Origin of the sequence: Micromonospora ureilytica (genome assembly GCF_015751765.1) — a bacterium.
GTDB classification, from domain to species: domain Bacteria; phylum Actinomycetota; class Actinomycetes; order Mycobacteriales; family Micromonosporaceae; genus Micromonospora; species Micromonospora ureilytica.
The window spans coordinates 3,611,042-4,072,414 of the sequence record NZ_JADOTX010000001.1; the positions used below are offsets into that span (position 1 = coordinate 3,611,042).

Genomic DNA, 461,373 nt, shown 5'->3' on the forward strand with positions numbered 1-461,373 from the left:
GCACGTGCTGCGCGCCCTCCGCGCCGGCGCGAGCGGCTTCCTGCTCAAGGACACCCCGCCCGAGCAGATCAGCCAGGCGGTCCGCTCGGTCGCGGCCGGCAACCCGATGCTGTCCCCGGGCGTGACGCGCCGCCTCATGCGCCGGGTCGCGTCGGGGGCCGAGTCGTACGAGCAGGCGCACGAGAGGTTGGCAGTGCTCACGCCCCGGGAACGCGACGTCGTGCTGGCCATCGGGCAGGGACGCTCCAACGCCGAGATCGCCAGCGGGCTGCTGATGAGCGTGACGACGGTGAAGGCCCACGTCTCGCACATCCTGACCAAGTTGGATCTCGACAACCGCACCCAGATCGCTCTGCTCGCCCACGACGGGCGGCTCCTCTGACCGGCGTCCCTGCGGTCAGGCCAGCACCGCCGGCAGGACGAGGAGGGCGAAGCGGAGCACCCGCCCGGAAAGGCACGCGCCGGCGAACTCCCAGCGTCGGAGGCCCGCGGTGCCCGCGGCGAGGCTGACGACGGCCAGCGGTGGAACCCCGACCGCCGCGGACACCAGCACGGTCGGCAGGGCGGTGCGGCGGCGGGAGAGCCAGCGCCGGATCGGCTCGGTCCACCGTGCGGCCCGGGCCGCCGCGCGACCCGATTTTCTCCGTTGCGCGACCTTCCGGAACAGTCGCCCCGATCCACGTCGCGCCGATTCGAACAGGAGCAGCTTGCCGGCGGTCTGCCCGAGCGCCAGAGCGACCACGGCGATCAGCGCGTGGCCGCCACGTTGGCCGGCGACCACGGCGTACGCCTCGGCGTTGACGACCGGGACGAGCGCCGACGCGAGACCGTAGCCGAGCGCCACCGCCGCCTCGCCGAGGCTGCTCATGCCCGACCGTCCCGCTCGAGCAGCCCGACCACAGCCGTTATCGACCACAGCTTGACCGCGACGACGGCGACGGCGACGCCCAGTGCGAGCGGGTACTGCTCGAACGCGATGGCCCCGATGACCCCTGCGGTGTTGGCGACCTTGGCCACGGGCGACCAGTTCAATGCCCATACCCGCCGGTCGACCAGGTGGAAGTAGTTGGGGCTGAGCACGGGCCAGCACAGGAACGCCAGCGACAGCATGGTGTCGAGCACCAGGAACGAGAGCAGGAAGACCACTGCCACGACCGCGACGTCAGGGATGAGGGAGACCAGGCCCACGCAGAGTACGGCGGTGCACGCGCGGTCACTCACGATGTCGAAGACGGCCCCGGCTCGGGTCTCCTGTCCGAGTCGGCGGGCGGTCCAGCCGTCGAGCACGTCACCGATCCAGTAGATACCGTACGATACCGCCATCAATGCCACCGACCCGGAGACGAGGGCCACGATACCGACGGTGACAGCGGCGACCGTGCGAATGGCGGTGATGTAGTTGGGAACCGTGCGAAGAGGGCCGACGGTGATGGCGGCGCGGGAGTCAACGAGAGTCACCTCCGCAGAGTGGTCCGGTGAGCGTTTTCGCGGAACGTGCCGCGGTGCCGATCTGGTCCCGAGGGTGGCACCGGGGTGCCGGCCGATCCGGTACCTGGGTACTGGCCGGTCTTCCGGCTGGTCACGGAGACTGTCCAGGTGATGACTGGAATCCGCGAACGGTTGCGCGACCCCGAGCGAGTGCGCCGACTCGCGTACGGTGCGGTTGGTTTGATCATCGCCGCCGTGGTCACCACCGTCGAGGACGGCGTGTCCGTGCCGGCGGGCTGGGCGTGGCTGGTGCTGCCGGTCGGCCTCGGGGCCACGGCGCTGCGCCCCCGCTACCGAACCCTGGTCTTCGCGGTCTGCGCGGGGTTCGTGGCGGTCGTGAGCACCGGGGAGTCGGTGCAGTTGGGCCTCGCGGCCGCCGCTCTGGTGTTCGTCTCGGTCTGTGAAGACCCCGCCCGGCACCCGTGGCTGGGGTGGGCGGCTGGCTTGGTCGGCGCGGTCGGCGCCCTCGCCACCGCGCTGCTCCACGAGCGGGGGCTGTACGAGCAACCGTTCTTCTTCGTCACGGCCGGCTACCTCCTGGCGATCCTGTTGCGATCGTGGTCACGCGGATACGCCCTCACTCGGGAGACAGACGACCTGCGCGGCCAGGCCGCGTGGCTCGAGCAGCGCACCAACCTGGCCCGCGAGCTGCATGACGTGGTCGGCCACCACGTCACCGCGATGGTGGTGCAGGCCGAGGCGGGCCAGCTCAGTGCCGACCCGGGGGCGGCGCTGCGGGCGATCGCAGGCAGTGGCCGCACCGCACTGAGCGAGCTGGACACGCTCGTCGTGCACCTGCGCGATCCGAACGCGTCGATCGCGGTGAGCGCGCCGCCGCGCCTGTCCGACATCGACGAGTTGCTCGCGCAGCCGCTGCGCCAGCAGGGCGTGACGGTGCGGGTCCAGTTGGACCCCGAGCCGGGCCTGGACGAGATCGGGGTGTTGACCTTCTACCGCATCGCCCAGGAGGCCCTCACCAACGTCGCCCGGCACGCGAAAGCCACGGCGGCCTGGGTCGAACTGGTCCGCATCGGCGACCACGCCCGCCTGCGCGTCAGCGACGACGGCATCGGACCGCCCCGCACACCCACGAGCGGCTCAGGCCTGCTCGGCATCGGGGAGCGCGTCTCCGCGCGCGGGGGCAGCTGGGAGCTGAGCCAGCGCCCCGGCGGCGGCACAGTGGTGCAGGCCAACCTGCCGGTGGCGAACCCGTGATCCGCGTCGCGATCGCCGACGACCAGGAGCTGGTCCGGGACGGCTTCAGCCTGATCCTGCGGTCCCAACCCGACATCCACGTCGTCGCCGAGGCGGCCGACGGCCGGCAGTTCCTCGACGCGGTTCGTCGCGACCCCCGCATCGACGTCGCCCTCGTCGACATCCGCATGCCGGTGCTCGACGGCCTGCAAGCCACCCGCGAACTGGCCACGATCCCACACGCCCCGGCCGTCATCGTCGTCACGACCTTCGACGACGACGCGTACGTCCTGGACGCCATCGCATCCGGCGCACGCGGGTTCCTGCTCAAGCGGTCCAGCGCCCGCGATCTGATCGCCGCGGTGCGCACCGTCGCGGCCGGCGAGGCGGTCCTGTCCGCCGAGGTCACCGGCGCCGTGCTCGACCGGGTCCGCGCGACCGGCCCCGCCACCCGCGTGGAGTTGGCGGCCTACCAGCTGACCACTCGGGAGACCGACGTGCTCGCCCTGATCGGCGCCGGGCTCAACAACAACGAGATCGCCGAACGCCTCTACCTGTCGATGAGCACCGTCAAGACCCACGTGACAAACGTGCTGGCCAAGACCGGCAGCCGTGATCGGGTACGCGCCGCCATCCTGGCGATCCAGGCCGGCCTCGCACCGTGAGTCAGGCGTCGGCGTGGACCAGCCGGCGTTCCAGGCTGGCCTGCCAACCTCCGAACGGCGTGAGCTGACACGGTCAGCGGCCGATGGTCGTAGGGTTCCAATATGGCCCAACGACTCGTCAGCGTATGGCAACCGTTCTTCCTTTCCAGCGAGAGTCAGGGCGCGGTCATCGATGCCGCGACCGAGTTGGAAGAACTTGGCTATTCACGGATCTGGTTCTCCGGCGGTTTCGGAGAGAACGTCGCCCCACGCTTCCGGGAGATCCTGGACGGGACGACGCGCATCGGGGTCGCGTCGGGGATCGTGAGCATCTGGCACTCGTCGCCCCCCGAGGCGGCAGCGTTCGTCCAGGACGCGGAGCAGGCACACCCCGGCCGGTTCCTGCTCGGTCTCGGCGCCAGCCACGCGGTGCTGGTGGAGGGCAGCGGCACCGACTACCGCAAGCCGTACTCAAGAATGGTGAACTACCTGGACGGCCTCGACGCGGCAGGGGTTTCGCCCGAGCGGCGCATCCTGGCCGCACTGGGCCCGCGGATGCTCGAACTCTCCCGCGACCGTTCCGCCGGCGCGCACCCGTACTTCGTCCCTGCCGAGCACACCGCGGAGGCCCGGGCGGCGATCGGGCCCGACCGGCTGCTCGCCCCCGAGGTCGCGGTGGTCCTCGACGCGGACGCCACCACAGCACGCGCCACCGCCCGGCAGTACACGAGCGGGTACCTGGCACTGCCGAACTACACAAACAACCTGCGGCGATTCGGCTGGACCGATGAGGACTTCGCCGCCGGCGGCAGCGACCGCCTCATCGACGCCCTGATCCCCTGGGGCAGCGTCGAGAAGGTGGCGGCCGGGCTGGAGAAGCACTACCAGGCCGGCGCGGACGAGGTGGCGATCCAGGTGCTCAACGGCGGCAACGCCACGGCATTTCCCGCCGACGCGTTCCGCGCCCTCGCCGCGGCGCTTCAGGGTTGAGGAGGCGGCCGGTCTCATCCGTCGTCGAGCCGGCTGCGCGGGCGACGGGTTGCGGTACCTGGTTGGTGGGTAAGACCTGAATGTCGGGCACGTGGGTACGCTGCACCGGCGGTGGCCTCAGCCAACTCCCTCCGCACCGGCCACCCGCACCGACCGGTGGCACCACCTGTCGTTCCCCGTATCCGCAGACGAGAGGCGAAACCACAACATGACCGCAGTACCAGGCCAACGGTCTACTGCTGCTGCGGGCCCGGCGGCTTCCGAGCGAGCGGCCGAGGAGGACCTGCGGGCGTTGTTCGGGCAGTCCATCGCCGTCTTCGCGTCTCTGGCGGGGCCGGCGCACGTGGTGGAGACGGCGAACCCGGCGTTCTTCGCCACCATCGGCGAAGAGCGGGCCCGCGTCGGGGTCGCGCTCGCCGAGTTGATGCCTGAGCTGGCCGGTCAAGGATTCATCGCGCTACTGGACCAGGTCTTCCGCACGGGTGAGCCCTACACCGGCCGTGACGTCCAGGTGATGCTGGGCAGCGGCCCGCAGTCGCGGGAGGCGTTCTTCGACTTCACCTACGAGCCGCGCCGCGACGCCGACGGCAACGTGACAGGCATTCGGGTGCTCGGTGTGGAGACCACGCAGGTCAAGCATGCCCAACGGCTGATGGCCGAACACCGTGGCCTGCTCGAGCAGATCGCCCGCCAGGCACCCCTGACCGAGGTGCTCGACGGGATGGCCCGCTGTATCGAGAATCTCGCACCGCAGGAGGTGCTCGTCTCCGTCCTTCTCGCCGATCCCGACGCCCGGCACCTGCGCCACGGCGCCGCCCCGAGCCTGCCCGACTTCTACAACCAGGCCATCGACGGCATCGCGACCGGCGAAGGTGTCGGCTCGTGCGGCACCGCCGCCCACCGGCGGGAACCGGTCATCGTCACCGACATCGCCACCGATCCGTTCTGGGACGACTTCCGGGGCCTGGCCGACCAGGCCGGCCTGGCGGCCTGCTGGTCCACGCCGATCCTGGCCCGCGACGGCGGCCTGCTGGGCACCTTCGCGATGTACCACCGCATCCCGCGGGTCCCGCAGGACACCGACCTCGCCCTCGCCCGGCTCTTCGCCGGCACTGCGGCCCTGGCCATCGAACGCCACCACATCGAGCAGGCGAAACTCGCCGCAGAGGCGCGCGCCAAGTCAGCCAATGACGAGCTGGCCAAGGTGGTACGCGTGGAGCGGGAACTGCGCGCCGAAGCTGAGCAGCGCGCCGCGGCCGCCGCGGAACTCGCCACCCAGATGCGTGCCGCCGCAGCCGCGCAGGCCGCCACACCGCACCCGGAGCACTGCCAGCTCGGCGGTGCCGCCGGGTGCACCGCGCCGGCCGAGATCAAGATCGCCGATTCGTGGGGCGACGCGGCCTGGGGCTGCCCCGCCCACGTCGAAGAGGCCATCCTCAACGTACGGTCGGTGTTCATCGCCAGCGAGGAACTCGGTGGCCTGACCGCCTACCTCAACCGCTGACCGCTCGCGAGAGCACCGCAGCACCGCGATCTGGTCTCAGCCAGCTTCAGCCCTTCTTCGGGAACGCGTACCTTGCGCCGCCGATGACAGTTGTGGCCGCGATGATCAGGAGGATGAGCGCCGCCCAGGTGAGCGAAGCGGTGCCCAGGCCGGCGAGCAGGAGACCACCGACGAAACCGCCGATCGCGATAGAAGCTGAAAAGACCGTGATGGTGATCGACTGAGCGACGTTGGCAGCCTCTCCGCTGGCGTTGATCGTGGCACCGATGAACAGGCTCGGCGAACTGCCGAAGGCGAAGCCCCACGCGGCGACGGCGACATAGACCAGCACCGGTGCGTCCGCGACGATGCCCAGGACGAGCACGCTGGCCCCGAAGAGCAGGGTGCTGCTGACGGCAAGCTTGCGCAGGTGTCGGTCGATGTGGGTTCCGACCACCAGAACGCTGAGCACGGAGGTGACTCCGAAGGCGAACAGCACCCAGCCGGTCTGGTCGGCCATGCCCAGTTGAAGGAGGAGGTCAGTGATGTACGTGTAGAGGAGGTTGTGAGCGATCATGTACGTGGCCAGCGCGAACAGAATGGGCCGCAGTCCGGGCACAACCAGGACGCGTCCGATCCTGAAACGAGCGTCGACCGGATGGCCGGGCAGGTTCGGGACGGTCACCAGGACCCAGGCCATGGTCATGACGGTCACGGCGGCCGACGCGTGGAAGGCGAGTTGCCAGCCCCCGAGGCTGCTGAGCCAGGTCCCCAGTGGGATGCCCAGGGCCAGCCCGATCGGGGTTCCGGCCAGGGCGATGGCGATGGCGCGGCCTTGTCGTCCTTCTGGCGCGAGTTGAGCGGCGTAGCCGCCGAGAAGTGGCCAGATGAGTCCGGTTCCCAGACCGGCGACGAAGCGCAGCACCATCGTCAGCGTGTAGTCGTCGGACAGCGCGGTGAGCGTGTTGGTGACGGCGACCACGGCCAGGGCGAGTTGCAGGACGTGCCTGCGCGGCCAGGTGGCCGTCGCCCAGGCGAGAGGAATGGCGCCGAGCGCTGTGGCGAGCGCATAGACGGTGACTGTCTGGCCCGTGAGCGAGATGCTCGTGTGCAGAGTGCGGCTCATTTCCGGCAGGAGGCCCGCCGGGAGGCATTCGGTGAGAATGCTGATGAAGCCGGCCAAGAATAGGCCGAACAATGCTTTTCCCGGAAGGCGGCCCTGCCGGGGGGCGGTTGCCGGGCTCGGGCCGTTGGATGATTCGGTGATCGTCATGGTGCATCGAGCGTGCTTCAGGGGCGCGGTGCCAGCCAGCCACCTGCTTGGTCTACGTCTCGGGTGACTATCACTGGCAGGGACAGGTTGGGCCGCGCACCGCGTGGGACAATTGAGATATGGCAACCCGCCACGTCACCCACCCCGATTTCTCAGCCGCGGAACTGAGCGATTTTCTGCGCACCCGTAGGGCCCGCCACAAACCGGCCGACGTTGGGCTGATCGACTACAGCCGACGCCGCCGCGTCCCGGGTCTGCGCCGGGAAGAACTCGCGCAACTCGCTGGGGTCTCCGCGGCGTACTACACGCGGTTCGAGCAGGGCAACGCCCGCAATGTCTCGCGTGAAGTGCTGGACGCGATCGCCCGCGTACTCAAACTCTCCGAAGCTGAGCACGCCCATCTGGTACGCCTGGCCCAGCCCAAGCGGCATCAGCGTCGGCCCACGCCGCGCCAGCAGGTGCGGCCCGAGATACGGGAGCTGCTCGCCGCGCTGGAAGGTGTGCCAGCGTACGTCTGGGGCCCCCGCACTGATGTGTTGGCGTGGAACCAGACCGCCTCTGCCCTCTTCGGTGACTGGGCAGCACGTGCCCCGCAGGAGAGGAACTGGGCCAGGATCACTTTCCTCGACCCGGCGTCGCGGGACTTGTTCCCTGACTGGGAAACCAAGGCGTATGACGTGGTGGGACAACTACGGCTGGGCGCCGGCCTGCACGCGGACGACCCGTTGCTGGCGTCCCTGATCGGCGAACTCTCGATAAGAAGCGAGGACTTCCGCAGGCTGTGGGCTACCCATGACGTCAAGAAGAAGACGCACGGCCTCATGCGCCTGTCGCACCCCCTCGTTGGTGAGCTGACCCTGCGCTACGAGACACTCGCGCTCCCCGGCGATCCGGAGCAACTGCTGAGCACCTACCACGCCGAGCCCGGATCGCTCTCGGAAGAGGCGCTACGTCTGCTGGCCAGTTGGGGAATAGACGCGTCACCGGATCGGGCCGCCACCACATCACAGTGACGGCGTCGGTGCACCACTCAGGAACGGTCGAAGGACTGTTCGCCGAGGACGCGCAGGAAGTCGAAGCTGTCGGCGGTGGCCGTGCCGGGTTGCGGCCGGAAGATGACCAAGCGCTGACCCGTGGTGGTGCTGAGGACGAAGTCGCACTGTACGTCCAGCCGTCCGGCTTGCGGATGAACGAGGATTTTGCGGGTGGTCTGTAGTGGGGCGACCTGCATCTCGGACCAGTACGTAGCGAATTCGCCGCTGACGGTGGTGAGATCGGCGATCAGTTGCTCGGATACCGGGTCGTGGCCGCTACGGGCGGCGGCTGCGCGTAGGTCGGCGACGTATCCACGGCCGATCGCCTCGTGTTCCTCCGGCACGTTGAGTGCGCGGGATTCGGGGTGGGTGAACCAGCGCCAGGTCACGTTCGAGTGCCGGTCGTCGCCGTCGGTCCAGGAGCCCAGCAGCGCGCGACTGAGGGCGTTCTGGGCGAGGATGGTGGTGCGGTCGTCGATGACGTGTGCGGGCACGGTCGTGAGTGCGTCGAGGAGGAACATCATCGCGGGGTCGACGTACCCGCTGGCGGTGGAGGCCGCTGGCGCCGGATGTCCGGCGAGGCGGAAGAGGTAGTCCCGCTCGTCGACGGAGAGTCGCAGCGCCCGGGCGAGGCTGCCGAGTAGAGCCTCCGAGGGGTTGGTGTTGCGCGACTGCTCAAGTCGTTCGTAGTAGTCGACGGACAGATTTGCCAGGAGTGCGACTTCCTCACGGCGCAGGCCGGGGGTGCGGCGACGCCCGCGCGAGGGCAGCCCGACGTCCGCCGGACGGAGTGCCTGTCGGCGAGCCCGCAGGAAGTCGCCGAGTTCGGTTCGTGCCACGAACTGCCCTTTCCGGGTCGCGGTGCCACAGCAGTGCTGGTGGCACCGCGAAGATCCCGTGGATCTCGGACGCTACTCCTGGATTGCGGCCATGGCCGGGCCGGCATAGCGCTCCCCGACGGCGGCACCGACCGGAGCAGCGGCGCTGAGTTCATCGAGCAGGCCAGCATCGATCTTGAGCTGCGCGGCGGCGACGTTCTCCTCCAGATACGTACGACGCTTGGTGCCGGGAATTGCGGTGATGTGATCACCTTGGGCCAGTACCCAGGCCAACGCGATCTGGCCGGGCGTGACACCCGCCTGTTCCGCGATGGCGCGGATCCGATCCACCAGGAGCAGGTTCTGCCGCAGGTTCTCCTCAGCGAACCGGGGCCAGGTACGACGCCAGTCGTTCTCGGGCAGGTCTTCGAGACGACGAACTGAGCCGGTGAGGAAACCACGGCCCAACGGTGCGTACGCCATGAACCCGATGCCCAGTTCACGCACCGTGTCGAGCACGCCGTTGGTCTCCACGTTGCGAGTGAACAGCGAGTACTCGGTCTGCACCGCCGACAGCGGCGCGGTGGCGTGCGCGGCGCGGATGCTCTCCGGCGACGCCTCGCTGATCCCGAGGTAGCGGATCTTGCCTTCGGTGACGAGTTCGCCGAGCGCGCCGAAGGTCTCCTCGACCGGCACGTTCGGGTCGACCCGGTGCTGGAAGTACAGGTCGATGTAGTCGGTGCCGAGCCGGCGCAGCGATCCGTCGAGCGACGTGCGCACGTAGTCGGGTTGCCCGTTGGCGCCGCCGATGATGCGGCCGGCACTGTCGAGCGTCACACCGCCGAACTTGGTCGCGATGACGGCCTGGTGGCGACGCCCTCTCAGCGCCCGGCCGAGCAGTTCCTCCCCGCTGAGCGGGCCGTACATGTCGGCGGTGTCGAACAGGGTCACGCCTAGTTCGAGTGCGCGGTGAACGGTGGCGGCGGACTCGGCGTCGTCCGGGGTGCCGTACATCGCGGTCATGCCCATGGTGCCGAGTCCCTCGACCGAGGCCACCAGCCCTTGACCACCGATCGCATGTTTCTGCAAGATCACGTTGGTCTCTCTTCCCTAGATGCCACGAAGCGCCTTCCGATCGCTCATCACCAGCCTGCGGCAGATCGCCGCCGTTATCGGCGTTCTGCCTATCCCCGGCCCAACAAGGCGACGATCCCCTCCGGGTTACTTTGATCAGCGTCGTACGATGGATGGGTTGCGATGCGCCCGTTCCAAGGAGTTGCCGTGCCCCGCCCTCGTAGTGCCGCCCGGACTGTGGAGCACCCCGACCTGTCCGAGGTTTCCCTCCAGCAGGTCATGGAGGCGCTGGCGGATCCGGTGCGACGGGCGGTGGTGTCCCAGTTGGCCAGCAACGGCAGGGACATGAGCTGCGGCACGTTCGAGACGCCCGTGTCGGTTTCGACTCTGACGCACCATTTCAACACGCTGCGCGAGGCTGGCGTGATCCGCCAGTACTACGTCGGGACAACCAAAATGAACGCGCTGCGCACAGACGAGATCGACAGCCGCTTTCCCGGCCTGCTCTCGGCGGTGGTGGCCGCCGCCGGCACCGAGCCGCGGGCGGGGTCGGCCTGATCTCGCGCCCACTATTCCGACTGCGGTCGTAGTTTGATAGCCATCGAGATTAGCGGTAGCGTGAGGACCAGCGGCACATTCGGCGCCGTTCCCCTGACTCCTACCGCTAGGACCGATGCACAGTGGCAAAACTCGTACAGTTCGACCGGCTCGGTGGCCCCGAGGTTCTCACCCTGAACGACGTCGAGGTGGTCGCACCCGGCGCGGGCGAGGTCCGGCTCCGCGTCGACGCCATCGGCCTGAACCGGGCCGAAATCATGTACCGCGACGGCGTCTACTTCGACCAGCCCGTGTTCCCCTCCACGCTCGGCTACGAGGCCGCCGGCGTGATCGAGGCGGTCGGTGAGGGTGTGGACGGCCTCGCCGAGGGTGACGCGGTCAGCGTCGTGCCGGCGTTCCTGCAGAGCAGGTACGGCACGTACGGCACGCACGTCGTCGTTCCGGCCTCGGCCGTCGTGCCTCGCCCCGCTCACGTCGAGCCCGCCCAGGCGGCGGCCGTCTGGATGGCCTACATCACCGCGTACGGGCCGCTCATCGAGTCCGGAAAGGTGCGCCCGGGCGACCATGTTCTGATCGCGGCGGCCTCCAGCAGCGTCGGCCTGGCCGCCATCCAGCTCGCCAACCACATGGGCGCGATCCCGATCGCCACCACGCGCGGCGCCGGCAAGAAGCAACGCCTACTGGACGCCGGAGCGGCCCACGTCATCGTCACCGACGACGAGGACATTCCTGCCCGCATCAAGGAGATCACCGGCGGTGAGGGCGTCCGCCTGGCGTTCGACCCGATCGCCGGGCCCGGCGTCGAAACCCTCGCCCTGGGCATCGCCCCCGACGGTTTCCTGGTGGTCTACGGAGCCCTCGACCCGCGCCCCACCCCGCTGCCCAACGCGCAGTCCTACCCGGCGCTGAACAGCAGCACCTACACCCTCTTCGAGATCACGATGAACCCGGAGCGCCTGCGCCGCGCCGTCGCCTTCGTCAACGCCGGACTCACCTCTGGCGCCATCTCCCCGGTCGTCGATCGCGTCTTCGACCTCACGGAGATCGCCGAGGCCCACCGCTACATGGCGGCCAACGGCCAGGTCGGCAAGATCGTCATCACCGTCACCCACGGCGACGCCACGGCCTGAGCCCACCTGACAGTTGTTCGGCGACGGATCGTGGCCGCGGCCCGAGCGGTCGTGGCAGAGGCCAGGACCCGTCGCCGCGCGTCCGGCGCAGGATCAGGGCGTCCAGCGTACGCCCGGGTTCACCCGCCCGGACCAGTCGAAGACGGCCATGTTGTCCCACCCGTTTCCGGTGCCGTTGATGTTGGCCGGGTCCCAGCCGTTGCCGCGGACGGCGTACCAGGTCGGTTCCCAGTAGAAGACACCGATGGCGCCCGCGTTGCGGGCCGTGTTCTGCACCCAGTCGAACTCCTGGGCCTGCCCGGACCAGGTCGCGCTGATGCCGTCACAGGTCGCGTCGCCGATGACGTTCGGCTCGCTGTCCGCGTTGTTCCGGGTGAAGGGGTACGCGGTCTCCACGATCACCACCGGCTTGCCGTAGCGCCCGCGCAGGTCGACGATGTTGTTGTAGAGGTTCGACAGGCTGCCGTGCCACATGCAGTAGTACGACTGGGCGGTGATGTCCCACTGCACACCCTGGGCGCGGATGCCGTCGTAGAACCATCGGGCGTTGGCGTTGCTGTCGGCGTTGGCGGTATGGATCATCACCGGGATGCCGCTGCCGCACGCCTTTGTCGCGTTGTAGCCCTGCTTCAGCAGACCGGCCAGCGGGGCGAAGTCGTTGTTGACGACCTTGCCCTCGTTCCACAGCATTCCGACGTTGATCTCGTTGCCGATCTGCACGCTGTCCGGTGGGGTGCCCTGCCCCCGCAGGCTTGAGCAGACGTCGTAGGTGAAGGTGTAGACGTCGGTACGCAGCTGGCTCAGGCTGTGGCCTGCCCAGGCCGCCGGCTTGTACTGCTTGCCCGGGTCGGCCCAGGTATCGGAGTAGTGGAAGTCGATGAGCACCTTCAGGCCCTTCGCCCTGGCCACCCTGGCCTGGGCCAATACCCCGCTCTTGTTGTTGTAGCCGCTGATCGGGTTGTTCCACACGCGCAGCCGGACGTAGTTGACGCCGACGGACTTCAAGATGTCCAGTGGGTCGCGGGCGACGCCGTTGGCGTCGTAGTACTTGGCGCCCAGATCCAGGCTGCGCTGCAAAGAGGAGACGTCGGCGCCTCGCATGGTGAGCGTGTTCGCGGCGGAGACGGGCGCGGGCACGCCGCCGAGCGTGGCGGCGACGGTGAGGATGCCGGCCGCGACAGCCCCGAGCAGGGCCCTGGCGCGGCGGTGGTGAGGTGTGGCCGAATGTGTGTTCACGAGGCTCCCTCAGCCCACTGTGCAGGTGACGCCGTTCAGCGAGAAGGCGGTCGGCGGGGCGTCGCTGGCGCTCCACCGCCCCTGGACGCCGAAGGTCGCAGAGCCGTTTGGCGCGAGGACGCGGTTCCAGTCGACGTTACGAGCGGTCACGGTGGTCCCGGTCTGGCCGATCGTGGCGTTCCACGCCGAGGTGACCTGCTGGTCTCCCGGGAAGCTGAAGGTGACGGCCCAGCCGTCTATCGATGCCGCCCCGGCGTTGTGGACAGTCGCCGTGGCCACGAAACCGCCCTGCCACTCGGACTGGTTCCGGTAGGTCACCCGGCAGGTCGAGGGCGGCGGGGGCGTCGTGGGCAAGGTGACCGTGTTGGACGCGATCGACACGTTGCCCACCGCGTCCCGGGCCCGCACGTAGTACTGGTTGCGCAGCGACGTCGACGCAGGTAGGTCCGTCGTGTACGTCGTACCCGGCACGGTGGCGACCAGTTGCGAGGTGAACCAGCCGTCGAACCGGTAGACGTTGTACCCGAGCACGCCGGCGTCGTCCGTCGACGGCGACCAGGACAACGTGCCGGTCGAGGCGGTCACCTCGCCGACGGTCAGGTTCTGCGGCGCGGCCGGCGGGGTGGTGTCCGGGCCGGTGTCCGTCACCGGGGTGACCACGGTCAGTGCGTTCGACCAGTTCGAGCGTTGTCCGAGGCTGTCTCGGGCGATCAATCGGAACGTGTACTGCTGGCCCGACCCGAGGTGGCTGGTGATCGTGGTGCTGGTAACGGCCCCGACGCTGGTGCTGAAGACGATGTCGCCGAACTCCTGGTAGTACGTGATGTCGTACCCGGCGATGGCGCAGCAGCCGGGCGTGGCCGCCGTCCAGGTGAGGGTGACCGACGCGCTTCGGACCTCGCTGGCGGTCAGGTTCGTGGGCGCACCCGGCGGGACGGGCGAGGTGCTCGGCGTGCTGGGCGGCGTTGGCGGCGCGGTTCCGGTCGGTTCCGCGACGGACACCGCGGCCGCACGAGGCGCCGGGATGACCCCCGGGTACGCGGCGGGCGCTGCGGCGTCGGCCGCCGGTGCGGCGCTCAGGGCGGTGCCGAGCACCGCCGTCGACAGCACGACGGCCAGCAGACCCGGCCGCAAACGGCGGATCAGCGAGGACGAGGGGACGCCTGTCATACGTCGACCATGCAGCGATACATCGATGATCGCCAACATATCTCACGCCTCGGTCGGCGACCGGCCCGACTCGTGGTGGATCGTCGCCGTGCGTCGTGGACCGGCCCGCCGGGACTTCTTACCGAACGATGACGTGCCCGCCGACCGTTGACCGTTGACCGTGCGCCGGCCCGTACCGAGTGGAGACAGCACATCACCGGAGCCGTTTCCGGCTTTGAGGAGATTCCGATGAACCGCAGAAAGAACGGGACCGCGCTGGTCCAGACCCGGCCGGCCAGGCTCGCCATGGTCGCGCTCGTGCTGGCGGCCACCGGTGCGCTCACCGCCACCTTCGTCTCCAGTGGCGGCAAGGGCACCGCGGACGCCGCCACCAGTCTGGATCAGTTCGTGTCGATCGAGAACGTGCCGCCGAACGTGCAGAACCCGAGGCCGGCCGCCGGCGCGTCGACCGGCCGGTTCACCGTCGACTGCGGCACGAACGGCAATGGCAAGTTCAGCCCGGACAACCCGGTGGCCCAGCCCGGCATCCGCAACGGCGCCGAACACGTCCACGACTTCGTCGGCAACCTGGCCATCACCGCGAACTCGTCCAACGCCGATCTGGACGCCTCCGGCACCACCTGCCGCAACGGCGACAAGTCGTCCTACTTCTGGCCGGTGGTGCGCATCGACAAGACCGTACGCAGCGGCAAGCAGGTCCAGCAGGCCCTCGCCCAGACCCAACCGATGGTGGTCTGCCCCTCGGTCGGCAAACGACTGCGGGCCGTCCCCACCGGCGCCCGCAACACCGTCGACCGCCTGCTGGCCGAACTGGACCGCCAGCAGGCCGCCGCGAACCAGCGGATGACCGCCAGCCGGGGCCGCATCGACGCCGGATTCAACCGGGAGGTCATCGACTCGCTGCGGGCCCGCCGCGCCGCGATGATCAAGCAGATCAGCACCACGATCACCGCCGCCGGCGGCAACCAACCCGGCCTGGTCTCGCTTGTCGAGTGTGACGTCAGCTACGACGACATGCACGCCCGGATGCCCGGCAGCGCCCACCGTGCGAGCGTCAACGCCGCCCAGGCGGCGAATCCGCGGATCCAGTGCCCCACCGTGCGGGACAAGTTGCCGGGCGTACCCGATCGGGCGCTCGCCGAAGTGAACCGCAACCTCGACGACCTCGACCGGCAGATCTCCGAGGCCAACGAACGCCTCGTCACCAGCCGTGGCCAGGGCGGCCCGGCCTTCGTCGACAACGCCATCCTCGGACCGCTGCGCGCCAAGCGGGTCGCCGTACTCAACCGGATCGCCACCGCGATCGGGCGGCAAGCCCCCCGCCCGCAAGGTCTCGAAGCGTTCGCCCCCTGCACGCTGGACCAGGCCCCCAGCACCCCGGCTGCACCGAGCAGCGCACCCACCACCCCTGCGGCGCTCCCCGATCCGCAGGGACCCAACTTCGAGCTGCCCGGTAACACCGGCGGCATCGTCCGCCCGGCGCAGGTCCTGATCGAGTACCGCGGCAACCCCACCAGCAAGGTGGTGCCGATGCCGAAGTTCCTCCGTGCCCTCACCGGCGACGCCAAGCCCACCAGCCGTGGTCCGGCCAACGCCCGCGCCACCTGGACCTGCTCGGGCTTCGCCGACCGGCTCTCCGACAAGTACCCGATCTGCCCCGCCGGTAGCCAGGTACAGCGCGTACAGGATTTCCCCGGCTGCTGGGACGGCAAGAACATCGACAGCGACAACCACCGCAACCACGTCGCATTCGCCGACAAGGCCACCGGCGCATGCCCGCAGGGCTTCCAGGCGATCCCGCAACTGCGGATCACCGTGGCCTACGACATCGCCCGCAACGTGCAGGTCAAAGGTCAGTACGCCCTCGACTCCTTCCCCGAGGAGAACCACAACCCCTTCTCCGACCACAACGATTTCGTCAACGTCAACTCAGCCCAGACCATGCAACGCATCGTCACCTGCATCAACAAGGGCAAGAACTGCTCCTGACCCGGGATGGCATCGCTGGGAGCGATACCAGTGGGGCAAAATTCAGCCCTTCCGATCGCTACACTCGCCGCAACGCCGGCACCGCCCGCAGACCTCAGCCTGCGCCAATCCCCATCGAATGGAGACGCCTGTGACCCGCGACAAGGCGGCACCCCCCGGCATCGACCCCAACATTCCCAGCGTGGCCCGGGTCTATGACTTCTTCCTGGGCGGCAAGGACAACTTCGAGGTCGACCGAAAGGTCGCCGAGCACGCCCTGCGGATCACACCGGACGGGCCGGCGGCCGGCCAGGCCAACCGGGCCTTTCTGCGTCGAGTGATTCGCTACCTCGTCAGCGAGGCGGGCATCGACCAGTTCCTCGACATCGGATCGGGGTTGCCCACCCAGGGCAACGTGCACGAGGTCGCCACCGAGCAGAACCCAAAGGCTCAAGTGGTGTACGTGGACAATGATCCGATCGTCCTGGCACACGGACGGGCCCTGCTCGCCGCTGAGGGCACCGCGACGGTGATCCAGGCGGACATCCGGGAGCCGCAGGAAATCCTCAACCATCCGGACGTACGTCGCTTCCTCGACTTCGACCGGCCGATCGGGCTGTTGCTCTTCGCGATCCTGCACCACCTCGGTGACGACGAGGACCCGAAGGCGGTGGCGGCGGCGTTGATCGACCAGCTGCCCGCCGGCAGCTACGTGGCGATCTCGCACTTCCGCGACCCGGGCGAGCGAGACCCCGAGGGCTCCCGCAAGGCCCACGAGGTCGAACGGATCTTCAACGAGTCGCTGGGCACCGGCCGCTGGCGTACCGACGAGGAGATCCTCTCGTTCACCGAAGGGCTGACGCTGCTGGAGCCGGGGCTGGTGCCGCTGGCCGAGTGGCGCCCGGAGTCGGACGCACCGGCCACTGTGCAGACCGACACCTATCACACCTTCGTCGGGCTCCTCGCCCGCAAACCGTAGGCGCCGTCTTGCGTTGAGGTCCGTCGGCGGGAGGATGCCCGCCGACGGATCCACGCATCAGATTTGAACTGGGGCTGTGCCGTCTCTGCCTACGGCGCAGGTGCCAGTACGACGACTGGGATCTGGCGGGTGGTCTTCCGCTCGTAGTCGGCGAAGCCTGGATACGCGGCCTTCTGCGCGCTCCAGATCCGTTCCCGTTCGTCGCCGGCGGCAACTCTGGCGACCAACTCGACCTTGTCCGTGCCGATCTCCGCGTGGACCTTCGGGTTGGAGAGCAGGTTGTAGTACCAGTCGGGATTGCTGGGCGCACCACCCTTTGACGCGAACACGGCATAGCCGCCGTCCACCTTCTGGTACATCATCGGGCTCACGCGAGACTGGCCGCTCTTGGCACCGACCGTGTGCAACAGCAGCAGCGGGGCGCCAGCGAACTGACCGCCGACCTGCCCACCGTTGGCACGAAACTCAGCGATTATCTTGTCGTTAAAGTCGCTCATTCTTCTCCTCGCCCTGCGCTCCAGCTCCGTCGACAAGATTCTGACAGTCCCAGGCGTCCACTGCTTGCTTGCGCGGGCTGAACCACTGATGCTCGCGACCGGGAGTCGACGTCGGAGATGCCGAACGGCCTGCCTGCCGTCGACTTCTTCTGCGCCCTGTGTCGTCCCACCAACCAGGACCACCCGCCAGCAGTACACCTAGCGCCTGGGCACAGGCATTGCTTCGGCACCGGGCAGCCACCGGGGGCAAAGAACACTACGCTACGGCCTCAATGGAGGCGGGGGATCAATGATTGTGGGTGAGCGAATGCGCCGCGGTCCGCTCATCGCGGGCGTGCTGGTGTTGGCGGGCCTTGCCGGCTGCGTGGAACAGCCTGTCCAGCCGGCACCGCCGACGCCGTCGGTGAACGCCACGCGCTCGACTCTGCCGAACGAGCCGCAGGCCCTGATGGCGACTATTGGAGGGCTGGTCGAGCAGACCGGTGTCGGGCACGACATCCGGCAGGGCGAGATCGAGGCCGGCGAGGCGTGGTACGAACCCTGCGACTTGCTCATCGCCGATCCCGACCGGGCAAAGGGCGCCGGGTTGCAGCTTGACGCAGTGTGGGCCGCTGGCCTTGAGGTCAACCCCGTGCCGTCTTTCCAGAACATCCAGCCCCCGATGACCGTGTTGAACGTCCGGGTGTTTCATCTGCCCGACGCGTCTGCGGCCGTCGCCGGCGCAACTAGGGCGCGAGCCGCCCGCTGCCCGAGCGACGAGTTCCGCCTCAACATCGGCCAGGCGACCGCACGGTGGGGGTCACGCGCGGTGACCATCGCCTCGACGAGTGCACGGCTAACCACGGCGACGGTAAAACGAGTAGACCCGGCAATCGACGCGGGGGTGGACTACCTGCCCGGCGATGCCCGGCTGGTCTTCGCGCACGGACCACTGCTGATCAGCATCGAGGTGCTCACGCTGTGGCCCCGCAAGCAGAATTCCGCTGCCGAGATCACCGCCGCGGCTCAGGCGAAGGCAATGAGCCTGGCGGCGGCGATCGTGAAGACCCTTCCAACGTCGAGCGAGAACTGACGCCGCACGTCACGATGAGGCCGTGGTGGGAATGCGGCGCGTGCACCACGGGCAGGCCCTGGCCTGCCAACAACACCGGCCCGAGGGGTCGCAGGCAGATTCGCGCCGGCGACGACCCTGACCTCCTCGGCCTGCAATCGGGCGTCGTTCCAGGAGGCCAATTCCTGAGCGCAACCCTGCGTGGTCCCCAGCCCGCCGCCTATGCCCTGCTCACCCCAACTTTTCAACAGTTGGGAGGCTCCGGAGACCGAGACGACACTCGCCCCAGCATCGAGTACTACCGCCGCAACGATCGGATCGACCTTCTGATGCCCCTACGAGGCACAACCTGAATCGTCCGGCCGCCACGGCAGACCCCTCTGTCCACTGCACAACTGATGATCGTCTAGCGGTTTGTCAACCTGCTCGGCGTGACCGTTCCTGGATCAAGCGCAAGAAGATGCGCCCTGCAAGCACCACGATCACGACCAGGGCTGGAATGGCCAGAAGAGTCCAACGTCCACCGAGCAGGTTGGCGGTCCCGAGCAGGGCGAACGCGAGACCCTCCCACAGCAACTCGCGCCCGCTGAGAAGGTCTCTGCGAGGCGGCTGCTGGCCCTGCCGCCTTTCGGCCCGCAGACCCCGAACAGCTTGCAGCGTGAACACCACGCCAAATCCGAGGCAGACCGGGCCCGCCAGAAAGTCCAGCAAGTTCGGCACGGTTCCTCCTGGAGGCGTGCTCGGCTGCCAGGGGGGAGCGCCGAGCGACGGACCGATCTTGTCATCACTCTCGACTCCCCGCTGGTCGAGCACTCCAGCGCGGCCTTCCTGCCTCGCTGTCCGGCCATCGACCGTCGCGGTGGTGTCGCTGCCGGCAGCACCGCAGCTAGCATCCGTGGATGGAGTGGCTAGCAGCAGTGCTCTCGTTCGTTGGCGGTCTGATCGCGGCAGCGCTCGGGGCCTACGCCGTCACGAAAACGAACAAGCAGTTGATGGCAGCTGATATCCGCGCCCGCTGGGACGCTGCGCTGTTCGAACACAGCGAGACCTTTGCTGCCTCGACGCGCGCCCTTCGCCATCATGCTGAACGGTTCGACCGCAGTGAGGACAAAGAGGAGCGCCGAGAGGCACTCGACGAGGCGCACCAAGGAATGCGACTGGCTTGCGAGCAACTCCGGCTTCTGGGAAGCCCTCGGGTCCAAATAGCGGCCCGGACCGTCATCCATCACGCGTACGCCGTGCGAGTCCAAGGGGAGGAGGGGCGAGACCCACGAGCCGGCAAAGGTCCGTCCAAGCCGCCCATCGGCAGACTCAATGATGCTCTGCAGGAGTTTTACCGCGCGGTGCGGGAGCAGTTGAGGGCAGACGACCCCGAGGCGGTCATCCACGATGATGATCTCGACGTGATCGAACACGGGCTCCAACCGTTGACGTGGTCCAACCGCTCCCAGTCAGCCTGATCCCTCGCCAACGAAACTTGAGTACGTCGACTCATGCCCGGCCGAGTTGAGCCATCCACGCTGGACCGCATGACGTCTGGCGTGGTCGGCACAGGTCGACGGGGTGTCCCGATCGTAGGACTCCTGGTCCTGCTCTGGGTCTGCGGACTGATCGCGGCGGCCGCCTGGTGGGTGGGCATCGGCCTGGAGCAGTGGAGCGTCAGCTACGGCGACCAGCCCGGCGAGTTCGAGGACCTCAAACGTCGGGCGAGCGTGGCCCTTCTGGTCGCCGCGTTGGTGGCGACCGCCGGGCCTGCCGTCATCGCGTTCGTCGCGTACCAACTGCGGCGGGTACGCACCGCAGTCGTCTTCCTGGTGCTGACCGTCGTGATCGCCATGCCCGCCGTACCGCTCGCCGCCTCCGCAGGGCGGGACCTAAATCCGGCGCCGGCAGCGACGACGCCCGGACCACCGGAGCACTGCGTGGAACACAGCGGCGGTGACACCCGCTGCCCGGGCGGCTGACCGAACGGCTCCGTCGGACCGGCGTGCCATGATGAGCGCATCTCCGCAGTGGATGGCAGTCGCGGCCGTGACCGCGATCGAACCGGCGTACGCGGTTTTGCAGACCGCTCCCTGACCACTCGCGCGCACAACCAGGCGAACGCGCCCGCGGAGGGAATCGAACCCCCGACACCCAGCTCCGGAAGCTGGTGCTCTATCCCCTGAGCTACGCGGGCATGCGTGGGAGTGGAGAGATTCGAACTCCCTGAGCGCGAACGCACCGGGGTTACAGCCCGGCCCACCTCACCATCGGTGGCGCACTCCCGTGGGGTGACTGGAGGGTGCTGACCCCTCGTCCTCCGGTGCCACAAACCGGCGCTCTACCGCTGAGCTACAGCCACAACTTCGGCCTGACGGCCAGTGCCCGCGGAAGGTGTCGAACCTCCGACCCCCTGGGTGTGGACCAGGTGCTCTCCCGTTGAGCTACGCGGGCGTGCGCGGAAGGGGTGGGATTCGAACCCACGAGGAGACTTCCGCCCCCTACACCGTTTCCAACGGTGTCCCCGTGACCGCCGGGACCCCTCCATTGCTCCGACGACTGGACTCGAACCAGTACCTGTACGGATTAACAGTCCGCTGCCCTACCGATTGGGCGACGCCGGAATGGTCGCGCGTGCGGGACTCGAACCCGCTTCACCAGCTTGAAGGGCTAGGGGCCTACCCATAACCGAACGCGCGTCTGCGTGCCCCGAGCTGGTCTCGAACCCCCAAGGCCTTGCGGCCCTGTCCGCGCCCCCGGCGCGATTCGAACGCGCGACCCCCAGATCCGTAATCTGGTGCTCTATCCGCTGAGCCACGGGGGCATGGTGTCGTCGGAGGGAGTTGAACCCACGATCTCTGCGTCATCAGCGCAGTGCCTTAACCAGCTTGGCCACGACGACATGGCGGAGAGGGAGGGATTCGAACCCTCGGCGGTGTTACCCCGCTCCGCGTTAGCAACGCGGTGCCATCGGCCGGACTAGGCGACCTCTCCATGGCGCTGACGGCGGGACTCGAACCCGCGACCGCCTCGCTGACAACGAGGTGCTCAAGCCGCTGAGCTACGCCAGCATGTGACCGGCCTGCGGCCGGTGAGTGGAAGCGGGCGGCGTCGAGCCGACCCTCCCCGGGATGCCCCAGGGCGACGGCTCCACTCCGCCGTCGGCCTTGCGTGCGCTCGGGGGGAGTCGAACCCCCACGCCTTCGGCACACGGGTCTGAGCCGTGCGTGTCTACCTGAGTTCCACCACGAGCGCGTGGTGCCGACGCCCGGTGTCGATCCGGATGCCTTCCGGTTATGAGCCGGATGCTCTGCCGTTGAGCTACGTCGGCATGAAGAGCCAGCGGGGCGACTCGAACGCCCAACCTCGCCCTTACGAGGGGCGCGCACCACCAGTCGTGCTGCGCCGTTGAGCGGTCGGCGGGCACCGACCCCGCTTCTTCGGTTTGGAAGACCGACGTGTCCGCCAAGTTCACCACGACCGCATGGCATTTTGCTTGCGTAGGCCGTACGGGGCTCGAACCCGTAACCTCCTGGCTGAGAACCAGGTGAGCTGCCAGCTTGCTCCAACGGCCCCTGGGCCCGGCGGGGATCGCGGTCACGCGCCCACGGTCGCCGCCGTTGCGCCCTTCCATGCGCTATTGGTTGCGCAAGGAGGGCATGAATGCGTGGAGAAGAAGGGATTCGAACCCTCGACCTCCGGTCTGCCGAACCGGCGCTCTCCCAACTGAGCTACGACCCCATGGTCCGGGACCGGGGTGTCGAACCCCGTGTCTCTCGCTCCCAAAGCGAGCGGGTCAGCCGTCTCCCTCGTCCCGGAGGTAGTGCCCCCGGCCGGCCGATGCAGGCGCCGGCCGGGGTTTCGCTTATGCCATCCACTGTGGAGTTGAGAATCTTCGACGCCGCCAGCCGCAGCCGGGACGAAAGCAGGGGCGGCAGGACTCGAACCTGCAACCGTCGGTTTTGGAGGCCGGTGCTCTACCAGTTGAGCTACGCCCCTACGGAGTTGTTCCAGTAACGAGAAAGCCGCCCTATCCCGGTCGGGTTGGGCGGCTTCGCAGCTTGCGCTGGCGCTATTCGCGCCGCCACCCCGGCTTCCAGTTTTGCTCACTCGCGCACAGATCGTGCGCTCGCCCGATCGAGGGCAGCACGACACCGCCGCGCGGCATGAACCGCGTGGTTTCGGTGTTGGCGTACTGCATCACGGGGAACTCCTTGGGTTGGTCGGAACGGCCTTGCTCATTCAAGGTAGGCGCTGCGGCAATCGCCTGGCAATCGATATTCCGAGCTACCTTCATCCTCGTGACCGGTGCCGCTCATGGTGGAGAGAAGGCAGGCGTCCGGCCGACAGCACCGGCGGCCTCCGCGTACGGCGACGCACGTACGGGCGCAGTTCTGCGTTGAGAACCACGACCGCGCGTGCGGCCTGTGAACAGAGGGGCCGACCCGTCAGCGGCTTCGGCGTTCCAGTTCTGCGAGGGCTGCCGCTGCCTGTTCCAGTTGATGGTGCGGGAACACTGGGATGCCGTGATGATGTAGCGCCTCGGCGGCTACGCCGCGCCCGGGCATGGTGACTCCGCTGAAGGTTCCGTCGTAGACGTAGCTGCTGCCGCAGGTCGGGCTGCCGTCGACCATGGGCAGGACGGCACGCGGCGACCCTCGGCCCGGTCCTGTGTCGTTGACTCGGAGCCAGGAAAGCGCAACGCTGTGGAAGCGCTCCCATCGTCGAGCTTCTATCGAGAGGAATGCTCGTGCGTCCCACCACAGCTCTACTCCCGGTCGTGCTCGCCACGGCCCTCGGTGGTCTGGCCCTGCCGCAGCCCGCCCTGGCCGCGGCCGGCCCGGCGCTGACCGTGGACACCACGGCCGCCCGCCACCAGATCAGCCCGTACGTCTACGGCATGAACTTCGCCGACCAGGCCCTCGCCCGCGACCTGCGGCTGCCGGTGCACCGCTACGGCGGCAACGCCACCACCCGCTACAACTTCCGTGCCGACACCACCAACCGCGCGTCGGACTGGTTCTTCGAGAACATCCCCAATGACAACCCGAGTCCGGAAGAGCTCCCGGAGGGCTCGGAGACCGACAAGTTCGTGCAGCAGAACAAGGCCACCGGCGCCGCCACGGTCATGACGATTCCGATGCTCGGCTGGATCGCCAAGGACCGGTCGCGGGCGTGTGGCTTCAGTGTCGCCAAGTACGGCCCGCAGCAGTCCACCGACACCTGGGCACCGGACTGCGGCAACGGCATAAAGCCGGACGGGTCACCGGTCACCGGCAACGATCCGGAGGACACCAGCGTCGCCGTCGGTCCGGAGTACGCCACCGACTTCGTCAACCACCTCAAGGGGCAGTTCGGCGCCGCCGCCGACGGTGGGGTCCAGTTCTACAACCTGGACAACGAGCCGGACCTGTGGCACGCCACCCACCGCGACGTCCGCCCGACCGGGTTGGGCTACGACGAGCTACGCGACCGCACCTACGAGTACGCCGCCGCGATCAAGGCCGCCGACCCCGGCGCGAAGACGCTCGGTCCCGTCGGCTGGGGCCTGAACTCGATCATCTATTCGGGTCTCGACCAGGACACCTGCTCGCGCACCGGCTGCTGGTCGAACCCGCCGGACAAGGCCGCGCACGGCGGCCAGGACCTCGGCCCGTGGTACCTGGACCGGATGCGCGAGTACGAGCAGCAGCACGGCACACGCATCCTCGACTACTTCGACGTCCACCTCTACCCGCAGCAGTCCGGCGTGTTGGGTGAGGCCGCCGGCGACGCCAACACCCAGGCGCTGCGACTGCGCTCGACCCGCCAGCTCTGGGACCCGACCTACGTGGACGAGAGCTGGATCAACAGTCCGGTCCGGTACATCCCGCGCCTGCGCGAGCTGGTCGACCAGCACTACCCGGGCACGAAGATCGCGATGACCGAGTACAACTGGGGCGCCTTCGGGTCGCTCAACGGCGCGCTCGCGCAGGCTGACGTCCTCGGCATCTTCGGCCGCGAGGGGCTCGACCTGGCCACCCTCTGGACCGCACCCACGGCCGACCAGCCGGTGGCCAACGCCTTCCGCGTCTACCGCAACTACGACGGCAAGGGCGGCGCGTTCGGCGAGACCTCCGTCCAGGCGACCAGCGCCGACCAGGGCCGGCTGGCCGTGTACGCCGCCGAGCGGAGCACCGACAAGGCACTCACAGTGGTCGTGGTCAACAAGACCGGCGACGACCTGACCAGCCCGGTTGCCCTCACCGGCGCCTCCGCCAGCACCGCTCAGGTCTACCGGTACAGCGGGGCGGACCTCGCCGGTGTGGTCCGGGAGGCCGACCTGCCGGTGACCGCCGCCGGCCTCACGGCCACCTTCCCGGCCAACTCGATCACCCACCTGGTGCTGCCGCGCGGCACCACGCCCGGCGACACCCAGGCGCCGACCGCCCCGGGCAAGCCGACCGCCGGCACGATCACCGGCGACAGCGTCGCGCTGGCCTGGACGCCGTCCACCGACGACACCGCCGTCACCGGCTACGACGTCCACCGGGTCGACACCACCGGCACCGTGAAGGTGGGTAATGCCACCGGCACCACGTACACCGTGACCGGGCTGACGCCGGACACTCCGTACACCTTCGTGGTGACCGCCCGCGACGCGGCGGGCAACGTCTCGGCGGCCTCGCCCGGCCTGACCGTGCGGACCGCGCCCACCGCCCCGACCGTCGGCTGCACGGTCGGCTACACGGCGAACAGTTGGCCGGGCGGCTTCACCGCGTCCGTGACGATCAAGAACACCGGCACCACAGCGATCGACGGCTGGAAACTCGCCTTCGACTTCCCCACCGCCGGCCAGAAGGTCGACCAGGGGTGGTCGGCCACCTGGAAACAGAACGGAACGAGCGTCACCGCGGACAGCATGAGTTGGAACGGCAGACTCGCCCCCGGCGCGTCCACCAGCACTGGCTTCAACGGCACGTGGAGCGGCACCAATCCGGCACCGACCGCCTTCAACCTCAACGGTCAACGCTGCGGGTGACCTGAGAGACCCCTGCTCCGTGCCACACCGGCGGAGCAGGGCGGAGGGGTCCGGGGCGCAACGGCACCCCGGCCCTCTCGCTCTCGAGCGGCCCGGTCCCGCAAGTCAGCTGGTGAGACGACGCCGCTTGTCCCGTGGCTCGCGGATGCTGTCGATGATGCGGGTCCAGTTGTCGCCGCCGTGCCCATTCTCGATCGCCTGCCGATAATGTGCTCGCACGGCCAGGGGAAGCGCGAGGTCGAGGCCCAGTGTCGTGCTGGTCTCGACGATGTGGTCGGCGGTCGCGCCCATCATGGTGACCGTGCTGAGCTCGCCGGGGTGTTCTCCGGCGTCCAGCGCGGCGCCGGGGGTTTCCTCGCCGGCGCGGAGGATGGCGCCGATCGACTCGGCCGAGGCGAGCAGCTCCGGCAGTGCCTCCGCGGCCTTCATTCCCGTGGCGCCCAGCATCGCGGTGGCGTGCATCAACGCGGACAGAGTGCCGAGGAATACCGCGAGCTGGGCTTGGTACATCAGCTGGGCGAGACCCGGGTCCTCGCCCAGGTGTTTCGGCTCGCCGATCTGGGCCAGCGCCTCTCGGCTGCCGTCCAGCACCTCGCCGGGGCCGCTGTAGTAGACGTACGCCGCGTCCGTGCCGACCATCGGCGCTGAGGCCATGACGCCACCGGTGAGGAAGGCCGCGTCGTGGGCCGCCGCCCAGGATGCCGCCTCGCGGCTGCGGTCGGGCGTGTCGGAACTCAGGTTGACCAACGTCCGGCCGGCGAGAGACTCGGTGGTCGGGCCGAGGATGTCGTACATCGCTTGGTAGTCGGTGAGGCTGAGGATGACGAGGCTGCTCGCCTCGAGCGCCTCGGCGGGTGTCGCCGCGAGCGTCGCGCCGTCGGCGACGACGCCCTCGGCCCGGCCGGTGGTGCGGTTCCAGACCGTGACGGGGTGCCCGGCGGCGAGGAGGGTGCGGGTGATCGCCTGGCCCATCGGGCCGAGCCCGATCACTGTGACGGCGCGGTTGTGCTGCTGGTTGCTCACCCCGCCATGCTCGGTGACACGGCACTATTCTCGTAAGTACCCACTAAGTTCTGCGGTACTTACCTTTCAGTAAGGGGGATCGGCGATGGCCAAGGCACCCCGACGCGGGCCTTACATCTGCGGCATCGACGCAGCGCTCGACGTGGTGAGTGGCAAGTGGAAGGGCCTGATCCTCTGGGAACTCGAGGCCCATGGCGTACGCCGTTTCGCGCAGCTGCGCCGGGGTCTGCCCGGAGTGAGCGAGAAGATGCTGACTCAGCATCTGCGCGAGCTCGAGGAGGACGGCCTGGTGCACCGGAAGGTCCACGCCGAGGTGCCACCGCGGGTGGAATACTCCTTGACCGAACACGGGCGCACGCTCAACCAGGCGCTCGGGCCGCTCGGCGCCTGGGGCAGCGAGCGGATCCGTCGCGAGGCCGCCGAGATGGTCGACGCGACTTCGGAAGACCACCCGGCCCTGCGCTGACCAAGGGGACCTGTCCGACCGGGTGTCCGGACTCCGGAGGGGGTCTTGTCCCCCGTGCGAGCTACCCGCAAGTGTCCACTGCACGGTGACGATTGTGGCGGCGGAAAACCATAGGTTTCTTCGTGTCCGCGGCGCTCTGGTCGCGGTCTGCGAAGGAGTCATCATGCGATTCGTCAAACAGCTTCTCGCCGTCGCCGCCGTCGCCCTAGTCGGCGGGTTGGGCGTCGCCGCCGTCGAGGGCAGCTTCTTCCTCACCTTGGTGATCGGCGCTGTGACGGCGGTGCTGGGCGTGCTCGTCTACCGGTGGGTCGTGCGGCGCACCGAGCGCCGTGAGCCGACCGAACTCGGCCTGGACGGCTGGGGCGCAAGGCTGGGCCGCGGGACGCTCCTCGGCTTCGCCATGTTCGCGGCCGTCATCGCCAACATCGCTTTCCTCGGCGGTTACCACGTCGAGGGCTGGGGTTCGGCGACGGGAGCGCTGGGTCTGCTCGGGTTCATGGCGGCCGCCGCCGTCACCGAGGAGCTGCTGTTCCGGGGGGTGCTGTTCCGCATCATCGAGGAACGTACGGGCACCTGGATCGCTCTCGCCCTGACCGGCGTGATGTTCGGCGCCATCCACCTGGCGAACCCGGACGCCACCCTGTGGGGGGCGACAGCGATCGCCATCGAGGCCGGGTTCATGCTGGCCGCCTGCTACGCCGCCACCCGGAACCTGTGGGTCCCGATCGGCCTGCACTTCGGCTGGAACCTCGCCGCCGGCGGCATCTTCAGCGTCGTGGTCTCGGGCAACGGCGAGTCGAAGGGGCTGCTCGATGCGTCGACGTCGGGGCCGGTCGCCCTGAGCGGTGGCGACTTCGGGCCGGAGGGCAGCCTGTACGCGGTGCTGGCCGGCGTGGTGCTGACCGTGGTGTTCCTGTGGCTGGCCAAGCGCCGCGGGCACATCATCCCGCGCCGCCGTCGCACGGCGCAGGCTCCGGCGACCGCTACAGTCACCCAGTGATCAGGCTCCGGAGGCTCCCGGATCTGTGGCGGCAGTGGCCGATCACGCTCCGGGATCTCCCGTTCGCCCTGGCCCTGGCCCTCGCGGCGGTGGTCCCGGCCCTGGAGCGGCAGGGTACGCAGCTCGGCAACCTCCCGGACCGCCCGTACGACGCGCTGACCATCGGTGTCGTCGCCCTGGAGTGCCTGCCGCTGGCCGTACGGCGTCGGTGGCCGGCCGTCTGCCTCGCGCTGGTTTCGCTCGGCTTCGTGATCGACCAGCTCCGCGGCTACCACACCATCGCGGGTACGGGACTGGCCATCGCGCTCATCAGCGCCGGCGCCCACCTGGAACGGCGCCGGTGGGCCGTCGCGGGTCTCGCCTCGGCGGCGTACGTGCCCCTGGCGATCTCCCTCGACCGGCTCGGATCGAGTGAGGGCGTCGCGGGGTTCACCACCTTCTACCTGCTGCTGGCGCTCGCATGGGGCATCGGGGCGTGGCTGCGCCAGAACCGGGCCGCCGAGGCGGAACACCGCCGCCATGTCGAGGAGGTCACCCGTACTGCGGAGCGCACACGCATCGCCCGGGAGCTGCACGACGTCGTCACCCACCACGTGACGGCCATGGTCGTGCAGGCCGAGGCGGCGCGGTACCTGACGGGCGCCCCGGACAAGCTGAACCAGACCCTGACCGCGATCACCGACACCGGCCGCAGGGCCGTCGGCGACCTACGGCAACTGCTCGACCTACTCAACCCCGATCACAGCACAGGCGATCCGCGTACGCCCTCCGTCGGCGACCTGGACGCCCTCGTCGACCATTCTCGGCAGGCCGGGCAGCCTGTCGAGTTCGTCCGGGAGGGCACCCCGGCGGCGGCCACCGGCAGCGCCGAGGTGGTGGCGTACCGGGTGGTGCAGGAGGCGCTGACGAACGCGCTGAAGTACGCGCACGGCAGCCGGACCAGGGTTCGCGTACACCATGGGGAAGGGGAGACGACCGTGGAGATCAGCACCGACGGCTCCGGATCCGACAGCGCGTCCCCGGGCGGCAGCGGTCGCGGCCTCGCCGGGCTCCGCGAGCGGGTCACCGCCCTCGGTGGCGACTTCAGCGCGGGCGCGCGGGCTGGCGACGGCTTCCTCGTGCGGGCCCGGATCCCGGCGGGAAACCCGTCGTGACCGCGCCGGTCCGGGTGCTGGTCTGCGACGATCAGGAGCTGATCCGCACCGGATTCGCGACGATCATCGACGCCCAGCCCGACATGACGATCGTCGGCGAGTGCGGCGACGGGCGCGCGGCGGTCGACCTGGCCGTTCGGCTCCGGCCGGACGTGGTGGTGATGGACATCCGGATGCCGGTGCTCGACGGCATCGAGGCGACCCGCCTGCTGGCCGGCGCCGCGGTCCCCGTGCCGGTGAAGGTCCTCGTGGTGACGACGTTCAACCTCGACGAGTACGTCTACGAGGCGCTGCGCGCGGGCGCCAGCGGCTTCCTGCTCAAGGACGCCCCACCGGCGCAGCTGCTCCACGGCATCCGCACGGTAGCGACAGGCGCCGCGCTGCTGGCCCCGGAGGTGACCCGGCAGCTGGTGGGCAGGTACGCGGCCCGCATCCGCCCGGCCGAGGGTGGCCCGGACGGCGGCGCGCTGACCCGGCGCGAGCTGGAGGTGCTCCGGCTCATCGCGGAGGGCCTCTCCAACAGCGAGATCGCCGCCGCCCTGGTGATCAGCCAGGAGACGGTCAAGACGTACGTGTCCCGCATCCTCACCAAGCTCGACCTGCGCGACCGGGTGCAGGCCGTGGTGTACGCGTACCGCCGGGGCCTGGTGACCTGAGCGGCCCGCTACCTCCTCAGTGTGCTTTTGTCCCCTATCGTTCATCGCGAACGAGGCGGAGCGTGTCCGCCGTGATGATTGTGGCCTGGCCGGGGAACCGCCGGGTGGCGACGATGATGCCGACGATCTCGTCGAGGTCGTTGCGCACCGGCCGCCCGGTGAACGATCCATCGATGCCGTCGAGGCTGGCCTGGATCGTGGCGGGGCGTTCGCCGTTCATCGAGGTGAACTGCTCGACGAGCGCGGGCGTCCAGATGTACCGGCCGGCCGCCGTGACCGGCACCTCGACCGAGTCGCCGACCCGGACCAGCGCGCTGTATCCGAGCCGTGGAGCCGGGACCGGCAGCGGCGTGCTCACTCGAACGACGAGCAGTTGATCGCTGCTGGGGTCTGGGCTGGCGTGGCCGGTGACCGTGAGGCTGCCGGCAACTGACACCGTGACCGGACCGCCGGTGGGAAGCCACTCGCGACTGGTCACCACGCGGTCGCTGTCCAGCAGCAGCCCGCCGACGGTCGTGGATCCGCTGGAGGTCGAGGAGGACACGGTGACGGCCGGCGCGAAGTCGCTGGCGCGGCTGCGCTGCGGGTCCGCCGAGCGGAGCTCGGCCACCGCGGCACTGTACGCGGTCAGGTCTCGGACCTCGGCCAGGGCGTGCCGGCGGCGTTCCTGGTCGACCGGCTCCACGATGTCGAATCGCTGGGCGGCGGTGAGGGCGCCGCGGTAGTCGCCGTTGGCATAGCGCTCGCGGAACAGGTGCACCGGTTCCTGGGCGACGTCGACCTGGGTCAGGAGAACAAACCACGTGGTCAGCCGCTCCTTGAGAGATGTCATATGGGTGGCCGCCGCTCGCAGCGCCCGCTCGCGCCGTTTCAGCTCGGCCACCTCGGCGTCCAGGTTGGGTCCAGGCATCCGGTCGGCCGCGCGGCGGCCGTGCGCCCGAGCTTCGGCCAGCCGATCCGACGCGGTCCGGACCGACGTGGCGGTCTCCGCGGCGGCGATGCGTACGTCCCGCAGTGCCCGAGCCGTTTCGGCGTCGAGTCGTGCGTCGGCGGCCAGGTCGAGGCTGTCCAGCCGCCGTTGCAGCTGGGCCCGGAGCTGGTCGACACTGAGGCCGTCGGTGTCGATCAGCAGGTCGACCAGTCGCCGGTGCGCCTCCCGCAGCTCGTTCGTCTGCTCCCGTTGCTTGGCGCTCAATTCGAGTCGCTTGCGCATTCGCTCGGTGTCGCCGGGTGACAGCAGGGTCGTGTCGGTGATGCGGATGCCCTGCTGTCTTCCGTTGTCGATGTTCCTGGCGGTCACTGTCAGCACGCAGCTCTGGTCGATCTCGAAGGCGACTTCGATCTGGGGTCGCCCGCGTGGAGCCGGCGGGATGCCGTCGAGGTGGAACTGCCCGAGCAGGAAGTCTCCGTGCAACTGTCCGTTGTAGACCTCTACCCGGACGCTCTGCTGCCGGTCGTGGTGGGTGGTGAAAATGTTGGTGCGCTTGAGCGGGATGGTCGTGTTGGCCCTGACAAGTTCGGTGTACTGGTGCTGGTCGTCGGCATCGGTGGTCTTGATGCCCAGGGAGAACGGCGTCACGTCCAGCAGTAGCGTGTCCTTGAGCATCCCGGCGAGAACCGCGGCCTGCAGTGCCGCCCCCTGCGCGACAGCGGTGCGCGGCTCGGCGACCGGGGTCGGGCGCAGTCCACCGAAAGCGTCCTGGATGCGGGCCCGCACCAGTGGCGAATGCGCGGGACCACCGATGAGCACGAGGTGGTCGACCTTTTCCGTCGGCCGGGCCCGAGCGCACACCTGCCGCAGCTGCTGCAGTAACTCAGAGATGACTGACTCCATCTCGTGCACGGTCAACCGCACGGTGACATCGTGGCCGTTGAACGCGTACAGGGTGAGGTCCGCCTCGGTGCGCGTGGAGAGTTGCTTCTTGAGGTCCTCGGCGGCGACCTCGAGCCGGTGCCGGGCCTCGGGCGTCGCCGGTACGGTCTCGCCGGACCGCCGAAGCTGCGCGGCCAGCGCCGCAGCGATCTTCACGTCGAAATCGCGGCTGCCCAGCTTTGTCTCGCCCGACAGGCTCTGTACGTCGTAGAAGCGGTCCTCCACCTCGAGCAGGCTGATGTCGAGGGTTCCCGCGCCGAAGTCCACGATCACCACGCGGCCGCTGAGCTGACGCCGCTCGAAAGTGGCCGCGATGCAGGCGGCCGTGGGCTCGTGGATGAGCTGGACCAGCTCGACACCAGCGATGACGCACGCGTCGCGGGTGGCGTTCTTCGCCATCATCGGGTAATACGCCGGGATCGTCACGAGGACCTTCGACCGCTCGACCCGGACCGGATGCTCCCGCAGCGCGACGTCGAGCCATTCCTCCTCGACGCCGCCCAGGGCGTCCCGGGCGTAGGTGGCGAGCTGCTCGCGCACCTCACCGGCCAGCATCGCCTCGACGATCATCCGGCCGTGTCGGACCAGGCGAGCGGCGACCTCCTCGGGCCGATAGCTCTCCGACGGACCGACGGCGTACTGCTTCGCCGTACCCATGTCGCGTTTGGTGTTGCTGAAGATCGCCTGCAACCGGTTGACGGTGAGTTCGTCGCCCCGCAGGCCGACCAGCTCGCGCCCCTCATGATCGATGCAGAGCGTGGACGGGAAGCCGGCGTCGTGGCGCCACCGGCACAGTACGGGTATGCCGCGATCGCCGTCGTAGATAGCCACCATGCAGGTGCTGGTGCCCAGGTCGAGCCCCCAGGTCGGGGCGAAGCGCCTGTTGACCGCGTCTACCGCCTCGGCCGTCCACGCCTGTGCCCGTTCCTCGAATGCCACCCGGTTGCGGTCGGTGACCCGCCGGATGGCCTCGTCGACCTCGTATCGCAGGGCGACGCCGACGTTTCCCTCGCTGCGGAGCTGCCGCAGTTCCCGCAGCGCGGCGGCGTTGCCGCCGCGCTGCGTGAGCGCCTTCAGGCAGAACCGCACCAGCCCGTCGACGCTGAGCTCGCGCATCGCCGCGACGAATGACGGCTCCTCGATCGCGCGGTCCTGATGCACCTCCAGAAGGCAGGAAACGGCCTGCTTGTAGTCCTTCGCGGTGAGGTAGTTCTCGGCCGCGGCCGGCCAGTTCCCGGCCCGGCGGTAGTCCTCCGCCGCGGCGAAGTGGTCACCGCCGGCGGCACGGGCCTCGGCACGCTGGTTCAGGCTTTCGCGGCTGTCGTCGTTACGCAGGACGCGCACCGCCTCGCCGTACATCCCGGCGCGCTGGAAGAGGCGGTTCGCGCTGAGAAGATGCCCGCCGTCCTCCGCCCGGCAGGCGGCCGCCGTGAAGTTGCCGGCGGCCTCCTCGAACCGGTACCAGTCGCGGTAGACGCCGGGCCGGTCCAGCTCGGCGGTCCGGCGTACCCGATCACCGAAGCTCTGCCTGGCCTCGACCACCAGCGCCTCGCGGACCCGGGCCACCTCGTTGCGCGCCTCGCCCAGGTGGTCGACCCCGGCCAGGCGCTCCCCCACCAACTCGACCAGCTCGGCCGCGGCGCCGTACTCGTGGCGATCGGCCCGCGCCTGAACGCCGGCGAGACACGGCCGCACCAGCGCGGCCAGCATCTCGTCCGCGCCGGCCGGGCAGACCCGTAACGCAGCCACATACCGGTCCAGGGCGTCGTCGCGACGATCGTCCATTTCCAGCAGCTGACCGGCGTGCCTCTGTAGGCGGCAGAGCCCAGCACCATCATGGAACCGTTTCGCCACGGCGACGCCCGCATCGACGACCTCGATGTCCGTGCTCGTCAGGCAGCCGGCGACGACCGCTTCACCCTGAGCCGGAGTTCTCGCCAGGAGCGCCGCCTTACCCAGCAGTCCGCGGAACATCGCAATCTCGAACGAACCGAACTCGCGCTCGGGCGGCAACCGGTCGAAGAACATCCGCCACCACTCGGAATGGCAGCGCAACTCGCGCGCGACCTCGTCGTCCGGCAACCGGTCAAGCAGATCGGCGAGGCCGCTACCAGCCTTTCTCTCGAGCGTGTCGTCACCGAGTCGACCGGCCAGCTCGACGAGGCTCACCAGGACGCCGACGTCGGAACGGACCAGGTCGTTCAGGCGCCGGGCACGCGCCCCGAACGCCCTCCGCAGGTCGTCGTCGGATGGTCGAAGACGCTCGTCCGTCACCCAGCCGCGGGCCGCGGCGGGGTCGTGCCGCAGCGCCAGGAGCATCGCCCTCCTGAACTGGTTGGCCCGCTTGGCCCGGGACCTGTCCGACGCCGACACGGCAACCTGCTGTCCGAGATCGGACTGGTCGGGCACACGGTGCAACGCGCTCGCAGCCCGCCGGAGCCGGCGCGGGCCGCCGACAAGCCAGTCCAGAAAGGCGTCGGTGAACGATTGGTTCGCGGCACGAAAGACTGTGTTGTCGCGACGAGCCTGCACCCGGTCCGCGACCATCAGGATCGTCGCCAGAGCGAACGCGCCCACGCTGGACACCTGGTCGAGGATGCCGAGAACATCGCCCCCGATCGCCACGGCACCGAGGACGACGGACAGCAGCAGCACGACGATGATCAGAAGTCGTCGCCCTGAAGTCTGCACCATCCGGACATCATCGCGGAAAGCAACCGCGTCGTCACTCGCCCAACCGGTCGCGACCCTCCCACATGCCGCAAAGCCCGTTACCGACCATCCGCCAACGCAGCAGTCGGAATGGACTACGCCATCTGGCCGAACATGCCTCCGTAGCATGTTCCGCCATGCACCGCATCGTCATCAGGCCACGCATCCAGATCCCGGTCCTAGTCGCGATCTTCGCTGTATGGACCCTGCTGGGCGTCACGTACTTCACCTCCGGCGACGTACTGGCCTCGCGCGACTCGTTCGGCATCGTGCTGGGATGCCTACTCGTCACGAGCGGCCTGGCCGGGATCTGGCGGGCTCTTCGACTCGGCGTGGTAATCGGCGGAGAGGGTGTCCGTGTCCGCGGCTTCGACAGCCGTGACCAGGTCACATCATGGAGCGCGATCCAGTCGGTCGACTGCGTACAGATCGACGTACGGGGAGGCTTGCCGCTCTACGCTCCCGTCCTCCGTCTCGGCGATGACGCCATGCCGCTATCGGCGCTCGGCTCGTACTCACGGCAGGACGCCGAGCGAAAGGTCGAACAGCTGCGGAGCCTCAAGGCAAGCGCCGCGCGTTCCTGACCGAGACGCGGAGGCGGGCGCCCGACCAGCGGTAGATGAAGGCGCGCTGTCTCGGCGATCCGAGAGGGCCGCCGGCATTCAGAGGGCGGCGATCGAGGCGGGCGCTCGTTCTTGCCGAGCCAGTGCGCGTATAACGTCCAGGGAACCGTGTCGCCAGGCGGCGAGGCTGCTCAGCAGATGGATCGTCGCTTCGGCCGCTGCCACTGGTATCGACGGCGTCGGCAAGCTGAGGCCGACAGCTAGGTCGTCAACGTGCACGACCAGCTCCACGACTCGGGTCAACAGGAAGTCATCGACCCTCAGACCCCAGGCGCCGAGGTCCACGATGCGGTCGAGAGGTTGTGCTGGCACCACGGCCCGCAACTCGGTCAACGCGGCGTCGACGGTGTCCGCCAGGTCCGCGGCAGTCGTCGACGCGGCTGCCTGCTCGCTGCGGCGCCGGATGCCGATGTTGTCAGCGCTGTCAACGCCTGAAGTCACCCAGGTGTTGCCAGTGAAATGCTCCAGCACCGAGATCGCGGACTGTCCTGGCGCGGCGTCAAGGAATGCCACCGTCTGCATTATCTGGTAGGCAAGATGACGGGCCAGCCCGCCCGTCGAGAAGTCGGCCAACGCGCTGGGCGTGGACCACCGCTCGGCCAGTATCGGTTCGCGCAGCAGAGCTGCGGCGGTCGCGGCGGCGTCGAGGAAGGCAGGTCGGATCATCGAGTGCACGCTATGCCCCGCGGGCGTCTGTTGTCATGGGTACTCCTGCCTGCGAGGGAACTCGGTCCGGCTCTCGTGACCATGACGTTCGCCGACGAAAGCGCCGGTGGCACCGAGGTTCTGCTCACCAACTCGGCGCCGGCGCTGCCTCGTCACCGACCGCGCCACAGCGTGGCGCTCCCGCCCGGCAGGTACACCCGTCAGGACGGTTCATAGGCCAGATTGGGTCGCAGCCACCGCTCGGCCTCGGCGACGCTGATGGCGCGGCGGGCCGCGTAGTCTTCGATCTGGTCCTTGCCGATACGGCCCACTGTGAAGTACTTCGCGGCTGGGTTGGCGAAGATCAGCCCACTGACGCTGGCTGCCGGCGTCATCGCGAAGGACTCCGTCAGGCCAATGCCGAGCTCGGCGGCCTTCAGCAGGTCGAACAGTTCCCGCTTCTCGCTGTGGTCAGGGCTGGCGGGATAGCCGAGCGCCGGTCGGATGCCCCGGAAACGTTCGGCGTGCAGGTCGCCGAGGTCCGGCGTGGCGTCTGGTTCGAACCAGTCGCGGCGGGCCTTCAGGTGGATGTACTCGGCGAAGGCTTCGGCAAGTCTGTCGGCCAGCGCCTTGACCATGATTGCCCGGTAGTCGTCGTGCTGGGCCTCGTAGTGCGCGGCCAGGGAATCGGCGCCGTGGATGGTCACGGCGAAACCACCCAGGTGGTCACCGTCGGGGGCCACGTAGTCGGCCAGGCAACGGTTGTCGCGGCCGGCCGGTTTGACCGTCTGCTGGCGCAGCATCGGCAGGCGCACCCCGTTGCCGAGGACGATGTCGTCGCCCTCGGAGTGCGCGGGCCAGAAGCCGTAGACGCCTCGGGCCTGGAAAGAGCCGTCCTTCGTGATCTTGTCCAACAGTGTGTTGGCGTCGTCGTAGAGCTCGCGGGCGACCGGCTGATCCAGGATCGCCGGGAACTTGCCCTTGAGTTCCCAGGCCAGAAACAGGAACTGCCAGTCGATCATTTTGCGCAGCTCGGGGAGGGTGGGCTGGACCGTCCGCCGGCCGGTGAAGTCCGGGGTCGGCAGATCGCTGAAGTCGACCTCCTCGCAGTTGGCGCGAGCCTCAGCCAAGCCCAGCATCGGCTGGGAGCGCCGGTTGGCATGCGCCTCGCGCAACTGCTCCTGCTCGACGCGGTTGGCGCGGTCCAGCTCGCGGGCCCGGCCATCGTCGAGCAGGTCGGACACCACGCCGACGACCCGGGACGCGTCGAGCACGTGCACGGTTGTGCCGTCGTATGAGGGGGCGATGCGGACGGCGGTGTGTTGACGCGATGTCGTGGCCCCGCCGATCAGCAGGGGCACCTTGAGGCCGCGGCGCTGCATCTCGGCGCCAACTGTGACCATCTCGTCCAGTGATGGCGTGATCAGGCCGGACAGGCCGATGGCGTCGGCGCCCTCGGCGACGGCCACGTCCAGAATCCGGCCGGCCGGAACCATCACGCCCAGGTCGATGACCTCGTAGCTGTTGCAGCCCAGGACCACGCCGACGATGTTCTTGCCGATGTCATGCACATCGCCCTTCACGGTCGCCAGCACGACCTTGCCCTGCCCGCGGCCCGGGTCGATCCGGCCCTCCAGTCGGGCCTGCTCCTTCTCGGCTTCCATGAACGGTTCGAGGTAGGCGACCGAGCGCTTCATCACCCGGGCGCTCTTGACCACCTGCGGCAGGAACATCTTGCCGGCGCCGAACAGGTCGCCGACGATCTTCATTCCGTTCATCAGCGGGCCCTCGATGACATCGAGGGGTCGGGCGAGGCCCTGCCGGGCCTCCTCCGTGTCCTGTTCGATGAAGTCGACGATGCCGTGGACCAGCGCGTACGACAGCCGCTCGTGCACCGGCGCTTCGCGCCAGGACAGGTCGACCGCACGCTTCGTGCCGGAGCCGGTAACGGTCGACGCGAAGGTAACCAGGCGGTCGGTGGCGTCCGGCCGCCGGTCGAAGATCACGTCCTCGACGAGTTCGACGAGGTCGGCGGGGATATCGGCGTACACGGCGAGCTGGCCGGCATTGACGATGCCCATGTCCAGCCCGGCGCGGACGGCGTGCAACAGGAACGCGGAGTGCATGGCCTCGCGAACCACGTCATTGCCTCGGAAGGAGAATGACAGGTTGGAGATGCCGCCGCTGGTGCGGGCACCCGGGCAGCGCGCCTTGATCAGCGGGAGGGCGTCGATGAACGCCTTCGCGTATCCGTTGTGCTCGGCGATGCCGGTGGCGACCGCGAGGACGTTCGGGTCGAAGATGATGTCCTCCGGCGCGAACCCGACCTGCTCGACGAGCAGATCGTAGGCCCGGCCGCAGATGGACACCTTGCGTTCGGTGGTGTCGGCCTGGCCGTGTTCGTCGAAGGCCATCACCACCACGCCGGCGCCGTAGTCGTGGATCCGGCGGGCCTGAGCCAGGAATGACTCAGTGCCCTCCTTGAGGCTGATCGAGTTGACCACGCCCTTGCCCTGCACGCACTTGAGGCCCGCTTCGAGGACCGTCCACCTCGAACTGTCAATCATCACCGGGATCCGGGCGACCTCCGGCTCGGTGGCGATGAGGTTGAGGAAGGTCGTCATGGCGCGCTCGCTGTCGAGCAGGTCCGCGTCCATGTTGACGTCGAGCAGGTTGGCGCCGCCGCGGACCTGCTCGAGGGCCACGTCGACCGCGCCCTGATAGTTGTCCGACTCGATGAGCCGGCGGAACTTGGCCGAGCCGGTGACGTTGGTGCGCTCACCGATCATCACGAACCCGGTGTCCGGTCCGATCGCGAACGGCTCCAACCCACTGAACCGGGTGGTTTCCGGAAGGGCGGCAACCGTCCGTGGCGGTGTGCCGGCCACGGCGGCGACGATCCGGGCGATGTGGTCCGGTGAGGTGCCGCAGCAGCCGCCGACGATGTTGAGCAAGCCGGACGCGGCAAACTCGCCGAGCAGGCCGGCGGTCTCCTCCGGCGTCTGGTCGTAGCCGCCGAAAGCGTTCGGCAGACCGGCGTTGGGGTGACACGCCACGTAGGTTCCGGCGATCTTGGAAAGCTCCTCGACGTGCGGACGCATCTCGGCCGCGCCCAGCGAGCAGTTCACGCCGACGACCAGCGGATCGGCCCGCTCTATCGAGCGCCAGAAAGCCTCCACGGTCTGCCCCGAGAGGGTCCGGCCGCTGAGGTCGACGATGGTCACGGAGATCCACAGCGGCAGCTGGGGCACGACCTCACGGGCTGCGGCGATTGCGGCTTTCGCGTTCAACGTGTCGAAGATCGTCTCGATCAGGAGCAGGTCGACACCGCCCTCGGCCAGGGCCGAGATCTGCTCCGCGTACGCCGCGCGCACTTCGTCGAAGTCGACGGCGCGATACGCCGGGTCCTCCACCCGCGGCGACAGCGACAGCGTCACGTTCAGCGGTCCGACTGAGCCGGCCACGAACCGGCCACCGAACTCGTCCGCCGCCTGCCGGGCCAGGCGCGCACCCTGAACGTTCATCTCACGAACCAGTGACTGGAGCCCGTAGTCGGCCTGGCCGATGCTCGTCGCCGTGAAGGTATTGGTGGTGGTGATGTCGGCGCCGGCGGCCAGATACCGCCGGTGGACGTCCAGAATGACGTCCGGCCGGGTGAGGTTGAGCAGGTCGGGATCACCGGCGACGTCCAACGGATGGTCGACGAGCAGGTCGCCTCGATAGTCCGCGGCGGTGAGCTTCGCGCCCTGCAACATCGTTCCCCAGGCACCGTCCAGCACCAGAACACGCTGCGACATCAGCTGCCGCAGCGACGATGCGGCGCTTCCCTGGTTTGCTAACGCACTCAAAGCAGCCCGCCTCCGAAGCTCGGAAGCGCCCTTGTCGATGAAACGAAGGCCGAGCGTGGCGGGCTTCGCCCGTCGCAGCGCCTCTCGACCTTACCGGCAGATATTACCCCGACCCGCCTGCCTGGACGTCCCGGTGGCACCTCGGCGTCTGGCTGTGGCAGGCCGGCGGACCTTCAGATCATGACGAGCACCTGCCCTCCCCGGTGGGCTGCTCTGATCACGCCTGGATGCGGACACCGTGGACGGCACGACCTCGCATACCGTTGGGCGCAGTTCGACGGATCTATGCCGGCTCTCGCACACCGCCTGCGTTGCCACCGTCGTCCGGCGTCGGTTCGGCCGGGGCTTCGGGCAGTTCGTCCTGAGCGCCGGGCAGAAGGACGCTCGCGTCGTCGGGCACCGGTTCACGCGGGTCGATGGGCGGATACTGTTCGGGGTCGAGATCCGGTCCAGTCATCAGGCGAGTATCCGTCGTCTTCCGGACCTCCGCTCGTCGGGCCTGCGAGCCGGGCAGCCTTCCCCTTGCCTTAGTACTCCAGCCCCGGTGACGGTTCACCTCCGGACGGCGGCGGGTTTACCTGGGGCTGGGGGACGCACAGTCAGCCCATGTTTTGGTCGTCGGTGCCTGCGTCATTCGGTTGGACGCGGGTGTTCGTCCAGACGATCAGCGACGCGATCAGCAGGAGGATCGAGCCCACCAGGAAGGCGTGGGTGATTCCTTCGGTGAAGGTCGCCTGCAACAGTGCCCGCCCCACGGCCTCGGGGTCGCCAGGAAGCGCTGTGGTGATCGGGCCGACCACCTGCTCGGTGCGCTGCCCGGCGAAGTGCAGGGACACGCTGCTGAGTACGGCGAGGCCGACTGATCCACCGAGTTGCTGGGCGGCGTTGAACAGGCCGGAGCCGACGCCGGTGTCCTGCGGTGCCAACCGGTGGAGCGAGGCCGGGGTGAGGCCGGCCAGCACCATTCCCATACCCACGGCCATGGTGATCAGGTACGGGAACACCTGGCCCCAGTAGCTGACATTCCCGCCGACCGTGGTGCCGCCGGTGGCGGCCAGCGCCGCGGCGGCCGGGCTGTCGTCCACCGAAAGCCGTGAGAACATCGCCATCGAGAAGGCGGCCAGCAGGGTGCCGATGCCGGCAATGATCCGCGGCTGGATCCGCGTCATCGTCCTGCCCGCCACGGTCGCCGTCACCACGATCCCGAGCGCGAACGGCAGGAAGGCAATGCCGGTCCGCAGCGGCGAGTAGCCGAGGATCTGCTGAACGAACAGGGTCAGGAAGTAGAACATGGCGAACATCGAAGCCATGGCCAGCGTCAGGGCCAGGTAGCCACCGGCCCGGACCCGGTTGCGGAAGATCCGCAGAGGCAGCAACGGATGGGCTGCGCGCCGCTCGATCAGCACGAAGATGACGAGCATGGCCACGCTGACGGCCAGGGTCCCTATCGTCGCCGGGTCGTCCCAGCCATGCCCCTCACCGGGCCTGGTGAGCCCGTAGACCAGACCGACGATACCCAGCGAACCGGTGATGGTTCCCGGAACGTCGACGAGCCCGCGCCGACGGGGCGACTCACGCAGCAGCTCCGGGGCCAGCACGGCGATTGCCAGCGCGATCGGGACGTTCAACAAGAAGGTCAGGCGCCAGCCGTCCAGCTCGATTCCGACGAAGCTGTCCATGCTGGTCAGCCAGCCGCCGATGATCAGGCCGATCCCGGCGCCGGCGCCGGACATCGCGGCGTAGACGCCGAAGGCGCGGTTGCGCGCCGCACCCAGCGGGAAGGTCGTGGTGACCAGGGCCAGGGCGGCGGGAGCGATGAGCGCGGCGCTGCTTCCCTGCAGGATGCGCACGCCGAGCAGGAGTGGCCCGTTCGCGGCGAGACCGCCGAGCACCGATGCGACGGCGAAGCCCACCATGCCGGTCACGAGCATCCGCCGGTAGCCGAACATGTCACCGAGCCGGCCACCGAGCAGCAGCAGCCCACCGAAGAACAGCGCGTAGCCGATGGTGAGCCAGGTGAGACCGGCGCCGGACATGTCGAGGTCCGCGCCGATGAAGGGCAGCGCGATGGTGACGATCGAGCCGTCCAGCACGATCAGCAGTTGGGTGACCGAGATGAGCGCGAGCGCCCAGCCAAGGTGCCGTGTCACCGGCAACTGCTGCGCCTCGGCAACCTCAGGAGGGTTCGTGTTGGTCATGGGTTCCTTCCTTGTGGTGCCCGCCGGAGATCGGCCCTGCGCGGCGCGGCGAGGGCCGCCGGCTGCGCGCTGGGCCAACCCCGGCTTCGGGTCGGACAGTGGTGCCGACCTTCGGTCAGCTTCGGGTCGTGCTGGTCACGAGGCGCCTGCGCTCGGGCGGCGGTGGCGCTCGACCGCCGTGCGGGTGTCCTCGGCGACGAGGTCGGCGTTGAGGTGCTGTCCGGCGGTCGCTCCGGCGGCCGCGGCCGCCCCGACCTGCGCGGTCAGGTCGGTGACGTTCCCGGCCAGCCACACCCCGGGCACCTGGCTACGGCCGAACTGGTCGGCGGGCAGGTGGTGCCCCATACCGCTGGGGTGTTCCACGGCGTGCAGTCCGAGTTCGCTGAGGAAACCGGCGCGCGCCTCCATCCGGGTCGCCACCGCGATGACCTCCCGCGACACCACGCGGCCGTCGGCCATCCGCAGCCCGGTCAGATCCCCATCGACGGCCTCGGCGGCCGCCACCTCCCCGGTCACCACCTCAATGCCGAGGGCGGCGAACTGCTCCTGCTGCTCCTCGGTGAGCTCGCTGTGGTGGCTGAAATAGACCAGGTCGTCGCTGAGCTGGCGGAACAACAGGGCGTGGTGCACCGACGGCGCGCCGGTGGCCAGGATGCCGATGGCCCGTCCGCGCACCTCGTAGCCGTGGCAGTACGGGCAGTGCACGACGTCGTGCCCCCATTGCGGCGCCAGCCCGGCCACGTCGGGCAGCACATCGACCAGGCCGGTCGCGACCAACAGACGACGAGCCCGCAACCGCGTTCCATCGGCGAGCGTGACGACGAACCTGTCGGCGTCACGACGGGCACCACTGACCTCGCCGGTGAGAATCTCCCCGCCGTAGCCGCAGACCTCGTCGCGGCCCGCCGCCAGCAACTCGCCGGGCGCGGTGCCCTCCCTGGCGAGCAGTCCGTGCACTCCGGCCGCAGGGGCGTTGCGCGGCTGACCTGCGTCGATGACGACAACCGAGCGCAGGGAACGGGCGAGAATCAACGCTCCGCTCAGCCCGGCGGCACCACCACCGATGATCACAACATCCACCGCTCGCGCGGCCCGTTCTCCGAAGTCCTTCACTTCGATCACCTCCGGGCACGACAGTGCGCGGCAGCCGGCGGAACGACAACTTCCTTCCCAGTTATGGCAACATCGGGGGATGTTCGATGACATGGAGGAGGCCATCGCCGCCGCCGGCCCCCGGCTGCAACAGCTGCGGCGCAGCCACCGCCTCACCCTCACCGACGTGGCCGAGAGAACCGGCATCTCGAAGAGCACCCTGTCGCGGCTGGAATCGGGCCAACGACGCGCCAGCCTCGAACTGCTGCTCCCGCTCGCGAAGATCTACCAGGTCACGCTGGACAACCTCGTCAACGCCCCTGCGAGCGGCGACCCGCGGATCAACCTCCGTCCGGTCAGACGTGACGGGGCGACCCTGCTCCCGCTCACACGCCGACCGGGTGGCATCCAGGCGTTCAAAATTGTGCTTGAGGCGGGCGGATCGGACACGCCGGACCTCCGCACGCATGAGGGTTACGAGTGGCTCTACGTCCTCAACGGCCGCTTACGCCTCATGCTGGGCGGTCACGACCTCGTCCTCCGTCCCGGCGAGGCCGCCGAGTTCGACACCCGCACCCCCCATTGGTTCGGAACGCTCGACGGTGAAGGGGCCGAGTTCCTCAGCCTGTTCGGCCAGCAGGGTGAGCAGGTCCACTTCCGGGCGAGACCGAAGACGCCACGACGCCAGGACAGCGCCGGATGACGGAGGATGGCGACCCTGACGGGCAGTGACACCCCGCGCACCAAGCGGAAGACTCGACCTTGACGGATACGTCGACCATCTGCTTATGTTGATGACATGACTAAACCCTCCGCGCCGATGCGCGAGCCCACATATTTCATCCTCGCCGCGTTGCAGGACGAACCGTTGCACGGCTACGCCATCGTCAAACGCGCGCAGGAGTTGTCCGACGGGCGAGTGCGGTTGACGACCGGCACGTTGTACGCCGCGCTGGACCGGCTCAACGGTGAGGAGATGGTGCGGGTGGCCGAGGAGACGGTGGTCAACGGTCGCGCCCGTCGCACGTACGAGCTGACCGAGCGTGGGTTGTCCGCACTACACGAGGAGGCGGCGCGGCTGATCGCTGCGGCTCGGGTCGTTCGAGACCGCTCAGTACGGTCGACGGCCGCGACGGTTCGGACGGCACCGGCATGACCGGCCTGGAGCGCCGCTACCGGTGGCTGCTACGCGCGTACCCGCGGGCCTACCGGCAGTACCGCGCCGACGAGATGCTGGAAACGCTGCTGGTCGCAGGCGAGACGGACCGGAGGCATCCGAGGCTTCGGGAGTCCCTCGCACTCGTGGTGGGAGGTCTGCGGGTCCGCTCCGGTGTAGACCGGCTCCGCTCCCGGGACACCTTGCGACACTCCGCCCTGCGATCGACCACACTGTCCCTGCTCGTGTGCGGCGTTGCCCTTACGGCCCTGCCCCTCACGTGGCGCGTATGGCTGCTGTTGCCGGGTAATTCCGCCAACTTTCTGTATGAGCGAAGCTCGGTCACGCCCGCACTACTGCTTCTCGCGCTGGTCGCCGCAGTGTGGGCTCGCTACCGCCTCGCACTCCCCCTAACCATTGGTGCCTTCGGCTGGGATATCTGGTACTCCGCAGCGAATGACCTGAGGTACGCGGTAGAGCCATGGGCAAGGTACGACGATGCTTTGGGGCTCCGGACAGGTCTCTACCTGATCATGCAAATTTCTACGTGGGTATGCTTGTTAGCCGTTCTAACAATGCTGCCACTACTCCGAGCGCGCCAACCACGGGCCACGCGACCATGGACCTGGCTTGTCGGCGCCACGATGACCATAACGGCCATAACGCCCAACCCGCTCAATGGCTGGGCGGATGGGTTGACCCTACCGGTCATCGTGGCCACCGGGCTGGTGGCGGCCCTCGTGGGCGCGGCGTTCGATGTGCGGGTATCGATCGCGGCAAGCGCGGTCCTTCTGGCGCTGATGCTGCCGATGCTGGCCTATCAGCCGACCAATTGGACGCTCTACGGTTGGAACTCGAACCCGCGAAATTTGCTCCTCGAAGTCGTGGTCGGAATTTTCGCAGTCAACGTCACGGTCAGCAGAATGGCCGCCCGCCGGCAAGTCGCCCTCTGACGGCGATGTCGCTCCCGTTCGGTGCCAAGCCGCAGCGCACCCGGAACAGGCTGGAGGCCCTGCTGCGCCGGATGGCGGCCGGGCTGCCCCGGGTGAACCGGATCACCGACGTCTACAACGCGGTCTCGATCACCCACGGCATCCCGTCGGCGGTGAGGACCTGCCCCACTACGCGGGCTCACCACGGCTGATCAGAGCCGCCGGCACCGAGCCTTCGACACCGTCACCAGAAGCAACTTAGAACGCAATGTGCGCAGGGGGTCAACAGTCAACGCACATACCGTTGTAAGTCGAACCCAGGGTGTGACCCGCTTGCACCAGCCGCCAAGCTGAGAGCACCACCTGTGTCTGAAGCCGCCTACCAACAGGTCGCGCGTGATATCCGCGAGCAGATCAGCTGCGGCCAGTTGAAGCCGGGCGACAAGCTGCCGTCCTTCGCCGCCCTGTGCGAGCACTACGACGTGAGCAACACCGTCATCCGCGCCGCCATGCTCATCTTGAAAGCCGAGGGGTTGATTGATGGCCGGCAGGGCAAGGGCGTGTACGTCACGAACCAGCAGCCTGGGTAGCCGAAGCGCTGGGACAACAGCCGGACGGACAGGGAACGGCCTCGCCGAATGAGCTTCGCGAACCCTCTGCATCACTGAGGGTGCAATACGGGCACGAGCCGAGCGTAGGTGCCCAGAAGAACTGATGCTCGGGGTGGGTTGGGCAGTGCCGCGCATATTCCGGATCTTGCCGCCGTTCGGGTGCCACGTTGGCAGTGTCCACCTTGGCGGCTAGTCCAGCTCGGCGGATCGCGGGGCCGGCTTGGCTTCGGGCGGATACCCGCTCGGCCTGGCACCCGCGTAGGCTCCATAGATGCCGGACATCTCTCCTCGACTCCGACGCCGCATCGACGCCGACTTTCCCCACCACGCCGACGTGGTCGTGGGCAGGCTGCACAGCCTCGATCAACTAGTCGCGGACTCTCGTCAGAACCCGGAACGGATGTTTGCAGCGGTGGTACGCCTCGCTCAGGGCCGACTCGACAAGCTCGACGATGCTTCAAGTCTGGCCAGAGAGGACTGGCGTGATCTCTTAGTCGGAGCTGACTTCGGAAACGAAGACTGGCCCGCCCGCCTCTCCGACTGGCTCAGCGCTCCCGGAGCCAACCGGTGACAGCGCCCGTCGTGGCCGGCGGACCCCTCGCTTGTAAGGCGCACCTGGCCATGGTGGCAGCGTCGTCACCGTCCAAGACGTCCAGGATGACGCCTTGATCCGTACGAGCGAGTCCGCCGACGTCTCCGGCTGCCATCGTTGGTGGCCGCTTGAGGACGTTTGACGGTGTCTTGTCCCCCCTGTGCCCCGCCCGCCGGCACGGCGTGGTTAGCGGCCGGCACCGGCATCCGATGGCGAGGGGATCGACGTGGCGTTGACCAAGAAAGGCTCTCGGCTCGTCACGGTCGACGGCGTCGTCTACAGGTGGCGAGTGCGCGGAAGACCAACCTATGCCCAAGCGCTCGGTGAGCGACCACTCGCTTTCGCCGTTGAGCAAGCCGACTGCAAGGGCAGCGTACTGCTCGTTAGCATGCCCCAGGACCACCCGAGCAACTGGACCGGCGGCCCGTCGATCCCCGTTCTTCCATCGGAGGTCGCGGCAGTCATTCGCAAGGCACTGGGCGAGGGATGGCGACCTAGCCAGCCGGCGGCGGCCTTTCGCACGACTGCGCCCGACGCATCGCAAGAGCCCCCGACCCCTTGACCCCCAGGCAACCAACACAGCCGTCCGACCTGCTCCCCCACGACGAGTGAGCTGCAAGAACGGTCCTCCTGTGTCCACGCCCGTCCGGCGAAGTCCGTCCCCGTCGTCAATCGGTTAGTCACCCGGCCCCCTCGGGACCCGTGCCGCCGACCTGGCGTTGCCCCCTGCCCGGCGGCCCGCGACCGACATCGCCGTCGCATGCCGCTCGACGTGGCCTGGGTACTGTCGTCCGCGTGGACCGGCATCAACTGATCGCTCTGCTGGCGGGCGGGGGCAGCGCATATGCGATGTGTCGAGATGCGCTCCACGACGGCGCAGACTTCACCATCGCGAACGGTGCCATGCCCGCAACCCACTTCGCCCGGATCTATGACCGCCGCAAGCGGCACTGCCAAGAGCGTGGTATCGCCACGCTCGGCTTCCGTCAAGGCGTCGAACGTCTGCAAAATGCGAGGAATCACGCTGTACGCCTGGGCTGGGTCAAGGTCGCGAATCCGGACTACCACTTCCAACTCTTCCTGACCGAAGACCTGTCTGCGGTGATTGCCTGCATCGGAGTTGACCAAGCGCATCAGGTTCGCCGAGACGACGGCCCGGAACTGACCTCTTCGGTGTGAAACAGGACGCCGTAGTGACTCTGACCTAGGGAAACGTAAAGCCGCAGGTAGGGGTGGGTGCAGTTGAGCGCCGTTCGATGCCGTTGGACGCAGTTCAAGGCCGTTCAGGGCATCCCGCTGTTCCCAACCTGCTCCCCTAGGTCGGGCTCGCACCGCGCCGTCGGCCGATCGTGAGCTGCCGGTCCAATGCTTTCGTTGGCGACAGCGCTGGCTCCCACAGCCGCATCGGACGATCGGAACACGCGCACCACAGCCGCGCCTCGTCAGCGGCAGATGTGCACGTTGGGTTGACGCCGTGACATTGCGGATGAGCGGGATGTTTGCCCAGTCCGGACGGGATGCGAGGCTGAACGCGTGGCTTCCGGATCGACGTACACGTGGACAACCCCGGCTACCCGGCGGCTTGGTACGCACCTTGAACGCGTCGGTGTATCCAGAGACCGGCGGAGTGTCACGGTACCGGGCTCACCCTGCGCAGGTCGATGACATCCTCGCCCAGGTGAAGATTGTCGCCGGGTTTCTCGACTCGTCGACCCCGGAGGCCCGCCAGTCCCTCAGCCGGCGCGACGCCCGTCCGCCGGTAACGGCCGTATGAGTTTGGTGTCGGCGTTCGCACCGATCTGGATCCTTACCGCGGTCGGCTACGCGGCCTGTCGTTGGGGCCTGCTGGGCGAGGAGGTGGCGTCGGTGCTCGGCCGGTTCGTGTTTCAACTCGCGATGCCGTCCGCCCTGTTCCTAGCCCTGTCCCGAATGCCGCTTTCCGGGTTCGCCGGCCGCTCGCTGCTCGCCTTTGGCGTGAGCACGGCCGCGGTCGTCGGGCTCGGGTGGGTCGGCGCGAGCTGGCTGTTCGGTCGCGAGCCCGGCGAACGGCCGATCTGGGGCATGGCCGCCGGGTACGTAAACTCGGCGAACCTCGGCATCCCGATCGCAACGCAGATTCTCGGCAACGTGTCGTTCCTGGCGGAGGTGGTGCTGCTGCAGGTGCTGGTGGTGACGCCCGTGATCCTGGTCGCCCTGGACCGGCACAGCGACCCGGCCGGGCGGGTACGGGTCCGCCGTATCGCCTCCCTGCCAGTACGCAACCCTGTGATCCTGGCGTCCCTGCTCGGTGTCGCGTGCTCGGCAACCGGCCTGCATCTGCCGTCGATGGCCGACGCGTCGCTCACCCTGCTGTCGGGCTCCGCCGTTCCGGCCGCCCTGGTCGCGCTCGGCGCGTCGATGCACGGCCCGGCGCCGTCCCGGGCCGAACCGGCCGCGCTGGCCGGGCTGGCCGTGATCACCGCGCTGAAGCTCGTCACACAGCCGGTCATCGCGTACGCGGCCGGGCTGGCCTTGCACCTATCCGCGCCGCAGTTGCTCGCCGTGGTGGTGTGCGCAGGCCTGCCGACAGCGCAGAACACGTTCATCTTCGGCCAGGAGTACGGCGTCGGCGAGGCGGTTGCCAACCGGGCGGTGGTGGTGACCACGACGCTGTCGCTGGCCACCCTGGCCGCGGCGGTGGCGCTGCTCGGGTAGGTCCGTCAGCTGACTCGACCAGCAATCCTGGTGAGTCACGCCGACCATGGCGCTGGCCGGCCAGGTCTGCAGCCACGATCATCGCCTGATGATGCGGCGGGCGAACTCGATGCCGTAGTGGCCGTGAGAGTGTACGGACGGCTGGTGCACCACGTCGGCGGCAGATCAGTGCGTCGGGTGAGCGGTCGCAGCCACCCCTTCTTCGGTTCAGCGAACAAATGCCCTACGACTGTTGCCAACCCGCCGACGCCGGCGAGCGAAATGGTGTTCGTCAGCGTCGACGACATGGCCTACCGTCGTCGGATGGCCTTCCCTAGGCACCCGCCATTGCCGTCCGACGTCGACCCGTTCGACACCGAGAAATGCGGACGGCACTACCTCCTCGACGGCAACGCACACACTTCCCCGGGCGCACCGATACGGACTCGTCCGAAGGCACCGCTCCGGATTCCGATGGCGGCATTGTCCCCGACGCCAAGGCAGAGGAGTTCGCCCGCTGGTAGACGACCGGTCGAACGCAGGCCGCGCACCTGGACGTCCAGGTCGAGGCGTTCCGCAACCGGCCTCTCGATGCCGCCCACTACCCGTTCGTGCGAATGGACGCGTTGACGATAAAGGTCCGCGAGCACGGCCGGAGGGTCAGCGTTCAAGCGCTCGTCGCGGTCGGGGTCAATGAACCGCAACCTGCCGCCCTCGTCTGGGGTGACCTTCTCCCCAACCGGCTTTAGCCTGGCGATGAGGCGATCACCTTGCATAAGCGCCCCGGTGGGCCGTCCGGATTCCGACGGCCCACCGGGGGTACGACGGGTCAGAGGCGGCCGGCCGGTTCCGGGCGCGCGTCCGGCTTGATCAGCGCCGGGAGCTTGCGCTCGAATCGGTTGAAGAGATTCATCGACGGCAGGATGGGCCGGATGCCCGTGGCCTGCTGGGCGATCTGGGCGCCCCAGACCGAGGCCCGCAGGCGCTGGTTCGGGGTGCCGTGGTGGCTGGGGTCGTCGAAGAAGCAGTCGCCGACCTCGTAGAACGTCTGTTGCGCCTGGTGGATTTGGACGCCGTTGAAGTTGAGCCCGCGCGGGTGGGTGACGAAGTAGGTGCCGAAGCCGTCGGCCATCAGTTCGGTGCGGCGGGTCGCCTCGGCGCCGGTCAGCGGGCTGTCGAACAGGCCCTGTTCGAATTGAACGTGGTGGGCCATCTCGTGGGCGAGGATCGCGCGCGCGCCGGCTGTTCCCAGTCCGAGTGCGCCGATAGCGGTGAGCATGCCCTCGCCGAAGACGACCTTGTCCGGGACGTCACGCAGCAGCGGGTCGGCCTCACCCTCGGCGGTGAAGGCGAAGGCGTTCAGGGTGAAGATCGGGTTGCGTCCTCCGTCGAGCGCGGGGACGGAGCCGATGATGGCCATGATCTCGGCGGCGGCTGCTGCCGCCTGATCCTCGTCCAGTCCCCAGATGAAGGCGACCATCCGAGCTACTCGCGTGGGATCCTGCAGCATGTCGTTCTGCATGGCCATGAGCTTGACGTCGAACAGGTTGACGTCCCAGAACTGCTGTGCGTCCTTGAAGGTCCGCTTCAACGTGCTCTTGTGGCTGGCGGGTAGGCCGTAGTCCGCCTCGTTGTTGGGCTGGCCGTAGATGAGCGCGTCGTAGGCCGCGTAGTCCAGGACGCCAAAGATGAGCAGGACCAGCAGGGTGTCCAGGTCGACGCCTTCGAGCAGGCCCAGTGTGTACGTGGTGAACTGGGTGTCCTGGCACTGGTAGAGCGACGGGTCGATCGCATCCGCGACCAACTCCTGCGCGAGGGACGGATTCAGGCCCATCCTCTCCCGCTTGTCGGCAAGCATGGCCTGCCAGTTGTCCGGTAGCAGCGCGGCGATGGCGGCGATGCGTGCCTGGGTCTCCGGGTCCGCGGCGGCGCGGGCGGTCGCGAAGTCGAACCGCGGCGGGGCGACGATGCCCCCGCCTGCGCTGACGCTCGCGGGGGGCGCCGCGTGGACGGGCCCCGGGGTCAGTCCCAGGCCGAGGACGATTGCCGCCAGCAGTGCGGGTATCCGTCGCCTCATGCACGCTCCTCGTTGTCCTGCGAGCCTCAGGTGGTAGGCCTCGATCAACCATTTCGTAGCGGCATTGAAACACATGGGTGGATAGTTGCGCACCCTCCGAAATCAGCTCGTCCCGCAGTCGAAGAGTGCGGGCACTCACACCTCCGGCCGCAGATAGAGCTGGGCGGCTTACTCAGGCAGTACGGCTGCATCTCTCGATCTCGCAGCGGGGATGGATCCCACTGACCGCCAGTAAAGCCGGAGACTGGAGACACAGATAAGCGGCTGCGCCGTCCGGTAGACCGTTCAGGTCGTGGGCGCCGTCTTGGTTCGACAGTTTCTTCCGTCGGCATCACATCGCCTTGCCGAGGTGAACGAAGCAGGCGAGGCACGCCTTGCACGCCGCAGATGCGGTGACCCCCTCATCGTCGGTTGCCGTGGCACCCACGCCCACGGATGTGGAGGTGGGTCGGCCGTACGTGTCGTAGGCGTCGATTCGGGAGTCGTAGCGGTTGCCGTTGACGAAACGCGGTGCGGCTGTGATCTTGCCCTTGCCGTTGGGCAGAGTGTCGTACACCCAGTTGCTACGCAGAGCGCCGGTGACGGAGCCGTCGCGCATGCTGATCTTGCGGCCGAGCTCGTCGTAGGTGTAGGCCGTGGTAGCGGTGCCCGTGCCGGTGCCGACTTGAATTTTGGTGGTTCCGATGTTGCCGGCGGCGTCGTAGGTGGTTTCGGTAGTGCCCTTGTCGGGGTCGATGGCCATGATCGGGCGGCCGCGCAGGTCGTAGGTGGAGGACCAGACGTTGGCGCCGGTCGCATCTGTGAGGGTCTTGGCCTGTCCGAGCAGGGTGTAGGACCGCGACAGCTGCCGCAGCAACCCCGAGGGGCGGCAGGCCGACCATGATCGGCGCCATGGCCGCGAGGACGAAGATCCCGATCGGCCGCGGCCAGGACACCCGCGCGAAGGCCACGTACTCGAATACCGAGCGCCCGGCGAGGTAGAGCGCAGGCCCACCGAGGATGGCCCCGACCCAGGCGGGTTTCGCGTCTCCGGATGGATCTAGGAGGACGAGTTCGGAGCCGGCTGAGCTGGCGAGGATGCCGGACACCATGAGCAGGTGCGCGAACTCGGCCAACCGACCGAGCCGGGCAGGATCGGCGGATGCCGCGATGGCCTCGCCCAGGATTTGGCCGGCTCGATCGTGCTCGGCCACCAGCCACCCGCCACCGACACCCAGCACTGGCTCGACACGGCAGTGTCGCTGCTGATGTATCGCGTCATCTACGAGGTGAGCGACCCGGTCGTCGACCTCGGCCCCCCCACCCGGCGACGACGACGATCGCAAAGCTTGGCACCGAAGCCTCACCTCGGACCTCCGCAAGACGCGGTACTGACCTAGCGGCCTGGCGGTGCTGCAACCGTTGGACACGGTCGAGGCCGCTCGTGGCCGCAGTCCTCCGCGCGATGGCGCATTTCCCGGCGCCCGTCGCCCGGATGCTGCGCCGGTAACACGTGAAGCGGCCCCGCCTTCCTCCGGGGAACGCGGGGCCGTGTTGCCTTTTCTCACGTGATGCACTCCGCCGGCTAAGTGCGGCCGGGCGCTACCCGTGGTAGGAGGTTGAGTGGCTAGGGGCAGTGGGACGCATGTGATGCAGAGATCTCGATCCGGATGACGTTGGGCCATGACGAGCTGAAGGGCCGGTCCTGCCAGGGGCAGAACGGGAGTATTCCCCCGTCGGCGAACTTCACGACTCCGGACCAACTGCCTGTGGAAAGCCCGTAGCCCTTTGAGTTCAGGTTGTAACCTCCGCTACACAGTCGGCTCCAGTCGAGAATCTCCGTGCGGGCCGAGTTCCAGTAGTAGTAGTGCAGGGCCCGGCTCTCCGACTGACACGACTGGGCCTCGAATGAGGCTGCGGGAGCTGCCGACGCGGCCGGCGCCGACGCGACGGTGAGCCCAAAGGCGGCGGTAATCGCCACCGCGATGGCGGCCAAACGCGTCGATAGAGATTTACTGAGTTGCATTAAAAGATCCCCCGATTTCTGTATGGAACGCAAGTGTGCCACCTGTCGTAGGTTGCCGGAAGATTAGCTCATGCCCGGCGCTGTCCTTTGGGGTCAATCTTGGTGAGCTTTCGTTCGGGCTGGGTGCGGCGACAGGGGGTGAACGACCGCCGAAATGTGACATGACAGCTCCAACTGGTGGACTCGGATTGCCGGCCGTAGGCGGACCCGATGAGTCAGAAATGCCGGCTGCTCACCTGGCCAGGCCCGACGGTGATCTCACGACCATGCCATGCGAAGAACCCGTCACCATGAAACCTGGACGTCCATGGACGCCCAATATCGAGGCTTGATCCTCAACCGAGGCCTCGCCTGGGACTGGTCGCGCAACTGTTGGTCGGCCCTCGTCTCGACCGATCCATGCCGAGCCGGTGCGATGCGGCCCGCTTGTCCAGGAATCTCGGCCTACTGTCGTAGTCGCGACTCATGCGCCGACACTGGGATCCATTTGAACTCACGGACAGCGACGCCACACGTCCTCATCGCCGGCCCGCCATCATTTCCGCGAGCCATACCAGTCTTCGAGCCCGCAGCCCCGTGCGGCCTTCGACGCTGACAGGTCCTGCGCAAACCAGGCTCCCGTCTGCTGCCGTACCGCGTCCCGCGAACTCGCCTCCGCCGGGACAGGACACTGCCATCGGGTACCTCAAGCCGTCGGTCTGCTCCGACCGCGAACGTCACGCCAGGGTCAACCGTCGCCGAGGAAGCTTGTCCTGCCACGGATCGGTAGACGAGACTTGCATTCGTGTCCGACGATGTGACTGTGCCGCACGACCTTGCTGCGGTGCGCACTTTGCAGGATCTCTTGGACGAGTTGAACCGGCTACGTATCAACGCCGCTCGCCACCGTGGCAAGGTACGTCTTTCGCTGCAGGATCTCGAGGTGGCCAGCGGCATACCGAAGAGCAGTCTGGCGAACTATCTGACCGGACGTACGCTGATGCCGGCCGACGTGCTGGATCGCCTGGTGGTCGCTCTGGGGGTTGACGCAGCGCAGGTACGCCAGTGGGCTGAGGCGTGGGAGCGGATCATGGATGCCCAGCTGCAAGCGGGCACCCAGGCCGTGCGGAATCGTCATGGAGACACGACCACCGGCACCCGGCGCGACCCCTCGACGGGAGCGGGGAATGCCGGTGGCGGCACGGGTGGGCGGGATGGGGGTGGAACCGCTGCGGCGCTACGTGAGATCACCGCATTGCAGAGCGTGGCGGCAACGGCAGTCGGTCTCGGTCAGGATCAGCACGCGGAGTTTGTCGCCGGCCTTGAGGGCCTGGCCAAGGACCTGGCGGAGTTCGGTCTCATGGTCGGCGATGTACGCGCACTCACCGCTCGTCTCCAAAGTGACCTTCATCGGCAGGCTGCCGATCGCCGCGATGACCGCGACCACCACCTCCGGCACGCCGCCCAGTTGCGGCTGATCCGGGATGGGCTCCAGGTCATCGAGCAGCGGACCCGCCCTCAGCAGGACACTGATCGCGTCTTTGACAGGGATCACCCCCCGTACCGTGGTCTGTGGCCGTTCCAGGAGGACCAGGCGGGCGTGTTCTATGGGCGGGAGCGCCTGACCGCCGAGCTGACCGGGCGAGTGGAGCAACGGCTCTCCGGTGTCGGGATGCTTGTGGTGACAGGCGCCTCTGGGGCAGGAAAGTCGTCCCTGGTACGTGCCGGACTGTTGCCTGCGATGGACCGGGGTCAGCTGGCCGTGGCGGGCTCGACGGACTGGCCTCGTCTGATCATCACGCCCGGCACGGCAGCGATCGACGAGCTGGTGATCCAGCTGGCCACGCTTGCCGGGGTGGACGCCGCGTCGCTTCGCCTTACGATCAGCCAGCGGCCGACGGAGGCGCGGCTATTGGCCCGACAGGCGGTGCTGGCGCACGCGGCCCGGTTACCCATCGAGCGCCGGGAGGCATGCCGGGCGGGTGGCCGACTCGTGCTCGTCGTGGACCAGTTCGAAGAGCTGTTCACGCTCGCCGACGACCCCGGCGACGCGCAGCAGCGCCGACAGGCATACATCGATGCCCTGGTGGCCATCGCCACGGCGGATTCCGCGACGGGCCATCCACCCGGTCTGGTACTGCTAACCATCCGTGGTGATTTCCTCGACCGGTGCGCCGTGTATCCCGAGCTGGTTCCGGTGTTACAGGACGGCCAGTTCGTGGTCGGGCCGATGAGCGTGCCGGAGTTACGGCGTGCGATCACCGGTCCGGCCGTGGCCTGCGGAGTTCAGGTGGAGGACGGTCTACCCGAGGAGATCCTGGCGGAGTTGCGGACCCTGCCCGAAGCCGCTCAGATCGCCACCGGAGCGTTGCCATTGCTGTCCCAGACCATGCTGCTGACATGGCAACGGTGTGAGTCCAACCGGCTCACTCGCCGCGGATACGGTGCCACCGGAGGAGTGAGCGAGGTCATCGCGACAAGCGCGGAGGACGTATACAACCGTCTGACCGGACCGGAGCGGGAAATCACTCGGCAGCTGTTCGAGCGGATGACCACTGTCGGCGCCGACGGTGCACCGGCCCGGCGACAGCTCCTCCGTGCGGAACTGTTTGCCGTCGTTGCCGACGCAAAGCACCGTGGACGGGTGGAGTCCGTACTCGACGCCTTCACGGCGAAGCGGCTCGTCGTCGCCAACATCGAGTCGATTGAAATCGCCCACGACGTGGTGTTGCTCGCCTGGCCTCGGTTGCGCAAGTGGCTCGAGGGCGATCGCAACGATCGGCTCATCCACGCGCAACTCCGACAGGATGCGGCCACCTGGCAGGCACGCGACCACGATGCCTCATTCCTCTATCGCGGAGCCCAACTCGCCATGGTGCGCCGTGCCACCGCGGATTGGAGCGCGGTTGCCGGCCCGCGCCTTGCCTTGACCCTCGCGGAGCAGAGCTTCCTCGCCGCCAGCGACCGCCATGCGAGACGGATCAGCAGGATTCGGCAGTCCATCACGGCGGGCCTGGTCACTCTTGCCCTGGCTGCCTGTATCGGAGCTGTCGCCTCGGTCACTTACGCGGTGAACGCCGACCGTCAACGCGCTGTGGCACTGTCCCGCCAACTCGCGGCGCAGAGTCAAAGCATCCACCAGCATGACCCGGTGACGGCCCGGCGACTCGCGTTGTCGGCGTGGGCCGTCGCTCCGACCGACGAGGCTCGCAGCAGCATGAATTCACTCATCACCGAGCAGAGCTCCACCCTCATCGGTCACGTCTCGCCGGTCTACTCCGTGGTGTTCAGCCCTGATGGAAGGAAGATCGCCGCGGGCGGTCGCGACGGCACGATTCGACTGTGGGACGTCGCCACCCATCGTCCCGTCGGCGCACCCATGACCGGTCACAGCGAGCGGATCTACGCCATGGCGTTCAGTCCAGATGGAAAATTTCTGGCCAGCGCCGCCGGCTTCGGGGGCGACACCAAGTTGTGGAACCTTGCCACCGGCGATGTCGCTGATATTCCTCGCGGCGCTCCGGAAGGAGGAAGGATCACCACGATGTCGTTCAGCCCGGACAGCAGGCTTCTAGCGACCACCAGCAGTTCCAGGGGCCAGCTTTGGGACGTGTCCACCGGCCGCTTCCGTTGGGTGTCAAAGGAAGAGTCGGCGTACATCGCGGTGACGTTCGGCCCTGACGGAAGATTGTTAGCCGTTCCGCGTAGCAGTGGAAAAGTCCTTGTTTCGGCGCCGGATCGCACGAAAGAGCCTCGTGATGAGATTGTTACCCACTCCGCCGAGGAATACCAATCAGCGTGGTTCAGCCCAAACGGTGACCGCCTAGCCGTTGTAGCTGGCGACGGCCACGTGCAGTTGTGGGACATACCGAAAAAAGAACGTATCGGCAAGCCGTTTAACCGTCATGTGAACCAGTACCCGCCGATGGCGCTCAGTCCGGACGGCAAATTCCTGATAACCGCCGCCACCGACAGCACGGCCCAGGTGTGGGACACCGCCACCCAGACGCCCCTGGATGGTTCCTTGTCGGGCCATACGGACACCATCAGGGCGGCAGCGTTCAGCCCAGACGGTGCGCTTTTGGCAACAGCAAGCGACGACGAGACAGTGCGATTGTGGAACCCAGCCACTCTCGATCCAGCCGCAGGCCCGCTGGCCAACACCTCGTACTTGGCCAACTCCCTGGGCTTCAGCGCGGGCGGGAAACTTCTGAGCGCTGATCTGGGCGAGGAGGCAGTGCGACTCCGGCGTCCATTGAGCGGCGACAGCAATGGTGGACGGCAGACCGGCGACACTACAAGCCACTATGAAACCGGGCTCCGCCCGGAAAGAGTCCTGACGAATGACATCCATCAAATAGCAATCAGCCCCGATGGTCTCCTACTGGCCATCCTGACGAGCGACAAAGTCCAGGTGTTCGACACCGCTACCGGCATCCGGATGGGCAAGCCCACCCAGCTACCGCCGGGATTCGCTTCCGGCCCCATCGCGTTCAGTCCTGACCGGAAGCTTCTGGCCGTCGCGAGGGGCAGCGGCTTACATCTCATTTCCCTGACCGGCACTGACCCAAGCAACATACCCTTACCCAATCACGTACATACCATTTTGTCGGTGACATTTAGTCCTGACGGGAGACTGCTCGCGTCCGCGGGACCGGACGGGACGGTCCGACTTTGGGATCCGATCACACGTCAGGCCGTTGGCGCTCCGCTCACCGGACATACGAACGAAGCGACCACTGTGGCGTTCAGCCCTGACGGGAGACTGCTCGCGTCCGCGGGATCGGACGGGACGGTCCGACTATGGGACCCGATCACACGTCAGGCCGTTGGCGCTCCGCTCACCGGACATACCGGTGCCGTGACCGCCATGACGTTCAGCCCGGACGGCAGGCTCCTGGCCACTGCCGGTGACGACAGGACCTTACGGCTGTGGACCACAGCCACCTGGCAACCGGTGAGCACGCCGTTGACCGGCCACACCGCGGCAGTCGTGGCAGTTGCCTTCAGCCCCGACAGCTCAACCGTCGCCACCGCGAGCATGGACACGACGATACGGCTCTGGCACCCCGCCCACTACGTCGAGCCCGTCGAATACATCTGCAGCATCGTAGGACCCCCAACCAGCACGGAGTGGAGAGGATTCGCCCCGGGTGAACCTCTCCCGAGAGTGTGCGCATAGCACTCGAAATTCTTGAGGTCCGGCGCTTCAGGCGCGGTCAGAGAGACCTATGGCGGCTCGCAGGTCGACGCGAACGCGCTGCCCTGGCATCCGTCCTCGTAGGACATGAAGAGCACGGTGCCGCCCCGACGCTCGTTGCCGCAGCTGCAGCCCATCGCCTCTCCCTCACCTCGGCGGCCATCGCCGCCACAAGGGTCTTGCGATCCCGGCCGACCAGGGCAGCGATCTGCTCCGCGTTTTCCGCGGATGCGAGGCGCTGCCGTTCGCCGGCGAAGCCGTCGAGCGGCAGCGGCCCGGCGAACCGCCGCGTCCAGTGCGGCCGGTGACAGCGGGTCGCGCCGCCGACGCTGCACCGGCTCAGACGCCTTCCAGCCGGTCTGGCAGCACGCCTACAGACATGGCCTTAGGCAACCGAGACGCCGGCCAGCGCCAGTCATCCCGGTAGCGGCAAGCCCTGACCACTTCGACCTCTACTGGGAGGTCACGCCACACCGCTCGACCGAATCACCACAGGCCAAAGCCCTCGCCTCTGTCCGGCGTCGGTGAGCACTTCGGGCGCGGTGACCACTTCGCCAACCTGCACCCAATCTGCTCCCAGTTGCAAGGTCGGACCAACCGACGGCTCCTTACCGCCTTGACCTGCGCACACTCCCCTACCAGGCGACATAGAGCTTCGCCGACTGCTGCGCAGAACCACGGAGCACTCCGCGGGAAACAGGACGCCGCACCGGCTCTGACCTGCGATAACGTGGAGCCGCAGGCAGGGGTCAGTGCAGTTGAGCGCCGTTCGATGCCGTTGGACGCAGTTCACGGCCGTTCAGGGCACCCCGCTGCTCCCAACCTGCTCCCCCAACCCGGCTCGCACCGGCTCGCCGACCGCTGACCGCTCGTAAACTGCCGGCCAGTGCTTTGGCTGGCACCAGCGCTGCCCCCTTAGCCGCATCGGTTGATCGGGAAGTACGCTCACGATCGCCGCGCATTGTCAGCGGCAGAAGAGTGTGTCGACGGCTCCACACTCTCGCGGCCGCTTGTGATCAGTGTGCAACGACGACGGTGCGTACGACGCCATCAGCAGTCTCGGATGCTCGGTCGAAAGCCTCACCAGATCACACTCGGTAGTACTGCACGACGCAGAACTCGTTGTCCTCCGGGTCGGTCATGACGAGGACTGCGCCCTCTTGGTAGTCATGCCGTTCACCTGTCCACCGCCCGCCCAACATCCCGATCCGATCGACCGCTTCGTCAACGTCGGTAACGGCGATGTCGAGATGTAGTCGCGTCTTGCCGGCCTTGGGCTCCGGGACCGGCTGGAATGTCAGCACCGGGCCGCCCCCAGCGACAGTGACGCGCCGCCAGCCGGGAAGAGACTCCGTCACGCGTCCTCCAAGCACCACGGACCAGAAGTCGGCCAGTCGCTGCGGATCCCGGCAGTCGACCGTGACTCCGGCAAGTCGGCCCAGTGTCTCCACGACACCGACCATAGCGACGATGTGCAGCCCGCTCCACTGGGGCGCACTCATCTCGGCTATGAGCGGACGTCGCCGCTGGCCGAGTTGCTGGCGACACAGGCGGACGAGCCGGTACCCCCGGCGATTCCGGTGCAACTCAACTGGACGGCGTGACCGGGGACCGCATGCCGAGCCACTGGTCGGCGTCCCAGGCATGGAACCTCTCTACCTCGGTAAACCCCAGCTTCGCCGCGAGGCGCATCGAGCCGACGTTGGCGGTCTGGGTGGCGAGCACCACCGGCCCACCGGGAAGGACATGGTCGAGCCAGCCGAGTGCCGCCGCGCACGCCTCGACGGCATACCCGAGTCCCCACGCCCGCGGCAGAAACAGGTAACCGAGATCGACCTTCCCCATAGCAGACGGGCGGTGCCTGGCCGGTCTCCTGAGCAGGATCTGGCCGATCATCATTCCGTCGAGATCGACGACGAAACTTCCCGGCCACTGCTCGGGCACCTCGGGCAGTTCGCGCTCAAGCACGTCGCGCGGGCGCGGACCGCCGAGATAGGTATGCACCTCTGGAGAGGCAAGCAGCTCGATGAACGCCGCACGGTCCCGGGCCTCGGTCTCACGAAGCACGAGCCTCTCAGTCCTGATCGGCTCAGGCGGCCAAGCCACAGATCCGAGATCTTGCATCCGGGCACGCTAGCAGAACGTCCAACGCCCCAACTCGATCTAAGTTCCGGGGCCACAACGTTAGGACCAGATCGACGTCTGCGGCCACGCCCAGCTGCCCTACCCGTGCCCCCGGAGACCGCACCATGAACTCCCACATCAACGATGACCCTGCCATCCCCGATCCCGAAGAACGCGCCGCACGTAATACCGCTCTCTTCAGAGACAACATCGGAACCGGCTTCTGGGTGACGACGGCCGTCCCGCACCCTGGCCCGACGACATCGACGAGTGGCAACAGCCCGCCACCACCAACCCGTGGCACTCCTGCCCGGAGACCAGGTCAATTCCATGAGCCGAACCCAGGCCAATTAGATGAGCGCCCACACCGCCCTGCCCCGGCTGTGTGCTGAGGGCGCCACCGTGATCTGGACCAGGGCGCGGCGGGACTCGGACCTGACACCAGCAGTACGGGAGTGGCTTCGGGATGCCGGCTTCGTGGAGCAGGCATTCCACGCTCCGGACGACGTTCGATTCTCTGTCGGCGTGCACCGGTTCGAAACTCCGCCCCAGCCTTTGGATCCTGCGGGAAGCCTCTTCACGTTCCTGCACTGACAGCAGCTGGCCTGCCAGCCAACGTGCCCGGTTGAGTTGAAGCGGAACTTGGAGCCGCTACGCCGCCACCAGCGGGAATGGTCCTCGGCACCTGCTCACGGGGCGTCTCAGGCTGCCATCGTTGGTCGCTGGCTGACGACGTTTGACAGCGTCTTGTGCCCCCGGTGTGCCCCACGCTGCCAGGATCGGCCAGACGTACCTCAGCCTCGCCCGGCACTGCTTAGCGGTGTCGCCGAAGTACGGGTGTTCCGGCCGGGCACCCCGCCTTAGCTACGTCGGTGGCTACTCAGCCTGCTGGGAGTCGTCTGATGCATGAGCAGCCGGGCCAACGCCAGCGTCGATGAGGTGGTTTCATTTGATCATGATGCAGCCCTTACGCCGTGCCGCCTACCGGCTCTACGCGCACCGCCTCCGCACGCAGCTCGGCGGTAAGTCGCTGCCACGGCACGTAGCCATGGTCATGGACGGGAATCGCCGGTGGGCCAGGCAGGCGGGCTTCAATGAGCCCGGAGTCGGCCACCGGTACGGCGCAGAGCACATTCACGAGGTACTGGCCTGGTGTGCCGATATGGGCATTCATCACGTCACTCTGTTCGTCGCCTCTGTCGACAACATGCGTAAGCGGGCATCCGAAGAGGTCGAGAACCTGATGCGGATGATCGAGGAGGTCGTCGCGGAGCCGCTTCTCCGTCCGTCCAACCCCTGGCAGCTCCATTTGGCCGGCCGCGCCGACGTCCTACCCGACTCGACACGACACGCACTGAAACTCGCGGAAGACGCCACACGTGAACGCGGTGCCGACTTCCACCTCACGGTCGCCATCGGCTACGACGGCCGCGAGGAGATCGTCAGCGCAGTCCGTTCTCTCCTCGAACAGGAAGCACAGGCGGGCGCCACACTGGAAGACGTCGCGCAGCGGCTAACCGCCGACGATCTCGCGGCGCACCTGTACACCGGCGGTCAGCCCGACCCTGATCTCGTCATCCGTACCAGCGGAGAACGCCGCATGTCCGGGTTCCTGCTCTGGCAGGCCGCCTACTCCGAGCTGTACTTCTGCGACGTGTACTGGCCAGGCTTCCGAAAAATTGACTTCCTCCGCGCCCTGCGCTCCTACTCGGCCCGCAGCCGACGATTCGGAGCGTGACCAGCTCCACATAGCCAGCGATGACCGGCTCGACGCTGTCCACAATCGCGGCGGCGCAGGCTGCGCAGCTTCGTCGGTCATGTGCCCCGTAGTGATCGACTCATCCGCCCACGGCAGTCACCCCACCACAGCGTCGAGCGAGATCCGGGCCATGATCGCCGTTAGGTCAGCGAGGGGCCGCGTCACCGCCGGGACCGCACCAATGGGACGGCCGCAACTTCCAGCGGAAATCATCGCTGAAGAGTTGATCTAGGCGAGAAGCTGCGGCAGGCCGCACCTACCATGACCTCACATACGGCTGGAGCTGACCGAAGTGATCACGCGCCTCAGGTAAGCCCCACCTGGTGGCTCAGGATGGCGAGGAGCAGACCGGCGAGGACTCCGATGACGAGCATCCAACGCTCACGGCGGATGCTCTGCCGCCTCTCGGCATCAGCTCGCTCGGTGGTCTCCTGGTCTCGTTTCAACATTACGTCGGTGCTGCTGAGCGTCGTTTCGGTCAGCCGCACAGGACGATCCAGGGTGATTCTGAGGCCCGGGGGCACCCCTTCGGAACGCGCTGCGTCGTTGGTCTCTCGCAGGCTCTTCAGGATGCTGCCGAGCTCCGCTCGCTGGCGCTTCAGCTCCGTCGTCTCCCGGTGGAAGTGGTCCCGTTCCGACAGGTGGGGATCGAGGTTCTCCCGCTCGACCAGGGCGTCAACGGCGGCCCGGAAGGCTCTGCGTCGCGTCGAACGGGCCCAAAACAACACGCCGAAGGACGCAAGCCAACCCACGCCCCACAGCAGCGTAGGCAGGTCGCCGTCCTCGACGGGGAGATACGGATAGTGGTCCGGGAGGATCGTCGTAGCCGTGCTAATCACCCAGCCGTGGAAGGCCACGGACGCGATACTGACCGGCACTGTCGCCAGCACGGCCAGGCGGATCAGCGGTCGGCCGGGCTTGCCGCCTGTCCTCACGAACGGAGTGCTCCCGTCCGAGATAGGCGTAGGGCAAGGCCCAGTAGACAACCACCGCCAGCACGCCGGTCATAACCGACGCGGCACGTCCGGAGAGAGTCAGAGGTGCTAGCAACAGCAGAATCAGTGAGCAGAATTCGGCTAGGAACGCCACAGCGAGAGGGTCGGTCCAGGAGTCCACGATGACCCGTCCCCGCTCGTCGCGTCGGGTCCTCGATGGGGAGCGGTGATCGTCCTTTGACCACGTAACAGACAGCATGTAACACCCGGTCGACCCTCGAGAGAGGCCGCTCTGGCCGAGTTCGGGGGACATGTGCGGGTTGTCCGAGCCGTCCCCGCCGAGGTTGGGCACGCGCAGACCGCTCGGGACAGTCGGCCCGTCCGTCACAGGAGCGACACCGCACGCACGTGCGCCCCCCGGGTGCAACGTCAGACCGATGAACTTCTACGGCCCGGCACCAGGTTCCCACTCCGGTGGGGAGTACGTGTACTTAGGAAGAGCTGGGTACGCGCGCCCATCCATCGGTTGCCAGCGATGTAGAGGATGGTTCGTATGCGAAGGACACTGATGGTGGTGACGGCCGTGATCCTGGGGCTGGTGTCGGCGAGCGGGCCGGCGGCGGCGCAGCAGCGGCCACGGGGGGTCCCTGACCGGGTCATGTTGCAGCCGGACGATCTCGGCGGGGCCGTGCCGGGGCCGGTGGAGGACGGGCTGGTGTGGTCGCTGCTACCCCAGCCGTGCGCGGACACGCCGGTGCCGCAGCCGGTCGTGAGCCGCACGCAGGCGGCCGATCTCGGTACCCGATTTCGGATCTACGAGAACGTCGCCCGGTACCGCGGCGATGGGGCACACGCGTACATCACCGAACTGAAGGCGCAGCTCGCCCGGTGCGGAGCGGGCGGCGACGAGGAGGGCTTCGACCCGGTCGCCGAGGACCACCTCGGGCCGGACACGGTGCTGTTCCTCGGCACCTACGACGAGGGCGACCGCTACGTCGGCTACGTCGCCGCCGCGGTCGGCCATTACGTGGTGGTGGTCATGATGTCGGACTCGTACCTGGGGGCGGCCGACCTGACCACGTTGAACGGGCTGGCCAGTGCCGCGATGAGCCGAGCGGCGGCGTGACGCGGGAAGGCCGGCCATCTTGAGAGGGCCGGCCTTCCCGGCCACGGGCAGCGTGACCGGGCAATGGGGGTCCCCGGACTCGCGAAGCTGCTGTGTGGCATCGCCCCATAGGTCGGTGAGACGAGTCGATGGGTGACCGCAGGACTGAGTCGCCGGCTTGGTTCGGCGCCACGCCGGCTCCGGCATCCTGTCATCGACTACACGCGGACGCCGCCCAACCGCCTCGATGGGGTGCCAGCGCTGACGCCTTCGGGTTCGCCGAAGAGGTCACCGTTCAGGAAGCCCTGCTCAGAGGTTCGCCAGTGGGATCTGGGTCTCAGCTCGCGGGATCCGTACCGACGCCACCGCGACGACAGCCAGAGCCGTGCACCGATGCGCCCCCCAGAACGCCTGACCCCGTGGTCGAGTTGCGGTGATTTTGCGGTCAACCGCGCGGCGCTCGGTCCGCAGGAGCGTCGCGACGCCGAGCTGCACGGTTCGGCGGCGCGGGGATGGTGCCGTCAGCACGAGTCGTGCCCGCCTCAGTCGCAGCCGCAGCCGCAGCCGCAGCCGCAGCCTTGGATGTGCGGCGGTGGAGCGTGAGAGTCATGACCAGCACGACCAGCCCTCCGACGATCAGCCCGAGGATCGCACTGGCCACCGTGTTGACGAGCCAGCCGACGAGCCCACCGAGAACACCAGTGGCGTCGTGGGCGGCGACCTCCACGTGGTGCACGGCCTCGTACAGGAAGTGCAGGTTCAGCTCGTTCGTGCCTAGCAGCAGGATGTGCCCGCCCACCCACAGCATCGCCGCGGTGCCGACTACCGTCAGCACGGTGAGAACCACCGGCATCGCCCTCACCAGACCGCGGCCGAACGTGGCGACGGCGCCGGAACGTTGCGACAGGCGCAGCCCGGCGTCGTCCATCTTTACGATCAGGGCCACCACGCCGTACACCAGGACGGTTATGACGACGGCGACGATAGCCAGGATCGCCAGGCGGGACCAGAACGCCTCATCGATCACCTCGTTAAGGCTGATGACCATGATCTCCGCCGAGAGGATCAGGTCGGTTCGTACCGCCCCAGACACCAGTGTCGTCTCGTCCTGCACCTTTTCCTCGCCCGCGCCGGAGGCACCGTGATGGGCGATCTTGGCCCACACCTTCTCCGCGCCTTCATAACAGAGGTAGGCGCCGCCGAGCATGAGGATCGGAGTGAGCAGCCAAGGCACGAACTGACTGAGCAGCAGCACCGCCGGCAGGATGATGAAGAACTTGTTGCGCAGCGACCCCACGGCAATGCGCTTGATAATCGGCAACTCGCGCTCGGCCGCCAGGCTCCGCACGTACTGCGGCGTGACGGCAGCATCGTCGACGACGACACCCGCAGCCTTGGCGCCGGCCTTCGCGGCGGCCGCCCCGATGTCATCGATCGACGCTGCAGCGGCCCGGGCCAGCACCGCCACGTCATCCAGCAGGGCTACGAGTCCACCGGCCAAGGGAGGGTCCTTCCAGGGTTGCGCAAAATTCGAACTGGACCATTCTCGCTCAGGTCCCTGCGTGCGGCACACCACCGCCCGGTCGCTGTCTGGATCGGCTGCGGATGCCCTTGATCGGCGGGATCTTGTCGACCAGGGGCAGTAGTTGGGTGACGTCGTGACGGTTGCCGCCATCAGGGACACGGCGAGTGGGATGCCGCCCCCGTCGGTGATGGCGTGGTGTTTCGAGCCTGGCTGCGGCGGTCGACCGGGCTCGGACCTGTTTGGGCCGCCCTTGAACGCCCGAACATACGTGCCGCCGATCACCGCCCCGGGAGATGTCCAACTGCCCGGCGATGCACTGGATCGACGGAGCGATCGAGTCGATCGGCACGGGCTACGCACTGTCCGCCGACGAACTCTGACATCACCATGCGCAGCTAGTGACGGAGCAGCGGGAAGGCTCCTGCCGCCGTCAGCAGCAGCAGCAGTGACACCGCGAACAGGGCGCGTCCAAGCGGAAGGGGCATGGAGATGAGAAACGGTGCCTGTGCGATCAACAGGCCCGCGCCGATCACGGCTTGAGCGGTTCCCACCTGCACGGGCTGGGACGGCTCTCCCACCTTCAGCCGCGCAAGCCGGACCCAGGCGGCGGGAATCCTTCGGGACACGGCCACACGCACCCCGATTACAAGCGAGCCCAGGCTGAGGACCACGACCCCCACACGCAAAGCGATCGTGACTGGGTCCTCGTCATACGGGCTGTCTGCAAATCCGCCTGAGCCGGGCAAGTAGCAGAGAAGAGAACCGATGCGTAGCGATTGGACGGCGCTGCCGCAGAGTGTCACGGCAGGGATCGCCGAACGGGTCGGGGGAACCTTAGACGTTGCCCATGCTTCCAGTGGCGACCACGCTGAGATCGCCTCGACGGTGACCGGACCAGCCGGACAGGTCTTTGTCAAGGCGGGCTCCGGTGAGTTGAGCGTTCGGTCGCTGCGCTACGAACTGGCGGTAACCCGGGCCATCAACCGGCACCCGCCCGCAGTCCTGTGGCAGTTCGAATCCGATGGCTGGCTGGTGGTGGGGACCGAGCATCTTGCCGGTCCCCACCCCGACCTGTCCCCCGGCAGCACAGATCTCAATTTGCTCCTAGCCGCACTGACAGCACTTCAGGAGACGCCGGCGCCCGGCGAGACGTGGTTCACCCCGGCAGCCCGGCTCGGGTTCGCGCACCCGGAGATGGACGGCGGGACACTTATCCATTCGGATCTCAATCCGGCGAACCTGATCGTGACACCACTCGGCCTACGCATCGTGGACTGGGCGTGGGCAACCAGGGCCGCCGCATGGGTCGAACTCGCGTTGCTCATCCCATGGCTGATCGGTAGCGGCCACAGCGCCGAGCAGGCAGAAGAGTGGATAACGCAGCTTCCCGCATGGACCGCGACCGACCGACAGGTCTTGGACAACTTCGCGCTAAAGAACGCAACGAAGTGGGCGGCCAAGTCCCGACAGAGCACCGAACGCTGGGTACACGACCTCGCAATGTGGACCGGCGAGTGGGCGGATCACCGGACCGACGGCCATCAGTCTGTCCGTGAGCCGCGGCGCGGGGGCACCCTCCCGTGATGTGGGCGCCGGTAGCGGTAGGACTGCTGGCAGGCCCGCTCGGGACCGCAAATCAGGCCACTCAGCCGGGCAGGTCCAAGAGGGCCCGAACCGAGAACCAGCCGCGCTACTCCCAATCTGCTCCCAATGTAAGCCGCACATACGGCAAAGCCCGTTACCGATGACTCGGCAACGGGCTTTTGACCTGCACAAACTGAGAGTGGGCGATGCTGGTATCGAACCAGCGACCTCTTCGGTGTGAACGAAGCGCTCTCCCACTGAGCTAATCGCCCTCAGCGCCACTGACTCTACCCGATCGTGGAACCGGACCGGAAATCCGGGGTCAGTGCGTCGCGAGGTAGTGCATGGCCTCGGCGACCACGTCGATACCGAGGCTGTACTTGAGGGAAAGCCAGACCACCGTGGCCACGAAGACCAGGCCGACGGACCCGAGCACGATTCGCACCAGCAGCGACTGTCTCGTCACCCAGCGTGTCCATCCGTGGACGTGGCGGCGGGTGAAGCCGAGTAGCCGGCGGGCCCAGTGGTATTCGACGGCCCAGATGCCCAAGCCGGCGATCACCAGCAGCCAGCCCGGCCCGGGGAGCGGGATGAGGGCGATGCCGATGGTCACCACGATCGCACCGGCGATCGCGATGAAGATCTTGAGGGCGATCCGGCCGGTGGGGTTGGCGCGGATGAGGTCGAGGGTCAGCGAGATCCGCTCACGCCAGCGGGGCCGGCGCGGCGGGTCCTGCACGGCGATTCCACCACCACGACCAGCACCGGTATCGCCACCGGTGCCATCGCCGCCGGGACGACCGGCGTCGGACGCCGGCCGACCGGCCCGTTCGGGCTGCTCCATCGGCACTCCGTACCCCCGCTTTTCGGCTGCTCGGGCCGCGACTTTCGGCGGACCGGGCGCCGCAGCCGCATCCACTGAGGATTGCTTCGTCACCATTTCACCCCCCAGTGTCGCTCGGGCCCGTCACTGCAACGGCCGACTGGACGTTACCGGAGTAAGTCGACGACTGAGCCACCCGATACCGGGCGGGATCACGCACTGGGCAGAACCGGAAATCCTACATGAATGCTCACATTCACGCGGCCTTTCCGTCCCCCTTCCCACCACTGGGTGAAGTCAGCGTATGGCGGAGCGTAGCCAGGAGTAGCACCTGAGTATGGGAAAAGCGGGACACGCGCGTTCCGCAGCGGTGCCGGGGGGAGAACGTCCATGAGTGTCATCCGACCGACGACCGTAGAGGTCGAGACGTCGCTAAGGCTCGTCGCACCTGACGCCACCGCCTTGCCGGTGCGTGCCAGTCTGCGTTACGACCCTGCTGACCCGTATGCGGTCCATGTCCTGTTCCATGCCGAATCGGCAGGGGGCGAGGCGGTGAGTTGGTCGTTCGCTCGCGAACTTCTGGTCACCGGCCTGGACGAGCCGGCCGGCATTGGGGATGTCCGGGTCTGGCCCTGGGCCACACCGCGCGGCGACTTCGTCGCGCTGGCCCTCTCGTCACCGGACGGCAACGCCCTCTTCGAGGTGCCGCGCAGCGTCCTGGTGCGTTTCCTTCGACGGACCTACGTCGTCGTCCCGCGCGGCCGTGAGGCCGAGCACCTGGACGTCGACACGGCGGTGAACCGGCTGCTCGCCGGTCGCTGACCGCCCGAACCTGCAACACCGGCCACACCCGGGGCCGCGCGGATCTGCCGAGTCCGCGCGGCCCCGACACACACCCAGGGAGTACGCGGACAGCGCTCCCCCGGGTCGACCGGTGCTCAGCCGTGCGTGGTGATGCCGCCGTCGACGGGAATGACCGCGCCGGTGAGATATGCGCCGGCGCGGGACGAGAGGTAGATGGCCGTGCCGGCCATGTCCTCGGGGCGCCCGATGCGGCCCAGCGGCACCTGCTGCTCGATGGCCGCCCGGCTGGTCGGGTCGTCGAGCGCGAACGCCATCATCTTGCTCTCGAACGGGCCGGGCGCGATCGCGTTGACGGTGATCTGCTCACCGGCGAGTTGGTGGGCGAGGCTGCGGGTGAGCATGTGCACGGCCGCCTTGGTGGCCGAGTACGCGTACACCTCCATGAGCGGCACCCGGATGCCGTCGATCGACCCGATGTTGATCACGCGGGCCGGGTCATCGGCGCTGGCGGCGGCGCGTAGCGCCGGCAGCAGCGCGGTGGTGAGCCGGAAGACGGCCTTGACGTTGACCGCCCAGAGCTTGTCGAACGCGGCCTCGGGGTAGTCCTCCAGTGGCGCACCCCAGGTCGCGCCGGCGTTGTTGACCAGCACGTCGAGGCGGCCGAAGCGCTCGCGTACGGCGGCGGCCAGTGTCTCGGCGCCGGCGTCGTCGCTGAGGTCGGCGGGGATTGCCTCGCAGCGGCCCTCGGCGGACAGGGTGGTGGCGACCGCCTCGCAGACATCCGCCTTGCGGGACGAGATGATCACGTGTGCGCCGGCCCGGACGAAGCCCTGGGCGATCATCAGCCCGATCCCCCGCGAGCCGCCGGTCACCAGGACCGTCTTACCTTCGACCGAGAACAGCTGCGTCATGCCCATCCCATCGCGAGTCGGCGGGGGCCGCCGGTCGGTCGGGTGGCCGGCGGATGCCGGGTGGACCGCGGACCGACGGCGCTACCGTCGGGTAACGTAGCCCGGCCCCCGGGATCGCGACAAGCCCGTGGCGCACCGCGGATTCCGCTTCGAACGCCGATCGGGATGCGGTGACCTGCGGTTCGGGCTACCGTCGCAGGCGATGGTCTCCACCGATCCCTCCCCCGCGCCATCGATCGGAACGGCGTCTTCCGTAACCGACGAGATAGCCACGTTCGCGCTGGCCGATCTTGCCGGTGATCCGGGTTGGCGTCGGCCGGTGATCGTCGAGCGGGAGCTGTTGATTCTCACCACGCGCGGGCACGGCGACGCGGAACTCGACTTTCATCTGCTGCCGTGCCGGCCCGGCACGCTGCTGCGGGTCGGCCCCGGCCAGGTGCTGCGCTGCGCCGGCCCCCAGTTCGACGCCACAGTGGTCGCCTGGGATCCCGAGGCGCTGCGCGGCTTCGACGTCGACCTGGCCACGACCGCGACCTGGCGGCAGTTGGCCGGTGAGGACGAGGACGCGGTGATCAGTGAGGTGAGCCAGTTGGCGGTGGACTGTCGGCGGCACCCTGACGGCCCCGCAGCCCGCGCGCTGCTCCGGCATCAGCTGGCCGTGCTGCTGCTGCGGCTGGCCGTGGCGCATGCCGATCGGTCTCCGGCCCGGCCCGAGGACGAGACGTTCCACCGGTTCCGCCGCGAGGTGGAGCACGGCTATGCGCACACCCGGCGGGTGGAGGACTACGCGGGCGAGCTCGGCTGCTCGGTGCGGACGCTGACCCGGGCCTGTCTGGCCGTCACCGGTCGCAGCGCCAAACAGGTCATCGACGAGCGGGTCGCGTTGCAGGCCGGTCGGCTGCTCGCCGCGACGGATCAACCGATCGCCCAGATCGGCAGGGGGCTCGGCTTCTCCGAACCCACGAACTTCGGCCGCTTCTTCACCCGCGAGGTAGGGGTCAGCCCCGGCGTGTTCCGGGCCGCACGCGACCAACCGGCCGCCGGCCGGGTGGTCCGACCCCGACCGCCGGCCGAGTCGACGGGCGCCAACGGCGGCCGATTCCGAGCCGGCATCCTCGGCGAATCCGCCAACGGCGGGCACGCCACGAAACCCGGGCCGCCCGCCGGAGGGCCGGGCGGCACCGGCCGGGCATGATGGCAGGGTGCAGATCTCCGCGCGCGGCGACTACGCGGTACGGGCGGCGTTGAGCCTCGCCACCGCGTACCCCTCGCTGCTGTCCACCCAGGCCATCGCCGCGGAGCAGGACATGCCCCGCAAGTTCCTGGAGGCGGTCCTGGCGGATCTGCGCCGGGCCGGCATCGTCCGCGCCCAGCGCGGCGCCGAGGGCGGCTACACGCTGGCCCGCCCGCCCCGCGAGGTGACCGTCGGCGCGGTGCTGCGCGCCGTGGAGGGCCCACTGGCCGGGGTACGCGGGCTGCGCCCCGAGGAAACCCGGTACGAGGGCTCGGCGGAGAACCTGCCCGGCCTGTGGGTGGCGGTCCGCGCCGCCGTGCGGCGGGTCGTCGACGAGGTGAGCCTCGCCGAGATCGTCAGCGGTCGACTGCCCGCGCACGTCCGCAAGCTCACCGCGCTGCCCGACGCGTGGGAGCCGCGCTGATCCAGTTCCGGCTCACAACACCTATCTGTTGGATAGAGATTCCGGTGCCCGATGGGCGACCGTCCAGGGCGGACAGCGAGAGGGTTTCAGAAGTTGTCGGTTCGGGCATGTTCGATCTCGACACGGCAGGGAACGGTGACGAGGGGAGACCTCCGATGGGCCTCATGTTTCGCAAGCGCAAGAAGTACGGTCCGATCATCCTGAACTTCACCGAGAACGGCTTCTCCTCGTGGAGCATCAAGATCGGTCGCTGGTCCTGGAACTCCAAGGCGCGTGCGCACCGGGTCGACCTGCCGGGTCCACTGTCGTGGAAGCAGGACAAGTCCCGGTCGTAAGCATCCCGGGAGTCGAGCGGGGCGCCGGTGATTCACCGGCGCCCCGCTCGGCGTCTGTGGGGTGGGGCGGGGCGCTCAGCGCGCCAGGGTGATGATCTCGTCGCCGGCCAGCCGCCCGGCCTCGCGTTCCCGCCGCACGTCACCGGCGTCGAGCAGGTCGGCGAGCGCCTGGTTGGCGTCGGCAGCCCGATAGACGGTCGCGGTGAGGGTGTGCCGGCGCAGCTCGGTGACCGGGCGCGACCCGCCCGCACGCAACTCGGCCAGCAGCTCGTGGGCCAACGGTTCGAGGTCGGGGTCGCCGACCACGTCGACAGTCGTGCCGGTCGGGTCGAGCGGGTCGCGGTAGCGCACGTCGAGGTCCGCGCCGACCGTCCAGAGCGCGTCGCGGACCGCCTCCAGGCTCCGGTCGGAGCGACTGCCGAACGCGATCACACCGGCAGCCTCGCCGCCGGGCAGCACCGGCGCCACCTCGGCGACCAGGGGGAAGCCGGCGGAGACGAGCACGTCTCGGGCGCTGTCGCCGGTGTGCAGCAGCAGCTCTCCGGTCCGGCCGTTGGTCGCGGCGGTGAGCAGCTTCGGCGTCACCGCGCCGGGCAGGTCCACGAAGGAGAACAGCGGCGCCCCGGCAGCCCCGGCGGCCTTCACCGCGACCGGTAGCCGGTACGGGTCACCGGGCAGCAGGTGCACGGTGACCTCGGCGGGCAGTTCCGCCTCGATCGGGCCGAGTCGGGCCGGCAGGTCGGCTGCGGCGGCCAGCACCAGCACCGTCACCTGCCGGCCGCGCACCTGGTCGCCGTGTGTGGCGACCAGGCGCAGCGCGGCCTCCGCGCTGGCCGCGTCGACGCCCGCGAGGGCGACGGTGGCCCGCCGGGAGCGGTGCAGGGCCGCGGGCAGCCAGGTCGTCAACTGGCGGACCAGCAGCTCGCGGAGGAAATCGGTGGTCCGGTCGGTCGGCATCGGTCCGTTCTACCGTACGGGCGGTCAGGCCGGGACGGAGATCCCCACCCCGCCCCTGGTCTGCCCGCCGTAGCGCTGCCGCTCGGCGTCCAGGTCGAGCCGACCGATCTGCTTGCGGGCGGCCAGCGCGGTGTCGTCGAGCAGGTCGGCCGGGATCAGCCAGACCACCTCGAACTCCAGACCGTCCGGGTCCTTGCCGTAGAGGCTCTTGGTCGTGCCGTGGTCGGAGGTGCCGACCAGCGCGCCCGCGGCGACGAGCCGCTCGGCGGTGGCGGCCAGCTCGTCGAGCGTGTCCACCTCCCAGGCGAGGTGGTAAAGGCCGACGGTGGACCGACCGGCGGTCGACCGGCCGGCGCCCGCGCCGATCTCGAAGAGGCCGAGGTCGTGGTCGTTGGTGGAGTCGGGGGCCTGGAGGAAGGTGGCGCCCCGGAAGCCGTCCGGGGTCATCGCCACCGGGCGGAAGCCCAGCACGTCGCTGTAGAACGCGACGCTGCGAGCGAGGTCACTGACGTAGAGGACCGCGTGGTTGAGCCGGTGGATACCCATGACCCGAGGCTAGCCCAGTTTAGTTGAACATTCAACCATCGGGAGTATGATGGCGGTCATGACCCGCTGGCTGGACCCCGACGAGCAACGCACGTGGCGCGCGTATCTCGCCGCCTCTCGGGTGCTGATGGACACTCTCGACCGCGAGCTGCAACGCGACGCGGGCATGCCGCACGCGTACTACGAGATCCTGGTCCAGCTCTCCGAGGCCCCCGATCGCCAACTGCGCATGAGTCAGCTGGCCCAGGCCGCGGGGTCGTCCCGCAGCCGGCTCTCGCACGCCGTGGCCCGACTGGAGGCCGCCGGCTGGGTACGCCGCGAGGACTGCCCCACCGACCGGCGCGGGCAGATCGCGCTGCTCACCGACGAGGGTTTCGCCACCCTCGCGGCCGCCGCGCCCGGCCACGTCGATGGGGTACGCCGACATCTGTTCGACGCGTTGAGCCCCGCCCAGGTCGACCAGCTGCGCCGAATCAGCGAGACCCTGGCCGAGCACCTGACCGGATCCTGACCAATCGACACCGGCGCGGGTCTTGTACTTACCGTCGTCGGATGAGCACGATGGGGCGTGTCTTCCGGCTTCGGTGAACTGACTGATCAGGCGCACCACCTCGTGTCCTCCGGCGATCTTGCCGGCGCACAGCAGTTGCTGTCCGACGCGCTCACCGACGCCGACCCCCGACCGGCCAACGCCACCCCCGAGCTGGCCGAGGCGGCCAGCCTCCAGGCGCGGGTGCTGATCGCCCTCGGTGAGCCGCACTCGGCCCGCGGGTGGGCCGCCTTCGCGTACGCGGCCACCACCCGCCTGCACGGTCGCGCCGACCCGCGCACGGTGGCCGCCGCGGCGACCCTGGCCGCGGTGCTGCACCGGGTCGGCAGCCACTCCCGGGCGGCGCGGCTCTACCAGGAAGTCATCATCGAGCTGACCGCTCAGGACGGCCCGGAGTCGCTGCGGGTGCTCGCCGCGCACGCCGACCTGGCCACCGTCGAGTACGCGCGCGGCCAGTGCACGGTGGCCCGCGACCGCCTCCAGGACGCCTGGGAGCTGCACCGCGAGGTGTACGGCGACGGGCACCCCAGCGGCATCAAGATGCTGGCGCGGCTCGGAGCGATGCAGCGCGACTGCGGGCAGTTCACCGAGGGACACGACAACCTGGCGCTGGCCCGCGAGCTGTGCCGACAGCACCTGCCCGCCGACGACCCGCTGGCCACCCAGGTGGCGGCCCTGGCCCGGGCGGCAGCGAGTCCCGATCACGCCTGCGCCGACAACCCGCCCACGGCCCGGGACACGCCCGTCGTGCCGGCCGCCCGCGTCCCACCGCACGGCGACGGGCCGGCCGAATCCGGCTACCATCCGCCGGCAACCGCGACCCACCACGCCGGGGCGGTGCCGAACCCCCGGCTGCCCTCGGACGAAGCGATCGGATCGGCGGGCGACAGATGGCCGACCGAACCGGTGGACGAGCCCCCGCCCCACCCCGCCGACCCTCCGGTGCCGCCGTCGGTGGTCGGGCTGGCCGGCGGCACGGAGGAGCGGCCCGGGGTGTACCGGCTGCACCGGCCGGCCGCCCCCACCGACCCGTACGCGTCGCCGGACCCGAACCCGCCCTCCGACCCGTACGCGCGGCCGGACTCGTACGGGGCGGTCGAGCCGTACACGCCGTCGCGGCTGCTGCCGGTGCCCGTGCACCGCGCGCCGCCGGAGCAGCGCAACCGGCTGGTGCCGGTGCTGGTGGCCGGCGTGGTCGTGGTGCTCCTCGGCGCGGCAGCGGTGATCGCCGGGGTGGCCGGGGTCGACGGCGACGACGACCCGTCCCCGCCGCCGGCCAGCGCCTCCCCCACCGCCGGCGCGCCGGCCAGCACCGCGCCCGCCCCGGGTGGCTCGGCGCCCACGTCGGCCGCCGCCGCGGCGCCGCCCGGGACCCCACCCAGCGCGGTGACCCTGCGCGACACCCGGGACAGCATCGCGCTGAACTGGACCTACCCGGCCGGCAGCGAGGGCCCGGTGGTCATCGCGGGCGGCCGCACCGGCCAGACCCACAACATCTTCGCGACGCTGCCCGCCGGCACCACCAGCTTCGTCATCTACGCGCTCAACCGCACCAACGACTTCTGCTTCACCGTCGCTGTCGCCTGGTCCACCGACAGCGTGGCCCGGTCCAAGCAGGTCTGCACCCGCCGCCGCTGAGCCGCCCGCCACTGCCCCCGCCGGCCACCGGCCCGCCCCGCCCGCCACCGCCCCGCAAACCTCACTCAGCGTGGGCGTACACCGCCGACGAACCCGCCGTGACCCACCGTGACATCCGACGCAGCCAACGACGCTGTCGCCCAGGCTTTGCTCTGCTTACCTATACGCACCACCTCGGATGATCAGCTGAAACGTCGCGGCCGACGCTTCGAGACGCGCCGGCGAGCATCACGTTACGTAGCTGTCGCATCTGCGGGTGCAGAGCAAAGGGTCAATGGTGGGCGGCTGGGGGCAGGTCGCCGTCACGGGCCGTCAACGTTTGGCCATCGTCGGCCGGCAACGCCGGCAGCAGCAGGCACACCCGAAGCCCCTGCTGCTCCGGCGCCTCGGTCAGGGTGATGCTGCCGCCCGCGCGTCGGACCAGCTCTCGGACGATGGCCAACCCCAGGCCGGCGCCCCCGTCGTCGCGGGCCCGCCCGTCATCCAGCCGGGTGAACCGGCCGAAGATCCGCTCCCGGTCCGCCACCGGGACGCCCGGGCCGTCGTCGGTCACCGTCACCAGGTGGTACGCCCCCACGCCAGGCCCGGCCGTCGTCCCAGTCGCCACCGCCACCCCCGCCGTCGACGTCGTCGCCTCGGCCGCGAGCACGACATCGCCCCGCGCGTGCCGTACCGCGTTGTCGACCAGGTTGGCCAGTACGCGACGCAGCTCCTCGACGGTCCCGATCGTCCAGAGCGGGCCGGCCGGCAGCGTCACCCGCACCGGCGGCGACGGGTAGCGGGCGGCGACCTCGGTGAGCAACGCGCCCAGCTCCACCGGGCCGGTCCCCCGGGCCGGCGGGGTCTCGTCCAGACGGGCCAGCAGCAGGAGATCGTCGACCAGGCGGCTCAGCCGGTCGGTGTCGGCGAGCAGGTTGGCGGTGACCGCCGTCCAGTCGGTCCGGTCGGCGAGGCGCTGGGCCACCTCCAGTTCCGTCCGGATGTTGGTCAGCGGGCTGCGCAGCTCGTGTGCGGCGTCGGAGACGAAGGCCCGCTGCCGCACGCGGGCGGACTCCAGCCGCTCCAGCATGCCGTTGAGGGTGACCGCCAGGCGGTGGATCTCGTCGGCCGACGCCGGCACCGGCAGCCGGCCGGCGCCGGCCCTCCCGGTGATCTCCTCGGCACCTCGACGCAACGCCTCGACCGGCCGCAAGGTCGCGCCCACCACCCGCCACGCCACCCCGGCCAGCACGGCCACCAGCAGCGGGAACGCCACCAGCAGGATGGTCCGGACCACATGGGTGCTGTGCCGCACGTCAGCCATCGAGCGGGCGACCAGCACGGTGAGTGGGTCGTCCGCGGTGCCGGCGGGTACGGCGACCACCCGGACCGGGCCGACGAGCCCGACCCGCTCGGCCGGCACCTCCAACCGCTGTCGACCGTCGCGGTCCAGCCGCTCCGGGCGGACCATCGGCACCAGGCGGTCGGCGTCGATCGAGGCGGCCCGAATCCGCCCCTGCGCGTCGACGACCTGCACGCGGACCTGCCCGCCGGCCACCGGCAGCGGGTCGGGCAGCGCATCCTCGGCGGCGAGCAGGGCGACCGCGTCGGCGGTGCGGAACGCCTCGGTGTCGACAGTGCGCTGGAGCACGAAGCCGAGCGCGCCGAGCAGCACCACCCCGCCCACGGCCAGTCCGATGGTGAGGCCGACAACGCCGATCGCCATGAGCCGCCCGCGCAGCCCGAGGACCGGCATCCGGCCGAGCCTGGCCCGACGCGTAGGTGCCGGGCCTGCGGCGGTCACGTCGCCAACCGGTAGCCGGCGCCCCGGACCGTCTCCAGCCGGTCCCGGCCGAGCTTGCGGCGCAGGTAGCCGACGTACACCTCGACGGCGTTCGGCGCGGTCTCCAGGCTCGCGTCCCAGACGTGGTCCAACAATTCGATCTTGGAGATTACCTGGCCCGGCCGGCGCATCAGGTAGTCCAGCAGCGCGAACTCCCGCGCGGTCAGCGCCACCTCGGTGTCCGCCCGGGTCACCCGCCGGCGGGCCGGGTCCAGCCGCAGGTCACCGACCGCCAGCACGGTCGGGCGCTCCGGCGCGCCCCGGCGCAACAGCGCCCGCAACCGGGCCAGCAGCACCACGTACGAGAAGGGTTTGGTGAGGTAGTCGTCGGCGCCGCAGTCGAGGCCGTCGGCCTGGTCGTACTCGCCGTCCTTCGCGGAGAGCATCAGCACCGGCAACCAGTGCTGCTCCGCGCGCAGCCGCCGGACCAGCTCGTACCCGGAGAGGCCGGGCAGCATCACGTCGAGAATCATCGCGTCGTACCCGCCGTGCCGGGCCGCGTCCAGGCCGGCCGGGCCGGTTGCCGCCACGTCCACCGCGAACCCCTCCGCCTGGAGACCGCGTTGCAGGGCAGCCGCCAACCGGGCCTCGTCCTCCACCACCAGCACCCGCACAGCTCAAGGGTGCCACCCGGGTCAATCGGCGCGGTTCGGTGTCCTCAGCACGTTCACAGCACCGAGGGGGCAGGATGGCCGCAGGAGGTGCCACCATGTCCGTTCTGAGAAGCCGTCCCGTCCTTCGTTGGCTGGTCCCGGCCACCGCGGCCGTCGCCGTCATCGGCGGGGGTGCGGCGATCGGCACGTTCGCCGCCGAGGCCGAGCCGAGCCTGCCGCCCCGAACCGCCGCTCAGCTCCTGGTCGACCTGCAGACATCCCGGCTGGAGGGGTTGTCCGGGACCGTGGTGCAACGCGCCGATCTCGGTCTGCCACCCCTCGTCGGGCTGGTTCCCGGCAACGAGCTGACCACCCTGCTGACCGGCACGCACACCCTGCGGGTCTGGTACTCGGGGCCGGATCAGCAGCGGGTCGCGCTGATGGACACCCTCGGCGAGCAGGACATCATCCGCAACGGCCGGGACCTGTGGACGTGGCAGAGCCGCAGCAACACCGCCACCCACCGGACGCTGGGCGGCGACGCCGGGGCCTGGAAGCCCGCCCCCGAACCGGCGGCGAGCCTGCCGGCCACCCCGCAGCAGGCCGCCGACCTGGCGTTGGGCGCGATCGACCCGAGCACCGAGGTCAGCGTCGGCCGGTCGGCGACCGTCGCCGGCCAGGACGCGTACGAGTTGGTGCTCCAGCCGCGCGACGGTGACTCACTGGTGCACCAGCTGCGGATCGCCATCGACGCCAAGCAGCACGTGCCGCTGCGCTTCGAGGTGCTCGCGAAGGGCAGCGACCGGCCGGCGTTCGAGGTGGCCTTCACCCAGGTCGACTACCGCCGCCCCGACGCCGACCAGTTCCGCTTCAACCCGCCGCCCGGCGTGACGGTCGACGAGGAGAAGGCCGAGCGCCCGACGGGCAAGCCCGGTCACGTCGAGCCGGCGGGCGACCCGCAGGTGCGCGCGGTGGGCGACGGTTGGACGACAGTGCTCATCGGCCGCCTCGACGGGGCCGACGTCGGCCGGAAGCCCGCCACGAAGCCGGCTACTCCCCCGGCCGGCTCCGCACCGGACATGGACATGTCGAAGCTGCTCGGCGGGCTGCCGGCGGTCAGTGGCGACTGGGGCAGCGGCCGGCTCCTCACCAGCAAACTGTTCAGCGTGCTGCTCACCGACGACGGCCGGGTGCTCGCCGGAGCCGTCACTCCGGAGCGGCTCTACCAGGCCGCCCGCGGCTGATCTCCGCGGTGTGAGCGCCGGGTCGACCTGACGGTCGGCCCGGCGCCTCGCTGTCTGACAGGCCCGGGGTCAGGAGACGCCGAGGGCGCTGAGGTACGCGTCGGCGAGGACAGCGTGGCCGGGCAGGTACGGGTGGACCCGGTCGTCGGCCCAACGCGTCGCCGGACTCACGGCCAGCACCCGGTCGAACGCCGCCTGGTTGGCCACGTGCACCGCGTCGAACTCGGCGGCCAGCCCCGCCACGACCGCCGCGTACCGGTCGGTGTCGGCGCGTTGCGGGACGCCGCGGTCGGCCTCGATGAAGAACGGGTCGCCCAGGATCAGTCGGCAGCCGGTGGCGGAAACCGCCCGCCGCAGCAGGTCACGCAGGGTGCGCTCGTACTCCTCGATGCCGACTGCCTCATCCGGCCGGTCGCCGTAGTGCCGCCAGATGTCGTTGATGCCGATCAGCACCGCGAGCCAGTCGGGGCGCTCGGCGAGGGCGTCGTCGTCCCAGCGGGCGGCGAGGTCGCGCACCGTGTCGCCGCTCACACCCCGGTTGACCCAGGACAGCTCCAGCTCGGGATGCCGTGCGCCGACCAGGGCGCGCACGAGGCTCACATATCCGCTGCCGTAGGGCGCGGCGACGTCGCGTCGACCACAATCGGTGATGCTGTCCCCGATGAAGACCACCCGTTGCCCGGTCCGCAGGATCATCCGCCGCCACCCTCGCGATCACCGGCGCGCCGGCCCGCCCGGCTTGGTGAGAACCGGCGCAACGCGCTATCTTCAACAGTTCGAAGGGCACAAAAAAGAACGGCTAAAAGCCGTTCCTGCAAAGGATTCTAATCTTTAGGGAGACGGCTTGTCAAGGCACTCCGGCGGTTCCGGTGAATTGCCGCTCGACGACGAGATCGGTCGCGAGCAGGAGTACGTCTCGATGCTCTACAACCGGCTGGACGAGCTGCGTGACCAGGCCGCCCACCGGCTCACCGCCGAGCTGCACAACACCGGCGGCACCCTCCAGGACCGCTCGCAGCGCGACAGCTCGGTAGCGATGTACGCCGATCAGGTCGAACAGTTCTCCGCCGTGGAGAACGGGCTCTGCTTCGGCCGTCTCGACGGAGACGACGACTCCCGCCGCTACATCGGCCGGATCGGCATCTTCGACACCACAGGTGACTACGACCCGCTGCTGATGGACTGGCGGGCCCCCGCCGCCCGCCCGTTCTACCTCGCCACCGCCGCCAACCCGCAGGGCGTACGCCGTCGCCGGCACCTGCGCACCCGGCAGCGCAAGGTGACCGGGCTCAACGACGAGGTGTTGGACATCGACACCGCCTCCCCCGGCGCCCACGAGGAGCTGACCGGTGAGGCGTCGCTGCTCGCCGCGCTCAACGCGGGGCGTACCGGCCGGATGCGCGACATCGTCGAGACGATCCAGGCCGAACAGGACGAGGTCATCCGCGCGGAACTCCCGGGCGTCATGGTCGTCCAGGGCGGCCCCGGCACCGGCAAGACCGCTGTCGCGCTGCACCGGGCGGCGTACCTGCTCTACACACACCGTCGCGAACTCTCCAGCCGTGGCGTGCTGCTGGTCGGCCCGAACGCGACCTTCCTGCGCTACATCTCCCAGGTGCTGCCGACGCTTGCCGAGACCGGCGTGCTGCTGCGTACCCAGGGTGATCTATTTCCCGGGGTGAGCGCCCAACGGGCCGAGCCGGCCGAGACCGCGGCGCTCAAGGGCCGGGCGGTGCTGGCCGAGGTGTTGGCGCTGGCCGTACGGGACCGGCAGTGGGTGCCGGACGAGCCGTTGGAGATCGAGGTCGAGCGGGAGACGCTGACCCTCGACCCGGAGATCGTGCGCGCCGCCCGGGACCGGGTCCGCCGCGCCGACCGACCGCACAACCTGGCCCGCGCGCTGTTCGACGTGGAGATCGTGCACGCGCTCGCCGACCAGGTGGCCGAACGCATCGGCGCCGACCCGCTCGGCGGGGACAACCTCCTCGACGAGGCGGACCGGGCCGAGATCCGCCGGGAGTTGCGCGAGGAGTCGGAGATCCAGGCGGCCCTCGACCGCTTGTGGCCGGTGCTCACCCCGCAGCGGCTGCTCGCCGACCTGTACGCCGACCCGGACCGGATCGCCGCCGCCACGCCGATGCTCAGTGAGGACGAACGGGCGCTGCTGCGACGCGAGCGCGGTGGCTGGACGCCGGCCGACGTCCCCCTGCTGGACGAGGCCGCCGAGCTGCTCGGCGAGGACGAACGTGCCGCCGCTGCCCGGCGGGACCGCATCCGCACGATGGAACGGGAGTACGCCGAGGGCGTGCTGGAGATCGCCAGGGGTTCCCGCTCGATCGACGTCGAGGACGAGGCCGAGGGCGGTGAGATCCTCGGCGTGACCGACCTGATCGACGCGGATCGGCTGCTGGAACGGCAGGAGGAAGCCGACCGGCTGACCACCGCGCAGCGAGCCGCCGCCGACCGCACCTGGGCGTTCGGCCACGTCATCGTGGACGAGGCGCAGGAGCTGTCACCGATGGCCTGGCGGCTGCTGATGCGCCGCTGCCCGAGCCGGTCGATGACGATCGTCGGGGATGTGGCACAGACCGGCGCGCTCAGCGGCACGCCCTCCTGGGCGGACGCCCTCGCCCCGTACGTCGAGCAGCGGTGGCGGCTCACCGAGCTGACCGTCAGCTACCGCACTCCCGCCGAGATCATGGCGGTCGCCGCCGACGTACTGGCCGAGATCGACCCGGCGCTGCGGCCTCCGCGCTCGGTGCGGGAGAGCGGCGTACCCCCGTGGGACCGGACGGTGCCCGACGGGCGGTTGGCGGCGGAGCTGGTCGCCGAGGCCACCCGGGAGGCGGCCGGGCTGACCGAGGGCCGGCTCGGGGTGCTCGTGCCGGCCGGCCTGGTGGGCGAGTTGGGCGCTGCGGTGACCGCCGCCCTGCCCGAGGCCGCCGTCGGCGAGCATCCGGAGCTGGAGAGCCGGGTGGTGGTGTTGACAGTCGCGCAGGCCAAGGGGTTGGAGTTCGACTCGGTGCTGGTGGTCGACCCGGACCGGATGGTGGCCGAGTCGCCGCGCGGGCGCAGCGACCTGTACGTGGCCCTCACCCGCGCCACCCAACGCCTCGGCGTCCTCCGCCCCGCGAGCTGACCCACCCTCTGAGTCGATCATGAGGTTGACGTGGACTGTGATCTTCCACAGCCACGTCAACCTCATGATCACGCCGCCTAGGGGCGGGTGGGGTTAGTCGTTTGGGGATCGCTCCCTGATGGACTTTGCTGGGCCGGTTGCTGAGGTGGACTGGTCGCTGGTGCCACCGCCCATCGGGGTGCTGAGGCCGCCAGTGGTGGCATCGCCGGTCGTGGTCGGTGCGACAGTGCCCCGGTGCCGCTCCGGCTGTCGGGCCACCCGGCGTACGCTCGCCGGCCCGGCGGTGCCACCGGTGGTGGTCACCGCGCCCTGCCCGCCCACCGGGCCACCGTCGCGCAGCACCTGTGGGTCGATCCGTTCCTTCGCGGGATCGAACGGATCCTCGCGCTGGATCTGGCTCTCCACATCCGTGCGGGGCACCGTCACCTCGTCGAGGGCGCCCTTGCCGTACACGCCGCCGGCGATCCGATCCTCGGCCTCGCGGGCGGCGTCCTGCCGCATGTCGTCCTCACGCACGTCCATCACCTCGCAGAAGCTGTGGAACTGACTGCGTGCCCGACCACCGGCCGACCAAACCCGGCGGGACCGGGAGGTCGTCCACGGCGGTTCACCGGCACGCCGCCCGCTGGCCGCCTGCCCGCAGCCCGAGATGTCCATGCTGTCCGGCGACCGGTGGGAAATGCCCGCCGGCAGGAGGGGATGACAGCGTGCGCACAGTACGCCGTACCGCCGTCGCGGCCCTGGTGGCCGCGACGGTGACGACCGGGCTCGCGGTGCCCGCCCAGGCGAAGCCGCGACCGGACCGGACATTCGACGTGCAGGCCCACCGGGGCGGCCTCGGGCTGCGGGTGGAGAACACCCTCGCCTCCTTCGGCAACGCCCTCCAGCTCGGGGTGACCACTCTCGAACTGGACGTGCAGATCACCGAGGACGGCCAGGCCGTCGTCACGCACGATCGGAAGGTGACCGGCACCAAGTGCGTCGACACCACAGCGGTGACGCCCGGTGACCCGGAGTTCCCGTACGTCGGGAAGTACATCAACACGCTCAGTCTGGCCCAGGTGCGCTCGCTCGACTGCGGTTCCAAGACGTTGTCGGACAAGCCCGGCCAGCTCGCCGTCCCGGGTGCCCGGATGCCGCTGCTGCGTGAGGTCTTCGCGCTTGTCAACCGCTACCGGGCGAAGGACGTGAAGCTCAACGTCGAGACGAAGGTCGAGGCCGGCGCGCCGACCGAGACCGCCCCTCGCGAGCAGTTCGTCCGGGTCACCGCGGGCGAGATCCGCGCCGCCGGGCTGCTCAAGCAGGTCACCATCCAGAGCTTCGACTGGGGCGCGTTGATGCGCATGCGTCAGGTCGAGCCGAAGCTGCCGCTGGTCGCCCTGACCAACTACGACTTCCTGCAGACCGGCCAGCCGGGTAAGTCGCCGTGGCTGGGCGGGCTGGACATCGACGACTTCGGTGGCGACCCGATCAAGGCGATCCGCAGCTTCGGCGCCAGCGCCTTCTCGCCGGTGCACGGGATGCCGCAGAACGGCACGGTCATCGACCCCGGCTACAAGCCGTACGTCACGAAGGAGATGGTCGCCCAGGCGCACCGCTACGGGATCAAGGTGATCCCGTGGACTGTCGACGACGTGCCGACCATGGCCAAGCTGATCGACGACGGTGTGGACGGCATGATCACCGACTATCCGGACCGGTTGCGCGGCCTGCTGGCGCAGCGCGGTTACCGGCTGCCGAAGGCGTACTCCGCGCCGTTCGACATCCAGGCGCACCGGGGCGGTCGGGCCACCCGGCCGGAGAACACGTTGCCGGCGTTCGCGAACGCGCTGTCCAACCGGGCCATCTCCACCCTCGAGCTGGACACCAACGTGACGGCCGACGGCAAGCTCGTGGTGCTGCACGACCGCACCGTCAACGGGTCGCACTGCGTCGACACCGCCCCGGTGCGCCCGGGAGACCGGAAGTTCCCGTACGTGGGCAAGTCGGTGCACGAGCTGACCCTGGCGCAGCTCAAGACCGTCGACTGCGGCACGAAGACGCTGCCCGAGCTGCCCGCCCAGGTGCCCGCGCCTGGTGCCCGGATCCCGACCCTGGACGAGGTCTTCGCCCTGGTGAAGGCGAGTGGCCGCACCGACATCGGGATGAACATCGAGACGAAGATCAGCCCGGTGGTGAACGACACCGAGCCGTACCGCAGCTTCACCCGCAAGCTCGTCGACGCGATCCAGCGGGCCGGCTTCACCAGCCGGGCCACCATCCAGTCGTTCGACTGGCGCACCATCACGTACGCCCGGCAGCTCGACCGGCGGATCGGCACGGTCGGCCTGGTCTGGCAGTACGGTCCGGCCGAGTGCACGACCCTCGCCGACGAGTGCTCGCTGGAGGCGGTCTACGGCAACCCGTCGGTGAAGAGCCCGTGGACCGGTGGGCTGGACTGGTGGAAGTACCAGGACCTCGGCAAGCTGACCCGGGCCGCGGGCGCCGGCACGGTGTCCGCCAACTGGCAGGTGCACGACCCGAAGCAGGGCACTGTCGCCTCGACCGACTGGTACCTGCGGGAGAACCCGGCATACTTCCACGGACCGGACGTTCGGACCCTGCAGACGCGGTACGACCTGAAGGTGATCCCGTACACCGTCGATGACGCGGCGGTGATGCAGCGGGTCATCGACCTCGGTGTCGACGGCATCATCACCGACGACCCGGATCTTCTGGTGAGCGTGGCAAGGCGCAACGGGCTGCGCTGACCCGTCGACCACCCGATCGCCGGCCGGATTTTTCCGGCCGGCGATCGGCGTTACCTGCTCGGGGGCCTCGGGTAGTCGGGGGGTGTCCCCGCCGTGAAAGCGAACCGTGCCGTGGCCGACACGCGGTAGCGGGGCGAGGGAATGCAGGTACGACTCATCGCATCCTGAGGAGGACCAGATGAGCACGCAGGCTGCTTCCACCCGGCCGATGAACCGGCCCATGAACGACCCGCAGAATCCCGCGTCGATGCGGGACATGCAGACTCAGCAGATGCCGTCCATGCGGGACGGACATCGAGACCCGATGCCGTCGCCGGGTACGGAGACCAAGCAGGCGTTCCTGACGACGGAATTCTGGGTCTACGCCGCCGCGGTCGCGCTCGTGGTGATCGCCGCGTTCTGGAAGGGCACCACGGCCAACGGGTTGAACATCAACAACCCGAACCAGGCGTGGCTGTTCCTGACCATCCTGACCGGTGGTTACCTGGTCAGCCGTGGTCTGTCGAAGGCTGGCTCCGCGCGCCGGTCCGGCAGGGAACGCAACAAGCACTGACGCGTCACGCGTAGGACAGTGGCCTCCGGGAGGACTCCCGGAGGCCACTGTCGTCGTTTGGGGACCGGCTACTCTTCGCCGCCGAAGTCGCCGAAGTCGCCCTCGAACGCGTCCTCGATCATCTCGCCGGCGACCATGCCGCCCGCGACGCCGAGCGCCGCCCCGGCCACCATGCCGCCCATGCCGTGCCCGCGGCTGTGTCCGTGCCCGTGGCTCGCGCCGTACTGCGAGCGCAGGCTGCCGTAGCGGGTCGTGGTCTCGCGCAGCCAGCCGTCGACGACCTGCGCCCAGTCCACCCGGTCAACGTCGGTGTGCGACACCTGGAAGCGACCGAAGGCGTCGTGCCCGGCGCTGAGGAACCCGCCGCGCTTGTCGCACTCCAGGATGACCTCCACACCACGCTGGCTGGTCACGAAGGTCAGCTCGACCTCCCGGATCGTGCTCGCGTACTGCGGGGAGGCAAAGAACTCGATCTCCTGGTAGAACGGCAGCGTCTGCTGCACGCCCCGGATGTGACCACGCTCCAGGTCGGCGTGCTTGAACCGGAAGCCGAGTCGCTGGAACGCTTCCAGGATCCGCTCGTGCACCGGCAGCGGGTGCACCGCCACCTGGTCCAGGTCGCTCTTGTCGACCGCGCGGGCGATCGCCAACTCGGTGCGCAGACCCATCGTCATGCCGTGCAGGCGCTGGCCGTACACGTCGGTGATCGGGGTCTCCCACGGCACCGGCAGCTCGAACGGGATCGAGAGCTGCTGCTTCGGGGCGAGCTGGAGCGGACCGCTGACCACCATGCGGTGGAACTCCATCGTGCCCGCGTACTCGGTGTCGTGTCCCTCGACCTCGACCCGGGTGACCAGGCCGATCACCACCTGCTCGATGGCTGCCTCAGCGTCGCCGCCGACGAGGTTGACCTGCCCGTCGAGGGTCAGGCCGGGGCGGGTGTTGGGGTTGGTCAGCACGGTGTCCACGCTGGGACCGCCCACGCCGAACGCGCTCAACATCTTCTTGAAGACCATCGATACTCCTGTGCGACGCCGACCGCTCCAGGCTGGAGTCGGACGTTGACTCGAACGGCACCCTATCCAGCACCCCTGTGAGGTGGCTGTGAAGCGCCGAGCGACCGGCGCGTGTCGCTGGCGGCGCTTGATCCACTTGGCCGGCCGATGCCGCCGCCCGTTCACCGTCAGCGGGGGGCGGATGTGAGTCGGTGAGCCTTTGGAGCTGATGTCGCAAACGAATCAGGCGTTCGGCCTTCGCCATGCAGCGCCTTACGCTGTGCAGCACACCGGACCGGCGACTGGTCAGATCGTCGACGGCGGCGCGGGCGTCGAGCGCGGCCAAGGCCGAGCTTCCGCGCTGCCGCCTGCCGCCTGCCGCCTGCCGAAAGGTGGCACCAGCGGAGGTGATCGACTCGCACTCAGGGAAGTCGGGGTGTCCTGGTCGCGGTGACACCCCGACTTTCAGCAACTCGAGTCGATCACGGATCAGGGCGCGAAATCGCCGCCCTTCACCCCGTTGACGAAGGCCATCCAGCCGCCCGCCGGGTAGACGAGGGTCGCCGCCGCGCGATCCTTGCTGTCGCGCACCGCCACTCGGCCGGAACCATCCAGGACCGGCCCCGCCTCGACACAGCTACCACCGTTGCTGTCGCTCTTGGTGCTGATGTGCCAGGCGACATCGGGCATGCTCTCGCTCATGACGGTTCCTCCGCGATGCTCGTGATCAACTTCGTTGACTCGCTCTCGCTGAGCGCAGAGTCCAGCAGACGACCATAGGCACGAACAAAGCGCTCAGCCTTCGGCGACTCCAGGTAGAGGCGCCCTCCCAAAGACTCCACGTAGGCCACCGCAGGATACGGCTCTGGCAGACGAAATATCCAGAACGTGCCGTCGAGCCCCTGATGCAGGGCCGCGCCGAACGGCATGACTCTGATTGCCACGTTGCTCATTCGCTGCGCCTGCACCAAGTGGTGTAGTTGTCGCCCCCGCACCTCCGGCCCACCGACCATTCGACGCAGCGCAGCTTCGTCGATCACCGCAGAAATCATGAGTGGGCGGCGTCGCCTCAGGACCTCCTGACGGGTCATCCGAAGCTCGACCCAGCGCTTGATCGTGCCCTCGGTAACTCCCGGTTCTGCCGCGTTACGAATCACGGCCTCGGCGTACTCCCGGGTCTGAAGCAACCCCGGAACCAGGGTGAGGTGGAAGCAGCAGACCTGCTCCGCGCGACCTTCCAGCCAGGGATATTCGATGAAGGAGGCGTCCACGACGTCGCCGTAGTCCTCGTCCCACCGGTCGGTGCGCCACACCTCCTCGGCAAGCGCCAGGAGGCGGGCCCGCTCGGCAGCGTGGTGAAATCCGTAGAGATCCAGCAGCGAGATCACATCACCCTTGCGAATCGGCCAGTCCGCGCGTTCGTACCGACCAAGCGCGGACATGTCTCGTTGCAGATGCTCTGCGACCAACTTCAACGTCATCCCCCGCTCCTCCCGCAGGGTCCGCAATTGCTGACCCAGCCATTGCGCGCGCAGGGTCCGGATGAACGGCTTGTGCGGCATGGTCCACCTCTCAATATGTTGGCGACGTCCGCGTAGGAACCATTGCTCCAGCTCAGAGTCACTGGAAACGTGGCCTTCGGGTGAGGTGATCGCCGGCCCCCGGGGACGCCCGGTGCAAACACGGCAACCGCGGCTGTGCCAACAGCCGAGAAGGTGACGAGAGACGGCCTCGCGAGTGGCAGGCCCATACCGGCTCTCGTCGGGTCTCAACTAGAGCGTCGGGATGTGCGAATCCCGGCTCCGAACCGACTTGGACGAATACCTACCACGAAAATGGGCGCCCTCGCGACCCTGACTCACCCATCGAGCGACGACGAGAGGTGACCGATGCCCAGAGGCACGCTCTACGACGGCGGCGGGCTGCATCCGCGGCACGTCCGCGACCGGCAGTTCGCCACCGTCGGCTTCGGCCGACGGGGCCTGAACCCCGCAGAGGTACGACGCTTTCTGCACCGCGTCGCGCTCGACCTGACCGCGCTGCACCACGACCTGGCCCAGCTCAGTGAGGAGAACGCCCGGATGAAGCGGGCGCTGCGTGTCCGGCAGAGTGCCTGGTCCGAGAGGCGTCGGCCGTGATCCCGCCGTACGAGCCGCTCGGCGGGATCTTCGTGCCGCTACCTCGGGCCGCCGTGCTGGCGTTCACCGAGTCGACCGAACCGCCGCCCCGACACGTTATCCATCTGCCGGTGGCGGTGCCCGACCTGGCCGGGGCGTTGGATCTGGCACGTACTCTCGCCCAGTCGCTGACCTCGACGCCACAGGTCGACGTCGCCGGCATCACGGTGTCGGCCGAGGACGCGCAGCACGTACGACATTGGGTTTTCTGCGACCGGATCATGCCCGATCGCCGCCGCTGCGCGAGGAAGGCCGACCACGTCGGCACCTGTCTCCCCACCGACAGCCCCTAGTGGGGGCCAGCCCAACGCCCTCCGCGATCTTGCACATTCTGTCGCGACTTACAGGACATTCCACGCGTCACGACGACACAAAGTGCAAGATCGGCGCGGGGCAGAGCGCGGGGCAGAGCGCGGGGCAGAGCGCGGGGCAGAGCTCAGTCAGGTTCCACGATGACCAGCTCGCCGACCTGTTCGGCGATCGTGGTGCGGGCCTCGGGCGGCAGCCCGACGTCGGTTATCAGCACGTCGGCGGCCTCCAGCGGGGCGATGGTGGCGATGCCTATCGTCTCCCACTTGGTGTGGTCGGCGAGCACCACGAGCCGGCGGGCCGCGCCGATGAGGCAGCGGTTGACCCCGGCCTCCAGCAGGTTGGGTGTGGTGAAGCCGGTCCGTGGGCTGAGGCCGTGCACACCGAGGAACAGCAGGTCGACGTTGAGCGCGCTGATCGCCGCCTCGGCCACCGGCCCGGTCAACGCGTCCGACGGGGTGCGGATGCCGCCGGTCAACACGACGGTCTGGTCGGCGCGCGGGTTCTGGTAGAGCGCGTCGGCCACCGGGATCGAGTTGGTCACCACTGTCAGCCCACGTACGTCGGAGAGGAGCGTGGCCAGCGCGGCGGTGGTGGTGCCGGCGGAGAGCGCGATGGCCATCCCCGGCTCCACCATCGTCGCCGCCCGCTCGGCGATGGCTCGCTTCTCCGCCTGCTGGCGGATCGACTTCGCCGCGAAGCCGGGTTCCTCGGCCGAGCCGGGCCCGGCGAGGGTCGCGCCGCCGTGCACCTTGTCGACCAGGCCGCGCTCGGCCAATACCTCCAGGTCGCGTCGGATCGTCATGTCGGACACGCCGAACCGGCTGACCAGGTGACTCACCCGCACCCCGCCACGTTGGCGGATCAGATCGAGGATGGCGGTCTGCCGCTGCTGGGCGAGCATGTGGGGAACCTCCTTCGCGCCGTGACTGTCGTGCGGATCAGGTCCGATCCTCACGGACGACTGCCACCTCACCGGCCGGCACCGTCAGCTCACCGGCACACCGCGCCCCGGTCAACAACTCGACGCCGGCTGCCGGAAGTCGCACCTCCGCCTCGGTGTGGTTGATGATGAAGAGCCAGGTCCGCTCGCCGTCGCGCCGGCGTACCACCTCCACACCGGACGGCGCCGGCGCCGGCGGACGGACGCCGGCCTCGTCGACGAGCCGGGCGACCAGCCGGTCGGTGGCCGGCTCGTCCAGCCGGGTGCCTACGTACCAGGCGGCGCCGTCGCCGACCCGGTGCCGGGTCAGCGCCGGCACACCCGGCAAGGGCCCATCGGTGTACGACGCCAGCACCTCGGCGCCGTCGGGGTGCAGCCACTCGGTCCACACGTCGGCGGTGCCGCCGTCGTCGAGGTGGACCTGCTCGCCCTCGCGCAGCGGGAAGAACTCCTCGGTCCGGACGCCGAGCAACTCCCGGAACGCGCCCGGGTAGCCGCCCAGCCGGATGTGGTCGTTGGCGTCGACGATGCCGCTGAAGTAGGTGACGGCCACCGTGCCGCCGGACTCGACGTACCTGTGCAGCGCGTCGACGTCGGCGTCCCGGACCAGGTAGAGGGTCGGCACCAGCACCAGCCGGTAGCCGCTGAGGTCGGTCGACGGGTGAACGATGTCGGCGGTGACGCCGGCCCGCCAGAGCGAGCCGTACAGGGCGTTCAGCCGGTCGGCGTAGGTGACGTCGACGCTGGGGTGCGAATCCAACTCGACGCCCCACCACGCCTCCCAGTCGAACAGGATCGCCACGTCGGCGTCCACCCGACTTCCGCGTACCTCCGCGAGGGCCTTGAGGTCCGCGCCGAGCTGGCAGATCTCGCGGAACACCTTGGTGTCCGGTCCAGCGTGCGGCACCAGCGCGGAGTGGAACTTCTCCGCACCGGCCCGGGAGGCACGCCACTGGAAGAAGAGCACCCCGTCGGCGCCGCGGGCGACGTGCGCGAGGCTGTTGCGGCGTAGTTGACCGGGCAGCTTGGCCACGTTGCGCGGCTGCCATTGGACGGCGCTCGTGGAGTGCTCCATCAGCAGCCACGGATCGCCGCCGGCGACGCCCCGGGTGTGGTCGGCCGCGAGCGACAGACCGAGGTGCGCCTGCGGGTCGGCGACGGTCAGGTAGTGGTCGTTAGAGACCAGGTCCACGTCGGACGCCCAGGAGTGGTAGTCCATGTGCTTGACGCCCATGCCGATCATGAAGTTGGTGGTGATCGGCTGCCGGACGAGTGTTCTCAGGACCTCGCGTTCGGCGCGCAGTTGGGCGCGCAGCTCGTCGGAGGAGAAGCGCTGGAAGTCCAACTGCTGCGTGGGGTTGGCGAAGGCCGTCACCGTGCGGGGTGGGTTGATCTCGGCCCAGTCGCCGTAGCGCTGACTCCAGAACGCGGTACCCCAGGCGTCGTTGAGCCGGTCCAGGTCGCCGTAGCGCTCGCGCAGCCAGCCGCGGAACGCCTCGGCGCTGACGTCGCAGTAGCAATGCGCGTTGTGGCAGCCCAGTTCGTTGGAGACGTGCCACATCACCACGGCCGGGTGTTCGGCGTACCGGCCGGCGACCGCCCGCACCAACTCCAGTGATCGTTCGCGGAAGATGGGCGAGCTGGGGCAGTACGCCTGCCGGCCGCCCGGCCAGAGGATCGTGCCGTCGTCGCGACGGGGCAACGTCTCCGGGTGCGCCCTGGCCAGCCATGGTGGCGGGCTGGCCGTGGCGGTGGCCAGGTCGACCTGGATCCCGCCGTCGTGCAGGAGGTCGAGCACCCGGTCCAGCCAACCGAACTCGAATCGGCCCGGGGTGGGCTCCAGCAGGGCCCAGGAGAAGATGCCGACCGAGACCAGGTTGACCCCGGCTCGGCGCATCAGCTCGACGTCCTCGGACCAGGTTTCCTCGGGCCACTGCTCGGGGTTGTAGTCGCCGCCGAAATAGATGCTGTCACCCTGCCATCGCCACATGACAGCTGAGCGTGCACCCGCTGGTCCACTGAAGTCAACAGGTTCCAACATCGACGTTCTTTGCAACGCATTCCAGGTAACGGCCGTGTCACGACTGGGTTACCAGAGGCGAACTGCCCCCTTGACAGCGCCCGACCGCGGAGTAACTTGAGGCCCCACTGGCCGTTCGTGTTCGTCAATGTGGGTTCTCGGTGGATCTCAGAGTGTGATCACGGCGCCGGACCTGCCTTCACCACCCCGATGGCCCTTGGGCGTAGCTCCTTCTCATTCGCAGGAGGCACAGATGTCCCGTCCCCAATCCCAAGCCGAGTACCTGGCTCGGCTCGTACCGCCCTCAGTCGCCGGCATCAACCGACGGTCGTTGCTGGCCGGCGCGGCCGGCACGGGCGCGCTGCTCGGCACCGGACTCCTCGCCGGCTGCGGCGACGACTCCAGCTCCGGCGGGTCCAGCAAGGACGTGTCGCTCGGCTCGAACCAGTCCGACCCGAAGCCGAAGGACGTCCTCGTCAAGGTCACCGACGGGTTCAAGACGTCGTCCGGCGTGCAGGTCGCTATCAATACGGTCGACCACAACACGTTCCAGGAGAACATCAACAATTACCTACAGGGCAAGCCGGACGACGTGTTCACCTGGTTCGCCGGCTACCGGATGCGCTTCTTCGCGCAAAAGGGCCTCGCGAGTGACATCAGCGACGTGTGGGGCAAGCTCTCCGGCTACTCCGACGCCTTCAAGAAGGCATCCACCGGCGACGACGGCAAACAGTACTTCGTACCGGCGTCCTACTACCCGTGGGCGGTCTTCTACCGCAAGTCGGTGTGGCAGCAGCACGGCTACCAGGTGCCCACGACCCTGGACCAGTTCACCGCGCTCGGCGCGCAGATGAAGAGGGACGGCCTCACCCCCATCGCCTTCGCCGACAAGGACGGTTGGCCGGCGATGGGCACCTTCGACATCCTCAACCTGCGGATAAACGGCTACCAGTTCCACATCGACCTGATGGCCGGCAAGGAGGCCTGGACCTCCGACAAGGTCAAGAAGGTCTTCGACACCTGGGCCGGCCTGCTCCCCCTGCACCAGCCGGACAGCCTCGGCCGCACCTGGCAGGAGGCCGCGCAGTCGTTGCAGCAGAAGAAGAGCGGCATGTACCTGCTCGGCCTCTTCGTCGGTCAGCAGTTCAGCAACGAGGAGCAGAGCGACCTCGACTTCTTCACCTTCCCCGAGATCGACCCGGCCATCGGCGCCAAGGCGCTGGACGCTCCGATCGACGGCTACATGATGGCCCGCAAGCCCAAGAACGAGGACAACGCGCGCAAGCTGATGGAGTACTTCGGCGGCAAGGACGCCGGAGACATCACGGTCAAGAGCGACCCCACCACCCTCGTCGCCAACGGCAGCGCCGACGTCAGCGGCTACACCGCCCTGCAGAAGAAGGCCGCCGAACTGGTCGGCTCGGCCACCGAGATCGCCCAGTTCCTCGACCGGGACACCCGGCCGGACTTCGCCTCGACGGTGATCATTCCGGCGCTCCAGCAGTTCATCAAGAACCCCAAGGACATCGGCGGGCTGACCTCGTCCATCGAGAACCAGAAAAAGTCGATCTTCACTGACTGACGGCGGAAGGGGGAGGACATCGTGTCCGACCTGCCCCTGATCCAAGCGGATCGCGCCGTGCCGCCGCCGGCCTCGACCACCTCAACGGGTGGCCGTCGCCGGCGGCTACGGCTCCTGTCCCGCACCGACCGCGTGGTCATCACGCTGATGGTGCTCGTCCCGCTGCTGCTCGTCACCGGACTCGTCTGGTTGCCGGCGGCGGCCACCGTGCTGCTCTCCGGCACCAACTGGGACGGCATCGGCCCCCTCGATGAGATCGAGTTCGTCGGCGCACGCAACTACAGCGACGTGGTGAACATCTACCCGCCGTTCGTGCCGGCGGTCCAGCACAACCTGCTCTGGCTGGCGGCGCTGTTCGTGGTCGCCACCCCGTTCGGCATGTTCCTGGCCGTGCTGTTGGACAAGGAGCTGCGCGGCAGCCGCTTCTACCAGACCGCGCTCTACCTGCCGGTGGTGCTCTCGCTGGCGCTCATCGGCTTCGTCTGGCAGCTGCTCTACTCCCGTGACCAGGGGCTGATCAACGCCGTCTTCGGCAGCAGCATCGACTGGTACGGCGACTCCAGCGTCAACATCTGGGCGGTGATGGTCGCCTCCGGGTGGCGGCACGTCGGGTACATCATGCTGCTCTACCTGGCCGGTCTGAAGGGCGTCGATCCATCGTTGCGCGAGGCGGCGGCGGTCGACGGCGCCTCGGAGAGCCGAGCGTTCTTCCGGGTCGTGTTCCCGGTCATGCGGCCCATCAACATCATCGTGCTGGTGGTGACCGTGATCGAGTCGCTGCGCGCGTTCGACCTGGTCTGGGTGGTCAACAAGGGCCGCAACGGGCTGGAGCTGATCTCCGCGCTGGTCACCCAGAACGTGGTGGGTGAGGCGAGCCGGATCGGCTTCGGCTCGGCACTGGCAACGATCATGCTGGTCGTCTCGCTGGTCTTCATCACCATCTACCTGGCGACCGTGATGAGGGAGAACCGGGAATGAGCGTGGACACTCCGGTTCGTCGGCGCAAGCTGACCCCGTTACGGATACTGCTGCACGGCTTCCTCATCGTCGTCTCGCTGGCCTGGCTCTTCCCGATCGCCTGGGCGGTGCTGACCTCACTGCGGTCGTACGACTACACCGCCGCGAACGGCTACGTGTCCTTCGGCGGCTGGACCCTCGACAACTACGTCACCGCCTGGCGGACGGCGGAGTTCGGGCAGCACTTCCTCAACTCGGTGTACATCACCGTGCCGGCGGTGCTGCTCACCCTCTTCCTCGCCTCCTGCGTGGCGTTCGTCATCGCCCGGTTCAGTTGGAAGCTCAACCTCGTCCTGCTGGGGATCTTCACCGCCGCCAACCTGCTGCCCCAGCAGGCGCTGCTCATCCCGCTGTTCCGGCTGTTCACCGAGGTGCCGCTGCCGGAGTTCATGAGCGACTCGGAGTTGCTCTACGACAGCTACTGGGGTCTGATCCTGATCAACGTGGCCTTCCAGTGCGGCTTCTGCGTCTTCGTGCTCAGCAACTACATGAAGGCGCTACCCCGTGACCTCTACGAGGCGGCGATGGTCGACGGGGCGAGCATCTGGCGGCAGTACTGGCAGGTCACCATGCCGCTGTGCCGACCGGCCCTGGCCGCGCTGGCGACGCTGGAGGTTACCTGGATCTACAACGAGTTCTTCTGGGCGACCGTCCTCATGCGCACCGGCGACAAGTTTCCGGTGACCAGCTCACTCAACAACCTGCGCGGCGAGTTCTTCACCGACAACAACCTCGTCTCGGCGGGCAGCGTGCTCGTCGCGATCCCCACCCTGGTGATCTTCTTTATGCTCCAGCGGCACTTCGTTCGGGGCCTGACCTTGGGAGCCTCGAAGGGATGACGATCCTGCACCTGCGCCGCGCGCGGACCAGCCTGGTGCTCGACGCGCGCGGCCCGGGGCTGCCCCGGGTCGTGCACTGGGGCGGCGACGTCGGCGACCTCGACGACGACGGCCTGCGCCAGCTCGCCGACGCGACAGTGCCGCCGGTGGTGCCGAGCAGCTTCGACGAGCCGACAGTGCTGTCAGTGCTGCCGGAGGCGAGCGCCGGCTGGAGCGGCCGACCAGGGTTGGCCGGGCACCGCGACGGGGCCAGCTGGTCCACCGCGTTCCGGCTGGACGGTCTCGATGTCGACCAGCCCGCCGACGGACCGGCGCGGGTGGCCGTGCGGGCGTCGGACCCGGCCGCCGGGCTGACAGTGACCATCGAGATCACGCTCGACCCGTACGGCCTGCTCACCGTTCGGCACCGGCTGCGCAACGACGGCGACGGCGCGTACGAGCTGCGGGAGCTGACGCCGGTGCTGCCGGTGCCGGCGGTCGCCACCGAGCTGCTCGACCTGACCGGCCGCTGGTGTCGGGAGCGGTCCCCGCAGCGGCACCCGTGGCAGCACGGCACCTGGGTCCGTGAAGGCCGGCACGGCCGTACCGGGCATGACGCCACGTTGCTGCTGGTGGCTGGCACCGCCGGCTTCGGTTTCGGCCACGGCGAGGTCTGGGCGGTGCACACCGCGTGGAGCGGCGACCACGTCACGTTCGCCGAGCGTCGGCCCACCGGCGAGTCGACAGTCGGTGGCGGGGAGCTGCTGGCCCCCGGGGAGGTCCGGCTCGGCCCCGGCGAGTCGTACGAGACTCCCCTGCTCTACGCCGTCTGGTCCGACGCCGGGCTGGACGGGCTCAGCGACGTACTTCACTCGCACCTCCGGGCCCGCCCCGGGCACCCGCGCTCCCCCCGCCCGGTCACCCTCAACGTCTGGGAGGCGGTCTACTTCGACCACGACCTGGACCGCCTGCGGGCGCTCGCCGACCGGGCCGCGCAGATCGGCGTGGAGCGGTTCGTGCTCGACGACGGCTGGTTCCGCGGCCGGCGCGACGACACCGCCGGGCTCGGCGACTGGTACGTCGACGAGGGCGTCTGGCCGGGCGGCCTGCAACCGCTGATCGACCACGTGACCGGCCAGGGCCTCCAGTTCGGCCTCTGGGTCGAGCCGGAGATGGTCAACCCCGACTCGGACCTGTTCCGCGCGCACCCCGACTGGGTGCTCGCCGTGCCGGGGCGGCTGCCGCCGGCCTGGCGTCACCAGCAGGTGCTCGACCTGGGCCGCCCCGAGGCGTACGACCATGTGCTGGAACGCCTCGACACGCTGCTCACCGACCACCCCGGCATCCGGTACCTCAAGTGGGACCAGAACCGGGACCTCACCGAAGCCGGTCATCATGGACGTCCCGGGGTGCACGGGCAGACCCTGGCGGTCTACCGGCTCCTCGACGAGTTGCGCGGCCGGCACCCGGGCGTGGAGATCGAGAGCTGCTCGTCCGGCGGGGCCCGGGTGGACCTGGCCATCCTGGCCCGCACCGACCGGGTCTGGGCCAGCGACTGCAACGACGCCCTGGAGCGGCTCAGCATCCAGCGCTGGACGGGGCTGCTGCTGCCACCGGAGCTGATCGGCACCCACATCGGCCCGGAACGCTCGCACACCACCAAGCGCGTACACGACCTGGGTTTCCGGGCGGCGACAGCGCTCTTCGGCCACCACGGCATCGAGTGGGACATCGCGTCGATCAGCGCCGCCGAGCAGACCGAGCTGGCCGCCTGGGTGGCACTGCACAAACGGTTGCGCCCGCTGCTGCACGCCGGCCGGGTGGTCCGGGTCGACCACCCGGACCCGGCCGTCTGGGCACACGGCGTGGTCGATCACGACAACACCCGAGCGGTGTACGCGGTGGCACGGCTGGCCACCTCGGTGCCACAGGTGCCCGGCGCGGTGCGGCTGCCCGGCCTCGACCCGGGCCGGCGGTACCGGGTGCGACAGGTATCGGGCGTACCGGCCCCGGCGACCATCGACCTGGCCGCGCCCACCTGGCTGGCGGGTGGTCTCACCCTCAGCGGGGCGGCGCTGGCCCGGGTGGGTGTGCAACTGCCCGCCCTGCACCCGGAGCAGAGTCTGGTGCTGGAGGTCGACGCCGTCGACTGACAGGATTCTGGAGAACTTCGGCCGCGCCGGTCTGGCCGCTCTCGACGCGTTGACCCACGACCCGCAGATGGCCGGACACCACCGGCTGGCCGCCGCCCGCGCCCGTCGATCTCCCGTAACGACAGGGGTCTCGACTGGTCTTCGCGCGCGGCGCGACCCCGGCGGCTGCTGGCGACGGCGCGGCCCGCAGCGGTGGGCGGGCGGGTGTGCCGGGCTGCCTTTGGAGCTGATGCCGTAAACGATTCATCCACCAGGACGGGTGCTGGAGGCACGGCCGATCCGCTGAGGAAGTCGGATTCGTCGCCACATCTGATTCGTCTGTGACATCAGCTCCAAAGGCGTTCTGTGACAGATGCCGGGGCCACACGGACGTCACCAACGGCAGGGGCGGGGACGCCGCCGGCACTAGCCTGGGCAGCGACGGGTTCATCGACCACGAAGGACCGAGGGGACGCATGGCGTACGTGCTGCTGGGGATCGCCATCCTCGCCGAGGTGGTGGCGACCAGCCTGATCAAGAGCACCGCCGGGTTCAGCCGTCTCTGGCCGACGGTGGCGTGCCTCGGCGGTTACGCGCTGGCCTTCCTCCTGCTGGCCCAGGCCGTCAAGGAGATCCCGGTGGGTGTCGCGTACGCCCTCTGGTCGGGTCTGGGCACCGCGGCCATCGTGGCGATCGGGGCGGTGTTCCTGGGTGAGTCGGTGGGGCTCGCCAAGCTCACCGGCATCGCGCTGATCATCGCCGGGGTGGTCGTCGTGAACCTGGCCGGGGAGCACTGACCAGCACCGGCTCCGGTGGCCGGGTCCGCGTCGGACCCGGTCACCGGTCCGACGGTCAGCTCGCCGTGCAGCTCACCACCGGCGGGCTGTTGGCTCCGGTCCAACTGCCGAGGAACCCGAAGCTGGCACTGGCCCCGGCGGCCAGCCGCCCGTTGTAGTCGGTGTTGCGTGCGGTCACAGTGATTCCGCTGCTGGTGAGAGCCACATTCCAGGACTGGGTGACGCGCTGGCCGTTGGCGAAGGTCCACCCGGCGGTCCAGCCGGTGATCGCCCTCGCGCCGGCGGTCACCCGCACCTCACCCTGGAAGCCGCCCTGCCACTGGTTGGTGACCGTGTACGTCGCCGTGCACCCACCGTTCGGCGGGGGCGTCGTGGTCGGCGGCGGGGTGGTCGGCGGCGGCGTGGTCGGCGGCGGGGTGGTCGGCGGCGGGGTGCCGCCGAAGACGCTGGCCTCGCGGGCGGTCTCCCGGATGCCGTTGACGCCGTTGAAGAGGCGCTGACCCCAGTCGGTCAGGCTCGCCGGGTTGAAGTTGGTGGCCAGGTCGAGATACTCGACGCCGCCGCCGTTGCCGCTCCACGACCAGCCCAGCCAGCCGATCCCGTTGGCCTGGCTGTACGCGAGGATGGCGTCCTCGTCCGGGTTCCCGTCGGAGTGGTTGAAGCCGAACTCACCGACCACGATCGGCAGTCCGGCGGCGCGGAACCGGCCCAGGTAATCGCTGATCTCCACGGCGGTGTCGAACACGCCGTACATGTGGATGGAGAACACGGTGTTGCGCGCCGGGTCGGCGGCGAAGACCGACGCGGCGTTGTCGCGCATGGTGAACGACCAGTCCTGCCCCCAGTTCGGCGCGTCCACCATGATCGTGTGGGTCAACCCGCCGGCACGCAGACGCTTGATCGCATCGGCGTTGTCGGTGGCCCACGAGGCGTAGTTCTGGTTGCCGTACGGCTCGTTGCCGATGTTGACGATGACGTACCTCTCCTGGCCGGAGAGGACGTCGGCGAGGCTGAGCCAGTAGTCGACGGCGCGGGCGAGGGTGATCGCGCCGCTCTGCTCGCCGTACCCGGTGGTGTCGTGCACCTCCAGCACGCAGATCAGCCGATTGGCCTTGCAGAGCGAGATGACGTTGGCGACGTCGGCACCTGTGTTGCGGGTCCACCGGTCGCCGCTGGAGAGCACCACCCGTACGGTGTTCGCGCCGAGCGCCTTGACGTCGGCGAACGAGCTGGTCTGCTGCGGGTACCAGGTGTGCGCGTGGTTGACGCCGCGCATGATGAATTCGGCGCCGTTGGCGTCGTACAACCTGCCGTCGGCGACGGAGAAACCGGCCGCGGCGTGCGCCGGCTGGCCGAACGCCAGCACGGTGACGAGCAACGCGAGCAGTGTCGCGCCGGCGGCGGAGAGTCGAGTCTTCATGGCCTTCCTCAGGGAGGACCCCCGGTGCCCGACAGGGGTGGGGACGTGACAGGGAAGGCGGCTGCAGCCCGGCAGCCGCGCCCGGCTCCCGGCGCACGCATCAGCGTAGGACGATGGAATGGTCCTCGCAACCGGTTCAGTTGGCGACCCCGATGCCCGGACAGCCGCAACGGCCCACGCGAACGCGGGCCGTCACGGGGCGGTCATCCCCACCACAGGATGTGCGCCACACCCAGCTCTTAACCGGTTAAGAGCGACGGTAGGCAGGGGACCGCGATCCGTCAAGCGCCGCAGCAGTCGAACCGGACGAGAGGGTTGACCGTCGTGCACCGGGGTATCTCGGGAACGATCCGTCAGTGAGAGGGGATACCAGGATGGTCAGCGTCGGCTACACCCTGATGAGCGAGCAGGCCGGGCCCAAGCAGCTGGTGGACCATGCGGTACGGGCCGAGGCGGCTGGTTTCGACCAACTGGTGGTGTCCGATCACTACTACCCCTGGCTGGACTCCCAGGGCCATTCCCCGTACGCCTGGTCGGTGCTCGGCGCGGTCGCCCACGCCACCTCCCGCGCGCAGCTGATGTCCTTCGTGACCTGCCCGATCCGCCGCTACCACCCGGCCGTGGTCGCGCAGAAGGCCAGCACGATCGGGGCGCTCTCGGACGGCCGGTTCACCCTCGGCCTGGGCGCCGGGGAGAACCTGAACGAGCACGTGGTCGGCGGTTGGCCGCACGTCCAGCAGCGGCACGAGATGTTCGAGGAAGCGTTACAGATCATCCGGCCGTTGCTCAACGGGGAGACGCTGACCTTCTCCGGCAACCACTTCGACGTGCCCGACGCCTACGTCTGGGACCGCCCGGAACGGCCGGTGCCGATGGCCGTCGCCGCGTCCGGTCGACAGTCCGCGACGCTGGCCGCCGAGTACGGCAACGGCCTCATCTCCACCGAACCCGACCGGCACATCATCGAGATGTACGACGACGCGGGCGGTGCCGGCCAGCCCCGCTACGGCCAGGTGGCCATCTGCTACGGCCCCGACGAGGCGGAGTGCCGCAAGATCGTGCACGACCAGTTCCGCTGGTTCGGGATGGGTTGGAAGGTCAACGCCGACCTGCCCGACCCGGACTCCTTCGCCGCCGCCACCCAGTTCGTCCGCGAGGAGGACGTCGCCGAGGGCATCTCCTGCGGTCCGAACGTGGACGCGCACGTCGAGGCGTTCCGCAAGTTCGTCGACGCCGGCTTCACCCACGTGGCGATCATCCAGGTGGGCGGGGAGAGCCAGCCGATGTTCCTGGACTGGGCGCAGGAGCAACTGCTGCCCCGCCTGCGCCAACTATGAACCGAGGTGCGGCACCTCGGCCGCCCGGGTCGACAGGCCGCAACGCCGTCGGCCGGTTCGGGACGGCCGAGCTGCGGCTCGCCATGGCCGCGCCCCGGACGGCCGGCGGGCTGACCAGCGAGTGGCGGGTCGTCGACGGACTGCGCACCCACACCCGCCGCAGCGCCGACCCGGGGACCGGGGCGCCACCCGTGGTGCTCGTGCACGGCCTGGCGGTCTCGCACCGGTATCTCACCCCGCTGGCCGTCGCGCTCGCCGCCACCCATCAGGTGTACGTGCCGGACCTCCCCGGCTTCGGGCTCACCGAACACCCCCGGGGCGCGTACGACGTCCGCCGGCACGCCGACCACCTGGCCGCCTGGCTGGCCGCGTACCAGTTGCCGCCGGTCTGCCTGCTGGGGCACTCGTTCGGCGCGGAGGTGGCCGCCGCGGTCGCCGCGACCCACCCCGACGCGGTACGCGCGCTGGTGTTGGCCGGGCCGACCAGCGACCCGGCGGCCCGGTCCCGACGGGACCAGTTCGGTCGTTGGCTGGTGGACAGCCTGCGCGAGGCGCCGCTACAGGCCCCGATCCTGGTGCGGGACGTCTGGAACGCCCGGCCCTGGCGGGTCCTCGCCACCCTGTCGCACTCGGTACGCAACGCCATCGAGGCGGACCTCGTCCGGGTCAGCGCGCCGACCGTCGTCGTGACCGGCGACCGCGACCCGGTCGTGCCGCAACGGTGGCGGGACGAGGCGACGCGGCTGGTGCCGCAGGCGGCGCTGGTCGTCGTTCCCGGTGCCGCGCACAACGTGGTCACGACAGCTCCGACGGCCGTCGCGGACGCGATCCGGCACCTGCTCGCCCCTCATCCCGCACTCACGGACAGGTGAATGTCATGCGCTTCGGCAACACGGAGATCCGCCCGCTCGGCGGGGGCCTCGGCTGCCTCCTGATGATCCTCTTCTCGATCGTGGCCTCGGTGGTGCTGACCGTCCTGCTGAATCTGGTGCTCTGAGCCCCGCACCAGTCAACGGCGCAGCCCCAGGGCGTTGAGCACCTCCCGGACGGCCAGCCGGGCCGGGTCGAGCACCGAACGACGGGCCCAGCGGGCCGCGGGCGCGACGGTGGCCCGCCACAGCCAGCGCAAGCCTCGCCCGAGTGGACGCAGCAGCAGTCGGTGGAGCAGTCGCAGCACCCGGCCGGCCGTCCGCCACGCGCCGAGCACCGCGGTGACGACCAGCCGACCGACGGGCGTGAGCACCGTGCCCAACCAGTACAGCGGCCACAGGACCAGGTACTTGGCGAGCCAGACCAGCACGCGCCCCAGGACCACGAGCGCCGGGCGCAGCCCATGACGGGTCAACCAGGCCAGCGCGGGCCAGATCACCGTGCGGACGACCCACACCAGCGGAAGCCACAGCAGGTGCCGGGCGCACCAGATCAGCGGGAGCCAGACCAGCCGGTGCAGAAGCCAGGCCAGCGGGGCCACCAGCCAGCGGCGCAGGAACCGGCCCGCCGGGCGGAGCAGGTACCGGTGCAGCAGCCGGCCGGCAGCCGCGATCAGCTCCCAGAGCAGGCGTACCGGCAGCACCACGACCAGCGCCACACCGCGCGCGACGGCCGCGACCAGCGGAGGCGCGACGGCGGCCGGCTGCGCCGTGCCCGAGGCCGGTGGGTCGGCGGCCGGGCGTGCCCTCGCCGGCGCGGCCCGATGATCGTTGGGCGGACCGGTCAGCGGCGAGCGGAGGGTGCGGCGGTCGGTCACGGTGGCACGGTAATCGGCCCGCGCCACGCCCCCGGTGGTGCCCGCAGCGGGGACCGGCGGGTGGCGTCAGCCGGGAGACAGATCCAGCGTGGCGAGCAGTGGATAGTGGTCGGAGGCCGTGGCCGTCGCACCGCCGCGGATCACCCGACAGTCTTGGGTCCGCTGCGCCACCGCGGTGCTGCCGAGCAGGTAGTCCAGCCGCATCCCGGCGAACTCGGCCCCGCCGAGTCGGGTGGGCACTGTGTGACCGGCGGCCTCCGGTGCGTCGGCGTTGCCCGACGGCCAGAGATCGACGAGACCGGCGGCGAGCAGCCGGGCGATCGCGCGGGTGTCCACGGCGTCGCCGGAGCGACGCAGGTGCCGCCGCCGGTAGAGGGTGGGCATGCCAGCCAGGCGCACGGTGTGGTCGACGGTCGGGTCGAGCGAGTTGAGGTCACCGGTGACCAGCGTCAGCGGCCCCTGGTCGCGGCGCATCGCGGCCACCAGCCAGTCGACCTCCATCCGCCGCCGGCCCCCGGAGTACGGGTACAGGTGGGTGCCCAGCACGGTGAACGGGCCGGCGGACGTGGCCACCACGACACGGGCGGCGGCGTGGTGGAACGGTCGGCGCACCGCCCCCGCGTCGACGACCTGGTACGGCGGCCGGACCAGCACCGCCACCGGCTGCCCGAAGCAGGACCGGGCCAGGTGGGGCGTCATCCCCACCCGGCCCGCCACGGTGGCCATCAGCCCGTCCCGGTCGAAGCCGCGCAACTCCTGCAGGGCCAGCACGTCCGGTGCCTGCTCGTCGACGACCTCGACCACCTGGTCCAGCCGGTCGGGGCCGCCGCGATCCCGACCGCCGGTGCGGATGTTCCAGGTCATCACCCGCAGCACGACGGCGACGCCTAGCCGGCTCGGCCGGCCCGCGCCAGCTCGTCGTCGAGGGTGTCCACGTCCTCCGACTCAACGGCCGGCTGGTTGCCTTCCTTCAGGTCCTCGTTCGGGCGGACCACCAGGTAGAGCAACCCGATCCAGAGCGCGGAGAGCAGGATCGCGCCCATGAAGTCGGTCGGGTGGTGCATCCCCCGGTACATCCGGGACGTGGCCACCCCGACCGGCATGAGCACGGCCAGCGCCACGAAGATCCAGCGCCACCACCTGTCGGTACGCGGGAAGACGATCAGGGTGATCGCCAGCCAGACGCAGATGGTGGCCGCGATGTGCCCGGACGGGAACGACGAGGTGGGCATCTGCCCGTCCAGGTTCTCCACCGGTGGGCGCGGCCGGTCGATCGCGCGGGCCGACGCGAGGAAGAGGGTCAACTCCCCCGCCATCGCCAGCGCCACGAAGAGCACCGGGCGCCAGCGCCGCCACACCGCCAACACCAGCGGGCAGAACACCAGCGAGATCAGCAGGATGGCATGGGTGTCACCGAACTTGCTCCACCACCAGCTGACGTCGGTCAGCACCTCGGTGTGCCGCTCGGCGAACCACTGCGGCACCGTCGTGTCGAGGGTGTCGAAGAAGGTGCCCTTGGCGTGGTAGCTGACGTAGGTGCCGAAGGCGTACAGCGCTCCGAACACGATCACCCAGCCGACCAGCAGCTCGGCCACCGCCGAGCGGGGGTGGGCCAACACGTGTTCCTCAGCCGGGGCGGGGGCGATGTCGTGCCCCGCCTCCGGCTCCAGGCCCTCGGACAGCGGCGGCACCGGCCTCCCCCGCTCCCGCCGCCAGAGTCGGAAGGCGTACGCGGTGACACCCAGCCAGGCGGCCCCGAGCAGCCAGGCGGCCAGCACGTCGGAGACGAAGTGCACGCCCAACGCGATCCGGGTCAGGCCGACCAGTACAACCAGCACACCGACCCCGACGATGGCCGGCTTGCGCCACCGGGGCGCCATCGCCGGCAGGAACACCAGCAGCAGCGCCCCGTACGCGACGAACGAGCCGAGCGCGTGCCCGCTCGGGAAACTGTTGCCTGGCGCGCTGGCGATCGGCACGTCCACGACCGGGCGGAGCCGGCCGACAAGCGTCTTCAGGGACGGGTCGAGGATCAGGCCACCGACCCCCGTGATGATCAGGTAGACGGCGAGTCGGGGCTGCCGCCGGATCAGCAGCCCGACCACGGCGATGGTGACCAGCCAGATGAGAATCGGTCGGCCGCCCAGGTCCGTCACCGCCTGGAGCACGGTGACCAGCGCGTGGTGCGGTGCGACGAGGCCGTTGAACCACTCGGCGAGCCCGTGGTCGACATCCTGCAGCGGGCTCCACTGCACCCGGACGAGCAACAACAGCAGCCCGAAGGCCACCCCGGCGCCGGTGACGGCCACCAGACCGGCAATGCTCCGCTCGGCGAAATGACCGATCGGACGGCGAGCCACCTCTTTGACCGCGGTCACCCCGCACCTCCCTTGTCTGTCTGGCGAGGCGTTTTACCCGATCCGCGTCCGTCGTACACGCAGGTGCCGTTAGAGCGCCGACATGTCCCCGGTGTCGTACAGCTCGGCGCGGTCCGGGTCGGGCTCCCACAGGTCCGGTTGGGCGGGCTCCCGCGCACCGATGCGCAGCGCCTCCAGTTGGGCGGCGAAGGCCAGCCCGCCGAAGAGCGCCATCCCGGTCAGGTTGGCCCAGAGCAGCAGCGCCATCATGCCGGTCAGGGCGCCGTAGGTCTGCCCGAAACCGTCACTGAAGCGCACGTACGCGGCGAGCAGCAGGCTGGCCAACCACCACAGCGCCGTGGCGATGGCGGCGCCGAACAACAGCCAGGACAGGCCGGGCTGGTTGCGGCGCGGCGCGTGCCGGAACAGCACGGCGACGGCGACGACGGTCAGCCCGAGGCTCAGCGGGAAGCGGATCACGTCCCAGATGCCGTTGGCGACCGCACCCCACTCGTAGTGTTCGCGGACCGAGTCGCCGATCGCGCCGCCGCCGACCAGGATCAGGAAGCCGGCGAGCGCGGGCAGGCCGGCGGTGACGGCCAGCACGGCGGCCCGCAGGTATTTGCGCAGTGCCGGGCGGTCCCGTTCGACGCCGTAGATGCGGTTGGCGCCCCGCTCGATCTGGGCCATCGTGGTGGTGAGCGCGAACAGGCCGGTGAGCAGACCGAGGGTGAGCGCAAGCTCCCCCGCGTCCTCGACGCGTTCGCCCTCGCCGAGCAGTTCGCCGACCATCTGCGCGCTCTGGCCGGGGGTGAGCGCCAGGACGGTGTCGGCGACCACCTGGCCGCCCTCCTCGACGCCCAGCTCGCTGATCAGGCCGGTGAGGGCGATCAGGAACGGCACCACGGCGAGGCAGAGTTGCAGCGCGAAGGCCCGGGAGTGGCTGAACCCGTCGCCGTAGCGGAACCGGATGAACGCGTCCCGCAGCAGGTGCCAGCCGCCCTGCCGGCGCAGTGTGTGCCAGGCGTCGTCGGCGGACAGCTCCTCGTCGGCCATCAGCCGGGTCTCCGGCACGATCCGGGTGCTACTCACGGCGTGCTTCCTCGATCAGCTGCTCGCCCCGCTCCCCAACACTCTGCGCGTCGACGGCCAGGTCGGGGGCGTCCTGTGGCTGGGGGACGCAGAGCCAGAGCGCCTGGGGTCGGACCTCCGCCCGCAGCTGCCGGCCCGGGGAGATCAGGTCGCCGTCCAACTCCCGGGGCTGCGCCCGGTTGCTGGTGACCACGACGCGCCGCCCCCGGAACACCTCCATCTGTGGCACCTGGCCGCTGCGGCGGATCACCGCCCAGCCGAGCGCGAGCCAGTGCCGCAGGTTGCGTGGGGTGAGCACTGCGACGTCGAGCCAGCCGTCGTCCGGCTCGGCCTCGGTCAGCAGGGTCACGCCGCCCTGCAGCCGGCCGACGTTGGCGATCAGGACCGAACGGGCCCGGCGGCGCAACGGCGGGCGGTCGTCGACGCGGATCTGCACCCGCATCGGCCGGTCCCGTAGGTGACGGGCGGCACCCACCACGTACGCAGGCCAGCCGATGCGGGCCTTGGTGGTCTCGTTTGTGGCTTCGAGCATCTGGGCGTCGAAGCCCATGCCGGCCATCACTGTGAAGTATCGATCCTCGACGGCGCCGACATCGAGCAGCCGTCGGCCGCGTTCGACGGCGACCTGCAGCCCGGCGGCCAGGTCGGTGGAGAGCCCCAGGTTGGCGGCGAGCAGGTTGCCGGTGCCCTGCGGCAGCACGGCGAGGGCCACGTCGGTGCCGACCAGCCCGCTGACGCAGGACATCACGGTGCCGTCGCCCCCGCAGGCGAAGACCAGGTCGACGCCGGCCTTGACGGCCTGCTCGGTCTGACCGCGACCCGGGTCGTCGACTGTCGTCTCGTACCACTGCGGGGCGGGCCAGCCGGCCGCGGTCAGGGCGTCGTCGACGGTACGGCGCAACTCGTCGAGATCGTCGATCTTGACCGGGTTGACCACCACGGCGGAGCGCAACCCGCCGTCACCGCCCGAGGGCCGCCTGTCCTGTCCAGCATCCACGGCGCCAGTGTGCAGCACCCGGACGGCTTCAGCGACCCGGCGACCGGCAGGCGTCGGAAGTGCCACAGACAGGTTTCAAGACGGCCCCACCCGTCAGGCCGCCGCCCGCAGCGCGAGCTCCACCCGCCGGCGCAGATCGTCGAGGTCGACACCGGACTCGGTGAGCACCAACGCCCCCAGTCCGTTCCCCTCGCGGAGCACTCCGAGCAGGATGTGCTCGGTGCCGATGTGGCGGTGGCGCAGGCGCAGGGCCTCCCGCAGGGACAACTCCAGCGCCTTCTTCGAGCGGGGCGAGAACGGGCCGCCGAGGTAGCGCTTACGCCCCCAGCGGCGGCGCGGCGCCGGGACCGCCTCCCGTAGCGCGTCCGGGCCGAAGGACTGCTCGATGCGGGCCACGATCGCGGCCAGGTCGATGCCGATCTCCCGCAGGGCCGCCGCGTCCGCGTCGCCGAGGCCGGCGCCGCCGCTGGCGGTGTGCCGGCGGACGCGTTCGCGCAGGTCGTCGGCGCGTACCCCCGCGTCGGCGAGCACGCGGCTGGCCAGCCCGGCGTCGTCGGCGAGCAGGGCGAGCAGCAGGTGCTCGGTGCCGACCGGCCGCTGGCCCTCGACCCGCGCCTCCTCCAGCGCCCGGCGCACCACGTCGCGCGCCCGGTCGGTGAACCGTTCGAACATCACGCCTCCCAGGATGAGTTGACCGCCGGTCGCCCGGCGTGCTTCTTGTGCACTGCCTGCCGACTGACCTCGAGCGCGTCGGCGATCTCCTGCCAGGACCAGCCCTGTCGTCGGGCGTTGTCCACCTGGACCACCTCGAGCCGCTCGAGCAGCCGGCGTAGCGCTCGGACGGCGCGCAGCCCGACCCGGGGGTCGGTGCTGCCGGCTGCCGCCGCGAGTTCTGTCGCCTGACTCATGCCGTCAACATACGTTGACAGCGCCTCTCGTGTCAACCCTGGTTGACGAGGGCCGACCGCAGCCGATCGGACCCGCCGTCGCGCTCATCCGACTACCCTCGGTCAGGGACAGCTTGGTCGTGCCGGGCGCGACGCCCGGGAGGTGATATCGGATGGCCGCACCCGCCGACGCAGCGGTGCTGGTCGGCCTCGGGTCGGAACTCGACCTCCCGGTCGTCGAACAGGCCGCGCAGGAGGCGGCCGGACACGGCCGGCCACTGCACCTGCTGCACACGTTCGACTGGCGGGCGGCCTTCGCCGCGGACACCGTCGCCGCACCCCGCGACCAGGCCGAGAAGCTGATCACCCGCGCCGCCCAGCTCGCCCACCAGACCGAGCCGGGGCTGACCGTACGCGGGGAGATCGTCGAGAGCGCCATGCTGCCCACCCTCATCCGCCGCTCGGAGGGCACCTTCCTGTTGGCCGTCGGTGACAGCGGCATGGCGGGCAGCGGCCAGTGCGTCCCGGCCGAGACGACCGCCGTGCAGTTGGCCGCACGGGCCGGCTGCCCCCTGCTGGTGGTTCGGCGTGAGCCGCCGCCGCAGGGCCCGGTGCTGGTGGGTGTCGACGGCTCCCCCAGCTCACACCTCGCCCTGCAGTGGGCCGTGGAGTGCGCGGCCCGCCGGGGCGCCCGACTGCTGGTCCTGCGGGTGGTCGAGTACGACGAGGACACCGACGCGGTCGCCGAGCAGCTCAGCGAGGCACTGGCCCGGCACACCGGCCGGCACAGCGCGGTGCCGACCGAGTGCCGAGTCGTTCGCGGTGACCCCGCCGAGGTGCTGATCGACATGTCCCGCGACGCGCAGGTGGCGCTGGTCGCCGCCCGCGGTGACGAACCGGGCCGGGCCATGCTCGGCGCGGTCGCCCAGTCCCTGCTCTACCACTCCCCGGCCCCGGTGGTCGTCGTCCGCGGCCTGGCCGAGGCGCCGCTGACCGGGCCTGGTGCCCGCCCGGCGCGGGACCAACGGCCCTGACCCCGGGGCGTCCGCAGCGGCCAGGCTGAACACCGGACGCCCCACTCCTACCCGCGAGAGGCAGCATGATGGACACCGCTCTCGACGTGCACAGCGCCCTCACCGACGACGAGCTGCGCCGACTGGACGCCTACTGGCGCGCCGCGAACTACCTCACCGTCGGGCAGATCTACCTGCTGGACAATCCGCTGCTGCGCGAGCCGCTGACCCCCGACGACATCAAGCCTCGACTGCTCGGGCACTGGGGCACCAGCCCCGGCCTCAATCTGATCTACGCCCACCTCAACCGGATGATCGTGGCGCGCGACCTCAACGCCATGCTGGTCACCGGCCCCGGCCACGGAGGCCCGGCCATCGTGGCCAACACCTGGCTGGAGGGCACCTGGTCGGAGCGCTACCACGACGTGGCGCGCGACGAGGCCGGGATGTCCCAGCTCTTCCGCCAGTTCTCCTTCCCGGGCGGCATCCCCAGCCACGTGGCGGCGGACGTGCCGGGTTCGATCCACGAGGGCGGCGAGCTGGGGTACGCGTTGAGCCACGCCTACGGCGCCGCGTTCGACCACCCGGACCTGCTGGTGGCCTGCGTGATCGGCGACGGTGAGGCGGAGACCGGGCCGCTGGCCGGCAGCTGGCTCTCCAACGTGTTCCTCAATCCGGCGCGCGACGGCGCGGTGCTGCCCATCCTGCACCTCAACGGCTACAAGATCGCCAACCCGACCGTGCTGGCCCGGATCCCCGAGAGCGACCTGCTCGACCTCCTGCGCGGGTCGGGCTACCAGCCGTACGTGGTGGCCGGCGACGATCCCGCCCAGGTGCATCGGACCCTCGCGGCGACGCTGGACCGCGTGCTGGACGAGATCGCCGAGATCCAGCGGCGGGCCCGCTCCGGGGGCGTCGTCGAACGTCCCCGCTGGCCAATGATCATTCTGCGGACGCCGAAGGGCTGGACCGGCCCGCGTGAGGTCGACGGCACCGAGGTGGAGGGCACCTACCGCGCCCATCAGGTGCCGCTGTCGGGCGTCCGCGACAACCCGGCGCACCTGGCCGAGTTGGAGCACTGGCTGCGCAGCTACCGGCCGGAGGAGCTGTTCGACGCGACCGGCGCGCCGGTCGACGAGCTCCTGACGTTGCCGCCGCGCGGTGACCGGCGGATGAGCGCCAACCCGGTCACCAACGGCGGCGTGGTGCTGCGCGACCTGACCCTGCCGGACTTCCGCGACTACGGCGTGGAGGTTCCCGAACCGGGTACGCCGATCGCCGGCGCGACAGGGGTGCTCGGCCCGTGGATCCGTGACGTCATCAGCGCCAACCCGCAGACGTTCCGGCTGTTCGGCCCGGACGAGGTCGCGTCCAACCGGCTGGGCGCCGCGTTCGAGGTGACCGACCGGGTCTGGGTTGCCGCCACAGTGCCCGGCGACGACCACCTCTCCCCGGACGGGCGGGTCATGGAGGTGCTCTCCGAGCACCTGTGCCAGGGCTGGCTGGAGGGCTACCTGTTGACCGGCCGGCACGGTGTGTTCACCAGCTACGAGGCGTTCATCCACATCGTCGACTCGATGCTCAACCAGCACGCCAAGTGGCTGAAGGTGACCCGGGCCATCCCCTGGCGGCAGCCGATCGCCTCGCTGAACTACCTGCTCTCCAGCCACGTCTGGCGGCAGGACCACAACGGCTTCTCCCACCAGGACCCGGGCTTCATCGACCACGTCGTCAACAAGAAGGCCGAGGTGGTGCGGGTCTATCTGCCACCGGACGCGAACACGCTGCTCGCCACGATGGACCACTGCCTGCGCAGCCGGCACTACATCAACGTGGTGGTGGCCGGTAAGCAGGCGGCGCCGAACTGGCTGACGATGACCGAGGCGATCCAGCACACCCGCCGTGGCCTGGGCATCTGGGAGTGGGCCAGCAACGACGGCGGCACCGAGCCGGACGTGGTGCTCGCCTGCTGCGGAGACGTGCCCACCCTGGAGACGTTGGCCGCCGTCGAACTGCTGCGCCAGAACCTCCCGGAGTTGAAGGTGCGCCTGGTCAACGTGGTCGACCTGATGCGACTCCAGCCGGACACCGAGCACCCCCACGGCCTCACCGACAACGAGTTCGACACCATCTTCACCGAGGACCGGCCGATCATCTTCGCGTACCACGGTTACCCGTGGCTGATCCACCGACTCACCTACCGCCGCAGCAACCACGACAACCTGCACGTGCGCGGTTACAAGGAGGAGGGCACCACCACCACCCCGTTCGACATGGTGATGCTCAACGACCTGGACCGCTTCCACCTGGTCATCGACGTCATCGACCGGGTACCCGGCCTGGCCGCCCGCGCCGCGCACCTGCGCCAACGGATGGTCGACGCCCGGCAGGCAGCCCGCGACTACACCCGCCAGTACGGCGAGGACGACCCCCAGGTCGCCGAATGGCGCTGGGTCCGCGACACCGACCCGACCGCCCCCTGAAGGAGAACGACGTGCGCGATGCGGAGATCCTGGTCGGCTACGACGGCTCCACCGACGCCTCGGTGGCCCTGAACTGGGCAGTGGAGGAGGCGCAGCGCAGCGGCCAGCCGGTGCGGCTGGCGTACGTCTTCGAATGGCTGACCGTGGCCAGCTGGGTCGGTCCGGGCGTGGCCCCCGGCGTGTGGCCCGACGACACCGCCCGCCGGCAGGTCGACGACCTGGTCCGCAAGGCCGCGGCGGACGCCGCCGCGGCCAACCCCGGGCTGCGGATCACCGGCGAGGTGTACGACGGGCCGCCCGCTCTGGTGTTGCAGGAACGCTCCGCCGAGGCCGGGATGCTGGTGCTCGGCAGCCGAGGCCACGGCGGATTCGGCGGCCTGCTGGCCGGGTCGACTGCGGTGTCGGTCGCCGCGCACGCCCACTGCCCGGTCGTGGTGGTGCGGGACGGGGTCGGCAGCACCGCGACCGACACGTCGAACCGCCCGGTGGTGGTCGGGGTGGACGGCTCGGAACCGTCGCTGGTGGCGCTCGGCTTCGCCGCCGAACGGGCGGCGCAGCGGCAGCTGCCGCTGCGCGTCCTGCACGCCTGGACACCGGGTCCCGGCGGGGCGGCCGGGGTGCCCGACGAGCGGGCCGCCGTGGAGCAGGCGCTGGAGCCGTGGCGGCGAACGTTTCCCGAGGTGGCGGTGACCGTCGACCTGGAGTCGACGAGCCCGTCGGCGATGCTGATCGAGGCGAGTCGGGACGCGCGGCTGGTCGTGGTCGGCAGCCGGGGCCGGGGCGGGCTGGCCGGCATGCTGCTCGGCTCGGTCAGCCAACAGCTCATCCAGCACGCCAACTGCCCGGTCGCCGTGGTCCGCGAACGCTGACCACCGCAGGCACAACGACCCAACGGGGTCGGGACCTGTGGCCCTGCGGGCACAGCGCCGAAGGCCACAGGATGAGACGGCGAGCCGCTGTACGGCTCGCCGAGCAGAGACGGAAAGGTCGTGACCATGAGTCAGGAAAGCCAGCTGACCACCGCGCTGGCGGAGGCCGCCGCCACCGCCGGCCACGCCCCCTCGGTGCACAACACCCAGCCGTGGCGCTGGCGGGTGCTGCCCGACGCGTTGGAGCTGCGCTCCGTCGCCGACCGGCAGCTCGCCGCCAGCGACCCCGAGGGGCGACTGCTCGCGATCAGCTGCGGCACCGCCCTGCACCACGCCCGGTTGGCGTTGGCCGCCCAGGGGTGGCGCGCCGTGGTGGAACGGCTGCCCGACCCGGACGACACCGAGCTGCTGGCCCGGCTGACCGACCTGAGCCACACCTCGGCCGACCCGGACGCCATGCGGATGGTGCAGTGCATGCAGGTGCGGCACACCGACCGGCGGCCGGTCAGCGACGAGCCGGTTCCGCCCACGGCGATCGACGAGATCACCCGGGCGGTCGGCGCGGAGGGCTGCCGGTTGCAGGTCCTCGACCGCGACCAGGTGTTGGAGCTGGCCGCCACCGCCGGGCACGCCGACACGGTCGAGGCCGAAGATCCGGAGCTGCGCACCGAGCTGGCGTACTGGACCAGCCGGGCCGGCTCGGGCACCGGTCTGCCGGCGGAGGTGCTGCCCGAGCAGCCTGCGCAGACCACGGTCCCGGGCCGCGACTTCGGCCGTCCCGGCAGCCGGCCGATGGGTCCCGGCCACGACCGGATGGCGGTGTACGCGATGCTGCACGGCGACGAGGACGAACGGGACAGCTGGCTGCGTGCCGGCGAGGCGCTCTCCGCAGGTTGGCTGACCGCCACCCGGCTCGGCGTGTCCGTGGTGCCGCTCAGCGCGGTGGTGGAGGTGCCGGGCACCCGGCAGACCCTGCGGCAACTCCTCTCGGGGATCGGCTTCCCGTACCTCGTGTTGCGGTTGGGCATCGCGGACCCGGCGCACTCCGGCCCGCCGCACACGCCGCGGCTGACCACCGCGCAGGTGGTGGACACCTCGGCCGTCCGTTGACGGGTCGGGCGACGAGCGGCACCGGCGCTACCATGCCGCGGTGACCAGCAGCGCGCCGTCGCCCCGCCAGGAACCTTCCCCGGCACCGTCGCTCGGGCTGACGCCGCTGTCCCGGGTCCGGCTCGACGAGCTGCTACAGGAGATGCTGGTCCGGGTCGGTGAGGTGGTGACCAGCCGGGAGCGCCTGCGGGCCCTGCTCGACGCGGTCGTCGGCATCGGCACCAACCTGGATCTGCGCACCACCCTGCAACGCATCGTGCAGGCGGCCTGCGAGCTGGTCGGCGCCCGGTACGGCGCGCTCGGCGTGGTCGGCCCGGACCGGCTGCTGCACGACTTCATCGTCCACGGCATCACGCCCGAGCAGCATGAGCAGATCGGCGACCTGCCGCACGGGCGGGGCGTGCTCGGCCTGCTCATCGCCGACCCCCGGCCGCTGCGGATGCCGGACATCACCCAGCACCCCCGCTCCTACGGCTTCCCGGCCAACCACCCGCCCATGCACAGCTTCCTGGGCGTGCCGGTCCTCATCCGCGACCAGATCTTCGGCAACCTCTACCTGGCGGAGAAGCAGGGCGGCGCGGAGTTCACCGAGGACGACGAGGAAATCGTCGTCGCGCTCGCCGCCGCGGCCGGCGTGGCCATCGAGAACGCCCGCCTGTACGCCCTGGCACACCGGCGGGAACGCTGGCTCGCCGCCACCGCCGAGATCACCACGGTGCTGCTCGGCGAGGTACGCCGTACCGACGCGTTGGCGTTGGTGGCCCGCCGGGCCCGGGAGGTCGCCGAGGCCGAGCTGGCGCTGGTGCTGCTCTACGACAGCGACACCGAGCAGCTCACAGTGGAGGTGGTCGACGGCGCCGACGGGACGGCCCGCGCGCTCGTCGGCGTGGTCCTGCCCGCCGTCGACACCAGCTTCGGCGCGGCGGTCGCCGAGGGCCGGCACGACCAGGTCGACGATCTGGCGCACGCCGCGCCGTGGCCGGCGTTGCTGCACACCGGCCCGGCGATGATCTCACCGCTCACCACCGCCGAGACCCTGCACGGCGTGCTGATCGTGGCACACCCGCCGGAGCGCGGTGGTGGCGCCAGTGAGGAGGACCTGGCGCTGTTGGGCAGCTTCGCCGGGCAGGCCGCGCTGGCCATGGAACGGGCACGCGGCCAGGAGGAACGGGAACTGCTGGTGGTCCTGGAGGACCGCGAGCGGATCGCCCGCGACCTGCACGACGTGGTGATCCAACGGCTCTTCGCCACCGGCCTGCAACTACAGAGCGCCGCACCGATGGCCCGCCCGGAGGTGGCCAAGCGGATCAACGCGGCCGTCGACGATCTGGACGCCACCATCCGCGACATCCGCCGGACCATCTTCGAGCTGCGTACGCCGATGACCTCGGCGCTGCGCACCGAGATCCGCGCGGCGGTCGAGGCGGCCGCCGAATCGCTGGGTTTCAAGCCGCACCTGGAGCTGACCGGGCCGGTGGACAGCGCCGTGCCGGACGCCATCCGCCCGGACCTCACCGCCGTGCTGCGCGAGGCCCTGTCGAACGTGGTCCGCCACGCGCAGTGCACCCGCGTCGACGTCGCCGTACGCGTCGACGCCGGCCAGGTCGCCGTGACCGTCACCGACGACGGGGTGGGCTGCGACCCGGCCGCCGCCCGGGGTGGTCTGGTCAACCTGCGCGAACGCGCCAGTCGCCTCGACGGCACCTTCACGATCGTCGCGGCCGAACCGCACGGCACCGAGGTGCGTTGGGCCGTGCCGCTGCGCGACTGACCCCGGCGACTCAGGTCAGGGCGTCTTGCCGAGCAGCCGAGTGGCCAGGACGGCGGCCTGCGTGCGGCGCTCCAGGCCCAGCTTTGCCAGCACGCTGGACACGTAGTTCTTCACAGTCTTCTCCGCCAGGAACATCCGCCCGGCGATCTCCCGGTTGGTCAGCCCCTCCGCGACGTACTCCAGGATCCGCCGCTCCTGCTCGGTGAGCGACCTCAGTTCGCGCGGCTGCTCGACGCCGTTGCGGATGCGCTCCAGCACCCGGGCGGTGATCGCCGGGTCGAGCAGCGACTGCCCGGCCGCGACGCGGCGCACCGCGTCGACCAGGTCGGTGCCACGGATCTGCTTGAGCACGTACCCGGCGGCGCCCGCCATGATCGCCGCGAACAGGGCCTCGTCGTCCTCGTACGAGGTGAGGATCAGTCCCTTGATGGACGAGTCGACGGCGCGCACGTCCCGGCACACGTCGATGCCGTTGCCGTCGGGTAGCCGCGCGTCGAGGATCGCCACGTCGGGCCGCAACGCCGGGATGCGGCGAGCCGCCTCCTGCGCCGAGCCGGACTCGCCGACCACCTCGATGTCGCCGCTGCTCTGCAACAGGTCGGCCAGGCCACGGCGGACGACCTCATGGTCGTCGAGGAGGAACACACGGATCATCCTTCGTTTCTACCCGCTGCCCACGGCCCGCCGCACGGGCCGAAGGTCCCGACCGGCACGCGGCGAGCGGGCGTTCGGACCCGACCGGTCGGGACGTCCGGCCCTGCGCGACGGGCCATCGAACGATGGACCGTGGGGGTGCGCCGGGCACCGCGGCACCATCCGGCGACCGGCCCAGCGGGAGAGGAGCACCGTCATGGACATCGGCTACACCGCAGCCCAGCTGCGGGCCGCCGCCGTGGACGCGGTCCGGGCACCGTCGTTGCACAACACCCAGCCATGGCGGCTACGGCTGCGCGCCGGGGGCATCGAGGTGCTGGCCGACCCCGGCCGTCGGCTGCCGGCGACCGATCCGAGCGGGTGGGGTGTCCGGATCGCCTGCGGGGCGGCGCTTTTCAACCTGCGGATCGCCCTGGCCGTCACCGGTCCCCCGCCCCGGGTGCGACTACGCCCCGACCCGGCCGAGCCGGACCTGCTGGCCCGGCTGGTGCCGGACACCCCGCGCCGGCCCACCCCCACCGAACAGAGCCTGTACGCGGCCATCCCCCGCCGGTTCAGCAACCGCCTGCCGTTCTGGCCGGACCCGGTGCCGGCCGACGCCCGGTGGCTCCTCGGCGAGGCGGCCCGTATCGAGCAGTGCTGGTTGGAGCTGCTGATCGGGGTGAGCGCGGTCTCCGCGTTCGGCGAGATCGCCCGCAGCGCGCACCGGGTGCTGGAGCGGGACCCCGCGTACCGGGCCGAACGGGATGGCTGGCTGCGCCGGGAGTTCACCCCGGACGGCGTACCCGCGTCGGCCGGGGGTCCGCAGGGCGAGCCGCAGGATGTCCTCCCGACCCGCGGCTACGGTGGGCGCGACCGTGCCCCCGGGCGGGACTTCGAACCGGAACCCCTGGTGGGGGTGTTGGGCTCGGTGGGCAACACCGCCGTGGACCAGGTGATCGCCGGGCAGGCCCTGCAACGGCTGCTGCTCACCGCAACGGATGCCGGGCTCAGCGTGTCGATGCTCTCCCAGCCGATCGAGGTGGCCCCGGCGCGGGAGCAACTGCGGCTGTCGCTGGGGCGATTCGGCACACCGCAGATGGTGTTGCGGATCGGGTACGGCCAACCGGGCCGACCGACCCCCCGACGCAGCGTCGACGAGGTGCTGGACCTGCCGGTGGTGCCCGCCTGACCGCGTCGCCGGCGGGCCCGCTCAGGCGGCGAGCACGGCGGCCTCCACTGTCGGGTCCAGCCCGATCGAGCTGCGCTGCGGTCGCCCGGCGCGCGGTGGAACCTCACCTACCTCGCGCAGCCAGCGTGTACGCCGGACGGCACCGCGCCGTGCAGCCCCCGGTTGAACCCCGTCACCGACCAACCGCGGCGCACGGCCTCGGTGACCGTGGCCCCGCCGACGAAGCCTGTACCGCCCAGCACCAGAAGTCTCATGCCCTCCACCCTGCCGAGACGGGTCGGCGCAGGACACCCCTGTTCACCGGCAGCGGATCTGCCCCTGGCAGAACCCGCCCGAGGCATGGTCAACTGAGCCGCCGATTGCGAAACTGCTTCAATCTGCGCGGGCCCGACCACTACCCGAGGCTGGCTCGACGTCGGCACGACCCGGACGGAGAAGGGGATGACCAGCACACCGCTGTCCCTGCCACAGCCATCCGAGCGGGCGCCCGAGTTCGGCCGGGACGCGCTCATCGTCTGCGAGAACCTGGTGCGGATTTACCAGACCGGTTCGATCGAGGTGCAGGCACTGCAGGGACTGGACCTGGCCGTGGAGAGCGGTGAACTGGTCGCCGTCGTCGGCGCCTCCGGGTCGGGCAAGTCGACGCTGCTCTCCATCCTGGCCGGCATCGACGCCCCCACCGCCGGGCGGGTCCGGGTCGACAGGTGGAATCTGCTGGCGATGTCCCGCGCGGACCGGGTGAACTACCGCCGGCACACCGTCGGGTTCGTGCGGCAGCAGACGGCGAGCAACCTGATCCCCTACCTGACCGCACGGGAGATGGTGGACCTGCCGATGACGGCGGCCCGGACCGCGAAGGAGGAGCGCCGGGAACGCGCGGCCGAGCTGCTGGACAGCCTCGGTGTCGCCGACTGCGCCGATCGGCGCCCCGGGCAACTCTCCGGAGGGCAGCAGATGCGAGTCGCGATCGCGGTGGCGCTGGCCAACCAGCCGCGGGTCCTGCTGGCCGACGAGCCGACCGGCGAGCTGGACGCCGCCACGTCCGCGGAGGTCTTCGGCGTGCTGCGGGACGTCAACCGGCGGTACGGCGTCACAGTTGTCGTGGTGACCCACGATCCGGAGGTCAGCGGCCAGGTCGAACGGACCGTCGCGATCCGGGATGGGCGCACCAGCAGCGAGGTGCTGCGCCGCGCCACCACCGACGCGGAGGGCGACACGCACATGATCGCCGAGGAGTACGCCGTGATGGACCGGGCCGGGCGGGTCCAGGTGCCCCGCGAGTTCCGCCAGGCGCTGGCGCTGACCCGACGGGTCCGGCTGGCCCTGGAACCCGACCACATCACGATCCGCCCCGACTCGGGAAGCGGCGAATGACCAGCGAGCCGCTGCTCAGCGTGCGCGGCCTACACCGGCGCTTCCGCACCGGGCCGACCGTCGTACACGCCCTGCGCGGCGTGTCGTTCGACGTGGCCGCCGGTTCGATGGTGGCGCTCGTCGGCCGGTCCGGCTCGGGCAAGACCACCCTGCTCAACGTCATCGGCGGCCTGGACCGCCCGGACGCCGGCACCGTGCACGTCGACGGCACCGACGTCACCGCGCTCGACGAGGACGGCCTGTCCCGGCTGCGGCGCGAGAAGGTGTCGTACGTCTTCCAGAGCTTCGGGTTGATCCCGGTGCTGTCGGCCGCGGAAAACGTCGCGGCCCCGCTGCGGATGGCCCGCGTCGCCCCGACCGAGCGCGAACGGCGGGTCGAGTTGCTGCTGGAGCTGATCGGCCTGGCCGACCACGCCCGGCAGCGGCCGGCCGAGTTGTCCGGCGGCCAGCAGCAGCGGGTGGCGATCGCCCGCGCGCTGGCCGCCTCGCCCCAGCTTCTGCTCGCCGACGAGCCCACCGGGCAACTGGACGCCGAGACAGGGCTGTCGGTGATGGCCCTGCTGCGCGGGATAGTGGAATCCGAAGGCGTCACAGTGGTGGTGTCGACGCACGACGCGGTGATGATGGCCTTGGCCGACCGGGTGATCCGCATCCACGACGGGCACCTCGACGAACAGGCGGCCGGGCAGCCGTACGCGCCCGTGCCGGACGCCGGGTGACGCGACGATGAGGCTGGTCAGCCGGCGCGCCCGCGCGCAGTGGCCGTTGCTGGCAACCCTTCTCGGGGTCGTCACGATCGGCGCGACCCTGCTGGGTACCTGCACCCTGCTGGTCACCCGCACCGCCGAGCGGGCGCTCGAGGTCGCCATGGCCCGCGCCGCCCCCGCCGCCGTCGACGTGACCGTCTACACCGGCGCCGTCGAGGGCCGGGACACGCCGTCCGTCGCCGCCGACACCCGCAGTGTGGTGACCTCCGCCCTCGCACCCTTTCCGGCGACGACAACCGCGCGGGCGTCGACAGTGCTGCGGGCGCTGCCGCCCGCGCTCGCCAAGGGCACCACCGTCGGAGCCCAGGCGTACCTGTCGGGGCTGGACGACCTGCCGACCCGAGGCGAGCTGGTCACCGGGCGCTGGCCACAGGACCCCGGCGACGCGGTGCTGCTGGAGTCCACCGCACAACTGCTCGGCCTCACCCCCGGTCGCCGGGTTCGCCTCGGCGCCGAGCTGGCCCACGCGCCCGTCCCGGCCATCGACGTGCTCGTCGTCGGTGTGGTACGCCCGCTGCCGGCGCGCGGCTGGGACCGCGACCCGCTGGCCGCGGCGGGCTCCGCCACCGGCTACCGGGACGGCCGCTTCATGCAGCCGGTCAACGCCTACGGCCCGTTCCTCGTCGACCTCGCCGACCTGGTCACCACCGGTGCCACCGTCGACCGGATGGAGGTCACCGCCCATCCGGACCTGTCCCACCCCAACCGCCACGACCTGGAGACCGTGGCCGGGGCGGTCCGCAACGCCGACCGCCGGCTGGCCGGCACCCTCGGCGACCGCGTCCAACTCGCACGTGTCTCCTCCGAGCTGCCGGCGACCCTGCGGTCCGCCGACGACCAACGGCGCGTCACCGCCGCCGTCGTGCTCGCCATCGCCGTGCTCGGCGGTGTCCTGGCCGCGACGGCACTCGTCCTCGCCGGCCGGCTGACCACGGGCATCCGCGCCGACGAGACCGCCCTGCGGTCCGCCCTGGGTACCAGCCGTCGTCAACTCGCCGCCACCGCGACACTCGAGGCCGGGCTCCTCGCCGCCGTCGCGGCCGCGCTCGCGATACCGGCCTCGTCGGCCCTGCACGCCGGTCTGACCCACCTGCCGCCGCTGGACGGCGCCGGCCTGACCGTCCGGCCAGCCGTCACCGGCGCCCAGGTCCTCGCGGTCGTCGGCGGCGCGCTGGTGCTCGCCGCCGTACTCACCGTCCTGGCGATCCGACCCGTCCCGGTCGCCGGCGACCAGCGCACCCGCCGCGAACTGCTGGCCCGTTCCGGCACCGACCTGCTGCTCGCGGTATTCGCTGCCGCCGGATGGTGGCAGCTGTACGCGCAGCCCACCGCCGCCAGCCCACGCGCCGACGCGGTCCGGGTGCTCGCGCCGGCGCTGCTGCTCACCGCGGGCGCCGCGCTGGCTCTCCGGGTGGTACTGCCCGCCCTTCGCGGCGCGGACCGGCTGGCGTACCGCGCCCGCGGGCTGGCACTTCCGCTGGCGGTCTCCGAGGCAGCCCGCCGGCCCCAGGCGGTCGCCGCCGGGCTGCTCGTCGGACTGGCCTGCGCGGCCGGAACCTTCGGCCTCGCCTTCGACAACACGTGGCACCAGTCGCAGCGCGACCAGGCCGCGCTCTCCGTCGGTACCGACCTGGCACTCACCGTCAGCACGGCGCCGGTGGCCGGAGAGGGCGCGGTCGTCAGCGCGGCCACCGCGGGGACCGTGAGCCCGGTCCTCCACCGCGGTACCGCCGTCGGTCAGTGGCTCGGAAACGCCGGCGATGCGCCGCGCCTGATCGCCGTCGACACCACCCGCGCCGACGCGCTGCTGCGCGGGCGGCTGGACAGCGACCGTGGATGGGCAGACGTGGGCGCCGCGCTGGCGCCACGCACCCGGGCCACCGGCCTCGCCATTCCGGCTGGCGCCCCGCTCGTCCTGAGCGGGACCGTCGCCGGCGACACCCCGCTCGCCGTGACGCCCCGGTTGCTGCTGCAGGACGCCAGCGGCCTCCGCACGTCCTGCACCGGTCCCGCCGTACCGCTCGACGGCCAGGAGTTTCGGCTGCCCGCCTGCGCGACCGCTGACGGGCTGCGCCTCGTCGCGGTCGCCCTGCCGGTCACCACCGACGAGGTCGGCGGACCCGTCGCCGTAGCCGTCACACTCACCGTGCCGCCCGCCGGGTCGGCGGAGAGGCCGACTGACGGTTCGGATTGGACCGCCACGTCGGCGCCGCCGATCCCGAGCAAGGTGAGCGACCTGACCGTCGGGGTGTCCGCCACACCGTCGGGAACCGCGCTGCGGATGGCCGCGACCGTCGAGCTCAGCGGCGCCGAGGACGCCGCCCGGACCCTCGTCGCCACCGCCTTCCCGGACCCCGGCCCGGTGCCCGTCGCCGTCTCCGCCCGCTTTGCCAGCGAGGTCGGTGCCGAGAGCGGCAGCCAGCTCAGCGTCACGGTCGGCATCACGCCCGTCCCGGTCGTCGTCACCGAGGTCGTGCCGACCGTGCCGTCCGCCCCCGGCGCCGTCGCCGTCCTGGCCGACCTGGACACGCTGTCCCGCGCGCGGGCCGTCACCGGCGACCTGACGTTCCCGGTCGACGCCTGGTGGGTCGGCCACCCAGCCGGTCCCGATGCCGCCGAGCGGGCCACCGCCCTGCACCTGGGCACCGTCGCGACCCGTGAGGCGGAGACCGCCCGCCTCATCGGCGGCCCGCTGAGCGCCGGGCTGCCGGCCGCGCTCCGGCTCATCGTCCCGGCCGCGGCTCTGCTGCTGCTCGCCGGCGTCGTCCTGCACGTCACCTGTGATCTACAGGTCCGCGCCGTCGAGGTGGCGCGGCTGCGCGGCCTGGGAATGTCCCGGCGCGACATCCGGGCCGTGCTGCTCGGCCAGCACGCCGGCGTTCTGCTGCCCCTACTCGCGGCGGGCGCGGCCGTCGGCGCGCTCGCCACCCGCATCGTCGCCCCCCTGCTCGTGCGCTCCGACACCGGCGCCACACCCGTCCCGGCCACCCAGCCACACTGGCCGTGGCCAGCCGAGGCGGCACTCCTCGCCGTACTGCTGGCCGGATGCGTGCTGGCGGTCGCCGTCGTGGTCACCGTCCAGGTCCGCCGGGCCGACGCCGCGCACCTGCGGGTGGCGCAGTGAACCGGTGGCTGACCCGCCGGCGGCCGGCGCTGCACTGGCCCAGCATCCGCGGCCGTGGCCGTACCGACGCCGGACCGCTGCTGCTCACCGCCGCCGTCATCGCGGCCGTCGCGCTGCTCGCCGGGGCCGCGCCGGTGCTGCTCCGCGCCGCCGCCGACAACGCCGTCCAGGACACGGTCCGCCGCGCCGGCACCGACTCGAACGTCCTCGTACACGCCAACTGGGAACGCGACGACGGGCCGACCGGCGGGCGGGTCCGGATGCCCAGCCTCGCCGAGGCCCTCGACACGTTCCGCGCCCGGGCGACCGAGGCGCTCGGGCCCGACCTGGACGCCGCGCTGCTCCCGCCCATCGCCGCTGTCGACGGCCCGATCCTCAACATCACCGACGGCAGCGTGCCGCGTACCTTCCAGTTCACCTACCTGGCCGGCGACCTCGGCGGCCCGGACGTGGCCTGGATCGCCGGCAGCCCGCCCGGCCCCGCCGTCTCCGACGAGTACGTCGAGACCCCCTACGACGGACCGCCCTGGCCGGTGCAGGTCGGCCTCTCCGAGGCGGACGCCGCCGCGCTCAACCTCGGCCCCGGCGATCGAATCCCGGTCAAGGACGGCCACGGTCGTGACCGAGACGTCCGGATCAGCGGGATCTACCGACCCGCGGACAGCGCCGACCCGGCCTGGCGACTCGCCCCGGCGCTGCTGCGCCCCGTGCCCGGCGCCGACGGCGTGGGGACCACCCGGTTCGCCGGCCTGCTGTCGCGCGAGTCGTTACCGGACGCCCGGCTCGCCGTCGACGAGGACGAACTGCGACGCACCGTCCACTTCGCACCCGTTCCCGACGCGCTCACCTGGGACGCCACCGCGGCGCTCGCCAGCCAGGTGGTCAAGCTCAAGGCAGCCTCCGGCTCCTCGATCGACCGCGACCAGTCCCTGAAGTGGGAGTCGCAGCTCGACACCGTCTTGCGCGACGCCAGTACACGGAACAGCGCCGCTTCCGCACAGGCCGCCGTCCTGCTCGCCGGGGTGCTGACCGCCACGGTGCTGGTCCTGCTGCTCGCCGCCTACCTGCTGGTCGGCCGCCGTACCCCGGCGCTGAGCGCCGCCCGGCAGCGTGGGGCGGCGCTACCCGACCTCGGTGCGGAACTGATCATCGAGTCCACAGTCGTGTCCCTGTCGGCCGCCGCCGTCGGGCTCGCGCTCGCCCGCGCGGCCGCTCCGGGCGTCTCCTGGACCTGGGCCGTCCCCGTGGTCCTGGCCGGTGCCGTCGCCGGGCCGGCGTTCGGCACCCTCGCCGCCGCCCACGGCAGCCGCGACCGGCGTCAACCCGCCAACCAGGCCGCTCGGCGCTGGATCCGGGCCACCGGCCAGCTGCGCCGCGCCGTAGTGGAGGCCGCTGTCCTGATCGCCGCGGTCGCCGCCTTCGTCACACTGCACCAGCGCGGGCTCCTGCCCGTCGTCTCCGACGGCGACACCGGTGAGCTGAGTGGCGACCTGATCCTGCCGATCAGCGCCGTCGCCCTGGGCGCGCTCGTCGGCGCGCTCGTCCTGCTCCGGCTAGTGCCCCTCGGGGCGCGGTTCGCGCTCCGACAGGCCCTGCGCTCGCGCCGCCCGCTGGCCGTGTTCAGTGCCGCCCAGGCGGCCACGACTGCCGGGCGCGCGCTGCCGCTGCTGGTTCTGGTCAGCACCACGGCGCTCGCGTCGTTCGCGCTCATCCTCGGCGCGACCGTCACCAGGGGTATGGCCGACGGCGCGTGGAGCGCCGTCGGCGCCGACGCCCGCCTCGACGTCGGCGCCGACGCCGACGCCGCCACGCCCGCACTCGCCGAGCGCATCGCCGCCGCACCCGGGGTACGGCAGGTCGTCGTCGCGCAGGTGACCGACTCGGCACGCGTCTTCAGCGAATCGACACTGCTCACCCCACGCCTGGTCATCGTGGACACTGCCGCGTTCCAGCGCCTGCTGGCCGGCACTCCGCTGCCCGACGCGCCGGCGCTGGCCCGGCTCACGGCACCCGGTCCCGGCGCCGGGGACGTCCCAGCGCTGGTCCGATCGAGCGACGGCGAACTGCGCACCGGCACGCGGCTGCAGCTACCCCGGGACGACGCCCCGGCGATCCGTCTCGCCGCGGTCGGTACCGCTCCCTCCGTCGACGGCGCCACCGACGTCGTCATCGTGGACGCCGCGGCCCTCGCCGACGCCGGGCTGCCCGCCGTTCCGAATACCGTCTGGGTGACCGGCCCCGGCGCCGCGCGGGCCGTGGCGAACACCGGCGTCGCCGCCGACGTCCTGCTGCGGGCGGACGTCCTGCGGGCGCAGCGAGTGGCTCCGCTGACCGCAGGGCTCCTACGGCTGGCGTGGACGGCCGCCGCGGTGCTGCTGGCGCTGGGGTTGCTCGGCCTCACGCTCGCCGCCGCCGCCGGCACGTCGCAACGGTGGCAGACCCTGACCCGGCTGCGGACCCTCGGCCTGCGGCCACGCGACGTCCGCTGGGTCGCCGCCGGAGAGCTGCTGCCGCCGGTAGTGGTCGCCGCGGTGTGCGGCCCGCTACTCGGGGCCCTGCTCGCGCGCCTGACGCTCGGCCCGCTCGACCTGCGGCTGCTCACCGGCCAAGCCGCCGACCCGACGGCGGTCCTGCCGTGGTGGCTGCTGGGCCTGGTGAGCGTGGCGCTGCTGGCGGTGGCCACCACGGTCGTACCTGTCGAGTCGGCGCTGCGGCGACGCGACCGGCTGAGCGAGGTACTCCGCGCCGGGGAGTAACCGGCTACTGGCCCGAATCACCTCGGACAACGAAGCAGAAACATCGAGACCCGTTACCGATATCCGGTAACGGGTCCGCTGATCTGTGGATGAAGCTGGTGGGCGATACTGGGTTTGAACCAGTGACCTCTTCCGTGTCAAGGAAGCGCGCTCCCACTGCGCCAATCGCCCGTGGCGGCCCCCCTGGGGCACATCGCGAGCGGACGACGGGATTCGAACCCGCGACCCTCACCTTGGCAAGGTGATGCGCTACCAGCTGCGCTACGTCCGCACGTCCCCGACAACCGTCGGCGACAGGTGAACTCTACCCGATGCCAAGATCGCTTGGCGCGGCACCCTTGGGCGGTCGCGATTGCAGCGGACGGCAGTGGGGTACTAAAGACCCTCGACAGCGCACCACACCCCCTTAAGGAGGCTGTCGTGGGTATCGGCACCAGCATCTTTCTGATCGCGCTCGGCGCGATCCTCACCTTCGCCCTCGACGCCAGCGTCGGCGGCATCAACCTCGACGTGGTCGGCTGGATCCTGATGGGCGCCGGCGTGCTCGGCCTGATCATGACCACGCTGATCTGGGGTCGCCGCCGACAGGTCGTGACCACCACCGAGCAGCCGGTGGAGTACCAGCGGGTCGAGGAGCGGCGGGACATCGCGCCTCCGCTGTGACCCGACCATCTCCATCGCTGATGGAGCCGGCAGCTCGACGTGATTCCGGGCCGGCCACCTCCGCCGAAGGTGGCCGGTCCGTCGGCGGAATCAGAACTCGATGACCAGCCGGCCGCGTACCCCTCCCGCTTCCAGGAGCTGATGGGCGCGGGCCGCCTCCTCCGGTGGGAACCGGCCGGCGACCCGCAGGGTCAGCGCACCCTCCTCGGCGAGCCGCCGAAGCAGGTCGAGCTTGTCGCGGCGCCCGTCGTACTCGTGCACGTACGCGGACACCATGTCGATCCTCCGCTGGTCGGCCTGTGCCCGCAGCGCCGGATCGGGCCCGCCGCGCAGCAGCGCGACGGCACCACCCGCGCGCACCGCCGGCAGCAGCGCGCTGCCGAGCAACGCGGCGTCGACAGCGGCGTCCACCCCGTCCGGGGCGTACTCCCGGAAGCGGTCGGCAACCCCCGGGCCTCGGGCCACCGTCACGTCGGCGCCGAGCGCGGCGACCAGTTCGGCGTCGCCCGGTGCCGCGTCGGCCAACACCCGGTGACCGGCGGCCTTGGCGAGCTGCACGGCGTACCCGCCGACCGCGCCGGCCGCGCCGGTCACCGCGAGGGTACGGCCGGACGACAGCCGCAGCTGGTCCAGTGCGTGCAGGGCAGTCAACCCGTTCAACGGCAGGGTGGCTGCCTCGGCGGGTGAGACGCCCGCCGGCGCGGGCACCACCCAGCTCTCCGGGAGCACGACCCACTCGGCGTACCCGCCTCCGGCCTCCCGGGTGGGATTGACCATGGCCATCACCAGGTCGCCCGGGGCGAGAGCACCACTGACCCCGGAGCCCACCTCGTCGATGATGCCGGCGATGTCCTGGCCGGGCAGCAGCGGGTCGCCGCCGCGGAGCCGCACCGGCGTCATGCCAGCCCGGATCAGGGTGTCCGCGGGGTTGACCGCCGCGGCGCGTACCCGGATGCGGACCTCACCTGGGCCGGCGTGCGGCGTCGGAAGCTCGACCACCCGCAGCACCTCCGGCCCGCCGTAGCGCAGCAGTCCGACCGCTCTCATGCCTGACTCCTCATCATTCGGCTTGGGCCAAGGGCCTGGGTCGTGCCGGTGGCGGAGGCCCGCTCGATCACGTCGATGAGCCGGTGCCGGCCGAGGGCGTGCGCGAAGTCCGGGACGGTCCGGGTGCCGTCAGCCAACTCCCGAGCGAGCTGCCGGTAGAGCCGCGCCACACCTCCGGCCGCGGAACGACTCAGCTCGGCGGGCACGCCGTCCAGGTAGGAAGCCGGCACCTCCAGTGGTTGGACGGCGCTGTCGGCGCCCCGGCCTCCGGCGAGGGTGAGTTCGGCGACCTGCATGTTGCCCCAGCCGGCGGTCAGCACCAGGTCGCCCTCGCTGCCGTTGATCTCCCACCGGAAGTTGTCCCCACGGGACACCCCGCCCCGGTAGAAGATGGACGCCGCCGCGCCGCCGTCGAGGGTGCCGATCACCGAGACCTGGTCCGGCACGGTGACCGGGACGGTGCTGCCGTCCGTCGCGAGCGTCGCCTGCTTGCGACCGACGACGAGGTTCGCGGCCACCGAGCCGAACTCACCGAGGACGAAGTGCAGCGGGTCGAGCGCGTGCAGGGTGGCCGAGGTGAGCGGAGTGGCGCCGTTGGCGTTGTCGAACCAGTACGCCTGGCTGGGGTCGGCGACATCACCACCCCAGACCATCCCCGAGCCGACCATCGTGGTGCCGAGCACCTTGCCGACATACCCGTCGCGAATCAGGTCCCGGGCGTACCGGACCTCGGGGGCGTACCGCCCCTGGAGCCCGACCACCGTGCGGATGCCCGCCTTCGCGGCCCGATCTGCCAACTGCTGGGCCTCGGCCAGGCCATTGCCCAGCGGCCACTCGCTGTAGACCATCTTGCCCGCGTCCAGGGCCGCGGAGATGAGCTTGAAATGCTCGGTGACCTTCACCGCCACGACGACGAGGTCGACACCGGGATGCATGATCAGGTCCCGGTGGTCGTGGTAGGCGGGCACGCCGTACCTGGCGGCTGCGGCCTCGGCGCTGCTCGGACGGGAGGTGCTCACCGCGCGAAGGGCGAACTCGGGTGTTGCGGCGATGGCGGGCACGTGTGCGATGGAGGCCCATCCGCTGGTGCTCGCGCCGATGATGCCGACGCCGGTCGGGGGCATGGCCCTATCTCCTCAAAAACGTGATAAATCGGAAGGTAGTCAGTTGGTGTGGATGACGGGCCGAACCACGCCGTCCGACGGTCAGTCCAGGCAGGTGAGCGCGACCTCGGCGTAGCGCGTCAGTGCCGCCCGGTCCGGGTTGATGGCACCCATGACGCGCAGGCCCTGGAGGCTGGTCACCAGGAAGCCGGCCAGGTCGGTGGCGCTGCGGTCAGTGGTGATCTGGCCCCGCACCTGCGCCTCGGCGAGCAGGTCGTAGAGCGCCAACTCCAGGGACTGGGTGGTCGAGCGGAGCCGGTCGGCCACCCGCACATCCTGGTGCGCCCGCTCCATCGACGCCCCGACGATGAGGCAGGAGAGGTGCCGGCCGTCGCCGGTGATGTCGTCCACCGCGCCGATGAACACCTCACGGATGACCGCTCGCGCGTCGTTGCCCGAGCGCAGCAGATCGACAATCGGTGTGGCGTAGCGCTGCCGGTACAGATCGAGCACCGCCAGGTAGAGGCCGTCCTTACTGCCGAACGCGGCATAGATCGACCCGCTGCCCAAGCCGGTCGCCTCGGAGAGATCGCGCATCGAGGTGCCCTCGTAGCCCTTGCTCCGGAACACATTCATGGCAGCGATGACCGCGGCGTCGAGGTCGAACTCACGGGTACGGGCCATGGCTGCACGCTACCCACTATCTGGAACGATCGACAAAGTATCGCCGGTCACAGCCGTCGAATCGAGCCGTTTCCGCTGGCCGAGAGGGGTGCTGGGTGCCGCGTTACGATCCAGATCATGGAGTCTCTCGACACGGTGCTGGCCGCGCACCGCGCGTACCTGCTCGGCTGGAACATCGGCGTCGCCGGAGGGCCGGACCTCCCGACCTACCGCAGCGAGGTGCCGCACGCACCCCTCAACGGCGTGTTGCGGGTGGTCGGGCGCACACCGCAGGACGCGCTGGCCGAGGCCCGGAAGCGCCTGCACGGCGTACCCCGGATCTGGTGGGTTGGCCCGGACAGCGACGCCGGCACCGCAGCCGGTCTGACCTCCCTCGGCGCGGTGGAGGTCGCCCGCATGCCGATCATGACGGTGGGGATCGGGGAGGCGGCCGATGTTCCGGCTCCCGCCGGCGTGCACATCGCCGAGACCACCGACCTCGCCGCGTTCGTTCCGGCCTACGCCCGGGTGTCCGGAATCCCGGCGGACGGCGTGGCGGCGACGATCGAACGGGAGAAGGCGTTCACCGGCGACGGCACCGTGCTCCGGCTGGTCGGCCGCCTCGACGACGGTCGGGTCGTCGCAACGGCCGTCGCCTGGATCAGCCACGGTCTGGTGACGCTCTACTTCGTCGGCACCCAGCCCGAACAGCGCCGCAGGGGCATCGGCGCGGCCATGACCAGGGCCGCCCTCGATCTGGCCGCCGAGCGGGGTGCCCGCACCGCCGCCCTCACCTCGTCGGCCGTCGGCGAGTCGGTCTACCGCGGCCTCGGTTTCCGGCCGGTGGGCGAGTTCCGCCTGTTGACCTTCTGAGAGCGAGTGCGCACGGCCCCATTGACTACGGAGTTCAGACAGCGTTGTCTTTTACTGCCGCCTGGGGAGGTACGACAGTGATCGACGATGTGTCCCTCGTGTTCTGCGTGACAGCTGACGTGTCGGTGCGCGAGCGGATGGTCCGGCGCCTGGACGGCCTCGGCACCCTGGTGATCTGCGCCGACCTCGCGGAGTTGCAGGCGATGATCGGCGGGCCGATCATCAGCGGGCCGGCGCGGGTCGCCACCTCCCCCACCGCGTCCGCGACCGCCCCCGCTCCGGTCGCCGTCGACCCCGCCGCAGTCGCCCCAGCCGTCGGCGTGGCCGGCCGGATCAGCCTCGGTGACCTCACCATCGACCCGCTCGACCACAGGGTGACGTGGCGCGGAGAACCGCTGGCCCTGACCCGACTCGAACGCAACCTGCTCACCCAACTCGCCACCGCACCGGTCGGAGTCTGGACGTACGAGAGGCTCTTCGAATCGGTCTGGGGCTGCGCGTTCCTCGGCGACACGTCGATCCTGCACTCGGCAGTGAAGCGGTTACGTCGCAAACTGCGCGCCGCCGACGACAGGTTGCGCGTACACACCGTTCGGAGCATCGGCTACCGGCTCAGCGTCGACTGATGACGTGGCGCCACAAGCGAAACGGCTCGTCACCGGGTCTCCCGGTAACGAGCCGTTCTCCTCTGGTGGGCGATACTGGGTTTGAACCAGTGACCTCTTCCGTGTCAAGGAAGCGCGCTCCCACTGCGCCAATCGCCCGTGCTTGTTGCCGAGGTGGGGACGGGATTTGAACCCGCGTACACGGCTTTGCAGGCCGTTGCCTCGCCTCTCGGCCACCCCACCGAGGTTGCCCCCGTCATACGTGGCGGCAGCTCCGAGCGGACGACGGGATTCGAACCCGCGACCCTCACCTTGGCAAGGTGATGCGCTACCAGCTGCGCTACGTCCGCACGCCCCCGGACGTTCCCGGGTGACGGATGAGAACTTTAGCCGAGCCGGTGTTTGACTGCCAACTCGGGGTCGCCTCGGCGCGTCTCGGGTGGCCGGGGCTGGGCAGGAGCCACTCCCGGCGAGCTTCCTAGGGGGCTGATCTGGTGCGCGAATGCGGCGCCGATCGTTACCCTCCGACATCGCTAGGCAATGATCGTCATCATCACGTCGCATGGCCGACCATCGACGTCTCCGCGGCGCGGCACCGGGCAGCGGACCTCGACGAACACTCCCCCTGGAACGACCGACGGCACCCGGAGGAAGTGTCCGGCTTCCGACTCTCACTGCGCGGATCGGCGCGTGGTGGTAACTGTTCGTGTTCAGTCGGATGGGCTACGGTAACGGTCGTGACGAGACGTGCGGCCGAGATCCGCCTGGATGCCCTGCTGCGCACCGCCTGTGACGTGATCGTGGAGCGCGGTCTGGCCAACACCCGGACGGCGGACGTGGCGAATGCCGCGGGCGTGAGTCAGGCGTTGGTTTTCTACCACTTCGCCACCAAGGAGCGGTTGCTCGCGCAAGCCTTCGCGTACGCGGTCGAACAGGACCTGGCCCGACTGGACGTGGTGACCCGCTCCTCGGCCCCACCGCTGACCAAGCTCCGCCGGATCCTCAAGCTCTACACCCCGGCCGGGCGGGCGACCTCCTGGTCGATGTGGATCGACGGCTGGTCCGAGTCGCTGCGTACCCCCGAGTTGGAGAAGGTCTCCCGGCGGCTCGACCTGCGCTGGCGGCAGGACCTGGCCGCGGTGATCACCGCCGGGGTGGCCGACGGCACCTTCCAGTGCGCCGACCCCGACGGGGCCGCCTGGCGGATCAGCGCGGTGATGGACGGCCTTGCCGTCCAACTCGCCGTGCACGACCGGGTGATCTCCCGCCGGCAGTTCGGCGAGTGGGTCCGGCTGGTCACCGCCCGAGAGCTCGGCCTGGACCTGACCGACCTGGACTGAGCTGGGCGACCAGCACCGATCCCCCGCACCAGGCCGGGCAAAACGGGCTCGGCCCGCCCCGCCGACCGGAACAATCGGCAGCATGGATCTCCTGGACGCGTACCGCCGGAGCCTGGCCGAATTCGTCGACCGGGTGGACCAGATCGAGCCCGCCCAGTGGTCCGATCCGACGCCCTGCTCGGACTGGGACGTCCGCACGCTTGTCAACCACGTGGTGACCGAGGACCGGTGGAGCGTTCCGCTGCTCGCCGGCCGGACCATCGACGAGGTCGGCAACCGGCTCGACGGTGACCAGCTCGGCGCCGACCCGATCGCGACGGCGCGGGAGGCCGCCGCGCAGGCCGAGATCGCCGCCACCCACCCCGGCACGATCGACCGCACCGTGCACCTCTCCGGTGGCGACACCCCGGCCACCGAGTACCTCCAGCAACTCCTCGCCGAGCACCTCGTGCACGGCTGGGACGTGGCGGTGGCGATCGGCGCGCAGCCGCGGCTCGACCCGGACGCGGTGCACGCCGCCGCCCAGTGGTTCGCCGGCCAGCTCGACACCTACCGGCGCAACAACCTGGTCCACACCGGCGTACGGGTGCCCGACGACGCCGACGAGCAGGACCACCTGCTGGCCGCGTTCGGTCGCGACCCCGACTGGGCGCCGAGCCCCTGACCAATCTCGATCTGTTGGTGTGGTAGCGGCTCGGGACCTTGCCGTGACCTTGGGAGACTGATATCCACAGATGCGCATGCGTCATCGCGCAGCTGTGGTCGGCGACTCGCCGGCCATCTCGCTCCCACGAGGAGGTCCCGTGCCACAACCGGAATGGTCACCCCCGATGAGCCGGCGTCGACGCCGGCTCATCGCCATCCTGGCGACGACGGCGACGGTCGCCGCGCTGCTCCCCACCGGCGTGAGCACCGCGGCCCCCACCGGCGGCGCGGCGTCCGCCGAGCGCCGGTCCGGGCCGTTCGCGGAGGGGCACGCGCCCGCCGACGCCGACAACCGCACCGGTACGGCGGCACCCGACACCCGCCAACGCGGCCTGGCCCGCGCCGTCGACCCCGACGTCCGGTGGAACCGGCTCGGCACCCCGCAGGCGCTCGGCACCGGTCGCACCCCGCTCGCCAGCGGGCTGCCCGCCGACCCGGAGGCCGCCGCCCGCGCGTACCTGGCCGCCAACCGCGACCTGTTCGGCATGGACGCCGCCGCGGTTGCCAGCATGGAACGGGTGCTGGTCCGGCCGATCGGCAACGGCACAGTGGTCACCCTCCGGCAACGCTTCGGCGACCTGCCCGCCGGGCCGGACGGCCTCGTCACCCTCGCGGTCGCCGGCGGCACTGTGCTCTCGGTCAGCTCCTCGCTGGCCCGGAACACCGGCGCACCAGCGCCGGCCACCCGCACCGCCGAGCAGGCGTACGCTGCCGCGCTCGCCGACGCCAAGCTGACCGCCAGCGCGGTGGCCAGCCACACCATCCGATCGGTGGCCGTGCCCACCCCGCTGGACGGACCCCGGGCCGCCTACGAGGTGACCATGATCGGCGCGGACACCGAGCATCCGGCCGCGTTCACCAGCTATGTCGATGGCGGCACCGGGCAGGTGCTGGTCCGTGAGGACCTCGTCGACTTCGACTCCGACAACCCGAGCTGGGCCGTCTTCCCGGCCACCCCGCCCCGCGACCTCGGCCCCGGGCAGGACCCCCGGGTGCGCTGGTGCGGCGACCCGACCCCCGGTTGCCAGGCGGCCTTCCGCGACCCGGCCACCGGCCAACCGTGGGACGTCGACGCGGCCACCGGCACGCCGACCTTCACCTCGCGCGGCAACTCGGCCAACACGGTGTTGTCCTGGGGTGCGAGCACCCCTGTCGTTCCGGCACCCACCAGCCCGGAACGCCGCTACGAGTACCCCTTCACCGACCAGTGGCACCAGGCCAAGTGCAACCCGAGCGTGTTCACCTCCGCCCAGCGCAACGACGCGGACGCGTCGATCGCCAACCTCTTCGCCATGCACAACCGGATGCACGACTGGTCGTACCAGTTGGGCTTCACCGAGTCGGCGTGGAACCTCCAGGCGGTCAACCTCACCCCGTCCGGGCTCGGCGGTGACGCCGAGCAGGGCCGTGCCCAGCAGGGCGCGCTGAGCGGCAACCGGAACAACGCCAACCAGGGCACCCCGCGCGACGGGCTGCCGCCGACCACAAACATGTACCTCTGGCAGCCGCAGGCCGGCGGGCCGTACCCGCCGTGCGTGGACGGCGACTACGACATGACGGTGATCGGCCACGAGTACACCCACGCGATCACCAACCGGATGATCGCCGGCCCGGACAGCGGGATCGGCGGCCACCAGGGCGGTGCGATGGGTGAGTCGTGGGGCGACCTGCTCGCCGCCGAGTACCTCTTCCAGCACGGTCTGCGCGCGCCCGGCGAGTCGCCCTTCGTCACCGGCGGCTACGTCACCGGCAACCTGGTCAGCGGCATCCGCAACTACGACCTGAGCCGCAGCCCGCTCAACTACTCGGACATCGGCTACAACACCGCAGGTCCCGCCGTGCACGCCGACGGGGAGATCTGGGGCGCCACCAACTTCCGGGTCCGCTCCGCCCTGGTCAAGCGGTACGGCCTCGGCACCCCGCAACGGCAGCTCGACTGCGCGCAGGGCAAGGTAGCGGCGGATCAGTGCCCGGGTAACCGGCGCTGGTCACAGCTGGTCTTCGACTCGTTCCTGCTGCAGGCCGCCAGCCAGGTCAGCATGCTCGACATGCGGGACAACATGCTCACCGCCGACCTGCTCCGTTTCGGCGGCGCGAACCAGGACCTGATCTGGGCCGAGTTCGCCCGCTCCGGCATGGGCCGGGACGCCGCCACCTTCGGCGCCGGCGACACCGACCCGACGCCGAGTTTCGCCTCGCCGCGCGGTGGCAACGCGACGCTCACCCTGCGCCCGCGCGGGGACAGCGCCGACGCGCCGATCCGGGTGTACGTGGGGGCGTACGAGGCGCGGGCCGTGCCGGTGGCCGACACCGACCCGGCGACGCCGATCCCGGACACCGTGGAGATGGTGGCCGGCACGTACGACCTGCTCGCCGTGGCTCCCGGCTTCGGGCACCAGCGGCTCAGCGTGGTCGCCAAGGCCGGTCAGGACGGGTACGTCGACCTGCGGATGAGCCGCAACCTGGCCTCCACCGCGTCCGGCGCCACAGTGACCGGCGACGGGGTCAACCTGGACCGGGTCGTCGACGACACCGAGGCGACGAACTGGGCCTCCCTGGACGGGGTGGCCGGCCGGCAGCTCACAGTGGCGCTGCCGGGCGACGCCGCGCAGACGGTCAAGCGGGTGAACGTCAGCGCGATGCTGCGCCCGGCGATCACCGGCGACGCCGACACGGGCGCCCAGAACGCGCTCAGTGCCCTGCGCTCGTTCGCGGTGTCCGCCTGCAACGCGACGACCACCGACTGCGCGGACCCGACGCGGTGGCAGCGCATCTACACCAGCGCGGGGGACGCGTTCCCCGGCGGGGCGTACCGGGCGTACAGCCGCGACATCAACCTCCGGACGTTCGCGGTACCCACCACCCTCGCCACCCACCTGCGACTCGAGGTGCTGGCGAGCCAGTGCACCGGCGGCCCGAACTACGCGGGTGAGCAGGACGACGACCCGGCCACGACGACGGACTGCGCGACCGCCAGTCCGGCCCGGAGCCAGGTCAGGATCGCCGAGTTCCAGGCGTTCGCGAAGTGACACCGTGGGGCCGGCGGTTGTCCGCCGGCCCCACGGCCCCGATCAGCGGTGCGCCCGCCGCCAGGGGTCGGCGACGGCCGGGCGCTCCCAGCGCCGGTCCACCGGGGGCTCGTCGGTCTCGTCGGCGTCCCCGGCCCCGGCCCGGGTCAGGTGGCGCAGTCGCAGCAGCAACCCCATCCCGAGGAAGAGCAGCAGCCCGCCGAGCAGGAACGCGAGCTGCACCACGCCGAACGCGCCGGACTGCGAGACCGGGCGGTTGGCAGCCGGTGGCGCGGCGTCGGCCGGGTACTCCGCCACCGGCTCCTCGGTCGCCGTACTCTCGCCCTCGGTCGGCGTACTCGCGGATTCGGTGGGCTCCGGCGGGGTCGCCGTCGGCTTCGGTGTGGCGGTCGGCTCGCCGCCCACCCCCACCACCGAGCGGGTGGCGGTCTGCCGGGCCAGCAGGCGCAGGTTGGCGTCGTACGCCTCGGCGGCGAGAGTGACCCGCCCCTGGGTGACGTCCTCGTCGAAGGCCACCCGGTAGCGGGCCGTGACAGTGCGGCCCGGGCAGAGCGTGCCCGGGTCGAGCTGCCGGTCGGTCAGCCGGGCCACGTCACCCTCGGTACGAATCTCCAGCGGGAAGTCGCCGGCCTCTTCCACCCGGTCCATCTTGACCTGGTCGAGCCGGAGGCCCCCCTGCACGCTGAGCACCATGGACCAGCGCACCTTCGCGCACCTGGCGCGCCGGTCCGTCTGGGAGACCACAGCGGAGATCGTCCGCACCTGCTCGCCAGCGGTGAACCGCCCCGGCAGCCCGCTCATCTCGGTGGTGAAGGCCGCCTGTGCCGGGGCGGCCACCGCCAGCTCCACCCCGCTCAGACAGGCCAGCACCACCCCTGCCCTCAGCGCATACCGCCACACCGTCACCACCGCCGCCCTCCGTTCGGTCGCCTCCACCCCGCAACGCTAGAAGCGGGACACCCGCCCGACCAGACGGGTGTGTTCGCACCGGACGGCAAGGACGGGGCGGGTTTTCACCGACCGTGGTGAACCGGTCACCACTCCCCCGCGACACGCCGGGAGTCGGGCCGCTGGGAGAATCACGCCGTGTCCGAGCTCTCCAGCACGTTCGTCCGGCTGCACGCCCGGCTGGCCCCGGTTCCCTTCGTTCCCGAGGTGCTGTTGCACCAGGCGGACGAGCCGATCGGACTGTGGGAGCTGACCGAGGGCGAGTTCTCCAGCGACCGGCCGCCGCCGTTCTGGGCGTTCGCCTGGGCCGGCGGGCAGGCCCTCGCCCGCTACGTGACCGACCACCCGGAGCTGGTCGCCGGCCGCCGGGTGCTCGACCTGGCCTCCGGCTCCGGCCTGGTGGCCATCGCCGCCGCCCGCGCCGGCGCGGCGTCGGTGCGGGCCGTCGAGGTGGACGAGCTGGCGGTCGCGGCGGTCGCCCTCAACGCCGAGGCCAACGGGGTACGCGTCGACGCCGAGTTCGGCGACATCCTCGACGGCGACGCCGGGGACGCCGAGGTGGTGCTCGCCGGGGACGTCTTCTACAGCGATGCGATGGCCCGCCGGGTCCTGCGGTTCCTGCTGCGCGCCGCCCGGGCCGGCGCTCCGGCGCTGGTCGGTGACCCCGGCCGGGCGTTCCTGCCCCGGGACCGCTTCGACGAGGTGGCCGCGTACGACGTGCCGGTGCCGGAGGCGCTGGAGAGTGTGCGGGTGAAGCGCACCACCGTCTGGCGGCTGCGGGCCGGGCTGCCGGGGGCCTCCGGCTAGCGTGTCCGGGTGCTGTTCCGCAGCTGGGCGCAGGTTGCCGACCCCGCATGGCCGGACGTGGCCCGGGTGCCGGACCACGTCGGCGGCACCCACCTGGTCGTGACCCGGCACGCGCTGGTCCGTCAGGTCCTCGCCGACCCGGTCACCTACCGGCCGGACAACGCGCTGGACGCTGTGACACCGATGCCGGTGACCGCGCTGCGGGTGCTCGCCGGGCACCGGTTCCGGCTGCCACCGACCCTGGCGAACAACTCGGGTGTCAGCCATCCGCAGATCCGGGCGATCGTCGCGGAGGCGTTGCATCCCGCCCGGGTCGCCGCGCAGCGGCAATGGCTCACCGAGCTGGTCCGGGACCGGGTCGCCCGGATCGGTGCCACGCTCGACACCGGTGCGCCGGTCGACCTGTACGCGGACCTCGCCGCCGACCTGCCCCTGCTGGTGTTGGCCCGGCTGGTGGAGTTGCCGGACGCGCCGGTCGGCGCCGTCAAGGACTTCGCCCGCGCCGCGCTGGAGTTGTTCTGGGCACCACTGGACGCCGACCGGCAGGTGGCGCTCGCCGCCGAGGTGGGCCGGTTCCACCGCGTACTGCGTGACTTCGCGGCCGTCGGTGGCGGGTTGGCCGCCGAACTGCGCGCGGCCGGGCACCCGCCGGACGTGGTGGTCGGCGCGCTCTTCTTCCTGTTGGTCGCCGGGCAGGAGACCACCTCGCAGTTCCTCACCCTGCTGCTGCACCGGCTGGCCGGCGAGCACGCGGTACGGGCCGGCCTGCGCACCGGCGAGATCGCGGTGGCCGACGTGGTGGAGGAGGGACTGCGGCTGGAACCACCGATCGTCACCTGGCGGCGGGTGGCGACGACGGAGAGCACGCTCGGTGGCACGGCGGTGCCGGCGGGCAGCAGCCTCGTGCTGTGGCTGGGCCGCGCCGGTCGGGACCCGGCGGTCGTGGAGTCGCCGGACGAGTTCCGTCCGGGCCAGCCTGGATCACGCCGACACCTGGCGTTCGGGGCGGGCGCACACCGCTGCGTCGGGGACGTGCTGGCCCGCATGGAGGCGGCCGTGGTGGTGGCCGAGACCGCGCCGCTGCTGGACGGGGTGACGGTGCTCCGCCCGCCCTGGTGCCCGAACAATCTCACCTTCCGGATGCCGGACGCGTTCGTGGTCCGCCGCTGCACCGGGACACCGGGCTGACCGGATCCTGACATCAGCTCGGTATGTTTCCGGGCGTGTCAGCCATCCCCACCCGTCGGATCCCTGCCGTCGTAACGCTTCTGGCCCTGCTGGCGTTGACTGCCTGCACAGTCGGTCCCAGTCACCCGGCACACGCTCGGCAGGTCACCGTGGCCCAGCCGACTCCGTCCGCCTCGGCGCCGACCCCCTCGGCCTCGCCGTCAGCGACCGCGAAACCGGCATTCAAGAGCCTGGCCTGGTACGTGTCCCAGGTGCCGACGTTTCCCGAGGCACCGCAGCCGCAACCGGTGGCGCTGCCCACCACCGGTTCGGCGGCGTTCTGGCATCGCCTGCCGACCGACCAGAAGGTCGCCTTCATCACCATCGACGACGGTGGTCTGGCCCGCCCGCCGGGAGTGATCGACTTCATCTGGGAGGCGCGCATCCCGGTGACGATGTTCCTCAACTCGCCGGCGGCGGCGGAGCACACCGACTACTTCCGGCAGATCGAGGCGGTGGGCGGGGTCGTGGAGAACCACACCATCTCGCACAACTCGCTGGCCGGCAGGTCGTACGACTACCAGAAGCAGGAGATCTGCGGCGCCGCCGACAGGCTGGAGGGGCTGTTCGGCAAGCGGCCCACCCTGTTCCGGCCACCGTTCGGCGAGCATGACAGCACCACGCTGAAGGCCGCGCACGACTGCGGCGCGAAGGCGGTGTTCCACTGGACGGAGACGGTCCACGAGGGGAAGGTGCGCTACCAGACCCCGGAGAAGGTGGTCCAGCCCGGCGACGTGCTGCTCATGCACTTCCGACCGGCGCTGATGGACGACCTTCTCGCGGCGTTGAAGGCGATCCACCGGGCTGGGCTCACCCCGGCACTGCTGGAGCAGTACGTGCAGTGATCATCCCGCCACCGACCTGACGAAAGTCAGGGGTGGGTGGTGCCGTTCGGGCGGGGCGGGGCGGCAGGTCGCTCGCCTAGCGTCAGCGCATGATCACATTACGTGGGCTGACGAAACGGTTCGGCTCGACCGTCGCCGTCGACGCCCTGACCGTCGACATCGCCCCCGGCCGGGTCACCGGCTTCCTCGGCCCCAACGGCGCCGGCAAGTCCACCACCATGCGGATGATCCTCGGACTGGACCGTCCCACCGCCGGGCAGGCACTGGTCGGCGGGCGCGCGTACCGGGAGTTACGCCGGCCGCTGCGCGAGGTGGGCGCGCTGCTCGACGCCCGGGCCATCCACCCGGCCCGGTCCGGCCGGGCGCACCTGCGGGCCATGGCGCACAGCAACGGCATCCCGACCCGCCGGGTCGACGAGGTCCTGAACACCGTCGGGCTGGACGGGCGGGCCGCCGGTAAGCCGGGGCGGACGCTCTCCCTCGGCATGGGCCAACGGCTCGGCATCGCCGGCGCGCTGCTCGGCGACCCGCCGGTGCTGATGTTCGACGAGCCGGTGAACGGCCTCGACCCGGACGGGGTGCGCTGGGTGCGGCAGCTGACGCGCTCGTTGGCCGACGAGGGACGGACTGTCTTCGTCTCCAGCCACCTGATGAGCGAGATGCAGCTCACCGCCGACCAACTCGTGGTGATCGGTCGGGGACGACTACTCGCCGACGCGCCGATCGGCGAGGTGATCGCCCGCAGCACGGTCGCGGTCCGGGTCCGCAGCCCGCACCCGGACGGGCTGGCCGCGCTCGCCGCGCGCCTCACCGCCGCCGGGGCGACGGTGGACGCGGCCGACCGGAACGAGCTGACCGTCACCGGCGTCACCGCGGACCAGGTCGGGGACCTGGCCCACGAGCTGGGGGTACGTCTGCACGAGCTGAGCGCACACGCCGCGTCGCTGGAGCAGGCATTCATGGAGCTGACCGCCGACAGCGTCGAGTACGCAGGCGGCCCGACGGAGGGTGGGCAACGATGAGCACGCAGACCGACGCGGGCACCCGACCCGCCAACACGCCGGCCACCGGTGCGTCGGCCACCTTCCGGGGGGCGGTGGCCGCCGAGTGGACCAAGCTCTCCTCGGTGCGGAGCACCTGGTGGACCGCACTGGCCGGGCTGCTGGTGATGTTCGCGAGCGCCGGCCAACTGGCCATCTACGTCGCCAACGACAACACCAACGACGACCCGACCGACGACCGGGGGATCGTCACCGTCGGCAGCGTGCTGATCGACTCGGTCGAGCTGACCCAGTACGTGGTGCTGGCGCTGGGCCTGCTCGCGATCACCGCCGAGTTCACCAGTGGCACCATCCGGACCACGTTGCAGTGCACCCCGTCGCGCGGTCGGGTGCTGCTGGCCAAGGCCGCTGTCGCCGGTGCGGTCACCTTCGTCCTCGGGCTGCTGCTCGGCGGGGTCGGCGCCCTGGTCGCCCGGCCGGTGCTCGGCGAGTGGGGCAGCGCCCCCGCCGCCGGCACGATCGGCGACATCGTGGCGGTGGCGGCGTACCTGGCGCTGATCGGCGTGCTCGCCCTGGGCCTCGGCGCCGCGCTACGCAGCGCGGTGCTCACGCTCACCGTCCTCCTCGCCACCCTGATGATCGTGCCGCTGTCGCTCCAGGAGCCGGACATCGACGTGCTGAACCGAATCGCCGACGTGTTCCCCGGCGTGGCCGGCGGGCACTTCCTGGCCGGCGACACCGAGCCGTACCCGCCTCTGGTCGGGCTGCTCCTGCTCGCCGGGTGGGCCGGCGCCGCGCTGCTGCTGGGCCGGGCCGCGCTGCGCCGCCGCGACGCCTAGGACGTGCGAGCTGGGCGGGGGCTTCCCGGCCCCCGCTCAGCCGTCGACCAACCCCGCCTCGTACGCGAGGATCGCCGCCTGCACCCGGTTGCGCACATCAAGCCGGGTGAAGATGCTCGTCAGGTAGCTCTTCACGGTGCCCTCCACGAGGTGCAGGCGACGGGCGATCTCGGCGTTGGAGAGTCCCGCCCCGACCAGGGCCAGCACCTCCCGTTCCCGCTCGGTCAACCCGGCCGCACGGTCCCGGGCTGCCGGCCGGCGGGCCATCCGGTCCGCCCCCAGCTCGATCACCCGGCGGGCCACCCTCGGCGACAGGTACGCCCCGCCCTCGGCGACCGCGTGCACACCGGCGATCAGCTCACGCGGGTCGCCGGCCTTGAGCAGGAAACCGCTCGCGCCGTGCCCGAGCGCCCGGGCCACGTGATCGTCCTCGCCGAACGTGGTCAACATGATCGTCGCGGTGTCCGGCACGACCCGCCGGATCTCGGCGGCGGCGGCCAACCCGTCCAGCCGCGGCATCCGGATGTCCAGCAGCGCGACCCGGGGTCGGTGGGCACGGACCAACTCCACCGCCGCGTGCCCGTCGCCGGCCTCGGCGACCACCTCGATGCCGGGATCGCTGGCGAGGATGGCCCGGACTCCGGCCCGGATCATCGCCTCGTCGTCGGCCAGCACCACACGGATCGGTGGTGTCCCCGTCGTATCGGTGTCCACTAGGCGATCCACTCCTTGCTGACCAGCCGGCCATCGGTGAAACAGAGCCGCCAGGTCGGCGCGGCGAGGGGAAAGTTACCGTCGGTGTAGTACTCGCAGCCGGCCCGCTCGACCGCCGCGGAGCGTTCCAACTGCCGCCGGGGCAGCCCGACCAGCTCCGACCGGGCCGCGCCGACGCGCATCTGGTCGAAGGTGGCCCGGTCCAGCACCGTCCCGGCGGTTGCCACCGGGTAGTAGACGAACGAGAGCACCAGGCCGAAACCGACCGGGGCGACGAGCGCCACCAGCAGGCTGCGCCGAACCCGCCGGCGGGCGTCGTGCAGCCGCCGCTCGGCATCCACCGGCCGCTCCACCGCGCCGGGCCGCTCGTCGGACCATGACGTCAGCCCGCCCTCGGCCACCGACCCGATCGCCTCCGGCGGTGCCGCGGTGGCCGGCAACACCGCCCGCACCGTGAACCCACCGTCGGCCCGGTGGCCGGCGTCGAGCGTCCCGCCGGCAAGGCGGACCCGCTCGGCGAGGGCGAGCAGCCCGCTGCCCTGCGACGGCGGGGCGGGCAGCGGTCCGGCCGACGGAGCGTCGTTGACGACAGCCACCTCGACCCGGTCACCGTCGCGGCTCAGGCGCACGTCGACCGGGGCGCCCGGCGCGTACCGGGCCGCGTTGGTCAGCGCCTCCCGAACGATCCGGTGCGCCGCGTGACCGGTCATCGCCGGTAGCTCCGCGACCGCCGGGGCGGCGTCCAGCCGTACCGCCATGCCGGCCTCCCGGGCGCCCTCGACCAGGTCGGCCACGGTCTCCCCGCTCGGACGCAGCGACCCGCCCGCCTCCTCGCGGAGCACCCCGATGATCTCGTGCAGTCGCTCGGTGGCGGCGGAGACGCTGGCCCGCAACTCCCCCGCCGCGGCCCGGTGCCGGTCGTCCAGGTCGGCGGCGACCTCCAGGGCGGCGGCGCGCAACGCGATCAGGCTGAGGTCGTGACCGAGCGAGTCGTGCATCTCCCCGGCGATCCGGGCCCGCTCCCGCAGCCGGATCCGTTCGGCGGCACCCCGCTGCTCGCGGGTCAGCGCGTCGACGTGCCGACGACCCGCGTCGGTCAACTCCTGCTGTTGGCGGCGATACCGACCGACCAACCAGGGGAACACCGCGGCGAAGAGCAGCACCGAGGCGAGCAGGAACCAGGTGGCCGCGCCGGCGCCGAGCAGCCCCAGGTTGAGCGCCGTGCCACCGGCCGTGATCAGCACGAAGACCATGATCGCCGGACCCACTGTGGCGCTACGCCGCCCGGCGAGATAGCTGAAGACCGGAATGGCGAACACGAAGTTGCCATCGACCAACGACCCGAGCACCGCCAGCACCAGGGCGACCAACGGCTGACGTCGACTCGCCACCACCGCCGCACCGAGCACAAACAGCTTGCCGACCAACAGCGGCAACGTGTACCGCGAATGGGGCGGGCTGGCCTCGGCGTAACCGACCGGGGCGGCCACCACCGCCCAGAGCAGCACGTCCAGCAGCAGGCGACGCCGCCGGTGCAGCCAACCCGGCGGCGGGGAGTCGAGGATCCGCACGGCGGTCAGGCTACCCACGCCCGACCTGCGCGGACACCGACGAAAGTCAGGTGTTCAGCCGCTCTCCTCGGCCCAGACCCGCCAGTCGTCGAGCACGCCGTGCAGGGCCGGGGTGAGCCAACCCGGCGCGGAACGCCGGAACACGCCCGGGTCCATCGCGCCCGCGCCGTCGGGCAGCGCGCCGAGCAGGTTCGGCACCAGGTCGGTGAGGTTCGTCCAGTGCACCAGCTCCGGCCGGGCCGGCCAGGCACCGATCACCACACCGGCCGGCACCGCCCTACGGTCCAACGCCTCCAGGGTCAACGCGGTGTGGTTGAGCGTGCCCAACCCGGCTCGGGTGACCACCACCGCGGGCGCTCCCAGCGACACCGCCAGGTCCGCCATCGTCCACGGCTCACCCGACGGCCGCAGCCCCATCGGAACCAGCAACCCACCCGCGCCCTCGATCAACACGAGGTCGTGCTTGTCGGCCTCCGCACGCACGGCGTCCACCGCCGCGTACAACTCCAACGGCGGCAGATCGGCGACCCGCGCGGCAGCCAACGGGGCGAGCGGATCCGGATAGCTGGCCAGGGTCCGACCGGTCAGCGGCGCGGCCAGCCGGTTCACCGCGTCCACGTCGCCCGGCTCACCGCCGGCCGTACCGGTCTGACCCGGCTTGACCACCGCCACCCGCAGCCCGGCAGCCTGCGCGGCGGCCGCGATCGCCGCGGTCACCACCGTCTTACCGACCTCGGTGTCCGTCCCGGTAACCAGAACCGGCCCCGCCCACCCGGTCACAGCGTCACCTCGGTTCGCGACTGCGGGGCTCGCAAACCCGGCTCACTCCTCGCGCTCACGGCGTCACCTCGGTTCGCGACTGCGGGGCTCGCAAACCCGGCTCACTCCTCGCGCTCACGGGGCGCAGTCCACGATGACGTCCAGCGCCCGCTCGAACGCCGCCCGGGGCACCCCCGCGCTGACCGTGAGGCGCAGGCGGGAGCGGCTGTCCGGGGTGGATGGTGGCCGGAAACAGCCCACCGCGACGCCCCGGTCCCGGCAGTCCGCGGCCCAGGCGGTCGCCGCCTCCGGCCCGGGGGCGGTCACCGAGATCACCGCCGCGTCCGGGGTGGAGACGGTCAGCCCAGCCGACCGCAGTCGACCAACCGCCAGCCCCACCCGGTCGGACAGCTCGGCGCGCATGTCGTCGCCGGCCTGGGCGAGCCGCAGCGCGGCGTGCACACCGGCAGCGACCGCCGGCGGCAGTGCCGTGTCGAAGATGAACGTGCGCCCGGTCTCGACCAGGTGCCGAACGAACTCGGCCGGGCCGGCGACAACGCCACCGGCGCCACCGAGCGCCTTGGACAGGGTGGCGGTGACCACCACGTCCGGCTCGCCGGCCAGCCCGGCGGCCGCCACCGCGCCCGCGCCGGCCGGGCCGGTCAGGCCCAGCGCGTGCGCGTCGTCGACCAGCAGCAGCGCGCCGTGGCGGCGGGCCACCGCGTGCAACCGAGCCAGCGGGGCGAGGTCACCGTCGACCGAGAAGACCGACTCGGTCACCACCACCGCCGGGCGGCCCGGAGCGGCAGCGAGCGCGGCGGCTACCGCGTCGACGTCGGCGTGCGGGGTGACCACCGTCTCCGCACCGGACAGGCGGCAGCCGTCGATCAGCGACGCGTGGTTGTGCGCGTCGGAGACGAGCAGCGTCCGAGGTTGGACGAGCGCCCGCAGCGCACCGAGGTTGGCCAGGTAGCCGGAGGAGAAGACCAGGGCGCCGTTGGTGCCCAGCCAGCGGGCCAGGTCCTCCTCCAGCGCCCGGTGCGCGTCGGTGGAGCCCCGCACCAGGCGCGACCCGGTCGCCCCCAGCCCGTACGCCGAGAGGGCCGCTGTGGCCGCGGCGGTGACCTCCGGGTGGGTGGCCAGGCCGAGGTAGTCGTTGCCGGCCAGATCGATCATCTGATCATCGGCCGGACGCGGATGCAGTCGCCGGGTGAGCCCGGCCTTCGCCCGCAGCTGGGCGCGGCGGTCGAGCGCCGCCAGCCAGTCCGCCACCGTCACCCTCCCCCGCTGTGCGTGCCGGTCAGCCCGACACCCGCCGGGCGAAATTACCACCCGCCACCATCGGTCCGACGAATCCACTCGGTGCGGGGCGCCGACCGGGCCGCCAGGTCATTCCAGCTGATCGGACGGCCTTGTAGGGTACGAGCCATGCCAGAGATCCTCGACCAGGCCCGGACCCAGGTCCTGGGTGACGGTGTCGGCCTCGATCAGGCCGGCGTCCTCGCCGTGTTGAACCTGCCCGACGAGCACCTACCCGCCGCCCTCCAGCTCGCTCACGACGTGCGGATGCGCTGGTGCGGCCCGGAGGTCGAGGTCGAGGGGATCGTCTCGCTCAAGACCGGCGGTTGTCCGGAAGACTGCCACTTCTGCTCGCAGTCGGGTCTCTTCACCTCGCCGGTGCGCTCGGTCTGGCTGGACATCCCGTCCCTGGTCGAGGCGGCGAAGCAGACCGCTGCGACCGGGGCGACCGAGTTCTGCATCGTCGCCGCGGTACGCGGCCCGGACGCCCGGCTGATGAAGCAGATGCGTGAGGGCGTCGCCGCCATCAAGGCGGCTGTCGATATCCAGGTCGCCGCGTCGCTGGGCATGCTCACCAAGGAGCAGGTCGACGACCTGGTCGACATGGGCGTGCACCGTTACAACCACAATCTGGAGACCTGCCGGTCGTACTTCCCCAACGTGGTCACCACGCACTCGTGGGAGGAGCGTTGGGAGACGCTGCGGATGGTTCGCGACTCCGGCATGGAGGTGTGCTGCGGCGGCATCCTCGGCCTCGGTGAGACCGTCGAGCAGCGGGCCGAGTTCGCCGCGCAGCTCGCCGAGTTGAACCCGCACGAGGTCCCGCTCAACTTCCTCAACCCGCGCCCCGGCACGCCGCTCGGTGACCGCCCGGTGGTGGAGGGCAAGGACGCGTTGCGGGCCATCGCCGCGTTCCGGCTGGCCATGCCGCGCACCATCCTGCGGTACGCCGGTGGTCGCGAGATCACCCTCGGTGACCTTGGCACCCGCGATGGTCTGCTCGGCGGCATCAACGCGGTGATCGTCGGCAACTACCTGACCACGTTGGGTCGACCGGCGACGGCCGACCTGGAGCTGCTGGACGAGCTGAAGATGCCGGTCAAGGCTCTCTCTGCCACGCTGTGACGACCATGACGACGACCCGGGTGTGGTGCGACAGGTGCGGTGAGCCGGAGACCGACGGCGCCCATCCGGGCTGCGCGTCGGCCCGCCGGTTGGAGCCGCCCCGGTTCTGCCATTCCTGCCGCCGTCGGATGAAGGTGCAGGTGCTGCCGGTGGGCTGGTCGGCGATCTGCGTCGAGCACGGCGAGATCCGGGGCTGAGCCGATGCTGCGTGGGCGGGCGGTGACCCTGCGACCGGCGACGGTCGCGGACGTGGCGGCCCTCGCGGCGATCCGGGCCGACCCGGAGGTACGCCGGTGGTGGCGGGGTGGCGACGACCTGGCCGATTCCGTGCGCGCCGACCTCGCCGACGACGACCTGCACGTCTACGCCATCGAGCACGACGGCCGGGTGATCGGCGCGATCCAGTGGTACGCCGAGTCGGACCCGGACTACCGGCACGCCAGCCTGGACGTTTTCCTCGACCCGGCGGAGCGTGGCGCGGGCCTCGGCGGTGACGCCATCCGCACCCTGGCCCGACACCTGATCGACGAGTACGGCCACCACCGCTTCACCATCGACCCGGCCGCGGCCAACAGCGCCGCCATCCGGGCGTACGCGAAGGTTGGTTTTCGCCCGGTGGGGGTGCTGCGCCGTTACGAGCGGGGCGCGGACGGGCGCTGGCACGACGGCCTGTTGATGGACCTGCTCGCCGACGACCTGGTGTAGAGAGCGGGCGGCTCAGCCGTCCCAGCAGAGGTGCCCGTCGGGGAGCTGGCGGGCACCCTCGGCGGGCTGGTGCGAGCTGAGCCGACCGTCCGGCAGGAGGTGCGCCACCGGCGTCCCGCGACCGAGGGCCGTGACGTCCGCGATCAGCCGGCGGTGACAACGCCACCAGAGACTCTCGCTGCACATCACCGCGGTGGTCCGTCCGGCCGCGTCGGCCAGCACCCCGGTCAGCGCCACGTCAAACTCAGGTGTGCGGGTGTACGCGGCGTACGCCCGGAACGCGGCGACTCTCCACCAGGTGTCCGGCTCGGGCTCGCCTGCGGGGATGTGCCGACGTCCACCCAGGTTGGGCTCCCAGCGGTAGTCGATCCCGTACTCGGGGAGCCACCGCTCAAGTTCCTCCCGGTGGACATCGGGGTTGGCTCGGCTGGCCGGGTACCGCCGCACGTCCACCAGCAGGTCCACCCCGGCTCTGGTCAGCAGTTCCCCCAGCCGCACCCGGTCGGCCGCGCCATGCCCGACGGTCAGCAACTCCGCCACGAGGTCGGCTTGCCCCGAATCGCGACAGGTTATCCCCGGTCCGTGCCACCAGATCCCGCGTATCCGCTTACAGATCTTGGACAGTTACCGTCCGCGGCGCGGAACGGCAACTGTCCAAGATCTCGTCGTGGTGCGGGTCAGGCGATGGCGCAGGTGGTGTTGTTGACGGTGAAGGCTGTCGGTTTCGGGTTGGAACCGGTGTGGGTGCCGTTGAAGCCGAAGCTCACCGAGGCGCCCGGCGCGATGGTCCCGTTGTAGGACAGGTTCGTGGCGGTGACCGCCGCACCGGTCTGGCTGACCGCTGCCGACCAGCCCTGGCTGACGCTCTGCCCGGCGGCGAAGGAGAACCGCAGCGACCAGCCGTTGATCGCGGTGGTGCCGGTGTTGGTGATCGACACGTTGGCGGTGAAGCCGGAGCCCCAGTCGGTGGTGGCGTACCCCACCGAGCAGGTGCCGCCGACCGGCGGGGCCGCGGTGGTCACCGCGACCGGCGCGGACGCCGCGGAGGTGTTGCCCGCCGCGTCCACGGCCACCACGTAGAACTGGTACGCCGTTGAGGCGGTCAACCCGGACACCGCCTGGGTGGTGCCGGTCGGGGAGCCGACCAGCGCGTCGGTGGCGCCGGCCTCACGGTAGACCCGGTAACCGGTGACGCCCACGTTGTCGGTCGACGGGGTCCAGGCCAGGGTGAGCCCGGTGGCGGTGACGGCCGAGGCGACAGGTGTGCCGGGTGTGCTCGGCGCTGTGGTGTCGGCGGTGCCGGCCGGTGGCGTGGTCACGCTGAGCACCGGTGAGGTGGCCGAGGTGTTGCCGGCACCGTCGCGGGCCACGACGCTGAACTGGTACGTCTGCGCGGGCAGCAGCGTCGAGATGGTGAGCGTGGTGCCGGTGACGGGCCGGTTCACCACCGTGTCGCCGCCGACCAGGATTTCGCGGACGTCGTACCCGGCGAGGCCGCTGCCGCCGCTGTCCGTGGACGGCGCCCAGGTCAGAGTGACTGACCGTGGTGTCAACTGCGACGCCACCGGGGTACCGGGGACGGTCGGCGGGGTGGTGTCCGGCACGACCGGGCCCGGCTCCTCGCCCCAGACCCGGGTGGCGCCGGAGTAGAGCGGCACCCTCCGGTTGGGACCGGCGGTGGCCTGGTACGACGGGTCGTTGGTCGGGTCCCAGGTGCCGCCCTCCGGCACACCGATCTTGAACTGGACCTCCATCCGGTGCTGCGACTGGCCCGCCGGGGCGATGGTGTGCCCGGCGCAGTCCACCTCGACGTACCAGATGTCGCCGCTGAACTGCTTGGCCGTGGTCGGGGACGGGCAGCCCTGGGTGTAGCCGGCGGTGACCTGCACCGGGCCGGTGCCGTCGGGCCGGAAGTAGTACCGGAACCGGCCGTCGGTCAGCGCGCGGGCCGGGAACGCGGACTTGTTGTAGACCATCACCTTGAGACCGGTGGCCCGAGGTTCGGCCTGCGTCACAGTGGTCTCCACTGTCAGCTCGTCGATGTCCGGCGTCTCGGCGACCGGGAAGTTCGCCAGCGGTGTGCCACCGTACTCGGAGGTCAGCCGGACCAGCGCGGACGTGAAGCCGGCGTTGTAGTCGGTGGCCACCTCGTTCATCACGTAGTCCGACCGGCTGTCGCTGTACGCGTCGTTGGCCGAGGACGGGCCGCCGACCAGCGCGCCGTAGAGGGTGTGCCGGGTCTCGACGGGCACGGTCTGGCTGTCCCACCAGGAGCCGTGTGCGGTGCGGTGGTGCGGGTTCTTCGGCGAGTTGGCGCCGAACCCGATGACGTAGCTGGAGTTGCGCGGGTTGTCACCGAGCGCGTAGTTGATCTGCCGGACGGCGAAGTCGTGGTAGCGCGCCTTGCGGGTGGTGTCGGTGGTCTTGTCGCTGTAGACGAGCGCGGCGAAGGAGGTGTTCGCGGCGTAACGCAGCGCGCCCCAGGAGTCGAGCACCGCCATCCCGCCGGGCGAGTACGGAACCCGCTGCCCGTTCACCCCGACCGTCCAGTAGTCCAGCCACCGGTTGGCGTCGTCGACGTACTTCTGCTTGCCGGTCAGGTTGGCCAGCAGCACGTACGCGCCGAACTGCTTGTTGTCCCAGGCGATTGTCCACTTGTAGGAGCGGGTGGTGGACTGGTTCTCGGTGCCGAGCTTGTCGTACTCACTCTCGGCCTTGGTCAGGTAGCTGGCCTCGCCGGTGGCCCGGTGCAGCCAGATCGCGGCCCACACCAGCTCGTCCTGCCAGCCGCTCCAGGAGCGGTAGAAGCTCGTGGCGTCGGTGATGCACTCGTGGTAGGACTTCCGCACGGTGTCGGCGAAGGTGTAGAGCTGACGGGCGTGCCCGAGCAGCTTGTCGGCGTAGGTCGCGTCGGTGGGCCGGAACACCATCGAGGAGGCGGCCATCGCCGCCGCCGTCTCCCCGGCCAGGTCCGCGCCGCCACAGCTCGCATCGATCTTGTACGCGGGACGCGCCATCTGCATCACCTCGGCCGGACCCCACCACTTGTGGTCGTCGTCGCCCTTGCCGACCTGTCCGTAGAGGACGTTTGCCGACGGGTGCGCCTTGATGAAGTAGTCGTTGACGAAGCGCAGGTTGTTGAGCAGGTGCGGCAGTTGCCCGGACGCGGTGTAGCCGCTGCGGTACTCGACAGCTCCCCAGGCGAGCATTGTGGCGCTGAACGCCATCGGGAAGCCGAACTTGACATGGTCCCCGGCGTCGTACCAACCGCCGGTGAGGTCCACACCCGCGCTGGCGCCGTCGGTGAGCGCGCTGTCTCCGCGCCAGGAGACCCGGTTCCAGTCGGGCAGTCGACCGGACTGCTGCGCCTCGTAGAAGAGCAGCGACTTCTGCAACGCCTCGGCGTAGTTGTAGGTCGCCGCCGGCGCGGCGGAGGCGGGCCCGGACGGTGGCGCGGTCACCGCGAGGGACGCGCCGGTGAGCAGCGCGACGCCGATGGTCAGCAGCCGCCGCGGCCAGGGCTGGTCGGCGGCCGGTGACCGGCCAGGCTGGCCGCTGAACGGCCGGGTCAGGTGGCGCATGGCGGGCTCCTGTCGGAGGCGCCGCCGGCGGTCGCACCGACGCGGGACGGCGTACGGGCGGCACGGCCACCGGCGACAGCGGGGGTGGCGGTGTGACCCACGGGCCGTGGAAGCGCTCCCATGGATAACCGACAATGTAATGGGCCGGCCGGCGATTGGGAAGCGCCTTCGAACCGTTCGGTGGTCGGGGTGTCTCCTGGAGGGCGGGACCCTCGCTACGCCCGGGGCGTCAGCACAGTGCCCGTTCTTTCCGCCGCAGCGGGGACGGCGAGTGGCACGGCGACGGTGAGCAGGGCACCGTCGCGCTCGACAACGCTCGGCCGGTCCAGTCGGCGCAGTGTGCGCAGCATCGGGTCGTTGCTGGCCTGGACGTGCAGCACCAGCGCCGCGTACCCGGACCGGTCGGCATGCCGAACCAGCCGGCGCAGCAACGCCGAGCCGAGCCCGCGCCGCTGCCAGTCGTCACGCACCAGCAGCGCCACCTCGGCCTCGTCGCCCTCGCCGAGCAGGTTCGCCATGGCGACCACCGACTCGGCAGTGCCGTCGGAGCCGGTGCTGGTGGCGATCAGCGTCAACCCTCGGCTCGGCTCCAGCAGCCGACGCAGTCGGGCCGGCTGCGGCAACGCCGCCCCGCCCAGATAACGCCGCTGCCGGCTGCGCGGCGCGCACGCCTCGTGCAGCTCCACGACGCCGGACAGGTCGTGGGCGTTGGCCGGCCGGACGGCCACCTCCGCGCCGTCGGGCAGCACCACTGTGACCTGTTCGGCGGCCCGGCGCGCCACGGTGGCGGCCAGTTCCACCAGGGCCTGCGCCCGCGCGTACTCCGCCGGGGTGAAGTCGGGCGCGGCCCGGCGCAGCGCGAACGAACCGCCCGCCGGATCGGCCAGCAACATGCTGGCCCCGGTGATCCCGCGTTCGACGCCGACCTGCGCTGGTCGCCAGCTGACGACGTCGGCAGCGAGCAGGGTCCGCAACGCCTCGCCCGTCCCGTCCGGGTCACGGACCAGCCGGTTGGCCAGCCCGAGCACCCGGGTGGGCTGGTCGGCCAGGCCACGCGCCTCGCTGCGCGTCACCCAGCAGTCCCGGCCCCGACCCCGCTCGACGGCGGCGATCAGCTCGGCCTCGTCGAGCGCGTCCGGCGCGTCGACCAGGAAGTCGTCCACAGCGCCCCGCTCGGTGGGCTGCACCTGCACGGTGAGGATGTTGACCCCGCGCAGCGCGAGGCTCGCCGTGAGCACCGACAGGTAACCCGGCCGGTCGTCCACCGTCGCTCGGATCCGCCACAACGTCATGGTTGGCTCCCTTCCCCGGTAAGAGCCTCACCCCGGCCTGTTGCCGCCCGGTTGCCCGGTGGTGTCGACCAGGGAACTCCTCGGGCCGCTCAGGGGCCGGCGACCACCGGCGGCGCGCCGACGAGATCGAGTCGGTCACCGAGGATCACCGCGCAGGCTCGGACGAGCTGGGTGAGCCGGTCGACCTCGGTGCTGTGGAAGTTGGCGGCGCAGAGGGTGTCGCTGTATTCCCGGGCCACCACCAGCACCAGGCCCGCCCGGCCGAACGGGGCGATCGCATGGTGGGTGCCGTCGGGCGTGGTCGTCGACCGACCGCGCAGCGGGGTCACCTCCGGCAACCGCGGGGGTACGGGGGCACGCCAGCTCGCGTGCCCCACTGTCGCCCCGCCACCCCCGGTCCGCGAGGCCCAGTCGACCGGCACCACTGCCGCGACGGCCCAGTCGGCGGCCAACAACCCGGGCACCGCGTCGACCAGGGTGGCCAACCCGTCGGCCGGGTTGGCCGCGACCTGGGCCAGCAGCTCCGCGTCCTGGCCGGTGGTGGTGGGCGCGCCGATCGCCCGCCACACACCGTCCACCCGCACCCCGGGTATCGCCGCGAGGCCGGCCAGCAGCCGCTCCACCCGCGCCGCGCCCGGCCAGACGACAGTGAAGTCGTCCACCGCGCGCCCGCCGAGCCGTTCGAGGACCACCACCTGGACGATGTCCGCCCCGGAGACGCCCAACGTGCGGGCGACCTGGCCGAGGGTGCCCGGACGGTCCGGCAGGGTGACCCGAACTCGCAGCAACATGTCTGTCCCTCCGCTCGGCGGGCCGGCAAAAGAGCGGCCGGCAGGCTGCTCACAGCCTGGTAGTTGACCATTTCGTCCCTGTTGCAGTGGCATGTCCCGAGGGGAAATTCTGACCTTGACAACGTGAGCGGGCTGCCATCAACTAGTCGGATGAGCGATCCGGCCGTTGATGCGCCACGGCCGGAGGCCGTCTCCGCCTCCGTCTCCCCGGCCGGGCTGGCCCTGGACCGTCTCGCCGACTATCTGGCGGAGCACCGACCCGAGCTGGCCGTCGGGCCGCTGCGGGCCCAGCTGATCGCGGGCGGCAAGTCCAACCTCACCTACCTGTTGCGCCTCGGTGACCGCGAGGTCGTGCTGCGCCGTCCCCCGCTGGGGCACGTGCTGGCGACCGCGCACGACATGGCACGCGAGTTCCGGGTCATCTCCGCGCTGGCACCGACCGAGGTGCCGGTCCCGGGGGCGCTGCTGCTCTGCGCCGATCCCGAGGTGATCGGCGCGCCGTTCTACCTGATGGAGCGGATGCCCGGCGAGGTGTTCCGCACCCGCGCGCAGACCGACCCGTTGGGCGACGAGCGCCGTCGGGCCCTCGCCATGGCGATGATGGACACACTCGCCGCGCTGCACAGCGTCGAGCCGACCACTGTCGGGCTCGGTGACTTCGGCCGCCCCGAGGGCTACCTCGCCCGGCAGGTGCGCCGCTGGGCCGGGCAGCTCGACCGCTCCCGCAGCCGCCCACTGCCCGGCATCGACGAGCTGCGCGACCTGCTCGCGGCCACCGCCCCGGAGGGCGCGAACGCCGGCCGGATCGTGCACGGCGACTACCGACTGGACAACCTCCTCGCCTCGGCCGACCCGGTCGTCGTGCACGCGGTGCTCGACTGGGAGATGGCCACCCTCGGCGACCCTCTCGCCGACCTGGGGCTGCTACTGACCTACTGGGACGTGCTGGGCGACAGCGACACCGCCGCAGGCAACCCCGTCGCCGACGGGCTCGGCCCGCGCGCCGGCTTCCCCACCGGCGGCGAGCTGATCGACAGGTACGCCGGGCGTGCCGACGTGGACGTCGGGCCGCTGCACTGGCACGTCGCGCTGGGCTGTTTCAAGCTCGCGGTCATCTGCGAGGGCATTCACTACCGTCACACGCTCGGGCAGACGCTCGGCGAGGGCTTCGACCGGATCGGCGAGATGGTGGCACCGCTGGTCGCGCACGGGCTGACCGCCGCCAGGGAGCGGTGATGGACTTCTCATTCGACAGCCGGACCGAGGAGCTGCGCGACGAGCTGACCCGGTTCCTGACCGAGCACGTCTACCCGGCCGAGGCCGTGCACGCCGAGCAGGTGGCCACCGGGGACCCGTGGTCGCGTACCCCGGTGTTGGCCGAACTGAAGGCGGAGGCCCGCAAGCGTGGCCTGTGGAACCTCTTCCTGCCCGACCCGCGCTACGGCGCCGGCCTGACCAACCTCCAGTACGCTCCCCTGGCCGAGCTGACCGGGCGCAGCCCGCATCTCGCACCGGAGGCGGTCAACTGCGCGGCACCGGACACCGGCAACATGGAGTTGCTGGCCGAGTTCGGCTCGGAGGCGCAGCGGCAGCGCTGGCTGATGCCGCTGCTGGAGGGTGAGATCCGTTCGGCGTTCTGCATGACCGAGCCGGACGTCGCGTCCTCCGACGCCACGAACATCGCCACCCGGATCACCCGCGACGGCGACGAGTACGTGATCAACGGACGGAAGTGGTGGTCGTCCGGGGCCATGGACCCGCGCTGCGAGATCTTCATCGTGATGGGCAAGACCGACCCCACCGCCGACCGGCACCGCCAGCAGAGCATGGTGCTGGTCCCCCGGGACACCCCCGGGGTGACAGTGCGCCGGGGGATGACCGTCTTCGGCTACACCGACGGTTCGCACGGCGGGCACGCCGAGATCGACTTCACCGACGTCCGGGTGCCCGCGGAGAACCTGATCGGCGCCGAGGGCACCGGCTTCGCCATCGCCCAGGCCCGGCTGGGTCCGGGCCGGATCCACCACTGCATGCGATTAGTCGGAATGGCTGAGCGGGCATTGGAGCTGCTCTGCAAGCGGGCGCTGGGGCGGATCGCCTTCGGCCGACCGTTGGCCGAGCAGGGCGTGGTCCGGGAGTGGATCGCCGAGTCCCGGGTCCGCATCGAGCAGGCCCGGCTGCTGGTGCTCAAGACGGCCTGGCTGATGGACACCGTCGGCAACAAGGGCGCGCACACCGAGATCCAAGCCATCAAGATCGGCACGCCGGCGATGGCGGAGTGGGTGATCGACAAGGCCATCCAGGGGTACGGCGGCGCCGGCGTCAGCCAGGACACCCCACTGGCCGCCCTCTGGGCGCAGACCCGCACCCTGCGCCTCGCCGACGGCCCCGACGAGGTCCACCGCAACTCCCTGGCCAAGCGCGAACTCCGCCGCTGGACCCCCTGACCACGGGGGGTGGATTAGGCGGAGGCTCGGTGGACCAGTTGGGTGTCCAGGAGGATGTGGGAGGCGGGTAGCTCCTCGCCACGGATCCGGGCCACCAGCAGGCGGGCCATCTGCCGGCCCATCTCCTCCACCGGCTGGAAGACAGTGGTCAGCGGCGGCTCCGCCCGCAGGGCGATCGTGGCGTCGTCGAAGCCGATCACCGCGACGTCCTGCGGCACGCGCCGGCCGGCCTCGCGCAGGGTACGCAGCGCACCGAACGCCATGAGGTCGGAGGCGACGAAGACCGCGTCCAGGTCCGGGCAGGCGTCCAGCAGCCGACCCATGGCGGCCGCACCGCTGCCCTCGCTGAAGTCGCCGTACGCGATCAGGTCGGGGTTGACGCCGGCCCCGGTGGCCTTGACCGCCTCGGTGTAGCCGGTCAACCGGGCCAGGCCCACGCCCATGTCCTGCGTACCGGCGATGGTGGCGATCCGTCGCCGCCCCTGCCTCGCCAGGTACTCCACCGCCTGCCGAGCCCCGCCAACGTTGTCCACGTCGACAAACCAGGCCGGTTGGGCGCCCGGTTGCAGCATTCGGGCGGGCCGACCGCCGAGCACGGCGGGCAGGCCGCGCTCCTCCAGCAGCGTCGGCAGCGGGTCGGAGTCGTGCAACGACAGCAGGAGTACGCCGTCGACGTGCTGGTTGGTGAGGTGGTGCTCGACCCGCTCCCGTTCCACGGGCGACTGTGCCATGGCCAGCCAGAGCTGCATCGGCGTCTCCAGCAGCCCCGAGCTGATCCCCCGTACGATCGCGGCGAAGAACGGCTCGGTGAAGACCCGCTCGCCGGATTCGGACACCACGAGCGCGACGGAGTCGGTGCGCTGGGTGACGAGCGCACGGGCGGCCCGGTTCGGCACGTACCCCAGCTCCGCGATGGCCTGTTGGACCGCGGCCCGGGCCTCCGGGCTGACCTGGGGCGAGCCGTTGACCACGCGGGAGACCGTGCCCCGACCGACGCCGGCACGCGCCGCGACCGCGTCGAGGGTCGGGCGCCCGAGCGACCGGGTGCGCTGCGTTGTCATCGTCTGCTCCTCCGACGGCGGGCGGACCCGGCGCCACCTGCGGGAGGTGGACGCCGGGGCCGTCCTGATGGCTGGCCCGAGCCTATTGTGCGGCCAGACCGTTGCGCCGGATCACCGAGGCGTACCACTTGGCGCTGGACTTGGGGGTGCGGACCTGGCTGTCATAGTCGACGTGGATCATGCCGAACCGCTTGGTGTAGCCCCAGGCCCACTCGAAATTATCCATCAACGACCAGGCAAAGTATCCCCGCAGGGGCACTCCCGCGTCGATCGCCTCGTGGGCGGCTCGCAGGTGGGCGTCGAAGTAGGCCAGCCGGTCGACGTCGTCGACCTGCCCGTCGACCAGCGAGTCGACGAACGCGGAACCGTTTTCGGTGACGTACAGGGGCAGATCGGTGTACTCGTGCACCCGGCGCAGCGTCTCGGTCAGACCCGGGGCGTCGATCTCCCAGCCCATGTCGGTGACCGGGACGCCACGGGTGACGAACCGGACGTCCTCGCTGCCCGGCCAGCACGACGGGGCCGGGTCGGCCTCGACGCCCTCGACCGGTGCGGCGACCACGTGCCGGCTGTAGTAGTTGACCCCAACCAGGTCCAGCGGCGTGGAGATGATCGCCAGGTCGCCGTCCCGTACGTGGTCGAAGTCGGTCACCGTGCTGAGGTCGGCCACCAGGTCCTCCGGGTACGACCCGCGCAGCAGCGGGTCCAGGAAGAACCGGTTGGCCAACCCGTCGATCCGCCGGGCGGCGTCGGAGTCGGCGGGGGTGTCGCTGGCCGGGTCGACCGGGTAGAGGTTGACGGTCACGCCCACCTCGGCGGTCGGCCGGACGGCCCGCAGTGCCTGCACGGCCAGGCCGTGACCGAGCATCAGGTGGTGTCCGGCGCGCACCGAGTCCGCTCCGTTGGTGCGGCCGGGGGCGTGTACGCCGGAGCCGTAGCCGAGGAACGCGGAGCACCACGGCTCGTTCAGCGTGGTCCAGTAGCGCACCCGGTCACCGAGCGCGTCGGCCACCAGGGTCGTGTAGTCGGCGAAGCGGGCCGCGGTGTCCCGGGCCGGCCAGCCACCGGCGTCTTCCAACGGCTGCGGCAGATCCCAGTGGTAGAGGGTCAGCCACGGCTCGATGCCGTTGGCCAGCAACTCGTCGACAAGTCGCCGGTAGAAATCCAGACCCTGCGGGTTGGCCGCGCCCGTGCCGCCGGGCTGCACCCGGGACCAGGAGACCGAGAAACGGTACGACTTCAGGCCCAACTCGGCCATCAGCGCGACGTCGTCGCCGAGACGGTGGTAGTGGTCGCAGGCCACGTCCCCGGTGTGCCCGAGGAGGACTCGACCATCGGTGTGGCTGAAGGTGTCCCAGATCGACGGGGTACGGCCGTCCACGGCCGCCGCCCCCTCGATCTGGTACGCCGCCGTCGCGGCCCCCCAGAGGAATCCGGGTGGAAAGGTCAGCCCGGGGCGCTCGTCGAGGACGTCGACGGCGGGTGGGCTGGCGGGGTTGCTCACGACTTGACGGCACCTTCCATGATCCCGCCGATGATCTGGCGGCCGAACACGAGAAAGACGATTACCAGGGGGATGGTGCCGATCGCCGTGGCGGCGAACACCTGGGAGTAGTCGGTGTAGTAGGCGTACGAGAGGAAGGAGAGCGAGACCTGCAGGGTCGGGTTCTCCGGGGAGAGGATGGCGTACGGCCAGAGGAACGAGTTCCAGGTCTCCATGAAGGTCAGCAGACCGAGAACCCCGGCGGCGGGGCGCAGTGCGGGCAGCACGATGCTCCAGTAGATCCGGAACGTGCTCGCGCCGTCGACGCGGCCCGCCTCGATCAGCTCGTCGGAGATCGCCTGGCTGGCGTACTGCCGCATCATGAACACGCCGAAGGCGCTGACCAGGAACGGCACGGTGACCGCGTAGAGGGTGTCGTACCACCCCAGGTCCTGCATCATGCCCCAGAGCGGGATGAGGCCCATCTGGGTCGGGATCATCATGGTGACGATGATCGCCAACAGGAGGGCGTTGCTCCCCCGGAACTTCAGCTTGGCGAAGGCGAACCCGGCCAGCGAACCGGTGAGCACCACCGACAGGGTCACCACCGAGGAGACGATGATCGAGTTCATCATGCCTTTGAGGAAGTTGGCGGCGTCGTTGTCGAGCACCCGCCCGAAGTTGTCACCGAACGCTCCGCCGGGGGTCAGCGGCGGGGGCACGTCGTTGATGTTGTCCAGGCTGCGACTGGCGATCACCAACATGTAGTAGAACGGGTAGATCGACAGCAGCGCCGCCAGGACGAGCGCCAGGTAGGTCAACGGGCTGGTGCGCCACAGGCGCTGGGAAGCCGAGATCATCGATCTCTCCTCACTTTGCCGTGCGGCGGACGAGTAGGAAGTTGAACAGCGACACCACGACGATGATCATGAAGATCGCCCAGGCGACCGCGGCTCCATAGCCGGCGGTGTTCAGGTTCACGATGCCCATCTCGTACATGTACATGGCCAGCGTCTGGAACTCCCGCTGGTTGCCGCCGATGATGTTGCCGTTGCCGAAGAGCAGGGGCTCGGTGAAGAGCTGCATGCCACCGATCGTGGACAGGATGACCACGAAGATGAAGGTGGGCTTGAGCATGGGCAGGGTGATCTGCCAGAACTGTCGCCACGGGCCGGCGCCATCGATCTCTGCGGCCTCGTAGAGGTCCTTCGGGATCGCCTGCATGCCGGCGAGCAGGATCAGGGTGTTGTACCCGGTCCACCGCCAGTTGACCATGGTAGAGATGGCCGTCCAGGAACTCCACCGGTGCCCGTCCCAGTCGACCGGGTCGACACCGACGAAGCTGAGCAGCCAGTTGAAGAGGCCGAACTCCCGCTGGAACAGCATGCCGAAGACGATCGCGACCGCCGCCACCGAGACCACGTTCGGAACGAAGATGGCCATCCGGAAGAAGGTCTTGGCGCGCAGGAACGTCCGGTTGAGCAGGTTCGCCAGGAAGAGCGCCAGCAGCAGCTGCGGGATGGTCGACAGGGCGAACATGCCGAACGTGTTGACCAGCGCGTTCCAGAAGTACTCGTCGGAGAACAGCCGGGTGTAGTTGTCGAAGCCGATGAACGAGTGCTCGCCGATCATGTCCCAGTCGTGCAGCGACATCCAGGCGGTACGCAGCATCGGGTACAGCCCGAATACGCCGAAGATCAGGAAGAACGGGGCGATGTAGAGGTACGGCGAGTACTTGACATCGAGGCGGTTGAGTAACCTTCCCCGTCGACGTCGGCGAGAGACGTCGGGAGAAGGCGGTGCTGCTGGCGACGGCCGTGCCGTCGTGGCCGACAGGCTCATGCGAATTTCCTTTTCCGGCGAGGCCCGGGGGCCCTCGCGCAGGGCACTACGCGGAGGGGACCGACCGGTGGCGTCCGGGAAACCCCGAACGCCACCGGCAGAGGATCACTCAGAAGGCACCCTGAGTCTTTGCGTCCTTCGTGAACTGCTCCCAGGCCTTCGCCTTGTCGGCCTGCCCGTTCTCGAACGCCCGCAGGGCCGGCTCGAGCGCGTTCTCCTTGACCGCCTGGTGCTTCGGGCCCAGGTAGGTCGGCTGGATCTTGGCGACGCTCTCCCCGAAGATCTTGCCGGTCGGCGCGTTGCTGAAGTACTCGTTGGTGTAGCTGATGAACGCGTCGTTCTTCAGCGCCTCCAGGTTCGTGGGCAGCGGGCCCTTGAGCTTGAATGCCTCGACCTGGCTCTTCGCGTTGGTCAGGTACTCGGCGAGCTTCGCCGCCTCATTCGGGTACTTGCTCTGCGCCGGAACCGCGAGCCACGAGCCGCCCCAGTTACCGCCGCCGCCCGGCACTGACGCGACATCCCACTTGCCCTTGTTGGCCGGACCGGAGTTGTCCGACACGATGCCGAGCATCCAGGACGGGCAGAAGGTCGCCGCGAAGGTGCCCTGCTTGAAGCCACCCGACCACTCCGGCGACCAGGTGGACGCCTTGGCGGAGATGTCCGCCATCGAGGTGGCGGTGTCCCAGGCGTTCTTCACCGCGGGGCTGGTGTCCGCGATGATGTTGTCTTCCTTGTCGTAGAACAGGTCACCGCCACCCTGGAACATCACGCCGTTGGAGACGGCGGTGATCGAGTCGATGAACGCCTTGCCGCTGGCCTGCTTGTACTTCAGACCGGCGTCGTGGAAGCCCTTCCAGTCCGGCCAGAGCGCCGACACCTGGTCGCGCTCGGTGGGCAGGCCGGCCGCCTGGAACAGGTCCTTGCGGTAGCAGACGGCGAGGCTGCCGACGTCGGTCGGGAGGCCGATCAGCCGACCGTCCTGCGCCTTGCCCAGCTCCCACTTCCAGGGCAGGTACTCCTTGGAGTGGTCGGCGACCAGCGGGGTGAGGTCGGCCCAGTTGCGCGCGTTGGGCTTGAACTCGTTGAGGATGCCCTCTTCCAGGGCGGTGACGTCCGCCGCGCCCTTGCCGGTGGCCAGGTAACGGACCAGCTTCGGCCGGTACTCACCGAGCTGCGCGGTCTTGCGCAGCTCGACCTTGATGCCGGTGTCCTTCTCGTACTGCTTGACGAGCTCGTCGTAGCCCATCTCGCCGAAGGTGTCGACGACCAGCTTGGCTGGCTTCTCGCCGGCCGCCGGCTTGTCGTCGTCGTTGCCGCAGGCTGCGAGACCGCCGATAGCGGTGATCGCGGCCAGGGCAGCGGCCGCCAGGCGGGTACGCCGCGTGGTGACACTCATTCGCTGACCCCTCTTTCCGGTGGTGAGGCTGGATGTGTGTGGTGGGGGGGTGCTCATCGCGCCAGGCCGGGGATGCGTCAGTGATCCGTGCCACCCTCGGGAGCGCTCCCATGAGATTGCCGGCGGGTAACGGGAGTGTCAATAGGGCGTTGGGAGCGTTCCCAGATCGTTACCGCTGATCACTCCGCCACCGCCTACCCCACCAGCACCGCGAGTTTCTTGATCAACAACGCGTGGGGGCGTTAGCAGAAGCGGCGGAGGAGGATGGTCGCGCGGTCGGGGTCGAAGCGGGACGGGTCGAAGGTGGAACCCGCCCAGTCACGCAGCACCGCGTGGCGGCAGCCGACGACGTCGGCTGCGGCGGTCGCGTCGTCCAGGGCTTCCAGGAGCGCCTGGTAACCCGACGGCCCGCCGATACCCTCCGGCGGGCAGGCCCGCTCGCCGGCCAGGCAGACCGGGTACCGCTCGTCCGGGTCGGCGGTCAGCGCGTCCTCCACGACCAGGTCGTGCTCCCACCAGTCGCCGAAGTCGTAGGTGTAGGAGAACCGGCTGCCCTTGCCGAGCACCGCGTCGAGCCGCACGTCCAGCTCGTCGTGCAGCGCCAACTCCCCGTCCGGGTCGGGCTCGCCGTACTGCACCGCATCGATCTCGAACGAGTGCAGGTGGCAGTCCCGCCAACCCATCGCGTGCTGCGCCACCCGGTGCAGCCGGTCCAGCGTGTAGCCGGCCGGCACGAGCACCCGGCGCCACACCGGCGGGCGGGTCCCGGCGAGGGACATCTTCAGCTGGAAGATCTGACGCGACATGCTGTCCTGTCCTCCCGCGGCTTAGGCTGCGAGCATGATCTGCCGAGCGTGCCGGGCCCGGCGACACGACGACTGCCCGGGCCGGAACTGGTGCGACTGCCAGCACCGTACCGCCGAACCGACCCCTCCGGTCACCGGTCCGGCCGGCGAATGACCGTCGGAATTCCGATCCGACGGCTCTGGCCCGAGCCGTCGACGCAGCCGCTCGATGACGCCGCGCTGACCACTCTCTACTGCCGTGCCGACGAGCCCCACCTGCGGGTGAACTTCGTGGCCAGCCTGGACGGCGCGGTCAGCGTGGACGGCTACTCCGCCGGGCTCTCCGGCGAGCCGGACAAACGGGTGTTCGGCCTGCTGCGGATGGTCTGCGACGCCCTGGTGGTGGCCGCCGGCACGCTCCGCCACGAGGGGTACCGGGCGGTCCGCCTCGACGAGCGCCGCCGCGCCTGGCGCCGCGCCAACGGGCTGGCCGAGTACCCGACGCTCGTGGTCGTCTCCGGTTCGCTCGACCTGGACCCGGCGCAGGCCGCCTTCGCCGACGCGCCGACCCGCCCGATCGTGCTCACCCACGCCGACGCCGATCCGCCACCCGGCCTCACCGACGTCGCCGACGTGCTGCGCTGCGGCACCGAGCGGGTCGACCTGGCCGCCGGCCTCGCCGAGCTGCACCGACGCGGGCTCACCCAACTGCTCTGCGAGGGCGGCCCACACCTGTTCGGTGCGCTCACCGCCGCCGATCTGGTGGACGAGCTGTGCCTCACCGTGTCGCCGCTGCTCGCCGGGCCCGGCCCCGGCCGGATCACCGCCGGCGACGCCGCACCGCCCCGGCACCTGCCACTGCGGCACGTGCTCGCCGCCGACGACGGCGTCCTCATGCTCCGCCACGCCCGCCCGAGACCTCAATCGATGAGCACCGCCCCGGGAGCCCACGGGATCTGATAGCGCCGACCGTCCTCGGTGCTCGCCCAGACCTGCACCTCTTCGTACGGCTCGGCGGCGACCACCTCGACCACCGCGCCCCGCGGCGCCGCGCCGAGCGGATGCGGCACGCCGTTGGCGACGACCTCGACGGTACGCCCCGGCGGTGCCTGGACCAGGACGTAGAGCCGACCACCGGAGCGCCGGGCCACGGCCACGCCCAGCCCACTGCCGGTGGATCTGACGCTCGCGCAGACCACATCACCGTCGACGCAGGCCAGGTCGTACGAGAGGTGGTCGAGCAACCGGCGCGGTTCGCCCGCGTCCGGGGCGACCAGGACCTCGAGGGCCTGTCCCCCGGCGGCCCGCTCCCCGGCGCGTGGCTCGCTTCGGATCAGCACGAGCGTCTCCGTCCCGACCCGGCCGACCGCCACGACCTGCGCCGGCGTCACCGGTCGACCGTCGAGACCGACGATTCCGGCCGGGACGTCGGCAGCGGCGCTCGGCCCGACGCCTCCGCCCTCGCTGCCACCATCGGCCGGCCCCAGCTGCGGAAGCACCAGTGCCCCAGCGGCCACCACCACGGCCACCGCACCGCCGGACAGCAGCAGACGCCGACGGCGACGCGCCCGGCTTCCCACCATGACCCGTTGGGCGAGACCGGGCGGCAGTTCCACGCTGGCGACGGCGTGGTCGAGCAGGCGGGTCACCTCGTGGTCACGCATGGTTCTCCTCCGCGAGGTCGAGTGCAGGGACACCTGCAGCCTCCAGCCGGGCCCGCAGGCGGTGCAGACCACGGGATGCCTGGCTCTTCACCGAACCCACGGAACAGTCCAGTTCGGCAGCGGCCTCCGCCTCGGAGAAGCCAAGCCAGTAGCGGACCACCACCACTGCCCGCATCCGCGGCGGCAGCTCCCGCAACGCCGCCAGTAGCAACTCCCGGTCGTCGACCCGGGTCATCTCGTCCTGCTGCGGCGCCATGTCCGGAAGGCCGGCGACCCGACGTCGGTTCCACGGTGAGCGCCACCGGCTGACGAGCCGATTGGTCATCGCGCGACGCAGGTACGCCTCCGGCTGCCGCTGCCGGACCGCGTGCCAGCGTGGGTACGCCTGCTCCAAGACCTCCTGCAGCAGGTCCTCGGCGTCCGCCCGCTGCCCGGTGAGAAGAACGGCGAAACGGAGCAGTCGCGGGCCGGACGTCGCGACGAAGGCGCCGAAGTCGTCATTCATGCGTACTCCATGCCTAGGTAACGCCGCCGGCGCTCCGAGAGTTGAGTCCGGTGCGCGCCGATACGACTCCCGCCCACCTCATGCGCTCGGATGAGCACCCTGCGTCATGAGTGTGACGGCGCATGGTGTCGTCCGCCGCGTCGCGTGGCGACCTGTCGTACTCCTCGGGCAGGATGCACAACATGGTTCCCGACCGTGCTGCCCGACCGACCCGAGTCGCCCGATGACCGACGCCGACCTCGACAGCCCGGGCGAGGCGGTCGGGCGGGTGCTGGGCACCGCCGACGCCACCCCGCTGCAGTTCTGGACGGCCGTGGCGCCCGGCAGCTACCTCCAACTCGACGACGTGGTGGTCACCCGACGGGAGCTGCCGAACCGGGAGCCGGTGACCATCGCCGGGGTGGTCACCCAGGTCCGCGCTCGGCACGAGGGCGCCCAGTTCGACTCCGACGTGTTCGCCATCGCCGACGGCACGCTGCCCGCCCAGGTGCAGGAGGCGGCCGAGATCACCACCACGCGTGTCGATCCGGAGCTGTACGTGCCGCCGACCCCGGGCGCGGTGGTGCACCGGGCCGAGGGTGACGCCCGGGCGCGCGCGCTGCACTTCGACCGGATGGAACGGCGCATCCCGATGGGGATGGGTCGGGACGGGGTCCCGGTCTATCTCAACGCCGACTTCCTCGACGGCAGCCGGGGCGCGCATGTCTCCATCTCCGGCATCTCCGGGGTGGCCACCAAGACCAGCTTCGCGACCTTCCTGCTCTACTCGGTGTTCCGCTCCGGGGTGCTGGGCGGCGACGCGGTAAACGCCAAGGCGCTGATCTTCAACGTCAAGGGTGAGGATCTGCTCTTCCTGGACCACCCCAACACCCGCCTCGACGAGCCCACCCGCGCGGCGTACGCGAAGCTCGGGTTGAGCGCCGGCGCCTTCCCCGACGTGCGGGTCTACGCCCCACCCCGGGTCGGCGACGCGGCCGGCACGCCGGATGTGAGCAGCCGGCTCACCGGGGTGGATTCGTTCTACTGGACGCTCAGCGAGTTCTGCACCGACCGCCTGCTGCCGTACGTCTTCGCCGACGCCGACGACGAGCGCCAGCAGTACACGATGGTGGTCCACTCGGTGGCCGCGCACCTGGCCCGCTACGCCCAGCCCGCCGACGGCGGGGTGAGCATCGACGGGGTCCGGCTCGGCTCCTACGGTGACCTGGTCGACCACATCGTCGATCAGCTCAACGACGACGAGACCCGCTCCGACTGGGCGGGCAGCGCGGTGGGGCTGGGCACCGTCAACGCGTTCGCCCGGCGGTTGATCGGCAGTAAGAAGGACCTGGCCCGGCTGATCCGCGGTGACCTCGCCACCCGTCGCCCCCACTCCATCAACACGAGCGAGTCGGCGCAGGTCACGGTGGTCGACCTGCACAACCTGCCCGACCGCGCCCAGCGGTTCGTGGTGGGTGTGACGCTGAAGAGCGAGTTCGAGCGCAAGGAAAAGTCGGGCACCTCCAAGCCGCTGCTCTTCGTGGTGCTCGACGAGCTCAACAAGTACGCCCCCCGGGAGGGCTCCTCGCCGATCAAGGAGGTCCTGCTGGACATCGCCGAGCGGGGCCGGTCGCTCGGGGTGATCCTGATCGGCGCGCAGCAGACGGCGAGCGAGGTGGAGCGGCGGATCGTCACCAACTCGGCGATCCGGGTGGTCGGCCGGCTCGACCCGGCCGAGGCGTCCCGCCCGGAGTACGGCTTCCTGCCCCCCGCGCAGCGCCAGCGAGCGTTGCTGGCCAAGCCGGGCACCATGTTCGTCAACCAGCCGGACATCCCGGTGCCGCTCTGCCTGGAGTTCCCGTTCCCGGCCTGGGCCACCCGGGTCTCCGAGGCGGGCCGGGCACCATCGGAGACGCTGCGCTCGATCACCCAGTCCGCCGACCCGTTCGCCGTGGTGGGCTCCGGCGGCGGCACCGACGACGACATCCCGTTCTAGGCAGGGGGCAGCAGCCATGAAGATCCTGCACACCTCCGACTGGCACGTGGGAAAGGTGCTCAAGGGGCAGTCCCGGGCCGACGAGCACAAGGCCGTGCTGGCCGGGGTGATCGAGATCGCCCGTGCCGAGCAGCCGGATCTGGTGATCGTCGCCGGTGACCTCTACGACACCGCCGCGCCCAGCTCGGAGGCGACCCGCCTGGTCACCCGGGCGTTGACGGCGTTGCGGCGGACCGGCGCGGACGTGGTGGCGATCGGCGGCAACCACGACAACGGCCCGGCGTTGGACGCGCTGCGCCCGTGGGCCGATGCCGCCGGCATCACGCTGCGCGGAGGGGTACGGGAAAATCCGGACGAGCACGTCATCGACGGCACGACCGTCGGCGGCGAGCGGTGGCGGCTGGCCGCGTTGCCGTTCCTGTCCCAGCGGTACGCGGTGCGCGCGTTGGAGATGTACGAGCTGACCGCCGCGGAGACCAACCAGACGTACGCCGACCACCTGGGCCGGGTGCTGGGGCGACTGACCGAGGGTTTCACCGAACCGGACCGGGTGCACCTGGTCACCGCGCACCTGACGGTGACCGGCGCGGCCACCGGTGGTGGTGAGCGCGACGCGCACACCGTGTTGGGCTACGCCGTTCCGGCCACCGTCTTCCCGGCCACCGCGCACTACGTGGCGCTGGGTCACCTGCACCGGGCGCAGCGGGTCGCGGGCCCCTGCCCGGTCCGCTACAGCGGCAGCCCGCTCGCGGTGGACTTCGGTGAGCAGGAGAACATCCCCTCGGTGACGATCGTCGAGGTGACGGCCAGCACCGCCGCCCGGGTGCGGGAGGTGCCGGTGACGGCGGCGAGCGCGCTGCGGACGGTGCGGGGCACCCTGGCCCAGCTCGCCGAGATCGAGGCGCCGGACGCGTGGCTGCGGGTGTTCGTGCGGGAGCAACCCCGCGCCGGCCTGCGCGAGGAGATCCAGGAGCTGCTCCCCCGGGCCCTGGAGATCCGGATCGACCCGGAGCTGTTGGCCGCGCCGGGCAGTGGCGCGCGCATCGCCCAGCGGTCGGGGCGTTCGCCCAGGGAGTTGTTCGCCGACTACCTGGACAGCCGGGGCCACGCCGACGAGGGTGTCCGGGAGCTCTTCGACGAGCTTTTCGAGGAGGTCGAGCACTGATGCGTCCGATGCGGTTGGACATGGCCGGGTTCACGGTCTTCCGGGACGAGACCACAGTCGACTTCACCGACGCCGACTTCTTCGCGCTGATCGGCCCGACCGGTTCGGGCAAGTCCACAGTGCTGGACGCCATCTGTTTCGCCCTCTACGGCATGGTGCCCCGCTGGGGTGGCGCCCGAGGGTTGGCGAACGCGCTCGCGCCGTCGGCGACCGAGGCGCGGGTGCGGTTGGTCTTCGAGTCCGGCGGCGCCCGGTACGTGGCGACCCGGGTGGTCCGCCGGGACGGCCGGGGCAACGTGAAGACAGCGAACGCCGGGTTGCAGCTGATGCCGGCCGGCTTCGACGTCACCAAACTGGACACCGGCCTGAGCCCGGACGACCTCGGCGAGGTGGTGGCCGGCACCCCCGCCGAGATGGAGCAGGCGGTGCTGGAGGCGGTGGGGCTGCCGTACGAGCAGTTCACCAGCTGTGTGGTGCTGCCACAGGGGCAGTTTGCCGACTTCCTGCACGCCAAGCCGGCGACGCGGCAACAGATCCTGGTCAACCTCCTGGGCCTCGGCGTCTACGAGGATGTGCAGAAGAAGGCGACGGCGCGCGCCGCGCAGGCGGAGGCCCGGCTGGAGGCGGTCGACCAGGTGCTCGCCGGGTTGACGGGCGTGGACGACGAGGCGTTGGCCGAGGCCGACGCCCGGGTGGACCGGATGGCCGAGCTGGCCTCCGCGGTGGCCGAGGCGGTGCCGGAGCTGGCGGCGGCCCGGGTCACCGCACGGGAGGCCGCGGCGGCGCTGACGGCGCTGGACGACGAGCTGACCGTTCTGACCGGGGTGCGCGCGCCGGCTGGGGTGGCCGCTGTCGCTCGCGCGGTCGCCGCGGCGCGGGCCGACGCCGAGGCGGCGGCGACCGCGGTGTCGCTGGCCGAGGAGCGGGAGGACAAGCTGCGCGGCGAGCTGGCCGCCGCCGGTGACGAGAGCGCGCTGCGACTGCAACTGCGGGCGTACGACGATCGGGATCGGCTGTCCGGCGAGGCCGACACGGTCCGGGCGACGGTGCGCGCGGCGAACGACGAGCACGCCGCGGCGGTGGCGGCCCTGGCCGCCGCACGCGTGGTCGCCGAGCGGGCCGACACCGAGCTGGAGGCGGCCTTCCGGGCGCACGAGGAGGCGAAGGCCACCGACCTGGCGGTGAGCCTGCGGGTGCACCTGCATGCCGGCGTGGCGTGCCCGGTGTGCGAGCAGCCGGTGGCCGAGGTGCCGGCGGTGCCTGCCGATTCGGCGGTGGCCGCCGCGACGGCCGCGGGCAAGGCCGCGCGGGCCGCGACCAAGGCCGCGCAGACGACAGTGCAGGAGCGGGACACGGCGGCGCGGGAGCTGGAGCGGCTGCTGGTGCAGGGGCGAGCCCGGCAGGAGCAGATGGAGGCCCGGCTGGCCGAGCTGGACGGGCAGCTCTCCGGCGCGGCCGAGCCGGCCGTGCTGCGCCGGGAGTTGGCCGAGCACGCCCGGCTGCGGCGCGCGTTGGAGGAGGCGGCAACCGCGGTCCGGGCCGGCCGCGAGACCGCTCGGCAGACCCGGGCCGCTGTGGACGCCGCCGAGGAACGGCTGCGGGCGGCGTGGCGGGCCTTCGACACCGCCCGGGACGGGTTGGCCCGGTTCGGCCCGCCGGCGACCGACCGGGACGACGTGGCTGCCGCGTGGGCGGCGCTGACCGACTGGGCGACCACCGAGGCGGACCGCCGCCGGGCCGAGCGGGCCGGTCGGGCCGCCGCCGTGGCGGAGGCCGAGTCGGTGGCCGACGGGGTGCAGCGGGCCATCGCGGGCATCTTCGCCGCCGCCGACGTGCCGGTCGGGGACGACCCGGTGCACGCGGCGACCGTGGCGGTGGAGCGGGCCGACGCCGACCGACGGCGGCTGCACGAGCGTCGCGAGCAGGCCGGAACGTTGCGCGAGCAGCGGGCGGGGCACGAGCGGGAGGCGCAGGTGGCGCGCGCGCTCGCCGGGCACCTGCGGGCCAACAACTTCGAGCGGTGGTTGCTGGCCGAGGCGTTGGACCTGCTGGTCGACGGCGCGTCGGGGATCCTGCGGGAGTTGTCCTCCGGGCAGTACGAGCTGGTGCACGACAAGGGTGAGTTCGTGGTGGTCGACCACCACGACGCGGGGCTGCGTCGCGGCGTACGGACCCTCTCCGGCGGTGAGACGTTCCAGGCGTCGCTGGCGTTGGCGTTGGCGCTCTCCGAGCAGTTGGCCGGGATGTCCACCACGGCGGCGAGCCTGGAGTCGATAGTCCTGGACGAGGGTTTCGGCACCCTCGACGCCGCCACCCTGGACACGGTGGCGGCGACCCTGGAAAACCTGGCGGCCCGGGGCGATCGGATGGTCGGCGTGGTCACCCACGTGCCGGCGTTGGCCGAGCGGATCCCGGTCCGCTTCGAGGTGCGCAAGGATGCCCGGTCCGCCCGCGTGGAGCGGACTGGCCGGTGAGCGCGAGGAGTGCAGCGCAGCGGAGCCCCGCAGTCGCGAACGAAAGGCCAGCTCGGTGAGTGACGCCGCGTTCTTCGTGGATTCGTGGGATCCGGCGTACGGGGCGTCGTTCGAGGCGTCCGCCGCCGGTCCGGCCGCGCAGAGCAGCGCCCAGGTCGACGCGGACGTGGAGTTGCCCGCCGTGGACTGGCGGGCCATCGGGGTACGCCCCGGGGTGCTGGCGCCCGACGTGGTGTTGCTTGTCGACGGGGTTCGGCGCATCGACGCGAGCATCTGGACGGCCGAGTCCGACGGTCTGTCGTTTCCCGGGTTGGCCGCCTCGTACGCGGCCGGGGTGGTCCGGTGCGACCTGGGCCGGGGTGCGGCGCAGTTGGCGGGTACCCGGGTTGGTCGGGGTCTGTTCACCGCGAGCCCGTCGGCGCAGGATGTGGTGGCGGGCGCGATCCGTTACCCGGTGCACCGGGTGGGTGGCACGGGTGAGCTGGCGAAGCTGCCGGCCGCCGTGCAGGGTCCGCTGACCGCGTTGGAGGTTGCGGTGTCCGACGCCGCCCGGGTCGACGGTGATCTGTTGGTGGTGGACGGCCCGTTGCGCAGTCGTCGGCAGTTGCCGCGCACCCTGGGTTACATCAAGACGCAGCACAGTCAGTACCTGGATGCCCGGTTGACCGCCGTGGTGACCGGCATGGCGTCGGGTGAGCGGTCCCCGGTGTTCCGGCTCGGCACCGCCTGGGGTGGTTGGTCGTGGTATTTGCGGCTGCCGGTGGCGATCGGCGCGCCGTGGGCGGGCATCGTCCGGGTGGAGTGCTCCGCCGACCTGCCCGTCGAGGCGGCGATCGAGTTGGCCGACCTGTCGTTGGTGACCCTGCCGCGCTTCGCGTCGACTCCGTACAAGGATCCGCGGGCCCCGCAGAACCTGATCCCGATCGCGGGCCTGGAGCGCCGACTGCGGGCCCTGCTCGGCGATTCCCGGCTGCTGCACCGCGCGTTGACCGCTGCGGCCCGCGCCGCCCGTTGAACGCGGATACTGGTTCCGGTGGGGCGTAAACGGGCGGGTGACCGGGTGGTCGAGCAGGTGGACACCGGGTTGGCGGAGCTCGTCCCGGATCCGGACCGGGCCGGCTCGTGGACGCTGCTGCTGGACGGCGCGCCACAGTCGCACGTCGACCTGACCGACCCCACCCACCTGGAGTTCGAGTACGTGCGGCGGCTGGCCGCCGCGGTGGATCTGATCGCTCCGGCCGGCGAGCCGCTGCGGGTGCTGCATCTGGGTGGCGGCGCCCTGACCCTGCCCCGGTACGTCTCCGCCACCAGACCCCTGTCGACCCAGCGGGTGTCCGAGGTGGACGGCGCGCTCGTGGAGTTGGTCCGTCGGGCGTTGCCGTGGCCGTCCGACGCCCGGTTGCGGGTCCGGGTGGAGGACGCCCGGGCGGTGCTGACGTCCACCCGGGAGGCCAGCTACGACGTGGTGGTCGCCGACGTGTTCTCCGGTGCGCGTACCCCGGCGCACCTGACGTCGGTGGAGTACGCGGCCGAGGTGGCCCGGGTGCTGCGTCCCTCCGGTTGGTACCTGGCGAACCTGGCCGACGGCCCGCCGCTGCGGCACGCCCGTGGGCAGGTCGCCACGGTCCGTTCGGTGCTGCCGCGGGCCTGTCTGGTCGGGGACGCGGCGGTGCTGCGCGGGCGCCGGTACGGGAATCTGGTGCTGGTCGCCGGGCGGTCCACGCCGCCGGTGCCGGAGCTGACCAGACGCGCTGCCGGCGACTGGTTCCCCGGCCGGGTGGTGGCCGGCGACGAGCTGGATCGCTTCGCCAGCGGCGCGCAGATCGTCCGGGATGCCGACGCGACCGGCTCCGATCCGCCACCGCCTGGCCTGTTCTCGGTGCGCCGCTGACCGTCCACTCGACAACGCGCCGTAGATATTTTCGCCGATTGTTGATCCGTTGGGGCCGGTGCTGCGTACCACCGGGCGGCCCACCTTGTGGGCCGGCGTTGGTCACGGACGATCCCGGAGGTCTGCATGCACGCGGTGGCGGCCGGTTGGCATGGCGACGCGGTACGCGCTGACTGGTTGTCGGCGCGACCGTCGTCACGGTCAACCTCGTCTGCCCGGGGGGTCGACGCGCGGGCGACGCCTCGCCAGAATGGTCCGGTGACGCCGCGACCGGCGCCCGGGCGCCATCAGGCGACGTCAACCGAGGCCAGCCACTCCGACCAGTTGATCCGTCAGCTCTATGCCGAGCACGCGGGTCCGTTGCTGATGTTCGTCATGCGCCTCACCGGGGGGGACCGGCAGCGCGCGGAGGACATCGTCCAGGAGACGCTGCTGCGGGCCTGGCGCAACGCGCACCGCCTGGGCACCCAGGGGCAGGGGTCGTTGCGGCCGTGGTTGGTCACTGTGGCCCGCCGCATCGCCATCGACGAGCACCGCAGCCAGGAGGCCCGGCCGCCGGAGACGTACGACCGGGACCTCACCGCGTTCGCCGAGGCGGACAGCACCGACCGGGTGCTGCGGACCATGACGGTGGCGGACGCGCTGCGTACGCTCAGTCAGTCGCACCGGGAGATCCTGATCTCGACGTACTTCCGGGGGCGGACGGTGCCGGAGGCCGCCGAGGAGTTGGGCCTGCCGCTGGGCACCGCCAAGTCGAGGGTCTACTACGCGCTGCGCGCGCTGCGCACGGCTCTGCAGGAGCGGGGGGTGACAGAATGAGCCGGCCGGACCACATGGACGTCGCGGCGTACGCGCTCGGTGTGCTCGACGAGCAGGACACTGAGCGGTTCGAGGAGCATCTCGCCACCTGCTGGGCGTGCGCGGCCGAGTTGGAGACGATGGTGCCGGTGGTGGGGCTGCTCTCCGACATCGACGGCGAGACGATGATGGCGCTGGAGCAGACGGCGACCGACCCGGCCCTACTGGACCGGACGCTCGGCGCGGTCCGGGCCCACCGGCGGCGTACCCGGTTTCGTCAGATGCTCGCGACGGCCGCCGCTGTGGTGGTCTTCGGCGGTCTGAGCGGGTACGGCTTCGTCAGTGTGACAGGCAACGAGCAGTCGCCGGGGGTGCTCGCCGAGTCGACGCCGAGTGCACCGAACGACCCGCCGACGAGCGTGCCGACGGCCGCACCGAGTGGCCCGGGTGTGGGCGGCACCGAGGTGGAGGGCGACCAGGTCGAGGCGACCGACCCGACCACCGGTGTGCAGACCACCATGTTCCTGGTGACCAAGGACTACGGCACCCGGATCAACTTCAGCCTGCGGAAGCTGCCCGGCCCACGCGTCTGCCGGCTGGTGGTGGTACGCAAGAACGGCAGCACCGAGGTCATCTCGAGCTGGTCGGTGCCGGATGGCGGTTATGGCACCAGCACCCGACCGCAGGGTCTCGAACTGAGCGCCTCGACGTCGGCTCTGCCGAAGGACATCAAGCAGCTCCAGGTGCAGTCGGTGGATGTCAACGGCGTGGCGAGTCCGCTGGTCACCGTACCCATGTAGGCGCGCTTACCGCATCGGCGCCGGTCATTACCACAATGACCGGCGCCGATCTGTCGTTGCGCGAGGAACCCCTCGCGAGGGCGTACGCAGCGCGGCCGGAAACGGTTCAATCGAATTACGTGAAATTGACCACTGTTACTACTTCAACCTTGACAGCCTGCCCGCCGTACCTATGGGTGAACTGTCAAGAATGAGGAGGGCACGTGGCACAGATGAAGCGGACCGTCATCGTCGCGAGCGCGATGGTCGCACTAACGGCCTGCGCTCCCGCGGGTTACGACGGGGCGAACTCGAGCGCGGCCGAGCCGGTCGCCGTCGCCGCGGCCGAGCCCACCGCGACGGTTGAACCTGAGGCCTCGGCGTCCGCGGAGGCGCCGGCCGCCGACGCCCCGCCCGCGGACGTCGACCTGACCGAGAAGTTGGTCGGTAAGAGTGTCGCCCGGATGGGCAAGGTGGTCATCGACCAGGACGGCTGGATCCTGTACCGCTTCGACAAGGACACCGCCGACCCGCCGTCGTCGAACTGCGTCGACAAGTGCGCCGAGGTGTGGCCCCCGGCACTGACCGACGGCAACCCGCAGCTCACCGGCGTCTCCGACGACAAGGTCGGCAGCGTGACCCGGCAGGACGGCACCCGTCAGCTCACCGTCGGCGGCTGGCCGGTCTACCGCTACATCGGTGACAAGAAGCCCGGTCAGTGGAAGGGCCAGGCTGTCGGTGGCACCTGGTTCGTGGTCCAGCCGGACGGCAAGAAGAACCTGAGCTGCCTGCCCAAGGGCACGCCGAAGGCGGTCGCACCGCCGGCGGACAGCGGCTCGAACGACGCAGGTGGCTCGGGCTACTCGTACTGAGCCCGATCGCCCGTGAGGGCACGGTGGTCGGTCGTCGCCGGGGAGGGCGCGGCCGGCCACCGTCGTGTCCGGGGTGGGTTCAGGCGCGTTCCCACGGGCTCGGCACCGGGAAGTACGTCTCCAGGAACGGGATGAGCAGCGCCATCTGCCGGTCGAGGTCCTCCTCGACGGAGAACGCGTCATTCAGGCAGAACACCTGCCGATCCCGACGGGCGAGCAGGTGAGCCAACCGGGCGGGTGTGTCCGGGTGGGACAGCTCGGCAATGGTGTAGCGCAGGTTTCCCGGCGCCGCGCGACCGGTGTGGAACGCGTAGTAGTGGTGCAGCGACGAGGCGACCGACAGGTCGTCCATGCTGCGGAACTGACTCGCCGCGGTCCGCCGGTACTGCTGCGGGAACGTCTGCTCGATCTCCTGGAGCACGCTCCGCCGCAGCGCGTGCGGCATGTGCTTCATCTTCTGGGTCAGCACGGTGCCGAACCGCTCCGCGATCAACGCCCGGTTGTTCTTCCCAGCCGCCGACGACGGGATGTCCCCGGCGGCGGGTGGGCCCGGCGGCACCAGCGCCGGCGAGGGGAAGAACCAGGAGATGCCGTTGGCCAGGAAGAAGTCCTGGGGCAGCACCTCGGTGCCGAGGAAGACGTCGTCGTTGAAGTACAGGAAGTGCTCGGAGAGCCCGTCGATGTGGTGCAGTTGACTCTCGATGGCGTGCGAGTTGTACGTCGGCAGCACCGTCGGGTCGGTGAAGATCTCCCGGTGGCTGACCACCCGCAGCCCGGTGGCGGACGGGTCCAGCCAGGTCGGCACCTGGTCGTCGGTCACCACGTAGACATTGCGTACCCAGGGTGCGAACAGGTGCAGCGACCGCAGCGAGTAGCGCAGCTCGTCGCGGCTGAGGAAGCGGGCCGCGCTGGCCGCCTCCGCGTGGTACGGCACCCCGGCCACCTCGGCCCGCCGGCGTAGCCAGGCCGGGTCGGCGCCGTCGACCCAGGTGTAGACCACGTCGACCGGGAACGGCACGTCGTCGGGGCGCGGCGCGGCGAACTCCGGACGGGTCCAGGCGGTCGCGGGCGCGGAGGTGGGCGCCAGGCCGGTGAACCGCGACTCCGGTACGAGGACCAGCGGCGCCGCCACCGTCACCTGTTCGGCGACGATGTTGGGCCGCGGCGCGACGAGCGTGTCACCCTCCCGGGTCCAGAACTCGACGTCGCACCCGTACTCCTGTCCCAGCACCAGCCGCCGCTGGGGGTCCGTCCAGTACCAGGTCAGCCGCAACACCGGGGCGTCCGCCAGCCGGTCCCAGGACTTCGGTTCGAACCCGGCGGCCGGCTGCCCGGTGTCGTCCGGCACGGAGACGTAGCCGGGGACCCGACCGCAGGCGGCGGCGAGCGCGGCGTACGACCGCGCGCGGTGCTCGGCGTCGACGGCCACCACCGACGATCGGGAGCTTTCGCCGCGTACCCGGAAGTGGGGTACGCCGGCCTCGTCGAGCGCCGCCGTCACCGCGGTGAGATTGTCCAGTCGTGCCATCAGGGGTGTGACCGACGCCGCGACCCGGGCCACCCGGGGTCCCCGGTCGGCGGTGACGACCACCCGGTCCGCGCCGGCCAGCAACTCCGGCTGGCGGCGGGCCAGCCGTTCGCCCCGGCGCTCGGAGAGGTTGCCGTCCCGCGCGGCCCGGGCGACCCACTGCTTCAGCTGGTGCCGGGCCCGGGGGCTCACCTTCGTCGCGATGGCACGCCGGGTCTGCGGGCTCAGCACCCGGCGGTACACCTCCACGAACCCGGTGGGTTCGGCCAGCGCGCGGGGTTGCTCCCCCGGCGGGGGCGTCACGCCGGTCACCGCTGCGGGCCCGGCAGCGCCGCGATGGCGGCGGCCACCCGCTGGGAGTTGTTGCGGTCCTGAACGGCGAAGAAGTCGGCTGCCCGGCGCGAGTACTCCTCCTCGCGGACACACCCGTTCTCCAGGTAGCTGACGATCGCGTTCACCGTCTCCTCGGCGGTCGCACAGACCGGGCCGAACCCGTGGTTCTCGTGCTCGAAGTAGCCCTTGCGGTAGCCCCCGATGGAGAAGTATTCCTCCTTGTCGAAGTGGGCGTAGATCAGCGGAGTGCCAAGGTAGGCGACGTCGAAGGCGGTGGACGAATAGTCGGTGATGAAGAGGTCACACTGCCGCAGGGCGTCCTGCACGCTGCGCTGCGTCTGGTCCACCACCGAGAACGACGGGTCCGCCGGCACCATCGCCGTCGACACGTTCCGCATCTCGTAGTGCGGAAGGAACTCCAGGGTGTAGCCGTGCCGCCGCAGGCTGAGTCGCAACTCCTCGCTGCCGAACAGCTCGCTCAGGAACCGGGCGTACCCGGACGTGTCGAACGGGAACCTGGGGCGCAGCGCAGGGTTGTACGACGGGCTGACCAGGTAGCTGCGCCAGGTGGGCATCAGCAGAATCCGCCGCCCACCTCGCTCCGGGACCAGTGCGTCAAAGCGCGGGAAACCCAACCGCTGGGCCGCGTCGCCGTAGTCGAACTGCTTCGACACGTACTCGGCCTCCTGCCCGGCCGCGGCGACGAACAGGTCGACCCCGGTCTTGGCCCGGTGCAACCCGCCGCTGACGTCCTTGTCCGTGACGCCGTGCTGCAGGAAGACGCGGGCCGGGCCGATCCGCCAGTTGAGGTGCTTGAGGTACGGCCCCCGCTCCCAGCTTGACGGCAGCATGTACGAGTCGATGTCGTAGGAATTGATCAGCTTGGTGGCGTGCAGCATGAGGAACTTGTGCCGGAACGAGTCGTACGTGACGACGTTGCCGAGCCCACGCAGCCTCTCCCGGTCCGGGCTGTCGCTGGCGATCACGTAGTAGGCGTTCCGCCTGCGCTCGACCTTGCGAAGGTGGCGGAACAGGTGCCAGGAGTTGTCCTGTGCGGTGTCCTTACGCTCGCCGACAAGCCAGATGTCGCGCCCGCGCATCAGCGGCTCGGTGATCAGACGCAGCAGGCGCTGCTTCCAGAAGGGTCGACGGGAAAGGGCGTGTCGAAGGTCCTTGCGCACCAGCATCCGCCGCCACCGACGCCGGCCCTCGGCGCCACCGGCCCGCTGTACCAGCAGATTTGCGTTCTCCCGACCGTCGAAGCCCGGAAGGATTCGGGTGTCCCCGACGAGCTTCGTCACCGCGTCACGCAGGAAGGCCGCGGAGACCAGACACTGCCGGGACGCCTGACCCGTCTCGGTGAGGAAGACGAGCCGCAGGAGGTGGCTGCCGGTACGCATCTGCGCGACGGGTACCTCGGCCACGAACCCGGACCACTCCCGGCTGTCGTCGGCGGACTTCAGGTCGCTGCGCCGCTCAAGCGTGGCGGGCACGGTCAGCTTGCTGCCCCGCAACCGCAGCCCGAGGGGCGTACGCATCGGACGGTGCATGGGCAAGCCGTTGATCTGCACATGACCGGACAGCTTGAGGGCGTCCCCGGACTCGGTCAGCCGCGCCTGCTCCAACCGCACGGAGACCGCGCTCACCCTGGTCAACGGCAGTAGGGCCGGGGTGACCGGGTAGTCGAGGTGCAGCTCGCCGCCGCAGGCGACGACGCCGTGCACCCGCTCCCAGGGGCGCGCGAACAGGTCGAAGTCATAGGTCTTGAAGGCGAGGTAGGCCACCCGGTGCCGGGTGTCGGCGCTCCAGCGGGCGATGAAGGCCGGATCGACGTCCTGGTAGATCTGGGTGCACTTCTCGAAAATCCGCCACAGCGCGGCGTCGTCGAACAGGGTGTGCGCCCGCATCGCGAAACCCTGGTAGCTGCGCACCAGGAAGCGTTCCAGGACCTCGCGGCGGAAGACGTCCAACTCGGGCCGCAGACTGGCGAGGGTTTCGCAGAGTTCCAGGTGGTCCCAGTAGTTCTGCTCCCGGAGGAACAGGTTGTCCATGATGGAGTTGCCGGTGTCCCGACGGCGGTACTGGTAGACGACCTCGTCGACCAGGGCGATGCGCTCGGCCTTGAGCAGCATCGGGATGGCCAGGAAAGCGTCCTCGAAGTGGACCCCCTCGCGGAACCGCAGGCCGTGCTGGCGCAGTTGGGCGAGGTCGTACAGCTTGTGGCACGGGCCGGCGTCGAAGATCAGATCCGGTGCGTCGACGACGGTCTCCAGCAGCCGGTCGCCCTTGCCGAAAGGCTTCTTCCAGAGGAACGCGGTCGGCTTCGGGAAGGTGTCCATGTCGCCGATGGCGATGCTCGCCTTGTGGGTCACGATCGCCTTGAGCAGCACCTCGATGGCGCGCGGCGGCAACAGGTCGTCGGAGTCGACGAACGCCACGTACGGGGTGTCGGCCAGGTCGAGCGCCACGTTGCGGGCCGCACCCGGGCCGCTGTTGCGCTGTTGCAGGGCCGTCACGTTGGAGTGCTCCGTGGCGAACTGCTTGGCCAGCAGATCGGAGCCGTCCGTGCTGCCGTCGTCGACCAGGATGACGTGGCACTGGCTGAAGACGGTCTGCGCCGCGATCGACCCGAGTGTCTCGGGCAGGTAGTCCGCGACGTTGTAGACCGGGACGATGATCGTGACCTGCGGGGCGGGGTCTACCACTCTGGACTCCACTGGAGAGGGTGCGGGAAACGCGGGGGGAACATCGGCACGCCGGGCTGGCACGGGCTCACTCGTCGCGCCCCAGCATGACGGCCTTGAAGTCGGTGACCGTGTTGAGCATGTTGTTCGGCATGGTGGGCGCGTCGACCGGGGCGCGCCGACGGGCGTCCTGCACCGGGCGGTACGAGCGCCGCCACAACTCTCCGGCGCCGACGTTCCGCCGCTCCGCCACCACGTCGTCCGGCAGCTCGAACGGGGCGGGGAAGGGCAGGTAGCGCGGCAGGAAGTCGGCCAACATCCTCTCCTGCTCGGCGAACGACCGAGGGTCGGAGTCGGTGTCGTTGAGGCAGAACACGTCGCGGTGCCGGCGGGCCAGCAGCTCGGCCAGCCGGGCGGGGGTCGAGGGGTGGCCCAGGTCGGCGTACTCGTACTCGATGTCGCCGGGGACCGCCTGCGCGGTCAGGAACGCCCAGTACTGGTGCAGCGACGACGGGATGGACAGGTCGCCGTGGTGCCGGAACCGGTGCCGCGCGGTGGCCATCACCTCGTCCGGCAGCTTGCCCTCGATCTGCTGCATGATGCTGCGGCGCAGCGCGAACGGGGTGTGCTTCATCTTCTGTGTGATGGTCACGCCGAACTGCCGCTGGATGTGCCGACGGTTGTTCTTCCCGGCGGCTTTCACCGGCGGGTCCTCCGGCTTCGCCTCCCCCAGGCCGAACTGGGCCGGCGAGGGGAAGAACTTCGCGATCCCGTTCGCGTGGAAGAAGTGGTTCGGCAGCAGCGGACGACCGAGGAACACGTCGTCGTTGAGGTAGAGGAAGTGCTCGGCCAGGCCGTCGATGCGATGCAGCCGGGACTCGATGGCGTGCGAGTTGTACGACGATCGGCCACCGAGGTCGGCGAAGAGTTCGGTGTGCGAGATGACCGTGATCATCGGGTCGCTCGGGTCGAGCCAGCTCGGCAGTTGGCTGTCGGTGATCAGGAAGATCCGCCGCAGCCAGGGCGCGAAGCTGTGCAGCGACCGCAACGAATACCGCAGCTCGTCGCGGTTGTGGTAGCGCGAGGAGTTCGCGGCGATCGCGTGCAGCGGGCCGTCGGGGGCGCCGAGCGCCAGCGACTTCCGCCTCAGCCACTGTGGGTCGGAGCCGTCCACCCAGGTGTAGACGGCGTCGATCGGGAAGCCGACCCGGTCCGGCGCTCGGACGGCCAGGTCCCGGCGGGTGCCGTAGGTGTGGTCGTCGGCCTCGGGCACGAAGTGGCTCATCAGCGCCGCTGCCACCCGGACCGGCTGCGCCCGGGCGGGCGCCTCGTCGACGACCCCGTTGCGTCGAGGAGCGCGGACCATGTCTCCGTGCCGGCTCCAGAACTCGATCTCGCACGCGTACTGGGCGCCGAGGACCACACCCGCGCGGGCGTCGGTCACCGGGAAGCAGACCTGGATCACCTCGGTCGGGGCCATGTCCGGCTGGTCCCGACGGGGCTGCACCTGCACGACCCGGACGTCCGCGCCCGCCAGCGCCGGCGCGGAACGGATCAGGCGTTGTACCGCCGGCCGGTGGTCGTCGAGGACCGCGACGGTGCTGCGCAGGTGGTCGTCGTTACGGATGCAGTGGTATTCGATGCCGGCGGTGTGCAGCGCGGTGGTGACGGCGGTCAGGTTGCGGTGCCACTGCTCCAACGGCGTCGCCGTGGCGACGACCTCGGCCCGGGTTCGAACACCACCGTCGGTAACGGCCACCCGGGCGCCGAGGCGATGCACGGTGTCGCCGCCGCGCGGCCGGGAGAGCGTCTGCACCAGGCCCATCCGACGGTGCGCGGGCAGCAGACCCAGCAACCGCCGCCGTGCCGACGACGGCAGGAGTCGATAAATCTTCAGGGCGATCACGCGTTGGGCCGTCCGCTCGGGACGGCCCACTCACCGGCGGGCGGCACCCGTCAGCCCCGCGGACGGGTAGCGGGCTGATATCCCACTCGCGATGATTCGACACACACTCGTGCGGCCATCACTGCATGCCTTTCCACAACCCCCGTTGGCACTGCGTGACGATCTGACGTCGACCAGGACCGCCTGGTGGCGGCCGTCGGTGGACACCGATCTCCGGGCCGGACCGCGTTCTTCCGCGAGTGGGAAGGATGCTGGCCGCCGCAGGTGGCCCGGGGCAGTGAGTTTACCTGCAGGCCATCAAACAACCACATGATCGATACCTGGCCCACAGCCAGAAATGGCATAAGGGCTCTATGTACCTATTCGCGAAAATAATCCTGGCCATTCGGGTGGTTCAAGGACACCGGGACGGTCGGCAGAACGTACCCTCGCGAAGCTCCTCAACTCCGCTCGCGACCGGTACGGGCGGTCGCCAGCCCTCGCCCTGACCTGGCAGAGTAGCGGGGTGACCGAGACCGAACCCGCCGCGACCAGGGTGCTGCGCCCACCGGTCGGCTACCGGCTGGCCGCTTCGGTCCGCGCGCTCACCTTCAGCCCGTACGACCCGTGCGCCCGGGTGGCGGCCGGCACCTTCTGGTGGGCCAGCCGCACCCCGGACGGTCCGGCCACACTCGCGCTGCGACCGGCCGGCGGTGAGTTGCTCGCCGAGGGGTACGGGCCCGGCGCCGAGCACGTCCTCGAACGCGCCGACGCGATCGCGGGGCTGCGCGACGACCTGACCGGCTTCACCGAGCTGGCCGCGGCGCACCCGCTGGTCGCCCGGCTGGCCCGGGAGCACCGAGGGCTCCGGATGCCCGCCACCGGGCAGGTCTTCCCCCGGCTGCTACGCGCGGTCTTCGAGCAGAAGGTCACCGGCAAGGAGGCCTACCGGGCGTACGCGGCGACGGTGCGGCACTTCCGGGAGCCGGCTCCCGGCCCGTTACAGCCGTTACTCCTGCCGCCCGAGGCAGCCGCGGTGGCCGCGGCCCCGTACTGGGTGTTCCACCCGTTCGGGGTGGAGCAACGCCGGGCCGACACGCTACGTCGCGCCGCGGCGCTCGCCGACCGCCTGGAGCGCAGCACCGACACCACCGACGCCACCCGCCGGCTGACCGCGATCCCCGGCATCGGGCCGTGGACGGCCGCCGAGGTGGTCCGGATCGCGTACGGGGACCCGGACGCGGTCAGCGTCGGCGACTACCACATTCCGAACACGGTGGCCTGGGCACTGGCCGGCGAACCGCGGGGCGACGACGCCCGGATGGTGGCCCTGCTGGAGCCGTTCCGAGGTCACCGGGGCCGGGTGTGTCTGCTGCTGGAGGCCGCCGGCATCCGGGCGCCGAAGTACGGCCCGCGCGCCCCGATCCGCTCGTTCGCCCGCTATTAGTGGATCAACGCCGTCGCTTAATCGTCACGTACGCGAGAAAGGCCGCCACGAATTCGCCGCGCGGCGGGTCAGCGACCCGCGCAGAGCCGACGAAGGGTGCGCCCGAGCCACCATGCGTACGCGTGCTGCACGGCCCGAACCGCCGGACCACCGACGCGGGTGAACCAACGGTCCGGCAGGCTGAACGCGCGGACCTCGAACCAGACCGCGCCGGTGTCGTCGCGGACGACCTCGAACGCCTCCTCGCCCCGCTCCGGGTGCCCGGGCAGGGTGCCGTAGCCGAAACCGGCGAGGGTGGGCGAATCCGCACTCCAGACCACCTGGCACGGCCCCCAGAGTCGGGCCGGGCCGACGCCGAGGCCGGAGGTCACCAGCACACCGGTGGTGGCCCGCGACGCGTCGGTGCGGATCCGGACGCCGGCGGCGCGGTGCAGCCGCCAGCTCAGCACCGCGTCGGCGGCGGTCTCGAAGCAGCCGTCGGGAAGCGGATACCGGTGGCGCAGGTGGTGGTACCCGCCGGGCAGCGGCCCGTGGCGGGTCGACCCCACCTCCGGGTACGTCAGCTCGGCCACCGCTCCCCCTCGACCTCGACCGGACACGGCCAGGGTACGGCCGGTGCGGTCGGGCCGCCCATCGATGGCGACGGCGGCTGTGATGTGCTGCCCGGGCATCGTGCTCGTCGCCCGGTCGGGGCACCGGCTGGTCGGCTCGGTGCGGGCCCACCTGGACGGGGACACCGCGCACGTCGGGCGCCTCTCGGTCGCCCCGGACCAGCAGGGGCGGGGCGTCGGGGCGCAGCTGCTAACCGCCATCGAGCGGGCCTGCGCCGGCAGGGCGGCCCGGTTCACCCTGTTCACCGGCGCGGACAGCGCGCGCAACCTGCGGCTGTACGAGCGGCACGGCTACCGGATCGTGGCGCACCGCCATGACCCGAACGGCATCTCGTTGGCGGTGCTGGAGAAGCCGGCCGTCAGCCCCGCTCGCAGCGGCGCCTGAGCCCGTCGGCCTCCATCCGCACGTAGCGGCGGAACAGCTCGCCGTACAGCCAGCCGATCAGGCCGGCCAGCGGACCGGACTGGTTGATGACCAGTTCGACGCGGGTACGCCCGTCGGGCGTCGGCAGCAGCCGGTGCTCCCCCGTGGTCCGCACCCCCGGCGCTTGCGAGACCCAGACGAACTCCCGCCGCTCGGTCAGCTCGGTGACCCGCCACACCGCCGGCCGCAGCTTCGGCTGGGTCAGTCGGGCGGTCGCGCCAACGGCGAGCGGCCCCGACTCTCCCCGCTCGGCCCGGGTCACCGAGGCCGTCCACTCGGGCCAGCGCGGCACGTCGACAAGCACCGCCCAGACCTGCTCGGCGTCCGCGGCGATCTCGGTATCGGCCTCGAACCGCATGGCGTCCCCTCCCCCGGCGGCGCCGCTCGGCACCGCCACGGGTGCAGACGAGGCCGCCGAAAGCATTGTGACACCGACGCTCAATCTCGTCCGTCCCTCCTCAGTGGAGGTGGACCGGACGCGGATCAGGCGGCCTCGTGCAGGTCGGCAAGGGTGAGCGGGGTACGCCGACGCAACAGCTCCTCCAGCTCCGGCACCGAACCGACCTCGCCGAGCACGTTCCGGCCGCCGCCGAACCGCTCCGGGTAGCGGCGGGTCAGCCGAAAGCGATGGCGGCCCCGGATCAGCTCGACGCTCACCCGCCACCGCCCGCAGCAGTCACAAACCCACTCGGACACCTGGCGAAAATAGCTCTGACCTGGTGTTATTCGATTCGCCCGGCCGGGACGAGCGACGCGTAGGCGGACACGCCACCCCTGCGCTCACGGTGATCTGCCTCACGACTGTCGGCACCGTCTGATTGACTGGTCGGCGTGGACCTGCCGATCAACCCGCCGGTCGAGCCGATGCTGGCCAAGAGCGTTCCCAAGCTGCCCACCACGCCCGGGGTGACCTACGAACCCAAATGGGACGGGTTCCGGTGCATCGTGTTCCGCGACGGCGACGAGGTCGAGTTGGCCAGCCGGGGCGGCAAATCGATGACCCGCTACTTCCCCGAGGTGGTCGAGCAGGCACGCCGGCAACTGCCGGAGCGCTGCGCGGTCGACGGGGAGTTGATCGTGATTCGGCGCGACGGGCCGACCGGCCAGCCCCGGCTGGATTTCGAGCTGCTGGCCCAGCGCGTCCACCCGGCCGCGTCCCGGGTGAAGATGCTGGCCGAGACCACCCCTGCCGACTTCGTCGCGTTCGACCTGCTGGCGATCGGTGACGAGGCCCTGCTCGACCAGCCCTACCCACGCCGTCGGGAGCGGCTGGTCGAGGCGCTGGCCGGGGTGCGCCCGCCGGTGCACGTCACCCAGGTCACCACCGATCCGGACACCGCGCGTCGCTGGTTCGACGTGTTCGAGGGCGCCGGGCTGGACGGTTTGATCGTCAAGCCGGCCGACCTGCCGTACGAGCCGGGCAAGCGACTGATGTTCAAGGTCAAGCACGCCCGCACTGCGGACGCGGTGGTGGCCGGCTTCCGCTGGCACAAGTCCGGCCCGGTGGTGGGCTCGCTGCTGCTCGGCCTGTACGACGACGCCGGGGTCCTGCACCACGTGGGCGTGAGCGCGTCGTTCAGCATGGCCCGCCGGGCCGAGTTGCTCGACGAGCTGGCGCCCTATCGGGACACCGGCGGCGAGCACCCGTGGGTGCACGGCGACCACGAGCGCGGCCAACGCATCCCGGGTGGGGTCAGCCGGTGGACCGGCACGAAGAACCTGGAGTGGGAGCCGGTGCGCCCGGAGCTGGTGGTCGAGGTGGGCTACGACGCGATGGAGGGCGAACGGTTCCGGCACACCGCCCAGTTCGTTCGGTGGCGCCCGGACCGCGACCCCCGATCCTGCAGTTACGACCAGCTCGACCGGCCGATCCGCTTCGACGTTGACCAGGTGCTGCGCGGCGACCCGTCGGCCACCGTGGACCGAGCCGCCACCGGCTCGGCGTAGCCTGGCCGTCGACCCGATCCCGGAGGACCACGTGATCCGCACCGCCGACCAGCCTCGGATGGCGACCAGCCGCCGGGTCCGTCGCACTCTGGCCGCCTTCGTCGTCGCCGCGCTGCTCACCGCCGGCTGCACGCTGCCGGCGTTCGCGCCGCGCACCGAGGTGGAGGGCGCGGCCGCCCCGACCGGCAGCGCACCGAGCTGGCGGCCCTGCCCGGAAGTGGCCGACGAGTTGGTCGGGCGGGGCGCCCCGAACGTGCGCTACGAGTGCGCCCGCATCGCGGTGCCCCGTGACTGGGGCACCGGCGGCGGGGCGAGCACCGGTCCGGGCGCCGGGCAGACCTTCGAGATCGCCCTGCTGCGCGCCCGGTCCACCAAGCAACGCGACCGGGTGGGCTCCTTGGTGATCAACCCGGGTGGCCCGGGTGGTTCCGGTGTCGACACCGCCGTCTACCTCTCCTTCGGCCCCCAGTTCGGCGGGCTGCCCGCCTCGATCACCGAGCGCTTCGACATCGTCGGCTTCGACCCGCGCGGGGTTTCCCGGTCCAGCCCGGTGAAGTGCATCTCCGACGCCGACCTGGACGCCAGCTTCGGCTTCGACCCGGACCCGGCGAGCCAGTCGGCATTCGACGGCTTCGTCGGCCTGAGCCAGCGGATCGGGCGCGGCTGCGGTGATCGTTACGGCGACCAGTTGCCGCTGTACGGCACCGAACAGGCCGCCCGCGACATGGACGCGGTACGCGCCGCCGTGGGCGACGACAAGCTCACCTACCTGGGCTACTCGTACGGCACCCTGCTCGGTGCCACGTACGCCCAGCTCTACCCGCAGCGGGTGCGGGCGCTGGTGCTCGACGGCGCTGTCGACCCGCAGCAGCGGCTGGTCGAGGGCTCGGAGAGCCAGGCCCGCGGCTTCGAACGGGCCTTCACCAACTTCACCCGCTGGTGCGCGGCGAACGCTGGCCGGTGCCCGATCGCCCCGGACGCACGTGCTGCGGTCACCTCGGCCATCGACAAGGCAAAGGTCTCCCCGGTACGCGGCGCGGACGGGCGGGAGGCCACCGCCGGCTGGGTGTTCTACGCCGTCATCTCCTCGCTCTACACCGAATCCGGCTGGCAGGAGCTGGCCCAGGCGATCGACAAGCTGGCCGAGGGCGACCCGAAGGACGTGTTCCGGCTCGCCGACGCGTACGCCGGCCGGGAGGACGACGGGCACTACTCGAACCTGTTCGACGCCAACCTGGCCATCAACTGCGCCGACGAGACGGAAAAGCCGAGCCGGGAGCAGATCCGGCAGTTGCAGTCCGAGTGGCGCGGGAAATACCCGCTGTTCGGGCCTGCGTTGGCGGTCGGCATGCTGAGCTGCGTCGAATGGCCGGGCGGGCGTGACCCGTACCCGACCGGGAAGGCGAACGGCGCACCGCCGATCGTGGTGGTCGGCACCACCGGCGACCCGGCGACGCCGTACGAGCAGACCCCACGGCTCGCGTCGATGCTGGGCGTCGGTCGGGTGCTCACCTGGGAGGGCGAGGGGCACACCGCCTACCCGCAGACGTCCTGCATCACCAACGCGGTCGACGCCTACCTGCTCGACCTGACCGTGCCACCGGAGGGGAAGCGCTGCCCGGCCCGCTGACGGGCTGGGCCGGCGGCAGTGGGGGCAGATCGATCCCCTGCCGGGTGGCCAACTCCTCCAGCAGCGCCCGCATCCGACGCACGTCGGCCTTGAGCTGCTCCTGCTCCTCATGCTCGAAGGCGTTGTCGTCGACGATGAGCCGGCTCGCGAAGTGCGCGGTGATCAGCGGGATGACCAGCAGCACCATGGTCGAGATGAGCAGCGCGGCCAGTGTGCGGCCCGCCCAGGTCGTCGGCGAGATGTCGCCGTACCCGACAGTCGAGGCGGTCACCACCGCCCACCAGACGGCGTCGGCCGGGCTGCGCTCCTCGACCTCGCCGTAGATGAAACCGGCCACCACGATCATCAGCAGGTACGAGGTGATCAGCGTGCGGGGTGAGTTCGCGAACCACACCAACGCCCGGTATATCCAGCGGAACGGCAGCAGCACTAGCTCCATGCCGCCCCATGCTGCCTGTTGCCCGCAACCGGCACAGACCCATTCGCCGGTTTCGCTGTGCCAGGATCACCGGCATGAGCGACGTGATCTACCGGGAGGCGGTCCGGGCCGACCTGCCCGCCGTCATCGCCCTGCTCGCCGACGACGTCCTCGGCAAGGCCCGCGACTTCACCGAGGTCGACGAGGCGTACGAGAGGGCCTTCGCGGCCATCGACGCGGACCCGCGTAACCAGCTGATCGTGGCCGAGCGGGCTGGTGAACTGGTCGGCTGCCTGCAGATCACCTACATCCCGGGCCTGGGTCGGCACGGCGGCGAGCGATCACTGATCGAGTCGGTCCGGGTCCGGTCCGACCGGCGTGGCCAGGGGCTGGGCCGGGACCTGATGACCTGGGCGGTCGACCAGGCCCGGCAGCGCGGTTGCGCGCTGGTGCAGCTCACCACCGACAAGACCCGCGAGGACGCGCACCGCTTCTACCTCAGCCTCGGCTTCGTGGCCAGCCACGAGGGCATGAAGCTCGCGCTCTGACCAGCCGCTCTGCCTGCTCGGGCGGCCTCCGCTGCTGCCACATAGACGCTTTGGAGCTGATGTCGTAGACGAGTCACCCGTCCGGCGATTCGTTTACGACATCAGCTCCAAAGCGAGCGCGGACCGCCATCGCCCGCCCAGCGTCCGAAGGGGGCCAGCGCCCCGGAGGAAGCCAGCGCCCTGCGTCACCGTTGTAGACGCTCCGGCCATCGCGGGGCACCGTCGACAGCCCGCCCTCCGGGGGCGGTCAGCCGTCGACCAGGCGACCGTCGCGCAGGACGAGCACCCGGTCGGCGAGGTCGATCAGGGCCGGGTCGTGCGTGGCCACCAGGGCGGTCATGCCGCGGGCGTGCACCACCGCGCGCAGCAGGTCCATGATGGACCGACCGGTCTCCGAGTCGAGCTGGCCGGTGGGCTCGTCGGCGATGAGCAGATCCGGCTCGTTGGCCAACGCACGGGCCACCGCGACCCGCTGCTGCTGGCCGCCGGAAAGCTCGTACGGCCGCTGCGCGGCGTGCCCGCCCAGGCCGACCAGCTCCAACAGCACCGCGACGCGCTCTTCCCGCTGCGCGGCCGGCACCTGCGCCAACCGCAACGGCACGCCCACGTTCTCGGCCGCGGAGAGGATCGGCACCAGCCCGAAGGTCTGGAACACGAACCCGACGGTGCCCCGGCGCAGCCGTAGCAGCTCCGCCTCCCCGGCGGAGGTCACCTCGTGTCCGGCCACCACCACCTGACCGCTGTCCGGCCGGTCCAGCCCGCCGATCAGGTTCAGCAACGTGGTCTTGCCGGCCCCGGACCGACCTCGGATGGCGACCAACTCGCCCCGGTTCGCCGTGAACGACACGTCCCGCACCGCGTGCACGGCGTGCTCACCGCGGCCGAAGGTCCGGCTGACCTCACTGACCCGGACCACCTCCTCGGGATGCGCCGCGGGCGCACCGCCGAACCCGGCCCCGCCGGTCACCACCATGTTCTGCCGGCTCATGCCCGCGCCCCCCGCTCGTCCCAGGCCCGGTCGCCGGGCCGTACCTGCACATGGTCCGGCTCCAGGTCGAGCCGGACCCGCTCCTTCAGCGAGAGCGCGTCGACGAACGCCGCCGGCAGCTGCATCCGACCGTTGCGGTCCAGCACCGCGTACTCCTCGCTGACCAGCTCGGTGTTGCCGTCCGCGTCGGTGCGCGCGGTCCGGCGTACCTCGGAGGCGGTCCGGCCGTCGCGGATCGCGACGGTCCGGCGGACCTGCGTGGCCACGGCATGGTCGTGGGTGACGACCACGATGGTCACCCCCAGTTCCGCGTTGATGGTGCGCAGCGCCGCGAAGACCTCCGCGCCGGTCGCCTCGTCCAGCTCACCGGTCGGCTCGTCGGCGAAGAGCACCTCCGGGTCGTTGGCCACCGCCACCGCCACCGCGACCCGCTGCTGCTCGCCGCCGCTGAGCTGACCCGGCCGCCGGTCGGCGCAGTAGCCCACGCCGACCAGGTCGAGCAGTTCCCGGGCCCGCTCGCGGCGGGCCTTGCCGCTGCGCTTGCCGGCCAACTGCATGGGCAGCTCGACGTTCTCCAGCGCGCTGAGGTACGGCAGCAGGTTCCGGCCGGTCTGCTGCCACACGAACCCGACCAGCTGCCGGCGGTAGCTCAGCCGTCGTTTGGCGGACAGCGAGAGCAGGTCGTAGTCGGCCACCCGGGCGATACCGGCGGTCGGGGTGTCCAGGCCGGAGAGGATGTTGAGCAGGGTCGACTTGCCCGAACCGGAGGCGCCGACGATCGCCACCAGCTCACCCCGGTCGATGACCAGGTCGAGCCCCTGCAGGGCGACCACCTCCACCCCCTCGGTCTTGAAGATGCGCACCAGGCCGTCGCAGACGATGTGCCCGCGTAGGCGGTCCTGCCCGCCGGCCCGCTCGGCGGCGCGTTGCGCTGCCCGCTGTTGCAGGGCGGCCAGGTCAGGCACCAGTGGAGTCTGGGCGGTAGCGGTCATCTCAGCTCTCCTCTCCGAGCCGAAGCACCTCTCCGAGGCGCAACCGGCGGTTGTTCAGGGCCTCGACGGCGACCGCGAAGCCGAGGGCGACCGCCCCGAGCGCGAGCACGGCGGCGACCAGGCTGGGCTCGAAAGCAACCCGGACCGGCACACCACTGGTGAACGCGGACAGGCCGAGCACCGGGTTGAGCAGCAGGGGCAGGACCGCGCCGACGATCGCGCCGGTCAGCACCGACACCGCGACGAGCGGAGTCAACTCGACAAGCAGCAGCCCGCGCCACTGCCGACGGGACAGGCCGAGGGTGCGCAGCCGGGACAGCACCTGGCCTCGGGCGCGCGCGCCGGCCAACACGGTGAACGCGATGGCCAACAGCCCGAGCACTGTGCCGCCGACGGCGCCGGCCACGAACCCGAAGGCCAGGACCCCGTTCGCCCCGCCCTCGCCAAGGTCCCGGCGGACGTCCGCCCGGGTGTCGACGGTGACCCCGATCATCCGTTCCCGACCGGTGACAGTGCCGTCGCGCTGGTAGCGCTCCTGCCCCTGGTCGCCGGCGACGCGCAGCACCTCGGCATCCAGCGAGTCCCCGGCGATCAGCAGGCTGGTCGGCACGGGTGTGGTGGTACGCGTCGGCAGGGCCTGCCAGGGCAGGATCACGAACCGCCTGGCGTTCGCCGCCAGCAGCGGGAAACCGTCAGCGGTGCCGGCCACCCGGAACTCGTACCGCTGGCCCTGCACCGAAATGAAGGCGGAGTCGTCCAGACCGGCCTTGGCCAGGTCGGCGGCGACCGCCGGTGAGACGATCGCCGGCAGCGGACCCGGCCCGGGCGCGGCGGTGCGTAGCGCGGCCGGAATCGACAGGTCCACCTGCGAGTCGCGGACCACAGTGTCCAACCCCGAGCCGTCGACCAGCAGCACGTCCGTCTGCCCGATGAAGGCGTCGGTGCCGACCTCGTCGGACGCGAACCGCTCATCGTCCTCGTACAACACCCGGGTGACGGCCCGGACCCCCGGCAGGCGGCCCAGCTCGTCGATGGTGTCGGGTGCGAAGCGCTCTCCACGGATCACCGCGTCGGCGGGCACGATCTGCGCGGCGGCCCGTTCCCGGCTCGCGTCGACGCCGGCGGCCACGACCGCGCAGAACGCCGCGGTGCCGATCGCCAGCACCACCACGACCAGCGGGGCGGCGACCGCCGCGCGGCCGGCGCGGGCCGTGCCGAGGAAGGCCACGCTGCCCCGGGTCCGCGCGGCCAGCCGGCTGACCAGCAACAACGGCCAGGGGTACACCCGCAGCGCCAGCACCGCCGCCGCGACCGCGAGGAGCACCGGCACCGACACGAGCAGTGGGTCCACCTCGCCGAGGGTCAGGCCCCGTCGACGCAGCAGCACCGCGGCGAGCCCGGCCAGGAGCAGCAGGGAGACCTCGACGGTGAGCCGACGGGCCGACGGGCGCACCCGGATCAGGTCCCGGCGCACCGCCCCGCCCGCCGGTACGGCCAGCGTCGCCAACGGCAGTGCCAGCGTGACCAGCACGGTCACCGCGATGACGTACGGCGTGGTCGGATCCGGGGCCCCGGGGAACAGGGTGCCCAGCCACCAGCCCAGCACGGCGGCGATCGGCACCACCAGCACCGACTCGGCGAGGCTACGACGGGCGCCGGCGGTGGCCCCGCCCCCGCGGGCGCGCAGCAGCGCGAACTCCGAGCGACGCCGTCGGGTGGCGAGACTGGCCGCGAGCACGATGAGCCCCGCCAGGGTGGCCAGTACACCGGCCGCGATCACCGCGAGCAGGGTCCGGACGGCATCGATCTGGGCGGCGAACGCGCGCAACGGAACGTCGACGCCCTGGGTCAAGGTGAGCTCCGGCGGCTGGTTGCGCTGCATCACCTGCAGACCGTCGATCAGCTGGTTCAGCTCGCGTGCGTCGATCCGGTCGACACCCAGTCGGTACCGCCAGTTGGTCTGGATCGGCCAGCCCGCCGCGGCCCGCTTGTTGAAGGGCGACTGCGCGACGACGCCGACGATGACGAACGGCTGGCCATCACCCTGCGGTTCGATGATCTGCAGCAGCTGCGGCAGCCCGTCCCAGATGCCATTCGCGCGGTCGACGGGGCGGAACAGCCCGGACACCACAAGTGGGGCACCGTCGACGAGCCTGCCCTTGTCATCGGGGTTGCCGATGCGCAGTTGGCTGCCGGCGCGCAGGTTGAGCTTGCGGGCCACGTCGACGTCGAGCGCCACCTCGATCGGTCGGTCGGGAACGTACGTCTCGCTCGGCCACGTCCCCTCCACGAGGGTGCTCGCGCCCTGCATGTCGGGCATGGCCCGTAGGCCCAGGTCGACAAGCAGGTTGCGGGCCGCCAGGTCCGGCCCGACCACGCGGGCCTCCGCGGTCTCGACGCTGTACCACCGCTCGGTCACCGCCGAGCGCACCTGCTGCGGCATGTCCGCAGCCAGGGCGTCGAACCGTTCGGCGGCGTCGCCCATCGCCGTCCGCCGCGACGTCGCCGGCTCCACCCTGCTGGTGTACGCGAGGTCCCGGCGGGCGGCCGGCTCGCTGTTGAGTTGCGCTCGCAGCCCCTGTTCGGCGAGCCGGTTGACCAGCCGGGGCACTCCGCTGATCAGCAGCGTGACCACCAGGGTCAGCACCGCCAGCAGCAGGAACTGCCCCCCGTACGCCCGGACCCGCCGGACGGCCGCCCCGACGCTCATCGCTCTCCCCCGATTCGCAGCTGCACCGCCGCCACCCGCTGACGGATGCCGGTGGCGATGAACGCGCTGAAGGCGAGCGCCGCCAGCAGCAGACCGACCGCGGTCAGCCCGATTGGCACCCAGGGCAGCGCGAACGCCGCCGGGGGTGTCGGTCGGCCGGCGGCCGGGGTGAGGATGACCAGTGGGGCCATCGTCGCGCCGACCGCGGTGCCGAGTAACAACCCGACTCCCACGCCGATGCCGGCGAGGAACGTCTGTTCGGCCAGCAACGCCCGGGCCATCAGCCGGGGCGTGGCACCGAGGGTGTGCAGGACCGCGAACTCGCCGAGCCGACGCCGGGCGGTGGCCCACACATCCACCATCAGGCCGACGAGGGCGAGCAGCACCGCACCGAGCGCGGCGGCGAGCATTCCGGTACGCGAGCCGCGCCAGTACGGGTCGTCCGCGGCTGCCTCGATCACCGCCTCCCGGTTGAGCACTGTGACGCCCGGGAGTTCGCCGGCAGCCTGGGCGGCGGCCGTCGCGTCGGCGGCGCCGAGCCACCATTCCGGTACGGGCCGTACCGTCCCGTCGGCTCGGATCAGCGCGTCGACCGCCGCGGGCAGGTCCAGCAGCACGCCGGCCGCGGTGGTGGTCGTCGGCACCCCGCTCAACTCGCCGACCAGGTGCACCGGCACCGTCACCCCGGAGAGCGTGAGGTCGACGGTGTCGCCGACGTTCAGGCTCAGGGCCTCGCGTACCTGGGGGGTCATCAGCACCGGCGCGGGCTTGCTCTCCCCGCCCGCCACGACGGAGAACCGGGTGGGCGGCTGGTACTCGAACTGCCCGCCGGGAATCACCTCCACGGCGTGGACCGCTGTGAACCCGGCCCCGGTGGGCTGCACCGGCGTGGACTGCACGCCGGGTGCCGTCAGCACCCAGTCGCCGCTCAGCTCGGCGGGTCGGGTCGTGCCGTCGGCGTTGACCACCGCCAAGCCGTCCAACTGGAGTCGGTAGGCGTTGCCGGCCGCCAGCCCACCGTCGGCTTCGAACCCGGCCAGCCGCAGCCGCGCCCCGCCCACGTCGGGCAGTTGCACGGAGAACCGGGTGGCCCGGCCGTCACCGTCGGCGTTGGCCGCCGGCAGCCGCAGGGCGAGCCCGTCGGAGCTGGTGACCAGCAGCGTCACCGCGATCTTCAGCGACCGGGCGGCGCTACCCACCGGGGTACGGACCGTGCCGGTGATGGCCCGCGCCCCGGCGGGCAGTTCGACACCGGCGAAAGCTCCGCGCTCATCGATCATGTGCTGGTACTGCTCCGACGCCGATCCGTCGCCGAGGCGGTCGGCGAGCCGGACGACGCCTGGGGCGCCGGCCGGGTCGACACCGATAACGGTCGCCGGCAGGTTCTGCCGCCCGACCCGTACCTCGTCCCGCCACGCCGGCAGCACCCGGTCCACGTTCGGCAGCGCGGCGAGCTGACCGACCCGGTTGGGCGGGGCGGCGCCGGCCCGTTCGGTGACCCGGACGTCGGCGCCGACCGTGTGGCCGGCCTGCTCGACCTGGGACCGCTCCCCGGTGCTGATCAGAGACCAGGCCAGCGTGCTGCCGCCGACGGCGAGGGCGAGCAGCAGGACCGGGCCGGCGTGGGGACGCCGGCCGGCCTGCCACATGCCGAACATGGTGGCGGTCCAGGGACGTCTGTCGACGAACCGCTCCGCGAACCGGGTGAGCGGCGGGAGCACCCGCAGCGCCAGCACGGCACCGGCCAGCACGCCGAGCGTCGGTGCGGCGACCAACAGCGGGTCGAGCCCGAGCCGACCGCCCGACCCGGCCAGCGGGGATGCGTACCGGCGTAGCTGCACCCAGGCGAGCACGGCGAGCGCCACCAGCACCAGGTCGACGCTGGCGCGTTGGACGCTCGCCGCCCGGTTCGGCCGGGATCGGGCCGCCATGTCGGCGACGTACGTCCCGGCGCCGCGCAGCGTCGGAAGGACCATGGCGACGAGGCAGCCGGCCGCGGTGGCCGCTGCCGCCGCCCAGACCAGTGTGGTGTTGCCGCCGGCGGTGGAGAGGTCACCCGACCCGCCGGGCCGGATGTACCGCAGGGCCTCACCGGCGATCAGCGGACCGAGCACGGCGGCCGGGGCGACGACAAGAGTCGCCTCACGGGCGGCCAGGCCGGCCAACTGCCGCCGGGCGGCGCCGCGGGCACGCAGCAGCGCGGTCTGCGGGCGGCGGTCCTCGTGCAGCAGCGCGGCGACCAGCACCAGCGCGTACCCACCGAGCACCAGGATGAGCAGCAGCGGCGTGGCCAGCGACGAGCGACCCACCAGGTCCGCGCGGGCGACCCGGTCCAGCAGCTGCGGCATCTTCGTCACCGCCTGCCCGGAGCTGCCCAGTTGGGCGGCCTCGGGTACGGCCGAGACCGCCTCGGCGAGGGCTTTCCGAACGGCGGGCAGGTCGGCGGTGTCGACGCCAGCGAGGTCCGGTTGAGCCAGCCAGGACGCCGACACCGAGCCCGGGAAGGTGGCCGCGAAGTCGGCCGGGTCGAGCGTGAACGGCCCGTACGAGGTGCCGGAACCGGCACTGCCCGCCCCCACGCCGGGTGCCAGCAACCAGTACGCGTCCGCCGGGTCGCGGGGCCGCCAGATGCCGGCGAGCACCAACTCTCCCCGTCGTTCGGTGGCCCGGTCACGCACCGGTACGCGTTCGCCGACGGTCAGGCCGAGGGCGCCGGCGACCCGCTCGGGCAGGCTCACCTGGACGGGGTTCGCTCCGGGGCTGGGCCAGGCTCCGCTGGTCAGCTCCGCGTGGCTGGCGAGGTCGGCGAGTGTGGCCAGGCTCGCGAAGACCGGTTCGTCGGCCGTACGCGGGATCTGCCCGAGGTCGCCGGTCAGCTCCCGGCCGGTGCCGTAGCGGGCGGCGGTGACACTGACCGGGGCGCCGCCGAGCCCGGTGGCGAACTCGGCTCGGACCGCCTTGTCCCGGGTTGCGAACTCGGCCGCGTCCCGCCCACCCGAGCCACTGACCAGCAGGCCGCGCTCCTCGGCGGGCGAGGCGGCGACCAGGGCCCGCTGCCCGGCGTCCACCGCCCGACGGTTGTAGTCGGACAGCCCAGTGACCAACGCGACGGCGACGAGGGCAGCGATCACCGCCGCGACCAGCAACCCTCGCGCCTCGCGGGCCCGCCTCCACACCAGCTTCATCCGACGCCTCCCCTGGCCCTGGTGGGCCGACGACCATCAAGACAGGCCACCCACCGGGAAAGGTTCGCGCCCGTTACATGATCGTTATTACGAGAAGGGTCAGCTCAGGCCGGCCCGCGCGCCTGGGCGCCTAACTGCCGCCCCGAAGGTTGCGGATGCCGAATGCCACAGCGCCGAGCACGAGTACGACGCCCAGGAGCTGAAGGCCCGGCGAGTCGTCGGCCTCGCCGAGCACGATGCCGGCGACGCCGAACGCGACCACGAGAATGGCGGCGACGGTCAGGATGTACTTCACGGGGTTTCCTCCTCGACCCACTCCAGCAGGTCTCCGGGCTGGCAGTCGAGCACTCGGCACATCGCTTCGAGGGTGCTGAAGCGGACCGCCTTGGCGCGGCCGTTCTTCAGCACCGCCACGTTGGCGGGGGTGAGCCCGACGCGCTCGGCGAACTCACCGACGCTCATCTTGCGCTTGGCCAACTCCACGTCGATGCGGACGACGATGGGCATCAGATCACCGCTTCCATGTCGGTGCGCAGCGTGGTGGCCTGCCGCAACAGCGCCCGCATGACCACCATGAGGAGCCCCAGCACCGTGACACCCATCGTCAACAGGAACAGCAGGATCGGAGCGCCCGGGTCGTCCGCGTTGAAGCCGACGTAGAGGAACACGCCCACGAGCACGAGCCACCCCGCGCCGATGGCCCACACGATCAGGTCGACCCACTTCAGGGAGGCTTCGGTGAAGATCCGGTCGTTCTTGACCTTGTTGAGCAACTGCCAGGTCGACACGATCACCACCTGGACGCACAGAACCCAGAACACCGTCACGGCGGTCAACGGCCACCGGAGGTAGGCGTGCTCCGGTGACTCCTGGGCCATGTGCGCGAACTGCCCCGGCAGCGAGAACGTCTGGAACCCGATCAGGACCACGAACAGGACCCCGAGTACGACTCTGAGAGCGGCTACCGCTCGATGCTCCGTAACCATGCATCGAGTTTCGCTCGTTACCTATCGAAAGTCAATCGGTTACTCGGAACGCCGACTTCCGCTCACGGCAGCGTCGGCCTCGCCTTCTGGGGATAGAACGTCTCGTGACGAGCCAGCATGGCGACGAATTCGCCGATCTTGCGCTCGCGGGTCTCCGCCCGCTTCACGGCATTGAGGCGGTGGATGAGAGCGAACCGGTTGGCCTTGGTGAGCACGTCGAGCATGGCCTGAGCGGCGGGCTCGGCGGCGATGGCGGCGAGCAGGTCGGCCGGCACCTCCGCCTCCGACGGCGGGGCGTAGGCGGCAGCCCACCGCCCGTCCGCCTTCGCGGCGTCCACAGCGGCGCGGCCCGCCGGCAACATCCGCCCCTGCTCCTCCAGCCGGGCCACGTGCCCCACGTTGCGCTGGGACCAGGAACTGCGGGGCCGACGCGGGGTGAACCGGATCCAGGACGACTCCTCATCCCGCTTGCGCGCCTGCCCGTCGATCCAGCCGACGCACAGACCCTCGTCGACCGCCTGCTGCCAGGTCAACGTCGTGACCGTGCCGCCCTTCTTGGTGAGGGCGAGCCAGACGCCCGGCGACGTGCCGTGGTTGGCCGCCAACCACACGCGCAACGCGTCAGCGTCCGTGACGACCAACTCATCCAACTCGGCACTCGTCATGCCGGCAGGCTATTCCCCGGGTCCGACAGCCGGTGACCGCCGTGGGAGGCGATCAATGCGTCCACGACCGTCGCGGCGTCCGCGTCGGCCACGTCCGCTGGGTACTCCGGCAGCAGGTCGTCCCAGATGACCAGCCACGACCCGTACAACTGAGCCTGCCCCTCGGGCCGAGCGAAGAACCAGACGTGCAGGTGAGCGCCGCCATCTCCGACGCGGTAGAGGTGAGCTCGCGAGATGTGCGGCAGCGCCTGTATGTGGCGGACGATCCGGGTGCTCAACAGCCCAAGCTCGGCAGCCAGTTCGTCGGGAAGATCCGCCATGTCGTGGTGGTCGCGCGGCAACAGCATGAGCACCAGCGGGACACCCACGCGCGGGACCCGGATCAACCGCCAACGCTCGTTGAACCAGATCCCTTCGTCCCGACCGCGGCAGGTGTCGCAGTCTGACGGATCCTCACCGTGCCGCGCCGGCTCCGGGAGCACCGGCGGCCGCAGCGGCGCCACTCGAAGCCCGTCCGGGTCGAACGGGCTGATCTCCCATCCGGTCATGCGCGCCAGGGGAAGGCGGCGCTCGTCGTCCGCGGCGGCGACCGCGTGGTCGTAGAACTCGTCCGGTCGCAGGGCCATGTGGCACAGACTAGTACGGCAAGATCCACATATTCGCCAAGTTCATCTGGTGTCAGACGATCTGATGCCATACGATCGAGTGGTGAAGAACCTCCCTGCCCCCGAACCGTGGACGGCTGCCCTCCCCGAGGCGACGCCGCCGCCCGACATGGCGATCTACCAGCTCCCCACCGGCACCTACGAGACCCGAGCGGCATTCGCGGTTAGGGGTGGCTCGTTCCGTGACAAGCGGCAGTTCGCCGCTACCGCCGTCCTCGTGCGGCACCCGAACGGCGACTTCCTCATCGACGCCGGCTTCGGGGCGAACGTCGCCGCGCACGTCGCCATGCAGCCGCGGTTCGCCCGTGCCCCCTTCCAGCGCAACCGGACGGTGCGCGAGCAGCTCGACGACAGCGGTTACGACCGCACCAGACTCCGCGGCGTGTTCCTGACGCACTCGCACTGGGACCACGCGAGCGGCCTGGACTCGCTCGACCTCCCGGTGTGGATGAACAGGGGCGAGCTCGAGTACGCCGCGAAAGACGGTGACGGCAGGGTCTTCCGGGCCGTCTCGCCCGGCCACGAGATCCGCGAGTACTGCTTCGACGGTCCCGCGTACCTCGGCTTCTCCGCGAGCTTCGACGTCCACGGCGACGGCTCTCTGGTGCTGGCGTTGGCCGGCGGTCACACCACGGGATCCGTGGTCGCGTTCGTGACCCTTCCCGCGGGGAAGCGCTACGCGTTCATCGGCGACCTGACCTGGCAACTGGACGGAGTCCACCGGCTGGTGGAACGCCCCTGGCTGCTACGGGCCCTCGCCGACAGCGACGCCGAACAGGTGCGGCAGGGCATCCGGCGATCGGCCGCGCTGACCGAGCTGATGCAGGTCGTCCCCGCCCACGACGGTCGCGCCTACGAGGGAATTCCTCTCCTGGCCGGTGCGGCGCGATGACGGAAGGGCCAGCGCCGTCACTCGACTCCGAGATCACCTGGCTGTTGCACCGCGCCGCCCAACGGATGCACGTGGTGACCGGCGAACAGGCCGAGAGGCACGGGCTGCACCTGCGGGACTACATCGTGTTGAGCGCGCTCGACAAGACACCCGGGCTGACCCAGGTCGAGCTGGCCAGGGCGCTGGGGCTCGACAAGACGACCCTGATGACTCAACTGGACCGACTGGAGCAGGGCGACCTCGTCGTCCGCCATTCCGCTCCCCACGACCGCCGGCTGCGCATCCCGGCGATCACGACCGCCGGCGAGGAGGTACGGGCGCGGGTCGCCCACGACAGCGAGGAGGCGGAGCGGAACGCGATGGCCGGGTTCAGCCAGGCCGAGGTCGACACGTTCCGCCGAATGCTGTTCGCGATCATCGGCACGGCGGTGGACCCGGGGTCCTGCCTGTGATGCTCGGCGAGCACAAATAGCTCGGCGCTCAGGCGCTCTCCTCCTCGGGAGAGCGCTTGGCGCGGCTGGGCTGAACGCGTTTGGGTTCGCCGGGCATTTTCGGGTGGTCCGGCGGGTACGGCAGGTCACCCTGGCCGGCGGCGGCGTCCCGGTCGGCCCACTCGAGCAGCGGGGTGATGTCCCACGGTGCGTCGTCGATGCCGGCGTGCGGGTCACCACGCTCGGCGAGCCGGGCCGGCACGGTGCGCAGGTCGAAGTCGTCCGGGTCGACGTCGGGCAGCTCGTCCCAGGTGACCGGGGTCGAGACGGTGGCCCGCGCGTTGGCCCGCAGCGAGTACGCGCAGGCGATCGTGCGGTCGCGTGCCATCTGGTTGAAGTCGACGAAGACGCGGGTGCCGCGCTCCTCCTTCCACCAGGCGGTGGTGACCAGGTCGGGGTTGCGGCGCTCCACCTCCCGGGCCAGCGCGATGGTGGCCCGGCGCACCTCGGTGAACGTCCAGCGGGGCTGGATGCGCAGGTAGACGTGCACGCCCCGGCCGCCGGAGGTCTTCGGCCACCCGGTCGCGCCCAGCTCGTCGAGGAGCGCGCGGACCTCGCCGGCCGCCCGCGCCGCGTCGGCGAAGTCGGTGCCGGGCTGCGGATCCAGGTCGATGCGCAGCTCGTCGGGGCGATCGACGTCGGCGGCCCGCACCGGCCACGGGTGGAAGACGATGGTGCCCATCTGCGCCGCCCAGGCCACGTGCGCCAGATCGGCCGGGCACAGCTCCGCGGCGCTGCGACCGCTCGGGAAGGTGATCTGCGCGGTCGTCACCCAGGGCGGCACCCCACGGGTGGGCACCCGCTTCTGGAAGAACGCCTCGCCCTCGACGCCCTCGGGGAAGCGTTGCAGGGTGGTCGGCCGGTCCCGCAGGGCGCGCATGATCCCCTCGCCGACCGCGAGGTAGTAGTGGAAGACGTCCGCCTTGGTGAACCCCCGCTGCGGGAAGATCACCCGATCCGGACTGCTCAGCCGGACGGTGTGCCCGGCTACCTCGACCTCGGCGGCCGCAGCCTTGGTGCCACCCATCCCGCGACCTTATGCCACGCCCCCGACGTTCGACGTACCGTGGAAGGGTGAGTCTTGACGACAACGAGCTGCCCCGTACCGACGAAGAGTGGCGGGTCCGACTGACCCCCGAGGAGTTCCACGTCCTGCGTGAGCACGGCACCGAACGCCCGTGGACCGGCGAGTACGTGGACACGAAGACCCAGGGGGTCTACCACTGTCGCGCCTGCGGGCTGGAGCTGTTCTCCAGCGACACCAAGTTCGACTCGCACTGCGGCTGGCCGAGCTTCGACGACGCCATCCCGGGCCGGGTCAAGGAAATCGAGGACCGCAGCCTCGGCATGGCCCGTACGGAGATCCGCTGCGCCCGCTGCGACAGTCACCTCGGGCACGTCTTCCACGGCGAGGGCTTCACGCCGAAGGACACCAGGCACTGCGTCAACTCGGTCTCCATCAAGCTGGAACCCCAGTGATACCGGCGTTCGGGGCGTAACCGCACTCAGGGCGTACCCCTGAGCAGCTCGACCTCGGCGGCCCGGGACTGCTCGATGCGCCGGGCCAGGTCGCGGACCCGCTCGTTGCGGCCGACGCCGACCTGGGATCGGGCCAGGTCGGCCGCCGATCGCTGGTGGTCGGCGAGCACCTCGCGCAACACCCGGTCAACGTCCGCGTCCGGCGCGGTCCGCAGCCGGTCGAGCGCGGCGTCGTCGCCGTGCCCGGCGTGGTGGTGTACGGCCGCGCTGGCCGCCGGCCCGGCGGTGGGCAACCAGCCGCGCATCGCCGCCAGCTCGTCGGCCTCGGTCGCCTCGATGGCGGCGGCCAGGGTGCGCAGCGCCTCGTCGCGCACCCGGTCCCGAGCCAGCCGGACGATCTGCAGGGTGCGTTCACTGTGCCCGACCATGGTGCTCAGGAACACCACGTCGATCCCGCTCATCGCGTCCGCCTCGACCGAGGACCCGACGCCCGCGGACCCGGCGCCCGCGGACCCGACGCCCGCGGACCCGACCGCCACCGAGCCGGCCGGGGACGCGGGGGCCGACTGCGGCAGGGCCGACGGGCTCGACGTGGGCGATCCGGCGCAGGCTCCGGTGAGCAGCAGAGCGGCAACGAGAGACGCCAGAGGGGTACGGCGGGGCATGCCTGTTGCTCCGTTCACGCGAGAGCGGCGACACGGGTGCGACCAGGGGCCGCACCCGTGCGGTCAGACCTGAAGCCAGAGCGCCGGTACGTTCGGCGGCTCCCAGCCCGGGATCGCGGTGTGTGCCTGCCGGCAGCGGTACGTGGCTCCGCCGTAGGTGACCTGGTCCCCGACCTGGTAGGCCCGACCCGTCGCCCAGGTGCCGCCCTGCGCGGGCGGATTGGTCGGCGTGGGGGTCGGGGTGGGCCGTGGGGTCGGGGTGGGTGAGGGGGTGGGGGTCGGGTTCGACCCGCCGCCGCCGATCTGCACGTCGATGCAGGAGTAGAAGGCGTTCGCCGTGTCGGAGATGTTCCACACCGCGAGGATCTTCTGCCGGCCGGTGAAGCCGCCCAGACTGACGTTGTGCGACACGGTGGCGCCCGGCTGCTGGCCGTTGCCGTTGACCACGCCGACCCGGGTGTTGCCGATCCAGTACTCCCAGTTGCTGGTCGCGTGTCGGGCGGTGTTGACCCAGGTGAAGGTCAGCGAGCTGCCCACCGAGGTGGCCGGCCAGCCCCGGCTGTCGTCGTTGAGGACGGCGAACTGGGAGATTCCGGCATTGCAGCTGCGCAGGCCCTTGGGCCCTTCGACGCTCTGCGGCTCGTACTTGATCTGCCCGCAGTCGGGCACCCGGCCCTGCGCGCAGAGCGCCTGCCGGCTCGGTGGGGCGGAGACGTAGCCGTGCGCCTGCGCGGGGGCGGCGACGGTGAGGGTGGCGGCGACGGCGCCCGCCGCCACCAGCGGGACGGTGATTCTTCGACGCATCGGGGCAGCTCCTTCTCCAGGTCCGGTGAGGTGCCCTCAAGGTAATTTAAACATTGTTAACAGTAAAGACTCTCATCGATAAATCCATCGATGGCGACAGTTTTCTTCTCAGAGCCGGAGCAGGCTGCCCCGGTCGTCGACCTGGTCGGCCGACTCGTCGTCCAACCAGACGCCGCCGGTGCCGAGGTAGCGGAAGCGGTACTCCCCCGGCGGCAACTTCACGGTCACCGTCCTGGTGCCGTCGCGGCGGGCCACCAGCTCGTGCCGTCCCGGCTGCCAGCCGTTGAAGGAGCCGACGACACTCACCGGGCCGGGCGGGACATCGCGGGGCAGGCAGAAGGTGACCCGGGTCTGGCTGCCGAAGAGCTTGTTGCGCTTGATCACGGTGATCCTCCGGGGGTTGCGGCGGTTCACCCGGCACAACGGGCAACACGCCGACGCCGACACGCCGCCGACGGGGTGAGGCATCGACGTTCCGCCCCACGTCGGGGCAACCTGAGGGATTCTGTAGGCACTTGTTCACTTAACGGAGGTTTTCGGTGGCAACCTGCGAGGTCTGCGGCAACGACTACTGGATGGCGTTCGAGGTGCACACCGTCAGCGGCGACGTGCACACCTTCGACTCGTTCGAGTGCGCGATCCAGCGCATGGCACCGATCTGCGAGCACTGTCAGGTCAAGATCGTCGGGCACGGCGTCGAGGTCAACGGCCGCTTCTTCTGCTGCGCGCACTGCGCCCGTGCCGTGGAGGGCGCGGTCGGAGCCGAGATCCGCGACGCCGTCGGCGCCCGCCCAGCCTGACCGGCGGACACCACGTCGACCCGCCCGACCTACCATCGGCGGATGCCCCAGCAGACCACCGAGCTCCGGACGGCCTCCTTCGCCGACCTGAACGCCCGCACCTTCCACGACCTGCTCAAGCTGCGCATCGACGTGTTCGTGGTGGAGCAGAACTGCCCGTACCCGGAGCTCGACGGGCGCGACGTCGAACCGGGCACCCGGCACCTCTGGCTCACCGACGGCGGCGCGCCGCTGGCGTACCTGCGGATTCTGGCCGACCCGGACGGCGTCGCAAGGATCGGTCGGGTGGTGGTGGCCCCGACGGCGCGCGGCGGTGGGCACGCCGGCCGGCTGATGACGGCGGCGCTGGAGGTGATCGGCAACCGACCCTGCGTGCTGGACGCCCAGTCGCACCTGGTCCCGCTCTACGGCCGGCACGGCTTCGCGGTCAGCGGCCCGGAGTACGTCGAGGACGGCATCCCGCACACCCCGATGCGGCGCGATGTCATTGACGTCTGACTATCCGCCTGGCATGGTGCCGGGTAGAGCCATCGCGGGAGCCAGCGATTAGGCGCGGGAGTGGGCAACTCCCGGCGATCCGGGTGTCGACGTCCGACCTCATCCCCCCGGGGGCTCCATGTCCACTCTCACCCGATCACGACGCGTGCTCTGGCTGTTCGCCATCGTGGCGACCACCACGCTCCTTCTGACGACCGCAGTGACCGCCATGCGGGCCGAACCCGCCTCGGCGCACGGTTCGGTCGTCGACCCGGCCTCGCGTAACTACGGCTGCTGGCAACGTTGGGGCAGCGACTTCCAGAACCCGCGGATGGCCACCGAGGACCCGATGTGCTGGCAGGCCTGGCAGGCCGACCCCGCCGCCATGTGGAACTGGAACGGCCTGTACCGCGAGGGTGTGGGGGGCAACCACCAGGCTGCCGTTCCCGACGGCCAACTCTGCAGCGGCGGACGCACCCAGAGCCCGCGCTACAACGCGTTGGACACCATCGGCGCCTGGAAGACCACAGCGGTGTCGAACAACTTCCGGCTCCGCTTCGTCGACCAGGCCCGTCACGGCGCCGACTACATCCGGGTGTACGTGACCAAGCAGGGCTTCAACGCAGCCAGCCAACCACTCGGCTGGGGCAACCTGGAGTTGGCGGGCCAGATCGGCAACACCCCCGCCTCCCAGTGGAGCCCGGACCCCAGTGGTGTCTCGATCCAGATCCCGGTGAGCGCGCAAGGCCGCACCGGACGGCACATCGTCTACACCGTCTGGCAGGCCAGCCACCTGGACCAGTCGTACTACCTGTGCAGCGACGTCGACTTCGGCGGCGGGTCGACCACCCCACCCACCGATCCCCCGCCGACGACCCCGCCGCCCACCACTCCCCCGCCGACCACCCCGCCGCCGGCCGGTGCCTGCACGGCGACGTACCAGGTGACCGGTCAGTGGTCCGGCGGCTTCCAGGCCGACGTGAAGGTGACCGCCGGTGGTTCACCCACCCAGGGCTGGTCGGTGAGCTGGAACTACGGCAACGGCCAGCAGGTCACCTCGTCGTGGAACGCGACGGTCAGCACCAACGGCACGCTGGTCACCGCACGTAACACCAACAACAACGGCACCCTCGCCGCCGGCGCGAGCACCACGTTCGGATTCCTCGGCTCGTGGAACGGCAGCAACCCGGTTCCGCTGGTCTCCTGCACGACGACCAGTTGACCCCCGTCCGGCGCCGCACCCGGGCGGGGGTGCGGCGCCGGCCGGCGGGAAATGCGGTGGTGCCGGACGGTCCGTCCGGGCACCATCCCCGCATGATCGAGATCAGGGTGCTCACCCCCGATGACTGGCCCACCTGGCGCGAGCTGCGGCTGGCCGCCCTCAGCGAGGCGCCGGGGGCGTTCGGCTCCCGGCTCGCCGACTGGCAGGGCGACGGCGACCGCGAGCAACGCTGGCGCGACCGACTGAGCATCCCCGGCTCACATAACCTGGTAGCCGTCCTGGACGGGAGTCCGGTCGGGATGTCGAGCGGCGTGCCCACGGCGGACCCTCTGGTGATGGACCTGATCTCGATGTGGGTGCACCCCGACGCCCGCGGCAAGGGTGTCGGCGACCGCCTGGTGGACGAGGTGGCGCGCTGCGCCCGCGAGCGCGGCGCCGACCGGCTGCGCCTCACCGTCATGCCGGACAACACGCCCGCAAAGGCCCTCTACGAGCGCGTCGGCTTCACGCAGACCGACGAGCTGGGTGACCTCCTACCCGACGGCGTAGGCCACGAACAGGTAATGCAACGCACCCTCTAACCACGCCCTACCCGCCCCCCGTGCCCTCCCCGCCCCTTCCCTCCCGCGATCTTGCACTTTCGGTCGCCGGATCGCGACTTATGCCCTTTTCGTCGGGACAGAAAATGCAAGATCGCGGGGAGGGGGCGGGGGGTGCGGCGCCGGCCGGCGGGTGTCAGACCAGGCAGTTGACGATCTCGGCCACCGAGCGGCGGCGGCCGGTGTAGAACGGGACCTCTTCGCGGACGTGCCGGCGGGCGCCGGAGGCGCGCAGGTCCCGCATCAGGTCGACGATCCGGTGCAGTTCGTCGGCCTCGAAGGCGAGCATCCACTCGTAGTCGCCGAGCGCGAACGAGGCGACCGTGTTGGCCCGCACGTCCGGGTAGCCCCGGGCCATCTTCCCGTGCTCGGCCAGCATCTCGCGCCGCTCGGCGTCGGGCAGCAGGTACCACTCGTAGGAGCGGACGAACGGGTACACGCAGATGTAGGGGCGGGCCTCCTCGCCGGCCAGGAACGCCGGGATGTGGCTCTTGTTGAACTCCGCCGGCCGGTGCAGCGCCATCTGCGACCACACCGGGGTCAGCGCCCGGCCCAGCGTGGTGCGACGGAACCGCAGGTACGCGTCCTGGAGCGCGTCGGGGGACGCGGAGTGCCACCAGATCATCACGTCCGCGTCGGCGCGCAGCCCGGAGACGTCGTAGACGCCCCGGACCACGACGTCCTTGCCGGCCAGCTCGTCGAAGAGGGACACAACCTCGCTCGTGACGTTGTCCCGCAGCGACGGCAGCGGGGAGCTGGCCCGGAACACCGACCACATGGTGTAGCGGATGCTGTCGTTCAGCTCCCGCAACCGGGCCGCGTTGGTCTGCTCGGTCATCTCGCCGATCCTCCCAGTGCTGTGATGATCTCCTCGGCCGCCGTCTCGCCGGAGCGGACGCAGACCGGAATGCCGACGCCGTCGTAGCCGGCGCCGGCGAGAACCAGTGTGGGGTGCGTGGCCCGCAGCGCCGTCCGCGCGGCGGCGAGCCGGTCGGCGTGCCCCGGCGCGTACTGCGGCAGCGCACCGCCCCACCGTTGCACGTGCCCGTCGACCGGGGCGGGCAGCGGGGTGCCGAGCACCGCCGACAGCTCTCGGTGCACGGTGGCCGCCAGGTCCGCGTCGGGGCGCTGCAGGTGCGCCTCCTCGCCGTACCGGCCCACCGAGGCACGCACCAACGCCAACCCGTCCGGCCGGCGCAGATGCCCCCACTTGGTGGTGAAGAAGGTCGCCGCCTTGATCAGCAGGCCCTCGGTGCTCGGCACCAGGAAGCCGGACAGCTCGGGCAGTCGTGGCTGCGGCAACACCATGGTGACCAGCGCGACGCTCGCGTAGTCCAGCACGCCGACACCCGCCGCCACCACCGGCGCGGGGCCGGCGAGCAGCCGCGCCGCCGGTCGCGCCGGCACCGCCAGCACCACGGCGTCCACGTCCGCCATCTCCGGGTCCCGGGTCGGGCCGACGGTGAGCCGCCAACCGGTGCCGGTAGCTGTCAACTCGCGCACCGCGGCGTCCCGCCGTACCGTTGCGCCGCTGGCCGTCACCGCCGCCTCGACCAGGGTGCTCAGCCCGCCGGCCAGGGTGCCGAAGACCGGGGCGCCGGGCGCACGCGGCGCGGCGGCCTGCGCGGCCCGGACCGCGCCGACCAGGGTGTGCTCCACCCGGGCCGCGCGGGCCAGCGCCGGCATCGTCGTGACCAGGGAGAGATCGTCGGCGCGGCCCGCGTACACGCCGCCCAGCATCGGGTCGACCAGTCGTTCGACCACCTCGTCCCCGAAGCGGGACCGGACCAGCGCACCCACCGAGACGTCCGCGTCGGGCCCGACCAGCGGCCGACCGCCGTCGGTGTCGGCGTCCGCGGCCGGGCGGGCGACAGTGGTCACCCGATCCAGATCCCCGGGTACGCCCACCAGGGTGCCGCCCGGGATGGGGCGCAGCCCCCCGTCGATAACCAGCGCGGCCTGCCCCACAGTGGGGTGCACGATCTTCTCGGCCAGTCCGAGCCGGCGGGCCAACGCCACCGCCGCGCTCTCGGCGCCGGTCGGGTCGCGCATCAGGAACGACTCCGCGCCGAACTCCACCGGCTGGCCGGCCAGCTCGCCGGTGCGCAGCTTTCCGCCCAGCGAGCCGGACTGCTCGTACACAGTGATCTCGGTGCCGGCCGGTGCGCGGTCGCGCAAGCGGACCGCGGCGGCCAGCCCGGCGATCCCGCCGCCGACCACCGCCACCCGCCAGGGCTGCCGCATCGCCGGTCAGCCCTGGTCGGCCCGGCGGCTGGAAAGCTCGTGCACCAGCGCGACCACCCGGGTCAGCACCTCCGGGTCGATTTCCGGCAGCACCCCGTGGCCGAGGTTGAACACGTGCCCGGGGGCGGCCCGACCCTGCTCCAGGATGCGGCGCACCTCGGCCTCCACGACCGGCCACGGCGCGAGCAGCACGGACGGGTCCAGGTTGCCCTGCACCGCCTTGTCCGGGCCGATCCGGTGAGTGGCAACGTCCAGCGGCGTACGCCAGTCGACGCCGACCACGTCGGCCCCGGCCTCGCCCATCGCGCCGAGCAGCTCGGCGGTGCCCACCCCGAAGTGGATCCGGGGCACCCCGGTGCCCACCAGCCCGCTCAGCACGGCTGTCGAGTGCGGCAACACGAAGCGGCGGTAGTCGGCCTCGGAGAGCGCACCGGCCCACGAGTCGAACAGCTGCACGGCGGAGACGCCGGCCTCGATCTGCACGCGCAGGAAGGCAAGGGTCACCTCGGCCAGCCGGGCGCAGAGCGCGTGCCACAGCTCAGGATCGCCGTACATCAGGGCCTTGGTCTTCGCGTGGGTGCGCGACGGCCCGCCCTCGACCAGGTAGCTGGCCAGCGTGAACGGCGCACCGGCGAAGCCGATCAGCGGGGTGTCGCCCAGCTCGACCACCAACTGCCGGACGGCCTCGTCGACGTACGAGACGTCGTCGCGGGTGATCCGGCGGATCCGCTCCACGTCGGCGGCGGTGCGGATCGGCTCGGCGACCACCGGGCCGGTGCCCGGCACGATGTCCAGGTCGATCCCGGCCGCGGCGACGGGCACCACGATGTCGCTGAACAGAATTGCCGCGTCCACGCCGTGCCGGCGCACCGGCTGGAGGGTGATCTCGGTGACCAGCTCCGGGCGGCGGCAGGACTCCAGCATCGGCACGCTCGCCCGGATCTCCCGGTACTCCGGAAGGGAGCGGCCGGCCTGGCGCATGAACCAGACCGGGGTGTGCGGGACGGGCCGACGTCGGCAGGCCCGAATGAAGGGCGAGTCGGCCGGTCCGCCGGGGCGGGAATCTCCGTCTCGGGCGACAGTGCCCGTGGTGTCCGTGGTCATCGCCGCAATCGTGCCACGCCCACCACCCCCAACCGGGTGGGGGTGAGAGGAAGGGCACCGTTCCTTACGCCCGGTGCCCCTCGCGAGCGTCGGCGCGCCGTCGAAGCGGGCGGCGGGCGTCGGCATAGGCTGCCGACATGGCCCCCCCGATCGCGCTCCCGGAGACGTTCGCCCGCGCGGTCGCCGGGCTGCGGTCGGCCGCTCCCCGGCCGGAGATCACCCTGGAGGAGGTCGGTGCCCCCCAGCGGCTGGCCCCGTACGCGTTCGCGCTCGCCGCGACAGTGCTGCGCGACGACGACGAGGTGGCGACCGGCCGGCTGATCCTGCTGCACAACCCGGTCGGGCACGAGGCGTGGCAGGGCACGCTGCGGCTGGTCACCTATGTGACCGCCGAGTTGGAGGTCGACCTGGCCGCCGACCCGCTGCTGCCCGGGGTCGGCTGGACGTGGCTGACCGACGCGTTGGACGCCCAGGACGCCGGCCACCGGGCGATCGGCGGGACGGTGACGCAGACCATGTCGACCCGGTTCGGCGATCTCGCCGGGCCACCGACCATCGGTGACATCGAGATCCGCGCGTCCTGGACGCCGATCGACGACGACCTGACCCCACACCTGCTCGGCTGGTGCGCACTGCTCGCCTCCACCGCCGGCCTCCCCCCACCCGGCGTCACCGCCCTCGCCGACCGCCGCCCCGCCGGCGCAGCCTGACCCGCTTTCCCACCCCACCCCACCCCCGTCTGCGTCGATCTTGGGGTTGTGGTGGGCGAGATGCGACTCCGTGCGGCATTTGTGGGGCACCACAACTCCATGATCGACCGGGTGGGAGCGGGAGACCGAGGACATCTTGTGGACACCTGACCGACACACGCCGGACCGGCTGCACCCGCCGGATCTCCGCGCGCACTAGGGTTGGCAGGTGACCGACGAACCACCCCTGCGCCGTCGGCCCACCGAAGAACTTCCGGGAAACGCACCCCAGCACCCGCCGTCGGCCCAGCCGCAGCCGGCGGGCGAGGGGGCCGACCCGGCCGACGGTGGGCCCGTTCCGCTGATCGCCCCGCGTGACGGCACCCCCGATCCGGTGGCCGCCCCGGCCGAGCTCGCCGAGGTCGTGGCCCGCTTCGCGGCGGGCACCGGCCCGGTCGCCCTGGACGCCGAGCGCGCTTCCGGCTACCGCTACAGCCAGCGCGCGTACCTGGTGCAACTGCGCCGGGCCGGTGCGGGCACGGCGCTGATCGACCCGCTGCCCCTGCCCGACCTCAGCGCGCTGGACGCGGTGATCGGCGAGGCCGAGTGGGTCCTCCACGCGGCCAGCCAGGATCTGCCCTGCCTGGCCGAGGTGGGGCTGCGTCCGCGCCGACTGTTCGACACCGAGCTGGCGGCTCGGCTGGCCGGCTTCGAACGCGTCGGGCTGGCCGCGCTCACCGAGCAGCTGCTCGGGTTCACCCTGGAGAAGCACCACTCGGCGGCCGACTGGTCGAGTCGACCGCTGCCCGAGTCGTGGTTGACGTACGCCGCCCTCGACGTGGAGCTGCTCACCGACCTGCGCGACGCGCTGGACGCCGAGTTGACCCGGCAGGGCAAGTCGGCCTGGGCCGCGGAGGAGTTCGCCGCGCTGGTCCGCACCGGCGCCCGCCCGCCCCGGGTCCGCGCGGAGCCGTGGCGGCGCACCTCGGGCATCCACCGGCTGCGGGGGGCTCGGGCCCAGGCCCGGGTCCGCTCGATGTGGTATGCCCGGGACCAGATCGCGGCCCGGCGGGACGCCGCTCCCGGTCGGGTGCTGCCCGACTCGGCGATCATCGCCGCTGCCGAGCTGGACCCGAAGGACGAGAAGACCCTGCTGACCCTGCCCGGTTTCGGTGGTCGGTCGGTCCGTCGGCTGGCCCGCACCTGGCTCGCCGCGCTCGACGACGCCCGGCAACTGCCGGACGATTCCCTGCCGGTCTCGCCGGCCGTGGAGGGTCCGCCCCCGCCGCACCGGTGGGCGGAACGGGACCCGGTGGCGGCTGGTCGGCTGGCCCGCTCCCGGGAGGTCGTGATCCGCATCGCCGGTGAGCACAACCTTCCGCCGGAAAATCTGATCACTCCGGATTCGGTCCGCCGGCTGGCCTGGACCCCACCCGAAGAGATCACCGAGGAGTCGGTAGCGGAGACCCTGCGCGGCCTCAACGCCCGCGAGTGGCAGATCGCCCTCCTCAACCCCGACCTGACCGAAGCCCTAACCCCCACCCCCACCCCCACCCCAACCCCCCTCCCCTAACCCACCCACCCACCCACCCAAGCTCAGGGTGATCATGAGGTTGACGGGCCTCCAGGAGATCCACAGCCCCGCCAACCTCATGATCAACCGGGTGGTGGGGTAGGTGGGATGTGGGGTGTGGGGTGGGCCACAGGCAGGGGTGGGGACGGGGTTGGTTACTGGCGAGTAGCATCCGAGGGAAACGTGCCCGTGTCGGCGACCATCGTTCGGTCCTCCGTGCCGCCCGGCACGAAGGCCGAATCACGGTCGAATAGGAGGCTCAAGTGCCCCGTGAAGTTCGCGACGTCGTCTTCGTCGACGGCGTCCGTACCCCGTTCGGCAAGGCGGGTGGCATGTACGTCAACACCCGCGCCGACGACCTGGTGATCCGCTGCATCCGGGAACTGCTGCGTCGCAACCCGCAGCTGCCCCCGGAGCGGGTCGAGGAGGTCGCCATCGCGGCCACCACCCAGATCGGCGACCAGGGCCTCACCATCGGCCGCACCGCCGCCCTGCTGGCCGGGCTGCCCAAGACCGTTCCCGGCTTCGCCATCGACCGGATGTGCGCGGGGGCGATGACCGCGGTCACCACGGTGGCCAGCGGCATCGCCATGGGCGCGTACGACATCGCCATCGCCGGTGGGGTCGAGCACATGGGCCGCCACCCGATGGGTGAGGGCGTCGACCCCAACCCGCGCATCATCGCGGAGAAGCTGGTCGACCCGTCCGCGCTGGTGATGGGCTCCACCGCGGAGAACCTGCACGACCTGGTCCCGCACATCACCAAGGCACGCACCGACGCGTTCGCGCTCGCCTCGCAGCAGAAGACCGCCAAGGCGTACGCCAACGGGAAGCTCCAGGACGACCTGGTGCCGATGTCCATCCGCGACGCGGAGGGCGGCTGGGGTCTGGCGACTGTGGACGAGGCCCCGCGGGACACGTCGCTGGAGAAGCTGGCCACCCTGAAGACCCCGTTCCGCCCGCACGGCAAGGTCACCGCGGGCAACGCGGCCGGCCTGAACGACGGCGCCACCGCGAGTCTGCTGGCCGACGAGGCCACCGCCCGCGAGCTGGGCCTGCCGGTCGCCATGCGGCTGGTGTCGTTCGGCTTCGTCGGAGTCGAGCCGGAGGTGATGGGCGTCGGCCCGATCCCGTCGACGGAGAAGGCGCTGCGCCTGGCCGGGCTCAGCATCGACGACATCGGCCTGTTCGAGTTGAACGAGGCGTTCGCCGTGCAGGTGCTCGCCTTCCTCGACCACTTCGGCATCGCCGACGACGACGCGCGGGTCAACCCGTGGGGCGGTGCGATCGCCATCGGTCACCCGCTGGCCTCCTCCGGCGTACGGCTGATGACGCAGCTGGCCCGCCAGTTCGCCGAGCACCCCGAGGTCCGCTACGGCGTGACCGCGATGTGCATCGGCATCGGCATGGGCGGCACGGTCATCTGGGAGAACCCGCACTGGACGGAGGGCGACAAGTGAGCGCACTGGCCGCACCGAACGAGGTCGTCACCCGGGCGCTGCTGCGCCAGGTGAACGTGCCGGGGCTGGACCGGCCCGCCGCCCTGATCACGCTGGACAACGGCTTCGACCACACCAAGCCGAACACCTTCGGCCCGGGTGGGCTGGCCAGCCTGGACGAGGCGATCACGGCCGCGCTCGCCGCGGACCCGGCGTTCATCGCGGTCACCGGCAAGCCGTACATCTTCTGCGTGGGCGCGGACATCGTGGGCCTGCCGCAGCTCGCCGACCGCGCGCAGGCGCTGGAGATCGGGCGGCTCGGCCACCGGGTCTTCGCCAGGCTCAAGGACAGCACCGTCCCCACGTTCGCGTTCGTCAACGGCGCGGCGATGGGCGGTGGCCTGGAGCTGGCGCTGCACTGCCACTACCGGACGCTCTCCGGCGGCGCGGCGGCCCTCGCGCTGCCCGAGGTCTCCCTCGGCCTGGTGCCCGGCTGGGGTGGCACCCAGCTGCTGCCGAACCTGATCGGCATCCCCGCCGCGACCCAGGTGATCATTCAGAACCCGCTGATGCAGAACAAGATGCTCAAGCCGAAGCAGGCGGCCGAGCTGGGCATCGCGGACATCCTGTTGGAGCCGGCGGACTTCCTGGAGCGGTCCCTGGAGTGGGCCGCCGGTGTGGTCCGGGGTCAGGTCACAGTGACCCGACCCGAGGTCGACAAGGACATGTGGGCGGGCGTGCTCTACTTCGCCCGGGAGACGCTGAACCAGCGGCTGCACGGCGCGGTCCCGGCCGCGTACAAGGCGCTCGACCTGCTGGAGACGGCGAAGGACGGTGACTTCGCCGCCGGCACCGCCGCCGAGGACGAGGCCCTCGCGGACCTGGTCTTCTCCGAGGAGCTGCGCAGCGGCCTGTACGCGTTCGACCTGGTGCAGCGGCGGGCCAAGCGCCCGGCCGGCGCACCGGACAAGGGCCTGGCTCGGACGATCACCAAGGTCGGCATCGTCGGTGCGGGCCTGATGGCCAGCCAGTTGGCGCTGTTGTTCGCTCGTCGCCTCCAGGTGCCTGTGGTGCTGACCGACCTCGACCAGTCCCGCGTGGACAAGGGCGTCGGCTACGTGCACACCCAGATCGAGAAGGCCGTCATCAAGGGCCGGATGGACAAGGGCACCGCAGCCAAGCTGTACGGCCTGGTCAGCGGCACTGTCGACAAGAGCGCCTTCGCGGATGCCGACTTCGTCATCGAGGCGGTCTTCGAGGACCTGGGCGTCAAGAAGCAGGTCTGGGCCGAGTTGGAGAAGATCGTCTCTCCGGAGGCGGTGCTCGCCACCAACACCAGCTCGTTGTCGATCACCGAGATGGCCGCCGAGTTGGAGCACCCGGAGCGGGTGGTCGGCTTCCACTTCTTCAACCCGGTGGCGGTGCTGCCGCTGCTGGAGATCGTCCGGGGCGAGCGGACCGACGACGTCACCCTGGCGACCGCGTTCGCCGTGGGCAAGCAGCTCAAGAAGTCGAGCGTGCTGGTCAAGGACGCTCCGGCGTTCGTGGTGAACCGGCTGCTCACCCGCTTCCTGGGCACCGTCTTCGCCGCCGTCGACGCCGGCACCCCGCTGGACGTGGCGAACAGCGCACTGGACCCGCTGGGCCTGCCGATGCGCCCGCTCGCCCTGCTCCAGCTGGTCGGGCCGGCCGTCGCGTACCACGTGGGCGGCACCCTGCACGCCGCGTACCCGGACCGGTTCTCCGTCAGCGAGAACCTCAAGCGGATCGCCGACTCGGGCCAACCGATCGTGGTCGACGACCAGGTCAACGAAGAGGTCGCCAAGCTGCTCGTGGTCGGTGACCAGCCGCTGACCGCGGAGCAGGTACGCCAGAACGCCCTCGACGCGCTCGCGCAGGAGATCCGGCTGATGCTGGACGAGGGTGTGGTCGCCGAGGCGCAGGACATCGACCTGTGCATGATCCTGGGCGCCGGTTGGCCGTTCCACCTGGGCGGCGTCACGCCGTACCTGGATCGGACCGGCACCTCCGAGCGGGTCACCGGCCAGCGGTTCCTGCCGCTTGGCGCGGCGAGCCTGCCGGCCTGAGGAGATCGCAGCACCACCGTCGCGGTGGTCGGACTGTCCCTCGTGGACGGGCCGGCCACCGTGACCGTTTGTGATCAGGCGATCGCCGGGTGCGAGTCGCCGCGGGGACAACGGCGGGCTCCGCGCCGGGTTAAGATCACGCGTTTTGCAACCCCATCTTGGAGCTGACTGATGTCCCAGCCGCCGGCCAATCCCTACGGCCCGCCGCACGATTCCCCCGACCCGTCGCAGCAGCCGGGCCAGCAGCCTGGCGGCTGGCCGCCGCCGCAGCAGCAGGGACAGCCGCAGCAGCCCGGTGGCTTCTCACCCGCGCAGCCTGGTTTCCCACCCGCGCAGCCTGGTTTCCCACCCGCGCAGCCTGGTCAGCCGTACGGTGACCCGAACCTGGTCGGCGGCCCACCCCCGGCGAAGAAGTCGAACGTCGGCAAGATCGTGCTGATCGTGTTGGCCGTGGTGCTGGTGCTCTGCGTCGGCGGCGTGGCGATCACCTGGTTCGCCGTCAAGGACGACGTGGGTGCCGTCGTGGATGCCAGCAAGACCCGGGTGGTCGCGCCGGCCACCCTCGCCGGCCGGCCGAAGCTCACCAACCCGGAGCTCCAGACGGCCGCCGACCAGGCGGTCAACGAGATGAAGTCGGGGGCGCAGAACCAGACCAGCACTGTCGCCGCCTTCTACGGCGACCCGACCAAGCGGGACCTCGTCATGATCGCGGCCGTGTCCGCGCTGCTGACGGACCCGAAGAAGGATCTCGACGCCTATGTGGACGGGCTGTCCAAGCAGCTGACGGTGGACAAGATGACGGCGGTCGACGCCGGCCCGCTCGGCGGTGAGGCGCGCTGCGGCGACGGCACAGCCGAAACCGTGCCGCTGGGCATCTGCGTCTGGGCCGACCGGGGCAGTCTGGGCATGGTGGTGATGTACTTCAAGTCCGCCGACCAGGCGAAGGCCGAGTTCACCACGATCCGGGGCCAGGTCGAGCAGCAGTCCTGATCCGTACGTGAACGGGGCCCCGGCCACCCTCTGGTGGCCGGGGCCCCGTTGCTTCTCCTGGAGCGCACCGACCGGCCGCTGTCGTCATGGCAGCCATCCACCGAGGTCGCCAATACTTTGCCCTTGCGCTAAGTGTCATCCCCGGGAACACTTAGCCGCATGGCACAGTATTCGGCGCAGCTCGACGGCGTGTTCGTCGCCCTCGCTGACCCGACCCGGCGCTGGGTCATCCGACGCCTCGGCCACGGTCCGACGAGCGTCGGCGACCTCGCCCGCGAATTCTCGATGACCCTTCCCTCGTTCATGAAGCACGTGCAGACGCTCGAGTCGAACGGACTGATCCACACGACCAAGTCCGGCCGGGTGCGCACCTGCGTGCTCAACCGCGACCGCCTCGCCGTCGTCGACGACTGGCTCGCCGAGCAGCGCCGGATTTGGGAAGAGCGCACGGATCGCCTGGAACACCTCGTCACCGATCAGCAGGAGAGGCAGCAGTGAATCCGGACCTGGACCTGACCATGGCGCGGGTTATCCGCGCCCCTCGCACCGCCGTGTGGAGCGCCTGGACCGACCCGTCCCGCTTCGAGAAGTGGTGGATACCGGCGCCGTCCCTGTGCCGCGTCGATCGCTTGGACGTCCGGCCCGGTGGCGCACTCGTGACCCGGCTGAGCGACGACGGGGTGGAGTTCGTCCCGCACCTCGACGCGTGCTTCCTCGTCGTCGACGACCTCGAACGGATCGTGTTCACCAACGTGATCAACAGCGCCTGGCGGCCCGCGAACCCTACCCCGGTTGCGATGACCGCGGAGATCACCATGAAGGACCATCCGGACGGCACTGACTACCGGATCATCGTCCGCCACGGTGATCCCGCCGCTCGTGACCTTCACGAGAAGATCGGCTTCGCGGACGGCTGGGGCTCGGTCACCGAACAACTCGCCGGGCTCACCGAGAGCCAGGGGGCGCTGTGAAGATCGTCCTTACCGAGTTCGTCACTCTCGACGGCGTCAGCCAGGGGCCCGGCTCGCCGACCGAGGACACGAGTGGCGACTTCACCCGGGGTGGCTGGCTCGTGCCCTACCTGGACGAGGTCTTCGTCCGCCGCACCTCTGACTGGTTGGGTCTCGCCGACGGTCTGCTGCTCGGACGGCGGACCTACGAGGCGTTCGCTCGCGACTGGCCGCAGATCACCGACCCGAACGATCCGTTCACCGAACGGATGAACTCGCTCCCCAAGTACGTCGTGACCAACACCCTGGCGGAGGGTAGTTGGCACCCGACGACTGTGCTCCACGGCGACCCGATCCGCACCGTCGGAGAGCTCAGGGCGCAGCCAGGACGGGAGCTCCAGATTCACGGCAGCGCCCGACTTGGCAAGGCTCTGTTGTCAGCTGGCCTCGTCGACACACTCCGAATCGTCGTGGCCCCCACCGTGGCCGGTTCCGGGCGTCGACTGCTCGACCATCCGAATGCGCCCGTCGGCCTCCGACTGGTACACCACGAAGCGACGGCGAAGGGTCTGCTCCTGCTCGAGTACGAGCATGTCGGCGCCGCCCCGGTGGCGGAATACCAGGGCGCGACGACCTTCGTCTAGTCACCGCGCCACGAGACGGCCAGTCACTGCCTGATTCTCGCGGTCCCAGCAGCGTGGAGCCGGGCCCCCGGCCACCCCTCGGGTAGCCGGGGCCCCGTGCCGTATGTCGGCGGTCAGGCCGACTCGGCAACCTCCGACGTGGCGAGCGCCGCGGCCCGCGCCGCTGCCGCGGCCGCCCGCTCGGCGGCGTTGCCGAGCACGCAGAACTCGTTGCCCTCCGGGTCGGCGAGCACCACCCAACCACCACCGGTCGGGCCGACGTGGTCGGCGACGAACGTCGCGCCGATGCCGAGCAGTCGCTCGACCTCCTCGGCCCGGGTCCGATCAGCGGGTTGCAGGTCCAGGTGCAGCCGGTTCTTCACCGTCTTGCCCTCGGGCACCGCGATGAACAGCACCTCCGGGCCACCCGGCGGCAGGAGCATCGCCTCCGGGTCGCCGGGAAAGTCGTCGGGGTGCCGCGGGCAGTCGAAGACCTGCGCCCAGAAGCCAGCCAGGGCGTACGTGTCGTGACAGTCGATGCTGATGTTGTGGATCGTCGAACTCACAGTGGTCCTCCACGGTGGTGACGTGGTGCGGCCCCGTGTCCGGGCGCAGCGCACCACGCAGGAACTGGTTTCCCCTTCGAGTGGGCGATCAGCGCCCGAACCCCTGCGGGGGCGCTCCGCCTCCGGGACGTCAGCCGACGCGGACCCGGGGCGCGGAGCCAACATTTGTGGACATCGACGCACCCCCTTTCATCTCGCGCTGACGACGCGATCTTGCCACCGGCCGAGCGGGGCGCGCAACCCCGTTCAGCCGACGGTGGAAACCGTGCCGGGCAGCGCCGGGGCGTCCACCGCCGGCAGGGTGACAGTCACCTCCAGACCACCGCCCGACTGCGCGATCACCCGCACGGTGCCGCCGTGCGCCGTGCAGACCGCCCGGACGATGGACAGCCCCAGGCCGGAGCCCCGGGCGCCGGTGCGTTCCCGGCCACCACGCCGGAACGGCTCGAACAGTCCCGGCACGTCGGCCTGGTCCACCTCGAAACCGGTGTTCCCCACCACCAGCCAGGACCGGTCGCCGTCGGTGCCGGTACGCACCCACAGCCGGCCGTGCAGGTGGTTGTAGCGGACCGCGTTCTCGATCAGGTTTCCGGCCAGTCGGTCGAGCAGCCCCGGGTCGCCGACGACCGGGGCGGACTCCAACGACGTCTGCACCCGCAGGCCGATCCGTTCCACCTCGCGGCGCATCGCCGACAACGCGTTGGCGGTGCCCGCGGCGAGGTCACACTCGGTACGCCGGCCCAGCTGCCGCCCGGCCTGCGCCTCGCTGCGGGCCAGCACCAACAGCGCGTCCACCAGGCCGTTGGCCCGCTCGGAGGCGTCGCGGACGACTGTCGCCATCCGTCGGTACTCGGCGGCGTCCGCGTCGTCGTCGCTGAGCGTCACGTCGATCTCCGTCCGCATCACGGCGAGCGGGGTACGCAGCTCGTGCGAGGCGTTCGCCACGAAACGCTTCTGGGCCTCGAACGCGGACGCGATCCGGTCCAGCATGGCGTCGAACGTCTTGGCCAGCTCGGCCACCTCGTCGTCGGCGCCCGAGTAGCCGATCCGCTGGTCCAGGGTCGCCTCACCGAGCCGCTGCGCTGTCGCCGTGACCTGGTGCAGCGGGCGCAGCGCCCGGCCGGCCACCGCGTACGCGCCGGCCACCCCGACCACGCTGATCGCCAACAGCGCGACCAGGCCCTTGGCCAGCAGCTCCCCGGAGGCGGCGTCGACCAACTGCCGCTGCCACTGGGCGGCGTCCATCTCCCGACCGTCGGAGAGCAACACGATGGTGCCGGGCACCAACTCGTCGGTGGGTCGCAACGCGTCGCGCACCAGCAGCCAGGCCAGCAGCACCAGGATCGCTCCGGCCCCGATGAGCAGCACACCGTTGAGCACTGTCAGCCGCAACCGCAGAGTGGGCCGCAACCGCCGGCTCACAGCACGACCCCGGTTCGCGACTGCGGGGCTCGCAAACCCGGCTCACTCCTCGCGCTCACAGCACGACCCCGGTTCGCGACTGCGGGGCTCGCAAACCCGGCTCACTCCTCGCGCTCACGCTCCCACCTCAGCGGTGCGGTAGCCCGCTCCGACCACCGTCTCGATCAGCGGCGGGTCACCGAGCTTCTTGCGCAGCGTCATCACGGTGACCCGGACGATTGTGGTGAACGGGTCGGTGTTGGCGTCCCAGACCCGTTCCAGCAGTTCCTCACTGGAGACCACAGCGCCGCGCGCCTTGAGCAGTTCGCAGAGCACCCCGAACTCCTTGTTGGTGAGGTCCATCGGCACACCGGCGCGGGTGGCCACCCGGCGGGCCGGGTCGAGCACCAGGTCGGCCAGTTCGAGCACGGGCGGCGCGGCCGGGGTGGCCCGCCGGCCCAACGCCTGCACCCGGGCGACCAGTTCGTCGAAGGCGAACGGCTTGGGCAGGTAGTCGTCCGCGCCGAGCTGCAACCCCTCCACCCGGTCGGCCACGGTGCCGCTGGCGGTGAGCATCAGCACGCGGGTCAACGCGCCGGAGGCCGCCAGGTCGGCGCAGATCTGGTCGCCGTGGACACCGGGCAGGTCGCGGTCGAGCACCACCACGTCGTACCGGGTGACGAACGCCGCCTCGTGGCCGGCGTCGCCGTCGTACGCCACGTCGACCGCCATCCCCCGCTTGCGCAACCCGCGTGCGATCGCGTCGGCGAGGTTGCGCTCGTCCTCGACCACCAGTACCCGCATCCCGGCCTCCTCGCTGCTGACCACCGACAACCTAGTGCCGGCCGGCAACCCATCGTCCCTCGCCGCCCGCGCCGGCCGGCGTTGCGGGCCACCGCGGCGTACGCGATGCTGGCCGGCGGCACCGAGCGACGGACGGAGCTGGCATGACCACTGCGGCACCACCCACCCGACGGGACATCGCCTACCGGGGTTTCCACCTGCCGGCCGACGCGGCCGGCGGCAGCGGCGACGGCCTGCGCGCCGGCGGTCGAGGGCTCGTCCTCGACGGCGTCGCCCAGCGGGGCACCTGGACGTCGCCGCCGGTGCCTGTCGGCTTCGCCGTCGCCGAGGTGGTGCCGTCCTGGACGGCGGACACCCCGGACGGCTGCTGGATCGAGGTGGAGCTGCGCGGGTGGCACGACGACGCGCCCAGCACCGACTGGTACCGGCTGGCCCGCTGGGCAGCCGACGACCACACGGTACGACGCACCTCGCTGCCCGGACAGCGCGACGGCGCCGCCAGGGTCGACACCGACACCCTGCTCGTGACCGGAGCGACGGTCACCGGTTGGCAGGCGCGGGTGACCTTGTGCCGGCCCGCCGGCAGCCCGACCGGCCCGGTGCTGGGCAGCGTCGGCACCGGCCCGGTGCTGGGCAGCCTCGGCACCGGCCCGGTGCTGCGCAGCGTCGGCGCGGTCGCCACCGGGCCGACCCCGACCGACCACGGGTACGAGCGCGAGCCCACCTCGACCGCCGCCCGTGGCATCGTGCTGGACGTGCCCCGCTACTCCCAGCGGCTGCACGCCGGCCAGTACCCGCAGTGGGGTGGTGGCGGCGACTCCTGGTGCAGCCCCACCTGCACCTCGATGGTGCTCGCCTACTGGGGTGCCGAGCCGACACCGGACCGCTACGCCTGGGTGGAGCCGTCCGGCCCGCGTCCGGTGGTGGTGCACGCCGCCCGACACTGCTACGACCACGCGTACGCGGGGGCCGGCAACTGGCCGTTCAACACCGCGTATGCCGGTCTGCACGGGGTGGACGCGTTCGTCACCCGACTGCGGTCACTTGTCGAGGCGGAGGCGTTCGTAGCGGCCGGCATCCCCCTGATCGTCTCTGCCGCGTTCCGGGCCGACGAGGTGCCGGGGCTCGGGTACGACACCGGAGGGCACCTGATGGTGCTGGTCGGCTTCACCGCCGACGGCGACCCGGTGCTCAACGACCCGTACGCCCCGGACGACGACGCCGTCCGTCGTACCGTGCCCCGGCGGGGGTTCGAGGCGGTCTGGCAGCGTGGCAGCGGCGGGGTGGCGTACGTACTGCGACCCGAGTCGGTGCCGCTGCCCCCTCCACCCGCCCAGGCGAACTGGTGATCAGTCGGCCAGTTCCCAGAGCTGGTACGAGCCGGCCGCGGTGGCGCCGCACACCAGGTAACCGGTGATCGCCTGACACTCCCCGGTGGCATCGGGCAACACGTCCACGATGCGCACCTCGCCGGCGGCGATGTCCAACTCACCGACGAGCACCCCTCCGTCGGGATGCCGGCGGATGCCGACCAACCGGCCGCCGACACCGAGTTGGTACAGCTCCCACCTGCCCAGGTCGGCCAACTGTCGGCCGGTCAGCGCGTCGAGCACGATGTACTGCTCCATCGGACCGAAGCCGCTGACGTTGGCCATCAGCCGGCTCTCGTACGGCCAGCCCCACAACCAGCGGTCACTGCGCCAGCGCTCGTCGCCGGTCGCGGGGTCGAGCGCCTGCAGCTCGTTGCCACCGGTGCGGAGACACACGACGGGCCCACAGTCCAACGCGAATTCGATCGGGCCGCTCGCGCGTGTCCAGCGTCGCTCCAACCGGTCCAACCCGTACGCGTTGATCGTGCCCGAGCCTCTGTCGATGGCCAGCAGCAGGTCGTCGATCAGTTCGATTCCCAGCCGTGCGCCGCCGGGTGGGCGCATCTCGGCACGGGCCAGCGCCGCGCCGGTAGTGGTGTCGCGTACCTCGACCAGTCCGTTCGCCTGGCTGAGCACGATCCGGTCCACCCCGCGCCCGGTGTCCCGGATGCTGATCTCGGCGATGGTGGGGGGTAGGTCCCAGCGCACGGTGCCGCAGCACGGATCGACCGCGCGCACACTTGACGGTTCGGTCTCGCCGCCGCTGCGCAGCAGCAGGTTGCCGTCGGTCAGCTCGTAGGCGACGCCCGGCTGCTGCCACTGGTACGCCCCGGTCGCCCGGTCCAGTGCGACGGTGCGTGTCTCCCGGCCCTCCGGGCCGATCTCGAAGCCGGTGACCAACACCATCCCGGCCAGCGATCTCATCCCCCAGTAGCGGGCCTCCGCCGACAGCGGCGCCTGCCAGAGCGGCTCGCCGCCGGGCAGCCGATACGCGGCCAGCCGCGTCTGCCGTGTCGCGGTGTTGGTCGGCTCCATGACCAGGAAAAGGTCACCGTCGATCATGATGTCGGACCCGGGCCGGGCCGGCAGCGTCACCGGGGCCCGCCGGGATGGCGGCACGGCCGCGGCGGCGAGCGTGACAAGCGCGAGCAGCACGACCAGCGCGCAGCGCAGCGGGCGACCGTGAGCGCGGGGCGGGCGGGGCAGCGGGTCAGGGTCCGGACCGTGCCGCAGCTCGCCGAGGTCGATCACCGAGTCGGTCATCGCGTCAACCTCCATAGCGCGGTCGTGCCGTCGAGGCGCTGGCAGAGCAGGACCGGGAGGGACGCCTGGCAACTGCCGGCGATGCCCGGCAGCACGTCGACGATCCGTGTTCGGCCGGTCACCAGATCGAGTTCGGCGACGACCATCCGGCCGTCGTCGCCGCGCCGCACCCCGGCCAGCGGATCGTCCGGTCGGAGCACCGGCAGCAGGCTCCACTCGCCCAACTCGACGCGTTCCTGCCCGGTCGCCGCGTCCCGCACCGTGTATCCCTGGCCGGGCACGGTCATCAGCAGTCGGCCGTACCGGACGTCGGCCAGGACGTCCTGGCCCGACTCCGACCAGCGCACCGCGCCGGTGGCCGGATCGAGCACCTGCAGGCCGCCGATCTGCGGTACCGCGCAGAGCAGACCGCCGCAGCCGAGCACATGCGACACCAGCGTCACCTCGGCCGTCCACAGTGGCTTTAGGTCGGCCAGCCCGAAGCTCACCAGCCGGGTACTGCCCGGCGGGACGAGCAGCAGCAGGTCGTCGACGACCTGCGCCCGCTGGTACGCCGACCGGTCAGCGGGCAGCGTGTCGACGCTGCGCAGCAGGTGGCCGGAGCCGGCGTCGTACACCTGCACCTCGCCGGTCGGCTGCAGGAGCACGAACCTGTCGACCTGACCCTCAGGGTTGAGGTGGTAGGAGGGGCTGGCGGAGGACGGGATCGGCACCGACCAGCGCAGCCGGCCGGTGTCGGGCTCGATGCCGCTCATCCTGCCCGAGCCGTCCTCCCGGCCGTTGGTCACCAGCAGACCACCGCCGGTCGCCGGCTGGGGAGCACCGGGATGCTGCCAGCGTTGCCGGCCCGTCACGGCGTCGAAGGCGGTGGTCTGGAACAACCGGTTCGGGGCGTTGACCGCCAGGGTCAACACCAGCCCCCGTTCGACCCGGACGTCGAGGTAGTTACCGGTGCGGGCCAGCGGCGCCTGCCACCGCCGCCGCACCCCGACGCCGGTCGCCGACGGCTGGGCGTACGCGGTCAGGAACCGGTCCCCCTCGGGCGCCGGCGGGTCGACCACGAAGACGGCGTCCCCGGCGAGGTACGCGGTGGAGGTGCGCGACGCCGGCACGGCGTACACAGTCCGCTGTGGCGTCGGGGTCGCACCGCCCAGCACCACCAGGGCGAGCAGCAGCACCGCGGCGCTGCGCAGCGGGCGACCGGCGGCGCGCGGGCGACGAACCGGAGGCGCCGACACGGGCTCATCCCGAACCTCGCCCAGCTCGATGATCGACAACGCCCGTCCTTCCGTCACCAGTAAGGCTGGCCGAAGGGTCGCCGTCCGGCAAACCGACCGTCAGCCCACCGGCCCGGCAAAAGCGACGGAACCGCGCCTGTACGATGGCGCGTCGTGGCTGTGCCGGTGGTAGACCCTTCGCTGAATCCCCTGACCGACGTCGACCCGGCCGAGGTCGAGTCGACACGACGGCCTCGACGCCGTCCGGCCCGAGCCGACCTGTTGGCCCTCGGAGCCTATGTGCTGCTGGGCGTCTTCGTCTGCCTCAACTACTGGGGTGACGTCAACGGCCGGGTCTCCTCGCACCTGCCCACCGATCACAGCTGGTTCGAGTGGCTGTTCGCGCACGGCGCGTTCTCGGTGCGGCACCTGGAGAATCCACTGTTCACGGCCCGTCAGAACGCCCCGGACGGGGTGAACATGATGGCCAACACCTCGCTGCTCGGGGTGACCCTGCCGCTGGCCCCACTGACCATGCTGCTCGGCCCCCAGGTGATGTACGCGCTCTACCTGGGCGCGGCGCTGGCGGCCACCGCCGGCACCGGGTACTGGATGCTCTCGCGCCACCTGGTGCGCTCCCGGGCGGCGGCGTTCGTCGGCGGCGCGTTCCTCGGTTTCGCGCCGGGAATCATCCACCACGCCAACGGCCAACCGAACTTCGTGTCCAACTTTTTGCTCCCGCTGATCGTGGTGCGGGTGCTGACCCTGGGTGAGCCGGGCCGGTGGCGGCGCAACGGGCTCGTGCTCGGTGCGCTGGTGGCGTACCAGATCTTCATCAACGAGGAGATGTTGCTGCTCACCGCGCTGGCCTGCCTGGTCGTCGTGCTGGCGTACGCCGTGCAGCGGCCGCGGGCCACCCGGGCCGCCGCCGGCACGTTCCTGGCCGGGCTCGGCGTCGCCGGTGGACTGGCCCTGGTGCTCACCGCGTACCCGATCTGGTTCCAATTCAACGGCCCGCAGTCCTACCGGGGCCTGCAGGGCGGCGTGTTCCACAACTGGGGCGAGGACCTGGTCGCCTTCGTCACCTTCGCCCGGGACACCTGGGCCGGTGACCCGGCCGTGGAGAAGACGATCGGTCTGACCGAGCAGAACACCTGGTTCGGTTGGCCGCTGGTGATGCTCTCGGTGGTGGCGCTGGTGCTGCTCGTCCGCCGCTCAGTGGCCGCGCGGATCGCCGCGGTGCTCATCGTGGTGTTCAGCGTGGCCGCCATCGGGCCGTGGGTGCGCTTCAACGGTGTCGAGACCGGCGTGAAGGGGCCCTGGTCCTACGTGTCGGACGACCTGCCGCTGGTCGAGATGATGATGCCGACCCGGTTGACGCTTGTGGTCGCCGCCGCGGTGGGCGTACTGCTCGCGTTGACCTGGGACGCCGCGCACCGCCAGGGGCGCCCGGTGGCCGACCGGCCGCGGGTGCCGGCCCAACGCACCGGCGAAACGGCCCCGGCCGAGCCCGCCAAGCCCGCCGAGGGAGCCGAGCCCGCGCCGGTCGCGGCGCGCCGTCGGTGGCTGCGACCGGTGGGGTACGCGGCGGTCGCGCTCGCCGTGCTGCCGCTCTTCCCGCGCCCGCTGCCCGCCCAGCAGATCGACCCGCCGCCGCACTTCATCACGGCGGGCGGCTGGCGGCCGTACGTTCCGGCCGGTCGAACCCTGGTGCCGGTGCCGATCCCGAGCAACGTGCACGGCCTGCCGACGCTGCGGTGGAGTGCGCTGACCGGGCAGGAGTTCCCCGTTCCGGGCGGCTACTTCATCGGCCCGAACGAACTGGGTGAGGGGGTCTTCGGCGCGCCGAACCGACCGACCAGCTCCCTCATCTACTCCACCATGGACAGTGGCACGGTTCCGGCGCTGACCGACGAGAACCGCCGTCAGATCGTCGAGGACCTGCGGTTCTGGCGGGCGTCGGTGGTGGTGCTCGGGGCGCACCCCCGCGAGGCGGTGCTCCGTGAGCTGGTCACCGCCCTGCTCGGGCCACCCCAGCGGGTCGACGACGTCTGGGTCTGGGACGTCCGCGCCCTGGTGGGTTAGTCGAAGGCCGGCCCATCGGTCGGCTCAGCCGACGCGGTCCCGGACGTCCCACAACCACCCGCCGTCGACCGGTCGGCCCGGGCCGAGCAGATCGTCGACGGTACGGCGGACCGGGTCACCGTGCTCCAGTTGACCGAGGACGACCACCGCGGCACGCCAGTGCCGCAGGTCCTCGACGGCCTGGCTGCGGTCGACGTCGGTGAGCACCGGCACCGCGCCGGTGTCGGCCACCTGCCGGAGCAGCACCGACGTGGGCCGGTCCGGCGCGCCCCAGCGGGCCGCCGGGTCGTCCGGGCCGCTGGGGCCGATGAAGTAACCGCCCGGCGCGGGAAACCCCAGACCGGTACGGGCGGACCAGAGCATCACCGGGCTACGCGCGGCACCGGTGACCGGGGGCACGGCGACCACCGTCCGACCGGGCGGCACCAGCGGACGCCAGCCGCCGTCGGCGATGAACGCCGGCACCGGCGCGACCGGCACCACGCGCAGCGGCGTCGGCATCAGGGGCAGCAACGCGGCGGTGACCGCGCCGGCCCACAGCAACCGCACCGGTAGGCCCGGCGCCACGTTCGGAGCACGCGCGGCCCGGACCCGGTCCACCGACAGCGCCACCAGCACACCCAGCACCGGTACGCAGACCAACGCGAACCGGGCCGGCACCGCGAGGTCGAGCAGCGGCAGCTCTCCCACCAGCCGGTACGGCCCCGGAATGCCTGTGGCTTCACCGTCCACCCGCAGCTCGCCGCCGAGCGAGAGCAGGGCGAAGACCACACCAGCGACGGCCAGTGCCCGGACCAGCGGTCGTCGCCACTGCCAGATCACGATCACCACGGCGAGCACCAGCAGGCCCGGGCCGAAGAACGAGTTCTCCTCGGTCGGGTTCGGCGAGAGTAACCCCGGCAGCCAGTCGTCGCCCAGCACGGTCTGCCGGGCCGACGCGGTGAACGACGCCACGTCCAGTTGGAAGCCCTGCGTGGCGAACGCCATCCCGGAGTAGTGCTGCGGGCCGTGGAACTGGAACCACAGCGGGTACGCCAGCGGCACCGCCGCCACGCCGGCCGCCACCGCGAGCCGGCCGAGGAGGGCCGGCGCGAGCCGCCGTGCGGCCACCCGGTCGGCGAGCGCGTAGGCCAACGCGAAGACCCCGGCCGCGAGCGCCAGGAAGACCAGCACCTCCTCGCCGATGAAGACCTGCCAGACGAGCAGCAACCCGAGGCCGACGCCGGGCCGCCACACGTCGTGTCGCGCGTCATCCGAGGCGGGCCGGAACACCAGGGCGAGGATCGCGGGCACCAGGAACTGGGCGGCGATGTGCAGATGTGCGCCCGCCTGAGCGATCATGCCCGGGGCGAAGCCACAGATCAGCCCACCCACCGCGGCCGCGGCCCGGGCGCGGACCAGCCGGCGGCGCAGCAGCACGTACCAGGCGACGGCGGTCCCGGCGAGACAGCAGACGACCGCCACGCAGAACGCCGCCTGCGAGCCGAAGAGCAGAGTGACCGGGGTCAGCGGGACACCCAGGCCGAGCACCGAGGTGTTCGCCATCAGGTTGACCCCGTCGGGCGCGTTCAACCCGGTGCTGTAGAGCGGGTTCTCCCCCGCGACCACCGCATGCGCCGCGTGGGCCAGCATCCACTCGAAGAGGATCTGGTCACCCGCCTGGTGGAACAGCTGCCACGGACGACCCCACTGCCCACTGGTCACCAGCACGGCGAGGCCCAGATAACCGGCCACCACCAGCGCGTCCCGCAGCCAGGCCGGACGGGACGTGCCGACCGTCGCCGGCGACGAGGTGTTCGGGGACGTCGTCCCGGTGGTCATCAGACCGAACGGTCGCTGAGCGTCCGGACGTCCCAGACCCAGACATCCAACTCCTGGCGACCCGGACCGACCAGCTCCTCGACCGTACGACGCAGTGGCTCGGCGTTCTGCTGCCGCACCGGCAGCACCAGGATCGCCGCCCGCCAGTGCCGCAGCTCGTCGGTGAAGCGCCGACGCTGCCGGTCGTCGAGCTTGGGCATACGGCCGGTGGTCGCCACCTCCTCCAGCGTCTGACCAACCCCGCTGGGACGACCGCCGAACCGGCCCGCGTCACCGGTGTTGCCGTTGCGGGGCGCGAGGAAGTAACCGCCGGGGATCTTGAAGTCGAGGTTGGTGGCCGCCGCCCAGCGCATGCCGTGCGTGTTGCCCATGCTGGGCACCGGGATCGGCACCAGCGTCTGGTCCGGCCCGACGTACGCCCGCCAACGGTCCGCCGTGATGAAGTCCGGCACCGGCGGTCGGGAGACCATTCGCAGCGGCATCGGCGCGATCGGCAGCAACGCGAAGGCCAGGCCCGCGGCGGTGAGCACGCGGACGGTACGGCGGTCGGCCGGACGCAGCGCCCAGGCCCGCTCGACGGCGAGCGCGAGCAGCAGACCGATCACCACGCTCGTGATCAGCCCGAACCGGGTCGGCACCACCGCGTCGAGCAGCGGCAGGTGGACCAACCACTGCCACGGCCCGCTGATCAACTCCCGGTCCCACCAGGAGACCCGCTCGCCGAGGGAGAGCACGGCGAAGAACACGCCGGTCACCGCGAGCGCCCGAACGATCAGCTCCCGGCGCAGCCAGACCACGATGCCGATGGCGAGCAGCGACAGGCTCCAGCCGAAGAAGGCGTTCTCCTCGGAGTAGTTGGGCGCCAGGTTGATGTTGGCTCGCTGGTTGCCGCCGAGGGTGGGCGATCCGGGGGCGAAGAAGGCGGCGATGTCGTTGCCGTAGTCCTGCACCGCGTCACTGAGCCCGTGGTAGGCCATCGGCCCGGCGAACTGCACATACAGCGGGTACGCCAGCAGCGCCCCGGCCAGCAACGCGCAGGTCACCACGCCGGCGCCCAGGGGCCGCCAGGCCGCCCGCCACCGGGCCGGCTCCTGCGCGAGCACCGCCAGCAGGAAGACGCCGCAGGCCAGCGCCGTGAAGAGCAGGATCTCCTCGTTGATGAACGCCTGCGCGGCGACCAGCAGGGCGAGCAGAGCCCCGTCCCGAACCGGCTTCCTGGAGCGGGTGAGCACCAGCACCCGCCACACGATGAACGGCAGCAGGAACTGGCTGATGATGTTCGGGTGCCAACTGGCGTGCGAGAGCATCGCGGGCGAGAACCCGCAGAACCAGCCGCCGACCGCCGCCGCGAGCGGGGTGCGCACCAGGTGGCGGGAGAGCATGAGGTACCAGGCCATGGCGGTGCCGGCGAGGCCCAGCGTGACCAGCACCACGAAGGAGACCGCCGGCCCGAAGAGCAGCGTCACCGGGACCATCGGGATACCCAGCGCCAGCACGGCCGTGTTGGCCATCAGGTTGACGCCGTCCGGGTAGTTGAACTGCTCGGTGTAGAACGGGTACTCGCCGTGCAGCACCACGCGTACCGAGTGGGCGAGGAAGAACTGCACCTGGGCCGGGTCACCGATGTAGAGCGAGGCCACCCGGCCGGACGGGTCCAGCCAGATCCGGCTGGTCACCCAGAGCGCGGCGAGCAGAAACAGCCCGCCCACCGCCAGGTGCTGCCGCCTGCGAGTCCACTGACGCCACCGCGCCCGCGACGGCTCGGCGCTCTCGGCCGGTACCGGGCTCTGCGCCGGCGTCGCGGGCTCGACCGGCGTCGCGGGCTCGACCGGCGTCGCGGGCTCGACCGGCGTCGCGGGCTCGACCGGCGTCGCGGGCTCGGCCGGTTCCGTGGTGGGGGCGGTCAGCGCGGGCGGGCCGGCGAAGAGGCCGACCGGTGTGCGGTAGCTCACCAGCTCGGCGGAGTCGGGTGCCGCCTCCGTGTGCGGCGCGGGCAGGGCGCGGGACTCGGCAGGCGTCACAGTCGGCGGAGTCTACCGGAGCAACCAAAACGCCCTAAAGCCCCGGTGGTGTCCATTGTGGCGGGTCGGGTGCCGGCCAACTGAGGTTCCGCACCGGACATCTCGTACTATGGCGCTTTCCGACAGCGACGGCGAGGCGATCGGGGGCGGGCCAGGTGACTCCAGGCCGTCGGTACGGCAGGGCGCTTCCCGTCCTGCTGAGCGCGCTGCTGGCCAGCACGGCCTGCGGTCCGGTAGCCGAGCGGAAGCCGCAGGACCTGCGGGTCGGGTACGACAGCCTGGACGGCACCCTCGCCGTGTGGCCGCCCCGCGGCGAGCTCTCCGGGGACACCGCGGCGACGGCAGCGGTCACCGCTGCCGTCCGGGGCTGGCGGTCGCCGGCCGACGACCGCGCGCACCTGCCCTCGTCCGGCATCCTCTTCTCCGGTCGGATCGACGGCGCCCCGGTGGCGCTGGTGGCCGCCGACGTACCCGGCGAAAGCGCGTCCTGGCTGCTGCAACTGACCCGCGAGGGCAACCGGTACGCGGTGACCCGCGCCACCGAGTACACCGACCCGGGTTACCTCGTCTACTCCGACGTGCTGCCGGTGCAGACGGCCGGCGGCCGGCGCTACCTGGTCTCGGCCCGGGTGCAGACCCTCCTCGGGCCACAGGACCGGACGTTGACCATCGCGGACGGCCTCAGCGCACCGGTCAACGTGCCGACCTGCTCGGCCGTCGGCGTCACCGCGACCCTGCGAACCACGGAGTCGCTGCCCCGTGGGCGGGCCGCCGACCGGCTGCTCGACCTGGGCACCGGCACCGTCGATCCGCGCTACCCGCTGGTCCGCGACGAGTCCGGCACGGGCCGGCGGGCGCTCACCGGCCTGGACACCTGCGTGCTGGCCGGCGATCGAGGCCCGTTCGGCAGCATTCCGCGCCGGATCGGGGACCGGGACGCCCCGCGTTCGGTGCCGACGTCCTGGCCGATGGCGAAGCTCACGGTGCGGTCGCTCGGCGAAGTCGCCCTCGGCGGCGGCGAGCCGGCCGAGTTGCAGCAGCTCAGCTGGGACACCGACGCCGGCGCGATGACCGCGGTGATCTACCGACCGGCCGACGGAAGCGCGCCCGTCGTCTCACCCGCCGACCGGGCCACCCCGTTGCAGGCGTACCAACTGCCGGTGCCCGGTCAGCCGCTGGTGGTGCTGAGCTGGCGGCCCACCCGGGACAGCTCCCTGTCCGTCCCGCCGGGCACTCCTCTGCTGGTCGAGCGACCCGGCCTGGCGGTCATCCCCACCCCGTCCCGCTCCCAGACCTACAGCCTCGCCAATACCGACAAGACCCACTACCGCTCAATCTCCCCCCGCTAATCCCCCACCCCCACCCCCACCCCCACCCCCACTCCGCGCGATCTTGCACTTTCTGCACCGACAAATCGGGGCTCAAGGCACATCACGCCAACCGAAAGCGCAAGATCGGCGAGGCGAGGCGAGGCGCGGTGAGGCGCGGGCGCGGGCGCGGGGCTGGGCCCGGCCGGGGTCGGGTTGGGTGCAGGACGGCGGGCGTCCCTGGGGGCGCCCGCCGTCGGTCGTTCTCGTCTAGTTCTGCGCGGCCGCGTCGCTGGCGGTGAGGCGGTCCGGGGTGGCGTCCAGGCCGGAGATCCAACCGGTGACGTTGCGAGCCACATCCTGGGCGGTCAGGCCCAGGTCGGCCAGAATCTGCGCACGGGTGCCGTGCGGGTGCCAGTCGGCCGGCACACCCAGGTCCTTGAGCGGCACCCGGACGTCGGCGTCGCGCATCGCCTGGGCGAGCGCGTCGCCCACCCCGCCGACCCGGACGCCGTCCTCGACGCTCACCACGAGCCGGTGGCGGGCGGCCAGGTCGACCAGCTCCGCCGGGACCGGGCGCACCCAGCGGGGGTCGACGACGGTCACCCCGTACCCCTGCTCGGCGACCCGGGCGGCCACCTCCATGCCCAGTTGCCCGAAGGAGCCGACGGCGACGAGCAGCACGTCGGTACGGGCCGACTCGGCCAGCACGTCGACAGTGCCGACCCGGCGCAGCGCCGGTAGGTCCGCGGCGACCGCGCCGGTCGGGAACCGCACCACTGTCGGGCCGTTGTCGACGGCCACCGCCTCGCGCAGCTCCTCGCGCAGGGTGGCGGCGTCGCGGGGAGCGGCGATCCGTAGCCCCGGCACCACCCCGAAGACCGCCATGTCCCAGATGCCGTAGTGGCTGGGCCCGTCCGGGCCGGTGATGCCCGCGCGGTCCAGTACGAAGGTCACCGGCAGCTTGTGCATCGCCACGTCCAGCAGAACCTGGTCGAACGCGCGGTTGAGGAAGGTGGCGTAGACCGCGACCACCGGGTGCAGACCACCGAGCGCCAACCCGGCGGCCGAGGTGGCGGCGTGCTGCTCGGCGATGCCCACGTCGTACACCCGCTCGGGGTACTTGCGGGCCAGCTTGGCGATGCCGGTCGGCTCGGCCATCGCGGCGGTGATGCCCACCACGTCCGGGCGTTCGTCGGCGATGGCCAGCAGCTCGTCGGCGAAGACGTGCGTCCACTTCACCGACGGGGCGGCCAGCAGCGCGCCGGTCTCCACGTCGAAGGCGCTGCTGGGGCCGTGCAGGCAGTCGGCCTCGTCCTCCTCGGCGGGACGGTAGCCGTAGCCCTTGCGGGTGACCGCGTGCACGATGACCGGGCCGCCGAAGTTCTTGGCCGCGCGCAGCGCCGCCTCGACCGCCGTCACGTCGTGCCCGTCCACCGGGCCCACGTACTTGATGCCCAGGTCCTCGAACATGGCCTGCGGGGCGACAGCGTCCTTGATGCCCTTCTTGACCGCGTGCAGCACCTCGTACATCGGCTTGCCGACCAGCGGCGTCGAGCCGAGGGCGTCCTTGACGGTGTCGAGGACCTTCTCGTAGCCGGGGTTGAGCCGCAGCGAGGAGAGGTGGTCGGCCAGCCCGCCGATGGTCGGCGAGTAGGACCGGCCGTTGTCGTTGACCACGATCACGAGGGAGTTGCCGGCGGTGGCGATGTTGTTCAGCGCCTCCCAGCACATGCCGCCGGTCAGCGCGCCGTCGCCGACCACGGCCACGACGCTGCGCGCCTCGCCCCGGAGGGCGTACGCCTTGGCGAGGCCGTCGGCGTAGGACAGCGCGGTGGAAGCGTGCGAGTTCTCGATGAGGTCGTGCTCGCTCTCCGCCTGGCTGGGGTAGCCGGAGAGGCCACCGCGCTGGCGGAGCTTGTCGAAGCCGGCCTGACGCCCGGTAAGGATCTTGTGTACGTACGCCTGGTGACCGGTGTCGAACAGGAGCCGGTCCCGGGGGGAGTCGAAGACGCGATGCATGGCGAGCGTCAGCTCGACCACACCGAGGTTGGGCCCGACGTGCCCGCCGGTACGGGAGACCTTGGTGATCAGGAAGTCCCGGATCTCGGCGGCGAGGACGTCCAGCTCCTCGCCGGACATCCGCTTGACGTCCTGCGGACCCCGAACCGTCCCCAGCAGCCGGCCGTGGTTGGCCGTGTCCTCTTCAACGCTCATGACCGGAGAGTCTATCGGCCGCCCGGTACTCCGCAGCTCGGCCCGAACCCCGCGCACCCGGGCTGGGCGGGGAGTCGGCGGCTGAGCAACTGGTCAGGCGTTGGAAAGCAGCGCGACGCGCGGGGTTCTACCGCTTTTCCGGCGGGAGCAGCAGCCCGACCTGCTCGACGTGCTGCGTCATGGGGAACAGGTCGAAGCCCCGCAGCGCCGCCAGCCGCCAACCGAGGTCGGCGAAGGTCCGCACGTCCCGGGCGAAGGCGGCCGGGTCGCAGGCCACGTATGCGATCGCCCGCGGGCCGGCGGCGACGATGTCCCGCACCACCTGGGCGCCCGCGCCGGAGCGCGGTGGGTCGAGCACCACCACGTCGACCGGGCCGGTGATCCGTCGGCGGGTCAGCGCGGTCTCCACCCGGGCGGCGACCACCTCGATCTGGGGCAGGTCGGCCAGGTTGGCCCGGGCGGCGTCCACTGCGTCCCGGCTCGACTCGACAAGGGTGATCCGGGCGTCGGCGACCCGGCTGGCGAGAGCCGCGGCGAACAGCCCCGCGCCGCCGTAGAGGTCCCAGGCGACCTCGCCCGGCTGCGGGTCCAGCAACTCCAGCACCGCCGTGGAGAGGACGTCCGCGGCGGCCGGGTGCACCTGCCAGAACGCGGACGCGGGCAGCGTCCAGTCCCGTCCGACGGCGACCTCGCGGACCTCGGCCGGGCCACTGACCGGGGTGGGCACCCCGTCGCGGACCTCAGTGACCGTCACGTCCCCGCCGGTGCTGGCGACGGTCTCGACCGCCTCGGCGGCCGGCCAGAGCGCGCCGGTGGGGATGAGCACCGGCAGCTGCTGGATGGCCGGGTGGGCGATCCGGCAGCGGTCGATCGGCACCACCTCGTGCGAGCGGTGCTTGAGCAGGCCGGCCCGGTCCGCGGCGTCGACCGCGTACCGGACCCGGGAGCGCCAGCCGAGCAGCCCACCGGGCAGCGCCTCGACCCGGACGCCGAGCCGGTCCAGCTCGACGTCGGTCAGCCCGCCGAGGCGGACCAGCTGCTCGCGGACCACTGCGGTCTTCCAGGCCAGTTGCGCGGCCGGGGCGACGTGCTGCAGGTCGCAGCCACCGCAGGCGCCCGGCTTCGCGTACGGGCAGGGCGGCTCGACCCGGTCCGGTGAGGGTTCCAGCACGGTCACCGCGTCGGCCCGGACGAACCCCCGGTGCACCTCGGTGACCTCGGCGACGACCCGTTCGCCGGGCAGCGCGTGCCGGACGAAGACCACCTGCCCGTCCACCCGGGCGACACAGTGCCCGCCGGGGGCGACCGCGTCGACGGTCAGCTCGACCCGGTCCGCCTCGGTCAGGCCCCGATCGAGGGCGGACGACGAGGCGGACGAGGACGATGCCGACGGCGTACCAGGAGCGGTCCGCTGAACGCTGGGCTCAGTCACGAGTGTTCTCCATCGTTGGGCTGCCCCCGGGCTCACCCTCGCCGGGCGGCGCGGAGACAACCGGCGGGGCGGCGACCAGCGGCGACCCGGTGCTCCGGGGCCCCCGCGCCGGGGTCCGGGACAGCGCGGCGTCCAGCCGGTCCAGGTTCTTGCTCGCTGTCGACGCGAGCTGCCACGGCACGCTGACCACCATCACCCCCGGTTCGAAGAGCAGCCGGCCCTTGAGGCGCAGCGCGCTCTGGTTGTGCAGCAGGTTCTCCCACCAACGGCCGACCACGTACTCCGGAATGAACACGGTGACCACGTCCCGCGGCGACTTGCGGCGGGTGGACGCGACGAAGTCCAGGATCGGCCGGGTGATCTCCCGGTACGGCGAGTCGATCACGGTGAGTGGAATGGCCATCTCCCGGCGCTCCCAGTCGGCCTGCAGGTCCCGGGTGTCCTTCTCGTCCACGTTGACGGTCACGGCGGTCAGTGTGTCCGGTCGGGTGGCGCGGGCGTAGGCGATGGCCCGCAACGTCGGCTGGTGCACCTTGCTGACCAGCACGATCGCGTGGTTGCGGGCGGGCAGCACGGCCCGGCCCTCGTCCGGTGGGGTCAGCTCGACGGCGATCCGGTCGTAGTGCCGGCGAATCGCCAGCATCAGCACGTAGATCACCGCCATCGCGGCGATCGCGATCCAGGCGCCGAGCAGGAACTTGGTGATCAGGACGATCACCAGCACCGCACCGGTCAGGCCCGCGCCGAACGTGTTGATCGCCCGGGAGCGGTGCATCCGGCGACGTGCCTCCGGGTCCCGCTCGGTGCGTAGGTGCCGATTCCAGTGCCGGATCATGCCGACCTGGGAGACGGTGAACGAGACGAAGACCCCGACGATGTACAGCTGGATCAGCTTCGTCACCTCGGCCTGGAAGCCGACGATCAGCACGATCGCGAAGAGGGCCAGGAAGGTGATGCCGTTGGAGAAGGCCAGCCGGTCGCCGCGGGTGTGGAACTGGCGGGGCAGGTAGCGGTCCTGGGCGAGGATCGAGCCGAGCACCGGGAAACCGTTGAACGCGGTGTTCGCCGCCAGGAACAGGATCAGGGCGGTCACCCCGGCCAGCACGTAGAGCAGGATCGACCCGGCGCCGAAGACCGTCTCGCCGAGCTGGGTGGTGACCGTCTTCTGCACGTACCCCTCGGGGCCGGAGACGATCTGGAGGCCCGGATCCTCGACGAACTGAAGGTGGGTGAGCCGGGCCAGCCAGATGATCCCGACCAGCATGCTCACCGAGATGGTGCCGAGCAGCAGCAGGGTGGTGGCGGCGTTGCGGCTCTTCGGCGCCTTGAACGCCGGCACCCCGTTGGAGATCGCCTCCACACCGGTGAGCGCGGCGGCGCCCGAGCTGAACGTCCGCAGCAGCAGGAAGACCAGCGCGAAACCGGTCACGCTGTGTTCGGCCTGGATCACCAGGTCGGCGCTCGGCGCGCGAAGCTCGTCGCCCAGCACGAAGACCCGGAACAGCCCGGTGAGCAGCATCCCGAGCATCACGATCACGAAGCCGTAGGTGGGGATGGCGAACGCCGTGCCCGACTCGCGCAGCCCGCGCAGGTTGACAGCGGTGAGCAGGACCACCGCGAGCACCGCGATGAGGACCTTGTGGGTGGCCACGAACGGCACCACCGAGCCGAGGTTGGCCACTCCGGAGGAGACCGACACCGCCACCGTGAGCACGTAGTCGACCAGCAGGGCGCTGGCCACCCCGACACCGAACTTCGGCCCCAGGTTGACAGTGGCCACCTCGTAGTCGCCGCCGCCGGAGGGGTAGGCGTGCACGTTCTGCCGGTAGCTCGCCACCACGGTGAGCATGACCACGACCACTGCCAGCGCGATCCACGGCGAGAAGAAGTACGCGGACGCACCGGCGATGGAGAGGGTCAGCAGGATCTCGTCGGGCGCGTACGCGACGCTGGACAGCGCGTCGGAGGCGAACACGGGCAGCGCGATGCGCTTCGGCAGGAGGGTGTGCTGAAGCCGGTCGGACCGGAACGGTCGACCGAGAAGAAGCCGCTTCAGCAGCGAGGTGGGACTGGCCACGAACGCCAAGAGTACGACCACCACCCCGGGAGCACGGGGGTGGGCGATCGTCGCTGCTCAACACGACGGGGTACGGTCGGTCCCCGCTCGGGACCGGGACGTGGCAGGCTCGCACTCAGAACCGGCAGCGGGAGCGGGACGCACCTTGGGAGGGACAGCGTGCACGTCGTGATCATGGGGTGTGGCCGGGTCGGATCGACCCTCGCTCACAGCCTGGAGTCCCGAGGGCACTCGGTGGCGGTGATCGACCAGGACGCCGACGCCTTCCGCCGGCTCGGCCCCGACTTCGCCGGGATCACGGTGACCGGGGCCGGTTTCGACGGCGAGGTGCTCCGGCAGGCAGGCATCGAGCGCGCGGACGCCTTCGCGGCGGTGTCGAGCGGCGACAACTCCAACATCATCTCGGCTCGGCTGGCCCGCGAGACGTTCGGCGTGTCCCGGGTCGCCGCCCGCATCTACGACCAGCGCCGGGCGCAGGTCTACGAACGCCTGGGCATCCCCACCGTGGCGACCGTACGGTGGACGGCGGACCGGATGCTGCGGCACCTGGTGCCGGAGGGCAACGTGGAGATCTTCCGCGACCCCACGAGCACCGTGTCGATCGTCGAGGTGCCGGTGCACAAGGACTGGATCGGCCGACAGGTGCGGGTGCTGGAGGAAGCGACCGGGGCGCGGGTGGCCTACCTGATCCGCTTCGGCATCGGCACGCTGCCCACCGGCTCCACCGTCGTGCAGGAGGGCGACCAGGTGTTCATGCTGGTCAGCGATGACATCGTGGCGACTGTCACGTCGGTGGCGGCGACGCCGCCGGAAGGAGGGCACTGAGCCATGCGGGTCGCCATCGCGGGCGCGGGCAACGTGGGCCGCTCGATCGCCCAGGAGCTGATCGACAACGGCCACCAGGTGATGCTCATCGAACGCCAGCCCAAGATGCTGCGTCCGGACCGGGTGCCGGCCGCCGATTGGGTGCTGGCCGACGCGTGCGAAGTGGCCAGCCTGGAGGAGGCGAACATCGCCGGGTGTGACGTGGTGGTCGCGGCAACCGGCGACGACAAGACCAATCTGGTGCTGTCGCTGTTGGCCAAGACCGAGTTCGCGGTCCCCCGCGTGGTCGCTCGGGTCAACCGGGCCGAGAACGAGTGGCTGTTCACCGAGCAGTGGGGCGTGGACGTCGCGGTGAGCAAGCCGCGGGTGATGGCCGCGCTCGTCGAGGAGGCGGTCACCGTCGGCGACCTGGTCCGGCTGATGACCTTCAGGCAGGGCGAGGCGAACCTCGTCGAGATCACCCTGCCGCCGACCGCCCCCTACGTCGGTCAGCCGATCCACGCCGTGCCGCTGCCCCGCGACTCCGCCCTGGTGGCGATCCTGCGCGGCAAGCGGGTCCTGGTGCCCAGCCCGGACGACCCGATCGAGGCCGGCGACGAGCTGATCTTCGTCTGCACCGCGGAGGTGGAGGACGCTGTCCGCGTGGTGATCCTCGGCGCGGACAGCGTCGAACGGACCCGCGGCTCACGCTGACCCCGACGGCGCTCGCGCTGAGCGGTCCGCTGGCTCGCGCCTCGCTCAGGCGCTGGGCAGCGGGGCCGGCGGCGACTCCCGGGTGACCCGACGCACCGTCCAGACCGTGATCAGCAACAGCAGCGCGTACGGCGGGTAGCCCAGCGCCAGCCGGGCGACGCCCAGCGCGGTGTCCTGGTGGGCCAGGTAGAGCCCGGCCTGCACGCCCACCTTGGCCAGCCAGACCACACCCCAGAGCACTGTCAGCTGGGTGAAGGTGCGCACCAGCTTCGGATCGGCCCGCCACTCCGAACGGCCCTTGGCCACCAGCACCGACCAGATCCAGCCCACCAGCGGCTGCCGGATCGCGGCCGAGATCAGCAGGGCTACGCCGTACCCGATGCCGTAGAGGATGCCGGGAAGGTAGAAGTCACGCTCGTCGCCGGTGCGCCACGCGATGGCCGCGCCGACGCCGACGCCGAAGAGCCCGTTGACGGCATGCCGGATCGGCCGACGCTGGGCCAGCCGCACCCCGGCGATGAGCACCGCGACGGAGACCGAGGCGATCACCGCGGGCCGCAGCTCGCCGATGATGTTGGCGAGGACGAAAACCACGACCGGGATGCTGGACTCGACCAGCCCACGCCAGCCGCCGAGCTGGTCAGCCATCTGCTCGGCGATCGTCGGCAGCTGATCCTCGTCCTGAGGGTCGGTCTCCGGCTGTGCCGCCCGGTCCTGTCCCGTCGTCATCGCCGGCCTTCCGTCCGCAGTGCTGTCACTTGGGCGAGTCCAGCTCGTAGTAGGGGTTATAGATGACCTTGCGGTCGTCGCGCACCGCAACCCGGCCCCGGGCGGTCAGGTGCCGGCCCGGCTCGATCCCGGCGATGTGCCGTCGACCCAGCCAGACCAGGGTGACCACGTCGCTGCCGTCGTACAGGTCGGCCTCAAGAGTGGGCAGGTTGGTGCGCGGCGTGTAGACCACCGTGCGCAGCCGACCGGCGACCGACACCAGCTGACCCCGGGAGCACTGCTGGGCGGGGATCCCGCCGCACTCGGCACTCTCCCGACGCAGCTCCTGCGCGTCGATCTCGGCCTCGCTGGCGGTGAACCGCTGCAGGATGCGCCGCAGCGACACCCGGCCCTCGTCGGTCGTCATGACCTCCGCGTCACCCTCTCCACGATCGCCGTCCCCGGCCGGCCCCGACGACGCCGGAACCGTGCCGCCAGCGTACGCCGACGGGGCTGGTTCCGGCGGGCCGGTGCGCGCGGGTCAGACCTGACGCGGCGCGGCGGCGTCGTCGCCCGCCTCGGCCTCGGCCTGGTCGGAAATCTCGCGGGGCAGCCGCAGCGGCAGCGGCTCGCGGACCGGCTTCGCCTCCTGCCCACGGTCGACCACCAGGCCGTCCAGGCACTCGACGAGCGGCCCGGCCATGGCCGGGTCGATGGCCACCGGGCCCTGGAACACGCCACGGACCATCCAGCGCGGCCCGTCGATTCCCACGAACCGCAGGTTCGTCAGGCCGTCCGGGGTACGCACCTCGGCGTGCAGCTCCGGGCCGTACTCACCGAGAACCTCCTGCGCGGTCGCGCCGTCGCGGAGCAGCGACTGCCGGATCTCCTCGCGCACCTCGTCCCAGATCCCCTCGGACCGGGGAGCGGCGAAGACGCCCAACTGGAGCGCGTTTTCGCCGTGCACCAGCACCACCTGCTGGACCACACCCTGCGGGTCGGCCTGCACCCGTACCTCGACGTCCGTGATCGCCGGGATGTGCAGGCTGCCCAGGTCGAGTCGCTGCACATCGTCGTAGCTCTCGGAGATGTCGTACGGGCCGCGCTCCAGGGTCGGCGCCGCATCGCCCTGGTCCGGGACCTGGGTGGCTCGCTCGTCCCGGGTCTGCCGCTCGGCATCGGCCCGCTTTCGGGAGAAGATCACTGCGCCTGCCCTCCGCTGTTCACGCTCACCCTGCCACCTCTTCCGTCTGCCCGCGGCCCGGCTCGTTCGGCCGCCGCTCGACCCGGTCCTGGCCCGTCGGCGACGGCACCAGCCCGGCGTGCCCACCGGTGGACCCGTGCCCACCGGTCCCGCGCCGGGACGCGGGCAGCTCGACCACCGGCTCGAACCGCGCCCGTGCGACCTGCTGGACCACGAGCTGCGCGATCCGGTCGCCGCGGGAGATCTTCGCCGGCACATCCCGATCATGATTGATCAGGTTGACCAGGATCTCACCCCGGTAGCCGGCGTCGACCGTACCGGGCGCGTTGAGCACCGTCACGCCGAGCCTGGCCGCCAGACCGGAGCGGGGATGAACCAGGCCCACGTACCCCTCCGGCAACGCGATTGCCACGCCGGTGGGCACCAGGGCACGGCCGCCGGGCGGCAGCTCCACGTCCGCGGCCGCCACCAGGTCGGCCCCGGCATCGCCGGGATGGGCGTACGTGGGCAGCGGCAGCTCCGGGTCGAGCAGCTGTACGGGCACGGGTACGACCTCGGTCACGGGTCCCCTCTTCCGTCCGGTTCGCGGGGTGACCCTGCCATCCTGCCGGTTCGTCGAGCCGCCGTGCGCCGTACCCTCGCAGGAGTGAGCATGTCGCCCTCCCCGTCCTCCGATCAGCCGCCGGTCGCCGACCGCCCGACGTACACCGAGCGGCTGGATCTGCCCTGGTGGCTGTGGCTGACCGGGCTGGTGGCCGCCGCGTTGCTGGCCGTCGAGATCTGGATGGGCGCCTCCGGCGTCCGCGCCTGGTTGCCGTTCGCCGTGCTGGTGCCGCTCACCACGGCCGGGCTGTGGTGGCTGGGCCGGATCCGGGTCGCGGTGACCGACTCCGAGCTGCGGGTGGACGACGCCCGCCTACCGGTCCGTTTCGTGGCCGACGTGGTGCCGCTGGACGTGGCCGGCCGACGTGAGGTGCTCGGCGTCGGCGCGGACCCGCTCGCCTTCGTGGTGCAGCGGCCGTGGATCGGCGGCGCCGTGCAGGTGATCCTCGACGACCCCGCGGATCCGACCCCGTTCTGGGTGGTGAGCACCCGCCACCCGGTCGAGCTGGCCGAGGCGGTGCTGACCGCGCGGGACGCCCTGGCGGCCTCCCACCCGACGGCGGGCGAGCCGGGCTGATCCGACGGCGACGGCCCGCTCAGGGGCCGGCCTCGCTCAGGGGCCGGGCCGACGGTGAAGCCTCGCTCAGGTGCCGGTTGGCGGGCCCGGGAGGGCCGCCGGTGGAGCGGGCCGGGCGATACCCCGCCGACGCAGGTCGACCTGGAGTTGGTCGGCCATCTGCTGGGTGGCCCGGCGGTTGAGGAAGCTGGCCACCGCCGCGCCGGTCAGGAACGGCCCGAGCGTGGTGAGGTTGCGCCCGAAACGCCGCAGCAGCATGTCCCGCAGTTCCTTACGGGCGGCGGTGCCGAGCACGGCGCCCACTCCCACGCCGGGCACCATCGGGTTGACGCCGCGCTGAGTGGCCCAGGAGTGCACAAGTGTGACCGCCCGTTGGCTGCCGCCGGCCGGTAGCGCCACACCGTGGATCTCGTGCAACTCGCCGACCAGTTTCAGCTCCACCGCCACCACGGCCACGGTCTCGGCGGCGAGCAGCACCGGCGCGGAGAGCAGGGTCGGGGCCACCACCCACTCGACGGCGGCGACGCCCCCACCGGCCGCGCCGATCGCGGCGGTGGTCCTCGACGCGTTGCGGATGAGCCTGTCGGCCAGGGCGGCGTCGTCCAGGCCGGGGAAGTGCCGGCGCAGAGTGTCCAGGTCCCGCACCGGCACGTGCGGGGCGATCTCGGCGACGGTGTCGACCATCCACCGCACGGCGGCACGGGGCTTGAACAGGTCGGAGATGCCACGCGCACGGGCCTGCCCGACCATCCGGGTCAGCAGTTGGCGGCGTCGGGCCGGCTCGATGTCGTCCGCGGTCAAGGCCGCGACGGTGGCACCGAGGTCGTCCGTGCCGCCCTCGGTGGTGCCGCCTCGATCGCTCATCGGACCTCCCGGTGCTGTGGCTACCCGCTACGAGTCAAGCAGGTACCCACCGCTGCCGCACGCCTACACCAGCAGCGGCGGCCCCGTTCAGGAGGCCGCCGCCGGTGTCGTGGTTGTCAGACGCACTCGCGGCAGATCAACTCGCCGTTACGCTCGACCGCCAGCTGGCTACGGTGGTGGACCAGGAAGCAGCGGGCGCACCGGAACTCGTCCTGCTGCATCGGAAGCACCTTGACCGTGAGCTCCTCGTCGGCCAGATCGGCACCGGGCAGCTCGAAGCTCTCGGCCACCTCGGCCTCGTCGACGTCCACCGCGCCCGACTGTGAGTCGACGCGCCGTGCCTTGAGCTCTTCCAGGCTGTCCTCGCCGAGGTCGACCTCGTCGCGACGCGGGGCGTCGTAGTCGGTGGCCATCGGTTTCACTCTCCCATATCGATGTTGTCGCTTCCGGTTGTAACGCCGGACGACGCTGTTTCGGTTCCGCTGGCCGGCCACCACTTGTGTCGGGCACCCGACCCGAGGACCGAACGGGTCGAGCTCGCTGGGGCGACTCCCCTGCGAGCGCGGAACCTTACCCCCCCTTGGGCGAGGCATGTATACCGCCCTTGCGGCTGAGATGTACGCCCCCGCACGCGAAGTTGTTCCCAATGTGATTCAGGCGACACGAAGATAGGGGTAGTAGTACCCGGTTCGCGGTCGGCGCGCCGGCATGTCGGGCTGTTTCCACGCGACGGCCGGACAACCGTTAACCTCAGCGGCGTATTCGACGGCCGGCGGCCTGAGCGATCGTTTCTGGCCGTCACCACCCACCTGAGGCCCGGGGAGTGCCCTGATGAGTTTTGCGCGCGTGCGAGCACTCGTCGTCGTCGGCCTGCTGGCGGTCATCGCCCTGGTCTTCGTCGTCGTGGCCGTGGTCCGCGACAGCCAGGGCAACGTGGGCACCGCGGCGGGTTGCCCCGAGGGCTGGCCACTGGCGGATCTGACCCTGCGCGAGCGCAAGGACGTCAAGATCAACGTGTTCAACGCGACGGATCAGCCCGGCCTCGCCCACACCGTCGCCGACGAGTTCAGCAATCGACAGTTCCAGGTCAAGAAGACCGGGAACGAGAAGAGGGTCGACAGCGTCGCGGTGCTGCGGTATGGCCCGAAGGGCGTCGGTTCCGCGCACCTGCTCCAGGCGTACTTCCTCAACAACGCCACCCCGGGCTACGACCCGAAGCGCGCCGACGACACGGTGGACGTGGTGTTGGGCAACCGCTTCCAGCAGCTCGCCACCACGACCGAGGTGAACCAGTCGCTCGGCGACTCGGGTCCGCCGGAGGCGCCCAAGGGCTCCTGCGCGTCCCCACCCGCCAAGTGACGGCGTAACCGGCCCGCTAGAGCGCCACGTCGGCGACCAGGCGCCGACCAGGCCCACCGGCCAGGGTCCGCACGATCAGGGTCCACCGGAGGCGTCCAGGGCGGCCAGCCGGTCGTGCAGCGGCGCGAAGAGCGCCGGCGGTGCCGCGACCACCAGGTCCGGCCCCGGCGGCCGACCGGCCAGGCCGGCGACCCGAACCCCCGCCTCGGCGGCCACCAGCCCGCCCGCCGCCAGGTCCCAGGCCGCAAGACCCTTCTCGAAGTACGCGTCGAGCCGCCCCTCGGCGACCAGGCAGAGGTCCAGCGCGGCGGCGCCCAGCCGGCGGATGTCCCGTACGTGCGCGATCAGCCCGGCCACCACCTGCGCCTGGTGCGCCCGGCGGGCGGCGTCGTAACCGAAGCCGGTGCCGACCAGCGCCTGCCCCAGGTCGACCTCGCCGGAGCAGCGCAGTCGGACACCGTCGCGCCAGGCACCGCCGCCGGCCGTCGCGGTCCACTGCTCGCCGGTGCTCACGTTGCGCACGACGCCCGCGACCACCACCCCGTCCACCTCGGCTGCCAGGGAGACCGCGGAGTGCGGCAGCCCGTACAGGTAGTTCACCGTGCCGTCGATCGGGTCGACGATCCAGCGCACCCCGCTGCGCGTCGCGCCGGAGGCCCCCTCGCCGTATTCCTCGCCGAGCACCGAGTCGTCCGGGCGCAGCGCGGCCAGCGCGTCGAGGATCTGCCGCTCGACCGCTCGGTCGGCGGCGGTGACCACGTCGGTGACCGTGCTCTTGGTGGCGGCGACGACGACCCCCTCGGTGCGCATCCGGTACGCGGTGTCCGCCGCGTCCCGAGCCACCTCCACCGCGATGCTCAGCAGTTCCGATGGTGTCGTCGCCGAGTTGGTCATGATTCGCCTCTTTCCGCACTCCGGGTACAAGCGGATGCTGCAACTACCGACCCGGCTTCCGAAGATCATCGTTCCCGACGTCACACGACAGCACCAGACCCAGGATCTTTGGTACGCGACATCCCCTGCGAGGTAGGTGCCCCCGCACCGCCTGCTGCGGCTTGAGCGGCCAACCTTCGCCAATATGCCCCTTTAGATCCGGTATTGTCGCTTAAGTGCTTACCGCCCCGTCCTTGCTCGGCTCACAACCGTTGCCCAACCGCGACCTGGTGGGGCCTCCCCCGGCCGGACCGCCGAGGACCTCGGTGTACTGGCTGCTCAAACGGCAGTTCGGACACGATCTGCCCATCGCCGGGCTCGACGACGGGCACCCTTCGCCGGCCGCGCGGCTATCATTACCGCGAAGCCCATATCTCCGCCCCACCGACGGTCCCCACCGGCGGTACGCGGTGCGGAGCAGGATGATCGCCGCAGACGGCGTTACAATTCACCCCTGCCCACGCGGCACGGACCGCCGACCACCGGCCGGACCGTGACACGAGGGTCCCTCAACCACATCGCCCGGCACGGTAACCCTCGCTGCGCTGGACGAACCCGCCGTGCCCGCTCTTCGCCTCCGGAAGGTCATTCGTGACAGAACCCCGCCAGCCCGGCGCCGACGTTCGCTCGCTCACCGACACCCTGATCGCCCACGCGCAGAGCGCCGGTGGCCAGCTCACGTCGGCTCAGCTCGCGCGCACCGTCGAGTCCGCCGAGGTGACTCCGGCCCAGGCCAAGAAGATCCTGCGGGCGCTCTCCGAGGCGGGCGTGACCGTCGTGGTGGACGGCTCGGCGAGCACTCGTCGCCGCGTCGCCGCGGCCCGCTCGACCACGCCAGCGTCCCGGGCCACCACCGCCAAGACCACCAAGAAGGCCGCCGCGCCAGCCCCGAAGCAGGCGCCCTCCGCCGACGACGCCCCGTCGACGCCGGCCCCGCGCAAGGTGGCCGCCAGTAAGGCGACCGGCGCCGCCGCTGCGACGCCGACGAAGGCGACCCGGTCGACCCGAGCCACCAAGGCGACGGTGGCCGCGGCTGCCGGAGCCAAGCCGACCAAGGCCGGCGGCAAGGCCAAGGGCGAGGGCGCTGAGGGCGAGATCGACCCGGAGGAACTGGCCGCCGCGATCGAGGACGTGGTTGTCGAGGAGCCGGCCGAGCTGGCCCAGGCCGCCGAGACCGACGCCGCCGCATCGGCGACCGACAACGACTTCGAGTGGGACGACGAGGAGTCCGAGGCTCTCAAGCAGGCGCGACGCGACGCCGAGCTGACCGCCTCCGCTGACTCCGTCCGCGCGTACCTGAAGCAGATCGGCAAGGTTCCGCTGCTCAACGCCGAGCAGGAGGTGGAGCTGGCCAAGCGGATCGAGGCCGGGCTCTACGCCGCCGAGCGGCTGCGGGCTGCCGACGAGGGCGAGGAGAAGCTCGTCCGGGAGATGGTCCGTGACCTGGGCTGGATCTCCCGCGATGGCGAGCGGGCCAAGAACCACCTCCTGGAGGCGAACCTCCGACTGGTGGTGTCGCTGGCCAAGCGCTACACGGGCCGTGGCATGGCCTTCCTCGACCTGATCCAGGAGGGCAACCTCGGTCTGATCCGGGCCGTGGAGAAGTTCGACTACACCAAGGGCTACAAGTTCTCCACGTACGCCACCTGGTGGATCCGGCAGGCCATCACCCGCGCCATGGCCGACCAGGCCCGTACCATCCGCATCCCCGTGCACATGGTCGAGGTCATCAACAAGCTCGGCCGCATACAGCGTGAGCTGCTCCAGGATCTGGGTCGCGAGCCCACTCCGGAGGAGCTGGCCAAGGAGATGGACATCACACCCGAGAAGGTGCTGGAGATCCAGCAGTACGCTCGGGAGCCCATCTCACTCGACCAGACCATCGGCGACGAGGGCGACAGCCAGCTCGGCGACTTCATCGAGGATTCCGAGGCCGTGGTCGCGGTCGACGCGGTCTCGTTCTCGCTCCTGCAGGACCAGCTCCAGCAGGTGCTGCAGACGCTCTCCGAGCGTGAGGCGGGTGTGGTGCGCCTGCGCTTCGGCCTGACCGACGGCCAACCTCGGACGCTCGACGAGATCGGCCAGGTCTACGGGGTGACCCGGGAGCGGATCCGGCAGATCGAGTCCAAGACGATGTCCAAGCTGCGTCACCCGTCCCGGTCGCAGGTCCTCCGGGATTACCTGGACTGAGCGGGTTTCGTCAACCGAACGTGTCGTTTTGACCACCTGGTGTGCAACACCAGATGGTGATCGTCCGGATGCACGAATGTGATCGTTGACGTGGCACCCTGGGTGCACGGCACACTGTCCCTTCCAGGTGTGACCTCGGTCCCCCGCGGGCACACAGGGAAGGCAGTGCCTAGTAAGGGTGTTGCACGATAGGTGAGCAACAACCGAAGAGATTGTTCATCGGTGACGACCAGAGGAGGAAGGCGATGACCCCGACCCTCACGCCGCCGCCCGTGACGGCGGCTCCCCCAGCCGCCGATGAACGGTGCGACCGCTGCAATGCTGCCGGGAAGCTCCGGATCACTCTCACGGGTGGGAGCGAGTTGGTGTTCTGCGGGCACCACGCGAACAAGTACGCGGAGGATCTCGTGAAGATCACCGAGCGGTTCGCAACGGAGCCCGATTTCAGCTGGCGTGGCGCCGATCTGATGGCGAACTAAATCCGCAAACCGACATAGCCGGCCGGAGGCACCCCGAGGGTGCCTCCGGCCGGCTTTTTCTGTCCCCCGCGCCCCGCAACCCGCAACCCGCGCCCCGCGCCCCGATGTTGCTGCCTCCGACCTGCGGGAGACAGCAACATCCCCGATAGTGCGCGGATCTTGACGACGAACACCGCCCCCGAGGGACCGGGAGTGAGGTTTGGGGTGCCCACGGCCGCCAAGGTCACGCTCGAACCGGGATGTAGTGGCCTCGGCAACGCACCGAGGCCACTACATCCCGGATATTGCTGTCAACGCCGGCTGAAAGTTGACCCCTCCGTTCCGGCCGAATTTTGACCCCCTCGCTTCTTGTTGATGTTCAGTCGTTGGTCTTGATGGCTGCGGGGACGCGGCCGAGGTCGCGGTCTTTGAGCCGGTAGCTGTCGCCCTTCATGGAGACGACTTCTGCGTGGTGGACGAGGCGGTCGATCATGGCTGCGGCGACGACGTCATCGCCGAAGACTTCGCCCCATCTGCCGAAGGGCTTGTTCGAGGTGACGATGAGGCTGGCGCGCTCGTAGCGGTTGGAGACCAGCTGAAAGAACAGGTTCGCGGCTTCGGCTTCGAAGGGGATGTAGCCGACCTCGTCGACGATCAGCAGCGGGATCCGGCCGAGTTTGACCAGTTCGTCTTGCAGGCGCCCGGCGTGGTGGGCGTCGGCGAGGCGGGACACCCATTGGGCGGCGGTGGCGAACGCGACCCGGTGCCCGGCCTGGCAGGCCCGGATCCCGAGGCCGATGGACAGGTGGGTCTTGCCGGTGCCGGGCGGGCCCAAGAAGACGACGTTCTCTTTCGACGCCACGAAGTCCAGGGTTCCGAGGTGTCCGATGGTCTCCCGTTTGAGGGAGCGTTGGTGCTCGAAGTCGAACTCTTCCAGGCTCTTGCGGGCCGGGAAGCGGGCTGCGCGGATGCGTCCCTCACCGCCGTGGGCCTCGCGGGCGGCGACCTCGCGTTGCAGGCAGGCGGCGAGGAACTCCTCATGCGTCCACGACTCCGCCCGAGCCCGCTCGCCCAGACGATCGACCGACGCAGCCAAGGAGGGCGCTTTCAGTGCGCGGGTGAGGAACGCGATCTCGGAGGACACGTTGCGGTTGCTGGTTTTGGTGGCCATCAGGCGGCCACCTCGTCCAGGCCGAACATCCGGTCGTAGTCACTCAACGCTCGACGCTCGACCTGAGCATCGACGGCCGGCACCGGGGTGTGCTGGGCGGCGGCACGCAAGTCAGCCGCCGCTTGGCGGTGGACCGGGTCGGTGATCGTCTGATGTCCGGCCCAACAACGCTCATGCTGGGCGACCAACCGGCCGTCGCAGGACACCTGGACCTGGTCGCCGTCGGCGGTGACCTCGACGCGTCGGCCAACGACCGACGGGTGCACGGAATAGTCGTTGGCGTCCAACCGGACGTAATGATCACGTGGCAAGCGGGTGGCCTGTCGCCAGCCGACCACCGGCGCGACCGGCGGCAGTGACAGCATCGCGGCCCGGTCGGCGTCCCACCGGTCCACCGGGCGGCAGCCCAACACCCGGTGCTGGCGGTTATTCGCCCGCGCCAACCAGTTGGTCAGCTGGGCGTTGAAGTCATGTGCTGAGCCGAACCGGCGCCCCGGCAGAAACGACGTCTCCAGATAGCCGTTGGCTCTCTCGACCAGACCCTTGGCCTCCGGATCCGCCGGCCGGCACTGGATCACCTTGATGCCCAGGGTCCCGCGGAAAGCGTTCATAGTCTCGGTCAACTGCGGCCGGCCCGCCCGCCACTGCCCGACCGCGGACTCGTTGTCCCACACCAACGCCTTGGGCACCCGTCCCCAGCCTGAGATCAACGTCCAGTGCCCGGCCAGCAGATCCGGCGACTGCCTGCTCGGGATCATCACCGCTGACAACCACCGCGAGTAGCCGCACACCATCACCAACACCGGCGGCCTGCCGACCTGCCCAAAGCCCAACGGCACGTCCGCCGGCGGGAACCACAGATCACACTGCGCCAACTCCCCCGGCAAATAATCCGTCCGCTGACTGGGGTCGGGACGGCGGAACAACGGCCGCAGCTGCTGCACCCGATCGGCGAACACCGTCTTGCCCCGAGTCCACCCGACCCGCTCCATGATCACCGTCGTCGGCATGTCCGGGAACTCCGCCAACAACACCCGGATCTGCGGCTCCACCGCATCCACGATCGAGCCCTTCACCGCCCGCTGATAACGAGGCGGCTCATGACTGGCCAAGGCCTTCCGCACCGTGTTCCGCGAGACCTCAAGCCGACGAGCGATGGCCTTGATCGCCATCCCCTCCGCCCGGTGCAACCGACGGATCTCTGCCCAGTCCTCCACGCTCAGCACCTCCCGATGCTTCCGGAGGTGGTCAAGATTCAACCGGAACCACGGGGTCAGTTTTCACGCGGCGTCGACAATTGCGCGATCTTGGGTTCGGAACGCCCCACAGGGGGCATCCGCAGTCACCCCGGGCAGGTAATCCTCGGCACCCAAAGCCCACCCCCGTGTTCCACTCGGTTGCACGGAAACCGCGCCTTCCACCTCGCCCGAACACCGCGTTTTTCAAGAAGGCCGAGTGGATCACCCGCAAGCACGGGCGTACACCACGCCGCGAGCACAGGCACAGACCACCGCCGCACGCACAGACCACGCCGCACGCACAGACCACGGCCACGGCCGCAAGCACGCACAGACCACGGCCCAAGCGCACTCACAGACCACGGCCGACGCACGAGCACAGACCACGGCCGACGCACGAGCACAGACCGCGGCCGACGCACGAGCACAGACCACGGCCGTCGCACGGGCACAGACCACGACCCCAAGGCAATGGCCTGGGACGGTCACGGTGATTGCCGCTCGGTCCGAAGCCGCCTGCGTCGCCTGGCGCCGGTGGTGCCGGCGGGCCTGAAGGGCTCCACTCGCAACGCCGTCACCAGCCAGCCCGCCAGTGACGTAGGGCTGGCCTAGAGGGTCTGCACGGTGGCGATGCGTTCCTCAAGCTGCTCGATGGTGGCCTGGGCGCTCGGCGGGCCGCCGCAGAGTCTGCGCAGTTCGGCGTGGATCTTGCCGTGTGGTTGGCCGGTGCGGTGGTGTCGGGCGGCCACCAGGGCGTTCAGTTGGCGCCGGAGCGCCACGCGACGCTGGGCGGCGCTCATGGGTGCGGGTGGCGCTGCCGTGGGCGCAGCGGCCGGCTGAGCGGCCCCGTCGGCCGTACGACGGCGTTGGGCGGCGAGCTGGGCGGCCTGGCGCTTGGTCAACAGCAGTGAAACCTGGTCGGCGGTGAGCAGGCCCGGCAGTCCGAGGTATTCCTCTTCCTCGGGGGTGCCGGCCTGGGCCGCGGTGCCGAACGACGCGCCATCGAAGATCACCTGGTCCAGTTCGGCGGTGGCCGAGAGCGCCGCGAACCGCTTTTCCAACTCCCCGCTGGCCTGGTCGTCGCGCTGCGCGCGTTCCAGCAGGTCGTCGTCGAAACCGTCGGCTTCCTTGGGTTTGCCGAGTACGTGGTCGCGCTCGGTCTCCATCTCGCTGGCCAACCCGAGCAGGTGCGGCACGCTGGGCAGGAAGACCGACGCGGTCTCCCCGGGCCGGCGGGCCCGCACGAACCGGCCGATCGCCTGGGCGAAGTAGAGGGGCGTGCTGGCGCTGGTGGCGTAGACACCGACAGCCAGTCGCGGGATGTCGACCCCCTCGGACACCATCCGCACCGCGACCAGCCAGCGCTGGTCGGACGCCGCGAACGTCGCGATCCGGGCGGACGCGCCCTGGTCGTCGGAGAGCACCACGGCGGCCTTCTCGCCGGTCACCTGCTCGATCAGCTTGGCGTACGAGCGGGCGGTCTGCTGGTCGGTGGCGATGATCAGACCACCGGCGTCGGCCATGCCGGCGTTGCGCAGCACTGTGAGTCGGGCGTCGGCGGCCCGCAGCACCTGTGGCATCCAGTCGCCGGCCGGGTCCAGGGCGGTCCGCCACGCCTGCGCCACCAGGTCCTGGGTCATCGGCTCGCCCAGCCGGGCGGCCAGTTCTTCCCCCGCGTTGGTACGCCAGCGGGTCTCCCCGGAGTACGCCAGGAAGAGCACCGGCCGGACCACCCCGTCGCGTAGCGCGTCGGAGTAGCCGTACACGGAGTCGGCGCGGGAGCGCAGCAGCCCGTCGCCGCCGCGCTCGTAGCTGACGAACGGGATCGGGTTGTCGTCGGAGCGGAACGGCGTCCCGGTGAGCATCAGCCGGCGTACGGCGGGTTCGAAGGCGTTCTTCACCCCGTCGCCCCAGGATCGGGAGTCGCCGGCGTGGTGGATCTCGTCGAGGATGACCAGGGTGCGTCGGGTCATGGTGCGCCGCCGGTGCACCTGCGGGGCCATCCCCACCTGGGCGTAGGTGACGACCGCGCCGTGGAAGTCGGCCGCGGAGTGCAGGTCGGCGTTGCGGAAGGCGGCGTCGAGTTGGATGCCCACTCGGGCTGCGGCGTCGGACCACTGGTTCTTCAGGTGCTCGGTCGGGGCGACCACGGTGACGGCCTCGATGGTGCCGTCACCGAGCAGCTCCGCCGCGATGCGCAGGGCGAAGGTGGTCTTGCCGGCGCCCGGCGTGGCGACCGCGGTGAAGTCCTCGGTACGGCGGCGCAGGTATTCCACCAGGGCCTTGCGCTGCCAGGCGCGTAGCGCCGGGAACGTCTCGAGCACCGGCGTCCGGGCTGCCACGCGTAGCTCCTCTCCGACCGCACGATGGCGGACCCCGGGCGAGGGCCACGAGGATCCGCCGCCCATGAAAACGCCTCCGCGCAGAAGCTGCCGCGAAGGCCGACTCAGCATAACCAGCACGGGCCGCCGGGCCCAGGCGACGCCACGCTGGTCACAATCCAGCACCCGGCCGAACGGCGGACCGGGCGTCTCACCACTCCCGGTCGGCGCGTGGATCCGCCCCGTCGGCACGCGGGGGGCGCAGCGTGGCCACCGGTGCGGACCAGCGTCGACGCAGGGCGATCAGGCGCAGCCCGAAGACCAGGACGGCGGCGGCGGTGAGCGGTGCGGGCCCGGTCTGCCCGGTGACGTACAGCAGCGCCACCAGGACCGAGCCGGCCAGCGCGGCCAGCGCGTAGATCTCCCGGCGCAGCACGACCGGGATCTCGGCGGTGAGCAGGTCGCGGCCGAGCCCGCCGCCGATGGCGGTGAGCATGCCGATCAGGCAGGCGCCGACCGCCGGCACCCGGGCGTCGAGCGCCTTGAGCGTGCCGGTGACGGTGAACAGCGCGAGCCCGGCCGCGTCCAGCACCAGCACGGTCGTGCGCAGTCGGGCCAGTTGTGGGTGCAGCCAGAAGACGGCGAGCGCGGTGATCGCGGCGGTGGCCGCGTACCGCCAGTCGGCGAAGGCCAGCGGCGGCACCTCGTCGATGACCAGGTCCCGGAAGATCCCACCGCCGAGGGCGGCCACGAAGCCGACGAACGCGACGCCGAACAGGTCCAGCCGCTTGGCGACCGCCGCCGAGGCCCCGGACGCGGCGAACACCGCGACCCCGGTCAGGTCGGCGAGGAGCAGGGCGGTGGAGGTGGTCACCGCCGCAGGCTACGTCGCCGGCCGGAGCGCCGGCCGAGGATCACTCACGGTACGAGTCGTAGATCTCCTTGCACTTGGGGCAGACCGGCGATCCCGGCTTGGCCGCCTTGGTGACCGGGAAGGTCTCGCCGCAGAGAGCGACGACGTAGGTGCCCATGACGGCACTCTCGGCGATCTTCTCCTTGCGGACGTAGTGGAACATCTCGGGACCGGTGTCGGCGTCCTTCAGCTCCGGACGCTCGAGAACCTCTGTGCTCACGTCTGCACCTCCGACCGTCAAGTTTGGCAGGTCATCACGGCCGGGTCCACTTGAGGTCGGCCGAGGCCCCACCCCGTACGGTGCCCGTGTGACTGACTTTCGCATCAGCTACGGCACCGAGGTCGCCGCAGCCCTGCGCGACGGCCGGCCCGTCGTCGCCCTGGAGAGCACCATCGTCTCGCACGGTCTGCCCCGGCCGGAGAACCTGCGGGTGGCCAGGGAGATCGAGCGGGCGGTTCGGGACGCCGGGGCCGTTCCGGCGACGATCGGCATGATCGCCGGCGAGTTGGTGGTCGGCCTGGACGACGCGCAGCTGACCCGGCTGGCCACTGTCGACGGCGTGACCAAACTCTCCGTCCGTGACCTCGCGGTGGCTGCCGCGACCGGCGCGGACGGCGCGACCACGGTGGCCGCGACCAGCGCGGTGGCCGCCGCCGCCGGTATCGGTGTGTTCGCCACCGGCGGCCTGGGCGGGGTGCACCGGGAGGCCGCGCACACGTTCGACGAGTCGGCGGACCTGGTCACCCTGGCGCAGACCCCGATCGCGGTGGTCTGCGCCGGGGTCAAGTCGATCCTCGACGTGGGCGCGACGCTGGAGCGCCTGGAGACCCTCGGGGTAGCGGTGGTCGGTTACCGCACCCGCCGGTTCCCCGGTTTCTACCTCACCGATGCCGGCTTCGACCTGGACTGGTCGGTGGACTCGCCGGAGCAGGTCGCCGCCGTGCTCGCCGCCCGGGACGAGCACGCCGTGCACACCGGCGGGCTGCTCATCGCCAACCCGCTGCCGGTCGACGAGCAACTCGACCCGGAGCTGCACGATCGGACGCTCACCGAGGGCCTGGCGCTGCTGGAGCGGGACCGGATCACCGGAAAGGCCGTCACCCCGTACCTGCTCGCGCACTTCCACTCGGCCACCGAGGGCGCAAGCCTGGCGGTGAACGTGCGGATCATCCTGCGCAACGCCGACCTGGCCGCGCGGATCGCGGTCGCCTCGGCGGCCCGCGGCACCGCCGTCCCGGCATGACCCGACCGGCCCGGATGGTCGTCGTCGGGGACGTGATCACCGATGTGGTCGCGGTGCTGTCCGGGCCGCTCGCGGCCGGGTCGGACACCGGGGCCGCGATCAGTCTCGGCGGCGGCGGGCAGGCGGCCAACACCGCCGCCTGGGTCGCCGCGCAGCGGGTGGACGTCACGCTCGTCGCCGCCGTCGGTGACGACGACGCCGGGCGGGACCGGGTGGCCGAGCTGGAACGGGCGGGCGTCGACTGCGCCATCGAGCGGGTCGAGGGGGCGCCGACCGGCACGGTCATCGTGTTGGCCGCCGACGACGAGCGCACCATGGTCAGCCAGCGGGGAGCGAACCTGCGGCTGAGCGCCGCGCACGTCGAGCGGGCCCTCGCGGCGGCGCCCGACGCCGGGCATCTGCACCTGTCCGCGTACACCCTGCTGGACGCCGAGTCGCGCGGCGCGGGGTTGCGGGCGTTGGCCGCCGCCCGCGAGCGCGGGCTCACCATCAGCGTCGACGCGGCCTCCGCTGCGCCGCTGCGGCGGGTCGGCGCGGCGGCGTTCCTGAGTTGGGTACGCGACATCGACCTGCTCCTGGTCAACGCGGACGAGGCCACGGTGCTGGCCGGCGGGCTGGACCCGGCGGCGCAGGGGCGGGCGCTGTCGGCGACGGCTCGGCGGGTCGTGGTGAAGGGCGGCGCCGTCGGCGCGGTCTGGGTCGACCGCACCACGCCGGTCTGCGTGGCTCCGGCGCGCCGGGTGGCGGTGGTGGACGTCACCGGCGCGGGCGACGCCTTCGCGGCCGGTCTGCTCACCGCGTGGCTCGCCGGTGCCACCCCGACGGCGGCACTGAGCCGCGCCACCGACCTGGGCGCGTTGGCCGTCTCCACTGCTGGCGCACGGCCACAGCCGTAACGGCCGGCGCACGGCCACAGCCGTAGCGCGGCCCCGGACTGCTCGAACCCTGGCCCGCTCGCGGGTCAGGGTTCGACGTCGATGACCTTGTGTGGGCGTTCCTCGGCGGTGAGGCTCATCGGCGGGGTGTCGTCCGTGTGCCGGCGGTGGAACCGGTTGGCCAGCCGGTGCTCTTCCTTTGGCGGCCGGTCGTTGGCCAGCAGCACGGCCAGCCAGGGGATGAGCACCATGCCGAGGGCGCACAACGGCAGCCAGAGCCAGAGCAGTGGGGCGTTCGCACCGACCAGGATCGCGCCGACGATGATGCAGGCCACCCGGATGCCCATCATCAGGACGTAGCGGCGCTGACGGCTGTTGAGCTGATCACCCTGGCTGCGCGAGGCGTCGGTGATCAGAATCGGCTGGTACGCCTGACGCTTCACCATGGACCTCCTCGAGGGGGTTACGCCTCATCCTGTCACCGCGGGTCCGTGATCAGCGAACTTCGACTCATCCCATTGCGTGTTACGCGCGTGGTACGCTCCGCGATGTGGGCAGCAGGTTCAGCTTCACCGACGAGGCGTTGGCCAACCTGAGGGTCTACGACGTCACACCCGGGGAAGTCTGGGAGGCGCTGCACAGCGCCCGCCGGGTCATCCGTCATCTGGGTGACGACGTGATGGTGGTCTATGCCGCCGCCCGTCGGGGCCGCCGGCTGGCGGTGCTGCTCGCCGAGGCCGATGGCACCGACAACGACTGGGACATTCTCTCCGCCCGCGAGTTGAGCGACGTCGAGTCCAAGCGCTACGACGAGGCCGTGCGGAGATCTCGGTAGATGAGGAGGCCGTGACGATGCACCGTAACGACGCGACCAAGCAGTTCCACGACGGCGGCGAACGGATCGCCGAGCTGATCGACGAGAGCCCCGCAGCGGAGCTGCCCACCCCCGACAGCGACGTGCCGATGGTGAGCCGCTCGGTGCGGCTGCCACTGGACACCTACGAGCGGGTCCGCGCCGCCGCCGACGCCCGGGGCATCGGGGTGACCACGCTGATGCGCCAGTGGATCGAGGCCGGCCTGGCCGACCTGGACGACTCGGCGACCGTCTCGCTGGCCGACGTCCGGCGCGCGCTGGCCTCGCTGGCGCACCCCACCGCCGCCTGAGCAGACCGCCCCTCACCAGGCCGGTCGGTCAGTCGCCGGTGGTCTTCGCCTTGGCCGCCGCCTTCATCTGCTGCTTGAACTCCCGCACCCGCCGCAGCGAGTCGGCGTCGGTGACGTCGGCCACCGACCGGTAGGCGCCCGGGTCGCCATAGTCCCCGGCCGCCTTCCGCCAGTCCTGCGGGGTCACCCCGAACCGCTTGCCGAGCAGGGCCACGAAGATCTGTGCCTTCTGCTTGCCGAAGCCGGGCAGCGCGGAGACCCGGCGCAGCAACTCCGGCCCGTCGGCGACCTCGGCCCAGAGCAGCGCCGCGTCACCGTCATAGCGCTCCACCAGCACCTGACACACCTCCTGCACCCGGGCCGCCATCGCCTTCGGAAACCGGTGCAGCGCGGGCGGCTGGGCGAAGAGCGCGACCAGGGCCTCCGGGTCGTACCCGGCCAGCTCCGCCGCGTCCAGCTCATGGCCGAGCCGCTGCGCCAGCACGTACGGCGACGAGAACGCCTTCTCCATCGGCACCTGCTGGTCGAGGACCATGCCGAGGAGCAGGGCCAGTGGGCTGCGCTCCAGCAGCCGGTTGGCCTCCGGGTCGATGGGCAGCACAAGCGTCATGCGGACATCCTGCCTGGCCCGCCGACCCGGGCGGACACCGACGCTCCGACCGTTCACAACAGGGTGGCGCCCGTCTGCCACGCTCGACGACATGCTTCGGACCGCCCCGCCCGGATCGCCGTACCACCGGCTCGGCCGCACCGACCGGCATCGCTGGTGGAAACCGATCGTCGGCACCCTCGCGCTGCTTACCTCGGCGGCGGTGGTCATGGGCCTCCTCTTCATCGTCGCCGCCGTCGTGGGCGAGCTCGCCAACCGCCCGTACGACGCCGACGGGTTCCCCACCTTCGGCCCGATTCCGGACACCGCGCTGCTGGTCGCCTCGCTGGCGCTGCTGCTCCCACTGGTACTCGGCACCGTCTGGCTCGTGCAGCGCCGGCCCGCCGGCACGGTCTCCTCGGTGCTCGGGCGGCTGCGGTGGGGCTGGCTCGGCCGCTGCCTGCTGATCGCCACGCCGCTGATCATCGTCATGCTGTTCGGCGCGAACCTTCTGCTCGGGCTGACCGACGAGAGCTCGATACTCGACCCGGTAGCCACCTGGGTGGGCTGGCCGGAGTTCGCCGCCGGCCTGCTGATGGTTCTGCTGCTGGTGCCGTTCCAGGCGGCCGCGGAGGAGTACGCCTTCCGGGGCTGGCTGTTGCAGGCCGTCGGCGCGTACCTGCGCACGCCCTGGCCCGGGATCACCTTCCAGGCGGTGCTCTTCGCCGCCGCGCACGGCTGGGGCAGCGGCTGGGGTTTCCTGGACCTGGTCTTCATGGGCGTGTTGTTGGGCTGGTTGACGGTACGAACCGGCGGGCTCGAGGCCGCGATCGCGCTGCACGTGGTGAACAATCTGAGCGCCTTCACTGTGGCGGCGGCGTTCGGCGGGCTCAGCGCCGACGAGACGATGGCCGACGCCCCCTGGCAACTCGTCCTCGTCGACGTGGTGGCCCTGTCGGCGTACGCCCTGGTCATCGATCGGTTGGCCGCGCGTCGAGGGCTGGCGACTGTCGTACCGCCGGCCTTGGTCGTGGCGGTGCCCGGTGAGCCCTCGGCCCTGACGGGATCGGAGCCGCAAGCGTCGAATGCCGGGGTCGAATCCCGCGGGTGATGACGGCTTCTTCGGCGACGGCAGGCAGGATGTCGGGGTGGACGAACACGACATGCTGCTCTCCCCCGCCGGCGTCGACGCGCTGCGCAGCGCACTGACCCGGACCGGATTCACCAGCCACGGCATCGCCGAGCGGCTGGGCGCCCAGGCGACCGCCTCGGTCGCCCGCAACGACTACCGGGCCGCGCTGCGCGCTACCGAGGACGGCGATCCGCTCGGCACCCTGATCCGGGTGTTCATCTGCGACCAGACCGAGCCGGAGGCCGCAGTCGCCGCCGCGCTGGCGCCGCTGAGCCTGGAGGAGGCCCTCGCGGGCGGGCTGGTCGAGCGGTACGGCGACGGCTTGCGCGCCGGTGTCGACCTGGAGCCGTACGGCGAGGACTGGTGGGTGCTCGCCGACGTGCCGGCCAGCGCCCGCCCGGGTCGCCCGTTGCACGCCGAACACGTCCTCGGCATCGGTGGGGCGACCCACACCCTGATCGGCGCGACCATGCGCCGGCCGGTCGACACAGCACTGGACCTGGGCACCGGCTCCGGCGTCCAGGCCCTGCACCTGTCTACTCACGCCCGGTCGGTCACCGCGACCGACCTCTCCCAGCGGGCGCTGCGCTTCGCTGCGACCACCGCCGCCCTCAACGGTCAGGACTGGGAGCTGCTCCGAGGCGACCTGGTCGCCCCGGTGGCCGGCCGGCGGTTCGACCTGGTGGTGAGCAACCCGCCGTTCGTGGTCGGTCCGGGCACGACCACGCACGTCTACCGCGACTCGGGCCGGGTCGGTGACGCGATCGGCGCCGAGCTGGCCGCCGCCGCCCCGGGCCTGCTCACCGAGGGCGGCACCATGCAGTACCTGGCGAACTGGGTGCACGTCGCCGGCGAGGAGTGGGACGAGCGGGTGGCCGGCTGGTTCGCCGGGACCGGCCTGGACGCCTGGGTGATCCAGCGCGAGGTGGCCGACCCGATGGCGTACGTCGACCTGTGGCTCACCGACGTCGGCGAGACCGCCGACCCGCAGCGGATGGCCGCCTGGCTGGACTGGTTCGACGCGCACAAGGTGGAGGGCATCGGCTTCGGCATCGTGTCACTGCGCCGGGGCGGACACGCCGACCCGGTGGTCCGGGTGGAGGACCTGCGCCAGCGGGTGCAGCCACCGCTGGGCGACCAGGTCGCTGCCTGGTTCGACCGCCAGGAGTTTCTCCGGGTACGCGACACCGAGGCGTTGCTCGCCGAGCGCTACCGGGCCGCCGAGGGCCTGCAGCTGCGGCAGGAGGCCACCATGGGCGACGAGGGCTGGGGGGTGGACCGGCAGGTCCTCGCGATGCCGCACGGCCTGCGCTGGACCGAGGAGATCGACCCGCTGGTGCTGGCGCTGGTCGGTGGCGCCGACGGGCGGCTGCCGCTGCGTGACCAGCTCGCCCTGCTCGCCGCCGCGCACGACGTCGAGCCCGACGAGATGGCCGAGGCCGCCGGCCCGATCGTGGCGCACCTGGTGGAACGCGGGTTCATCGAGCCGGTGAACGCCTGATGCGGGCGGTGGTGCAGACCGTCGGGCGGGCCAGCGTGACGGTGGACGGCGAGGTGGTCGGCGCCATCGAGAACGGCCTGCTGGTGCTGCTCGGGGTCACCCACACCGACACCGCGCAGACCGCTCAGACGATGGCCCGCAAAGTGCACGAGGTGCGCATCCTGGACGGTGAACGGTCCGCAGCCGACACCGGCGCGCAAATCCTGGTTGTCAGTCAGTTCACCCTCTATGGCGATGTCCGCAAGGGCCGCCGACCGAGCTGGACCGCAGCCGCCCCCGCCGAGGTCGCCGAACCACTTGTGACGGCGGTCGTCGATGCCCTGCGCGAACGAGGCGCCAAGGTAGAGACCGGCCGCTTCCAGACCCACATGTTGGTAGAAAGCCTCAACATAGGCCCCCAAACCCTCCTCCTAGACCTCTAACCCCCAACCCCCTCCCCCCGCCCCTCCCCCCGGCCCCCATCCAACCCGGTTGATCATGAGGTTGACGGGCCTTCTGAAGATCGAATCGCCGGTCAACCTCATGATCAACGGGGGGCGGGGGTGGGTGGCGGCGGGTGGGTGGGGGTAGTTGGGTTAGGAGAAGAGGCCTCGGCGGGTTAGGGACTGGCGGAGCCAGTTGTCGAGTTCGGCGGTCCAGTCGGTGCGGTCGGCGGTGGCGTGGTCGACAGTGAACCGGCCGAAGGCGTCCCGGCCCTCGGTGAAGACACCGCCGCGCTTGTCGACCTCCAGCACCACCTGCATCTGCCCGGCGTCGGCGATGAAGGTGACCTCCAACTGGTTGATCGAGCGGGCGTACTGCGGCGCCGGACTGAACTCGATCTCCTGGTAGAACGGCAACGTCTGGTGTACGCCGTAGATGTGACCACGCTCCACGTCGGCGCGTGCGAACCGGAAGCCCAGCCGCAGCAACGCGTCCAGTAGTCGCTCCTGGGCCGGCAGGGGGTGCACCGACACGGCGTCCAGGTCACCCTTGTCGACCGCGCGAGCGACCTCCAGTTCGGTACGCAGGCCCATGGTCATCCCGTGCAGGTGCTGCCCGTACAACTCGGTGACAGGTGTCTCCCACGGCACGTCGAAGCGGAACGGGAGGTCGTAGCGCTGCCCCGGCTCCAGCCGGAACGCGCCGGTGACCTGCTGACGGCGGAACTCCTGAGTGGTGTCGTAGTCGTTGTCGCCGCTCTCGACCTCGACCCGGGTGACCAGGCCGAGGGTGACGTGGTCGATGTCGACCTGATGGTCGCCACCCAGCACCTGGATGCGGCCCTCCAGCTGACCGCCGGGGCGGCAGTTCGGGTTGGCCAGCACCGTCTCCACCGACGGGCCGCCGACGCCCATCGCCTTCATGAGCCGCTTGAAGACCACACCGTCCTCCATCTGTCGTCTCGGCCGACCAGAGGTGGTCGGCCGTCCGCAACGTAGCCGGGGCGGGCAACCACACACTTCGACGACACACCGCACCAGCGATCCGACCCGATTCCTGTCGGGTGCCCGATCGCCTCACTCCCGTTTTACGCCCCGCCCGCCAAGCTGTTGTCACACCGGCACCACTGGGCCGGGAACACGGCACAGACGTGGAAACGGGGAGAGACAGAGATGGTCCTGCAGATGACGGAACACCGGACGCGCCCGGCCACCACGACCGACACGGACGGGGCCTCCGAGGTCCTCGTCGACCTGGACGCCACCGACGAGCGCGGCATCTCCACCGACCTGGTCCGGGCCTACCTCAACGGGATCGGCCGGACGAAGCTGCTGACCGCCGCGCAGGAGGTCGACCTGGCACGGCGCATCGAGGCCGGCCTGTTCGCCGACGAGAAGCTCACCACCTGCACCCCGGTCTCCGCGGAGCTGCGAGCCGACCTGGAGCTGATCGTCGCGGAGGGTCGGGCGGCCAAGGACCACCTGTTGGAGGCGAACCTGCGGCTGGTGGTCAGCATCGCCAAGCGCTACACCGGCCGGGGCATGGCGTTTCTCGACCTGATCCAGGAGGGCAACCTCGGTCTGATCCGGGCGGTGGAGAAGTTCGACTACGCCAAGGGCTACAAGTTCTCCACGTACGCCACCTGGTGGATCCGACAGGCCATCACCCGCGCCATGGCCGACCAGGCCCGCACCATCCGCATCCCCGTGCACATGGTCGAGCAGGTCAACCGGATGGTCCGGGCCCGCCGCGAGCTGGCGGTGACGCTGGGCCGCGAACCGACTGTCGCCGAGGTCGCCCGCGCACTGGAGATCCCCGAGATCCAGGTCATCGAGCTGATCTCCTACGACCGGGAGCCGGTCAGCCTGGACCAGACAGTTGGCGACGACGGTGAGAGCGCACTCGGCGACTTCGTGGCCTCGGTGGACCCGCGCACCGAGCCGGGCGACACCGCCGCCCAGGGCGAGCTGCGCAACGAGGTCAGCATCGTCCTGTCCACCCTGTCCCAGCGGGAGCAGGCCGTGATCCGCCTCCGGTTCGGCCTGGACGACGGCCGCCAGCGCACCCTGGACGAGGTCGGCCGGGAGTTCGGCCTGTCCCGGGAGCGGATCCGGCAGATCGAGAAGGTGACGTTGCTGAAGCTGCGGGCCCCGGAGCGGGCGCAGCGCCTGGAGGCGTACGCCTGCTGACGGAACCTATTTCCGTGGAAGGCCCTGGCGGTTCGCCGGGGCCTTCCGTGCTGTGCGGTGCTTGACGAGGGCGCCCATCCACGATACAAACCAACTGGTTATAAAACCAGGAGGTTATAGGCGGTGGACACGGAGCTGTTGGATGCGACCTTCGCGGCCCTGGCCGACCCGACTCGGCGGGCCATCCTCGCCCGACTCGCGACTGGGGAGGCGACGGTGACGGAGCTGGCAGAACCATTCGAGATGAGCCAGCCGGCCATCTCCAAGCACCTCAGGGTGCTGGAACGCGCTGGTCTCGTCAGCCGGGGGCGGGACGCCCAGCGCCGTCCGTGCCGATTGGAGGCCCGCCCACTGCGTGATGCGACCGCCTGGCTGGCCAACTACCGCGACTACTGGGTGGAGAGCTACCAACGCCTCGACGTACTGCTCGACGAACTCCAGTCCGTCGACCGCAACGACACCGCGCGTCGGCCCGCCGGACCGAACGGAACGGGCGGTTGACCAACGTCGATGATCCGCTCGTCGTCCACACCCCGGGCAACCGGGAGATCGTGTTGAGTCGGCTGTTCGAGGCACCGGCACAGCTGGTGTTCGCCGCCTTCACCCAACCCGAACTGCTGGTCCGGTGGTACGGCGCGCGCGGCTGGCGACTGACGGAGTGCGACGTCGACCTGCGGGTCGGCGGGCGGTGGCGGTTCGTGTCGCAGGGCCCGGAGGGCGCGCAGATGGTCCAGGCTGGGGTCTACCGGCGGGTCGAGCCACCGCACCGGCTGGTCTACACCGAGCTGTTCGACGACCAGTCCTACCCGGGCGAGACGCTGGTCAGCCACGAGTTCACCGAACTGGCCGGTCGGACGACGGTCACCACCACGCTGCTCTACGCCACCGCAGAGGGGCGGGACACCGTGCTGCGCTATCCGATGGCGCGGGGCGTCGGGCAGAGCTTCACCCGACTGGCCGAACTGCTGCACTCAACAACGACGACAGAGGAAGAGCACCCATGAACTGGACACTCGAAGTGGTGATCGTTCCGGTCTCCGATGTGGACCGGGCGAAAAAGTTCTACGCCGACCAGCTCGGCTTCACCGTGGACCACGACACGGTGATCAGCGACGAGGCGCGCATCGTCCAGCTGACCCCGCCCGGCTCCGGCTGCTCGATCGTGATCGGTAAGGGCGTCGTTCCGGAGATGCCGCCCGGCTCACTCAAGGGCCTGCAACTGGTGGTGCCCGACCTGAAGCGGGCCCACGAGGAGCTGGTGGGGCGGGGTGTGGAGGTCAGCGAGATCCAGGTGGTGGGTCAGAACCCCCGACCGGTGCCGGATCCACTGGACAATGTCGGCTTCGTCTTCTTCGCCGACCCGGACGGCAACACCTGGGGCGTCCAGCAGATCTCCAGCCGCGCCTGACCGGCACGCTCACAGGCGGCGGGGGCCGGTGTCCGGGCGGGCGACCACGCCACCCACCCCCACCTGGGCGTGCAGGACCGAGATGCCGTCCGGGCGGACGAGCACCGGGTTGAGGGTCAGCGATCGCACCCGGGGCTGTTCGTCGGCGAGCTGACCCACCCGCAGCAGCAGATCGGCCAGGGCCGCCCGGTCGACCGGCGCGGCCCCCCGGTGCCCCCGCAGCAGCGGCGCCGCCCGGGGCTCGTCAACCAACTCGGCCGCGTCCCGGTCAGTCAGCGGCACCGCCCGCCAGGCCCGATCGCCGAGCAGCTCGGTGGCGACCCCGCCGAGGCCGAAGCCGACCACCGGCCCGAACGCGGGATCTTCCACCACCTCCACCACGCACGCCACCCCGGGCGGGACCATCGGCTGGACCAGCGCGTCCACGCCGAAGGTCGCCGCCAGGTCGGCGTACGCGCGGCGGAGGGTCGACTCGTCGGGCAGGTCGAGCCGGACCGCTCCGAGGTCGAGCCGGTGCCGCAGCCCCGGGGCGGCCGCCTTGAGCGCCACCGGGAAGCCCAGCCGTGCCGCCGCGCCGACCGCCGCGTCGGCCGAGTCGACGGGCACCGAGGGCACCACGTCGATGCCGTACGCGGCCAGCAGCGCGCCCGGATCGGTGGCGTCGGTGCGGAGTGCGGCCTGCGCGGCAGCTCGATCGAGGCCGGGCAACTCAGGTGCCACCCCGGGCGGGCGGCGTAGCCACTCGGCGTACCGGTACGCGCGGGCGAGCGCACGGACCGCCTCCTCCACGCCGCCGTACGCCGGCACCCCCGGCGGCAGCCGCCCGACCAGGAACGTCGCCACCGTCGGCTTGCCCAGCGCGAGGGCGGCCGGCAGCGCGGCGGTCACGTCGGCATCCACCTCGGTCAGCTGGCCGGGTAGCGGTGGGGCGAAGACCACCACCAGGGCGTCCACCCGTTCGTCGGCGGCCGTCTCGGCGAGAGCGGCGGCGAATTCGGCGGCACCGGCGCTCGGCCCGACGTCGCGGGGGTAACCGTCGGCCACGGTGAGGCCGTGCCCGACGCAGGCGGTCGCGGCGAGCCCGGTGAGGGCCGAGGAGTTGCCCACCACACCGACCCGGCCGCCGACCGGCAGCGGCTGGTTGGCCAGCAGCACACCCACGTCGAGCAGTTCCGGCACGGTGTCCACCCGAATCACGCCGGACTGGGCGAAGAGCGCCGCGACCGCCACCTCGTCCGGCCCGGCCGCGTCACCGACCCCGGGCGGGCGGGCCGGCGAGGCGAGCGCGACGACCGGTTTGGCGCGGCCGATCCGCCGGGCCAGCCGGGCGAACTTGCGCGGGTTTCCGAAGGTCTCCAGGTAAAGCATGATCACGTCGGTGCCGGGGTCGTCCTGCCAGTACTGCAGAAGGTCGTTGCCGGAGACGTCGGCCCGGTTGCCGGCCGAGACGAAGCTGGACAGCCCGAGGCCCCGCCGGTCCGCCTCGGCGAGCAGAGCCACCCCGAACGCGCCGGACTGGCTGAAGATGCCGACCCGACCGGCCGGCGGCAACGCCGGGGCGAGGGTGGCGTTGAGGCGTACCGTCGGGTCGGTGTTGGCCACGCCCAGGCAGTTCGGGCCGACGACCCGCATTCCGGCCGCGTGCGCCGCGCGGACCAGCGCCCGCTGCGTGGCCGCGCCCTCGCCGCCGGCCTCGGCGAAGCCGGCCGAGATCACCACCAGGCCGTGCACCCCAGCGGCGGCGGCGTCGGCGACCACCGCGGTCGCCGCCTCCGGCGGGACGGCCACCACCGCCAGGTCCACAGGCGTTCCGGCGTCCACCGCCGACGGGTACGCGGGAAGGCCCGCCACTGTCGACGCGCTCGGATGCACAGGCACCACCGCACCGGTGAACCCGCCGTCGCGCAGGTGCCCGAGCACCGCCGCACCGACGCCCTGGCCGGTGGCGCTGGCGCCGTAGACGACGATGCCGCGCGGGGCGAGCAGCCGGGCGATCGAACGGGCCTCGGTGCGGTGCTCCCGGCCGCGCTGCACCTCCAGGCTGGCCTCGGTGGGCGCGATGGGGAAGCTCAGGTGGACCACGCCGTCGGCGTACTCCCGCTGAACCTGGTAGCCGAAATCGGCGAAGACCCGCAGCATCGTCCCGTTGGCCGGCAGCACCTCCGCGACGAAGCTCATGATGTCGTTGCGTCGGGCCGCGTCGGCCAGATGCTCCATCAGCACCGAGCCGATGCCCCGACCCTGGAAGGCGTCCTCCACCACGAAGGCCACCTCCGCCTCGGGGGCCTGCGGGCCGAGCCGCTCGTACCGGCCGACCGCGACGATCTGGTCGGCGGCCAGCACCACGAACGCCTCCCGGTCGTGGTGGTCCACGGTGACGAAACGGATCAGATCCCGCTCCGGGATACGCGGGTACGGCGAGAAGTACCGCAGGTAGCGGGTGCGCTCGGAGAAGCGGCTGTGCATCGCCACGACGCCCGGCGCGTCAGCCGGATCGATCGGTCGCAGCTGGACCGTGCTGCCGTCGCTCAGCAGCACGTCGACCGACTGGTCCACGGTCGTCACCGGAACGGACCCTCCCCCGGCCCGGCTCAGTCCCGCGGATCGTGCGGGTCGAGCCCGAGCAGCGGGAAGACCGTCTTGCGGGTGGCAGCGATCGCCCGGTCCACCGCGTTCGGCTCGCCGGTCGGCTGCCACGGCTCGTACGACGGGTCGGCGTCGTCGGTCATCCGCAGCGGCACCTCCCGGCCCAGACGGCGGGAGGCGACCAGGTCCCGCCAACCGGGTGGGGTGAGCGTGGCCGGGTCGATCGGGTCACCGGTGGCCACGGCCAGCAGGTGACTCCAGGCCCGGGGCACCACCTCGACGAGCGCGTACCCGCCGCCGCCGGTCGCCACCCATCGGCCGTCGCACAACTCGTCGGCGAGCGCCCGCATCGCCAGGTAGGTGGCCCGTTGCCCGTCCACAGTCAGGTTCAGGTCGGCGAGCGGATCCAGTCGGTGCCCGTCGGCGCCGCACTGGCTGACCAGCACCTGCGGCCGGAACGCGCGCAGCACCGACGGCACGATCGCGTGGAACGCCCGCTGCCAGCCGCTGTCGTCGACACCCGGCGGCAACGGCATGTTGACCGCGGTGCCCTGCGCGCCCGGCCCACCCGTCTCGTCCGGGAAACCCGTGCCCGGGAAGAGCGCCAACGGGGTCTCGTGCACGCTGACCGTGAGCACCCGGGGGTCGTCCCAGAAGATCTGCTGCACCCCGTCGCCGTGGTGCACGTCGACGTCCACGTACGCGACGCGCTCGGCGCCCAGGTCGAGCAGGCGGGCGATGGCCACCGCGGGGTCGTTGTAGACGCAGAAGCCGGAGGCTCGGGCGGACATCGCGTGGTGCAGCCCGCCGGCCACGTTCACCGCCCGGCGGGCGTCGCCGCGCCAGACCGCCTCGGCGGCGGCCACCGTCGCGCCGGCGATGAGCGCGCTGGACTCGTGCATCCCCTCGAAGACCGGGTTGTCGGAGGTGCCCAGCCCGTACCCGGCGAAGAGCGGGTCGCGCGGCGCGTTGCGCACCGCGGCGAGGTAGGCCGGCTCGTGCACCCGGGTGAGCAGGGCGTCGTCGGCCGGCTCCGGTTTGACCACCCGCACCCCTGGCCGATCCAGGATGCCCAGCTCGCGGGCGAGTGCGATGGTCAGCTCCACCCGGATCGGGTCGAGTGGATGGTCACCCATGTCGTAGGCGAGCAGCGACTCGTCCCACACCACCACCGTGTCGTCGGACATGAGCCCATCGTCGCACGAGGAGCGGCACCAACCCACCGCACGCGCTGGTCAGCGCCCGGGTGTCGGCCCGGAGGCGACCGGCCGGGCCGGGTCCGCCACCCAGTTGCTCCACGATCCAACGTAGAGCGCCGCGTCCGTGCGGCCAGCCAGGTGCAGCGCGAGCACCGCCTGCGCGGCGGTCACTCCCGAGCCGCAGTACGCCCCGACCGCCCGCGCCCCGGTCACCCCGGCGGCGGCGAACCGCGCGCTCAACACCTCGGCGGCCAGGAAGCGGCCGTCCGGTCCGACGTACTCCCCGGCGGGCAGGTTCGCCGCTCCCGGCACGTGCCCGGCGACCGGGTCGATCGGCTCGACCTCACCCCGGTAGCGAGGCGCCGCCCGTACGTCGAGCAGCACGGCGTCGTCCGCGGCGGCCAGTGCGGCGGCCTGCCCCGCGTCGAGCACCGGGAGATCACCGGGGCGTACCACGACGTCGCCGGGGGGCGGGGCGGGCGCGTCGGTGGAGACGGGCCGGCCGGCGGCGACCCAGGCCGGGTAGCCGCCGTGCAAGAGTCGCACCGGGCGGTGCCCCGCCCAGCGCAGCGTCCACCAGGCCCGCGCGGCGGCCAGGCCGTCGCCGCCGTCGTACACCACCACTGGGTGACCGGCGCGGACGCCGGCGGCCCGCAGCGCGGCCTGCAACGCGGCCGGGTCGGGCAGGGGGTGTCGACCGCCGGCGCCCGGCACCCCACAGAGCGCGGTGTCCAGGTCGACGAAGACCGCCCCGGGCAGGTGGCCGGCAAGGTAGTCGTCGCGGCCCGGCGGGCCGACGAGCCGCCAGCGGACATCGAGCAGGGTGGGCGGATCGACCTGGTCGAGTTCGCCGACCAGCCGACTGACCTCGACCAACGGCTCCTGGGTACCGGACATGGCGACCATCCAACACCATTCGCGTAGACGGCACGCGGTTCGGCGGCGGTCGCCAGCCGTTCACCGAGGTAACATCGTGCACCGGAGGGCCGCTGAAGTTATGAAGTCTCACGACCTGGTCGACACGACCGAAATGTACCTGCGCACCATCCTTGAGTTGGAAGAGGAGGGGGTGCCACCGCTGCGTGCCCGCATCGCCGAACGGCTGCACCAGAGTGGCCCCACCGTGAGCCAGACCGTCGCCCGGATGGAGCGCGACGGCCTGCTCACCGTCGAGGGAGATCGACACCTGACGCTCACCGCCCAGGGTCGCGGCAGCGCCGTGTCGGTGATGCGCAAGCACCGCCTCGCCGAGCTGCTGCTGGTGAACGTCATCGGGATGCCCTACGAGGAGGCCCACGAGGAGGCCTGCCGTTGGGAGCACGTGATGAGCGACGCCGTGGAGAAGCGGGTGTACGACCTGCTCAACCGGCCGACCCGTTCCCCGTACGGCAACCCGATCCCCGGGCTTCAGGAGCTGGGTTCGCCAGCGGCGGAGACCACCGAGGCCGCCGAGGTCGAGCGCAACCTGGCCTTCCCCGGCCTCTCCGGGCCGGTCGTGGTGCGTCGGATCTGCGAGAGCGTGCAGAAGGACGCCGACGTGCTGCGCCAGCTACACGCCGCCGGTGTCGACCCGGGCGCCACTGTGACAGTGGCCCAGGAGCGCGACGGGGTGTCTATCGACCGCTCCGGTGACCGGGTACGACTGCCCCGCGAGGTCGCCTCCCGGGTCTTCGTCGCCGCCAACTGACCAATCGGGCACCCGGGCGTCACAACGCCCGGGTGTCCACCTTTTTCGCCAGCGCGGTCAGGTCGCCGGTCAGCTTCTCCACCGCCGAGCGCTCGCTGCCACGGGCCGCGGTCCAGCTCACCGTGGCCAGCCGCCCGTCGCCGGCCAGCCAACCCACCTCGGCGACCGGCCCGTGCCCGCTCGCCGCGGCGATGGTCCGCTTGTACGCCTGCTGACCCAGCCCGGTGACCTTCGCCGCCTTGTCCGGCACCACGTCCGCGCCGAAGGTGGCCTTGTCGATAGTGGTCTCGGTCACGCTGAGCGTCAACTCCGGCAGCGTCGCACCCGCGGCCCGGACCACACAGGTGTGGGTGTCGCCCTGTTCGCTGGACGCCGCCACGTCGAAGCGTGCCTTCACCACCTGCTCGATCACCGTGAAGTCCAGCAGACGGCAGGCGCCACCAGAGGAGGCCGCCGCAACGTCCACCGCGATCGACACAGGTGGCGGCGCCGCCACCGGCTTCGCCTCGTCGGAGCAGCCACTCACCAGCAACCCGGCCAGCCCGGCGACCACGATCCGCCCGCGCACATTCCACCCTCTCGCCGACCGACGGCGGAAGGCGCCCGCCGGATGTCCGTCGGCCACCGTACGGGGTGTCGGTGTCGCGCGAAAGCCCCACTGACGCCTAATCCGACGGTGGATCGTCCACGTACGGGCAGTGCCGGCAGCCGCGCCCGCAGCACGTGCCACGGCGGGCCAGGAAACCGGCGCTGAGCACGAACAGCCCGCTCGCCGGGTCGAGGTAGCCGGCCTCACCGGCGGCCAACGCGGCGGTGTGCGCGGCGAGGATCCGGCGCCGGTCGGGGTGATCGAACGGCAGCCGGGACGGGTGCGGCTCGGTGAGCGGCCGGTCGGCCAGGGGTCGTCGCTCTCCGGTCACCGCAGCAGTCTAGGGACAGACACCGCCGCCAGGCTTATCGTCGTACGGTCCGACGACGATCGGGGTCGACACCTGTCGACGCGTACGGAGGGGACACGATGCGGAAGATCGTTGTGCAGATGAGCCTGTCGTTGGACGGGTTCTTCGAGGGCCCGGGTGGAGACATCGGCTGGCACCAGGTCGACGAGGAGTTGCACCAGCACTTCAACGACGTGATCGCCCCGATGGGCGGGTTCCTCAGCGGCCGGGTCAGCCACGAGCTGATGGCCGCCTACTGGCCGACCGCCGATCAGGACCCGGCCGCCAGCGGCCCGGAGCGCGAGTTCGCCCGGATCTGGCGGGACATGCCGAAGATCGTCTACTCGCGCACCCTCGACCACGCCGACTGGAACGCGACAGTGGTGCGCGAGGTCGACGTCGAGCAGGTCCGCAAGCTCACCGCCGAGCCGGGCGGCGACCTGGCGCTCGGCGGGGCCGACCTGGCCGCGACGTTCGCCCGGCACGATCTGATCGACGAGTACCGGATCTACGTCCACCCGGTGCTGGTCGGTCGGGGCCGTCGACTCTTCCCCGACGCCGAGACTCCGACCGGTCTGCGGCTGGTGGAGAGCCGCGTCTTCGGCAACGGCGTGGTCCTGCTCCGGCACGAGCGGGTCCGCTGACCGATGAGTGCGGCGGCTTGAGTCTCCACCGGGGGGAGACGCGAGGGTGGGGGCATGAGCGGGGAGACACGGCACACGATCGGCGAACTGGCCCGGCGGACCGGCCTGAGCGTCAAGACCATCCGGTACTACGCCGACAGCGGGGTCGTGCCGCCGACGGATCGGAGCCCGGCCGGTTACCGGCGGTACGGCCCGGCGGCCGTGGCCCGGTTGGAGCTGGTCCGGACGCTGCGTGACCTGGGCGTGGACCTGGCCACCATCCGGCGGGTGGTGAACCAGGAGGTGCCCCTGCCTGAGGTGGCCGCCGCGCACGCCGAGGCGTTGGCGGTGCAGATCCGGGTGCTGCGGCTGCGCCAGGCGGTGCTCACCGTCGCGGCGAGGCGCGAGTCGGGCCCGGCCGAGGTGGACGAGCTGCACCGGTTGGCCCAACTCACCACCCGCGAGCGTGGGCAACTGGTGGCCGACTTCCTGGGCAGCGTCTTCGCCGGCCTCAGCGACCAGCCCGCGTACCCGGGTGTGATGGTCTCGATGACACCGGAGCTTCCCGACGACCCCAGCACCGAGCAGGTCGAGGCGTGGCTGGAGCTGGCCGAGTTGTGCCGGGACCGGGAGTTCCGGGCACGGATGCGGCGGCTGGTACTGCAGCACGCCGCCGACCATGACGTCCCGGGGCTGCCCCGCCCGGACGCCGTCGCTGTGGTCCGGGACGCGGTGGCCGCCGCCCTCGCGGCCGGTCTCGACCCGACAAGCCCAGACGCCGATCCGGTGGTCGCGGCCGTCACCAGTCGGTACGCGAGTCTCCACGGGCACCCTGACGACGCGAACCTGCGTCAGCGGTTGCTCGACCGGCTGGTTCCGGCCAACGATCCCCGCCGGGACCGCTACCTCGACCTGCTGGCGGTGCTCAACGGTTGGTCGACCGGCGATGCGACAGTGCCGGCGGTGGACTGGTTCATCCGGGCCCTGCGCGCCCGGATGCCCGAGCCGGCCCGTTGAGCTGGGTGGCTGGGGGCTTCAGCCGAACCAGGTCATCGCCTGGCCGTGGCCCCTGGCCCAGGCCAGCGGCTTCCCGTCGAGCGCGAGAACGTTGTACAGCGCATCGTCGGGTGGCTCGGGCAACGCGTCGTACCCGAGCACGTCCGGCGCCTCGTTCGCGACCCAGTGCCCCGGCAGCTCGCTAACCAACCGGACGAACGCGTCCCGGCGCGGGAGCGGCACCTGGTAGAGCACCGACGTGTGGAAGACCACAAGCGTCGCGTCGGTCGGCGCCTGCGCGGCCAGCGCCGGCAGGTCGTCCACCAGGTCGCCACGGACCAGCAACGGCGGGTCGGCTGCGGCGACCGCCGCCGCGGCCCGCAGCCGGGCCCGCCGGTGGGCGTGTTCCGGCCAGATCAGCGCGTCCAACCAGGACACGTCGCCGGGGTCGGTCACGTCGAGCGGGTTGAGGTCCAGGCCGGCTCGCCACACCACCTGGGGTACGCCTGCCGGCGGCACCAGGCCGTTGGCCGCGCACTCCAGGATCGGCGCACCGGAGCCGATCTGATGATCGCCGTATCGGTAGGCGTACCGGTCGGGGTAGAGGCAGAGCCCGGCCGACGCGCCGACCTCCAGCAGGGCGAGGGGCTGCGGCAACGCGGCGAGTACCGGCAGCAGGACCGCGCACCGGCCCGCCTCGTTCGTCTGGGTGGCCCGGATGAGCAGTTCCGCCTCGACGGCGGGCCAGTGCGTCACCACGAAGTCGTGGAAGGTGACCGGGTCGTCGACCGGGCCACCGAGCCAGCGGACGACGCCGAACAGCAGATTCGGCTGCCGCTTGGCCGGCGGGACCCCGTCGAGCAGGGCGAGGAGGTCGTCGTCGCGGGCGACGGCCTGCGACAGGCGCTCGTACGTGGGCGACACTCCGCGCGCCTCGCGGCTGCCGAACTCGGCGTACGCCTCAGCGGTCGTCATGCCCTCATCGTCGCAGCCCATTCCTCGGAAATTCAGCCCCCATTCCCGTGCGCTGACTCACTCGCCTCATAGAGTGCTGCGGCGGCCGGACCGTTGAGCAGCAGCTCAGCGGGGTCGGGCTGAGGCAACGGGGAGGAACGTGTCGTGCGGGGTGACGGTGTCCGGGTCCTGATCGTCGGCGGTGGTGTCGCCGGACTGGCGACGGTGGCCGCGCTACGCGAGTGGGGCGCGACGATCGACGTGGTCGAGCGGGCGCTCGGACCGACCGACTCCGGCACCGGGATCTACCTCACCGGCAACGCGACCCGGATGCTCGACGTACTCGGTCTGCGAGGGTCGGTCGCCGACGTCTCCGTGGAGATCACCCGGCAGCGCAGCGCCAACCAGCGCGGGCGTCGCCTCTTCGACATCGACGTGGCCGCGCTGTGGCAGGGCGTCGGAGCGTGCGTGTCGTTGCCCCGGGCGCAGCTGCACCGGGCGCTGCTCGACGGCGTGGGCGACGCCCCGATCAGCTGGGGCCGTCAGCCGGTCGCGCTGGCCCAGGAGGGGGACCAGGTTGCCGTCGAGTTCGACGACAACAGCACCCAACGGTACGACCTGGTGCTCGGCGCGGACGGGGTGAACTCGACGGTCCGCCGGCTCGCCTTCGACGGCCGAGCCGCCCGGGACCTCGGCCAGTACGCGTACCGGTGGGTCGCTCCCCGCGTGGACGACGAGCCGGTCTGGTCGGTGCAGTTGGGGCGTGGAAGGCAGTTCCTGACGATCCCGATCAGCGCCGAGCAGACGTACTGCTACTACAACGACGGCCCGGTGGCCGACCGGCCCGACTGGCGTGACGACCTGGCTGCGACGTTCACCGAGCCGGTGGCCACCATGCTCAAGGCCCTCGACTACGACGACAGCACCCTGCACGCCGGGCCGAACCAGGAGGTCGTCCTCGACTCCTGGTCCCGGGGGCCGGTGCTGCTGATCGGCGACGCCGCCCACGCCACCTCACCGAACATGGCCCAGGGCGCGGCGATGGCCCTGGAGGACGCCGTCGTGCTCGCCTCGTCGTTGGCCACCGCCGATTCCGTCGCCGACGCGCTGCGTGACTTTGAGACGCGGCGTCGCCCGCGTACGAACTGGGTGCTCAGTCAGACCCACCGCCGCGACAAGGCCACCGGGCTCCCACCCGCGCTGCGCGACCTGGTGATGCGCCGCCTCGGCGAGCAGATGTTCCGCTCGAACTACGGGCCCCTGTTCGCCCAGCCCTGACCGGTCTGCCGTGGCCAGCCCGCTCACGGCAGCTGCCCCGGCCTGTCGACGATTGCGACCCGCAGGAGCGCGGCAGCCGACTCCAGTGACTCCTTGCCGTTACGCACCACCGAATTACGGGTGCCAAGGTAGACGTGGGAGTCCCGATCGAAGATGAGATCCAGGTTGCCGCCGATCACGCCGGGCATACGAATCGCCACCCCGTGCCGGCCGGCGACGTCCACGACGTCACCCGATATGACGACCGCTCCGGGCTGCCGTGCCAGCACTTCGAACAGCGCCGCCAGCGCTCGGGGCGGCACGTAGCCGTCGAGCATCGACCATGCGGTGGTGTACGCCATGCTCTCGCCCCCGTACACGGCCTCCTCGTCGGCGCCTTCGGGAAGGTGCAGGTCGACCGGGTGTTCCCGAAGGTATCGAAGCAGCTCGTCCGGATCGGTGGGCAGGTCCCCGTGGTACGCGGGCGGCTGGAACGCGTCGAGCTCCTTCGTGGGATCGGCGGCATCGTCCATGCGGAGCACCCTCAGCTCGCCCCACCCGTTCGGATCGCTCTCCTGTCGGTAGCGTCCCTGCGTGTACGCGACTCCGCCGGCCGACTGCCACAGTTGGTTCCGAATGGTCTGGTACGGGCCGCTGTCCGGCAAATCCCGGATCGTCGCCAGGGATTCCGTGAAGACGTACTGATCGGGCCGAGCGGTGAGTTCCGGCTGCTGCCGGGCCGCGTCGGCCGCCAGATGGAAGATCTCCGACGCGTTGGCCGTGGGCGGCGGCTGATCGCCCAGCCTCATGGTCTGAACCGCCAGCGCGCCGGCGGTCAACGTGACTGCCAGCCCTAACGCTCCGGCGAGGCGCCAACCACGCAGGAACCGGGTACGGCGTCCGACCGGACGGGCCGCCGAAGCCGACTCGGCCCGTTGGGCGACGTGAGCGGTCAGATCCCTGAGGAGCTGCTCCTCGAAACCCTGCGGCGACCGTTCGATCTCGTTCATCGTCATCTCCGTCTCCTCAGGCGAGGGTGGTGGCCGGGTGGGCGAGCACGGCGCGGACGAGGCGGCGGGCCCGATGCAGGCGGACCCGAGCGGCGACCGGCGACACCCCCAGCACGGTCGCCGCCTCCGCGACGGTGAGGCCGTCCACCGCGACGAGTTCGACGAGCGTCCGGGTGCCCTCGGGTAGCTCGCTCAGGGCCCGATGGGTGCGGCGGGCCGCCGACTCGGCGTCGATCCGCTCCTCGATGCGGGCGATGTCATCGGGGCCCAGGTCCCGTCGGCCGGCCAGACGGCCGGTCACCCGCAGCCGTTGGGCCGCCCGACGCCGCTCGTCGCCGATGACGTTGCGGGCCACCCCGTACAGCCAGCCGATCTGGCTACCCCGGTCCGGCCGGTAGCCGGCCGCCGACTCGATCACCGCCAGGAACACGTCAGCGGTGAGGTCGGCGGCGAGGTGTGGGTCGTCGACCCGCCGCGCCACGAACCGGCCCACCGCCTCCAGGTGCCGCCGGTAGAAGACCTCGAAGGCCACCGGATCGGCTCCGATGCTGGAAATGTCGTCGTCGGCTCGGCTCGGCTCACTCACAGGCCGTCCTCCCTCGTAGCCTTCACACCCCTTCTTCGTAAGCCGGAGCGCAGGTGTTACCGAACCATGGCGAGCCTGCCCGGCGCTGACGGCGGCCCTGCTGGTCCAGTTGGGCAACCGCCCTGGTGATGCGGCATTATCGAAGCACCGGCGACTGGCGGCACGGGGATGGTGAAACCATCGGGGAGCCTGTCGCGGGCGTCGACCGCCTGGGCGCCTGCGTCGAGGAACCGTCATGACCACGACCAGCAAATCCGTAGAGCACACCCCGTCGGGCACGGCCCGGCTCCTGCCGGGCGCACCCGTCGCCGAGGCCGTCCTGGCCGAGACCGCCGCCGCGGCAGCCCGCCTACGCAGCCGCGGGATCACCCCGAGCCTCGCCACCATCCTCGTCGGCGACGACGACGCCAGCGCCGGTTACATCGCCATCAAGCAGCGTCAGGCCGCCGCGCTCGGGTTCGCGTCCCCGCACGTGCATCTGCCTGCCACCGCCACCCAGGCCGAGCTGCACCGGGCCATTGCCCGGTTCAACACCGACCCGGCCGTGCACGGGCTGCTCGTGCAGTACCCCGTGCCGGGGCACCTGGACTACGACGCGGCGTTGCAGACCATCGACCCGGACAAGGACGTCGACGGCATGCATCCGCTGAACATAGGGCGTCTCGCCGTCGGCCTGCCCGGCCCGCTGCCGTGCACCCCCGCCGGCATCGAAGCCCTCCTGGCGTACTACGAGATCCCCGTCGCCGGTCGTGAGGTCGTCATCCTCGGCCGCGGCGCCACCCTTGGCCGCCCCCTGGCGATGCTGCTCGCCCAGAAGCGCCCGACCGCCAACGCGGCCGTCACCGTCGTACACACAGGTGTGCCCGACTGGGCCCGCTACACCCGCCGCGCCGACATCCTCGTGGCCGCCGCCGGCGTACCCGGGATCGTGCAGCCTGAGCACGTCAAGCCCGGCGGCGTCGTCATCGGCGCCGGCGTCCGCTACGACGGGCGGCGTCTCCTGCCGGATGTGGACGAAGCGTGCGCCGAGGTCGCCGGCGCGATCACGCCCCGGGTCGGCGGGGTCGGTCCGACCACCGTCGCGATGCTGTTCCGCAACGCCGTGCGCGCCGCCGAACGCGCGAGCCAGTAGCCCGGTTCCGTCGTCATCGCCAGAAGGCGGCTATTGCGCGGTGGGCTGCCAGCCCACCGCGCAACACCCTGACGAGCGTGATGCCTGTGAGTCATCACGATGACTCACAGGCATCACGGCCAACGACAACATGCTCTCCCGCGCGAGCCTCCAGGGGACCCGGAAACGGAGCTGCCCCGGCCTCCGACGAGGGAGACCGGGGCAGCGCCGCGTTTCGCGTACGTCAGCTGCAGCCGCTGGTGGAGCCGCAGCCCTCGCAGACGTAGCAGCTACCGGCGGGGCGCATCTTCGTACCGCAGGTGAAGCAGAGCGGTGCGTCGGCGGCCTTGCCGATCACGGCCTCCAGCAGTTCGGTGCTGGAACCCACGCTCGGAGCCGGCTTGGCGGCGGCCACGTCGGCCATCTCCTGGGCCGGCTGGGCGACGGCCTCGGACTTGGCCGGGGCCTCCACCGGTGCGGACGACGCCATCGCGGTCAGTTCGACGCCGGTGACGGCGGCGGCCTCCGCGTCGGCCTCGGCCCGCAGCTGCGCGGCCCGCTCCGAGGCGGTGAAGATGCCCAGCTCGGCACGGCGCTCGTAGGGCAGGAAGTCCAGCGCCAGGCGACGGAAGATGTAGTCCATCACCGAGGCCGCCATCCGCACGTCCGGGTCGTCGGTCATGCCGGCCGGCTCGAAGCGCATGTTGGTGAACTTGCTGACGAACGTCTCCAGCGGCACGCCGTACTGCAGGCCGATGCTGATGGCCACCGAGAAGGCGTCCATCACGCCGGCGAGGGTCGAGCCCTGCTTGGACATCTTCAGGAAGACCTCACCGAGGCCGTCGTCCGGGTAGGACGACGCGGTCAGGTAGCCCTCGGCGCCACCGACGGAGAAGCTGACCGTCTCGGACGGGCGCTTCTTCGGCAGGCGCTTACGCACCGGCCGGTACTCGATGACCTTCTCGACAGCGGCCGGTGCGGCCGCTGCGGTCTCGACTGCGGCCGGCTCGGTGGCCTTGTTGGACTTGGCCACCGAGAGCGGCTGCCCGACCTTGCAGTTGTCCCGGTAGATCGCCAGCGCCTTGAGGCCGAGCTTCCAGCCCTCGAAGTAGATCTTCTCGACGTCCTCGACGGTGGCCGCCTCCGGCATGTTGACCGTCTTGGAGATGGCGCCGGAGACGAACGGCTGAATGGCCGCCATCATCCGCACGTGACCCATCGGGGCGATCGTCCGCTCCCCCATGGCACAGTCGAAGACCGGGTAGTGCTCCGGCTTGAGGCCGGGGGCGTCCACCACGTGGCCGTGGTCGGCGATGTGCTCGACGATCGCCTCGACCTGCTCCTCGGGGTAGCCGAGGCTGCGCAGGGCGCGCGGCACCGTCTGGTTGACGATCTGCATCGAGCCGCCGCCGACCAGCTTCTTGAACTTGACAAGCGCCAGGTCCGGCTCCACGCCGGTCGTGTCGCAGTCCATCATGAAGCCGATCGTGCCGGTCGGGGCGAGGACGCTCGCCTGCGCGTTGCGCCAACCGAACTTGTCACCGATCTTGTTGCCCTGGGTCCACTGCTTGGTCGCCTCACGGACGATCGCGGTGGCCACCGGGCTGCTCGGCTTGATCTCGTCATTGGCCGCGGCGTGCTTGCGCATGACCCGCTTGTGCGGCTCGGCGTTGCGGGCGTAGCCGTCGTACGGGCCGACGACGCCGGCCAGCTCGGCAGAGCGGCGGTAGGCGGTGCCGGTCATCAGGGACGTGATCGACGCGGCGACCGAGCGGCCCTGGTCCGAGTCGTACGGCAGGCCGGTGGCCATCAGCAGGGCGCCCAGGTTGGCGTAGCCGATGCCGAGCTGCCGGTAGGCGCGGGACGTCTCACCGATCTTCTCGGTCGGGAAGTCCGCGAAGCAGATCGAGATGTCCATCGCGGTGATCACGAACTCGACGGACTTGACGAACTTCTCCACCTCGAAGCCACCGTCGGCACGGAGGAACTTCATCAGGTTGAGCGAGGCCAGGTTGCACGAGGAGTTGTCCAGGTGCAGGTACTCCGAGCACGGGTTCGACGCGGTGATCCGCCCGGTCTCCGGGCAGGTGTGCCAGTCGTTGATCGTGTCGTCGTACTGCAGACCGGGGTCGGCGCACTCCCAGGCTGCCTGGGAGATGGAGCGAAACAGCTTCTTGGCGTCGACGGTCTCGATCACCGAGCCGTCCAGCCGGCCGCGCAGGTCGAAGCCCTTGCCGTTCTCCACCGCCGACATGAACTCGTCGGAGACCCGGACCGAGTTGTTGGCGTTCTGGTACTGCACGCTGACGATGTCGGAGCCACCGAGGTCCATGTCGAACCCGGCGTCACGCAGCGCGCGGATCTTGTCCTCCTCGCGCGCCTTCGTGACCACGAACTCCTGGATGTCCGGGTGGTCGACGTCGATGATGACCATCTTGGCCGCCCGGCGGGTCGCGCCGCCGGACTTGATGGTGCCGGCGGAGGCGTCCGCGCCGCGCATGAAGCTGACCGGACCGGAGGCGTTGCCGCCGGAGGAGAGCAGCTCACGGGACGAGCGGATCCGCGACAGGTTGACCCCGGAGCCGGAGCCGCCCTTGAAGATCAGCCCCTCCTCCTTGTACCAGTCGAGGATCGAGTCCATCGAGTCGTCGACGGCCAGGATGAAGCAGGCGCTGACCTGCTGCGGCGACGGCGTGCCCACGTTGAACCAGACCGGCGAGTTGAAGCTGAACACCTGGTTCAGCAGCATCCAGGTCAGCTCGTGCGCGAAGACCTCGGCGTCGGCCGGGCTGGCGAAGTAGCCGTACTCCTCACCCGCGGTGCGGTAGGTGGTCACCACCCGGTCGATCAACTGCTTGAGCGACCACTCCCGCTCCGGGGTCCCCACCGCGCCCCGGAAGTACTTCGTGGTGACGATGTTTGCCGCGTTGACGCTCCACGACTCCGGGAACTCCACCCCACGCTGCTCGAAGTTGATCGAGCCGTCCCGCCAGTTCGTCATCACGACGTCACGGCGCTCCCAGGAGACCTCGTCGTACGGGTGGACACCCTCCGTCGTCCACACCCGCTCGATCTTCAGCCCCACGCCTGCCTTGCTTCGTGAACGGCTAGTTGTCACGCCGTTGCCCCCCTCGTCTGCGCGGTCACCCACCGCGCGTCCCAATCTCTCGAAAAACTGTGAAGACTCAGCTGGTACGGCCGGCGGCCTCGACCGCATCGACCCGGGCCTGCGCCGCGGCCCGCAACGTCTCGATCTCGCGCTCGAAGTCGGCGAGTGAGTCGAACGAGCGGTAGACGCTGGCGAACCGCAGGTAGGCGATCTCGTCCAGGTCGCGCAGCGGACCCAGGATCGCCAGGCCCACGTCGTGACTGGGGATCTCGGCGGCCCCCTTGGCCCGGACCGTCTCCTCCACCCGCTGCGCGAGCAGCGCGAGTGAGTCGTCGTCCACCGGCCGGCCCTGGCACGCCTTACGCACCCCGCCGATGATCTTCGTGCGACTGAACGGCTCGGTCACCCCGCTGCGCTTGACGACCGCGAGGACCGCCTCCTCGACGGTCGTGAACCGTTTGCCGCACTCCGGGCAGGAACGCCGCCGCCGGATGAGCTGGCCGTCGTCGGCCTCCCGCGAGTCGACCACCCGGGAGTCAGCGTGCCGGCAGTACGGACACCGCATCGCCCACCTCCATAAAATGATCAACTGCGAGCACACCGGACACCCCCGGACACGACTCACCGCGACGGTGCCATCCTCGGATGACGCCCGCCGTGATCGACGTTACGGGAGTGCGGTCGGTAGTCAGACCCAACCTGTAGGCAACTTACGCCCGTGTCACTACTACATCTAGGGGTCGACGGTATGTCGCCGGGGAAGCCGGGTCAAGTTGATCGGCGTGTCCGGCGCGTCACGGACCATCCGGCCATCCACGCCCCGCAGCACGCCCGAAGACCCAACGCCACGGCCCCGCCCGGGTTACCGGCTGGTGGGCCAGACCCGGGCGGAAAACGGTCGACGATCGAACACCAGTGCTACCTGACGTACCATTTATCAGAACATCCGTACTACCGGAGTGTTTTTTCACCCCGACACGCCGGTGAGAGGTCGTACAGATGTTTGAAAATGACTGATCTCACCTATACGGTCATGAACAACGTGGCACCACCGCACGCACCACGAGCCGACGAGGCACCCAGCGCCGACCAGGGAGGACGGACGTGACCGAGGACCGGGCCAGCCGGCCGAAGAGCCCGCAGCAGATCACCGAGGCGGGCCCCCCGGCCACCCGACGCCGCAGCCCCGCGCGCAGCCGGACGGGTCAGCCCGCCGTGCGCCCGGTCACCCCGGTGGTCAGCGCCTTCCCCGACCCGGCGACTGTCGACCTGACCGCCCGTCAGCGCCGCATCCTGGAGTTCATCCGCAACTGGGTGGAACGACACGGCTACCCGCCGAGCGTCCGAGAGATCGGCGAGGCGGTCGGCCTGGTGTCGCCGTCAAGCGTCGCCTACCAGCTCAAGGAGCTGGAGAAGAAGGGCTTCCTGCGCCGCGACCCGAACCGGCCGCGCGCGGTGGACGTCCGCGCCCCCAGCGAGGCCATCGACGACGAGTTGTCGAGGGCACAGCGGCCGACCCCGGCGTACGTGCCGATGCTCGGTCGGATCGCCGCCGGTGGGCCGATCCTCGCCGAGCAGGCCGTGGAGGACATCTTCCCGCTCCCCCGCGAGCTGGTGGGTGAGGGCGAGGTCTTCATGCTCCAGGTCAAGGGCGATTCGATGCTCGACGCGGCGATCTGCGACGGCGACTGGGTGGTCGTCCGGCAGCAGCCGACCGCCGACTCGGGTGAGATCGTGGCCGCCATGCTCGACGGCGAGGCGACCGTCAAGACCTACCGGCGGCGCGACGGGCACGTCTGGCTGATGCCGCAGAACCCAGCCTTCGACCCGATTCCCGGCGATGACGCCACCATCATGGGCCGGGTCGTGGCGGTGCTACGCCGGATCTGACCGATCGGCGGGTGAGTGCCGACAGCGCTCACCCGCACCGCTCGGCAGGGCCTGACGAGCGCCTCAGCGCCGATCAGTACCGGTCGCCCCGGTGACCGCGACCGCCCCCGGGATACTGCCCGTACGGGTCGACGGGCGGCGCGTCGTCGTCGCGTCGGCGGCCGGGCCGCTGACCCCGGTAGTCGGGCTCCTGCCCACCGCGCCGGGGCGGCTCCGCGCGACCGGGCTGACCGCCGTCGCCGCCGTACACGCCACCACCAGGACGACCGCCGCCACCCTGTGGACGGCCACCGCCGCCCGCTGGGGGACGACCGCCGCCGCTGGCCGGGGGACGACCGCCGCCACCCGCCGGGGGACGGCCGCCGCCGCCGTAGACGCCGGCACCGCCGCCGTCCGGTCTTGGCGCACCGTAGCCACCGTCAGCCGGGGCCGGCCGAGCGCCACCGCCGTACACCGCGCCACCCGCCGGGGCTGGGCCGCCGCGACCCGCACCACCGCCGTAGACCGCTCCGCCGGCCGGCGCGCCACCCCCGTAGACACCACTTCTCCGGTCGTCATCGGCCGGGAACCCGTCGGCGGCACGACCCGCACGCGGGCCGAACGGCTCGCCATCCGGGTCGGACGCGTCGGACGCGTCAGCGCCAGGCGGCCGACGGCGGGCACGAACGATGCCGAAGATGCCGCTGGCGACCAACAGCAGGCCGATCAGCCCGACCGCCCCGACCAGGTACGTGATGTCGTCGAGGCTCAGCCCGTCGGTCCAGGATTTCGAGGCGGCCGGCTTGCCGCCCTCCTCCGCAGCCAGTGGCACGGCGGTGGAACTGGACGGGGTGTAGCTGAGAACGTCGAGCGGCTCGTCTTCGGCGAACCGGCCGGCGTCGGAGACGGTGACGAACGACTTCCCGTCCGAGGTGTAGCTGATGGCCTCGCCGAACGGGTCGGCCAGCGGCGTCACCCGCGGCTTGCCGGTGGTGAGAGCGCCCACGATGTCGCCACCGGTCACGTCGAACTCGAAGGCGTCCGCGTAGGTGCGCAGGACCACCCGAGTGCCGTCCGGTGCCCGGGACGCGCCGGTGATGGCGATCCGGCCGAACGTGTTGAGGGTGTTCTCCGTCTCGGTCTTCGGCAGCGTGATCTCGCCTGCCTTACGCATCGGCACCGGGTCGGTGTCGCCGCTCTTCAGGGCCGCCGACGGCGTGAAGATCTCGGCCTTGCCGCTGGTCACCTTTGTGATGATCAGTGGTTTCCCGTCGTCGCCGATGAGCAGCGCCTCGGCGTCGTGCGGTTTGGCCTCGGGGTAGGAGAGCCGGTGCAGAGTCGGCTCCTTGCCGCCGGTGACAGGCATCGACCAGAGCGCGACGCGGCTGCGGCGCTCCTTCGAGTCGGGGTTGTCACCGGTGTCGGCGATCCAGAGGGTGCGCCCGTCCTTGGACAGGGCGAGATCCTCGGTGTCGAACGGGCCCTGCCCCGAGTAACGGACCGGCTCCTTCGAGATCTTGCACTTGGTGTCCAGGAAGAAGACCCGCTTGCGTGCCGTGACCTCGGTGCCGTCGTTGATGACGATGTAGCCACTCTTGGTGGCGACCAGCCCGGACAGCTCCCGTAGGCGCTCGTCGGCGATCGTGCATCGCTTCTGGCCGGGTTTGGCGGCGGGCGGCCCCGACGCCCCAGGGGCGGGAGCCGCAGCGGCGACTCCGGCGAGCGCCACGGTTGCCCCGAGCAGGCCGAGGGCAACCGTGACCGAGGAAACAACGCGGCGCATTCGGCCAGTGTCGCATGCCGCGCGTTTCCGGTGGATGACGCCGTGGCCGCTCAGGACCTGCTGCCGGCCGCCTGCCCCTGCCGCTCCACGTCGAACGCCGCCAACTCAGCAGCCAGCTCCGCACTGACGCGGACATGCAGCAGGGTGCCTTCCGGCAGGTGCGACGTGCTGAGCACCTCACCGGTGCGGTGCACCCGGGACACCAGGTCACCCCGGTCGTACGGCACGACCGCCCGGACCTCCACGGCCGGCTGCGGCAGCCGGTCCTCGATCGCCGCGCGCAGCTCGTCCATGCCCCGCCCGGAGTACGCCGAGACGAAAATCGCGTCCGGCCAGAGCCGCTTGAGCCGCAGCAGGGTGTCCTCGTCGGCCGCGTCGGTCTTGTTGACCACCAGCAGCTCGGGGAGCCGATCCGCGCTCACCTCGGCGAGCACCTCGTGCACCGCACGGACCTGCTCCTCCGGATCCGGGTGGGTGCCGTCGACGACGTGCACCACCAGATCCGCCTCCGCGACCTCCTCCAGCGTCGAGCGGAAAGCCTCGACGATCTGGTGCGGCAGGTGTCGGACGAAGCCGACAGTGTCGGAGAGGGTGTAGACCCGCCCGTCCGAGGCGGTGGCCTTACGGGTGGTCGGGTCCAACGTCGCGAACAGCGCGTTCTCCACCAGCACGCCCGCGTCGGTCAGTCGGTTGAGCAGGCTTGACTTGCCGGCGTTGGTGTAGCCCGCGATGGCCACGGCGGGGACGGAGTTGCGGGTGCGTCGGGCACGCTTGGTGACGCGTACCGTCCGCATGTTCTTGATCTCCCGACGCAGCCGGGAGATGCGGTGGCGGATACGCCGCCGGTCGGTCTCCAGCTTGGTCTCACCGGGACCACGCACACCCACACCGCCACCGGCGCCGCCGCCTCGGCCGGAACCACCGGTCTGGCGGGAGAGCGTCTCACCCCAACCGCGCAGTCGGGGCAGCAGGTATTGCAGCTGGGCCAGCTCGACCTGCGCCTTACCTTCCTTGCTCTTGGCGTGCTGGGCGAAGATGTCGAGGATCAGCGCGGTGCGGTCGACGACCTTGACCTTGGTGCGCTGCTCCAGGTTGCGCAGCTGCGACGGGGACAGCTCACCGTCACAGATGACCGTGTCGGCGCCGGTGGAGAGCACCACCGCGCCGAGGTCGTCGACCTTGCCGCGGCCGATGTAGGTGGCCGGGTCGGGTCGGGTACGACGTTGGATGAGCCCTTCGAGCACCTGCGAACCCGCGGTCTCGGCCAGCGCGGCGAGCTCGGCCAGCGAGTTCTCCGCGTCGGCGATCGTGCCTTCGGTCCAGACGCCCACCAGGACGACCCGCTCCAGCCGCAGCTGGCGGTATTCCACCTCGGTGACGTCGGTGAGCTCGGTTGACAGGCCCGGGACGCGTCGGAGGGACTGTCGCTCCGACAGCTCCATCTCGCCGGTGGTGACGTCGTCGAGCTCGTCCTCGACGGGGACAAAGCTCTCCTGGTCTCGCAAGCGGTTCTCCTGTCCGTTTTGATAAGTAGAACGTAATCCTGACATGACACAACGCCGAACGCACCTGCTATATGCCCATGGTGAAGGTCGCCAAAAGTGGGGGCGAATGCTGGTCGGCTGCGACAACCCGGTAGAAATGCGGGCGGCGGCCGATCGGCCGCACAGCCGTGACGGAGGGATCCCGTGGCCATCACCCGACTGCCGAGCGCCGGATTTTCGATCACCATCCGGATCGCCGTGACCGCGGACGCTTCCTCGATCGGCCGGCTCACCACCTCCGTCGGCGAGGCCGGGGCGATCGTCACGGCGCTGGACGTGGTGGACTCGGACCCGAATAGCGTGATCGTCGACCTGACCTGCGACACCGCCGACGCCGGTCACGCCGACCAGGTGGTCGACGCGCTGACCGCGCTGGACGGCGTGGACGTGCGCAAGGTGTCGGACCGGACGTTCCTGCTGCACCTGGGCGGCAAGATCGAGGTGACCTCGAAGGTCGCGCTGCGCAACCGCGACGAGCTGTCCCGGGCGTACACCCCGGGGGTGGCCCGGGTCTGCATGGCGATCGCCGAGAACCCGGCCGACGCACGGCGACTGACCATCAAGCGCAACACCGTCGCGGTGGTCAGTGACGGCTCGGCGGTCCTCGGCCTGGGCAACCTCGGCCCGGCCGCGTCGCTGCCGGTGATGGAGGGCAAGGCCGCGCTGTTCAAGCGCTTCGGCGGGGTGGACGCCTGGCCGGTGGTGCTGGACACCCAGGACACCGACGAGATCGTGCAGATCGTCAAGGCGATCGCGCCGGCCTACGGTGGCATCAACCTGGAGGACATCGCCGCGCCGCGCTGCTTCGAGATCGAGGCCCGGCTGCGCGAGGCGCTGGACATCCCGGTCTTCCACGACGACCAGCACGGCACCGCGATCTGCGTGCTGGCCGCGCTGACCAACGCGCTGCGCGTGGTGGGCAAGCGGCTCGAGGACGTCCGGGTGGTCGTCTCCGGAGCCGGCGCGGCCGGCACCGCGATCATGAAGCTGCTGCTGCGCCAGGGCGTCGGCGACATCATCGCGTACGACCGGGAGGGCGCCCTGCACCGCGGGCTGACCGGGCTCAACTCGGCGTGGCAGTGGCTGGCGGAGAACACCAACAAGGAGAACTACTCCGGCGACCTGCCCGGCGCGATCCGGGGCGCCGACGTGTTCATCGGGGTCAGCGCGCCGAACCTGCTCACCGGCGACGACATCGCGCAGATGGCGAAGGACTCGATCGTCTTCGCCCTCGCCAACCCCGACCCGGAGGTCGACCCGCGGGAGGCGCGCAAGCACGCCGCCGTGGTCGCCACCGGCCGCTCGGACCAGCCGAACCAGATCAACAACGTGCTCGCGTTCCCCGGGGTGTTCCGCGGCATGCTGGACGCCCACGCCGAGGAGTTCACCGAGGAGATGGCCCTCGCGGCCGCTCGGGCCATCGCGGACGTGGTCGGCGAAGAGAAGATCAACCCAACGGTGATCGTGCCGAGCGTCTTCGACCCCCGGGTCGCCCCGGCGGTCGCCGCCGCCGTGCGCGCCGCCGCGCACAACCCGAGCCCGCTCCCGGCCGCCGACCCCGGCCCCGCCGACCTCCCGGAGATCGCGGCCAACGCCAGCGCAACCCCGTAACCCCCTCCTCCCGCCCCACCCTCCGTCGATCATGAAGTTGTTGCCATGACACGCCGAGCTGGCTGGCAATAACTTCATGATCGACGCGGTGTCCCGGTGGGTGGGTCAGGTGGGGAGGTCTACCTCGCCGGTTGCTACCAGGACGGCGGGGCCGGACAGCCAGCAGGAGTTCTCGGTGACCGTCACCGTCAGTCGGCCGCCGGGGACGTCGACGGCGACCAGTCCGGTGTCCCGGCCGGCGTCACGCAGGGCCACCGCGCCCACCGCGCAGGCACCGGTGCCGCAGGACAACGTCTCGGCGCTGCCGCGCTCGTACACCCTCATCAGGCTGTGCGCGTCGGTATCGTCGACCGGGTCGCCCGCCACGATGAACTCCACGTTCACCCCGCTCGGGAAGACCGCCGGGTCGAACCCGGGCGCGACGGTCAGGTCCAGCGCCGACAGCTCCACGCCGGCCGGCAGCACGCAGACCAGGTGCGGGTTGCCGACGTCCACCACCGCACCGGTCAGGGTCAGCCCGCCGAGGGTGGCGGCGGAACTGTCGTACACCTGGGGTCGGCGCATCTCGACGGACACGGCGTCGCCCTCGACCAGCGCGCGCACGACGCCGGCCCGGGTGGCCACCGGGAGCGCCGCGCCGGCGGGCGTGGCCAACCCGGTGTCGAGCAGGTATCGCACGAAGACCCGGGCGCCGTTGCCACACATCTCGGCGAACGAGCCGTCGGCGTTCCAGTAGTCCATGAACCACTCGGCCTCGCCGGCCAAACCCGCGCCGTCCGGATGCTTGGCCGCCCGGACCACCCGCAACACGCCGTCCGCGCCGATGCCCCGACGCCTGTCGCAGAGCGCCGCGACCAGCTCCGATGTCAGGTCGAGCTGACCGTCCGGGTCGGGCAGGAGGACGAAGTCGTTGCCGGTGCCGTGGCCCTTGGTGAACTCCACTCCCCCATCATCGCGCAGCGGCCGGCACCAGACGCAGGGCGGCCCGGATCAGGTCCGGGGTCGCCGAATCCAACCAGTTGATCCGGGGGTCGCGCCGGAACCAGGACCGCTGCCGGCGGACGAACCGCCGGGTGGCCCGCACCGTCTCGTCGTGCGCCTGCGCCTCGGTCAGCTCACCGGCGAGCAGGCGCAGCACCTGCTGGTAGCCCAGCGCCCGACTCGCCGTCCGCCCCTCGGAGAGCCCGCGCCCGACCAGCTCACGGGTCTCCGGCACCAGACCGTCGGCCCACATCCGGTCGACCCGCAACGCGATCCGCTCGTCCAGCAGGCCGGTGTCCAGGTCGACGCCGAGCTGCACCGACGGGTAGTACGGCGTGGGCTGCGGCAGCGAGGCGGCGAACGGCGCGCCGGTGAGCTCGATCACCTCCAGGGCACGCACGATCCGCCGACCGTTGCCGGGCAGGATGCCCTCGGCGGCGACCGGGTCGGCGGCGCGCAGTCGCGCGTACAGCGGGGCCGGGCCGACCTCGGCCAACTCCCGTTCCAGCCGCTCCCGCAGCGCCGCGTCGGTGCCGGGGAACTCGAAGCGCTCCAACACCGCCCGCACGTACAGCCCGGAGCCACCGACCAGCAGCGGCACCCGGCCCCGGGACAGGATGTCGTCCACCGCCGCGCGGGCCAGGCGCTGGTACTCCGCGACGCTCGCCGGCTCGCTGACCTCCCAGATGTCCAGCAGGTGATGCGGCACCCCGTCCCGCTCGGCGACGGTCAGCTTGGCGGTGCCGATGTCCATGCCGCGGTAGAGCTGCATCGAGTCGGCGTTGACCACCTCCCCGTCCAGCGCGTGCGCCAACGCGATACTCAGCGCCGACTTGCCGGCCGCGGTCGGACCGACCACCGCGACGACAGTGCCGACGCCATCGCTTGTCACACCCGCTCCCAGGACGCCACGAAGTAGGCCACACCGTAGGGGGCGGAGTCGTGCAGCAGCTCACCGCGCCACCCTCCGCGGGCCGCGCGGGCCGCGCCGGCCAGCACCTGCCAGGGAGCGCGACCGGCGGCCTTCAGCGCCGCCGACACCACCGGATCGAGGTCGAGCAGGGCGTCCAGGTCCGCGTCGGCCAGCGCCGCGGCAACCCCCCGGTCGTACGGGAGGGCGCGCGCGTCGTCGTACCCGGGTGCCTTCTCGCCCCGGCAGGCCGACCCGTCCCCGAGCACCAGGGACGCCACCCGGTCACCGGCGGCGCCGACGTCGTCGGCGAGCGCGGCCAGCTCGGCCGGGCCGGCGTCGGCGGCCACCTGCACGGCGGTCACCGGCGGTCGGGTGTCGTGGCGGGCCAGCAGCCACGCGCCGATGGTCAGGCTCAACGGCAGCACCGCGCCCCGGTCCGGCTGACCGGGCACCAGCGGCACGTCCAGGTCGACACCCCAGGGCTGGAGGGAACCGGTCGCCGGGGTGCGGATCGGGCCGGTCACCGGGCCGGTGCCCAGCAGCACCACAATGTCCGGATCGGTGGCCAACAGCCGGCGGACGGCGGTGTCACAGGCCGCGCGCAGATCGTCCAACTCCGGGGCCGCGGAGCCGGCCACCTCGGGCACGAGCAGGGGCGGATGCGGGCAGACAGCGGCGGCGACCAGTGGCACCCGTTCACCGTAGCGGGAATCCCCGGTGCGTCTCCGCGCCGATCCGGTCATTCGGCCCCTAGGACACCGTATGGTCACGGTCGGCGATAGGCGCTCGACGCGGACCGGGTCGGACCTGTGACAATGCCGGAAGCAACTTGGCTGCGCCGTGGCGGCGACGGGGGATCGATCCCTCGACGCCGGGAGAACGAGGATGGGCACATGAGCGACTGGACTGCCTTCGGACGGGTGGACGCGGACGGCACCGTGTACGTCAAGACCACCGAGGGAGAGCGGGTGGTCGGATCCTGGCAGGCGGGAGCACCGGAGGAGGGCCTGGCGCACTTCGCCCGCCGCTTCGCCGACCTGGTGACCGAGGTGGACCTGACCGAGGCGCGACTCAAGTCGGGTGCGGCGGACGCCGGGCACTCGTTGAGCACGATCCGGCGGATCCGCACCACGCTGCCCGAGGCCAACGTGGTCGGCGACATCGACGCGCTGGCCGCACGCCTGGACAAGCTGGCCACTCTCGCCGAGGAGAAGGCCGGCGAAGCGCGCGCCGCCCGGGACGCCGCCCGCGGCGAGGCCCTGGCCCGCAAGACCGCGCTGGTCGAGGAGGCCGAGAAGCTGGCCGCCGAATCCACCGGGTGGAAGACCGCCGGGGACCGGCTCAAGGAGATCCTCGACGAGTGGAAGACCATCCGCGGGGTCGACAAGAAGGCCGACGGTGAGCTGTGGAAGCGGTTCGCCGCCGCCCGGGACGGCTTCACCCGTCGCCGCGGCGCCCACTTCGCCTCCCTGGACTCGCAGCGCAAGCAGGCGCAGACCGCCAAGGAGGAGCTGGTCGCCGAGGCGGAGAAGCTCCAGGAATCCACCGACTGGGCCGCCACCGCCAACCAGCTCAAGGACCTGATGACCCAGTGGAAGGCCGCTCCGCGCGCCTCCAAGGAAGCCGAGCAGAAGCTCTGGGAACGGTTCCGGGGTGCCCAGGACGCCTTCTTCAGCCGGCGCAGCGAGGTCTTCTCCGCACGGGACAACGAGCAGCGCGGCAACCTGGAGCGTAAGCAGGCCCTGCTCGCCGAGGCCGAGGCGTTGGACATCGACGCCGACCCCAAGGGTGCCCAGGCCAAGCTGCGGGAGATCCAGGCCCAGTGGCACGAGGCCGGCCGGGTGCCCCGCGAGGCGGCCGCCGGGCTGGAGCGCCGACTGCGCGTCATCGACGACAAGGTCCGTGACGTGATGGAATCGGCGTGGCGCCGCACCACCAAGGAGGACAACCCGCTGCTCGCCCAGATGCGGACGCAGGTGGCGGAGGCCGAGGACCGGCTGGCCCGGGCGCAGAGCGCCGGGGACGCACGCCGGATCAAGGAGGCCGAGCAGGCCCTCGCCTCCAAGCGGCAGTTCCTCCAACTCGCCGAGCAGGCCGGCTGAGCTGACGTCTTCCGGGAGCCCCCGGTCCCTCGACGGGACCGGGGGCTCCCGCGTGTCCGCCCTGCGCCACTCGCGCCACGCGCCACTTGCGCCACTCGCACCAACCGCCACTTGCGTTCACTTGCGTCGTGCGCCACTTGCGTCGCTTGCAACACTTGCGGCCTCAACCGCCCCTGCGCTGCGCTCAGGCACCCCGCGCCTCGTCCTACCCGCGCGCCTCACGTCCCCCACCACCCCGGGCGCGCCGCGCCCACGGTCCGCGCTCGCGCTCGCGCTCGCGTCAAGATCCACGCAACTTCCCGGGTGTTGCTGCCTCGGACACGCGGGAGACAGCAACATCCCTGATGTTGCGCGGATCTTGACGGCCAGAGCGGACGGCGCACGCGGGCAGAGCGGACGGCGCGCGCGGGGCCCGGGCACGACGCGCGCCGTGCTCGGGCGGGGGCGGCGGGGGTGGGCGCGGGTAGCGCGGCTTGTGGGCAGGTTGACGCATCGGCGTGGGTTGATCAGAATGAGCGACGGAGCCAGGTAGGGCCACCGGCACGAGGGCGACGGAGGCGGAACATCCGCCGTCGAGGGTCGCCGGTGAGCTTCCGCGAGTGACCACGTCAGCGTGACATGGGCCGTCGCGCACTGTCCGCGTACCCCTGGGGGGCCGTGACGTGCGGACGGCCGCCGCCGGCGTCGTTTCTGGACGGCGCCGGACCTCCGAAGTGGAGCTCGAATGTTCCGTCCTAAAGCTCTCGGCGGCGCGCTCACTGCGCTCGCCACCGTCGCGGCCGGCGTGTTCCTCGCCACCGCCGTCAGCACCAGCCCGGCCGTTGCCGCTGGCACCGGTACGGGTTATCTGCACACCAGCGGCAACCAGATCGTGGACAGCACCGGTGCGACGGTCCGGTTGACCGGCATCAACTGGTTCGGCATGGAGACCGACAACAAGACTTTCCACGGGCTGTGGTCGAACAACCCGTGGAAGGGGCAGCTCGACACGATGGCCCGGTTGGGTTACAACACGTTGCGGGTGCCGTACTCGAACGACGCGCTGAAGTCGGGCGCGACCGCCAGTGGGATCAACGACTTCGTGAACCCGGACCTGATCGGGCTCTCGCCGTTGCAGATCCTGGACAAGGTGATCGACTACGCCGGCAGCAAGGGCATGCGGATCATCCTGGACCGGCACCGGCCGACGGCGGCCGGGCAGTCGGCGCTCTGGTACACGTCGACGGTCTCCGAGGCGACCTGGATCAACGACTGGAAGATGCTCGCCCAGCGGTACGCGGGCAACCCGACGGTGATCGGCGCGGACCTGCACAACGAGCCGCACGCGGAGGGCACCAACCCGGCGGCGACCGGCGCGTGCTGGGGCTGTGGCGACACGACGCGGGACTGGCGGCTCGCCGCCGAGCGGGCCGGAAACGCCATCCTCGGTGTCCAACCCAACTGGTTGATCTTCGTGGAGGGGGTGAGCTGCCCGAGCGGCGGTCTCTCCAACGTCTGGGACAACGACCCGAGCAACGACGAGGACTGCGGTTGGTGGGGTGGCAACCTGTCGAAGGCGGGCCAGTTCCCGGTCCGGCTGAGTGTGGCGAACCGGTTGGTCTACTCGCCGCACGAGTACGCCACCTCGGTGTACCGGCAGACCTGGTTCGACGCCCCGGACTACCCGGCGAACATGCCGGCCATCTGGGACAAGTACTTCGGATACCTCTACAAGCAGAACATCGCGCCGATCATGATGGGCGAGTTCGGCAGCACCCTGGTCGACCCGAAGGACAAGGTGTGGCTGGAGAAGCTGATGGCGTACACCGGGACCGGGGTGACCGGGATGTCCTTCACCTACTGGTCATGGAACCCCAACTCGGGTGACACCGGCGGCATCGCGCTGGACGACTGGACCAACATCAACACCGCCAAGCAGGCGATCCTCCAGCCGTACCTGATCGCACCGTCTGGTGGCGGCGGACCGACCGGCGGTCCGACGGACCCGCCGACCGACCCGCCGACGGACCCGCCGACCGGCGCCTGCACGGCCACCTACCGGCAGGTCAATGCCTGGCAGGGCGGCTTCCAGAGCGAGTTGACAGTGAAGAACACCGGCACTGGCGCGGTGAACCCGTGGTCGGTCACCTGGAGTTGGCCGTCCGGGGTGACGCTGGGCAGTGGCTGGAACGCCACGGTCACGCAGTCCGGCACGACTGTCACCGCGGCCGCGCCGAGCCACGCCCCGTCCCTGCCGGCGGGCGGGTCGGTCACCGTGGGATTCACCGCCAACGGCACCGCCAGCGCGCCGGGAACCGTGAAACTCAGCGGCACCAGCTGCTGATCCACCGGGACGGCCGGTGCGCACCGCATCGGCCGTCCCGGCCATTTACATCTAGGTTCTTCTATGTTCTTATCGGGAAAGCGCTTGCCTCTTCGTCGGTGGGCGCGAGCGCGGGAGCCGCTCTCCTTCACGAACCTGCACTGGCGGGCCCGAGGACCACTGGTCCCGGCCGGGATTCGCCGCCCACGGGCATGGGCGTCGCGACACCCCCCGTCCGCCTCATCGAAAGGAAGCAGCATGCGCACAGGACGGCGTCGAACGACGCTGATCGCCACCACCGCCGCAGCCACCGCCACCCTGGTCACCGCCGGGCTGCTGACCTCCGTGTCCGCCCAGGCGGCCGCCGGCTGCCAGGTGGCCTACTCGGTCGCCAGCCAGTGGCCGGGCGGATTCACCGGCAACGTCACAGTCACCAACCTCGGCGACCCGGTCGCCGGGTGGACGCTGCGCTGGTCGTACGGCGACGGTCAGCAGGTCAGCCAGGCGTGGGGCGCCACCGCCTCGCAGAGCGGCAGCCAGGTCTCCGCGACAAACGTCGACTACAACGGCAACCTCGCGACCAACGCCAGCGCCACGTTCGGCTTCAACGCGAGCTGGAACTCCAGCAACCCGGCTCCGAGCAGCTTCACCCTGAACAACGTCGCCTGCACCGGCAGCACCACACCGACCACCCCGCCGCCGACCACCCCGCCTCCGTCGAGCACTCCCCCGCCCAGCACCCAGCAGCCGTCGACACTGGTCGGCTGGGCCACCCAGAACGGCGGCACCACCGGCGGTGGCAACGCCGCCATCACCACAGTCACCACCGCCTCCGCACTCACCAGCGCGCTGAACGCGACAGGCGCCGCGGTGATCCGGGTGTCCGGGACCATCACCTGCTCGGGCATGCTGCGGGTCCGGTCCAACAAGACCATCCTCGGCAACTACGGCGCGACCATCGCCGGCTGCGGGTTCAACGTCAGCGGTGACCGCAACGTGATCATCCGCAATCTGACCTTCCGCAGCTGGAACGACGACGCGATCAACGTGCAGGAGTCGGCCACCAACATCTGGATCGACCACAACAGCTTCAGCAACGGGTACGACGGCGCCGTCGACATCAAGCGCGGCTCGGACTTCGTCACCGTCTCGTGGAACCGGGTCTTCAGCCACGACAAGACCATGTTGCTCGGCCACAGCGACGACAACGCCAGCCAGGACGTCGGTCACCTGCGGGTCAGCTACCACCACAACTGGTTCGACGGCAGCAACCAGCGCAACCCCCGGGTGCGCTTCGGCAACCCGGTGCACGTGTACAACAACTACTACCGGGCCAACGGCGGCTACGGCGTCGCGTCCACCGAGAACGCCGGGGTGCTCGTCGAGGGCAACTACTTCGAGAACGTCGACGACCCGTACCACCGCGGTGAGGGGGACTCCGGGCCCGGCAGCCTGGTCGCCCGCAACAACCACTTCGTCAACTCGCCCACCGGGCAGGCCGGCGGCAGCGTGGCCAGCATCCCGTACTCCTACCAGCTGGACACCGCGAGCAACGTCAAGTCCATCGTGACGGCGGGCGCCGGCGCCGGCCGGATCACCGTCTGACCCGAGCCTCTCGCGGAAGGGCCCCTCGTCCAGGGGCCCTTCCGTGCGTCAGTGGGTGGCGCAGCCAGCGGCGGGGGCAGGCGCGACCGGCGGTGCGCCGATCGTCGGCAGACCGAGCAGAACCCCGGGAGTACGCGGGGAGCGACCCGCCTCGGCCGCGTCGCCGGCCCGGGTGCGGCGGTGCGCCACCGGCACCCCGTCGGCGTTCAGGTGGTGCGGTGCGGCGTACGTGATCGCGGTGTGCACGATGTCGCCGGGCCGGATCTGACCAGCGAGGGACTCCCCGCCGGCGGCCTCGGTCGCGAAGTGCACGAGCCGACCGTCGCGCGCCCGTCCGGACATCCGGCCGGTCCGCTCGTCCTTGCGGCCCTCACCGACCGCTACCAGCACCTCGACGGTCTCCCCCACGAGGCGCTTGTTCTCCGCCCAGGTGATCTCCTCGACGCAGGTGATCAACCGCTCGTAGCGCTCCTGCACGACCTGCTTGGGCAGCTGATCGTCCATGGTCGCGGCCGGGGTGCCGGGCCGCTTCGAGTACTGGAAGGTGAAGGCCGAGGAGAACCGGGCCTCCCGGACCACGTCCAGGGTGCGCTGGAAGTCCGCCTCGGTCTCACCGGGGAAGCCGACGATGATGTCGGTGGTGATGGCCGCGTCCGGCATCGCCGCGCGGACCTTCTCGATGATCCCCAGGTAACGCTCGGAACGGTAGGACCGGCGCATCGCCCGGAGCACGTCGTCGGAGCCGGACTGCAACGGCATGTGCAGCGAGTGGCAGACGTTCGGCGTCTCGGCCATCGCGGCGATCACGTCGTCGGTGAAGTCCTTCGGGTGCGGGCTGGTGAACCGGACGCGCTCCAACCCGTCGATGTCGCCGCAGGCCCGCAGCAGCTTGCCGAACGCGTACCGGTCGCCGAACTCGACACCGTAGGAGTTGACGTTCTGCCCGAGCAGGGTCACCTCCAGCACACCCTCGTCGACCAGGGCGCGCACCTCGGAGAGGATGTCGCCGGGGCGGCGGTCCTTCTCCTTGCCGCGCAGCGCCGGCACGATGCAGAACGTGCAGGTGTTGTTGCATCCCACCGAGATCGACACCCAGCCGGCGTATGTGGACTCGCGGCGGGTGGGCAGCGTGGACGGGAAGACGTCGAGGGACTCCAGGATCTCCACCTCGGCGGCGGCGTTGTGCCGGGCCCGCTCCAGCAGCACCGGCAGCGCGCCGATGTTGTGGGTGCCGAAGACCACGTCCACCCAGGGCGCCTTGCGGACGATGTCGCCCCGGTCCTTCTGGGCCAGGCAGCCGCCGACCGCGATCTGCATCCCGGGGTGCTTGTCCTTGACCGGGCGCAGGCGACCGAGGTTGCCGTAGAGCCGGTTGTCCGCGTTCTCGCGCACCGCGCAGGTGTTGAAGACAACGATGTCCGGGGTGTCGTCGGTCGGCACCGCACGCACGTAGCCGGCCTGTTCGAGCAGGCCGGAGATCCGCTCAGAATCGTGCACGTTCATCTGGCAGCCGTACGTCACGACGTTGTAGGTCCTAGCCACCCTCTTGGTGCCCCTTCCCCTCGGGCTACCAGGGTAGCGGCCCGTTCGGGGGGCCCAACCCACCGGCATTGACCCGCTGGCCCATGGCGGGCATCCACGACGGGCAGTACGCTGCACAACAAGAATGTGTTCTGGGCGATTTCGGGGGCTTTGCACTCGGCGCCGACGATGCGCGGCTCCGTTCACGGGGGAGCACATGACGACCCGCGGGAGGCCAACCGTGACGCGACAAGATGCGACACAGCGCACCGTCACGACCCCGGACGGGCGGCACCTCGCGGTGGAGACCTCGGGAGCGCCGGACGGGCCGGCGGTCTTCCTGCTGCACGGCACCCCGGGCAGCCGCAGCGGCCCTCGACCCCGGGGCATCGTCGTCTACCGCCTCGGCGTGCACCTCGTCTGTTACGACCGGCCCGGGTACGGCGACTCCGACCGGCACGAGGGCCGGCGGGTGGCCGACGCCGCCGCCGACGTGGCGGCGATCGCCGACGACCTCGGCATCGACCGGTTCTCGGTGGTGGGCCGCTCCGGTGGCGGGCCACACGCCCTGGCCTGCGCCGCGCTGCTGCCGGACCGGGTCACCCGGGCCGCCGTGCTGGTGGGGCTCGCCCCGGCCGGCGCGCCCGACCTGGACTGGTACGCGGGCATGGCGGAATCGAACGTGGAGGACTACGGGCAGGCCGACGAGGACCTGGCCGAGCTGACGCTCAACCTGAAGGTTCGCGCGGACGAGGCCCGTCGGGACCCGATGACGCTGCTGGACTTCCTCCGCCCCCAACTGCCCGACGAGGACATCCGGGTCGTCGACGACGTCGCGATCCGCCGACTGCTGACCGACATGTACTCCGAGGCGGTGCGGCACGGCCCCGAGGGTTGGATCGACGACGTGTTGGCGATCCGGCGCGGCTGGGGGTTCGACCTGGGCGCCATCCGCGCGGAGGTCCGGCTCTGGCACGGCGAGCAGGACCGCTTCTCCCCGGTGGAGCACTCCCACTGGCTCGCCGCACGGATTCCGCGCGCCGAGGTGCAGGTGCAGCCCGGCGCCGCGCACTTCGGGGCGGTGGAGATCCTGCCGCAGACCCTGACCTGGCTGGCCACGCCGGCCCTCGCGACTAGCCCGCAACTCTGAGCGTCGGCCCAGCCGGGCCGACGGGCCGGCCCCGCCACCCGACCCGCCCGCCGAACGACCGGGTCAGATCGTGTGTGGGTCGATCACCCGGACCACGAACCGCCGTTCGCGCAGGGTCTGCACGGTGGGATGTTCCAGACCGATCACCTCGGCCAGCCGGTCCGCAACGGCGCCGACGTCCTCGGTGGCCGGGCCGTCGCCGGCCCGCCTCGCCACCAGGGCGAGATCGCCGAGGCAGCGCAGCGTGTCGGGGTGGTCCGCACCGATCACCGCGGCCAGTCGGCCGGCGGTCTCCCGCAGCCGGTCCCGCGCCGACTCCCAGTCACCCTCCTCGGCGAGACACACCGCCTGGTTGACCTCCGCCGCGAGGGTGTGCGGGTGGTCCGGCCCGAGCACCTTGCGCAACTCGCCGACCGCCCGGGACGCCGACGCGAGTGCGTCCGACCTGCGCCCGAGCGCGCGCTCCGCCGCCGAGATGTTGCTCACCGTCGCCAGGGCGTGCGGGTGCTCCGGGCCGAGCCGGAGCAACTCCTCGAACGCCTGGCGCACGGCGTTCATCTCGGTCAGGGCCCGAGCCGCGTCGCCGACGGCCAACAGGTTCGCCGCGCGACTCGACCGGCACGCCACAGTGTCCGGGTTGTCCGGACCGAAGCGTTCGTCGAGTTCGCGGTAGGCCGTCTCGAACATCGGCGTGGCCTCGCTGCCCCGACCGGAGCTGCGCAGCGACACCGCCAGGTTGACCTGAGCGGCGAGGCTCTGGCCGTCATCCGGCCCGAGCACCTCGCAGTACGTCTCGTACACCGTGCGCAGCAGGGTGGCCGACCTCTCGTACTCGCCGGCCTCCCGCAGGTCGCTGCCCAGCCGCACGGCGGAGACGAGGGTGTAGGGATGCGTGGGGCCGAGCACCAGCCGCCGCCGCTGGTGCACCTCGTCGTCCCATCGACGGGCCGACCGGTAGTCGCCGACCAGCCGGTACGACACGGCGAGGTTGTTGGCCGCGCTCAGCGTCCGGGGGTGGTCCTCGCCGAACACCTGCAGCCAGGAGGCGTAGGTGGACCGGTCCCGATCCAGGGCCTCGGCGTAGCGGCCGAGCGCCCGCAGGTCACCGCCGAGGCTGCCGGCGGTCATCAGACTGTGCGGATGCAGCGGGCCCAGCAGCCGGCGTTGCTCGGCCAGCACCGCCTCGTCCAGGTCCCGGGCCTCGTTGAACCGGCCCAGGCTGCGCAGGATGTTCGCCCGGTTGAACCGCAGGTGCAACAACTGTCGGCCCAGCGCCGAGGCCTCGACCTCGTCGTGCGTGTCGCCGAGCCGAGCGCTCCAGGTGTCGTCCACCTCCTGGCTGAACACGTCGGCCTGGTCCAGACCGCCGCGCTGCCACAGATAACGGACCCGGTCGATGAGCAGCTGACACACCGGCTCCTCCGGACAGGTAAGCGCCTCGGAGACCTCCAGGTGCGGCCAGAGCATGCGCAGCCGAGCCCAGGTGGTCGGGTCGTCCACGTCGCCCCGGGGCCGGGACGCGGCCAGCACCAGGTGCACCTGGTGTCGGGCGGCGGTGATCTCGTCGTCGGTCATCCGGTCGCGGACCACCGCCTGCAACAGCCGGTGCACCTGCACCCGACCGCCCTGGACGTCGAGTTTGAGCAGTGCCAGGCGGTTGATCTGCTGGACCAGGGCGCCGCGCACGAGCCGCTCCGACACCGACGGGTCGAACGGCACCAGGGCCGCCGCCATCTCGTCGCTGTAGATGAGTTCGAGGGCGATCTCGGGGGCCAGCACCGAGCAGAGCTGCAACAGCCGGTACGCGGCGGGCGCCTGCTCGAGCAGCCGGTTCAGCGACAGATCCCAGGTCGCCTCCACGGAGAGCGCGCTGGGACCGTGCCGCTCGATCTGCCTCAGGTAGTCGGCGACCGACGTGCCGGTGTCGGCGAGCCAGGCGCCCGCCGCGGCCACCGCGATCGGCAGGTCGCCGAGCGCCTCGGCCACCCGGTCGGCCTCCTCGGCGCTGATCGTGGGCACCCGCTGGGCGAGGTGCGCCACGCTCTCGGTGCGGTCGAAGACGTCCACCTGGATCGGGTTCGCCCGGTCACCCCAGGCGCGGTTGCGGGAGGTCAGCAGGACGTGCCCGGGGCCCTGCGGCAGGAAGGGCTCGATCTGGTCGAGCTCCTCGGCGTTGTCGAGCACGACCAGCCACCGCTCGTACGGCTCACCACGGCCGAGCACCTGGAGCACCGACCGGACCGTGTCGGGCAGGGTCGGCCCGACGAGGATGCCGAGGCGACCGGCGAGGTCGGCGAGGGCGGTGTCGACGAACTGCGGCGGGTCCGCCACGATCCACCAGACCACGTCGTACGCGGCCTTGAACCGGTGCACGTATTCCAGCGCCACCTGGGTCTTACCGACACCGCCCATGCCCTGCAGGGCGACCGGCAGCACCACCGCGCTGCCCCCGCTCTGCAACTGCGCGCGCAGCCGCGCCAGGTCGTCCTCCCGGCCGGTGAACCGGGCGTTCCGGTTGGGGGCGTTGAAGATCAACGGCTCCGTGCCGGGGTAGCGGGTGGACCCGCCCGCCGGCCCGTCCGCCGACGACGGCACCGGCCGGCCGACCAGCCGCAACACCCGCTCCACGGCGGTCGCGGCGCTGACGTTGACCAGATTGGTGGAACTCTGGGACGGAAATTCCGCCAACGGGCGCAGGTCGGCGACGTACACGGCCAGGGCCGTCGAGCCGGTGCTCGTGTCGCGGTCGGGCAGACCACCGGACGGCGTCGCCACGTAGGCCGGCGAGACCACTGTCAGCGTGCGCGGGGCCGGCGTACCGGCGGACCCGACGGCGGCCGTCGGCTCCACCACCCGCAGCCCGGCCGAACTGAGCACCCGCTCCAGCCACTCGGCCCAGATGGCGTCCTCCGGCGCGTACCGGAGCACGATCTGATCGTCGATCGCCTCGGTGCGTCGGCGGAACCGGGCCTTGCCCCGCTCCCGCACCGACTCGTCCATCACGGGCAGCGCGGTCACCGCGCCGTCGGTGAGGATCCCGGTCAACGTCTCGAACGCGGCCAGCAGCGACGTCGGTGAGCCCGGCGGATCGCCGAACGTGGCGAGGGTCTCCTCGTACGCGTAGAACGGCCGGTACGGGACCTCCACCGCGGCCCAGTAACGCCGCCGTTCCGCCTCGGTCATGCCGGCCGGCAACCCGGCGAACCGACGCATGGCCAGCAGGCGGCCCGCCTCGGCCCGTTCCTTCTCGGCCTGGTCGACCCGCATCGGCACCGGCAGGACCCGAATGTCGCGCCGCCGGTACCGGTCCCGTACCGAGTGCGCCACCCGGGCCGCGCCGTCGATGCCCTGGTCGCTGAGCGTGAAACAGTCGACCAGAGTGTCCGGTAGGTGCAGGGTGCAGATGTCGGCGACGTCGCTCAACCCCGTCCGGCTGTCGATCAGGGTGAAGTCGTACTGGCGCTTCATGTCCGCCCGCAGCGCCTCGAAGAACTGCGCCCCGCCCAGCCGGTTGTAGAAGTTGTCCCAGTCCAGCCCGCTCACCGAGACGGCGTAGTCGCTGTTCTGCCGGCCGGCGGAGAGGAAGTCGAGGCCGCCGCCTTCGGGGAAGTTCCAGCGCAGCGAGAACGCGTGCCGCCCGACCCGGGCGTACTGCTCCATCCAGCGGTCCGGCCGGTCGTCGACCCGGGTGGTCTCCCACTCGTAGTCGCGGATCATGTCGATCACACCGCTGGTGCCCTGGATCGCCTCGGCGTCGAGGAACGGGTGGAAGAAGCGGTGCAGACCGGGTGACTCCAGGTCCCAGTCGGCGACGAGCACCCGCCGGCCGCTGGCCGCCAGGATCCAGGCCACGTTGGCCAGCGCCATCGTCCGGCCCGTCCCACCCTTGAACGAGTAGAAGGTGACGACCTGGCCTTCGCGATCGTTGTTCATCGGTTTTCTCCGTGGGGACGCGGTGGGGCCGGATCATCAGGCGGGAACGCGGGGTCGGTGGAAACTGTCGAGCCGGCCGCGGGCAGGCCGTCACGCAGGCTCGGCACCGGCTCCGGCGGTGATTCGAAGGAGACGACCGGGCCGTACTTGAGGAACTGGCGGCGTGCCTCGGTGACCAACGCCGGCATCAGGTCGACGAACTCCGGCATGCTGCACGCGCGCTTCACCTGGGGCCGACCGGCGTCGCTCAGCAACTGGGTCACCTCGGTGGCCCAACGGGTGACGTCCTGGGTGTCGTCGTCATCGGTGACGACCAGCGGAACGACCCACTCCCGCAGGCCGTGCAGCATGCGGGCGAGAACCTCGGCCGCGTCCGGCGCCGCCGCGATCCACGGGTCGACAAGCAGCACGGCCGGCCGCCGATCCAGCAGCGCGGAGGCCTGCGCGAAGTCCTCGGTACGGGCCGACAGCCCCAGCCGCTCGGCGGTGCTGGCCGCGTACTCGGCGGCGGGCAGTTGCTGGCTGCGCCCGTACGGCCGCCAGAGCCGGCCGCTGGCGGCGTAGCCGGCGGGGTCGCGATCGGTCGGCAGCCGGTCCCGGGTCGGGGCCAGGACGGCGACGACGAAGTCCGGATCGGTCGGCGCCGGACGGACGACCTCGTCCAGACCGGGCGCCCGGGACGGGCCCATCGGTCGCCGCTCGGCGGTGTGCACGATCCGGCTCGCCAGGCGGCTCAGCAGGAGCTCGTACTGGGCGCGGTAGGAGGCCAGCATGCAGAACGCGCGCAGGCCGTCGGCGGCGTACTCCGGGACGTCCCGGCCCAGGTCCAGGGCGGCGTCCAGCTCCGGATGGGCCTCCCACGGGGGGGACGGTATCCACAGCACCGGAGTGAGATGGCCGGCGGTGACCCGGGTCGACCCGGCGGCGGCCAGCCGGGCCCGGAAGGACTCCTGCTCCCCCAGCGCCCAGGGACGCTTGAAGTAGCCGGGTGAGTAGAGCGGGACGAAGACCTCGGCGTCACCGAGCGCCTCGGCGAGCGCGGCCTTCCAGTCGGCGCCCAACGGGATGTGCTGGTCGAAGAAGCCGATCCGCATCCCGGCGACCGGTCGCGCCTGGCGTCGCACCTCGTCGGTCAGGTCGGCGAAGAACTGGCCGACCCAGACGTCGGCGTCGGCACGGGCGCCCGGCCGCGGCGCCGAGTGGGCGTAGCTCAGGAAGAAGTACGTCCCGCGCGCGCCCGATCGGCGCCGGTCCGTCGGCGGGCTCACTGCGGCTCCTCGGCGAACCTGTTGCACAGCTCGTCCACGCTCGCCGGCACCCAGGGCTCGACCAGGTACGACCGGTGGATGGCCACGATCCGCTGCGCCAGCCGCCAGACCACCGCCCGGTACGCGTTCTCCCACTGCATGGTCAGCAAGCCATAGACCCCGTCCCGCTGGTAGTGCACCGCGATGTCGGGATCCGGCATCGCGGTCGGGGAGAAGCGCTGGATGTCGCGGAGCACCCGAGGCAGTGCCGTGCCGTTCGTCGGCGACCAGGTGACCGGCACGATCGCCGTCTCGTGGATCGAGGCGGAGCTGTGTAGCGGGGTGATCCGTCGGCGGGAGAACGCGTCCCACTCCCGGCCACACCAGTCGCTGCCGAGCAGCGCGCTGGACACCAGAGGAACGAAGACCTGGCAGGTGCCGGCGGCCTGGAGAAGCTCCGGGCTCCAGCGTTCGCCGCCGGCGATGGAGGTGTCCAGGAAGCCGGCGTCCACTCCGGTCACCGGGCCGACCAACTCACTGACGTGGACGGAGAGGTCCTCGAAGAATCGGGAGACGTACTCGGCGGGTTTGCCGGTGGCCCGGCCGACCGGCGCCCGCGAATAGCTGATGAAGAAGAGCGGGGCGCGTGCTCTGGAGGGTGCGTCCACTGTGCTCACCGCTGCCCCTCCGCCCTCCCCACGCGGCCGGATCATCAGCGTAGTCCCCGCGTCAACGTTGCGCCGCCAACCGGTTCGCGGCGAACCAGGCAGTCGCGAAGTCGACAGCGGCTCGCGCCGGCAGGAGGCGGGCGTTGGCCCGCCCCACCCGACCGCGCCGCACCAACGGCGTCTCGTCGAGCGCCGCACCCACCTTCGGGAAGTCCCGGTCGTCCAGGTCGAGGGCCCGGAAGTCGAGGCGCACTCGCCGCCCGTCGACGAGCCGGAAGCAGTGGTAGTCGCGCTCGGGTAGCGGCACCGGCAGCCGGTACTCGGCCAGGTGCAGGCCGGTGCACGCCTCGTAGCCGAGGCCGAGCAGCAGGATCTGCCCGTCCGCCGCGTAGAGGCCGCCAACCGGTGAGCGTTCCCCCAGGTGGCAGGTGAGGTCGTGGCCGTCGGTGAGCTGCCGGGCCCGGGGGCCGAGCGCGGTGAAGGAGGTCTGCGGATGGTCACTGCGCACCGCACCGGGGATGCACCGGACGTACTCGGCGAGCGCACCCATCCGCTGGGAGGGGGTGGTCCGGCGGTCCCACCCCGGCAGCGCCGCCTCGTACCGCTCACGCCGCGCCCGGTCCATTCCCGCGGTGGCCGCCAGGTGGGCCCGGGAGGTTGTCGAGTTACCGTCGGTGTGGGTGGGCACCAGCAGCGTGCCGGCCGGGCCGAGGACGTCGCGCAGCGCGCCGGCGAGGGTCGCGGGGCCGTGCTCCAACGGGCCCACCCGACGGAGGCCGCAGTGCACGAGTAGGCACACCCCCGGGCGTACGCCCAGCGCCCGCAGGTCGTCGGCGAGGCGGGGACGGCCCAGTCTGGGCGGTGGGTGCTCATCTGGACCCGACACGGGTCCCCTCCAGCCCGTGGCGCAGCTGGGCGACGAACCGCTCACCCGCCGCGGTGAGCGACCGGCTGGCCAGCAGCGCGTCGACGCCGTCCCGGGTCCACCCCAGGAAGTGGGCCGCGTGCGCCGACGCGTCCGGCTGGTCGGTGGCGGCCCGGGACTGCCAGACCTGGGTGACGGCGAGGTGGGCGTAGACGCCCTGGAGCACCCCCTCCGGAGGCCGCGGGTCGGGGCGCCAGGGCACCCGGATCCGGATGCCCTGCCCGGGTTCGACCAGGTCGTACAGGTCGAGCACGGCACCCAGCTTCGCGTGCTGCCACTCGTGCACGAGCAGCACCGCCATCGTCTCCGGGTCGGGATGGGGGGTGACGGCGACCGCGCCGAACGCGTGCCGGGCGGTCGCGCTCCGCAGGGGTCGCGCCGGGTCGGGCGCCAACGGCACCACGGCGCGCAGACCGCCGTCGAGCGCCGCCGCGTGCGCCGGCACGTCCCGGTGCACGACCCGCCAGGCATCCGCCAGGGTACGGCCCAACGCCCGCGCCGCCGGAACCTCCAGCCGGGACTCCACCGGCTGGCCGTAGCAGTCGCGGTAGGGGTCGCCGTCCTCCAGGAGCAACCGGCCACCGGGCACCGACACGTCGCGGGTCGGAAGCCAGCCGGTCGGCGGCGGCGCCGGCGGATCGAGGAGCACCGTCTGCTCGACCGACCCGCCCCGGACCTGGAACCCGCCGGGCCGGACGGTCACCTCGGCGCTCTCCCCCAGGCCGGGCAGCACCAGGCTGCCGAGCGTGGGCAACGTGATCGCGTCGGCCCGCACCGGGACGTGCAACGCGGCCGGGACACCGGCCCGCACGGCCGCGGCGATGGCGAGGGCCGGCAGTGGGTCGACTGCCGCGCCGAGGCCGGGCAGGACGGACGAGTCGAGGCGATGCACCAGAGCGGGCCGGACGAACGGGTGCGCCAGGACGGCCCGGACCGCCTCCGGCGCCGCCTGGTCGAGGTGGACGAGCAGGTCCCAGGCGGCCGTGGCGCCGGACCGGTCCCGACAGGCCGCCAGCAGCGCCCGGGTGATGGAGAGCTGGGTGGCGGCGAGCAGCGCGAGCGTCGACGCCGACCCGTGCCCGGTCGCCAGGTCGTCGAGCACCTCGTCGACGGGCGAGGTGGCCGGCAAGGTGGCGGGGGTGGGCGGCGGGTGGGCGTCCACGGTGTCGATCAGGCGGAGCAGGTCGGCGCAGTACACCGAGGGGTTGTCGAAGCCGGAGCCGGTGCGCCAGCGGTGGGCGTACAGGCCGCCGCCGCACCTGTCGACCACCGGGCACGACCGGCAGGTCAGGCAGAGCCCGTCCACGCCGTCCTGCCGGACGGCGACCCCTGGGTGCCGTGCGACCTCGTCCACCGAGTGGTCGAACACGTCGAACCCGGTGTCGGCCGCGCCGTGGTACGCGGTCTTCAGCGAGTCGACCTGCTCCCAACTGCCGTCCGCCTCGATGACCAGCACGTCGGCCGGCGCGAGGCCGAACGCCTCGGTGCCGCCGCCACCCGGGCGCAGCGCCTCGAACATCCGGATCGACACCGGGCGCCCGTCGTCCACCCACCGCCGGTGCAGCCGCCCCAACCAGTCGGCGTACGGGGTGGGGTCGGGGCCGGGGCGCTCCGGGGGTTGGTCCCAGGTGGCGTGGGGCAGCAGCAGGTCGACCCGGGGCGGGCTCTCGGCCAGCAGCGCCTCGTACACCCGGTCGGGATCGTTGCGGACGTCGACAGTGCAGAGGATGCCGGCGTAGCTGGTGCGGTGTTCCGGCCGCCGGAGCAGGGCCAGCGCCCGCCGGACGTGGTCGTGACTGCTGCCGCCGTGGGCGAAGACCCGGTGGCGGTCGTTGGCCGCGCGGTCGCCGTCGAAGGACACGCCGACCCGCAGGTCGTACTCGACGAACAGCCGGCACAGCTCCTCGTCGAGCAGCACGCCGTTGGTCTGCATGCGCAGGTCGAGCCGCGCCCAGGGGGTGATTGCCGAGCGCAGCTCGGCCAGCGCCTCCCGCAACCCGGCGGCGCCCAGGAGCAACGGCTCGCCCCCGTGCAGCACCACGTGCACGACCGGCAACCCGTGCTCGCGGGCGTGCTCGGCGATCCGTCGCGCGGCGGCCTTGACCGTGGCCGGCGGCATCCGCGTCGGACGGCCACGCCAGGTCTGGTCGGCGTGCTGGTAGATGTAGCAGTGGTCGCAGCTGAGGTCACACCGGCTGTGCACCTTCAGCACGAACTGGCTGATCGGCCGGCAGGATCCGCCCACTCCGGGCGGACCGCACCGGCAGACCATCGTTCAGATGGACGAGTTGAAGGCGGCGACGGCCACTATGCCGGACGGCACGGAGTCGTTCGTGACCACGCGCCTGCGCACCGCCTCGATCAGATCGGCGTGCTCGACGGCGATCCGTTCCAGCGGGGTGTGCAGGCTACGCGTGAGATCGTCTAGGTCGGGACGGGATGAGCGGGCGGGGGCATGGTCCACAATGAGTCTCCGGGGGCCCGGGGCGCTGGGAGCGCGAGAGCGGCGGCTGTGGCTCGAACGGCTCTGGTCCGTGCCCAGGATAGACAACTATCGACCCAGTGTCACCGTCGGTACCATCGCCGGCACGGCGGGTGCAGACCGCGGTGAACGAAGGAGGAGCTGACATGTGCCGGAGCATCAAGACGCTGCGTGAACCGTTCACCCCGCAGGTGACCGACGCGGACGTCGAGGCGGCGGCGTTGCAGTACGTCCGGAAGATCTCTGGCTTCCGGGCGCCCGCCGCGCACAACGCCGCCGCGTTCGACGCCGCGGTGGCCGCCGTGGCCGAGGCGACGCGCACCCTGCTCGACCAACTGGTGGTGCGGGGTGCCGGATCGGGCACCACCGACCGGTCGGCCACCGCCTCCAACTGATCGCCGTCCACCGGCACGGCACCCGGCCGGGCCTGACCCCGACGAGGGTCAGGCCGCGGCGAGCGCCGGTGCGACAGTGTCCGGCGCCCAGCGCGAGCGGTGGCACTGCGACCAGCCCCGACAACCCGGGTCGCCAAGTGAGCAGAGCCGCAACCTGCTGAGCACCTCACCGTCCTCGGTGTCCCGCACGTCGAAGTGCACCGGACGGACCGTGCCGTCCGGGGCGACGAGCAGGTGCCGGCCCGCGTCGAGCGTGTCGTCGCGCAACAGGCAGTTGCGGCCCAGCAATCGGGCCAGTGCGGCGATGCTCGCGTGCTCGGAGAGCTGCTCGGGCACCCCGTAGCAGTCCACCACCGTCGCGAACTCGCCCGGCGCCAGCCAGACGTCACACACCACCGCGTACGCCGGCAGCCGCGCCGGGTCGGCCACCGCCAACGGCATCACCACCCGACCAAGCGCCTCGGCCAACGCCGGGTAGACCTCCACGGGTTGAGCCCCGTCGATTCTCCAGTTCCACAGCTCGGTCATTCCGCCTCCTCGCTGCGTTCGTCCCCACCGGCCTCCGGATCGGGCCTTACACACGATGGTGGGGGGCATTTGACCCCAGCCGGGGGCAAGTTACCGGTCTGTGACCATTCCGGGCAAAATTTCCCTGAGCGGCATTGCTCGGAGTAGCGGGAAGGTGACAGTTTATCGGGTATGGTGCGCCATCCGCACCACCGCCGGCGCGTGTCCTCCCGCGGGTCACAGGCCCCCGGTCAGCGCAGGACGATCCGGTGCTCCCCACGGGGCAACAGCTCGCCCACCACCGGGGCGCCGGGCACCTCGCCCGCGACAAGCAGGCCACCGGAGGTCTGCGCGTCGGCCAGGAGCAGCCGCTCGCCCTCGTCCGCCGCGCCGAAGTCGGTCCACGGGGTCACCCAGTCCAGGTTGCGCCGGCTGCCGCCGCTGACGAACCCGTCGCGCAACGCCTCGCGCGCGCCGGCCAGATAGGGCACCCGGGCGGTGTCGATGGCCACCGTGAGCTGGCTGGCCCGGGCCAGCTTCGAGGCGTGCCCGAGCAACCCGAACCCGGTCACGTCGGTGCCGCACCGGATGCCGGCGGCGACCGCCGCACGGGCCGCGTCCCGATTGAGCGCGCTCATCGAGGCCACCGCCTCCGGGAAGCTCTCACCTGTCGCCTTGTGCCGGGTGTTCAGCACACCCACCCCGAGCGGCTTGGTCAGCGACAACGGCACCCCGGCCCGCCCGGCGTCGAGGGTGATCAACTCCTCCGGTCGGACCGTGCCGGTGACCGCGAGACCGTACTTCGGGCCGTCGTCGTCCACGCTGTGCCCGCCGGCCAGGTGACAACCGGCCTCCCGCGCCACGTCCTGGCCGCCGCGCAGCACCTCACGGGCCAACTCCAACGGCAGCACGTCGCGCGGCCAGCAGAGCAGGTTGAGCGCCACCAGCGGGGTGCCGCCCATCGCGTACACGTCGGAGAGGGCGTTGGCCGCCGCGATCCGACCCCAGTCGTACGCGTCGTCGACCACCGGGGTGAAGAAGTCGGCGGTGCTGACCAGGCCGGTCCGCTCATCGAGACGCACCACCGCCGCGTCGTCGCCATGATCCAACCCGACCAGCAGCTCGGCGGTACCGGTCGCCGGGCCGAGACCGGCCACCATGATCTCCAGCTCACCTGGCGGGATCTTGCAGGCGCAGCCGCCGCCGCGCGCGTACTTGGTCAACCGTACGGGTTCGGTCATCCCCCCATGATCTCGACAAGGCGCCACGATCGCCACCATGACCACCCAGTCGCTGACCGAAATCGGACGCCCGACAACGATCGTGACCGGTGTTACCGCTCCGTGACCCGCTGGGTTGCGTTCTGCCACATCAGGCCGCCTACAGTGGCCGCACCGGGGGTCAACCGACCCCGATCCGGGAGACGACAGGGGACGGTGGACGACGTGACGACGGGCGAACCGCTCATCGTGCTGGACGCGGTCAACAAGTGGTTCGGGCCGCTGCACGTGCTGGACGACGTCTCACTGTCGGTGGGTCGGGGCGAGGTGGTCGTGGTGATCGGCCCGTCCGGCTCCGGCAAGTCGACGCTGTGCCGCACGATCAACCGACTGGAACCGATCAACTCGGGCACCATCACCTTCGACGGTCAGCCGCTGCCGGCCGAGGGCAAGCCCCTCGCGAAGCTGCGCAGCGAGGTGGGCATGGTCTTCCAGTCCTTCAACCTCTTCGCGCACAAGACCATCCTGGAGAACGTCACCCTCGGCCCGATCAAGGTCCGCAAGGAGAAGCCGACCGCCGCCCGCGAGCGCGGCCTGGCCCTGCTCGAGCGGGTCGGCATCGCCAACCAGGCGGACAAGTTCCCGGCCCAGCTCTCCGGCGGTCAGCAGCAGCGGGCGGCCATCGCCCGGGCACTGGCGATGCAGCCCAAGGCGATGCTCTTCGACGAGCCGACCAGCGCCCTGGACCCGGAGATGGTCGGCGAGGTGCTGGACGTGATGACCTCGCTGGCCAGTGACGGCATGACGATGGTCGTGGTGACCCACGAGATGGGCTTCGCCCGGCACGCGGCGAACCGGGTCATCTTCATGGCCGACGGCAAGCTCGTCGAGGACGCGTCCCCGGCGGAGTTCTTCGAGAACCCGCGCAGCGACCGGGCCAAGGACTTCCTCTCCAAGATCCTCACGCACTAGGCGTCCGTAGTGGAGCGTGCCGCACCTCGGTGGGCTCCGTTGAAGAAGGAGAAGAGTATGCGTATGAAGCGCATTGCGGCAGTCGCCGCGGTCGCGGCTCTGGCCGTCACCATGACCGCCTGCGGCGGGGACGAAGGCGGCAGCACCGGCAGCTCGGGCGCCAAGGGCATCGTCGGCAAGGCAGAGAGCCAGAAGAAGCTCGTGATCGGCGTCAAGGCCGACCAGCCTGGCCTGGGTCTGCAGACCGGAAGCCAGTACGAGGGCTTCGACATCGAGATTGGCAAGATCATCGCCAAGGGTCTCGGCGTCGACGCGAACAACATCGAGTGGAAGACGACGGTCTCCAACAACCGGGAGCCCTTCATCCAGCAGGGCACCGTCGACCTGGTGGTGGCGACGTACACCATCAACGACGAGCGCAAGCAGAAGGTCAACTTCGCCGGCCCGTACTTCATCGCCGGCCAGGACCTGCTCGTCAAGGCCGACTCGACGATCACCGGGCCCGAGGGCCTGGAGGGCAAGAAGGTCTGCTCGGCCTCGGGATCCACGCCCGCCAAGCGGATCCAGTCGGACTACCCGAAGGCCAAGCTGCAGCAGTTCGACGCGTACTCGAAGTGCCTGCCGCTGCTGGCGAACGGCCAGGTCGACGCCGTCACCACGGATGACATCATCCTCGCCGGCTACGCCGCCCAGTCCCAGTTCGCCGGCAAGTTCAAGGTCGTCGGCAAGACCTTCTCCACCGAGCCCTACGGCATCGGCCTGAAGAAGGATGACAAGGACGGCTGCGAGAAGGTCAACGAGATCCTCAAGGCCGCCGCCGCCGACGGCACCTACAAGGCCGCGTGGGACACCAGTCTGGGCAAGAGCGGCAAGGCCGCGCCCGAGCTGGACACCACCAAGCTGACCAACTGCAGCAGCGTCTGACCGGTCCCGGGGGCCGACATCCGGACACGGGTGTCGGCCCCCGGCCCGTGACGACGCCGACGACCTGCCCCCGGGAGCGGACGCATGCACGTATTCGCCGATCCGACTAACTTCGACGCCTACCTGTCGGGCTTTATCTGGATCCTCAAGCTGACCGGCGCGTCGGCGGTGTTCGCGCTGACACTCGGCGTGCTGCTCGCCGCCATGCGGGTCTCGCCGGTTCCCGTGCTGCGCGGTTTCGGAACAGTCTGGGTCAACATCTTCCGTAACACGCCGCTCACCCTGGTCGTCTTCTTCTGCTTCTTCGGGCTGTACTCCACGCTCGGCCTGACCCTCTCCGACGACCTGGACCTGAACAACTTCTGGCTCGGGGTGATCGGCCTGTCGGTGTACACGGCTTCCTTCGTCTGCGAGGCGCTGCGATCCGGGGTCAACACCGTGCCTGCCGGGCAGGCCGAGGCGGCCCGGGCGATCGGCCTCTCCTTCGCCCAGACCCTACGGATCGTGGTGCTGCCCCAGGCCACGCGCTCCGTGATCGCGCCGCTGGGCAGCATCCTGATCGCGCTCTGCAAGAACGCCACGATCGTCGGCACGATCGGTTTGATGGAGTCCTCGAACGTGATGAAGCAGCTGATCAATGACAACGGCGACGCGGTCATCATGATCTTCCTGGTCTTCGCCGGCACGTTCGCCGCGTTCCTGATCCCCACCGGCTACGCCTTCGGCTGGCTGGCCAACCGACTGGCGGTGAAGCGCTGATGAGCACCGACTCCGTCCTTTACGACCACCCGGGGCCTCGGGCACGGATCCGTAACGCGGTACTGAGCGTCGTCTTCGGTGTCGCCCTGGCCGGGCTGCTCTGGTGGATCTACTCGAAGTTCGACGAGGCGGGCCAGTGGGAGGGGCAGCTCTGGAAGCCCTTCACCGAGGCCACCACCTGGACTCAGTTCATCGGGCCCGGTCTGCTCGCCACACTCTGGGCGGCTGCGGTCGGCATGGTGCTCTCGTTGGCGTTCGGCATCATCTTCGCGGTCGGCCGGCTCTCCGAGCGTCGCTGGATCAGCATCCCGTCCGGCGCCGTGGTCGAGTTCTTCCGCGCCGTTCCGCTGCTCCTCATGATCTTCTTCATCTTCTACGGCGTGCCGTTCGTGATCAAGGGGCCGGTGACCGCCTTCTGGGCCGTCGTGATCGGGCTGACCCTCTACAACGGCTCGGTCCTCGCGGAGGCGTTCCGGGCGGGAATCCGCTCACTGCCCGGCGGTCAGTCCGAGGCCGCATACGCCATCGGCATGCGCAAGAGCCAGGTCATGCAGCTGATCCTCGTCCCGCAGGCCGCCCGGGCCATGCTGCCGGTCATCGTCAGCCAGTTGGTGGTGCTGCTCAAGGACACCGCGCTCGGCTACATCGTCGCCTTCCCGGAACTGCTCCAGCGCGGGGTCAACGACCTCGCCGCGAACAAGGGCAACATCGTCGCCGCGGCGATCGTGGTGGCCGCGATCTACATCGTGATCAACTCACTGCTCACCGCGCTGGCCAACTGGCTGGACCGGCGCAGCCGTCAGCGTGGCTTCCGCGCGCAGCGGCGGATCGCCACCGGTGCCACTCCGGTCGGCGGCAACACCGTCAGTGAACCGCAGGGCTGACCTGCGACCTGGGCGGCCCGGCGTCCCGCCGGGCCGCGCCGCCGAGCAGCACGCGCATGATTGACTCGATTTTTCAGACATCGGGGTGTCCCCAAGAAGGGGACACCCCGATGTTGCTGAGCTCCTGGTGATCGGGCTGTTCAGCGGGCGATCTCGGTGACCCGGGACTCGCGGACCACTGTGACCCGGATCTGACCCGGGTAGGTCAGCTCCTCCTCGATCTGCTTGGCCACGTCGCGGGCCAGCACGGCCGCCCCGATGTCGTCCACGTCGTCCGGCTTGACCATCACCCGGATCTCCCGGCCGGCCTGCATCGCGAAGACCTTGTCCACGCCGATCTTGCCGGCCGCGATCTCCTCGATCCGCTCCAGCCGCTTGACGTACGCCTCAAGGCTCTCCCGACGCGCGCCCGGCCGACCGCCGGAGCAGGCGTCGGAGGCCTGGGTGAGGACGGCCTCGATGGTCTGCGGCGGCACCTCGTTGTGGTGCGCCTCGATGGCGTGCACCACGTCCTCGTGCTCGCCGTACTTGCGGGCCAGGTCCGCGCCGATGATGGCGTGGCTGCCCTCCACCTCGTGGGTGAGCGCCTTGCCGATGTCGTGCAGGAACGCCGACCGTTTGATGATGGGCACGTCCAACCGCAGCTCGGCAGCCATGATGCCGGCGATGTGGGCGGTCTCGACCAGGTGCTTGAGCACGTTCTGCCCGTACGAGGTGCGGTAGCGCAGCCGGCCGAGCAGGGTCACCAGCTCCGGGTGGATCTCGGTGATGCCGACCTCGACCAGGGCGTCCTCGGCGGCGCGGAGGCAGAGCTGCTCCACCTCCTGCCGGGCCAGGTCGTAGACCTCCTCGATCCGGTGCGGGTGGATGCGCCCGTCCAGGACCAGCTTTTCCAGGGTCACCCGGCCCACCTCGCGACGGACCGGGTCGAAGCAGGAGAGCAGCACCGCCTCGGGGGTGTCGTCGATGATCAGGTTGACGCCGGTCACCGACTCGAAGGCGCGGATGTTGCGCCCCTCCCGGCCGATGATCCGCCCCTTCATCTCGTCACCGGGCAGGTGCAGGACGCTGACCACGCTCTCCGCGGTCTGCTCGCTGGCGACCCGCTGGATCGCGTCCACCACGATGTGTCGGGCACGCTGCTCGGCCGTGTTGCGCGCGTCGGACTCGATGTCCCGCACGAGCAGCGCGGCTTCCCGCTTGGCCTGCGTCTCGATGGCGTCGACCAGCTCCAGGCGGGCGGAGTCGGCGGTGAGTCCGGCGACCCGCTCCAGCTCCCGGCGGCGCAGTTCCTCCGACTCGGTCAGCTCGGCCTCCCGCTGGGCGAGCGCGGCCTCCCGGGTGGCGAGGGCGGCTTTCGCGGCGGTGAGCTGCCGCTCCCGCTCGGCGAACCGCTCCACCTCCTCGGTGTGCATCCGCTCCCGCTCGTCCATCCGAGCTGCCCGACGTTCCACCTCGGCGGCCTGCTCCCGGGTGGTGGCGGCGAGCACCGCGACCTCCCGCTCGCCGCTGCGCCGGGCTGCCGTCCGCAACTGCTCGGCGTCCGCCTCGGCCTGTTTGTGGGCGCGTTCCAGGACGGTGTCCGCCTCGGCCCGGGCGTCGTCGAGGACCCGACGCGCCTCGGCGCGGGCCGCCTTCGCCTCGGCCTTCGCCGCCGCCGCCTCGGTACGGGCCGCGGCGGCCGCGGACTTCGCCACGTCGATAGTGCTGTTCGCCTCGTCGGCCGCGGTCCGTAAAGCAGCGAGGGACTGCTCCTGGCGGTCCTTCTCGGCGATGAAGGCGGGATCCTCCGGAGCCGGCGCGGCGCCCATCCGGCGCATGGTCCGGATGCCAACCAGCACGGCCCCGATCACCACCACCGCGAGGACGAGGACGGCCGCGAGGAGCACGACGTCGAACGCGTTCATGCCGGGACCCCGTCGGGTCTACCGATGAACCTGTGCCGCCGCCCCGCCATGGCCGCCTCCCCTAACGTCGAGACCGCAGCGACCGTGCCGGGGGCACACTCCTGCGGCTGTGGACGCCCGACCGGAGCGGCTGGCCGTGGGTAGCTTTCTCCGCCGGCGGTGCCCGTGGGCAGCGTCGGCGACCGGGTGCAGTTGTCGCAGCGTTCCGGACCGGCCTGTCCGGAACTGCCGCCAAAGGCCGCGGAGTCGGCCAAAGTGATGCTGTTCTGTTACGCGATCTATGTTGTGCGCTTAGCCTGCGCTGGTCGGGCAATGTGAGCCTGTATGGCGAGGCTAGGTCGCCGGGGGTGCTCTGGTCAAGGACTCATGATCAAACCCCCCGAACGGAGCGAAGTTGAACCGTCACCGCGCGCTGATGTCGCGCCGGACAGGAGGGGACAAACTCCGCGAGGTGTGCTGCCCACTGGACGTGTCGGGCCTGCTCAGCCCCACCCAGTGGGGTGTCGGACGAGGACGACGACCGAGCGAGGTGTGACAGATCCGTCTCACCCAAGTCAGCTGGCGCCGACCGCCACCGCCGCCGCCACCAGCGCCGCGTTGTCCGCAGCGGGTGAGCCGTCCGGCAGGCACAGGGTGTCCTCGAGCCCGATTCGGGCGTCCAGACCCCGGCTCACCGCCTCGGCGAGAACCGGCCAGGTCGCCGGACCCTCGGCATGCAGCAGCACCGACGGCGCGTCCGCCGGCAGAGCGGCGAGAACCCGGGAGGCGTCGGCCAACGCGACCGCCACGTCCTCAGCCATGCACTCCACCAGAACCCGCCCGGCCGGCACCCGCCACCTCCGGTACGCCGCGACCGCGTCGAGCGTCCACAGCCCTGCCTCGACGAGCACACCGCGCTCGTGCAGGGCGGCCGCGACCGCCTCGGCACCGGGCTCGTGGGCGTTGACCGAAGCGAAGTCGGGCAGCACCGGCCAGGCCCGGACGGCGGCCACCCGGGCAGCCGGATCCGGCGAGATCCAGGCTCCGGTGCTCACCCCGACCGGCAGCCCCGGCCGGGCGGCACGGATCGCGGTCAGCGCGTCGGCGATCACCGCCGGGCGCAGCGACTCGGCGCCGGTCTCGTCCCGGGGATGGACGTGCACGGCCGCGACGCCGAGCGCCGCGCAGCGGGCCGCATCGGCTGCCAACTCCGCAGCTGTGAGCGGCACGGCCGGATGGGCCCGCCGGTCACGCCCGCCGTTCAGACATGCCTTCAACACCAGGCCCGCACCCCCATCGGGAGTCGCAGCGGACCGCCCACCGAGCCGCTCAGTCGACCAGACGGTTGTCGCGCTCCAACTCACCCTCGGCATCGGCGAGCGCGTCGGCGTCGATCTGCTCGGCGAACTCGGCCGCCTCGGCGCTCTGCGCGGCCAGCGCGTCCTTCACCGCCCGGATGGCCACGCCAGGCGGGTAACCCTTGCGGGCCAGCATGCCGACCAGCCGGCGGAAGACCGCATCCGGCTCACCTCGGGCGGTGCGCAGCTTGCGTTCCACGAGGCCACGGGCGGTGTCCGCCTCGGTCTCCTCGTCCAGCTCGCCCAGCGCCTCGGTGGCCACCTCGCCGTCCACACCCTTGCGGCGCAGCTCGTTGGCGAGCGCCCGGCGAGCGAGGCCGCGCCCGGCGTGCCGGCTGAACACCCAGGCCCGGGCGAACGCGGCGTCATCGATGATGCCGACCTCGTCGTACCGGTCGAGGACCTCGGCCGAGACCTCCTCGGAGATGCCCCGCTTGGCCAACGCCCCGGCCAACTCGGCCCGGGTGCGGGGTCGGACGGCGAGCTGGCGCAGACAGATCTCGCGGGCCACCTCCGACTCGTCGCGAGGAGGGGACGCCGGCTTGTCCGCCTGTGGCTCGGCCTGGCGGCCTCGTCGAGGGCGGGGCGGATCGGTGGCATCGCCCGTACGAGGCGGACTGGCATCCCAGCCCCGCCCCGTACGAGCGCGTCGTCCTGCCATGGGTCAGCGACCGGTCAGAAGTCGACGGGCGGCAGCTCCGGGCCACCGGCGGCGTCACCCGCGCCGACCCCGACGCCGAGCTTCTCCAGGATCTTCTTCTCGATCTCGGCGGCCACGTCCGGGTTTTCCTTCAGGAACTCCCGGGCCTTCTCCTTGCCCTGGCCGAGCTGGTCACCGTCGTACGTGTACCACGCTCCGGACTTGCGGATGATCGCCTGCTCCACGCCGACGTCGATCAGCGAGCCCTCACGCGAGATGCCCTTGCCGTACATGATGTCGAACTCGGCCTGCTTGAACGGCGCGGCGACCTTGTTCTTCACAACCTTGACCCGGGTGCGGTTACCGACCACGTCGGTGCCGTCCTTGAGGCTCTCGATGCGTCGCACGTCGAGCCGGACCGAGGCGTAGAACTTCAGCGCCCGACCACCGGTGGTGGTCTCCGGGCTGCCGAACATGACGCCGATCTTTTCCCGCAGCTGGTTGATGAAGATCGCCGTGGTGCCGGTGTTGCTGAGCACACCGGTGATCTTCCGGAGCGCCTGGCTCATCAGCCGGGCCTGGAGGCCCACGTGGCTGTCGCCCATCTCGCCCTCGATCTCGGCGCGCGGCACCAGGGCCGCCACCGAGTCGATCACGATGATGTCGATCGCGCCGGAGCGGATCAGCATGTCCGCGATCTCCAGCGCCTGCTCGCCGGTGTCCGGCTGCGAGACCAGCATCGCGTCGGTGTCGACGCCGAGGGCCTTCGCGTACTCCGGGTCGAGCGCGTGCTCGGCGTCGATGAAGGCGGCGATGCCGCCGAGCCGCTGGGCACTGGCCACCGAGTGCAGTGCCACCGTGGTCTTACCGCTGGACTCGGGGCCGTAGATCTCGACCACCCGGCCACGGGGCAGGCCGCCAATGCCGAGGGCAACGTCGAGCGCGATGGAGCCGGTCGGAATGATTGCGGTCTGGACGACCGGCCGGTCACCCAGCCGCATCACCGAGCCCTTGCCGAATTGCTTGTCAATCTGAGCGAGAGCAAGGTCGAGTGCCTTCTCCCGGTCAGGCCCTGCTGCCATGTTTGCCACCCCTGCCTTCGCCGGCGTCTTTGCTGAGCTTCGCGTCACGCGGACACGCTAGGCGCTAGGTCCGACAGAAAACCAGCCGACGGGCCGCGAGCTGTGGACGAGCACCCCGCTGTGGACAGTAGCCGAACAGGTGTACGACTCGGCAAGCGACACGCGGAACCGACGAAAAGGCTGCTCAGCGTAGTCGAGCGGGCACGCGGTCGGGGTACGCGGCACAGACCGCCCGCCACACCACGTGCGTCTGCTCCCCCGATGCGAGGGCCTGCTCGATGGTCCGTCCGCCGAGCTGGGACAGCACCTGATCGCGGGCGATGCTGGCCGCGTAGCCGGGCCCGAACGCCTCGTCCAACCGCGTCCAGAAGTCGGTCAGCCGCACAGTGATCAGCCCTCCTCGTCCGGTGCCCCGGTCGGCACCGGGCGCAACGCTAGCGCCACCAGGGGCGCCGCCGCGACCGCCGCGAGCAGGGTGAGCACGGGATAACCGGCGAACTGCATGACAAACCCGCTGACCACGGCAGCCCCGGCCCCGGCCAGCCCCATGATCAGGTCGGACAGCCCCTGGACGCTCGGCCGCACCTCGGCCGCCACCGACTCGGACAACAGGGTCGAGCCGGCCACCATCGTCGCCGACCAGCCCAGGCCGAGCAGGACCAGACCGACCGAGAGCCGGGGCGTGTGGTGCCCGGCGGTGCCGGCGACCGCGCAGGCGGCCAGCAGCAGCCCGACCCCGCCGAGGATCACCGCCCGTCGACCGAGCCGGTCGGTGAGCCAACCCACCACCGGGGAGAACGCGTACATGCCGGCGATGTGCAGGCTCAGCACGATGCCGACCAGCCGCAACACGTCGGCGTCGGCGTGCGACTCACCGAGCCGGACCGGCGTCATCGCCATCACCGCCACCATCACCAGGTGACCCACCGCCACGGCGGCGATGCCGAGTCGGGCGGCTGGCTGTCCGCGTACCACCGACCAGGCCGCACGCATCCCGGCGCCGCGCGGCGCGCGCACCCCGACCGGCGCCGTGGCCGACGTCGCACCGCCACCTGCCGCCGGCGCCTCGGCCGCCACGGCGGTCGCCGTCGCGTCGGCGGCCGGCGGCAGATCGGCAGCTGTCGCCTCGGCCGCCGCGAGCCGCCGCGCGGTGAGCAGCGGGTCGGGCCGGAGCAACCCGAGGAGTACGACGGCAGCCAACACGAACGCGGCCGCGCTGAACGCGAACGGGCCGGCCAGCGGGGGCAGCCCCCAGCCGGTGGTGACCCGGTCGGCCAGCGCGGCGAAGTTCGGCGCGGCCACCGCGCCGATGGTGGTCGCCCAGACGATCAGGGAGAGCTGGCGCCCCCTGCGGGCCGGCTCGGCGAGATCCACAGCCGTGTAGCGGGCCTGCAGGTTCGCGGCGGTGCCCCCGCCGAAGAGCAGCATGCCGAGGAAGAGCAGCGGCACCCAGCGCGTCGCCGCGGCCAGCACCACGAGCACGCCGCCGACGGCGCCGACCGCGTACGCCAGCACCAGGCCCGGCCGGCGACCGTGCCGCGCCATGATCCGGGTGACCGGGACGGCCAGCAGCGCGGCACCGACCACCCCGGCGCTCTGCGCGACACCGGCCACCGCGGTCCCGGCGATCCGGGCCGCGAGCAGCGCGCCCACGGCGATGCCGATGGTCACGCCGATCCCGCCGATGATCTGGGTGGTGAAGAGCAGCCGCAGGGTACGCCGCTGGATCGACGCGACATCGGGGGCGACTGCGGTACGCGGCGCGGTCAGGTCGGTCGCCATCGGCGCTCCTCACATCGGGGGTGCCTCATCCTCGCGCACCCACGCCGACCAGCGGCAGTGGGTTTTGCCGACAGCCGAACCGACGACCGGATCGCCCTCACCCCGCGATCATGGTGTTCCCGGTGGGTTGGGCGCGGCCAGCAGAGCCGCCAGTCGGCGGATCCGGGTCAGGGTGAGCGCGGCGACGGTCCCGCTGACCGCGGCCACCAGGCCGAAGATCACCGCGAAGCCCTCGTTGTCGGCGGCGAGCAGAGCGAGCAGGACCAGCCCGAGGCACACCCCCAGGACGAGCAGCAGCGCCGCCCAGGTGGCCCGCCACTGCCCGGCGAGGTAGTTGGGCAGTTCGGCCCGTACCGCGGCGTCCTCGGGCACGGTGCCGGTACGCAGCGCCTGACGCAGCGCGATCCCCGCAGGATCCTGGCGGGCCTCGCCCACAACCCGCTGCACCAGAGAGATCGAGGGCCCGATCCAGACGGTGTTCAGCGCGGCGCCCAGCACCGCTTCGACAAGTGAGTCCTGTCGGTCGAAGAGCCAGCGCACCGGCAGCCCGAGGAACACCGTCATCGGCACCCAGTAGACGGCCATGAGCTGCAATCCGGTCGCCCGCTCGACGAACCGCCCCCATCTCTCGCGGCGCCCAGCGGCCACAGCGGGCGCACCCGCACGACGCTCCTCGTTGTCAACGTCCATCGGCACCCGATACCCACCCGGGCGATCCGCCACGCACTGTCAATCTTGGACAGTTCCCGTTACGTGCGAACGGAAAGTGTCCAAGATCTGGACGTCGCACGGCGGGGTCGGTCAGCCGGCCATCACCCGCTGGTGCAGCGCGGAGACCGCCGAGCGTGCCGCCACGAACGCGCCGTGCTGCCAGGCCACCTCGTGGCTGAGCCAGTCCCCGGCGAAATAGACCCGCCCGGCCGGCTGGAGCAACAGGTTGTAGCCGGCCGTGCCGTACCGGGGTGACGTCCAGGCGCCCTCGACGTAGCGGGTCCGGTCCCAGGCGTGGGAGTACGAGGTGACCAGCTCACTGCGGTACTTCTCACCGTGGATCTTCACACCCTGGCTGATCGCGCGCTCGCTGCGCTGCTCCGGCGTGAGACCGCTGTACGCCCTGGCGTTCGCTCCGGTGTTGTAGTAACCGACGACCAGGCCGCGTTTCCCGTGGAAACCGTAGGAGGGGTACCAGATGTGCGACAGGTCCAGGTCGGTCTCGGTGATGCCGCCGTAGATCCGCTGATCGGTCTCCCACCAGCGGCTCCGGTACTCCAGGCCGATCTTCCCGGAGGCGGTGACCGGGAAGTCGGCCAGGGCCGCGGTCACCGGTGTGCCGAGATTGTGCGGCACGCGAGCCATCAGGTGCGGCGGCAGCGCGGCCACGCAGTAGTCGGCGGTGACCTGCGACTGCCGGCCACCCTGCCGATAGGTCACCTCGACCCGGCTGCCCCGGTCGGTCACCCCCGTCACCTCGGCGTTGAGCCGGATCCGATGCGGGCCCACCGCCCGGGCGAGGGCGCGGGGGATCTGGTCCATCCCGCCGACCGGCTGGAACATCAGCATGGCCTGGTCGTAGCCGAACTCGAAGGAGAAGTACCTGCCCACATTGCTGGCGAACACGTCGGAGAGTGCCGGCGGCGCCCCTAGCAGGCTTCCCACGTCGTTGCCCGCGCCGGGATAGGCGGAGTAGCCGCGACGGTTGGTCCCGGTGTACGCCCAGTCGCTGGTCCGTCCGCCGATCGCGCCGAAGCTCTGCAGGAACGACAGCAGACGGTCGCGGTCCTCGGTGGTGAGCCGGGCGTCCAGCGCGCCCTGGTCGGTGGCCTTCGCGAGCAGTTCCGAGACGTAGCCGTACACGTCGGCCTTGGCGGTGCGGTACCGGACCGGACCGGTCATCCCGGCGGACTCGTTGTAGATCAAGGCGTCGGCGTTCTGGTTGGTGAAGACCTCGATGGGTACGCCGAGCTCCCGGCAGTAGTCCATCGTGACCATCCATTGTGCGATGCGCCCCGGCCCGGCGTTGAAGTAGACCCCGTCGGAGAAGCCCGCCCGCTGGGTACGCCCGTCGAGGTCCGTCTCGACGTCGCCGCCCCGAATGGTCAGGTTCCGCCCACCGACGCGGTGCCGCGCCTCAAGGATGGTGCAGTGGTAGCCCGCCTTGCCCAGCTCGTACGCCGCGGTGAGCCCGGCGATGCCGCCGCCGAGAACGACCACGCTGGCGCCCGGACGCCCGGTGAGAGTGAAGTCGGACCGCTCCGGCGGCCGGAATGCCGGGGTGACCGCCGCTGCAGCGCTCGGGGCCAGCCCCATGGCGCCCATGGTGGCGAGCATCGCTCCGGCACCGCCGCTGATTCCGACCGTACGCAGGAACCCACGCCGGCTGACCATCGACTGCGTCTGATCGCTCATAACGGCCTCCCCTACAAGATCGACTCGCATGAGTCTGCAGAGGATCTGTTACGCGGTTCACGCATCGCCGTTTCCGGCGGGTATCGCCTCGCCGTGCGATCCGGGCGGCACTTTCCGTCGGCTCGGATCGGGGCGGTTGCGGTCGGCGGCTAGCCCGGCAGGGCGCGGGTCACGACGGTGAGGTCGGCGACCAGGCCCTCGTACGCCTTGTCCTGGTCATCGGCCCGCAGGACGGCGGACGGGTGGATGGTCGCCAGCAGCCGAGCCTGCGGCACGTCGGCCCGCTTCCCGGCGTTGTCCACCGGCACCTGCCGGAAGTCCGCGGGGTGTTGGGCCGACTCCGGCCAGGGCAGTAGCTCGCCCCGCTGCCGGGTGACCCGGAAGGACGGGCCGAGCAGCGCCTTGGCGGCGGTCGCGCCGAGCACCACCACGATCTCGGGGCGCAACCGGGCGAACTCGGCGACCAGCCAGGGCCGGCAGGCGGTGATGTGCGCCTGGTCCGGGGTCTGGTGGATCCGCCGCTTGCCGCGCAGCTCAAAACGGAAGTGCTTTACGGCATTTGTGAGGTACAGCTGACCCGGGTCCAGCCCGGCGTCGTCGACCGCGCGGCGCAGCAGGCGGCCGGCCGGGCCGACGAAGGGCAGCCCCTTCTGGTCCTCCATGTCGCCGGGCTGCTCGCCGACCAGCACCACGCGGGCGCTCTCGTCGCCCCGGCCGAAGACCGTCTGCGAGGCGTCCCGGTACAGCTCACAACCCCGGCAGCCACCGGCGGCGGTGCGCAGGTCGTCGATCGTGTCGGCGTCGGGCGGGATGAACCGCTGGGCGCCCGGAGCGCTCCCGGTCTGCTCGGCCATGCCGACTGTTATATACCCGTTCGATGCTCGTCGCCGGGTACGCCCCGACGCGCCGGCCGCCTCGCGTCAGTACCCGTTACCGCCCCCGTCCCCGCCGGACGCGATCGCGATCAGCACGATGACGATGATGATGATCGCCACCGCGATGGCGATCCAAATCCCCTTACGAGCCCCACCAGAAGCCATATCCCCACACCTCCGGGCGCCCGCATACCCGTCTCCCCCGCCGCAAACCCCCGCGACGGGACGGGTCAGGTGGGGAAGCCCTGGGTGGGGGGTGGGTTTTCGGCTTGGGCCAGGGCTGCGGCCAGGGGGGCCAGGTCGGTGGTGTCCAGGGAGCTGACGGTGATGCGCAGGGCGGGCGGGGCGGCGATCCGGTAGAGAGCGCCGGGTGCCACCGCCCAGCCGGCGTCGCGGAGCGCGGTCACCGTGCTGGTCTCGTCCACGACCGGCAGCCAGACGTTGATGCCGCTGCGACCGTGCGCGGTCAGGCCGTGCCCGGCCAACGCGGCGAGCAGCCCTTCGCGCCGCCGCTCGTAGCTCAGCGCCGCGCGCTGCACCAACTCGGTGACCGCCGGGTCCCGCCACAGGGCGAGCACCAGGCGTTGCAGAACTGTGGAGACCCAGCCGGCGCCGACCCGGGTACGGCCACTCACCCGGGCCACCGTCGTCTCGTCGCCGACCAGCACCGCCATCCGCAGGTCCGGGCCGAAGGGCTTGCTCACCGAGCGGACGAAGGCCCAACTCACTGTCGCACCGGCGAGCGGATGCAGGGGTACGCGGGCCAGCTCGGCGGCGTGGTCGTCCTCGATCAACAGCAGGTCCCGTCGGCCGGCGAGCAGCGTCCGCAGCGCCTCGGCGCGGGCCGCGGAGACGGCGGCGCCGGTCGGGTTCTGCGCCCGGCTGGTGACGATCAGCGCCCGCGCTCCGGCGGCGAGCGCCGCGGCCACCCCGGCGACCAACGGCCCCTCGTCGTCCAGCGGTACGCCGATCGGGCGCAGCCCCAGCGCGGCGACCAGGTCGAGCAGGTTGGCCCAGCCCGGGTCCTCGACCGCCACCGCGTCACCGGGGCGCAGGTGGGCGCCGAGCAGCCGCTCGATGCCGTCCAGCGCCCCGCCGGTGAGGGTCAACTCCCCGGCCGGTACGCCGTCGGCGCGCAGCCGGGCGCGGGCCGCCTCGGCCAGTTCGGGCAGCACTCCGGCATCGGAGTAGCCGACCGACGGGCCGCTGTCGGCGGCGAGCGCCGCCAGGTGCGGGCCCAGCGGGGGAAGCAGCCGGGGGTCGGGTTCACCTCGGGACAGGTCTCGGGCGCCGGGCAACGGTGCGGGGCGCAGCGCGGAGCGGCGGGCGGCCACCGGCGGGCGGGGGCGTACCCGGGTGCCGTGCCGACCGGCGGTGGCGAGCAGGCCGCGCTGGCGTAGCTCCTGGTAGGCGCGGGCGACGGTGGCTGGGCTGACCCCCAACTCGGCGGCGAGTGCCCGCACGGGCGGCAGGGCGGCCCCCGGCGACAGTGCGCCGGTACGGATGCCCGACTCGATGCTGGCCGAAATCTCGACGGCTGTCGTACCGGTGAGCTGATAGTGTGCTGACACAAATAAGAGATTGTACTAGAACAAAGGGGCGCGCGCATGTATCCACCCACCGCCCGGACCACACCCCACCGTTCCCGCGACAAGATGAGCTACGACCGGGCCGCCGCCCACGCCCTGCTCGACGAGGCGTACGACTGCGCACTCAGCTTCGTCGTCGACGGCCAGCCACGGGTGCTGCCCACCCTGCACGTCCGCATCGGCGACACCCTCTACCTGCACGGGTCCACCGGCAGCCGGCCACTGCTAGCCGCCCGGGGCGACGACGGGCTGCCGGTCTGCGTCGCGGTGACAGTGCTCGACGGGCTGGTCTACGCGCGCTCCCAGTTCCACCACAGCGCCAACTACCGCTCGGTCGTCGCCCACGGCACCGCCCGACTGGTCACCGACGAGCGGGAGAAGCTCGCCATGCTCACCGCGCTTGTCGAGAAGGTCGGCGCCGGACGCAGCACCGCCACCCGTCCGCCCAGCCGACGCGAGCTGGCCGAGACCGCCGTACTGGCGTTGCCCCTGCGGGAGGTGTCCGTCCGGGCCCGCGCCGGCGGGGTTCGCGAGGACGAGGCCGACCTGCACCTGCCGCACTGGGCCGGCGTGCTGCCGCTGCGCCTCACCGCCGGGCCACCCGAACCGGACGCCGGGGTCACCGCGCCGCTGCCGGCGTACCTGCGGACGCCCCGCACGCCCTGGCACGACCCCGTGCCGCTGCACGGCGAGCACGTTCGGTTGGAGCCGCTGGAGTTGGCGCACACCGACGAGTTGCACACCGCCACCGCGGACGAGGAGGTGTGGCGGCACCTCAGCGTCGCGGCGCCCACCGCCCCCGCCGAAACCGCCGCGGTGATCGGCACCGCCCTGGCCGCCCAACACCGGGGCGAACGGGTGGCCTGGGTGCAGCGGTGCGCGGCGACCGGGGCGGTGGTGGGCACCACCTCCTACTACGACATCGACCCGGAACGCCGGGCGGTGGCGATCGGGCACACCTTCCTCGGCCGGCCCTGGTGGCGTACCGGGATCAACACAGAGGCGAAGTTGCTGCTGCTCAGTCGGGCCTTCGACGACCTGGGCGCGGTACGGGTCGCCTGGCACACCGACATCCGCAACGTCCGCTCCCAGGCGGCCATCGAACGGCTCGGCGCGACCCGGGAGGGGGTGTTGCGGATGCACAGGCAACGCCCGGACGGCTCCTGGCGGGACACCGTGCAGTACGCGATGACCGTCGACGAGTGGCCGAACGCACAGGCCAGGCTGCGAAAAAGACTTCTGCGGACGGCACCGGTGGCGTGATGATGGCGGGCGTGCTGGGGATCACCGACATCTGGACGTACGTGCTGGGCACCGTGGCCATCATCCTGCTGCCCGGGCCGAACTCGCTCTTCGTGCTCTCCACCGCGGCCAAACGGGGCGTCGCGGTCGGCTACCGGGCCGCCGCTGGCGTGTTCGTCGGCGACGGGGTGCTGATGTTCCTCTCCGCCGCCGGGGTGGCGTCGTTGCTCAAGGCGTACCCGCCGCTGTTCATGGTGATCAAGTACGCCGGTGCCGCGTACCTCGGCTATGTCGGGGTGACCATGCTGCTCGGCGCCGCGCGGCGCTGGCGCGACCGCAACGACCCGAGCACGCCGCGGCTCATCGACGCCGCGGAGCCGGCGGCGATGCGCAGCCCGTTCCGCAAGGCGCTGGTGATCAGCCTGTTGAACCCGAAGGCGATCCTGTTCTTCATCTCGTTCTTCATCCAGTTCGTCGACCCCGGCTACGCCTGGCCGGCGCTGTCGTTCCTGCTGCTCGGGCTGATCGCGCAGGTGACCAGCGCGCTCTACCTGACCGCGTTGATCTTCGCGGGCACCTTCCTGGCCACCCAGTTCCGCCAACGCCGCCGCCTGGCGGCCGGCGGCACCACCGCGATAGCCGCCCTCTTCCTGGCCTTCAGCCTGAAGCTGGCCACCGCCAGCGCCGGCTAACCCCCGGCCCCGCACCCAGCGTCGCCGCGATCTTGCACTTTCGGTGGTCGGGACGCGTGCTTTGACCATATTTGTCTCCGCAGAAAGTGCAAGATCGCGGCGACGCTGGGCGCGGGGTAGGGCAGGGCGGGCTGGTCAGGTGCCGTCGCCGCCGGAGCCGCCGCCTCCCACGCCCGCGCCGCCGGCGGTGCCGCCGAGGCCGTAGCCCGGTCGGATCGGCTCGTCGGGGTGGCGGCTGGTGTGGGCGGACCCCGCGATCTGCGCGGACCAGTCGGCGTGGGCGGCCGCAGCGGCGTGCCGGTTGATCGCCTGGCGGATCCAGCCGTCCACTGTGGCGACCCAGTCCCGCCGGTCGGCGTCCTCGTGCCAGATCCGGAACCGGCTGATGCTCTGGTGCGTGATGCCGGCCAGCGCCAGCCGGCGATCCATCCAGAGGATCGCCTCCAGGCCCGCCGAGTTGGTCACGAAGATCACCTCCAGTTCGGTGATCGGGCCGGCGTAGAGCGGCCCCACCCAGTAGCCCCAGCGCTGGTGCAACGGCAGGGTGTGCTCCACCCCCGGCAACCCGCCCTCCTGCAACCCGGACTGGCGGATCAGGAAGCCCAGTGTGTCCAGCGCCGCCAGCACGTGCTGCTGGGTGGGGATCGGGTGCACGAAGACCGGCACCATGGCCCCCTGGTCAAGGTCGGGGTCGAGCGACACCTCGGTCCGCAGGCCCATCCGCAGACTCAGCAGTGGCACCCCGCCGAAAGTGGTCACCGGGGTCTCCCACGGCAGCGGGAACGCGAAGTCGACAGCCCGCCGCCGACCGGCCGGTACGACGAACCGGCCGGCGATCGGGAGGTGGTGGAACTGCATGAGACGGCGGGCCGCGGCCGGGTCATCCGGCTCGACAGTGGTGACGAGGCCGAGCCGGATGTGTCGCACCAGCACGTCGTCCGGGCCGGCCGCGAGGGTCACCCGCCCGGGTAGGCGCAAGCCCGGCCGGGTGCTCGGGTTGGGGAGCGTGGTCTGCACGGAGAGCCCGGTCCGACCGGACTCCGGGGACACTCCCGTCAGCCGCACCGCGCCCTCCCGCCAGGCTGGGTGGCCTCGCCGTCGCGAGGCCACCTCAACTGTCGCGGATCCAGCGCAAGATCACCCCAGCTCTCGTGGATCCGGCGCAAGATCACCCCAACCTCGACGGAACGCGACCACCCATCCGATTCATCGCAAACGCCGCCCGCGCGGGACCGTGTCGGTCTCGTCGTCGAACTCCCCGATGACCTCCTCCAGGAGGTCCTCCAGAGCCACGAAGCCGATCGGACGGGCCGGACCACCGCCGTTGCGCACCAACGCGAGCTGTGACTGCCGGGCCCGCATCGCCGCCACCGCCTCGGTCACCGAGGACGTCGCGGGCAGGGTGAACGCGGGCGTCATCAGCTCCCCGGCGGTGGCGACCCGGCCGGTGGTGACCACCCGTACCGCCTCCCGGACGTGCACGAGGCCGCACACGTCGCCCGCCTCGTCGAGCACCGCGAGCCGGGATCGGCCGCTGTCCCGGCTGACCTCCTCGATCCGCTCGGCCGGGTCGTTCCGGCGGACGGTGACCATGGTGGCGAACGGTTCCATCACCTGCGCCACCGACGTGCCCTGCAACTCCAGCATGCTGGTCAGCAGTTGGTGCTGCTCGGCGCCGAGCAGCCCGTGCTCACGGGACTGCTCCAGCAGGATCCGCAGCTCGTCCGGCCCGTGCACCTGGGCGAGCTGGTCCTGCTGGTTGACGCCGAACAGCCGCAGGATCGCGTTGGCCAGGGCGTTCAGCGCGGAGAGCACCGGCCGGGAGACCCGGGCGAAGGCGCGGAACGGCAACGCGAGCAGCGTCGCCGAGCGCTCCGCGTCGGTGATCGCCCACGACTTCGGCGCCATCTCCCCCACCACCAGGTGCAGGAAGGTCACCACCCCGAGGGCGAAGACCAGGGCGACCAGGTGACTGGCCGCGTCCGGTAGGCCCACCGCGTGCAGCAGGGGGCTGAGCAGGTGCTCGATCGCCGGCTCGGCCAGCGCGCCGAGACCCAGGGTGCACAGCGTGATGCCGAGCTGCGCGCCGGCCAGCATCAGCGACAGCTCGCGGACGCCATCCAGCGCGGCGCGTGCCGCTCGACCACCGTTCGCCGCCGCCTGCTCCAGGCGGTAGCGCTTGCTGGCCACCAGGGCGAACTCGGCGGCCACGAAGAACCCGTTCAGCGCCAGCAGGATCACCGAACTGAACAGCGCGATCCCGGGGCTCACGCGCTCACCCCCGGTTTGGTCAGCTGCAACCGCACCGAGTCGGCCACGTGCCGGTCCACCGCCAGCACCTCGACCAGCGCCCGGGGTTCCATCTCGTTGTCCTCGCCGTCCGCCCCCTCGGGTTGCAGGCTGATCTCCAGCCGGTCACCGACCTCCGGCACCCGGCCCAGCTCCCGCATCACCAACCCGGACAGGGTGTCGTACTCGGGGGCCTCGGGCAGTGCGATACCTGTGCTGTCGGCGACCTCGTCGATCCGCCAGCGGGCCGGCACCACCCAGGACCCGTCGTCCTGCCGGGCCGGTGCCCGCTCCGGTGGGTCGTCCTCGTCGCGGATCGGGCCGACCAGCTCCTCGGCGATGTCCTCCAGCGTGATGACGCCGGCGAAGCCGCCGTACTCGTCGACCACGCACGCCATCTGCCGGTGCCCGGACCGCAGACGGTCGAGCACCGTGGGCAGGGGCAACGTCTCCGGCACGAGCAGCGGCGGCCCGGCCACCGCGCTCACCGGGGTGGTGGCCCGCTCCCCCGGGGGTACGCCGAGCACGTCGGCGATGCCGACGATGCCGAGCAGGTCGTCGACGCCCTCCGCACCGCGAACGGGGAAGCGGGAGTGGCCGGTGTCCAGCAGTTCGACCACCCGGCTGACCGGTTCGTGCGCCCGTACGGTGTGCACGTCGACGCGGGGCACCATGGCCTCGCCGGCGGTCAGCTCGCGGAAGTCCAGACCTCGGTCGAGCAGCGTGGACATCTCGGCGTCGAGGCTGCCCTCCTCGCGGGACTCGGCGATGATCTGTTCCAGGTCCGCCGGGGTGGCGCCGCTGGGCAACTCCTCGATCGGTTCAATACCGATTCGGCGCAGCAGACGGACCGATGCCCGGTCGAAGAGCCGGATCAGCGGCCCGGCGACGGCCAGGTAGATCAGGGTGGATCGGCTCAGCGCCCGGGCCAGTTGCACGGCCCGTGCGATGGCCAGGTTCTTCGGGGCCAGCTCACCGAGGACCATCTGCACGATGGTGGCGATGACCAGGGCCAACCCCACCGACAGGGGCAGGCTGACCGCCTCGCTGACGCCGGCCACGCCGAGCAGGTCGGCGAGGCCGCCGCCCAGGTACGGCTCGGCGACGTAGCCGACCAGCAGCGCGGTGACGGTGATGCCGAGTTGGGCGCCGGAGAGCATGAAGGAGAGCCGGCTGGTGACGGTCAGGGCCCGGGCGGCGGCCTGATCGCCGTCATCGGCGAGCTGGCGCAGCTTGCCCCGGTCCACGGCGACGTAGCCGAACTCCTGCGCCACGAAGTAACCGGTGGCGGCAGTGAGAAGAATTATCAGAAGGAGACCAACGACGATCAACACGGGTCGCTCAGGGCTCCCGGGGTCGTCGGTACGGGGATATGCCGGGCACGACCCGGCTGGCTACTGCTGCCCTCCTGGGCAGAAGAGTCGATCATCCCCCCATTTTATCGGCGCTGGCTGGGACTCCGCTGGGGGTGGGCCGAAGGAGCGGATCGTCCGGTTCAGCGGGTGCCGTTGGGCGTCACGCCGGGCCCGCCGGCCCGCCGTCTGGTCCGCGTTCGGCCAGCTCATCGGCGTCGAGCAGACTCCGGTCGAGCCGCCCCGACCGGTACGCGGCCCGCCCGATCATCTGCGCCGCCACCGGCGCGGTCGCCAACTGGAAGACCGCCACCAGCAGGATCATGCCGAGGTCGGCCGGGGACCGCAGCCGCAACGCGATGCCCAGCAGCAACAGGAGCACCCCGAGTACCTGCGGCTTGGTGGCCGCGTGCATCCGGGACAGCGCATCCGGGAAACGCAGTACGCCGATCCCGGCGGCCAGAGCGAGCACCGCGCCGGCCACCAGGCAACCGGCGCCGAGCCAGTCCGCGATCGTCGCGATCACTGCTGCTCCCGGACGGCGAAGCGGACCAGCGACACCGAGCCCACGAAGCCGAGCAGGGAGAGCACCACCAGCACGGGCAGCGTGGTGGCGTGCCGGTTGACCGCCGCCTCGGCGCCCACCGCGCCGACCATCGTGGCGAGCAGCATGTCCGCGGCGATCACCCGGTCCACCAGTGACGGGCCACGGTAAAGGCGGGTCAGCGCGAGGAGCGCGGTTACCGACAGCAGTGCGGTGAGGACGACGGCCAGGAACGTGGTCACGGTCGGGTTCCCTTCTCGGGTGAGGTGACGTCGAGGTGGCGCAGTTCGGCGGTGGAGCCGACCGCGCGGACGATCCGGCGTTCGACGGCGAGCGTGCGGGCCCGGGCCACGTCCAGGTCCCCGGGGCCGTGGGTGTCCAGGACGTGCAGGTAGAGCGTTCCGGAGTCCCGGTCCACCTCGAGGATCAACGTGCCTGGCACCAACGAGACCGCCTCGGCGGTGAGCGCCAGGTTCAGGTCGGTGGCCACCCGCAACCGGACCGCGATGATCGCCCCGCGCGGTCGGTAGCCGGGCTGCACGGCGATCCGGGCGATGTGCAGGCTCGCGCTGACCAGCTCGACGGCGAACCGGCCCGCGAACACCAGCAGCGCCCACGGCCGTATCCGGCCACCGAAGCTGACCGCCGGCAGCGGGTAGAACATCAACACGGCCGCACCCACCAGCAGGCCACCGACCAGGTTGGCCCAGGTGATGTCGCCCCAGAGCAGGTTCCAGACCACCACCAGCCACCCGAGCGCCACCGCCTGGTCCCGCCAGCGCCCGAGCCGGCCCCGCCCCATCACGGCGGGCCCGCGGGTGTCGGGAGCCGGCTCCGGGGAGCCGGTCACGGCACACCGCCCGGTAGCACGGCACGGACGTACGGGGTGCGCAACCGCAGGTCCTCGGCAGCGTCGGCGGTGACGTCGAACAGCGGACCGGCCAGAACTGTCAACGCCAGCCCGATGGCGACCAGGGCCACCGTGGCGCCCACCATCAGCCTCGGCAACTGGACGACCGGCTCGCTGGTGGCCAGCCGGGGCGCACGCCAGAAGGCGATGTTCCACACCCGGGACGCCACGTACAGGGTGAGCAGGCTGGTCAGCGTGCCGGCCGCGACCAGCATCCCGGGCAGCGGCCCGCCGGCCGCCACCCCGGCCTGGAGCAGGCCGAGTTTGCCGAGGAAGCCGGAGAACGGTGGCACTCCGGCGAGATTCATGGCCGGGACGAAGAAGAGCACCCCGAGCAGCGGCGCCACCCGGGCCAGCCCGCCGATGCGACGCAGGTCGGTGCTCCCGGCGCGCTCCTCGACGAGCCCGGCGACGAGGAACAGCGTGGTCTGGATGGTGATGTGGTGCACCACGTAGAAGATCGCGCCGGAGAGCCCGGCGGCGGTGCTCAACGCCACTCCGAAGATCATGTAGCCGATGTGACTGACCAGGGTGAACGAGAAGAGTCGCTTCAGGTCGGACTGGGCCACCGCGCCGAGGATGCCGATCACCATGGTCAACCCGGCGACGATCATGAGCAGCACGTGGGCGCGCCCACCGGGAAACAGCAACGTCTCGGTGCGGATGATCGCGTAGACGCCCACCTTGGTGAGCAGTCCCGCGAAGACGGCAGTGACCGGGGCCGGCGCGGTGGGGTAGCTGTCCGGCAGCCAGGCCGACAGGGGGAAGACCGCCGCCTTGATCGCGAAGGCCAGCAGCAACATCAGCTCCAGGGCCAGTCGGACGCCGTCGGGCAGGTCGTCGAGGCGCTGGGCGAGCTGGGCGAGGTTGAGCGTGCCGGTGGCCGCGTACACCAGACCCACCGACGTCAGGAAGATCATCGAGGAGAGAATGCTGACCACCACGTACGTCGATCCGGTCCGGATCCGGGTCTCGGTGCCACCCAGGGTGATCAGCACGAAGCTGGCGGCCAGCAGGATCTCGAACCCGACGAAGAGGTTGAACAGGTCACCGGCCAGGAACGCGTTGGTGACGCCCGCGGTGAGCACCAGGTACGTCGGGTGGAAGATCGACACCGGCGAGCTCTCGCTCGTGTCGCTGCGACCCTGGCCGATCGAATAGAGCAGCACGCAGAGGGTCACCGCCGAGGACACCACGAGCATCAGCGCGGCGAGCTGATCGGCCACCAGAACGATGCCGACCGGTGCCGGCCACGCACCGACGGCCACCACCACCGGCCCGTGCCGGTACGCCTGCACCAGCAGCAGCACCGACACCGTGAGCGTGCCACTCAGACACAGCACGCTGATCGCGCGCTGGAGTCGGGGCTTCCCGGCCAGCAGCAGGGTCAGCGCCGCACCGAGCAGCGGCACCACCACCGGCAGCGGCACCAGGTTGCTCATCACGCGTCATCCCCGCGTCGCAGCCGTCGGCGGGCCGGCTCGGGATCGACCTGTTCCGGGTCACCGTTCGGGCCCTCCCCACCGAGGTCGACCGCGCCCACCTCGTTGCGCCTGGCCCGGCGGATGATCTGCCGGTCCTCCAGGTCGTCGGGCACCTCGTCATCGCCGGAGAGATACCAACTCCGGTACGCCACCGCGAGCAGGAAAGCGGTGAACCCGAAGGTGATCACGATGGAGGTCAACACCATCGCCTGCGGCAGCGGGTCACTCATCCGCTGCACCGGCGCGGTGCCGACGATCGGCGCCTCGCCCGCCCGCCCGCCCAACAGGATCAACAGGTTCACCCCGTTGCCGAGCATGATCACCCCGAGCAGGATCCGGGTCAGGCTGCGCTCCAACAACAGGATCACCCCGCACCCGACCAGCACCGCGACGGCCAGCACCAGCACCAACGTCGGCCCCGCGGCGCTCGCCGTCACGGTGCCACCTCTGTTCGCGACTGCGGGGCTCGCAAACCCGGCTCACTCCTCGCGCTCACGGTGCCACCTCTGTTCGCGACTGCGGGGCTCGCAAACCCGGCTCACTCCTCGCGCTCACGCCCGTTCTCCCTTGTCGACGGTCAGACCGCCGGTAACCGCTCCGGTGGCTTCGATGTGCCGGTCCACCTCGGCGCCGAGGCTGCGCAGGATGTCCAGCACCAACCCGATCACGACCAGGTACACGCCGATGTCGAAGAAGAGAGACGTGACCAGGTGGGTCTCGCCGATCAGTGGCAGCGGCCGGTCGACCTTGGCGCTCTCCAGCACCGACCCACCGACCAGCAGTGCCACCACGCCACTGCCCACCGACATGGCCAGCCCGGCGCCGAGGATCGCGCCGGCACCGATCGGGGCCGCCTCGGTCAGCTCGTACCGGCCGCCGGCCAGATAGCGGACCACCAGGGCGAGACCCGCCACCAGCCCACCGGCGAACCCGCCGCCCGGCGCGTTGTGCCCGGAGAAGAGTAGGAACAGTGAGAACAGCACAACGGTGTGGAAGATCAGCCGGGTGACCACCTCCAACACGATCGAGCGGCGCTCCTCGTAGAGGGTGGGGCCACCACGCAGCCACACCGGCCGGCCGCGTCCACCCACCCGCTGGTCCGAATCGGGCCGGCGCGGCCGTGGCCCGGTGCGGGAGCGTTCGAAGATCAGGCTGGCCACCCCTGTCGCGGCCACCACCAGCACCGCCAGCTCGCCCATCGTGTCCCAGGCCCGGATGTCGACAAGGGTCACGTTGACCACGTTGCGGCCGTACCCGTGGGCCACCGCCAGATCCGGGAAGGCCGCGGAGATGTCCGGTGCCCGGCGGGCGCCGACGGCGGTGAGGGCCAGCCCGGCGGCCACCACACCCGCGGCCACCCCGATCACCCGACGGACCCAGCGGGTACGGCGCAGCGGGCGGGCCGAGAACCGCTCGGGCAGGCGACGCAGCACCAGCACGAAGACCGCGATCGTCGAGGTCTCCACCAGAAACTGGGTGAGCGCCAGGTCGGGCGCTCCGTGCAGCACGAACAGCATCGCCGTGCCGTAGCCGGTCATGCCCACCAGCAGCATCGCGGTCAGCCGGCGACGGGCGCCGACCGCCAGCACCGCCGCCACCGTGATCACCAGGACGACCACCGGTTGCAGCGCGCTGTCCCAGAGCGGGAGCCGCGCCCGCCAGGGGCCGGCGGAGAGCATCGCCGTACCGGGCACCAGCACCAGGGTGACCAGGATGATGCCCAGATACTGCGGCAGGGAGCCCCGCTGGGTCGCGCCGGTGACCTCGATGGCCAGCCGGTCGAACCGGGCGACGACCCACTCGTACCCCTGGTTGCCCCCCACCGGTGACCGGAGCCGGGCCAGCACCGGGGCGAGCGGCCCGCGCACGGCGAAGAGCACGCCGCCGCCGACGAGCGCCAGCACGGACAGGCCGAGCGCCGGGGTCGGTCCGGCCCAGAGCGCCAGGTGCGCGTCGACTCCGCCGAGCAGATCGGCGTACGGCCGCAGCAGGTCGTCGAGCACGCTCGCGGCCGGCCCGGCGAGCAGACCGGCACCGGCGAGCACCGCGGGCGGGACCAGTAGCGACTTGGCGATCGACCCCGGCGGTACCGGCGCCACACCCGGCCGGTCGGCGAACGCGCCCCAGAGGAAGCGGGCGCTGTACGCGACGGTGAGCACCGTCCCGGCGACCAGTCCGGTGAGGAGCGCCGGTTGGTCGGTGAACGCTCCGAACACCGCCTCCTTGGCGACGAAGCCGACAAGCGGCGGCACTCCGGCCATCGACGCCGCGGCCAGTACGGCGACCACGAACAGCGGCCGGGACCAGCGCCGCAGCCCGGACAGCTCGCGCAGGTCACGGGTGCCGGCTTCGTGATCGATGATGCCGACGACCAGGAACAGCGCCGCCTTGAACAGGGCGTGCGCCAGCAGCATCGCGGTGCCGGCCAGAGCGGCGTCCGGGGTGCCCGAGCCGGTCACCGCGACCAGCAGGCCGAGCTGACTGACCGTCCCGTACGCCAAAAGCAGCTTGAGGTCGGTCTGGCGCAGCGCGGCCCAACCGCCGAGCAGCATGGTCGCCACGCCGGCGACCTGCACCAGTGGCCGCCACGGGCCGACCGTGGCGAGCACCGGCGCGAGAAGCCCGACCAGGTAGACGCCGGCCTTGACCATGGCGGCGGCGTGCAGGTAGGCGCTGACCGGTGTGGGCGCCGCCATCGCGACCGGCAGCCACGAGCTGAACGGCAGCACCGCCGACTTGGACAGCGCGCCGGCCAGGATCAGCAGCACGGCACCCACCAGGTACCCGCCGCCGGGCAGCGGCTGGGCGCTGATCTCCGACCAGCGGTAGGTACCGGCGTGCTCGCCCAGCATGATGAAGCCGACAAGCATGGCGAGACCGCCCAGCGTGGTGACTGTCAACGCCTGCGCCGCCGCCCAACGGCTGGACCGCCGTTCGGTGCTGTGCCCGATCAGCAGGTACGAGAAGATCGTGGTCAGCTCCCAGCCGACGTAGAGCAGCAGCAGGTCGTCGGCGAAGACCAGGACGAGCATCGCGCCGGCGAAGGCGACCAGGACCGCGGCGAACTGCGCCAGCCCGGTGGAGCCGGCGCTGAAGTAGCGGGCGCTGTAGACCAGCACCAGCGCGCCGACGCCGCCGATCAGCAGCGTCATCAGCCAGGACAGCGTGGTGAGCCGGAACGCGATGTCGAGGCCCAACTGCCGTATCCACGGGTACGTCTCGACCACCGCCCCGCCGTCGGCGACGGCCGGGGTGCGGGCCACCGCCCAGCAGAACGCGGCGGCCGGCGCGAGCGCCAGCGGGTAGCACGCGCGCGGACCCCACCAGCGGACGAGCAGGGGCGCGGCGAGGGCCGCCACGAGGTGGAGGATGAGCAGTACCAGCACCTGCGCTCCCGATCGACATGGCCGACGCCCGTGGCAGCGGTGGCGCCTAGCAGCGATCAGACGCCAGTTCGTTCCCCGCCGGGCGGTTTTGCCGGAATTCGCTCGGTAGCCGCCGCGTGGTGCCTGTGCCGGGAGGTGGTCAGCGCAGCAGGGCGCTGTTGAGGGGCTGCGCCTCGTCGAGGGCGGGGTGATCGCGGCGCGGCTCGGCCAGCAGGTCGGGGCGGCCGAGTTGGCGGGCGACCCGGTCGACCACCCGTTCGGCGGCGGTCAGCGACCGCACCGAGAGCAGGCGGCCGCGGCTCTCGCGACGCAGCACGAAGTAGTGGACGGCGACGCGGACCTGACCCCGATCGGCGGCGCTGGCCTGGGCGGTGCAGAGGACCAGCTCGCGCAGGCAGCGGGCGAGGCGTTCGGCGAGCTCGAGCTCGGGGCCGTGCAGACCGGCGCGGAGCGTGGCGAGGTGGCTGTCGACCTTGCGAATCAGCACGTCGGTGCCGCGTGCGACGGTGCGCTGCTCGGCGGCCATCACATCCCCTCACCCCGGTTCGCGTTGGGGGTGAAGTTACTTTATGTTGCTCCTTAGAAGCAAGCAGTTAAGTGAGACTTAACGCATTAAGCGCACGTTCCACGCTTTTTGCCTTTCCCTCGCCCAATCCGTCGTGAGGTCGCTCGTGGATGTCGGACCTGCGGGGCACGATGGACCGGTGACCGGGGCAGACGCAGACGCCGGCGCGGTGCTCGGCGGGTTCGGCCCGGCCACCCGCGCCTGGTTCGACAACGCTTTCGCCGCCCCGACCGCCGCGCAGACCGGCGCCTGGCGGTCGGTCGCCGCCGGTCGCAACGCCCTCGTGGTGGCGCCCACCGGTTCGGGCAAGACGCTCGCGGCCTTCCTCTGGTCACTCGACCGGCTCGCCCGCGAGCCGGTCCCGACCGAGGCCCGCCAGCGGTGCCGCGTGCTCTACGTCAGCCCGCTCAAGGCCCTCGCCGTCGACGTGGAGCGCAACCTGCGTGCCCCGCTGGCCGGCATCCGGCAGGCGGCCACCCGGCTGGGCGTCGCTCCACCCGACATCACCGTCGGCATGCGCACCGGCGACACCCCCGCCGACGAGCGACGAGCGTTCGCCCGCACCCCGCCCGACATCCTCATCACCACGCCCGAGTCGCTCTTCCTGCTGCTCACGTCCGCGGCTCGCGACTCGCTGCGCGGCGTCCAGACGGTGATCGTCGACGAGGTGCACGCGGTGGCCGGCAGCAAACGCGGCGCCCACCTCGCCCTCTCCCTCGAACGCCTCGACGAGCTGCTGCCCGCCCCGGCGCAGCGCATCGGCCTCTCGGCCACCGTCCGGCCGATCGACGCCTGCGCGCAGTTCCTCGGCGGCGCCCGCCCGGTCGACGTGGTCCAGCCGGCCACCCCGAAGACCATCGAGGTCAGCGTGCAGGTCCCGGTGGAGGACATGACCCGCCTGGACGAGCAGGAACAGCCACCGGAGGACGACCTCGGCGGCCCCGGGCCACGTCGGGCGTCGATCTGGCCGGCCGTGGAGGAGCGGGTCTTCACGCTCATCGGGCAGCACCGCTCGACAATCGTCTTCACCAACTCCCGCCGCAGCGCCGAGCGCCTCTGCGCCCGGTTGAACGAGCTGGCCGCCGAGGCGGTGGCCGCCGCGCCGGGCGAGGCCGCGATCGGCGTACCGGAGGGGCTGCCGGCGAGCGACGACGGCCCGGCGTCCGACGCGCAGCGCTGGGGTGGCCCCGCCGGTCCGCTGCGCAACCGGCCGCCGGCCGAGGTGATGGCCCAGTCCGGCGCGGCCACCGGCGCGGCGCCCGTGATCGCCCGCGCCCATCACGGCAGCGTCTCCCGGGAGGAGCGCAAGCACATCGAGGAGGCGCTCAAGTCCGGCCAGCTCCCGGCGGTGGTGGCCACCTCCAGCCTCGAGCTGGGCATCGACATGGGCGCGGTCGACCTGGTGGTGCAGATCGAGGCGCCGCCGAGCGTGGCCGCCGGGCTGCAACGGGTCGGCCGGGCCGGGCACCAGGTGGGCGCCGTCTCCCGTGGGGTGGTCTTCCCCAAGCACCGCGGCGATCTGCTCTCCTGCGCGGTGGTCGCCGAGCGGATGACCGCCGGCGCCATCGAGGAGCTGCACTACCCGCGCAATCCACTGGACGTGCTGGCCCAGCAGATCGTCGCGATGGTGGCGTTGGAGCCGTGGTCGCTCGGCGACCTGGCCGTGCTGGTCCGCCGGGCCGCGCCCTTCGCCGAGCTGCCCGACTCGGCGTTGCACGCCGTGCTCGACATGCTCTCCGGTCGCTACCCGTCCACCGCCTTCGCCGAGCTTCGCCCCCGACTGGTCTGGGACCGGGCGACCGACCTGCTCACCGGCCGCCAGGGCGCGCAGCGACTCGCGGTGACCAGCGGCGGCACCATCCCCGACCGGGGCCTGTTCGGGGTGTTCCTGGCCGGCGCCGAGCGGGCCGCCCGGGTCGGCGAGCTGGACGAGGAGATGGTCTACGAGTCCCGGGTCGGCGACGTCTTCCTGCTCGGCTCCTCCTCCTGGCGAATCGAGGAGATCACTCCTGACCGGGTGCTGGTCTCGCCCGCCCCGGGGCAGGCCGCGCGCATGCCGTTCTGGAAGGGCGACCAGCTGGGTCGGCCGGTGGAGCTGGGCCGGGCCATCGGCGCCCGGGTGCGCACCCTGCTGCGTCAGACCGACGAGGCGGCGCTGGCCGCGCTGCGCGACGGCGGGCTGGACGACTGGGCCGCCAGCAACCTGATGGCCTACCTGCGCGAGCAACGGGAGGCCACCCGTTCGCTGCCCGACGACCGCACGGTCGTGGTCGAACGCTTCCGCGACGAGTTGGGTGACTGGCGGCTGGCCGTGCACAGCGTGCTCGGTGCCCGGGTCAACGGGCCCTGGGCACTCGCGGTGGGCCGTCGGCTGGCCGAGCGGTACGGGGTGGACGCCCAGGTGATGCCCTCCGACGACGGCATCGTGGTGCGACTTCCGGACACCGCCGACGAGCCACCCGGCGCCGACGTGGTGGTCTTCGAACCGGACGAGATCACCCAGCTCGTGGAGGAGTCGGTCGGCACCTCGGCGCTCTTCGCCGCCCGTTTCCGGGAGTGCGCCGCACGATCACTGCTGCTGCCGCGCCGCGACCCGCGCCGCCGCCAGCCGCTCTGGCAGCAACGGCAACGCGCCGCGCAACTGCTCGACGTCGCCCGCGAGTACGCGGACTTCCCGGTCACCCTGGAGGCCGCCCGGGAGTGCCTCCAGGACGTCTTCGACCAGCCGGCGCTGGCCGGGCTGATGCGTGACCTGGCCACCCGCAAGGTGCGGCTGGTCGAGGTGGAGACCAGCGCGCCGTCCCCGTTCGCGCGGTCGCTGCTCTTCGGCTACGTCGGCGCGTTCCTCTACGAGGGCGACGCCCCGCTCGCCGAGCGCCGCGCGGCCGCACTCGCCCTCGACTCCACACTCCTCGGCGAGTTGCTCGGCCGGGTCGACCTGCGGGAGTTGCTCGACCCGGCGGTGCTCACCGAGACCGACCGGCAGCTGCGGTGGCTGACCGAGCAGCGCCGCCCCCGCGACGCCGAAGACGTCGTCGAGCTGCTGCGGGTGCTCGGTGACCTGAGCGACGCCGAGTTGACCGAGCGGGGTGTGTCGGAGGCGTGGCTCGACGAGCTGGAGGCGACCCGCCGGGTGCTGCGGGTCCGAATCGCGGGCGAGCAGCGCTGGGTGGGCGTCGAGGACGCCGCCCGTCTGCGCGACGCCCTCGGCGTGGCGCTGCCGATGGGGGTGGCCGAGGCGTACCTCGCCCCGGTGGCCGATCCGCTCGGTGACCTGGTGGCCCGCTACGCCCGAACCCACGGGCCGTTCGCCGCGGCCAGCTGCGCGGCCCGGTTCGGGCTCGGCGTGTTCGTCGTCGAGCAGGCGCTGCGCCGGCTCGGCGCGACCGGGCGGGTGGTCTCCGGGGAGTTCACCCCGGATTCGGCCGGCGCTCAGTGGTGCGACGCCGAGGTGCTACGGATGCTGCGCCGCCGCTCACTCGCGGCGCTGCGCCGGGAGATCGAGCCGGTGCCGCCCCGGGCGCTGGCGACGTTCCTGCCCCGTTGGCAGCAGGTCGGCTCGTCCGCCCGAGGTGTGGAGGCGCTCGCCGCCACCGTGGAGCAGTTGCAGGGCGCTGCGGTGCCGGCGTCCGCCCTGGAGCGGTTGGTGCTGCCCGCACGGGTCGCTGACTACTCCCCCGCCCAGCTCGACGAGCTGTGCGCGAGCGGGGAGGTGCTCTGGGCGGGGTCGGGCGCGATCTCCGGGGGCGACGGCTGGGTCACCCTGGCGTACGCGGACGCCGCGCCGCTGCTGCTTCCGCCGCCCGACGAGGCGTTGACCCGCACTCCGCTGCACGACGCGGTGCTGGACGCGCTCGGCGACGGGCAGGCCCTGTTCTTCCGCCCGCTGGCCGACCGGGTCGGCTCGACCGACGACGCCGCGCTGACCGGGGTGATCTGGGACCTGGTCTGGGCGGGGCACCTCAGCAACGACACCCTCGCCCCGCTGCGCGCGGTGCTCGGCGCCGGCGGCGCCCACCGCTCCCGGCCGTCCGCGCCTCGCACCCGGTACCGGCGGCCCGGTCGGGTGGCGCTGCCGACCCGGGGTGGCCCGCCGACTGTCGCCGGCCGCTGGTCGCGTCTCCCGGACCGGGACCTCGACCCGACCCGACGGGCCGCCGCGCTGGCCGACCTGCTGCTTGAGCGGCACGGGGTGGTCACCCGGGGCGCCGTGATGGCCGAGCAGGTGGTCGGTGGGTTCTCGGCGGTCTACCCGGTGCTGTCGGCGCTGGAGGAGCGCGGCGCGGCCCGCCGGGGTTACTTCGTCGAAGGGCTCGGCGCGGCGCAGTTCGCCGTACCCGGTGCGGTGGACCGGCTGCGCGCGCTGGCCGAGCCGACCGACGGTGCCCGGGGCCGGGGGGCCGTGTCCACCGTGCTCGCCGCGACCGACCCGGCCAACCCGTACGGCGCGGCGCTGCCCTGGCCGGAACGGGTGGTGGACTCCGGCGACGGGGCCGCCCCGGCGACCGGGCACCGGGCCGGCCGCAAGGCGGGCGCGCTGGTGGTGCAGGTCGGCGGTGACCTCGTCCTCTACATCGAACGCGGCGGCCGAACGCTGCTGTCCTTCAGCGACGACACCGACACGCTCGCCGCGGCCGGCAAGGCGCTCGCCGACGCCGTCCATTCCGGGGCGTTGGGCGCGTTGTCGGTGGAGCGGGCCGACGGCGAGACGGTGCACTCCTCGCCGTTGCGGGACGCGCTGACCACCGCAGGCTTCCGGGCCACCCCCCGCGGCCTGCGCCTGCGCGGCTGACGCCAGGGCCCCGCCGAGGGCAATCCCGCACAGAGCCTGATGTCGGTGAGTCATCACGATGACTCACCGACATCACACTCAAGAGAACGACATGCTTCGGCCGCGCCGGTGTCTCAGCGCAGGCCGTTGAGCACCTTCTCGTAGCGCGGCCGGTCGGCGGCGGGGGTCTTCGCCTCCAGGTAGTTCAGCACCACCGCGCCACGCTGGTACGACTGGCCGCCCCAGGTCTCGGCGATGTCACTGGCGCTGGTCTCGTCCGGGAAGACGTAGACCGTGACGGCGTCGGTGGCCATCAGCTCGGAGCAGCCCAGGCCGAGGCCGTCCGGCCCGCAGTCGACCGCGCGGTCCTTCGGGTGCGGCACCTTCAGGCCGGCGGCCCGGAACGCCTCGACGATCTGCTTCGCCCCGGGCGCGGTGGCCGGACGCTTGGGCAGCACCACCGGCGGCGGGCTGGCCGGACGCCGCTGTGTCGTGCCCTGCGCGGCGGCGGGCGGCGAGGTGGCGGCGTCGGCACCGGGCGCGGGCGAGGCCGGGGGCGTCGGCAGGTCGGTCGGGGCCGCCTCGGACGAGACGGACGGGGTCGCGTTCGGGCTTCCGTCGTCGTCACTGCCACAACCGGCGGTCAGGACGACGGCGACCAGCAGGATTCCGAGCGCGGGGAGGTTCCGAGTTGTCACCAGGGCAGTCTGCCCAACGCCATCCGGCGGCGGGAGGGGCCGGTCGGCCACTGCGCTGTCCCGTATCCGCCAGTACACCGCGTTCCACTGGGCCTGCGGGCATGTCGGTCGCGGACCTCCTCGCGGCGTCCCCGGGGGACCTCCTGCGGGTATCGGGCTGATGTTCGACTGTGGAATGCTTCTCCGGTGGGTGAGCATGTGGTTCCTGTGGGCTGTCCCTGCTGTGCGTCACGGACCGGCGGGGGGACCTGCCCCGTCTGTTTCTGGACCGACGACGGCCAGACCGACGCCGACGCGGACGCCGTCCGGGGTGGCCCCAACGGCGACCTGAGCCTCTCGCACGCCCGTCTCAACTACGCCGTCTACGGTGCCAGCCACCCGCGCTACCAGGACATGGTGCGCACGGCTCGCCCCGACGAGCGCCCCTGACTCCGAGGCGACGCCCGACGGGGTGAGCGTGGCTCAGCAGACCGGCACGGTGCCGCCGTACACGCCGGAGATGTACGCGTGGCTGACGTACTGGCCGCTGGCCAGGCGGTTCCAGCGGGTGGTGGTGCGGTAGGGGCCGGCGACCGACTGGCCGGCGACGTAGCACTGGATCGGTACGTGGGCCAGCCGGGCGGCCAGGCCACGGCTGGCGTACGCCGTGCTGGCCCCGGTGCGGATGTTGAGCGGCCCGTCACCGACCACGCCGCGCGGCCCGCCGCCGGTCCACAGATAGGCGACGTCCACCCAGGCGTTGGTGGTCAGCCGCAGCCCGTCCCAGAACGTGCCGTCGGCCAGGTCGATGCCGGCCGGGTTGAGCACGGTCCGCCCGAACTGGTCCCGGCCGCCGTTGTAGCCGGACTGGTAGGCGGCCTGCGCCTCGGGCCGGCCCTGTGGCAGGTTCTTCCAGTTCTCCCGGACCGATGAGGGGTTCCAGTAGTCGTCACGGGTGTTCCACGGCCCGACGTCCCAGACCGGGGCGTACTCGCAGCGGGAGCCGCTCGTGGTGCAGACCCGCACGGTGTAGTCGCCGGTGTTGAGTGGGGAGAGGCCCCGCCGCGACGGCAGCGCCGCGAAGTGGTCCCGGGGTTGCACGGTACGGCCGTTGGCGGTCAGCTCACCGACCAGTCCGATGCGGGTGGCGTACACCCGGTAGGTGCGGCCGGGTGTGGCTGCGGACACGGCGGCGTTCGCGTCGGCGGTGAGCTGCACGCCGCGTACCGTCGCCGTGGCGCCGCCTTCGGGAGCGGTGAGCACCACCCGGGTCTGCACCCGGGTGACGGGCCGGTCGAAGACCGCGCCGGTGGTGGCCGCCCGCCACTCCGTCCAGCCGGCGGCCCGCCAACCGCGGACCTGCGCCTCCACTGTCGCCCCGGTCGGGACGGCGGCGCTGATCTCGGCGCGGACCCGGGTGGCCGGCCGGGCGAGGGTGCGGGGAGCGGTCAGCAGCATTCCCTCGGCGACCGCGCTGTGCGGGCTGCGGGCGCCGCGCCCGGTAGGCCGGGCCTCCCGCAGTCGTAGGCCGGCGGCGGTGCGCCGGACGTTGACGTCGTCGCGATCGACGATGCTGAGGTCGGCGCTCCACCGTTCGTCGCCGGGTGCGGCGGCCACGAGGGTGATCGGGGCACCGGTGGGTGCGGCCGGGACGGTACCGGCGGGCAGGAGCGCTGCGGTGAGCAGAAGGGTGAGGGTGGCGATGAGGGCGACGGATGGGATACGACAACGCGGTCGCGTCATGGGCATTCTCCTCAGAACCCCCTGACCTTCGCATGTCGGGAGATCATGAGGAACCTCAGTACAAATAGCGACACATGCGAATCTTGCTCGAAAGAGGGAGGATGGCAGGGTGCCCGAAGGCGACACCGTCTGGAACACCGCGCGCGTGCTGCACCGCGCGCTGGCCGGCGCGCGGATCACCGGCAGCGACTTCCGGGTGCCGCAGCTGGCGACAACGGACCTCAGCGACTGGACCGTCCGCGAGTCGGCCAGCCGGGGCAAACACCTGCTGCTGCGGCTCACCGCTCCGACCGAGGAGCACTGGACCCTGCACTCCCACCTGCGGATGGACGGCGCCTGGCGGGCGTACGCCCCGGGGGAACGCTGGACCGGCCGACCCGCGCACCTGATCCGGGTGGTCCTGCGCACGCCCGGCGCTGTCGCGGTCGGCTACCACCTGCACGACCTGACCCTGGTGCCCACCGCCGAGGAGGACCAACTGGTCGGCCACCTCGGCCCCGACCTGCTCGGCCCGGACTGGGACCCGGCCGAGGCGGTCCGGCGGCTCGCCGACCACAGCGAGCAGACCATCGGCGAGGCGCTGCTCGACCAGCGCAACCTGGCCGGTGTGGGCAACCTCTACAAGTGCGAGGTGCTGTTCCTGCGCGGCGTGTCACCGTGGACCCCGGTCGGCGGGGTGCCCGACCTGCCGGGCCTGGTGGCCCTCGCACAGCGGCTGCTCGCCGCCAACCGCGGTCGGTGGACGCAGAGCAGCACCGGCTCGCTGCACCGGGGGCAGACCAGCTACGTGTACGGCCGCCGCGCCCAGCCCTGCCGCCGCTGCGGCACCGCGATCCGCAAGGAGGAGCTGGGCGAGCGGGTCACCTACTGGTGCCCGGTCTGCCAGCCCGAGCATCCGGTTCCGCCGTCATCCGGCTGACCAGGCCCGCGCCGAACAAGACCCATCGCAGAAACGGACGATTGGGTAATTCCTAACCGGCCGCCGGAGTCGCATGCTGCGGTTGAGCGCTCACCGACCGTCAGCAGAGTGCCGAGGTCCCCACGCCGGGGTGGCGGACCTCGCGCCCCGAACCGGGGAGAGTCATGGCGATGTTCCGCAGACTCCGCTCCACCTTCTTCGAGCGGACCACCCGCGACACCGACGCCCGCGCCAACGGGCGGACAGCGTCCGTGCCGGCCGCGCGTGCCGCCGAGGAGGCCGTTGCGACGCCGAGCCTGGACCCGGCCGTCGTACCCCGCTACTTCGGCCCCGTGCCGAACTTCGCCCACAGCCCTCGCCCGAGGCGAGACCGCGACGGGCAGGTGGCAGCCGGGACCGGTCTGCGCAAGTTCGTCGACCCGCTGCCCCTCCCCGGCCAACAGGGCCACGGCGATCTCGGCAGCCACCTGCCGGTGGCAGCGCCGGACACCATCAGCTACCCGGGCTGCGACTACTACGAGATCGGCCTCCAGGAGTACGCCCAGCGGCTGCACCGGGACCTGCCGGCCACCCGGCTGCGCGGCTACCGGCAGCTCAACCTGGGCACCGACCCCGCCGGACACAACACTGTGGCGCCTCCGGAGCGACAGTGGCACCTCGGGCCGATGATCCTCGCCCGTCGGGGTCGACCGGTCCGGGTGAAGTTCATCAACCAGCTCCCCACCGGTCGGGCCGGTGAGCTGTTCCTGCCTGTCGACGACACGATCGAGGGCGCCGCCCTCGGCCCACTGGACGGGCCGGCGCCCTACCCGCAGAACCGGGCAGTGCTGCACCTGGCCGGGGCGCAGACCGGCTGGACCAGCGCGGGCAACCCGGGGCAGTGGATCACCCCGGCCGGGGAGATCACCCCGTACCCCACCGGGCCCGGCCTGGCCCACGTGCCGGACATGCCGGCACCCGGTGCCGGGGCCACCACGCTCTACTTCCCGAACGAGCAGAGCGGCCGGCTGCTGTGGTTCCACGACAACACCCTCGGCCTCGCCCGGCTCACCGTCTACGGCGGACAGCTCGCGCTCTACCTGCTCACCGACCCGGCCGAGGACCAGCTCGTCGCCGACACGGTGCTGCCGGCCGACCAGGTGCCCCTGGTCATCGAGGACAAGACGTTCGTTCCGGACGACACCCAACTCGCCGCCGAGGACCCGACCTGGGACCGGGAACGCTGGGGCGCCCGGGGCAGCCTCTGGCACCCGCACGTCTACCAGCCCCGGCAGAACCCACACCGGTCCGGCGGACGCAACCCGACCGGCCGGTGGGACTACGGCCCCTGGTCCCGCAACTCCGCACCCGACGACGCCCGCGCCGACGGTTGGGTGCCGAACCCGTACCACGACCCGGTCGACGCACCGGACGAGCCGCCGCTCAACCCCGGCGTACCGCACCCGTCGGCCGTCCCCGAGGCGTACGGCGACACCCCGCTCGTCAACGGCGTCGCCTACCCGTACCTGGAGGTGCGACCACGCGCGTACCGGTTCCGGATCCTCAACGCCTGCCTGGACCGCAGCCTCAACCTCCAGCTCTACCGCGCCCGCTCCGACGCGCCGATGTGGACAGCCGACGGCGCGCTCGCCGACGCCGACGCCGGTGAGGTGCCGATGGTGCCCGCCGCGCGGGCGGCGGACCGTCCGGCGGGATGGCCGATCGACGGACGCGACGGCGGTGTGCCGGACCCGCGCGCCGCCGGCCCGGAGTTCATCCAGATCGGCAACGAGGCCGGCCTCCTGCCGGCGCCGGTGGTCCTGCCGAACCGACCGATCGGCTACCGCTACGACCGGCTCGACCCGACAGTGCTGAACGTCGACGGACACACGCTGCTGCTCGCCCCGGGCGAGCGGGCCGACGTGCTCGTCGACTTCTCCGCCGTGCCACCGGGCAGCACGCTGATCCTGTACAACGACGCCCCGGCCCCACTGCCCGGCTTCGACCCTCGCTACGACCAGCACACCGACGCCCCGGACCGCGGCGCCGAGGGTGGCCCGCCGCCGACCGAACCGGGGTACGGCCCGAACACCCGCACCCTGCTCCAGTTCCGGGTCAGCGGGACGCCCGCGCCGCCGTACGACCTGAGCCGGCTGCGCGAACGGCTACCCCTGGCGTACGCGGCCAGCCAGCGCCCGCCGATCGTCCCGCAGCCGGCGTACGACCCGGCGTTCGGGACCCGGACCGCGGCGCAGACGACGGTGCCGGTGCACGCCACCACTGTGACGTTCACGCCGACGGCCGGCACCGGCCCGGTGACAGTGCCGATCGCGGTCAAGGCCGCACAGCAGATCTTCGAACCGGAGCACGGCCGGCTGGCGGGCCGGCTCGGCGTCGGGCACCCGCACGCCGGGCCGCTGAACCCGACGACGCTGCCGCTCGGTGCCACCGACCCGGTCACCGAGGTGCTCTTCGCCACCGACCCCGCCGTACCGGTGGGCGCACCCACCGACGGCACCCAGCTCTGGAGGATCAGCGGCAACGTCCGGCAGACCGAGCCGTTGCACATCGGCGGCTGCGACGTGCAGGTGATCAACCGGGTTGGCTGGGACGGCACGCTGCGACTCCCGCACGGCACGGAGCTGGGCTGGAAGGGGATCATCCGGGTCAACCCCCGGGAGGACGTGGTGGTGGCGTTGCGCCCGGTCGCGCCGGCGCTGCCGTTCAAGCTGGGTGACAGCGTCCGGCTGCTCGACCCGTGTCGCCCGGGCGGAGCGCGAACCGGGTCGACGCCGGTCAGCCCGGCCGACGGGCGACCCGCCACAGTGGTGAACCAGTTGGTCAACCTGGGCTGGGAGTACCGCTGGCACAGCCAGCTCGCCGGCCACCGCGACGGCGGGATGACCCGACCGCTGGTGCTGCGGGTGACGCCGAAGGCACCGACCGGGCTGACCGCCACACCGGTGCCCGGCTCGGCCACCGCGCTACCCGCGATCGCGCTGGCGTGGACCAGCAACGGCGGGCGACCGCCCGCCACCAGCCACCTGCTGCAACGGGCCACCGACGCGACCTTCGGCGGCGACGTCACCACGATCACCGTCGCGGCCGCCGCCACCCGCTACACCGACGCGACAGTCACCCCCGGGGTGACCTACCACTACCGGATCCGGGCGGAGAACGCGGTCAGCTACTCGTCCTGGTCGAACGGCGTGCCCGCCTCGGTGCACCTGGCCGCGCCGAGCGGACTGGTCGCGACGCTCCCGCCGGCCGCGCCGCTGCGCGTGGCGTTGCGCTGGACGAACCGTTCGTTCGCCACCGGCATCGACGTGCAACGGGCCACCAACCCGACGTTCACCAGTGGCCCGGGCACCACGGCGATCCGGGTCGGCGACAACCACCTGGACCCGACCGTCGCGCCGGACACCACGTACTACTACCGGGTGCGGACCACCTACCTGGGCGCCGCGTCGGCGTGGTCGACGGTCGCCACGGTGACCTCGCCACCCGCGCCGGGCACCCCCAACACCCTGAGCGCCACCGCCAGCGCACCGGGGCCGGACACCGCGACGGTGATCCTGGCCTGGGCGGCGAGCACACCCGGCGGCCCGGGTTCCGGGTTCACGGTGCAGCGGGCCCTCGACCCGGCCTTCGACCAGGAACTGGCCACCTTCACGGTGACCGACCGCGGCTTCACCAACACGGGGCTGGCGCGGGGCGTGACCTACCACTACCGGATCCGGTCGTTCAACGTCGTGGGCACCTCGCCGTACACCGGGCCGGTCCTGGTGACGACACCACAGTGACCGGCCGCGCGGTCTCCGCGCGGATGGGCTGTCGGCGCGTGGCTTCGGCGCGGGTGCGCTGTCGGCGCGTGGCTTCGGCGCGGGTGCGCTGTCGGCGCGTGGCTTCGGCGCGGGTCCGCCGTCAGCGGGTCGGCGTGCGCAGCGGGGTGCCGACGGCCCGCAGCTCGGCGAGGGCCCCGGCGACCCCGTGCAGCAGGTCGGTCGCCTCGGTGAGCCGGTCGGCGGCGGGGTGGGCGGTCTCCGGTCGGGCGTCCTCGGCCAGGTAGCCGGCGGCGGCGACCACCAACCGTTCGTACGCCGCCACCCCGCCCTCCAGTTGGGCGGTCAGCGCGGCATGCGCCTCGGCCAGCGGCGGCCGAGCGTCGGCCGGGGCCAGCCGCAGCGCGCGTTCGACGCTGGCCACCCGTGCGGCCAGGTCGCGCAGTGAGCGGTCGGCGGCAGCGGCCTCCAGCACCGCCGGCTCGGCCAGCCCGGTGAGTCGGGGGGCCATCCCGGCCAGGGTGAGCGCCGCCCGGTCCAGTCGGGCCCACTGCTCCCCTGCGCTGGTGCCACGCAGCGCGATCCGGGAACGGACCCGGCGCACCTCGGCCAGCACGCCAGGGCCGACCGGCAGCCGCTCGACGGCGGCGATCAACCGGGCCCGTGACCGGGCCGCCGCCTCGGCCGGGTCGAGCGCGGGGGGCGCCGGCTGGGCGGCCAGGGCACGCACGTCGATCCACCGCCAGGCGGCGAGCGCCACCGCACTGCCTGCGGCGCCGGCCCAGGCCGCGTCGGGCAGACCAAGGCCGGCGTACGGAGTCAGCACCGCCGCCGCGCCGCCGAGCCCACCGGCCAGCACACTCCACCGCCGGGCCGACCGCTGAAGCCGACCCAGCCTCCGGAAGTACCGTGTCCGCTCGTCTGCCACAGTGAACTCCTCGGTCCGGTCGTTCAGCCGGCGGCGGTCGGGTCGCCGGTGCCCCGCTCGCGAGCCATGCTGGCGCGCAACTCGTCCAGTCGGGCGGCGGCCGTCGGGTCGTTGGCCGGGCCGGTCTTCTCGGCCTGCGGCACGGCCGGACGCTGGGCAGCACCGCCGCCGAGCTGCTCCCCCGCCATGCTGGACCGGATCTGCTCCAACCGGGCCGAGCCGGCCGAGTCGATAGTGGCCTTCTGAATTTCCAACATACGGCCCTCGACGGAGTTGCCGGCCAGTTCGGCGCGACCCATCGCGTTGGCGTACCGCCGTTCAATGCGGTCGCGCACCTCGTCCAACGACGGGGTGTTGGTGGGCGCGGTCAGCGACGACATCGACTCCAGCGAGCGGGCCACGGTCTCCTGCATCTTGGCCTGCTCCAGCTGGCTGAGCAGCTTGGTGCGCTCGGCGAGCTTCTGTTGGAGGATCATCGAGTTGTTCTCGACCGCTCGGCGGGCCTGGGCGGCTGCACCCAACGCCTGGTCGTGCAGGGTCTTCAGGTCCTCGGTGGCCTGCTCGGCGGAGACGAGCTGGCTGGCCAGCGTCTGCGCGGACTGCTCGAACCGCACCGCCTCGGCCTCGTCGCCCTTGGCCCGGGCCTGGTCGGACAGCACCAGGGCCTGCCGGGCGTTGCCCTGCAACCGCTCGACCTCGGACATCTGCCGGGACAGCTTCATCTCCAGCTGACGCTGGTTGCCGATCACCGCGGCCGCCTGCTGAACCAGCGCCTGGTGCTGCCGCTGGGCATCCTCGATGGCCTGCTGGATCTGCACCTTGGGATCGGCGTGCTCGTCGATCTTCGCACCGAAGAGCGCCATCAGGTAGTTCCAACCCTTGACGAACGGGTTCGCCATCTCCGTGGTATCCCCTCAGTAGCGTCGCTCCACCACGGCCGGGCCGGCTGAACCGACCGCCCGTGACCGGCCGGCCTCCATCGTCCCAGCCGAACGCCAACGAGGCATCCGTACCGGGCGGTCGACAGCACCGGCGGCTCCTGCGAGCAACCCTACGCGGCCGGGGCCAGCCCGCCCATGGTCAACCCGACGGGCGACTCAGGCGGCGCAGACCACGTCCCGGTCGCGCTCGGTGGGGCGGACCCGGGTGCTGCGCAGCGTGGCCTTGAGCGGCGAGTCCTGACGGACCGACACGGCGACCTTGCCGTCGGAGGTGACCTGACGGACACCCCGGTTGGTGCTCTTGGCTGCGGCGTCGGCCGGCTCGTCCTGCATCGAGACGAGCACCCCGGGCATCTGCTCGGCGAGCGCCACGGTGTCGCTCACCTCCAGCAGCAACTCGGACAGGCGGGCCCCGAGGGCGTCACAGATCGCGGCGAGCAGCTCGCTCGACGGCTCCTTGTGCCCCCGCTCGATCTCGGAGAGGTAGCCGAGGCTGACGTTGGCGGCGGTGGAGACCTCACGCAGCGTGCGCTGCTGCCCCTGCCGGCGCGCTCGCAGTGCGTCACCGATCACCCGGCGTAGCAGGATCATCGCACCTCCCCCTGAGGGATACCTCGCGCCCGGCGCTGGGCAGCCGGTCGCGGCGGGCCGCGCCGACCCCGAACGTCGGAGCCTTCCCGCAACCGTACCCGTTGCGAGCCCGGGCGACATCCCGCCCCGCCCGTCGGTTCGTCGGGACGGGCCTCCCGGGCGCGCCGCCGCCCGTTTCCGCCCCGTTCCGGACGGCCCCGGCCGCACTTCCGGCCTCGGGTCCCGGCCGCCACTCCCGGCCCCTTCCCTGGTCCCGGCCTGCGTGGTGCCGGCCTGCGTGGTGCCGGCCTGCGTGGTGCCGGCCTGCGTGGTGCCGGCCTGCGTGGTGCCGGCCTGCGTGGTGCCGGCCTGCGTGGTGCCGGCCTGCGTGGTGCCGGCCTGCGTGGTTCTGACCTTGGTGTTCACGGTGTCGCGGCGACCAGTCGCTCGGCGAGCAGCCGCAGCGCCTCGACCACCGCCGTCGCGCGGACGTGGTCCCGTCCGCCGCCCAGGTCGAGCTGGCGGACCTCACCGCCGTTCGGTCCGGCGACCGCGACGTAGACCAGGCCCACGGGCTTCCCGTCCTGCGGCTCGGGGCCGGCGACCCCGGTGGTGGCCAGCCCCCAGTCCGCGCCGCACCGCTGCCGGCCACCCTCGGCGAGCGCCGCCGCCACCTCCGGGTCCACCGGCCCCCGCTCGGACAGCAGGTCAGCGGGTACGCCAGCCAGGGTCGCCTTCAACTCGGTGGCGTAGACCACGAGGCCACCTCGGTAGATGCCGCTGACCCCGGCGATGTTCACGATCGAAGCGGCCAGTGACCCGCCGGTGAGCGATTCGACGGTGGCCAGGGTCTCGTGTCGCTCGGCCAGCCGGTGCACGACCCCCGCCGCCGCACTGCCCACCTCGGCACCGTCCACCTCACCACCAGTCACCCCAGCACCACTCACCCCAGCACCACCCACCCGAGCACCGTCCGCCCCGTCCACCGCCACCCCGTCCCTCGCCCCCGCCGCACAAACCAGTCCTTCCCCACCCACCGATCCCCAACCCAACTGCCCCCAACCCCCGACCCAATCGCGTTGATCATGAAGTTAGCGTCACGACACGCCGCCCCGGAGGGCAATAACTTCATGATCAACGGGGGCGCGGCCCCGGGCCGGGAGGCCCGGGGGTGGGGTGGGGGTGGGGGGCGGGGTGGGGGTGCGGGGTTAGCGGGGGCGGCGGAGGCGTAGGGCTTGGGCTATGTAGTCGAAGCCGGTGGCGACGGTGACCAGGACGGCGGCGGCCATGATCCAGGGGCCGACGGTGGCGAGCGAGGCCGGCATCGGCCAGAGGTACCAGGCGATGGCCAGGATCTGGAGCGCCGTCTTGACCTTGCCGCCTCGGCTGGCGGCGATCACGCCGTGCCGGATCACCCAGAACCGCAGCCCGGTGATGCCCAGCTCGCGGACGAGGATCAGCGCGGTCACCCACCAGGGCAGTTGGTCGTACCAGGAGAGCAGCACCAGCGCCGCGCCGGTGAGCGCCTTGTCGGCGATCGGGTCGGCCACCTTGCCGACCGAGGTGACCAGCCCGAACCGGCGGGCGATCCAGCCGTCCACCAGGTCGGTCGCGGAGGCCACCGCGAAGATCAGGCAGGCCGCCATCCGCCAACCGGCGTGGGTCATCCCCGACACGATCACCGAGGCGCCGAAGACCGGAACCAGCACCAGCCGCAGGGCGGTCAGCGCGTTGGCCGCGTTGACGACGGGCACCACGGCCACCACCCGGCCCGGCGTCGACTCCGTCGCCCCGGTCACCGCAGCACTCCGCTCGGGCCGCCGTGGCGTTCCCGGCACCGCACCACCTGGGTCCCCCGCTCCGCTCGGGCCCGCCGTCACCGTGCCGCGCCGGGCGAAGCCGAGATCATCTCATCCGGCACAGCGAGCAGGTCCACCCCTTCGGTGCCGGTCACCGTTGCGCGTACCAGATCGCCCGGACGCAGCGCGGCCAGATCGACGCCACCCTCGACCGGGGCGACGAGGGTGGTGGAGCCATCCACCTCGGGCGCCTGGTGCGCTGCCCGGCCCTCCACCACGCCGTCCTCGATCGAGTCGACAAGCACCTCGACGGTCGAGCCGAGCCGGTCCTCGGCCCGCTGGGAGCAGAGCTCGTCGGCGAGGGCGCTGAGCCGGTCGTAGCGCCGCTTGATCGTCGCGGCGGAGACCTTGCCGGGCAGGCCGGCGGCCTCGGTGCCGTCCTCGTCGCTGTAGTCGAACATGCCGATCGCGTCGAGCCGGGCCTCGGTCAGGAACCGGACCAGCTCGTCGACGTCGGCGCGGGTCTCGCCGGGGAAACCGACGATGAAGTTGCTCCGGGCGCCGGCCTCCGGGGCCAGGGCGCGGGCGCTGGCCAGCAGCTCCAGGAACCGGTCGGTGGAGCCGAAACGCCGCATCCGGCGCAGCACCGGCTCGCTGGAGTGCTGGAACGACAGGTCGAAGTACGGTGCCACGCCCGGGGTGGTGGCGATCGCCTCGACCAGCCCGGGCCGGGTCTCGGCCGGCTGCAGGTAGCTCGCCCGCACCCGGACGATGCCGGTCACCGCGGCGAGCTGCGGCAGCAGCTTCTCCAGGGCGCGCGGGTCACCCAGGTCCTTGCCGTACGAGGTGGAGTTCTCGCTGACCAGCACCAGCTCCCGTACGCCGGTCTTGGCCAACCACTCCGCCTCGGCGAGCAGCTCGTCCGGCGTACGTGAGACGAAGGCCCCCCGGAAGGCCGGGATGGCGCAGAACGCGCAGCGGCGGTCGCAGCCGCTGGCCAGCTTCAGCGAGGCCACCGGACCGGTGTCGAGCCGCCGGCGCAGCACCTGGCGCAGGTGTGCCGGGGTGTGCTCGTCGGTGTCGACGACGGTGCGGGTCACGGTGCCGTGGCCGGGCAGCGACACAGTGCTGTCGCGGCGCTGCACCGGGGTCAGCGGCAGCAGCTCGCGCCGGTCCCGTGGGGTGTGCGCGGTGATCTGCTCGCCGGCGACGACGGCGTTCAGCCGGGCGGCGATGTCGGGGTAGTCGTCGAAGCTCAGCACCGCCTGGGCCTCGGGGAGGCTGTCGGCCAACTCCCGGCCGTACCGCTCGGCCATGCAGCCCGCGGCGACCACCTTGGCGCCCGTTCCGGCGGCGGCGAGCAGGGTCTGGATCGAGTCCTGCTTGGCCTTCTCCACGAAACCGCAGGTGTTGACGACCACCACGTCGGCGCCCTCGCCGTCGGTGGTCACCTGCCAGCCGTCGGCGTGCAGGCGGGCGGCCAGCTCCTCCGAGTCGACCTCGTTGCGGGCACAGCCCAGGGTCAGCAGGGCGACGCGACGGCCCTCGGCGTGGTCAGCGGGAGAAGGAGAGGTGGCAGACACCATCCGAGGGTACCGGGCCGGCCGGGTAAGCCCACGCACGCGGGCTGCGGAGACCGTCGACACGGAGGCGAACGTCATTCCGATCAGCGCGCCTCGGCGCCAACCCGGGTCAGCGCGTCGAGCAGGAACACCTCGGTGCCGGCCAGGCCGGTGGAGCAGAAGACGGAGATCTGGTCCGCGGTGGTCCGGCCGGGGACCGCGCCGGCCAGGATGCCGCCCAGGTCGCGCAACCCGCCGGCGTACGGGGGTGTGGCCGCGAGCATCGGTGGCTGGTAGTCCGCCGCCTGGGCCGGCGAGTCGGTGACCAGCAGGTCGGCGGTGTCCAGCAGGTCGGTGCCGAACTCGCTGCGGCCGCGCTGCTTGAAGCCGACCGCGTTGACGTGCGTGCCGGGGCTGAGGTCGGCGGCGCGGAGCACCGGGGTGGGGCTGGTGGTCGCCAGCACCACCAGGTCCCGCCCGGCGACGGCCGAGGCCGGGTCGGCCACCGCGCGGGCCGGCACGCCCAGTTCGCCACGGACCCGGGCGGCGAGGGCCTCCCGGCGAGCGGCGGACCGACTGTGCACCACCACCTCGCGCAACGGGCGGACCGCGGCGGCGGCCCAGACCTGGGTCCACGCCTGCCGGCCGGAGCCGATCACCCCGAGGGTGGCGGCATCGGGACGGGCCAGCGCGTCGACCGCGAGGCCCCCCAACCCTCCGGTACGACGGGAGCCCAGCTCCTCGCCGACGGCGACCGCCCGGACCGCCCCGGTCCGGGCGTCGTGCAGCACCACCAGCTGCTCGCCCTGCGGGTGACCGAAGGTGTCGTAGGAGCGGAAGCCGTACCACTCGCCGACCAGGTGCCCGGCGGTGAGCACCATCCGCCCGCCGCTCAGCGGCGCGGCTGCCCGGGGCGGCGCGATCAGGCGTCCCTCGTACGCGGCCAGGACCGCAGCGCGCATGGCGTCGACCGTGGTGGCGGCGTCCAGCGCGGCGGCGACCTCGGGGTCGGCGTAGAGCATGGTCATAGTGGCAATACTGCAAGTTGAAGTCAGGTAGAGGTCAACCGGCCGTGGCGGTGGTCACCGCCGCGCCGCCGGGGTCGGTGCTAGCGTCGGCACCGGTGGCCGGATACACGTGGCCACTCCGGACGAGTGGTGGGCGTACCCGGTCAGGCCAAGACGCCCCGCGTGACGTGCAGACTCGACTCGTCCCGGCGCGGCAGCCCCGGGCGCTTCCGGTGAGGTGAACGATGGCCTGGCTCGTACTGGTGATCTCAGGACTGCTGGAGACGGCCTGGGCGATCGCCCTGGACCGCAGCGCCGGTTTCAGCCGGCTGATCCCGTCCGTGGTGTTCGCGGTGACCCTGCTGCTGAGCATGGCCGGGCTGTCGTACGCGCTGCGGGACATCCCCGTCGGCACCGGCTACGCGGTCTGGGTCGGCATCGGCGCGGTCGGCACCGCGCTGGTCGGGATGCTGGCGCTCGGCGAGTCGGCGAGCCTGCCCCGAATCCTCTGCCTCCTGCTGGTGGTCGCGGGCGTGATCGGGTTGAAGATCTTCCACTGAGGTGCCCCGCCGACAGGCGTGACCAGCGCCCACAGTGGGTAGTGATCGATTCGTCACGACAGGCTCTCACCCGGAGGAAGACATGGCCGACATGCCGAGCACCGCCCGTCCCCGCAGCAACGCCGCCCGCATCCTCACCATCGTGGGCTTCGTCTTCGCTGTCCTGGCCCTGCTGCTCAACCCGATCATCTTCGGCGTGCTCGGCGTCATCGCCGGCGTCGTCGGCGCGGTGCTCGGCGACAAGCCGCTGGGCTGGTACGCCGCCGCGGCCAGCGTCGTCGCCGCGATCATCAGCATCGTGATCTTCTCCGCGCTGATCAGCAACTGACCACTCCCCCACGTCACGGGCCCGCCGGATTCCGGCGGGCCCGTCGTGCGTCCGGGGTCGGCCGCCGGTCAGTTCCCGTCGCCGCGCAGGCCCGCCAGGACGTCTTCCAGCTCGTCCGGCTTGACCAGCACGTCGCGCGCCTTCGACCCCTCGGACGGCCCGACCACACCCCGGGTCTCCATCAGGTCCATCAGGCGGCCCGCCTTGGCGAAACCGACCCGCAGCTTGCGCTGGAGCATCGAGGTCGAGCCGAACTGCGAGGTGACCACCAGCTCCACCGCCTGCACCAACAGGTCCAGGTCGTCGCCGATGTCCTCGTCGGGCTTCTTCTTGGTCTCCTGCGCCGGGGCCAGCACGTCCTTGCGGAACTCCGGCTCGCGCTGGTCCTTGCAGAACTTCACCACATCGGCGATCTCGCGCTCGGTCACCCAGGCGCCCTGGATGCGGACCGGCTTGGAGGCGCCCATCGGCAGGAAGAGCCCGTCACCGCGGCCGAGCAGCTTCTCCGCGCCCGGCTGGTCGAGGATGACCCGGGAGTCCGCGAGGGAGGACGTGGCGAACGCCAGCCGGGACGGCACGTTCGCCTTGATCAGACCGGTCACCACATCGACCGAGGGACGCTGGGTGGCCAGCACCAGGTGGATGCCGGCGGCCCGGGCCAGCTGGGTGATCCGGACGACCGAGTCCTCCACGTCGCGCGGCGCGACCATCATCAGGTCGGCCAGCTCGTCCACGATCACCAACAGATACGGGTACGGACGCATCTCGCGTTCGCTGCCCGGCGGAGCCTTGATCTCGCCGTTGCGAACCTTGCGGTTGAAGTCGTCGATGTGCCGGACGCCGTTGGCGGCGAGGTCGTCGTAGCGCATGTCCATCTCGCGGACCACCCAGTCCAGCGAGTCGGCCGCCTTCTTCGCGTTTGTCACGATCGGGGTGACCAGGTGTGGGATGCCCTCGTAGCCGGTCATCTCGACCCGCTTCGGGTCGATCAGCAGCAGTCGCACCTCGTCCGGGGTGGCCCGGGTGAGGATGGACACCAGCAGGGTGTTGAGGCAGCTCGACTTGCCCGCACCGGTGGCGCCGGCAATCAGGATGTGCGGCATCTTGGCGAGGTTGGCCACCACGTAGCCGCCCTCGATGTCCTTGCCGAGCGCCACGACCATCGGGTGGTGATCGCTGGTCGCCGCCCGCGAACGCAGCACGTCGCCGAGGGCGACGTTCTCCGGGTCGGTGTTCGGGATCTCCACGCCGACGGCGCTCTTGCCCGGGATCGGACTGAGAATCCGCACGTCCGGCGACTTCACCGCGTACGCGATGTTGCGGGACAGCTGGGTGATCCGCTCGACCTTGACGCCGTGCCCCAGCTCCACCTCGTAACGGGTGACGGTCGGGCCACGGGTGAAGCCGGTGACCGCGGCGTCCACATCGAACTGGTCGAACACGCCGGTCAGCGCGGCGATCACCTCGTCGTTGGCCTTGCTGCGGGTCTTCGCGGCGGCACCGGCACTCAGCATGTTGGCCGGCGGCAGGGTGTAGTCCCCGGACAGCCCGGTCAACGCGAGCTGCTCGGCCCGGGTCGGGGCGGGCGAGTGCTCCGGCGGCTCGGCCTGCGGCTTGCGGCTCGCCGGCACCTTCGCCGGAGACTTGCGCGGCAGCACCATGGTCTCCTGGAGGTCCGCGCCGTCCAGGTCCTCGAAGTCGTCCGGGTCCAGTGGCGCGGGCATCCGCTTCGCCGGTCGCTTGCGCGCCGGCTTGGCGGCCACCTCGTCCGCCTCCTCGTCCGCCTCCGGTGCGCCGACCAGCCCACCGGCGAGCAGGCCCAGCCGCTCCGGGATCTTGTTGATCGGCGTCGCGGTCACCACGAGCAGGCCGAAGAGCAGCAGCAGGATGAGCAGCGGCACCGCCACCCAGGCGGTCACCGCCCGCTCCAGCAGCCCGCCGACGCCCGCGCCGACCAGACCGCCGGCGAAGTCACGCTCCAGCGGGTCGGCCGGGTCCTGGCCGATCTGGAGCAGCGCGGCGGTCGACACCAGCAGCGAACCCCAGCCGATCAGCCCGCGGCCCCGGTGCTCCGGATCCGCCGGCTGACGCATCAGTCGCCACGCGCCGATCATCAACAGCACCGGTACGACCACCGAGATCGCGCCCAGGAACAGCCGGATCGTGTCGGCCAGTCGAGCGCCCACCGGCCCCGCTCCGGACAGCCAGAGCGCCACGGCGGAGAGCAGGGCGAGCCCGAACATGAGCAGCCCGGCACCGTCGCGGCGGTGCTCCGGGTCGAGGTCACGGGCCGAGGCGGCCTGCCGGCCGGCAGCGCGCACGGCCCAGCCCATCCCGTGCGCCAGCCCCATCCACAGTGCCCCGACCGCGCGGCCCACGTAGACCGCCGGGCCGGGCCGCGGCGGCGTCGTGCGACGTCGGACCGGCGCCCGGGTGGCCTTCTTCGCCGGTTGACGGGCACGACTGTTGGTGCCACCGCGCGGCGACGCGCCGCGCCGCCGGCTCGCCTGAGAGGTACGGCCCGCCATAGAGTCACGGTAACGGTGGGGCCGGGCAGATCCCCGCTTTTCCGGGTCGTGTCCGCGCGTCGTAACACGAACCCCACCGCCGGTCGTGATATCCGCCTCAGAAGGGATGCCCCATGGCGTCGCCGGAAATCGAAGGCGATCCGGACGATCCGCTGGCCGGGCACCCTGGCGCACTGCGTCCGCTGACCGGCGAACTGGTCGCCGCGGTGCTCGCTGCCCGCGGCCGGTCTGTCGGCCTGACCCTGGACGGCGAGCTGGTGGGCCACTTCGACGACAACATGATCTGGTTCCTCCGCGTCGGCGGCGACGGAGAGCTGCTCCAGATCCGCACCATGGTCGATCCGACCTTCGGCATCGAACGGGTGCCCGACCTGTACGCGTTCTGCAACTCCTGGAACCACGACCGGCTCTGGCCGAAGGCGTTCGTGCACGTCGACGACGACGGTCGGGCCCGGGTGTACGGCGAGGTGATCACCGACCTGGAACGCGGCGTGACCCCACACCAGCTCGACCAACTGGTCGACTGTGGCATCTCCACCGGCTGCCAGCTGGCCGTGGCGGTCCGTCGACTGCCCGGGGCGGTCCCGTCATGACCGGCCGGGACGAGTTCACCGGCAGCCGCACCGGCACGCCGCCCACCGGTCCCGGTGACCGCCTCGCGCGCGTACCGGCGCTGGAGGCCGCGCTCGCCGACGCCCGGGACCTCCCCGACGGCCCAGCCCGGCAGGTGGCCCTGGAACGGCTCGCCGAGCGTGCCGACGCGGCCGGCGACGTCCGGTCCGGGATGGACGCGCGGTTCGCGCTGATCGAGGCGTACCTGCTGCACGGGGAACGGTGGCGCCTGGTCGAGCCGGTCCGGCGCTGCCGCGCCGCCGCCGACCACCGGCCCGACCTGCTCACCGACACGGAAACCGGGCTGCTGCTGCGCTACCAGCGGTACGCGGTGGAGGCGCTGCTCGGCACCCCCCGGGTCGGGCTGGACCAGACCCGGTCCCTGCTGCACGACCTGGCCCACCGGGTCGGCGCGGACGGCCCGGACACACCGACCGTCGCGGAGCTGCACTGCCGGATCGCCGATCACCTGGGCGACGAGCCCACCGCGCGGCACTGGTACGAGCGGTGGTCCGGAAAACGACCCGGCCCGGCCGGCGGCTGCCCGGGCTGCGCCTCGGCCCGGCGCGCCGAACTGCTGGCTGGCTGGGGCGAGTGGGCCGCCGCGCTCACCGAGCTCACGGATTCCGACGGCGACCCGCAGTCCTGCACCGACCAACCCGAGCGGGACCTGGTCGCCGGCCTGCTGCCCGCACTCCGCACCGGTGAGCCGACACGGGCGGCGGCGGCCCACGTGCGGGCGTACCGCCGACACGGGCGCGAGCGCGCGGCATTCCCCCACCTCGCCGCGCACCTGCGGTTCTGCGCGCTGGGCGGGCACCTGGAACGCGGGCTGACCATTCTGGCCGAGCAGCTACCCCGGTTGGACCGGCCGACCGACGATCTCGCCGCCATGGAGTTCGCCGCCGCCGGGGCACTGGTCTGCGGGTTGGCCGCCGACGCCGGGCTGGGCGGGCGGACGATGCCCCGCCCGGCGTACGGCGAGCGAACGGCCACCGAGTTGGAGGTCGCCACGCTCGGGGCGCTACTGCTCGGGGTGGCCAACGAGTTGGCCGGCAGCTTCGACGCGCGCAACGGCACCGGGCACCACTCCGGACGGATGGCCGCCTGGTTGGCCGATCGCCCACTCGCGGCGGCGGTTCCGCTGCCCACCGACGACCGGCCCGACGATCCCGACGAGCCCGACACCGACAGCTCCGACGCTGAGACCGAGCTGGGTGAGCGCGAGTTGTCCGCGCTCTCCCTCGGCATGATCACCGCGATCCTGGACGGGCGCGGCGACCGGTACCTGGTGGACGAGGGCGGGGCCGTGGTCGGCCACTGGGAGGGGGCGGTGATCCAGTTCCGGCGGGCCGGTGAGCGCGGTGAGGTGCTGCACGCCCGCGCCATGGCCAACCGCCGGCTGCCGGCGGCCCGCCGCGCCGAGGTGTACGCCTTCTGCAACGCGTGGAACCACGACCGGCTGCTGCCCAAGGCGTACGCGCACGACCTCGGCGACGAGTTGGTGCTGGCCGGCGACGTGGCCACCGACCTGGCGCACGGGGTCGCCCCGGCGCAGCTGCGGATCCTCATGGACGCCGCCATCGCCACCGGCGTCGCGTACGCCGAGGCGGTCGCCGCGCTGCCCTGATTTCGGAACGGCGATGCCCGCCTGCACACGAGGTGCGGGCGGGCATCGTGACGCGTGCGGTCAGACCTCGACGACGGTGGGCACGATCATCGGACGACGACGGTACTTGTCGTTGACCCACCGCCCAACGGTCCGCCGGACGATCTGCTGGAGCTGGTGCGGGTCGGTGATGCCTTCCGCCGCGGCCCGGTTGAGCGCCTCGGTGACCAGCGGGACCACCGGGTTGAACGCCTCCGGGTCCTCGGAGAAGCCCTTCGCGGACAGCGTCGGGCCGGCGACCACCTTGCCGGTGACCGAGTCGACGACCACTGTGGTGGCGATGAAACCGCCGTCACCGAGGATCCGCCGTTCGGTGAGCAGCGACTCGCTGACGTCACCGACGGCGAGGCCGTCCACGTAGACGTACCGGCTCTTCACGTGCCCGACCAGGGTGGCGCGGCCCTCGACCAGGTCGACCACGTCGCCGTCCTCGCAGATCACCACCCGGTCGGCGGCGACCCCGGACTCGATGCCGAGTCGGGCGTGGGCGCGCAGGTGACGCCACTCGCCGTGTACCGGCATCAGGTTGCTGGGCCGGACCACGTTGAGCAGGTAGAGCAGCTCCCCGGCGGGGGCGTGCCCGGAGACGTGCACCTTGGCCACGTCCTTGTGCACGACCACCGCGCCGGCCCGGGCGAGCCGGTTGATCACCCGGTAGACCGAGGTCTCGTTGCCGGGCACCAGTGAGGAGGCCAGCACGACGGTGTCGCCGGGGGCGATGGTGATGTGCCGGTGGTCGCCGCTGGCCATCCGGCCCAGCGCGCTCATCGGCTCACCCTGGGAACCGGTGGACATCAGCACGATCTCGTCCGGCGGCAGAGTGGTCGCCTCGTCGATGCTGATGACCAGGCCGGCCGGGATGTTGAGCAGGCCGAGGTCCCGGGCGATGCCCATGTTGCGGACCATGGACCGGCCGATCAGCGCGACCTTACGGCCGTGCTCGGCGGCGGAGTCGAAGACCTGCTGCACGCGGTGCACGTGCGAGGCGAACGACGCCACGATGATGCGACCCTTGGCCTTCGCGAAGATCGAGTCGAGCACCGGCCCGATCTCCCGCTCCGGGGTGACGAAGCCGGGGATCTCCGCGTTGGTGGAGTCGGACAGCAGCAGGTCGACGCCTTCGGCGCCGAGCCGGGCGAAGCCGGCCAGGTCGGTGATCCGACCGTCCAGCGGGAGCTGGTCCATCTTGAAGTCGCCGGTGTGCAGCACCAGGCCGGCGGGGGTACGGATGGCCACCGCGAGGGCGTCCGGGATCGAGTGGTTGACCGCGAAGAACTCACACTCGAACGGGCCGAGCCGCTCACGGCCGCCCTCCCGCACGGTCAGCGTGTACGGCTGGATCCGCCGCTCGGCCAACTTGGCCTCGACCAGGGCGAGGGTGAACTGTGAGCCGACCAGCGGGATGTCGGGCTTGTGGGCGAGCAGGTACGGCACCGCGCCGATGTGGTCCTCGTGACCGTGCGTCAGCACGATCGCCTGGACGTCCGCCAGCCGGTCCAGGATCGGGCCGAAGTCGGGCAGGATCAGGTCCACACCCGGCTGCTCGACGTCGGGGAACAGAACCCCGCAGTCGACGATCAGCAACTTGCCGTCGTACTCGAAGACGGTCATGTTCCGACCGATGGCGCCGAGCCCGCCGAGCGGGATGATCCGCAGGCCGCCTTCCGGCAGCGGCGGGGGTAGTTCCGCCTCGATGTGCGCCTCGGTCACGCGTCCACCTCATTCTGCGACGCCGTTACTCGACGTCCATCGTGTCGTTCGTTCATTCGGGCAGCTCCAGGCCCGCTGCCGCGAAGTCCGCGCGCAGCTGGGCGATCTCGTCGTCGGTGGCGTCCACGAGCGGGGGTCGCACCGGGCCGGCCGGCAGACCCAGCGACGCCAGGCCCGCCTTCACCAGGATGGTGCCCTGGGTACGGAAGATGCCGGTGAACAGCGGCAGCAGCCGCCGGTGCAGGGCCAGCGCGGTCGGCATGTCCCCCGCGTCGAACGCCTCGATCATCTGTGCGGTCAGCGCCCCGGTGAAGTGCGTCGAGGTACCGACCACGCCCACGGATCCGACGGCCAGCGCCGGCAGGGTGAGGGCGTCCTCGCCGCAGTAGAAGGCGAGGGTGGTCCGGCTGGTGACCCAGCTGGTGGCGGTCAGGTCGGTCTTGGCGTCCTTGACCGCGACGATCCGGCCGTGTTCGGCGAGCCGGACCAACGTCTCGGTGTCGATCGGCACGCCGGAGCGGTGCGGAATGTCGTACAGCATCACCGGCAGGCCGGTGGCGTCGGCCACCGCGGTGAAGTGTCGCAGCAAGCCGCTCTGCGGCGGCTTGCTGTAGTACGGGGTGACCACCAACAGGCCGTGCGCGCCCGCCTTCTCGGCGGCGGCGGCCAGCTCGATGGTGTGCCGGGTGTCGTTGGTGCCGACGCCCGCGACCACCTTGGCGCGGTCACCGACGGCCTCCACCACGGCCCGGATCAGCTGTTCCTTCTCCGCGTCGGTGGTGGTCGGCGACTCGCCGGTGGTGCCGTTGACCACCAACGCGTCGTTGCCCTGCTCGTCAACCAGGTGGCTCGCCAGCCGGGCGGCGCCGTCGAGATCGAGGGAACCGTCGGGGGCGAACGGGGTCGCCATGGCTGTGAGCAGCCGGCCGAAGGGGCGGGACGCCGGTCGGGCCGCGGCGTCGAGGTGGTCGTGCGTCATACCCTCCAACCTAGCGGACGACCAGCCGGGGCCCGCCGGGGAAGGGCTCAGGACGCCTCGTGCGGGCTGGCCGCCACTTCGGTGCCGTCCGGCAGCGTGGAGATCACGAAGTCGGCGAACACGTTCGGAGCGACGCCCTGGAGCTGCCGAAGGCACTCCACGGCCAGCTCACGGATCTCCACATCGGCGTGCTCAGTGGCCCGCATCGCGACGAAGTGCCGCCAGGCCCGGTAGTTGCCGGAGACCACGATCCGGGTCTCGGTGGCGTTGGGCAGCACCGCCCGGGCCGCCTGCCGGGCCTGCTTGCGGCGCAGCGTCGGGTTCGGCTCGTCGGAGAAACGCTGCTCGAGGCCCTCCAGCAACTCGGTGTACGCCCGAACGCTCGCCTCGGCGGCTTCCACGAACTTCTTGTGCAGCTCCGGGTCGTCGGCGATGACGGCCGGCTCGACCATGGCCGCGTCCCGCTCCGGGACGTAGCGCTGGGACAGCTGGGAGTACGAGAAGTGTCGGTGCCGGATCAACTCGTGGGTGAAGGAACGGGACACCCCGGTGAAGTAGAAGGTGACCGAACCGTGCTCCAGCACGCTAAGGTGGCCCACTTCGAGGATGTGCGCCAGGTAACCGGCGTTGGTGGCGGTCACCGGGTTCGGCTTCTTCCACGACTGGTAGCAGGCCCGGCCGGCGAATTCGGCGAGCGCCTGGCCACCCTCCGCGTCGGTCGACCACGGCACGTCGTCCGGGGCCGCGAATTGGGTCCACGCGATCAACTTGACCTGGGGCTGCACCATGTCCGGCATTCCTGGGACTTTAGTGGTGGGGTGCCGCCCGGCCCAACTCAGGCACGCCCCGTGCAATGTCGATCACTCAGCCAGCGGCGGAGCCGAGGACGCCCAGGCGCGGGCGGGTCCGGGCCGGGCCACGCGGGTCCGGGCCGGGCCGGGCCGGGCCGGGCCGGGCCGGGATCCAGGGTCCAGGCATCGTTGTCGAGGCCGGGGACGGACAGTTCCATCAGCGTCCTTTGGAGCTGAATCGTTGACGACATCAGCCCCGGCGGATGGGTCGCCCAGGCCGAGGCCCGAGGCCCGAGGCCCGAGGCCCGAGGCCCGAGGCCCGAGGCCCGAGGCCCGAGGCCCGAGCGCCGCTCAGGCGCTCAGGCGACCCGAACGAGCCGAGCGGCCCGAGCGGCCCGGCAGCCGCTTCCGTCCGCAAGATCGCGCAAAACCATGGATGTAGTGGCATCCGCCGCGCTCGACGCCACTACATCCAGGATCGAGCACGATGTTGGGGCGAGCTGCGTCGGCCGCTGTGCGCGGCGGACGCGGGTGCGCCGCTGCCCAGAGGGTGATCGACTCGGGTTCCTGAAAGTCGGGGCATCCGGGTCGGGTGGATGGCCCGGTTTCCCGGATACCCGAGTCGATCATGGGTGGTGGGCACCGGAGGAGACCCGTGATGTCGTAAACGAATCAGCTCCAAAGGACGCCCGAACAGTGCATCCCGGCCGAGCCCCGTATCCGCGCACCGGCGCTTCGGGCACCGGCGCGGCCGACGACGGCAGATTGAGCGATGGCGGCCGGCCCCAACGCGATCAGGCCGGCGACCGCGTCCGGCAGCGGCAGGTCGGGCGGCGGCAGGTCAGACGTAGAGCGAGGTGAACGGCGCCCAGGGCAGGTTGCGGAGCACCGAGAAGGCCAGCCACGCGGCCAGGAAACCGCCGATGGCCTTCGAGCTGATCCGCAGCTCGGGCATTCGCCAACCGAACGCCTGGCTTCCCGCCCAGGCCACGAAGAGGTACGCGAGGAACGGCAGCGCGAAGATGAACAGGAAGTGGTGCCGGGCGGCGGCCGGCAGGTCGCCATGCAGCACGTACCAGAGTGCGCGGGTGCCGCCACAGCCCGGGCAGTCCAGCCCGGTGGTCAACTTGAGCAGACAGGTGGGCGCGGCATCCGGGTCGGCGTGGGTCGGGTTGCTGAGCATGGCGTAGCTCATGCCGATGCCGACGCAGCCGAGCGCGGCCAGCGGCACCGCCCAGCGCGGGGAACGTTCGTAGAGTCGCAGCACGAAGCGGGTCAGCCGATCCGGCTCCGGCGCCGCGTAGCCAGCGGGCGGGGTCGTCGGCCAACCCTCCGGACCCGAGCCGCCGGGACCGAAACCGTGGGGATCGAACCCGTGGGGACTCGCGCCACCGGTACCGAACCCGTCGGGACCGAACCCGTCGGGCGGCGCCGTGTGGACCGCGCCGGGGGCGGGCTGCGGCTGGTTGACCGGTCCGGGAACGCTCGTCACACGCTCACGGTACACCGGACACGCCGGCCAATGCGGCCCTGAGTGGACCGGCCAGGTCGCCAACTGTCGGCGGTGCGACCGCGTCCAGGCCGAGCCAGCCGGCGAGCCGGTACAGCTCGGCGGCGAGCGCCACCGCGGTCTCCCCCGGGTCTGCGCCGGGTTCGAGCCAGGCTGCCGGCACCAGCAGCACCCCGGCCTTGCGATCGGCCTTCAGATCGACCCGGGCGGTGAACCGGTCGCCCTGGAGGAACGGCAACACGTAGTAGCCGTAGACCCGTTGTGGCGCCGGGACGTAGATCTCGATCCGGTAGCTGAAGTCGAACAGCCGCTCGGTGCGGGCACGTTCCCAGATCAGCGGGTCGAAGGGGCTGACCAGTGTGTTGCCCCGCACCCAGCGGGGCAGCCGGGCGGACGTGTGCAGCCAGGCCGGCTGTCGCCAGCCCGCCACGGTGACCGGCACCAGCTCACCGGCCTCGGCCAGCTCCGCGACGGCCTGCCGGGCGCCGGCCAGCGGCAACCGGAAGTAGTCGCGCAGCTCCGGCTCGGCGGCCACCCCGAGCGAGCGCGCGGCGAGGGCCACCAGCGTGCGGTACGCCTCGGCGTCGCTCGGGGTGGGCGTGGCCAGCACCGCTGGGGGCAACACCCGCTCGGGCAGGTCGTAGCGGCGGGCGAAGGAGGTGCTGCGCTCGGCGGCGGTCACCTCCCCGGCCCAGAACAGGAACTCCAACGCCCGCTTGACCGCCGACCAGTTCCACCCCCAGTTGCCGGTCTCCCGGGGCGCGTCGTGCTCGATCTCGGCGGCGGTCAGCGGGCCTCGGGCGGCCACCTCGTCCCGAACCCAGGCGACCAGCTCCGGCTGCTCCTGGGCGATCCGTCGCATGCCGCCCCAGGATTCGCTGTGCGCGCGGGCCATCCGCCAGCGCAGCATCGGGTGCAGCTCCACCGGCACCAGCGACGCCTCGTGGCCCCAGTATTCGAACAGCTCGCGTGGGCGTCGGTAGGCGGCCTGGTCGAGCAGGGTGGTCGGGTAGGGCCCGAGCCGGCTGTAGAGCGGCAGGTAGTGCGCGCGTTGCAGCACGTTGACCGAGTCCATCTGGATCAGCCCGACCCGGCCCAGCACCCGACGCAGGTGCCGGCGGGTGGGCACGCCCGTCGGCGCCGGGTCGGCGAAGCCCTGGGCGGTCAGCGCCACGCGGCGGGCCTGGGCGAGCGAGAGTGATTCCGGTGCGCTCATCGTCGGCGACCTTAATTCATCGGTACGACGCCGGTGCGGGAAGCTGGACGTGACGACCAACGGGGCATAGAACGGTGCAATGCTGACCATCCGTCGGGAGGAGCCGGACGACGCCGAGGCGGTCGCCCGGGTACACGTGCACGGCTGGCAGGCGGGCTATGCCGGCTTCATGCCGGACGAGGTGCTCGGGCGGCTCAACGTGGTGGCCTGGGCGCAGCGTCGTCGCGACGTCGGCACCGCCGATCCGGAGCACCCGTTCACCACTCTGCTCGGCGAGGTGGACGGGTCGGTCGTGGGCTTCACCACCTTCGGGCCGTACCGCCGCAACCAGGACCGGGACGACCTGGACCCGACGGTCGGCGAGGTGGTGGCGCTCTACGTGGAGCCGGCCCGCTGGGGTGACGGGACCGCAGCCGCGCTGCTGGACGCCGCCCGGAGCGGGCTCACCGAGCGGGGCTGGGCCGGGTACCGGGCGTGGGTGCTGGCGGACAATCGGCGGGCTCGCCGGTTCTGCGAGCGCGCCGGCCTGTCACCGGACGGTGAGCGGTCGACCTACCAGGTGCCGCTGGCCGGCGGGGGCCCGCCGGTCGGGCTCGTCGAGTTGCGGTACGCCGGACGCCTCGACCGCTGACCCGTCCGGGGTCAGCCACCGGCGGATCGGCAGGAAGGCCAGCAACGCCAGACTGATCCACACGTAGGCGTTGCTGCCCAGGAAGCCGTCGACGCCTGTGAAGTCCTTCTCCCAGAACCAGACGGTCCGGCTGATCAGCAGCGCGTACCCGATGGTCGCGGCGACCAGCAGGACCCGCCGTCGGCGGCCGGCCGGCGTGGCCATCGCGTTGTCGACCAGCAGGATCAACGCGGGCAGCAGCCAGACCAGGTGGTGCACCCAGGTGACCGGGCTGACCAGGCACATCACGGCGCCGGTCAGCGCCAGGCCGGTCGCCTCGTCGCCGGCCGCGACGGCAGCCCGGGACCGCCAGGCCCAGAGCGCCAGGGTGCCGAGCACCAGCAGCAGCCACAGCAGGGTGCTCGGGTGCTCCGGGTCGAGCCGGGCGACCACCCCGCGTAGCGACTGGTTGGAGACGAAGGCCAACTCGCCGACCCGGCCGGTGTTCCACAACGCCTCGGTCCAGAACTCCCGGGACGCGTCCGGGAAGAGCGCGGCGGCCAGCAGCGACACCCCGGCGGCCGTACCGCTGGCGGTGAGCGCCGCCCGCCAGCGCCCGGTCACCAACAGGTAGACGATGAACACGCCCGGGGTCAGCTTGATCGCCGTGGCGAGGCCGATGCCCACCCCGGTCCACCGGTTGTCGGCCGGCAGCAACCGCAGCAGGTCCACCGCCACCAGGAAGAGCAGCAGCGTGTTGACCTGGCCGAAGTTGACCGTCTCCCGCATCGGCTCGAACGCGGCGACCAGGCACAGCGCCACGGCGAGGGCGAACCACCGGGTCCAGCCGGCGCGCCGGGCGATCGGGTCGACCAGCCACCAGATCAGCACCGCGGTGGTGGCCACGCTGGCGAGCACGCTCACCACGATCGCGGCCGACCACGGCAGGTACGCCATCGGCAGCATCACCAGTGCGGCGAACGGCGGGTAGGTGAAGCCGTACTGGGTGCCCGGCTTGAGGTAGTCGTAGATTTCCCCGCCGTCGTGCACCCACCAGGTCAGCGCGCCGTAGTAGACCTTCAGGTCGAAGAAACCGTGCCGGACGGCTGCGACGGCGAGGAACCCGGTGACCGCCGCGGCGAGCACCACCACCCCGACGACCTGCGTGGTCGTCCTGTTGGCACCCTGCGCCACCGTCGTCTCCCTCGCCCTGCGTAGGCTTCCGTCCCATGGCTCTCGGGTACGTCCGCCCGGCGCGTCCCGAGGACGCCGGCGAGATCGCACGCATCCAGCTCGCGACCTGGCGGGTCGCGTACCGCCGGATCCTGCCTCGGCATGTGCTCGACAACCTGGACGAGGCGTTCCTCGCCCGGCGGTGGAGCGCCGCGGTGCTGGAGCCGCCCTCGGGCGCGCACCGGGTGCTGGTCGCCGTCGAACAGGCCGAGCAATCGTATCTGGTGGGGTTCGCCGCCTCCGGCCCGGCCGACGGCGAGGCGTTGGCCCCGGGCGAGCCAGCCGACGCGCTCGGCCCGGACGTGGCCGCCGTGACCGACCTGCTGGTCGAGCCGCGTTGGGGCCGGCGGGGGCACGGCAGTCGGCTGCTCGCCGCCGTAGTCGACCTGTGGCGGGAGGACGGCATGAGCCGGGCGGTGGCCTGGGCGTTCGACGGCGACGAGGCGACCCGCAAGTTCCTCACCAGCACCGGGTGGGAGCTCGACGGCGCGGCCCGCGCGCTGGACGTCGACGACATGCTGGTGCCGCAGGTGCGCCTGCACGTGGGCGTGCCGACCGAGAAGGTGCCGGTCGAGTGAACCGCTGTGGCGGCCCGGCCGGGCCGCCACACCGGGCCGGTCAGCCCTTGTCCGAGCCGTCGCGGGCCGGAGCTGTGCGGCGGCGACGCGCGGTGCAGGCCAGGCCGAACGCTCCCGGCGATCTTGCAGTTTCGGTTGTCGACATGCACGGAATGCGCTTTATGTCGCGACAGAAAGTGCAAGATCGCGCGGGGTTAGGGGGCTTGTTCGGCTATCAGCTCGTCGTCGTCCACGGCGCCCGTCGGGTGGAAGCCCAGGGAGGCGTAGAGGGCCGCGGCCGCAGTGTTGTCGGGGTGGTACGAGAGGCGGACCGGGGGGTTGCCGCCCCGGGCCGCCAGCCAGGGGGCCAGGGTTTGCACCGTGGCGCGGCCGACGCCCTGGGCCTGCTCGGCAGCGTCGATCAGCATCCCGCCGATCCAGTGCGACCCGTCGTCGTCAACGCCCCACATGACGTGACCGACGACGGTTTCGTCGGCGTACACCGCGAGTGAGTTCCACACCTCGGAGCGCATGCTGAGCAGCAGGTAGCGGGCACCCAGCGCGGCCACGAACCGGCGCTGGTCGTCGCGCGGGGCGACGTCTGCCACAGCCCGCCAGTTGTCGTCGTCGACCGGCCGCAGCGTGACTCGCCGCCCGGCCCGGTCCAGGTATCCCGCATCGATCATCCGGCGGATGCTACCCGGGCCGCGCCCGTAGATCTTGGACAGTTTCCGTCAGCGCGAACGGAAACTGTCCAAGATCTACGGTGCCGCCACGCGGAAGGACCGGGTCGGTCAGTCGAGCAGGGCGTCCAGGCCGACGGTGAGGCCGGGGCGGTCACGCACCGCGCGGACGGCCAGCAGCACACCCGGCATGAACGACACCCGGTCGTACGAGTCGTGCCGGATCGTCAGCGTCTCGCCGGTGCCACCGAACAGCACCTCCTGGTGGGCGACCAGGCCGGTGGCGCGCACCGCGTGGACGCGTACCCCGTCGATCTCGGCGCCGCGCGCACCCGGCACCTCGTCCTTGGTGGCGTCCGGCACCGGGCCGAGACCGGCCTCGGCGCGGGCCCGGGCGATCTGTCGGGCGGTGTGGGTGGCGGTGCCGCTCGGGGCGTCCAGCTTGCGCGGGTGGTGCTGCTCGATGATCTCGACGGACTCGAAGTGCCGGGCGGCGCGCGCGGCGAACTGCATCATCAGCACCGCGCCGATGCCGAAGTTCGGGGCGATGACCACGCCCACCCCGGGCCGGTCGGTCAGCCAGTCGCGCACCTGCTCCAGCCGCTGCTCGGTGAAGCCGGTCGTGCCGACCACCGCGCTGATGCCCTGCTCGATGCACCACTGGAGGTTGTCCATGACGACGTCCGGCGTGGTGAAGTCGACGACCACCTCGGCAGCGGAGACGGCGGAGCGGTCGTCGCCCTGGTCGATCGCTGCGGTCAGGGCGAGATCGTCGGCGGCGTCGACCGCCTTGCAGACCTCGATGCCCATCCGGCCGCGCGCACCAAACACGCCGACCCGCAGCTGCTGGGCCGGGGTCTTTCCCTGCTCGTCAGTCACGGGGCACAACCTATCCCAATCGGGACGGGCCCTTCCGGCCGGATCCAGTGTGCTCCACCGGCCGGTACGCCCGACCGGGACGCCTCGACCGGCCGGGCGGCAGACCTCAGACCGCGAAGTCTCCAGCGCCGAACGGGCCCACCACGGCCAGCGACATCGGGCGGCTGAGCACCTCGGCGGCGAGGACGTTCACGTCCTCCACGGTGACCTCGTCGACCCGACGGAGCAACTCGTCGACCGGCATCAGGTCGCCGTAGAGCAGCTCACCCTTGGCCAGCCGGCTCATCCGGGAACCGGTGTCCTCCAGGCCGAGCACGAAGGAGCCCTTGCTCATCCCCTTGCCCCGGGCCACCTCGGCCTCGGTCAACCCGTCGGCGGCCACCCGGGCCAGCTCGGCGCGGGTCAGGGCCAGCACCTCGTCCACCTTGCCCGGCGCGCAGCCGGCGTAGACGGCGAACAGGCCGCTGTCGGCGTACTGGCTGGCGTAGGAGTAGACCGAGTACGCGAGGCCGCGCTGCTCGCGGATCTCCTGGAACAGGCGGCTGGACATGCCGCCGCCGAGCACGTTGTTGAGCACCCCGAGGGCGAACCGCCGATCATCGAGCCGGTCGATGCCGGGGCAGCCGATGATGACGTGCGCCTGCTCGGTCTCCTTCGGCTCCACCACTGTGGTCGCCGGTTTGGTGCGTACCGCAGGGGTCGCCGCGCGGTGCGGCGCCGGGCTGGCCGGGTCGCTGTCCAGCGGGGTGCCACGCACGGCCTGACGGACCATCTTGACCACCGCGGCGTGGTCGAGGTTGCCGGCGGCGGCGATGACGATCTGCGGCGCTGTGTAGCGGCCCCGGTAGAAGCTCTGGATCTGCCGCCGGGTCATGGGGGTGACGGTCTCCGCGGTGCCGGAGATCAGCCGACCGAGCGGGTGATCGCCGTAGACGGCCTGGACGAAGAGGTCGTGCACCTCGTCACCCGGCTCGTCGTCGTGCATGGCGATCTCCTCCAGGATCACGCCACGCTCGGTCTCGACGTCGGCCGGCTCCAACAGCGAGTCGGCGACCAGGTCGCACATCACGTCGATCGCCAGCGGCAGGTCCTCGTCCAGCACGCGGGCGTAGTAGCAGGTGTATTCCTTCGTGGTGAAGGCGTTGGTCTCACCGCCCACCGCCTCGATCTGCGAGGAGATTTCCAGTGCGGTGCGCTTGTGGGTGCCCTTGAAGAGCAGGTGCTCGAGGAAGTGCGCGGCACCTGCCTGCGGCCCGGTCTCGTCACGCGAGCCGACCGCCACCCAGATGCCGAACGAGACGCTGCGCATCGCCGGAATCGCCTCGGTGAGGACGCGCAGGCCGCTGGGCAGCACGGTACGTCGTACCGTGCCGCCCAGCGGGTCGTCGCTGAGTGTCCGGGTCACCGCGCGGGCGGTGCCGCCGGAGCGGCCCGCCCCGGTGTCCCGCGACGGGGCCACCCCCCGTCGATCCGGTGGAAACGGCGCGCTGATGGCCCGACTCACGTCTTGCTCCCGGTTCGACGAGGGGTGGGTGATGCGTGGTACGACGATCAGCTGTGCCGGGTCCGGCGGCGCGGACGCTCGCCGCCCTCGCCACCCTCGCCGCCGCCACCGTTGCCGTTGCCGCCCTCGCCGCCGCGCTCCGGGCCACGCCCGCCACGGTCGCCGCCACGCTCACGGTCGCCACGGTCACGCGGAGCCCGGTCGCCCCGGTCCCGACCAGCCGGCCGGTCACCAGAGGCGGCCTCACCGGCGGCCGGAGCCTCGGTGCCCTCCGGGCGGACCTTGTCCAGGTAGATCTTGCCGCGGGCGTCGATGTCCGCGATCTCGACCTCGACCCGGTCACCGACGTTGAGGAAGTCCTCGACGCGCTCGACCCGCTTGCCGTCGCCCACCTTGGAGATGTGCAGCAGGCCGTCACGACCCGGCAGGAGCGAGATGAACGCGCCGAACGCGGCGGTCTTGACGACAGTGCCGAGGAACCGCTCGCCCTGCTTCGGCAGCGTCGGGTTGGCGATCCCGTTGATCCGGTCGACGGCCGCCTGGGCCGACGGCCCATTGGTGGCGCCGACGTAGATCGTGCCGTCGTCCTCGATGGAGATCTCGGCGCCGGTCTCGTCCTGGATCGCGTTGATGGTCTGCCCCTTCGGGCCGATCACCATGCCGATCTTGTCCACCGGGATCTTGACGGTGGTGACTCGCGGCGCGTAGTCCGACATCTCGGCCGGAGCCTCGATCGCCGCCTTCATGACGCCGAGGATGATCTGCCGGGCCTCGTTCGCCTGCTGGAGCGCGGCGGCAAGCACGTCCGACGGGATGCCGTTGAGCTTGGTGTCGAGCTGGAGCGCGGTGACGAACTCCGGGGTGCCGGCGACCTTGAAGTCCATGTCACCGAACGCGTCCTCGGCACCGAGGATGTCGGTAAGCGTCACGTACTGGGTCTTGCCGTCCACCTCGTCGGAGATGAGCCCCATCGCGATGCCGGCGACCGGCGCCTTCAGCGGGACACCCGCGGAGAGCAGGCCCAGCGTCGAGGCGCAGACCGAACCCATCGAGGTGGAGCCGTTGGAGCCGAGCGCCTCCGACACCTGCCGGATGGCGTACGGGAACTCCTCGCGCGACGGCAGCACCGGGATCAGCGCACGCTCGGCGAGAGCGCCGTGGCCGATCTCGCGACGCTTCGGCGAGCCGACCCGGCCGGTCTCACCGGTCGAGTACGGCGGGAAGTTGTAGTTGTGCATGTAGCGCTTGCGGTTCTCGGGGGACAGCGTGTCCACCATCTGCTCCATGCGGAGCATGTTCAGCGTGGTGACGCCCAGGATCTGGGTCTCGCCCCGCTCGAACAGCGCCGAACCGTGCACCCGGGGAAGCACGCCGACCTCGGCGGTCAGCGCCCGGATGTCCCGCGGGCCACGCCCGTCCATACGGACCTGCTCGCGCAGCACGCGGTTGCGCACCTCGGACTTGGTCAGCGACCGGAAGGCAGCGCTGAGCTCCTTCTCCCGACCCTCGAACCGAGCGCCCAACTCCTCGGCGACCCGGGCCTTGACCCGGTCCAGGGCCTCCTCGCGGTCGGCCTTGCCGGCGATGGTGATCGCCTCGGCGACCTCACCGCGGGCCAGCTCGGAGACGGCGTCGTACACGTCGTCCTGGTAGTCCAGGAAGACCGGGAACTCGGTGACCGGCTTGGCGGCGACCTCGGCCAGCTCGCTCTGCGCGCGGCACAGCTCACGGATCGCCGGCTTGGCGGCCTCCAGGCCGCTGGCGACGACCTCCTCGGTCGGGGCGGTGGCGCCGGCCGAGATGAGGGCGACGGCGTTCGGGGTGGCCTCGGCCTCGACCATCATGATCGCGACGTCGCCGTCTTCGAGCGTGCGGCCGGCCACGACCATGTCGAAGGTGGCGCGAGCCAGCTCCTCCAGGGTCGGGAAGGCGACCCACTGGCCGTCGATGTGGGCGACGCGGGTCGCACCGATCGGGCCGGAGAACGGCAGGCCGGAGAGCTTGGTCGACATCGAGGCGGCGTTGATCGCCACGACGTCGTACGGGTGCTGCGGGTCGAGCGCGAGGATGGTCTCGACGACCTGGACCTCGTTGCGCAGGCCCTTGACGAAGGACGGGCGCAGCGGCCGGTCGATCAGCCGGCAGGTGAGGATCGCGTCCTCGCTGGGCCGACCCTCGCGGCGGAAGAACGAGCCGGGGATGCGGCCCGCGGCGTACATCCGCTCCTCGACGTCGACGGTCAGCGGGAAGAAGTCGAACTGCTCCTTCGGGTGCTTACCGGCGGTCGTGGCGGAGAGAACGACCGTCTCGCCCAGCTGGGCGATGACGGAACCGGCGGCCTGGCGAGCCAGCCGACCGGTGGAGAAGGTGATCTCGCGGGTGCCGAAGGACCCGTTGTCGATCACGGCGGTGCGGGATTCGGTGCCGAGTTTGGTCTCGGTCATGTGCTGTCGTGCTCCTTCGCGTCGTGGGCCCACGACATCGGGGAGCTGCTCAGACGGCCGGTCTTCGATCGAAGCGCCCGGGTGGCCGGCATGATGCCGGGGTTCCCGGGGGCCACTACCGGAGACCGGTACGCTGACCGGCTCCCTCTCGGGTGGTCGCGCGGCCCGTGTTTCTTCAGGTGGGACGCGGTACGGGGGAGCGGCCGTCCGGCCACTCCCCCGTCACGTCACCGGCGCAGACCGAGCCGCTCGATGAGCGACCGGTAGCGGGCAATGTCCTTCTTCTGGACGTAGTTGAGCAACCGACGGCGCCGGCCGACCAGCAGCAGCAGCCCACGGCGGCTGTGGTGGTCGTGCTTGTGCACCTTCAGGTGCTCGGTCAGCTCGGCGATCCGCTTGGTGAGGACCGCGACCTGGACCTCCGGCGAACCGGTGTCGCCCTCGGCGGTCGCGTACTCCGCGCGGATGCTGGCCTTGGCTTCCTGATCGAGCGCCATGTTCTCCCTGTTTCGATGGGTTGATCAAGTGGGTGTCCGTCGTCCCGATGGACCGGGAACGGACCGGTACCTCGCACCCGCGGCGTCGAGCAGGCACGCGAGGCCCCACGCCGGTCACCCGACGTCCCGGCAAGACTACCAGCACTCACCGGTAACACCCGGCGAAGGGCCTCGGTGGCGGCCCGCCACTCCCCGACGATCAGGCCAGAACGCGCCGGGTGCGCTCGACGTCCTGATTCATCTGGGCGATCAACGGCTCGATCGAGTCGTACCGGATCTGACCGCGCAGGTGCGCCACGAAGTCCAGGGCCAGCCGCTCGCCGTACAGGTCGCCGCTGAAGTCCAGCGCGTACGCCTCCACCCGCCGCTCCCGGCCGGAGAAGGTCGGGTTGGTGCCCACGGACACCGCCGCCAGCAGCGGCTCGTGCTGGCCGCGACGGATCAGCCGGGCCGCGTACACCCCGTCGGCGGGCACCGCCGCGTACCGGTGGCAGAGCAGGTTGGCGGTGGGGAAGCCCAGCTCCCGGCCCCGCTGGTCGCCGCGGACCACGACGCCCTCCACCCGGTGTGGGCGGCCCAGCGCGGCGGCCGCCGCGCCCACGTCGCCCGCGTCGACGCAGGAACGGATGTACGTGGAGGAGAAGACGGTGCCGGCCTCGGCGACCAGCGGGTTGCCCTCCACACCGAAGCCAAACGTCTGACCCAGCCGTTCCAGCAACGCCACGTCGCCGGCGGCCCGGTGCCCGAAGCGGAAGTTGTTGCCGACCACCACCAGCGCCGCGTGCAGGTGCTCGACCAGGATGTCGTGCACGAACTGTTCGGCCGGCAGCCGGGAGAACTCAGGGGTGAACGGCACCACGCAGAGCACGTCCACGCCGAGCGCCTCGATCAGCTCGGCCTTCCGGGCCGGCTCGGTGAGCACCGCCGGGTGCGAACCGGGGCGGACCACCTCGGCCGGGTGCGGGTCGAAGGTGACCACCACCGACTGCACACCCAACTCGCGGGCCCGGGCCACGGTGTGCCCGATCGTCGCCTGGTGCCCCTTGTGCACGCCGTCGAAGACGCCGATGGTGACCACCGAGCGTCCCCATCCGCCGGGCGCCGCGTCGTAGCCCCGCCACCGCTGCATGCCGTTCCTCTCTGCTGTCCCGCCGATCGGCGGGTAGACACCGCCGGCTGCGGGCCGGCGGACCTGCCCCCGCCGTCAGGCCGGGGCGAGCACGATCTCCGCCCGAGCCCGCCCGTCCCGCTCGCTGACGATAGCGATCAGACCGCCGGCCGGCCCGAAGACGGCGTACGGCCCGGTGAGGCCGGCCGGGTCCAGTGGCCCGCCGTGGGCGAGCACCCGGGCCTCGTCGGGCGTGGCCTCCCGACGTGCGAAGAACCGGTCCGCCGCCGCGTCCAGTGGCAGGTTCACCACGTCCGGGGCGCGCTGCTCCAACTCGTCGAGGGTCGCCGCCTCGGCGAGGGTGAAGCCACCCACCGCCGTGCGCCGCAGCGCCGTGAGGTGCCCGCCGACGCCGAGCGCCAGGCCGGCATCCCGGGCGATGGCCCGAATGTACGTGCCGGAGGAGCAGGTCACGTCCACGTCCACGTCCACCACGTCCGGCTCGGTGCGGCGGATCGCCAACACCGCCAACCGGGAGATGGTGACCCGCCGCGCCGGCAGCTCGACGCTCTCCCCGTCACGGACCCGCTTGTACGCCCGCTGTCCGTCGATCTTGATGGCGCTGACCGCGCTCGGCACCTGGTCGACCTCGCCGCTCAGCCCGGCCAGCGCCGACCGGATCGCGTCGTCGGTCACCTGGCCGGCCGGCGCGGTGGCGGTCACGTCGCCCTCGGCGTCGTCGGTGACAGTGGTCTGGCCGAGCCGGATGGTGCCGGCGTAACTCTTGCCGGCGCCGATCACGTAGGTCAGCAGCCGGGTGGCTCGGCCGACACCGATCACCAGCACGCCGGTCGCCATCGGGTCGAGGGTGCCGCCGTGCCCGACCCGTCGGGTCTTCGCCAGTCGGCGGATCCGCGCCACCACGTCGTGCGACGTCATGCCGCCGGGCTTGTCGACCACGATCAGACCATCGGTGCTCACGTCGGCCAAGCCTGCCAGATGGCCACCACCCCGCACTGCGTGGGCACGCCCGGCGTGACCCCAGCCTCCCGCACCGAGGGCTGAGCCGGTTTGCCGGGACGAAGTGTCCGTCCGGCGGTTTGTCAGGCGGGGCAGCCGGACGACCTCCCCGGATGCGAAGATCATCCGCCCGATGCCACCACCTTGAGATCAGGACCGCCGATGACCACCGACCGACCGCCGGGCCACGAGCACCGCGCTCGGGTCGACCTTCCGGATTGGATGCGGCATCCGACGCCGCAGCGGCGGACGCCGGCACGCTATGTCGACGACCTGATCGAGGGTTGGCCGGCGCTTCGGGCCGCCCGTCGGGCGGTGTGGCACTGGCGCGGCCGGCGCAGATGGAGCGAGTCGCATCCGCACCTCGTCGCCGTGCTGTCGTTCGTCGTGGCCGCCGCCCTCGGGACCGCGTTGGTGACCGGCACCTACTACCTGCTCGCGCTGGCCACCAGCGGCGACTACTGACGGAGAGAACATGGAACACACGTCGCCGGAGCCGGTCGACCCGCCACCGCCGCCCGTTGCGGTAGCGGAGGTCAACCCGGTGCAGCTACCGGACTGGCTGCGGGCACCGCAGACCGAGCACCAGCCCACCGGATGGGACCGGGTCCGCTTCTTCTCGGCCCGGCACAACGGGGCCCTGCTGCTCGGCTTCGGCCTGGCGCTGACCCTGCTGATGGTCGTCGGCGGGGTGGTGTTGGTCGGTCGGGTCGCCGACGGCATCCAGGCGTCCCCCTCGGCGAGCCCCACGCCAAGCCCGAGCCTGCCGGTGAGCAGGGTCGGCGAGCCACGGGACCTGTTCGCCGGGTCGCCGGCGGCCGCCTTCGCGCCGGGTGAGCAGGCCGTGCGCATGCCGGCGGCCAAGGCCACCGGGCCGTTCACCACGGCCCAGGTGCGGACCGCGCTGGAGTCGGTGCGCAAGGCGTTGATCAAGAGCCGGCTCGACACCTCGATGTTCATGGGCGATCCCGAGCCGTTCCTGGCGCTGCTCGCCCCGGACGCCCGCGAGCGGCTCCGGCCGGACTTCACCAGCAACACCTTCCTTCGGTACGCGACCCGAATGGCGTCGCCGTCGGAGTGGGAGCCTGGCACCCGCGCCGACGGCCGGGTCAGTTACCGGGCCACCGAGGAGAACGGCATCCGGGTGCTGGAGGTGTCCACCGAGTTCGTGTGGGCGTACCCGTTCGACGTGGACCTGCGTGCGCCCGCCGGCGCCAGCGTGGTGGCACTTCGCGACCGCGTGGTCTGGCAGGTGCCGCACTCGGACGACGTGCAGGCATCCTCGAAGGGCCTGTGGCTCGGTTCAGCGGAGGCCATCACCTGGAACGCGGACTGCGCTCAACTGCGCGACGGCTGGGTCCGCGAGCAGTACTGGTTGGCCGACCTGCACGGGAAGCGGATACCCGCGGGTGACCCGGGCACCATCTTCGACCTTGGCGCGCCCGCGCCGACCACCATGCGCTGCTGACCGGCGGGCCCGGCGGGCGGTCAGCGGACGGCCCCGGTCACCGCCCAGCCGCCGTCACGCAGCCGCAGCAGCAGGGCGACCAGCCGGATCACCACGAACAGGGTGAGCCCGGCCCAGATGCCGCCCAGCCCGAGATCGAGCGCGTACGCCAGCCAGATGGCCGGCAGGAAGCCGCCGAGCGCCGCCACGATGGTGAGGTTGCGCAGGTAACGCACGTCGCCGGCGCCGATCAGCACGCCGTCGAGGGCGAACACCACCCCGGCCAGGGGCAGCATGACGACGAACCACGGCCAGGCCACCATGGCCTGTTCGCGTACCCCCGGATCGGAGCTGAACCACGACGGCACGACGCCGGCGCCGGCGGCGATGAGCAGCGCGAAGCCCACGCCGCAGACGCCGCCGAGCAGCCCGACCCGGCGGGCGAGCGCCCGTGCACCCGCGTCGTCGCCGGCGCCGAGCGCGGCACCGACCAGGGACTGTGCGGCGATGGCCAAGGCGTCGAGCACCAGCGCGGTGAAGAACCAGAGTTGCAGGGCGATCTGGTGGGCGCCGACGGCGGCGGCGCCGAAGCGGGCGGCGACGGCGGTCGCGGACAGGAAGCTGGCCTGGAACGCCAGCCCACGGATCAGCAGGTCCCGGCTGAGCACCAGTTGCTGGCGGATCACGCGGGGCCGGGGCCGCAGCGACACCCGCTCGCCGACCAGGGCGGCGGCGAAGAGCACCCCGCACAGCGTCTGCGCGACGACGTTCGCCACCGCCGAGCCGACCAGGCCCAGCCCGCCGGGGTAGACCAGCAGCGGGCAGAGCAACGCGGAGAGCAGGTTGGGGCCGAGCACGAAGAACAACGGGCGGCGAGTGTCCTGCACACCGCGCAGCCAGCCGTTGCCGGCGGCGGCGAGCAGCAGGCCAGGAGCGCCGAGGGCCGCGATCCGCAACCACTGCGCGGCGGCGTCGGCCACCTCGCCACCGCCACCCGCGAGGGTACGCGCGAGCGCGCCGCCGCCGACCTGCATGCCGATCGCGATCAGCAGACCGACGCCGAACGCCAGCCAGGACGACTGGACGCCCTCGGCGACCGCGGCTGCCCGGTCGCCCGCTCCGAAGCGGCGGGCCGCGCGCCCGGTGGTGCCGTAGGCGACCACGGTGCCCACCCAGGCGGTGAGCGTCATGACCGTGCCACCGACGGCGAGCGCGGCGAGCGGCACCCGGCCGAGGTGACCGACCACTGCGGTGTCGACAAGCACGTAGAGCGGTTCGGCGGCGAGCACCACGAGGGCCGGCAGGGCGAGCGCGGCTATCCGGCGCGGCGAGGCGGATCGGGTGGCGGCGGTGGCGGAGGTCTGGCTCATCGCCGCCGATCCTGACACGAGCGCGGTAAGGAGCACAAGGCCGCTGATGACTTACGAGCCCACCTGCCGACCGGCTCGGCGCGCACTCCCTGTCGCCGGCATCCCGGTTTGCGGCGCTCACTACCCTGTCCGAGGCTCCCACGCGGGGGCACCACGACAGCGATAGGCCTAATTACATTGAGCGACAGTTACCCTCCGTACGGAGAGCAGCAGCCCGACCCGAACGTCACCCCCTGGAGCGGCCCACCGGCCCCACCGCAGCAGGGCGGCTACCCGCCGTACGGACAGCCACCTCCCCCGCCGCACTACGGCACACCACTCCCGCCGGCGCCGAACAGTTCGAACAAGGGCCTGATCATCGGGATTGTCGCTGGCGCGGTGGTCGTCATACTCGCCATCTGCGGCGCCGGAATCGGCATCCTGCTCGCCTACGATGACGACGAGCCCGCGCGGGGCACGTCCTCCACCCCCACGCTGGGCACCGGCAGCACGCCGGGCCCGGGGACCGCCCCCCCGCCCGGGCAGGCGGACCCACCGAACGACAACAACAACTCGATGACCGCCCGGTACTCCAGCGACCTGTCGAACGTCTGCGAAGGCAGCCCGATCCTGAACGCGGCGCCCTACAGCGGCCCGGCCGGTGCCAAGGCGTACACGTTCTCGAACAACCCCGACCGGCCGACCTACTGGTCGTCGAAGTACGTCCCCTCGGACAAGTCCTACTACGCCAAGGGCTCGGACTATCAGAAGGTGTCGGTGGTCGGCTGCCTGAGGTTCGACGAGGGCAGCCAGGGCGCCCCGAAGAAGTGTCAGTACAAGGACAAGGACGAGAAGCAGGTCACCGTCGACTACGTCTCGTCGCGCTACACCCTGACCCTCTACGCGGCCAGGACCGCCGAGAAGATCGGCGACGGCGGCACCGTGACCGCCCCGACGAACAGGTGCCCGAGTTTCATCTCATACGACAAGACCACGATGAGGGCGTACGCGGCGCCGGACTCCGGCACCATCGAGGCGGCCCTGGACAAGTTCCTGTCCTGAACGACTCGACTCCCACTGGTGGCCGGACGGTGACGCCGTCGGCGCGGCGCGTCGGCGGCGTCACCACCGGACGGGTCGGATCACTGCCGGGTGTCCATCGACGTCTGCAGCGCGCGGCGAGCCTGCTCGCGGGCGTCGTCGGTGGTGGTCTCGGGCTTGGGCTTGTTCGGCATGGTGGCGCTCCTCTTCCCAGGGCGCGAGCCGCCGACACGCGGCGGCCCTCACGGGCGGTCGTGCTGAGCGCCCCACGGCGGTCCGGGGTTACCGGAGCAGCCGACTGGGCAGCGTGAGCCCGGGTCGATCCGACCCTGGAGGGAGGCGGCACGGGGTGTGGCACCACCGCCCATGACCTGCACCGCCAGGCGGCACCGGCCTTCTCCCAAGTTATCGTTCAGGTCCACATACTGCTTACGGTTCCCGCCATCTGGACAGTCGACAACCCGGTTCAGCGGGCCAGGAAGTGCCAGCCCAGCCACCACCAGAACCCGAACAGACCGATCCGGCCCACCGGCACCGAGCCGACCTCGTAGCGCATCACGTAGGCGCAGACCTCGCCCAGGGTGGGGATCCGGGAACCCTCCCGCCGGGCCATCCACTCGACCACCGCGAAGAGGACCAGCGCGGTGACGAACCCACCGATCGCGAGTGCTCGCATCATCGCCGCACCAACCCCCAGAAAGCGGCCAGCCAGGCGAACCAGACCGCCGACCGGGTCAGGTGATCCTCCAGGAGAGGGTCGGCCAGCCGGGAGAAGGTGGGGAAGTCGTCGCCGACAGCCAGCACGAAGGTCACGCCCTCGAAGACCCCGAAGACCACCACCGGCACCGCCCACCAGGCCGCCCCCGCGCCCAGCCGGCGCGGCGCCGGCCGGCGGGGCACCCGGTTGCTCAGACCGAGCCAGATCAGCACCCCACCGGTGCCGAGGGTGAAAAGATTCGCCTCCGTGGAGAAGGACGCGAACCGGCCACCGACGAGCGACAGGCAGACGAGGACGGGAACGGAGACGGCGGGCCGGTCCCAGGCGCGGGGGGCCTCCACGGTGAGGTCGTGCGGCTGCTCCATCCCGCGATTCTTCCCGCTATCACGGAGCGCCGGAAGACCAACACTCCCCGGAGCTGACCCTGATCTTCCGGAGCGCGCGAGCCACGGCAGCCGTAGGAAGGCGTCAGCCGATCAGCGCCGCGTCCAGCTGACCGCGGATCGACTCGACCACCTGCTCGGCGGTGCCCCGACCGGTGAACCCGGCCGCGAACGTGTGACCACCACCGCCCAGCGCGACCGCGACCCGACTGACGTCCACCGCGCCCTTGCTGCGCATCGACACCGCCCACTCGGCGGGCCTGGTCTGCTTCACCACACAGGCCACATCCGCCTCGGCGGTACAGCGCACCGAGTCGATCAGCGCCTCCAGCACGTACGGCCGCTGGTCGTGCCGGGCCAGGTCGTCCAGCGTGGCGAAGGTCCAGACCAGCCCCCGCCCACCGGCGGCGGCCGGCTCGAGCCGGGCCCGGCCGAGCACCTCACCGAAGAGGCGGACCGCGCCGAAGGGCCGGGTGTCGAAGACCCGCCGGGAGATGTCACCGGGCGAGATGCCGGTCGCCAGCAACCGGGCGGCCATCTGATGCACCGCCGGAGTCGTCGCCTCGAACCGGAACGAGCCAGTATCCGTCGTCAGCGCCACGTAGAGGCACTCGGCGATGGCCGGATCCACCACCACCCCGAGGCGGGCCAGCAACTGCTCGGCCACGACCGACGTGGCCGCCGCACCCGGGTCGACCAGGTTGACAGTGCCGAAGCCAGGGTTGGAGGCATGGTGGTCGAGCACCAGCGCCGCACCCGCCGACGACAACCGCCCGGCCAACTCGCCGAGGCGCGACTCGCTCGCCGCGTCGAAACAGATCACCAGATCGGGCGCCGGGTCGGCGGCGTCCGCCGGAACCAGCAGATCCAGCCCGGGGAGCCCACGGAACGGCTCCGGCACCTCCGGTGGCCCGGGGAAGGTCGCCTGCACGTCGCGTACGCCGAACTGCCGCAGGCCCAGACCAAAGCCCAGCATGCTGCCCAGCGCGTCGCCGTCCGGGTTGATGTGGCAGATCAGCAGCACCCGGCCCGTCGACGGGAGAGCCCGCACCAACGCCTCGGCCGCGGCCCACGCCGCCTCGGCGGGACCGAGCCCGGATGCCCCGGTGAGCGGGGCGCTGGCGGTGCTGGTCACCGCGTTTCCCCACCCCGCGGGGTGTCCTTGACGTCGGTGGCCTCGTCGGCCTCGTCCGTCTCGTCATCCTCGTCATCCACCCGGTACGGCTGGGCCTCGCCCGCGTACTTCGCCTGGGCGGCGAGCCGTTGCACCTCGGCGTCGGCGTTGCGCGCGGCGGCGAGCAGGTCGTCGATGTGCTTGACCTGGTCCTGCACGTCGTCGAGGACGAACGTGAGGGTCGGCGAGTGGCGCAGCCCGAGCGCCTTGCCGACCGTGCTGCGCAGCAGCCCCTTGGCGCTCTCCAGCGCCGCCGCGGTGTCCGCCTGGGCCACCGAGTCACCGAGCACCGTGTAGAAGACCGTCGCGTCACGCAGGTCAGCGGTAATCCGGGCGTCGGTGATGGTGATCATCCCGAGCCGCGGGTCCTTGATCTGGCTCCGCACCACCGACGCGACCAGCTCACGCACCCGTTCCGCGTGCCGGCGTACCTTGGCCGGATCAGACATTTCGCCACCTCCACGGCGTCCTGCTCCCGGTCGACCCGACGGCCCGGAGGCCGCCGGCCGACCGGCCAACATCTCGAACATTACCTTCGCGGCCGCCCCGGTTGCCCGGCGCGGCCGGCACCATGGTCAGTCGTCGTCCACGCCGTAGAGCCGGCGCCGGACCGACAGCAACTCGACCTCGGGGCGACCGGCCACCAGGCGCTCACAGGAGTCGAGCACCTCGCGGACGTGCGCCGTCTCGGCGGCCACCACGGCCACCGCGAGCTGCGCTCGACCATGCAGGTCGAGCGCACCCACCTCGGCGGCCGACACCTCGAAGCGGCGCAGCGCCGCCACGATCGGCCGTACATATGATCTCTTGGCTTTGAGCGACCGGGAGTCGCCCGGCAGCAGCAGGTCGAAGACCGCGGTTCCGGTGAACATCGCCCCGGACGATACCGCCAACCCGCCCTGCATGATCAAGGGGTTTACGCCGGTCGGCGTAAACCCCTTGATCAGCGTGTCACTGCCGGATCAGGCGCGAACCTTCTCCCGCATCTCGAAGGTCTCGATGATGTCGCCGACCTGGACGTTGTTGTAACCACCCAGGGTCAGACCACACTCGAAGCCCTCGCGGACCTCGGTGGCGTCGTCCTTGAACCGCTTCAACGAGCTGATCGTGAGGTTGTCCGCCACGACCGCCCCGTCTCGCAGCAGGCGAGCCTTGGCGTTGCGCCGAAGGACACCCGACCGGACGATGCAACCGGAGATGTTGCCGATCTTGGACGAGCGGAAGACATCGCGGATCTCCGCGGTGCCCAGCTCGGCCTCCTCGTACTCCGGCTTGAGCAGGCCCTTGAGCGCTGCCTCGATCTCCTCGATGGCCTGGTAGATGACGGTGTAGTACCGGATCTCCACGCCCTCGCGGTCGGCCATCTCACGGACCTTGTTCGAGGCCCGCACGTTGAAGCCGATGATCGTGACCGGCTCGGACGAGGCGCTCGCGAGCATGACGTTGCTCTCGGTGATCGCGCCGACGCCCCGGTCGAGGACCTTGAGCTGGACCTCCTCGGGGATGTCGAGGTTGAACAGCGCGTCCTCCAGGGCCTCCACCGAACCGGAGACATCGCCCTTGAGGATGAGGTTGAGCGAGGTCTTCTCGCCCTCCTTGAGCTGCTCCATGAGCGTCTCGAGGGTGGCCCGACCACGGGAGTTGGCGAAGGACGCCGCCCGCCGCCGTGCCTGCCGCTGCTCGGCGATCTGCCGCACCGTGCGGTCGTCCGCCGCGGCGAGGAAGGTGTCGCCCGCGCCGGGCGGCGCGGTCAGACCCAGCACCATGACCGGACGGGCCGGCCCAGCCTCGGTGAGCTGGTTGCCGTTCTCGTCGAGCATGGCCCGAACCCGGCCGTGCGCTCCACCGGCGACGATCGAGTCGCCCGCCCGCAGGGTGCCCTTCTGCACCAGCACCGTCGCCACCGCACCGCGACCCTTGTCCAGGTGTGCCTCAATGGCCACACCCTGCGCCGGCCCGTCGATCGGAGCGGTCAGCTCCAGCGACGCGTCGGCGGTCAGCAGGACAGCCTCGAGGAGCTCCTCGATGCCGATGCCCGGCTTGGCTGCCACGTTGACGAACATGGTCTCGCCGCCGTACTCCTCGGCGACCAGGCCGTACTCGGTCAGCTGCTGGCGGACCTTGTCCGGGTTGGCGTCCGGCTTGTCGACCTTGTTGACCGCGACCACGATCGGCACGTCGGCCGCCTTGGCGTGGTTCAACGCCTCGATGGTCTGCGGCATCACACCGTCGTCGGCCGCGACGACCAGGATCACGATGTCCGTGACCTGGGCACCACGAGCACGCATGGCGGTGAACGCCTCGTGACCCGGGGTGTCGATGAAGGTGACCGCCCGGTCCTCGCCCTCGTGCGGGACGTGGACCTGGTAGGCACCGATGTGCTGGGTGATGCCACCCGCCTCACCGGCCACGACGTTCGCCTTGCGGATCGCGTCGAGCAGCTTGGTCTTACCGTGGTCGACGTGACCCATGACGGTCACCACCGGCGCACGGCTGACCAGACGCTCCTCGGCCACCTCCGCGTCGAGGTCGATGTTGAACTGCGCGAGCAGCTCGCGGTCCTCGTCCTCCGGGCTGACGATCTGGATGTCGAAGCCCAGGTGCTCACCCAGCAGGTGCAAGGTGTCGTCAGAACAGGACTGGGTCGCGGTGACCATCTCGCCCAGGTTGAACATCTCCTGGACCAGCGAACCCGGGTTGGCGTTGATCTTGTCCGCGAAGTCGGACAGCGAGGCGCCACGGGAGAGCCTGACGATCTGACCCTGACCCCGGGGAGCACCCGAGCTCATGGTCGGAGCCGACAGGTTGTCGAACTCCTGTCTGCGCTGCTTCTTGGACTTGCGACCGCGCGTCGGCCGACCACCCGGACGCCCGAAGGCACCCGCGGCGCCGCCGCCACGGCCACGACCACCCGCACCCGGGCGACCGCCGCCACCGGACGGAGCACCCGGACGGAAACCGCCACCGGGAGCACCGCCACCGCCGCCGGGACCGCCACGGTAGCCACCGCCACCGCCGGCACCCGCGCCGCCACCAGGGCCGCCTCGGTACCCGCCACCGCCGCCGGCGCCACCGCCGGGACCGCCACGGAAACCACCGCCACCGCCACCGGGACGACCAGCGCCACCGCCACCGGGGCGACCAGCGCCACCGGGACCGGGACGACCGGCAGCCGGACGCTGACTCGGCATGGACGCCGGGCTGGGCCGCGGCGGCATGGAGTTCGGGCTCGGCCGCGGCGGCATGCCCGACGGGCTGTTGGGACGGGGGCCACCCGCACCCGCGGCCGGCGGCCGCTGCTGCTGGCCACCCTGGATGCCGAACGGGTTGTTACCGGCGCCACGCGCCGGCGGGCGACCACCAGGTCGCGCACCCGGACCCGGAGCCGGCGTGCTCGGACGAGCTGCCGGTGAACCGGGACGAGGGGGCATCGCGGCCGGACCCGGCCGAGGGCCGGGGCGGTTGCCGCCGTCTGCCGGGGGCTCCCGGCGAACGGGGTTGTCCCGCTGCTGCTGGCGGGCGGCCTGTGCGGCCTTGACCGCGGCCTCCTGCTCAGCCTTCAACGCGGCGGCACGCGCCTCCGCGGCCGCCACCTCGATGTCGTGCGCACTCGCCGGCTTGGCGACCGGAGCCGCGGGCTGCGGCGCACCAGGCACCGGACCCTTCGGCTTCGGGCCGGGAGCCGGCGCGGCCGGCCGCCGAGGCGGCATCGGCCTGGCCGAGACCCGGGGCGCGCCCGGGGTCGGGGACGTCGTCGGGGTCGGTGTCGAAGCCTGCGTCGACGCGGGCGCCGACGGGGCGGCCGGAGCCGGAGCTCCGGCGGACGCGACGAATGCGTTACGCAGCCGTCGGGCGACGGGCGCCTCGACGGTGCTGGACGCGGACTTCACGAACTCGCCCATTTCCTTCAGCTTGGCGAGAACGGTCTTACTCTCGACCCCGAGCTCTTTTGCAAGCTCGTGTACGCGGGCCTTGCCTGCCACTGCACTCCTCACTCCGAGGTCGTGCGGGCAGCACCCGCAGCGACCTCACTCGTGCACTTGAAGCCTGGTCATTTCAGGGACTTCATCGTGTGCTCATGTCGGTCGTCCTACCCTGCTAGCGACCCTCGCCCGGTCGGGCTGACCGGACGTAGTGGTTGGCGCATCGACGTGCTCCGCCAGCACACCGTGGTCGAGGACCTCGGTGTTGCGCAGCGCACGCCCGAAGGCGCGGCGCCGCACCGCCAGCGCGAAGCAGGCCGGATCCGGGTGCATGTTCGCTCCCCGACCCGGCAGCCTGCGGAGCGGATCAGGCCGGAGGCTGTGACCAGCCTCGTCCCTGACCGCGACGATCCGCAGCAATTCGCTGGCCGGCGCACGTTTCCGGCAACCCACACAGGTGCGCTCCGGTTGAGTGCGTCGTACCACTGGAGGAAGTCTACCCCTAGCTGCCCGAGATCGCGCCGCCCGGCTCCCGCACGTGATCAGCCGCCCCCCGCGCGGCCGGTGCGGTCTGCTCCGCATCGGACCGAATGTCGATCCGCCAACCGGTCAAACGGGCCGCGAGTCGGGCATTCTGCCCCTCCCGACCGATCGCAAGCGACAACTGGAAGTCGGGAACGGTCACCCGAGCAGCCCGGTTGGCCAGATCGACCACCTCGACCCGCAACGCCTTGGCCGGCGACAACGCGTTGCCGACGAAGGTGGCCGGGTCGTCCGACCAGTCGATGATGTCGATCTTCTCACCGTGCAGCTCGCTCATCACGGCACGCACCCGCTGACCCATCGGGCCGATGCAGGCGCCCTTGGCGTTCACCCCGGGGGTGGTGGAGCGGACAGCGATCTTCGTACGATGGCCCGCCTCACGGGCGATCGCGCCGATCTCCACGGTGCCGTCGGCGATCTCCGGCACCTCCAGGGCGAACAGCTTCTTGACCAGAGCCGGGTGCGACCGGGACAGGGTGATCTGCGGCCCGCGCATGCCCTTGGCCACGTGCACCACCACACAGCGGACCCGCTCGCCGTGCGCGTACCGCTCACCGGGCACCTGCTCGGACTGCGGCAGCACGCCCTCCAGCTTGCCCAGGTCGACGCTGACGATGCCCTTCTCGGTACGCGTCTCGTGCGCCTGCACCACGCCGGTGACCAGGTCACCCTCGCGGCCCACGTACTCACCGAAGTGCACCTCGTCGGTGGCCTCCCGCAACCGCTGGAGGATCACCTGCTTGGCGGTCATGGCGGCGATCCGGCCGAAGTCGTGCGGGGTGTCGTCCCACTCCCGCACCAGGCTGCCGTCGGCGTCCATCTCCTGCGCGTACACCAGGGCGGCGCCCGACCTTCGGTCGATCTCCACCCGGGCGTGCGGTTCGGCTCCGTCGGTGTGCCGGTAGGCGGTCAGCAACGCGGTCTCGATCGCCGCGAGAATCGTGTCGAACGGGATCTCCCGCTCGCGCTCGAGTGCGCGCAGCGCCGCGAGGTCGATGTTCACCTCTCCTCGTCCTCCACATCATCTTCGTCGTCGATGTCGTCTGAATCGTCGATCTCGTCGGAGTCATCCGCGTCGTCGAACTCGTCGTCCGGCTCACCGAGCTCGGCGAGCCGGGTGAACTCGACCTGCACGCGGCCGGGGCCCAGCTGGGCGTACGCCCAGGCGGCACGGCCGTCGTCGGTCTCCAGGTGCACGCCCTCGTCGTCGGCCGCGACCACCCGACCGGTCAACTGACGGTCACCGGCGGGCTGCTCGCCACGCTGGCCCGGCAGCGCGGCCGCGCCCCGGACGGTGACCTTGACCAGTCGGCCCACGTTGCGCCGCCAGTGGCGGGGCAGGGTGAGCGGCCGGTCGACGCCGGGCGAGCTGACCTCCAGCTGGTACTCGCCGGCGACGATGTCGCCACCGGCCTCCTCCGCGGCGTCGAGCGCGGCCGAGACCGCGCGGGATACGTCCGCCACGGCGTCCAGGTCGATCCCGCCGTCGGTGTCCACCATCACGCGCACCACGTGTCGGCGGCCGGCCCGGGAAACCGACAGGTCCTCCAGGTCGTAGCCGGCGTCGTTGACCACCGGCTCGATCACGGCCCGCAGTCGGGCTCGCCGCGCGGCAAGGTCACCGCCGCGGGGACCCGCGGCGTCGCGGGGTCGACCCGTCGGCCTGGTGGCACGGCCACGCTGCGTCATCTCCGCACCCTCTCCCTGGTCGACGGCGCGGGTCGTCCCGCCATGCCGGCACGCCACCGGAGTAGACACGCCGGTGGTTGCGCAGAGCGTAACGCGCCTGCCCGGCGGTGGACCGGGCGGCGCACCGACGCCGGTGACCCCCGGACCGGCGCGCATGGTGTTGACTTGGCCGGTGGGGAACGGCAGAACGACGCAGCGCGACCAAGCATCCGGACATAGCCGGCGAAAGCTCCTGAGTGCCGGGGCGCTGCTGGTGCTCGGTGGCGCCGTGATGCCGCTGACCGGCTGTGATCTTTTCGACCGCGACGATCAACCAACCCCACCGCCGCCCGACCCGCTGCGGCCGATGGTGGACGAGTCGCTCGCGCTTGCCGCCGCGTACCGGGCGAGCGCGATCGCGCATCCCGAACTCGCCGACCGGCTCAACCCGATCGCCGAGACGCACACCACGCACGCCACCGAGTTGGCCCGGGTGATCGGCGTGACAGTGCCGTCGGCGGCTTCCGCTGCCCCGACCAGCGCCCCGGCGGCCGATCCGAACGGGGCGCGCGCCGCCCTACGGGCGTTGGAGAAGACCGCCCAGCAGTCCGCCACCGCCGCCTGCGCCGCGGCGCCCGCGGAACGGGCGGCGCTGCTCGGGTCGATCGTCGCCGCCCGGGCCACCCACCAGGAGGCACTGAAGTGAGGCAGCCGTCCGCCGGGGAGGCGCTCGCCTCCGCCCTGTCCGCCGAGTACGCGGCCATCTACGCCTACGGACGGATCGGCGTCCGGCTCGGCGGAGCGGCACGGGACGCGGCACGCCAGGCGGAGGCCGCACACCGACGCCGGCGCGACGCGCTGGTGGTGCAGCTCACCACGGCCGGCGGCGTCGTCCCGCCCGACCGCGCCGGGTACACGCTGCCGTTCCCGGTCACCGACCGGGCGAGTGCCCTGCGGCTCGCCGCCGAGGTGGAGGAGCGCACTGCCGCGCACTGGCGGGCCGCCCTGGCGTCCACCACCGGCGCCGACCGGGACCAGGCGCTGGCCGCCCTGGTCGAGTACGCCGTGCGGGCCACCCGGTGGCGGAAGACGGCCGGCGTGACCCCGCTGACCGTCCCGTTTCCCGGTCGGCCGACCTGAACCGGCCCGCTCCGGTTGCGGTACGCATACCAGGTATGCATACTCCGTTGCCATGTCCATCCGTCACGGGTTGCTCGCCCTGCTCGAACGCGGTCAGATGTACGGCTACCAGCTGCGCGCCGCGTTCGAGGAGTCGACCGGCTCGACCTGGCCGCTGAACATCGGGCAGGTCTACACCACGCTGTCCCGGCTGGAACGGGACGGTCTGGTGCGCCCGCTGCCGGAGAGCGAGGCCGGGCAGCGCCCGTACGAGATCACCGACGCCGGCCGGGCGGACCTGGCGCTGTGGTTCGCCACCCCGATCAGCCGTACCGACCGACCCCGCGACGAGCTGGCGATCAAGTTGGCGCTGGCGCTGACCACCCCCGGGGTCGACGTCCGGTCGGTGGTGCAGGCCCAGCGCAGCGCGACCATGCGGGCCCTGCAGGAGCTGACCCGGTTGAAGTACGGCAGCGAACGGCCGGAGGACCTCCCCTGGCGCCTCGTGCTGGACTCGATGGTGTTCCAGGCCGAGGCCGAGGTGCGCTGGCTGGACCACTGCGAGACCAGTCTGGTGCGGCACCGGCCCAGCGGCCCGGCGCCTCCCCCGCCGCCCCGACCGGGTGACGCCGACGCGCGGGACGCGGCTCGATGGGCCGGCGAGGAGGCACGACGGTGAGCGGGTCGGACGACGCGGTGCTGGAGCTACGCGCCGTCCACCGCACCCACGGCGTCGGGCCGGCGTCGGTGCACGCGCTGCGCGGTGTCAGCCTGGTCGTCCGGCCGGGCGAGTTGGTCGCCGTGATGGGGCCGTCCGGCTCCGGTAAATCGACACTGCTGGCTCTCGCCGGCGGCTTGGATCGCCCGACCGGCGGTGAGGTTCGGGTCGAGGGACAACCGCTGGGGGCACTGGACCGCCGCGGGCTGGCCCAGCTGCGCCGCCGCCGGATCGGCTACATCTTCCAGCAACTCAACCTGCTGGGCAGTCTGAGCGCACTGGAGAACGTGGCGCTCCCGTTGGAACTCGACGGGACCAGCGGACGTCGGGCCCGCGCACTGGCCATGGCCGCGCTCACCGAGGTGGGCCTGCCCGCGTTGGGTGACCGCTTCCCGGACCAGCTCTCCGGCGGGCAGCAGCAGCGGGTGGCAATCGCCCGAGCGCTGGTGGGCGAACGCCGGCTGGTGCTCGCCGACGAGCCCACCGGGGCGTTGGACTCCCAGACCGGTGAGGCGGTGCTGCACCTGTTGCGCCGCCGGATCGACGCGGGCGCCGCCGGAGTGCTGGTCACCCACGAGGCACGGCACGCCGGCTGGGCCGACCGGGTGGTGTTCCTCCGCGACGGCGTCCTGGTCGACACGACGGCGCCGCTGGGCAGTGTCGAGCAGTTGTTGTCTGGCAGCGACCGGTGAAAGTCCGCAGGTCTTCGCGGGCCCCCGGTCGGGCCGACACCGTGACGCCGCGGCCGGTCGCGCCGCCCGCCCCGGTCGGCCGACGGCGGTTCGCCGAGCTGAGAGGCTCCTGGCGGGCGGCGCTGCGGATCGCCCGGCGTGAGTCAGGCCGCTCGCGGCGGCGGACCATCCTGGTGCTCGCGATGATCGCCATGCCGGTGGCGGCGCTGGCCTTCCTGGCGGCGAGCTACGACATGGCCGAGCTGACCCCACAGGAACGCGTCGACCGCCGGCTCGGCGTGGCCGACGCGCAACTGCAGTGGATCGCCAACGCCCCGGTGGGGCAGGACGAGTGGGGTGAGGGCTGGTACACCCGCGAGGGCGAGCTCCCCGGGAAGGTCACCGCGGCCCAGGTGAGCGCACTGCTCGGGCCGGGCAGCCGGGTCACCGAGGTGCGTCCGAACGTCCCGCTGACACTGCGCGGCCCGCACCGCGACGAGGTCGTGAACGCTCGGGTGCTGGACCTCACCGACCCGCTGGCCCGCGGGCTGGTGCGGTTTCGGGCCGGCCGGGCGCCGCAGCAACCCGGCGAGGTCGCGGTCAGTCCGACGGCGCTGCGTCGCCTGGGTCTGCGACTCGGCCACGCCGTGGCCGCCGCCGACGGGAGCAGGGCGTACACAGTGGTGGCGGTGGTCGAGTTCCCCGACGACCTCGGGCCGGTCGTGGCGCTGCACCCCGGGGCCGCGCCGGCGGCCGGTCCGGAGCCGGACAGTGTCTGGCTGGCGGACGTGCCGGGCACCGTCGACGCGGCGCTGGTGTCCCGACTCAACGACCATGGGGTGGTGGTCGCCGCCCGACAACCGGTCGGCCCGGCGACCACAACGGACCGGACGTGGTTCGGGTCGGTCAGGCAGAGCAGCCCCGACGACCTGAGCACCGGCATCCTGATCGCCGGCCTCGGGCTGCTGGAGGTCGTCCTGCTGGTCGGGCCGGCCTTCGCCGTCGGCGTCCGTCGCCGCCGACGGGATCTGGCGCTGGTCGCGGTGGCGGGCGGGGACGCCGCCCAGCTTCGCCGGGTCGTCCTGGCCGACGGTGTGGTGCTGGGCGTGCTGGGGGCCGCCGCCGGCCTGCTCGTCGGCGTCGGCGCGGCGTTCGCCGGTCGCCCGCTGATGGAGCAGTACGTCTTCAGCGCCCGTTTCGGCGGCTACCGCTGCTGGCCGACCGCGCTGGTGCTGCTCGGCGGCGTCGCGGTGCTGGCCGGGGTGCTCGCCGCGCTGGCACCGGCCTGGACCGCCGCCCGGCAGGACGTCAGCGCCGGGCTCGCCGGGCGACGCACCCCGGCGAAAGCCCCGGGCCGCTGGTTGGCTCTCGGACTGGCGCTGGTGGTCGGCGGGGCGGGGCTGGCGGCGTTCGGGGCCACCCGGACCTCCCCGGCGGTAATCCTCACCGGGCTGATCCTCGGCGAGTTGGGCCTGGTCTGCTGCACGCCCACGCTGCTCGGGGTGCTCGCCCGCCTTGGGCGGGTGTTGCCGCTGGCACCACGGATCGCGCTCCGCGACGCCAGCCGCAACCGGGCCGCCGCGGCACCGGCCATCTGCGCCGTGATGGCCGCCGTCGCCAGCAGCGTCGCCCTCGGCGGATACCTGGCCAGCGACGGCGCCCGGGAAGCGCGCGCCTACCGGCCGGCGCTGCCGACCGGCCACGTGCTGGTCAACTCGATCGGCTCGACCGGGCAGCCCACACTGGCCCAGATCACCGACGCGGCCCGGACCCAGTTCGGGGTCGGCGCGGTCGCCCCGGTGCAGACGGCGAGTTGCGGGGCGGGGAGCAACGGCTACTGCGACATCGCGCCAGTGCTCCCACTGACACGTGCCTGCCCCTGGCAGCCCGGCGTCCAACTCTCCGCGGCCCAGCGCCAGCAGGCCCGCGCCGACCCCCGCTGCCAGATCCGTGAGACGGACTATCCGGGCGACTACGTGGAGACCGGGGTCGACGACGGGACCGCGCTCCCCCTGCTCACCGGCGTGGACCCGGCGACGACCGCCGCCGCCACGGCCGTGCTGCGCGCCGGCGGCGTGGTGGTGACCGACCCGCGCTACCTGCACGACGGCCTGGTGACCGTCCGGGTCAGCGAGGTGGAGGCCGGTCCGGACCGGCCGACCGCGGTCCGCGACCTTCCGGGGTACGCGCTGCCCCGGGCGACCGGCCAGTCCCGCCTGCTGCTGTCCGCCGCCGCGGCCCGGCAACTCGGCGTGAGCTGGTCCCCGACCAGCTGGGTGATCGGCACCACGACCCCACCCGACGACGACCAACAGGCGCGGTTCACCGCTGCCCTGCGGCCCTTCGGGACGCTCTCGCTGAACGTGGAGTACGGCGGCCCCCCGCGCGACGTCTCACCGCTGCTGCTGCTGCTCGCGGCGGCGGCCGGGCTGATCACGGTGGGGGCGGCCGGGGTTGCCACCGCGCTCGCCGCCGCCGAGGGACGCGCCGAGCTGACCACCCTGGCGGCCGTCGGCGCGGCCCCAGCGGTACGCCGACTGCTGGCGATCTGCCAGGCCGGGGTCATCGCCGGTCTCGGTTCGGTGCTCGGCATCGTGGCCGGCCTCGGCACCGCCGCGATCGTGCTGGTCTCGGTGAACCGGCAGTACGCCAGCCACTGGCCGGTCCCCGATCCGTACCCCTTTCTGGTGCCGTGGCCCGCGCTCGGGGTCCTGGTGCTGGTGCCGGTGGTGGCGATGCTCGGAGCGGGCCTGTTCACCCGGGCCCGGCTGCCGATCGAACGGCGGCTGGACTGACTGATCTGCCGGGCGACCGAAAGGGGACCGCCCAGGGGTGCCGCCGGGGCCGGGCAGCCGGCAGACTGACCGGCGTGTCAGTGCTGGGAAGAGTCACCCGTCGGCTCGGTCATCATCGTTGGTTCGGCGCGGCCGCACGTCTGTTGGTCCCCGCCGATCGGGTGGTCGGTCGCCTCACCCGAGGCCGGGTGGTCGCGCTCGGCCTGATCCCGTCCCTGGTGATCACGACGACCGGCCGCCGCTCCGGCAAGCCCCGCAGCAATCCGGTGGTCTACGTGCCCGACGGCGACGCGTACGTGGTGATCGGCTCCAACTGGGGGCAGACCCATCACCCCGCCTGGGCGCTGAACCTGCTCGCCGATCCCGCCGCCCAGGTGGACGTGAAGGGCCGGCGGCTCGCGGTGCGGGCCGAGCGCGCGTCCGGCGCCGAACGGGAGCGGTTGTGGCAGTTGCTGGTCACCGAGTGGCCCGCGTACCGCTCGTACGTGCAGCGCGCAGGCGGTCGCGAGATCCACATCTTCCGGCTGGCCCCGACCGGGCGCGGCGCGCCCGACGGTCCACCGTCGGCTGGCTAGGCTGACGCCCGGTAGCCCGAGCCCCGCAGCCGCGAACAGAGGTGGTCCCGTGGGTGAGCAGGCCGGTGTCGACCGGGGCGTCGACGATCGACGGTGGACGGTCGCGGAGCGGGTCGCCGAGGCGATCCGGCGGCGGTTCCCGGCCGATGCGCTCGCGATCGCTGTGCACGGGCCCCTGGCGCACGGTGACGACGACGGCGGCGGGGACCGCGAGGCGGGAATGCTGGTGGTCACCTATCGACCCGGAACCGGGCCGCCGCCGGCGACCCGGCGGGTGGACGGAGTGCTGGTCGATCTGACCGTGGCCGCCGCCGAGGACTACCTGGCCCAGGCCCGGGTGCTCTCGCCGCTCTGGCCGCTGACCGCCGACCGGTACGTCACCACGCAGGCGTTGCACGACCCGACCGGCTGGTTGCGGACGCTGCGCGACGAGCACCTCGGCCGGCTGGCTCGGGCCCGGCCGGCGGAGTTCAGCACCGCGGCCCGGCAGGCGTGGTACAGGGGCAGCGCGGCGCATTCCCGGGCTGCCCGGCTCGCCGAGTGGTACGAAACCGATCAGGCTCTGCTGATGCTCGGTGAGGCCCGGCTGGCTGCGGCCACGGTGACCGGCCTGCTGAGCCGCACCTACTTCCGTGACCCGGGGGACGCGGTGCGGCGCACCGGTTTGGCCGGCGCGGACATGACCGAGGTGGGTGTGGTGCTGGCCCGGCAGGCCGAGGAGTTGGCCGCCCGTGGTCGTGCTGTCGACGGCACTGTCGACGAGCTGCTCACCACCTGAGGCGTGTCACAGCCCGCCGGGTACGCCGATCAGCGAGCCGATCAGGTAGGTGGCGCCGGCCGCCGCGGCGCCCAGCAGCAACTGGCGCAGCCCACCGGTCCACCAGGGACGGTTGGTGAAGCGGGCCACCACGGCACCGGCGACGAACAGCCCGAGCCCGCCGACGGCGAGCGCCAGCCACAGTTCGGTGGCGCCGAGCAGGTACGGCAGGAGCGGAACCAGCGCGCCCACCGAGAAGAACAGGAACGACGAGATCGCCGCGGCCCACGGGCTGGGCTGGTCGTCGGGGTCGACGCCCAACTCCTCCCGGACGTGCACCCGCAGCGCCTCCTCCGGGTCGCGCCGCACCGCCTCGGCGACCTGGGTGGCAAGGTCTCGGGGCAGGCCCCGGGCCACCCACGCGTCGGCCAACTCCCGGGCCTCCGCCTCGGGGTGCCGTTCCAGTTCCCGTCGCTCCTTGGCCACCTCGGCGGCGACCTGTTCGTTGGCGGAGCGCACGCTTGTGTACTCGCCGAGCCCCATCGAGATCGCACCGGCCACGAGGCCGGCGCTGCCGGTGAGCACGATGTTGCGAGGCGACACTCCGCCGCCGCCGACGCCGGCGATCAGGGCGATGTTGGTGACCAGGCCGTCCATCGCGCCGAAGACGGCCGGGCGTAGCCAGCCGCCGGAGACGTCCGCGTGGTGCGCCTCGCGCAGCGCCGCTGGGGTGTCGGTCACGGCGCCTGTCCTTCGTTCGCGACTGCGGGACTCCGCTTCGCTGCGTTCCTCGCGCTCACGATGCCTGTCCTTCGTTCGCGACTGCGGGACTCCGCTTCGCTGCGTTCCTCGCGCTCACGGAAGGGTCAGGATTTCGTGGCCATCGTCGGTCACCACGATGGTGTGCTCGAACTGCGCCGTCCACTTCCGGTCCTTGGTGACCACTGTCCACCCGTCGTCCCACATGTCGTACTGGTAGGTGCCGAGGGTGATCATCGGCTCGATGGTGAACGTCATGCCCGGCTCCATGATGTCCGTTGGGCGCGGGCTGTCGTAGTGCGGCACGTAGAGGCCGCTGTGGAATGCCTCGCCGATGCCGTGGCCGGTGAAGTCGCGGACCACGCCGTAGCCGAACCGCTTGGCGTACGACTCGATGACGCGGCCGACGACGTTGATCTGGCGACCGGGGGCGACAGCGCGGATGCCGCGCATCATGGCCTCGTGGGTCCGCTCGACCAGCAGCCGGGCCTCTTCGCTGACCTCGCCGACGCAGAAGGTGGCATCGGTGTCACCGTGCACCCCACCGATGTACGCGGTGACGTCGACGTTGATGATGTCGCCGTCGGTCAGGACCGTGGTGTCCGGGATGCCGTGGCAGATGACCTCGTTGAGGCTGGTGCAGCAGGACTTCGGGAAGCCCTTGTAGCCCAGCGTCGACGGGTACGCCCCGTGGTCGCAGAGGAACTCGTGCACCACCTTGTCGATCTCGTCGGTGGTCACGCCGGGCTTGCAGTGCTCGCCGGCGAGCTGGGTCGCCTGGGCGGCGAGCCGGCTGGCGATCCGCATCTTCTCGATGGTCTCCGGCGTCTGCACGTGCGAGCCACGCCACTCCTGCGGGCGCTTCTTGCCCACGTACTCCGGTCGGGCGATCTGGGATGGCACCGGTCGCATCGGGGAGAGCGTGCCTGGTGTCAGCGGCGGACGGACGGTCATGCCGCAAGCCTATCGCCGGGCCCGCTGGTGACCCGCGCCACGGCCGCCCGGTGGGGGTTGTTGCCCAGCCAGGGCTGCTGTGCCATGGTGTCAGCGTGGATCAAGGGGGAGCACCGCCCGTCTTCTCCGCCAGCGCCGAGATCGACGGTGACCACCTCCACGTGGTGGTGGCCGGTGAGGTCGACATGGCGACCGCGGACACGATGCTCCAGACGGCGCTGCGCGAGCCCGCCGGGAAGATCACTCTCGACCTGAGCGCGGTCACCTTCTTCGACTCGGCCGCCATCCACGCCCTGGTCCGGCTCGCCCAGCAGTTCTCGGGAAAGCTCACAGTTCGTCCGTCCCGGCAGGTCCGCCGCGTGCTGGAGATCTCCGGCCTCGGCGAGCAGAGCTGGCTCGACCCGGCCTAGAGTCCCTCGACCCGGCCTGGGGTCCTCGGTCGAGCCGGGCCGGAGGACGCAGGCCCGGAGGGCACCCGGCCGCCGGGCGCGTGGTCAGTCCTGCAGCTGCCGGCGCAGCGTCACCTCGGTGCCCTCATCGGTACGCCGTACCGACAGGTCGCCCAGCGCTCTGATCAGGGCCAGGCCGCGGCCCCGGAAGCCGGAGCCGGTCGACTCCCGCCACTGCCCGCTGTCGCGCACAATGGCCGTCACCGTCCGACCCTCGATGGCCACTTCCACGCTGATCATGGCCTCGGCGGGGTGGACCGGGTGCTCGATGGCGTTGGCGGCGGCCTCGGAGACGGCGACGGTCAGGTCGAACAGGTCGGTCTCGCCGACGGAGTGCGCGACCAGGAAGTCCTCCAGGCGCTTTCGCAGCACGCTGAGCCGGGTCGGGTCCGCCGGTAGCCGTAGGGCGAAGCGGTTCAGCTCGGCAGCCTCCAGGGCGAGGACCGCCACGTCGTCGCGGCGCGGTCGGCCGGTGACCCGCTCGACCACCGCGTCGATCAGATCGGCCACGTGCTCACTCGGGCTGGCCGCGTCGATGCGAAGCTGGGCCAGTGCGGCATCGATGCCGAGCTGACGGTCCTCGATCAGCCCGTCGGTGTAGAGCAGCAGTCGACTGCCGGCCGGCAACTCGGCCTCGACCGACTCGTACGTCGCGCTGGGGAGTGCGCCGACCGGTGGACCGAGCGCCCGGTCGTGCAGGAACGCCACGTCGCCTCCGGTGATCAACAGTGGGGACGGGTGACCGGCGCTCGCGTACCGCAGTCGACCGGTGCGGGGGTTGAACAGCAGGCAGACCACTGTCGCGAAGGACCGGCCCTCGGTGGAGCCGACCAGGCGGTTGAGCCGGGTCAGCGACCCACCCGGATCGAAGCCCTCCAGCACGTACGCCCGCAGCGCGTTGCGCAGTTGCCCCATCGCCGCGGCGGCCCGGACGCCCTTACCGACCACGTCCCCGATGACCAGCACCAGTTCGTCGCCGTTCAGCGCGATCGCGTCGTACCAGTCGCCGCCGACCTCGACGTCGGCGCCGCCGGGCAGGTAGCGGCTGGCCACCACCGCGCCGGGCAGCTGGGGCAGCGACCGGGGCAGCAGGCTGTGCTGCAGGGTGGTGGCGATGCGGTGTTCGGCTTCGTAGAGCTGCGCGTTCTCCAGCCGCACCCCGACGAGCCGGGCCAGCTGGGTCAGCGCGGCGTCGTCGGTCTGCGCCTCGTCGCCGTCCGCCCGCCAGACCTGCAACTCACCGAGCTGCTTGCCGGTGGTGCCGGTCAGCTCGGCCACGAAGGACGGGGCGGCGGCGGTGGTGCCGCCGCCGTCCGCCTCGAAGCGCGCCTCGTTCGCGGTGACCACCACCCGGGCCGCCTCGGCGAGGCTCAACGCGTGCCGCGCGGCGACCTGGAGCACGTCGGCTGTGGATCGGGCGGTGTTCACCGCCACCGCCGCGTCGGCCAGCGCCCGGAGCCGGCGGATGATCTGCCCGCGCAGCTGGCCCAGCTCCACGTTGGCCCGCACCCGGGCGACCAGCTCCTGGGCGGAGAACGGCTTGGTGAGGTAGTCGTCGGCGCCGACGGCGAGACCGGCGACGGCCTCCGCGGAGCCGGCGCGGGCGGAGAGCAGCACGATCGGCACATGCCGGGTACGCGGATCGGCGCGCAGCGCGCTCACCAGCCCGAACCCGTCCAACCGGGGCATCATCACGTCGGTGAGCACCAGGTCGAACCCGCCGTCGCGAGCCAACGGCAGGGCGTCGAGCCCGTCGTTCGCGGTGACCACGTCCCAGGTTCCGGAGAGCAGCCGACTGACGTGCTCCTGCAGGTCGGCGTTGTCGTCGACGACCAGGATCCGGCCAGCCGGGGCGCCCTTCGCGGCCTGATGGTCGGCCTGGGGTGTCGGTGCGACACCGGCCCACAGCGCGGTCTCCGCCACGAAGAGCCGGGCCTGCTCGGGCTCACCCACGGGCAACGGGTCGAACGCCGCCACCCGGTCCGCCGGAAGGTGCGTCGAACCGAACGGAACGGTCACCGTGAAGGTGCTGCCCACGTCGACTTCGCTGGTCAACCCGACCGCACCGCCGTGCATCTCGACCAGTTCCCGGACCAGCGCGAGGCCGATGCCGGTGCCTTCGTGGGTGCGTGCCCGCACCCCGGGCACCCGGTGGAACCGTTCGAAGACGTGCGGCAGCTCGTCCGGCACGATGCCGACGCCGGTGTCCGTCACCTCCAGCCGGGCCGCGCCCTCCACCACCCGGATCCGCACCCTGATCTCGCCGTCGAAGGTGAACTTGACCGCGTTCGACACCAGGTTGAGGACGATCTTTTCCCACATGTCCCGGTCGACGAAGACCGGCGTCGGCAGCGGCGGGCAGTCCACCACCAGTCGCAACCCGGCCCGCTCGGTGGCTGAGCGGAAGGTGCTGGCCAGCCGGGCGGTGTAACCGGCGAGGTCGGTGGGCTGGTAGCGGGCGGCGAGCCGACCGGACTCCAGCCGGGAGAAGTCCAGCACGGTGTTGACCAGCTTGAGCAGGCGCAGCGCGTTGCGGTGCATCATCGTGAGCCGGTCGGTTTCGGTGGCGGGCAGCTCCGGGTCGGCCAGCATGTCCTCCAGCGGGCCGAGCACCAGGGTCAGTGGGGTGCGGAACTCGTGACTGACGTTGGCGAAGAAGTTGGTCTTCGCCCGGTCCAGCGCGGCCAACTCGGTGGCGCGGGCCCGTTCCTGCTCGTACGCCCGCTGGGTGCCGACCGCCCGGGAGATCTGGGCGGCGACCAGGTCGAGGAAGTTGCGGTAGTCGTCGCCGAGCGGCAACTGACGGGCCACGCCGACTACCAGCGCGCCGACCGTCTGGTTGGTAGCCGTGAGGGGCAGCACGAGGGCCTGGTCGGCGGCGTCGACAGGCAACACGTCGAGCAGAGCGGCCACCTCGACAGTGGCGGGCACGCCATCGGCGGTCAACCGGGCCAGCAGCTGCGACGCGACATCGACGGCGGGCGGGGTGGTGCCGGCGCAACCGGCCAGGGTGAGCTGGTCGCTGTCGTCAGCCAGATAGATCAGGGCGAACGGCACGTCCGCCCGGTGCCGGCCGAGCACTCCGGCGGCGGTCCGACCCAGTTCGGCGGCGCTGCCGATGTCGTTCAGCTCGGCACCCAGCTCGGACAGCGCTCGCAGCCGGCGCTCGCCGAGCACCCGCCCGGTGGTCTCGCTGACGATGCAGTAGACGCCACTGACCGACCCGTCGTCACCCCGGATCGGGTCGTACGAGACGTTGAAGTAGGTCTGCTCGACAAAGCCGTGCCGGTTCAGCAGGAAGGGGTGGTCCTCGCCACGGTAGGAGCGTCCGGTGCTCCGGACGCTGTCGAGCAGCGGACCGAGCACCGCCCAGGTCTCCGACCAGTACGGGCGGGCCGGTTGGCCGATCACGTCCGGGTGTTTGTCACCAATGGTCGGCCGGTAGGCGTCGTTGTAGAAGGCCAACTGCTCGTCGCCCCAGAACATGACGATCGGCGCGCTGGAGGCGAGCATCATCCCGACCGCGTTGGCGAGTGCCGGGGGCCACTGACCGGGCTCACCCAGCGGGCCCGAGGACCAGTCGAAGGAGGCCAGCCGCCCGCCCATCTCGCCGCCGGCCGCGAACGCGGCCGTCAGCATCGGAGGAGTCTCGCGGCCGGACAGGGCGGGGTGCCCGATGTCCGCGCCCCCCTGGGCCGAGCTCATGCAGCCTCCCGCTCCGGCCGTACCCCTCGACCGTTGATCTTCACCCGCCGTGCTCCGACTTGTACCCCAGCGGACCAGCAACGTAACGCATCACGACAGATGGACGCTGTTTACGTACGCCTCGGTCGTTGGGCACCGGACAGTGCGGGTGGACAACGGCGTCGAACCGCGGTGGTCGGAACGCCCTGACGAGTCAGAAGACCGGCAGCCCGTCGATGCTTGCCGCGTTCTTGGTGGCCCGGTAATCGACCAGATCCTCTGAGCTGCGGCGGGAGTGTGAGGTGAGTAACAGATCACGTTCGGCCCGGAAGTCCATCAGTGGCACCGCGTATCCGCAGGAGTCACTGACCCGCTCCACCTCGACCGTGACGACCGCCCGGACGGCGTGCACGTCCGGCGGTGCGGGAAAGTCGGCGAGCCGATCGGCGAAGGCGTCCTCGGTCACCGCGACGGTGGTGCCCCGACCGTGCAACCGGACGATCTTCGGCGGGCCGTCGAAGGCACAGAACATCAGCGTGATCCGGCCGTTGTCCCGCAGGTGGGCGATGGTCTCCGCCCCACTGCCGTGATAGTCGAGGTAGGCCACCCGGTGCGGCCCAAGAATCACGAACGTGCCCCGCATGCCCTTCGGTGACACGTTGACGTGCCCCTCGGCACCGGACGGGGCGGTCGCCACGAAGAAGAGCGGCTGGGCCCCGATGAAGTCACGCAGTCGACCGTCGATCTCCGGATAAACCTTGCCCATGCGCCGATCCTCCCACCGGCGACATCGACGGGCGGGGGCGATCTCAGTCACACCCGCTGGCCAGCGGCCCGCACCAGCGCCGTGATCGGGCGGGGATCCGACTCGTTCTCCGGATGCCACTGCACCCCGAGCACGAACGGCAGGGCCGGGTCCTCCACCGCCTCGACCACGCCGTCCCCCGCCCAACCGGTCACCGTGAGCCGGCCCGGGTCGGCGACCGCCTGGTGGTGGTACGAGTTGACCTGGTCGACCCCCGCCAACACCGAGGCGGCCAGGCTCCCCGGCGCGAACCGCACCGCGTGCGCGCCGTACACGCCGGGCGCCGGGCGGTGCGCGTCGTGACCCACCACGTCGGGCAGGTGCTGGTGCAGGGCGCCGCCGTACGCGACGGCGAGCAACTGCATCCCCCGACACACGCCCAGCACCGGCACCTCGGCGGCGAGCGCGGCGGCCAACACTGTCAGCTCGCCGGCATCCCGGTCCGGCCGATCCTCGGTACGCGGGTCGGCCGGCTGGCCGTACCGCCCCGGACCGACGTCCGCGCCACCGGCCAACAGCAACCCGTCCAGGACAGCCACCACGTCCGCGTCGACGTCGTCCGGCGGCAGGACCACCGCCCGGCCGCCCGCGGCCGTCACCGCCCGGGTGTACGCCTCCGGCACCAGCACCGCCCGCACACCCCGCCAGACAGCCCAGTCGGCGGGTTCGACGTATGCGCTGACCCCGATCAGCGGCCTCCTGGCCGGCCTGGTTCGCGACTGCGGGGCTCGCAAACCCGGCTCACTCCTCGCGCTCACAGGGCTGGCCTGGTTCGCGACTGCGGGGCTCGCAAACCCGGCTCACTCCTCGCACTCACAGGGCTGGCCTGGTTCGCGACTGCGGGGCTCGCAAACCCGGCTCACTCCTCGCGCTCGCGTTCATAAAGGAGTGACGTAGGCGCCCGTGATGCCGCCGTCGACCACGAACTGCGCTGCGGTCATGAACGAGGCGTCGTCGCTGGCCAGGAACGCCACCGCGGCGGCGATCTCCTCCGGTTGCCCGAAGCGACCCATCGGCACGTGCACCAGCCGACGGGCGGCCCGCTCCGGGTCGGCGGCGAAGAGTTCCAGCAGCAACGGGGTGGCCACCGGGCCGGGGCAGAGCGCGTTGACCCGGATGCCCTCGCGGGCGAACTGCACACCCAACTCCCGGGTCATCGCCAACACCCCGCCCTTGCTCGCTGTGTACGCGATCTGCGACGTCGCCGCACCCATCAACGCCACGAACGAGGCCGTGTTGATGATCGACCCCTTACCCTGCCGACGCATGTGCGGAATGGCGTACTTGCAGCACAGGTAGACGCTCGTGGTGTTGACCCGCAACACCCGCTCCCACGCGTCCAGGCCGGTGTCCAGGATGGAGTCGTCGTCCGGCGGTGAGATGCCGGCGTTGTTGAACGCGATGTCCACCCGGCCGTGCCGGTCGGCCACCCCGTCGAACAGGTCGCGTACCGCCGACTCGTCGGCCACGTCGGTGGCCACGAACTCGCCGCCGCACTCCTCGGCGGCCCTCGTACCGGCCTCCGCGTCGATGTCCACGCAGACCACCCGGGCCCCCTCGGCGGCGAACCGCCGCACGGTGGCCAACCCGATGCCGCTGCCCGCTCCGGTGACCACTGCCACCCGGTCCCGCAACCGACCCTGCACTGGCGTCACTCCTCTGTCGAGATGAACACGTTCTTGACGTCGGTGAAGGAGTGCAGCGCGTCCGGGCCCAGCTCACGGCCGAGCCCGGACCGCTTCATCCCGCCGAACGGGGTCCAGTAGCGCACCGAGGAGTGCGAGTTGACGCTGAGGTTGCCCGAGTCGACGGCGCGGGCCAGGCGCAGGGCCCGCCCCACGTCCCGGGTCCAGATCGAGCCGGAGAGGCCGTACTCGGTGTCGTTGGCGAGCCGGACCGCCTCCGCCTCGTCGTCGAACGGGAGCACCGAGACCACCGGCCCGAAGATCTCCTCCCGCCAGTGCCTGTCGGCCGGCGAGTCGGCCAACAGCACCGTGGGCGCGTGCCAGAACCCGGGGCCGTCGGGGCAGGAGCCGGTGAAGGCGATCTTCGACCCGGTGAGGTAACCGCCGACCCGGTCCCGTTGGCCGGCGGAGATCAGCGGGCCCATCTCGGCGGTGTCGCGGGACGGGTCCTCGACGCGTACCGCGCGTACCGCCGGTTCGAGCAGTTCCAGGAACCTGTCGTACACCGAACGCTGGACCAGGATCCGCGACCGTGCGCAGCAGTCCTGGCCGGCGTTGTCGAAGACCGCGCCCGGCGCGGTCGCGGCGGCGCGTTCCAGGTCGGCGTCGGCGAACACGATGTTCGCGCTCTTGCCGCCCAACTCCAGGGTGAGTCGCTTCACCTGGGCGGCGCAGCCCGCCATGATCCGGGTGCCGACCTCGGTGGAGCCGGTGAAGCAGATCTTGCGGACCGCCGGGTGGCTCACGAACCGCTCCCCCACCACCAAGCCCTGGCCGGGGATGACGGTGAAGACGCCGTCGGGCAGGCCCGCCTCGCGGGCCAGCTCGGCCAGGCGCAGCGCGGTGAGCGGGGTCAGTTCGGCGGGCTTGAGCACCACCGTGTTGCCGGCGGCGAGCGCCGGGGCGAAGCCCCAGGCGGCGATCGGCATCGGGAAGTTCCAGGGCACGATCACGCCGACCACACCGAGTGGCTCGTGGAAGGTGACGTCCAACCCGCCGGGCACCGGGATCTGCCGCCCGGTCAGCCGCTCGGGCGCGCCGGCGTAGTAGTCCAGGACGTCGCGGACGTTGCCCGCCTCCCACCGGGCGTTGCCGATGGTGTGCCCGGAGTTGCGAACCTCCAGCAGTGCCAGCTCCTCAAGGTGCGCGTCCACGACGGCGGCAAACCGCCGCAGCAGCCGAGCCCGATCCCCCGCGCTGACCTGACGCCAGCTCTCAAATGCGGCGGCCGCCCGCGAGATGACCGCGTCAACCTCGTCCCGAGAGGCAGCCGCAACCTCCCGAAACCCCACCCCCCAAGAGGGGTCCACGAGAACAGTCACACCCTTACCCCCATCCTCACGCGGTTAGAGGCGTTCGAAGCCACGGGTCAGCTCCCAGTCCGTCACCGCGGCGTCGAAGGCGGCCAGCTCCACCTTCGCCTGGTTGGCGTAGTGGGCCACCACCTCGGGGCCGAACGCCTCCCGGGCTGCCGTGGAGCCCTCCCAGAGGGCCAGGGCGTCGCGCAGGGTGCCGGGAACGCGCTCGGCCTCCGGGTCGTCGTACGCGTTGCCGGCGCACTCCTCGCCCAACTCCAGCTCGCCGTCGATGCCATGCAGCGCCCCGGCGACCAGGCCGGCGATCGCCAGGTACGGGTTGACGTCGGCCCCGGGCACCCGGTTCTCCACCCGCATGCCCTGCCCGTGCCCGACCACCCGCAGCGCGCAGGTGCGGTTGTCGACACCCCAGCGCAACGCGGTCGGGGCGAACGATCCTGGCTGGTACCGCTTGTAGGAGTTGATGTTCGGGGCGAACAGCAGGCTGAACTCCCGCATGGTGGCCAGCAGCCCGGCGAGCACCCGCTGCCCGGTCTGCGACAGGTGCGCCGGCCCGTCGCCGAGCATCGCCGAGTCACCGTTGCTGTCCCGCAACGAGAAGTGGATGTGGCAGGAGTTGCCCTCCCGCTCGTTCGGCTTGGCCATGAAGGTGATCGCCATCCCCTCCTGGGCGGCGATCTCCTTGGCGCCGTTCTTGTAGATCACGTGGTGGTCCGCGCAGGCCACCGCCTCGTCGTACCGGAAGGCGATCTCGTGCTGGCCGAGGTTGCACTCGCCCTTGGCGCTCTCCGGGGTGAGCCCGGCGCCGGCCATCTCAACGCGGATGCGACGCAGCAGCGGCTCCACCCGGGCGGTGCCGAGCAGCGAATAGTCGACGTTGTACTGATTCGCCGGGGTGAGATCGCGGTAGCCGCGCTGCCAGGCGTCCTCGTACGAGTCGCGGAACAGCACGAACTCCAACTCGGTGCCGGCGTACGCGGTCAGCCCGTGCTCGGCCAGCCGGTCCAACTGCCGGCGCAAAATCTGCCGGGGCGAGGCGACCACGTCACCCGAGCCGTCGAGCCAGGTCAGGTCGGCCAGCAGCAGTGCGGAGCCGGGCTGCCAGGGCACCCGGCGCAACGTGGCGAAGTCCGGCACCATCGCGAAGTCGCCGTAGCCGCGTTCCCAACTCGACATCGCGTACCCGTCGACGGTGTTCATGTCGACGTCCACGGCGAGCAGGTAGTTGCAGCCCTCGCTGCCGTTGGCCACCACCTGGTCGAGGAAGAAGGGCGCGTGGAACCGCTTGCCCTGCAACCGGCCCTGCATGTCGACGAGGGCCAGCACCACGGTGTCGATCTCACCGTCGTCGACGGCGACCCGCAGTTGTTCCAGCGTGAGCGGAGCTTTCCTCATTCGCGGGCCTCCATCACCAAGGTCTACTGGCAAACCGGATCACCGTCAATGCCCCCGGCGGCACGGCCGGCAAACCCGGCGGGACGGCAGCACCGCCCGTCCCGCCGGGTGCCGATCAGACCGGGCCGTCGGCCGGCGCCGGGTCGGCCGCCGCCGCAGGTTCCTCGACGGTACGAACCGGGCCGGCGAACCACTTGCGGGCGGAGGCGTACCACCAGACGGCGACCACCAGCAGCACCCCGCCGACGGCGAGTGGCGCGTAGTTCACCGCCGACCAGGTGAACCCGTCGTTGCCGGGCACCCCGGCGGGCACGATCGGCAGCACGAAGTAGACGGCGATGATCACGATCTCGATCACCGCGATCCAGCCGAACAGCTTGTACTTGCGGCCGAGCGTCCACGGCCCCGGGACGAACCGGTCGCCCATCCGTAGTCGGAGCGCGATCGGGATGAGGAACGACAGGTACAGCCCGAGCACTGCGACGGAGACGACCGCGTAGAAGGCGATCGGGATACCTGCGGAGCTCTCGTAGAGCGCCGGCAGGGTCAGCACCAGGCCGGCCACTGTGGCACCGATGATCGCGTTGACCGGGGTGCCGTTGCGGTCGACAGTCGACCACAACCGCCATCCGGGTACGGCCCGGTCGCGGCTGAACGCGTACGCCATGCGGCTCATCGAGGTCACGCAGCTCATGCCGCAGAAGAACTGACCGATGGTGGAGATGATGATGACGATCTTGAAGAAGACCGGGGTCAGCGCCGACTCGAAGATCGCGCCCGAGAAGCCGCCCGCGGCGTTCACCGCCTCGACGTCGGTGGCCGCGAAGAGGAACGCGAGCAGCAGGATCCAGCCCCCGACCGCCGAGTAGAAGATCGACTGCCAGAGTCCGCGGGCCGCTGCCTGCGAGGCGCCCCGGGTCTCCTCGGAGACGTGCGCGCAGGCGTCGAAGCCGGTGATCGTGTACTGGGTCAGCAGGAAACCCAGCGGCAGCACGTAGAACCAGAACGTCAGCCCGCCGATGTCGCCGTCACCGAAGCCGGAGTTGTTGAACCGCTCGGTGAACACGAACTGGAAGCTCTGGTGGTTGTCGGGCACGAACACCAGGATGGCCACCACGACGGCCGCGCCGGCCACGTGCCACCAGACCGAGACGTTCTGGAGTACGTCGATGATCCGGTGCCCGAAGATGTTGATCAGCCCGTGCAGCACCAGGATGATCACGAAGAGGACGAACGCCTGCCGCAGCGTCCCGGCCCAGCCGTCGAAGAGCGCCGACAGGGTGAGGTTGAGGAACGTCGCGCAGCCGTAGTCGACCGAGGCGGTGACCGCCACCAGGCCGATCAGGTTCAGCCAGCCGGTGAACCAACCGTGCACCGGGCGGCCCATGGTGGCCGCCCACCAGTAGATCCCGCCCGCGGTGGGGTACGCCGACACCAGCTCCGCCATGCAGAAACCGATGATCAGGATGAACAGCGAGATCAGCGGCCAGCCCCAGGCGATGGCGACCGGCCCGCCGTTGTTCCACGCCTGGCCGAACGTGGTGAAGCAGCCGGCCAGGATCGAGATGATCGAGAAGGAGATGGCGAAGTTGGAGAAGCCGCTCCACTTGCGGCGTAGCTCCTGTTTGTAGCCGAGTTCTGCGAGCCGTCGGGCGTCGTCGTCCATCGGTTGCTCGGCGGTCGGCACGGGCGTCGTGGCCACTGCACACCTCCCTGAGGTGGTTCCGCGTGCGAGTGCGCAAAGTGTCGACCCGGCCGATCAAGGCGGTCAATACGTAGTCGTTGGGAATCTCACCGCCGTCGGGCTAATTGCGTTGCCGTCCGGCCGCTCCGGCCCGCATCCTGGACCAGTGACCAGGCCCGATCAGGGGCCCACCCCGGGCGCTCGGACCGCCCGACCACTGTGGCGCGGGGCACGCCTCTCTCTCACGTACGGCGCTCCGCCGTACCCAAAAGTGCCCCGCGCCCCCGCCCCCACCCCCGGGCTTGGGTCAGGTCAGGAGGAGGCCGGTTACCCAGAGGGCTGCGACCAGGAGGCCGGCCAGGAACTCCACGAGCATCGACAGGCCGGCGGCCTTCAGGGCCTGCACGGTGGAGGGCCAGGCGAGCTGGTTGCTGCCCAGACGTAGCCGTTCCGCCGCCCACACCCCGGCCACGAAGCCGAGCACCAGCCCGACGACCGGCACCACGAAGAACCCGATGATGCCGAGCACCCCACCGGCGAGCAGCGTGGACGTCGGCACACCTGTGCGCTTCAGGTTCCGGCCCGGCCACGCGTACTTGATCACGGTGCCACCCGCGGCGACCAGGGTGGCGGCGGCGAACACCGCCCAGCCACCCAGGCCGGCCCCGCCGAAGATCGCCCAGACCAGCACGCCGCCCCAGCACAGCGGCAGCGCCGGCAGACCGGGCACCACCACACCGGCCAACCCGGCCAGGATGGCCAAGCCGGCCACCACTGTCACCACCGTCTGCGAGTCCGTCAGATCCACGTCGTCACCTTCCGTCGCCACCAGCCGGACCGGAACGGTCCCCGCTCACGCCGGCACCCGCTTCGCGCCATGCCGCTGTGCCCGCTGGCTCGCGCACTGCGCTCGCTCACGCCGCCACCCCGTCCCCGCGTAGCCGGGCGGTGATCGCGTCGGCCGGGGCCGGCGCGCCGAAGTACCGGCCCTGGCCGGTGTCGCAGCGCAACGCCCGCAGCCGTTCCGCCTGCACGTCGGTCTCCACCGCCTCGGCCGTGACCCACAGCTCCAACGCGTGCGCCAACCGGACCAACGCGTCGACGATCCGTTCGTCGCGGTGGTCCGCCGCCACGTCGGCGCCGTCCGCGCGGATGCCCTCGACGAACGGCCCGGCGAGCTTCAGGCAGTGGATCGGCAACCGGCGCAGGTACGCCAGGTTGGAGTACCCGGTGCCGAAGTCGTCCACGGCCAGCCGGACGCCGAGCGCGGCGAGCCGGTGCAGGCTGCGTAGGGGTTCACCGGCGCTGCCCATCACGGCGCTCTCGGTCAGCTCCAGTTGGAGCAGTCCCGCGGGCAGCCCGCTGGTCTGCAGCGCGTCGGCGACCGTGTCCACGATGGCCGGTTCGTCGGCCTGCCGCGCGGCCAGGTTGACGCTGACCACCAGCCGGGCTTCCGGGAACTCCCGCCGCCACCGTTCGGCGTCCGCGCAGGCCTGCCGCAGCACCCACTCGCCGAGCCGGACGATCAGACCGGTCTCCTCGGCCAGGCCGATGAACCGGTCCGGCCCGATCAGGCCCAGTTCCGGGTGTTCCCAACGGACCAGCGCCTCCACCGCGAGCATGGTGCCCTCCAGCAGCGACACGATCGGCTGGTAGTGCAGCACGAACTCGCCCCGGTCCAGTGCGGCGGGCAGCCCGGCGACCAGCGCCGAACGGGCGATGTCCCGGGCGCCGCGCTCGGGGTCGTAGACCGCCCACCGGCCCCGGCCCGCCGCCTTGGCCCAGTAGAGCGTGGTGTCCGCCGCCTTCATCAGCTCGGACGCACTGGTCTCCGAGGCGGGGCACTGCACGATGCCCACACTGGCCGAGACGGCCAACTGGTGCTCACCGACGTGGACCGGGGCCGCGACGGCAGCCAGCGCTGCCTCCGCGACCGCGACGGCGTCGTCGGTGTCGTTCCCTCCGTCGACGAGGATCACGAACTCGTCGCCCCCCATCCGGGCGACCAGGTGGCCGTGGTCGGCCACGCACGCGGCCAGCCTCCGGCCGATCATCACCAGCAGCCGGTCACCAAGGTCGTGGCCGAGACTGTCGTTGATCGCCTTGAAGCCGTCCAGGTCGAGGAAGCACACCCCGACCCGCTGCCCGACGCCCGCGGTGTCGAGCACCCGTCCCAACGTCTCGAAGAACAGCGTGCGGTTGGGCAGCCCGGTCAGCGGGTCGTGCAGCGCCTGGAAGCGCAGCCGCTGCTGGAGTTCGTACCGCTCGGTGATGTCCTCGATCATCGCGACGGTGAATCGGGGCCGGCCCTCCTGTCGGATCAGCGAGACGGCCAGATCCGTCCAGACCACTGTGCCGTCCTTGCGGTAGTAGCGCTTCTCCACCCGGGCCGCGTCGTGTTTGCCCTCGATCAGCTCCTGGTAGAGCTCCCACATTCCGGCGACGTCGTCGGCGTGGAACAGCGCCGCCACGTTGATCTCGCGCAACTCCTCGATCGCGTAGCCGAGCATGTCGGCGAACGCCTGGTTGACGTCGATGATCCGGCCGTCCACGCCGGCGATCCCGATCCCGATCGCGGCGCCGGTGAACACCGCCCGGAACCGTGCCTCGCTCTCGCGCAGCGCCTGCTCGACCTCGTCGCGCGCCTGCCAGGCCGACCGGGCGATCCGTTCCTGCTGGCTGAAGGTGCGATCGCGCAGCGCGCGGGCGAACCCGGCGGCCAGGCCGCCCTGCACCGCAGCGATCCGGTCGGCGAGGTCGGCAGGCCGGTCACCGTCGCCCAGAACCCGCCGACCGAAGGTCGCACCGAGCGCCTGCAGCGTCCACTCCAGGGCCTGCGGCTCGGTGAGGTGCGCCTCCACCAGAGCCCGCCCGACCTCTTCGGCCGGGCGGGCACTGAACGGCTCCGCCCGTACCGCCTGGGCCAGCCGGATCGTGTGCACCAGCAGCAGCCGCTCGGTCTCGGCCGCGCTGAGCGGCACGAAACCGAGGCGGCGCACCGCGCGGGCCCAGTCGGCGGCGTACCCCTGAGCGTCGGCCCGGCCGGCATCGACCCCGGTGGGGTCCCGGCCGGCATCGACCCCGGCGGGGTCCCAACCGGCATCGACCCCGGCGGGGTCCGGGACGGCGGCCACGGGATCAGCCGGCGGGCTGGTCGTACCGGGCGACGCCCCCGAAGGCGCCGAACCGCTCCGGGTGCTCGTCCACGTCGGACGCTGAATCCGGGCGCCAGAGCGGCATGTGCACCACGCCTGGTTCCAGGACGGTCCAGTCGCCGAAGAAGCCGGTGACCTGTGCGCGGGAGCGCAGGGTGATCTCGGTGGCGGTGCGGGCGGAGAGGCGCTGGGCGTCCAGCATCTCCTGCGGCTGGTCCTCGAAGGTGGAGTGCGAGATGACCAGGAAGCTGCCCGGCGCGGCGACGTCCCGCAGGGTGGCCAGGATCGCCTCGGGTCGGTCGGCGTCCGGGACGAAGTGCACCACCCCGGCCAACAGGATGCCCATCGGTCGACTGAAGTCGATCAGCCCGAGCTGTCGGGTCTCGGCGAGAATCCGCTCCGGCTCGCGCAGGTCGGCGTGGATGACCCCGGTCAGCTCGTTGCCGGCGAGCAGCTCCCGGCTGTGCGCGACGGCCACCGGGTCGATGTCGACGTACACCACGCGGGCCTTGGGGTTCACCCCCTGCGCCACCTCGTGCACGTTGCCCACGGTGGGAATTCCGGAGCCGATGTCGAGGAACTGGTCGATGCCGGCGTCGAGCAGCACCCGGACGGCCCGGCGCAGGAACTCGCGGCCGGAACGCATGGTGGCGGCGAGATTCGGGGTCATGCTGGCGATCTGCTCGGCCAGCTGCCTGTCGATCTCGAAGTTGTGCGCCCCACCCAGAAAGTAGTCGTACACCCGGGCCGCGCTCGGCCTGGTCAGATCGATCTCGGTCGGCAGTCCGTCCGGCATCAGTGCGCTCCCCAGTTTCTCGCCGCAGCGCGGGACGGCACCGGCGTATGGGCGTGCCACGGGCACGCGCGAGCACCGGTCGACCCGCGGGTCGTGTGGTGTGGACCACTCTAGGCGGCTGACTCCAGCAACAGCGAGATGCCTTGACCGACGCCGATGCACATGGTGGCCAGAGCCCGGCGGCCGCCACGACGGCGAAGCTCCAGGGCCGCGGACAGCGCCAGCCGCGCGCCGCTGGCGCCGAGCGGGTGCCCCAGCGCGATGGCCCCACCGTTCGGGTTGACGTGGTCGGCGTCCACGGGCAGCCCCAGCTCACGCAGCACCGCCACGGACTGCGCGGCGAACGCCTCGTTCAGCTCCACCACGTCCACCGCGCCCAACTCGACGCCGACGCGGTCGAGCAGCTTGCGGGTGGCCGGCACCGGGCCGATCCCCATGATCCGGGGCGGCACACCGGCCGCCGCCGCACCGACGATCCGGGCCAGCGGGGTGAGGCCGTACCGGGAAACCGCCGCCTCGCTGGCCACCAGCAGCGCGACAGCGCCGTCGTTGACCCCCGAGGAGTTGCCGGCGGTCACCGTGCCGCCGTCGCGGAACGGGGTGGGCAGCGCGGCCAGCTTCGCAAGCGTGGTCTCCCGGGGGTGCTCGTCGACCTCGACCAGCCTGGTCTCCCGACGACCCGCCGGCACTGACACCGCCACGATCTCCTCGGCGAACCGGCCATCGGCCTGCGCCTTGGCCGCACGCTGCTGCGAGCGGTACGCGAACGCGTCCTGCTCGGCCCGGCTGATGCCGTACTCGGCGGCCACGTTCTCCGCGGTCTCCGGCATCGAGTCGACCCCCCACCCGTCGCGCATCAACGGGTTCACCAACCGCCAGCCCAGCGTGGTGTCGTACACCTCGGCCGAGCGGGAGTACGCCGACGTCGCCTTCGGCATGACGAACGGCGCCCGGCTCATGCTCTCCACCCCGCCGGCGATCACCAGCTCCGCGTCCCCGGCGACGATGGAGCGGGCGGCGGTGGCGAGCGCGTCCAGGCCCGAGCCGCAGAGCCGGTTGACAGTGCTGCCCGGCACCTCCTCGGGGAGGCCGGCGAGCAGCGCCGCCATCCGGGCCACGTTGCGGTTGTCCTCGCCGGCCTGGTTGGCGCAGCCGAGCACGACATCGTCGACCCGCGCCCAGTCCACCGACGGGTGGCGGGCGACCAACTCACGGATCACGTGGGCGGCCAGGTCGTCGGGGCGGACGCCGGCCAGCGCGCCCGCGTACCGGCCGATCGGGGTGCGGACACCGGCCACCAGGTATGCCACGGTCATCGCGAGTCCTTAGGGGTGCAGACGGCGGGGGTGGGGCACGCCCACCGGGTCGCGAGGGCTGCCGGCCGCCAGGATATCCGCGCCGGCAGCGGATAGGTTGACGGCATGGCCCGGGCCCAGTTCAGCGCAGAGACCAGCGGCGGCGGCGCGTTCGTCCGCCAGCCGAACCGGTTCACCGGTCGGGTCACCGCCGACTCGACCTCCCCGCCCGGCGGCGGCCCGGACGACCAGGACCGCTGGCCGCTGGAGGCCGGCCGCTACCGGCTGATCTGGTGCCGCGCCTGCCCGTGGGCGCACCGGGCGAGGATCGTGCGCGGCCTGCTCGGGCTGGACGACGCGATCTCGCTGGGCACCGTCGACCCGATCCGGGACGAGCGGGGTTGGGCGTTCGCCCTCGACCCGGACGGCTTCGACCCGGTCCTCGGCGTGAGCTTCCTCTCCGAGGCGTACCTGGCCACCGACCCCGACTACACCGGCCGGGTGACAGTCCCGGCGCTGGTCGACACCCGGACCGGTCGGGTGGTCACCAACGACTACCCGCAGCTCACCCTCGACTTCTCCACCGAGTGGCGGCGGCTGCACGCGCCCGACGCGCCGGATCTGTACCCGGTTGAGCTGCGCCCGGAGATGGACGCGCTGATGGCCGAGATCCACACCGACGTGAACAACGGCGTCTACCGGTGCGGGTTCGCCACCTCCCAGGAGGCGTACGACGAGGCGTTCCGGGCGCTCTTCGCCCGGCTGGACGTGCTCTCCGAGCGGTTGGCCGGGCAGCGCTACCTGATGGGTGACGCGATCACCGAGGCCGATGTACGGCTGTTCACGACGTTGGTCCGCTTCGACGCCGCGTACCACGGACACTTCAAGTGCAACCGCAACAAGCTGACCGAGATGCCGGTGCTCTGGGCGTACGCCCGGGACCTGTTCCAGACGCCGGGTTTCGGCGAGACAGTGGACTTCGACCACATCAAGCGGCACTACTACGGCACGCACCGGGAGATCAATCCCAGCGGCATCGTGCCACTCGGGCCGGACGAGTCCGGCTGGCGCACGCCGCACGGACGTGGCTGAGCCGGGTCGGTCCGCCGCCCCGACCGTGCCGAGGGCCCGCGGCGACGTCGCGCGCCGGGCCGCCGGGTCCGCCGCGGCCGGCTGCACCCTGGCCGGCGCGGTGGCGGTGACGCTCGCAGTGGTCGCCGGTCCCGGTCCAGGGCTCACCGGGTACGTCAGTGAGGCGGGCATCGCCGGCAGCGCCCATGCCGCGACGTACCGGATCGGGATCCTGGCCCTTTCCGGCGCGTTGCTGCTGATCGGCGCGGCGCTGCCCCCGGGGGTGTGGTCAGCGGCCCCGGCGCTGCTCGCCACCGGGGCCGTGTTCACCGCCGTGTCCGGGGCGGTGACCTGCTCCGACGGCTGCCCGCTGCCGCCGTTCGAGCGCGCGACGGCGGCGGACCTGGTGCACGGCGGCGCGAGCATCGCGGCGACCGCGGCGGTGGTCTTCGCCATGATCACGCTTGCCGTCTCCGGGCCGGCCGGCCGGACGGTGCGTCGGCTGGCCGGCATCGCCGCAGCGCTGGCCCTGCCGCTCTGCGCCACGGTGGGGCTGGCGATGCTCGTGGTCGGTCGCGGTCCGGTGGTGGGGGTGCTGGAACGGCTGATCCTCGCCCTCGCGGTGCTCTGGGCCGTGAGCACCGCCACCGCCCTGGCCCTCTGTAAGGAGCCTCACGCTGCCCGGTCCTTCCGATGAGCGGGAATCGGCGTAACGTCGGCCAACGATGACCAATGTCTGGGGCCTCACTGTCCGCCTGTATGTCGATCTCCGACTGCAGGCCAGTGGCATCTGTCCGGGCTAGCCGCGTTTCTACGCCTACCCCGATCGGACCGGACAATTGGATACATCCTCATGCCCTTCAGCCTGCGCAAAATTCCCTTCTCCGTGCAGATCCTGCTCGGCCTCGTGCTCGGCGTCGCGCTGGGCTTCCTGGCCCGCACCAACGACCTGAGCTGGCTGACCAGCACCCTGCACACCGTCGGCAGCCTCTTCATCCAGCTGCTCAAGCTGGCCGTGCCGCCACTGGTCTTCACCGCCATCGTGGTCAGCGTGGTCAGCCTGCGCGGCGTCGCCAACGCCGCCCGGCTCGCCGTCAAGACCCTGATGTGGTTCGGCATCACCGCGCTGATCGCGGTGAGCATCGGTATCGGCCTCGGCCTGCTCACCAACCCGGGCAGGGGCGTGACCCTCGACCTGGGTGGTGCGGCATCACCGAAGAACACCGGCTCCTGGACCGACTTCCTCACCGGCATCGTGCCCACCAACCCGGTCGGCGCGTTCGTCGAGGGCAACGTCCTCCAGATCGTCTTCCTGGCCGTCGTCATCGGTGCCGCGGCCCTGCTGGTCGGCGAGGCCGCCGAACCGTTCGTGGCGCTGAACCGCTCCCTGCTGGAGATCGTCCAGAAGGCGCTCTGGTGGGTCATCCGGCTCGCCCCGATCGGCACCCTCGGCCTCATCGGCAACGCCGTCGCCTCGTACGGCTGGGACCTGCTGGCCCCCCTCGCGAAGTTCACCACAGCCGTCTACGTCGGCTGCGCCATCGTGCTGTTCGTGGTCTACCCACTGGTGTTGATCCTCGCCGGCCGCCTCAACCCGCTGCGCTTCTTCGCCGGCGCCTGGCCGGCGATCGAGCTGGCCTTCGTGTCCCGCTCCTCGGTCGGCACCATGCCGGTGACCCAGCGCTCCGTCGAGCGACTCGGCGTGCCCCGCGAGTACGCCTCGTTCGCGGTGCCGTTCGGCGCGACCACGAAGATGGACGGTTGCGCCGCCATCTACCCGGCCCTCGCCGCGATCTTCGTGGCCCAGGTCTTCGGCGTGCACCTCGGCATCGGCGACTACCTGCTGATCGCCTTCGTCTCGGTGGTCGGCTCGGCGGCCACCGCCGGCCTGACCGGCGCGATCGTGATGCTCACCCTGACCCTCAGCACGCTGGGCCTGCCGCTGGCCGGCGCCGGCCTGCTGCTGGCCATCGACCCGATCCTGGACATGATCCGCACCGCCACCAACGTCGCGGGCCAGGCGCTGGTGCCGACAGTGGTCGCCGCCCGCGAGGGCACGCTCGACCGCGCCGCGTACGAGTCCGCCGGCCGGCGTGACCTGACCGAGCCGGAGCCGGTCGCCGACACCCGGCCCGAGCTCAGCCCCGTTCCTGCCTGATCGGTTCACCAGTACGGCGACGGGCCCCTCTCCCCGGGGGCCCGTCGCCGTGTCGGAGAGGATGACCCCATGAGTTCCCTGTTCACTCCCCTGGCCCTGCGCGCGGTCACAGTGCCCAACCGGATCGCGATGGCACCGATGTGCCAGTACTCCGCCGGCCCCGACGGTCTGCCCACCGACTGGCACCTGATCCACCTCGGCAGTCGCGCCGTCGGCGGCGCCGGCCTGGTGCTGACCGAGGCGACCGCCGTACTCCCCGAGGGCCGGATCAGCCCACAGGACACCGGGCTCTGGTCCGGTGCGCACGTCGACGCCTGGCGGCCGGTGACCGCGTTCGTCGCCGCCCACGGCGCGGTGCCGGCCGTGCAGCTCGCGCACGCCGGCTTCAAGGCATCCACCTACCGGCCGTGGGCGCCCGAGCGCGGTGGCGTGCCGGACGCCGAGGGCGGCTGGACGCCCGTCGCCCCCGGCTCGGAGCCGTTCACCGCCAACTACCGCACGCCGACCAGCCTCGACGAGGCCGGCATCGCCGGTGTGGTCGATGCGTTCGCGGCCGGCGCCGTACGCGCGCTGGACGCCGGCTTCGCCGCCGTGGAGATCCACGCCGCCCACGGCTACCTGCTCAACGAGTTCCTCTCGCCGTTGACCAACCACCGCACCGACTCGTACGGCGGCGACCGGGCCGCCCGGATGCGACTCACCCTGGAGGTGGCCCGCGCGGTGCGTGCCGCGGTCGGCGAGGACGTGCCGGTGCTGACCCGGATCTCCGCCACCGACTGGGTCGAGGGCGGCTGGACGATCGACGACAGCGTGGTGCTCGCCGGCGAGCTGGCCGGCGTCGGTGTCGACCTGGTCGACGCGTCCTCCGGCGGGGTGAGCACGGACCAGCGCATTCCGCTCCTCGGCCCGGGCTACCAGGTGCCCCTGGCCGCCCAGATCCGCCGGGAGGCCGGCGTGCCGACCGGCGCGGTGGGCCTGATCGTGGAGCCCGAGCACGCCGAGCAGATCGTCGCCGGCGGCGAGGCCGACCTGGTGCTGCTGGGCCGGGAGTTGCTGCGCGACCCGTACTGGCCGCGCCGGGCCGCCGCGAAGCTCGGCGTCGCGTACTCCGGGCCCGCCCAGTACGCCCGCGCCTGACTCGTTGGTTCGGGCGGCTGCCGTGCCGGCAGCCGCCCGCGCCGGTCAACCGGCGAGGTGCGACCAGTCGCCCTCCAGGTCCTGCCAGGTGCCCTGGGCCGCCACCGTGCCACCGAGCAGCACCACCACGTGGTCGGCCCGGACCAACGCGGCGCGCTTCGCGGTCGAGCCGACAACTGTCACCCCGTGGCCGCGCAACGCCTGCCACAGCGCCAGCTCGGTGGTGACGTCCAGCGCCGACGACACGTCGTCGGCGACAAGCAGTTCGGTACGCGGGGCCAGCGCCCGGGCCAGCGCCAACCGCTGCAACTGCCCGCCGGAGAGCCGGGTGCCCTTGTGCCCGATGAGCAGGCCCAACCCACCACCGGCGGCGGCCAGGTCATGGTCGAGCTGGGCGGTGCTGACCGCCCCGGCCGCGTCCACCTGGTGCCCGAGGGCGATGTTGTCGGCCACCGTGCCGGAGAGCACCCGGGGCAACTGACCGACGTAGCCGACCTGGTTGGGACGCAGGAACAGCTCCGGCTCGGTGACCGGGTCACCGTTCCAGGACAGCTCGCCGGTGTGGTGCACGATCCCGGCCAACGCCCGCAGCAACGAGGACTTGCCCGACCCCACCGGCCCGACGACAAGCACCAACTGCCCTCGCTGCACGGTCAGGTCCACGTCCCGGACGGCCACCGTGCCGTCGGAGTGCACCACCCCGAAGCCGCGCAGCTCCAGCCGGCGCAGCGGATGCCGGGGCGGCATGGTGGGCGCGGGCGCCGTCCCGGCGGTCAGGTCGACCTCCGGCACCCCCGCCGAGTACGCGCTCACCCCGGTCATCGCCGCCGTGCGCCGGGTCCAGACCCGCGCCGAGGGCAACTGCGAGATCAACGACGCCGTCGTCCAGGCGAACCAGCGGGCCGCCCCCAGGGTGGAGACGGCCACCAGCACCGCCCCGGCGGAGAGCGAACCGTTCAGGTAGAGCGCCCAGGCACCGATCGGCAACAGTCCACTGGCCATCGACGGCGTGGAGCGCGCCCACACCTGCACCGAGATCTCCCGCCGCTGCCGGTCGCTGCGCAGCACGTCCAGGCCCGCCAGGTGGCGCAGCACCGCAGCGGTCGCGCCGGCGAGCTTCACCGTCCGCGCCGCGGAGAGCGCGGAGACCAGCGCCGTGGCGAAGGAGGCCCGCGCCGCCACCGTCGCCCGGGCCGCGCGCTCCAGCTTCGGCCCGAACAACGTCGCGGCCAGCCCGGAGACGACCATCGTGCCGAGGAAGAACAGCCCCGGTACGACGCTGCCGGTGACCGCCGTCATGGCGACCACGAGCACCAGCGCGACGGTCTGGTCCAGCACGTTGTCGGCGAGCTGGACCACCCGCTCGGTGTCCCCACCCTGCGCCACCACCTCGGCGGGGGTGTGTGAGCTGACCCGGCGCGGCCCGGTCTGGCCGTGCACCAGGCGAAGGCCGATCCGCAGCATCTGCCGCACCCACCACTGCGGGAACCAGACGTGGGTGTAGAACGGCAGCGGCAGGGTGATCAGCAGCCCGGCGACGATCCCCACCGCCGGCAGGTACGGGTTACCGGTCCCGTCGACCAGGTCCGCCCAGAGCCACGGCAGCACCGGCCCGTCCAGCCCGAGCAGGCTGAGACCGAGGAACAGCACGATCGCGGCCGCCCCGTACCGGGGATCGTTGGTGCAGAGTCGGAAGATCTCCCGCAGCGTCCGGGCCGGCGGCTCCGGCGGCAGTGGCGGCGGGTCGGCCCGGGTCGGCCCGACCGGCACGACCGGGCTGGCCTGCTCGGTCGGCGCGACCGGTTCGACAGGTGCGGGCGGCGGCTCGCTCGGCCAGGCGTCGGCCGGGCCGGGTCCGACCAGCAGGTCGGTGCCGACGCCCGTGCGACCGGCCGGCGTCACCGTGGCGTACGCGGCGGCGTGGCTGGTCGCCAACAGTTCGGCGAAGCGCGTCGATGTCTCCAGCGGACCGGCCTCGACCACCGCGCCGTCGGCCAGGACGACCACCTCGTCACAGCGGCGTACCGAGGACAGTCGGTGCGCGATGACGATGCCGATCCGGTCGCGCAGCAATCGTTCGGTGGCCCGCTGCACCCGCGCCTCGGTGACCGGGTCCAGGCGCGCGGTGGCCTCGTCGAGGATCACCACGTGCGGCTCCCGGACCAGGATCCGGGCGAACGCCACCAACTGCTCCTGACCGGCGGAGAGCACATGCCCGCCCTCCCCCAGCCGCGTCGTCAACCCGTCCGGCAGTTCGGCGATCCACCCGGCCAGGCCCAGCTCGTCCAACGCCCGCGCCGCCGCGTCGAGCAGCTCCGGGTCGAAGAGCGCGACGTTCTCGGCGAGGGTGCCGGCCAGGATCTCGGTGCGCTGCGGCACCAGCGCCACCCAACGGCGCAGCTGCTCGACGTCGAGGTCGCACAGGTCGGTGCCGCCGAGGAAGACAGTGCCCGGCGGCACGTCCACCGCCCGGGTGAGCACCTTCGCCAACGTCGACTTACCCGAACCGGTCCGCCCGATCAACGCGTACGAACGACCGCGGGCGAAGGTGAGGCTGAGCCCGCTCAGCGCGGCCCCCCGGTCACCTTCCCCGTACCCGAATGTCAGATCCCGAATGCGCAGGTCACCCTCGCTGGGGCTGGCCCCGCCGACCGGCTCCTGCCGGGCGTTGTAGAGCAACTGCACCCGAGCCCACGCGCCGAGAGCCTCCTGGATCTCCGGCACCATCCGGCTAACGTGTTCCGCGGTCGCCCCGAAGGCCAGGGCGAGCAGCCAGATGGCGGTGAGCCGGGCGGCGTCGATCCGATCGGTGGCCAGCGCCCAGGCCCCACCGAGCACCACCACGCCGATCCCAGCCCGGATCGTCGCGGTCGCCACCGTCGCCACCCGGGCGGACAGCACCCAGACCACCAGGCCCCGGGACAACACGGCAGCGGCCCTTCGGGCGTACAACCGCAGCACGTACGGCCGAGCCAAACTGGTGCGTACGTCGTCCTGGCCGTGCACCGCCTCCTCCATCACGGCGGCCAGGTCGGACCACGCCTCCTCCTCGGCCATCCGGGCCGGCGCGATGCGCGCGGTGGGCCGGCGTAGCCCGACAGCGAGCACCACAGTGAGCAGCAGCATCGCGATGCCGGCCGGCCACCACACGAACAGCGCCACGACCATCGACAACAGACCGACGCAGAGACCCTGGGCGAGCCGGGTGCCCTGGTTACGAATCGCCGACGCCACCTGGTAGACGTCCCCGTCGATCCGGTCGAGCAGCTCACCCACCGGGGTGGTCTCCAGGGTCGGCAGGTCCTGCCCGAACGCGACCCGGCAGAGCCGGCGGCGTACGTCGGCGGACCAGTCGGCGGTCAGGCCGGCCATCAGCAGGCTCACCGCGAGGTCACTGAGCACCACGGCGACCAGCGCTGCGGCCAGCACGGCGAAGAAGCCAGCCGAACGATGCACCAACACCGCGCCGGCCAGCGCCGACGCGCCCGCCTGCCCCGCAGCGCCCAACACAATCAAAACCGCCACGATCGTCATACGACGGGTCGAAGTACCCCACAGATCACGGAGCAGGCGCATGGAAAGTCCTCCGGGACGTGGGTGGCGGAGACTTCAGCCTGCCGGCATCAACCCGTCAACTCAACCGATTTTCCGGTCCTGAGCAGGGCATCCGTCAGCCCAGCCAGGACCAGCAGCCGACCGGCTGAGGCCCCGCCCCACCCCCGCCCACCGTCGACCAACCTCGACAACCGGTCCCACGCCCGCACCTTCCACACCACTCGTCGCCTGAACGACCCCGACCCCGACACCGGCGCGACGCCCGACGCAGACCGTCCGGCCGGCATCACCCGGCGAAACCACCCGGCGCGGACGGCCGACGCGGACCGGTTAGCGCGGACCGGTTAGCGCGGACCGGTTAGCGCAGACCGGTTGGCACGGACCGGTTGGCACGGACCGGTTGGCACGGACCGGTTGGCACGGACCGGTTGGCACGGACCGGTTGGCACGGACCGGTTGGCACGGACCGGTTGGCACGGACCGGTTGGCACGGACCGGTTGGCACGGACCGGTTGGCACGGACCGGTTGGCACGGACCGGTTGGCACGGAACGGCCGACGCGGACCACCTGCCCCGGACCACTCGGCGGGGTTTACCCGGGGGGCACCTGGCGAAGCCGGCCGACGCGGAGCACGCGACGGGATCGCCCGGCGCGGACGGCCGAGGCGGGCCGGCCGACGCGGGGACACCGCCGGGACGACCGCCGGGCATTTTGTCCGATAGGCGGGGTTCTAGGACGTCGCGCCGCTATCCGACGTCTTGATCGACTCGGGTTTCATGAGGTCGCGGTGTCCGGGCGTCCGGGACACCGCGACTTCCGTGAACCCGAGTGGATCGTGTGGGTGTGGGGCGGTTCGCGTCGCCGTGGGTCCGGCGTGGGTGGGTGGTTTGTCCGGTCGTGGGTTTTGTGGGTGGTGACCGGTCGCACCCGTGGGCCGGAATCATGGCCGGGCCGGGGTCGTTACATACCCTGACGATCGCAGCACCACCGACCCGCCGCCCGGCCCCGGGCCGGTAGCGCAGGTGGGAATGCCAGCCTCCACCCGGTCGTTACAGTCCCCCACGAACGACAACGGCACCGCCTTCACGAGAGGGTGCCGGCAGGTGGGCCGACCCGGAATGACCCCCGGCCCCCGGTCGTTGCAGTCCCCACGAACGGCCGCCGGCACCGCCGCGATGCGGGTGCCAACGGATGGGCCAGCCCCGGAATGACCCCCGGCCCCCGGTCGTTACACATGGACCCGGCGCCACGAGCCCCCGCCCGTAGGCCGCCGACCCCGACGCCCGCCCCGTAGGCGTCACCCCCAAAGACTTCTTTGTGCAGCGCCGGACGAGGTGCTCACACCCTGCCGCCGCCCCCTGGCGGTCGGGGTGTCCTACCCCCGAAGGAGCTACCCCCATGAACACGATCTTCCGCAAGAGCATGCTGTCCGTTGCTGGTCTCGCGTTCGCCGGTGGTGTCTTCGCCGGCCCGATCGCCGCCCACGCCAACCCGGCCGTGGATGCCAAGCCGGTCGCCGTGGCCGTACAGGGCGCGAAGCCGCAGGGCGACCAGTCCCGGATCACCCTGAACGACGAGCAGACCGCCAACGTCAAGGCGATCATCGCCGCGACGAAGAAGGCCGGTCTGCCGGAGCGGGCCGCGGTCATCTCCATCGCCACCAGCATGCAGGAGTCGAAGTTGGAGAACCTGGGTCACCTCGGCGACATGAACGACCACGACTCGCTGGGCCTGTTCCAGCAGCGCCCGAGCTCGGGTTGGGGCACCCCGGAACAGATCACCGACCCCGCCTACTCGACGACCGCGTTCCTCAAGGGCCTCAAGCAGGTCGACGGCTGGCAGGACATGCCCCTGACCCAGGCCGCGCAGACCGTCCAGGTCTCCGCCTACCCGGACGCCTACGCCCAGTGGGAGCAGCAGGCCACCGACCTGGTCGGCCAGCACTGGAACAGCTGACCACCACAGCACGGGAAGCACGGCAAGCACCACTCGCACGACACCGACCGCTGGCCGGCACCCGCAACGGGGTGCCGGCCAGCGGCCTTTCCTGCTGTCGCCGGCCACCATCCCCCGGCCGCCGTTCACCAGCCGCCGTTCACCGGCCGCCGTTCACTGGCCCGCCGCCCGCCAGCCGCCGGCCGCCGACGGAGGCGGATGACGTCGACCAGCCGGCTGCGCCCGCGAATCTTGGACACTTTCCGTTCTGCGCGAACGGAAACTGTCCAAGATCTGCAGGGATACACCAGCCAGCCACGGGCCATCCCGCAGCCAACCCGTCAGAAGAGGACGGTGGCCAGGGTGCCGATCGGCTGGAAGCCGCAGCGTTCGTAGACGCGGCGGGCCGGGAGGTTGAAGTCGTTGACGTACAGGCTGACGGTGGGGGCGACCCGCAGCAGCGCGTCGCGGACCACGGCTGCCATGGCGGCGGTGGCGATCCCTCGGCCTCGCCACTCCGGTGCCACCCAGACGCCTTGGATCTGTGCGGTCCGTTTGGTCACCACGGCCAGTTCGGCCTTGAAGACGACCTTGCCGTCGACGATGCGGGCGTACGCGCGACCGGTCCGAACCAGGTCGTTGACTCGCCGGCGGTAGCTGCGGCCGCCGTCCTCGGCCAGTGGGGAGACGCCGACCTCTTCGGTGTACATGGCCACTGCCGCCGGGAAGAGCCGGTCGACCTCGCCGGAGCGGACCTGGCGCACTTCCGGGTCGGCGGGTACCTGTGGCAGCGTGTCGGTGACCAGCAGTGGCTGATTGGGGCGGACGTCTCGCGCTGGCCCCCACGTGTCGGAGAGTCGGTCCCACAGCCCGAGGACGGCATCGGCTCGGCCGACGATGGAGGAGCAGAGCCGTTCCTCGCCCGCGAGCAGGTCGGCGAAGGCGGCCACCGCTGCATCGCTGGCCAGTACCGGGGTCAGGTTGCCGCCGAGCCAGCAGAGTGATTCGAGGTTGCGGCGGGCTCCGTACCCCAGGATTCTGCCCTCGGCCCGCCACCAGGAGAGCCCGCGCGCGGCGATCCGCTCGGCGACCTGCGCGCCCGCGAACGGGTCATGGTCGAGCAGTCGCTCGACCGCGCGGCGCTCCGATTCCCCCAGTTGGCGTACCGGCACCGTCAGCACGACTATCAGCCTGCCAGATCGACCCCCCGCTCCGCCGGTCGAGTGCCGAGGCCGACCCTGGTTCTGCGGGTCCACTGATCGGCCGGGTCCGCACGGCCCACCGGACGACCGGGGGCACCATGGCCCCGAGCAGGAGAAACAGGGCGCCGAGCACAAGCCAGCCCGGTACGCCCCAGCCCAGCGCGAGGGTGGTCACCACCACCGGTGCGAGCATCTTGCCCAGTTCGTAGCCCATGCCGTACGCCCCCTGGTACTGCCCCTGGGCGTCCGCCGGTGCCAGCCCGAAGGAGATCCCCCAGCCGGCGGCGGAGTGCCACAGCTCCCCGGTGACGTGCGCGACAGCCCCGAGGCCGAGCAGTCCCACCGCGCCGGCGGTGGGCAGGGCGCCGCTGGCGGCAAAGAGTACGCAGGCGAGCGCGATTGCCACGCCCGCTCGACGGGCGGCGCGGGCGGCTCCGGGCACTGTGGCGGCGGTACGCGCGGCGCGTACCTGAAGGAGCACCACCAGCACGGTGTTGACAAGCGTCAACGCGGAGATCATCCAGGCTGGCGCTCGGGTGTGGCCGGCGATCCACAGCGGCAGGGCGATGGTGAGCAGGCTGAAGTGCATCGACATCAGCCCGTCGACCAGTGTGAAGGCGAGGAACGGGCGGTCCCGCAGGGCGACCAGCCGAGGGCCGTGCGTCGGGGCGGCGACCGGAGCGATCCTGGGCAGTCGGAGGAAGACGACCGCCGCGGCCAGTGACGTCGCCGCCGAGGCCAGGATCAGCGCGACGTACCCGGTTCGGGTGTCGGCGGCGATGGCGAAGCCGCCGAGGACGGCGCCGACGGAGATCCCGACGTTGGTGGTGGCTCGCAGGTAGGCGCGGGTGCGGACCCGCTCGTCGGCCGGGATCGCGCCGGCGATCAGCGCGCCGCGGGCGCCGCGCTCGACCGCGTCGGCGAGTGCGGTGACCGCTCCCACCAGCACGAACGTGGGGAAAGACCGGACGGCGATCAGGCCGATGGTCAGGGTGCCGGCGGCGAACAGCGCGCCGACCTGCACGCCGCGTGGACCGACGCGGTCGGCCAGGTAGCCGCTCGGTGTGCTGGCCAGGACGCCGACCAGAGCCGAGATGGTCAGCCCGATGCCCACCTGGGTTGCCGACAGGCCGACCGACCGGGTGAGGAAGAGCGCGCTGGCGACGAGCCAGAGGCCCCGCCCGACGGTCTTGACCAGGGTGCCGAGGGTGAGGACCCGGGACGGACCCGGTGGAGGAAGCAGGCGCATGACCCACAGCCTAGCAAGACGTACGTACGGTTTGGGAAACTGAGGGTTGTCGCCGATGCATTGCCGATATATCGTTGATGCATCAGCGATAGTCCTAAGAGAGGAAGAACCCGATGAGGTTCCACCGACAGCACCACCCGATGCACGAGGCCCGGATGCGGGGGTTCGGCTTCCCGCCGGTCCCGCCCGGTCATGGCCACGAGCACGGACACGGCGGCCCCTGGGGCGGCCGAGGCCGTGGACGGGGTCGGGGCCGACGCCCCAACGTCCGAGCCTCCGTGTTGGCCCTGCTCACCGAGCGGCCGATGCACGGCTACGAGATGATCCAGGAGATCGACTCCCGCACCGGCGGTGCGTGGCGGCCGAGCCCCGGCTCGATCTACCCGACCCTTCAGCTACTGGAGGACGAGGGCGTGATCGTCGCCAGCACCGAGGAGTCCGGTGGCGGGCGGAAGCGGTTCACGGTCACCGAGGCCGGTCAGGCGGAGGCCACCGAGGCCGCGCAGACCCCGCCGTGGGCGGACGTCGCCCAGGGCACGGTGAGCAGCTGGCACGACATCCGCGACTCCGGCGCACAGGCGATGAACGCCCTCCGGCAGGTGATGATGAACGGCACCGACGACCAGCGCGAGCGGGCCGCCCAGGTGCTCGACGAGACCCGACGCAAGCTGTACGCGATCCTCGCCGAATCCGAGTGACACCAGCCCGCACCACAGCGCCACAGCGCCACAGCGCCACAGCGCCACAGCGCCACAGCGCCACAGGGCCACAGGGCGAAGAAAGACCAGAAACGCACAGCGGCCGTTCCCCGCACGGGGAACGGCCGCTTTTTCCGAATGGAAAATCAGTGCACGGTGACGGTCGGGCCGGTGACCAGGCCGCGCAGCTCCTCGGGCAGCTCCGCGCCCATCTCGTCGGCGATCCGCAGCGCCTCCTCGATCAGCGTCTCGACGATCTGCGCCTCGGGCACCGTCTTGACGACCTTGCCCTTGACGAAGATCTGGCCCTTGCCGTTACCGGAGGCGACGCCGAGGTCGGCTTCCCGGGCCTCGCCCGGACCGTTGACCACGCAGCCCATGACGGCGACGCGCAGCGGCACCGGCAGCCCTTCCAGACCGGCGGTGACCTCCTCGGCGAGCTTGTAGACGTCCACCTGGGCCCGCCCGCAGGACGGGCATGAGACGATCTCCAGGCCCCGCTCGCGCAGGCCGAGGGACTCCAGGATCTGGTTGCCGACCTTGATCTCCTCGACCGGCGGGGCGGACAGCGACACCCGGATCGTGTCGCCGATCCCCTCGGCCAGCAGCGCACCGAAGGCGACCGCCGACTTGATGGTGCCCTGGAACGCCGGCCCGGCCTCGGTGACGCCGAGGTGCAGCGGGTAGTCGCACTGCTCGGCGAGCTGCCGGTACGCCCGGATCATCACGACCGGGTCGTTGTGCTTGACGGAGATCTTGATGTCGCGGAAGCCGTGCTCCTCGAACAGCGAGCACTCCCACAGCGCCGACTCGACAAGCGCTTCGGCGGTGGCCTTGCCGTACTTGCTCAGCAGGCGCTTGTCCAGTGACCCGGCGTTGACGCCGATCCGGATCGGCGTTCCCGCCGCCCCCGCGGCACGGGCGATCTCCTTGACCTTGTCGTCGAACTGCCGGATGTTGCCCGGGTTGACCCGGACCGCCGCGCAGCCGGCGTCGATCGCGGCGAAGACGTACTTGGGCTGGAAGTGGATGTCGGCGATCACCGGGATCTGCGACTTCTTGGCGATCGCGGGCAGTGCCTCGACGTCGTCCTGGGACGGCACGGCAACCCGGACGATCTGACAGCCGGACGCGGTCAGCTCGGCGATCTGCTGGAGGGTCGCGTTGATGTCGGAGGTGAGGGTCGTGGTCATCGACTGCACGGACACCGGCGCACCACCACCGACCGGGACCGAACCGACCATGATCTGGCGGCTGGCCCGACGGGGAGCGAGCGGCGGGGGTGGCACGGCGGGCATACCGAGACTGATAGCTGTCACTTCAGGCACTCACCTTGAGAAGAGCGTGATGGGGTTGACGACGTCCGCGGCGATGGTCAGCAGCGTGAACGCGCCACCGATCAGGATCACCGCGTACGTGAAGGGCATCAGTTTGAGGTAGTCCACCCGGCCGGGGTCGGCCCGGCCGATCCGCGCGTAGACCCAGGAGCGGGCCCGTTCGAACCAGGCGATGGCGATGTGGCCGCCGTCCACCGGGAGCAGCGGCAGCAGGTTGAACACGCCGATGAAGAAGTTCAGCGACACGAAGAGCATGAAGAAGACCAGCCAGGCGTTGTTCTCGACCGCCTCGCCGCCGAGTCGGCTGGCGCCGACCACGCTGATCGGGGTGTCGATGTCCCGCTCGCCGCCGGTGAGGGCGGTCCACAGGGCGGGCACCTTCTGCGGGAGGCGCTGGAGCGCCTGGGCGGTGCCGACGGCCAGTTGACCTGTGAAGTCGGCGGTGGCGCCGAAGGCGCCGATCGGGCCGTACGTCACGCGGGTGGGCGTGCTGGGGACGAGCCCGACGCCGAGTGCGGCGACCGGCGCGGCGGCGCCCTTGGGGTCGTCCAGCGGCGGACGCTGGGTCTGCGCGAGCACCGTGCTGGTGGTGCCCGGCTGGCCGTCGCGGACGTACGCGATCTGCGCGGTGTCGCCCGGCTTGAGCCCGCGCAGGGTGGTGAGCAGGTCGCCGTAGGAGTTGATCGTGGTGCCGTTGACCGAGGTGATCCGGTCACCGTTCTGCAGTTGCCCCTGGGCGGCCGGGCTGGCCGCGTCGGCGGGGGTGCACGCCCGCACCGCGTTCTCCGGAACCACGCACTGGCTGAGCTGGATGACGGCGGGCTCCTGGCGGGCCTGCGCGTCGGTGGTCGGGAAGTCGGGGTTGGGCAGGCCGGCGGAGACGGCGAGGATCCAGATCGTGACCAGGGCGAGCGCGAAGTGCGTGATCGACCCGGCGGCCATCACGATCGTCCGCTTCCAGACCGGGTAGCGCCACATCACGCGCGACTCGTCGCCCGGCTCGACGTCGTCGTCCTGCGGCGTCATCCCGACGATCTTGCAGAAGCCGCCGAGGGGGATGCCCTTGAGGCCGTACTCCGTCTCACCCCGGCGGAACGACCAGATGGTGGGGCCGAAACCGACGAAGTACTTCGTGACCTTCATCCCGAACGCCTTGGCGGTCAACAGGTGACCCGCCTCGTGCAGGCTCACCGAGATGAGAATGGCCAGGGCGAAGAGGACCACCCCGAGCAGGTACGACATCAAGCTCCTTCCACCGAACCCGCGATGATCTCCTGCGCGTGCGCGCGTGCCCACGACTCGGCCGCGAGCACGTCCTCGACGGTACCTGGTTCGTCGAAGTCCGGAGCCTCCTCCAACACCCGTTCGAGGGTGTCGACGATGCCGAGGAACGGCAGCCGGCCCGCCACGAACGCGGCCACGCACTCCTCGTTCGCCGCGTTGTAGATCGCCGGCCGGCAGCGCCCGGTCTCCCCGGCGGCCTTGGCCAGGGCGACCGCCGGGAACGCCTCGTCGTCGAGCGGCGCGAACTCCCAGGTGTGCGCGGCCGTCCAGTCGACGGCGGTGGCGGCCTCGGGCACCCGGTCCGGCCAGCCGATGCCGAGCGCGATCGGCAGCCGCATGTCCGGTGGGCTGGCCTGGGCGATCGTCGACCCGTCGACGAACTCGACCATCGAGTGGATCACCGACTGCGGATGCACCATCACTGTGATGTCGGCGTAGGGCACGTCGAACAGCTCGTGCGCCTCGATCACCTCCAGCGCCTTGTTGACCATGGTGGCGGAGTTGATCGTGACGACCGGCCCCATGTTCCAGGTCGGGTGCGCGAGGGCCTGCTCGGGTGTGACCTGCGTCAACTCGTCGCGCTGCCGACCCCGGAACGGGCCGCCGCTGGCGGTGACGATCAGCCGACGCACCTCGCCGCGCGAACCGGAGCGCAGGCACTGCGCCAGCGCCGAGTGCTCCGAGTCGACCGGGACGATCTGCCCCGGCCGCGTCACCGCGGCCTTGACCAACGGGCCGCCGGCCACGAGCGACTCCTTGTTGGCCAACGCGAGAGTACGACCACCGCGCAGCGCGGCCAGCGTAGGAGCGAGGCCCAGCGAGCCGACCACCCCGTTGAGCACGATGTCGCACGGCCACTGGGCCAGCTCGGTCATGGCGTCCGGGCCGGCCACGATCTTGGGAAGCTTGAAGTCACCGGTGGCCCACCCACGCCGGCTCGCCTCGGCGTAGAACGCGAGTTGCAGGTCCTGCGCGGCGGACGCCTTGGCCACCCCGACCGCCTCGACGCCCAGTTCGAGGGCCTGGGCGGCGAGCAGCTCGACGTTGCCGCCGCCGGCGCCCACGGCGACCACCCGGAACCGGTCCGGGTTGCGCCGGACGATGTCGATGGCCTGGGTGCCGATCGAGCCGGTGGACCCGAGCAGTACAAGGTCGCGGGGGGAAGTCACCCGGCCATTCTTCCCCACCCCCGCTGCACGCCCGCTGGGAGCCTCAGCCCTCCCCGTCCGCCGGCGCTTCGGGCAGCGCCTCCTCGCCCAGCAGGTCGGCCGGATCGATGGAGAACTCGAACGGCTCCCGCATGACGAAGCGCGTCCCGGCCGCAGCGGCAGCCACCGGCCGGTACTCCCCCTCGGTCAGCTCGTACAACGCGATGGTGGGCACCCGATTGCGCAGGTCAACCCGGAGGAAGAAGGGCACGCGGGCGGCCGCGTACTCACGCGGGCGGTCGATGATGTCCTTGCGCCGGTTTCCGGGCGAGACGATCTCCCCGAGAAGCACTGCGTGCCTGATGTCCATCGTCGTTCGACCGCCGCCGGGAGCGTCGAGAATGACAATGTCCGGGATATAGAGATCCTGGCCCGAGACGATGTTTGTCTCAAGGTAGAGCCACAGCTTCGCCCGACGGGCTGCCTGCTTGAGGAGATAGGCGAGGCCCAGCTCCGCGTCCTGATGGTCGTAACCGGCATGTGGTGTCACGATCACGCTTCCGCTCAGGACCTCAACCTTGGGGCCGTTGGTCTCCGGCAACAGGTCGAGGGCGAGCTGCGCAGTCCAGGGCTCGTCGTGCCACCGCAGCACGTCGAACGACGGCTCGGTGTCCTGTGGCGCCGGCTCCGGCGCGAACGCGGCCTGGGCCATCCGGGCTCACCCCCTCAGCGGGACATTCTGCTCAGGTCAGCCTAGCCACCGCCGCCCCAGTTGTGCGTCATCGCACACCCAGTCCGACACCCAAAATGGCTGACGGTCAGCCGCACTGCTCCTGACCAATGGGCCGGGGTGACACGACCACCCCCGGCACCAAGATGCGCGAGCGGTTCGTGCAGATCTTGGAGGGAAATCGCCCCTCCCGGGGCCGAATTCTTCCAAGATCTCGGTGAGCGAGTTCGCCCCGCGGCTCAGCGGCGGTTGTTCGACTGCTGTCCCGCACCCCGACCGTCTCGGCGAACCCCGCCGCTGCCGGCGACGCGACGCCCACGACGGACCCTGCGCGGCGGTGCCCAACACGGAAGTCGGGGTGTCCGCGACATCCGGACACCCCGACTTCACTCAAACCGTGTCGATCAGGGAGTGATGACGAACTGCGAGCCCGGCTGGATGACGATGTTGCCGTCGGCCGAGTTGGTGATGGTCACGTTGGTGAGGATGGCGTTACCGCGCGCGCCGCTCATCGCGAGGATGCCGGCACCGTTGTTGGACTTGTCGATCCGCACATTGGTGATCGCGAGGTTCGGTATGTTGCCGCCGCCGTTCTTGAACTGGATTCCGTCGTACGTGGAGTCGATGATGTCGGTGTCCCGGATCGTGACCCCGACGATGTCCCGAGTGGCCGGGAAGATCGTGATGGCACCGAACTCCTGGTCCTCGTTCCAGAACGCGCCACCGGTGCGGTAGAGCCCGTTGTTGGCGATCAGCGTCGTGCCGGAGAACGGCAGCGGGTCGTGGTCGGTCGCCAGCATGATGCCCGGGTAGTTGGCGGTGTCGTAGATCAGGTTGTTCTCGATCGAGTTGTCGTAGCCGCCGTAGATGGCGATGCCGTTGGCCCGCCAGGGCAACTGGATGGTGTTGTTGACGAAGTGGTTGTCGTGGGCGATGTCGACGCTGCGGTCCTTGACGTACGGGTTGGCCCAGACGGCGAGCGCGTCGTCACCTGTCGTACGGAAGGACGAGTTGAACACCCGCGAGTTGCGCGTGCCGTTGCTGAAGTTGATGCCGTCGGCGTACGTGTTGCGGATCCGCATGCCGCTGAAGTCCAGCCCGTCGGCCGGGCCCCACAGGTCAGGGATGTTGTCGTAGTCGCGGCCCACCCAGACACCCACGTTGGCGTGCTCGATCCAGACGTTGCTGATCTTCGTACCGGTGCCGAAGCGCCCGTTCAGGCCGACGCCGCCCTCGCCGTTGCCGTCACCGCCCCGGATCCGGCCCGAGCCGAAGATCGCGATGTCGGAGATCTGGGTGTTCTTGTCGATGTCGAAGCCGAAGTTGCCCTCGTGCGGGTGGTTGATGCCACCCACCACGTTCTGCGGCTCGGTCAGCGTGTAGAGCTGCGAGTGCCACATGCCGGCGCCCCGGATCGTGACGTTGCTGATGCCGACCTGGTTGTGCGTACCCCGGTTCAGCGGGTCGTCGGTCAGGATCTTCTGCTCCTGCCGCCACTGCCCGGCGGGGATCCAGACGCAGCTGATGACGCCGTTCTGGTCGTCGGTCACCGCCCGCTGGATGGCGACGGTGTCGTCGAGCCCGTCGTTCGGGACCGCACCGTACGACGTGATCGAGGTGCAGCCGGCCGGCTGGCTCGCCGCCGGCGCCACCTGCTCCAGATCGATCGTGTCGATGACGTAGAAAGAGGCGGTGTCACCCGAGTCGCGCTGCAACTTGAACCGGGTGCCGGCCGGGTACGACTGCGCCAGCAGCGCGTTCGACTCGTCGAAGAGCCGTCGGGCGTCGGCCTGCGGGGTGTTGGTCAGCGCCTCCGGCCCGTCGGTGTTGCCGTAGAGCCAGCTGTGCTTCGACGACAGCGTCAACTTCCGGGAGAAGACGTCGTTGACGTAGAGGCTGATGGTCGCCTCGATGCCGCCACCACCCGCTGCGTCCGGGATGGAGTTGCGCACCACTATGGAGTTGGCCTGGTTGGCCGAGGTGAACTCGACGAACTGGCCGGTGCTGGTGAGCCGTACCGACTTGCGACCCGAGGACTCACTGGCGAAGTTGGTGTGCCCGAAGGTGCGCAGCGGGTCGGCCTCCAGCAGCGTGCCCTGGTAACGGCCGGCCTCGGCCTCGTAGGAGACGTACGGGACGGCAGCCCCACGGCCGACCACTATCGACTGGCTGAACGCGTTGTTCGTCTCGTTGGTCTCGGTGACAACGTTCGTGGCGTCGGCGGTGGCGGTGATGGTGGCCCCGCCGCTGGTGGCGGTCCAGCTACCGCTGACGGCGACGGTGACCGTCGCGCCGGCGGCGATGGAGGCGGTGTTGGTGTTGAGCGTGGTGCTCCCCGCCACCAGGCGGGTGACGGTGGTCGCGCCGGTCGCGGAGGTGCCCCGGTTGCGAACCGTCACGGTGAAGGTGACGGACGCCCCGACGGCCGGGTTCGGCGGGTTCGAGGCGATGCTGAGCACCTGGAGGTCGGGGCCCGGCGCCTGCGCCACCACCAGCGGCGACGCCGCCGTGAGGCTGTTGTTGCCGTTGTTCTGTTCGACGATCGTGTTCGCCGGGTCGACCACCGCCGAGACGGCGTAGCTGCCCATCGGCCGCGTACCAGCGTTGAACGACACGGTGGTCGACGCGCCGGCGGCGAGCGCGCCCACCGAGGCGCTGCCGGCGACCGCGCCGGCCAGGCTGAAGTTGACGGTGGTGGCCCCGGCGGACGCCGAGCCGATGTTCTGCACCACGGCCGAGAGCGTGACCGGCGAGACCTCGCTGGGCGACGTGGGCGACCAGGTCACCGAGCTGACCACCAGGTCCGGGTTGGGCGCCGGGGTGCCGCACACCTCAAGCTCGGCGACCTGGCCGGACGGGGCACCGGTGTTGCCGGTGAACCGCAACTGCACGTCGGCGGTGGTCGCGCTGACCGGGATGGTCACCACGTTGGTGCCCTGGGTGAACTGGTAGGCCGCCGCCGACACCAGACTGGTGTACGAGGACGACGCCTGGTCGCGACCGAGGACCTGGATGGTCTGGGTCCGGGTGCCCCACGACGAGTCCGGGTTGAGCTTCACTGTGACACCGGAGATGGAGTGGTTCGCGCCCAGCGCCACTGTCAGGTTCTGCGGGTAGCTCGCGGCACCCTCCCAGTAGGTGGTGAGCTGCCCGTCGTTCGCCTTGTCCGGGGTGAAGCTGAAGGTGGAGCCGCTCGCCGTCATGCTCTTGCCCTGGGCCACGTTGGTGCAGGCGGGCGGGTTGCTGCCGGTCCGGGTGACGGTGTTGCTGTTGCCGGACAGGTTGCCGGCGCCGTCGCGGGCGCGGACGTAGTACGACACGGTCGCCGTCGCCGCCTGGGTGTCCTGATAGGTGAGGACGGTGCCAAGCGTCGCGATGAGGTTGCCGCCCCGGTAGACGTTGTAGCCGGCCAGCCCGCTACCGCCGGAGTCGGTGGAGGCCCCCCAGGTGAGCGTGATCGTGCTGCCCGAGGTGCTGTGCGACAGCGTCCCCGGGGTGCTCGGCGCGGTGGTGTCACCACTGCCGGTACGGGTCACCGTGTTGCTGTTGCCGGACAGGTTGCCGGCGGCGTCACGCGCCCGGACGTAGTAGGACACGGTCGCCGTGGCCGGCTGCGTGTCGTTGAACGTGGTCACGTTGCCCACGGACTGGAGGAACGCGCCGTTGCGGTAGACGTCGTAGCCGGCGACGCCGCTGCCGCCCGCGTTGTCGGTCGACGCGACCCAGTTGAGGCTGATGGTGGTGCCCGACTGGGTGTACGAGAGGTTGCCCGGAACGCTCGGCGCTGTGGTGTCGGGGGTGGTGGTGCCGCTGCCGTACACCTCCAGCTCGGAGAGCTGCCCGGCCGGCCAGCCGCTGTTGGCGGTGATGGTGATCCGGACGTAGCGGGTGGAGGTCGCGCTGAAGTTGATCGTGGCGGTGCTGCCGCTCGCCGGGTTGAAGGTGTACGTCTGCGACCCGACCAGATCGGTGAAGGACGAACCGTTGGCGCTGCCCCGCACGCTCAACGTCTGCGTCCGGGTCCCCCAACCGGAGGTCGGCAGCTTCAGCACGACCTGGTTGACGCTCTGCGACGAGCCGAGATCGACCTGCACCCACTGCGGGAACGAGTTGTTGACGCTCTCCCAGTAGCTGCCCGCGTTGCCGTCGACGACCTTCGACGAGTCGTAGACGTCGGCGTGGCCGCTCTCCTGGGTGGGGCGGCCCTGCGCGAGGTTGGTGGCCGCCGCAGCGAAGTCGGCGGCCGATGCGGCTGCCGTGTCGGCGGGACGGGCGGCGGCGGCCGGGTTCGCGACGGCGTTCGCCCCGGCCGTGGCGATCAGCGCGGCGGCGGCCGTGGCCGCCACCATCCTGAACAGATTCGTTCGTCTCATCACTGTCCTTGTCGTCGGGGGACGGTTGCCGCGGTGGCGTGACCACGGGGGTGGGGGTGCGGCGGTGCAGCGCCGGCCGATGCGGGAGGGCCGGTGTGGCGCGAGACGGGGTGGTGCGGGCGGCGCGGGGGCGCCGCTCGTCCTGGAAACACCTCATGGGTACGACCATCAACGGGCCTCCCCAGGAGGCCCGTTGAATCTTCCGAGAGCATGCACAGAACCGTGCACACGTTTGTCAAAATCTTGCGTTACTTTGGCCAAAGGTTACTGACGTGCTACGGGAGCGTCAACACTTCGACCGCCGTGACTATTGACGGACTTGTCTGCCCTGATGGCCGCCGCACCTGCTGAGCTGCCCACAACTTCGGGGAAGGTGCGGCATCCCGACGACTGGAGGCCACACCTTCCCCGAAGTTGCGCGGATCTTGCGTCAGGTCGTACGGGAACGATCAGGCATCTGGTGCCGTCAGCACGAAGGTCTCCAGCAACTCCCCGCCGTACCAGTCGGTGCGCTGACCGACATGGGTCATGCCCAGCCTCCGGGCGACAGCCATCGACGGCTCGTTGCTCGGCGAGACGACCGCGTAGATCTCCCGGGTACCGGCGGCGAACTCCCGGGCTACCGCCGCGCGGGCCGCCTCGGTGGCGTAGCCGTGACCCCACGCATCCGGGTGCAGGTGCCAGCCCACCTCGATGTCGTCGGTCCGGCGCGACTCGTCGCGCCCCGGCAGCGGCTTGAGCAACAGAGTGCCCACCACCTGACCCGTCTCGCGTACCTCGATCGCCCAGGTGCCGTACCGGCCGCCGTCGTCGGCGTGCCGCTCCTGCCAGATCCCCAGCCGCTCGACGGCCTGGGCCGGGTTGGTCATCGGCAGACCCGACGCCACGCCCAGATATCGGCTGATCTCGGGACGCGAGTAGATGTTGTAGATCCGGGCCAGATCGGCCGGATCATCGGTCCAATCGCGCAGGATCAGGCGTTCGGTGGTGAGAACAGTCATGACCGGCGATCTTAAGGAGTGACGGCCCCGACGGCAGGGAAGGAGGACCCGATGGGCAACGGATGGCAGCGCGCGAAACGGATCACCAGCGCCGCATTCCGTCCGGTGCGCGGACGGGACCTGTCGCTGCACGCCGCCGCGATCACCTTCTACGGGGCGATCGCCGTGGTGCCGGTCGCGCTGCTGGCGATCTGGCTCACCGCACTGGTGGCCGGGGCCGACCGGGTACGCCGGCTCACCTCGTACGCCGTCGAGGCCCTGCCCACCGCGATCGGCGCGCCCCGGGCGGTGGACGCGCTCGTCGACGCCGGGGTGGAGTTGACCCCGCTGCTGGCGCTGGCCTCCCTGCTGCCCGCCTCCCTGTACGGCGAGGGCCTGCGCCGGGCGTTCGTCTCGGTGGCCGCGCCCCGCACCGACGAGCACCTGGTCGGCTGGCGTGGGCGGCTCCTGCTGCTGCCACTGCTCGCGCCTGCCCCCGCGCTGCTGCTGTCGATCCTGCTGGCGCTCCCGCTCACCACCCGCCTCGTACGCCAGGGCGGTTGGCTCGGTGTGCTCGGCGTCGTGCTGTCGTTCCTCGCGGTCTGGCTGGTGCTCACGCCGGTGCTGGTGTGGGTGTTCCGGGTCGTCGGGCCGGCCTCACCGGACTGGCTCTCCACCCTCGGGGTCGGGTCGTTCACCGCGGCGAACCTCTCCGGGTTCCTGCACGGCTTCGTGCTCTTCGCCTCGCTCCCGCTGGACCTGGGAGTGCCCTTCGGCGGCTTCGACGAGATCGGCGCCGGCGTGGCCGTACTCCTCTGGCTCTACCTGTTCCACGTGATCGTCCTGGCCGGCTACTCCGCCACCCTGGCCCTCTCCCGCTGGCGCACCACCCGCCCCGCCCCCACCCCCACCCCCGCCCCTGACCCGCCGGGTTGATCATGGAGTTAGCGGGCACCTTCGTCGGCGTGTCGCGACGCTAACTCCATGATCACCGGGCTGGGGTGGGGTGGGGTGGGCTGGGGTGGGGTGGGTTAGGGGGTGTTGAGGGCTTCGGTGGGGGTTAGGCGGGCGGCTCGGATGGACGGGTAGACGCCGGCTACCACGCCCACCAGGAGTGCGCCGGTGATTCCGCCTAGCACCGCGGTCAGTGGGATCGTGGGCGGCCAGCCCTGGTAGGTGGCGTAGCCGACGGTCGCGAGCACCCCGAGGGCCGCCCCGGCGGCACCGCCGAGCACGCTGAGCAGCACCGACTCGGTGAGGAACTGCACCCGGATCTGGCCACGGTTCGCGCCGAGCGCCCGGCGCAGGCCGATCTCCCGACGGCGCTCCAGCACCGAGATGACCATCGTGTTGGCCACGCCGATCCCGCCGACCAGCAGGGCAACCGCCGCCAACCCGAGGAACAGCGCGGAGAAGCTGTTCTCCGTGGCCCGTTTGGCGGCGAGCGCGTCGGAGGGGCGGCTGACCTGGACGAGCCCGGGCAACTGCGGGTTGAGGGTGGCCGGCAGCACGGCTCGGACGTCCTCCAACGCGTCCTCCCTGGCCCGCAGGTAGACGACAGTGGGGTGACCGTCGAAGCCGAGCATGGCCTTGGCGGCGTCCCACCCGACCAGCACCGACCGGTCGAGATCCGGGGAGAGCGGCAACGGGTCCAGGATGCCGATCACTGTGAACCAGCGCTCGCCGATGAACACCTGGGGTGGTTGCCGGGGGTCCACAGTGGCGTAGCCGAGCCGGCTCGCCGCGACGTGGCCGAGGACGGCGGTCGGGAGCCGGGCCGTCCCGGCGTCGAGGGCCCGACCGCTGCGGATCCGGCCGTTGACAGTTCCCAACAGGTCCGGCCGGGACGCGAGCACGCTGAGCCCGGACGTGTCGTACCTGTCCAGCAGGTCGTTGCGGCGTACTGCGGTGTGGGTGTTCGCGACAGCGCTCGCCGTGTCGACAGGGCCGATCCGCGTCACCATGGCGGCGGCGTCCTCGGGCAGGAGGGCGGGCGGATCCTGATCCGGCACGGGCTCGGCCCGCAGCAGGTTGGTGCCGAGGGCGGAGAGCTGGTCCATCAGGTCGCGCTGGCTGGACGCGGGGATTCCCACCACGACGACCAACGTGGCGATGCCGATGGAGATGCCCAGGGCGGAGAGGACGGCCCGCATCCGACGCGTGGTCACCCCGAGCAGACCGAGCCGGAGTACGTCGGTCGGGGCGAGCCGGGACGGGCTCATACTCATGCCCCGCTCCCCGTTACGGTGTCGGCGACGATCCGGCCGTCGCGGATCTCCACCTGTCGAGGCGTACGGGCGGCGAGATCGCGGTCGTGGGTGATCACGGCGATGGTGGTGCCCTCCGCGTTGAGGTTCGTGAGCAGGGCCAGCACCGCCTCCCCGTTGACAGTGTCGAGGGCTCCGGTCGGCTCGTCGGCCAGCACCAGCGCGGGCTCGTTGACGAGGGCCCGAGCTATCGCCACCCGCTGCCGCTCCCCGCCGGAGAGCTGCTGTGGCAGGTGGTCGACCCGGTGCGCCAGGCCGACCCGGGCCAGCGCCTCGATCGCGGTGCGGCGGCGGCGACGGCGGGGCACCCCGGCGTAGAGCAGGCCGGTGGCGACGTTCTCGGCGGCGTCCAACCCGTCGGTGAGATGGAACTGCTGGAAGACGAAACCGAGCCAGCGACCCCGCAGCGCGGAGAGCCGACGGTCGGAGAGGGCGGTGACCTCCTGCCCGGCGACGCGTACGCGGCCGCTGGTCGGCAGGTCGAGGGTGCCCATGATGTTCAGCAGCGTGGACTTGCCGGACCCGGATGGTCCGACGATGGCGAGCATCTCGCCAGCGCGCACGGTCAGTGAGACGTCGTCCAGCGCGGTCACCCCGCCGGGGTACGTCCTACTGACCCCCTCGACGTTCAGCACCGGCTCGGCGATCACGATGCCGTCACCACGTCGAGGCCCTCGGTGACGCCTGGGCCGCTGATCTCGACCAGACCCCTGGCGAACATCCCGGTCTCCACGGCCACCAACCCACCGTCGGGCAGTTGCAGCGCATGCCCGCCCTCGCGGAGCGCCACCAGCGCGCCGACCGGCACCGCCAGCACGTTCCTGTGAACGGCGGTGGTGAACCGGACCTGGACCGCAGCCGCGTCCAGCTTGGCCACGTCCGCCGCCCGGGTCGGGGCGACGAGGACGTCCACCGTCGGGGGGCTGCCCTGCCCGGTTCCGCCGTCCGGGCCACCGCCACGCACCGTCTGGGAGATCGAGGCGACCCTGGCCGGGATCTCGGAGCTGTCGGGCAGGGCGACGACCACGGCGGCGCCGACCGTGATGGTGCCGACCTCGGTGGCCCCGACCGGCACGGTGACCAGCTTGACCTTCTCGGTGACGGCCAGCAGCTCACCGGCGACCGGGTCACCGGGCAGCGCCTTCACCGCGCTGACCCGGGCCGGCCCGCTCAGCACCGCGACCTGCCCGACCCCGATCGTGCCGGTGGGATCCAGGCCGACGGCCTTCTGCCACTTCTTGATCGCGGCGACGAGGCTTCCGGTGAGCACTGCCTGACCCGTGCCGATCTTCGTGCCGTCGGTGCCTCGGGACGGCTGCGAGCCGGTGTGGTAGCCCAGCGCCTTCAGGTTGTCCCACACGATCCGTACGTCGCTGCCCACCAGTCCGGGTTTGTCGAGCGTACGAAAGAGCGGGGTCCCGCCGAACAGCACCGGCACGGGTCGGTCGTTGACCCGGTAGAGCGGCTTGCCCCGGGCCACCGTGTCGCCCACCTTCGGCAGCCGGGTGACGACACCCTCGCCGGCGCCCTTCACCACCCGTTCCGGGCCGAAGCCGAGCGTGCCGTTGAGCGAGCGGGTGTCCGACAGGTCGGCCCGGGTCACAGTCGTCGTGGCCACCGATGGTGGGGTGCTCGCAACGTCACCGTCGGCGTGACGTCGCAGCGCCAGCACCCCGACGCCGGCACCCACGGCGATCACCAGGGTCACCGTCGCCACCACGATCGCGGTACGCCGGGTCGTCCGCCGACCACGATCGTCGGTCGGACTACTTCTTGGCACCGAAGATCTCCATCGTGCATTCCCTCTCGGCCTTGTCCAGCGCGGGACCCTCAAGGCCGCCGGCCGGGTCGGCGACCCCGTCGTCGTAGGTCCAGCCGGAGCCGTCCGGCAGTGAGTGGATCTTCATTCCGCGTCCACGCAGACACTGGACGTAGTCGTTCCACTGGCTCACGTAGTTCGGGTTCTTCTCCGGGTCCAGCTCCGGCGGCTGGAGCGGCAGCTTGTTCGCGCACGCCACGTAGGCCGCCTTCGGCTCCCCGCTCTGGTCGAGGGACAGGCCCGTACCGTCCCCCACCGGGCCGGGTTGTGACCGGCCGTCGTTCAGCTTCACGCCGTTGTCATGCAGGCAGATGTTGTACGTCCCCCAGAGCCGCTCCTCCTCCTCGTCGGTCATGTCCAGGCGTAGCTGCGGCCGACCGTTGGCGGCGCCCCCGGCGGGGGTGGCGCTCGCCAGGGCGGACGGGGTGGTGAGCGACGCGACGTCACCGCCGGCGGTGCCCTTGTCGGCGCTGGACGTACCGCCGCCGCAGCCGCTGAGGGCGACAGCGAGGACTGTGAACGCGGCGAGCCCGGCCGCGACCCGATGGATTGAGTTGGTCATGGTGTGGAGCTTCACGCCCAGGTGTCAGAGACCTGTAAGGAACCGGTCGTCATCCGGTAGCCCCAGCTCAGCGGCACTGCCGGACCCGGTCGGGGCCACGTACAGTCGCTGCCGTGTGTGCGTACGTGCTGGTAGCCGAGGACGACCAGAAGCAGGCCGAGTTGGCGCGCCGGTATCTGGAACGCGAGGGGCACGAGGTGGTCGTGGTGGCCGACGGGCGGGCCGCCCTGGAGCAGATCCGTCAGCGGCCCCCGGCGCTACTGGTCCTCGACGTGATGATGCCGAAGGTCGACGGCCTGGACGTCTGTCGCATCCTGCGCCGGGAGTCCGACCTGCCGGTGCTCATGCTGACCGCCCGGTCGACCGAGGACGACCTGCTGCTCGGCCTCGACCTGGGCGCCGACGACTACATGACGAAGCCGTACAGCCCGCGTGAGCTGGTCGCCCGGGCCCGCAGCCTCTTACGCCGGGGCCAGCGGACGCAGGCGGACCCGGTGCTGCGGGTCGGCGCCGTGCACGTCGACCCGGTACGCCACGAAGTACGCAGCGACGGACGACTCGTCGACTGCACCCCTGGCGAGTTCCAGCTGCTCCAGGCGATGGCCGCCCAGCCCGCCCGGGCGTTCACCCGGGACCAACTCCTGGGCTACCTGCACGGGTTCGACAGGTACATCACCAACCGGACCGTCGACGTGCACATCATGAACCTCCGCCGGAAGATCGAGCCGAACCCGCGCAAGCCGGCCCGGCTGGTGACCGTGTACGGGATCGGATACAAGTTGGTCGAAGAGTCACCCCGTGTCACGTGAGGTTCCGCTGCGCCGCAGCCTGCTGCTCCGGCTGCTGGCGCTTGCCGTCCTCATCGCCGTCGGCTCGATCGCGGCGACCGCGTGGCTGGCCGTCCGCACCACCACCGGAGCGATCCGGCAGGAGCAGGGCCAGGCGCTCGCCGACGACGCGCGCATCTACGACACAGTGCTCGCGTACGCGGCGACCCACCCGAACTGGGACGGGGTCGACGCCGCCGTTCGGCCGCTCGCGCGGGACGTCGGCCGGCGGATCGCCCTGACCACCGACACCGGTGCGCCGATCGCGGACTCGGCACCCGGCGCGGGCCCGTTGCCGACGACGTCGTCCGCGACCGTCGACGCGCTCGCCGTCGACACCGCCCTGATGCCCGGAACCACCCCGCCGAACAGCGGTGACAGCGGCACCAGCCGCATCGACCCGCGCACCACCGGGCCGTACCTGCTCCCGCCCGAGGAGCGCGCCGCACTGCGCGACAAGGCTGCCAAGGCCGTCCAGTGTCTGCGGCTGCGGGCGCAGATCGACGCCACAGTCGTGGACGGGCCCACCGGCCGCCCACGGATCGAGACCCCCGGCACCGACCTCGCCGACAGTGCCGCCTGCGGCCAGTTGAGAGAGGATCTCGCGACCCGTACGGCCACCGAGGGCAAGGCACTCGCCCAGCTCAACGCCCTGGTGAACACCTGCCTGGCGCGGCGGCGCCTGCCCGCCGTGCAGGTCGACCTGAACTGGACCTGGACGAGGCAGCCGGCGGCCAGCGCACCCGACTCCCGCAGCGCGGCCGGCGTCGACCAGGAGCACAACCGTGCGATCAGCGCCTGCGTCGGCACCAGTCGACGCGAACAACTCCTCCCGTACGTGGCCCCGGCCGCGACACTCTTCGTCACCGACCCGGGCGGTCGTCCCTCGACCACCTTCGACCTCTCCCCCGCCAACCAGACCCGCATCGTCGCGGTCGCCGGTCTCGTCCTGCTCGTGACGATCGGCTTCACAGTCCTCGCCGGCATCCGGCTGACCCGCCCGCTGCACGCCCTGACCGGGGCGGCCCAGCGGATGCGCGACGGCGACGGCTCCGCCCGGGTCCGGGTGACCGGCCGCGACGAGATCGCCCGGCTGGCCGAGGTCTTCAACGACATGGCCGAACGGCGGGAACGGCTGGAGCAGCTGCGCCGGGCCATGGTCAGCGACATCGCCCACGAGATGCGTACGCCGGTGAGCAACATCCGGGGCTGGCTCGAGGCGGTCGAGGACGGCGTCGCGGCCCCCGACCGCCGGCTGCTCTCCTCACTGCTGGAGGAGGCGACAGTGCTCCAGCATGTGATCACCGACCTGCAGGACCTGGCCGAGGCCGACGCGGGCGCGCTGCGGCTGCACCGCGAACAGGTCTACCTCACCGACCTGCTCAGCCAGGTCGCGGAGGCGCACCGGGCCCAGGCCGACCGGGTCGGCGTCACCATCGCGGTACGCACGGAGGCCGACCCGCAGGTGGACGCCGACCCGGTGCGGCTCCGCCAGGCCGTCGGCAACCTGGTCGCCAACGCGGTACGGCACACCCCGTCGGGCGGGCGCGTGACGATCAGCGCCGGCCCGACCGACGCCGGGGTCGTCGTCTCCGTGGCCGACACCGGCAGCGGTATCAGCGCCGAGGACCTGCCCCGGGTCTTCGACCGCTTCTGGCGGGCCGAGAAGTCCCGGAGTCGACAGACCGGCGGCAGCGGCCTGGGCCTCGCCATCGTGCGCAAGCTCACCGAGGCCCACGGCGGCACGGTCAGCGCCACCAGCACCCCCGCCCAAGGCTCCACCTTCACCCTCCACCTACCAGTGATCACCGAGGACGTGCGCGGAACTGGTGACCGGTCCGGCGAGGCGGACTAGGCTGCCGCGGCATGAGCAGTGAGATTCCGGCCCGCGTCGACGTCGTGATCGTCGGTGCGGGGCACAACGGTCTGGTCTCCGCGGTCCTGCTGGCCCGTGCCGGCCTGGACGTCCTCGTGTTGGAGGCCGCCGACGTGATCGGCGGCGCGACCCGTACCGAGAACCCGTTCCCGAAGGTGCCGGGGCTGCGCCACTCCACCGGCTCGTACCTGCTCGGGCTGATGCCCCCGGAGCTGCTCGCCACCCTCGACGTACGGATCCCGGTGCTGCGCCGCGACCCGCACTACTTCCTCCCCACCCCGGGCGGCCTCGGCTCGCCGTACCTCCTCTTCGGCAGTGACACCGCCGCCACCCGGGCGCAGCTCGCCGAGTTCTTCTCCCCCGCCGACGTGGCCGCCGACGACGCCATGCAGGCCGAGCTGGCCGCGCTGCGGGAAGACCTCGCCCCGGCCTGGCTGGCGGAGCCGCTGAGCGTCCAGGAGACCGCCGAGCGGCACATCCGCCCGGCGCTGCGTCAGGTCTTCGTCGACCTCGTGCAGGGCTCCGTCGCCGACTACCTGGCCCGGTTCGAGTTCCGCTCCGAGCTGCTGGTCAGCATGTACGCGGTCACCGACGGCCTGTCCGGGCTCAACGCCGGCCCGGACGACCCCGGCACCGGCCACAACTTCCTCGTCCACAACATGTGCAGACTCCCCGGCTCCGGCGGCACCTGGATGATCGCCGAGGGTGGGATGGGCACGGTCTCCCGGACGTTCGCCGAGGCCGCGCGCGCCGCCGGAGCGACCATCCGGACCGGTACGCCGGTGCGAGCGGTGACAGTGGACGGCGGCGCGGCGAGCGGAGTGGTGCTGGCCGACGGTCGAGAGGTCGCCACCCGGGTGGTGCTCGGCGCGTGTGACCCGTACCGGCTGATGGACCTGTTGCCCGACGGCGCGCTCCCGGCGCGGCTCGGCGAACGGATGGCGGCGGTCCGCCGGCCCGGCACCACCCTCAAGCTGAACCTGGCGCTCACCGGGCTGCCGCGGTTCGCCTGCCTGCCGGACGGTACGCCGAGCCCGTTCGGCTCGACCATCCACCTGCTGCCCGGGTCGGCGTCGCTGGTCGGCGGGGCGGCGGCGTCGCCGATGACCGCGCTGCGGGCGATGTGGGCGGACGTGCAGGCCGGGCTACTGCCGGCGGAGCCCACCATCGAGTGGTACCTGCACACCACAGTCGATCCGTCGCTCTCCGACGCGGCCGGGCACCACTCGTCGGCGCTCTTCGTCCAGTCCGTCCCCTACGAGCTGGCCGGCACGACCTGGGACGCGGAGCTGCCCGGCTACGTCGATCGGCTCATCGGGATCGTCGAGCGGTACGCCCCCGGCACCGCCGACCTGATCGCCGACGCGGTGCCGCTGCCGCCGCCCGGCATCGAGGAGCACTTCGGCATCACCGGGGGGCACATCCACCACGTCGACAACACCGTCTCGTTCACCGACCGGATGCCCTACGCCACAGGCATCGACGGCGTGTACGCCGGCAGCGCCGGCTGCCACCCGGCCGGCAGCGTCATCGGCGCGGCCGGCCACAACGCCGCCCGCCGAATCCTCACCGACCTGGGCGCCTAACCCCTGGCCCCTGACCCCTGGCCCCGGCCCCCCGGCCTAGCGCCGTCGATCATGAAGTTATTGCCCGCCGTGGCGGCGTGTCGTGACAATAACTTCATGATCAACCGGGCGGGTCAGATCACTGCCTCGCCGGCGGGGGCGGGGGTTTCCGCGTCTACCCGGTGGGCTCGGACCTTGTGGCCGACACTGGTCAGGCAGCGGCCAGAGGGGAGGTCGAACTTCCAGCCGTGCAGCTGGCAGGTGAGCTGGTCACCGTCGACGATGCCGAAGCGGGTCAGATCCGCCTTCAGGTGCGGGCACCGCCGCTGCACCACCCAGTCGCCCAACGTGATGTCCTCGGCGTCGGTGCTGCGCTCGTGCTCGTCGTACCAGCCCTCGGCGTACTGGAGTCGCTCCTCGGAGAGGCACTTGAAGAACGCGTAGACGAACTCGTTGTACTGGCCGATCCGGGCCGCCGAGAATCGGCAGGACAGGAAGAGCGAGTTGACCCAGTCCACCTCGTCGATGAAGAGCAGGTGCTCGATCAGCGACCGCTCCATCCGGAAGCGGTAGCGCACCTTCTCGTCCGCGTACGGCCGGACCTCCTTGCCGGGGAAGTCCACAACGATCGATTCAATCGTCTCGCCGCCCGTGCCATCGGTGCCGACCAGGTCGAAACGGACCGGGCCGCCGACCCCCTTGGCCAGGTAGATCGACTCGTCGAGCAGCGGCTCGATCCGACGCTTCATCTCGCCGAGCACGTCCACCTCGGGGTGCCGCCAGGACGCCTTCTCCGCCTCGATGATCGGGCGCTTGCGCTCCCGCATCTCCTCCAGGTGCGCGACCTTGTTCGCGAAGAACTCCTCCACCGGCACCGGGTGGGTGGTGCTCGCGCCCTCGGTGGTGACCTCGGCGACGCTGCCCGGCAGCAGCACGATCCCGTTGGTGCCGCCGACCTTGGCGTACTCCGACAGGAAGACGGACTGGTCGGGGAAGATGTTGCCCTCGTCGCCATGGATGTCGTTGAACTGCCACAGGGCGTCGTCCAGGAAGCACGGCGGGCCGGCGATCGGGAAGACGTGCGACGCCTTCAGGTCGTCGATGTAGCGCCAGGTCCGGTCGAACTGCCGGTCACGCTTCTGCTTGCCGAACGCGGTCTTCGCCGCCTGCGGCAGCTCGTAGACCATCGGGTACCAGATCGCGCCGGAGAACTGGAGCAGGTGCGCGTGCACGTGCCCCAGCTCGGCGAAGACGCTCAGGTCGGTGGGGCGGGCGTCGTTCTGGTTGAGCAGCCGCACCCCGTCGTGCTCGACCCAGAGCGACGAGTCGCCGATCGGTCCGTCGGTCGGGCTGGTCAGCGCCTGAATCATGATCTTGAGGCCGCCGGGCAGCTCCACCACCTGCTCGTTGGGCGCCTTCAGGAACTTGGTGAAGCCCAACGCACGGAACTCGTCCTCCATCTCCGAGGTGGGGAACTCGGGGAGCAGGACAGTCGCGTCCTTGGAGACGAAGTCCCGCAGGTGCTTCGCGTCGAAGTGGTCCCGGTGCAGGTGGGAGACGTACAGGTAGTCGACCTGCCCCAGGCTCTCCCAGTCCAGCAGGGAATTGTCCGGAAAAGGAAACCACGACGCGAAGTAGGCCGGGTTGACCCACGGGTCGCACAGGATGCTGCCCGCGGCCGTGTCGATCCGCATGCTGGCGTGCCCGGTTCCGGTCACTCGCACCGCACAGTCCCCCTCAAACAGACAATCAGGTGTACGCCAAACGCTACCGGAGCGAGTCTGACCACCGCCCCGCGACGCCGGTAGTGCCATCCAGCCCGGCTGGGGAGGGCCGATGGCCAGGAAACCCCCACCCCACCGCGTCGCGCACGAGGCGTGCCAGACTAACCAAAGATCCGATCGCGAGGGAAGGACCGACAGTGGCAGGAAGCGAGCCGGTAACGTCGCCAGACCAGCACAAGCCCGGGCACCGCAAGGCCGGGCAGATCGGCGCCGTGCTGTCCGCACTGGCGCTGCTGGCGATGATCTGCGGCAACCACGAGGGCAAGGTCGAGGACATCTGGCTGATCGGCCTGGCCGCGCTGCTGCTGATCATCGTGATCGGCGACATCGTGCTGCGGCGCAGTGGTCTGCGCTCCTGATCCGACCCACCGCCGGACGACCGGCCGACGTACGCCGAGGGCCCGCCCCCACCCGGGGGACGGGCCCTCGTCCGTACGCGTCGGGGTCAGCGGCCGAAGAGGATGTCCTGCACGTCCTTGAGCGCGGCGTCGACCTCGGCCTCGAAGTAGCCACCCGGCACCAGGCCGAACCGGAGCGTGTCCAGGTCCTTCGGGTCGACAGGCATCGGGTTGCGGCGCTGCATGCCGCCGAGCAGGGTGTCGAAGAACCGGTCCACCTGGTCGGGGTCGTACCCGCTGCCGAACCGGCGCACCTGGAAGCTACGGCGGATCTGGTCCACCCGGTACAGGTCGCTGCCGGGCGGACCGGCCATCGGCGGACCACCCATCGGGGGACCACCCATGGGCGGGCCACCCATCGGCGGGCCGGCCACCGCGGGCGGGCCGGCCATCGGCGGACCACCCATGCCCTGCTGCGGCAACGGAGGCGGACCGGCCGGACCACGGCGCATGTCGCGCAGGTCCCGCTCCGGCATCCGGATCTCGGCCGTCATGTCGGCGCGACCGTGCCGCCCGGCCTCGAAGCCGTCGAAGCGCGGCTCCTCCGGCGGCGGCGGATAACCGCCGGGCGCCCGCTGGTCGTCGGGGCCGTACCCGCCGCGCTGATCATCCGGGCCGTACCCACCGGGTGAGCGCTGGTCGTCCGGGCCGTACCCACCGGGGGCGCGCTGGTCGTCCGGGCCATACCCACTGGGGCCGGCGGGCAGGCCGCGCTGCGGCATGCCGTGGCCACCCATCGGGCCGGGGCCCATCGGGCCACCGGGACCCATCGGGGGCCCGGCCGGGCCACGTGGCGCGTCGTAACCACCGCCGCGAGGGGCGTCGTACCCGCCGGCGAAGGCACCTGTCGGCTCGTCGTAGCGACCGTAGGGCGGGCCGGCCTGCGCGGGCATCGGCCGGGGCGGCATCGGCTGCGGAACCATGCCCCGGTCGTCACGCATCGGCGGACCCATCCGGTCCGGTGGGCCCATCCGGTCACCCATCCGGGGGTCGGCACCGCGCCCGGCGTTGTTGCGCTCCTCCAGCTCGGCCAGCTGCCGCTCGACCCGATCCAGGTGCAGGTCGACCTGCCACTCGTCGTAGCCGTTGAAGCGGACCCGGAAGACGACGTCGTGAACCTCCTGGGAGGCCACCGGGGCGCCGACCTGTCGGCCGTCGAGCGTCGCCTCGACCCGGTCGAGGAAGGCATCCACCTCGTCGACCTTGTATCCCCGGCGGAGCGCCTTGCGCCGGAAACGCTGACCCTGACTCGCCACTATGTCTCCTGGTCTCGTTCGCCACGCCCGGTCACGCCGGTGCCTCTCCGGCGCGGTCGGTGAAGGTGTCGTTGTCCTCGGCGGCGGCGAGCTGGCCACACGCGCCGTCGATCTCGCGACCTCGGGTGTCCCGAACTGTGGTGGACACCCCGGCATCGCGCAACCGCCGGACGAACTCCCGCTCGACCGGCTTCGGGCTCGCGTCCCAGCGGCTGCCCGGCGTCGGATTGAGCGGAATGAGGTTCACGTGCGCCAATTTGCCGGCCAGCAGCCGTCCGAGCAGGTCGGCTCGCCACGGCTGGTCGTTCACGTCCTTGATCATCGCGTACTCGATCGACACGCGACGGCCCGTCCGGGCGGCGTAGTCCCACGCTGCGTCCAGCACCTCGGCTACCTTCCAGCGCTGGTTTACCGGCACGAGTTCGTCGCGCAGATCATCATCGGGCGCGTGCAACGACAACGCAAGGGTCACTGAGAGGTCTTCGCTGGCCAGTCGGCGGATGGCCGGAACCAGGCCGACCGTGGAAACGGTGATGTGCCGCTGGGACAGGCCGAGCCCCTCCGGGGCCGGGCTGACCAGCCGACGGATCGCCGCGATCACCCGGTTGTAGTTGGCCAGCGGCTCGCCCATGCCCATGAAGACGACACGCGACAGCCTCGGCGGGGAACCAGCGACCACGCCGGAGGCAGCCACCCCGGCCATGTACACCGCCTGGTCGACGATCTCCGCCGTCGACAGGTTGCGGGTCAGCCCGGCCTGGCCGGTCGCGCAGAACGGACAGGCCATGCCGCAACCCGCCTGGCTGGAGATGCAGACGGTCACCCGGTCCGGGTAGCCCATCAGCACGCTCTCCACCAGCGCACCGTCGTGCAGCCGCCAGAGCGCCTTGCGGGTCGCGCCGTCGTCGCAGGCCAGCTCGCGAACCGGGTTGAGCAACGTCGGCAGCAACTGGTCGGCCAGCCGCTCCCGGGTCGCCGCGGGAAGATCGGTCATCGCCTGCGGGTCGCGGACCAACCGCCCGAAGTAGTGGTTGGAGATCTGCTTGGCGCGGAAGGCCGGCTCCCCCAGCCCGGTGACCAACGCCTGGCGGCCGGCCAGGTCCAGGTCAGCGAGGTGCTGAGGAGGCATGGAGGCCCGGCGCGCGGCGGGGGCGACCGAGATGGCGGGGATCAGGGGCAGGCTCGTCATGGCTGGTCCAGTGTGTCACGCCGTCTGCGGCGGATGCCGGTCCGGAGGTGTCGAACGGGCTGCGACCGCCGCAGCCGGATGGCCAGGTAGCCGTGATTCATACCTCAGCTCACCACCGGCACGAGGACCGCCAACAGCAGGTAGGCCGTCGGCACCGCGAACAGAATCGAGTCCAGTCGGTCCATCAGACCGCCGTGGCCGGGCAGCAGGTTACTCATGTCCTTCACGCCGAGATCCCGCTTGATCATCGACTCGGCCAGGTCGCCGAGGACCGCCGCGCAGGAGACGGCCACCCCGAACAGCGCACCCCACCAGGGGGCCACCTCGAACATCAGCCACAGCAGCAACGCGCTACCCAGGGCCGCCGCGGTGACCGAGCCGGCGAAGCCCTCCCAGGACTTCTTCGGGCTGATCGACGGGGCCATCGGGTGACGGCCGAAGGAGACGCCGGCGGCGTACCCACCGGTGTCGGAGAGGACCACCCCGATCAGCGTGGCCAGGATGCGCAGGTGGCCGTCGCCGGGGGCCGCCGCCAGCAACGCCGCGAAACCGGCGAGGAACGGCACGTAGACGGCGATCAGGGTGGCCGCGGTGAGATCCCGCTGGAAGCCGGCCGGCCCGTCACCCAACCGCCAGATCATGGTGCCCAGCACCGTGACCAGCAGCCCCAGGCTGAGCGCGTCCGGGCCGGCGTACCAGGCCAGACCCACTGTCAACACGCCACCGCCGATCAGTGGCACCAGCGGCGGGTGCGCACCGCTGCGCCGGACCGCGCGGGCCATCTCCCACATGCCGACGGCGACCGCGGCGGCGATCACCGGCAGGAACGCCAACGGGTAGACGACAAGCGGCACCACGATCAGCGCGCCGAGGCCGAGGCCGACCCCGATCGCCGCAGGAAGGTTGCGCCCGGCCCGGCCGTTGCCCAGCTGCTGGGTGGCAGGTCGGTCGAGACTGGCCCGACGCCGGCCCTTCGGCCGTCGACCGGTCGTCGGAGCCTCGTCCGGCGCCACCTCCGCCCGGACGGGCGCGAGCTGCTCGGTCGGGTACCCCGGGTCGTCGAGGCGGGCCGGATGGCTCGGCTCGTCGAAACGCACACGGTCCGGGCCGTCGTAACGGGGCGGCCCGTCGCCGGCGGCGGGAGGTCGGTCCGGGTACCGGTCACCGCGACCCCGGTCGTCGTACCGGTCGGGCTGGTTGCGGTCGTCCACGTGCCGGTCGAGGTCGTCGAAACGATCGTGCCGGTCACGGTCGTCGAAACGATCATCCGGTCGGACCGGGCGGCCACGCTCGTCGTACGGATCCGCGGCGTGCGGGTCGGCGTACGGTCGGGCGTGCGGGTCGGCGTACAGCTCAGGGCCGGCGGCCGGACGGCGGCTCCACTGGCCGGCCTCCAGCTCCTGCTCCGGCCAGGGCAGCGCCACCGGGCGCTCCGGCCGGTCCCAGCCGCGAGGCTCGCTACCGTAGGGGTCGGGGTGGGACATCACGCACCGCGAGGCGACACGAGACCCACCACATGACGCAAGACCACAAGCATCCCCTACACGTGCGATGTTCCTCCGATTGACCGCCCCGACGGTCGGTCGATCCCCGGTGTTCACCACCCGGTGGCCGGGAATCCTGCCGAGCCTACTGCACACACCGGATCGGCACGGCGGACGAGGCACGCCTTCGGACGCCACCCCTCGCCGCCAGGCCGCCCGCCAGCGACGCAGACCCATCCGGTACGGCAGACTCGGCTGATCTACGGCACGAGGCCCGTTCCCGACGTCGGGAACGGGCCTCGGAGCGTCGCAATCCGTCCGACCGGCGGACGATCACACCTCGAGTAGCTCGGTTTCCTTGTGCTTCACCAGGTCGTCGATGCTGGCCACGTACCGCTGGGTCAGGTCGTCGAGTTCCTTCTCGGCACGGCGACCGTCGTCCTCGCCGGCCTCGCCGTCCTTGACGATCCGGTCCAGCTCCTCCTTGCCACGGCGGCGGACGTTGCGGATCGCCACCTTGGCCTCCTCGCCCTTGTGCCGAGCCACCTTGATCATGTCGCGGCGGCGTTCCTCGGTCATCTGCGGGAGCAGGATGCGCAGCTGGTTGCCCTCGTTGTTCGGGTTCACCCCGAGGTCCGAGTCGCGGATCGCCTTCTCCATCGCGTTGATCTGCGAGTTGTCGTACGGCTTGATGATGGCCATCCGCGGCTCGGGGACCGCGATGGACGCCATCTGCGTCAGCGGCGTGGGCGTGCCGTAGTAGTCGATGATGACCTTGGAGAACATGGCGGCGTTGGCGCGACCGGTACGGATGGCGCCGAACTCCTCCTTGGCGTGCTCAACCGCACGCTCCATCTTTTCCTCGGCCTCGAGGAGGGTGTCGTCGATCACCGGTCTCCTCGCCTCCTTCTGTGCTCGTCGTGGGCTCTGCTGAAAGTCGTCAGACCGCTGCTGTCGTCGCCGTCGGCGGGACTCAGGCGGTGATCAGGGTGCCGATCTTGTCGCCACCCACCGCGCGGATGATGGTGTCGTCACCCTGCGCGCCGAAGACCAGCATCGGCAGGCCGTTCTCCATACAGAGGCTGAACGCCGCCGCGTCGGCCACCCGCAGGTTGCGGCGCAGCGCCTCGGAGAAGGTGATCGAGTCGAGCTTGCTGGCGGTGGGGTCGATCCGCGGGTCGGCGGTGTAGACGCCGTCCACGCCGTTCTTGCTCATCAGCACCACGTCGGCCCGGATCTCCAGCGCCCGCTGGGCGGCCACCGTGTCGGTGGAGAAGTACGGCATCCCCGCGCCGGCGCCGAAGATGACCACACGGCCCTTCTCCAGGTGCCGGATGGCCCGCAGCGGAATGTACGGCTCGGCGACCTGGGCCATCGTGATGGCGCTCTGCACCCGGGTCTCGATGCCCTCCTTCTCCAGGAAGTCCTGGAGCGCGAGGCAGTTCATCACGGTGCCGAGCATGCCCATGTAGTCGGCACGGGCCCGGTCCATCCCACGCTTCTGCAGCTCCGCGCCGCGGAAGAAGTTGCCGCCGCCAACCACCACGGAAACCTGCACGCCGCGGCGGACCACTGTGGCGATCTGCCGGGCGATGGCCTGGACGACGTCCGGGTCGACGCCGATCGCGCCGCCACCGAAGACCTCGCCGGAGAGCTTCAGCACCACCCGGCGGGCACGTCCCGGCGGTGGTGCCGTCGGATCGTCCAGCTCCAGCGTCCGGTCACTCACAACCTGCGTCATCCGCCCCGCCCTTCCCCACGCGCACGCCCCGTGCGGCGCGTACCGCGAACCTGCCGCTGCCGACCCTATGTGACGAGGAGGCCGCGGTGCCTGTCACGTACACCGGCGGCCTCCTCGTTTATGTCTCCTGCCCACGGGCGCGCGCGGCGCCCGGTGGCGGCTCAGGCCTGGCCGACCTCGAACCGCACGAAGCGGGTGACCTCGATGCCGGCCTCGGCCAGCAGCTGCTTCACCGACTTCTTGTTGTCAGAGACGGACGACTGCTCGATCAGGACGAAGTCCTTGAAGAAGGAGTTCACCCGACCCTCGATGATCTTCGGCAGGGCCGCCTCGGGCTTCTTCTCCTCGCGGGCGGTCTGCTCGGCGATGCGCCGCTCGGACTCGACGACCTCAGCCGGAACCTCGTCCCGGGTGAGGTACTTCGGCCGCATCGCGGCGATCTGCATGGCCACACCACGGGCGTCGGCGTCGCCGGCCTCGTCGGTCTTGCCGGTGTACGACACCAGCACGCCAACGGCCGGCGGCAGGTCCTGGGCCTTGCGGTGCAGGTAGACGGCGGTGGTGCCCTCGACCCGGGCGAACCGGTTGAGCACCAGCTTCTCGCCGATCTTGGCGGACTGCTCCTGGATCAGGTCCGCGATGACCTTGCCGTCGAGCTCGGAGGCGAGCAGCTCCTCGGCGGAGTTCACGCCGGCGCGCTCACCGTGCTCGACCAGCTGCTGGCCCAGCGCGATGAACGACTCGGTCTTGGCGACGAAGTCGGTCTCGCAGTTGAGCTCGAGCAGCGCCTTGCCGGAGTGGGCGACCAGGCCGTTCGCGGCCGTACGGCCGGCCCGCTTGCCAACGTCCTTGGCGCCCTTGACGCGCAGGATCTCGACGGCCTTGTCGAAGTCGCCCTCGGCCTCGGTCAGCGCCTTCTTGCTGTCCATCATGCCGGCGCCGGTGAGGTCGCGGAGCTTCTTGACGTCCGCGGCGGTGATTTGGGACATGGCTCTCTCTTCGGTGTTGAGACGGCGTGTGGATGGTCAGAGGTGCCGGTTACCCGGATCCGGGCGGATCGTGCCCGGCGTACCGTCGCTGCCCGCCGTTCGCGAAAACGGACGGCGGGGCAGCGACGGTGCGATCACTCCGCGGCGGCGGCGGCCGGCTGCTCGGTGGCGGCCTGCGCCGGCTGCTCCGGGGTGGCGGGCTGCTCGGCGGCGGCAGCGGCGGGCTGCTCGGCCGCGGCGGCCGGAGCAGCCGGAGCAGCCGGAGCGGCCGACTCGTCGGCCTTCTTCGGCTCGAGCAGCTCGCGCTCCCACTCGGTCAGCGGCTCGTCGCTCGCGACACCCTCGGGCTTCTCGTCGTTGCCCCGGCGACGGCCAGAACGCGCGATCAGACCATCCGCGACGGCGGCGGCGACGACCTTGGTCAGCAGCTCGGCCGAGCGGATCGCGTCGTCGTTACCCGGGATCGGGAAGTCGACCTCGTCCGGGTCACAGTTGGTGTCCAGCACCGCGATGACCGGGATGCCCAGCTTGCGGGCCTCGTCGACAGCGATGTGCTCCTTCTTGGTGTCGACGATCCACACCGCGGCGGGAAGCTTCTGCATGTCCCGCAGGCCACCGAGGGTGCGGGTCAGCTTGATCTTCTCGCGGGAGAGCTGCAGGGTCTCCTTCTTGGTGTAACCGGCGGCGGTGCCGCTGAGGTCACCCAGGCCCTCCAGCTCCTTCATCCGCTGGAGCCGCTTGTACACGGTCTGGAAGTTGGTCAGCATGCCACCGAGCCAGCGGTGGTTGACGTACGGCTGGCCGACCCGGGTCGCCTGGTCGGCAATCGCCTCCTGGGCCTGCTTCTTGGTGCCGACGAACAGGATGCTGCCACCCTCGGCGACGGTCCCACGCACGAACTCGTACGCCTTCTCGATGTACTCGAGGGTCTGGCGCAGGTCGATGATGTAGATGCCGTTGCGCTCGGTCATGATGAAGCGCTTCATCTTCGGGTTCCAGCGCCGGGTCTGGTGCCCGAAGTGGACACCGCTCTCCAGCAGCTGACGCATGGTCACGACGGCCATGGTTGGGGTACTCCTTCAAGGTCCCTGGTTGTCACGCCCGGCCGGTGGCCGGGCGTCCTGGCGCCTGGTCGCCGACCCATGGTGGACCCGATCAAGATCGGGACCAGGGAGGCCGTCGCTCCACGACGATTCGTGAAGAGGGCGCGCGAGGTCGACCGCACGAGGCGGTCGCCAGTTGGCCAGTGTACGCCCCTCACCCGTTCAGCTGCCCCGGGGTGCGCGCGGGCGCCGCTCCGGGGCCCGGTCGCGGGTCAGCCGGCGGCGAGCGCGGCGGCCACGAAGAGCACCAGCCCGACGGTCAGGTAGGCGGTCGGTGGGCGAAGCCAGCCCCGACCGTTGTCGGCGAGCGCCAGACCTCCGGTTCGTAGCCCGTACAGCCCGGTCGCGAAGATCGGCAGTCCGGCGACCAGGGCGATACCCACCACCACGTTCCCGGCGTCCACGGGATCACCGGTCACGCCCGCCAGCAACACCCGCAGCGCCGGGACCTCGAAGACCAACACCAGCAGAGCGAAGAGTACGGCCAACACCGGTCGACGGGTCCGATAGACGCCATCGGCGGCCGGCGGATACGCCGGGGGCTCGCCCGGGGACAGGTCGGGTCGCGGGCCGATCCCCGGCATCGGGCCGGTCGGCATCTCCAGCGGGTGCGGCGTGTCGCCGCCGCCCCGGGTCGGCTCGACGATCGGGTACCCACCGAGCGGAGCGGGACGAGCCTGGTCAGTGAGCACGCTGGCCGGCGCTGTCGACGTACTGTCCCGGGACGTCTCCGGCGCCGCGCTGGGCACCGGAGATCCCGCCGTGGTCGTCTCGCGGGCGGCCCGGCGACCGGGCAGCTCACCGGAGGTCTCCGAGGGGTCCCGGTCAGCTCGCCGCGACCGGGTGGCCCGGTAACCGTCCGCCTCCGGCCGCGCGGCGCCCAACGGGTCGACCGCGCCGAAACGCCCCGAATCAGCCTCACTCGCCCCGAACCGACCGGACTGATCGTCCAGGGCGCCGAAACGACCGGAGTCCGACTCGGGCGTACCGAAGCGGCCCACGTCCACCGCGCTCAGACGACCCGAGTCCGACTCGGGCGGACCGAAGCGGCCCACGTCCACCGCGCTCAGACGACCGGAGTCCGACTCGGGCGGACCGCCGAAGCGGCCCGCGTCGACGGCGCCGAAGCGTCCCGAGTCCGGCTCGCGGCGTCGGCCGACGCCGGTGTCCTCGACGGAGCGGCCGTCTTCCGCGCCGCGCTGCTCGGGAATCTCGCCGTCCCGGTACCGCGGCTCGCCCGCGCCGCGCCACTCCGACTCGCCGTAACCGCGACCCCGCTCGTCGGGGTACCAGCGCGACTCCTGATCTTCCGGAAAACTCCGTCGTCCGTCCACGTCAGGCACCGTATGCGACAGGCCACGCCCGCGCCATTTCAGCACGGCCGGCAGCTCGCCACCGGTCCCCCGGCAGCGCGGGGCAGGCGTCGCGTCGAGGTGGCGCGGGCCCACACCGTGATCAAGTGATGGAAAGCAGGCCAGCAGTGGCTCTGACACCTACTTCTCATCACCTGATCATGGCGGTCCCGTCGGTGGAGCGCGGCCGACGCCCTAGCGGACTCGAACGCCGTTAGCACACCGGGGGCATGATCGTTTGGTTGTCCACAGCTCACCCGTTGTCCACAGCTGGGCCGTTGCCGGGTCGCGGTGAGCGCCCTCCGACGGGCACGGTGCCGGCCATGACGAAGCGGAACCAGGCCGTTGGGGCGTACGGCGAGCGGTGCGCGGCCCGGCACCTGACCGAGGCGGGGCTGCGCCCCATCGCCCGGAACTGGCGCTGCCCGGCCGGGGAGATCGACATCATCGCGTGGGACGGGCCCGTGCTCGCCTTCTGCGAGGTCAAGACCCGCCGGGGTGAGGGCTTCGGCACCCCGGCCGAGGCGGTCGTGCCGGCCAAGGCCCGCAGGCTGCGGGGGCTCGCCGCGCGGTGGCTGACCGAGACCGGCACGACCGCCGAGGAGGTGCGGTTCGACGTGCTGTCGGTGCGGCTGCCCGACGCCGGCCCGGCGCAGGTCGACCACCTCAAGGGCGCGTTCTGACATGCGTACCCGGAGGATCGGTGACGCGTCGTGAGCTACGCGAAGGTGCTCTGCGTGGGGCTGGTCGGGGTGACCGGCCACCTCGTCGAGGTGGAGGCCGACCTGGCCGCCGGCCTGCCGGCGGTGGTGATCTCCGGTCTGCCGGACACCGCCCTGCACGAGGCCCGCGACCGGGTCCGCGCCGCCGTGGTCAACTCCGGCCAGCGCTGGCCCAACCGGCGGATCACCCTCAACCTGCTGCCCGCCACAATGCCGAAATTCGGGTCGGCCTTCGATCTGGCCATCGCCGCGGCGCTGCTGGGCGGCTCGGGTGAGCTGCCGCTCCTCCCGCTGGAGGGGGTGGTGGTCCTCGGCGAGCTGGGGCTCGACGGGACGGTCCGGCCGGTGCGCGGCGTACTCCCGATGGTCGCCGCCGCGGCCCAGGCCGGTGTCACGCGGGTGATCGTCCCGGTCGGCAACGCCGCCGAGGCCGCCGTCATCCCCGGGGTACTGGTGCGAGCGGTGGACAACCTGCACCGGCTCGTCGCCTTCGTCCGCGACGGGACCCCGCTGATCGAACCACCGGCGGACATCCCGACGCCGGTGGTCGGTGGGCCGGATCTCGCCGACGTCGCTGGGCAGCAGATGGGTCGGCGCGCCCTGGAGGTCGCCGCGGCCGGCGGGCACCACGTGGCACTGCTCGGCCCGCCGGGCGCCGGCAAGACGATGCTCGCCGAACGACTGCCGTCGATCCTGCCCGAGCTGGACGACGACGCGGCGCTGGAGGTCACCGCGCTGCACTCGGTCGCCGGGCTGCTGCCGCCGGGCGGTCGGTTGCTGCGTCGCCCGCCGTTCCAGGCGCCGCACCACACCGCGACCGTGCCGTCGCTTGTCGGTGGCGGCTCGGGGCTGGCCCGGCCCGGCGCGGTGTCGCTGGCACACCGCGGGGTGCTCTTCCTGGATGAGGCTCCCGAATTCAGCAAGGGTGCGCTGGAGGCGCTACGCCAGCCGCTGGAGCACGGCCGCATCCAACTGAACCGCAGCGGGGGCGGCACCGTCTACCCGGCCCGCACCCAGTTGGTGCTGGCCGCCAACCCCTGTCCGTGCGCGAAGCCGGCCGGTGACGCGCACTGCGAGTGTTCGCCGCTGGCCCGCCGCCGTTACCTGGGAAGACTCTCCGGGCCGCTGCTCGACCGGATCGACGTTCAGGTGCAGCTGAATCCGGTACGGGCGGCCGAGCTGATGGCGACCGACGGCGACGTCGAGCCCTCGGCGACGGTCGCCGCCCGGGTGGCGGCGGCCCGGCAGGCGGCGGCCACCCGCTGGGCCGACCTCGGTCGGCGGCTCAACGCCGAGGTGGAGGGCCCGCACCTGCGCCGACCACCGTGGCGGCTGCCGGCCCGGGTCACCGTCGAGCTGCGTGGCCGGCTCGACTCCGGCTCGCTCTCGGCGCGCGGCTTCGACCGGGTGATCCGGATGGCCTGGACCATCGCTGATCTGGACGGTCGCAATCGGCCGGACCGGGACGACGTCCGGGAAGCGCTTCAACTACGGACGGGGGAGGCGACGTGAGCGCCGAGGAGGAACGCAGGCTGGCCCGGGTCGCTCTGACCTGGTTGGCGGAGCCGGGCACGCGCGCGGTGCATCACCTGGTCGACCGGCACGGCCCGGTGGCGACCCTGGAACTGCTGCTCGACGGAGGCAGCCCGGACGGCTGGCTGCACACCACTGTCGCCGCCCGCTCGGCGGCCGGCGACGCGCGGGCGGTGGCGGCGGAGGCCCTGGAGCGGGCGGGCCGACTTGGCGCCCGGCTGGTCACGCCGGACGACGAGGAGTGGCCGGCCCAGGTTGCCGACCTGGCCACGTTGCGTCTGCCGGACGCCAGCCGCCGGGTGGACGCCGAGACCGCCCCGCCGCTCTGTTTCTGGGTACGCGGAAGCTGGCAGCTCGGCGAGGCCCTGGATCGTTCGGTGGCCGTGGTGGGGGCGCGGGCCGCCACCGGCTATGGGCAGCACGTCGCGACCGAGTTGGGGTACGGGTTGGCAGAGCGGGACTGGACCGTCGTGTCCGGTGGCGCCTTCGGCATCGACGCCGCCGCCCACCGAGGCGCCCTCACCGCGGGTGGACTGACCGTCGCGGTGCTCGCCTGCGGGCTGGACCGTCCGTACCCGATGGGCAACGCGGCGCTCTTCGACCGGATCGCCGAGACGGGGCTGCTGGTCAGCGAGTGGCCGCCCGGTGCCGAGCCGCTGCGACCCCGGTTCCTGATCCGCAACCGGGTGATCGCCGCGGGCACCCGGGGCACCGTCGTGGTGGAGGCGTCGGCGCGCAGTGGCGCGACGCAGACCGCACGGCGGGCCATCCACGGCAATCGGGTGGCAATGGTGGTGCCGGGGCCGGTGACCTCGGCGATGTCCGTCGGCGCCCACGAGTTCCTGCGCGAGTTCCCTGACAAGGCCCGGCTGGTCACCGGGGTGGCGCACGTGCTGGAAGAGGTGGGCCGGATCGGCGCGGACCTGGCCCCGCTGGCCCGTGGACCACAGCGTGCCACCGACGCGCTGGACGACGACGCACGGTCGCTGCTGGAGGCGCTGCCCCGCCGAGGCGCGATGGGTGTGGACCGGCTCTCCTCGCGCGCCGGTGTCGACGTACGGACGGCGTTGCGCAAGCTGTCGCTGCTGGAGGAACTGTCCATGGTGGTCCGTCGCGACGACGGCTACGCCCTCGCGCCACCCGCCAAGCCCAAGCGAGGAGCGGCGGCGGACACGTCCGATCGGCCTGGTACCTGAGCGGATGCGTCACGGTCGTCCGGATGCCCGCACCCCCGCACGCTCGGGGCCCCGGCCAGCCGACACTGCCGGTACCGTGCCCGGTCATGGGTGCAATCAAGCCGTGGCACATCAGCGTTCTCTGCTGTCTCGTCGTGACCGCCGTGCTCGTTGTCGGCCTGGTCGTGTTCTTCATCAAGAGGAGCAACAGCCGGTAGCCGTGGCGAACACCGACACCAACACCGTCATGTCCGGTGCCGTACCCGGACCGGCCGTAGGCTGATGCCGTGCCAGCCGTGAGTGAGGGTGCCTGGGCCGTTGCACCGGCCGGCACGTTGGCGCGGCCACGATGAGTCGGCCCGACCGGGGCACCCGGGCCATGCACCAGGCACTCCCGCCGGCGCTGCGCGACGCGGTCGACGACTTCGCCGAGCACCTGTCCCGGGTCCGTAACCGGTCGGCGCACACCGTCCGCGCCTACGTCACCGATCTCGTCTCGCTTCTCGACCACGCCGTCCGGATGGGCTGCGTCGACCTCGCCGAGCTGGACCTGTCGGTGCTGCGTAGTTGGCTGGCGCGGCAGCGCACCACCGGTGCGGCCCGCACGTCGTTGGCCCGGCGGGCCGCGTCGGCACGGGCGTTCAGCGCCTGGGCACATCGGTCCGGGCTGCTCCCCGCCGACGTGGGCGCCGCGCTGGCCAGCCCTCGCGCGCACCGGGAACTGCCCAGCGTGCTGCGCGCCGACCAGGCCGCCGCGCTGGTCGAGGCGCCCGCCCGACGGGCACCACCCAGCGACCCGCCAGCGGAGCCGGGGGCGGGTGCCGCCGCCGCGGCGGTGCCGCTGCGGGACCGGGTGCTGCTGGAGCTGCTCTACGCCACAGGCGTACGGGTCAGCGAGGCGTGCGGGTTGGACGTCGGCGACGTCGACCACGGCCGGCGGGTGATCCGGGTGTTCGGCAAGGGCGGGCGGGAGCGCTCGGTGCCGTACGGGGTGCCCGCCCAGCGAGCGTTGGACGACTGGCTGCGCCGGGGCCGCCCGGCGATGGTGAGCGCCCGCTCCGGCGACGCGCTGCTGCTGGGCGCCCGGGGCGGTCGACTCAACCCGACGACGGCGCGTCAGATCGTCGGTGCGTACGCCGAGACGGCCGGGCTGCCCCGGACCAGCCCGCACGATCTCCGCCACTCCGCGGCCACCCACCTCCTGGAGGGTGGCGCCGACCTGCGCGCCGTGCAGGAGCTGCTCGGTCACTCGTCGCTGGCGAGTACGCAGATCTACACCCACGTGTCGGTCGAGCGGCTGCGCGCCGCGTACCGGCAGGCGCACCCGCGCGCCTAGACAAGGGCCGGAGGGCCCGCACGCGCGCCTGATCAAGGGCCGGAGGGTGCGCGAGCGCGGCGGTTACGATCATCACGTGAGCGTCCCGCAGCCCCCTGAGCCGATCCCGGGCGCCCGCCTGCTCTTCTCCCTGGACCCGGCGGTCAGCCACCTCAACCATGGTTCGTTCGGCGCGGTGCCGATCGGTGTGCAGCGCGCCCAGCAGCGGCTGCGCGACGAGATGGAGGCGAACCCGCTGCGCTTCTTCACCCAGGGGCTCGTCGACCGGATCGCGCACAGCCGCCGGCACCTCGCCGGGTTCCTGGGCGCCGACCCGGACGGCAGCGCCCTGGTGGGCAACACC

General features: G+C 71.3%; 408 protein-coding genes, 25 tRNA genes, 5 pseudogenes and 3 riboswitches (2 of these 441 only partly in view). Of the genes and pseudogenes, 183 read left to right on the forward strand and 255 right to left on the reverse strand.

Translation table 11 applies throughout. The annotated features are described in order from the left end of the window. Nucleotides 1-382, forward strand: the 3' portion of a protein-coding gene (locus IW248_RS16105; protein WP_196930223.1) for a response regulator. The gene continues 281 nt to the left of window position 1, outside the view; only the last 382 of its 663 coding nucleotides appear in the window; its start codon lies off the left edge, out of view; it ends in the stop codon at nucleotides 380-382. Between the two features lie 15 nt (nucleotides 383-397). Here IW248_RS16105 and IW248_RS16110 read toward each other — a convergent pair whose 3' ends face one another. Together IW248_RS16110 and IW248_RS16115 are read right to left on the reverse strand one after the other, a co-directional pair. Beyond that, the gene (locus tag IW248_RS16110) at nucleotides 398-868 is read right to left on the reverse strand and encodes a VTT domain-containing protein (protein ID WP_196927672.1); all 471 of its coding nucleotides are present in this window, start codon (nucleotides 866-868) and stop codon (nucleotides 398-400) included. Then, nucleotides 865-1,458, reverse strand: coding sequence for a CDP-alcohol phosphatidyltransferase family protein (locus tag IW248_RS16115; protein ID WP_196927673.1), 594 nt, complete (start codon nucleotides 1,456-1,458; stop codon nucleotides 865-867). Before IW248_RS16115 ends, IW248_RS16110 begins: the two co-directional genes overlap by 4 nt. Before the next feature lie 141 nt (nucleotides 1,459-1,599). Between IW248_RS16115 and IW248_RS16120 the strand changes: the two genes are divergently transcribed. The 4 genes from IW248_RS16120 to IW248_RS16135 all read left to right on the forward strand — a co-directional run bounded on the left by IW248_RS16120 (nucleotide 1,600) and on the right by IW248_RS16135 (nucleotide 5,820). Continuing rightward, the gene (locus IW248_RS16120) at nucleotides 1,600-2,703 is read left to right on the forward strand and encodes a sensor histidine kinase (RefSeq protein ID WP_196927674.1); all 1,104 of its coding nucleotides are present in this window, start codon (nucleotides 1,600-1,602) and stop codon (nucleotides 2,701-2,703) included. Then, entirely contained in the window at nucleotides 2,700-3,347 is a 648-nt protein-coding gene (locus tag IW248_RS16125) for a response regulator transcription factor (protein WP_196927675.1), read from the forward strand. Before IW248_RS16120 ends, IW248_RS16125 begins: the two co-directional genes overlap by 4 nt. A gap of 102 nt (nucleotides 3,348-3,449) precedes the next feature. Next, nucleotides 3,450-4,316, forward strand: coding sequence for a TIGR03620 family F420-dependent LLM class oxidoreductase (locus IW248_RS16130; RefSeq protein WP_196927676.1), 867 nt, complete (start codon nucleotides 3,450-3,452; stop codon nucleotides 4,314-4,316). Nucleotides 4,317-4,524: 208 nt separating this feature from the next. Next, nucleotides 4,525-5,820, forward strand: a complete 1,296-nt coding sequence (locus IW248_RS16135) for a GAF domain-containing protein (RefSeq protein ID WP_196927677.1) — start codon at nucleotides 4,525-4,527, stop codon at nucleotides 5,818-5,820. 46 nt (nucleotides 5,821-5,866) lie between these two features. Here IW248_RS16135 and IW248_RS16140 read toward each other — a convergent pair whose 3' ends face one another. Next, nucleotides 5,867-7,072, reverse strand: coding sequence for an MFS transporter (locus IW248_RS16140; RefSeq protein ID WP_196927678.1), 1,206 nt, complete (start codon nucleotides 7,070-7,072; stop codon nucleotides 5,867-5,869). A gap of 119 nt (nucleotides 7,073-7,191) precedes the next feature. Here IW248_RS16140 and IW248_RS16145 point away from each other — a divergent pair, with 119 nt between their 5' ends. Further along, the gene (locus IW248_RS16145; RefSeq protein ID WP_196927679.1) at nucleotides 7,192-8,085 is read left to right on the forward strand and encodes a helix-turn-helix transcriptional regulator; all 894 of its coding nucleotides are present in this window, start codon (nucleotides 7,192-7,194) and stop codon (nucleotides 8,083-8,085) included. Nucleotides 8,086-8,102: 17 nt separating this feature from the next. Here the strand turns inward: IW248_RS16145 and IW248_RS33730 are convergent, their stop codons facing one another. Together IW248_RS33730 and IW248_RS16155 are read right to left on the reverse strand one after the other, a co-directional pair. Next, nucleotides 8,103-8,945 carry a helix-turn-helix transcriptional regulator gene (locus IW248_RS33730; RefSeq protein WP_196927680.1) on the reverse strand — a complete coding sequence of 281 codons (843 nt, stop codon included), beginning with the start codon at nucleotides 8,943-8,945 and terminating at the stop codon, nucleotides 8,103-8,105. 72 nt (nucleotides 8,946-9,017) lie between these two features. Continuing rightward, the gene (locus IW248_RS16155) at nucleotides 9,018-10,019 is read right to left on the reverse strand and encodes an aldo/keto reductase (RefSeq protein ID WP_307787989.1); all 1,002 of its coding nucleotides are present in this window, start codon (nucleotides 10,017-10,019) and stop codon (nucleotides 9,018-9,020) included. 216 nt (nucleotides 10,020-10,235) lie between these two features. Here IW248_RS16155 and IW248_RS16160 point away from each other — a divergent pair, with 216 nt between their 5' ends. Next, nucleotides 10,236-10,556, forward strand: a complete 321-nt coding sequence (locus IW248_RS16160) for an ArsR/SmtB family transcription factor (protein ID WP_307787990.1) — start codon at nucleotides 10,236-10,238, stop codon at nucleotides 10,554-10,556. 122 nt (nucleotides 10,557-10,678) lie between these two features. Continuing rightward, nucleotides 10,679-11,686, forward strand: coding sequence for a zinc-dependent alcohol dehydrogenase family protein (locus IW248_RS16165; protein ID WP_196927682.1), 1,008 nt, complete (start codon nucleotides 10,679-10,681; stop codon nucleotides 11,684-11,686). 93 nt (nucleotides 11,687-11,779) lie between these two features. Here IW248_RS16165 and IW248_RS16170 read toward each other — a convergent pair whose 3' ends face one another. Together IW248_RS16170 and IW248_RS16175 are read right to left on the reverse strand one after the other, a co-directional pair. Further along, nucleotides 11,780-12,922 carry a glycoside hydrolase family 53 protein gene (locus tag IW248_RS16170; protein ID WP_196927683.1) on the reverse strand — a complete coding sequence of 381 codons (1,143 nt, stop codon included), beginning with the start codon at nucleotides 12,920-12,922 and terminating at the stop codon, nucleotides 11,780-11,782. 9 nt (nucleotides 12,923-12,931) lie between these two features. Further along, complete coding sequence (locus IW248_RS16175; RefSeq protein WP_196927684.1) at nucleotides 12,932-14,092, reverse strand: cellulose binding domain-containing protein; 1,161 nt, start codon at nucleotides 14,090-14,092, stop codon at nucleotides 12,932-12,934. Between the two features lie 228 nt (nucleotides 14,093-14,320). Here IW248_RS16175 and IW248_RS16180 point away from each other — a divergent pair, with 228 nt between their 5' ends. Further along, a complete protein-coding gene (locus IW248_RS16180; protein WP_196927685.1) occupies nucleotides 14,321-16,081 on the forward strand; it encodes a DUF1996 domain-containing protein in 1,761 nt (586 codons plus the stop codon). 130 nt (nucleotides 16,082-16,211) lie between these two features. Next, the gene (locus tag IW248_RS16185) at nucleotides 16,212-17,039 is read left to right on the forward strand and encodes an SAM-dependent methyltransferase (protein ID WP_196927686.1); all 828 of its coding nucleotides are present in this window, start codon (nucleotides 16,212-16,214) and stop codon (nucleotides 17,037-17,039) included. 89 nt (nucleotides 17,040-17,128) lie between these two features. Here the strand turns inward: IW248_RS16185 and IW248_RS16190 are convergent, their stop codons facing one another. Further along, complete coding sequence (locus IW248_RS16190; RefSeq protein WP_196927687.1) at nucleotides 17,129-17,536, reverse strand: nitroreductase family deazaflavin-dependent oxidoreductase; 408 nt, start codon at nucleotides 17,534-17,536, stop codon at nucleotides 17,129-17,131. Between the two features lie 289 nt (nucleotides 17,537-17,825). Here IW248_RS16190 and IW248_RS16195 point away from each other — a divergent pair, with 289 nt between their 5' ends. Continuing rightward, entirely contained in the window at nucleotides 17,826-18,608 is a 783-nt protein-coding gene (locus IW248_RS16195) for a hypothetical protein (protein WP_231396328.1), read from the forward strand. A gap of 396 nt (nucleotides 18,609-19,004) precedes the next feature. Here the strand turns inward: IW248_RS16195 and IW248_RS16200 are convergent, their stop codons facing one another. Beyond that, nucleotides 19,005-19,307, reverse strand: a complete 303-nt coding sequence (locus IW248_RS16200) for a hypothetical protein (protein ID WP_196927688.1) — start codon at nucleotides 19,305-19,307, stop codon at nucleotides 19,005-19,007. A 179-nt stretch (nucleotides 19,308-19,486) separates the two neighbouring features. On the opposite strand from IW248_RS16200, the gene IW248_RS16205 reads away from it, so the two are divergent. Further along, nucleotides 19,487-20,047 carry a hypothetical protein gene (locus tag IW248_RS16205; protein WP_196927689.1) on the forward strand — a complete coding sequence of 187 codons (561 nt, stop codon included), beginning with the start codon at nucleotides 19,487-19,489 and terminating at the stop codon, nucleotides 20,045-20,047. Nucleotides 20,048-20,116: 69 nt separating this feature from the next. After that, complete coding sequence (locus tag IW248_RS16210) at nucleotides 20,117-20,551, forward strand: hypothetical protein (RefSeq protein ID WP_196927690.1); 435 nt, start codon at nucleotides 20,117-20,119, stop codon at nucleotides 20,549-20,551. Nucleotides 20,552-20,613: 62 nt separating this feature from the next. On the opposite strand, the gene IW248_RS16215 is transcribed toward IW248_RS16210, so the two are convergent. The 21 genes from IW248_RS16215 to IW248_RS16310 all read right to left on the reverse strand — a co-directional run bounded on the left by IW248_RS16215 (nucleotide 20,614) and on the right by IW248_RS16310 (nucleotide 23,203). Then, a tRNA-Cys gene (locus IW248_RS16215) sits at nucleotides 20,614-20,684 on the reverse strand. A gap of 9 nt (nucleotides 20,685-20,693) precedes the next feature. Continuing rightward, nucleotides 20,694-20,766: transfer RNA gene (locus IW248_RS16220), tRNA-Arg, on the reverse strand. Nucleotides 20,767-20,771: 5 nt separating this feature from the next. Then, nucleotides 20,772-20,855, reverse strand: a tRNA-Tyr gene (locus IW248_RS16225). A gap of 1 nt (nucleotide 20,856) precedes the next feature. Continuing rightward, nucleotides 20,857-20,931, reverse strand: a tRNA-His gene (locus IW248_RS16230). Between the two features lie 20 nt (nucleotides 20,932-20,951). Next, nucleotides 20,952-21,023: transfer RNA gene (locus IW248_RS16235), tRNA-Val, on the reverse strand. 5 nt (nucleotides 21,024-21,028) lie between these two features. Continuing rightward, a tRNA-Ser gene (locus tag IW248_RS16240) sits at nucleotides 21,029-21,115 on the reverse strand. A gap of 4 nt (nucleotides 21,116-21,119) precedes the next feature. Then, nucleotides 21,120-21,193 (reverse strand) — tRNA-Asn (locus tag IW248_RS16245). A 1-nt stretch (nucleotide 21,194) separates the two neighbouring features. Then, a tRNA-Glu gene (locus tag IW248_RS16250) sits at nucleotides 21,195-21,268 on the reverse strand. A gap of 52 nt (nucleotides 21,269-21,320) precedes the next feature. Then, nucleotides 21,321-21,393 (reverse strand) — tRNA-Arg (locus IW248_RS16255). 1 nt (nucleotide 21,394) lies between these two features. After that, a tRNA-Ile gene (locus IW248_RS16260) sits at nucleotides 21,395-21,471 on the reverse strand. Nucleotide 21,472: 1 nt separating this feature from the next. After that, nucleotides 21,473-21,563, reverse strand: a tRNA-Ser gene (locus tag IW248_RS16265). 1 nt (nucleotide 21,564) lies between these two features. Then, nucleotides 21,565-21,640 (reverse strand) — tRNA-Asp (locus IW248_RS16270). 101 nt (nucleotides 21,641-21,741) lie between these two features. Then, nucleotides 21,742-21,824 (reverse strand) — tRNA-Leu (locus tag IW248_RS16275). A gap of 1 nt (nucleotide 21,825) precedes the next feature. After that, nucleotides 21,826-21,900 (reverse strand) — tRNA-Met (locus tag IW248_RS16280). 80 nt (nucleotides 21,901-21,980) lie between these two features. After that, nucleotides 21,981-22,053: transfer RNA gene (locus IW248_RS16285), tRNA-Gly, on the reverse strand. Nucleotides 22,054-22,070: 17 nt separating this feature from the next. After that, a tRNA-Glu gene (locus IW248_RS16290) sits at nucleotides 22,071-22,144 on the reverse strand. Nucleotides 22,145-22,237: 93 nt separating this feature from the next. Continuing rightward, nucleotides 22,238-22,310, reverse strand: a tRNA-Ala gene (locus IW248_RS16295). Between the two features lies 1 nt (nucleotide 22,311). Then, nucleotides 22,312-22,387: transfer RNA gene (locus IW248_RS16300), tRNA-Pro, on the reverse strand. A gap of 108 nt (nucleotides 22,388-22,495) precedes the next feature. Beyond that, a tRNA-Trp gene (locus IW248_RS16305) sits at nucleotides 22,496-22,568 on the reverse strand. Nucleotides 22,569-22,641: 73 nt separating this feature from the next. Continuing rightward, a complete protein-coding gene (locus IW248_RS33540) occupies nucleotides 22,642-22,773 on the reverse strand; it encodes a hypothetical protein (protein ID WP_269155274.1) in 132 nt (43 codons plus the stop codon). Between the two features lie 244 nt (nucleotides 22,774-23,017). After that, nucleotides 23,018-23,203, reverse strand: coding sequence for a 2-thiouracil desulfurase family protein (locus tag IW248_RS16310; protein ID WP_231396329.1), 186 nt, complete (start codon nucleotides 23,201-23,203; stop codon nucleotides 23,018-23,020). A gap of 110 nt (nucleotides 23,204-23,313) precedes the next feature. On the opposite strand from IW248_RS16310, the gene IW248_RS16315 reads away from it, so the two are divergent. Then, on the forward strand, nucleotides 23,314-25,590 hold the full coding sequence (locus IW248_RS16315) for a glycoside hydrolase family 44 protein (RefSeq protein ID WP_231396330.1): 2,277 nt from the start codon (nucleotides 23,314-23,316) through the stop codon (nucleotides 25,588-25,590). Between the two features lie 105 nt (nucleotides 25,591-25,695). Here the strand turns inward: IW248_RS16315 and IW248_RS16320 are convergent, their stop codons facing one another. Further along, nucleotides 25,696-26,613, reverse strand: coding sequence for an NAD(P)-dependent oxidoreductase (locus IW248_RS16320; protein ID WP_307787992.1), 918 nt, complete (start codon nucleotides 26,611-26,613; stop codon nucleotides 25,696-25,698). An 85-nt stretch (nucleotides 26,614-26,698) separates the two neighbouring features. On the opposite strand from IW248_RS16320, the gene IW248_RS16325 reads away from it, so the two are divergent. The 4 genes from IW248_RS16325 to IW248_RS16340 all read left to right on the forward strand — a co-directional run bounded on the left by IW248_RS16325 (nucleotide 26,699) and on the right by IW248_RS16340 (nucleotide 29,889). Then, nucleotides 26,699-27,079, forward strand: a complete 381-nt coding sequence (locus IW248_RS16325) for a winged helix-turn-helix transcriptional regulator (protein ID WP_196927692.1) — start codon at nucleotides 26,699-26,701, stop codon at nucleotides 27,077-27,079. A 163-nt stretch (nucleotides 27,080-27,242) separates the two neighbouring features. Then, nucleotides 27,243-28,079, forward strand: coding sequence for a CPBP family intramembrane glutamic endopeptidase (locus IW248_RS16330; RefSeq protein WP_196927693.1), 837 nt, complete (start codon nucleotides 27,243-27,245; stop codon nucleotides 28,077-28,079). Next, nucleotides 28,076-29,233 carry a sensor histidine kinase gene (locus IW248_RS16335; protein ID WP_196927694.1) on the forward strand — a complete coding sequence of 386 codons (1,158 nt, stop codon included), beginning with the start codon at nucleotides 28,076-28,078 and terminating at the stop codon, nucleotides 29,231-29,233. The genes IW248_RS16330 and IW248_RS16335 overlap by 4 nt, the downstream gene beginning before the upstream one ends. Further along, nucleotides 29,230-29,889 (forward strand): response regulator, encoded by a 660-nt coding sequence (locus tag IW248_RS16340; protein WP_124816521.1) that lies wholly within the window; start codon nucleotides 29,230-29,232, stop codon nucleotides 29,887-29,889. Before IW248_RS16335 ends, IW248_RS16340 begins: the two co-directional genes overlap by 4 nt. A gap of 34 nt (nucleotides 29,890-29,923) precedes the next feature. On the opposite strand, the gene IW248_RS16345 is transcribed toward IW248_RS16340, so the two are convergent. Beyond that, nucleotides 29,924-34,456: an Hsp70 family protein gene (locus tag IW248_RS16345; RefSeq protein WP_196927695.1), complete on the reverse strand. Its 4,533-nt coding sequence runs from the start codon at nucleotides 34,454-34,456 to the stop codon at nucleotides 29,924-29,926. Between the two features lie 155 nt (nucleotides 34,457-34,611). Between IW248_RS16345 and IW248_RS16350 the strand changes: the two genes are divergently transcribed. Next, the gene (locus tag IW248_RS16350) at nucleotides 34,612-35,058 is read left to right on the forward strand and encodes a PH domain-containing protein (protein WP_196927696.1); all 447 of its coding nucleotides are present in this window, start codon (nucleotides 34,612-34,614) and stop codon (nucleotides 35,056-35,058) included. A 78-nt stretch (nucleotides 35,059-35,136) separates the two neighbouring features. Here IW248_RS16350 and IW248_RS16355 read toward each other — a convergent pair whose 3' ends face one another. The 5 genes from IW248_RS16355 to IW248_RS16375 all read right to left on the reverse strand — a co-directional run bounded on the left by IW248_RS16355 (nucleotide 35,137) and on the right by IW248_RS16375 (nucleotide 42,901). Continuing rightward, complete coding sequence (locus tag IW248_RS16355; protein ID WP_196927697.1) at nucleotides 35,137-35,763, reverse strand: maleylpyruvate isomerase N-terminal domain-containing protein; 627 nt, start codon at nucleotides 35,761-35,763, stop codon at nucleotides 35,137-35,139. Between the two features lie 200 nt (nucleotides 35,764-35,963). Beyond that, entirely contained in the window at nucleotides 35,964-39,590 is a 3,627-nt protein-coding gene (metH, locus tag IW248_RS16360) for a methionine synthase (RefSeq protein ID WP_269155084.1), read from the reverse strand. Nucleotides 39,591-39,606: 16 nt separating this feature from the next. Continuing rightward, nucleotides 39,607-39,682: riboswitch (S-adenosyl-L-homocysteine riboswitch) on the reverse strand. Nucleotides 39,683-39,873: 191 nt separating this feature from the next. Next, the gene (locus tag IW248_RS16365) at nucleotides 39,874-40,047 is read right to left on the reverse strand and encodes a hypothetical protein (protein ID WP_196927698.1); all 174 of its coding nucleotides are present in this window, start codon (nucleotides 40,045-40,047) and stop codon (nucleotides 39,874-39,876) included. 142 nt (nucleotides 40,048-40,189) lie between these two features. Continuing rightward, on the reverse strand, nucleotides 40,190-41,788 hold the full coding sequence (locus tag IW248_RS16370) for an MFS transporter (RefSeq protein ID WP_196927699.1): 1,599 nt from the start codon (nucleotides 41,786-41,788) through the stop codon (nucleotides 40,190-40,192). Nucleotides 41,789-41,923: 135 nt separating this feature from the next. Beyond that, entirely contained in the window at nucleotides 41,924-42,901 is a 978-nt protein-coding gene (locus IW248_RS16375; protein ID WP_307787995.1) for an NAD(P)/FAD-dependent oxidoreductase, read from the reverse strand. Nucleotides 42,902-42,980: 79 nt separating this feature from the next. Here IW248_RS16375 and IW248_RS16380 point away from each other — a divergent pair, with 79 nt between their 5' ends. The 9 genes and pseudogenes from IW248_RS16380 to IW248_RS16420 form a co-directional block, all read left to right on the forward strand. After that, nucleotides 42,981-43,583: a helix-turn-helix domain-containing protein gene (locus IW248_RS16380; RefSeq protein WP_196927701.1), complete on the forward strand. Its 603-nt coding sequence runs from the start codon at nucleotides 42,981-42,983 to the stop codon at nucleotides 43,581-43,583. Nucleotides 43,584-43,679: 96 nt separating this feature from the next. Further along, on the forward strand, nucleotides 43,680-44,036 hold the full coding sequence (locus IW248_RS16385) for a PadR family transcriptional regulator (RefSeq protein ID WP_112620057.1): 357 nt from the start codon (nucleotides 43,680-43,682) through the stop codon (nucleotides 44,034-44,036). Further along, a complete protein-coding gene (locus tag IW248_RS16390) occupies nucleotides 44,033-44,989 on the forward strand; it encodes a hypothetical protein (RefSeq protein WP_196927702.1) in 957 nt (318 codons plus the stop codon). The genes IW248_RS16385 and IW248_RS16390 overlap by 4 nt, the downstream gene beginning before the upstream one ends. 5 nt (nucleotides 44,990-44,994) lie before the next feature. Further along, on the forward strand, nucleotides 44,995-45,180 hold the full coding sequence (locus tag IW248_RS16395) for a hypothetical protein (RefSeq protein WP_196927703.1): 186 nt from the start codon (nucleotides 44,995-44,997) through the stop codon (nucleotides 45,178-45,180). Between the two features lie 153 nt (nucleotides 45,181-45,333). Beyond that, entirely contained in the window at nucleotides 45,334-45,558 is a 225-nt protein-coding gene (locus tag IW248_RS16400; protein WP_196927704.1) for a winged helix-turn-helix domain-containing protein, read from the forward strand. A gap of 292 nt (nucleotides 45,559-45,850) precedes the next feature. Continuing rightward, a complete protein-coding gene (locus tag IW248_RS16405) occupies nucleotides 45,851-46,150 on the forward strand; it encodes a hypothetical protein (protein ID WP_196927705.1) in 300 nt (99 codons plus the stop codon). Between the two features lie 816 nt (nucleotides 46,151-46,966). Further along, nucleotides 46,967-47,350 carry a hypothetical protein gene (locus tag IW248_RS16410; protein ID WP_196927706.1) on the forward strand — a complete coding sequence of 128 codons (384 nt, stop codon included), beginning with the start codon at nucleotides 46,967-46,969 and terminating at the stop codon, nucleotides 47,348-47,350. A gap of 591 nt (nucleotides 47,351-47,941) precedes the next feature. Continuing rightward, on the forward strand, nucleotides 47,942-48,865 hold the full coding sequence (locus IW248_RS16415) for an AEC family transporter (RefSeq protein ID WP_196927707.1): 924 nt from the start codon (nucleotides 47,942-47,944) through the stop codon (nucleotides 48,863-48,865). A gap of 521 nt (nucleotides 48,866-49,386) precedes the next feature. Further along, nucleotides 49,387-49,539: pseudogene (locus IW248_RS16420) on the forward strand (transposase); the annotation flags it as partial. Between the two features lie 134 nt (nucleotides 49,540-49,673). On the opposite strand, the gene IW248_RS16425 reads toward IW248_RS16420, so the two are convergent. The 3 genes and pseudogenes from IW248_RS16425 to IW248_RS33885 form a co-directional block, all read right to left on the reverse strand. Continuing rightward, on the reverse strand, nucleotides 49,674-50,921 hold the full coding sequence (locus tag IW248_RS16425) for a hypothetical protein (protein ID WP_196927708.1): 1,248 nt from the start codon (nucleotides 50,919-50,921) through the stop codon (nucleotides 49,674-49,676). Nucleotides 50,922-51,252: 331 nt separating this feature from the next. Next, nucleotides 51,253-51,777: a hypothetical protein gene (locus IW248_RS33115; protein WP_307787999.1), complete on the reverse strand. Its 525-nt coding sequence runs from the start codon at nucleotides 51,775-51,777 to the stop codon at nucleotides 51,253-51,255. Nucleotides 51,778-51,811: 34 nt separating this feature from the next. Beyond that, nucleotides 51,812-52,114, reverse strand: a pseudogene (locus IW248_RS33885) (low temperature requirement protein A); the annotation flags it as partial. Between IW248_RS33885 and IW248_RS16435 the strand changes: the two are divergent. Both IW248_RS16435 and IW248_RS16440 read left to right on the forward strand, forming a co-directional pair. Beyond that, nucleotides 52,019-52,300 (forward strand): hypothetical protein, encoded by a 282-nt coding sequence (locus IW248_RS16435; protein ID WP_196927709.1) that lies wholly within the window; start codon nucleotides 52,019-52,021, stop codon nucleotides 52,298-52,300. The pseudogene IW248_RS33885 and the gene IW248_RS16435 sit on opposite strands and share 96 nt — an antisense overlap. A gap of 1,410 nt (nucleotides 52,301-53,710) precedes the next feature. Further along, the gene (locus IW248_RS16440) at nucleotides 53,711-58,087 is read left to right on the forward strand and encodes an nSTAND1 domain-containing NTPase (protein WP_196927710.1); all 4,377 of its coding nucleotides are present in this window, start codon (nucleotides 53,711-53,713) and stop codon (nucleotides 58,085-58,087) included. Between the two features lie 1,106 nt (nucleotides 58,088-59,193). Here the strand turns inward: IW248_RS16440 and IW248_RS16445 are convergent. Together IW248_RS16445 and IW248_RS16450 are read right to left on the reverse strand one after the other, a co-directional pair. Continuing rightward, a complete protein-coding gene (locus tag IW248_RS16445; RefSeq protein WP_244200459.1) occupies nucleotides 59,194-59,556 on the reverse strand; it encodes a VOC family protein in 363 nt (120 codons plus the stop codon). Between the two features lie 136 nt (nucleotides 59,557-59,692). Then, nucleotides 59,693-60,172, reverse strand: coding sequence for a GNAT family N-acetyltransferase (locus IW248_RS16450; protein WP_196927711.1), 480 nt, complete (start codon nucleotides 60,170-60,172; stop codon nucleotides 59,693-59,695). Nucleotides 60,173-61,184: 1,012 nt separating this feature from the next. Here IW248_RS16450 and uppS point away from each other — a divergent pair. Then, the gene (gene uppS / locus IW248_RS16455; protein WP_307788377.1) at nucleotides 61,185-61,967 is read left to right on the forward strand and encodes a polyprenyl diphosphate synthase; all 783 of its coding nucleotides are present in this window, start codon (nucleotides 61,185-61,187) and stop codon (nucleotides 61,965-61,967) included. A gap of 326 nt (nucleotides 61,968-62,293) precedes the next feature. On the opposite strand, the gene IW248_RS16460 is transcribed toward uppS, so the two are convergent. Then, on the reverse strand, nucleotides 62,294-62,923 hold the full coding sequence (locus tag IW248_RS16460) for a hypothetical protein (RefSeq protein ID WP_196927712.1): 630 nt from the start codon (nucleotides 62,921-62,923) through the stop codon (nucleotides 62,294-62,296). A 553-nt stretch (nucleotides 62,924-63,476) separates the two neighbouring features. Here IW248_RS16460 and IW248_RS16465 point away from each other — a divergent pair. Beyond that, complete coding sequence (locus tag IW248_RS16465; protein ID WP_196927713.1) at nucleotides 63,477-64,049, forward strand: hypothetical protein; 573 nt, start codon at nucleotides 63,477-63,479, stop codon at nucleotides 64,047-64,049. 424 nt (nucleotides 64,050-64,473) lie between these two features. Here the strand turns inward: IW248_RS16465 and IW248_RS16470 are convergent, their stop codons facing one another. The 3 genes and pseudogenes from IW248_RS16470 to IW248_RS16475 form a co-directional block, all read right to left on the reverse strand. Then, complete coding sequence (locus tag IW248_RS16470; protein WP_196927714.1) at nucleotides 64,474-65,529, reverse strand: DUF808 domain-containing protein; 1,056 nt, start codon at nucleotides 65,527-65,529, stop codon at nucleotides 64,474-64,476. Between the two features lie 79 nt (nucleotides 65,530-65,608). Continuing rightward, nucleotides 65,609-65,795, reverse strand: a pseudogene (locus IW248_RS33120) (transposase); the annotation flags it as partial. 153 nt (nucleotides 65,796-65,948) lie between these two features. Further along, the gene (locus tag IW248_RS16475) at nucleotides 65,949-66,179 is read right to left on the reverse strand and encodes a hypothetical protein (protein WP_196927715.1); all 231 of its coding nucleotides are present in this window, start codon (nucleotides 66,177-66,179) and stop codon (nucleotides 65,949-65,951) included. Nucleotides 66,180-66,318: 139 nt separating this feature from the next. Here IW248_RS16475 and IW248_RS16480 point away from each other — a divergent pair, with 139 nt between their 5' ends. Then, entirely contained in the window at nucleotides 66,319-67,137 is an 819-nt protein-coding gene (locus IW248_RS16480) for an aminoglycoside phosphotransferase (protein WP_196927716.1), read from the forward strand. Nucleotides 67,138-67,337: 200 nt separating this feature from the next. On the opposite strand, the gene IW248_RS16485 is transcribed toward IW248_RS16480, so the two are convergent. Together IW248_RS16485 and IW248_RS16490 are read right to left on the reverse strand one after the other, a co-directional pair. Then, nucleotides 67,338-67,409, reverse strand: a tRNA-Val gene (locus IW248_RS16485). Nucleotides 67,410-67,459: 50 nt separating this feature from the next. Next, nucleotides 67,460-68,077 (reverse strand): TIGR02611 family protein, encoded by a 618-nt coding sequence (locus tag IW248_RS16490; protein ID WP_231396333.1) that lies wholly within the window; start codon nucleotides 68,075-68,077, stop codon nucleotides 67,460-67,462. A gap of 273 nt (nucleotides 68,078-68,350) precedes the next feature. Between IW248_RS16490 and IW248_RS16495 the strand changes: the two genes are divergently transcribed. After that, nucleotides 68,351-68,782: an SsgA family sporulation/cell division regulator gene (locus tag IW248_RS16495; RefSeq protein WP_007457244.1), complete on the forward strand. Its 432-nt coding sequence runs from the start codon at nucleotides 68,351-68,353 to the stop codon at nucleotides 68,780-68,782. A 116-nt stretch (nucleotides 68,783-68,898) separates the two neighbouring features. Here IW248_RS16495 and IW248_RS16500 read toward each other — a convergent pair whose 3' ends face one another. Next, nucleotides 68,899-69,675, reverse strand: a complete 777-nt coding sequence (locus tag IW248_RS16500; RefSeq protein WP_196927718.1) for a glucose 1-dehydrogenase — start codon at nucleotides 69,673-69,675, stop codon at nucleotides 68,899-68,901. A gap of 202 nt (nucleotides 69,676-69,877) precedes the next feature. Between IW248_RS16500 and IW248_RS16505 the strand changes: the two genes are divergently transcribed. The 3 genes from IW248_RS16505 to IW248_RS16515 all read left to right on the forward strand — a co-directional run bounded on the left by IW248_RS16505 (nucleotide 69,878) and on the right by IW248_RS16515 (nucleotide 71,668). Beyond that, on the forward strand, nucleotides 69,878-70,870 hold the full coding sequence (locus tag IW248_RS16505; protein ID WP_196927719.1) for a helix-turn-helix transcriptional regulator: 993 nt from the start codon (nucleotides 69,878-69,880) through the stop codon (nucleotides 70,868-70,870). A gap of 7 nt (nucleotides 70,871-70,877) precedes the next feature. Beyond that, nucleotides 70,878-71,333 carry an RrF2 family transcriptional regulator gene (locus IW248_RS16510; RefSeq protein ID WP_030333674.1) on the forward strand — a complete coding sequence of 152 codons (456 nt, stop codon included), beginning with the start codon at nucleotides 70,878-70,880 and terminating at the stop codon, nucleotides 71,331-71,333. Between the two features lie 155 nt (nucleotides 71,334-71,488). Then, nucleotides 71,489-71,668: a DUF4236 domain-containing protein gene (locus IW248_RS16515; RefSeq protein ID WP_030333600.1), complete on the forward strand. Its 180-nt coding sequence runs from the start codon at nucleotides 71,489-71,491 to the stop codon at nucleotides 71,666-71,668. A gap of 75 nt (nucleotides 71,669-71,743) precedes the next feature. Here IW248_RS16515 and IW248_RS16520 read toward each other — a convergent pair whose 3' ends face one another. Together IW248_RS16520 and IW248_RS16525 are read right to left on the reverse strand one after the other, a co-directional pair. After that, nucleotides 71,744-72,625 (reverse strand): hypothetical protein, encoded by an 882-nt coding sequence (locus tag IW248_RS16520; protein WP_196927720.1) that lies wholly within the window; start codon nucleotides 72,623-72,625, stop codon nucleotides 71,744-71,746. A gap of 24 nt (nucleotides 72,626-72,649) precedes the next feature. Beyond that, nucleotides 72,650-73,171 (reverse strand): VOC family protein, encoded by a 522-nt coding sequence (locus IW248_RS16525; protein ID WP_196927721.1) that lies wholly within the window; start codon nucleotides 73,169-73,171, stop codon nucleotides 72,650-72,652. Between the two features lie 49 nt (nucleotides 73,172-73,220). On the opposite strand from IW248_RS16525, the gene IW248_RS16530 reads away from it, so the two are divergent. Both IW248_RS16530 and IW248_RS16535 read left to right on the forward strand, forming a co-directional pair. Next, on the forward strand, nucleotides 73,221-73,682 hold the full coding sequence (locus tag IW248_RS16530; RefSeq protein WP_196927722.1) for a MarR family winged helix-turn-helix transcriptional regulator: 462 nt from the start codon (nucleotides 73,221-73,223) through the stop codon (nucleotides 73,680-73,682). Nucleotides 73,683-73,739: 57 nt separating this feature from the next. Further along, complete coding sequence (locus IW248_RS16535) at nucleotides 73,740-75,359, forward strand: tetratricopeptide repeat protein (RefSeq protein WP_196927723.1); 1,620 nt, start codon at nucleotides 73,740-73,742, stop codon at nucleotides 75,357-75,359. 271 nt (nucleotides 75,360-75,630) lie between these two features. Here the strand turns inward: IW248_RS16535 and IW248_RS16540 are convergent, their stop codons facing one another. Next, a complete protein-coding gene (locus tag IW248_RS16540; protein WP_196930231.1) occupies nucleotides 75,631-77,064 on the reverse strand; it encodes an ATP-binding protein in 1,434 nt (477 codons plus the stop codon). A gap of 74 nt (nucleotides 77,065-77,138) precedes the next feature. Then, a complete protein-coding gene (locus IW248_RS16545) occupies nucleotides 77,139-77,795 on the reverse strand; it encodes a response regulator transcription factor (RefSeq protein WP_196927724.1) in 657 nt (218 codons plus the stop codon). Nucleotides 77,796-77,890: 95 nt separating this feature from the next. On the opposite strand from IW248_RS16545, the gene IW248_RS16550 reads away from it, so the two are divergent. After that, nucleotides 77,891-79,018 (forward strand): LolA family protein, encoded by a 1,128-nt coding sequence (locus IW248_RS16550; protein WP_196927725.1) that lies wholly within the window; start codon nucleotides 77,891-77,893, stop codon nucleotides 79,016-79,018. A gap of 69 nt (nucleotides 79,019-79,087) precedes the next feature. On the opposite strand, the gene IW248_RS16555 is transcribed toward IW248_RS16550, so the two are convergent. Continuing rightward, nucleotides 79,088-79,714, reverse strand: a complete 627-nt coding sequence (locus tag IW248_RS16555; protein ID WP_196927726.1) for an SGNH/GDSL hydrolase family protein — start codon at nucleotides 79,712-79,714, stop codon at nucleotides 79,088-79,090. A gap of 148 nt (nucleotides 79,715-79,862) precedes the next feature. On the opposite strand from IW248_RS16555, the gene IW248_RS16560 reads away from it, so the two are divergent. Then, the gene (locus IW248_RS16560; protein ID WP_196927727.1) at nucleotides 79,863-82,157 is read left to right on the forward strand and encodes a HelD family protein; all 2,295 of its coding nucleotides are present in this window, start codon (nucleotides 79,863-79,865) and stop codon (nucleotides 82,155-82,157) included. Nucleotides 82,158-82,250: 93 nt separating this feature from the next. Here the strand turns inward: IW248_RS16560 and IW248_RS16565 are convergent, their stop codons facing one another. After that, nucleotides 82,251-82,673 (reverse strand): hypothetical protein, encoded by a 423-nt coding sequence (locus tag IW248_RS16565; protein WP_196927728.1) that lies wholly within the window; start codon nucleotides 82,671-82,673, stop codon nucleotides 82,251-82,253. 191 nt (nucleotides 82,674-82,864) lie between these two features. Between IW248_RS16565 and IW248_RS33125 the strand changes: the two genes are divergently transcribed. Both IW248_RS33125 and IW248_RS16575 read left to right on the forward strand, forming a co-directional pair. Further along, complete coding sequence (locus IW248_RS33125; RefSeq protein WP_307788002.1) at nucleotides 82,865-84,907, forward strand: glycerophosphodiester phosphodiesterase family protein; 2,043 nt, start codon at nucleotides 82,865-82,867, stop codon at nucleotides 84,905-84,907. Nucleotides 84,908-85,085: 178 nt separating this feature from the next. Then, nucleotides 85,086-85,460: a hypothetical protein gene (locus IW248_RS16575; protein WP_124816025.1), complete on the forward strand. Its 375-nt coding sequence runs from the start codon at nucleotides 85,086-85,088 to the stop codon at nucleotides 85,458-85,460. 68 nt (nucleotides 85,461-85,528) lie between these two features. Here the strand turns inward: IW248_RS16575 and IW248_RS16580 are convergent, their stop codons facing one another. From IW248_RS16580 to IW248_RS16590, 3 genes are all read right to left on the reverse strand, one after another. Beyond that, a complete protein-coding gene (locus tag IW248_RS16580) occupies nucleotides 85,529-86,476 on the reverse strand; it encodes a sporulation protein (RefSeq protein WP_196927729.1) in 948 nt (315 codons plus the stop codon). A 468-nt stretch (nucleotides 86,477-86,944) separates the two neighbouring features. Next, on the reverse strand, nucleotides 86,945-87,157 hold the full coding sequence (locus IW248_RS16585) for a DUF397 domain-containing protein (RefSeq protein ID WP_196927730.1): 213 nt from the start codon (nucleotides 87,155-87,157) through the stop codon (nucleotides 86,945-86,947). Then, nucleotides 87,154-88,017 carry a helix-turn-helix domain-containing protein gene (locus IW248_RS16590; RefSeq protein WP_196927731.1) on the reverse strand — a complete coding sequence of 288 codons (864 nt, stop codon included), beginning with the start codon at nucleotides 88,015-88,017 and terminating at the stop codon, nucleotides 87,154-87,156. Before IW248_RS16590 ends, IW248_RS16585 begins: the two co-directional genes overlap by 4 nt. A gap of 327 nt (nucleotides 88,018-88,344) precedes the next feature. Here IW248_RS16590 and IW248_RS16595 point away from each other — a divergent pair, with 327 nt between their 5' ends. Together IW248_RS16595 and IW248_RS16600 are read left to right on the forward strand one after the other, a co-directional pair. After that, nucleotides 88,345-88,593: a DivIVA domain-containing protein gene (locus IW248_RS16595; RefSeq protein ID WP_196927732.1), complete on the forward strand. Its 249-nt coding sequence runs from the start codon at nucleotides 88,345-88,347 to the stop codon at nucleotides 88,591-88,593. A gap of 56 nt (nucleotides 88,594-88,649) precedes the next feature. Further along, nucleotides 88,650-88,925, forward strand: a complete 276-nt coding sequence (locus IW248_RS16600) for a hypothetical protein (RefSeq protein WP_196930233.1) — start codon at nucleotides 88,650-88,652, stop codon at nucleotides 88,923-88,925. 143 nt (nucleotides 88,926-89,068) lie between these two features. On the opposite strand, the gene IW248_RS16605 is transcribed toward IW248_RS16600, so the two are convergent. Beyond that, complete coding sequence (locus IW248_RS16605) at nucleotides 89,069-89,845, reverse strand: DeoR/GlpR family DNA-binding transcription regulator (RefSeq protein ID WP_196927733.1); 777 nt, start codon at nucleotides 89,843-89,845, stop codon at nucleotides 89,069-89,071. A 37-nt stretch (nucleotides 89,846-89,882) separates the two neighbouring features. Next, a complete protein-coding gene (locus IW248_RS16610; protein ID WP_196927734.1) occupies nucleotides 89,883-91,874 on the reverse strand; it encodes a beta-galactosidase in 1,992 nt (663 codons plus the stop codon). A 283-nt stretch (nucleotides 91,875-92,157) separates the two neighbouring features. Here IW248_RS16610 and IW248_RS16615 point away from each other — a divergent pair, with 283 nt between their 5' ends. From IW248_RS16615 to IW248_RS16635, 5 genes are all read left to right on the forward strand, one after another. Next, a complete protein-coding gene (locus IW248_RS16615; protein ID WP_196927735.1) occupies nucleotides 92,158-93,486 on the forward strand; it encodes an ABC transporter substrate-binding protein in 1,329 nt (442 codons plus the stop codon). Between the two features lie 21 nt (nucleotides 93,487-93,507). Then, nucleotides 93,508-94,464 carry a carbohydrate ABC transporter permease gene (locus IW248_RS16620; RefSeq protein ID WP_196927736.1) on the forward strand — a complete coding sequence of 319 codons (957 nt, stop codon included), beginning with the start codon at nucleotides 93,508-93,510 and terminating at the stop codon, nucleotides 94,462-94,464. Further along, entirely contained in the window at nucleotides 94,461-95,342 is an 882-nt protein-coding gene (locus IW248_RS16625) for a carbohydrate ABC transporter permease (RefSeq protein WP_196927737.1), read from the forward strand. Before IW248_RS16620 ends, IW248_RS16625 begins: the two co-directional genes overlap by 4 nt. Beyond that, entirely contained in the window at nucleotides 95,339-97,474 is a 2,136-nt protein-coding gene (locus IW248_RS16630) for an alpha-galactosidase (RefSeq protein ID WP_196927738.1), read from the forward strand. Before IW248_RS16625 ends, IW248_RS16630 begins: the two co-directional genes overlap by 4 nt. A gap of 455 nt (nucleotides 97,475-97,929) precedes the next feature. Continuing rightward, complete coding sequence (locus IW248_RS16635; protein ID WP_112620797.1) at nucleotides 97,930-98,250, forward strand: DMT family transporter; 321 nt, start codon at nucleotides 97,930-97,932, stop codon at nucleotides 98,248-98,250. Between the two features lie 55 nt (nucleotides 98,251-98,305). Here the strand turns inward: IW248_RS16635 and IW248_RS16640 are convergent, their stop codons facing one another. Beyond that, nucleotides 98,306-99,670, reverse strand: a complete 1,365-nt coding sequence (locus tag IW248_RS16640; RefSeq protein ID WP_196927739.1) for a cellulase family glycosylhydrolase — start codon at nucleotides 99,668-99,670, stop codon at nucleotides 98,306-98,308. A gap of 374 nt (nucleotides 99,671-100,044) precedes the next feature. Here IW248_RS16640 and IW248_RS16645 point away from each other — a divergent pair, with 374 nt between their 5' ends. Further along, a complete protein-coding gene (locus IW248_RS16645) occupies nucleotides 100,045-101,007 on the forward strand; it encodes a TIGR03557 family F420-dependent LLM class oxidoreductase (RefSeq protein ID WP_196927740.1) in 963 nt (320 codons plus the stop codon). Beyond that, on the forward strand, nucleotides 101,004-101,879 hold the full coding sequence (locus tag IW248_RS16650; RefSeq protein ID WP_196927741.1) for an alpha/beta fold hydrolase: 876 nt from the start codon (nucleotides 101,004-101,006) through the stop codon (nucleotides 101,877-101,879). Before IW248_RS16645 ends, IW248_RS16650 begins: the two co-directional genes overlap by 4 nt. 137 nt (nucleotides 101,880-102,016) lie before the next feature. On the opposite strand, the gene IW248_RS16655 is transcribed toward IW248_RS16650, so the two are convergent. The 7 genes from IW248_RS16655 to IW248_RS16685 form a co-directional block, all read right to left on the reverse strand. Then, nucleotides 102,017-102,754, reverse strand: coding sequence for a hypothetical protein (locus IW248_RS16655; RefSeq protein WP_196927742.1), 738 nt, complete (start codon nucleotides 102,752-102,754; stop codon nucleotides 102,017-102,019). A 66-nt stretch (nucleotides 102,755-102,820) separates the two neighbouring features. Continuing rightward, nucleotides 102,821-103,630: an endonuclease/exonuclease/phosphatase family protein gene (locus tag IW248_RS16660; RefSeq protein WP_196927743.1), complete on the reverse strand. Its 810-nt coding sequence runs from the start codon at nucleotides 103,628-103,630 to the stop codon at nucleotides 102,821-102,823. A gap of 11 nt (nucleotides 103,631-103,641) precedes the next feature. After that, entirely contained in the window at nucleotides 103,642-105,132 is a 1,491-nt protein-coding gene (locus IW248_RS16665) for a phosphatase PAP2 family protein (RefSeq protein ID WP_196927744.1), read from the reverse strand. A gap of 69 nt (nucleotides 105,133-105,201) precedes the next feature. Next, nucleotides 105,202-106,203: a YihY/virulence factor BrkB family protein gene (locus tag IW248_RS16670; RefSeq protein WP_196927745.1), complete on the reverse strand. Its 1,002-nt coding sequence runs from the start codon at nucleotides 106,201-106,203 to the stop codon at nucleotides 105,202-105,204. Next, nucleotides 106,196-107,200, reverse strand: coding sequence for a diacylglycerol/lipid kinase family protein (locus tag IW248_RS16675; protein ID WP_196927746.1), 1,005 nt, complete (start codon nucleotides 107,198-107,200; stop codon nucleotides 106,196-106,198). Before IW248_RS16675 ends, IW248_RS16670 begins: the two co-directional genes overlap by 8 nt. A gap of 93 nt (nucleotides 107,201-107,293) precedes the next feature. Beyond that, the gene (locus tag IW248_RS16680) at nucleotides 107,294-107,872 is read right to left on the reverse strand and encodes a Clp protease N-terminal domain-containing protein (protein ID WP_124822848.1); all 579 of its coding nucleotides are present in this window, start codon (nucleotides 107,870-107,872) and stop codon (nucleotides 107,294-107,296) included. Next, entirely contained in the window at nucleotides 107,872-108,108 is a 237-nt protein-coding gene (locus tag IW248_RS16685; RefSeq protein ID WP_007457155.1) for an HTH domain-containing protein, read from the reverse strand. The genes IW248_RS16680 and IW248_RS16685 overlap by 1 nt, the downstream gene beginning before the upstream one ends. Before the next feature lie 152 nt (nucleotides 108,109-108,260). On the opposite strand from IW248_RS16685, the gene IW248_RS16690 reads away from it, so the two are divergent. The 5 genes from IW248_RS16690 (at nucleotide 108,261) to IW248_RS16710 (ending at nucleotide 115,333) form a co-directional block, all read left to right on the forward strand. Continuing rightward, nucleotides 108,261-109,121 carry a universal stress protein gene (locus tag IW248_RS16690; protein ID WP_196927747.1) on the forward strand — a complete coding sequence of 287 codons (861 nt, stop codon included), beginning with the start codon at nucleotides 108,261-108,263 and terminating at the stop codon, nucleotides 109,119-109,121. A 68-nt stretch (nucleotides 109,122-109,189) separates the two neighbouring features. After that, nucleotides 109,190-111,583 (forward strand): phosphoketolase family protein, encoded by a 2,394-nt coding sequence (locus IW248_RS16695; protein WP_196930234.1) that lies wholly within the window; start codon nucleotides 109,190-109,192, stop codon nucleotides 111,581-111,583. After that, on the forward strand, nucleotides 111,544-112,452 hold the full coding sequence (locus IW248_RS16700) for a universal stress protein (protein ID WP_231396334.1): 909 nt from the start codon (nucleotides 111,544-111,546) through the stop codon (nucleotides 112,450-112,452). The genes IW248_RS16695 and IW248_RS16700 overlap by 40 nt, the downstream gene beginning before the upstream one ends. Nucleotides 112,453-112,578: 126 nt before the next feature. Next, nucleotides 112,579-113,562 carry an Acg family FMN-binding oxidoreductase gene (locus tag IW248_RS16705; RefSeq protein WP_196927749.1) on the forward strand — a complete coding sequence of 328 codons (984 nt, stop codon included), beginning with the start codon at nucleotides 112,579-112,581 and terminating at the stop codon, nucleotides 113,560-113,562. A 97-nt stretch (nucleotides 113,563-113,659) separates the two neighbouring features. Further along, a complete protein-coding gene (locus IW248_RS16710; protein WP_196930235.1) occupies nucleotides 113,660-115,333 on the forward strand; it encodes a sensor histidine kinase in 1,674 nt (557 codons plus the stop codon). Nucleotides 115,334-115,348: 15 nt separating this feature from the next. On the opposite strand, the gene IW248_RS16715 is transcribed toward IW248_RS16710, so the two are convergent. After that, on the reverse strand, nucleotides 115,349-115,987 hold the full coding sequence (locus IW248_RS16715; RefSeq protein WP_196927750.1) for a response regulator: 639 nt from the start codon (nucleotides 115,985-115,987) through the stop codon (nucleotides 115,349-115,351). A 196-nt stretch (nucleotides 115,988-116,183) separates the two neighbouring features. On the opposite strand from IW248_RS16715, the gene IW248_RS16720 reads away from it, so the two are divergent. Continuing rightward, a complete protein-coding gene (locus tag IW248_RS16720; RefSeq protein WP_196927751.1) occupies nucleotides 116,184-117,158 on the forward strand; it encodes an Acg family FMN-binding oxidoreductase in 975 nt (324 codons plus the stop codon). A gap of 128 nt (nucleotides 117,159-117,286) precedes the next feature. On the opposite strand, the pseudogene IW248_RS16725 reads toward IW248_RS16720, so the two are convergent. Beyond that, nucleotides 117,287-117,412: pseudogene (locus tag IW248_RS16725) on the reverse strand (reductase); the annotation flags it as partial. 187 nt (nucleotides 117,413-117,599) lie between these two features. On the opposite strand from IW248_RS16725, the gene IW248_RS16730 reads away from it, so the two are divergent. Genes IW248_RS16730 through IW248_RS16745 form a run of 4 tightly spaced genes read left to right on the forward strand, consistent with a single transcriptional unit; the run spans nucleotide 117,600 to nucleotide 125,179 of the window. Further along, entirely contained in the window at nucleotides 117,600-118,532 is a 933-nt protein-coding gene (locus IW248_RS16730) for an ABC transporter ATP-binding protein (protein WP_196927752.1), read from the forward strand. Next, nucleotides 118,529-119,251 (forward strand): ABC transporter ATP-binding protein, encoded by a 723-nt coding sequence (locus IW248_RS16735; RefSeq protein ID WP_124819823.1) that lies wholly within the window; start codon nucleotides 118,529-118,531, stop codon nucleotides 119,249-119,251. Before IW248_RS16730 ends, IW248_RS16735 begins: the two co-directional genes overlap by 4 nt. Before the next feature lie 7 nt (nucleotides 119,252-119,258). After that, on the forward strand, nucleotides 119,259-122,423 hold the full coding sequence (locus IW248_RS16740; protein ID WP_196927753.1) for an FtsX-like permease family protein: 3,165 nt from the start codon (nucleotides 119,259-119,261) through the stop codon (nucleotides 122,421-122,423). Beyond that, a complete protein-coding gene (locus tag IW248_RS16745; protein WP_196927754.1) occupies nucleotides 122,420-125,179 on the forward strand; it encodes an FtsX-like permease family protein in 2,760 nt (919 codons plus the stop codon). The genes IW248_RS16740 and IW248_RS16745 overlap by 4 nt, the downstream gene beginning before the upstream one ends. Before the next feature lie 96 nt (nucleotides 125,180-125,275). Here the strand turns inward: IW248_RS16745 and IW248_RS16750 are convergent. Both IW248_RS16750 and IW248_RS16755 read right to left on the reverse strand, forming a co-directional pair. Then, nucleotides 125,276-125,350 (reverse strand) — tRNA-Val (locus tag IW248_RS16750). Nucleotides 125,351-125,377: 27 nt separating this feature from the next. Then, nucleotides 125,378-125,450, reverse strand: a tRNA-Gly gene (locus IW248_RS16755). Nucleotides 125,451-125,599: 149 nt separating this feature from the next. Here IW248_RS16755 and IW248_RS16760 point away from each other — a divergent pair. After that, nucleotides 125,600-125,842: a DUF6458 family protein gene (locus IW248_RS16760; protein WP_124819826.1), complete on the forward strand. Its 243-nt coding sequence runs from the start codon at nucleotides 125,600-125,602 to the stop codon at nucleotides 125,840-125,842. A gap of 90 nt (nucleotides 125,843-125,932) precedes the next feature. On the opposite strand, the gene IW248_RS16765 is transcribed toward IW248_RS16760, so the two are convergent. From IW248_RS16765 to IW248_RS16775, 3 genes are all read right to left on the reverse strand, one after another. Further along, on the reverse strand, nucleotides 125,933-126,889 hold the full coding sequence (locus tag IW248_RS16765) for an NADP-dependent oxidoreductase (protein ID WP_196927755.1): 957 nt from the start codon (nucleotides 126,887-126,889) through the stop codon (nucleotides 125,933-125,935). Then, nucleotides 126,886-128,013 carry a Gfo/Idh/MocA family protein gene (locus IW248_RS16770; RefSeq protein WP_196927756.1) on the reverse strand — a complete coding sequence of 376 codons (1,128 nt, stop codon included), beginning with the start codon at nucleotides 128,011-128,013 and terminating at the stop codon, nucleotides 126,886-126,888. Before IW248_RS16770 ends, IW248_RS16765 begins: the two co-directional genes overlap by 4 nt. An 81-nt stretch (nucleotides 128,014-128,094) precedes the next feature. Continuing rightward, entirely contained in the window at nucleotides 128,095-128,676 is a 582-nt protein-coding gene (locus tag IW248_RS16775) for a TetR/AcrR family transcriptional regulator (RefSeq protein ID WP_196927757.1), read from the reverse strand. Nucleotides 128,677-128,793: 117 nt separating this feature from the next. On the opposite strand from IW248_RS16775, the gene IW248_RS16780 reads away from it, so the two are divergent. Then, the gene (locus IW248_RS16780; protein WP_196927758.1) at nucleotides 128,794-129,528 is read left to right on the forward strand and encodes a GNAT family N-acetyltransferase; all 735 of its coding nucleotides are present in this window, start codon (nucleotides 128,794-128,796) and stop codon (nucleotides 129,526-129,528) included. 119 nt (nucleotides 129,529-129,647) lie between these two features. Further along, nucleotides 129,648-130,154: a winged helix-turn-helix domain-containing protein gene (locus tag IW248_RS16785; RefSeq protein WP_307788379.1), complete on the forward strand. Its 507-nt coding sequence runs from the start codon at nucleotides 129,648-129,650 to the stop codon at nucleotides 130,152-130,154. 63 nt (nucleotides 130,155-130,217) lie between these two features. Here IW248_RS16785 and IW248_RS16790 read toward each other — a convergent pair. The 3 genes from IW248_RS16790 to IW248_RS16800 form a co-directional block, all read right to left on the reverse strand. Continuing rightward, a tRNA-Val gene (locus tag IW248_RS16790) sits at nucleotides 130,218-130,292 on the reverse strand. A 13-nt stretch (nucleotides 130,293-130,305) separates the two neighbouring features. Next, nucleotides 130,306-130,376 (reverse strand) — tRNA-Cys (locus IW248_RS16795). A 34-nt stretch (nucleotides 130,377-130,410) separates the two neighbouring features. Next, nucleotides 130,411-130,483 (reverse strand) — tRNA-Gly (locus IW248_RS16800). Between the two features lie 387 nt (nucleotides 130,484-130,870). Between IW248_RS16800 and IW248_RS16805 the strand changes: the two genes are divergently transcribed. The 3 genes from IW248_RS16805 to IW248_RS16815 all read left to right on the forward strand — a co-directional run bounded on the left by IW248_RS16805 (nucleotide 130,871) and on the right by IW248_RS16815 (nucleotide 135,207). Further along, complete coding sequence (locus IW248_RS16805) at nucleotides 130,871-131,473, forward strand: TetR/AcrR family transcriptional regulator (protein ID WP_124819829.1); 603 nt, start codon at nucleotides 130,871-130,873, stop codon at nucleotides 131,471-131,473. An 82-nt stretch (nucleotides 131,474-131,555) separates the two neighbouring features. Further along, nucleotides 131,556-132,137, forward strand: coding sequence for a TIGR03086 family metal-binding protein (locus tag IW248_RS16810; protein ID WP_196927759.1), 582 nt, complete (start codon nucleotides 131,556-131,558; stop codon nucleotides 132,135-132,137). Between the two features lie 139 nt (nucleotides 132,138-132,276). Continuing rightward, nucleotides 132,277-135,207 (forward strand): M36 family metallopeptidase, encoded by a 2,931-nt coding sequence (locus IW248_RS16815; RefSeq protein ID WP_196927760.1) that lies wholly within the window; start codon nucleotides 132,277-132,279, stop codon nucleotides 135,205-135,207. A gap of 42 nt (nucleotides 135,208-135,249) precedes the next feature. Here the strand turns inward: IW248_RS16815 and IW248_RS16820 are convergent, their stop codons facing one another. Continuing rightward, nucleotides 135,250-136,143 carry a hypothetical protein gene (locus tag IW248_RS16820; protein ID WP_307788006.1) on the reverse strand — a complete coding sequence of 298 codons (894 nt, stop codon included), beginning with the start codon at nucleotides 136,141-136,143 and terminating at the stop codon, nucleotides 135,250-135,252. Nucleotides 136,144-136,293: 150 nt separating this feature from the next. Between IW248_RS16820 and IW248_RS16825 the strand changes: the two genes are divergently transcribed. From IW248_RS16825 to IW248_RS16845, 5 genes are all read left to right on the forward strand, one after another. Continuing rightward, nucleotides 136,294-136,962 carry a class I SAM-dependent methyltransferase gene (locus IW248_RS16825; RefSeq protein WP_196927761.1) on the forward strand — a complete coding sequence of 223 codons (669 nt, stop codon included), beginning with the start codon at nucleotides 136,294-136,296 and terminating at the stop codon, nucleotides 136,960-136,962. Between the two features lie 9 nt (nucleotides 136,963-136,971). Beyond that, on the forward strand, nucleotides 136,972-138,150 hold the full coding sequence (locus IW248_RS16830; protein WP_196927762.1) for a cytochrome P450: 1,179 nt from the start codon (nucleotides 136,972-136,974) through the stop codon (nucleotides 138,148-138,150). Nucleotides 138,151-138,185: 35 nt separating this feature from the next. Next, on the forward strand, nucleotides 138,186-139,034 hold the full coding sequence (locus IW248_RS16835; protein WP_307788007.1) for a polysaccharide deacetylase family protein: 849 nt from the start codon (nucleotides 138,186-138,188) through the stop codon (nucleotides 139,032-139,034). Nucleotides 139,035-139,123: 89 nt separating this feature from the next. After that, entirely contained in the window at nucleotides 139,124-140,056 is a 933-nt protein-coding gene (locus IW248_RS16840) for an ATP-binding cassette domain-containing protein (protein WP_196927764.1), read from the forward strand. Beyond that, nucleotides 140,053-140,874, forward strand: coding sequence for an ABC transporter permease (locus IW248_RS16845; RefSeq protein ID WP_196927765.1), 822 nt, complete (start codon nucleotides 140,053-140,055; stop codon nucleotides 140,872-140,874). Before IW248_RS16840 ends, IW248_RS16845 begins: the two co-directional genes overlap by 4 nt. 36 nt (nucleotides 140,875-140,910) lie before the next feature. Here IW248_RS16845 and IW248_RS16850 read toward each other — a convergent pair whose 3' ends face one another. The 4 genes from IW248_RS16850 to IW248_RS16865 all read right to left on the reverse strand — a co-directional run bounded on the left by IW248_RS16850 (nucleotide 140,911) and on the right by IW248_RS16865 (nucleotide 145,190). After that, nucleotides 140,911-141,588, reverse strand: coding sequence for a response regulator transcription factor (locus IW248_RS16850; RefSeq protein WP_196927766.1), 678 nt, complete (start codon nucleotides 141,586-141,588; stop codon nucleotides 140,911-140,913). Continuing rightward, the gene (locus IW248_RS16855) at nucleotides 141,588-143,159 is read right to left on the reverse strand and encodes a sensor histidine kinase (RefSeq protein WP_307788009.1); all 1,572 of its coding nucleotides are present in this window, start codon (nucleotides 143,157-143,159) and stop codon (nucleotides 141,588-141,590) included. The genes IW248_RS16850 and IW248_RS16855 overlap by 1 nt, the downstream gene beginning before the upstream one ends. 54 nt (nucleotides 143,160-143,213) lie before the next feature. Next, nucleotides 143,214-143,939 (reverse strand): dethiobiotin synthase, encoded by a 726-nt coding sequence (bioD, locus tag IW248_RS16860; RefSeq protein ID WP_124819838.1) that lies wholly within the window; start codon nucleotides 143,937-143,939, stop codon nucleotides 143,214-143,216. A 114-nt stretch (nucleotides 143,940-144,053) separates the two neighbouring features. Next, on the reverse strand, nucleotides 144,054-145,190 hold the full coding sequence (locus tag IW248_RS16865) for an 8-amino-7-oxononanoate synthase (RefSeq protein ID WP_196927768.1): 1,137 nt from the start codon (nucleotides 145,188-145,190) through the stop codon (nucleotides 144,054-144,056). Between the two features lie 156 nt (nucleotides 145,191-145,346). Between IW248_RS16865 and bioB the strand changes: the two genes are divergently transcribed. Genes bioB through IW248_RS16880 form a run of 3 tightly spaced genes read left to right on the forward strand, consistent with a single transcriptional unit; the run spans nucleotide 145,347 to nucleotide 147,047 of the window. Then, nucleotides 145,347-146,342: a biotin synthase BioB gene (gene bioB / locus IW248_RS16870; protein ID WP_196927769.1), complete on the forward strand. Its 996-nt coding sequence runs from the start codon at nucleotides 145,347-145,349 to the stop codon at nucleotides 146,340-146,342. 5 nt (nucleotides 146,343-146,347) lie between these two features. After that, a complete protein-coding gene (bsaP, locus tag IW248_RS16875) occupies nucleotides 146,348-146,539 on the forward strand; it encodes a biotin synthase auxiliary protein BsaP (RefSeq protein WP_124819841.1) in 192 nt (63 codons plus the stop codon). Nucleotides 146,540-146,543: 4 nt separating this feature from the next. Then, nucleotides 146,544-147,047, forward strand: a complete 504-nt coding sequence (locus IW248_RS16880; protein WP_196927770.1) for a GNAT family N-acetyltransferase — start codon at nucleotides 146,544-146,546, stop codon at nucleotides 147,045-147,047. A gap of 12 nt (nucleotides 147,048-147,059) precedes the next feature. On the opposite strand, the gene IW248_RS16885 is transcribed toward IW248_RS16880, so the two are convergent. The 4 genes from IW248_RS16885 to IW248_RS16900 all read right to left on the reverse strand — a co-directional run bounded on the left by IW248_RS16885 (nucleotide 147,060) and on the right by IW248_RS16900 (nucleotide 152,711). After that, entirely contained in the window at nucleotides 147,060-147,587 is a 528-nt protein-coding gene (locus IW248_RS16885) for a DUF488 domain-containing protein (RefSeq protein WP_196927771.1), read from the reverse strand. Nucleotides 147,588-147,724: 137 nt separating this feature from the next. Next, entirely contained in the window at nucleotides 147,725-150,628 is a 2,904-nt protein-coding gene (locus tag IW248_RS16890) for a glycoside hydrolase family 9 protein (protein ID WP_231396336.1), read from the reverse strand. Nucleotides 150,629-150,843: 215 nt separating this feature from the next. Continuing rightward, nucleotides 150,844-151,920, reverse strand: a complete 1,077-nt coding sequence (locus tag IW248_RS16895; protein ID WP_196927772.1) for a GNAT family N-acetyltransferase — start codon at nucleotides 151,918-151,920, stop codon at nucleotides 150,844-150,846. Between the two features lie 89 nt (nucleotides 151,921-152,009). Beyond that, nucleotides 152,010-152,711, reverse strand: coding sequence for an ACT domain-containing protein (locus IW248_RS16900; protein ID WP_124819844.1), 702 nt, complete (start codon nucleotides 152,709-152,711; stop codon nucleotides 152,010-152,012). 150 nt (nucleotides 152,712-152,861) lie between these two features. On the opposite strand from IW248_RS16900, the gene IW248_RS16905 reads away from it, so the two are divergent. Continuing rightward, on the forward strand, nucleotides 152,862-153,947 hold the full coding sequence (locus IW248_RS16905; protein WP_196927773.1) for a phosphotransferase family protein: 1,086 nt from the start codon (nucleotides 152,862-152,864) through the stop codon (nucleotides 153,945-153,947). Then, nucleotides 153,947-155,158, forward strand: a complete 1,212-nt coding sequence (locus IW248_RS16910; protein ID WP_196927774.1) for an acyl-CoA dehydrogenase family protein — start codon at nucleotides 153,947-153,949, stop codon at nucleotides 155,156-155,158. The genes IW248_RS16905 and IW248_RS16910 overlap by 1 nt, the downstream gene beginning before the upstream one ends. A 14-nt stretch (nucleotides 155,159-155,172) precedes the next feature. On the opposite strand, the gene IW248_RS16915 is transcribed toward IW248_RS16910, so the two are convergent. From IW248_RS16915 to IW248_RS16940, 6 genes are all read right to left on the reverse strand, one after another. Next, nucleotides 155,173-156,219, reverse strand: coding sequence for a LacI family DNA-binding transcriptional regulator (locus IW248_RS16915; RefSeq protein ID WP_124819847.1), 1,047 nt, complete (start codon nucleotides 156,217-156,219; stop codon nucleotides 155,173-155,175). A gap of 82 nt (nucleotides 156,220-156,301) precedes the next feature. Continuing rightward, complete coding sequence (locus tag IW248_RS16920) at nucleotides 156,302-157,723, reverse strand: GH1 family beta-glucosidase (RefSeq protein ID WP_196927775.1); 1,422 nt, start codon at nucleotides 157,721-157,723, stop codon at nucleotides 156,302-156,304. Then, entirely contained in the window at nucleotides 157,720-158,562 is an 843-nt protein-coding gene (locus IW248_RS16925; protein WP_124819849.1) for a carbohydrate ABC transporter permease, read from the reverse strand. Before IW248_RS16925 ends, IW248_RS16920 begins: the two co-directional genes overlap by 4 nt. A gap of 10 nt (nucleotides 158,563-158,572) precedes the next feature. Further along, a complete protein-coding gene (locus tag IW248_RS16930) occupies nucleotides 158,573-159,544 on the reverse strand; it encodes a carbohydrate ABC transporter permease (RefSeq protein WP_196927776.1) in 972 nt (323 codons plus the stop codon). Nucleotides 159,545-159,653: 109 nt separating this feature from the next. After that, nucleotides 159,654-160,940 (reverse strand): ABC transporter substrate-binding protein, encoded by a 1,287-nt coding sequence (locus tag IW248_RS16935; RefSeq protein WP_196927777.1) that lies wholly within the window; start codon nucleotides 160,938-160,940, stop codon nucleotides 159,654-159,656. Nucleotides 160,941-161,182: 242 nt separating this feature from the next. Further along, nucleotides 161,183-161,746 (reverse strand): plasmid pRiA4b ORF-3 family protein, encoded by a 564-nt coding sequence (locus IW248_RS16940; protein ID WP_196927778.1) that lies wholly within the window; start codon nucleotides 161,744-161,746, stop codon nucleotides 161,183-161,185. A 150-nt stretch (nucleotides 161,747-161,896) separates the two neighbouring features. On the opposite strand from IW248_RS16940, the gene IW248_RS16945 reads away from it, so the two are divergent. Further along, nucleotides 161,897-162,685 (forward strand): pyrimidine reductase family protein, encoded by a 789-nt coding sequence (locus tag IW248_RS16945; protein WP_196927779.1) that lies wholly within the window; start codon nucleotides 161,897-161,899, stop codon nucleotides 162,683-162,685. Here the strand turns inward: IW248_RS16945 and IW248_RS16950 are convergent. Then, nucleotides 162,646-163,389, reverse strand: a complete 744-nt coding sequence (locus IW248_RS16950) for a hypothetical protein (RefSeq protein WP_196927780.1) — start codon at nucleotides 163,387-163,389, stop codon at nucleotides 162,646-162,648. The genes IW248_RS16945 and IW248_RS16950 overlap by 40 nt on opposite strands. Further along, nucleotides 163,382-163,894, reverse strand: a complete 513-nt coding sequence (locus IW248_RS16955; RefSeq protein ID WP_196927781.1) for a SigE family RNA polymerase sigma factor — start codon at nucleotides 163,892-163,894, stop codon at nucleotides 163,382-163,384. The genes IW248_RS16950 and IW248_RS16955 overlap by 8 nt, the downstream gene beginning before the upstream one ends. Nucleotides 163,895-164,117: 223 nt before the next feature. Here IW248_RS16955 and IW248_RS16960 point away from each other — a divergent pair, with 223 nt between their 5' ends. From IW248_RS16960 to IW248_RS16995, 8 genes are all read left to right on the forward strand, one after another. Then, a complete protein-coding gene (locus IW248_RS16960) occupies nucleotides 164,118-165,869 on the forward strand; it encodes an ATP-binding protein (protein ID WP_196927782.1) in 1,752 nt (583 codons plus the stop codon). A gap of 16 nt (nucleotides 165,870-165,885) precedes the next feature. Further along, on the forward strand, nucleotides 165,886-167,034 hold the full coding sequence (locus IW248_RS16965) for an exonuclease SbcCD subunit D (RefSeq protein WP_196927783.1): 1,149 nt from the start codon (nucleotides 165,886-165,888) through the stop codon (nucleotides 167,032-167,034). Continuing rightward, nucleotides 167,034-169,508: an AAA family ATPase gene (locus IW248_RS16970; RefSeq protein WP_196927784.1), complete on the forward strand. Its 2,475-nt coding sequence runs from the start codon at nucleotides 167,034-167,036 to the stop codon at nucleotides 169,506-169,508. The genes IW248_RS16965 and IW248_RS16970 overlap by 1 nt, the downstream gene beginning before the upstream one ends. Then, nucleotides 169,471-170,523 carry a hypothetical protein gene (locus IW248_RS16975; RefSeq protein ID WP_231396337.1) on the forward strand — a complete coding sequence of 351 codons (1,053 nt, stop codon included), beginning with the start codon at nucleotides 169,471-169,473 and terminating at the stop codon, nucleotides 170,521-170,523. Before IW248_RS16970 ends, IW248_RS16975 begins: the two co-directional genes overlap by 38 nt. 18 nt (nucleotides 170,524-170,541) lie before the next feature. Next, on the forward strand, nucleotides 170,542-171,399 hold the full coding sequence (locus IW248_RS16980) for a spermidine synthase (protein WP_196927785.1): 858 nt from the start codon (nucleotides 170,542-170,544) through the stop codon (nucleotides 171,397-171,399). Nucleotides 171,400-171,525: 126 nt separating this feature from the next. Further along, entirely contained in the window at nucleotides 171,526-172,218 is a 693-nt protein-coding gene (locus IW248_RS16985) for a sigma-70 family RNA polymerase sigma factor (RefSeq protein ID WP_124773096.1), read from the forward strand. Beyond that, nucleotides 172,215-172,997, forward strand: coding sequence for an anti-sigma factor family protein (locus IW248_RS16990; RefSeq protein WP_196927786.1), 783 nt, complete (start codon nucleotides 172,215-172,217; stop codon nucleotides 172,995-172,997). The genes IW248_RS16985 and IW248_RS16990 overlap by 4 nt, the downstream gene beginning before the upstream one ends. 203 nt (nucleotides 172,998-173,200) lie before the next feature. Continuing rightward, the gene (locus IW248_RS16995) at nucleotides 173,201-173,848 is read left to right on the forward strand and encodes a hypothetical protein (protein WP_124819861.1); all 648 of its coding nucleotides are present in this window, start codon (nucleotides 173,201-173,203) and stop codon (nucleotides 173,846-173,848) included. Between the two features lie 79 nt (nucleotides 173,849-173,927). Here the strand turns inward: IW248_RS16995 and IW248_RS17000 are convergent, their stop codons facing one another. From IW248_RS17000 to IW248_RS17010, 3 genes are all read right to left on the reverse strand, one after another. Further along, entirely contained in the window at nucleotides 173,928-175,679 is a 1,752-nt protein-coding gene (locus tag IW248_RS17000; RefSeq protein WP_196927787.1) for a stealth family protein, read from the reverse strand. Nucleotides 175,680-175,684: 5 nt separating this feature from the next. Then, the gene (locus IW248_RS33735; protein ID WP_196927788.1) at nucleotides 175,685-178,414 is read right to left on the reverse strand and encodes a bifunctional glycosyltransferase/CDP-glycerol:glycerophosphate glycerophosphotransferase; all 2,730 of its coding nucleotides are present in this window, start codon (nucleotides 178,412-178,414) and stop codon (nucleotides 175,685-175,687) included. A 67-nt stretch (nucleotides 178,415-178,481) separates the two neighbouring features. Then, nucleotides 178,482-180,299 (reverse strand): stealth family protein, encoded by a 1,818-nt coding sequence (locus IW248_RS17010; RefSeq protein WP_196927789.1) that lies wholly within the window; start codon nucleotides 180,297-180,299, stop codon nucleotides 178,482-178,484. Nucleotides 180,300-180,804: 505 nt separating this feature from the next. Here IW248_RS17010 and IW248_RS17015 point away from each other — a divergent pair. Then, nucleotides 180,805-181,725: a DNA-3-methyladenine glycosylase family protein gene (locus IW248_RS17015; protein WP_196927790.1), complete on the forward strand. Its 921-nt coding sequence runs from the start codon at nucleotides 180,805-180,807 to the stop codon at nucleotides 181,723-181,725. A gap of 68 nt (nucleotides 181,726-181,793) precedes the next feature. On the opposite strand, the gene IW248_RS17020 is transcribed toward IW248_RS17015, so the two are convergent. Next, on the reverse strand, nucleotides 181,794-182,297 hold the full coding sequence (locus tag IW248_RS17020; protein WP_307788012.1) for a DUF1990 domain-containing protein: 504 nt from the start codon (nucleotides 182,295-182,297) through the stop codon (nucleotides 181,794-181,796). 64 nt (nucleotides 182,298-182,361) lie between these two features. On the opposite strand from IW248_RS17020, the gene IW248_RS17025 reads away from it, so the two are divergent. Continuing rightward, nucleotides 182,362-182,721: a GNAT family N-acetyltransferase gene (locus IW248_RS17025; RefSeq protein WP_196927792.1), complete on the forward strand. Its 360-nt coding sequence runs from the start codon at nucleotides 182,362-182,364 to the stop codon at nucleotides 182,719-182,721. Here IW248_RS17025 and IW248_RS17030 read toward each other — a convergent pair. Both IW248_RS17030 and IW248_RS17035 read right to left on the reverse strand, forming a co-directional pair. Continuing rightward, a complete protein-coding gene (locus IW248_RS17030) occupies nucleotides 182,696-183,118 on the reverse strand; it encodes an SRPBCC family protein (RefSeq protein ID WP_196927793.1) in 423 nt (140 codons plus the stop codon). The two genes, IW248_RS17025 and IW248_RS17030, sit on opposite strands and share 26 nt — an antisense overlap. Nucleotides 183,119-183,243: 125 nt before the next feature. Further along, on the reverse strand, nucleotides 183,244-183,456 hold the full coding sequence (locus tag IW248_RS17035) for a hypothetical protein (RefSeq protein WP_124819868.1): 213 nt from the start codon (nucleotides 183,454-183,456) through the stop codon (nucleotides 183,244-183,246). A gap of 135 nt (nucleotides 183,457-183,591) precedes the next feature. On the opposite strand from IW248_RS17035, the gene IW248_RS17040 reads away from it, so the two are divergent. Together IW248_RS17040 and IW248_RS17045 are read left to right on the forward strand one after the other, a co-directional pair. Then, on the forward strand, nucleotides 183,592-184,707 hold the full coding sequence (locus tag IW248_RS17040) for an ATP-dependent DNA ligase (protein ID WP_196927794.1): 1,116 nt from the start codon (nucleotides 183,592-183,594) through the stop codon (nucleotides 184,705-184,707). A 58-nt stretch (nucleotides 184,708-184,765) separates the two neighbouring features. After that, nucleotides 184,766-186,337 (forward strand): alpha/beta hydrolase, encoded by a 1,572-nt coding sequence (locus IW248_RS17045; RefSeq protein WP_196930240.1) that lies wholly within the window; start codon nucleotides 184,766-184,768, stop codon nucleotides 186,335-186,337. Here IW248_RS17045 and IW248_RS17050 read toward each other — a convergent pair. After that, on the reverse strand, nucleotides 186,264-186,776 hold the full coding sequence (locus IW248_RS17050) for an ion channel (protein ID WP_196927795.1): 513 nt from the start codon (nucleotides 186,774-186,776) through the stop codon (nucleotides 186,264-186,266). The genes IW248_RS17045 and IW248_RS17050 overlap by 74 nt on opposite strands. A gap of 74 nt (nucleotides 186,777-186,850) precedes the next feature. Here IW248_RS17050 and IW248_RS17055 point away from each other — a divergent pair, with 74 nt between their 5' ends. Beyond that, complete coding sequence (locus IW248_RS17055) at nucleotides 186,851-187,303, forward strand: GNAT family N-acetyltransferase (protein WP_196927796.1); 453 nt, start codon at nucleotides 186,851-186,853, stop codon at nucleotides 187,301-187,303. 247 nt (nucleotides 187,304-187,550) lie between these two features. Here the strand turns inward: IW248_RS17055 and IW248_RS17060 are convergent, their stop codons facing one another. The 9 genes from IW248_RS17060 to IW248_RS17100 all read right to left on the reverse strand — a co-directional run bounded on the left by IW248_RS17060 (nucleotide 187,551) and on the right by IW248_RS17100 (nucleotide 197,455). Continuing rightward, a complete protein-coding gene (locus IW248_RS17060) occupies nucleotides 187,551-188,276 on the reverse strand; it encodes an ABC transporter ATP-binding protein (protein ID WP_196930241.1) in 726 nt (241 codons plus the stop codon). A gap of 11 nt (nucleotides 188,277-188,287) precedes the next feature. Next, nucleotides 188,288-189,283 carry an ABC transporter ATP-binding protein gene (locus IW248_RS17065; protein WP_196927797.1) on the reverse strand — a complete coding sequence of 332 codons (996 nt, stop codon included), beginning with the start codon at nucleotides 189,281-189,283 and terminating at the stop codon, nucleotides 188,288-188,290. Between the two features lies 1 nt (nucleotide 189,284). Next, nucleotides 189,285-191,993, reverse strand: coding sequence for an FtsX-like permease family protein (locus IW248_RS17070; protein WP_196927798.1), 2,709 nt, complete (start codon nucleotides 191,991-191,993; stop codon nucleotides 189,285-189,287). Next, nucleotides 191,990-195,178, reverse strand: a complete 3,189-nt coding sequence (locus IW248_RS17075; RefSeq protein ID WP_196927799.1) for an ABC transporter permease — start codon at nucleotides 195,176-195,178, stop codon at nucleotides 191,990-191,992. Before IW248_RS17075 ends, IW248_RS17070 begins: the two co-directional genes overlap by 4 nt. Before the next feature lie 130 nt (nucleotides 195,179-195,308). Next, a complete protein-coding gene (locus tag IW248_RS17080; RefSeq protein ID WP_196927800.1) occupies nucleotides 195,309-195,473 on the reverse strand; it encodes a hypothetical protein in 165 nt (54 codons plus the stop codon). Beyond that, nucleotides 195,470-195,685: a helix-turn-helix domain-containing protein gene (locus IW248_RS17085; RefSeq protein WP_030336216.1), complete on the reverse strand. Its 216-nt coding sequence runs from the start codon at nucleotides 195,683-195,685 to the stop codon at nucleotides 195,470-195,472. Before IW248_RS17085 ends, IW248_RS17080 begins: the two co-directional genes overlap by 4 nt. After that, the gene (locus IW248_RS17090; protein ID WP_124819875.1) at nucleotides 195,685-196,164 is read right to left on the reverse strand and encodes a DUF2975 domain-containing protein; all 480 of its coding nucleotides are present in this window, start codon (nucleotides 196,162-196,164) and stop codon (nucleotides 195,685-195,687) included. Before IW248_RS17090 ends, IW248_RS17085 begins: the two co-directional genes overlap by 1 nt. 62 nt (nucleotides 196,165-196,226) lie before the next feature. Next, a complete protein-coding gene (locus IW248_RS17095) occupies nucleotides 196,227-196,829 on the reverse strand; it encodes a YdeI/OmpD-associated family protein (protein ID WP_196927801.1) in 603 nt (200 codons plus the stop codon). Next, nucleotides 196,826-197,455, reverse strand: a complete 630-nt coding sequence (locus tag IW248_RS17100) for an HIT family protein (protein ID WP_196927802.1) — start codon at nucleotides 197,453-197,455, stop codon at nucleotides 196,826-196,828. Before IW248_RS17100 ends, IW248_RS17095 begins: the two co-directional genes overlap by 4 nt. Before the next feature lie 82 nt (nucleotides 197,456-197,537). Here IW248_RS17100 and IW248_RS17105 point away from each other — a divergent pair, with 82 nt between their 5' ends. Both IW248_RS17105 and IW248_RS17110 read left to right on the forward strand, forming a co-directional pair. Next, nucleotides 197,538-198,386 carry an MBL fold metallo-hydrolase gene (locus IW248_RS17105; protein WP_307788014.1) on the forward strand — a complete coding sequence of 283 codons (849 nt, stop codon included), beginning with the start codon at nucleotides 197,538-197,540 and terminating at the stop codon, nucleotides 198,384-198,386. Further along, nucleotides 198,383-198,838, forward strand: a complete 456-nt coding sequence (locus IW248_RS17110; protein WP_231396338.1) for a MarR family winged helix-turn-helix transcriptional regulator — start codon at nucleotides 198,383-198,385, stop codon at nucleotides 198,836-198,838. Before IW248_RS17105 ends, IW248_RS17110 begins: the two co-directional genes overlap by 4 nt. A gap of 28 nt (nucleotides 198,839-198,866) precedes the next feature. On the opposite strand, the gene ligD is transcribed toward IW248_RS17110, so the two are convergent. Further along, on the reverse strand, nucleotides 198,867-199,904 hold the full coding sequence (gene ligD, locus IW248_RS17115; RefSeq protein ID WP_196927804.1) for a non-homologous end-joining DNA ligase: 1,038 nt from the start codon (nucleotides 199,902-199,904) through the stop codon (nucleotides 198,867-198,869). 47 nt (nucleotides 199,905-199,951) lie between these two features. Between ligD and msrB the strand changes: the two genes are divergently transcribed. Beyond that, a complete protein-coding gene (gene msrB / locus IW248_RS17120; protein ID WP_124819879.1) occupies nucleotides 199,952-200,356 on the forward strand; it encodes a peptide-methionine (R)-S-oxide reductase MsrB in 405 nt (134 codons plus the stop codon). 26 nt (nucleotides 200,357-200,382) lie between these two features. Here the strand turns inward: msrB and IW248_RS17125 are convergent, their stop codons facing one another. The 3 genes from IW248_RS17125 to IW248_RS17135 form a co-directional block, all read right to left on the reverse strand. Further along, nucleotides 200,383-201,021, reverse strand: a complete 639-nt coding sequence (locus IW248_RS17125) for a DUF305 domain-containing protein (RefSeq protein ID WP_196927805.1) — start codon at nucleotides 201,019-201,021, stop codon at nucleotides 200,383-200,385. Between the two features lie 63 nt (nucleotides 201,022-201,084). Beyond that, the gene (locus IW248_RS17130) at nucleotides 201,085-201,825 is read right to left on the reverse strand and encodes a lytic polysaccharide monooxygenase (RefSeq protein ID WP_196927806.1); all 741 of its coding nucleotides are present in this window, start codon (nucleotides 201,823-201,825) and stop codon (nucleotides 201,085-201,087) included. A gap of 108 nt (nucleotides 201,826-201,933) precedes the next feature. Next, the gene (locus IW248_RS17135; protein ID WP_196927807.1) at nucleotides 201,934-202,209 is read right to left on the reverse strand and encodes an isoamylase early set domain-containing protein; all 276 of its coding nucleotides are present in this window, start codon (nucleotides 202,207-202,209) and stop codon (nucleotides 201,934-201,936) included. Between the two features lie 155 nt (nucleotides 202,210-202,364). On the opposite strand from IW248_RS17135, the gene IW248_RS17140 reads away from it, so the two are divergent. From IW248_RS17140 to IW248_RS17155, 4 genes are all read left to right on the forward strand, one after another. Next, nucleotides 202,365-202,625, forward strand: a complete 261-nt coding sequence (locus IW248_RS17140; RefSeq protein WP_091400670.1) for a metallothionein — start codon at nucleotides 202,365-202,367, stop codon at nucleotides 202,623-202,625. Between the two features lie 42 nt (nucleotides 202,626-202,667). Then, nucleotides 202,668-203,123: a GNAT family N-acetyltransferase gene (locus IW248_RS17145; protein WP_196927808.1), complete on the forward strand. Its 456-nt coding sequence runs from the start codon at nucleotides 202,668-202,670 to the stop codon at nucleotides 203,121-203,123. Between the two features lie 118 nt (nucleotides 203,124-203,241). Further along, a complete protein-coding gene (locus tag IW248_RS17150; RefSeq protein ID WP_196927809.1) occupies nucleotides 203,242-204,324 on the forward strand; it encodes a lytic polysaccharide monooxygenase auxiliary activity family 9 protein in 1,083 nt (360 codons plus the stop codon). A 92-nt stretch (nucleotides 204,325-204,416) separates the two neighbouring features. Further along, entirely contained in the window at nucleotides 204,417-204,905 is a 489-nt protein-coding gene (locus IW248_RS17155) for a GNAT family N-acetyltransferase (protein ID WP_196927810.1), read from the forward strand. Between the two features lie 154 nt (nucleotides 204,906-205,059). Here IW248_RS17155 and hemQ read toward each other — a convergent pair whose 3' ends face one another. From hemQ to hemE, 3 genes are read right to left on the reverse strand one after another with little or no spacing between them, the layout of a single operon-like run. Beyond that, nucleotides 205,060-205,761, reverse strand: a complete 702-nt coding sequence (gene hemQ / locus IW248_RS17160) for a hydrogen peroxide-dependent heme synthase (protein ID WP_124815204.1) — start codon at nucleotides 205,759-205,761, stop codon at nucleotides 205,060-205,062. Continuing rightward, on the reverse strand, nucleotides 205,758-207,167 hold the full coding sequence (gene hemG, locus IW248_RS17165; protein WP_196927811.1) for a protoporphyrinogen oxidase: 1,410 nt from the start codon (nucleotides 207,165-207,167) through the stop codon (nucleotides 205,758-205,760). Before hemG ends, hemQ begins: the two co-directional genes overlap by 4 nt. Nucleotides 207,168-207,173: 6 nt before the next feature. Next, complete coding sequence (gene hemE, locus IW248_RS17170; RefSeq protein WP_196927812.1) at nucleotides 207,174-208,271, reverse strand: uroporphyrinogen decarboxylase; 1,098 nt, start codon at nucleotides 208,269-208,271, stop codon at nucleotides 207,174-207,176. Nucleotides 208,272-208,408: 137 nt separating this feature from the next. Here hemE and IW248_RS17175 point away from each other — a divergent pair, with 137 nt between their 5' ends. The 8 genes from IW248_RS17175 (at nucleotide 208,409) to IW248_RS17210 (ending at nucleotide 216,643) form a co-directional block, all read left to right on the forward strand. Further along, entirely contained in the window at nucleotides 208,409-208,981 is a 573-nt protein-coding gene (locus IW248_RS17175) for a DUF3000 domain-containing protein (protein WP_196927813.1), read from the forward strand. Between the two features lie 208 nt (nucleotides 208,982-209,189). Continuing rightward, nucleotides 209,190-210,533: a ribonuclease D gene (locus IW248_RS17180; protein ID WP_196927814.1), complete on the forward strand. Its 1,344-nt coding sequence runs from the start codon at nucleotides 209,190-209,192 to the stop codon at nucleotides 210,531-210,533. Between the two features lie 263 nt (nucleotides 210,534-210,796). Then, complete coding sequence (locus tag IW248_RS17185; protein WP_196927815.1) at nucleotides 210,797-211,993, forward strand: thiolase family protein; 1,197 nt, start codon at nucleotides 210,797-210,799, stop codon at nucleotides 211,991-211,993. Next, the gene (locus IW248_RS17190) at nucleotides 211,990-214,059 is read left to right on the forward strand and encodes a 3-hydroxyacyl-CoA dehydrogenase NAD-binding domain-containing protein (protein ID WP_196927816.1); all 2,070 of its coding nucleotides are present in this window, start codon (nucleotides 211,990-211,992) and stop codon (nucleotides 214,057-214,059) included. The genes IW248_RS17185 and IW248_RS17190 overlap by 4 nt, the downstream gene beginning before the upstream one ends. Before the next feature lie 171 nt (nucleotides 214,060-214,230). After that, nucleotides 214,231-215,049, forward strand: a complete 819-nt coding sequence (locus IW248_RS17195) for a hypothetical protein (RefSeq protein WP_196927817.1) — start codon at nucleotides 214,231-214,233, stop codon at nucleotides 215,047-215,049. Between the two features lie 159 nt (nucleotides 215,050-215,208). Further along, a complete protein-coding gene (locus tag IW248_RS17200) occupies nucleotides 215,209-215,547 on the forward strand; it encodes an ArsR/SmtB family transcription factor (RefSeq protein ID WP_196927818.1) in 339 nt (112 codons plus the stop codon). Next, nucleotides 215,544-216,020, forward strand: coding sequence for an SRPBCC domain-containing protein (locus IW248_RS17205; RefSeq protein ID WP_196927819.1), 477 nt, complete (start codon nucleotides 215,544-215,546; stop codon nucleotides 216,018-216,020). The genes IW248_RS17200 and IW248_RS17205 overlap by 4 nt, the downstream gene beginning before the upstream one ends. Then, on the forward strand, nucleotides 216,017-216,643 hold the full coding sequence (locus IW248_RS17210) for a dihydrofolate reductase family protein (RefSeq protein ID WP_196927820.1): 627 nt from the start codon (nucleotides 216,017-216,019) through the stop codon (nucleotides 216,641-216,643). Before IW248_RS17205 ends, IW248_RS17210 begins: the two co-directional genes overlap by 4 nt. Nucleotides 216,644-216,756: 113 nt before the next feature. Here IW248_RS17210 and IW248_RS17215 read toward each other — a convergent pair whose 3' ends face one another. The 3 genes from IW248_RS17215 to IW248_RS17225 form a co-directional block, all read right to left on the reverse strand. Further along, a complete protein-coding gene (locus tag IW248_RS17215) occupies nucleotides 216,757-217,188 on the reverse strand; it encodes a VOC family protein (protein WP_196927821.1) in 432 nt (143 codons plus the stop codon). Between the two features lie 246 nt (nucleotides 217,189-217,434). Then, the gene (locus IW248_RS17220; protein ID WP_196927822.1) at nucleotides 217,435-218,610 is read right to left on the reverse strand and encodes a sensor histidine kinase; all 1,176 of its coding nucleotides are present in this window, start codon (nucleotides 218,608-218,610) and stop codon (nucleotides 217,435-217,437) included. Nucleotides 218,611-218,724: 114 nt separating this feature from the next. Next, complete coding sequence (locus IW248_RS17225) at nucleotides 218,725-219,393, reverse strand: response regulator transcription factor (RefSeq protein ID WP_196927823.1); 669 nt, start codon at nucleotides 219,391-219,393, stop codon at nucleotides 218,725-218,727. Between the two features lie 143 nt (nucleotides 219,394-219,536). On the opposite strand from IW248_RS17225, the gene IW248_RS17230 reads away from it, so the two are divergent. Next, entirely contained in the window at nucleotides 219,537-220,742 is a 1,206-nt protein-coding gene (locus IW248_RS17230) for a C39 family peptidase (protein WP_231396340.1), read from the forward strand. Here the strand turns inward: IW248_RS17230 and IW248_RS17235 are convergent, their stop codons facing one another. Both IW248_RS17235 and IW248_RS17240 read right to left on the reverse strand, forming a co-directional pair. Beyond that, the gene (locus IW248_RS17235; RefSeq protein WP_196927824.1) at nucleotides 220,743-222,026 is read right to left on the reverse strand and encodes an outer membrane protein assembly factor BamB family protein; all 1,284 of its coding nucleotides are present in this window, start codon (nucleotides 222,024-222,026) and stop codon (nucleotides 220,743-220,745) included. Then, nucleotides 222,023-223,321 carry an outer membrane protein assembly factor BamB family protein gene (locus tag IW248_RS17240; RefSeq protein ID WP_196927825.1) on the reverse strand — a complete coding sequence of 433 codons (1,299 nt, stop codon included), beginning with the start codon at nucleotides 223,319-223,321 and terminating at the stop codon, nucleotides 222,023-222,025. Before IW248_RS17240 ends, IW248_RS17235 begins: the two co-directional genes overlap by 4 nt. A 108-nt stretch (nucleotides 223,322-223,429) precedes the next feature. Between IW248_RS17240 and IW248_RS17245 the strand changes: the two genes are divergently transcribed. Continuing rightward, nucleotides 223,430-225,328, forward strand: a complete 1,899-nt coding sequence (locus IW248_RS17245; protein ID WP_196930243.1) for a DUF6311 domain-containing protein — start codon at nucleotides 223,430-223,432, stop codon at nucleotides 225,326-225,328. A 24-nt stretch (nucleotides 225,329-225,352) separates the two neighbouring features. On the opposite strand, the gene IW248_RS17250 is transcribed toward IW248_RS17245, so the two are convergent. Together IW248_RS17250 and IW248_RS17255 are read right to left on the reverse strand one after the other, a co-directional pair. Continuing rightward, nucleotides 225,353-227,149, reverse strand: a complete 1,797-nt coding sequence (locus IW248_RS17250; protein WP_196927826.1) for a DUF6311 domain-containing protein — start codon at nucleotides 227,147-227,149, stop codon at nucleotides 225,353-225,355. Then, nucleotides 227,149-228,858, reverse strand: coding sequence for a DUF6311 domain-containing protein (locus IW248_RS17255; protein WP_372432761.1), 1,710 nt, complete (start codon nucleotides 228,856-228,858; stop codon nucleotides 227,149-227,151). Before IW248_RS17255 ends, IW248_RS17250 begins: the two co-directional genes overlap by 1 nt. 467 nt (nucleotides 228,859-229,325) lie before the next feature. On the opposite strand from IW248_RS17255, the gene IW248_RS17260 reads away from it, so the two are divergent. Beyond that, nucleotides 229,326-230,519 (forward strand): hypothetical protein, encoded by a 1,194-nt coding sequence (locus IW248_RS17260; RefSeq protein WP_196927827.1) that lies wholly within the window; start codon nucleotides 229,326-229,328, stop codon nucleotides 230,517-230,519. A 228-nt stretch (nucleotides 230,520-230,747) separates the two neighbouring features. Here IW248_RS17260 and dxs read toward each other — a convergent pair whose 3' ends face one another. From dxs to IW248_RS17275, 3 genes are all read right to left on the reverse strand, one after another. After that, nucleotides 230,748-232,694, reverse strand: coding sequence for a 1-deoxy-D-xylulose-5-phosphate synthase (gene dxs / locus IW248_RS17265; protein ID WP_124816046.1), 1,947 nt, complete (start codon nucleotides 232,692-232,694; stop codon nucleotides 230,748-230,750). 127 nt (nucleotides 232,695-232,821) lie between these two features. Beyond that, entirely contained in the window at nucleotides 232,822-234,039 is a 1,218-nt protein-coding gene (locus tag IW248_RS17270) for a class I SAM-dependent RNA methyltransferase (protein ID WP_196930245.1), read from the reverse strand. A 79-nt stretch (nucleotides 234,040-234,118) separates the two neighbouring features. Continuing rightward, nucleotides 234,119-236,203, reverse strand: coding sequence for an APC family permease (locus tag IW248_RS17275; RefSeq protein ID WP_196927828.1), 2,085 nt, complete (start codon nucleotides 236,201-236,203; stop codon nucleotides 234,119-234,121). Nucleotides 236,204-236,362: 159 nt separating this feature from the next. Between IW248_RS17275 and IW248_RS17280 the strand changes: the two genes are divergently transcribed. Further along, nucleotides 236,363-237,028 (forward strand): potassium channel family protein, encoded by a 666-nt coding sequence (locus IW248_RS17280; protein ID WP_124816050.1) that lies wholly within the window; start codon nucleotides 236,363-236,365, stop codon nucleotides 237,026-237,028. A gap of 3 nt (nucleotides 237,029-237,031) precedes the next feature. Beyond that, nucleotides 237,032-237,721: a potassium channel family protein gene (locus IW248_RS17285; protein ID WP_124816051.1), complete on the forward strand. Its 690-nt coding sequence runs from the start codon at nucleotides 237,032-237,034 to the stop codon at nucleotides 237,719-237,721. A gap of 45 nt (nucleotides 237,722-237,766) precedes the next feature. Here IW248_RS17285 and IW248_RS17290 read toward each other — a convergent pair whose 3' ends face one another. The 4 genes from IW248_RS17290 to dut form a co-directional block, all read right to left on the reverse strand. Beyond that, the gene (locus IW248_RS17290; RefSeq protein WP_196927829.1) at nucleotides 237,767-238,450 is read right to left on the reverse strand and encodes a DUF3159 domain-containing protein; all 684 of its coding nucleotides are present in this window, start codon (nucleotides 238,448-238,450) and stop codon (nucleotides 237,767-237,769) included. Between the two features lie 25 nt (nucleotides 238,451-238,475). Continuing rightward, nucleotides 238,476-238,856: an OB-fold nucleic acid binding domain-containing protein gene (locus IW248_RS17295; protein ID WP_124816055.1), complete on the reverse strand. Its 381-nt coding sequence runs from the start codon at nucleotides 238,854-238,856 to the stop codon at nucleotides 238,476-238,478. Between the two features lie 114 nt (nucleotides 238,857-238,970). Continuing rightward, on the reverse strand, nucleotides 238,971-239,633 hold the full coding sequence (locus IW248_RS17300; RefSeq protein ID WP_196927830.1) for a DUF3710 domain-containing protein: 663 nt from the start codon (nucleotides 239,631-239,633) through the stop codon (nucleotides 238,971-238,973). A 25-nt stretch (nucleotides 239,634-239,658) separates the two neighbouring features. Next, a complete protein-coding gene (gene dut, locus IW248_RS17305; RefSeq protein WP_196927831.1) occupies nucleotides 239,659-240,195 on the reverse strand; it encodes a dUTP diphosphatase in 537 nt (178 codons plus the stop codon). A gap of 90 nt (nucleotides 240,196-240,285) precedes the next feature. Here dut and IW248_RS17310 point away from each other — a divergent pair, with 90 nt between their 5' ends. Then, entirely contained in the window at nucleotides 240,286-240,813 is a 528-nt protein-coding gene (locus IW248_RS17310) for a DUF3093 domain-containing protein (RefSeq protein ID WP_196927832.1), read from the forward strand. Between the two features lie 66 nt (nucleotides 240,814-240,879). Here the strand turns inward: IW248_RS17310 and IW248_RS17315 are convergent, their stop codons facing one another. Next, on the reverse strand, nucleotides 240,880-241,677 hold the full coding sequence (locus IW248_RS17315) for a hypothetical protein (protein ID WP_196927833.1): 798 nt from the start codon (nucleotides 241,675-241,677) through the stop codon (nucleotides 240,880-240,882). Between the two features lie 116 nt (nucleotides 241,678-241,793). Then, a complete protein-coding gene (locus IW248_RS17320) occupies nucleotides 241,794-242,090 on the reverse strand; it encodes a DUF4193 domain-containing protein (RefSeq protein ID WP_007075406.1) in 297 nt (98 codons plus the stop codon). 433 nt (nucleotides 242,091-242,523) lie between these two features. Between IW248_RS17320 and IW248_RS17325 the strand changes: the two genes are divergently transcribed. After that, entirely contained in the window at nucleotides 242,524-243,036 is a 513-nt protein-coding gene (locus tag IW248_RS17325) for a LytR C-terminal domain-containing protein (RefSeq protein WP_196930246.1), read from the forward strand. A gap of 75 nt (nucleotides 243,037-243,111) precedes the next feature. Here IW248_RS17325 and IW248_RS17330 read toward each other — a convergent pair whose 3' ends face one another. Next, complete coding sequence (locus IW248_RS17330; RefSeq protein ID WP_196927834.1) at nucleotides 243,112-243,930, reverse strand: inositol monophosphatase family protein; 819 nt, start codon at nucleotides 243,928-243,930, stop codon at nucleotides 243,112-243,114. Between the two features lie 630 nt (nucleotides 243,931-244,560). Here IW248_RS17330 and IW248_RS17335 point away from each other — a divergent pair. Beyond that, entirely contained in the window at nucleotides 244,561-246,159 is a 1,599-nt protein-coding gene (locus IW248_RS17335; RefSeq protein ID WP_124816067.1) for an RNA polymerase sigma factor, read from the forward strand. A gap of 245 nt (nucleotides 246,160-246,404) precedes the next feature. Beyond that, entirely contained in the window at nucleotides 246,405-246,638 is a 234-nt protein-coding gene (locus IW248_RS17340; protein WP_030489368.1) for a DUF7455 domain-containing protein, read from the forward strand. Between the two features lie 358 nt (nucleotides 246,639-246,996). On the opposite strand, the gene istB is transcribed toward IW248_RS17340, so the two are convergent. The 5 genes from istB to IW248_RS17365 all read right to left on the reverse strand — a co-directional run bounded on the left by istB (nucleotide 246,997) and on the right by IW248_RS17365 (nucleotide 252,480). Continuing rightward, nucleotides 246,997-247,788, reverse strand: a complete 792-nt coding sequence (gene istB, locus IW248_RS17345; RefSeq protein ID WP_196927835.1) for an IS21-like element helper ATPase IstB — start codon at nucleotides 247,786-247,788, stop codon at nucleotides 246,997-246,999. Continuing rightward, nucleotides 247,788-249,014: an IS21 family transposase gene (gene istA, locus IW248_RS17350; RefSeq protein ID WP_196927836.1), complete on the reverse strand. Its 1,227-nt coding sequence runs from the start codon at nucleotides 249,012-249,014 to the stop codon at nucleotides 247,788-247,790. Before istA ends, istB begins: the two co-directional genes overlap by 1 nt. 620 nt (nucleotides 249,015-249,634) lie before the next feature. Then, nucleotides 249,635-251,368 carry a DEAD/DEAH box helicase gene (locus IW248_RS17355; protein WP_196927837.1) on the reverse strand — a complete coding sequence of 578 codons (1,734 nt, stop codon included), beginning with the start codon at nucleotides 251,366-251,368 and terminating at the stop codon, nucleotides 249,635-249,637. Between the two features lie 190 nt (nucleotides 251,369-251,558). Further along, the gene (locus IW248_RS17360; RefSeq protein WP_124816071.1) at nucleotides 251,559-252,221 is read right to left on the reverse strand and encodes a trimeric intracellular cation channel family protein; all 663 of its coding nucleotides are present in this window, start codon (nucleotides 252,219-252,221) and stop codon (nucleotides 251,559-251,561) included. A 40-nt stretch (nucleotides 252,222-252,261) separates the two neighbouring features. Beyond that, entirely contained in the window at nucleotides 252,262-252,480 is a 219-nt protein-coding gene (locus tag IW248_RS17365; protein WP_088946800.1) for a DUF3039 domain-containing protein, read from the reverse strand. 88 nt (nucleotides 252,481-252,568) lie between these two features. Between IW248_RS17365 and IW248_RS17370 the strand changes: the two genes are divergently transcribed. Together IW248_RS17370 and IW248_RS17375 are read left to right on the forward strand one after the other, a co-directional pair. After that, entirely contained in the window at nucleotides 252,569-253,504 is a 936-nt protein-coding gene (locus tag IW248_RS17370; protein WP_196927838.1) for a pseudouridine-5'-phosphate glycosidase, read from the forward strand. After that, complete coding sequence (locus IW248_RS17375; RefSeq protein WP_196927839.1) at nucleotides 253,501-254,400, forward strand: carbohydrate kinase family protein; 900 nt, start codon at nucleotides 253,501-253,503, stop codon at nucleotides 254,398-254,400. Before IW248_RS17370 ends, IW248_RS17375 begins: the two co-directional genes overlap by 4 nt. 65 nt (nucleotides 254,401-254,465) lie before the next feature. Here IW248_RS17375 and IW248_RS17380 read toward each other — a convergent pair whose 3' ends face one another. Next, complete coding sequence (locus IW248_RS17380) at nucleotides 254,466-254,825, reverse strand: DUF3099 domain-containing protein (RefSeq protein WP_181518647.1); 360 nt, start codon at nucleotides 254,823-254,825, stop codon at nucleotides 254,466-254,468. Between the two features lie 104 nt (nucleotides 254,826-254,929). On the opposite strand from IW248_RS17380, the gene IW248_RS17385 reads away from it, so the two are divergent. Both IW248_RS17385 and IW248_RS17390 read left to right on the forward strand, forming a co-directional pair. Next, nucleotides 254,930-255,214 (forward strand): hypothetical protein, encoded by a 285-nt coding sequence (locus tag IW248_RS17385; RefSeq protein WP_030489374.1) that lies wholly within the window; start codon nucleotides 254,930-254,932, stop codon nucleotides 255,212-255,214. A gap of 17 nt (nucleotides 255,215-255,231) precedes the next feature. Continuing rightward, complete coding sequence (locus IW248_RS17390) at nucleotides 255,232-255,543, forward strand: YlcI/YnfO family protein (protein WP_091400586.1); 312 nt, start codon at nucleotides 255,232-255,234, stop codon at nucleotides 255,541-255,543. 28 nt (nucleotides 255,544-255,571) lie between these two features. Here IW248_RS17390 and IW248_RS17395 read toward each other — a convergent pair whose 3' ends face one another. Continuing rightward, complete coding sequence (locus tag IW248_RS17395; RefSeq protein WP_196927840.1) at nucleotides 255,572-256,153, reverse strand: HhH-GPD-type base excision DNA repair protein; 582 nt, start codon at nucleotides 256,151-256,153, stop codon at nucleotides 255,572-255,574. Between the two features lie 91 nt (nucleotides 256,154-256,244). Here IW248_RS17395 and IW248_RS17400 point away from each other — a divergent pair, with 91 nt between their 5' ends. The 3 genes from IW248_RS17400 to dtd are packed head-to-tail and all read left to right on the forward strand — an operon-like array spanning nucleotide 256,245 to nucleotide 259,187. Continuing rightward, nucleotides 256,245-257,243 carry a CPBP family intramembrane glutamic endopeptidase gene (locus IW248_RS17400; protein ID WP_196927841.1) on the forward strand — a complete coding sequence of 333 codons (999 nt, stop codon included), beginning with the start codon at nucleotides 256,245-256,247 and terminating at the stop codon, nucleotides 257,241-257,243. 37 nt (nucleotides 257,244-257,280) lie between these two features. Then, on the forward strand, nucleotides 257,281-258,765 hold the full coding sequence (locus IW248_RS17405; protein WP_196927842.1) for a DUF7782 domain-containing protein: 1,485 nt from the start codon (nucleotides 257,281-257,283) through the stop codon (nucleotides 258,763-258,765). Then, nucleotides 258,765-259,187: a D-aminoacyl-tRNA deacylase gene (gene dtd / locus IW248_RS17410; protein WP_196927843.1), complete on the forward strand. Its 423-nt coding sequence runs from the start codon at nucleotides 258,765-258,767 to the stop codon at nucleotides 259,185-259,187. Before IW248_RS17405 ends, dtd begins: the two co-directional genes overlap by 1 nt. A gap of 153 nt (nucleotides 259,188-259,340) precedes the next feature. On the opposite strand, the gene IW248_RS17415 is transcribed toward dtd, so the two are convergent. After that, nucleotides 259,341-260,129, reverse strand: a complete 789-nt coding sequence (locus IW248_RS17415) for a sporulation protein (RefSeq protein ID WP_196930247.1) — start codon at nucleotides 260,127-260,129, stop codon at nucleotides 259,341-259,343. Between the two features lie 231 nt (nucleotides 260,130-260,360). Here IW248_RS17415 and sigB point away from each other — a divergent pair, with 231 nt between their 5' ends. The 4 genes from sigB to IW248_RS17435 all read left to right on the forward strand — a co-directional run bounded on the left by sigB (nucleotide 260,361) and on the right by IW248_RS17435 (nucleotide 262,785). Continuing rightward, a complete protein-coding gene (gene sigB / locus IW248_RS17420; RefSeq protein WP_372432495.1) occupies nucleotides 260,361-261,377 on the forward strand; it encodes an RNA polymerase sigma factor SigB in 1,017 nt (338 codons plus the stop codon). A gap of 123 nt (nucleotides 261,378-261,500) precedes the next feature. After that, on the forward strand, nucleotides 261,501-261,878 hold the full coding sequence (locus tag IW248_RS17425; protein WP_196927845.1) for an ArsR/SmtB family transcription factor: 378 nt from the start codon (nucleotides 261,501-261,503) through the stop codon (nucleotides 261,876-261,878). Beyond that, nucleotides 261,875-262,381, forward strand: a complete 507-nt coding sequence (locus tag IW248_RS17430; RefSeq protein ID WP_196927846.1) for an SRPBCC family protein — start codon at nucleotides 261,875-261,877, stop codon at nucleotides 262,379-262,381. Before IW248_RS17425 ends, IW248_RS17430 begins: the two co-directional genes overlap by 4 nt. Beyond that, nucleotides 262,378-262,785 (forward strand): VOC family protein, encoded by a 408-nt coding sequence (locus IW248_RS17435; protein ID WP_196927847.1) that lies wholly within the window; start codon nucleotides 262,378-262,380, stop codon nucleotides 262,783-262,785. The genes IW248_RS17430 and IW248_RS17435 overlap by 4 nt, the downstream gene beginning before the upstream one ends. 9 nt (nucleotides 262,786-262,794) lie before the next feature. On the opposite strand, the gene IW248_RS17440 is transcribed toward IW248_RS17435, so the two are convergent. The 3 genes from IW248_RS17440 to IW248_RS17450 are packed head-to-tail and all read right to left on the reverse strand — an operon-like array spanning nucleotide 262,795 to nucleotide 267,467. Continuing rightward, on the reverse strand, nucleotides 262,795-265,350 hold the full coding sequence (locus IW248_RS17440; RefSeq protein WP_307788020.1) for a GNAT family N-acetyltransferase: 2,556 nt from the start codon (nucleotides 265,348-265,350) through the stop codon (nucleotides 262,795-262,797). Between the two features lie 26 nt (nucleotides 265,351-265,376). After that, nucleotides 265,377-266,558: an acetoin utilization protein AcuC gene (locus IW248_RS17445; protein WP_196927848.1), complete on the reverse strand. Its 1,182-nt coding sequence runs from the start codon at nucleotides 266,556-266,558 to the stop codon at nucleotides 265,377-265,379. Between the two features lie 48 nt (nucleotides 266,559-266,606). Continuing rightward, nucleotides 266,607-267,467 carry a sulfurtransferase gene (locus IW248_RS17450; protein ID WP_196927849.1) on the reverse strand — a complete coding sequence of 287 codons (861 nt, stop codon included), beginning with the start codon at nucleotides 267,465-267,467 and terminating at the stop codon, nucleotides 266,607-266,609. 100 nt (nucleotides 267,468-267,567) lie between these two features. On the opposite strand from IW248_RS17450, the gene IW248_RS17455 reads away from it, so the two are divergent. Then, nucleotides 267,568-268,257, forward strand: a complete 690-nt coding sequence (locus IW248_RS17455) for an iron-dependent transcriptional repressor DtxR (RefSeq protein ID WP_124822225.1) — start codon at nucleotides 267,568-267,570, stop codon at nucleotides 268,255-268,257. 19 nt (nucleotides 268,258-268,276) lie between these two features. Here the strand turns inward: IW248_RS17455 and IW248_RS17460 are convergent, their stop codons facing one another. Then, entirely contained in the window at nucleotides 268,277-268,825 is a 549-nt protein-coding gene (locus IW248_RS17460; RefSeq protein WP_196927850.1) for a hypothetical protein, read from the reverse strand. A gap of 97 nt (nucleotides 268,826-268,922) precedes the next feature. Further along, nucleotides 268,923-269,177, reverse strand: coding sequence for a DUF5522 domain-containing protein (locus IW248_RS17465; RefSeq protein WP_196927851.1), 255 nt, complete (start codon nucleotides 269,175-269,177; stop codon nucleotides 268,923-268,925). A gap of 98 nt (nucleotides 269,178-269,275) precedes the next feature. Between IW248_RS17465 and IW248_RS17470 the strand changes: the two genes are divergently transcribed. Both IW248_RS17470 and IW248_RS17475 read left to right on the forward strand, forming a co-directional pair. Then, a complete protein-coding gene (locus IW248_RS17470) occupies nucleotides 269,276-269,839 on the forward strand; it encodes a dihydrofolate reductase family protein (protein ID WP_196927852.1) in 564 nt (187 codons plus the stop codon). Between the two features lie 54 nt (nucleotides 269,840-269,893). Further along, a complete protein-coding gene (locus tag IW248_RS17475) occupies nucleotides 269,894-270,835 on the forward strand; it encodes a MerR family transcriptional regulator (RefSeq protein WP_196927853.1) in 942 nt (313 codons plus the stop codon). Between the two features lie 18 nt (nucleotides 270,836-270,853). Here the strand turns inward: IW248_RS17475 and IW248_RS17480 are convergent, their stop codons facing one another. Next, nucleotides 270,854-271,789, reverse strand: coding sequence for a DUF2332 domain-containing protein (locus tag IW248_RS17480; RefSeq protein ID WP_196927854.1), 936 nt, complete (start codon nucleotides 271,787-271,789; stop codon nucleotides 270,854-270,856). Between the two features lie 144 nt (nucleotides 271,790-271,933). On the opposite strand from IW248_RS17480, the gene IW248_RS17485 reads away from it, so the two are divergent. Further along, nucleotides 271,934-273,046 carry an FAD-dependent monooxygenase gene (locus IW248_RS17485; protein ID WP_307788022.1) on the forward strand — a complete coding sequence of 371 codons (1,113 nt, stop codon included), beginning with the start codon at nucleotides 271,934-271,936 and terminating at the stop codon, nucleotides 273,044-273,046. A 23-nt stretch (nucleotides 273,047-273,069) separates the two neighbouring features. Here the strand turns inward: IW248_RS17485 and IW248_RS17490 are convergent, their stop codons facing one another. Both IW248_RS17490 and IW248_RS17495 read right to left on the reverse strand, forming a co-directional pair. Beyond that, on the reverse strand, nucleotides 273,070-274,041 hold the full coding sequence (locus tag IW248_RS17490) for a CU044_5270 family protein (protein ID WP_196927855.1): 972 nt from the start codon (nucleotides 274,039-274,041) through the stop codon (nucleotides 273,070-273,072). 10 nt (nucleotides 274,042-274,051) lie between these two features. Further along, nucleotides 274,052-274,621: an RNA polymerase sigma factor gene (locus tag IW248_RS17495; RefSeq protein WP_196927856.1), complete on the reverse strand. Its 570-nt coding sequence runs from the start codon at nucleotides 274,619-274,621 to the stop codon at nucleotides 274,052-274,054. 140 nt (nucleotides 274,622-274,761) lie between these two features. Beyond that, nucleotides 274,762-274,843: riboswitch (ZMP/ZTP riboswitch) on the forward strand. A 13-nt stretch (nucleotides 274,844-274,856) separates the two neighbouring features. Here IW248_RS17495 and IW248_RS17500 point away from each other — a divergent pair. After that, nucleotides 274,857-275,753 carry a bifunctional 5,10-methylenetetrahydrofolate dehydrogenase/5,10-methenyltetrahydrofolate cyclohydrolase gene (locus IW248_RS17500; protein ID WP_196927857.1) on the forward strand — a complete coding sequence of 299 codons (897 nt, stop codon included), beginning with the start codon at nucleotides 274,857-274,859 and terminating at the stop codon, nucleotides 275,751-275,753. A 223-nt stretch (nucleotides 275,754-275,976) separates the two neighbouring features. On the opposite strand, the gene IW248_RS17505 is transcribed toward IW248_RS17500, so the two are convergent. Both IW248_RS17505 and nrdR read right to left on the reverse strand, forming a co-directional pair. Then, complete coding sequence (locus IW248_RS17505; protein WP_372432502.1) at nucleotides 275,977-278,850, reverse strand: vitamin B12-dependent ribonucleotide reductase; 2,874 nt, start codon at nucleotides 278,848-278,850, stop codon at nucleotides 275,977-275,979. A gap of 67 nt (nucleotides 278,851-278,917) precedes the next feature. Then, nucleotides 278,918-279,406 carry a transcriptional regulator NrdR gene (nrdR, locus tag IW248_RS17510; protein WP_124822215.1) on the reverse strand — a complete coding sequence of 163 codons (489 nt, stop codon included), beginning with the start codon at nucleotides 279,404-279,406 and terminating at the stop codon, nucleotides 278,918-278,920. Nucleotides 279,407-279,945: 539 nt separating this feature from the next. Between nrdR and lexA the strand changes: the two genes are divergently transcribed. Further along, nucleotides 279,946-280,731: a transcriptional repressor LexA gene (gene lexA, locus IW248_RS17515; RefSeq protein WP_124822214.1), complete on the forward strand. Its 786-nt coding sequence runs from the start codon at nucleotides 279,946-279,948 to the stop codon at nucleotides 280,729-280,731. A gap of 73 nt (nucleotides 280,732-280,804) precedes the next feature. On the opposite strand, the gene IW248_RS17520 is transcribed toward lexA, so the two are convergent. Together IW248_RS17520 and hflX are read right to left on the reverse strand one after the other, a co-directional pair. Beyond that, complete coding sequence (locus IW248_RS17520; RefSeq protein WP_196927859.1) at nucleotides 280,805-282,493, reverse strand: hypothetical protein; 1,689 nt, start codon at nucleotides 282,491-282,493, stop codon at nucleotides 280,805-280,807. Nucleotides 282,494-282,543: 50 nt separating this feature from the next. Beyond that, nucleotides 282,544-283,998 carry a GTPase HflX gene (hflX, locus tag IW248_RS17525; RefSeq protein WP_124818508.1) on the reverse strand — a complete coding sequence of 485 codons (1,455 nt, stop codon included), beginning with the start codon at nucleotides 283,996-283,998 and terminating at the stop codon, nucleotides 282,544-282,546. A 183-nt stretch (nucleotides 283,999-284,181) separates the two neighbouring features. Here hflX and IW248_RS17530 point away from each other — a divergent pair, with 183 nt between their 5' ends. Beyond that, the gene (locus IW248_RS17530; protein WP_124818506.1) at nucleotides 284,182-285,648 is read left to right on the forward strand and encodes an NAD-dependent malic enzyme; all 1,467 of its coding nucleotides are present in this window, start codon (nucleotides 284,182-284,184) and stop codon (nucleotides 285,646-285,648) included. 105 nt (nucleotides 285,649-285,753) lie between these two features. Here IW248_RS17530 and dapF read toward each other — a convergent pair whose 3' ends face one another. The 3 genes from dapF to IW248_RS17545 are packed head-to-tail and all read right to left on the reverse strand — an operon-like array spanning nucleotide 285,754 to nucleotide 288,234. Beyond that, complete coding sequence (gene dapF, locus IW248_RS17535) at nucleotides 285,754-286,590, reverse strand: diaminopimelate epimerase (protein WP_196927860.1); 837 nt, start codon at nucleotides 286,588-286,590, stop codon at nucleotides 285,754-285,756. A 7-nt stretch (nucleotides 286,591-286,597) separates the two neighbouring features. Then, nucleotides 286,598-287,521: a tRNA (adenosine(37)-N6)-dimethylallyltransferase MiaA gene (gene miaA / locus IW248_RS17540; protein WP_196927861.1), complete on the reverse strand. Its 924-nt coding sequence runs from the start codon at nucleotides 287,519-287,521 to the stop codon at nucleotides 286,598-286,600. Further along, nucleotides 287,518-288,234 (reverse strand): class III extradiol ring-cleavage dioxygenase family protein, encoded by a 717-nt coding sequence (locus IW248_RS17545; protein ID WP_372432506.1) that lies wholly within the window; start codon nucleotides 288,232-288,234, stop codon nucleotides 287,518-287,520. The genes miaA and IW248_RS17545 overlap by 4 nt, the downstream gene beginning before the upstream one ends. 201 nt (nucleotides 288,235-288,435) lie before the next feature. Here IW248_RS17545 and IW248_RS17550 point away from each other — a divergent pair, with 201 nt between their 5' ends. The 4 genes and pseudogenes from IW248_RS17550 (at nucleotide 288,436) to IW248_RS17560 (ending at nucleotide 293,551) form a co-directional block, all read left to right on the forward strand. After that, nucleotides 288,436-289,644 (forward strand): DUF349 domain-containing protein, encoded by a 1,209-nt coding sequence (locus IW248_RS17550; RefSeq protein WP_196927862.1) that lies wholly within the window; start codon nucleotides 288,436-288,438, stop codon nucleotides 289,642-289,644. A 724-nt stretch (nucleotides 289,645-290,368) separates the two neighbouring features. After that, nucleotides 290,369-291,967, forward strand: coding sequence for a cellulase family glycosylhydrolase (locus tag IW248_RS17555; RefSeq protein ID WP_196927863.1), 1,599 nt, complete (start codon nucleotides 290,369-290,371; stop codon nucleotides 291,965-291,967). 237 nt (nucleotides 291,968-292,204) lie between these two features. After that, a pseudogene (locus tag IW248_RS33980) lies at nucleotides 292,205-292,555 on the forward strand (cellulose binding domain-containing protein); the annotation flags it as partial. Nucleotides 292,556-292,597: 42 nt separating this feature from the next. Beyond that, the gene (locus tag IW248_RS17560; protein WP_443673280.1) at nucleotides 292,598-293,551 is read left to right on the forward strand and encodes a pectate lyase family protein; all 954 of its coding nucleotides are present in this window, start codon (nucleotides 292,598-292,600) and stop codon (nucleotides 293,549-293,551) included. A 48-nt stretch (nucleotides 293,552-293,599) separates the two neighbouring features. Here the strand turns inward: IW248_RS17560 and miaB are convergent, their stop codons facing one another. Continuing rightward, on the reverse strand, nucleotides 293,600-295,093 hold the full coding sequence (gene miaB / locus IW248_RS17565; RefSeq protein WP_196927865.1) for a tRNA (N6-isopentenyl adenosine(37)-C2)-methylthiotransferase MiaB: 1,494 nt from the start codon (nucleotides 295,091-295,093) through the stop codon (nucleotides 293,600-293,602). A 220-nt stretch (nucleotides 295,094-295,313) separates the two neighbouring features. Here miaB and IW248_RS17570 point away from each other — a divergent pair, with 220 nt between their 5' ends. Further along, on the forward strand, nucleotides 295,314-296,222 hold the full coding sequence (locus tag IW248_RS17570; protein WP_307788024.1) for an alpha/beta fold hydrolase: 909 nt from the start codon (nucleotides 295,314-295,316) through the stop codon (nucleotides 296,220-296,222). Nucleotides 296,223-296,285: 63 nt separating this feature from the next. Here the strand turns inward: IW248_RS17570 and fxsT are convergent, their stop codons facing one another. From fxsT to IW248_RS17600, 6 genes are all read right to left on the reverse strand, one after another. Then, entirely contained in the window at nucleotides 296,286-300,155 is a 3,870-nt protein-coding gene (gene fxsT / locus IW248_RS17575; RefSeq protein WP_196927867.1) for an FxSxx-COOH system tetratricopeptide repeat protein, read from the reverse strand. Then, nucleotides 300,152-301,423, reverse strand: coding sequence for a TIR-like protein FxsC (locus tag IW248_RS17580; protein ID WP_196927868.1), 1,272 nt, complete (start codon nucleotides 301,421-301,423; stop codon nucleotides 300,152-300,154). The genes fxsT and IW248_RS17580 overlap by 4 nt, the downstream gene beginning before the upstream one ends. After that, the gene (locus IW248_RS17585) at nucleotides 301,420-302,079 is read right to left on the reverse strand and encodes a TIR-like protein FxsC (protein ID WP_196927869.1); all 660 of its coding nucleotides are present in this window, start codon (nucleotides 302,077-302,079) and stop codon (nucleotides 301,420-301,422) included. The genes IW248_RS17580 and IW248_RS17585 overlap by 4 nt, the downstream gene beginning before the upstream one ends. Before the next feature lie 52 nt (nucleotides 302,080-302,131). Further along, nucleotides 302,132-302,956 (reverse strand): AAC(3) family N-acetyltransferase, encoded by an 825-nt coding sequence (locus tag IW248_RS17590; RefSeq protein ID WP_307788025.1) that lies wholly within the window; start codon nucleotides 302,954-302,956, stop codon nucleotides 302,132-302,134. Next, nucleotides 302,940-305,207, reverse strand: a complete 2,268-nt coding sequence (locus tag IW248_RS17595; protein ID WP_307788027.1) for an FxsB family cyclophane-forming radical SAM/SPASM peptide maturase — start codon at nucleotides 305,205-305,207, stop codon at nucleotides 302,940-302,942. Before IW248_RS17595 ends, IW248_RS17590 begins: the two co-directional genes overlap by 17 nt. Before the next feature lie 63 nt (nucleotides 305,208-305,270). Further along, nucleotides 305,271-305,459: a hypothetical protein gene (locus IW248_RS17600; protein ID WP_124817660.1), complete on the reverse strand. Its 189-nt coding sequence runs from the start codon at nucleotides 305,457-305,459 to the stop codon at nucleotides 305,271-305,273. A 164-nt stretch (nucleotides 305,460-305,623) separates the two neighbouring features. Between IW248_RS17600 and IW248_RS17605 the strand changes: the two genes are divergently transcribed. After that, nucleotides 305,624-305,872, forward strand: coding sequence for a DUF2277 family protein (locus IW248_RS17605; protein ID WP_124817658.1), 249 nt, complete (start codon nucleotides 305,624-305,626; stop codon nucleotides 305,870-305,872). A 48-nt stretch (nucleotides 305,873-305,920) separates the two neighbouring features. On the opposite strand, the gene IW248_RS17610 is transcribed toward IW248_RS17605, so the two are convergent. Together IW248_RS17610 and selD are read right to left on the reverse strand one after the other, a co-directional pair. Next, nucleotides 305,921-306,400, reverse strand: a complete 480-nt coding sequence (locus tag IW248_RS17610; RefSeq protein ID WP_124817656.1) for a hypothetical protein — start codon at nucleotides 306,398-306,400, stop codon at nucleotides 305,921-305,923. A 230-nt stretch (nucleotides 306,401-306,630) separates the two neighbouring features. Next, a complete protein-coding gene (selD, locus tag IW248_RS17615) occupies nucleotides 306,631-307,620 on the reverse strand; it encodes a selenide, water dikinase SelD (RefSeq protein WP_196927871.1) in 990 nt (329 codons plus the stop codon). 195 nt (nucleotides 307,621-307,815) lie between these two features. Here selD and IW248_RS17620 point away from each other — a divergent pair, with 195 nt between their 5' ends. From IW248_RS17620 to IW248_RS17635, 4 genes are all read left to right on the forward strand, one after another. After that, the gene (locus IW248_RS17620; RefSeq protein ID WP_196927872.1) at nucleotides 307,816-308,571 is read left to right on the forward strand and encodes an amino acid ABC transporter ATP-binding protein; all 756 of its coding nucleotides are present in this window, start codon (nucleotides 307,816-307,818) and stop codon (nucleotides 308,569-308,571) included. Nucleotides 308,572-308,628: 57 nt separating this feature from the next. Continuing rightward, the gene (locus IW248_RS17625; RefSeq protein ID WP_196927873.1) at nucleotides 308,629-309,495 is read left to right on the forward strand and encodes a glutamate ABC transporter substrate-binding protein; all 867 of its coding nucleotides are present in this window, start codon (nucleotides 308,629-308,631) and stop codon (nucleotides 309,493-309,495) included. An 84-nt stretch (nucleotides 309,496-309,579) separates the two neighbouring features. Further along, nucleotides 309,580-310,254: an amino acid ABC transporter permease gene (locus IW248_RS17630; RefSeq protein ID WP_196927874.1), complete on the forward strand. Its 675-nt coding sequence runs from the start codon at nucleotides 309,580-309,582 to the stop codon at nucleotides 310,252-310,254. Continuing rightward, nucleotides 310,254-311,138, forward strand: coding sequence for an amino acid ABC transporter permease (locus IW248_RS17635; RefSeq protein ID WP_196927875.1), 885 nt, complete (start codon nucleotides 310,254-310,256; stop codon nucleotides 311,136-311,138). Before IW248_RS17630 ends, IW248_RS17635 begins: the two co-directional genes overlap by 1 nt. 140 nt (nucleotides 311,139-311,278) lie before the next feature. Here IW248_RS17635 and rny read toward each other — a convergent pair whose 3' ends face one another. The 10 genes from rny to IW248_RS17685 form a co-directional block, all read right to left on the reverse strand. Then, nucleotides 311,279-313,045, reverse strand: coding sequence for a ribonuclease Y (gene rny / locus IW248_RS17640; protein WP_196927876.1), 1,767 nt, complete (start codon nucleotides 313,043-313,045; stop codon nucleotides 311,279-311,281). Between the two features lie 554 nt (nucleotides 313,046-313,599). Next, complete coding sequence (locus tag IW248_RS17645; protein ID WP_196927877.1) at nucleotides 313,600-314,304, reverse strand: 3-keto-5-aminohexanoate cleavage protein; 705 nt, start codon at nucleotides 314,302-314,304, stop codon at nucleotides 313,600-313,602. A gap of 49 nt (nucleotides 314,305-314,353) precedes the next feature. After that, entirely contained in the window at nucleotides 314,354-315,043 is a 690-nt protein-coding gene (locus IW248_RS17650) for a regulatory protein RecX (protein WP_196927878.1), read from the reverse strand. A 14-nt stretch (nucleotides 315,044-315,057) separates the two neighbouring features. Next, nucleotides 315,058-316,104, reverse strand: coding sequence for a recombinase RecA (gene recA / locus IW248_RS17655; protein WP_053656326.1), 1,047 nt, complete (start codon nucleotides 316,102-316,104; stop codon nucleotides 315,058-315,060). A 184-nt stretch (nucleotides 316,105-316,288) separates the two neighbouring features. Next, nucleotides 316,289-316,489: a DUF3046 domain-containing protein gene (locus IW248_RS17660; protein ID WP_030489422.1), complete on the reverse strand. Its 201-nt coding sequence runs from the start codon at nucleotides 316,487-316,489 to the stop codon at nucleotides 316,289-316,291. Nucleotides 316,490-316,494: 5 nt separating this feature from the next. Continuing rightward, the gene (locus IW248_RS17665) at nucleotides 316,495-317,886 is read right to left on the reverse strand and encodes an MFS transporter (RefSeq protein ID WP_196927879.1); all 1,392 of its coding nucleotides are present in this window, start codon (nucleotides 317,884-317,886) and stop codon (nucleotides 316,495-316,497) included. 108 nt (nucleotides 317,887-317,994) lie between these two features. Continuing rightward, on the reverse strand, nucleotides 317,995-318,576 hold the full coding sequence (locus IW248_RS17670; protein WP_196927880.1) for a hypothetical protein: 582 nt from the start codon (nucleotides 318,574-318,576) through the stop codon (nucleotides 317,995-317,997). Between the two features lie 111 nt (nucleotides 318,577-318,687). Next, nucleotides 318,688-320,292, reverse strand: a complete 1,605-nt coding sequence (locus IW248_RS17675) for a flavin monoamine oxidase family protein (protein ID WP_196927881.1) — start codon at nucleotides 320,290-320,292, stop codon at nucleotides 318,688-318,690. A 149-nt stretch (nucleotides 320,293-320,441) separates the two neighbouring features. Then, on the reverse strand, nucleotides 320,442-321,146 hold the full coding sequence (locus IW248_RS17680; RefSeq protein WP_196927882.1) for a UdgX family uracil-DNA binding protein: 705 nt from the start codon (nucleotides 321,144-321,146) through the stop codon (nucleotides 320,442-320,444). Between the two features lie 251 nt (nucleotides 321,147-321,397). After that, the gene (locus tag IW248_RS17685) at nucleotides 321,398-322,738 is read right to left on the reverse strand and encodes an aminotransferase class I/II-fold pyridoxal phosphate-dependent enzyme (RefSeq protein WP_196927883.1); all 1,341 of its coding nucleotides are present in this window, start codon (nucleotides 322,736-322,738) and stop codon (nucleotides 321,398-321,400) included. A 36-nt stretch (nucleotides 322,739-322,774) separates the two neighbouring features. Between IW248_RS17685 and IW248_RS17690 the strand changes: the two genes are divergently transcribed. Further along, a complete protein-coding gene (locus tag IW248_RS17690; RefSeq protein WP_196927884.1) occupies nucleotides 322,775-324,019 on the forward strand; it encodes a bifunctional pyridoxamine 5'-phosphate oxidase family protein/GNAT family N-acetyltransferase in 1,245 nt (414 codons plus the stop codon). Further along, a complete protein-coding gene (leuE, locus tag IW248_RS17695) occupies nucleotides 324,019-324,690 on the forward strand; it encodes a leucine efflux protein LeuE (protein ID WP_196930251.1) in 672 nt (223 codons plus the stop codon). The genes IW248_RS17690 and leuE overlap by 1 nt, the downstream gene beginning before the upstream one ends. A 135-nt stretch (nucleotides 324,691-324,825) precedes the next feature. On the opposite strand, the gene IW248_RS17700 is transcribed toward leuE, so the two are convergent. The 10 genes from IW248_RS17700 to IW248_RS17745 form a co-directional block, all read right to left on the reverse strand. Then, nucleotides 324,826-325,755, reverse strand: coding sequence for a sporulation protein (locus IW248_RS17700; protein WP_196927885.1), 930 nt, complete (start codon nucleotides 325,753-325,755; stop codon nucleotides 324,826-324,828). Nucleotides 325,756-325,896: 141 nt separating this feature from the next. Further along, nucleotides 325,897-326,961, reverse strand: coding sequence for a hemolysin family protein (locus tag IW248_RS17705; protein WP_196927886.1), 1,065 nt, complete (start codon nucleotides 326,959-326,961; stop codon nucleotides 325,897-325,899). Further along, nucleotides 326,958-328,313 carry a hemolysin family protein gene (locus tag IW248_RS17710; RefSeq protein WP_196927887.1) on the reverse strand — a complete coding sequence of 452 codons (1,356 nt, stop codon included), beginning with the start codon at nucleotides 328,311-328,313 and terminating at the stop codon, nucleotides 326,958-326,960. Before IW248_RS17710 ends, IW248_RS17705 begins: the two co-directional genes overlap by 4 nt. 181 nt (nucleotides 328,314-328,494) lie before the next feature. Beyond that, entirely contained in the window at nucleotides 328,495-328,854 is a 360-nt protein-coding gene (mnhG, locus tag IW248_RS17715; protein ID WP_124821420.1) for a monovalent cation/H(+) antiporter subunit G, read from the reverse strand. Next, nucleotides 328,854-329,117, reverse strand: coding sequence for an MrpF/PhaF family protein (locus IW248_RS17720; RefSeq protein WP_112586633.1), 264 nt, complete (start codon nucleotides 329,115-329,117; stop codon nucleotides 328,854-328,856). The genes mnhG and IW248_RS17720 overlap by 1 nt, the downstream gene beginning before the upstream one ends. Beyond that, complete coding sequence (locus IW248_RS17725; protein ID WP_196930252.1) at nucleotides 329,114-329,677, reverse strand: Na+/H+ antiporter subunit E; 564 nt, start codon at nucleotides 329,675-329,677, stop codon at nucleotides 329,114-329,116. The genes IW248_RS17720 and IW248_RS17725 overlap by 4 nt, the downstream gene beginning before the upstream one ends. 44 nt (nucleotides 329,678-329,721) lie before the next feature. Beyond that, nucleotides 329,722-331,227: a Na+/H+ antiporter subunit D gene (locus IW248_RS17730; RefSeq protein ID WP_196927888.1), complete on the reverse strand. Its 1,506-nt coding sequence runs from the start codon at nucleotides 331,225-331,227 to the stop codon at nucleotides 329,722-329,724. Beyond that, the gene (locus tag IW248_RS17735; RefSeq protein ID WP_196927889.1) at nucleotides 331,227-331,706 is read right to left on the reverse strand and encodes a Na(+)/H(+) antiporter subunit C; all 480 of its coding nucleotides are present in this window, start codon (nucleotides 331,704-331,706) and stop codon (nucleotides 331,227-331,229) included. Before IW248_RS17735 ends, IW248_RS17730 begins: the two co-directional genes overlap by 1 nt. Before the next feature lie 114 nt (nucleotides 331,707-331,820). Continuing rightward, a complete protein-coding gene (locus tag IW248_RS17740) occupies nucleotides 331,821-334,655 on the reverse strand; it encodes a Na+/H+ antiporter subunit A (protein ID WP_196927890.1) in 2,835 nt (944 codons plus the stop codon). Nucleotides 334,656-334,794: 139 nt separating this feature from the next. Beyond that, entirely contained in the window at nucleotides 334,795-335,181 is a 387-nt protein-coding gene (locus IW248_RS17745) for a hypothetical protein (protein ID WP_196927891.1), read from the reverse strand. A 178-nt stretch (nucleotides 335,182-335,359) separates the two neighbouring features. On the opposite strand from IW248_RS17745, the gene IW248_RS17750 reads away from it, so the two are divergent. Next, on the forward strand, nucleotides 335,360-340,012 hold the full coding sequence (locus IW248_RS17750) for an ATP-dependent helicase (protein ID WP_196927892.1): 4,653 nt from the start codon (nucleotides 335,360-335,362) through the stop codon (nucleotides 340,010-340,012). Between the two features lie 113 nt (nucleotides 340,013-340,125). Here IW248_RS17750 and IW248_RS17755 read toward each other — a convergent pair whose 3' ends face one another. Next, a complete protein-coding gene (locus IW248_RS17755) occupies nucleotides 340,126-340,689 on the reverse strand; it encodes a hypothetical protein (protein ID WP_196927893.1) in 564 nt (187 codons plus the stop codon). Between the two features lie 186 nt (nucleotides 340,690-340,875). Between IW248_RS17755 and IW248_RS17760 the strand changes: the two genes are divergently transcribed. Then, nucleotides 340,876-341,118 carry a CPCC family cysteine-rich protein gene (locus IW248_RS17760; protein WP_030489441.1) on the forward strand — a complete coding sequence of 81 codons (243 nt, stop codon included), beginning with the start codon at nucleotides 340,876-340,878 and terminating at the stop codon, nucleotides 341,116-341,118. Between the two features lie 33 nt (nucleotides 341,119-341,151). Here IW248_RS17760 and IW248_RS17765 read toward each other — a convergent pair whose 3' ends face one another. Continuing rightward, complete coding sequence (locus IW248_RS17765; protein WP_196927894.1) at nucleotides 341,152-342,411, reverse strand: DUF8814 domain-containing protein; 1,260 nt, start codon at nucleotides 342,409-342,411, stop codon at nucleotides 341,152-341,154. Nucleotides 342,412-342,520: 109 nt separating this feature from the next. Here IW248_RS17765 and IW248_RS17770 point away from each other — a divergent pair, with 109 nt between their 5' ends. Both IW248_RS17770 and IW248_RS17775 read left to right on the forward strand, forming a co-directional pair. Then, the gene (locus IW248_RS17770) at nucleotides 342,521-343,330 is read left to right on the forward strand and encodes a DNA-formamidopyrimidine glycosylase family protein (RefSeq protein WP_196927895.1); all 810 of its coding nucleotides are present in this window, start codon (nucleotides 342,521-342,523) and stop codon (nucleotides 343,328-343,330) included. Nucleotides 343,331-343,494: 164 nt separating this feature from the next. Then, entirely contained in the window at nucleotides 343,495-347,112 is a 3,618-nt protein-coding gene (locus tag IW248_RS17775) for a hypothetical protein (protein ID WP_196927896.1), read from the forward strand. Between the two features lie 121 nt (nucleotides 347,113-347,233). On the opposite strand, the gene pspM is transcribed toward IW248_RS17775, so the two are convergent. The 7 genes from pspM to IW248_RS17810 form a co-directional block, all read right to left on the reverse strand. After that, nucleotides 347,234-348,019 carry a phage shock envelope stress response protein PspM gene (gene pspM / locus IW248_RS17780; protein ID WP_196927897.1) on the reverse strand — a complete coding sequence of 262 codons (786 nt, stop codon included), beginning with the start codon at nucleotides 348,017-348,019 and terminating at the stop codon, nucleotides 347,234-347,236. 23 nt (nucleotides 348,020-348,042) lie between these two features. After that, nucleotides 348,043-348,918: a PspA/IM30 family protein gene (locus tag IW248_RS17785; protein ID WP_124822688.1), complete on the reverse strand. Its 876-nt coding sequence runs from the start codon at nucleotides 348,916-348,918 to the stop codon at nucleotides 348,043-348,045. A gap of 198 nt (nucleotides 348,919-349,116) precedes the next feature. Further along, nucleotides 349,117-349,551 (reverse strand): helix-turn-helix domain-containing protein, encoded by a 435-nt coding sequence (locus IW248_RS17790; protein WP_030489447.1) that lies wholly within the window; start codon nucleotides 349,549-349,551, stop codon nucleotides 349,117-349,119. Nucleotides 349,552-349,952: 401 nt separating this feature from the next. Next, complete coding sequence (locus tag IW248_RS17795; protein ID WP_307788034.1) at nucleotides 349,953-350,462, reverse strand: CinA family protein; 510 nt, start codon at nucleotides 350,460-350,462, stop codon at nucleotides 349,953-349,955. A gap of 276 nt (nucleotides 350,463-350,738) precedes the next feature. Further along, nucleotides 350,739-351,329, reverse strand: coding sequence for a CDP-diacylglycerol--glycerol-3-phosphate 3-phosphatidyltransferase (gene pgsA, locus IW248_RS17800; protein ID WP_196927898.1), 591 nt, complete (start codon nucleotides 351,327-351,329; stop codon nucleotides 350,739-350,741). A 77-nt stretch (nucleotides 351,330-351,406) separates the two neighbouring features. Beyond that, on the reverse strand, nucleotides 351,407-352,915 hold the full coding sequence (gene rimO / locus IW248_RS17805; RefSeq protein WP_196927899.1) for a 30S ribosomal protein S12 methylthiotransferase RimO: 1,509 nt from the start codon (nucleotides 352,913-352,915) through the stop codon (nucleotides 351,407-351,409). 80 nt (nucleotides 352,916-352,995) lie between these two features. Further along, nucleotides 352,996-353,919: an ornithine cyclodeaminase family protein gene (locus IW248_RS17810; protein ID WP_196927900.1), complete on the reverse strand. Its 924-nt coding sequence runs from the start codon at nucleotides 353,917-353,919 to the stop codon at nucleotides 352,996-352,998. 92 nt (nucleotides 353,920-354,011) lie between these two features. Next, nucleotides 354,012-354,082: riboswitch (guanidine-III (ykkC-III) riboswitch) on the forward strand. A 61-nt stretch (nucleotides 354,083-354,143) separates the two neighbouring features. Between IW248_RS17810 and sugE the strand changes: the two genes are divergently transcribed. Together sugE and IW248_RS17820 are read left to right on the forward strand one after the other, a co-directional pair. Further along, nucleotides 354,144-354,458 carry a quaternary ammonium compound efflux SMR transporter SugE gene (gene sugE / locus IW248_RS17815; RefSeq protein WP_124816787.1) on the forward strand — a complete coding sequence of 105 codons (315 nt, stop codon included), beginning with the start codon at nucleotides 354,144-354,146 and terminating at the stop codon, nucleotides 354,456-354,458. An 82-nt stretch (nucleotides 354,459-354,540) separates the two neighbouring features. Beyond that, on the forward strand, nucleotides 354,541-354,786 hold the full coding sequence (locus IW248_RS17820; RefSeq protein WP_196927901.1) for a hypothetical protein: 246 nt from the start codon (nucleotides 354,541-354,543) through the stop codon (nucleotides 354,784-354,786). Nucleotides 354,787-354,854: 68 nt separating this feature from the next. Here IW248_RS17820 and IW248_RS17825 read toward each other — a convergent pair whose 3' ends face one another. Continuing rightward, nucleotides 354,855-357,314 carry an FtsK/SpoIIIE family DNA translocase gene (locus IW248_RS17825; protein WP_196927902.1) on the reverse strand — a complete coding sequence of 820 codons (2,460 nt, stop codon included), beginning with the start codon at nucleotides 357,312-357,314 and terminating at the stop codon, nucleotides 354,855-354,857. 113 nt (nucleotides 357,315-357,427) lie between these two features. On the opposite strand from IW248_RS17825, the gene IW248_RS17830 reads away from it, so the two are divergent. Further along, the gene (locus IW248_RS17830) at nucleotides 357,428-357,907 is read left to right on the forward strand and encodes a type III secretion system chaperone family protein (RefSeq protein ID WP_196927903.1); all 480 of its coding nucleotides are present in this window, start codon (nucleotides 357,428-357,430) and stop codon (nucleotides 357,905-357,907) included. Beyond that, nucleotides 357,904-359,556, forward strand: a complete 1,653-nt coding sequence (locus tag IW248_RS17835; protein WP_196927904.1) for a type III secretion system chaperone family protein — start codon at nucleotides 357,904-357,906, stop codon at nucleotides 359,554-359,556. Before IW248_RS17830 ends, IW248_RS17835 begins: the two co-directional genes overlap by 4 nt. A gap of 60 nt (nucleotides 359,557-359,616) precedes the next feature. Here IW248_RS17835 and IW248_RS17840 read toward each other — a convergent pair whose 3' ends face one another. The 5 genes from IW248_RS17840 to IW248_RS17860 all read right to left on the reverse strand — a co-directional run bounded on the left by IW248_RS17840 (nucleotide 359,617) and on the right by IW248_RS17860 (nucleotide 365,801). Next, nucleotides 359,617-361,305, reverse strand: coding sequence for a ribonuclease J (locus IW248_RS17840; RefSeq protein ID WP_196927905.1), 1,689 nt, complete (start codon nucleotides 361,303-361,305; stop codon nucleotides 359,617-359,619). A gap of 52 nt (nucleotides 361,306-361,357) precedes the next feature. Beyond that, on the reverse strand, nucleotides 361,358-362,284 hold the full coding sequence (dapA, locus tag IW248_RS17845) for a 4-hydroxy-tetrahydrodipicolinate synthase (RefSeq protein ID WP_196927906.1): 927 nt from the start codon (nucleotides 362,282-362,284) through the stop codon (nucleotides 361,358-361,360). Nucleotides 362,285-362,331: 47 nt separating this feature from the next. Further along, complete coding sequence (gene thyX / locus IW248_RS17850; protein ID WP_196930254.1) at nucleotides 362,332-363,072, reverse strand: FAD-dependent thymidylate synthase; 741 nt, start codon at nucleotides 363,070-363,072, stop codon at nucleotides 362,332-362,334. An 844-nt stretch (nucleotides 363,073-363,916) separates the two neighbouring features. Then, entirely contained in the window at nucleotides 363,917-364,567 is a 651-nt protein-coding gene (locus tag IW248_RS17855; protein ID WP_307788035.1) for a DUF2752 domain-containing protein, read from the reverse strand. 4 nt (nucleotides 364,568-364,571) lie between these two features. Continuing rightward, nucleotides 364,572-365,801, reverse strand: a complete 1,230-nt coding sequence (locus IW248_RS17860; RefSeq protein WP_196927907.1) for a winged helix-turn-helix domain-containing protein — start codon at nucleotides 365,799-365,801, stop codon at nucleotides 364,572-364,574. Nucleotides 365,802-365,880: 79 nt separating this feature from the next. Between IW248_RS17860 and IW248_RS17865 the strand changes: the two genes are divergently transcribed. Beyond that, a complete protein-coding gene (locus IW248_RS17865) occupies nucleotides 365,881-366,432 on the forward strand; it encodes a GNAT family N-acetyltransferase (RefSeq protein ID WP_196927908.1) in 552 nt (183 codons plus the stop codon). On the opposite strand, the gene IW248_RS17870 is transcribed toward IW248_RS17865, so the two are convergent. After that, nucleotides 366,331-367,605 (reverse strand): glycosyltransferase 87 family protein, encoded by a 1,275-nt coding sequence (locus IW248_RS17870; RefSeq protein ID WP_196927909.1) that lies wholly within the window; start codon nucleotides 367,603-367,605, stop codon nucleotides 366,331-366,333. The two genes, IW248_RS17865 and IW248_RS17870, sit on opposite strands and share 102 nt — an antisense overlap. Before the next feature lie 35 nt (nucleotides 367,606-367,640). Here IW248_RS17870 and IW248_RS17875 point away from each other — a divergent pair, with 35 nt between their 5' ends. Continuing rightward, nucleotides 367,641-368,222 carry a GNAT family N-acetyltransferase gene (locus IW248_RS17875; protein ID WP_196927910.1) on the forward strand — a complete coding sequence of 194 codons (582 nt, stop codon included), beginning with the start codon at nucleotides 367,641-367,643 and terminating at the stop codon, nucleotides 368,220-368,222. A 194-nt stretch (nucleotides 368,223-368,416) separates the two neighbouring features. Here the strand turns inward: IW248_RS17875 and IW248_RS17880 are convergent, their stop codons facing one another. The 7 genes from IW248_RS17880 to truB all read right to left on the reverse strand — a co-directional run bounded on the left by IW248_RS17880 (nucleotide 368,417) and on the right by truB (nucleotide 376,297). Further along, nucleotides 368,417-368,887, reverse strand: a complete 471-nt coding sequence (locus IW248_RS17880) for a GNAT family N-acetyltransferase (RefSeq protein WP_196927911.1) — start codon at nucleotides 368,885-368,887, stop codon at nucleotides 368,417-368,419. A 108-nt stretch (nucleotides 368,888-368,995) separates the two neighbouring features. Further along, on the reverse strand, nucleotides 368,996-369,763 hold the full coding sequence (dapB, locus tag IW248_RS17885) for a 4-hydroxy-tetrahydrodipicolinate reductase (protein ID WP_196927912.1): 768 nt from the start codon (nucleotides 369,761-369,763) through the stop codon (nucleotides 368,996-368,998). A gap of 106 nt (nucleotides 369,764-369,869) precedes the next feature. Then, nucleotides 369,870-371,267, reverse strand: coding sequence for a M16 family metallopeptidase (locus IW248_RS17890; protein WP_124816816.1), 1,398 nt, complete (start codon nucleotides 371,265-371,267; stop codon nucleotides 369,870-369,872). 47 nt (nucleotides 371,268-371,314) lie between these two features. Then, nucleotides 371,315-373,711 (reverse strand): polyribonucleotide nucleotidyltransferase, encoded by a 2,397-nt coding sequence (locus IW248_RS17895; protein ID WP_196927913.1) that lies wholly within the window; start codon nucleotides 373,709-373,711, stop codon nucleotides 371,315-371,317. A gap of 227 nt (nucleotides 373,712-373,938) precedes the next feature. Beyond that, nucleotides 373,939-374,208, reverse strand: coding sequence for a 30S ribosomal protein S15 (gene rpsO, locus IW248_RS17900; protein ID WP_030337594.1), 270 nt, complete (start codon nucleotides 374,206-374,208; stop codon nucleotides 373,939-373,941). A 199-nt stretch (nucleotides 374,209-374,407) separates the two neighbouring features. After that, nucleotides 374,408-375,337 carry a bifunctional riboflavin kinase/FAD synthetase gene (locus tag IW248_RS17905; protein ID WP_196927914.1) on the reverse strand — a complete coding sequence of 310 codons (930 nt, stop codon included), beginning with the start codon at nucleotides 375,335-375,337 and terminating at the stop codon, nucleotides 374,408-374,410. Between the two features lie 75 nt (nucleotides 375,338-375,412). Continuing rightward, nucleotides 375,413-376,297, reverse strand: coding sequence for a tRNA pseudouridine(55) synthase TruB (gene truB / locus IW248_RS17910; RefSeq protein ID WP_307788038.1), 885 nt, complete (start codon nucleotides 376,295-376,297; stop codon nucleotides 375,413-375,415). 201 nt (nucleotides 376,298-376,498) lie between these two features. Here truB and IW248_RS17915 point away from each other — a divergent pair, with 201 nt between their 5' ends. Both IW248_RS17915 and IW248_RS17920 read left to right on the forward strand, forming a co-directional pair. Beyond that, nucleotides 376,499-376,801 (forward strand): hypothetical protein, encoded by a 303-nt coding sequence (locus IW248_RS17915; RefSeq protein WP_196927916.1) that lies wholly within the window; start codon nucleotides 376,499-376,501, stop codon nucleotides 376,799-376,801. Between the two features lie 10 nt (nucleotides 376,802-376,811). Then, entirely contained in the window at nucleotides 376,812-377,804 is a 993-nt protein-coding gene (locus tag IW248_RS17920) for a hypothetical protein (RefSeq protein ID WP_196927917.1), read from the forward strand. 20 nt (nucleotides 377,805-377,824) lie between these two features. On the opposite strand, the gene IW248_RS17925 is transcribed toward IW248_RS17920, so the two are convergent. Then, complete coding sequence (locus IW248_RS17925) at nucleotides 377,825-379,153, reverse strand: MATE family efflux transporter (RefSeq protein WP_196927918.1); 1,329 nt, start codon at nucleotides 379,151-379,153, stop codon at nucleotides 377,825-377,827. Nucleotides 379,154-379,330: 177 nt separating this feature from the next. On the opposite strand from IW248_RS17925, the gene IW248_RS17930 reads away from it, so the two are divergent. Beyond that, nucleotides 379,331-380,194, forward strand: a complete 864-nt coding sequence (locus IW248_RS17930) for a hypothetical protein (protein WP_196927919.1) — start codon at nucleotides 379,331-379,333, stop codon at nucleotides 380,192-380,194. Between the two features lie 445 nt (nucleotides 380,195-380,639). Here IW248_RS17930 and IW248_RS17935 read toward each other — a convergent pair whose 3' ends face one another. The 9 genes from IW248_RS17935 to rimP all read right to left on the reverse strand — a co-directional run bounded on the left by IW248_RS17935 (nucleotide 380,640) and on the right by rimP (nucleotide 388,603). Further along, on the reverse strand, nucleotides 380,640-380,849 hold the full coding sequence (locus tag IW248_RS17935) for a DUF6186 family protein (RefSeq protein WP_196930256.1): 210 nt from the start codon (nucleotides 380,847-380,849) through the stop codon (nucleotides 380,640-380,642). Continuing rightward, complete coding sequence (locus IW248_RS17940) at nucleotides 380,849-381,256, reverse strand: hypothetical protein (RefSeq protein WP_196927920.1); 408 nt, start codon at nucleotides 381,254-381,256, stop codon at nucleotides 380,849-380,851. Before IW248_RS17940 ends, IW248_RS17935 begins: the two co-directional genes overlap by 1 nt. 103 nt (nucleotides 381,257-381,359) lie before the next feature. Further along, nucleotides 381,360-382,409: a DHH family phosphoesterase gene (locus IW248_RS17945; protein WP_196927921.1), complete on the reverse strand. Its 1,050-nt coding sequence runs from the start codon at nucleotides 382,407-382,409 to the stop codon at nucleotides 381,360-381,362. Further along, nucleotides 382,406-382,897, reverse strand: a complete 492-nt coding sequence (gene rbfA / locus IW248_RS17950; RefSeq protein ID WP_196927922.1) for a 30S ribosome-binding factor RbfA — start codon at nucleotides 382,895-382,897, stop codon at nucleotides 382,406-382,408. Before rbfA ends, IW248_RS17945 begins: the two co-directional genes overlap by 4 nt. A gap of 126 nt (nucleotides 382,898-383,023) precedes the next feature. Further along, entirely contained in the window at nucleotides 383,024-383,320 is a 297-nt protein-coding gene (locus IW248_RS17955) for a DUF503 domain-containing protein (RefSeq protein WP_030489481.1), read from the reverse strand. Nucleotides 383,321-383,410: 90 nt separating this feature from the next. Continuing rightward, nucleotides 383,411-386,431: a translation initiation factor IF-2 gene (infB, locus tag IW248_RS17960; RefSeq protein ID WP_196927923.1), complete on the reverse strand. Its 3,021-nt coding sequence runs from the start codon at nucleotides 386,429-386,431 to the stop codon at nucleotides 383,411-383,413. Between the two features lie 93 nt (nucleotides 386,432-386,524). Beyond that, on the reverse strand, nucleotides 386,525-386,857 hold the full coding sequence (locus tag IW248_RS17965; protein ID WP_196927924.1) for a YlxR family protein: 333 nt from the start codon (nucleotides 386,855-386,857) through the stop codon (nucleotides 386,525-386,527). 16 nt (nucleotides 386,858-386,873) lie between these two features. Beyond that, the gene (gene nusA / locus IW248_RS17970) at nucleotides 386,874-387,917 is read right to left on the reverse strand and encodes a transcription termination factor NusA (RefSeq protein ID WP_196927925.1); all 1,044 of its coding nucleotides are present in this window, start codon (nucleotides 387,915-387,917) and stop codon (nucleotides 386,874-386,876) included. Next, nucleotides 387,914-388,603, reverse strand: a complete 690-nt coding sequence (rimP, locus tag IW248_RS17975; protein ID WP_196927926.1) for a ribosome maturation factor RimP — start codon at nucleotides 388,601-388,603, stop codon at nucleotides 387,914-387,916. Before rimP ends, nusA begins: the two co-directional genes overlap by 4 nt. A 271-nt stretch (nucleotides 388,604-388,874) precedes the next feature. On the opposite strand from rimP, the gene IW248_RS17980 reads away from it, so the two are divergent. The 7 genes from IW248_RS17980 to IW248_RS18010 all read left to right on the forward strand — a co-directional run bounded on the left by IW248_RS17980 (nucleotide 388,875) and on the right by IW248_RS18010 (nucleotide 395,238). Next, entirely contained in the window at nucleotides 388,875-389,288 is a 414-nt protein-coding gene (locus IW248_RS17980) for a hypothetical protein (protein WP_196930257.1), read from the forward strand. Beyond that, nucleotides 389,285-389,722 carry a ferritin-like domain-containing protein gene (locus IW248_RS17985; RefSeq protein WP_196927927.1) on the forward strand — a complete coding sequence of 146 codons (438 nt, stop codon included), beginning with the start codon at nucleotides 389,285-389,287 and terminating at the stop codon, nucleotides 389,720-389,722. Before IW248_RS17980 ends, IW248_RS17985 begins: the two co-directional genes overlap by 4 nt. A gap of 52 nt (nucleotides 389,723-389,774) precedes the next feature. Beyond that, entirely contained in the window at nucleotides 389,775-390,380 is a 606-nt protein-coding gene (locus tag IW248_RS17990) for a PadR family transcriptional regulator (protein WP_124816847.1), read from the forward strand. Next, entirely contained in the window at nucleotides 390,353-391,111 is a 759-nt protein-coding gene (locus tag IW248_RS17995) for an ABC transporter ATP-binding protein (protein ID WP_196927928.1), read from the forward strand. Before IW248_RS17990 ends, IW248_RS17995 begins: the two co-directional genes overlap by 28 nt. A gap of 41 nt (nucleotides 391,112-391,152) precedes the next feature. Then, entirely contained in the window at nucleotides 391,153-393,885 is a 2,733-nt protein-coding gene (locus IW248_RS18000; RefSeq protein WP_196927929.1) for an FtsX-like permease family protein, read from the forward strand. Between the two features lie 74 nt (nucleotides 393,886-393,959). Beyond that, complete coding sequence (locus IW248_RS18005; RefSeq protein ID WP_196927930.1) at nucleotides 393,960-394,460, forward strand: nitroreductase/quinone reductase family protein; 501 nt, start codon at nucleotides 393,960-393,962, stop codon at nucleotides 394,458-394,460. 49 nt (nucleotides 394,461-394,509) lie between these two features. Continuing rightward, nucleotides 394,510-395,238: a nucleotidyltransferase domain-containing protein gene (locus tag IW248_RS18010; protein ID WP_196927931.1), complete on the forward strand. Its 729-nt coding sequence runs from the start codon at nucleotides 394,510-394,512 to the stop codon at nucleotides 395,236-395,238. 6 nt (nucleotides 395,239-395,244) lie between these two features. Here IW248_RS18010 and IW248_RS18015 read toward each other — a convergent pair whose 3' ends face one another. Beyond that, entirely contained in the window at nucleotides 395,245-395,958 is a 714-nt protein-coding gene (locus tag IW248_RS18015) for a VIT1/CCC1 transporter family protein (RefSeq protein ID WP_196927932.1), read from the reverse strand. Nucleotides 395,959-396,072: 114 nt separating this feature from the next. Further along, nucleotides 396,073-396,930 carry a type I methionyl aminopeptidase gene (map, locus tag IW248_RS18020; RefSeq protein ID WP_124816856.1) on the reverse strand — a complete coding sequence of 286 codons (858 nt, stop codon included), beginning with the start codon at nucleotides 396,928-396,930 and terminating at the stop codon, nucleotides 396,073-396,075. Between the two features lie 95 nt (nucleotides 396,931-397,025). On the opposite strand from map, the gene IW248_RS18025 reads away from it, so the two are divergent. Next, nucleotides 397,026-397,340 (forward strand): STAS domain-containing protein, encoded by a 315-nt coding sequence (locus tag IW248_RS18025; RefSeq protein ID WP_196927933.1) that lies wholly within the window; start codon nucleotides 397,026-397,028, stop codon nucleotides 397,338-397,340. An 84-nt stretch (nucleotides 397,341-397,424) separates the two neighbouring features. On the opposite strand, the gene IW248_RS18030 is transcribed toward IW248_RS18025, so the two are convergent. The 11 genes from IW248_RS18030 to pcaF form a co-directional block, all read right to left on the reverse strand. Further along, nucleotides 397,425-401,084, reverse strand: a complete 3,660-nt coding sequence (locus IW248_RS18030) for a SpoIIE family protein phosphatase (protein WP_196927934.1) — start codon at nucleotides 401,082-401,084, stop codon at nucleotides 397,425-397,427. 193 nt (nucleotides 401,085-401,277) lie between these two features. Then, the gene (locus IW248_RS18035) at nucleotides 401,278-401,829 is read right to left on the reverse strand and encodes a pyridoxamine 5'-phosphate oxidase family protein (protein ID WP_196927935.1); all 552 of its coding nucleotides are present in this window, start codon (nucleotides 401,827-401,829) and stop codon (nucleotides 401,278-401,280) included. Between the two features lie 47 nt (nucleotides 401,830-401,876). Continuing rightward, complete coding sequence (locus IW248_RS18040) at nucleotides 401,877-402,602, reverse strand: gamma-glutamyl-gamma-aminobutyrate hydrolase family protein (protein ID WP_196927936.1); 726 nt, start codon at nucleotides 402,600-402,602, stop codon at nucleotides 401,877-401,879. A 144-nt stretch (nucleotides 402,603-402,746) separates the two neighbouring features. Continuing rightward, nucleotides 402,747-403,514: a 3-oxoacyl-ACP reductase gene (locus IW248_RS18045; RefSeq protein ID WP_124816863.1), complete on the reverse strand. Its 768-nt coding sequence runs from the start codon at nucleotides 403,512-403,514 to the stop codon at nucleotides 402,747-402,749. A gap of 5 nt (nucleotides 403,515-403,519) precedes the next feature. Then, nucleotides 403,520-404,863 carry an aldehyde dehydrogenase family protein gene (locus tag IW248_RS18050; protein ID WP_307788045.1) on the reverse strand — a complete coding sequence of 448 codons (1,344 nt, stop codon included), beginning with the start codon at nucleotides 404,861-404,863 and terminating at the stop codon, nucleotides 403,520-403,522. 36 nt (nucleotides 404,864-404,899) lie between these two features. Next, nucleotides 404,900-406,264, reverse strand: a complete 1,365-nt coding sequence (locus IW248_RS18055) for a glutamine synthetase family protein (protein WP_196927938.1) — start codon at nucleotides 406,262-406,264, stop codon at nucleotides 404,900-404,902. Between the two features lie 115 nt (nucleotides 406,265-406,379). Further along, nucleotides 406,380-407,966, reverse strand: a complete 1,587-nt coding sequence (locus tag IW248_RS18060) for an amino acid permease (RefSeq protein ID WP_196927939.1) — start codon at nucleotides 407,964-407,966, stop codon at nucleotides 406,380-406,382. A gap of 289 nt (nucleotides 407,967-408,255) precedes the next feature. Next, nucleotides 408,256-408,756, reverse strand: a complete 501-nt coding sequence (locus IW248_RS18065) for a DUF456 domain-containing protein (RefSeq protein WP_196927940.1) — start codon at nucleotides 408,754-408,756, stop codon at nucleotides 408,256-408,258. Nucleotides 408,757-408,862: 106 nt separating this feature from the next. Beyond that, on the reverse strand, nucleotides 408,863-411,082 hold the full coding sequence (locus IW248_RS18070; RefSeq protein ID WP_196927941.1) for a putative bifunctional diguanylate cyclase/phosphodiesterase: 2,220 nt from the start codon (nucleotides 411,080-411,082) through the stop codon (nucleotides 408,863-408,865). Between the two features lie 4 nt (nucleotides 411,083-411,086). Next, entirely contained in the window at nucleotides 411,087-411,899 is an 813-nt protein-coding gene (locus IW248_RS18075; RefSeq protein WP_124816877.1) for an SAM-dependent methyltransferase, read from the reverse strand. 110 nt (nucleotides 411,900-412,009) lie between these two features. Further along, complete coding sequence (pcaF, locus tag IW248_RS18080) at nucleotides 412,010-413,215, reverse strand: 3-oxoadipyl-CoA thiolase (RefSeq protein WP_196927942.1); 1,206 nt, start codon at nucleotides 413,213-413,215, stop codon at nucleotides 412,010-412,012. Nucleotides 413,216-413,320: 105 nt separating this feature from the next. Here pcaF and IW248_RS18085 point away from each other — a divergent pair, with 105 nt between their 5' ends. The 4 genes from IW248_RS18085 (at nucleotide 413,321) to IW248_RS18100 (ending at nucleotide 417,560) form a co-directional block, all read left to right on the forward strand. Continuing rightward, a complete protein-coding gene (locus tag IW248_RS18085; protein ID WP_196927943.1) occupies nucleotides 413,321-414,286 on the forward strand; it encodes a glutathione S-transferase family protein in 966 nt (321 codons plus the stop codon). Further along, entirely contained in the window at nucleotides 414,279-414,962 is a 684-nt protein-coding gene (locus tag IW248_RS18090) for a DUF998 domain-containing protein (RefSeq protein ID WP_196927944.1), read from the forward strand. Before IW248_RS18085 ends, IW248_RS18090 begins: the two co-directional genes overlap by 8 nt. Nucleotides 414,963-415,130: 168 nt before the next feature. Further along, entirely contained in the window at nucleotides 415,131-416,423 is a 1,293-nt protein-coding gene (locus IW248_RS18095) for a dicarboxylate/amino acid:cation symporter (protein ID WP_196930258.1), read from the forward strand. 69 nt (nucleotides 416,424-416,492) lie between these two features. Then, nucleotides 416,493-417,560, forward strand: a complete 1,068-nt coding sequence (locus IW248_RS18100) for an NADH:flavin oxidoreductase/NADH oxidase (RefSeq protein ID WP_196927945.1) — start codon at nucleotides 416,493-416,495, stop codon at nucleotides 417,558-417,560. A gap of 45 nt (nucleotides 417,561-417,605) precedes the next feature. Here the strand turns inward: IW248_RS18100 and IW248_RS18105 are convergent, their stop codons facing one another. Then, nucleotides 417,606-421,136 (reverse strand): ATP-binding cassette domain-containing protein, encoded by a 3,531-nt coding sequence (locus IW248_RS18105; RefSeq protein ID WP_196927946.1) that lies wholly within the window; start codon nucleotides 421,134-421,136, stop codon nucleotides 417,606-417,608. A gap of 1,378 nt (nucleotides 421,137-422,514) precedes the next feature. Between IW248_RS18105 and IW248_RS18110 the strand changes: the two genes are divergently transcribed. After that, nucleotides 422,515-423,072, forward strand: a complete 558-nt coding sequence (locus IW248_RS18110) for a hypothetical protein (RefSeq protein WP_196927947.1) — start codon at nucleotides 422,515-422,517, stop codon at nucleotides 423,070-423,072. 320 nt (nucleotides 423,073-423,392) lie between these two features. On the opposite strand, the gene IW248_RS18115 is transcribed toward IW248_RS18110, so the two are convergent. Together IW248_RS18115 and IW248_RS18120 are read right to left on the reverse strand one after the other, a co-directional pair. Continuing rightward, complete coding sequence (locus IW248_RS18115; protein ID WP_196927948.1) at nucleotides 423,393-424,232, reverse strand: GNAT family N-acetyltransferase; 840 nt, start codon at nucleotides 424,230-424,232, stop codon at nucleotides 423,393-423,395. After that, the gene (locus tag IW248_RS18120; protein ID WP_196927949.1) at nucleotides 424,162-425,502 is read right to left on the reverse strand and encodes an MFS transporter; all 1,341 of its coding nucleotides are present in this window, start codon (nucleotides 425,500-425,502) and stop codon (nucleotides 424,162-424,164) included. Before IW248_RS18120 ends, IW248_RS18115 begins: the two co-directional genes overlap by 71 nt. A gap of 113 nt (nucleotides 425,503-425,615) precedes the next feature. Between IW248_RS18120 and IW248_RS18125 the strand changes: the two genes are divergently transcribed. Continuing rightward, nucleotides 425,616-426,200, forward strand: coding sequence for a PadR family transcriptional regulator (locus IW248_RS18125; protein WP_196927950.1), 585 nt, complete (start codon nucleotides 425,616-425,618; stop codon nucleotides 426,198-426,200). Between the two features lie 146 nt (nucleotides 426,201-426,346). On the opposite strand, the gene ispG is transcribed toward IW248_RS18125, so the two are convergent. From ispG to IW248_RS18155, 6 genes are all read right to left on the reverse strand, one after another. After that, on the reverse strand, nucleotides 426,347-427,519 hold the full coding sequence (gene ispG, locus IW248_RS18130; RefSeq protein ID WP_124821821.1) for a flavodoxin-dependent (E)-4-hydroxy-3-methylbut-2-enyl-diphosphate synthase: 1,173 nt from the start codon (nucleotides 427,517-427,519) through the stop codon (nucleotides 426,347-426,349). A 9-nt stretch (nucleotides 427,520-427,528) separates the two neighbouring features. Beyond that, the gene (locus IW248_RS18135; RefSeq protein ID WP_124821822.1) at nucleotides 427,529-428,779 is read right to left on the reverse strand and encodes a M50 family metallopeptidase; all 1,251 of its coding nucleotides are present in this window, start codon (nucleotides 428,777-428,779) and stop codon (nucleotides 427,529-427,531) included. Next, nucleotides 428,779-429,990, reverse strand: a complete 1,212-nt coding sequence (gene dxr, locus IW248_RS18140; protein WP_196927951.1) for a 1-deoxy-D-xylulose-5-phosphate reductoisomerase — start codon at nucleotides 429,988-429,990, stop codon at nucleotides 428,779-428,781. The genes IW248_RS18135 and dxr overlap by 1 nt, the downstream gene beginning before the upstream one ends. A gap of 43 nt (nucleotides 429,991-430,033) precedes the next feature. Continuing rightward, on the reverse strand, nucleotides 430,034-430,681 hold the full coding sequence (locus IW248_RS18145; RefSeq protein WP_196927952.1) for a Uma2 family endonuclease: 648 nt from the start codon (nucleotides 430,679-430,681) through the stop codon (nucleotides 430,034-430,036). Nucleotides 430,682-431,103: 422 nt separating this feature from the next. Beyond that, on the reverse strand, nucleotides 431,104-435,072 hold the full coding sequence (locus IW248_RS18150) for a CARDB domain-containing protein (RefSeq protein WP_196927953.1): 3,969 nt from the start codon (nucleotides 435,070-435,072) through the stop codon (nucleotides 431,104-431,106). Between the two features lie 449 nt (nucleotides 435,073-435,521). Continuing rightward, nucleotides 435,522-436,073 (reverse strand): GNAT family N-acetyltransferase, encoded by a 552-nt coding sequence (locus tag IW248_RS18155; RefSeq protein WP_196927954.1) that lies wholly within the window; start codon nucleotides 436,071-436,073, stop codon nucleotides 435,522-435,524. A gap of 51 nt (nucleotides 436,074-436,124) precedes the next feature. Between IW248_RS18155 and IW248_RS18160 the strand changes: the two genes are divergently transcribed. Continuing rightward, a complete protein-coding gene (locus tag IW248_RS18160; RefSeq protein WP_196927955.1) occupies nucleotides 436,125-436,988 on the forward strand; it encodes a YhjD/YihY/BrkB family envelope integrity protein in 864 nt (287 codons plus the stop codon). Nucleotides 436,989-437,083: 95 nt separating this feature from the next. On the opposite strand, the gene IW248_RS18165 is transcribed toward IW248_RS18160, so the two are convergent. Genes IW248_RS18165 through IW248_RS18180 form a run of 4 tightly spaced genes read right to left on the reverse strand, consistent with a single transcriptional unit; the run spans nucleotide 437,084 to nucleotide 440,700 of the window. Then, nucleotides 437,084-438,280, reverse strand: a complete 1,197-nt coding sequence (locus IW248_RS18165; protein WP_196927956.1) for an ABC transporter permease — start codon at nucleotides 438,278-438,280, stop codon at nucleotides 437,084-437,086. Continuing rightward, on the reverse strand, nucleotides 438,277-438,966 hold the full coding sequence (locus IW248_RS18170; RefSeq protein ID WP_196930259.1) for an ABC transporter ATP-binding protein: 690 nt from the start codon (nucleotides 438,964-438,966) through the stop codon (nucleotides 438,277-438,279). Before IW248_RS18170 ends, IW248_RS18165 begins: the two co-directional genes overlap by 4 nt. Further along, complete coding sequence (locus IW248_RS18175) at nucleotides 438,966-440,099, reverse strand: peptidoglycan-binding domain-containing protein (RefSeq protein ID WP_196927957.1); 1,134 nt, start codon at nucleotides 440,097-440,099, stop codon at nucleotides 438,966-438,968. Before IW248_RS18175 ends, IW248_RS18170 begins: the two co-directional genes overlap by 1 nt. Beyond that, complete coding sequence (locus IW248_RS18180; RefSeq protein WP_196927958.1) at nucleotides 440,086-440,700, reverse strand: hypothetical protein; 615 nt, start codon at nucleotides 440,698-440,700, stop codon at nucleotides 440,086-440,088. Before IW248_RS18180 ends, IW248_RS18175 begins: the two co-directional genes overlap by 14 nt. Nucleotides 440,701-440,813: 113 nt before the next feature. On the opposite strand from IW248_RS18180, the gene IW248_RS18185 reads away from it, so the two are divergent. Genes IW248_RS18185 through IW248_RS18195 form a run of 3 tightly spaced genes read left to right on the forward strand, consistent with a single transcriptional unit; the run spans nucleotide 440,814 to nucleotide 444,989 of the window. Beyond that, complete coding sequence (locus tag IW248_RS18185) at nucleotides 440,814-441,509, forward strand: response regulator transcription factor (RefSeq protein ID WP_196927959.1); 696 nt, start codon at nucleotides 440,814-440,816, stop codon at nucleotides 441,507-441,509. Next, nucleotides 441,499-443,382: a HAMP domain-containing sensor histidine kinase gene (locus tag IW248_RS18190; RefSeq protein WP_307788047.1), complete on the forward strand. Its 1,884-nt coding sequence runs from the start codon at nucleotides 441,499-441,501 to the stop codon at nucleotides 443,380-443,382. Before IW248_RS18185 ends, IW248_RS18190 begins: the two co-directional genes overlap by 11 nt. Nucleotides 443,383-443,393: 11 nt before the next feature. Beyond that, nucleotides 443,394-444,989 carry a phytoene desaturase family protein gene (locus IW248_RS18195; RefSeq protein ID WP_196927960.1) on the forward strand — a complete coding sequence of 532 codons (1,596 nt, stop codon included), beginning with the start codon at nucleotides 443,394-443,396 and terminating at the stop codon, nucleotides 444,987-444,989. 113 nt (nucleotides 444,990-445,102) lie between these two features. On the opposite strand, the gene IW248_RS18200 is transcribed toward IW248_RS18195, so the two are convergent. Further along, on the reverse strand, nucleotides 445,103-446,692 hold the full coding sequence (locus IW248_RS18200) for a Rieske 2Fe-2S domain-containing protein (protein WP_196927961.1): 1,590 nt from the start codon (nucleotides 446,690-446,692) through the stop codon (nucleotides 445,103-445,105). A 197-nt stretch (nucleotides 446,693-446,889) separates the two neighbouring features. Here IW248_RS18200 and IW248_RS18205 point away from each other — a divergent pair, with 197 nt between their 5' ends. After that, complete coding sequence (locus IW248_RS18205; protein WP_124817950.1) at nucleotides 446,890-447,111, forward strand: DUF2631 domain-containing protein; 222 nt, start codon at nucleotides 446,890-446,892, stop codon at nucleotides 447,109-447,111. A gap of 86 nt (nucleotides 447,112-447,197) precedes the next feature. Here IW248_RS18205 and IW248_RS18210 read toward each other — a convergent pair whose 3' ends face one another. From IW248_RS18210 to IW248_RS18245, 8 genes are all read right to left on the reverse strand, one after another. Beyond that, nucleotides 447,198-448,406: a DivIVA domain-containing protein gene (locus IW248_RS18210; RefSeq protein ID WP_124817952.1), complete on the reverse strand. Its 1,209-nt coding sequence runs from the start codon at nucleotides 448,404-448,406 to the stop codon at nucleotides 447,198-447,200. Between the two features lie 31 nt (nucleotides 448,407-448,437). Beyond that, on the reverse strand, nucleotides 448,438-449,595 hold the full coding sequence (gene rlmN, locus IW248_RS18215; protein WP_196927962.1) for a dual-specificity RNA methyltransferase RlmN: 1,158 nt from the start codon (nucleotides 449,593-449,595) through the stop codon (nucleotides 448,438-448,440). Nucleotides 449,596-449,699: 104 nt separating this feature from the next. Next, nucleotides 449,700-451,079, reverse strand: coding sequence for a phosphatidate cytidylyltransferase (locus IW248_RS18220; RefSeq protein ID WP_196927963.1), 1,380 nt, complete (start codon nucleotides 451,077-451,079; stop codon nucleotides 449,700-449,702). A gap of 333 nt (nucleotides 451,080-451,412) precedes the next feature. Beyond that, the gene (frr, locus tag IW248_RS18225; RefSeq protein WP_088946658.1) at nucleotides 451,413-451,970 is read right to left on the reverse strand and encodes a ribosome recycling factor; all 558 of its coding nucleotides are present in this window, start codon (nucleotides 451,968-451,970) and stop codon (nucleotides 451,413-451,415) included. Nucleotides 451,971-452,052: 82 nt separating this feature from the next. After that, entirely contained in the window at nucleotides 452,053-452,820 is a 768-nt protein-coding gene (gene pyrH / locus IW248_RS18230; RefSeq protein WP_030487501.1) for a UMP kinase, read from the reverse strand. Nucleotides 452,821-452,981: 161 nt separating this feature from the next. Then, nucleotides 452,982-453,809 carry a translation elongation factor Ts gene (gene tsf / locus IW248_RS18235; protein ID WP_196927964.1) on the reverse strand — a complete coding sequence of 276 codons (828 nt, stop codon included), beginning with the start codon at nucleotides 453,807-453,809 and terminating at the stop codon, nucleotides 452,982-452,984. Between the two features lie 134 nt (nucleotides 453,810-453,943). Then, nucleotides 453,944-454,873, reverse strand: coding sequence for a 30S ribosomal protein S2 (gene rpsB / locus IW248_RS18240; protein WP_196927965.1), 930 nt, complete (start codon nucleotides 454,871-454,873; stop codon nucleotides 453,944-453,946). Between the two features lie 251 nt (nucleotides 454,874-455,124). Further along, nucleotides 455,125-456,255: a hypothetical protein gene (locus IW248_RS18245; RefSeq protein WP_196927966.1), complete on the reverse strand. Its 1,131-nt coding sequence runs from the start codon at nucleotides 456,253-456,255 to the stop codon at nucleotides 455,125-455,127. Between the two features lie 332 nt (nucleotides 456,256-456,587). Between IW248_RS18245 and IW248_RS18250 the strand changes: the two genes are divergently transcribed. From IW248_RS18250 to IW248_RS18270, 5 genes are all read left to right on the forward strand, one after another. Then, a complete protein-coding gene (locus IW248_RS18250) occupies nucleotides 456,588-456,947 on the forward strand; it encodes a YraN family protein (protein ID WP_124817753.1) in 360 nt (119 codons plus the stop codon). A gap of 30 nt (nucleotides 456,948-456,977) precedes the next feature. Further along, nucleotides 456,978-458,498: a YifB family Mg chelatase-like AAA ATPase gene (locus IW248_RS18255; RefSeq protein ID WP_196927967.1), complete on the forward strand. Its 1,521-nt coding sequence runs from the start codon at nucleotides 456,978-456,980 to the stop codon at nucleotides 458,496-458,498. Then, the gene (locus tag IW248_RS18260; protein WP_196927968.1) at nucleotides 458,495-459,715 is read left to right on the forward strand and encodes a DNA-processing protein DprA; all 1,221 of its coding nucleotides are present in this window, start codon (nucleotides 458,495-458,497) and stop codon (nucleotides 459,713-459,715) included. Before IW248_RS18255 ends, IW248_RS18260 begins: the two co-directional genes overlap by 4 nt. Nucleotides 459,716-460,043: 328 nt before the next feature. Further along, a complete protein-coding gene (locus IW248_RS18265) occupies nucleotides 460,044-461,030 on the forward strand; it encodes a tyrosine recombinase XerC (RefSeq protein ID WP_196927969.1) in 987 nt (328 codons plus the stop codon). 76 nt (nucleotides 461,031-461,106) lie between these two features. After that, on the forward strand, nucleotides 461,107-461,373 hold the beginning of the coding sequence (locus IW248_RS18270) for an aminotransferase class V-fold PLP-dependent enzyme (protein WP_196927970.1). Its footprint extends 915 nt past the window's final position; 267 of the gene's 1,182 nt are visible here — the first part of the coding sequence; its start codon is at nucleotides 461,107-461,109; its stop codon lies beyond the right edge, outside the window.

Coding starts and splice junctions, on each gene's coding strand:
- IW248_RS16950 (WP_196927780.1), bottom strand. CDS start 163,389: ATGCGTGACCACGAGGTGACCCGCCTGCTCGACCACGCCGTCGCCAGC.
- IW248_RS17915 (WP_196927916.1), top strand. CDS start 376,499: ATGACCACCGACCGACCGCCGGGCCACGAGCACCGCGCTCGGGTCGAC.
- IW248_RS17330 (WP_196927834.1), bottom strand. CDS start 243,930: ATGACCAACTCGGCGACGACACCATCGGAACTGCTGAGCATCGCGGTG.
- IW248_RS16145 (WP_196927679.1), top strand. CDS start 7,192: ATGGCAACCCGCCACGTCACCCACCCCGATTTCTCAGCCGCGGAACTG.
- IW248_RS16780 (WP_196927758.1), top strand. CDS start 128,794: ATGGAGTCTCTCGACACGGTGCTGGCCGCGCACCGCGCGTACCTGCTC.
- IW248_RS17455 (WP_124822225.1), top strand. CDS start 267,568: ATGAAGTCTCACGACCTGGTCGACACGACCGAAATGTACCTGCGCACC.
- IW248_RS16525 (WP_196927721.1), bottom strand. CDS start 73,171: ATGGGTATCCACCGGCTCAACCACGCGGTCCTCTACGTCAGTGACCTC.
- IW248_RS16880 (WP_196927770.1), top strand. CDS start 146,544: ATGCTGCGTGGGCGGGCGGTGACCCTGCGACCGGCGACGGTCGCGGAC.
- IW248_RS17150 (WP_196927809.1), top strand. CDS start 203,242: ATGTCCACTCTCACCCGATCACGACGCGTGCTCTGGCTGTTCGCCATC.
- IW248_RS16180 (WP_196927685.1), top strand. CDS start 14,321: ATGAACCGCAGAAAGAACGGGACCGCGCTGGTCCAGACCCGGCCGGCC.
- dapA (WP_196927906.1), bottom strand. CDS start 362,284: ATGACGCACGACCACCTCGACGCCGCGGCCCGACCGGCGTCCCGCCCC.
- IW248_RS18220 (WP_196927963.1), bottom strand. CDS start 451,079: ATGTCCCACCCCGACCCCTACGGTAGCGAGCCTCGCGGCTGGGACCGG.
- IW248_RS16310 (WP_231396329.1), bottom strand. CDS start 23,203: ATGGTCGACGGCAGCCCGACCTGCGGCAGCAGCTACGTCTACGACGGA.
- IW248_RS17390 (WP_091400586.1), top strand. CDS start 255,232: ATGCACCGTAACGACGCGACCAAGCAGTTCCACGACGGCGGCGAACGG.
- IW248_RS16890 (WP_231396336.1), bottom strand. CDS start 150,628: ATGCGCCACCTGACCCGGCCGTTCAGCGGCCAGCCTGGCCGGTCACCG.
- IW248_RS17435 (WP_196927847.1), top strand. CDS start 262,378: ATGAACTGGACACTCGAAGTGGTGATCGTTCCGGTCTCCGATGTGGAC.
- IW248_RS17110 (WP_231396338.1), top strand. CDS start 198,383: ATGACGGAAGGGCCAGCGCCGTCACTCGACTCCGAGATCACCTGGCTG.
- IW248_RS17825 (WP_196927902.1), bottom strand. CDS start 357,314: ATGGCGGGCCGTACCTCTCAGGCGAGCCGGCGGCGCGGCGCGTCGCCG.
- rpsO (WP_030337594.1), bottom strand. CDS start 374,208: ATGGCGCTCGATCAGGAAGCCAAGGCCAGCATCCGCGCGGAGTACGCG.
- IW248_RS16765 (WP_196927755.1), bottom strand. CDS start 126,889: ATGAGAGCGGTCGGACTGCTGCGCTACGGCGGGCCGGAGGTGCTGCGG.
- IW248_RS16495 (WP_007457244.1), top strand. CDS start 68,351: ATGAGTGTCATCCGACCGACGACCGTAGAGGTCGAGACGTCGCTAAGG.
- IW248_RS16925 (WP_124819849.1), bottom strand. CDS start 158,562: ATGATCTCGGCTTCCCAGCGCCTGTGGCGCACCAGCCCGTTGACCTAC.
- IW248_RS17860 (WP_196927907.1), bottom strand. CDS start 365,801: ATGAGCGCACCGGAATCACTCTCGCTCGCCCAGGCCCGCCGCGTGGCG.
- IW248_RS16970 (WP_196927784.1), top strand. CDS start 167,034: ATGCGTCCGATGCGGTTGGACATGGCCGGGTTCACGGTCTTCCGGGAC.
- IW248_RS16930 (WP_196927776.1), bottom strand. CDS start 159,544: ATGAGCCTGTCGGCCACGACGGCACGGCCGTCGCCAGCAGCACCGCCT.
- IW248_RS18055 (WP_196927938.1), bottom strand. CDS start 406,264: ATGAGGAAAGCTCCGCTCACGCTGGAACAACTGCGGGTCGCCGTCGAC.
- rny (WP_196927876.1), bottom strand. CDS start 313,045: ATGAACGCGTTCGACGTCGTGCTCCTCGCGGCCGTCCTCGTCCTCGCG.
- IW248_RS17935 (WP_196930256.1), bottom strand. CDS start 380,849: ATGCGAGCACTCGCGATCGGTGGGTTCGTCACCGCGCTGGTCCTCTTC.
- IW248_RS16685 (WP_007457155.1), bottom strand. CDS start 108,108: ATGAGTCAGGCGACAGAACTCGCGGCGGCAGCCGGCAGCACCGACCCC.
- IW248_RS16715 (WP_196927750.1), bottom strand. CDS start 115,987: ATGATCCGTGTGTTCCTCCTCGACGACCATGAGGTCGTCCGCCGTGGC.
- IW248_RS17155 (WP_196927810.1), top strand. CDS start 204,417: ATGATCGAGATCAGGGTGCTCACCCCCGATGACTGGCCCACCTGGCGC.
- map (WP_124816856.1), bottom strand. CDS start 396,930: ATGACCGTCCGTCCGCCGCTGACACCAGGCACGCTCTCCCCGATGCGA.
- IW248_RS17285 (WP_124816051.1), top strand. CDS start 237,032: ATGCGGGTCGCCATCGCGGGCGCGGGCAACGTGGGCCGCTCGATCGCC.
- IW248_RS16465 (WP_196927713.1), top strand. CDS start 63,477: ATGCGAAGGACACTGATGGTGGTGACGGCCGTGATCCTGGGGCTGGTG.
- sigB (WP_372432495.1), top strand. CDS start 260,361: ATGGTCCTGCAGATGACGGAACACCGGACGCGCCCGGCCACCACGACC.
- IW248_RS16135 (WP_196927677.1), top strand. CDS start 4,525: ATGACCGCAGTACCAGGCCAACGGTCTACTGCTGCTGCGGGCCCGGCG.
- IW248_RS17500 (WP_196927857.1), top strand. CDS start 274,857: ATGACCACGACCAGCAAATCCGTAGAGCACACCCCGTCGGGCACGGCC.
- IW248_RS17665 (WP_196927879.1), bottom strand. CDS start 317,886: ATGGCGACCGACCTGACCGCGCCGCGTACCGCAGTCGCCCCCGATGTC.
- IW248_RS18155 (WP_196927954.1), bottom strand. CDS start 436,073: ATGACTGTTCTCACCACCGAACGCCTGATCCTGCGCGATTGGACCGAT.
- IW248_RS18150 (WP_196927953.1), bottom strand. CDS start 435,072: ATGAGACGAACGAATCTGTTCAGGATGGTGGCGGCCACGGCCGCCGCC.
- IW248_RS16680 (WP_124822848.1), bottom strand. CDS start 107,872: ATGTTCGAACGGTTCACCGACCGGGCGCGCGACGTGGTGCGCCGGGCG.
- IW248_RS17810 (WP_196927900.1), bottom strand. CDS start 353,919: ATGACCATGCTCTACGCCGACCCCGAGGTCGCCGCCGCGCTGGACGCC.
- IW248_RS17895 (WP_196927913.1), bottom strand. CDS start 373,711: ATGACCGAGACCAAACTCGGCACCGAATCCCGCACCGCCGTGATCGAC.
- IW248_RS17380 (WP_181518647.1), bottom strand. CDS start 254,825: ATGGTGAAGCGTCAGGCGTACCAGCCGATTCTGATCACCGACGCCTCG.
- IW248_RS17865 (WP_196927908.1), top strand. CDS start 365,881: ATGCTGACCATCCGTCGGGAGGAGCCGGACGACGCCGAGGCGGTCGCC.
- IW248_RS16505 (WP_196927719.1), top strand. CDS start 69,878: ATGGTCTCCACCGATCCCTCCCCCGCGCCATCGATCGGAACGGCGTCT.
- IW248_RS18085 (WP_196927943.1), top strand. CDS start 413,321: ATGGCCCGGGCCCAGTTCAGCGCAGAGACCAGCGGCGGCGGCGCGTTC.
- IW248_RS18180 (WP_196927958.1), bottom strand. CDS start 440,700: ATGACCAACTCAATCCATCGGGTCGCGGCCGGGCTCGCCGCGTTCACA.
- fxsT (WP_196927867.1), bottom strand. CDS start 300,155: ATGAACAACGATCGCGAAGGCCAGGTCGTCACCTTCTACTCGTTCAAG.
- IW248_RS16990 (WP_196927786.1), top strand. CDS start 172,215: ATGAGCCGGCCGGACCACATGGACGTCGCGGCGTACGCGCTCGGTGTG.
- IW248_RS18035 (WP_196927935.1), bottom strand. CDS start 401,829: ATGGGCAAGGTTTATCCGGAGATCGACGGTCGACTGCGTGACTTCATC.
- IW248_RS16645 (WP_196927740.1), top strand. CDS start 100,045: ATGGTCAGCGTCGGCTACACCCTGATGAGCGAGCAGGCCGGGCCCAAG.
- IW248_RS16390 (WP_196927702.1), top strand. CDS start 44,033: ATGACCGGCCTGGAGCGCCGCTACCGGTGGCTGCTACGCGCGTACCCG.
- selD (WP_196927871.1), bottom strand. CDS start 307,620: ATGACCGAACCCGTACGGTTGACCAAGTACGCGCGCGGCGGCGGCTGC.
- IW248_RS16405 (WP_196927705.1), top strand. CDS start 45,851: ATGCCGGACATCTCTCCTCGACTCCGACGCCGCATCGACGCCGACTTT.
- IW248_RS16500 (WP_196927718.1), bottom strand. CDS start 69,675: ATGACGCAGCTGTTCTCGGTCGAAGGTAAGACGGTCCTGGTGACCGGC.
- leuE (WP_196930251.1), top strand. CDS start 324,019: ATGATGGCGGGCGTGCTGGGGATCACCGACATCTGGACGTACGTGCTG.
- rimP (WP_196927926.1), bottom strand. CDS start 388,603: ATGACGCAGCGTGGCCGTGCCACCAGGCCGACGGGTCGACCCCGCGAC.
- IW248_RS16120 (WP_196927674.1), top strand. CDS start 1,600: ATGACTGGAATCCGCGAACGGTTGCGCGACCCCGAGCGAGTGCGCCGA.
- IW248_RS18195 (WP_196927960.1), top strand. CDS start 443,394: ATGAGCAGTGAGATTCCGGCCCGCGTCGACGTCGTGATCGTCGGTGCG.
- IW248_RS16580 (WP_196927729.1), bottom strand. CDS start 86,476: ATGGTCTTCAAGAAGATGTTGAGCGCGTTCGGCGTGGGCGGTCCCAGC.
- IW248_RS16575 (WP_124816025.1), top strand. CDS start 85,086: ATGAGCACGCAGGCTGCTTCCACCCGGCCGATGAACCGGCCCATGAAC.
- IW248_RS16370 (WP_196927699.1), bottom strand. CDS start 41,788: ATGACCAACACGAACCCTCCTGAGGTTGCCGAGGCGCAGCAGTTGCCG.
- IW248_RS16315 (WP_231396330.1), top strand. CDS start 23,314: ATGCTCGTGCGTCCCACCACAGCTCTACTCCCGGTCGTGCTCGCCACG.
- IW248_RS17725 (WP_196930252.1), bottom strand. CDS start 329,677: ATGGGGCGGGGCCGGCTCGGGCGCTGGCGGGACCAGGCGGTGGCGCTC.
- IW248_RS17175 (WP_196927813.1), top strand. CDS start 208,409: ATGGCCCCCCCGATCGCGCTCCCGGAGACGTTCGCCCGCGCGGTCGCC.
- IW248_RS16690 (WP_196927747.1), top strand. CDS start 108,261: ATGGCCGCACCCGCCGACGCAGCGGTGCTGGTCGGCCTCGGGTCGGAA.
- IW248_RS17875 (WP_196927910.1), top strand. CDS start 367,641: ATGGCTCTCGGGTACGTCCGCCCGGCGCGTCCCGAGGACGCCGGCGAG.
- IW248_RS16540 (WP_196930231.1), bottom strand. CDS start 77,064: ATGGCGATCGGCGTTGTCGGCCTCACCATCGGACTGGCCGTGGGCGGG.
- IW248_RS18110 (WP_196927947.1), top strand. CDS start 422,515: ATGAACACGATCTTCCGCAAGAGCATGCTGTCCGTTGCTGGTCTCGCG.
- IW248_RS16985 (WP_124773096.1), top strand. CDS start 171,526: ATGCACGCGGTGGCGGCCGGTTGGCATGGCGACGCGGTACGCGCTGAC.
- IW248_RS17520 (WP_196927859.1), bottom strand. CDS start 282,493: ATGCGCCGCGTTGTTTCCTCGGTCACGGTTGCCCTCGGCCTGCTCGGG.
- IW248_RS17925 (WP_196927918.1), bottom strand. CDS start 379,153: ATGAGCCAGACCTCCGCCACCGCCGCCACCCGATCCGCCTCGCCGCGC.
- IW248_RS17745 (WP_196927891.1), bottom strand. CDS start 335,181: ATGGCCGCCGAGCAGCGCACCGTCGCACGCGGCACCGACGTGCTGATT.
- IW248_RS16530 (WP_196927722.1), top strand. CDS start 73,221: ATGGCGGTCATGACCCGCTGGCTGGACCCCGACGAGCAACGCACGTGG.
- IW248_RS17290 (WP_196927829.1), bottom strand. CDS start 238,450: ATGACGACGGGACAGGACCGGGCGGCACAGCCGGAGACCGACCCTCAG.
- IW248_RS16605 (WP_196927733.1), bottom strand. CDS start 89,845: ATGCTCGCCCAGCAGCGGCAGACCGCCATCCTCGATCTGATCCGCCAA.
- IW248_RS17395 (WP_196927840.1), bottom strand. CDS start 256,153: ATGACGCTTGTGCTGCCCATCGACCCGGAGGCCAACCGGCTGCTGGAG.
- IW248_RS17075 (WP_196927799.1), bottom strand. CDS start 195,178: ATGAAGCTGGTGTGGAGGCGGGCCCGCGAGGCGCGAGGGTTGCTGGTC.
- IW248_RS16140 (WP_196927678.1), bottom strand. CDS start 7,072: ATGACGATCACCGAATCATCCAACGGCCCGAGCCCGGCAACCGCCCCC.
- IW248_RS18160 (WP_196927955.1), top strand. CDS start 436,125: ATGGGCAACGGATGGCAGCGCGCGAAACGGATCACCAGCGCCGCATTC.
- tsf (WP_196927964.1), bottom strand. CDS start 453,809: ATGTCCCAAATCACCGCCGCGGACGTCAAGAAGCTCCGCGACCTCACC.
- IW248_RS16130 (WP_196927676.1), top strand. CDS start 3,450: ATGGCCCAACGACTCGTCAGCGTATGGCAACCGTTCTTCCTTTCCAGC.
- IW248_RS16630 (WP_196927738.1), top strand. CDS start 95,339: ATGACGATCCTGCACCTGCGCCGCGCGCGGACCAGCCTGGTGCTCGAC.
- IW248_RS16355 (WP_196927697.1), bottom strand. CDS start 35,763: ATGATCCGACCTGCCTTCCTCGACGCCGCCGCGACCGCCGCAGCTCTG.
- IW248_RS17100 (WP_196927802.1), bottom strand. CDS start 197,455: ATGGCCCTGCGACCGGACGAGTTCTACGACCACGCGGTCGCCGCCGCG.
- IW248_RS17490 (WP_196927855.1), bottom strand. CDS start 274,041: ATGACGATGAACGAGATCGAACGGTCGCCGCAGGGTTTCGAGGAGCAG.
- IW248_RS17400 (WP_196927841.1), top strand. CDS start 256,245: ATGCTTCGGACCGCCCCGCCCGGATCGCCGTACCACCGGCTCGGCCGC.
- IW248_RS16740 (WP_196927753.1), top strand. CDS start 119,259: ATGAGGCTGGTCAGCCGGCGCGCCCGCGCGCAGTGGCCGTTGCTGGCA.
- IW248_RS16550 (WP_196927725.1), top strand. CDS start 77,891: ATGTCCGTTCTGAGAAGCCGTCCCGTCCTTCGTTGGCTGGTCCCGGCC.
- IW248_RS16515 (WP_030333600.1), top strand. CDS start 71,489: ATGGGCCTCATGTTTCGCAAGCGCAAGAAGTACGGTCCGATCATCCTG.
- IW248_RS16195 (WP_231396328.1), top strand. CDS start 17,826: ATGATTGTGGGTGAGCGAATGCGCCGCGGTCCGCTCATCGCGGGCGTG.
- IW248_RS17315 (WP_196927833.1), bottom strand. CDS start 241,677: ATGAGCGATCGAGGCGGCACCACCGAGGGCGGCACGGACGACCTCGGT.
- IW248_RS17775 (WP_196927896.1), top strand. CDS start 343,495: ATGGCGATGTTCCGCAGACTCCGCTCCACCTTCTTCGAGCGGACCACC.
- IW248_RS16595 (WP_196927732.1), top strand. CDS start 88,345: ATGCCCAGAGGCACGCTCTACGACGGCGGCGGGCTGCATCCGCGGCAC.
- IW248_RS16555 (WP_196927726.1), bottom strand. CDS start 79,714: ATGATCCTGCGGACCGGGCAACGGGTGGTCTTCATCGGGGACAGCATC.
- IW248_RS17610 (WP_124817656.1), bottom strand. CDS start 306,400: ATGACCGAGCTGTGGAACTGGAGAATCGACGGGGCTCAACCCGTGGAG.
- IW248_RS16425 (WP_196927708.1), bottom strand. CDS start 50,921: ATGAGGCGACGGATACCCGCACTGCTGGCGGCAATCGTCCTCGGCCTG.
- IW248_RS16365 (WP_196927698.1), bottom strand. CDS start 40,047: ATGACTGGACCGGATCTCGACCCCGAACAGTATCCGCCCATCGACCCG.
- IW248_RS18145 (WP_196927952.1), bottom strand. CDS start 430,681: ATGGCCCAGGCCGCGTTCGCGCCGGAGCCGGCGCCACAGGACACCGAG.
- IW248_RS16385 (WP_112620057.1), top strand. CDS start 43,680: ATGACTAAACCCTCCGCGCCGATGCGCGAGCCCACATATTTCATCCTC.
- IW248_RS17090 (WP_124819875.1), bottom strand. CDS start 196,164: ATGGTTACGGAGCATCGAGCGGTAGCCGCTCTCAGAGTCGTACTCGGG.
- IW248_RS16325 (WP_196927692.1), top strand. CDS start 26,699: ATGGCCAAGGCACCCCGACGCGGGCCTTACATCTGCGGCATCGACGCA.
- IW248_RS16965 (WP_196927783.1), top strand. CDS start 165,886: ATGAAGATCCTGCACACCTCCGACTGGCACGTGGGAAAGGTGCTCAAG.
- IW248_RS16520 (WP_196927720.1), bottom strand. CDS start 72,625: ATGCCGACCGACCGGACCACCGATTTCCTCCGCGAGCTGCTGGTCCGC.
- IW248_RS17050 (WP_196927795.1), bottom strand. CDS start 186,776: ATGGAGCTAGTGCTGCTGCCGTTCCGCTGGATATACCGGGCGTTGGTG.
- IW248_RS17130 (WP_196927806.1), bottom strand. CDS start 201,825: ATGCGTCGAAGAATCACCGTCCCGCTGGTGGCGGCGGGCGCCGTCGCC.
- IW248_RS17730 (WP_196927888.1), bottom strand. CDS start 331,227: ATGAGCAACCTGGTGCCGCTGCCGGTGGTGGTGCCGCTGCTCGGTGCG.
- IW248_RS17025 (WP_196927792.1), top strand. CDS start 182,362: ATGGCGACGGCGGCTGTGATGTGCTGCCCGGGCATCGTGCTCGTCGCC.
- IW248_RS16775 (WP_196927757.1), bottom strand. CDS start 128,676: ATGGCCCGTACCCGTGAGTTCGACCTCGACGCCGCGGTCATCGCTGCC.
- IW248_RS16955 (WP_196927781.1), bottom strand. CDS start 163,894: ATGAATGACGACTTCGGCGCCTTCGTCGCGACGTCCGGCCCGCGACTG.
- IW248_RS17785 (WP_124822688.1), bottom strand. CDS start 348,918: ATGGCGAACCCGTTCGTCAAGGGTTGGAACTACCTGATGGCGCTCTTC.
- ligD (WP_196927804.1), bottom strand. CDS start 199,904: ATGGGTGGCACCAAGGCTGCGGCCGCCGAGGTCGAGGTAGCCGGGCAC.
- IW248_RS17995 (WP_196927928.1), top strand. CDS start 390,353: ATGGGCCGGCGAGGAGGCACGACGGTGAGCGGGTCGGACGACGCGGTG.
- IW248_RS17085 (WP_030336216.1), bottom strand. CDS start 195,685: ATGCCCATCGTCGTCCGCATCGACGTGGAGTTGGCCAAGCGCAAGATG.
- IW248_RS17230 (WP_231396340.1), top strand. CDS start 219,537: ATGACCACTGCGGCACCACCCACCCGACGGGACATCGCCTACCGGGGT.
- hemQ (WP_124815204.1), bottom strand. CDS start 205,761: ATGACCGAGCAGACCAACGCGGCCCGGTTGCGGGAGCTGAACGACAGC.
- IW248_RS17055 (WP_196927796.1), top strand. CDS start 186,851: ATGAGCGACGTGATCTACCGGGAGGCGGTCCGGGCCGACCTGCCCGCC.
- IW248_RS16935 (WP_196927777.1), bottom strand. CDS start 160,940: ATGAGTGTCACCACGCGGCGTACCCGCCTGGCGGCCGCTGCCCTGGCC.
- IW248_RS17480 (WP_196927854.1), bottom strand. CDS start 271,789: ATGACGACCGCTGAGGCGTACGCCGAGTTCGGCAGCCGCGAGGCGCGC.
- IW248_RS16770 (WP_196927756.1), bottom strand. CDS start 128,013: ATGCCCCCGACCGGCGTCGGCATCATCGGCGCGAGCACCAGCGGATGG.
- IW248_RS16945 (WP_196927779.1), top strand. CDS start 161,897: ATGACCGTCGGAATTCCGATCCGACGGCTCTGGCCCGAGCCGTCGACG.
- IW248_RS18135 (WP_124821822.1), bottom strand. CDS start 428,779: ATGTCGTACCTGCTCGGGGTGGTCCTCTTCGCCCTGGCCATTCTCATC.
- istB (WP_196927835.1), bottom strand. CDS start 247,788: ATGGCCACCAAAACCAGCAACCGCAACGTGTCCTCCGAGATCGCGTTC.
- nrdR (WP_124822215.1), bottom strand. CDS start 279,406: ATGCGGTGTCCGTACTGCCGGCACGCTGACTCCCGGGTGGTCGACTCG.
- IW248_RS17145 (WP_196927808.1), top strand. CDS start 202,668: ATGCCCCAGCAGACCACCGAGCTCCGGACGGCCTCCTTCGCCGACCTG.
- bsaP (WP_124819841.1), top strand. CDS start 146,348: ATGACGACGACCCGGGTGTGGTGCGACAGGTGCGGTGAGCCGGAGACC.
- IW248_RS16625 (WP_196927737.1), top strand. CDS start 94,461: ATGAGCGTGGACACTCCGGTTCGTCGGCGCAAGCTGACCCCGTTACGG.
- IW248_RS18165 (WP_196927956.1), bottom strand. CDS start 438,280: ATGAGTATGAGCCCGTCCCGGCTCGCCCCGACCGACGTACTCCGGCTC.
- IW248_RS16615 (WP_196927735.1), top strand. CDS start 92,158: ATGTCCCGTCCCCAATCCCAAGCCGAGTACCTGGCTCGGCTCGTACCG.
- IW248_RS17670 (WP_196927880.1), bottom strand. CDS start 318,576: ATGGACGTTGACAACGAGGAGCGTCGTGCGGGTGCGCCCGCTGTGGCC.
- IW248_RS17765 (WP_196927894.1), bottom strand. CDS start 342,411: ATGACGCGACCGCGTTGTCGTATCCCATCCGTCGCCCTCATCGCCACC.
- IW248_RS17940 (WP_196927920.1), bottom strand. CDS start 381,256: ATGGAGCAGCCGCACGACCTCACCGTGGAGGCCCCCCGCGCCTGGGAC.
- rimO (WP_196927899.1), bottom strand. CDS start 352,915: ATGGTGTCTGCCACCTCTCCTTCTCCCGCTGACCACGCCGAGGGCCGT.
- IW248_RS17310 (WP_196927832.1), top strand. CDS start 240,286: ATGTCGCCCTCCCCGTCCTCCGATCAGCCGCCGGTCGCCGACCGCCCG.
- IW248_RS16735 (WP_124819823.1), top strand. CDS start 118,529: ATGACCAGCGAGCCGCTGCTCAGCGTGCGCGGCCTACACCGGCGCTTC.
- sugE (WP_124816787.1), top strand. CDS start 354,144: ATGGCCTGGCTCGTACTGGTGATCTCAGGACTGCTGGAGACGGCCTGG.
- IW248_RS16490 (WP_231396333.1), bottom strand. CDS start 68,077: ATGGTGACGAAGCAATCCTCAGTGGATGCGGCTGCGGCGCCCGGTCCG.
- IW248_RS17790 (WP_030489447.1), bottom strand. CDS start 349,551: ATGATCCTGCTACGCCGGGTGATCGGTGACGCACTGCGAGCGCGCCGG.
- IW248_RS16585 (WP_196927730.1), bottom strand. CDS start 87,157: ATGAGCGAGAGCATGCCCGATGTCGCCTGGCACATCAGCACCAAGAGC.
- IW248_RS16640 (WP_196927739.1), bottom strand. CDS start 99,670: ATGAAGACTCGACTCTCCGCCGCCGGCGCGACACTGCTCGCGTTGCTC.
- IW248_RS16635 (WP_112620797.1), top strand. CDS start 97,930: ATGGCGTACGTGCTGCTGGGGATCGCCATCCTCGCCGAGGTGGTGGCG.
- IW248_RS16175 (WP_196927684.1), bottom strand. CDS start 14,092: ATGACAGGCGTCCCCTCGTCCTCGCTGATCCGCCGTTTGCGGCCGGGT.
- IW248_RS18120 (WP_196927949.1), bottom strand. CDS start 425,502: ATGCGCCTGCTTCCTCCACCGGGTCCGTCCCGGGTCCTCACCCTCGGC.
- IW248_RS16900 (WP_124819844.1), bottom strand. CDS start 152,711: ATGTTGCTGCGAGTTCGGGTCACCCTGCCGGACCGTCCGGGCACCCTC.
- IW248_RS17450 (WP_196927849.1), bottom strand. CDS start 267,467: ATGTCCGGTACCCAGGAGCCGTTGGTCGAGGTCAGTCGGCTGGTCGGC.
- IW248_RS16975 (WP_231396337.1), top strand. CDS start 169,471: ATGCCCGGTCCGCCCGCGTGGAGCGGACTGGCCGGTGAGCGCGAGGAG.
- IW248_RS16910 (WP_196927774.1), top strand. CDS start 153,947: ATGGACTTCTCATTCGACAGCCGGACCGAGGAGCTGCGCGACGAGCTG.
- IW248_RS16960 (WP_196927782.1), top strand. CDS start 164,118: ATGACCGACGCCGACCTCGACAGCCCGGGCGAGGCGGTCGGGCGGGTG.
- IW248_RS17470 (WP_196927852.1), top strand. CDS start 269,276: ATGCGGAAGATCGTTGTGCAGATGAGCCTGTCGTTGGACGGGTTCTTC.
- IW248_RS17295 (WP_124816055.1), bottom strand. CDS start 238,856: ATGACGACCGACGAGGGCCGGGTGTCGCTGCGGCGCATCCTGCAGCGG.
- uppS (WP_307788377.1), top strand. CDS start 61,185: ATGATGCAGCCCTTACGCCGTGCCGCCTACCGGCTCTACGCGCACCGC.
- IW248_RS17920 (WP_196927917.1), top strand. CDS start 376,812: ATGGAACACACGTCGCCGGAGCCGGTCGACCCGCCACCGCCGCCCGTT.
- IW248_RS16395 (WP_196927703.1), top strand. CDS start 44,995: ATGTCGCTCCCGTTCGGTGCCAAGCCGCAGCGCACCCGGAACAGGCTG.
- IW248_RS16205 (WP_196927689.1), top strand. CDS start 19,487: ATGGAGTGGCTAGCAGCAGTGCTCTCGTTCGTTGGCGGTCTGATCGCG.
- IW248_RS16380 (WP_196927701.1), top strand. CDS start 42,981: ATGTTCGATGACATGGAGGAGGCCATCGCCGCCGCCGGCCCCCGGCTG.
- IW248_RS17340 (WP_030489368.1), top strand. CDS start 246,405: ATGACCCCGACCCTCACGCCGCCGCCCGTGACGGCGGCTCCCCCAGCC.
- IW248_RS17125 (WP_196927805.1), bottom strand. CDS start 201,021: ATGCCCCGCCGTACCCCTCTGGCGTCTCTCGTTGCCGCTCTGCTGCTC.
- IW248_RS17030 (WP_196927793.1), bottom strand. CDS start 183,118: ATGCGGTTCGAGGCCGATACCGAGATCGCCGCGGACGCCGAGCAGGTC.
- IW248_RS16345 (WP_196927695.1), bottom strand. CDS start 34,456: ATGGTGCAGACTTCAGGGCGACGACTTCTGATCATCGTCGTGCTGCTG.
- IW248_RS17065 (WP_196927797.1), bottom strand. CDS start 189,283: ATGACCGCTACCGCCCAGACTCCACTGGTGCCTGACCTGGCCGCCCTG.
- IW248_RS17630 (WP_196927874.1), top strand. CDS start 309,580: ATGCACGTATTCGCCGATCCGACTAACTTCGACGCCTACCTGTCGGGC.
- IW248_RS16720 (WP_196927751.1), top strand. CDS start 116,184: ATGGACATCGGCTACACCGCAGCCCAGCTGCGGGCCGCCGCCGTGGAC.
- IW248_RS16415 (WP_196927707.1), top strand. CDS start 47,942: ATGAGTTTGGTGTCGGCGTTCGCACCGATCTGGATCCTTACCGCGGTC.
- IW248_RS16810 (WP_196927759.1), top strand. CDS start 131,556: ATGGATCTCCTGGACGCGTACCGCCGGAGCCTGGCCGAATTCGTCGAC.
- IW248_RS17830 (WP_196927903.1), top strand. CDS start 357,428: ATGGCGTCGCCGGAAATCGAAGGCGATCCGGACGATCCGCTGGCCGGG.
- IW248_RS18125 (WP_196927950.1), top strand. CDS start 425,616: ATGAGGTTCCACCGACAGCACCACCCGATGCACGAGGCCCGGATGCGG.
- IW248_RS16695 (WP_196930234.1), top strand. CDS start 109,190: ATGGACACCGCTCTCGACGTGCACAGCGCCCTCACCGACGACGAGCTG.
- IW248_RS17375 (WP_196927839.1), top strand. CDS start 253,501: ATGACCCGACCGGCCCGGATGGTCGTCGTCGGGGACGTGATCACCGAT.
- bioB (WP_196927769.1), top strand. CDS start 145,347: ATGCCAGAGATCCTCGACCAGGCCCGGACCCAGGTCCTGGGTGACGGT.
- IW248_RS16110 (WP_196927672.1), bottom strand. CDS start 868: ATGAGCAGCCTCGGCGAGGCGGCGGTGGCGCTCGGCTACGGTCTCGCG.
- IW248_RS17445 (WP_196927848.1), bottom strand. CDS start 266,558: ATGTCCGACGACACGGTGGTGGTGTGGGACGAGTCGCTGCTCGCCTAC.
- IW248_RS16650 (WP_196927741.1), top strand. CDS start 101,004: ATGAACCGAGGTGCGGCACCTCGGCCGCCCGGGTCGACAGGCCGCAAC.
- IW248_RS17990 (WP_124816847.1), top strand. CDS start 389,775: ATGTCCATCCGTCACGGGTTGCTCGCCCTGCTCGAACGCGGTCAGATG.
- IW248_RS17905 (WP_196927914.1), bottom strand. CDS start 375,337: ATGCAGCGGTGGCGGGGCTACGACGCGGCGCCCGGCGGATGGGGACGC.
- IW248_RS18105 (WP_196927946.1), bottom strand. CDS start 421,136: ATGCGCCTGCTCCGTGATCTGTGGGGTACTTCGACCCGTCGTATGACG.
- IW248_RS16350 (WP_196927696.1), top strand. CDS start 34,612: ATGCACCGCATCGTCATCAGGCCACGCATCCAGATCCCGGTCCTAGTC.
- hemG (WP_196927811.1), bottom strand. CDS start 207,167: ATGCGGCAGCCCTGGCGGGTGGCGGTGGTCGGCGGCGGGATCGCCGGG.
- rlmN (WP_196927962.1), bottom strand. CDS start 449,595: ATGACGAGCCTGCCCCTGATCCCCGCCATCTCGGTCGCCCCCGCCGCG.
- IW248_RS16845 (WP_196927765.1), top strand. CDS start 140,053: ATGAGCACGCAGACCGACGCGGGCACCCGACCCGCCAACACGCCGGCC.
- IW248_RS18250 (WP_124817753.1), top strand. CDS start 456,588: ATGACGAAGCGGAACCAGGCCGTTGGGGCGTACGGCGAGCGGTGCGCG.
- IW248_RS16840 (WP_196927764.1), top strand. CDS start 139,124: ATGATCACATTACGTGGGCTGACGAAACGGTTCGGCTCGACCGTCGCC.
- IW248_RS16590 (WP_196927731.1), bottom strand. CDS start 88,017: ATGCCGCACAAGCCGTTCATCCGGACCCTGCGCGCGCAATGGCTGGGT.
- IW248_RS17550 (WP_196927862.1), top strand. CDS start 288,436: ATGAGCGACTGGACTGCCTTCGGACGGGTGGACGCGGACGGCACCGTG.
- IW248_RS17195 (WP_196927817.1), top strand. CDS start 214,231: ATGTCCCAGCCGCCGGCCAATCCCTACGGCCCGCCGCACGATTCCCCC.
- IW248_RS17880 (WP_196927911.1), bottom strand. CDS start 368,887: ATGATCGATGCGGGATACCTGGACCGGGCCGGGCGGCGAGTCACGCTG.
- IW248_RS17225 (WP_196927823.1), bottom strand. CDS start 219,393: ATGCGGGTACTGGTGGTCGAGGACGAGCGCAACCTCGCCGACGCGATC.
- IW248_RS17070 (WP_196927798.1), bottom strand. CDS start 191,993: ATGAGCGTCGGGGCGGCCGTCCGGCGGGTCCGGGCGTACGGGGGGCAG.
- IW248_RS17045 (WP_196930240.1), top strand. CDS start 184,766: ATGGCGACCAGCCGCCGGGTCCGTCGCACTCTGGCCGCCTTCGTCGTC.
- IW248_RS16700 (WP_231396334.1), top strand. CDS start 111,544: ATGGCGCTGGGTCCGCGACACCGACCCGACCGCCCCCTGAAGGAGAAC.
- hemE (WP_196927812.1), bottom strand. CDS start 208,271: ATGACCACGGACACCACGGGCACTGTCGCCCGAGACGGAGATTCCCGC.
- recA (WP_053656326.1), bottom strand. CDS start 316,104: ATGGCAGCAGGGCCTGACCGGGAGAAGGCACTCGACCTTGCTCTCGCT.
- IW248_RS18100 (WP_196927945.1), top strand. CDS start 416,493: ATGAGTTCCCTGTTCACTCCCCTGGCCCTGCGCGCGGTCACAGTGCCC.
- IW248_RS16895 (WP_196927772.1), bottom strand. CDS start 151,920: ATGACGTTGTGGCGGATCCGAGCGACGGTGGACGACCGGCCGGGTTAC.
- IW248_RS17650 (WP_196927878.1), bottom strand. CDS start 315,043: ATGGCAGGACGACGCGCTCGTACGGGGCGGGGCTGGGATGCCAGTCCG.
- IW248_RS17625 (WP_196927873.1), top strand. CDS start 308,629: ATGCGTATGAAGCGCATTGCGGCAGTCGCCGCGGTCGCGGCTCTGGCC.
- thyX (WP_196930254.1), bottom strand. CDS start 363,072: ATGGTGCAGCCCCAGGTCAAGTTGATCGCGTGGACCCAATTCGCGGCC.
- IW248_RS16940 (WP_196927778.1), bottom strand. CDS start 161,746: ATGTCGCGTCAGATCTTCCAGCTGAAGATGTCCCTCGCCGGGACCCGC.
- IW248_RS17095 (WP_196927801.1), bottom strand. CDS start 196,829: ATGACGAGTGCCGAGTTGGATGAGTTGGTCGTCACGGACGCTGACGCG.
- dxs (WP_124816046.1), bottom strand. CDS start 232,694: ATGAGCGTTGAAGAGGACACGGCCAACCACGGCCGGCTGCTGGGGACG.
- IW248_RS16480 (WP_196927716.1), top strand. CDS start 66,319: ATGCGTAGCGATTGGACGGCGCTGCCGCAGAGTGTCACGGCAGGGATC.
- IW248_RS17675 (WP_196927881.1), bottom strand. CDS start 320,292: ATGAGCGATCAGACGCAGTCGATGGTCAGCCGGCGTGGGTTCCTGCGT.
- IW248_RS17475 (WP_196927853.1), top strand. CDS start 269,894: ATGAGCGGGGAGACACGGCACACGATCGGCGAACTGGCCCGGCGGACC.
- rpsB (WP_196927965.1), bottom strand. CDS start 454,873: ATGGCCGTCGTGACCATGCGTCAGCTGCTGGAGAGCGGTGTCCACTTC.
- pcaF (WP_196927942.1), bottom strand. CDS start 413,215: ATGACCGTGGCATACCTGGTGGCCGGTGTCCGCACCCCGATCGGCCGG.
- IW248_RS17320 (WP_007075406.1), bottom strand. CDS start 242,090: ATGGCCACCGACTACGACGCCCCGCGTCGCGACGAGGTCGACCTCGGC.
- IW248_RS16915 (WP_124819847.1), bottom strand. CDS start 156,219: ATGACAACGCAGCGCACCCGGTCGCTCGGGCGCCCGACCCTCGACGCG.
- IW248_RS16905 (WP_196927773.1), top strand. CDS start 152,862: ATGAGCGATCCGGCCGTTGATGCGCCACGGCCGGAGGCCGTCTCCGCC.
- IW248_RS16330 (WP_196927693.1), top strand. CDS start 27,243: ATGCGATTCGTCAAACAGCTTCTCGCCGTCGCCGCCGTCGCCCTAGTC.
- pyrH (WP_030487501.1), bottom strand. CDS start 452,820: ATGACGCAGGTTGTGAGTGACCGGACGCTGGAGCTGGACGATCCGACG.
- dtd (WP_196927843.1), top strand. CDS start 258,765: ATGCGGGCGGTGGTGCAGACCGTCGGGCGGGCCAGCGTGACGGTGGAC.
- IW248_RS17250 (WP_196927826.1), bottom strand. CDS start 227,149: ATGACCACCGGGACGACGTCCCCGAACACCTCGTCGCCGGCGACGGTC.
- IW248_RS16210 (WP_196927690.1), top strand. CDS start 20,117: ATGACGTCTGGCGTGGTCGGCACAGGTCGACGGGGTGTCCCGATCGTA.
- IW248_RS17635 (WP_196927875.1), top strand. CDS start 310,254: ATGAGCACCGACTCCGTCCTTTACGACCACCCGGGGCCTCGGGCACGG.
- IW248_RS17680 (WP_196927882.1), bottom strand. CDS start 321,146: ATGGCCGAGCAGACCGGGAGCGCTCCGGGCGCCCAGCGGTTCATCCCG.
- IW248_RS16730 (WP_196927752.1), top strand. CDS start 117,600: ATGACCAGCACACCGCTGTCCCTGCCACAGCCATCCGAGCGGGCGCCC.
- IW248_RS17200 (WP_196927818.1), top strand. CDS start 215,209: ATGGCACAGTATTCGGCGCAGCTCGACGGCGTGTTCGTCGCCCTCGCT.
- IW248_RS16610 (WP_196927734.1), bottom strand. CDS start 91,874: ATGTGGCGATGGCAGGGTGACAGCATCTATTTCGGCGGCGACTACAAC.
- IW248_RS17835 (WP_196927904.1), top strand. CDS start 357,904: ATGACCGGCCGGGACGAGTTCACCGGCAGCCGCACCGGCACGCCGCCC.
- IW248_RS17690 (WP_196927884.1), top strand. CDS start 322,775: ATGTATCCACCCACCGCCCGGACCACACCCCACCGTTCCCGCGACAAG.
- rbfA (WP_196927922.1), bottom strand. CDS start 382,897: ATGTCTGATCCGGCCAAGGTACGCCGGCACGCGGAACGGGTGCGTGAG.
- IW248_RS18075 (WP_124816877.1), bottom strand. CDS start 411,899: ATGCCGGACGGACTGCCGACCGAGATCGATCTGACCAGGCCGAGCGCG.
- IW248_RS16705 (WP_196927749.1), top strand. CDS start 112,579: ATGAGTCAGGAAAGCCAGCTGACCACCGCGCTGGCGGAGGCCGCCGCC.
- IW248_RS17555 (WP_196927863.1), top strand. CDS start 290,369: ATGTTCCGTCCTAAAGCTCTCGGCGGCGCGCTCACTGCGCTCGCCACC.
- IW248_RS16190 (WP_196927687.1), bottom strand. CDS start 17,536: ATGAGCGACTTTAACGACAAGATAATCGCTGAGTTTCGTGCCAACGGT.
- IW248_RS17820 (WP_196927901.1), top strand. CDS start 354,541: ATGGCCGACATGCCGAGCACCGCCCGTCCCCGCAGCAACGCCGCCCGC.
- IW248_RS17980 (WP_196930257.1), top strand. CDS start 388,875: ATGCCGCTGACCGGCTGTGATCTTTTCGACCGCGACGATCAACCAACC.
- IW248_RS17060 (WP_196930241.1), bottom strand. CDS start 188,276: ATGGTGGTGACCGGCGGGGCCGGGTTCGGCGGTGCGCCCGCGGCGCAT.
- IW248_RS17955 (WP_030489481.1), bottom strand. CDS start 383,320: ATGTTCACCGGAACCGCGGTCTTCGACCTGCTGCTGCCGGGCGACTCC.
- IW248_RS17235 (WP_196927824.1), bottom strand. CDS start 222,026: ATGACCGACTCGGTGATCGACCTCGGCGAGCTGCGGCACGGTCCGGAC.
- IW248_RS18030 (WP_196927934.1), bottom strand. CDS start 401,084: ATGAGCTCGGCCCAGGGGGGCGCGGACATCGGGCACCCCGCCCTGTCC.
- IW248_RS17605 (WP_124817658.1), top strand. CDS start 305,624: ATGTGCCGGAGCATCAAGACGCTGCGTGAACCGTTCACCCCGCAGGTG.
- IW248_RS18265 (WP_196927969.1), top strand. CDS start 460,044: ATGAGTCGGCCCGACCGGGGCACCCGGGCCATGCACCAGGCACTCCCG.